The 452,850-nt window shown below is 65.9% G+C and carries 420 protein-coding genes, 1 tRNA gene and 1 riboswitch (1 of these 422 running past the window's edge); of the genes, 200 read left to right on the forward strand and 221 right to left on the reverse strand.

Features of this window, described 5'->3' with window-relative positions:
• Positions 1-231 precede the first annotated feature (231 nt).
• From ACTAQI_RS11265 to ACTAQI_RS11285, 5 genes are all read right to left on the reverse strand, one after another.
• Positions 232-720, reverse strand: a complete 489-nt coding sequence (locus ACTAQI_RS11265; protein ID WP_457945915.1) for a hypothetical protein — start codon at positions 718-720, stop codon at positions 232-234.
• Positions 721-1,365, reverse strand: a complete 645-nt coding sequence (locus tag ACTAQI_RS11270; RefSeq protein ID WP_457945916.1) for a signal peptidase I — start codon at positions 1,363-1,365, stop codon at positions 721-723.
• Positions 1,355-1,966 carry a hypothetical protein gene (locus tag ACTAQI_RS11275; protein WP_457945918.1) on the reverse strand — a complete coding sequence of 204 codons (612 nt, stop codon included), beginning with the start codon at positions 1,964-1,966 and terminating at the stop codon, positions 1,355-1,357. The genes ACTAQI_RS11270 and ACTAQI_RS11275 overlap by 11 nt, the downstream gene beginning before the upstream one ends.
• Positions 1,967-2,038: 72 nt before the next feature.
• Positions 2,039-2,605, reverse strand: coding sequence for an alternate-type signal peptide domain-containing protein (locus ACTAQI_RS11280; RefSeq protein WP_457945920.1), 567 nt, complete (start codon positions 2,603-2,605; stop codon positions 2,039-2,041).
• A 153-nt stretch (positions 2,606-2,758) separates the two neighbouring features.
• Entirely contained in the window at positions 2,759-3,415 is a 657-nt protein-coding gene (locus ACTAQI_RS11285) for a TetR/AcrR family transcriptional regulator (protein ID WP_457945922.1), read from the reverse strand.
• 102 nt (positions 3,416-3,517) lie between these two features.
• Between ACTAQI_RS11285 and ACTAQI_RS11290 the strand changes: the two genes are divergently transcribed.
• Positions 3,518-4,651, forward strand: a complete 1,134-nt coding sequence (locus ACTAQI_RS11290) for a flavin-containing monooxygenase (protein ID WP_457945923.1) — start codon at positions 3,518-3,520, stop codon at positions 4,649-4,651.
• Here the strand turns inward: ACTAQI_RS11290 and ACTAQI_RS11295 are convergent.
• Together ACTAQI_RS11295 and ACTAQI_RS11300 are read right to left on the reverse strand one after the other, a co-directional pair.
• Positions 4,620-5,321 (reverse strand): esterase/lipase family protein, encoded by a 702-nt coding sequence (locus ACTAQI_RS11295; RefSeq protein ID WP_457945924.1) that lies wholly within the window; start codon positions 5,319-5,321, stop codon positions 4,620-4,622. The two genes, ACTAQI_RS11290 and ACTAQI_RS11295, sit on opposite strands and share 32 nt — an antisense overlap.
• Before the next feature lie 91 nt (positions 5,322-5,412).
• Complete coding sequence (locus ACTAQI_RS11300; protein WP_457945925.1) at positions 5,413-5,991, reverse strand: TetR/AcrR family transcriptional regulator; 579 nt, start codon at positions 5,989-5,991, stop codon at positions 5,413-5,415.
• A 141-nt stretch (positions 5,992-6,132) separates the two neighbouring features.
• Here ACTAQI_RS11300 and ACTAQI_RS11305 point away from each other — a divergent pair, with 141 nt between their 5' ends.
• Together ACTAQI_RS11305 and ACTAQI_RS11310 are read left to right on the forward strand one after the other, a co-directional pair.
• Positions 6,133-6,810 carry an NADPH-dependent F420 reductase gene (locus ACTAQI_RS11305; protein ID WP_457945926.1) on the forward strand — a complete coding sequence of 226 codons (678 nt, stop codon included), beginning with the start codon at positions 6,133-6,135 and terminating at the stop codon, positions 6,808-6,810.
• Positions 6,811-6,841: 31 nt separating this feature from the next.
• Positions 6,842-7,687, forward strand: a complete 846-nt coding sequence (locus ACTAQI_RS11310; protein ID WP_457945927.1) for an SDR family NAD(P)-dependent oxidoreductase — start codon at positions 6,842-6,844, stop codon at positions 7,685-7,687.
• A gap of 10 nt (positions 7,688-7,697) precedes the next feature.
• On the opposite strand, the gene ACTAQI_RS11315 is transcribed toward ACTAQI_RS11310, so the two are convergent.
• From ACTAQI_RS11315 to ACTAQI_RS11330, 4 genes are all read right to left on the reverse strand, one after another.
• Positions 7,698-8,915, reverse strand: coding sequence for an MFS transporter (locus ACTAQI_RS11315; RefSeq protein ID WP_457945928.1), 1,218 nt, complete (start codon positions 8,913-8,915; stop codon positions 7,698-7,700).
• 114 nt (positions 8,916-9,029) lie between these two features.
• A complete protein-coding gene (locus ACTAQI_RS11320) occupies positions 9,030-9,461 on the reverse strand; it encodes a hypothetical protein (RefSeq protein ID WP_457945929.1) in 432 nt (143 codons plus the stop codon).
• Positions 9,462-9,905, reverse strand: a complete 444-nt coding sequence (locus ACTAQI_RS11325; RefSeq protein WP_457945930.1) for an SRPBCC family protein — start codon at positions 9,903-9,905, stop codon at positions 9,462-9,464.
• A gap of 127 nt (positions 9,906-10,032) precedes the next feature.
• Positions 10,033-10,647: a PAS and ANTAR domain-containing protein gene (locus ACTAQI_RS11330; protein WP_457945931.1), complete on the reverse strand. Its 615-nt coding sequence runs from the start codon at positions 10,645-10,647 to the stop codon at positions 10,033-10,035.
• A gap of 191 nt (positions 10,648-10,838) precedes the next feature.
• Here ACTAQI_RS11330 and ACTAQI_RS11335 point away from each other — a divergent pair, with 191 nt between their 5' ends.
• Entirely contained in the window at positions 10,839-11,180 is a 342-nt protein-coding gene (locus ACTAQI_RS11335) for a hypothetical protein (protein ID WP_457945932.1), read from the forward strand.
• 38 nt (positions 11,181-11,218) lie between these two features.
• On the opposite strand, the gene trxB is transcribed toward ACTAQI_RS11335, so the two are convergent.
• Positions 11,219-12,202 carry a thioredoxin-disulfide reductase gene (trxB, locus tag ACTAQI_RS11340; protein ID WP_457945933.1) on the reverse strand — a complete coding sequence of 328 codons (984 nt, stop codon included), beginning with the start codon at positions 12,200-12,202 and terminating at the stop codon, positions 11,219-11,221.
• A gap of 253 nt (positions 12,203-12,455) precedes the next feature.
• Between trxB and ACTAQI_RS11345 the strand changes: the two genes are divergently transcribed.
• Positions 12,456-12,779 (forward strand): hypothetical protein, encoded by a 324-nt coding sequence (locus ACTAQI_RS11345; RefSeq protein ID WP_457945934.1) that lies wholly within the window; start codon positions 12,456-12,458, stop codon positions 12,777-12,779.
• Positions 12,780-12,940: 161 nt separating this feature from the next.
• Here the strand turns inward: ACTAQI_RS11345 and ACTAQI_RS11350 are convergent, their stop codons facing one another.
• Both ACTAQI_RS11350 and ACTAQI_RS11355 read right to left on the reverse strand, forming a co-directional pair.
• Entirely contained in the window at positions 12,941-13,387 is a 447-nt protein-coding gene (locus ACTAQI_RS11350; RefSeq protein WP_457945935.1) for a hypothetical protein, read from the reverse strand.
• A gap of 62 nt (positions 13,388-13,449) precedes the next feature.
• Complete coding sequence (locus ACTAQI_RS11355; protein ID WP_457945936.1) at positions 13,450-13,968, reverse strand: MarR family winged helix-turn-helix transcriptional regulator; 519 nt, start codon at positions 13,966-13,968, stop codon at positions 13,450-13,452.
• 282 nt (positions 13,969-14,250) lie between these two features.
• Here ACTAQI_RS11355 and ACTAQI_RS11360 point away from each other — a divergent pair, with 282 nt between their 5' ends.
• Together ACTAQI_RS11360 and ACTAQI_RS11365 are read left to right on the forward strand one after the other, a co-directional pair.
• Positions 14,251-14,943, forward strand: coding sequence for an ANTAR domain-containing protein (locus tag ACTAQI_RS11360; protein ID WP_457945938.1), 693 nt, complete (start codon positions 14,251-14,253; stop codon positions 14,941-14,943).
• Between the two features lie 297 nt (positions 14,944-15,240).
• Positions 15,241-15,387 carry a hypothetical protein gene (locus tag ACTAQI_RS11365; RefSeq protein ID WP_457945939.1) on the forward strand — a complete coding sequence of 49 codons (147 nt, stop codon included), beginning with the start codon at positions 15,241-15,243 and terminating at the stop codon, positions 15,385-15,387.
• Here ACTAQI_RS11365 and ACTAQI_RS11370 read toward each other — a convergent pair.
• Entirely contained in the window at positions 15,384-16,634 is a 1,251-nt protein-coding gene (locus tag ACTAQI_RS11370) for an MFS transporter (RefSeq protein ID WP_457945941.1), read from the reverse strand. The two genes, ACTAQI_RS11365 and ACTAQI_RS11370, sit on opposite strands and share 4 nt — an antisense overlap.
• Positions 16,618-17,877, reverse strand: coding sequence for a putative lipid II flippase FtsW (ftsW, locus tag ACTAQI_RS11375; protein WP_457945943.1), 1,260 nt, complete (start codon positions 17,875-17,877; stop codon positions 16,618-16,620). Before ftsW ends, ACTAQI_RS11370 begins: the two co-directional genes overlap by 17 nt.
• Positions 17,878-18,079: 202 nt before the next feature.
• Between ftsW and ACTAQI_RS11380 the strand changes: the two genes are divergently transcribed.
• Positions 18,080-19,615 (forward strand): LCP family protein, encoded by a 1,536-nt coding sequence (locus tag ACTAQI_RS11380; protein WP_457945945.1) that lies wholly within the window; start codon positions 18,080-18,082, stop codon positions 19,613-19,615.
• On the opposite strand, the gene ACTAQI_RS11385 is transcribed toward ACTAQI_RS11380, so the two are convergent.
• Both ACTAQI_RS11385 and ACTAQI_RS11390 read right to left on the reverse strand, forming a co-directional pair.
• Positions 19,612-20,502, reverse strand: coding sequence for a hypothetical protein (locus tag ACTAQI_RS11385; RefSeq protein WP_457945947.1), 891 nt, complete (start codon positions 20,500-20,502; stop codon positions 19,612-19,614). The two genes, ACTAQI_RS11380 and ACTAQI_RS11385, sit on opposite strands and share 4 nt — an antisense overlap.
• A 231-nt stretch (positions 20,503-20,733) precedes the next feature.
• Positions 20,734-21,939: an acyltransferase family protein gene (locus ACTAQI_RS11390; protein WP_457945948.1), complete on the reverse strand. Its 1,206-nt coding sequence runs from the start codon at positions 21,937-21,939 to the stop codon at positions 20,734-20,736.
• 144 nt (positions 21,940-22,083) lie between these two features.
• Here ACTAQI_RS11390 and ACTAQI_RS11395 point away from each other — a divergent pair, with 144 nt between their 5' ends.
• A complete protein-coding gene (locus ACTAQI_RS11395; RefSeq protein WP_457945949.1) occupies positions 22,084-22,821 on the forward strand; it encodes a GAF and ANTAR domain-containing protein in 738 nt (245 codons plus the stop codon).
• Between the two features lie 279 nt (positions 22,822-23,100).
• Here ACTAQI_RS11395 and ACTAQI_RS11400 read toward each other — a convergent pair whose 3' ends face one another.
• On the reverse strand, positions 23,101-24,582 hold the full coding sequence (locus tag ACTAQI_RS11400; RefSeq protein WP_457945951.1) for an FAD-dependent monooxygenase: 1,482 nt from the start codon (positions 24,580-24,582) through the stop codon (positions 23,101-23,103).
• A 191-nt stretch (positions 24,583-24,773) separates the two neighbouring features.
• On the opposite strand from ACTAQI_RS11400, the gene ACTAQI_RS11405 reads away from it, so the two are divergent.
• The 6 genes from ACTAQI_RS11405 (at position 24,774) to ACTAQI_RS11430 (ending at position 29,333) form a co-directional block, all read left to right on the forward strand.
• The gene (locus ACTAQI_RS11405) at positions 24,774-25,109 is read left to right on the forward strand and encodes a YciI family protein (RefSeq protein WP_457945953.1); all 336 of its coding nucleotides are present in this window, start codon (positions 24,774-24,776) and stop codon (positions 25,107-25,109) included.
• Positions 25,109-26,362, forward strand: coding sequence for an RNA polymerase sigma factor (locus tag ACTAQI_RS11410; protein WP_457945955.1), 1,254 nt, complete (start codon positions 25,109-25,111; stop codon positions 26,360-26,362). The genes ACTAQI_RS11405 and ACTAQI_RS11410 overlap by 1 nt, the downstream gene beginning before the upstream one ends.
• Before the next feature lie 293 nt (positions 26,363-26,655).
• Entirely contained in the window at positions 26,656-26,982 is a 327-nt protein-coding gene (locus ACTAQI_RS11415; RefSeq protein ID WP_457945956.1) for an ArsR/SmtB family transcription factor, read from the forward strand.
• Positions 26,979-27,755: a cation transporter gene (locus tag ACTAQI_RS11420; protein ID WP_457945958.1), complete on the forward strand. Its 777-nt coding sequence runs from the start codon at positions 26,979-26,981 to the stop codon at positions 27,753-27,755. The genes ACTAQI_RS11415 and ACTAQI_RS11420 overlap by 4 nt, the downstream gene beginning before the upstream one ends.
• 106 nt (positions 27,756-27,861) lie before the next feature.
• The gene (locus ACTAQI_RS11425; RefSeq protein ID WP_457945960.1) at positions 27,862-28,254 is read left to right on the forward strand and encodes a GntR family transcriptional regulator; all 393 of its coding nucleotides are present in this window, start codon (positions 27,862-27,864) and stop codon (positions 28,252-28,254) included.
• Positions 28,251-29,333 carry a DUF1648 domain-containing protein gene (locus ACTAQI_RS11430; RefSeq protein WP_457945961.1) on the forward strand — a complete coding sequence of 361 codons (1,083 nt, stop codon included), beginning with the start codon at positions 28,251-28,253 and terminating at the stop codon, positions 29,331-29,333. The genes ACTAQI_RS11425 and ACTAQI_RS11430 overlap by 4 nt, the downstream gene beginning before the upstream one ends.
• 39 nt (positions 29,334-29,372) lie before the next feature.
• Here ACTAQI_RS11430 and ACTAQI_RS11435 read toward each other — a convergent pair whose 3' ends face one another.
• From ACTAQI_RS11435 to pdhA (ACTAQI_RS11455), 5 genes are all read right to left on the reverse strand, one after another.
• The gene (locus ACTAQI_RS11435) at positions 29,373-29,558 is read right to left on the reverse strand and encodes a hypothetical protein (RefSeq protein WP_457945963.1); all 186 of its coding nucleotides are present in this window, start codon (positions 29,556-29,558) and stop codon (positions 29,373-29,375) included.
• Positions 29,559-29,690: 132 nt separating this feature from the next.
• The gene (locus tag ACTAQI_RS11440; RefSeq protein ID WP_457945964.1) at positions 29,691-30,620 is read right to left on the reverse strand and encodes a lipid kinase; all 930 of its coding nucleotides are present in this window, start codon (positions 30,618-30,620) and stop codon (positions 29,691-29,693) included.
• A gap of 54 nt (positions 30,621-30,674) precedes the next feature.
• Positions 30,675-32,117, reverse strand: coding sequence for a dihydrolipoamide acetyltransferase family protein (locus tag ACTAQI_RS11445; protein WP_457945966.1), 1,443 nt, complete (start codon positions 32,115-32,117; stop codon positions 30,675-30,677).
• A gap of 2 nt (positions 32,118-32,119) precedes the next feature.
• On the reverse strand, positions 32,120-33,232 hold the full coding sequence (locus ACTAQI_RS11450) for an alpha-ketoacid dehydrogenase subunit beta (protein WP_457945968.1): 1,113 nt from the start codon (positions 33,230-33,232) through the stop codon (positions 32,120-32,122).
• Entirely contained in the window at positions 33,229-34,455 is a 1,227-nt protein-coding gene (gene pdhA / locus ACTAQI_RS11455) for a pyruvate dehydrogenase (acetyl-transferring) E1 component subunit alpha (RefSeq protein ID WP_457945969.1), read from the reverse strand. Before pdhA (ACTAQI_RS11455) ends, ACTAQI_RS11450 begins: the two co-directional genes overlap by 4 nt.
• Before the next feature lie 160 nt (positions 34,456-34,615).
• On the opposite strand from pdhA (ACTAQI_RS11455), the gene ACTAQI_RS11460 reads away from it, so the two are divergent.
• The 5 genes from ACTAQI_RS11460 (at position 34,616) to galE (ending at position 41,160) form a co-directional block, all read left to right on the forward strand.
• Positions 34,616-35,077 carry an Lrp/AsnC family transcriptional regulator gene (locus ACTAQI_RS11460; RefSeq protein WP_188570390.1) on the forward strand — a complete coding sequence of 154 codons (462 nt, stop codon included), beginning with the start codon at positions 34,616-34,618 and terminating at the stop codon, positions 35,075-35,077.
• 721 nt (positions 35,078-35,798) lie between these two features.
• Positions 35,799-37,259: a hypothetical protein gene (locus tag ACTAQI_RS11465; RefSeq protein ID WP_457945971.1), complete on the forward strand. Its 1,461-nt coding sequence runs from the start codon at positions 35,799-35,801 to the stop codon at positions 37,257-37,259.
• 76 nt (positions 37,260-37,335) lie between these two features.
• The gene (gene pelF, locus ACTAQI_RS11470; RefSeq protein ID WP_457945972.1) at positions 37,336-39,051 is read left to right on the forward strand and encodes a GT4 family glycosyltransferase PelF; all 1,716 of its coding nucleotides are present in this window, start codon (positions 37,336-37,338) and stop codon (positions 39,049-39,051) included.
• Entirely contained in the window at positions 39,048-40,130 is a 1,083-nt protein-coding gene (locus tag ACTAQI_RS11475) for a putative glycoside hydrolase (protein WP_457945973.1), read from the forward strand. Before pelF ends, ACTAQI_RS11475 begins: the two co-directional genes overlap by 4 nt.
• Entirely contained in the window at positions 40,126-41,160 is a 1,035-nt protein-coding gene (galE, locus tag ACTAQI_RS11480; RefSeq protein WP_457951041.1) for a UDP-glucose 4-epimerase GalE, read from the forward strand. Before ACTAQI_RS11475 ends, galE begins: the two co-directional genes overlap by 5 nt.
• A gap of 21 nt (positions 41,161-41,181) precedes the next feature.
• Here the strand turns inward: galE and ACTAQI_RS11485 are convergent, their stop codons facing one another.
• Both ACTAQI_RS11485 and ACTAQI_RS11490 read right to left on the reverse strand, forming a co-directional pair.
• Positions 41,182-42,573, reverse strand: coding sequence for a DUF4832 domain-containing protein (locus ACTAQI_RS11485; protein WP_457945975.1), 1,392 nt, complete (start codon positions 42,571-42,573; stop codon positions 41,182-41,184).
• Positions 42,574-42,801: 228 nt separating this feature from the next.
• Complete coding sequence (locus ACTAQI_RS11490) at positions 42,802-43,602, reverse strand: response regulator transcription factor (protein ID WP_457945977.1); 801 nt, start codon at positions 43,600-43,602, stop codon at positions 42,802-42,804.
• Positions 43,603-44,301: 699 nt separating this feature from the next.
• On the opposite strand from ACTAQI_RS11490, the gene ACTAQI_RS11495 reads away from it, so the two are divergent.
• From ACTAQI_RS11495 to ACTAQI_RS11515, 5 genes are all read left to right on the forward strand, one after another.
• Complete coding sequence (locus ACTAQI_RS11495) at positions 44,302-44,757, forward strand: hypothetical protein (RefSeq protein ID WP_457945979.1); 456 nt, start codon at positions 44,302-44,304, stop codon at positions 44,755-44,757.
• A 78-nt stretch (positions 44,758-44,835) separates the two neighbouring features.
• Positions 44,836-45,972, forward strand: coding sequence for a COG1470 family protein (locus tag ACTAQI_RS11500; protein WP_457945981.1), 1,137 nt, complete (start codon positions 44,836-44,838; stop codon positions 45,970-45,972).
• 1 nt (position 45,973) lies between these two features.
• Positions 45,974-46,477 carry a hypothetical protein gene (locus tag ACTAQI_RS11505; protein ID WP_457945982.1) on the forward strand — a complete coding sequence of 168 codons (504 nt, stop codon included), beginning with the start codon at positions 45,974-45,976 and terminating at the stop codon, positions 46,475-46,477.
• Complete coding sequence (locus tag ACTAQI_RS11510; protein ID WP_457945984.1) at positions 46,474-48,564, forward strand: beta strand repeat-containing protein; 2,091 nt, start codon at positions 46,474-46,476, stop codon at positions 48,562-48,564. Before ACTAQI_RS11505 ends, ACTAQI_RS11510 begins: the two co-directional genes overlap by 4 nt.
• 326 nt (positions 48,565-48,890) lie before the next feature.
• Positions 48,891-49,097 carry a hypothetical protein gene (locus ACTAQI_RS11515; protein ID WP_082581824.1) on the forward strand — a complete coding sequence of 69 codons (207 nt, stop codon included), beginning with the start codon at positions 48,891-48,893 and terminating at the stop codon, positions 49,095-49,097.
• A 239-nt stretch (positions 49,098-49,336) separates the two neighbouring features.
• On the opposite strand, the gene ACTAQI_RS11520 is transcribed toward ACTAQI_RS11515, so the two are convergent.
• From ACTAQI_RS11520 to ACTAQI_RS11535, 4 genes are all read right to left on the reverse strand, one after another.
• Positions 49,337-50,686: an MFS transporter gene (locus tag ACTAQI_RS11520; protein WP_457945985.1), complete on the reverse strand. Its 1,350-nt coding sequence runs from the start codon at positions 50,684-50,686 to the stop codon at positions 49,337-49,339.
• Between the two features lie 269 nt (positions 50,687-50,955).
• Positions 50,956-52,182: a CynX/NimT family MFS transporter gene (locus ACTAQI_RS11525; RefSeq protein ID WP_457945987.1), complete on the reverse strand. Its 1,227-nt coding sequence runs from the start codon at positions 52,180-52,182 to the stop codon at positions 50,956-50,958.
• A gap of 76 nt (positions 52,183-52,258) precedes the next feature.
• A complete protein-coding gene (locus ACTAQI_RS11530) occupies positions 52,259-53,323 on the reverse strand; it encodes a S1C family serine protease (protein ID WP_457945989.1) in 1,065 nt (354 codons plus the stop codon).
• Positions 53,324-53,344: 21 nt separating this feature from the next.
• Positions 53,345-53,809: a hypothetical protein gene (locus ACTAQI_RS11535; RefSeq protein ID WP_457945990.1), complete on the reverse strand. Its 465-nt coding sequence runs from the start codon at positions 53,807-53,809 to the stop codon at positions 53,345-53,347.
• Positions 53,810-54,019: 210 nt separating this feature from the next.
• On the opposite strand from ACTAQI_RS11535, the gene ACTAQI_RS11540 reads away from it, so the two are divergent.
• The 5 genes from ACTAQI_RS11540 to ACTAQI_RS11560 all read left to right on the forward strand — a co-directional run bounded on the left by ACTAQI_RS11540 (position 54,020) and on the right by ACTAQI_RS11560 (position 59,582).
• Positions 54,020-56,170 carry a transglycosylase domain-containing protein gene (locus ACTAQI_RS11540; RefSeq protein WP_457945991.1) on the forward strand — a complete coding sequence of 717 codons (2,151 nt, stop codon included), beginning with the start codon at positions 54,020-54,022 and terminating at the stop codon, positions 56,168-56,170.
• 125 nt (positions 56,171-56,295) lie between these two features.
• Complete coding sequence (locus tag ACTAQI_RS11545; protein WP_457945992.1) at positions 56,296-56,595, forward strand: DUF4193 domain-containing protein; 300 nt, start codon at positions 56,296-56,298, stop codon at positions 56,593-56,595.
• Between the two features lie 3 nt (positions 56,596-56,598).
• The gene (locus ACTAQI_RS11550) at positions 56,599-57,423 is read left to right on the forward strand and encodes a phosphatase PAP2 family protein (protein ID WP_457945993.1); all 825 of its coding nucleotides are present in this window, start codon (positions 56,599-56,601) and stop codon (positions 57,421-57,423) included.
• Positions 57,424-57,513: 90 nt separating this feature from the next.
• Positions 57,514-58,587 (forward strand): glucose 1-dehydrogenase, encoded by a 1,074-nt coding sequence (locus tag ACTAQI_RS11555; RefSeq protein WP_457945994.1) that lies wholly within the window; start codon positions 57,514-57,516, stop codon positions 58,585-58,587.
• Positions 58,584-59,582, forward strand: coding sequence for an aldose 1-epimerase family protein (locus ACTAQI_RS11560; protein WP_457945995.1), 999 nt, complete (start codon positions 58,584-58,586; stop codon positions 59,580-59,582). Before ACTAQI_RS11555 ends, ACTAQI_RS11560 begins: the two co-directional genes overlap by 4 nt.
• Positions 59,583-59,704: 122 nt before the next feature.
• Here the strand turns inward: ACTAQI_RS11560 and ACTAQI_RS11565 are convergent, their stop codons facing one another.
• Entirely contained in the window at positions 59,705-60,205 is a 501-nt protein-coding gene (locus ACTAQI_RS11565) for a MarR family transcriptional regulator (protein WP_457945996.1), read from the reverse strand.
• Between the two features lie 85 nt (positions 60,206-60,290).
• On the opposite strand from ACTAQI_RS11565, the gene ACTAQI_RS11570 reads away from it, so the two are divergent.
• The 8 genes from ACTAQI_RS11570 (at position 60,291) to ACTAQI_RS11605 (ending at position 69,245) form a co-directional block, all read left to right on the forward strand.
• Positions 60,291-60,758, forward strand: coding sequence for a hypothetical protein (locus ACTAQI_RS11570; RefSeq protein WP_457945998.1), 468 nt, complete (start codon positions 60,291-60,293; stop codon positions 60,756-60,758).
• Positions 60,755-61,408 (forward strand): gluconate 2-dehydrogenase subunit 3 family protein, encoded by a 654-nt coding sequence (locus ACTAQI_RS11575; protein ID WP_457945999.1) that lies wholly within the window; start codon positions 60,755-60,757, stop codon positions 61,406-61,408. The genes ACTAQI_RS11570 and ACTAQI_RS11575 overlap by 4 nt, the downstream gene beginning before the upstream one ends.
• A complete protein-coding gene (locus ACTAQI_RS11580; protein ID WP_457946000.1) occupies positions 61,405-63,060 on the forward strand; it encodes a GMC family oxidoreductase in 1,656 nt (551 codons plus the stop codon). Before ACTAQI_RS11575 ends, ACTAQI_RS11580 begins: the two co-directional genes overlap by 4 nt.
• Before the next feature lie 2 nt (positions 63,061-63,062).
• Positions 63,063-64,853, forward strand: a complete 1,791-nt coding sequence (locus ACTAQI_RS11585) for a thiamine pyrophosphate-requiring protein (RefSeq protein ID WP_457946002.1) — start codon at positions 63,063-63,065, stop codon at positions 64,851-64,853.
• Between the two features lie 3 nt (positions 64,854-64,856).
• The gene (locus ACTAQI_RS11590) at positions 64,857-65,960 is read left to right on the forward strand and encodes an enolase C-terminal domain-like protein (RefSeq protein WP_457946003.1); all 1,104 of its coding nucleotides are present in this window, start codon (positions 64,857-64,859) and stop codon (positions 65,958-65,960) included.
• Positions 65,961-65,991: 31 nt separating this feature from the next.
• Positions 65,992-66,609, forward strand: a complete 618-nt coding sequence (locus ACTAQI_RS11595; protein WP_457946005.1) for a hypothetical protein — start codon at positions 65,992-65,994, stop codon at positions 66,607-66,609.
• Positions 66,609-67,364, forward strand: a complete 756-nt coding sequence (locus ACTAQI_RS11600; RefSeq protein ID WP_457946007.1) for a ZIP family metal transporter — start codon at positions 66,609-66,611, stop codon at positions 67,362-67,364. Before ACTAQI_RS11595 ends, ACTAQI_RS11600 begins: the two co-directional genes overlap by 1 nt.
• 75 nt (positions 67,365-67,439) lie before the next feature.
• Complete coding sequence (locus ACTAQI_RS11605) at positions 67,440-69,245, forward strand: glycoside hydrolase family 15 protein (protein ID WP_457946008.1); 1,806 nt, start codon at positions 67,440-67,442, stop codon at positions 69,243-69,245.
• Between the two features lie 5 nt (positions 69,246-69,250).
• On the opposite strand, the gene ACTAQI_RS11610 is transcribed toward ACTAQI_RS11605, so the two are convergent.
• The 3 genes from ACTAQI_RS11610 to ACTAQI_RS11620 form a co-directional block, all read right to left on the reverse strand.
• Positions 69,251-71,707 (reverse strand): hypothetical protein, encoded by a 2,457-nt coding sequence (locus ACTAQI_RS11610; RefSeq protein ID WP_457946009.1) that lies wholly within the window; start codon positions 71,705-71,707, stop codon positions 69,251-69,253.
• A 6-nt stretch (positions 71,708-71,713) separates the two neighbouring features.
• On the reverse strand, positions 71,714-72,385 hold the full coding sequence (locus ACTAQI_RS11615; RefSeq protein ID WP_457946011.1) for a peptidoglycan-binding protein: 672 nt from the start codon (positions 72,383-72,385) through the stop codon (positions 71,714-71,716).
• A gap of 95 nt (positions 72,386-72,480) precedes the next feature.
• A complete protein-coding gene (locus tag ACTAQI_RS11620; RefSeq protein WP_457946013.1) occupies positions 72,481-72,876 on the reverse strand; it encodes an Hpt domain-containing protein in 396 nt (131 codons plus the stop codon).
• 282 nt (positions 72,877-73,158) lie between these two features.
• On the opposite strand from ACTAQI_RS11620, the gene ACTAQI_RS11625 reads away from it, so the two are divergent.
• Positions 73,159-74,073 (forward strand): multidrug DMT transporter permease, encoded by a 915-nt coding sequence (locus tag ACTAQI_RS11625; protein WP_457946014.1) that lies wholly within the window; start codon positions 73,159-73,161, stop codon positions 74,071-74,073.
• A gap of 15 nt (positions 74,074-74,088) precedes the next feature.
• Here the strand turns inward: ACTAQI_RS11625 and ACTAQI_RS11630 are convergent, their stop codons facing one another.
• Together ACTAQI_RS11630 and ACTAQI_RS11635 are read right to left on the reverse strand one after the other, a co-directional pair.
• Positions 74,089-74,601, reverse strand: a complete 513-nt coding sequence (locus ACTAQI_RS11630; RefSeq protein WP_457946016.1) for a hemerythrin domain-containing protein — start codon at positions 74,599-74,601, stop codon at positions 74,089-74,091.
• Between the two features lie 75 nt (positions 74,602-74,676).
• Positions 74,677-75,042 carry a hypothetical protein gene (locus ACTAQI_RS11635; RefSeq protein ID WP_457946017.1) on the reverse strand — a complete coding sequence of 122 codons (366 nt, stop codon included), beginning with the start codon at positions 75,040-75,042 and terminating at the stop codon, positions 74,677-74,679.
• Positions 75,043-75,184: 142 nt separating this feature from the next.
• Between ACTAQI_RS11635 and ACTAQI_RS11640 the strand changes: the two genes are divergently transcribed.
• The 5 genes from ACTAQI_RS11640 to ACTAQI_RS11660 all read left to right on the forward strand — a co-directional run bounded on the left by ACTAQI_RS11640 (position 75,185) and on the right by ACTAQI_RS11660 (position 79,014).
• Complete coding sequence (locus ACTAQI_RS11640; RefSeq protein WP_457946018.1) at positions 75,185-75,922, forward strand: hypothetical protein; 738 nt, start codon at positions 75,185-75,187, stop codon at positions 75,920-75,922.
• A gap of 135 nt (positions 75,923-76,057) precedes the next feature.
• The gene (locus tag ACTAQI_RS11645; RefSeq protein WP_457946019.1) at positions 76,058-76,597 is read left to right on the forward strand and encodes a hypothetical protein; all 540 of its coding nucleotides are present in this window, start codon (positions 76,058-76,060) and stop codon (positions 76,595-76,597) included.
• Between the two features lie 125 nt (positions 76,598-76,722).
• Entirely contained in the window at positions 76,723-77,436 is a 714-nt protein-coding gene (locus ACTAQI_RS11650; RefSeq protein ID WP_457946020.1) for a DUF4397 domain-containing protein, read from the forward strand.
• Between the two features lie 188 nt (positions 77,437-77,624).
• Positions 77,625-78,197 (forward strand): RNA polymerase sigma factor, encoded by a 573-nt coding sequence (locus tag ACTAQI_RS11655; protein WP_457951042.1) that lies wholly within the window; start codon positions 77,625-77,627, stop codon positions 78,195-78,197.
• Complete coding sequence (locus tag ACTAQI_RS11660) at positions 78,184-79,014, forward strand: anti-sigma factor (RefSeq protein WP_457946021.1); 831 nt, start codon at positions 78,184-78,186, stop codon at positions 79,012-79,014. Before ACTAQI_RS11655 ends, ACTAQI_RS11660 begins: the two co-directional genes overlap by 14 nt.
• A 40-nt stretch (positions 79,015-79,054) precedes the next feature.
• Here ACTAQI_RS11660 and ACTAQI_RS11665 read toward each other — a convergent pair whose 3' ends face one another.
• Together ACTAQI_RS11665 and ACTAQI_RS11670 are read right to left on the reverse strand one after the other, a co-directional pair.
• Positions 79,055-79,924, reverse strand: coding sequence for a class II glutamine amidotransferase (locus tag ACTAQI_RS11665; RefSeq protein WP_457946022.1), 870 nt, complete (start codon positions 79,922-79,924; stop codon positions 79,055-79,057).
• A 20-nt stretch (positions 79,925-79,944) separates the two neighbouring features.
• Entirely contained in the window at positions 79,945-81,345 is a 1,401-nt protein-coding gene (locus ACTAQI_RS11670) for a glutamate decarboxylase (protein WP_457946023.1), read from the reverse strand.
• A 782-nt stretch (positions 81,346-82,127) separates the two neighbouring features.
• Here ACTAQI_RS11670 and ACTAQI_RS11675 point away from each other — a divergent pair.
• Positions 82,128-82,991: a hypothetical protein gene (locus tag ACTAQI_RS11675; RefSeq protein WP_457946024.1), complete on the forward strand. Its 864-nt coding sequence runs from the start codon at positions 82,128-82,130 to the stop codon at positions 82,989-82,991.
• Between the two features lie 105 nt (positions 82,992-83,096).
• Here ACTAQI_RS11675 and ACTAQI_RS11680 read toward each other — a convergent pair whose 3' ends face one another.
• Positions 83,097-83,798, reverse strand: a complete 702-nt coding sequence (locus ACTAQI_RS11680; protein ID WP_457946025.1) for a GntR family transcriptional regulator — start codon at positions 83,796-83,798, stop codon at positions 83,097-83,099.
• Between the two features lie 221 nt (positions 83,799-84,019).
• On the opposite strand from ACTAQI_RS11680, the gene ACTAQI_RS11685 reads away from it, so the two are divergent.
• Genes ACTAQI_RS11685 through ACTAQI_RS11700 form a run of 4 tightly spaced genes read left to right on the forward strand, consistent with a single transcriptional unit; the run spans position 84,020 to position 87,861 of the window.
• Positions 84,020-84,934, forward strand: coding sequence for an ABC transporter substrate-binding protein (locus tag ACTAQI_RS11685; protein WP_457946027.1), 915 nt, complete (start codon positions 84,020-84,022; stop codon positions 84,932-84,934).
• 4 nt (positions 84,935-84,938) lie between these two features.
• Entirely contained in the window at positions 84,939-85,901 is a 963-nt protein-coding gene (locus ACTAQI_RS11690; protein WP_457946028.1) for an amino acid ABC transporter permease, read from the forward strand.
• Positions 85,898-86,662: an amino acid ABC transporter ATP-binding protein gene (locus ACTAQI_RS11695; protein WP_457946029.1), complete on the forward strand. Its 765-nt coding sequence runs from the start codon at positions 85,898-85,900 to the stop codon at positions 86,660-86,662. The genes ACTAQI_RS11690 and ACTAQI_RS11695 overlap by 4 nt, the downstream gene beginning before the upstream one ends.
• 23 nt (positions 86,663-86,685) lie before the next feature.
• Positions 86,686-87,861, forward strand: a complete 1,176-nt coding sequence (locus ACTAQI_RS11700) for an alpha-hydroxy acid oxidase (RefSeq protein ID WP_457946030.1) — start codon at positions 86,686-86,688, stop codon at positions 87,859-87,861.
• A gap of 67 nt (positions 87,862-87,928) precedes the next feature.
• Here the strand turns inward: ACTAQI_RS11700 and ACTAQI_RS11705 are convergent, their stop codons facing one another.
• From ACTAQI_RS11705 to ACTAQI_RS11715, 3 genes are all read right to left on the reverse strand, one after another.
• A complete protein-coding gene (locus ACTAQI_RS11705; protein ID WP_457946032.1) occupies positions 87,929-89,176 on the reverse strand; it encodes a MinD/ParA family ATP-binding protein in 1,248 nt (415 codons plus the stop codon).
• Between the two features lie 1,510 nt (positions 89,177-90,686).
• Positions 90,687-91,523: an MBL fold metallo-hydrolase gene (locus ACTAQI_RS11710; protein ID WP_457946033.1), complete on the reverse strand. Its 837-nt coding sequence runs from the start codon at positions 91,521-91,523 to the stop codon at positions 90,687-90,689.
• Between the two features lie 461 nt (positions 91,524-91,984).
• Complete coding sequence (locus ACTAQI_RS11715) at positions 91,985-93,610, reverse strand: hypothetical protein (protein WP_457946034.1); 1,626 nt, start codon at positions 93,608-93,610, stop codon at positions 91,985-91,987.
• Between the two features lie 2,005 nt (positions 93,611-95,615).
• On the opposite strand from ACTAQI_RS11715, the gene ACTAQI_RS11720 reads away from it, so the two are divergent.
• A complete protein-coding gene (locus ACTAQI_RS11720) occupies positions 95,616-96,827 on the forward strand; it encodes an IS110 family RNA-guided transposase (RefSeq protein ID WP_457951043.1) in 1,212 nt (403 codons plus the stop codon).
• Between the two features lie 898 nt (positions 96,828-97,725).
• Here ACTAQI_RS11720 and glmS read toward each other — a convergent pair.
• Entirely contained in the window at positions 97,726-99,618 is a 1,893-nt protein-coding gene (glmS, locus tag ACTAQI_RS11725) for a glutamine--fructose-6-phosphate transaminase (isomerizing) (protein ID WP_457946035.1), read from the reverse strand.
• A 340-nt stretch (positions 99,619-99,958) separates the two neighbouring features.
• On the opposite strand from glmS, the gene ACTAQI_RS11730 reads away from it, so the two are divergent.
• Positions 99,959-101,206 carry a hypothetical protein gene (locus tag ACTAQI_RS11730; protein ID WP_457946036.1) on the forward strand — a complete coding sequence of 416 codons (1,248 nt, stop codon included), beginning with the start codon at positions 99,959-99,961 and terminating at the stop codon, positions 101,204-101,206.
• Positions 101,207-101,221: 15 nt separating this feature from the next.
• Here the strand turns inward: ACTAQI_RS11730 and ACTAQI_RS11735 are convergent, their stop codons facing one another.
• The 6 genes from ACTAQI_RS11735 to ACTAQI_RS11760 form a co-directional block, all read right to left on the reverse strand.
• A complete protein-coding gene (locus ACTAQI_RS11735) occupies positions 101,222-102,448 on the reverse strand; it encodes a hypothetical protein (RefSeq protein WP_457946038.1) in 1,227 nt (408 codons plus the stop codon).
• Between the two features lie 222 nt (positions 102,449-102,670).
• Entirely contained in the window at positions 102,671-103,669 is a 999-nt protein-coding gene (locus ACTAQI_RS11740; RefSeq protein ID WP_457946039.1) for a Gfo/Idh/MocA family oxidoreductase, read from the reverse strand.
• The gene (locus tag ACTAQI_RS11745) at positions 103,669-104,760 is read right to left on the reverse strand and encodes a DegT/DnrJ/EryC1/StrS family aminotransferase (RefSeq protein ID WP_457946041.1); all 1,092 of its coding nucleotides are present in this window, start codon (positions 104,758-104,760) and stop codon (positions 103,669-103,671) included. The genes ACTAQI_RS11740 and ACTAQI_RS11745 overlap by 1 nt, the downstream gene beginning before the upstream one ends.
• A complete protein-coding gene (locus ACTAQI_RS11750; RefSeq protein ID WP_457946042.1) occupies positions 104,753-105,355 on the reverse strand; it encodes a DapH/DapD/GlmU-related protein in 603 nt (200 codons plus the stop codon). Before ACTAQI_RS11750 ends, ACTAQI_RS11745 begins: the two co-directional genes overlap by 8 nt.
• A gap of 60 nt (positions 105,356-105,415) precedes the next feature.
• Positions 105,416-106,705, reverse strand: a complete 1,290-nt coding sequence (locus ACTAQI_RS11755) for a nucleotide sugar dehydrogenase (protein ID WP_457946043.1) — start codon at positions 106,703-106,705, stop codon at positions 105,416-105,418.
• 54 nt (positions 106,706-106,759) lie between these two features.
• Entirely contained in the window at positions 106,760-107,335 is a 576-nt protein-coding gene (locus ACTAQI_RS11760) for a NeuD/PglB/VioB family sugar acetyltransferase (RefSeq protein WP_457951044.1), read from the reverse strand.
• Between ACTAQI_RS11760 and ACTAQI_RS11765 the strand changes: the two genes are divergently transcribed.
• Positions 107,270-107,446 (forward strand): hypothetical protein, encoded by a 177-nt coding sequence (locus tag ACTAQI_RS11765; RefSeq protein WP_457951130.1) that lies wholly within the window; start codon positions 107,270-107,272, stop codon positions 107,444-107,446. The two genes, ACTAQI_RS11760 and ACTAQI_RS11765, sit on opposite strands and share 66 nt — an antisense overlap.
• A gap of 31 nt (positions 107,447-107,477) precedes the next feature.
• Here the strand turns inward: ACTAQI_RS11765 and wecB are convergent, their stop codons facing one another.
• From wecB to ACTAQI_RS11800, 7 genes are read right to left on the reverse strand one after another with little or no spacing between them, the layout of a single operon-like run.
• On the reverse strand, positions 107,478-108,626 hold the full coding sequence (wecB, locus tag ACTAQI_RS11770; RefSeq protein WP_457946044.1) for a non-hydrolyzing UDP-N-acetylglucosamine 2-epimerase: 1,149 nt from the start codon (positions 108,624-108,626) through the stop codon (positions 107,478-107,480).
• Entirely contained in the window at positions 108,623-109,717 is a 1,095-nt protein-coding gene (locus ACTAQI_RS11775) for a polysaccharide biosynthesis C-terminal domain-containing protein (protein WP_457946045.1), read from the reverse strand. The genes wecB and ACTAQI_RS11775 overlap by 4 nt, the downstream gene beginning before the upstream one ends.
• Before the next feature lie 5 nt (positions 109,718-109,722).
• Positions 109,723-110,778 (reverse strand): polysaccharide biosynthesis protein, encoded by a 1,056-nt coding sequence (locus ACTAQI_RS11780; RefSeq protein ID WP_457946046.1) that lies wholly within the window; start codon positions 110,776-110,778, stop codon positions 109,723-109,725.
• On the reverse strand, positions 110,768-112,036 hold the full coding sequence (locus ACTAQI_RS11785) for a glycosyltransferase family 4 protein (RefSeq protein ID WP_457946047.1): 1,269 nt from the start codon (positions 112,034-112,036) through the stop codon (positions 110,768-110,770). Before ACTAQI_RS11785 ends, ACTAQI_RS11780 begins: the two co-directional genes overlap by 11 nt.
• Positions 112,037-112,049: 13 nt before the next feature.
• Complete coding sequence (locus ACTAQI_RS11790; protein ID WP_457951045.1) at positions 112,050-112,691, reverse strand: sugar transferase; 642 nt, start codon at positions 112,689-112,691, stop codon at positions 112,050-112,052.
• A gap of 2 nt (positions 112,692-112,693) precedes the next feature.
• On the reverse strand, positions 112,694-113,833 hold the full coding sequence (locus tag ACTAQI_RS11795) for a DegT/DnrJ/EryC1/StrS family aminotransferase (RefSeq protein ID WP_457946049.1): 1,140 nt from the start codon (positions 113,831-113,833) through the stop codon (positions 112,694-112,696).
• On the reverse strand, positions 113,826-115,757 hold the full coding sequence (locus tag ACTAQI_RS11800; protein ID WP_457946050.1) for a polysaccharide biosynthesis protein: 1,932 nt from the start codon (positions 115,755-115,757) through the stop codon (positions 113,826-113,828). Before ACTAQI_RS11800 ends, ACTAQI_RS11795 begins: the two co-directional genes overlap by 8 nt.
• A 580-nt stretch (positions 115,758-116,337) precedes the next feature.
• On the opposite strand from ACTAQI_RS11800, the gene ACTAQI_RS11805 reads away from it, so the two are divergent.
• From ACTAQI_RS11805 to ACTAQI_RS11820, 4 genes are all read left to right on the forward strand, one after another.
• On the forward strand, positions 116,338-117,843 hold the full coding sequence (locus tag ACTAQI_RS11805) for a polysaccharide biosynthesis tyrosine autokinase (RefSeq protein WP_457946052.1): 1,506 nt from the start codon (positions 116,338-116,340) through the stop codon (positions 117,841-117,843).
• 406 nt (positions 117,844-118,249) lie between these two features.
• Entirely contained in the window at positions 118,250-119,722 is a 1,473-nt protein-coding gene (locus ACTAQI_RS11810; protein ID WP_457946053.1) for a DUF4012 domain-containing protein, read from the forward strand.
• 166 nt (positions 119,723-119,888) lie between these two features.
• On the forward strand, positions 119,889-120,476 hold the full coding sequence (locus ACTAQI_RS11815) for an LPXTG cell wall anchor domain-containing protein (RefSeq protein ID WP_457946055.1): 588 nt from the start codon (positions 119,889-119,891) through the stop codon (positions 120,474-120,476).
• Between the two features lie 305 nt (positions 120,477-120,781).
• On the forward strand, positions 120,782-121,180 hold the full coding sequence (locus tag ACTAQI_RS11820) for a VanZ family protein (protein ID WP_457946057.1): 399 nt from the start codon (positions 120,782-120,784) through the stop codon (positions 121,178-121,180).
• A gap of 10 nt (positions 121,181-121,190) precedes the next feature.
• Here ACTAQI_RS11820 and galU read toward each other — a convergent pair whose 3' ends face one another.
• From galU to paaA, 7 genes are read right to left on the reverse strand one after another with little or no spacing between them, the layout of a single operon-like run.
• Positions 121,191-122,081, reverse strand: coding sequence for a UTP--glucose-1-phosphate uridylyltransferase GalU (galU, locus tag ACTAQI_RS11825; RefSeq protein WP_457946059.1), 891 nt, complete (start codon positions 122,079-122,081; stop codon positions 121,191-121,193).
• A 9-nt stretch (positions 122,082-122,090) separates the two neighbouring features.
• Positions 122,091-122,900: an enoyl-CoA hydratase/isomerase family protein gene (locus ACTAQI_RS11830; RefSeq protein ID WP_457946060.1), complete on the reverse strand. Its 810-nt coding sequence runs from the start codon at positions 122,898-122,900 to the stop codon at positions 122,091-122,093.
• A gap of 24 nt (positions 122,901-122,924) precedes the next feature.
• Positions 122,925-124,151: a 1,2-phenylacetyl-CoA epoxidase subunit PaaE gene (gene paaE / locus ACTAQI_RS11835; protein ID WP_457946061.1), complete on the reverse strand. Its 1,227-nt coding sequence runs from the start codon at positions 124,149-124,151 to the stop codon at positions 122,925-122,927.
• A 9-nt stretch (positions 124,152-124,160) separates the two neighbouring features.
• On the reverse strand, positions 124,161-124,691 hold the full coding sequence (gene paaD, locus ACTAQI_RS11840; protein WP_457946062.1) for a 1,2-phenylacetyl-CoA epoxidase subunit PaaD: 531 nt from the start codon (positions 124,689-124,691) through the stop codon (positions 124,161-124,163).
• Positions 124,688-125,608: a 1,2-phenylacetyl-CoA epoxidase subunit PaaC gene (paaC, locus tag ACTAQI_RS11845; protein ID WP_457946063.1), complete on the reverse strand. Its 921-nt coding sequence runs from the start codon at positions 125,606-125,608 to the stop codon at positions 124,688-124,690. Before paaC ends, paaD begins: the two co-directional genes overlap by 4 nt.
• Entirely contained in the window at positions 125,605-125,985 is a 381-nt protein-coding gene (paaB, locus tag ACTAQI_RS11850) for a 1,2-phenylacetyl-CoA epoxidase subunit PaaB (protein WP_457946065.1), read from the reverse strand. Before paaB ends, paaC begins: the two co-directional genes overlap by 4 nt.
• Entirely contained in the window at positions 125,982-126,986 is a 1,005-nt protein-coding gene (gene paaA / locus ACTAQI_RS11855) for a 1,2-phenylacetyl-CoA epoxidase subunit PaaA (protein ID WP_457946066.1), read from the reverse strand. Before paaA ends, paaB begins: the two co-directional genes overlap by 4 nt.
• A gap of 285 nt (positions 126,987-127,271) precedes the next feature.
• On the opposite strand from paaA, the gene ACTAQI_RS11860 reads away from it, so the two are divergent.
• On the forward strand, positions 127,272-128,876 hold the full coding sequence (locus tag ACTAQI_RS11860; protein WP_457946068.1) for a S53 family peptidase: 1,605 nt from the start codon (positions 127,272-127,274) through the stop codon (positions 128,874-128,876).
• A 44-nt stretch (positions 128,877-128,920) separates the two neighbouring features.
• Here the strand turns inward: ACTAQI_RS11860 and ACTAQI_RS11865 are convergent, their stop codons facing one another.
• Entirely contained in the window at positions 128,921-129,988 is a 1,068-nt protein-coding gene (locus tag ACTAQI_RS11865) for a tartrate dehydrogenase (protein ID WP_457946070.1), read from the reverse strand.
• Positions 129,989-130,191: 203 nt separating this feature from the next.
• Between ACTAQI_RS11865 and ACTAQI_RS11870 the strand changes: the two genes are divergently transcribed.
• The 13 genes from ACTAQI_RS11870 to ACTAQI_RS11930 all read left to right on the forward strand — a co-directional run bounded on the left by ACTAQI_RS11870 (position 130,192) and on the right by ACTAQI_RS11930 (position 142,815).
• Positions 130,192-130,950 carry a phosphatase PAP2 family protein gene (locus ACTAQI_RS11870; protein ID WP_457946071.1) on the forward strand — a complete coding sequence of 253 codons (759 nt, stop codon included), beginning with the start codon at positions 130,192-130,194 and terminating at the stop codon, positions 130,948-130,950.
• 11 nt (positions 130,951-130,961) lie between these two features.
• A complete protein-coding gene (locus ACTAQI_RS11875; RefSeq protein WP_457946073.1) occupies positions 130,962-131,732 on the forward strand; it encodes a DedA family protein in 771 nt (256 codons plus the stop codon).
• Positions 131,733-131,737: 5 nt separating this feature from the next.
• Entirely contained in the window at positions 131,738-132,409 is a 672-nt protein-coding gene (locus tag ACTAQI_RS11880) for a response regulator transcription factor (RefSeq protein WP_457946075.1), read from the forward strand.
• Positions 132,406-133,413, forward strand: a complete 1,008-nt coding sequence (locus ACTAQI_RS11885) for a sensor histidine kinase (protein WP_457946076.1) — start codon at positions 132,406-132,408, stop codon at positions 133,411-133,413. Before ACTAQI_RS11880 ends, ACTAQI_RS11885 begins: the two co-directional genes overlap by 4 nt.
• Positions 133,414-133,522: 109 nt before the next feature.
• Positions 133,523-134,344 carry an alpha/beta fold hydrolase gene (locus ACTAQI_RS11890; RefSeq protein WP_457946078.1) on the forward strand — a complete coding sequence of 274 codons (822 nt, stop codon included), beginning with the start codon at positions 133,523-133,525 and terminating at the stop codon, positions 134,342-134,344.
• Between the two features lie 39 nt (positions 134,345-134,383).
• Positions 134,384-135,667 carry an RNA polymerase factor sigma-54 gene (locus tag ACTAQI_RS11895; protein ID WP_457946080.1) on the forward strand — a complete coding sequence of 428 codons (1,284 nt, stop codon included), beginning with the start codon at positions 134,384-134,386 and terminating at the stop codon, positions 135,665-135,667.
• 222 nt (positions 135,668-135,889) lie between these two features.
• Complete coding sequence (locus tag ACTAQI_RS11900) at positions 135,890-136,618, forward strand: hypothetical protein (protein ID WP_457946081.1); 729 nt, start codon at positions 135,890-135,892, stop codon at positions 136,616-136,618.
• A 37-nt stretch (positions 136,619-136,655) separates the two neighbouring features.
• Positions 136,656-137,429: a hypothetical protein gene (locus ACTAQI_RS11905; RefSeq protein ID WP_457946082.1), complete on the forward strand. Its 774-nt coding sequence runs from the start codon at positions 136,656-136,658 to the stop codon at positions 137,427-137,429.
• Positions 137,430-137,459: 30 nt separating this feature from the next.
• Positions 137,460-138,788: a hypothetical protein gene (locus tag ACTAQI_RS11910; RefSeq protein ID WP_457946084.1), complete on the forward strand. Its 1,329-nt coding sequence runs from the start codon at positions 137,460-137,462 to the stop codon at positions 138,786-138,788.
• Between the two features lie 2 nt (positions 138,789-138,790).
• Positions 138,791-140,356, forward strand: coding sequence for a hypothetical protein (locus ACTAQI_RS11915; RefSeq protein WP_457946085.1), 1,566 nt, complete (start codon positions 138,791-138,793; stop codon positions 140,354-140,356).
• Between the two features lie 19 nt (positions 140,357-140,375).
• The gene (locus tag ACTAQI_RS11920) at positions 140,376-141,431 is read left to right on the forward strand and encodes a hypothetical protein (protein ID WP_457946086.1); all 1,056 of its coding nucleotides are present in this window, start codon (positions 140,376-140,378) and stop codon (positions 141,429-141,431) included.
• Positions 141,428-142,219 carry an amidohydrolase family protein gene (locus tag ACTAQI_RS11925; RefSeq protein ID WP_457946088.1) on the forward strand — a complete coding sequence of 264 codons (792 nt, stop codon included), beginning with the start codon at positions 141,428-141,430 and terminating at the stop codon, positions 142,217-142,219. Before ACTAQI_RS11920 ends, ACTAQI_RS11925 begins: the two co-directional genes overlap by 4 nt.
• Complete coding sequence (locus ACTAQI_RS11930; RefSeq protein ID WP_457946089.1) at positions 142,210-142,815, forward strand: hypothetical protein; 606 nt, start codon at positions 142,210-142,212, stop codon at positions 142,813-142,815. The genes ACTAQI_RS11925 and ACTAQI_RS11930 overlap by 10 nt, the downstream gene beginning before the upstream one ends.
• Here the strand turns inward: ACTAQI_RS11930 and ACTAQI_RS11935 are convergent.
• Complete coding sequence (locus tag ACTAQI_RS11935) at positions 142,812-144,182, reverse strand: sigma-54-dependent transcriptional regulator (RefSeq protein ID WP_457946090.1); 1,371 nt, start codon at positions 144,180-144,182, stop codon at positions 142,812-142,814. The two genes, ACTAQI_RS11930 and ACTAQI_RS11935, sit on opposite strands and share 4 nt — an antisense overlap.
• Positions 144,183-144,377: 195 nt before the next feature.
• Positions 144,378-145,361: an AfsR/SARP family transcriptional regulator gene (locus ACTAQI_RS11940; protein ID WP_457946091.1), complete on the reverse strand. Its 984-nt coding sequence runs from the start codon at positions 145,359-145,361 to the stop codon at positions 144,378-144,380.
• A gap of 225 nt (positions 145,362-145,586) precedes the next feature.
• Between ACTAQI_RS11940 and ACTAQI_RS11945 the strand changes: the two genes are divergently transcribed.
• Positions 145,587-146,042, forward strand: coding sequence for a hypothetical protein (locus ACTAQI_RS11945; RefSeq protein ID WP_457946092.1), 456 nt, complete (start codon positions 145,587-145,589; stop codon positions 146,040-146,042).
• Positions 146,000-147,052 (forward strand): IS3 family transposase, encoded by a 1,053-nt coding sequence (locus ACTAQI_RS11950; protein ID WP_457946093.1) that lies wholly within the window; start codon positions 146,000-146,002, stop codon positions 147,050-147,052. Before ACTAQI_RS11945 ends, ACTAQI_RS11950 begins: the two co-directional genes overlap by 43 nt.
• A gap of 129 nt (positions 147,053-147,181) precedes the next feature.
• Here the strand turns inward: ACTAQI_RS11950 and ACTAQI_RS11955 are convergent, their stop codons facing one another.
• The gene (locus ACTAQI_RS11955) at positions 147,182-148,186 is read right to left on the reverse strand and encodes an MIP/aquaporin family protein (protein ID WP_457946094.1); all 1,005 of its coding nucleotides are present in this window, start codon (positions 148,184-148,186) and stop codon (positions 147,182-147,184) included.
• A 175-nt stretch (positions 148,187-148,361) separates the two neighbouring features.
• Between ACTAQI_RS11955 and ACTAQI_RS11960 the strand changes: the two genes are divergently transcribed.
• Both ACTAQI_RS11960 and ACTAQI_RS11965 read left to right on the forward strand, forming a co-directional pair.
• The gene (locus ACTAQI_RS11960) at positions 148,362-148,742 is read left to right on the forward strand and encodes a hypothetical protein (protein WP_457946096.1); all 381 of its coding nucleotides are present in this window, start codon (positions 148,362-148,364) and stop codon (positions 148,740-148,742) included.
• Positions 148,743-149,096: 354 nt separating this feature from the next.
• Positions 149,097-149,468, forward strand: a complete 372-nt coding sequence (locus tag ACTAQI_RS11965; RefSeq protein WP_457946098.1) for a DUF7793 family protein — start codon at positions 149,097-149,099, stop codon at positions 149,466-149,468.
• A gap of 147 nt (positions 149,469-149,615) precedes the next feature.
• Here ACTAQI_RS11965 and ACTAQI_RS11970 read toward each other — a convergent pair whose 3' ends face one another.
• Entirely contained in the window at positions 149,616-150,497 is an 882-nt protein-coding gene (locus ACTAQI_RS11970; protein WP_457946100.1) for a helix-turn-helix transcriptional regulator, read from the reverse strand.
• A 92-nt stretch (positions 150,498-150,589) separates the two neighbouring features.
• Between ACTAQI_RS11970 and ACTAQI_RS11975 the strand changes: the two genes are divergently transcribed.
• From ACTAQI_RS11975 to ACTAQI_RS12000, 6 genes are all read left to right on the forward strand, one after another.
• Complete coding sequence (locus ACTAQI_RS11975; protein WP_457951046.1) at positions 150,590-151,471, forward strand: aldo/keto reductase; 882 nt, start codon at positions 150,590-150,592, stop codon at positions 151,469-151,471.
• A gap of 29 nt (positions 151,472-151,500) precedes the next feature.
• On the forward strand, positions 151,501-152,529 hold the full coding sequence (locus ACTAQI_RS11980) for an aldo/keto reductase (RefSeq protein ID WP_457946101.1): 1,029 nt from the start codon (positions 151,501-151,503) through the stop codon (positions 152,527-152,529).
• Between the two features lie 45 nt (positions 152,530-152,574).
• On the forward strand, positions 152,575-153,405 hold the full coding sequence (locus ACTAQI_RS11985; protein ID WP_457946103.1) for an oxidoreductase: 831 nt from the start codon (positions 152,575-152,577) through the stop codon (positions 153,403-153,405).
• 200 nt (positions 153,406-153,605) lie between these two features.
• Positions 153,606-153,878, forward strand: coding sequence for an SHOCT domain-containing protein (locus tag ACTAQI_RS11990; protein ID WP_457946105.1), 273 nt, complete (start codon positions 153,606-153,608; stop codon positions 153,876-153,878).
• Positions 153,878-155,323 (forward strand): multicopper oxidase family protein, encoded by a 1,446-nt coding sequence (locus ACTAQI_RS11995; protein ID WP_457946107.1) that lies wholly within the window; start codon positions 153,878-153,880, stop codon positions 155,321-155,323. The genes ACTAQI_RS11990 and ACTAQI_RS11995 overlap by 1 nt, the downstream gene beginning before the upstream one ends.
• Positions 155,324-155,454: 131 nt before the next feature.
• A complete protein-coding gene (locus ACTAQI_RS12000; RefSeq protein WP_457946109.1) occupies positions 155,455-155,889 on the forward strand; it encodes a hypothetical protein in 435 nt (144 codons plus the stop codon).
• Positions 155,890-156,047: 158 nt separating this feature from the next.
• Here the strand turns inward: ACTAQI_RS12000 and ACTAQI_RS12005 are convergent, their stop codons facing one another.
• Positions 156,048-156,581, reverse strand: coding sequence for a DinB family protein (locus ACTAQI_RS12005; RefSeq protein WP_457946111.1), 534 nt, complete (start codon positions 156,579-156,581; stop codon positions 156,048-156,050).
• Between the two features lie 138 nt (positions 156,582-156,719).
• On the opposite strand from ACTAQI_RS12005, the gene arsA reads away from it, so the two are divergent.
• Positions 156,720-158,483 (forward strand): arsenical pump-driving ATPase, encoded by a 1,764-nt coding sequence (gene arsA, locus ACTAQI_RS12010; RefSeq protein WP_457946113.1) that lies wholly within the window; start codon positions 156,720-156,722, stop codon positions 158,481-158,483.
• A 15-nt stretch (positions 158,484-158,498) separates the two neighbouring features.
• Here the strand turns inward: arsA and ACTAQI_RS12015 are convergent, their stop codons facing one another.
• A complete protein-coding gene (locus ACTAQI_RS12015) occupies positions 158,499-158,849 on the reverse strand; it encodes an ArsR/SmtB family transcription factor (RefSeq protein WP_457946114.1) in 351 nt (116 codons plus the stop codon).
• 121 nt (positions 158,850-158,970) lie between these two features.
• Here ACTAQI_RS12015 and arsB point away from each other — a divergent pair, with 121 nt between their 5' ends.
• The 4 genes from arsB (at position 158,971) to map (ending at position 162,877) form a co-directional block, all read left to right on the forward strand.
• Positions 158,971-160,068 (forward strand): ACR3 family arsenite efflux transporter, encoded by a 1,098-nt coding sequence (gene arsB / locus ACTAQI_RS12020; protein ID WP_457946116.1) that lies wholly within the window; start codon positions 158,971-158,973, stop codon positions 160,066-160,068.
• Between the two features lie 24 nt (positions 160,069-160,092).
• Complete coding sequence (locus ACTAQI_RS12025; RefSeq protein WP_457946118.1) at positions 160,093-160,515, forward strand: arsenate reductase ArsC; 423 nt, start codon at positions 160,093-160,095, stop codon at positions 160,513-160,515.
• A 71-nt stretch (positions 160,516-160,586) separates the two neighbouring features.
• A complete protein-coding gene (locus ACTAQI_RS12030) occupies positions 160,587-161,984 on the forward strand; it encodes an NAD(P)-binding domain-containing protein (RefSeq protein ID WP_457946119.1) in 1,398 nt (465 codons plus the stop codon).
• 119 nt (positions 161,985-162,103) lie between these two features.
• Entirely contained in the window at positions 162,104-162,877 is a 774-nt protein-coding gene (map, locus tag ACTAQI_RS12035; protein ID WP_457946121.1) for a type I methionyl aminopeptidase, read from the forward strand.
• A 3-nt stretch (positions 162,878-162,880) separates the two neighbouring features.
• On the opposite strand, the gene ACTAQI_RS12040 is transcribed toward map, so the two are convergent.
• Positions 162,881-163,399, reverse strand: coding sequence for an N-acetyltransferase family protein (locus ACTAQI_RS12040; RefSeq protein ID WP_457946122.1), 519 nt, complete (start codon positions 163,397-163,399; stop codon positions 162,881-162,883).
• 152 nt (positions 163,400-163,551) lie between these two features.
• Here ACTAQI_RS12040 and ACTAQI_RS12045 point away from each other — a divergent pair, with 152 nt between their 5' ends.
• A complete protein-coding gene (locus ACTAQI_RS12045; RefSeq protein WP_457946124.1) occupies positions 163,552-163,947 on the forward strand; it encodes a hypothetical protein in 396 nt (131 codons plus the stop codon).
• On the opposite strand, the gene ACTAQI_RS12050 is transcribed toward ACTAQI_RS12045, so the two are convergent.
• The 3 genes from ACTAQI_RS12050 to ACTAQI_RS12060 all read right to left on the reverse strand — a co-directional run bounded on the left by ACTAQI_RS12050 (position 163,916) and on the right by ACTAQI_RS12060 (position 169,287).
• Positions 163,916-165,892 (reverse strand): amino acid transporter, encoded by a 1,977-nt coding sequence (locus tag ACTAQI_RS12050; protein WP_457946126.1) that lies wholly within the window; start codon positions 165,890-165,892, stop codon positions 163,916-163,918. The genes ACTAQI_RS12045 and ACTAQI_RS12050 overlap by 32 nt on opposite strands.
• 141 nt (positions 165,893-166,033) lie before the next feature.
• Positions 166,034-166,717 (reverse strand): response regulator, encoded by a 684-nt coding sequence (locus ACTAQI_RS12055; protein WP_457946128.1) that lies wholly within the window; start codon positions 166,715-166,717, stop codon positions 166,034-166,036.
• The gene (locus ACTAQI_RS12060; RefSeq protein ID WP_457946130.1) at positions 166,714-169,287 is read right to left on the reverse strand and encodes a DUF4118 domain-containing protein; all 2,574 of its coding nucleotides are present in this window, start codon (positions 169,285-169,287) and stop codon (positions 166,714-166,716) included. Before ACTAQI_RS12060 ends, ACTAQI_RS12055 begins: the two co-directional genes overlap by 4 nt.
• 165 nt (positions 169,288-169,452) lie before the next feature.
• On the opposite strand from ACTAQI_RS12060, the gene ACTAQI_RS12065 reads away from it, so the two are divergent.
• Both ACTAQI_RS12065 and ACTAQI_RS12070 read left to right on the forward strand, forming a co-directional pair.
• Positions 169,453-170,199, forward strand: a complete 747-nt coding sequence (locus ACTAQI_RS12065) for an ABC transporter permease (RefSeq protein ID WP_457946132.1) — start codon at positions 169,453-169,455, stop codon at positions 170,197-170,199.
• A gap of 72 nt (positions 170,200-170,271) precedes the next feature.
• Positions 170,272-171,483: a sensor histidine kinase gene (locus ACTAQI_RS12070; RefSeq protein ID WP_457951047.1), complete on the forward strand. Its 1,212-nt coding sequence runs from the start codon at positions 170,272-170,274 to the stop codon at positions 171,481-171,483.
• Positions 171,484-171,584: 101 nt separating this feature from the next.
• Here the strand turns inward: ACTAQI_RS12070 and ACTAQI_RS12075 are convergent, their stop codons facing one another.
• Positions 171,585-172,130: a YceI family protein gene (locus ACTAQI_RS12075; protein WP_457946134.1), complete on the reverse strand. Its 546-nt coding sequence runs from the start codon at positions 172,128-172,130 to the stop codon at positions 171,585-171,587.
• Positions 172,131-172,274: 144 nt separating this feature from the next.
• On the opposite strand from ACTAQI_RS12075, the gene ACTAQI_RS12080 reads away from it, so the two are divergent.
• Both ACTAQI_RS12080 and ACTAQI_RS12085 read left to right on the forward strand, forming a co-directional pair.
• The gene (locus ACTAQI_RS12080) at positions 172,275-172,703 is read left to right on the forward strand and encodes a hypothetical protein (RefSeq protein WP_457946136.1); all 429 of its coding nucleotides are present in this window, start codon (positions 172,275-172,277) and stop codon (positions 172,701-172,703) included.
• 41 nt (positions 172,704-172,744) lie between these two features.
• A complete protein-coding gene (locus ACTAQI_RS12085) occupies positions 172,745-173,479 on the forward strand; it encodes a CDP-alcohol phosphatidyltransferase family protein (RefSeq protein WP_457946138.1) in 735 nt (244 codons plus the stop codon).
• A gap of 25 nt (positions 173,480-173,504) precedes the next feature.
• On the opposite strand, the gene crcB is transcribed toward ACTAQI_RS12085, so the two are convergent.
• The 7 genes from crcB to ACTAQI_RS12120 form a co-directional block, all read right to left on the reverse strand.
• A complete protein-coding gene (gene crcB / locus ACTAQI_RS12090; protein WP_457946140.1) occupies positions 173,505-173,882 on the reverse strand; it encodes a fluoride efflux transporter CrcB in 378 nt (125 codons plus the stop codon).
• On the reverse strand, positions 173,879-174,406 hold the full coding sequence (locus ACTAQI_RS12095) for a fluoride efflux transporter FluC (RefSeq protein ID WP_457946141.1): 528 nt from the start codon (positions 174,404-174,406) through the stop codon (positions 173,879-173,881). Before ACTAQI_RS12095 ends, crcB begins: the two co-directional genes overlap by 4 nt.
• Positions 174,406-174,954 (reverse strand): universal stress protein, encoded by a 549-nt coding sequence (locus tag ACTAQI_RS12100; RefSeq protein WP_457946143.1) that lies wholly within the window; start codon positions 174,952-174,954, stop codon positions 174,406-174,408. Before ACTAQI_RS12100 ends, ACTAQI_RS12095 begins: the two co-directional genes overlap by 1 nt.
• 71 nt (positions 174,955-175,025) lie before the next feature.
• Positions 175,026-175,112, reverse strand: a riboswitch (Fluoride riboswitch).
• Between the two features lie 48 nt (positions 175,113-175,160).
• Positions 175,161-175,988, reverse strand: coding sequence for an alpha/beta fold hydrolase (locus tag ACTAQI_RS12105; protein WP_457946145.1), 828 nt, complete (start codon positions 175,986-175,988; stop codon positions 175,161-175,163).
• 52 nt (positions 175,989-176,040) lie between these two features.
• Positions 176,041-176,712 (reverse strand): haloacid dehalogenase type II, encoded by a 672-nt coding sequence (locus tag ACTAQI_RS12110; protein ID WP_457946147.1) that lies wholly within the window; start codon positions 176,710-176,712, stop codon positions 176,041-176,043.
• A 183-nt stretch (positions 176,713-176,895) separates the two neighbouring features.
• On the reverse strand, positions 176,896-177,312 hold the full coding sequence (locus tag ACTAQI_RS12115; RefSeq protein WP_457946149.1) for a DUF302 domain-containing protein: 417 nt from the start codon (positions 177,310-177,312) through the stop codon (positions 176,896-176,898).
• Positions 177,313-177,357: 45 nt separating this feature from the next.
• Positions 177,358-177,615: a metal-sensitive transcriptional regulator gene (locus tag ACTAQI_RS12120; protein ID WP_043452296.1), complete on the reverse strand. Its 258-nt coding sequence runs from the start codon at positions 177,613-177,615 to the stop codon at positions 177,358-177,360.
• A 124-nt stretch (positions 177,616-177,739) separates the two neighbouring features.
• Between ACTAQI_RS12120 and ACTAQI_RS12125 the strand changes: the two genes are divergently transcribed.
• From ACTAQI_RS12125 to ACTAQI_RS12155, 7 genes are all read left to right on the forward strand, one after another.
• Complete coding sequence (locus tag ACTAQI_RS12125) at positions 177,740-178,357, forward strand: rhodanese-like domain-containing protein (RefSeq protein ID WP_457946150.1); 618 nt, start codon at positions 177,740-177,742, stop codon at positions 178,355-178,357.
• The gene (locus ACTAQI_RS12130) at positions 178,354-179,112 is read left to right on the forward strand and encodes a sulfite exporter TauE/SafE family protein (RefSeq protein WP_457946152.1); all 759 of its coding nucleotides are present in this window, start codon (positions 178,354-178,356) and stop codon (positions 179,110-179,112) included. The genes ACTAQI_RS12125 and ACTAQI_RS12130 overlap by 4 nt, the downstream gene beginning before the upstream one ends.
• 22 nt (positions 179,113-179,134) lie before the next feature.
• Positions 179,135-179,476, forward strand: coding sequence for a rhodanese-like domain-containing protein (locus ACTAQI_RS12135; protein WP_364396666.1), 342 nt, complete (start codon positions 179,135-179,137; stop codon positions 179,474-179,476).
• Between the two features lie 53 nt (positions 179,477-179,529).
• A complete protein-coding gene (locus tag ACTAQI_RS12140; protein WP_142117518.1) occupies positions 179,530-179,826 on the forward strand; it encodes a rhodanese-like domain-containing protein in 297 nt (98 codons plus the stop codon).
• Positions 179,827-179,879: 53 nt separating this feature from the next.
• A complete protein-coding gene (gene trxA / locus ACTAQI_RS12145; RefSeq protein ID WP_457946154.1) occupies positions 179,880-180,242 on the forward strand; it encodes a thioredoxin in 363 nt (120 codons plus the stop codon).
• A gap of 113 nt (positions 180,243-180,355) precedes the next feature.
• Positions 180,356-181,756 (forward strand): MBL fold metallo-hydrolase, encoded by a 1,401-nt coding sequence (locus ACTAQI_RS12150; RefSeq protein ID WP_457946155.1) that lies wholly within the window; start codon positions 180,356-180,358, stop codon positions 181,754-181,756.
• Positions 181,757-181,872: 116 nt separating this feature from the next.
• The gene (locus ACTAQI_RS12155) at positions 181,873-183,147 is read left to right on the forward strand and encodes an MFS transporter (protein ID WP_457946157.1); all 1,275 of its coding nucleotides are present in this window, start codon (positions 181,873-181,875) and stop codon (positions 183,145-183,147) included.
• A 16-nt stretch (positions 183,148-183,163) separates the two neighbouring features.
• Here ACTAQI_RS12155 and ACTAQI_RS12160 read toward each other — a convergent pair whose 3' ends face one another.
• Genes ACTAQI_RS12160 through ACTAQI_RS12205 form a run of 10 tightly spaced genes read right to left on the reverse strand, consistent with a single transcriptional unit; the run spans position 183,164 to position 193,204 of the window.
• Positions 183,164-184,162, reverse strand: coding sequence for an alpha/beta fold hydrolase (locus ACTAQI_RS12160; protein WP_457946158.1), 999 nt, complete (start codon positions 184,160-184,162; stop codon positions 183,164-183,166).
• Positions 184,163-184,168: 6 nt separating this feature from the next.
• A complete protein-coding gene (locus ACTAQI_RS12165; RefSeq protein ID WP_364396651.1) occupies positions 184,169-184,411 on the reverse strand; it encodes an acyl carrier protein in 243 nt (80 codons plus the stop codon).
• Positions 184,412-184,439: 28 nt separating this feature from the next.
• Positions 184,440-185,867, reverse strand: a complete 1,428-nt coding sequence (locus tag ACTAQI_RS12170) for a 2-oxo acid dehydrogenase subunit E2 (protein ID WP_457946159.1) — start codon at positions 185,865-185,867, stop codon at positions 184,440-184,442.
• Positions 185,860-186,861: an alpha-ketoacid dehydrogenase subunit beta gene (locus tag ACTAQI_RS12175; protein ID WP_457946161.1), complete on the reverse strand. Its 1,002-nt coding sequence runs from the start codon at positions 186,859-186,861 to the stop codon at positions 185,860-185,862. The genes ACTAQI_RS12170 and ACTAQI_RS12175 overlap by 8 nt, the downstream gene beginning before the upstream one ends.
• Complete coding sequence (gene pdhA, locus ACTAQI_RS12180) at positions 186,858-187,910, reverse strand: pyruvate dehydrogenase (acetyl-transferring) E1 component subunit alpha (RefSeq protein ID WP_457946162.1); 1,053 nt, start codon at positions 187,908-187,910, stop codon at positions 186,858-186,860. The genes ACTAQI_RS12175 and pdhA (ACTAQI_RS12180) overlap by 4 nt, the downstream gene beginning before the upstream one ends.
• Positions 187,907-189,760: an acetate--CoA ligase gene (acsA, locus tag ACTAQI_RS12185; protein ID WP_457946164.1), complete on the reverse strand. Its 1,854-nt coding sequence runs from the start codon at positions 189,758-189,760 to the stop codon at positions 187,907-187,909. Before acsA ends, pdhA (ACTAQI_RS12180) begins: the two co-directional genes overlap by 4 nt.
• Positions 189,761-189,796: 36 nt before the next feature.
• On the reverse strand, positions 189,797-191,140 hold the full coding sequence (locus ACTAQI_RS12190) for an erythromycin esterase family protein (RefSeq protein ID WP_457946165.1): 1,344 nt from the start codon (positions 191,138-191,140) through the stop codon (positions 189,797-189,799).
• Positions 191,137-192,480, reverse strand: coding sequence for a phosphoribosyltransferase family protein (locus ACTAQI_RS12195; protein WP_457951048.1), 1,344 nt, complete (start codon positions 192,478-192,480; stop codon positions 191,137-191,139). The genes ACTAQI_RS12190 and ACTAQI_RS12195 overlap by 4 nt, the downstream gene beginning before the upstream one ends.
• Positions 192,481-192,485: 5 nt before the next feature.
• Positions 192,486-192,833, reverse strand: a complete 348-nt coding sequence (locus ACTAQI_RS12200; RefSeq protein WP_457946166.1) for a CU044_2847 family protein — start codon at positions 192,831-192,833, stop codon at positions 192,486-192,488.
• 14 nt (positions 192,834-192,847) lie between these two features.
• Complete coding sequence (locus ACTAQI_RS12205) at positions 192,848-193,204, reverse strand: SPW repeat domain-containing protein (RefSeq protein ID WP_457946167.1); 357 nt, start codon at positions 193,202-193,204, stop codon at positions 192,848-192,850.
• Between the two features lie 316 nt (positions 193,205-193,520).
• On the opposite strand from ACTAQI_RS12205, the gene ACTAQI_RS12210 reads away from it, so the two are divergent.
• Positions 193,521-194,747, forward strand: coding sequence for an alkaline phosphatase family protein (locus tag ACTAQI_RS12210; protein ID WP_457946169.1), 1,227 nt, complete (start codon positions 193,521-193,523; stop codon positions 194,745-194,747).
• Position 194,748: 1 nt separating this feature from the next.
• Entirely contained in the window at positions 194,749-196,449 is a 1,701-nt protein-coding gene (locus ACTAQI_RS12215) for an alkaline phosphatase family protein (RefSeq protein ID WP_457946171.1), read from the forward strand.
• A gap of 18 nt (positions 196,450-196,467) precedes the next feature.
• On the opposite strand, the gene ACTAQI_RS12220 is transcribed toward ACTAQI_RS12215, so the two are convergent.
• Positions 196,468-197,613, reverse strand: a complete 1,146-nt coding sequence (locus ACTAQI_RS12220; protein WP_457946173.1) for a carboxylate-amine ligase — start codon at positions 197,611-197,613, stop codon at positions 196,468-196,470.
• A 189-nt stretch (positions 197,614-197,802) separates the two neighbouring features.
• On the opposite strand from ACTAQI_RS12220, the gene ACTAQI_RS12225 reads away from it, so the two are divergent.
• The 7 genes from ACTAQI_RS12225 to ACTAQI_RS12255 all read left to right on the forward strand — a co-directional run bounded on the left by ACTAQI_RS12225 (position 197,803) and on the right by ACTAQI_RS12255 (position 205,840).
• Entirely contained in the window at positions 197,803-198,525 is a 723-nt protein-coding gene (locus tag ACTAQI_RS12225; protein ID WP_457946174.1) for a VIT1/CCC1 transporter family protein, read from the forward strand.
• Between the two features lie 211 nt (positions 198,526-198,736).
• On the forward strand, positions 198,737-199,594 hold the full coding sequence (ctaC, locus tag ACTAQI_RS12230; RefSeq protein ID WP_457951049.1) for an aa3-type cytochrome oxidase subunit II: 858 nt from the start codon (positions 198,737-198,739) through the stop codon (positions 199,592-199,594).
• A gap of 13 nt (positions 199,595-199,607) precedes the next feature.
• Positions 199,608-201,362, forward strand: coding sequence for an aa3-type cytochrome oxidase subunit I (ctaD, locus tag ACTAQI_RS12235; protein WP_457946176.1), 1,755 nt, complete (start codon positions 199,608-199,610; stop codon positions 201,360-201,362).
• Positions 201,363-201,667: 305 nt separating this feature from the next.
• Positions 201,668-202,723 (forward strand): iron ABC transporter substrate-binding protein, encoded by a 1,056-nt coding sequence (locus ACTAQI_RS12240; RefSeq protein WP_457946177.1) that lies wholly within the window; start codon positions 201,668-201,670, stop codon positions 202,721-202,723.
• Between the two features lie 4 nt (positions 202,724-202,727).
• Positions 202,728-204,317 (forward strand): ABC transporter permease, encoded by a 1,590-nt coding sequence (locus ACTAQI_RS12245; protein WP_457946179.1) that lies wholly within the window; start codon positions 202,728-202,730, stop codon positions 204,315-204,317.
• The gene (locus ACTAQI_RS12250) at positions 204,314-205,471 is read left to right on the forward strand and encodes an ABC transporter ATP-binding protein (RefSeq protein ID WP_457946181.1); all 1,158 of its coding nucleotides are present in this window, start codon (positions 204,314-204,316) and stop codon (positions 205,469-205,471) included. The genes ACTAQI_RS12245 and ACTAQI_RS12250 overlap by 4 nt, the downstream gene beginning before the upstream one ends.
• 108 nt (positions 205,472-205,579) lie before the next feature.
• Positions 205,580-205,840 (forward strand): hypothetical protein, encoded by a 261-nt coding sequence (locus ACTAQI_RS12255; protein WP_457946183.1) that lies wholly within the window; start codon positions 205,580-205,582, stop codon positions 205,838-205,840.
• A 15-nt stretch (positions 205,841-205,855) separates the two neighbouring features.
• On the opposite strand, the gene nhaA is transcribed toward ACTAQI_RS12255, so the two are convergent.
• Positions 205,856-207,205 (reverse strand): Na+/H+ antiporter NhaA, encoded by a 1,350-nt coding sequence (gene nhaA / locus ACTAQI_RS12260; RefSeq protein ID WP_457946184.1) that lies wholly within the window; start codon positions 207,203-207,205, stop codon positions 205,856-205,858.
• A 234-nt stretch (positions 207,206-207,439) separates the two neighbouring features.
• Here nhaA and ACTAQI_RS12265 point away from each other — a divergent pair, with 234 nt between their 5' ends.
• From ACTAQI_RS12265 to ACTAQI_RS12275, 3 genes are read left to right on the forward strand one after another with little or no spacing between them, the layout of a single operon-like run.
• Positions 207,440-208,213, forward strand: a complete 774-nt coding sequence (locus ACTAQI_RS12265; protein WP_457946185.1) for a hypothetical protein — start codon at positions 207,440-207,442, stop codon at positions 208,211-208,213.
• 23 nt (positions 208,214-208,236) lie between these two features.
• Positions 208,237-208,953: a sortase domain-containing protein gene (locus tag ACTAQI_RS12270; RefSeq protein ID WP_457946186.1), complete on the forward strand. Its 717-nt coding sequence runs from the start codon at positions 208,237-208,239 to the stop codon at positions 208,951-208,953.
• 55 nt (positions 208,954-209,008) lie between these two features.
• A complete protein-coding gene (locus tag ACTAQI_RS12275; RefSeq protein ID WP_457946187.1) occupies positions 209,009-209,632 on the forward strand; it encodes a hypothetical protein in 624 nt (207 codons plus the stop codon).
• Here ACTAQI_RS12275 and ACTAQI_RS12280 read toward each other — a convergent pair.
• Entirely contained in the window at positions 209,629-210,309 is a 681-nt protein-coding gene (locus ACTAQI_RS12280; RefSeq protein WP_457946188.1) for a PAS and ANTAR domain-containing protein, read from the reverse strand. The genes ACTAQI_RS12275 and ACTAQI_RS12280 overlap by 4 nt on opposite strands.
• Before the next feature lie 272 nt (positions 210,310-210,581).
• Here ACTAQI_RS12280 and ACTAQI_RS12285 point away from each other — a divergent pair, with 272 nt between their 5' ends.
• The 9 genes from ACTAQI_RS12285 to ACTAQI_RS12325 all read left to right on the forward strand — a co-directional run bounded on the left by ACTAQI_RS12285 (position 210,582) and on the right by ACTAQI_RS12325 (position 220,156).
• The gene (locus tag ACTAQI_RS12285; RefSeq protein WP_457946190.1) at positions 210,582-210,938 is read left to right on the forward strand and encodes a heavy-metal-associated domain-containing protein; all 357 of its coding nucleotides are present in this window, start codon (positions 210,582-210,584) and stop codon (positions 210,936-210,938) included.
• Between the two features lie 82 nt (positions 210,939-211,020).
• Positions 211,021-213,192 (forward strand): heavy metal translocating P-type ATPase, encoded by a 2,172-nt coding sequence (locus ACTAQI_RS12290; RefSeq protein ID WP_457946191.1) that lies wholly within the window; start codon positions 211,021-211,023, stop codon positions 213,190-213,192.
• Positions 213,193-213,224: 32 nt separating this feature from the next.
• Positions 213,225-213,665: a hypothetical protein gene (locus ACTAQI_RS12295; RefSeq protein WP_457946192.1), complete on the forward strand. Its 441-nt coding sequence runs from the start codon at positions 213,225-213,227 to the stop codon at positions 213,663-213,665.
• Between the two features lie 55 nt (positions 213,666-213,720).
• Positions 213,721-214,347 carry a DUF305 domain-containing protein gene (locus tag ACTAQI_RS12300; protein WP_457946193.1) on the forward strand — a complete coding sequence of 209 codons (627 nt, stop codon included), beginning with the start codon at positions 213,721-213,723 and terminating at the stop codon, positions 214,345-214,347.
• A 141-nt stretch (positions 214,348-214,488) separates the two neighbouring features.
• Positions 214,489-215,184: an arsenate reductase/protein-tyrosine-phosphatase family protein gene (locus ACTAQI_RS12305; protein ID WP_457946194.1), complete on the forward strand. Its 696-nt coding sequence runs from the start codon at positions 214,489-214,491 to the stop codon at positions 215,182-215,184.
• 96 nt (positions 215,185-215,280) lie between these two features.
• Positions 215,281-216,429, forward strand: a complete 1,149-nt coding sequence (locus ACTAQI_RS12310; RefSeq protein ID WP_457946195.1) for an LCP family protein — start codon at positions 215,281-215,283, stop codon at positions 216,427-216,429.
• Positions 216,430-216,658: 229 nt separating this feature from the next.
• Positions 216,659-218,344: an alkaline phosphatase D family protein gene (locus ACTAQI_RS12315; protein ID WP_457946196.1), complete on the forward strand. Its 1,686-nt coding sequence runs from the start codon at positions 216,659-216,661 to the stop codon at positions 218,342-218,344.
• A gap of 95 nt (positions 218,345-218,439) precedes the next feature.
• Positions 218,440-219,231: a histidine phosphatase family protein gene (locus ACTAQI_RS12320; RefSeq protein WP_457946197.1), complete on the forward strand. Its 792-nt coding sequence runs from the start codon at positions 218,440-218,442 to the stop codon at positions 219,229-219,231.
• Positions 219,215-220,156: an ADP-dependent NAD(P)H-hydrate dehydratase gene (locus tag ACTAQI_RS12325; protein WP_457946198.1), complete on the forward strand. Its 942-nt coding sequence runs from the start codon at positions 219,215-219,217 to the stop codon at positions 220,154-220,156. The genes ACTAQI_RS12320 and ACTAQI_RS12325 overlap by 17 nt, the downstream gene beginning before the upstream one ends.
• A gap of 211 nt (positions 220,157-220,367) precedes the next feature.
• Here ACTAQI_RS12325 and ACTAQI_RS12330 read toward each other — a convergent pair whose 3' ends face one another.
• The 3 genes from ACTAQI_RS12330 to ACTAQI_RS12340 form a co-directional block, all read right to left on the reverse strand.
• Positions 220,368-220,790 carry an Hsp20/alpha crystallin family protein gene (locus ACTAQI_RS12330; RefSeq protein WP_457946199.1) on the reverse strand — a complete coding sequence of 141 codons (423 nt, stop codon included), beginning with the start codon at positions 220,788-220,790 and terminating at the stop codon, positions 220,368-220,370.
• A gap of 480 nt (positions 220,791-221,270) precedes the next feature.
• The gene (locus tag ACTAQI_RS12335) at positions 221,271-222,881 is read right to left on the reverse strand and encodes an FAD-dependent monooxygenase (protein WP_457946200.1); all 1,611 of its coding nucleotides are present in this window, start codon (positions 222,879-222,881) and stop codon (positions 221,271-221,273) included.
• 13 nt (positions 222,882-222,894) lie between these two features.
• Positions 222,895-223,458, reverse strand: coding sequence for a hypothetical protein (locus ACTAQI_RS12340; RefSeq protein ID WP_457946201.1), 564 nt, complete (start codon positions 223,456-223,458; stop codon positions 222,895-222,897).
• 147 nt (positions 223,459-223,605) lie between these two features.
• Between ACTAQI_RS12340 and ACTAQI_RS12345 the strand changes: the two genes are divergently transcribed.
• From ACTAQI_RS12345 to ACTAQI_RS12355, 3 genes are all read left to right on the forward strand, one after another.
• Entirely contained in the window at positions 223,606-225,822 is a 2,217-nt protein-coding gene (locus ACTAQI_RS12345) for a S9 family peptidase (RefSeq protein ID WP_457946202.1), read from the forward strand.
• A gap of 87 nt (positions 225,823-225,909) precedes the next feature.
• Positions 225,910-226,116 (forward strand): DUF2945 domain-containing protein, encoded by a 207-nt coding sequence (locus tag ACTAQI_RS12350; protein WP_457946203.1) that lies wholly within the window; start codon positions 225,910-225,912, stop codon positions 226,114-226,116.
• A gap of 4 nt (positions 226,117-226,120) precedes the next feature.
• Positions 226,121-227,317 (forward strand): NAD(P)/FAD-dependent oxidoreductase, encoded by a 1,197-nt coding sequence (locus ACTAQI_RS12355; protein WP_457946204.1) that lies wholly within the window; start codon positions 226,121-226,123, stop codon positions 227,315-227,317.
• Positions 227,318-227,320: 3 nt separating this feature from the next.
• On the opposite strand, the gene ACTAQI_RS12360 is transcribed toward ACTAQI_RS12355, so the two are convergent.
• Together ACTAQI_RS12360 and ACTAQI_RS12365 are read right to left on the reverse strand one after the other, a co-directional pair.
• Positions 227,321-227,881: a GNAT family N-acetyltransferase gene (locus ACTAQI_RS12360; protein ID WP_457946205.1), complete on the reverse strand. Its 561-nt coding sequence runs from the start codon at positions 227,879-227,881 to the stop codon at positions 227,321-227,323.
• Between the two features lie 6 nt (positions 227,882-227,887).
• Positions 227,888-229,048, reverse strand: a complete 1,161-nt coding sequence (locus ACTAQI_RS12365) for an acetate kinase (RefSeq protein ID WP_457946206.1) — start codon at positions 229,046-229,048, stop codon at positions 227,888-227,890.
• Between the two features lie 466 nt (positions 229,049-229,514).
• On the opposite strand from ACTAQI_RS12365, the gene ACTAQI_RS12370 reads away from it, so the two are divergent.
• On the forward strand, positions 229,515-229,805 hold the full coding sequence (locus ACTAQI_RS12370) for a hypothetical protein (protein ID WP_457946207.1): 291 nt from the start codon (positions 229,515-229,517) through the stop codon (positions 229,803-229,805).
• 84 nt (positions 229,806-229,889) lie between these two features.
• Here ACTAQI_RS12370 and ACTAQI_RS12375 read toward each other — a convergent pair whose 3' ends face one another.
• The 4 genes from ACTAQI_RS12375 to ACTAQI_RS12390 form a co-directional block, all read right to left on the reverse strand.
• Positions 229,890-231,089, reverse strand: coding sequence for a fumarylacetoacetate hydrolase family protein (locus ACTAQI_RS12375; RefSeq protein WP_457946208.1), 1,200 nt, complete (start codon positions 231,087-231,089; stop codon positions 229,890-229,892).
• Entirely contained in the window at positions 231,086-232,612 is a 1,527-nt protein-coding gene (locus ACTAQI_RS12380) for an aldehyde dehydrogenase (NADP(+)) (protein WP_457946209.1), read from the reverse strand. The genes ACTAQI_RS12375 and ACTAQI_RS12380 overlap by 4 nt, the downstream gene beginning before the upstream one ends.
• Positions 232,609-233,958 (reverse strand): enolase C-terminal domain-like protein, encoded by a 1,350-nt coding sequence (locus ACTAQI_RS12385; RefSeq protein ID WP_457946210.1) that lies wholly within the window; start codon positions 233,956-233,958, stop codon positions 232,609-232,611. The genes ACTAQI_RS12380 and ACTAQI_RS12385 overlap by 4 nt, the downstream gene beginning before the upstream one ends.
• 158 nt (positions 233,959-234,116) lie before the next feature.
• Positions 234,117-234,842: a GntR family transcriptional regulator gene (locus tag ACTAQI_RS12390; RefSeq protein ID WP_457946211.1), complete on the reverse strand. Its 726-nt coding sequence runs from the start codon at positions 234,840-234,842 to the stop codon at positions 234,117-234,119.
• Positions 234,843-235,069: 227 nt separating this feature from the next.
• On the opposite strand from ACTAQI_RS12390, the gene ACTAQI_RS12395 reads away from it, so the two are divergent.
• Positions 235,070-236,401: an MFS transporter gene (locus ACTAQI_RS12395; protein WP_457946212.1), complete on the forward strand. Its 1,332-nt coding sequence runs from the start codon at positions 235,070-235,072 to the stop codon at positions 236,399-236,401.
• Positions 236,402-236,465: 64 nt separating this feature from the next.
• Here ACTAQI_RS12395 and pta read toward each other — a convergent pair whose 3' ends face one another.
• Positions 236,466-238,553 (reverse strand): phosphate acetyltransferase, encoded by a 2,088-nt coding sequence (gene pta, locus ACTAQI_RS12400; protein WP_457946213.1) that lies wholly within the window; start codon positions 238,551-238,553, stop codon positions 236,466-236,468.
• 274 nt (positions 238,554-238,827) lie between these two features.
• Here pta and ACTAQI_RS12405 point away from each other — a divergent pair, with 274 nt between their 5' ends.
• From ACTAQI_RS12405 to ACTAQI_RS12420, 4 genes are all read left to right on the forward strand, one after another.
• Positions 238,828-239,304 (forward strand): hotdog fold thioesterase, encoded by a 477-nt coding sequence (locus ACTAQI_RS12405; protein ID WP_457946214.1) that lies wholly within the window; start codon positions 238,828-238,830, stop codon positions 239,302-239,304.
• Positions 239,305-239,311: 7 nt separating this feature from the next.
• Positions 239,312-240,688, forward strand: a complete 1,377-nt coding sequence (gene paaK, locus ACTAQI_RS12410; RefSeq protein WP_457946215.1) for a phenylacetate--CoA ligase PaaK — start codon at positions 239,312-239,314, stop codon at positions 240,686-240,688.
• Positions 240,689-240,785: 97 nt separating this feature from the next.
• Positions 240,786-241,424: a TetR/AcrR family transcriptional regulator gene (locus ACTAQI_RS12415; protein ID WP_457946216.1), complete on the forward strand. Its 639-nt coding sequence runs from the start codon at positions 240,786-240,788 to the stop codon at positions 241,422-241,424.
• A gap of 103 nt (positions 241,425-241,527) precedes the next feature.
• Positions 241,528-241,833, forward strand: a complete 306-nt coding sequence (locus tag ACTAQI_RS12420; protein WP_457946217.1) for a hypothetical protein — start codon at positions 241,528-241,530, stop codon at positions 241,831-241,833.
• Positions 241,834-241,929: 96 nt separating this feature from the next.
• On the opposite strand, the gene ACTAQI_RS12425 is transcribed toward ACTAQI_RS12420, so the two are convergent.
• Entirely contained in the window at positions 241,930-242,325 is a 396-nt protein-coding gene (locus ACTAQI_RS12425; RefSeq protein ID WP_457946218.1) for a VOC family protein, read from the reverse strand.
• Positions 242,326-242,511: 186 nt separating this feature from the next.
• Complete coding sequence (paaZ, locus tag ACTAQI_RS12430) at positions 242,512-244,623, reverse strand: phenylacetic acid degradation bifunctional protein PaaZ (RefSeq protein WP_457946219.1); 2,112 nt, start codon at positions 244,621-244,623, stop codon at positions 242,512-242,514.
• A gap of 141 nt (positions 244,624-244,764) precedes the next feature.
• Between paaZ and ACTAQI_RS12435 the strand changes: the two genes are divergently transcribed.
• Positions 244,765-245,208, forward strand: coding sequence for a PaaI family thioesterase (locus ACTAQI_RS12435; protein ID WP_457946221.1), 444 nt, complete (start codon positions 244,765-244,767; stop codon positions 245,206-245,208).
• A 3-nt stretch (positions 245,209-245,211) separates the two neighbouring features.
• Here ACTAQI_RS12435 and ACTAQI_RS12440 read toward each other — a convergent pair whose 3' ends face one another.
• Together ACTAQI_RS12440 and ACTAQI_RS12445 are read right to left on the reverse strand one after the other, a co-directional pair.
• A complete protein-coding gene (locus ACTAQI_RS12440) occupies positions 245,212-247,800 on the reverse strand; it encodes a S1 family peptidase (RefSeq protein WP_457946223.1) in 2,589 nt (862 codons plus the stop codon).
• On the reverse strand, positions 247,797-248,516 hold the full coding sequence (locus ACTAQI_RS12445; protein WP_457946225.1) for a tyrosine-protein phosphatase: 720 nt from the start codon (positions 248,514-248,516) through the stop codon (positions 247,797-247,799). The genes ACTAQI_RS12440 and ACTAQI_RS12445 overlap by 4 nt, the downstream gene beginning before the upstream one ends.
• 158 nt (positions 248,517-248,674) lie before the next feature.
• Between ACTAQI_RS12445 and ACTAQI_RS12450 the strand changes: the two genes are divergently transcribed.
• Positions 248,675-249,523: an SGNH/GDSL hydrolase family protein gene (locus tag ACTAQI_RS12450; RefSeq protein WP_457946226.1), complete on the forward strand. Its 849-nt coding sequence runs from the start codon at positions 248,675-248,677 to the stop codon at positions 249,521-249,523.
• Between the two features lie 9 nt (positions 249,524-249,532).
• On the opposite strand, the gene ACTAQI_RS12455 is transcribed toward ACTAQI_RS12450, so the two are convergent.
• Positions 249,533-250,141, reverse strand: coding sequence for a GNAT family N-acetyltransferase (locus ACTAQI_RS12455; protein WP_457946228.1), 609 nt, complete (start codon positions 250,139-250,141; stop codon positions 249,533-249,535).
• Between the two features lie 74 nt (positions 250,142-250,215).
• On the opposite strand from ACTAQI_RS12455, the gene ACTAQI_RS12460 reads away from it, so the two are divergent.
• Positions 250,216-250,449 carry a DUF6480 family protein gene (locus tag ACTAQI_RS12460; protein WP_457946230.1) on the forward strand — a complete coding sequence of 78 codons (234 nt, stop codon included), beginning with the start codon at positions 250,216-250,218 and terminating at the stop codon, positions 250,447-250,449.
• Positions 250,450-250,473: 24 nt separating this feature from the next.
• On the opposite strand, the gene ACTAQI_RS12465 is transcribed toward ACTAQI_RS12460, so the two are convergent.
• The 4 genes from ACTAQI_RS12465 to ACTAQI_RS12480 all read right to left on the reverse strand — a co-directional run bounded on the left by ACTAQI_RS12465 (position 250,474) and on the right by ACTAQI_RS12480 (position 254,179).
• Positions 250,474-251,346 (reverse strand): 3-hydroxyacyl-CoA dehydrogenase family protein, encoded by an 873-nt coding sequence (locus ACTAQI_RS12465; RefSeq protein WP_457946231.1) that lies wholly within the window; start codon positions 251,344-251,346, stop codon positions 250,474-250,476.
• A gap of 3 nt (positions 251,347-251,349) precedes the next feature.
• Positions 251,350-252,159 (reverse strand): enoyl-CoA hydratase/isomerase family protein, encoded by an 810-nt coding sequence (locus ACTAQI_RS12470; protein WP_457946233.1) that lies wholly within the window; start codon positions 252,157-252,159, stop codon positions 251,350-251,352.
• Entirely contained in the window at positions 252,159-253,385 is a 1,227-nt protein-coding gene (locus tag ACTAQI_RS12475) for a thiolase family protein (RefSeq protein WP_457946235.1), read from the reverse strand. The genes ACTAQI_RS12470 and ACTAQI_RS12475 overlap by 1 nt, the downstream gene beginning before the upstream one ends.
• Before the next feature lie 119 nt (positions 253,386-253,504).
• Positions 253,505-254,179 (reverse strand): pentapeptide repeat-containing protein, encoded by a 675-nt coding sequence (locus ACTAQI_RS12480; RefSeq protein ID WP_457946236.1) that lies wholly within the window; start codon positions 254,177-254,179, stop codon positions 253,505-253,507.
• Positions 254,180-254,307: 128 nt separating this feature from the next.
• Between ACTAQI_RS12480 and ACTAQI_RS12485 the strand changes: the two genes are divergently transcribed.
• The gene (locus tag ACTAQI_RS12485) at positions 254,308-254,484 is read left to right on the forward strand and encodes a CsbD family protein (RefSeq protein ID WP_457946238.1); all 177 of its coding nucleotides are present in this window, start codon (positions 254,308-254,310) and stop codon (positions 254,482-254,484) included.
• Between the two features lie 162 nt (positions 254,485-254,646).
• On the opposite strand, the gene ACTAQI_RS12490 is transcribed toward ACTAQI_RS12485, so the two are convergent.
• Positions 254,647-255,717: a DNA polymerase IV gene (locus ACTAQI_RS12490; protein ID WP_457946240.1), complete on the reverse strand. Its 1,071-nt coding sequence runs from the start codon at positions 255,715-255,717 to the stop codon at positions 254,647-254,649.
• Between the two features lie 109 nt (positions 255,718-255,826).
• Here ACTAQI_RS12490 and ACTAQI_RS12495 point away from each other — a divergent pair, with 109 nt between their 5' ends.
• Positions 255,827-256,585 (forward strand): dienelactone hydrolase family protein, encoded by a 759-nt coding sequence (locus ACTAQI_RS12495; protein WP_457946242.1) that lies wholly within the window; start codon positions 255,827-255,829, stop codon positions 256,583-256,585.
• A gap of 122 nt (positions 256,586-256,707) precedes the next feature.
• On the opposite strand, the gene ACTAQI_RS12500 is transcribed toward ACTAQI_RS12495, so the two are convergent.
• Complete coding sequence (locus ACTAQI_RS12500) at positions 256,708-258,168, reverse strand: amino acid permease (RefSeq protein ID WP_457946244.1); 1,461 nt, start codon at positions 258,166-258,168, stop codon at positions 256,708-256,710.
• 209 nt (positions 258,169-258,377) lie between these two features.
• Here ACTAQI_RS12500 and ACTAQI_RS12505 point away from each other — a divergent pair, with 209 nt between their 5' ends.
• Entirely contained in the window at positions 258,378-259,139 is a 762-nt protein-coding gene (locus tag ACTAQI_RS12505) for a CPBP family intramembrane glutamic endopeptidase (protein ID WP_457946245.1), read from the forward strand.
• Between the two features lie 7 nt (positions 259,140-259,146).
• Here ACTAQI_RS12505 and ACTAQI_RS12510 read toward each other — a convergent pair whose 3' ends face one another.
• The 4 genes from ACTAQI_RS12510 to ACTAQI_RS12525 are packed head-to-tail and all read right to left on the reverse strand — an operon-like array spanning position 259,147 to position 264,095.
• Positions 259,147-260,892 carry a hypothetical protein gene (locus ACTAQI_RS12510; protein WP_457946247.1) on the reverse strand — a complete coding sequence of 582 codons (1,746 nt, stop codon included), beginning with the start codon at positions 260,890-260,892 and terminating at the stop codon, positions 259,147-259,149.
• A gap of 40 nt (positions 260,893-260,932) precedes the next feature.
• Complete coding sequence (locus ACTAQI_RS12515) at positions 260,933-261,868, reverse strand: carbohydrate ABC transporter permease (RefSeq protein ID WP_457946248.1); 936 nt, start codon at positions 261,866-261,868, stop codon at positions 260,933-260,935.
• Positions 261,869-261,871: 3 nt separating this feature from the next.
• Positions 261,872-262,816, reverse strand: coding sequence for a carbohydrate ABC transporter permease (locus tag ACTAQI_RS12520; protein ID WP_457946249.1), 945 nt, complete (start codon positions 262,814-262,816; stop codon positions 261,872-261,874).
• Positions 262,817-262,820: 4 nt separating this feature from the next.
• Positions 262,821-264,095 (reverse strand): ABC transporter substrate-binding protein, encoded by a 1,275-nt coding sequence (locus ACTAQI_RS12525; protein WP_457946251.1) that lies wholly within the window; start codon positions 264,093-264,095, stop codon positions 262,821-262,823.
• 163 nt (positions 264,096-264,258) lie between these two features.
• Between ACTAQI_RS12525 and ACTAQI_RS12530 the strand changes: the two genes are divergently transcribed.
• The 4 genes from ACTAQI_RS12530 to ACTAQI_RS12545 all read left to right on the forward strand — a co-directional run bounded on the left by ACTAQI_RS12530 (position 264,259) and on the right by ACTAQI_RS12545 (position 267,868).
• Positions 264,259-264,699 carry a VOC family protein gene (locus ACTAQI_RS12530; RefSeq protein ID WP_457946252.1) on the forward strand — a complete coding sequence of 147 codons (441 nt, stop codon included), beginning with the start codon at positions 264,259-264,261 and terminating at the stop codon, positions 264,697-264,699.
• Between the two features lie 22 nt (positions 264,700-264,721).
• Positions 264,722-265,675: a 1,4-dihydroxy-2-naphthoyl-CoA synthase gene (locus tag ACTAQI_RS12535; protein ID WP_457946254.1), complete on the forward strand. Its 954-nt coding sequence runs from the start codon at positions 264,722-264,724 to the stop codon at positions 265,673-265,675.
• Between the two features lie 12 nt (positions 265,676-265,687).
• Positions 265,688-266,911, forward strand: a complete 1,224-nt coding sequence (locus tag ACTAQI_RS12540; RefSeq protein ID WP_457946256.1) for an AMP-binding protein — start codon at positions 265,688-265,690, stop codon at positions 266,909-266,911.
• 75 nt (positions 266,912-266,986) lie between these two features.
• Entirely contained in the window at positions 266,987-267,868 is an 882-nt protein-coding gene (locus ACTAQI_RS12545) for a 1,4-dihydroxy-2-naphthoate polyprenyltransferase (protein WP_457946257.1), read from the forward strand.
• Here the strand turns inward: ACTAQI_RS12545 and ACTAQI_RS12550 are convergent.
• Positions 267,865-268,176, reverse strand: a complete 312-nt coding sequence (locus ACTAQI_RS12550) for a DUF4229 domain-containing protein (RefSeq protein WP_457946258.1) — start codon at positions 268,174-268,176, stop codon at positions 267,865-267,867. The two genes, ACTAQI_RS12545 and ACTAQI_RS12550, sit on opposite strands and share 4 nt — an antisense overlap.
• A gap of 61 nt (positions 268,177-268,237) precedes the next feature.
• Here ACTAQI_RS12550 and ACTAQI_RS12555 point away from each other — a divergent pair, with 61 nt between their 5' ends.
• Together ACTAQI_RS12555 and ACTAQI_RS12560 are read left to right on the forward strand one after the other, a co-directional pair.
• Entirely contained in the window at positions 268,238-268,627 is a 390-nt protein-coding gene (locus ACTAQI_RS12555) for a PLD nuclease N-terminal domain-containing protein (RefSeq protein WP_457946260.1), read from the forward strand.
• Between the two features lie 5 nt (positions 268,628-268,632).
• Positions 268,633-269,202 carry a hypothetical protein gene (locus ACTAQI_RS12560; RefSeq protein WP_457946262.1) on the forward strand — a complete coding sequence of 190 codons (570 nt, stop codon included), beginning with the start codon at positions 268,633-268,635 and terminating at the stop codon, positions 269,200-269,202.
• 3 nt (positions 269,203-269,205) lie between these two features.
• On the opposite strand, the gene ACTAQI_RS12565 is transcribed toward ACTAQI_RS12560, so the two are convergent.
• The 10 genes from ACTAQI_RS12565 to ACTAQI_RS12610 all read right to left on the reverse strand — a co-directional run bounded on the left by ACTAQI_RS12565 (position 269,206) and on the right by ACTAQI_RS12610 (position 283,231).
• Positions 269,206-270,699 carry a dynamin family protein gene (locus ACTAQI_RS12565; protein WP_457946263.1) on the reverse strand — a complete coding sequence of 498 codons (1,494 nt, stop codon included), beginning with the start codon at positions 270,697-270,699 and terminating at the stop codon, positions 269,206-269,208.
• Positions 270,696-272,546, reverse strand: a complete 1,851-nt coding sequence (locus ACTAQI_RS12570; protein ID WP_457946265.1) for a dynamin family protein — start codon at positions 272,544-272,546, stop codon at positions 270,696-270,698. The genes ACTAQI_RS12565 and ACTAQI_RS12570 overlap by 4 nt, the downstream gene beginning before the upstream one ends.
• A gap of 116 nt (positions 272,547-272,662) precedes the next feature.
• Positions 272,663-273,724, reverse strand: coding sequence for an IniB N-terminal domain-containing protein (locus ACTAQI_RS12575; protein ID WP_457946267.1), 1,062 nt, complete (start codon positions 273,722-273,724; stop codon positions 272,663-272,665).
• 165 nt (positions 273,725-273,889) lie between these two features.
• A complete protein-coding gene (locus tag ACTAQI_RS12580; RefSeq protein ID WP_457946269.1) occupies positions 273,890-275,977 on the reverse strand; it encodes a LuxR C-terminal-related transcriptional regulator in 2,088 nt (695 codons plus the stop codon).
• A gap of 1 nt (position 275,978) precedes the next feature.
• A complete protein-coding gene (locus ACTAQI_RS12585; protein WP_457951050.1) occupies positions 275,979-278,141 on the reverse strand; it encodes an Hsp70 family protein in 2,163 nt (720 codons plus the stop codon).
• Positions 278,142-278,314: 173 nt separating this feature from the next.
• On the reverse strand, positions 278,315-279,403 hold the full coding sequence (ccsB, locus tag ACTAQI_RS12590) for a c-type cytochrome biogenesis protein CcsB (RefSeq protein WP_457946270.1): 1,089 nt from the start codon (positions 279,401-279,403) through the stop codon (positions 278,315-278,317).
• The gene (gene resB / locus ACTAQI_RS12595) at positions 279,403-281,166 is read right to left on the reverse strand and encodes a cytochrome c biogenesis protein ResB (RefSeq protein ID WP_457946272.1); all 1,764 of its coding nucleotides are present in this window, start codon (positions 281,164-281,166) and stop codon (positions 279,403-279,405) included. The genes ccsB and resB overlap by 1 nt, the downstream gene beginning before the upstream one ends.
• On the reverse strand, positions 281,166-281,921 hold the full coding sequence (locus tag ACTAQI_RS12600) for a cytochrome c biogenesis CcdA family protein (RefSeq protein ID WP_457946273.1): 756 nt from the start codon (positions 281,919-281,921) through the stop codon (positions 281,166-281,168). Before ACTAQI_RS12600 ends, resB begins: the two co-directional genes overlap by 1 nt.
• A 15-nt stretch (positions 281,922-281,936) precedes the next feature.
• Complete coding sequence (locus tag ACTAQI_RS12605) at positions 281,937-282,497, reverse strand: TlpA family protein disulfide reductase (protein ID WP_457951051.1); 561 nt, start codon at positions 282,495-282,497, stop codon at positions 281,937-281,939.
• 53 nt (positions 282,498-282,550) lie between these two features.
• Positions 282,551-283,231 (reverse strand): histidine phosphatase family protein, encoded by a 681-nt coding sequence (locus tag ACTAQI_RS12610; RefSeq protein WP_457946274.1) that lies wholly within the window; start codon positions 283,229-283,231, stop codon positions 282,551-282,553.
• A 215-nt stretch (positions 283,232-283,446) separates the two neighbouring features.
• On the opposite strand from ACTAQI_RS12610, the gene ACTAQI_RS12615 reads away from it, so the two are divergent.
• Together ACTAQI_RS12615 and ACTAQI_RS12620 are read left to right on the forward strand one after the other, a co-directional pair.
• A complete protein-coding gene (locus ACTAQI_RS12615) occupies positions 283,447-283,995 on the forward strand; it encodes a YceI family protein (RefSeq protein ID WP_457946276.1) in 549 nt (182 codons plus the stop codon).
• 205 nt (positions 283,996-284,200) lie between these two features.
• On the forward strand, positions 284,201-284,989 hold the full coding sequence (locus tag ACTAQI_RS12620; RefSeq protein ID WP_457946277.1) for a hypothetical protein: 789 nt from the start codon (positions 284,201-284,203) through the stop codon (positions 284,987-284,989).
• Between the two features lie 93 nt (positions 284,990-285,082).
• Here ACTAQI_RS12620 and ACTAQI_RS12625 read toward each other — a convergent pair whose 3' ends face one another.
• Complete coding sequence (locus ACTAQI_RS12625; protein WP_457946278.1) at positions 285,083-285,787, reverse strand: redox-sensing transcriptional repressor Rex; 705 nt, start codon at positions 285,785-285,787, stop codon at positions 285,083-285,085.
• A gap of 10 nt (positions 285,788-285,797) precedes the next feature.
• On the reverse strand, positions 285,798-286,052 hold the full coding sequence (locus ACTAQI_RS12630) for a glutaredoxin family protein (protein ID WP_457946280.1): 255 nt from the start codon (positions 286,050-286,052) through the stop codon (positions 285,798-285,800).
• Positions 286,053-286,130: 78 nt separating this feature from the next.
• Between ACTAQI_RS12630 and ACTAQI_RS12635 the strand changes: the two genes are divergently transcribed.
• Positions 286,131-286,949 carry an HAD family hydrolase gene (locus tag ACTAQI_RS12635; protein ID WP_457946281.1) on the forward strand — a complete coding sequence of 273 codons (819 nt, stop codon included), beginning with the start codon at positions 286,131-286,133 and terminating at the stop codon, positions 286,947-286,949.
• A gap of 71 nt (positions 286,950-287,020) precedes the next feature.
• Here ACTAQI_RS12635 and ACTAQI_RS12640 read toward each other — a convergent pair whose 3' ends face one another.
• The 9 genes from ACTAQI_RS12640 to ACTAQI_RS12680 form a co-directional block, all read right to left on the reverse strand.
• A complete protein-coding gene (locus ACTAQI_RS12640) occupies positions 287,021-287,119 on the reverse strand; it encodes a 30S ribosomal protein bS22 (RefSeq protein WP_003792170.1) in 99 nt (32 codons plus the stop codon).
• A gap of 151 nt (positions 287,120-287,270) precedes the next feature.
• Complete coding sequence (locus tag ACTAQI_RS12645; protein WP_043452394.1) at positions 287,271-287,483, reverse strand: helix-turn-helix domain-containing protein; 213 nt, start codon at positions 287,481-287,483, stop codon at positions 287,271-287,273.
• Between the two features lie 155 nt (positions 287,484-287,638).
• Positions 287,639-288,760 (reverse strand): 3-deoxy-7-phosphoheptulonate synthase, encoded by a 1,122-nt coding sequence (locus ACTAQI_RS12650; protein ID WP_457946302.1) that lies wholly within the window; start codon positions 288,758-288,760, stop codon positions 287,639-287,641.
• 236 nt (positions 288,761-288,996) lie between these two features.
• Complete coding sequence (locus tag ACTAQI_RS12655) at positions 288,997-290,322, reverse strand: glycoside-pentoside-hexuronide (GPH):cation symporter (protein WP_457946304.1); 1,326 nt, start codon at positions 290,320-290,322, stop codon at positions 288,997-288,999.
• Positions 290,323-290,371: 49 nt separating this feature from the next.
• The gene (locus ACTAQI_RS12660) at positions 290,372-291,391 is read right to left on the reverse strand and encodes an acetylxylan esterase (RefSeq protein ID WP_457951052.1); all 1,020 of its coding nucleotides are present in this window, start codon (positions 291,389-291,391) and stop codon (positions 290,372-290,374) included.
• Positions 291,392-291,448: 57 nt separating this feature from the next.
• A complete protein-coding gene (locus ACTAQI_RS12665) occupies positions 291,449-292,918 on the reverse strand; it encodes a rhamnulokinase (RefSeq protein ID WP_457946306.1) in 1,470 nt (489 codons plus the stop codon).
• Complete coding sequence (locus ACTAQI_RS12670) at positions 292,915-294,951, reverse strand: bifunctional aldolase/short-chain dehydrogenase (protein WP_457946308.1); 2,037 nt, start codon at positions 294,949-294,951, stop codon at positions 292,915-292,917. Before ACTAQI_RS12670 ends, ACTAQI_RS12665 begins: the two co-directional genes overlap by 4 nt.
• 6 nt (positions 294,952-294,957) lie before the next feature.
• The gene (gene rhaI, locus ACTAQI_RS12675) at positions 294,958-296,124 is read right to left on the reverse strand and encodes an L-rhamnose isomerase (RefSeq protein ID WP_457946310.1); all 1,167 of its coding nucleotides are present in this window, start codon (positions 296,122-296,124) and stop codon (positions 294,958-294,960) included.
• A gap of 120 nt (positions 296,125-296,244) precedes the next feature.
• Positions 296,245-296,589, reverse strand: coding sequence for an L-rhamnose mutarotase (locus ACTAQI_RS12680; protein WP_457946312.1), 345 nt, complete (start codon positions 296,587-296,589; stop codon positions 296,245-296,247).
• A gap of 165 nt (positions 296,590-296,754) precedes the next feature.
• Between ACTAQI_RS12680 and ACTAQI_RS12685 the strand changes: the two genes are divergently transcribed.
• A complete protein-coding gene (locus ACTAQI_RS12685) occupies positions 296,755-297,777 on the forward strand; it encodes a LacI family DNA-binding transcriptional regulator (RefSeq protein WP_457946313.1) in 1,023 nt (340 codons plus the stop codon).
• 11 nt (positions 297,778-297,788) lie between these two features.
• Here the strand turns inward: ACTAQI_RS12685 and ACTAQI_RS12690 are convergent, their stop codons facing one another.
• Entirely contained in the window at positions 297,789-298,166 is a 378-nt protein-coding gene (locus ACTAQI_RS12690; RefSeq protein WP_457946314.1) for a DUF7793 family protein, read from the reverse strand.
• Positions 298,167-298,478: 312 nt separating this feature from the next.
• Here ACTAQI_RS12690 and ACTAQI_RS12695 point away from each other — a divergent pair, with 312 nt between their 5' ends.
• Complete coding sequence (locus ACTAQI_RS12695) at positions 298,479-299,045, forward strand: ABC transporter substrate-binding protein (RefSeq protein WP_457946315.1); 567 nt, start codon at positions 298,479-298,481, stop codon at positions 299,043-299,045.
• Between the two features lie 89 nt (positions 299,046-299,134).
• Here ACTAQI_RS12695 and ACTAQI_RS12700 read toward each other — a convergent pair whose 3' ends face one another.
• The 6 genes from ACTAQI_RS12700 to ACTAQI_RS12725 form a co-directional block, all read right to left on the reverse strand.
• Positions 299,135-299,806: a DUF1961 family protein gene (locus ACTAQI_RS12700; RefSeq protein WP_457946316.1), complete on the reverse strand. Its 672-nt coding sequence runs from the start codon at positions 299,804-299,806 to the stop codon at positions 299,135-299,137.
• A complete protein-coding gene (locus ACTAQI_RS12705; protein ID WP_457946317.1) occupies positions 299,807-300,514 on the reverse strand; it encodes a rhamnogalacturonan acetylesterase in 708 nt (235 codons plus the stop codon). It lies immediately after the preceding gene.
• Between the two features lie 23 nt (positions 300,515-300,537).
• Positions 300,538-301,410 carry a carbohydrate ABC transporter permease gene (locus ACTAQI_RS12710; protein WP_457946319.1) on the reverse strand — a complete coding sequence of 291 codons (873 nt, stop codon included), beginning with the start codon at positions 301,408-301,410 and terminating at the stop codon, positions 300,538-300,540.
• Between the two features lie 2 nt (positions 301,411-301,412).
• Complete coding sequence (locus ACTAQI_RS12715) at positions 301,413-302,387, reverse strand: ABC transporter permease (RefSeq protein ID WP_457946320.1); 975 nt, start codon at positions 302,385-302,387, stop codon at positions 301,413-301,415.
• Entirely contained in the window at positions 302,388-303,917 is a 1,530-nt protein-coding gene (locus ACTAQI_RS12720) for an extracellular solute-binding protein (protein ID WP_457946321.1), read from the reverse strand. It abuts the gene before it with no gap.
• A gap of 124 nt (positions 303,918-304,041) precedes the next feature.
• Complete coding sequence (locus ACTAQI_RS12725) at positions 304,042-304,710, reverse strand: YesL family protein (protein ID WP_457946322.1); 669 nt, start codon at positions 304,708-304,710, stop codon at positions 304,042-304,044.
• Positions 304,711-304,965: 255 nt separating this feature from the next.
• Here ACTAQI_RS12725 and ACTAQI_RS12730 point away from each other — a divergent pair, with 255 nt between their 5' ends.
• Positions 304,966-306,174, forward strand: a complete 1,209-nt coding sequence (locus tag ACTAQI_RS12730; RefSeq protein WP_457946323.1) for a Gfo/Idh/MocA family protein — start codon at positions 304,966-304,968, stop codon at positions 306,172-306,174.
• The gene (locus tag ACTAQI_RS12735; protein WP_457946325.1) at positions 306,174-309,434 is read left to right on the forward strand and encodes a family 78 glycoside hydrolase catalytic domain; all 3,261 of its coding nucleotides are present in this window, start codon (positions 306,174-306,176) and stop codon (positions 309,432-309,434) included. The genes ACTAQI_RS12730 and ACTAQI_RS12735 overlap by 1 nt, the downstream gene beginning before the upstream one ends.
• Here the strand turns inward: ACTAQI_RS12735 and ACTAQI_RS12740 are convergent.
• Genes ACTAQI_RS12740 through ACTAQI_RS12760 form a run of 5 tightly spaced genes read right to left on the reverse strand, consistent with a single transcriptional unit; the run spans position 309,421 to position 314,572 of the window.
• Positions 309,421-310,692, reverse strand: a complete 1,272-nt coding sequence (locus ACTAQI_RS12740; RefSeq protein ID WP_457946327.1) for an MFS transporter — start codon at positions 310,690-310,692, stop codon at positions 309,421-309,423. The genes ACTAQI_RS12735 and ACTAQI_RS12740 overlap by 14 nt on opposite strands.
• Positions 310,693-310,694: 2 nt before the next feature.
• Complete coding sequence (locus tag ACTAQI_RS12745; RefSeq protein WP_457946328.1) at positions 310,695-311,345, reverse strand: Poxvirus protein I5; 651 nt, start codon at positions 311,343-311,345, stop codon at positions 310,695-310,697.
• 19 nt (positions 311,346-311,364) lie between these two features.
• Positions 311,365-312,282: a carbohydrate ABC transporter permease gene (locus tag ACTAQI_RS12750; RefSeq protein WP_457946329.1), complete on the reverse strand. Its 918-nt coding sequence runs from the start codon at positions 312,280-312,282 to the stop codon at positions 311,365-311,367.
• Positions 312,279-313,232, reverse strand: a complete 954-nt coding sequence (locus tag ACTAQI_RS12755; RefSeq protein ID WP_457946331.1) for a carbohydrate ABC transporter permease — start codon at positions 313,230-313,232, stop codon at positions 312,279-312,281. The genes ACTAQI_RS12750 and ACTAQI_RS12755 overlap by 4 nt, the downstream gene beginning before the upstream one ends.
• A gap of 50 nt (positions 313,233-313,282) precedes the next feature.
• Complete coding sequence (locus tag ACTAQI_RS12760) at positions 313,283-314,572, reverse strand: ABC transporter substrate-binding protein (protein WP_457946333.1); 1,290 nt, start codon at positions 314,570-314,572, stop codon at positions 313,283-313,285.
• A gap of 173 nt (positions 314,573-314,745) precedes the next feature.
• On the opposite strand from ACTAQI_RS12760, the gene ACTAQI_RS12765 reads away from it, so the two are divergent.
• Both ACTAQI_RS12765 and ACTAQI_RS12770 read left to right on the forward strand, forming a co-directional pair.
• Positions 314,746-316,761, forward strand: a complete 2,016-nt coding sequence (locus ACTAQI_RS12765) for a beta-galactosidase (RefSeq protein WP_457946335.1) — start codon at positions 314,746-314,748, stop codon at positions 316,759-316,761.
• A 445-nt stretch (positions 316,762-317,206) separates the two neighbouring features.
• Entirely contained in the window at positions 317,207-318,568 is a 1,362-nt protein-coding gene (locus tag ACTAQI_RS12770) for an HNH endonuclease (protein WP_457946337.1), read from the forward strand.
• A gap of 197 nt (positions 318,569-318,765) precedes the next feature.
• On the opposite strand, the gene ACTAQI_RS12775 is transcribed toward ACTAQI_RS12770, so the two are convergent.
• The 3 genes from ACTAQI_RS12775 to ACTAQI_RS12785 all read right to left on the reverse strand — a co-directional run bounded on the left by ACTAQI_RS12775 (position 318,766) and on the right by ACTAQI_RS12785 (position 322,278).
• Positions 318,766-320,139, reverse strand: a complete 1,374-nt coding sequence (locus tag ACTAQI_RS12775) for an ABC transporter substrate-binding protein (RefSeq protein ID WP_457946338.1) — start codon at positions 320,137-320,139, stop codon at positions 318,766-318,768.
• A 260-nt stretch (positions 320,140-320,399) separates the two neighbouring features.
• The gene (locus tag ACTAQI_RS12780) at positions 320,400-321,344 is read right to left on the reverse strand and encodes a carbohydrate ABC transporter permease (RefSeq protein ID WP_457946340.1); all 945 of its coding nucleotides are present in this window, start codon (positions 321,342-321,344) and stop codon (positions 320,400-320,402) included.
• The gene (locus ACTAQI_RS12785) at positions 321,334-322,278 is read right to left on the reverse strand and encodes a carbohydrate ABC transporter permease (protein ID WP_457946342.1); all 945 of its coding nucleotides are present in this window, start codon (positions 322,276-322,278) and stop codon (positions 321,334-321,336) included. The genes ACTAQI_RS12780 and ACTAQI_RS12785 overlap by 11 nt, the downstream gene beginning before the upstream one ends.
• Positions 322,279-322,618: 340 nt before the next feature.
• On the opposite strand from ACTAQI_RS12785, the gene ACTAQI_RS12790 reads away from it, so the two are divergent.
• From ACTAQI_RS12790 to ACTAQI_RS12805, 4 genes are read left to right on the forward strand one after another with little or no spacing between them, the layout of a single operon-like run.
• Positions 322,619-323,914 (forward strand): ABC transporter substrate-binding protein, encoded by a 1,296-nt coding sequence (locus ACTAQI_RS12790; RefSeq protein ID WP_457946343.1) that lies wholly within the window; start codon positions 322,619-322,621, stop codon positions 323,912-323,914.
• 51 nt (positions 323,915-323,965) lie between these two features.
• On the forward strand, positions 323,966-325,120 hold the full coding sequence (locus ACTAQI_RS12795) for an acetylxylan esterase (RefSeq protein WP_457946345.1): 1,155 nt from the start codon (positions 323,966-323,968) through the stop codon (positions 325,118-325,120).
• Positions 325,117-327,162 carry a DUF6807 family protein gene (locus ACTAQI_RS12800; protein ID WP_457946347.1) on the forward strand — a complete coding sequence of 682 codons (2,046 nt, stop codon included), beginning with the start codon at positions 325,117-325,119 and terminating at the stop codon, positions 327,160-327,162. The genes ACTAQI_RS12795 and ACTAQI_RS12800 overlap by 4 nt, the downstream gene beginning before the upstream one ends.
• Positions 327,159-328,274 carry a M24 family metallopeptidase gene (locus ACTAQI_RS12805; protein WP_457946348.1) on the forward strand — a complete coding sequence of 372 codons (1,116 nt, stop codon included), beginning with the start codon at positions 327,159-327,161 and terminating at the stop codon, positions 328,272-328,274. The genes ACTAQI_RS12800 and ACTAQI_RS12805 overlap by 4 nt, the downstream gene beginning before the upstream one ends.
• A 65-nt stretch (positions 328,275-328,339) precedes the next feature.
• On the opposite strand, the gene ACTAQI_RS12810 is transcribed toward ACTAQI_RS12805, so the two are convergent.
• Genes ACTAQI_RS12810 through ACTAQI_RS12830 form a run of 5 tightly spaced genes read right to left on the reverse strand, consistent with a single transcriptional unit; the run spans position 328,340 to position 334,264 of the window.
• The gene (locus ACTAQI_RS12810) at positions 328,340-329,791 is read right to left on the reverse strand and encodes an aldehyde dehydrogenase (NADP(+)) (protein ID WP_457946350.1); all 1,452 of its coding nucleotides are present in this window, start codon (positions 329,789-329,791) and stop codon (positions 328,340-328,342) included.
• Between the two features lie 37 nt (positions 329,792-329,828).
• A complete protein-coding gene (locus ACTAQI_RS12815) occupies positions 329,829-330,932 on the reverse strand; it encodes a mandelate racemase/muconate lactonizing enzyme family protein (protein ID WP_457946351.1) in 1,104 nt (367 codons plus the stop codon).
• Positions 330,932-331,837: a 5-dehydro-4-deoxyglucarate dehydratase gene (locus ACTAQI_RS12820; protein ID WP_457946353.1), complete on the reverse strand. Its 906-nt coding sequence runs from the start codon at positions 331,835-331,837 to the stop codon at positions 330,932-330,934. The genes ACTAQI_RS12815 and ACTAQI_RS12820 overlap by 1 nt, the downstream gene beginning before the upstream one ends.
• Complete coding sequence (locus ACTAQI_RS12825; RefSeq protein WP_457946354.1) at positions 331,834-332,796, reverse strand: NAD-dependent epimerase/dehydratase family protein; 963 nt, start codon at positions 332,794-332,796, stop codon at positions 331,834-331,836. The genes ACTAQI_RS12820 and ACTAQI_RS12825 overlap by 4 nt, the downstream gene beginning before the upstream one ends.
• A gap of 10 nt (positions 332,797-332,806) precedes the next feature.
• Complete coding sequence (locus tag ACTAQI_RS12830) at positions 332,807-334,264, reverse strand: Gfo/Idh/MocA family protein (RefSeq protein ID WP_457946356.1); 1,458 nt, start codon at positions 334,262-334,264, stop codon at positions 332,807-332,809.
• 346 nt (positions 334,265-334,610) lie between these two features.
• Between ACTAQI_RS12830 and ACTAQI_RS12835 the strand changes: the two genes are divergently transcribed.
• Together ACTAQI_RS12835 and ACTAQI_RS12840 are read left to right on the forward strand one after the other, a co-directional pair.
• The gene (locus ACTAQI_RS12835; protein WP_457946357.1) at positions 334,611-335,645 is read left to right on the forward strand and encodes a LacI family DNA-binding transcriptional regulator; all 1,035 of its coding nucleotides are present in this window, start codon (positions 334,611-334,613) and stop codon (positions 335,643-335,645) included.
• Positions 335,646-335,675: 30 nt separating this feature from the next.
• Complete coding sequence (locus ACTAQI_RS12840) at positions 335,676-337,013, forward strand: alpha-hydroxy acid oxidase (protein ID WP_457946358.1); 1,338 nt, start codon at positions 335,676-335,678, stop codon at positions 337,011-337,013.
• A 5-nt stretch (positions 337,014-337,018) separates the two neighbouring features.
• On the opposite strand, the gene ACTAQI_RS12845 is transcribed toward ACTAQI_RS12840, so the two are convergent.
• Both ACTAQI_RS12845 and ACTAQI_RS12850 read right to left on the reverse strand, forming a co-directional pair.
• On the reverse strand, positions 337,019-337,666 hold the full coding sequence (locus tag ACTAQI_RS12845; protein WP_457946359.1) for an ArsR/SmtB family transcription factor: 648 nt from the start codon (positions 337,664-337,666) through the stop codon (positions 337,019-337,021).
• A 68-nt stretch (positions 337,667-337,734) separates the two neighbouring features.
• Positions 337,735-338,946: an acetoin utilization protein AcuC gene (locus tag ACTAQI_RS12850; protein WP_457946360.1), complete on the reverse strand. Its 1,212-nt coding sequence runs from the start codon at positions 338,944-338,946 to the stop codon at positions 337,735-337,737.
• A 103-nt stretch (positions 338,947-339,049) separates the two neighbouring features.
• Between ACTAQI_RS12850 and ACTAQI_RS12855 the strand changes: the two genes are divergently transcribed.
• Together ACTAQI_RS12855 and ACTAQI_RS12860 are read left to right on the forward strand one after the other, a co-directional pair.
• Positions 339,050-340,483 (forward strand): TrkH family potassium uptake protein, encoded by a 1,434-nt coding sequence (locus ACTAQI_RS12855; protein WP_457946361.1) that lies wholly within the window; start codon positions 339,050-339,052, stop codon positions 340,481-340,483.
• Positions 340,476-341,162, forward strand: a complete 687-nt coding sequence (locus ACTAQI_RS12860) for a potassium channel family protein (RefSeq protein ID WP_026265713.1) — start codon at positions 340,476-340,478, stop codon at positions 341,160-341,162. The genes ACTAQI_RS12855 and ACTAQI_RS12860 overlap by 8 nt, the downstream gene beginning before the upstream one ends.
• Here ACTAQI_RS12860 and proC read toward each other — a convergent pair.
• The 5 genes from proC to ACTAQI_RS12885 all read right to left on the reverse strand — a co-directional run bounded on the left by proC (position 341,159) and on the right by ACTAQI_RS12885 (position 348,171).
• Positions 341,159-341,992 carry a pyrroline-5-carboxylate reductase gene (gene proC / locus ACTAQI_RS12865; protein WP_457946362.1) on the reverse strand — a complete coding sequence of 278 codons (834 nt, stop codon included), beginning with the start codon at positions 341,990-341,992 and terminating at the stop codon, positions 341,159-341,161. The two genes, ACTAQI_RS12860 and proC, sit on opposite strands and share 4 nt — an antisense overlap.
• Before the next feature lie 210 nt (positions 341,993-342,202).
• Positions 342,203-343,192 (reverse strand): Ppx/GppA phosphatase family protein, encoded by a 990-nt coding sequence (locus ACTAQI_RS12870; protein ID WP_457946364.1) that lies wholly within the window; start codon positions 343,190-343,192, stop codon positions 342,203-342,205.
• A gap of 7 nt (positions 343,193-343,199) precedes the next feature.
• Positions 343,200-343,619 carry an SseB family protein gene (locus ACTAQI_RS12875; protein WP_457946365.1) on the reverse strand — a complete coding sequence of 140 codons (420 nt, stop codon included), beginning with the start codon at positions 343,617-343,619 and terminating at the stop codon, positions 343,200-343,202.
• A gap of 52 nt (positions 343,620-343,671) precedes the next feature.
• Entirely contained in the window at positions 343,672-346,398 is a 2,727-nt protein-coding gene (topA, locus tag ACTAQI_RS12880; protein ID WP_457946367.1) for a type I DNA topoisomerase, read from the reverse strand.
• 123 nt (positions 346,399-346,521) lie between these two features.
• Entirely contained in the window at positions 346,522-348,171 is a 1,650-nt protein-coding gene (locus tag ACTAQI_RS12885) for a DUF7059 domain-containing protein (RefSeq protein WP_457946369.1), read from the reverse strand.
• Between the two features lie 44 nt (positions 348,172-348,215).
• On the opposite strand from ACTAQI_RS12885, the gene ACTAQI_RS12890 reads away from it, so the two are divergent.
• Entirely contained in the window at positions 348,216-348,692 is a 477-nt protein-coding gene (locus ACTAQI_RS12890) for a hypothetical protein (protein WP_457946371.1), read from the forward strand.
• A gap of 51 nt (positions 348,693-348,743) precedes the next feature.
• Positions 348,744-349,307, forward strand: coding sequence for a hypothetical protein (locus ACTAQI_RS12895; RefSeq protein WP_457946372.1), 564 nt, complete (start codon positions 348,744-348,746; stop codon positions 349,305-349,307).
• A 52-nt stretch (positions 349,308-349,359) separates the two neighbouring features.
• On the opposite strand, the gene trhO is transcribed toward ACTAQI_RS12895, so the two are convergent.
• Positions 349,360-350,256, reverse strand: a complete 897-nt coding sequence (gene trhO, locus ACTAQI_RS12900; protein ID WP_457946373.1) for an oxygen-dependent tRNA uridine(34) hydroxylase TrhO — start codon at positions 350,254-350,256, stop codon at positions 349,360-349,362.
• A 151-nt stretch (positions 350,257-350,407) separates the two neighbouring features.
• On the opposite strand from trhO, the gene ACTAQI_RS12905 reads away from it, so the two are divergent.
• Positions 350,408-351,100: a GNAT family N-acetyltransferase gene (locus tag ACTAQI_RS12905; protein ID WP_457946375.1), complete on the forward strand. Its 693-nt coding sequence runs from the start codon at positions 350,408-350,410 to the stop codon at positions 351,098-351,100.
• Positions 351,101-351,188: 88 nt separating this feature from the next.
• Positions 351,189-353,564, forward strand: coding sequence for a DEAD/DEAH box helicase (locus tag ACTAQI_RS12910; protein WP_457946376.1), 2,376 nt, complete (start codon positions 351,189-351,191; stop codon positions 353,562-353,564).
• 21 nt (positions 353,565-353,585) lie between these two features.
• Here the strand turns inward: ACTAQI_RS12910 and ACTAQI_RS12915 are convergent, their stop codons facing one another.
• The 7 genes from ACTAQI_RS12915 to ssd form a co-directional block, all read right to left on the reverse strand.
• The gene (locus ACTAQI_RS12915) at positions 353,586-353,972 is read right to left on the reverse strand and encodes an Rv3654c family TadE-like protein (protein WP_457946377.1); all 387 of its coding nucleotides are present in this window, start codon (positions 353,970-353,972) and stop codon (positions 353,586-353,588) included.
• Complete coding sequence (locus ACTAQI_RS12920; protein WP_457946378.1) at positions 353,969-354,466, reverse strand: TadE family type IV pilus minor pilin; 498 nt, start codon at positions 354,464-354,466, stop codon at positions 353,969-353,971. The genes ACTAQI_RS12915 and ACTAQI_RS12920 overlap by 4 nt, the downstream gene beginning before the upstream one ends.
• Positions 354,463-354,903 carry a DUF4244 domain-containing protein gene (locus ACTAQI_RS12925; protein ID WP_457946379.1) on the reverse strand — a complete coding sequence of 147 codons (441 nt, stop codon included), beginning with the start codon at positions 354,901-354,903 and terminating at the stop codon, positions 354,463-354,465. Before ACTAQI_RS12925 ends, ACTAQI_RS12920 begins: the two co-directional genes overlap by 4 nt.
• Before the next feature lie 159 nt (positions 354,904-355,062).
• On the reverse strand, positions 355,063-355,671 hold the full coding sequence (locus tag ACTAQI_RS12930; RefSeq protein WP_457946380.1) for a type II secretion system F family protein: 609 nt from the start codon (positions 355,669-355,671) through the stop codon (positions 355,063-355,065).
• A complete protein-coding gene (locus ACTAQI_RS12935; protein ID WP_457946381.1) occupies positions 355,668-356,468 on the reverse strand; it encodes a type II secretion system F family protein in 801 nt (266 codons plus the stop codon). Before ACTAQI_RS12935 ends, ACTAQI_RS12930 begins: the two co-directional genes overlap by 4 nt.
• A complete protein-coding gene (locus tag ACTAQI_RS12940) occupies positions 356,465-357,769 on the reverse strand; it encodes a TadA family conjugal transfer-associated ATPase (protein ID WP_457946382.1) in 1,305 nt (434 codons plus the stop codon). The genes ACTAQI_RS12935 and ACTAQI_RS12940 overlap by 4 nt, the downstream gene beginning before the upstream one ends.
• Entirely contained in the window at positions 357,766-358,806 is a 1,041-nt protein-coding gene (gene ssd / locus ACTAQI_RS12945) for a septum site-determining protein Ssd (RefSeq protein WP_457951053.1), read from the reverse strand. The genes ACTAQI_RS12940 and ssd overlap by 4 nt, the downstream gene beginning before the upstream one ends.
• 285 nt (positions 358,807-359,091) lie before the next feature.
• Between ssd and ACTAQI_RS12950 the strand changes: the two genes are divergently transcribed.
• Complete coding sequence (locus tag ACTAQI_RS12950; RefSeq protein WP_457946383.1) at positions 359,092-360,828, forward strand: bifunctional 3'-5' exonuclease/DNA polymerase; 1,737 nt, start codon at positions 359,092-359,094, stop codon at positions 360,826-360,828.
• 156 nt (positions 360,829-360,984) lie between these two features.
• The gene (locus tag ACTAQI_RS12955) at positions 360,985-361,173 is read left to right on the forward strand and encodes a YegP family protein (protein WP_457946384.1); all 189 of its coding nucleotides are present in this window, start codon (positions 360,985-360,987) and stop codon (positions 361,171-361,173) included.
• Between the two features lie 3 nt (positions 361,174-361,176).
• Here ACTAQI_RS12955 and ACTAQI_RS12960 read toward each other — a convergent pair whose 3' ends face one another.
• From ACTAQI_RS12960 to ACTAQI_RS12970, 3 genes are read right to left on the reverse strand one after another with little or no spacing between them, the layout of a single operon-like run.
• Entirely contained in the window at positions 361,177-361,854 is a 678-nt protein-coding gene (locus ACTAQI_RS12960) for an NUDIX hydrolase (protein WP_457946385.1), read from the reverse strand.
• The gene (gene nth, locus ACTAQI_RS12965; RefSeq protein WP_457946386.1) at positions 361,851-362,645 is read right to left on the reverse strand and encodes an endonuclease III; all 795 of its coding nucleotides are present in this window, start codon (positions 362,643-362,645) and stop codon (positions 361,851-361,853) included. Before nth ends, ACTAQI_RS12960 begins: the two co-directional genes overlap by 4 nt.
• A 44-nt stretch (positions 362,646-362,689) precedes the next feature.
• The gene (locus ACTAQI_RS12970; RefSeq protein WP_457946387.1) at positions 362,690-364,114 is read right to left on the reverse strand and encodes a hypothetical protein; all 1,425 of its coding nucleotides are present in this window, start codon (positions 364,112-364,114) and stop codon (positions 362,690-362,692) included.
• A gap of 407 nt (positions 364,115-364,521) precedes the next feature.
• Between ACTAQI_RS12970 and acs the strand changes: the two genes are divergently transcribed.
• The 5 genes from acs (at position 364,522) to ACTAQI_RS12995 (ending at position 370,906) form a co-directional block, all read left to right on the forward strand.
• The gene (gene acs / locus ACTAQI_RS12975; protein ID WP_457946389.1) at positions 364,522-366,573 is read left to right on the forward strand and encodes an acetate--CoA ligase; all 2,052 of its coding nucleotides are present in this window, start codon (positions 364,522-364,524) and stop codon (positions 366,571-366,573) included.
• 205 nt (positions 366,574-366,778) lie between these two features.
• Entirely contained in the window at positions 366,779-368,089 is a 1,311-nt protein-coding gene (locus ACTAQI_RS12980; protein WP_457946390.1) for an ABC transporter substrate-binding protein, read from the forward strand.
• Between the two features lie 87 nt (positions 368,090-368,176).
• The gene (locus tag ACTAQI_RS12985; protein WP_457946392.1) at positions 368,177-369,151 is read left to right on the forward strand and encodes a carbohydrate ABC transporter permease; all 975 of its coding nucleotides are present in this window, start codon (positions 368,177-368,179) and stop codon (positions 369,149-369,151) included.
• The gene (locus tag ACTAQI_RS12990) at positions 369,148-370,062 is read left to right on the forward strand and encodes a carbohydrate ABC transporter permease (RefSeq protein ID WP_457946393.1); all 915 of its coding nucleotides are present in this window, start codon (positions 369,148-369,150) and stop codon (positions 370,060-370,062) included. Before ACTAQI_RS12985 ends, ACTAQI_RS12990 begins: the two co-directional genes overlap by 4 nt.
• A 55-nt stretch (positions 370,063-370,117) precedes the next feature.
• Positions 370,118-370,906: a DeoR/GlpR family DNA-binding transcription regulator gene (locus ACTAQI_RS12995; protein WP_457946394.1), complete on the forward strand. Its 789-nt coding sequence runs from the start codon at positions 370,118-370,120 to the stop codon at positions 370,904-370,906.
• Here ACTAQI_RS12995 and ACTAQI_RS13000 read toward each other — a convergent pair.
• Complete coding sequence (locus ACTAQI_RS13000; protein WP_457946395.1) at positions 370,903-371,931, reverse strand: LacI family DNA-binding transcriptional regulator; 1,029 nt, start codon at positions 371,929-371,931, stop codon at positions 370,903-370,905. The two genes, ACTAQI_RS12995 and ACTAQI_RS13000, sit on opposite strands and share 4 nt — an antisense overlap.
• A 5-nt stretch (positions 371,932-371,936) precedes the next feature.
• Positions 371,937-373,139, reverse strand: a complete 1,203-nt coding sequence (locus ACTAQI_RS13005) for a Gfo/Idh/MocA family protein (RefSeq protein ID WP_457946396.1) — start codon at positions 373,137-373,139, stop codon at positions 371,937-371,939.
• A 185-nt stretch (positions 373,140-373,324) separates the two neighbouring features.
• Here ACTAQI_RS13005 and ACTAQI_RS13010 point away from each other — a divergent pair, with 185 nt between their 5' ends.
• The 5 genes from ACTAQI_RS13010 (at position 373,325) to aroQ (ending at position 379,544) form a co-directional block, all read left to right on the forward strand.
• Positions 373,325-374,257 (forward strand): carbohydrate ABC transporter permease, encoded by a 933-nt coding sequence (locus tag ACTAQI_RS13010; protein WP_457946398.1) that lies wholly within the window; start codon positions 373,325-373,327, stop codon positions 374,255-374,257.
• Positions 374,258-374,267: 10 nt separating this feature from the next.
• Positions 374,268-375,191, forward strand: a complete 924-nt coding sequence (locus ACTAQI_RS13015) for a carbohydrate ABC transporter permease (RefSeq protein WP_457946399.1) — start codon at positions 374,268-374,270, stop codon at positions 375,189-375,191.
• Between the two features lie 83 nt (positions 375,192-375,274).
• A complete protein-coding gene (locus tag ACTAQI_RS13020) occupies positions 375,275-376,615 on the forward strand; it encodes an ABC transporter substrate-binding protein (RefSeq protein WP_457946400.1) in 1,341 nt (446 codons plus the stop codon).
• Positions 376,616-376,766: 151 nt separating this feature from the next.
• The gene (locus ACTAQI_RS13025) at positions 376,767-378,956 is read left to right on the forward strand and encodes an alpha-galactosidase (protein ID WP_457946401.1); all 2,190 of its coding nucleotides are present in this window, start codon (positions 376,767-376,769) and stop codon (positions 378,954-378,956) included.
• 123 nt (positions 378,957-379,079) lie between these two features.
• Entirely contained in the window at positions 379,080-379,544 is a 465-nt protein-coding gene (aroQ, locus tag ACTAQI_RS13030) for a type II 3-dehydroquinate dehydratase (RefSeq protein ID WP_457946402.1), read from the forward strand.
• A 10-nt stretch (positions 379,545-379,554) separates the two neighbouring features.
• Here the strand turns inward: aroQ and ACTAQI_RS13035 are convergent, their stop codons facing one another.
• Positions 379,555-380,739: a MarP family serine protease gene (locus ACTAQI_RS13035; RefSeq protein ID WP_457946403.1), complete on the reverse strand. Its 1,185-nt coding sequence runs from the start codon at positions 380,737-380,739 to the stop codon at positions 379,555-379,557.
• 195 nt (positions 380,740-380,934) lie between these two features.
• Here ACTAQI_RS13035 and ACTAQI_RS13040 point away from each other — a divergent pair, with 195 nt between their 5' ends.
• The gene (locus tag ACTAQI_RS13040; protein ID WP_013602309.1) at positions 380,935-381,612 is read left to right on the forward strand and encodes a Crp/Fnr family transcriptional regulator; all 678 of its coding nucleotides are present in this window, start codon (positions 380,935-380,937) and stop codon (positions 381,610-381,612) included.
• A gap of 55 nt (positions 381,613-381,667) precedes the next feature.
• On the opposite strand, the gene arfA is transcribed toward ACTAQI_RS13040, so the two are convergent.
• From arfA to ACTAQI_RS13080, 8 genes are all read right to left on the reverse strand, one after another.
• Positions 381,668-383,206, reverse strand: coding sequence for an arabinosylfuranosidase ArfA (gene arfA / locus ACTAQI_RS13045; RefSeq protein WP_457946405.1), 1,539 nt, complete (start codon positions 383,204-383,206; stop codon positions 381,668-381,670).
• A gap of 55 nt (positions 383,207-383,261) precedes the next feature.
• Positions 383,262-384,158: a carbohydrate ABC transporter permease gene (locus ACTAQI_RS13050; RefSeq protein WP_457946407.1), complete on the reverse strand. Its 897-nt coding sequence runs from the start codon at positions 384,156-384,158 to the stop codon at positions 383,262-383,264.
• A gap of 2 nt (positions 384,159-384,160) precedes the next feature.
• Entirely contained in the window at positions 384,161-385,102 is a 942-nt protein-coding gene (locus ACTAQI_RS13055) for a carbohydrate ABC transporter permease (RefSeq protein ID WP_457946408.1), read from the reverse strand.
• Positions 385,103-385,130: 28 nt separating this feature from the next.
• The gene (locus ACTAQI_RS13060; protein WP_457946409.1) at positions 385,131-386,465 is read right to left on the reverse strand and encodes an extracellular solute-binding protein; all 1,335 of its coding nucleotides are present in this window, start codon (positions 386,463-386,465) and stop codon (positions 385,131-385,133) included.
• 217 nt (positions 386,466-386,682) lie between these two features.
• A complete protein-coding gene (locus ACTAQI_RS13065) occupies positions 386,683-387,684 on the reverse strand; it encodes a LacI family DNA-binding transcriptional regulator (protein ID WP_457946410.1) in 1,002 nt (333 codons plus the stop codon).
• 59 nt (positions 387,685-387,743) lie between these two features.
• Positions 387,744-388,655 carry an NUDIX hydrolase gene (locus tag ACTAQI_RS13070; protein ID WP_457946411.1) on the reverse strand — a complete coding sequence of 304 codons (912 nt, stop codon included), beginning with the start codon at positions 388,653-388,655 and terminating at the stop codon, positions 387,744-387,746.
• A gap of 15 nt (positions 388,656-388,670) precedes the next feature.
• Entirely contained in the window at positions 388,671-389,204 is a 534-nt protein-coding gene (locus tag ACTAQI_RS13075; RefSeq protein WP_457946413.1) for a RidA family protein, read from the reverse strand.
• Position 389,205: 1 nt separating this feature from the next.
• On the reverse strand, positions 389,206-389,361 hold the full coding sequence (locus tag ACTAQI_RS13080) for a DUF4177 domain-containing protein (protein ID WP_009359196.1): 156 nt from the start codon (positions 389,359-389,361) through the stop codon (positions 389,206-389,208).
• Between the two features lie 37 nt (positions 389,362-389,398).
• Here ACTAQI_RS13080 and ACTAQI_RS13085 point away from each other — a divergent pair, with 37 nt between their 5' ends.
• The 5 genes from ACTAQI_RS13085 (at position 389,399) to ACTAQI_RS13105 (ending at position 396,623) form a co-directional block, all read left to right on the forward strand.
• Positions 389,399-391,729, forward strand: coding sequence for a transglycosylase domain-containing protein (locus ACTAQI_RS13085; protein WP_457946415.1), 2,331 nt, complete (start codon positions 389,399-389,401; stop codon positions 391,727-391,729).
• A gap of 9 nt (positions 391,730-391,738) precedes the next feature.
• The gene (locus tag ACTAQI_RS13090) at positions 391,739-392,683 is read left to right on the forward strand and encodes a metallophosphoesterase (protein ID WP_457946416.1); all 945 of its coding nucleotides are present in this window, start codon (positions 391,739-391,741) and stop codon (positions 392,681-392,683) included.
• Between the two features lie 148 nt (positions 392,684-392,831).
• Complete coding sequence (locus tag ACTAQI_RS13095) at positions 392,832-394,640, forward strand: ABC transporter ATP-binding protein (RefSeq protein ID WP_457946418.1); 1,809 nt, start codon at positions 392,832-392,834, stop codon at positions 394,638-394,640.
• Positions 394,637-396,463, forward strand: a complete 1,827-nt coding sequence (locus tag ACTAQI_RS13100) for an ABC transporter ATP-binding protein (protein WP_457946419.1) — start codon at positions 394,637-394,639, stop codon at positions 396,461-396,463. Before ACTAQI_RS13095 ends, ACTAQI_RS13100 begins: the two co-directional genes overlap by 4 nt.
• A gap of 83 nt (positions 396,464-396,546) precedes the next feature.
• Positions 396,547-396,623, forward strand: a tRNA-Pro gene (locus ACTAQI_RS13105).
• 140 nt (positions 396,624-396,763) lie between these two features.
• Here ACTAQI_RS13105 and ACTAQI_RS13110 read toward each other — a convergent pair.
• Positions 396,764-396,991: a hypothetical protein gene (locus ACTAQI_RS13110; RefSeq protein WP_457946420.1), complete on the reverse strand. Its 228-nt coding sequence runs from the start codon at positions 396,989-396,991 to the stop codon at positions 396,764-396,766.
• 128 nt (positions 396,992-397,119) lie between these two features.
• On the opposite strand from ACTAQI_RS13110, the gene ACTAQI_RS13115 reads away from it, so the two are divergent.
• Positions 397,120-398,385 carry a helix-turn-helix domain-containing protein gene (locus ACTAQI_RS13115; RefSeq protein WP_457946422.1) on the forward strand — a complete coding sequence of 422 codons (1,266 nt, stop codon included), beginning with the start codon at positions 397,120-397,122 and terminating at the stop codon, positions 398,383-398,385.
• Positions 398,386-398,446: 61 nt separating this feature from the next.
• On the opposite strand, the gene ACTAQI_RS13120 is transcribed toward ACTAQI_RS13115, so the two are convergent.
• Positions 398,447-399,385 (reverse strand): phosphoribosylaminoimidazolesuccinocarboxamide synthase, encoded by a 939-nt coding sequence (locus ACTAQI_RS13120; RefSeq protein ID WP_457946424.1) that lies wholly within the window; start codon positions 399,383-399,385, stop codon positions 398,447-398,449.
• A 1-nt stretch (position 399,386) separates the two neighbouring features.
• The gene (gene purD / locus ACTAQI_RS13125) at positions 399,387-400,703 is read right to left on the reverse strand and encodes a phosphoribosylamine--glycine ligase (RefSeq protein WP_457951054.1); all 1,317 of its coding nucleotides are present in this window, start codon (positions 400,701-400,703) and stop codon (positions 399,387-399,389) included.
• A gap of 95 nt (positions 400,704-400,798) precedes the next feature.
• On the opposite strand from purD, the gene ACTAQI_RS13130 reads away from it, so the two are divergent.
• From ACTAQI_RS13130 to ACTAQI_RS13140, 3 genes are read left to right on the forward strand one after another with little or no spacing between them, the layout of a single operon-like run.
• The gene (locus ACTAQI_RS13130; protein ID WP_457946426.1) at positions 400,799-402,385 is read left to right on the forward strand and encodes a molybdopterin-dependent oxidoreductase; all 1,587 of its coding nucleotides are present in this window, start codon (positions 400,799-400,801) and stop codon (positions 402,383-402,385) included.
• 59 nt (positions 402,386-402,444) lie between these two features.
• Positions 402,445-403,461 (forward strand): asparaginase, encoded by a 1,017-nt coding sequence (locus ACTAQI_RS13135; RefSeq protein ID WP_457946428.1) that lies wholly within the window; start codon positions 402,445-402,447, stop codon positions 403,459-403,461.
• 38 nt (positions 403,462-403,499) lie between these two features.
• Positions 403,500-403,877, forward strand: a complete 378-nt coding sequence (locus ACTAQI_RS13140) for a sterol carrier family protein (RefSeq protein WP_457946430.1) — start codon at positions 403,500-403,502, stop codon at positions 403,875-403,877.
• A gap of 20 nt (positions 403,878-403,897) precedes the next feature.
• On the opposite strand, the gene ACTAQI_RS13145 is transcribed toward ACTAQI_RS13140, so the two are convergent.
• The gene (locus tag ACTAQI_RS13145; RefSeq protein WP_457951055.1) at positions 403,898-404,659 is read right to left on the reverse strand and encodes an SDR family oxidoreductase; all 762 of its coding nucleotides are present in this window, start codon (positions 404,657-404,659) and stop codon (positions 403,898-403,900) included.
• Positions 404,660-404,790: 131 nt separating this feature from the next.
• Between ACTAQI_RS13145 and aceE the strand changes: the two genes are divergently transcribed.
• Together aceE and nboR are read left to right on the forward strand one after the other, a co-directional pair.
• Entirely contained in the window at positions 404,791-407,532 is a 2,742-nt protein-coding gene (aceE, locus tag ACTAQI_RS13150; RefSeq protein WP_457946431.1) for a pyruvate dehydrogenase (acetyl-transferring), homodimeric type, read from the forward strand.
• Positions 407,533-407,562: 30 nt separating this feature from the next.
• A complete protein-coding gene (gene nboR / locus ACTAQI_RS13155; protein WP_457946433.1) occupies positions 407,563-408,189 on the forward strand; it encodes a nicotine blue oxidoreductase in 627 nt (208 codons plus the stop codon).
• Between the two features lie 13 nt (positions 408,190-408,202).
• Here nboR and ACTAQI_RS13160 read toward each other — a convergent pair whose 3' ends face one another.
• From ACTAQI_RS13160 to ACTAQI_RS13200, 9 genes are all read right to left on the reverse strand, one after another.
• Entirely contained in the window at positions 408,203-409,726 is a 1,524-nt protein-coding gene (locus ACTAQI_RS13160) for a DUF222 domain-containing protein (RefSeq protein WP_457946434.1), read from the reverse strand.
• A 50-nt stretch (positions 409,727-409,776) separates the two neighbouring features.
• Complete coding sequence (locus ACTAQI_RS13165) at positions 409,777-410,427, reverse strand: uracil-DNA glycosylase (RefSeq protein ID WP_457946435.1); 651 nt, start codon at positions 410,425-410,427, stop codon at positions 409,777-409,779.
• Entirely contained in the window at positions 410,424-411,164 is a 741-nt protein-coding gene (locus ACTAQI_RS13170; RefSeq protein ID WP_457946437.1) for a HEAT repeat domain-containing protein, read from the reverse strand. The genes ACTAQI_RS13165 and ACTAQI_RS13170 overlap by 4 nt, the downstream gene beginning before the upstream one ends.
• 44 nt (positions 411,165-411,208) lie before the next feature.
• A complete protein-coding gene (locus ACTAQI_RS13175) occupies positions 411,209-412,189 on the reverse strand; it encodes an aldo/keto reductase (protein WP_457946439.1) in 981 nt (326 codons plus the stop codon).
• 88 nt (positions 412,190-412,277) lie between these two features.
• Positions 412,278-415,109, reverse strand: coding sequence for a molybdopterin-dependent oxidoreductase (locus tag ACTAQI_RS13180; RefSeq protein ID WP_457946441.1), 2,832 nt, complete (start codon positions 415,107-415,109; stop codon positions 412,278-412,280).
• A gap of 2 nt (positions 415,110-415,111) precedes the next feature.
• Positions 415,112-416,047 (reverse strand): FAD binding domain-containing protein, encoded by a 936-nt coding sequence (locus ACTAQI_RS13185; protein WP_457946443.1) that lies wholly within the window; start codon positions 416,045-416,047, stop codon positions 415,112-415,114.
• Entirely contained in the window at positions 416,038-417,276 is a 1,239-nt protein-coding gene (locus tag ACTAQI_RS13190) for an XdhC family protein (RefSeq protein WP_457946445.1), read from the reverse strand. The genes ACTAQI_RS13185 and ACTAQI_RS13190 overlap by 10 nt, the downstream gene beginning before the upstream one ends.
• Before the next feature lie 100 nt (positions 417,277-417,376).
• On the reverse strand, positions 417,377-418,918 hold the full coding sequence (locus ACTAQI_RS13195; protein ID WP_457946446.1) for an NCS2 family permease: 1,542 nt from the start codon (positions 418,916-418,918) through the stop codon (positions 417,377-417,379).
• A gap of 14 nt (positions 418,919-418,932) precedes the next feature.
• Positions 418,933-419,427, reverse strand: coding sequence for a nucleoside deaminase (locus ACTAQI_RS13200; protein WP_457946447.1), 495 nt, complete (start codon positions 419,425-419,427; stop codon positions 418,933-418,935).
• A 402-nt stretch (positions 419,428-419,829) separates the two neighbouring features.
• On the opposite strand from ACTAQI_RS13200, the gene ACTAQI_RS13205 reads away from it, so the two are divergent.
• Together ACTAQI_RS13205 and ligD are read left to right on the forward strand one after the other, a co-directional pair.
• Positions 419,830-421,200 carry an 8-oxoguanine deaminase gene (locus ACTAQI_RS13205; protein WP_457946449.1) on the forward strand — a complete coding sequence of 457 codons (1,371 nt, stop codon included), beginning with the start codon at positions 419,830-419,832 and terminating at the stop codon, positions 421,198-421,200.
• Positions 421,201-421,231: 31 nt separating this feature from the next.
• Entirely contained in the window at positions 421,232-422,476 is a 1,245-nt protein-coding gene (ligD, locus tag ACTAQI_RS13210; protein WP_457946450.1) for a non-homologous end-joining DNA ligase, read from the forward strand.
• A 12-nt stretch (positions 422,477-422,488) separates the two neighbouring features.
• Here the strand turns inward: ligD and ACTAQI_RS13215 are convergent, their stop codons facing one another.
• A complete protein-coding gene (locus ACTAQI_RS13215) occupies positions 422,489-423,361 on the reverse strand; it encodes a glycoside hydrolase family 16 protein (RefSeq protein WP_457946451.1) in 873 nt (290 codons plus the stop codon).
• Positions 423,362-424,166: 805 nt separating this feature from the next.
• On the opposite strand from ACTAQI_RS13215, the gene pucL reads away from it, so the two are divergent.
• On the forward strand, positions 424,167-425,075 hold the full coding sequence (pucL, locus tag ACTAQI_RS13220; protein WP_457946453.1) for a factor-independent urate hydroxylase: 909 nt from the start codon (positions 424,167-424,169) through the stop codon (positions 425,073-425,075).
• A 135-nt stretch (positions 425,076-425,210) separates the two neighbouring features.
• Complete coding sequence (locus tag ACTAQI_RS13225; RefSeq protein WP_457946455.1) at positions 425,211-426,722, forward strand: nucleobase:cation symporter-2 family protein; 1,512 nt, start codon at positions 425,211-425,213, stop codon at positions 426,720-426,722.
• A 99-nt stretch (positions 426,723-426,821) separates the two neighbouring features.
• Here the strand turns inward: ACTAQI_RS13225 and ACTAQI_RS13230 are convergent, their stop codons facing one another.
• Positions 426,822-427,568, reverse strand: a complete 747-nt coding sequence (locus ACTAQI_RS13230) for an IclR family transcriptional regulator (RefSeq protein WP_457946456.1) — start codon at positions 427,566-427,568, stop codon at positions 426,822-426,824.
• A gap of 221 nt (positions 427,569-427,789) precedes the next feature.
• Here ACTAQI_RS13230 and ACTAQI_RS13235 point away from each other — a divergent pair, with 221 nt between their 5' ends.
• From ACTAQI_RS13235 to ACTAQI_RS13250, 4 genes are read left to right on the forward strand one after another with little or no spacing between them, the layout of a single operon-like run.
• On the forward strand, positions 427,790-429,235 hold the full coding sequence (locus ACTAQI_RS13235) for a malic enzyme-like NAD(P)-binding protein (RefSeq protein ID WP_457946458.1): 1,446 nt from the start codon (positions 427,790-427,792) through the stop codon (positions 429,233-429,235).
• A 36-nt stretch (positions 429,236-429,271) separates the two neighbouring features.
• Positions 429,272-430,870, forward strand: coding sequence for a malate synthase A (gene aceB, locus ACTAQI_RS13240; RefSeq protein ID WP_457946460.1), 1,599 nt, complete (start codon positions 429,272-429,274; stop codon positions 430,868-430,870).
• A 3-nt stretch (positions 430,871-430,873) separates the two neighbouring features.
• On the forward strand, positions 430,874-432,151 hold the full coding sequence (locus ACTAQI_RS13245; protein WP_457946462.1) for a DUF6986 family protein: 1,278 nt from the start codon (positions 430,874-430,876) through the stop codon (positions 432,149-432,151).
• 16 nt (positions 432,152-432,167) lie between these two features.
• The gene (locus tag ACTAQI_RS13250) at positions 432,168-432,980 is read left to right on the forward strand and encodes a bifunctional allantoicase/(S)-ureidoglycine aminohydrolase (RefSeq protein ID WP_457946464.1); all 813 of its coding nucleotides are present in this window, start codon (positions 432,168-432,170) and stop codon (positions 432,978-432,980) included.
• 83 nt (positions 432,981-433,063) lie between these two features.
• Here ACTAQI_RS13250 and ACTAQI_RS13255 read toward each other — a convergent pair whose 3' ends face one another.
• Entirely contained in the window at positions 433,064-434,245 is a 1,182-nt protein-coding gene (locus ACTAQI_RS13255; RefSeq protein ID WP_457946466.1) for a zinc-dependent alcohol dehydrogenase, read from the reverse strand.
• Between the two features lie 198 nt (positions 434,246-434,443).
• Between ACTAQI_RS13255 and ACTAQI_RS13260 the strand changes: the two genes are divergently transcribed.
• Entirely contained in the window at positions 434,444-434,692 is a 249-nt protein-coding gene (locus tag ACTAQI_RS13260; protein ID WP_457946467.1) for a hypothetical protein, read from the forward strand.
• Position 434,693: 1 nt separating this feature from the next.
• Here ACTAQI_RS13260 and ACTAQI_RS13265 read toward each other — a convergent pair whose 3' ends face one another.
• The 3 genes from ACTAQI_RS13265 to ACTAQI_RS13275 all read right to left on the reverse strand — a co-directional run bounded on the left by ACTAQI_RS13265 (position 434,694) and on the right by ACTAQI_RS13275 (position 437,620).
• Entirely contained in the window at positions 434,694-435,407 is a 714-nt protein-coding gene (locus ACTAQI_RS13265; RefSeq protein WP_457951056.1) for an HAD family hydrolase, read from the reverse strand.
• Entirely contained in the window at positions 435,407-435,697 is a 291-nt protein-coding gene (locus ACTAQI_RS13270; RefSeq protein WP_457946469.1) for a hypothetical protein, read from the reverse strand. Before ACTAQI_RS13270 ends, ACTAQI_RS13265 begins: the two co-directional genes overlap by 1 nt.
• A gap of 114 nt (positions 435,698-435,811) precedes the next feature.
• Positions 435,812-437,620, reverse strand: coding sequence for a glycoside hydrolase family 15 protein (locus ACTAQI_RS13275; RefSeq protein WP_457946470.1), 1,809 nt, complete (start codon positions 437,618-437,620; stop codon positions 435,812-435,814).
• Positions 437,621-437,680: 60 nt separating this feature from the next.
• Between ACTAQI_RS13275 and ACTAQI_RS13280 the strand changes: the two genes are divergently transcribed.
• Positions 437,681-438,412: a DUF72 domain-containing protein gene (locus tag ACTAQI_RS13280; protein WP_457946472.1), complete on the forward strand. Its 732-nt coding sequence runs from the start codon at positions 437,681-437,683 to the stop codon at positions 438,410-438,412.
• Between the two features lie 32 nt (positions 438,413-438,444).
• Entirely contained in the window at positions 438,445-439,557 is a 1,113-nt protein-coding gene (locus tag ACTAQI_RS13285; protein WP_457946474.1) for an App1 family protein, read from the forward strand.
• A gap of 26 nt (positions 439,558-439,583) precedes the next feature.
• Here ACTAQI_RS13285 and ACTAQI_RS13290 read toward each other — a convergent pair whose 3' ends face one another.
• From ACTAQI_RS13290 to ACTAQI_RS13305, 4 genes are all read right to left on the reverse strand, one after another.
• Positions 439,584-441,146, reverse strand: a complete 1,563-nt coding sequence (locus ACTAQI_RS13290; RefSeq protein WP_457946476.1) for a glycoside hydrolase family 1 protein — start codon at positions 441,144-441,146, stop codon at positions 439,584-439,586.
• Positions 441,147-441,244: 98 nt separating this feature from the next.
• On the reverse strand, positions 441,245-441,622 hold the full coding sequence (locus tag ACTAQI_RS13295; RefSeq protein WP_457946478.1) for a hypothetical protein: 378 nt from the start codon (positions 441,620-441,622) through the stop codon (positions 441,245-441,247).
• Between the two features lie 54 nt (positions 441,623-441,676).
• Entirely contained in the window at positions 441,677-442,054 is a 378-nt protein-coding gene (locus ACTAQI_RS13300; protein WP_457946480.1) for a J domain-containing protein, read from the reverse strand.
• Positions 442,055-442,120: 66 nt separating this feature from the next.
• Positions 442,121-442,546: an Hsp20/alpha crystallin family protein gene (locus ACTAQI_RS13305; RefSeq protein ID WP_457951057.1), complete on the reverse strand. Its 426-nt coding sequence runs from the start codon at positions 442,544-442,546 to the stop codon at positions 442,121-442,123.
• A 142-nt stretch (positions 442,547-442,688) separates the two neighbouring features.
• Here ACTAQI_RS13305 and ACTAQI_RS13310 point away from each other — a divergent pair, with 142 nt between their 5' ends.
• Positions 442,689-443,006: a MerR family transcriptional regulator gene (locus ACTAQI_RS13310; RefSeq protein ID WP_457946482.1), complete on the forward strand. Its 318-nt coding sequence runs from the start codon at positions 442,689-442,691 to the stop codon at positions 443,004-443,006.
• 34 nt (positions 443,007-443,040) lie between these two features.
• Here the strand turns inward: ACTAQI_RS13310 and ACTAQI_RS13315 are convergent, their stop codons facing one another.
• From ACTAQI_RS13315 to ACTAQI_RS13330, 4 genes are all read right to left on the reverse strand, one after another.
• A complete protein-coding gene (locus ACTAQI_RS13315; RefSeq protein ID WP_457946484.1) occupies positions 443,041-443,838 on the reverse strand; it encodes a phosphatase PAP2 family protein in 798 nt (265 codons plus the stop codon).
• A 157-nt stretch (positions 443,839-443,995) separates the two neighbouring features.
• Entirely contained in the window at positions 443,996-445,852 is a 1,857-nt protein-coding gene (locus ACTAQI_RS13320) for a S8 family serine peptidase (protein WP_457946486.1), read from the reverse strand.
• 124 nt (positions 445,853-445,976) lie between these two features.
• Entirely contained in the window at positions 445,977-446,855 is an 879-nt protein-coding gene (locus ACTAQI_RS13325; protein WP_457946488.1) for an NAD-dependent epimerase/dehydratase family protein, read from the reverse strand.
• Positions 446,856-446,900: 45 nt separating this feature from the next.
• Entirely contained in the window at positions 446,901-447,494 is a 594-nt protein-coding gene (locus tag ACTAQI_RS13330) for an adenylate kinase (RefSeq protein WP_457946490.1), read from the reverse strand.
• Between the two features lie 325 nt (positions 447,495-447,819).
• Between ACTAQI_RS13330 and ACTAQI_RS13335 the strand changes: the two genes are divergently transcribed.
• Together ACTAQI_RS13335 and ACTAQI_RS13340 are read left to right on the forward strand one after the other, a co-directional pair.
• Positions 447,820-448,563: an ANTAR domain-containing protein gene (locus tag ACTAQI_RS13335; protein WP_457946491.1), complete on the forward strand. Its 744-nt coding sequence runs from the start codon at positions 447,820-447,822 to the stop codon at positions 448,561-448,563.
• A gap of 88 nt (positions 448,564-448,651) precedes the next feature.
• Positions 448,652-449,032, forward strand: coding sequence for a response regulator transcription factor (locus tag ACTAQI_RS13340; protein WP_457946492.1), 381 nt, complete (start codon positions 448,652-448,654; stop codon positions 449,030-449,032).
• A 60-nt stretch (positions 449,033-449,092) separates the two neighbouring features.
• Here ACTAQI_RS13340 and ACTAQI_RS13345 read toward each other — a convergent pair whose 3' ends face one another.
• On the reverse strand, positions 449,093-449,929 hold the full coding sequence (locus ACTAQI_RS13345) for an alpha/beta fold hydrolase (protein ID WP_457946494.1): 837 nt from the start codon (positions 449,927-449,929) through the stop codon (positions 449,093-449,095).
• A gap of 165 nt (positions 449,930-450,094) precedes the next feature.
• Between ACTAQI_RS13345 and ACTAQI_RS13350 the strand changes: the two genes are divergently transcribed.
• Positions 450,095-450,472 carry an ArsR/SmtB family transcription factor gene (locus tag ACTAQI_RS13350; RefSeq protein WP_457946495.1) on the forward strand — a complete coding sequence of 126 codons (378 nt, stop codon included), beginning with the start codon at positions 450,095-450,097 and terminating at the stop codon, positions 450,470-450,472.
• The gene (locus ACTAQI_RS13355) at positions 450,469-451,563 is read left to right on the forward strand and encodes a cation diffusion facilitator family transporter (RefSeq protein WP_457946496.1); all 1,095 of its coding nucleotides are present in this window, start codon (positions 450,469-450,471) and stop codon (positions 451,561-451,563) included. The genes ACTAQI_RS13350 and ACTAQI_RS13355 overlap by 4 nt, the downstream gene beginning before the upstream one ends.
• Positions 451,564-451,634: 71 nt before the next feature.
• Here ACTAQI_RS13355 and ACTAQI_RS13360 read toward each other — a convergent pair whose 3' ends face one another.
• Positions 451,635-452,819 (reverse strand): fatty acid desaturase family protein, encoded by a 1,185-nt coding sequence (locus ACTAQI_RS13360; protein ID WP_457946497.1) that lies wholly within the window; start codon positions 452,817-452,819, stop codon positions 451,635-451,637.
• A 13-nt stretch (positions 452,820-452,832) separates the two neighbouring features.
• Positions 452,833-452,850, reverse strand: the 3' end of a protein-coding gene (locus ACTAQI_RS13365) for a ferredoxin reductase (RefSeq protein WP_307423376.1). The gene runs 1,080 nt beyond the window's last position; 18 of the gene's 1,098 nt are visible here — the last part of the coding sequence; its start codon lies off the right edge, out of view — the gene reads right to left on this strand; its stop codon occupies positions 452,833-452,835.

Consider the following 452,850-nt stretch of genomic DNA (forward strand, 5'->3'; position numbering starts at 1 on the left):
GCGGCGGCTCACCTTCGACACGCATCGTCATTTCCGAGGCGCATGATCCCCGCCGCGGCCCAAATATCGGGGGCGAAAAGGTACCTGCGGGTCGAAAGTGAATTCGCGTGTCGTGAATACTGCCGAGCAGTACCAATCGTCATCACCGAGAAGCCAGCTCGGCGGGAGACGGTGCCACTGCATGGGGGGATGCAGCGGCACCTTCTTCCGCCGAGCTGACGGGTGGAAACCTCAGGCGCAGTAAATCTTCTTGTTTCCCGTGCCGATCTCCAGGTTTACCTGTACGTAAGCGCTGGACTGCATGCCGCCTGAGAACGTGGCCACGATCCTGACCGTCGCCGGGGTGGTGGTGACTTGCGTGAAAATCGTGGAGTCTCCGAAGAGCGATAAACTCCCGGACGTACCGAACGGGCCAGCCAGGTCCGTGCTTATCCCGTAGACCCCGTTGGTTCCGGCTGCCGAGAATGTGAGTTTTGTTGGAGCCTCGGAGAATCCCGAGTATGCCAGGGATACGTACTTGTTTGCGTTGTCTACATTGCTGCAAACGGGAGTGTTGAACACCGGCGGGGGCCAGGGTCCGGACGCAGTGACCGTCATGGTCGCGGTCGCGCTCTGTTGCCAGAGAGCCGACGCCGAGGCGCCGCCAACACCCAGCAGTACCGTGAGCACGAAGGCCCCGACGGCGAGCGCCGCACCTGGAAGGTCCCGGAACCGTGCCATCTACTCCACCTCGGCAGCCGGGATATCGCGCTTGCGGGTTTTGCGGACAGACTTGTACACGGTGATGGCTCCGTAGCCGATGAGGGCCACGGCCGCGACAACAGTCCACGTCTCCCGGCCGGAATTCCCCAGGAAATTCGCGAGGAAACCCGCGTACGGGACGGCATAGAACAGTTTGCCCTTGACCTGGATGGCACGGACCGGCTCAGGATCGTTGGCGCCGTTGTTGTCGCCCTTGGTGATCAGGGTCTTCTCGCCCTGCTGGCTGGAACTGAAACCGACGATCCGGTGCGTTTCCACGTCCGGACGCCCAGAGTACAGCTGAAAGGTAATGACATCGCCATACTTGAGTTCGTCGAACGGCGCGGGTTTCATCACCATAAAGGTGCCCGGCGGGTATTTCTGCGCCATGGACTTGGTCAGGACCGTGTAGGTCTGCGAGCCGGTCGCCACCGGCACCACGATGAGGACCAGTGCGGCGAAGAGTGCCACCAACATGGCAGCCATGCTTAGGAAACGTCCGACGGCGGCCCAGGCGGCTTTGCGCTTGCTTCCACTTTTGGGGGTGGGCGCCGGAGTTTCCGTCCCGGACTTCCCAGGCTCGGTGTCACCGCCAAGCAGGCGTTCGGTCAGGTCAGCAGCCACTGGGCACCCCGCAGAGCTGACGTGCGGTGAGTTGGAGCGAGATGTTCACTGCTTGTCCTTTCACTGAAGAGGGGGCGCTGGAGCTCAGGCTCACCTGGAAACAGAAGACAGTGGAACTGCCTTTGGCGACCGTGGGTGAGACGAGCCCGGTGGTACTGATCGGCATGAAGCCTGTGGTGTTGCTGCATTCCGCGGAGGAACTTGCCGTTTTTGCGTTGACGCTGGTGTATGTGGCCAGGGTTCCGCCGCTGACATTCGCGATGGCGGGCTGGGTCCCAGTGATGGCCGTGTTGAACTGGCCGCCGGCGTTGGTGTTGTTGGTGACCACCACACCGCCGTATACCGAGGTGCCCGGCCCCAACGTTCCCGCGGGGCTCAACGCCAAGGTGGCCGACGTCTTGCCGTCAGACAATGTCATGTTGGTTGTCTGGCCAGTGTTGACCGCTGTCAGCGCCATATCGAACGACGCCGACGTGACGACGCCAGGCGAGGCAGCCGCTGCCGCGCTCCACAACGCGTAGGTTCCCTGCACCGTGAACAGGCCCAGGACCACTGCAACGGCGGTCAGCGCCGCCGCCTGCAGCCTGCGCTTGGTGCGCATTGGTCCCTCCTGGTCCTGCTTCGGATTCGGTCGTTTGGGCGGATTGCGGTTCAGCCACCCGCCTTCAGCTGACTACGGCTGAGGCGTCGGGTCAGCCAGTCCGGGAGCCGACACGACCTGAGTCAGGGTGTAGCTAACATCTCCCAGGTTGTAGCTTTTGTTGACGTCGTTTCGGTCCGAGGTAGCGGCTTTGAATTCGAAGGTCGTAGTAGCCGTGACAGTTCTGGTTGAGGTTCCGCCAATTGCAGTTAGCGGGTTCGCCACAACCGCCGTACCGACTTTAAGTTCGGGACCGGTAATGGTCACATTGGCAGCGGTGAAGTTGTTGGCGGCATTGGCACCGCTGACCACGATGTTCGCGGCCATTTTGTCACCAATGAGCGTAACCGTCAGATCCTGCGTGTAGGTCAACTTGTCGCCAGGAACTACACGGTAGGAGCCGATGTTGGTGATGGGGTTACCCGCGCGGTCAGTCCATTTTCCGGTGCTTGCCTTGACGTCCAAGTCACCCGAACTAATAGTGCCAGGAGCGGCGGCGTCTGCCGCGTTCCAGTTGGCCAGGGTGCCGCCGCCGCCCAGCAACAGTGCGGCGCCAACGGCGATGGCTGCGGTTCCCTTGATCAGGGTGCTGTTCTTCATGATGTGTCCCCTCAGACTTTGTGGCGTGGTGGTCTAACTGGGCACCACTTTGCACGGCCAACCTCAGGAAGTGTGGGGGTAAAACGTCAACAAAAGCTCAAGTTATTTGAAAGTACAACAGGGGTTTGACCTGCACTTCTACCGGAATAAGGCTCATTTCGTGTTGTTCAGCAGCAGCCTGCACCAGGCATCAGTCAGCCACTCGGCAAACTGGCCCGGAGTCCACCCGCGTTGGTCCACCAGAAGCACCCAGTATTCGGGTCCGTTCATGCTCCACACCGCGTCCGCGAGTTCGGAAGCGGGCCGGTCCATCCGTAGTTCCCCGGTGGCGGCAAGGTCCTCGATGAACTTCAGCATGTTTGCCGCGCGCCGCTGGGAAATCTCCGTCCAGAGCGCAGCGCAGTCGGGATCGGTGCCGGCGGCATCGCGGAGCGCAAGGTAGACCGGCGCGAGGCGTGGCTGGATGCCGGCCAAGGCGTGGGCGTAGATTGAGATCTTTTCGGCCGCCCCCTTCGCCTCCCGCAGGCGGACCACGTAGTCGCGCCGCTCCGCGGGCACCGCCTGGCCGGTCCCCGAGATGGCCGCCTCCACCACCTCACGCAGCAGGTCCGGCTTGCGCCCAATGGTGGCGTAGATGGTGTCGACGGCGACTCCCGCCGTCCGGGCAATAGCCGCCACGGTGGTGGAACGGTACCCCTCCCCCACGAAGAGTTCGCGGGCGGCGGCAAGCACGGCGTCGCGCGTGGCCGCCGCTTGTTCCTTCCGCCGGGGCGAATGGTAACGGCGTGCGGGGGCATTGACTTCACTCATGGCCAGGCCTAGCCTTATTTCATCCGAATGCTACTCGGATGAATTGTAGCAGGAAAGCCCCCATCCGCAGGGCAGCGGCGAGGGGCGGAAGGGCAGGGCGTCATGTCAGAGCACTTCGATACCGTCGTCATCGGCGGCGGCCAGGCGGGCCTGGCCATGGGTTATCACCTGTCGCGCCGCAAGACACCCTTCATGATCCTTGACGAAAATCCACAAACCGGAGACAGCTGGCGCACCCGCTGGGACTCACTCCGGCTCTTCACCCCTGCCAGGTATGACGCCCTTCCAGGCAGCCGCTACCCGGCCCCGCCATGGTCCTACCCCTCAAGGGAGGAATTCGCCGATTACCTCCGCGGCTACGCGGACAGCTTCGGACTGCCGGTAAGGAACAATATCCGGGTCACCAGCCTCAGCCACAACGGACAGGGCTTCGTTATCGAGGCTGGCGGCCACAGCGTTGAAGCCGACAACGTGGTGGTTGCCTCCGGTTGGGACCGCAAGCCCAAAGTCCCGGCATTCGCACAGCAGCTCACCTCGGATATCCGGCAACTGACTGCGGCAAGCTACAAGAACCCGAAGGACCTTGCTCCGGGGCCCGTCCTGGTGGTGGGCGCCGGCAACTCCGGCGCGGACATTGCCCTCGAACTCGCCCCCAGCCGCAAGACCTACCTCTCCGGCAGGCACCCCGGCGAGATCCCCTGGCCCATCGATGCCGTGGCGGCCCGCCCCCTGACCCTCGCCGTCTTCTTCGCCTTCTCCCACATCCTGACGCTCAACACGCCAATGGGCCGCAAGGCCCGCCCGCAAATCCTTGCACACAGCGGGCCACTGGTCAGGGTAAAGAACCGCGACCTGGTGCGTGCCGGCGTCGAACGCGTTCCCAGGACGGAAGGCGCCCGGGACGGCAGGCCCTTGCTCGCCGACGGAAGGCCACTGGACGTCTCCAACGTCATCTGGTGCACCGGCTTCCGGCCCGGCCTGGACTGGATCAAGCTGCCCGTGTTCGGCCCGGACGGCCAGCCTGAGCAGGACCGCGGTGTGGCCAAAGCACAGGCGGGATTGTATTTCCTGGGCGCCATCTTCCAGCAGTCGCTGGCGTCGTCCATGGTGCACGGCGTGGGCAGGGACGCCGCCGTTATTGCCCGGCACATCGCCGCAAAAGCGCCGGGAGCAGCAACTCCAGCCGCGCAACCACGCAGGGAAGTCAGGCCGGAAGGTTCAGCTGCTCCACAATGATCCGGGCGGTGGCGGGATCGCCAAGGATTCGAAAATGCCCCGCCGCCGGCAGTTCGATGTTGGTGGCCCCCGGCAGGACGCTCCCCTCCGGGATGTGCGGATCGAACGGCCCGTAGATGGACGTGATGCGGCTGTTGATGGCCAGCTCGCGGGACATCTGGAGGGTCAGGGCATTCCGCGGAGAGAAGATCCGCAGGCTGGGCAGCAGCATGTACCGGGCGTAGCGCGAGCCGGAAAACGGTGCGCACACGGCGATCATCCGGTCAATCCGGTGCTCTGGATCCAGGGACAGCATGGTGTACTTGCCGATCAGTCCGCCCTTGCTGTGCGCCACCAGGATGGCATCGCGCAGCCCCGCCTCCTCCAGGTGCTGGGCGACCAATTTGGCGGCATCCGGCACCTTCAATTTGTTGCGCTGGAGCACCGTGACCACGTGGACGGGATGCCCGGCGTCGTGAATGGCCTGGATGAGCGGCAACATGAACTGCCAGTTTTCGTACACGCCGGGGATGATCACCACGGGCGGGCGGGTCCCGTTGCGGAAGGACGCCGGTTGCACGCGCGACAGGAACCCGCGGACCTGCCAGCCCGCGGCGTACACATAGTCCTGCGCCCACCACACAGCCTTCTGCAGCGGGCTGATGCGGGCAACGGCGCCGGGATCACTCATGAATCGAGAATAACGCGCCCCCGCGACACTTCCTGCAAACACCACTCGCGGCACATCGAGCCGCAGCCAGGCCCTGCAAACTTCCCGTCGATTAGGGCCGGGGGCAGGCATCATCCACGAGGCGCCGGGCCAGATTCATGGCGCGTTTGCCGTAAAGTGCGCCGTCGAGAACCGCGCCTGTGGCATAGGCGCCGTTGAGGATGATGAGCAACTCTTCGGCCAGCTCATCGGGGTCCTGCACTCCGGCGTCGGCTGCCAGGGACTGGAACCAGTCCCGAACCTGCTGCTTGTGCGCTACCGCCACCAGATGCGCCGGGTGATCGCCCTCCGGGAACTCGGTGTTCGTATTCAGCATCGGGCACCCACGATAGGTGGCGCCGGCAGTGTCTCCGGCCAGCACCGCAAACACGGCAATGAGCTTCTCCCGGGCGTCGGCGCATTCCTCCGCCGCCTGACGCATTCGCTCGAACCATGCGTCCGCACGCCCCTGGACGTATGCCGTGGCCAGGGCATCCTTGGTGGGGAACTGCCGGTAAATGGTGGCGTTTCCCACCCCGCATTCCTTAACCACGGTATCCATTCCCACCGCGCGGATCCCCCGCTGGTAGAACAGTCGCGTCGCCACCTCAAGCACATTCCGCCGGTTCTCCTCGCCGCTCTTGCGTGCCACGGCAAACCCCACCCTTCAAAACCAAATCGACAGCCATCCTGCCCATAAGTTTGACAGACGGATCGATCCGTCACAAACTGAAGAGAACGATCCGTCACATTGGATCAGGCTCCGTCAAAGAAGAAGCTAAAGGAATCCACCATGAAAACTGCTGTCCTCGGAACCGGCACTGTCGGCCGCACCATCGCTGCCCGGCTGGCCGAGCTCGGACACACCGTGACCGTTGGCACCCGCAGCACCGAAGCCACGCTCGCCCGCACTGAGGCCGACGCGATGGGCAACCTACCCTTCGCCACCTGGGCTGCAGCAAACCCGGGTATTTCGCTGGCCAGCTACGCCGGGGCTGCCGCCGGGGCAGAACTTGTCGTCAACGCCACCAATGGCAGCGCATCCCTGGACGCCCTGGCACAGGCCGGTACGGAAGACCTTGACGGCAAGATCATCCTCGACATCGCCAACCCGCTCGACTTCAGCCAAGGCATGCCCCCAACCCTGTTCGTCAAGGACACCGACTCATTGGGTGAGCAGATTCAGCGTGCCTTCCCCGGAACCCGGGTGGTGAAATCGCTCAACACCATGAACGCCGACCTCATGGCGCACCCGGCACAGCTGTCCGATCCCGGCACGGTGTTCGTTTCCGGGAACGACGCCGAGGCCAAGCATGTCGTCACGGGACTGTTGAAGGATTTCGGCCACCGGGACATCATTGACCTCGGGGACATCTCCACCGCCCGCGGCACGGAAATGCTCCTCCCCGTCTGGCTTCGCCTCTGGGGCGCACTCGGCACGCCCGCGTTCAACTTCAAGATCGTTCGCTGACCGGTCCGCAAGGCCGAGAAGGCTGGCTTCCATGTATGGAACCGTTGCGCTGGTGACCGGCGCGGGCAGCGGCCTGGGACAGGCCGTGGCAACCGGCCTGGCCCGCGAAGGCGCCCTGGTTGTGGTGGCGGGGCGCTCCCCCGCCCGCGCGGAAGAGGCGGCGGGTGCCATCCGCCGCCTCGTCCCGTCCGCGCTGCTGGAGCCGCTGGTATGCGACCTCTCGGTCCAGTCCTCGATCCACGCGGCCGCGTCCGACTTCCTGACGCGCCACAGCAGGCTCGACGTCCTGGTGAACTCGGCGGGCGTGTTCCGCAAGGAGCGCGAGGTCACTCCCGACGGGCTGGAACTGACGTTCGCCACCAACGTGATGGCATACTTCCTGCTCACCAACCTGATGCTTGATGCGCTCAGGAACGCGGCAGCGGCGGCCGGGACGGCCCGGATCGTGAACATCGCGTCCAGGTACGGCAACACCAAACTCAATTTTGACGACCTTCAGACCGCCAAGGGCCGGTACAGCTTCCTGCGCTCCACGCCACCCACCATGCTGGCCCGCGTCCTCCTCACCCAGGAGTTCGCCGAACGCCTGCGCGGCTCGGGCGTGGTGGCCAACGCCGTGCACCCGGGGCTGGTCAGGAATACATCGCTGCTGAAGGACGTCGGAGGCCCGTTCCGCCTGCTCACCAACACGTTCGGCGCACCGGCGGAAAAAGCGGTGGACACTGCCCTTTGGCTGGCCACGTCAGAGGAAACTGCAGGCGTGTCAGGGAAGCTCTGGGCAAAGCGCAAGGAGCTTGCTACGCCCGGCATGGGATCGGACCCGGAGGCCCGCAAGCGCCTGTGGGATGCCTGCGCCGGCCTGGCCCATCTGCCGTGACAAAAGGGGCTCAGTAGTTGCGGCGGTGCTTCAGGCGGGGAATCACGACGGCGAACACGGCCGCCGCAGCGAACCCCAGGATGCCCGTGGCTGAGATCCCCGGCCCCAGGGAGGCGATAGCCGTCACCCCGGAGAGGAGCACAGGGCCGCCGGTGGATCCGGCGTCCGCCATGAACCGCCAGAGGCCCAGGAACTGGCCGCGGCCGCGGTCCGGCGAGAAGTCGGCGCCGAGGGTCATCACCAGCCCGGAGCTGATGCCATTGCCGAATCCGATAAGCAGAGCGGCCAGCAGCAGCCCCACGAAAGACCCGGTTAGCGGAATCAGGAGCAACGCGGTCCCCATGAGCAGCGTGGACGGAATCGCCACCCATTGCCGGCCCTTGCGGTCCATCAGTCTTCCGGCTGGATAGAACACCAGCATGTCGATGGCGCCGGACAGCCCGTAGATCAGGGACGCGGAGGTGGCGTCCATGCCCAGGTGGTCTGACCAGAGCGGGATGACCACCTGGCGGGATGACCGCAGCGCGCTGAGCAGCAGGATGCCCATGCCCAGCGAAAGGAACACGCCCGCATGTGACACCGCCACGCTGCGGAGCGTGGGCTGGGGGCCGGCGTTCCCGCCCAAGGGGACCTCCGGCGTCGCAAGGTCCGGGATGGTGAGGGAGAGCAGCGCGGCGGCCGCCATGGCCACCACACCCACCCAGTACGCGCCGGCGATGCCGAAGAATTGCATGACCGCAGCCCCCGCGAACGGGCCGATGAACACGCCGATCCGGTTCACGCCGCCCAGCGTGGACAGCGCGCGGGCCCGGAACCCCACCGGAACGGCCTCGGTCAGGTATTTTTGCCGGGCCAGGCCGAATACCGCCCCGGACATCCCGACGACGGTCATCGCCACGGCGAGGAGCCACAGTCCGTTCGGGGCCAGGCCGGAGGTGGCGGCAGCTGCCAGGGCAAGGCCCGCGGCGACGGCTGCGCCCACGATGGACCAGCGTTCGCCGAAGCGCAGGGTCACCAGGGACGCCGGCAGGTTGAAGAACCAGGACCCCAGCCCGATCAGGGTGACGACCAGGGCGGCCACCGCCACCGAGGCGCCCAGCTCCCGGGCGGACAACGCCACCACCGGAAGGATGGCGCCCTGCCCGATTCCAAAGAGCAGCGTGGGGCCGAAGGCGGCCACCGCAATGCTGCGCAGGCTGAAGGGCTGGGAGTCGTCCGGGGAAGTCATCAGATTTATCCTATGGCCGCCCCCTGACCCCGCAGGGTGCGGTGTGACGCACCGGACATGCCCACGCCGCCACGCACAAACCCGGCTCAGCGGGCAACGTTCAGCGGGCGGGGCTCAGCGGGCCCGGGGCTCGAACCCGGCCAGGGCGCGGAACAGGTTGACCACTTCCACCACTGCCCCGATGACCGACCCCACGATGCCCACCACCAGGAATACCCGCACCAGCACCGGCCAGCCGGACCAACTGTCTCCGAAATCGAAGGGGAAGACCTCCCAAAGACGCAGCATGGCGGCAACGCCGAAACCGATGACCACAAGGTTTCCCAGTGCCATGAAGGCCCTGGCACGGATCACCACGCAGACCAGGTTGACGATGATGCCTGCAAGCAGGGATGCATTGATGAGGTCCAGCACGCGGGCCATGTCTGCCGTCAGGAACGGCAGCACCTGCCAGCCGGGCCAGACGTTGATCCCGTACATCAGCAGGGCGTTGACAATGGCGGAGCCAAGATTGCCGCTGCGCCTGGTGGTGGTCCTGCCTGCCATTTAGCCGCCCACCCCCTGCTCCATGTGCCGCTTGAGGCCGGCCCAAATGCGCTGCTCCTGGCGGCGACCCACAACCGTGAAGACCGGCCCCGCCAGTTTCAAAAGTCCCTTGGGCCTGAAGTCCCAGGACCAGTCCATCCAGGTCCCTTCGTCCGTGGGCCGGAACGTCAGGCCTCCCAGGATCTCAGCCCCTCCCATCCGGGAGACGGACCCCAACCGCCAGGGCCGGACGTAGTCAGTGACCTCCAGCTCGAACGACGTCTTCCGACGTTTCGTCCCGGTGGTGACCCGCCAGACACTTCCCAGCCCTATGGGTCCAGGCGTGGCCTTCTCCACCTTCCGCATCTGCGGGTTGTAGGCAGGCTCGTTCCGTTGGTCCGCCACAAAGTCGAAGACTTCCCCCACCGGCCGCCGAATGCCGATGGAACCTTGAATATGTGCCACCGCCATCTCCTGACTCGTCTCCGCTAACCCGGGCTTGGTCCGCCGCCAGCCATAGCAACAGGCTGCAGCCGAACAGTCCGGGCCAAAAGAGCCGAAGGTCCCCTGCGACTCGCGGGTTGGCCGGGAGTCAGTAACCTTCCAGGAGTTCCCCCGCCTTGCCGTTTGCCGCGGCATTGACCATTTCTTCAGCCACAATGTGCAATTTCACGTTGGCATGCTGGCTTCTGGCGGCCAGGATCTGGAACGCTGCCGGGGCGTCAACACTCCGCAGGGCCATGACAATGCCCTTGGCCTGTTCGATGACGGTCTTGTGCACGAACGCACCCTCGATGGCCTCGGACGCGGCATGCTGGGACTCGATGCGCAGGCTCTGGGTCACGTCCACCATGAATCCGCGGGCCTGTTCCACCCGTCCGGACGGGCCGGCCGCCGCCTGGATCGCCGAAAAGACGCGCCGCTCCTTGCCCCGGACGTCAATGATCCTGTGCAGCAGGGCACCCTGGCCGCCGCCCACAAGGAGGTCCGCCCAGAGTTCCCGCACCGGTTCCCGGTCTTCCGGGTGCTTGTGGGCCATCAGCACGTCAAAGGTGGGAACTACCTCACCTGACCGCAGCCCGTGAATGCCAAACATGCCCTCGGACCACTGCATGTTTCCGGAGGAGACGTCCAGCTCAAAGGTCCCTGAAGGACAGACCGCAGTAACGGGCAGCGGGAAGAGGTACGTATCCAACTTCGACCACATACATTCCTCCCAAAAATCCCATACCCGGCGCCGGTTGTGGCATAAGAGTAGCTGAATGGAGCGGCCGCTATTTGCCGTGTTCGCTGGAGGCAGCAAGGCCGGATTAAGGGGGTCACAAAAGGCCCGGGGAGGAGTAGCGTTCGCCTTATGGGGTGCTGAACCGCGTCCCAGTTCCAAGGGAAGGCCATTTCATGGGTGAAGTGTGGATCCGCACACTGGGCAACGGGCTGGTCCGGGCAGACCGAGTAACGGAGATTTCATCCACCCGGGGGTCCCGGCATGAGGACAGCGGGTATTCACTGAAGGTCATTGTGGACGGCAAGGGCCACGTTCTGATTGACGACGGCGGGCTGCAGGGTTTGCTGCCCGAGCGGCTGGAATACGCCAGGCACTTGGAGGACGCCCTGCTGCTGGCCATCGACGAGGCTCGCGAGAGCGACGCGTCCATGGTGATCTCGTTCGAGCCGGAACGCGAGCGCTGGTCATCGGCCCCCGTCTCCGTATTAACGGGAAGGCTCCCCGAAGTCGTCTGACCCAGGGAGCCTTCCCGCTGCACTAAAACGCAACTGCATTAAAACCAGTTGTGGGTCGGTTCCTCCACCAGCGCCGTGGCGATGCTGGCGGCATCCTCCAGTGCGGCCAGGAAGCGTTCGGCGTCCAGGGCCGCGGCGCAGCCTGTGCCGGCGGCGGTGATGGCCTGCCGGTAGCGGTGATCCACGGCGTCGCCGCAGGCGAAGACGCCGGGCAGGTTGGTGCACGTGGTGGGGGCGTCCACCTTGATGTAGCCTTCGTCGTCCAGGTCAACCTGGCCTGCCACCAGCTCGGTGCGCGGCAGGTGGCCGATGGCCACGAAGATGCCGGTGGCGTCCTGGTGCCGGGTCTCGCCGGTGCGGGTGTCCGTGAGGGTGACGCCGGTGACCTTGCCGTCGCCGTGGATCGCGGTGACCGCGGAGTTCCAGGCGAAGCGGATCTTGGGGTTGTCCTTGGCGCGCTGGGCCATGATGCGGGAGGCGCGCAGTTCGTCCTTGCGGACCACGACGGTGACGGTCTTGCCGAAGCGGGTCAGGAAGGTCGCTTCCTCCATGGCGGAGTCGCCGCCGCCGACGACGATGATGTCCTGGTCGCGGAAGAAGAACCCGTCGCAGGTGGCGCACCAGGAGACACCGTGGCCGCTGAATTTCTTCTCCTCGGGCAGGCCGAGTTCCTTGTAGGCCGAGCCGGTGGCCAGGATGACGGCAGGGGCTTCGTAGGTCTCCCCGGCGCCGGTGACCACGCGCTTGACAGAACCTTTCAGGTCAACGGACGTGGCGTCGTCGTACTCAATGCGCGCGCCGAACTTTTCCGCCTGCTGCTGCAGCCCGTCCATCAGCTCGGGGCCCTGGACCCCTGCGGGGAAGCCGGGGAAGTTTTCCACCTCGGTGGTGTTCATCAGCGCGCCTCCCGCTGTCACGGACCCGGCCAGGACCAGGGGGTTCAGGCCGGCGCGCGCGGCGTAGATGGCGGCGGTGTAGCCGGAGGGGCCGGAGCCGATGATGATCAGCTGTTCTTTGGTCATTGGTTGTCCTTCGTGGCGGTACTACTGGGCGGGCGCGTGCTGCGCGGGCAGGAGTTCGGTGATCAGTTGTTCAGGTCAGATTCTTTCACTGCCTCGTGGGTGCTCCTCAAACTGATAGGAAACTACGTTCGGTGTAATAAACGTCACCGTGTTGCGCAGATCACATTGGTTGCCTAATCTGGTTGAGGCTTAAGCAAACAGGCCATGCAAGAAGCTGCAGCGTCGCAGCCAATGCCGGGGAAGGCTTTACATCTTGAACTCTAAGCTGAACATCGTGGTCCGGGTGGATCTGGACCACAGCAAGGCCCAGGTGATTGCAAAGGGGCATATCACCATCCACAGCGTCAACGCCCTCTATGTAGTGGCAAAGCGTGCCAACTCCCTCAAGGGAGGCCTGGACCTGGAGCTCGACATCTCCAATGCCTGGGTTGATAAGGAAGCCCTGGAGATGCTCCACGCCGCTTCCGCAACAAGGCACCTGCCCGCAAAGATCGATCCGGACCAGGCACCCTGCACCATCAGCGTGCTGGCCGACCGCCGACATCCACGCACTGCGCCGGCCCGCCTGGCCGCATAAACCTCCCGGCCGCTCGCCGCGCCCACGCTTCGGGCCAGAGCAGGCCGGCCACCGCTTGCTTCTTCCGCTTCAAACAACCCGAAGTGCAGCTGCATCTGAACATACGGATGGCTGCACTTCGGGGTTGTTCGGAGCCTGGGGCCCTCAAGCAGGCCCAGGATTTACATCAACGGCGAGCCGCCAGCCAGGAATTCCTGGAGCTCCACCGAACTCAGGCCTGCGGCCCTGCCCAGGGCCTCCTGCGCTGCGCCGAGCTTCCACGCACTCCTGACGGCGTTCTCGAACCGCTCCTGCGCGGCGTCCAACTCCCACTGGAGGCTCTCCACCCTGGCCGAAGCCAGCCGGACGGATTCCAGTGGATCACCGCCGGCGGGGGCGCCGTCCATCTTGTAGCCGCAGGTGCAGGACCATTCGGACGAGCCGAGCTCAAGCGGCGCCCAGCCAAGGGAAGCGATGGGAACGGGACCGGCCGTCATTTCCACGCCGCAGTGGAAGGGGGCGGCCGGGTCATCAAGCACCATGGGCGCTGCCGGCTGGAGCTGGATGTCGTCATGAGCCTGGACGGGGATCGTCTGTCCCGCTGCCTGAGGTTCAAGTACTGCAGTCATGCGATCCGCCGTCCGATAGTTAACAAACAATGTAGCTAGTCTAACTAGGATCACTACTTTGTCTACCGCACTGTAATGCCGGGGCTGGAATTCACCGCATCCACGGCTTCGCGCATGCGCAACAGGAAGTGCATGACAGCTTTGATCTCCTCGGGAGACAAGGACTCGGCAGCCTCGAGCATGCGCTTGTGCATCTGGTCGAGATTGTGCTGCACCGCCGCGTCCGCACCGGGGGTAGGTCGAAGAATGACGGCCCGGCGGTCTGAGGGGTGGGGCTCCCGGGTCACATGGCCCGCGGCAACCAGCCGGTCAACAAGGCTGGTCATCGAGGCGGAGGTGATCCCCAGGCGGGCAGCAAGTTCGGTGGGGCGGATTCCAACGCCGGTGGCTTCCGCATCAAGCAGGTACCGAAGAGCCAAGAGATCGGTCTCCCCCATCGCGACGGAGGAACGCGTGCGCCTTCTCATGGCGCTCTCCGAGCTCCGGAACTCGCGGAGGGCGTTTATGACGTCAAAGGCTCCGGGCTGGACATCCTCACTTGAGGGGTACCGGTAGCCTTCGCTTGCACCATGCGGGTTCATGCGAATTCCTTCGATATCCTACTTGCTTGGCCGTCTAACAAACCCCATGGTAGCCCACTTGTTGCCGACCCACCTCCCCTGGTCGATAAGGAGGCAGGTACCTGCGGAAGGCGCAGGGGAAAAGTAGAGTACCCGCTACTCGTGCCGCAGCCCGGCAGGCCCAATAGGTTTTAGGCAACCGCGGCAGCACGGCCGCGGGCATATCGTAAATGGGGGTGCAGGGTGGCTGTTGGCCCGCCTAATAACACGGGGCCCGAGCGGCAAGGGTTCCTGCTGGACTTAATGACAGGGGCCGACGGCGAGGCACAGTCCCTGCAGAAGCTCGCCGACGCTGCCGCGCGCTGGATCAGCCCCACCGCAGGCATGTCAATTGAGTGCGCCGCCGTAATGCACCGGCAGCGGTCCTGTCCTGCCACGGCGGGAAGCACGCCGGGCGCCGCCCTCCTCGCAGCCTCGGAAGACGAGCACGGGGACGGCCCCACCGCCCTGGGCTCCGCACTCGCCACCCCAACGGTGATCAACCAGGCCGGCTCACGCTGGCAGGCCTACCGGAAGCGGTTGCTGGACAACGGCTTCGGCGCAGCCCTTGCCGTCCCTTTGGAACTTCAGCCGGGTACCACCGGCGCCCTCATCTTCCTGGGCCCGGCCGGCTACGGATTCAATGCCAGGGTCGTTGATGGAGCGGCATGGTTTGGCCAGGTGGCGTCGCAGAGCCTGAAGCTGGCCCTGGACGTACACGGCGTGATCCGTGCCGGCGACAACCTGAAGCAGGTACTGGAGAGCAGGACCAGCATCGACGTTGCCTGCGGCGTGCTGATGGCGCAGAACCGATGCTCGTATGCCGAGGCCTTCAGCAAGCTCGCCGGCACCTCCCGGAACCGCAACCTCAAGGTCCGCAGCGTGGCGGACAGCATCCTGAAGGCGATGCCCAGTGGTGCGCCCGGAACACGTTTCGAACCCCCGGCGATCGCCTAGGAACTGCCGGGTACGGTCCTAGTGCCGCGCCCGTGCCCTGATAAGGCCGGCCGCCACGAGTCCTGCACACCCGAGTGAAGCCAGCATGCCGCCGAGAGCCACGATGTAATCGGTGATGGTCATTGTCCTGCGCTCCTTCCGTACTGCCTGATGGGCCCAAGCTACGCGGCGAAACTCAGCGTTCCCTGAAGAATCGCCAGCAGGTTTGGTCAAGATCCGGTCACGGAAAACTGCGGGGTTCCACATACTTTTGTCCCGTGATCTTTCCTTTATCACAGGGTTCCGTATTATTCATGCATGTGGACTAAACAAAGCCAGAGCTTCTGCCCCACCTGCGGCAGGACCACCAATCACGTCACCCATTTCCAAAAGGACGACGCCGGCTCCCTGGTTGCGGACGTCCGCTGTGCTGAGTGCGCCCAGGCTGGCGGGGCGGCCGCCTAGGAAGGTTCCTTCCCCGGCCGCTGCAGTTCAGGACCGGCGGCATGCGGACGGACCACGGCGAAGACCACCATGGCGGCCACCTGCACCGCTGTGACGGTGACCGCCAGGGCAGGGATTGAGTACTCGTAAAGCAGGCCGATCAGGAAGCTCCCGGCCAGCCAGGCGAGGCCGTAGCACGCAGTGAACATCCCGTAGGCACTCCCCCGCCGGGCTGCCGGAGCCAGCCCCGCCACGCCGGCCCGCATGGTGCTTTCCTGAACGCCCATGGCCGCCCCCCACACCAGTGCCCCTGTCACCGCAAGCGCCGTGTTGTTGCTGAAGCCCAGCCATGGGACCGCGGCGGCCAGGACGGGAAGGACCAGGAGGACTTTCAACCCCACCCGGTCAAAGAGCCAGCCGGAAACCAGGGCGGCTACGGCATCCACTCCCATGGCGGCGGCGTAGAGGACCGGGACCACCGCGGGCGGGAGGAGCCCGGTGGCCACCAGGTGGAATGAGAGCAGCCCGAACGTTGCGTAGCCGAACATGGTCAGGCTGCTGAACGCGGCGTAGAGCCAATACTGGCGCGGCATGGGAGCTGGTTTGCCGGGAACGGGGCCGGCCGCGGCCAACTCCACATCGGCAACCTCATAGGCAGCAGGATCAGGAACCCTCCGCCGCAGCCACACGAGAATCAGCATGGCCGCCACTCCCGGGACAGCCAGCAGCAGGAACCCTGGACCGTAGCTGCCTGAGAGCGCCAGGGCCACGCCCACCAGCAGCGGCCCCAGCAGCGCCCCCACCTGGTCCAGCGCCTCGTGCAGCGCGAACGCCTTGCCCTGGCCCAGGGCGGAACCGGCCTCGGCGAGCATGGTGTCCTTGGCCGGGCTCCGCACCGCCTTGCCAAGCCGCTCGGCCAGGACCAGGAGGCAGGCGATCCACAGCGCGTCGGTGACTCCCAGCAACGGCACGGAAACAGCCGTCAAGGCATACCCGCTGATTGCCAGTGCCCACCTCAGTCCCGGCCTGTCCGCAAGCCGCCCGAACACCAGGCGGAGGACCAGGGCAACGGCCTCCCCGGCGCCGGTGACCACGCTGACCAGGAGCGCAGACGCGCCCAGCGCACCGAGGTACGGGCCGGTGACGCTCCGGGCGCCCTCGTACACCATGTCCATCAGGGAGCTGATGATGCCGAAGACCAGGATGAAGCGGATGGCAGTCATGGGCGCCGCGGGAAGTTTTCCGGCAGCGCTACCGCTGGTAGGCATGCTCCCTGACCTGCTTCGCCGCGGCGCCCAACCGCGTCCGGCCACGGGACCGGGCGGCCCGCGGGACGAGGCCCTCGGGACGGGTCACCGCAAGGATCACCCCGATCCCGGCCAGGGATGAGACCATGGCCGAGCCACCGTAGGAAATGAACGGCAGGGGCACGCCGATCACCGGCAGCAGCCCACTGACCATGGAAATGTTGATCACCGCCTGCCCCAGGATCCAGGTGATCACGCTGCAGGCCACGATCCGCGAGAACGTGTCCGTGGTGCGGGCGATGGTCTTGAACACCGCGACTGCCAGGATGGCGAACAGGCCAAGCACCAGGAGTGAGCCGGCCAGGCCCAGCTCCTCGCCGAGAATGGAGAAGATGAAGTCGTTGTGCGCTTCCGGGATCCAGTTCCACTTCTGGCGGCTCTGGCCCAGGCCTACGCCGAACCAGCTGCCGGAGGCCAGGGCGTAGGCGCCATGCTGGGCCTGGTAGCCCATGCCCTGGGCGTCCTCGTCGGATCCCATGCCCAGCCAGGAGGAGATGCGCCCCATCCGGTTGCCGCTGGTGGCCGCGAGCACCAGTGCCGCCGCCACGCAGATCATTCCTGCCACGGAGAACACCTTCATCCGGACTCCGCCGTAGAACATGGTGGCGGCGAGGATCATCATGATGATCATGGTGGTGCCCAGGTCATGCCCCAGCGCCACCACCAGCATGATCAGTCCGCCGGCGGGCGCCAAAGGAATAACCGCGTGCTTCCACTGCCCCAGCAGGGCCTGTTTCCGGTCCAGGATCGCAGCGGCCCAGACGATCAGCGCGAGTTTGGCGAACTCGGACGGCTGCGCGGTGAAACCACCCACGCTCAGCCAGTTCCGGTTGCCGTTCACGGACATGCCCAGCGGCGTGAACACCAGCACCAGGGCAAAGAGGGAACCGATCAGCATCGGCCAGCCCAGCCGCCGGATCCGCTGCACGGGCATCCGCGCCAGCACCAGCATGATCACCACGCCGGCCACGGTCCACATGGCCTGCTTCAGGGGAAGATCGTACGGATTGTTCCCTGCCGCCACGGATTCCACGGACGACGCCGATGCCACCTCCACGAGTCCAATCGCCGAGAGCGTGAGGACCACCGCCAGGATCAGCGGCCGGAGGCGTCCCGGGGAGTCATCCTCCAGCCACACCGCCAGTTTTCCCAACCCGCGCCGGGCGGGACGGCCCGTCCCGCGCTGCTTTTGTCCTGTATCCATCTGTCCGTTCCTCAGCCTGCACACCAGGGCTTCCCCCATGGCCGGGCCCATCTCCGGGGCGGATTCCGCCGACAAGAAAGAGTACGCCCCCGTACCCGGCCGCCGGCGCCGGGACACCCGTTACGTCCATGGTTCATGGGGAATTGCCAGCTTCGGCCTGTAGGGTAGCGGAAACCTGTCCCCTCCCGAAGGTCATTTTGTCGTGTTCGGTTCCAAAAAATCCCCCGGCCCGGAACAGGAAGGATCCAGCCCGCAGGCCTACCCAGGCCAAGGCGAGCTGTACGCCACCAGTTCGCGCCGCCGTCGGCCCTTCCGCCGTGCCCCACGCTGGGTCAAAGCCATCACCGCTGTGGTGTCGGTGCTGCTCCTGGGCGTCCTGGCGTTCGGCGGATACTGGGCCTGGCGCCTCCAGTCAAACATCAGCACCTCCGAGCTGACCGCAGGTGGCCACCGGACCGAGGGCGCCGTGAATGACAGCACCGACCGGCTGCAGATCCTGGTGCTGGGCTCGGACACCAGGGAAGGAAACAACAGCCAGTACGGCACGGCGGACCAGTCCTCCGGCTACGGACAGTCCGATGTGATGATGCTGCTGGACATCTCGGCGGACAACAAGCACGTCAACGTCATCAGCTTCCCCCGCGACCTGCTGGTGGACGTCCCCGCATGCACGGATTCAAAGACCAACCAGAAGTATCCCGAGCAGCAGGACGCCATGATCAACAGCGCCATGGCCCAGGCCGGCATCGGCTGCGCAGTGGACACGGTGAACAAGCTCACGGGCCTGGAAGTGGACCACTTCATGATGGCGGACTTCAACGCCGTGAAGGAGCTCTCCAACGCTGTGGGCGGCGTGGAGGTCTGCGTTACCGATGCCGTCAACGATCCTGATTCCCACCTGAACCTGCCCGCCGGCAAGTCCCAGGTGCAGGGCGACCAGGCGCTGGCGTTCCTGCGCACCCGGCACGCCTTTGCCAACGGCGGGGACTTGGGCCGCATCCAGGCCCAGCAGGGCTTCCTGGCCTCGCTTAGCCGCAAGCTCAAGTCGGAGGGCACACTGGGCAACCCGCAGAAGACGCTGACCATCGCCGATACCATCACCAAGAACCTGACGGTTGACTCGGGCCTGTCCTCCATCCCTTCGCTGCTCACCATCGCCAACCGGCTGAAGAACATCGATCCCGCCAACATCAACTTCATCACCACGCCCACGGAGCCGTCCCCGCAGGATCCCAACAGGCTGGCCCTGGATGAACCGGCGGCGTCCAACTTCTTTGCTGCCCTGCGCAACAGCCCGGACCTGAGCCAGCCTGCCCCCGCGGCGCCCACGGAGACGCCGGCACCCGCGGCCCCCGCCTACGACAAGTCGCTGCAGCCCGTCTCGATAGCCAACGGCACCGGCGTGGCGGGCCGGAGCACTGCGATTGCCGGCCTGCTCTCCGATGCCGGGTTCACCAAGGTGACCAAGCTGCAGGCCCAGGCGCAGGGCCAGACCATGGTGTACTACTCCGCCGGGTTTGAGGACGTCGCAGCGGATGTGGCCGCGCTGTTCGGACTGCCCGCCGGCAGCGTCCAGCAGGTGGCGAACATCCAGGGCGTGCAACTGTACGCCGGCACGGACTTTGCCACGGGCACCAAACCCGCCGCGCCGCCGTCGTCCGCTGACTCCGCCGGCAGCGTGGTGGCGCAGACCGGCAGCGACCAGACCTGCCAGTCAGCCAACCCCACCGGCTACTAGGCTTTGGTCCGGGCCGGCTCCAGCAGCTCCATGATCCGCGAAATGTAGCTGTCCAGGCTGAGCTTCTCGTCCCACTGGGCGTGAATCTCCGCCTGCCTGTTCCGCGTGGCGTCAGCCAGCTCCCGGAGCTGGGGAAGGATGGGCTGGTCCGGGTTGCACAGCGCAACCCCGGGCTCCATCACGTATTCGTTCATGCCCTCGTTGGGCGTGACGGCCACGGCGATGCCACTCTCCACGGCGCCCACCAGGACCATGTGCCCAGCCGCCCTGGTCCCCCGCGCCAGCGGGAGGAACACAACGGATGCGGTACTGAGCAGCTCACCGAACTCTTTCTGGCTCACGTAACCCGGGCGCCTCACCACGTTTCCATCGCGGCGGGTTTCGCCGGCGGGGCCGCCGGTGGCAAGGGTCAGCCGGACGGGCGTGGGGCTCGCGAGCACTTCGTCCTCCAGTGCCCTGATGGCGTGGGGGTCGCGGTCGGATGAGCCGCCAACGAAAATGTGGAAATCTTCGGACGGCTGCTTGGGCGGATACCCCAGTGAGTTCCCGTACAGCACGCACATGGCGCGGCCGCCGTCGGCATTCCAGGGCACGGTCTCGGACTGGGACATGGTGATGACAGGGGCGTCGCCAATAAGCCGGCGCAGGACTTTCCAGCTCCGGCTGGAGGGCTCGGCGTAGATCCCGGTCACCACGAAGTCTTTCCTGCCCGTGAGGCGCAGCGCGGCCCCGATCCACGGATTGGTGGCGAAGTAGGGTCCCCTGACGGCGGGGTTGAGGGTCTTCAGGGCCAGCACCAGCGCGTCGATTCCAATTCCCAGGACCCTTGAACCCCAGCGTTTGCCCGTGATGGCCGCGCCCTCGTACTGGCAGACCGCCTTGATCATTGGATGGCTGATCCAGGCGGCGTCAGCTTTTGCCGAGGCTGGACCAAGGGCTAGGAACGTGTAAGGAGCCAACGGTCAGGGCCTTTCGTACGGTGCGGCGGACGCCCCCTCCGGGGACTCCAAACCTAGTGACCGCCCTCCGGCTGCACAAGGACATCTGTCGCCTCCTGTGGATGACCGCATACCGTCCCCATTCCCCCAGTACTCCCCCAGGGGCCGGTGCTTCCCCGCCTATGACATCCGGGCGGCCGGCTCGAGTTCCGCAGTGGGCTTGGGCTCCGCACCGGCTTTGCCTTGCGCGGCGGGACCAGCGACGGCGGGCTCCAGCTTCCTGTTTGCCCAAACGCGGAGCGGCCGCTCAACGAAGCGGAAGGACGCGTACGCCAGCAGCACGGTGGCGGCTGCGGTCAGCGCGATGCGAAGCGGGAGCGCCGGGATCAGGGGCATCAGCAGCAGGTAGACCGGCAGGTGCCAGAGATACATGCCGTAGGACAGGTCGCGTCCCGGGCGGGCCAGCCAGGGGTGGCTGAATATGCGTGACAGGAAGCCTGCGGGCTGGAGGACCAGCGATCCGATGAGTACGGCTGACAGCAGGGCCAGTGCCATGGGGCCAACGGTCCAGAACGTGGTGAACCAGGCGCCGGGGGTGTCGGGCTCCTTCAGCAGGAACAGCGCGGCCACCAGGGTGGTGCCGGCGACGGGTGCGCCCCACCGGGCAGCCGACACCAGGGCATTGTGCAGCCGGGAACCGTGGCGCACGGCGGTGAACAGCAGGGCCAGCGCGCAGCCGATCAGCAGTTCGTCGGCCCGGGTGTCCGGTCCGTTGTAGATCCGGTCCAGCGGTTCGCCGGCACTAACCAGCAGGAACCGGTTCAGCACGAAGGCTCCGGCCAGGACCACGGTGGCGAAGGCTGCGGAGCGGACCTTCCAGAACCGGAGCATCACCAGCAGGAGCAACGGCCACACCAGGTAGAACTGTTCCTCGACGGCAAGGGTCCAGGTGGGGCCCAGGGTTTCGCCGGCAATGGAGTCGCCGAACATGCCAAAGTGCGCCAGGTTCATCACGTAGGCGGCGGCGGGAAGGACGAACCCCTCCTGCCCGCCCCAGCCTGAGGCAGGGAACAGGAAGCCGACGGCGACGATCACCGCGCAGAGTGCCAGCAGGGCCGGCCACAACCGGGCCAGGCGCTTGGCGTAGAAGATACGAAGATGCAGCCGGCCGGTGGCGATCCGCTCCTTCATGATCAACAGCGTGATCACGAAGCCGCTGAGCGTGAAGAACACGTCCACGCCAATGGAGCCGCCCGGCATCGACTCGGTTGCCGTATGGAAAAAGAACACACCGGCCACGGCGATGGTCCGGAGCCCGTCCAGGGCATGCTTCCGCCCGTCGATGAGCCCACTTCCGGGCACTGCCGCGCCTGCTGATGCTGACAAATTTTCGCTGCTTGACCTCAAAACCACTAAGCAAGCATATATAACGTTTCCATAACTGCGCTGGGCAGAAGCTGGGAGGACGCTGGCCTGAGGCCTGAAAAAGCCGCCCTTGTGGCTGCCACCGGACGCTTCTAGATTGAAGACATGGTGGACCAGGACTTGGCAGATGACCTCGAAGGGCTCGTGGATCTTGTCGCAGGGATGGAGGACATCAAATCCGTGCTGGACGGGCTCACCGGGCTTGCAGCCGCAGCCATGACAGGCGCCACGGGCGTACCAATTGACTGCGCCGTGACGCTGCACCGGCGAAAACGAACCGTCACCATCGGCGGCAGCAGCGGCAGGGCGGCTGTGGTTGACCGCATCGAACAGAGCCTGGGCGACGGGCCCTGCATCGAGGCCCTCGAAAGCGGCGTTCCCGTTCTACTCGGTGACGTGTCATCCGACCCGCGTTGGCCTGAGTACCGCAGCGCCCTTACAGCCGCGGGGATCGCCAGTTCCCTGGGCATCCCAATGAATTTGGAAGACGACGCCGGTGCGGTCCTTGATTTCTTCGCTCCGGTCAGCGGAGTCTTCAGTGAGGAGGGAGTGGCCGAGGGAATGCGGTTCGCCGACATGGCAGGCAAGGCGCTGCGGCTCGCCGTCCGGATTGCGGCAGCAGACCACCGGGCCGAGAACATGAAGGCGGCGATGGACACCAGAACGGCGATCGACCTGGCCTGCGGGATCATCATGGCGGAGAACAAGTGCAGCAAGGACAGGGCCTTTGAGATTCTCCGCAGCGCCTCCAACACCCGTAACCAAAAGCTCAACGAGCTGGCCGAAGCGCTTGTGCACCGCTTTGCCGCACCCGAGGATGCCAACGCGCACTTCGAAGACTGAAAACCGGGCTCCGGGAGCCAGCGACGCTGATGGCTCCCGGAGTGTAACGACGCGAATGTGGCCCACCCCCGAAAATAGGATCTCCCTGGGCCACACCCGCGTCAGCTTTGCGGACGGTTGCGTGCCCAGGAGTGGTTGGCCATTGGCCCGGCCCCATTAGCGGGGTGGCGGTGGATGGGGTTTTCTTGGGCGGCAACAGAGGGGCCGCCTGCCTGACCCGGGGAACAGCGTAACAGAGCTCCGCCCTCTGGCAACAGGGGATGTTCCCGCATTATTTCGTCAATTTCCCCCAATTAATGCATCCGTGGCGCCCGGACGCGCCTTGCCGAACCACGTGGCGAGGGCGTCGGGGAGCCCGTCCGCTGAGCCCTCGCCCACCCACGCCACGTAGCCGTCGGGCCGGACCAGGACTGCCGTGGGCGGAACAACCGGGCCCAGGACGGGAAGCTGCCACGCGCCGTCGTACGTTGCACTGACGTGCTGCACCCGCCCGGCCCACGCGCCGAGCTCCGTCGCCGGCCCACCAAGTTCCAGCAGCACCGGCCGGGCCCCGTGGAGCAGCCCGTAGACCCGTGTCGGCCCGGCAGCAGTCGTGATGTCCAGGTCAGGCATGCGGCGGCCAAGGAGCGGGTGGCCGGGACCCAGGTCGTAGGCCATGTCCAGCCCGGTGATGAGTGCCGCGATCGGCGCCCCGGCACCGTCAACGCGGAGCACCTCGCCGAGCAGGTCGCGCAGGGCTTCCTGGCGGGGGTCGGCCTTCTGGAAGAGGGACTGCGCCATGGTGTACTTGAGCGCCCGCTCCCCCGCCGGATGGCGCTCAGCATGGTAGCTGTCCAGCAGGTCGCCACTCGAGCTGCCCTGCACCACCTGCCCAAGCTTCCAGCCGAGGTTAACGGCGTCCTGCAGCCCCAGGCCGATGCCCAGCCCGCCTGTGGGTGAGTGGACATGGGCGGCGTCACCGGCCAGCAACACCCTGTCCTTCCGGTAGGACTGCGCCTGCCGGGTGGCGTCCGTGAAGCGCGAGAGCCAGGTGGGGCTGTGCACGCCGAAGTCGGTGCCGAACACGTCGGTCAACGCCTGCCGCAGATCCGCCAGGGTGGGTTCGGTGGCCGGGCCAAGGGAGGCTTCGGTCACCACCACCCGGACCGTTCCGTCCCCCATCGGGTACAGCCCATGGATGCCGCGCGCGTCCACCTTCCCCTGCTGGACGGGCTCCCCCTCCACCTTCACCTCCGCGATCAGGCTGCTTCGGGTCGCGTCCGGGCCCACCATCGGGATGCCCGCCGACCGCCGCACCATGCTGCGCCCGCCGTCGGCGCCCACAACGTAGCGGGCCCGCACGGATCCGCCGCCGGCAAGCTGCACGTCCACGCCGCCGTCGTCCGCTGCAACACCGGCGACCTCCACGCCGCGCCGGATCTGCACCCCCAGCTCCTCCACCCACTCAAGCAGCAGCCGCTCGATGTGGTTCTGGAACAGCGCCAGCGTGTAGGGGTGGCGGGTGGGCAGCGCACTCAGGTCCAGCTGGCTGCTGCCGAACGTGGCCGCCTGCAGCGTCTTGCCCGCAGCCAGGAACCGGTCCGCGATGCCGCGCTGGTCCAGCAGCTCGATGGTGCGCGAATGGATTCCCCCGCCGCGCGAGCCCGCAAGCTCCTGGGACGGGCGCCGCTCCAGGACAACCGCGTCCACCCCCGCCAGCCGCAGCTCCCCCGCCAGCATCAGGCCCGTGGGCCCGCACCCCACAACCACTACGTCATGCATTCTTTCCCCATTCCCAAGCTTTTCGACCGCCAGTATGCGGCAGCCTGGGGGCCTTGCGGCAAGGCCCCCGCCGCGGGGTACCTTGGAAATGGAAGGGGATCCAGGACACTGTTGTCGATCTGCGCTTCCCGTGTGCGTCGTATGGGTAGGGGCTCGATGAAGGGCTCTTCACCACGACAAAGGAGCACGACATGTCCAAGTACCTGATCCTGATCTACCAGGATGAAGCGGTGGCCCGGCAGGCCGAAGGGGAATCCATCAGCGCCAGTTACCAGGAGTTCCAGCAGCGGCGTGGCCCGTCCCTGCTCGGCGGAGCCGCCCTGCACCCCTCCTCCACGGCGACGTCCCTCCGCCGCGACGGGGCCGGCGGGTTCCTGGTCACGGACGGCCCGTTCGCGGAGTCCAAGGAGACCCTGGGCGGCTACTACCTCATCGAGGCAGCCGACCTTGACGAGGCGCTTGAGATCGCCAAGGAGGTTCCGGCCGGCGTCGGCGTAGAGGTGTGGCCGGTGCGGGTAGCCAACTGATGCCGCAGGCCGCCAGTTCGGAGGTCGCCGCCGCCGTGGCTGACGCGCACCGCCGCGAGTGGGCCTTCGTGCTGGCGGCCACGGTCCGGGTGGCCGGCGACATCGACACCGCCGAGGAGGCCGTCCAGGACGCGTATGCCAGCGCACTGTCCACGTGGGGCGGGAGTGGGATCCCGAGGAGTCCGGGGGCGTGGCTGACAGTGGCGGCACGGCGGCGTGCCCTGGACATGCGCCGCCGTGCCGCCACGGCGCAACGGGCGCTGCCCAAGCTGCTTGGACCGGAGCATTACGACGGCGGTCTCCCAGACTTCGATTCGGACCATATTCCGGATGACCGGCTGCGGCTGATCTTCACCTGCTGCCATCCGGCCCTGGCGCCCGATGCCCAGGTGGCCCTGACGTTGCGGCTGCTGTGCGGACTGTCCACCGCGGAGGTGGCGCGGGCATTCCTCGTCCCGGAGGCCACCATGGCTGCGCGTATCACCAGGGCAAAGAAAAAGATCGCGGCGGCGCAGATCCCGTACCGGGTGCCGGCGGCGTCGGAGCTGCACGAGCGTGTGGACGGGGTACTGTCCGTTGTCTATCTCGTCTACACCACCGGGCACACCGCCCCGTCGGGAGCGGACCTGATGCGGCGTGACCTCGCCGGGCGCGGCCTGGAGCTGGCGCGGATGCTGCGCGTCCTGCTCCCCGGGGACCGCGACGTCGCCGGACTCCTGGCCCTGGTCCTGCTCACCGAAGCCCGCATGGATGCGCGGCTCGACGAACACCGTGACGTCATCCTGCTGGAGCACCAGGACCGGTCCAGGTGGGACCAGCAGGCCATCCAAGAGGGAGCGGCACTCCTGCGGGAGTCGCTGGCTGGACGCCCTCCGGGCCGCTTCGCCCTCATGGCGGCCATCGCGGCCGTGCACGACGAGAGTGGGTCCTGGTCCGATACCGACTGGCAGGAGATCCTGGGCCTGTATGACCTGCTCATGGAACGGTGGCCCTCCCCTGTGGTCCGGCTCAACCGGGCCATTGCCCTGGGCTTCGCCGCGGGTCCTGCTGAAGGCCTGGCGGAACTGGATGAGCTCGGAATCGAACCGCAGCTGGCACGCTATCCGTACCTTGCCGCTGCCCGCGGCGATTTCCTGGTCCGGCTTGGCCGCCTGGAGGAGGCCCGGGTGGCGTTCGGGGAGGCTTTGATCCTCACGGACAACGAAACGGAACGGCGTTTCCTCCGGAGCCGGATAAATGAACTGAGGGGTTAGGCCTTGAGCCGCGGAGGTCAAGGGCAAAGGGAAGGCCCCTCCTAGGAGGGGCCTTCAACGTAGTGGTCATTTGTCTTTCGGTATCGGTCAGCGGTGATGCGCAATCCCCCTTCCCGGACGCCCAGGGCGCCCATCCGGACTATGACGCGTTCCACTCTAATAAGCAGCTGCCAGTGCGTAAAGACCCTAATGCGAAAAAGATCTTAAGGCACGACGGCGGCGGGAGGCCGCCGCGATCCGCGCCACTCAGACGGGTTTTTGCGTCAGTACATCCGGAGATGTACTTTGAAGAAATGGAAATGCTGACGCAGGCTCCGGTGCTGGCGAGGTTTGGCTACGCGGTCTCTGACCCCACCCGCGCCAGGGTTCTTCTCGCACTCTCGGACAGCCCGGCCTATCCCTCGGACCTCGCAGACAGCCTGGGAGTCTCGCGGCAGAGCATGTCCAACCACCTGGCGTGTTTGCGGGGCTGCGGCATGGTTGCTGCAGTAGCGGACGGCAGGCGGACCCGGTACGAGCTGGCCGATGCCAGGCTGGGCCACGCGATCAGGGACCTGCTCGGCGTCGTCCTCGCGGTGGACCCAGCCTGCTGCGCCCCTGACGGGGAGTGCATCGCGTGACGGCGGCAGTTCACACGCCGAGCCAGGAACGGCGCGCGGTACTGGGTTTGCGGATCAGGCTGTTCGCTGCAGCCACCATCACCTATAACCTCATCGAGGCAGCAGTTTCCCTGTGGGCCGGCGGCGTCGCTGATTCGTCCGCATTGATCGGCTTCGGACTGGATTCGGTGATCGAGGTCGCCTCGGCGGTGGCACTGTCTTGGCAGTTCTCCGCCCAAGACCCCGAACACCGCGAGCACCTGACACTGCGGATCATCGCCGCTTCCTTCTTTGCCCTCGCAGCATTTGTCACTGTCGATGCCGTCCGGTCCCTCACCGGAGGAGGCGCGGCGCAGCACTCTACCCCGGGGATAGTGATTGCTGCCCTGAGCTTGGCGATCATGCCTGTCCTGTCCTGGGCCCAGCGCCGGGCAGGCCGGGAACTGGGTTCCAGGACTGCTGTGGCCGATTCGAAACAGACATTGCTGTGTACCTACCTCTCGGCGGTTCTGCTGGCCGGGCTGGTGTTGAACACTGCGCTGGGCTGGTGGTGGGCGGACGCCGGGGCCGCTCTGGTTATCGCGGCGATCGCTGTCCGGGAGGGCGTCAACGCCTGGCGCGGCGATGTCTGCTGCCCAGTCCCGGGCGGAGTTGCCTCGGCGCGGGGCGCCGACGTAGACGATTGCTGCGCCCCGGGACCGGCCTCCGGAAGTAAAGCGCAAGAATGCTGTGCCGGATGCGGACCTGAGACCCATCCCCAGCCTCTACCCCTGACCATCCGCAGTACGGACTGAGCCGGGATCACCAACCCCACTCACGAAAGATGCTGATCACTCCACCCCTAGCACTACTGACGCCTTTGTTCTATAACTAATAGAACAAAGGCAAGGGGTAAAGGCGTTGATCCTCAACGTTGACCTGGCTGCTGACGTGCCGATCTACCAGCAGATCCGGGACCAGATCGTGGAAGCGATCGCACACGGCGCACTCACAGAAGGCAGCTCACTGCCGTCCACCCGGACGCTCGCCGCCGATTTCGGCATCAACTTCCATACCGTCAACAAGGCCTATGATCTCCTTCGCCAGGAAGGGCTGATCCGCCTCAACCGCAAGACCGGCGCGGTGGTGACCGGAGCTGCAGCGGACCAACTCCTGCCCTCCGACTGGACCGCAAGGGCCCGGACTCTTCTGGCCGAGGCAGTGGCCCGCGGAATACCCGCCGACGAGGTACTCCAGGCCTGCCGGACGCTGCTCGAGTCATTTGGCGACACACGGCAGGAGGACACGCAATGATCGTTTCCATCATCTTGGGCTTCGTGCTGCTGGGGCTGGTTCTTCTGCTCGCGCTGGTGCTGCCGTCGGTCACCAGCGGCACGGTCCCCTTCGGAGTCCGGATCCCGGCCCGGTACGCCGCCGATCCGGTGGTGACCGGGCAGGCGCGCCTTTACCGGCGGAGGGTCCTGCTTTGCGGGGGCGTAATTGCCGTGGCCGGCGTGGGCAGCGTGGCGGCGACGGGGCAACCGTTGCTGCTGCCATTGTCAGTGTTGGTCCTTGTGGCCACCTGGTACGGCTGCTTTTTCCTGGCCCACCAGGAGATCAGGGCAGCGAAAGTTGCCGGCGGCTGGTTCGAAGGCCTGCACCAGGGCATTGCGGTGGACACCGAACTGCGGACCAATCCCCCGCGGTTCCCCTGGCGCTGGCTCGCGCCGGCTGCGATCATCGCTGCCGCGACGGTGGTTATCGGCGTATGGATGTACCCGTCGATGCCCCAAACCCTGGCCGTGCATTACGGCGCCAACGGTCTCCCGGACAGGGTGGAAGTAAAATCGGTTGGCGCAGCGTTTTCGCTGGTCTTCCTGCAACTGGGCCTCACCGCGCTGCTGGCGGGCATCGCCGCGGCAATTGTCCGCAGCAGGCCCGATCTTGACCCCGCCCGGCCCATGGGATCCTCGCGCTGGGCCCGGCACTACGTGACGCTCAGCGCCAAGGCACTGCTGGGCCTGGTGGCCATGATCGATCTGGGACTGATGGGATCGTCACTGTTGATGTGGACCGGGACTGTCACCCGGTGGGCGCCGCTGGTGGTGGTGATCCCGGTCCTGGCCTCCGTGGCGGCAGCAGTCCTGGTCCTGGCCCGGAACAACAGGGACCGCGCCGAGAACGGGGAGGACACCGGCCTGACACACCGCGACGACGACAAGTACTGGCGCGGCGGCCTGATCTACATCAACCGGGACGACCCCACACTGCTGGTTCCGCGCAGGTTCGGCCTGGGATGGACCTTGAACTTCGGGGACCCCAGGGCGGCGATGCTGCTGGCCGGAATCGTTGCGCTGATCGGCGTGGTGATCACCCTCCGCTTCTCCGGCTGAGCGTCCGACGGCGGCGTGCGGCTGCGTCCGCAGCGACCGTTACTGAATCAGGTAGTGCCGTTCCTCGATGACGGGCGCTTTGGACGCCCCGGGGAAAACGGCCTTCGAAAGTGTCTTCAGGCCGATAGCCGGAAGCAGCACTGCAGCAGCGCCAAAAGAGAGGGCAGTCCAGCCCAGGTTTTGGAGCATGCCGAGCGTGGGTGCCTGGGGAGCAGGAGTAGGCAAGGTTCTGACCCTTTGTGAGACCGGTGGAGGCTTCAAGATTACGGCACGCATGCACGGCGGAGGAAAAGTACGACGGCGGCACGCGGCCGCCGTCGTACCGTCACGGCTGTGAAGCGCTTTTCTGCTGCTGCGCTATCCGTCGAGCGCTGCAGCGTTGCTGCCTTGCGGCACCACCACGTGCACGGCGTTGCGCTCGATGGTGAAGTCAGCGGGGGTGGTGGTGGCGATCTCGCCGTCGAGGTTAACCGGCAGCGGCGGCTCCGTCACCAGCCGGACATGCCGGGTGGTCAGGTGGTACACGCCGTCGCGCTCCACAAAGCTGCCGTCCTTGAGCAGCCGTGCGATCCGCACATGTTCCCGGAACGGCGCCCCGGGAATCGCATAGACGTCAAGGATGTGGTCATCGATGCCTGCCGTCGGCGATACCGCGTTGCCGCCCCCGTAATGCCTTCCGTTGCCGACGGCCACCTGCAGCACGTCCGCCAGCTCCAGCGTTTCGTGGTCCCCCTCCGGAAATTCGAGGCGGGCACGGAACGGCTTGTGCCGGGAATAGGCGCGTACGGCGGCAACGCCGTACGCCAACGGCCCCAGGGACCGCTTCAGGCGGGGGCTGAGGCTTTCGGTAACACCGACCGACAGGCCCACGGATGCAACGTTGAGGAAAGGCTGGCCATTCGCCCGGCCAAGATCGATGTCCACCACCTTCCCGTCCGCGAGCGCAGCGCATGCCGCGTCCAGGTTGCCCGGAATTTCCAGCGTGCGGGCAAGGTCGTTGGCTGTTCCCAGCGGAAGGATCCCCAGCACGGTTCCGGTTCCGGCGAGCCGGCCGGCAACAAAGGACACCGTTCCGTCACCACCGCCCACAACCACCATGTCGTGGCCGCCGGCAACCACCCGTTCGAGTGTTCCGGGCAGTTCGCTGCCCTGCCTGACGTGATACACCGAGGAGATGGGCAACCCGGCCTTTTGCAGCTTTTCCACTGCCAGGTCCGGTACCGCCGCCAGGCGCGCGCCGGCATTGATCACCACGGCAACGGAGCCGGCGTCTCGGGCAGCCTTCATGGGGACCATCCTAGGTTGATGGAGCTGGGAGGTCCCTGCACTCAACGGCTGACGCTAGATGTCCGCCAGGAGGCTGTTCGGGTTTTCGATGGCGTCGGCCACGAAGCGGAGGAAGCCGCCGGCCGTGCCGCCGTCGCACACCCGGTGGTCGAACGTCAGGGTAAGCTCGGTGACCTTGCGGACTGCCAGCTCACCATTGACCACCCACGGCTTGTCGATGATCCGGCCCACGCCGAGGATGCCCACCTCGGGGTGGTTGATGATCGCCGCGGACCCGTCGACGCCGAACACGCCGTAGTTGTTCAGGGTGAACGTGCCGCTGCCGAGTTCCGCGGGAGTCGCCTTGCCTTCCCGGGCCACCTGGGTGAGCCGGCGGATCTCTCCGTCGAGCTCCCGTGCGCTGAGCTTCTCCGCGCCCCGGACAGACGGCACCACCAGGCCACGGTCGGTCTGCGCCGCGAAGCCCAGGTTGACGCCGTCGAACGCGAGAATCTCCTGCGACCCGTCCTCAGTGGTCTCGATGCGGGTGTTGAGTTCCGGGTACTTCTTCAGTCCCGCCGTGACGAACCGGGCGATGAATGCCAGCAGACCGGGAGCCTCGGCCCCGTTGGCTTTCAGTCCCTCGCGCAGCTCCATCAGTGCGGTGGCGTCCACGTCGACCCATACCGTTGCTTCCGGAATCTCGGACCGGCTGCGCGCCATGTTTGCCGCGACCGCCTTGCGGACTCCGCGGACCGGGGTGCGGGCGGCGATGGCAAGCCCGGTCCGTGCGTCCCGCCCCTGGGTTTCGACGGGCTCCGCCGACGGCCGGTCCGGAGTCCGTACCGGTTCAGCTTCCGGCGCTGCTGCAGGCGCAGCTGCCCGCAATGCGGCCTCCACGTCGCGGCGCATGATCAGTCCGCTGTCACCGGAGCCGGAGATGTCGCCGAGGTCCACGCCATGTTCGCGCGCCATGCGCCGGACCAGCGGCGAGATGACGGCGCCAAGTTTTCCGGGCACGCGGGTGCGCAGAAGGGCGAGGTCGTCCTCCTTGGACAGGCTGACCGGCGTGGTCTCGGCAGGTTCAGCGAGGGCGACGGCGGCCTTCCGGGCCCGGGTGCGCCGGGCAACGCCATGCCCACCAGGAGTGCCATAACCGATCAACACATTCCCGGATCCGGCCTTTTCTTCTTCCCGATAGGTCTCGGCTACCGCCTCAGCAGCAGGAGGCGCGGCATCAGCCGCGGCGGACACCGGAGCGGTGACACCAGACGAAAGGGGCGTCACCGAGATCAGCGGCTTCCCCACATCCAGGGTCTCCCCGGGCTGGCCGTGCAGTTCGGCTACGATCCCGGCATAGGGAGACGGCACCTCAACCGCAGACTTGGCAGTCTCCACCTCGGCGATCGGCTGGTCAACGGCAATCTCGTCGCCCACGGCGACATGCCAGGACACCAGTTCGGCTTCGGTGAGGCCCTCGCCCAGGTCCGGCAGCAAAAACACGCGTGGTTCGCTCATGGTCAGTTCTCCCACTGAAGGTCGTCAACGGCGTCGAGGATGCGGTCCACGCCGGGCAGGTAGTACTTCTCGAGTTTGGGTGCCGGGTACGGGACGTCGAACCCGGTCACGCGGCGGATGGGGGCGGCCAGGTAGTGGAAGCAGCGCTCCTGTACCCGGGCCACGATCTCGGAGGACACGGACGCGAAGCCGTGCGCCTCGGCGATCACCACGGCCCGGCCGGTCTTCCGCACCGACTCGCACACAGTGGCGTCGTCGAACGGAACAATCGTCCGCACATCAATCACCTCCAGCGACCGGCCCTCCAGCGCAGCCGCTTCGGCGGCGGCGAGCGCCGTGGGCACGGACGGACCGTAGGCAATCAGCGTGGCGTCAGTGCCGGGACGCGCGACGGCGGCCCTCCCCTCAGAGCCAAGTCCCGCCGTCGTACCTTCCGTGTGTTGGCGCCGCAGCTCGCCCAGGTCCACCGAGTCTTTGGTCCAGTACAACTTCTTGGGCTCCATGAAGACCACCGGATCGTCGGAGTCGATGGCTTCGCGGAGCATCCGGTAGCCGTCCGCCACGGTGGCCGGGGTGTAGACCTTCAGGCCGGCGGTGTGGGCGTAGTAGGCCTCGGAGGAGTCGCAGTGGTGCTCCACTCCCCCGATGCCGCCGCCGTACGGGATGCGGATCACCATGGGCAGCTTGACCATCCCGCGCGTGCGGTTGTGCATCTTGGCCACGTGGCTGACGATCTGCTCGAAGGCGGGGTAGGCGAACGCGTCGAACTGCATCTCGATCACCGGGCGCATCCCGTTGATGGCCATGCCCACGGCCATGCCCACGATCCCGGACTCGGCCAGCGGGGTGTCGAAACAGCGCTGCTCGCCGAACGTGGCGGTCAGGCCGTCGGTGATGCGGAAGACACCGCCCAGCATGCCCACGTCCTCGCCGAAGACCAGGACGGAGGAGTCGGCCTGCATGGCGTCGGCCAGGGCGGTGTTGAGTGCCTTGGCCATGGTGACGGGCTGCGGGCCGGCGGCCTCGGCGGATGCGGCGGCGGAGGCCGCGGCACGGGCCGTTGCGGCAGAAACGTTGCCGTTGGCCTCGGACGAGGTGGTGATGGTGGGGCTCACTTGGCGGCCTCCTTCGAATCAGTAGCGGCGGCGTCGCGGGCCAGCTCGTCGGCGAGCATGGCGGACTGTTCCTTCAGCTGCGGGGTGGGCTCGGTGAACACGTGGCGGAAGAGCTCCTGCGGGTCCACCGGCACGTCCTCGCTGAGGCCTTCGCGCAGCTGCGCGGCAACCGCCTCGGCGTGCTCACGGATCCGGGCCTCGCCGTCGTCATCCAACAGCCCGCGGTCCGTCAGGTACGTGCGCATCCGGTTGACCGGGTCCTTGGCCCGCCACTCAGCAACCTCGGCGCTTTCGCGGTAGCGGGTGTCGTCGTCGGCGTTGGTGTGGGCCTGCATGCGGTAAGTGTTGGCCTCCACCAGCAGCGGGCCGGAGCCTTCGCGGGCCAGCTTCACGGCGCGGTCCAGGACGGCGAGGAGCGCCACGACGTCGTTGCCGTCCACGCGTTCGCCGGCCATGCCGTAGCCCACGGCCTTGTGCGCGAGCGACGGCGCCACGGACTGGTGTGCCAGCGGCACCGAGATGGCGTACTTGTTGTTCTGGACGAAGAAGATGACGGGCAGGTGGAAGACGGCGGCGAAGTTGAGGGCTTCGTGGAAGTCGCCTTCGCTGGTGGCGCCGTCGCCGCACATGGCCAGGACCACGGTGTCCTCGCCGCGGAGCTTGGCGGCGTGCGCCACACCGACGGCGTGCAGCAGCTGCGTGGTCAGCGGGGTGCACTGGATGCCCACCTTGTACTTGAGGGGGTCGTACCCGCCGTGCCAGTCGCCGCGGAAGATGGTCATCACCTGCACGGGGTCAACGCCGCGGGTCATCACGGCGACGGCGTCGCGGTAGGTGGGGAACATCCAGTCACTCTCTGAGAGGCACAGGGCTGCGGCCACCTGGCAGGCTTCCTGGCCGTGGCTGGAGGGGTAGACGGCCATCCGGCCCTGCCGGACCAGGGCGGAGTTCTGGTCGTTGACCCGGCGGCCGACGACGAGCTGTTCGTATGCTGCCAGCAGTTCCTTGTCGCCGGGCACGGGGTATTCGTGGCCGGGCTGGGTGCCCTGCTCGCCCTTGGGCTTGAGCCGGCCGTCCGGGTCCACCATCTGGATCTGGTGCCGGGCGGGGAGCATGTAGTCCTCCACCGTGATGCCGAACTTCTTCACAGCCTCCGTCAGCGCATTCTCTGCTGCTGCGGGGCTGGCGGTGTCCGGCGCGGTGTGGTCTGCGGAGATCGTCATTGGTCCGTCCTTCGGTAGCCACTATTCCCTCCCAGTATTGTCCTGAGGGAGGTTTCGTATCCAGCACCTGCGCGAATCGTGGAGAAGCTGCTCAGAAGTGCCTACTATGGGAGACGATTTGTAACTGTGACGTGGATTACCGACGGGAGTCGTGGACAAAATGCCGGGCAAGGATGCTGCTGCTGAGGTTCCGCTGGACGAGATCGACCGGCGCATCATTGCCGAGCTGACCCGGGATGGCCGAATGTCCGTGACGCAGGTGGCGGAAAACGTCCACATCTCCCGGGCGCATGCCTACTCCCGGATCGCCCGGCTGACCGGTGACGGCGTGCTGACCCGGTTCACGGCACTGGTGGACCCCATCAAGGCGGGGCTCAAGTCCTCCGCCTACGTGACGCTGAAGCTGAAGCAGGATTCCTGGCGCGAACTCCGCGACCAGCTGGGCGCCATCCCCGAGGTGCACCACATCGCCCTGGTGGGCGGCGACTTCGACGTGATCCTGCTGGTCCGGGCCGTGGATAACATCGACCTGCGCCGGGTCATCTTCGACCAACTCCAGTCCATGCCGGGAGTGCTGGATACCCAGACGTTCCTGGTGTTCGAGGACGTCGATACGCGGTAGGAACGGCAGGTAGTCTGGCTGGGCTCGCCGCCGTCGACGCGCATCGTCGCCACCGACGCGCAGATTCCATGTCGCGGCCCAAGTAACGTGTGCGCAGGTGAACTTCGGCAGCGAAAATGCGGGCGCGGGGCGATACTGCAGTTGCGCGTCGAGGATGAGGGTGCGCGTCCTGGGCGGATTTGCGCGTCGACAGCGCCAGTCCTTAAGACGCGTCTCCGCCCCTTAAGGAAGCCTTAGGAACTATTACTCAAATCATTAGTTTTGTCTTGACTGAAAAAGTCCCCCCGTCTTGAGGCTGGCACTTTAGCCTTTCTTGCAGGCCCCATTCGATGGACAAACGTACTCCACAAGTTTCCGGAATCCGTGCGGATTTCGGGTTTCTGCCGGGGCCGGCGGCGTAATGCGCCCTCCTGAGACCGGGGCGCATCCCCCAGTCGTCGTCGGCCCCCTAGTTCCGGTCTCTCCTACCACCGCTAACAGTTCACGACGCTGACGTCACCCGCTGCCTTGTACGCGGCCGATCAGCCACAACTGATCGGTGGGGCATCGGGGCGTCAGCCCAGCCATGCCCACATCACTTCTGCTTCCAGCCGCGCATCCTCCGGCCGCTCCGTCCGGATGGATGGCCGGGAAGCAGGCCCTGAAACCTTGCCAGGCGCCACGAGCGCCGTCGTACTGCCGCGGGGTCCGTCCTGGACCCGCCAGCCGCCCGAAGGAAGACATGACGTCCCTGAAATCTTTGCTGCACGACACCTATGCCCGCCAGATGTTCGTCTTCGTCGTGGTGGGCCTGGTCCTGTCAGCCTCGGTGCCGTTCGGCAGCCGGCTCTTGAGCATCGACTCGCCCGTTCTGGTGCTGGCGGCCGCTGTCCTTCCCCTCCTGCTGGCTATTGCCCTGATCGTCACCCCGCGGATCTCCAAAGCTGACCAGCAGGCCGAAGGGCGGTCCCCGGAACGCCTGGGTGCGGCGCTGCTCCTGTACTTGTCGCCGGTCCTCCTGTTGAACGCCGTATATCCACTTGTCAGTCCTGCCATGGCCGACGTCGATGTTGCCGGTGTCCCCCTGACCTATGTGGTGCTTGCATCGTCGGTCACCGTGCCGTGGCTGGCCCAGGCTGCATGCCTGCCGGTCTACCGCGTGCTCGGTGACCTCATGGCCGGGCGCAACCTGGGCGAGATCACCCGCCGGTTCTGCCAGTTCTGGCCGCTGATGTTTGTCCAGTCCCTGCCGCTCGTCGCAGTCTTCGCGGTTCCGTTGTGGCTGGCCACCGGCTGGTCCTGGAACGCCATGCTGCACTACGTGGTGTTGTGTGTCCTGCACCTGCTCTTCGTGCAGTCCCTGGTACTGGCAAACGTCGCCAACCGCCGGGGCCTGTGGGCCGCGGCCTGGTCAGGCTATGCCGCGGCGCTGTTCCTGGCGCCCACGGTGTGGTGGCTGCCGCCGCTGGTGGGAACGGCCACCCAGCTCGTTGCCATGGGCACGGGCCTGCGCCATCTGAGCGTCACCCAGCACCTCGGCGCCCGCGTTTTCGGTGCGGACCTGGTCCGCGGCCTGCTGCTGGGTGCCGTGCTGTGGGCAGACAAGTACGCCCTGTTCCTGGTGACCGGCGGAGCGTTCCAGGTTGTGGCCGTCTTCGCCGCCATGCTTCCGGCAGTGATCGCCTACAACTTCTACTTCGTCCACCTGGCCCCCGGCGTGGACAGGGCCCTGGGCCGCCTGCACAAGGACATCGCCACCGCGCCCGTGACCACCCTGAAGGGCAGCTCCGTCCGGCTGGTCCGCGTCCTGGACCGGTCGGTGGTTCTCACGGGAGCCATCGCGGCCCTGCTCACACTCACGGTATCGCTGGCCGTATCCGGACTGGATCCCGCGAATACGGTGCTGACCGTTGCCTCCGCCCTGGCCTCGTGGGCCTTCATGATGCTCACGCTCCTGAACTACGAGCTGGACTTCATCGGCGAGAAGGTCACGCCGCAGATCATCGGCGCTGTGCACCTTGCGGTCTGCATCGCTGCCTTCGCCGGCGGCGCCCATCTGATCGGCTCGTCCCTCCACTCAGCCAGCTACCTGCTTCTTGGCGCCGCGGACATGGTGCTCATCGCCGTCGGCTGGACGCTGTACAAGCGGCACTGGAGCCAGCCCGAGTACACGCTCTTTTGGCGGCACGCCACCACGTGGTGACCGGCCACCACCGCTATTCCCTCAGTCAGTCCGAAAACGCTTTGAGCCTTCAGAACACCAGGTGAGGAAACCAACCATGTACTCGACACTTAAGAACCTTAAGACCCGATGGAACAGCAACCCGTCGCCGTCAGCGCTCCCGGCCGCATCCGTGCCGCGGGATGTCGAGTACGAAGAGGTTGACGTTGCAATCGTCATGGAGTCCACGTACCCGTACTTGAAGGGCGGAGTCTCGGCGGTGGTGCACGACATCGTGACCCACAACCCGGACCTCAGCTACGGCATCATCCACATCACCTGGGACTCCAGCGCGCCCCTGACGGATCTGTACGGGATGCCCGCGAACGTGCGCTGGGTGCGGACAGTCTTCCTGAGCATGGAGGAACACCGCCACGACTACATGGCGGTGACCGTCAAGGACCTGGGCATGGACCCCCGGCAGCGCGAGGAGCTTTCGCACCGACTGTTTGACGCCATCTATGCGTTGTCCGAGCGGGGCGAGGTGGATCCGCTGTGGGACCTGATCGATGAGGGCCTGAACAAGCGCACCCGGCAGTACCCGCTGTGGGCCCTGCTCGGGTCACGGGAATTCATGCAGGCCCTGCATGACCGCATGCCGCAGCTGAACCTGCCGCTCGCGGAATCGTTCTGGGTGCTGCGGAACTTCTTCTCCCTGGCGTATGCCATCACCGGCGAAACGATGCCGCGGGCAAAGGTCTACCACGCACACACCACCGGCTACGCCTCGCTTCTTGGGGCAGCGGCGGCCAGGGACCATGACACATCCTTCCTGCTGACCGAGCACAACCTGTACGTCAGGGACACCGTCAACACCCTGCTGGACCGCAACATGGCCCTGTCCATCACGGCGGACGATTACCGGACCTTCGACGTGACCGCAGAGCAGCGCGCATGGATGGCGTGGTGGACGGAAATGGGACGCTTCTGCTACCCCAGCGCACGCCTGATCACCTACCTCTACCCCAGCGCCATCACCGAGGCGGCCCGCCTGGGTACCGACATCGACAAGTCCGTGGTGGTTCCCAACGGCATGGTCATCGAGGAGTTCGACGAGAAGTTCCGGGCCCGCCGGCAGGTCCTGGAGAACCTCCGGCAGGACTCATCGGAACACGTCTGGCGGCTTGTCTACATCGCCCGCGTGGTCCCCATCAAGGGCCTGCTCGACCTGCTCTCCAGCATGGAGGTCCTCACCGAGCGCGGGTACCCCAACCTGCACCTGGACGTCCTGGGCCCCACCGAGCACGTGCCCGAGTACTACGAAGCCTGCCTGGCCAAGATCGATGCCCTGGGCCTGCAGGACAAGGTCACCATCCACGGCACGGTCAACGTCCGGGAAATGCTTGACCAGTTCGACCTTCTGGTCCTTCCCAGCTACAACGAGGGCCAGCCGATCGTCATCCTCGAGGCCATGGCCGCCGGCATTCCCACGGTGGGTTCCGACGTTGGTGGCGTGGCCCAGCTCATCGCCGATGACCTGCTGACCACGGACGGGAAGACCATCGGTGCCTGCGGTGAAACGGTGACCCCGGGCAACGTGGTGCAGATGGCGGATGCCGTGCAGGCAGTCATCGGCAACCTCGACGCCTACGGCTCCTATGCCGCCAACGCCCGCACCCGGGTGCAGGAGTTCTTCCAGATGCACGAGGTGATGTCCTCCTACAACCAGATCTACCGCGCCCTGGGAGACCTTCCCGTTGCAGTGGGAGCACATGCGGCCGTGGAAGTAAAGGCTGAGCTTCCCACGGAGGTCCTGGCAGCGGTGCAGCTGTGACCGGCGTGGGGGCGTGGATCCGCTACGGCGATCCGATTTCTTCCGAGCAGATCACCTTCGCCGCAGAACATTACCGCGCAGCCATCCTGCAGCCGTGGGAGTTGGAAGCGGCGGCCGAGCTCAAGCGTCTGCGCCCGGAGATGACCGTCCTGTGCTACAAATGCCTGTCCTCCACCCGGGACTACGAGCCGGGGCCCATCTTCAGTTCCGGGGTTTCCCACCGGGAGGCAGAGGACGACGGCGGCACATGGTTCGCCACCCGGCTCACCGGCGAGCGCATCGAGTGGAACGGATACACCGGGCACTGGCAGATGAAGGTCTGGGATCCGGGGTACCGTGCCCGCTGGGTGGAGAACGTCACCGCCGAGCTGGCCGGCTCCCCCTTTGACGGCGTCATGGCGGACAACGACGTCTTTGACGACTATTACGGAATCCAGCCTCCCGTGCAGGAAGCCGCCTCCATGGCTGACTTCCGGGAGAGCCTGGGACAGCTCGTCCACGCTGCGGGGGCCGCGCTGAACAGTGTAGGCAAAGTCCTGGTGCCCAACATCGCGGAGTCACGCCGCGAGCCGGGCCGGTGGGCTTCCCATGCGGCCTATGGCGGCGGGTTCGAAGAAGTGTGGCTGGGCTACGGCCCGGACAACCTGTTCGATCCGCGGACGGCCGAGGCCCAGCTTCCGCAGGCGGACGGGCCGGGCCTTTCAATCCTGCGCGTTCCAACGGATGGGGATGACGGCCACCCGAATTTCAGGTACGGCCTGGCGGCGTTCTGGATCTTTGGCGGCGGCCGCGGCTCCTACGTGGCCACCGCCCATGACGACTACAGCCGGACCCAGCACATCGCCGAGCTTGATTGGTCGCTGGGAAGTCCCGAGGGGCAGCCCAAAGGCCAGAGGCACGTGTGGTCCCGGACGTTCACCGGCGGCTGGGCCGCGGTGAATTTCAACAATGACGGCCGCAGCCGGCGCCGCATCAAAGTGCCTTCCGGGCTGGTTGATGCGGCCGGCAAGCCGGCTCCCAAACACCTGGTCCTGCCCCCACAGCGGGGCGTCGTTTATCAGCGAGGGCAGAAACATTAAGATCCTAGTCACCGGTGGCTGCGGCTACATCGGTTCCCACACCATCCTCCGACTGCTTGAGGGCGGGCATGACGTCACCGCCATCGACAACCTCAGCAATTCCCAGCCTGAGTCGCTGCTGCGGGTGCAGAAAATCGCCGGATGCGACCTGGCGTTCCTCGAGGCGGACATCACGGACCGGGCGGCACTTGACCGCGTGTTTGACCACAACCCCGTTGATGCCGTGATTCACTTCGCCGGCCTGAAAGCAGTGGGGGAATCAGTCCACGAACCGCTGCGCTACTACCGCAACAACGTCACGGGCACCTTGAACCTGCTGGAATCCATGGACGCCCATGACGTGCGGACCCTGGTCTTCAGCTCCTCCGCCACGGTGTACGGGGACAACCCGCAGATGCCCCTCAAGGAGGACAGCCGGCTGGGGGCCACCAACCCCTACGGCCGGACCAAACAGCAGATCGAGGAAATCCTCACTGACCTGCAGGCCTCGGACCTGCGGTGGAGGATGGCACTCCTGCGCTACTTCAACCCCGTTGGCGCCCATCCCTCCGGGTTGATTGGCGAGGATCCCCTGGGCCCGCCCAATAATCTCTTCCCGTTCGTGACCCAGGTGGCGGTTGGGCGCAGGCACACCGTGAACGTCTTCGGCAGCGACTACCCCACCCCCGACGGGACGGGCGTCCGGGACTACATCCACGTCATGGACCTCGCCGCCGGCCACACGGCTGCCCTGGACTACCTGGCCGAACACCAGGGCGTGCACACCTGGAACCTGGGCAGCGGCCAGGGCCACTCCGTCCTGGAGATCATCCACAGCTTCGAAAAGGCGGCCCGGACTGCCATTCCGTACCATCTCGCGGACCGTCGGCCCGGAGACGCTCCCGTCAGCCTTGCCGATCCCTCCTCCGCGTACCGGGACCTCGGCTGGAAGGCTGCTGAGACGCTGGAGAGCATGTGCGCGGATTCCTGGCGCTGGCAGCAGAACAACCCAACCGGTTACCGTACGGAGGCCGTCCCCACGTTGCCCTAGCCGGTGCGCAGCACACCGGCGTCAGGACGGGGGAAAGTAACTGCGGCCCAGAGTGAGCCATCCTGGGAGGGTCTGGTCCTGGGTGGCGTTGGCGAAACGCAGGGGAATCCCGTTGGCCAGGGGGTTCACCGGGCGCATGACCAGCGTGTAGTAGCCCCCAGTGAGTCCGGTGGTGCTGATGGGTGTCTTCCAGGTAGGGGACATACCGGGCTTGAGTGTGGTCAGCTTCCACGAGGTGGGCCAGGTTTTGGCGATCTTCCCGTCAGAGCCGACGGCAGCCACCTGCACCTGCCAGTCGTAGTAGAAGGGCGCCGTTCCGGAGTTCCGCAGCGCAACGCTGAGGTCGTTCTGGCCCTTCTGGGTTCCGGGCGCCAGGGAAAAGCCTGTTGCCTGGAAGCGGTATCCCAGGGACGCCGATGCCGCTGCTGCGTTGGCCGCCGCAGCTCCCGCGTATGCCGGGCTGAACGCGTATTGGTTGAGAAGCCAGGACGCATGTGTGGCCGCAACGCTTCCAGGGAAGTCCTTTTGGGCGGGGTCCGCCACCGAGGGGCAGGGAACCGGCGCGTCGAAAACACAGGCCTGGAGTTCAGGGCGCAGTTCGCCGCCCACGGGCTGGGTGAGCCACTTGTCCGTTGTTCCTGACTGCTGGAGCTTGTCCACGAAGCTCCAGCCGGTCCCGGGCAGGGTTTCGGCGGCGAAGGAGTCGTCGTGATAGCCAACGTTCAGGCTGCTGTTGGCCGCTGTGGGGTACCGCACCTGCAGCTTGGTCCTGGTGAAGGCGGTGGTGTACGCCTGCAGGATGCGCTGCTGATTGGTGGCTGACGCTGACCAGTTGTCCGGGGCCGCATACCCGTCATGCGGGTACGTGTGCCACTCACCCCAGAATCCCAGGAGTCCCATCTCGATGAATCCGATGCGGGGATCGCCGTCGTAGCGGGCACCAAAGCCGGCAATGAAGGCATCCAGTGCCTGAACCATCCGGGGGTCGTCATAGTCTGGGGAAACGCTGATGCCCTGGTTCCCGTAATCGACATAGGAATGGGTAGCCAGCCCGGCATCCAGCAGGTACTGCGGCACCCCTGTGGGCCGGCCTGGGTAATCGAGATAAAACCGGAACACGGCCTGGTGGCCGCGGGAGGCGATGGAATTCAGCTGTGAGTCCAAGGCAGACCAGTTGTAGGTTCCGGCGCCGGTAACCACCGCATTCACAGGGATGTAGAACCACTCCATCGAGTAAGGCAGGGCATCATATTTCCCGGCGTAGGGAACAAAGCCTTGAAGGGGGTTGCTGGCAGGTGCCGGGCCGGCGGCCAGGGAGGTCCACTGCCCCGGCTTGATGTCGGCGGCCGTCGCCGCAGGAACAGTGGTTGCTGCCGGAATGGCAAGGGAGACCGTGGCTGCCAGCAAGGTCAAGGCAGCTGCCGCATGACGCAGCCCCCCGGCTTTTCCGCGCGAACCAACATTCCCCAAAAAGTGGACAACACCCAGCCCGCGCATCGCTTTCACAGAAGCTTCTTCCTAGAGCGGTGACAAGCACCAGAGACCAAGAACTACATAAACGTCGCCCCACGCGACGGCGCTAATTCAAACTGATTACCCGGCAATGCACAAGGGTTACAGCGAAAACGCATGCAGTATTGGCTAGTCCTCCTGGCTTTCGGGCGCCGCCAGCCGGTAGCCGAACCCGTGAACCGTTTCCACCCAGCGGGGTTTTGCGGCACTGTCGCCCAGTTTCCTGCGCAAATTGGCAATGTGGACCTGGATCACCTGTTCGTCCGCAGCGCGTTCAATTCCCTCTGGTGCGCCTTGCGCTCCCCGCAAGGCCTGGGCCAGCTCCTCCCGGCTTTGAATCTTTCGTCCGCCCGCCAGCAAAGCGTGCAGCAGGTCAAACTCGGAGGCAGTGAGTCCTTGATGCTCAGCCCCGTCCTTGCGCAGTGTCCTGGTAGGAAGATGCAGCTCGAGCCCGTTGTGTTCGAGGACCAACGGCGGCGACTCCACCACGTCGATCTCCGTAGCACCGTTGGCGTCGTCCGCTGTGAGGGATGAAACAGTGAGGTGGGGCGTGTCAGAGCGAAGCCTGGGCCTCCGAAGCAAAGCCTCCACCCGGTACCTCAACTCCCGCGACCGGAAGGGCTTGGTGAGGTAATCGTCCGCTCCGGCCTCCAGCGCCAGGATGGTATCCATTTCGCTGCTGCTTGCCGTCAAAATCAGGATGTAGGCATTACTGAAAACCCGAATGCGGCGGGTCACTTCAAACCCGTCGATGTCAGGCAATCCCAGATCGACAACAACAACTTCCGGTTTATGCTGGTCCACCGCGGCCACGCCTGCCTGCCCGTGGCCGAACGCATAAATTCCGAATCCGGCTTCCTTAAGAATCCCTCCTACCACCACTTGGATGTCGGGGTCGTCCTCGACGACTACGACTTTTCCTCGTTCCAAACAATTCCCCCGATCAATTCCCTGGCCCAGCCGTGTCTTTTCCTTGGCAACCCCTAATGTCGAAAGTCATGGGCGCTGGCAGTCAATCCAAATTCGGGCCTTTTACACGGTAGTAGGCATTCGCAGCCGGATGTGCCTCGGATTGGTGCAAAGTTATGCTACTCACCTGATTGGCCAACCCGGTCACTCAGCTTCCCCGTGGACGCCGCGCGCTCCGTCACAAATCTCCATCAAATTGCAGAGTAGACACTTTTCCTGGAGCCAACCCCGGTACTGACTACCTGTTTTATGAGGGGGCACTACTTGCCCGGGCCAGCGATTCCAGGACATCGGCGCAGGTCAAGAGGCTGGCAAGCGGTCTGCCCGTCCTAATAGTAAGCAAGGTTATGATCTGCGGGAAGAAGATGACGCGAAGGAACTAAGCCGCGTCCGGCATGCCGCCCGGTCGGCGCCCCCTCGACCCCGAACCGCTCCCGCCCTTCCCCGGACTGACCGCTGTGAGCTGCATGGTCATGCGAGTAATTGAGGATTCTTCCAAGTAGGGGAAAATCTCAAGTCGCTGGAAATTCGGGTACCGCTACGTGTTGATGCGTCCAATTCCGTCCAGCGAATATTGGGTCATCGATCCACCGGAAGGCACCTCGATGGAGCCACCTATGGGGGAACGGGTTCTCAATCACATTTACAAGGAGTCTTTCCATGCGCCCAATGACCAAGAAAAACAAGATCGCCGCTGTTGCCCTTTCCGCCACGTTGCTGGCAGCCGGCGGCGGGGCCGCATACGCCTACTGGAGCACCACCGGTTCCGGTACCGGCTCCGCCGCTGCGTCGTCCGGGACGAAGGACGTGGTCCTACACACATCCTTCTCAAAGGACATCGCCCCAGGCGAATCACGAACTGTGACCTACACGGCGGACAACCCCAACACCTCCAGCACCGTGGTCGGGTCCTTGGCGGCGAGCGTGGTCACGAGTGACCCGACGAACTGTCTTGCGGACTGGTTCACCATCGACGCACCCGTGGCTTCGACACCTGTCCCAGCCACGTCGACCGGAACGCCCCTGGGTACAGGAACACTAAAGTTCCTCGACACTGCGGATAAGCAGGACGCCTGCAAGGGCGCGACCATCACGGTGAACGTCACCAGCAAGTAAGAACACGAGCGGGCCGGGGGCGGTGGGAGTCCGCCCCCGGCTTGCCGTCATTTGCACCGAAGAACAAGGGGGCACAGGGTGCACAACCAGGACGGGCAGCCGCAACGTCGCAAGCGGAGGGCCATCAAGGCAGCGTTAGTCGCGCTGTTGCTGTTGTTGGCCACCGCGGGATCGCTGATCGCGGCGGCGAACATCCCGAAGCCGGGCATCACTGTGCAGGTCTCCCCTGCCAGCCAGTCCGTCCAGCAGGGCCAGTCAGCCGCCTACACGGTGACTGTGACCTCCACCGGAGGCTTTGGCGGGACCGTCAACCTGGTCACCGCGGGGCTGCCGGCAGGAGCAAGCGGTGCGTTCACGCCGTCGTCCGTCACCCTCGGCTCCGGGGCCAGCGCAACCGCCACCCTGAACGCCACTACCAACGCAAGTACACCGGCCGGCACCAGCTCCCTCACCATCACGGGCACCAGCGGCAAGGTATCCGGCAGCACCACCGCCGGCCTCACCGTGAACTACAAGATCTCCACATCGTTCTCGGTCAGCGCCACCCCGGACTCCGTGACCATCCCGCCGGGGGCCACCGCCGTCTACACGCTGCAGCTGACCCGCAACAACCTCAGCGGGCCGGTCAGCTTCAGCGTCATGGGCGGACTGCCGGCCGGTGCAACAGCGTCGTTCTCCCCCAGCCCCGCCACCGGCAACTCCACCACCCTCCAGGTGGCCACCACGGACGGGTCCCCTAAAGGAACCTCGAGCCTGTACTTGGTGGCAACCGGGAAGGACTCGTCCGGGAAGGCGCAGTACGCCTACGCGAATGTCCAACTGGTCCTGGATCCCAGCATCAAGCAGTTCGCCCTCTCCGGCAACGTCCCCGGCAGCCTGTCCCCCGGCACCTCTGCCGGCCTGGACCTGCAGATCAGCAACCCCACCGGTAAACCGCTCTCCCTGACCAACCTGTCCGCAGCCATCGCGGGGATTGCCAGGAGCGCGGACGCCGTGGCGAAAAACCTGCCCTGCTCCGCCGCGGACTTCGCGGTCACCCAGTACAGCGGCCCGTACCCGCTCACCGTTCCAACGGGCAGCAGCTCACTCTCCGGGCTCGGCGTGGCACAGCAGGCTTGGCCGCGGGTGGGCATGCTGGACAGCTCCGCCAACCAGGACGGCTGCAAAGGCGCAAACCTCCAGCTCACGTACTCGGGATCAGGACAGGGGAACTGAGATGACCACCACCGCAAGGACGCCCCGGGCCGGCCGCGGCATCAAGGCTGCGGCCCTGGCAGGACTTCTGGCCACGGCCGGCGCCGGTACCGCCTACGCCTACTGGACCACTGCCGGCAGCGGCAGCGGATCCGCAGCCGCCGGCACCATGCAAACCGTCGCCGTCGACGCCCTGGTAGCCGGAGACAACCCGAAGACGGCCCTCATCCCCGGCGGCAGCGCCGACGTCGTACTCCGCCTCACCAACCCCAACCCCTACCCGGTGCAGGTCTACAGCGTCACCCCCAACGGCCCCGCCACGGCAGACGCGGCACACCCGGCCTGCACCACCACCGGCGTCAGCTTCCGGGGAACTGCAGCGCCGCTCTCCCCCGCAACTTACGTTGCCGCCAACTCATCAGCACTCATTACCCTCCCCGGAGCGGCCGCCATGGATACCACCTCGCTCGCAGCCTGCCAGGGCGCAACCTTCAGCGTTCCCGTAACGGCGGAGGTCCGGAAATGAGCCCCATGTTCCTCCGCCCAGCCCGCCGGCTGCCCTGGATCGTCACCGCTCTCCTGCTCCTGCTCGGGACCGGCACCGCCGCGTACGCGTTCTGGGCCGCCACCACCAGCAGCAGCAACGCGGCCGCCGCCGCTGACACGCTCTCGCCCGGTTCCAGGCCTGCGGTCGCGGCCGCGGGCTCGGCGATGACCGTCAGTTGGGCCGGTGGGACCACCGTCAACGGCAGTTCCGCCACCGGCTACACCGTCACCCGCTATTCTGCGGCGACGGGCGGCACGGGCACTCCGGCCACCGGCGGCTGCGCCGGAACCGTAACCACGCTCAACTGCACCGAACAGAACGTCCAGGGCGGAACCTGGTACTACACCGTCACCCCGGCGATCGCGCTGTGGACCGGAGCGGAAAGCCCGCGCAGCAGCGGCACCAGCAACGATTCCACCGCCCCGGTGGCCACTGTTTCGGGCCTCTCGCCTACGGCCAACGCCGCGGGCTGGAACAACACCAGCCCCGTCACGGTGACCATCACGGCCGACGACGGCACGTCCGGATCCGGCGTCGCTTCCATTTCCTACGCGGTGGACGGCGGCGCGAAGCAGATGGTGAACGCGGCAGTGGCCACCGTCCCGGTCAGCGGCGACGGAACGCACACAGTGTCCTACTTCGCGACGGACAAGGTGGGCAACGCCGGTTCAGCACAGAGTCAGACTGTAAAGATTGACACCCAGGCACCGGCTGCACCAGGTCTGACCGTGCCCGCCTACGTTTACTCGGGCAACGTGGCCGCAGTTCCGGTCACCGGCACCGCGGAAGCGGGAGCCACAATCACACTGACCGCCGCCGATGCTGGCGCTGCGCACTCCGTGCCCATCACTGTCACGGCTTCCGGCACGGGAACCTGGTCGGTCAGCCTGGACCTGGGCAGCCTGAACCAGGGAACTGTTACCTATGCGGCCACAGCCACGGACGCCGCGGGCAACACGGGTGCCAGCGGGACCGCCACGAGCATAAAAGACACCGATGCTCCAGCCCCGGCGCAGTCCCTGAAAGTGCCGACCTACGTGAACCTTGCCAACTCGTCTGCGGTTCCTGTCTCCGGAACCGCCGAAATAGGCGCAACCGTGACCGTTACGGCCACGAGCCCCGGCTCTGCCGCCGCGGTCACCGGCACGGCTACATCGGTTGGAGGCACCTGGTCGCTGAACATGGACCTCGGCTCACTCAAAGACGGGACGGTCACCTACACCGCGACCGTCCAGGATGCCGCGGGGAACACCAGCAGGGCCGTCGCAATATCGGACACGAAAGACACCGCGGCCCCGGTTCTGACCATCACGGCACCGATGTACGCCAGCACAAGCAGCAAAGTTACCGGCACCACAGATACGGGAACCATCGTGAGCGTCACGGTTAGGGATTCCGCGCTCAAGCCGGTGACCACCCAAGTGAGCCCCAGCGGGACGTCGTGGTCGACAACGATCGACATCTCCACCCTGAGCGACGGCACCCTTACGTACACGGCAACAACGACTGACGCGGCGGGCAACACGGGCACGGCCACTGCTGCGGGTACCACCACCAAGGACACGGTGGCACCGACCGTCACCGGAGTGAAGCTGACCAACGGCGGCCCCAAGCAAAACTCTGCGGACAAGGGCGATACCGTCACCATTCAGTTCGCAAAAGCCATGGATCCCGCCAAGTTCTGCTCCAGCGCGAGCACCGCCACAACTTTCAATGGCACCGCGACACTCTCTGACAATGGAACCAACGACATACTCAGCTTCTCCACGGGCGACTGCACGGGGTTCAACATCGGCACCGTTTCCCTCGGAAGCAACTATGTAACGGCAACGGCCACTTTCGGTCCCAGCGGCAACGGGTCCGGTGGAGCTTCAACCTTGACGTTGGACTCCACGGGCAAGACCCTGACCATCAAGCTCGGAAACTCGGCAACAGGTAACACATTGCAGGGGGTCTCCACCGCCAAGCCTTCGTACACCCCGTCGTCGAATCTCACGGACGTGGCGGGTAACCCGTTCACAGCCCCGATCGCCCCCTTTACTGATCTCTCGGTAACGGGCTTCTGAGAACCCGCGCCACCGCATTAGCCACGTCACCCTGCAGTCCACCCGGGCTGCAGGGTGACTACCAGTGACACCGGCTTCTGTTTTCGCCGCGCGCATCCATTCTCGATACCCGTATATTCCGCGCGAAAAGGAATTTGGGCGTCGAAAACAAGGCGCTCCACGAAAGCCACGACACATTCGACGGCGGCCTGCGGGTATCAGGAAGACACGCTCGATTCCCCAAAACCGACCCGGCTCATAACTCGTGCGTATTGATAATTGCCGTGGTTCAATGGCGAGTGTGCCCCACGGCACAGTGACGCCCAACCGAGCACCAGGAGGACAGTATGGCTGGAATCAACGCAAAGTTCGACAAGGAATACCTCGACAAGGGCATCGACGAGCTGGCCAAAGCGCCGGTGGAGGCATTGAAGGGCCTTTCCGAAAGCGACGCCCAGAAACTCAAAGAGGCCCTGAACATCAAGACTGTCAAGGATCTGGGCACCAACAAGTTCTTCATTTGGGCGCAATCCGTCGCCAAGCTCGCGGAGTAGCGGGCACCCGTTACCCATACAGGGAAGTCCCTGGCCCAGTTCAAACCGGGCCAGGGGCTTTCCTGTGGTGAAGCTGGCCACCCGGCACCTCGGTTTGATCACGGCATGTGCCGAAGCGACCACCGTGTCACTGGCAGGCGGACTCATCGCCGCCGGCGCCACCGAGAGACGGCGGTGGGCCATGCCGCACATTTGCGGCACAGCCCCCCATCGTCGTTGAGTTAATGCCGGGTCACCGATCAGGACGCTTTCTTCCTGCCTGCGTCTGCCGCCGCCCCTCCGGAATGGGCTTCCTGCAACCGGTCACGTGACAGCGGCCTGTCACCGCTGCGCCGCAATGTCAGCATCACCAGGCCCGCGGCCAGCAGGCAACATGCCAGGAAAACGGATGTGGCCAGGAAACTGCCTTGCGTGACATCCTGCAGAAAACCGCCAACGTAGGGCCCTACGAATCCGCCGAGGTTGCCCACCGCATTGATCAGCCCCATGGCTGTGCCGGCGACGGCCACTGGCATGGCCCGGGATGCTGAAGCCCAGAAGGGACCGTCATAGGCAAGGGCCCCGGCCACGGCGATGCTGATGAGGGTGACCGCAAGGATCGGCAGATTGTCTCCGGTTGCTACCGAAACCACCAATGCAACAGCGCCGACTGCCATCGACAGCAGCACGTGGGTTGAGTAGCGGCCCGAACGGTCAGCTGCCTTGGCGTTGTACCAGAGACCGACCATGGCCAACACGTACGGAATCGCGGTGATCAGCCCCACCTGCGTGGAGGATCCGGAGGTGATCGTCTTGATCACGTGCGGGAGCCAGATATTGATGCCATAGAAGCCGATCTGGATGAGGAAGTACACCAGGGTCAGCCGCCACACCACCGAGTTGGACATCACGTGGCGCAGGCCCAGCTTCTCCTGCTGGGGATGTGCCTTTGCATCATCTGCAAGTCCCTTCTCGATGTACTCACGCTCCTGGACCGAGCACCATGACGCCTCGCGGGGATAGTCCGCGATCAGGGCCCACCACAGGGGTGCGGCAATGACGAACGGGAAAATGCCCTCGATGATGAACAGCCACCGCCAGTCCGAGAAGGAAAGAATCCAGCCGGAAAGGGGCGCCGTAATGATCGACGCGATGGCAATGTTCATCATCCAGAACGCGTAGGCCCGCGCACGCTCCGCAGCAGGGAACCAGTGGCTGATCAGGACAAGGATCGCCGGCCAGATACCAGCCTCGGCGACGCCCAGGAAAAAGCGCACCACCAGCAGTTGGGTGAAATCCTGGATGAATCCGGACAGAACGGCCAGGATGCCCCAAATGAGCACCATGATTCCGACGAACTTCTTCGCGCTCCAGTGCTCGGCGAGGTGGCCGCCTGGAATTTGCAGGACAAGATAGCCGATGAAGAAGATGCCTGCAGCCAGGCCCTGCTGGGCGGCGTCGATGCCCAGGTCCTTATGGAGTCCGTTTAGGGCGAACCCGATATTCGTCCTGTCCATGAAGGAGATGATGTAGACGACGATGGCGACGGGAATCAACCGCTTCCACCGGGCATTGCCCATTGCCGTTGCTGATTTAACGCTCTGTGCCATTGGAAATGCTCCTTCGCGATATGGCGTTTATCAGACCGCGTCCCCCAGTAAAGCTATTGCTCTCCCGCGGGCCCCATCGGGTCCGCTTTCCACCGCCGGGCGGAACGAGCAGGACTTATTCGGGTAGAGCCGACATGGCGGGTGCACGTCCCTGCACCTCAAGCCGGGATCCTTACCCGAGAACCATGCTTTTATTTTTACGCAACTATTGCGTATGAGCAAGGGCATGTTTCAAAGACAAGCCGCAGTCCGAACTCCCGCTACCGCGCTTAGCGCTCTCCTGACACCAGCTGGCCGCCGATCACGCGGTCACGTCCTGCAAGCGAGCCAATAAGGGTCAGTACGGCCATGGCCGCGGCGATGGTGATGAGCGGGACGGTCCAGGACCCGGTGAGGTCATGCAGGCCGCCGAACAGGACGGGGCCTACGGCGCTGAGGCCGTAGCCAACGGATTGGGCCATCCCTGACATGGCCGCCGCCTGGGGGTGGTCCCGCGTGCGGAGGCTGAACAGTGACAGGGCGATGACGATGAGGCTCCCGCAGCCTATGGCTCCCAGCAGGACCCAAAGGAGTATGAGGTCAGGAGCAAGGGCCAGCCCCAGGAACGTCATGAAGGTGAGGGCGGCGCTTGCAGAGGCGGTGAGCCGCTGGTCCCGCCCTCGGTGAAGGACTGCCCCCGTTCCGAGGCTTGCAAATACGCTGACCAGCAGGAAGACGGATAAATGGATGCCTGCAGTTGTGGCTGGGACGCCTTGGCTCTGCTCAATGGTGGGCAGCCACGCCATCAACACGTAGAAGGCGACCGACTGCAATCCCATGAAGAGTGTCACCTGCCATCCCAGGGACGAAGTCCAGGGAGATTGGTAGGAGGACGCGGACTTCCGTGTGGTGGCATGCGTGCCGGCTGTGGCCGGCCTGCGGAGGAACGGCAGCAGGACGGCTATGGCGATAATGGCCAGTCCCGCCCAGATGCCAAGGGCAAGCCGCCATCCAGCAGGTGAAGTTTGGGCCACGGGGACGACCACCGCGGCCCCGACGGCGGCGAAAGCCGCCTGGGCCGCAGTGTAGCTGCCGGTGACCTGGCTGACTTTCAGCGGGAAGTCCCGCTTCACCAGGGAAGGTACCAGGACGTTCAGGAAGGCGATGGCCAGGCCGAGCGTGGCCGTGCCTGCCCAGATGAAACCGGGCACGGGCAGGGAGCGAAGCACGATGCCCGAGGCGAGGATCAGCAGGGACAGCCACAGCGCCCGGTCCAGCCCCAAGCGGTCAGCAAAAGCGGGCGCGATGGGTGAGAAGATCGCGAATGAGATGAGCGGAAGGCCGGTGAGAAACCCTGCTGCCGGATTGGACAGTCCCAGATCGCTGCTGATGTTGGCCAGCACGGGACCCACACTGACAAAGGAAACCCGAAGGTTTACGGCAATGACCAGCACCCCAATGAAGGCAAACCCGAATCTGATGGTGCGTTGGGGCCCAGTCCGGGTGGCGGCAGTCATCGTAGCTTCTTTCCCTCGTCAACCTCGGTCCGTCTTGCCAGGGAAAGGTACCCAGAAATGCCGCGATATTCCCAGTTCAGTGTTCTCCGGCCAGGTCTCCGAGGGTGATGTGCAGGTTCTGTGATGTTGAGCCGCGCTGCACCACGACGTCCACCTGCTGCCCGGGGTCCTGCTTCCTGAGGGCCACGAGCAGGTCGGTCACATTGCCAATGTCCGTTTGGGCGAACTTGGTGACGATGTCCCCTGGCTTCATGCCGCCTTGTTCCGCAGGGCTTCCCTGGGAAACATTCACGATCAATGCCCCGGCCGTCGTGGGCAGGGAGAAGCGTTGGGCGAGCTGTGGCGTGATGTCGGTGGGGACCACGCCGAGGGCGGCGTGTTTGACCGAGCCGCTTGCCAACAGCTGGTCGGCAACGTCGGTAACCGTGGAAGACGGCGTAACGAACCCGATGGCCACGGCTCCCGTGCTGGGTGGAAGATACGCCTCGGAAAGACCGATCACCTGGCCACTTGAATCCGCAACTGCACCGCCGGAATTACCGGGGGAAATCGGCGCATCGGTCTGCAGCAGATCGATGGCACCGTGAGGTGATTCCTTCGACGGCGGCATGTTCCGGTGAAGGCTGGAGACGATGCCGGCAGTGACGGTTTCCTCCAACCCCAGCGGGCTTCCGATGACCACGGTCATCGAACCCACCTCGGGATCGGATGCAGCGAATCTTGCGGCCGGAAGGCCGGTACGGTCGACCTTCAGGACAGCAAGGTCCGTGACGTCGTCAACGCCGATGATGGTGCCTTGGGACTGGGAGCCGTCAGCGAACTGGACCTCGACGTTCTTGAAGGGCTGTTTTTGCTGGTCCTCCACGACGTGCGCGTCCGTGACGATCGATCCGTCGCTGTGATAGATAACCCCGCTGCCCAGCCCGATGGCTGTCCGGATGGTGACGACGGAAGGCTCGACTTCCCGGACAACGCCGGGAACCGCAGGCAACCCCGCACCGTCCGCCAACTGTGCTTGCGAAGCTCCCGGGGAAGCCGCGGACGACGAGGAACCGGGCACCGGCGCCGGGGTGCCCGTGCAGCCCGTCAATGTCAGTGCCGCCGCCGTCACTCCGGCCGCGGCGCAGAGTCCAAACCTCATGGGATACCTCCTCTTTAGGCATCACGCGCTGGCAGAAGGGATATAGGGCTGGTACTGGTCAAAAGTCCCATTCTGGATGGGGACATTAATGATGGCTTCCTGCCCCTTCACACTCACTGTCAGGTCAGCCCGTGCCCCCGGAGCTTCCGGGGCGCTGTTGAGTATGACGGGCGTCTGGTCAAACTCCATGTTCCCGTTGGCCGGGATCTTGACCGGCACCTGCTCGTCGGAGTCGGCCAGGACCAGCTCGATATCCGTGGCCGTGGTGTTGATGATCGTCCCCAGGACGCGGGCCGGTTCATTCTGCCCTGATGTCACAAGCAGAACGCTCCGCAGCTCCAGCCCCGCAAAGTTCAGGTCGGAGCCCAGCGCAACAGGGTCGCGGTCCCCTTCAGCAGGGTCGGAGCAGCCGGCCATCAGGAGGGCTGCAATCACCAGGACCGGCAGGAAGCGGAAGAATTCGCTGGTGCCGTGGGTGGGTTTCATGATGTTCCTTTCCTTGGCCTTGTGATCCCTTCCAATGCGCCCCGCCCGCTTTAGCGTCTCCCTCAGTGTGGCCCAGCACTTGCGTATACGCAACAACTTTTGACTCACCCACCCGCTTTTTCTGAATTGTTGCCCTCCTGTGACCCGGAAATAGGCCTGCGGGGCCCGCCAGGAAGATAGCCTTGCTTGCACATTGCCAAATATTCCAAGATGCGACACCCCCTGCCTGGCGACAACGACGAGGAAATCTTTTGCATGCTTCTTATGGACACCACGTGGAAAAGGGCTGCAGGCTTCGTTGCGGCCTGCGTCATCGGCGGCTTTCTGGTCGCGGGGCTCCTGGCCCCGGCCGCGGCACTGGGTTCCACCGTGACCGTGGCATCCGGCAGGTTCTTCGATCAACTGCCCTCTGATCTCGATCTGGACCCGCCGGCCAGGAACTCCCAGGTGCTGGCCAAAGATGGATCGGTCATCGCACGGTTCTATTCCCAGAATCGCGAGCCCGTGCGACTGGAACAGATATCACGCTTCATGCGCCAAGGGATCGTGGCCATCGAAGACTCCCGCTTCTATGAGCACGGCGGCGTCGACCCGACCGGCATCCTCCGGGCCCTCTATGTGAACGCCCAGGGCGGCAGGCAGGGCGCGTCCACCATTACCCAGCAGTACGTCAAGAATGTGCTCATCCAGTCGCTGATATCCAGCGGCAGGGCGGACGAGGTCAAGCCCAGCGCCGCCAGGACCATCGGCGACAAACTTCGGGAGATGAAGCTCGCCGTCGCACTCGAGGACAAATACTCCAAGGACCAGATCCTTCAGGGCTACCTGAACCTGGTCTATTTCGGCAACGGAGCCTACGGAGTCCAGACGGCAGCCAAAGAGTATTTCGGCGTCCCCGCAAGCGCCCTCAGCCTTACCCAGGCCGCCGCCCTGGCGGGAGTGGTCAACAGGCCCGGATACTACGATCCGCTCACTGAACCGGGCCATGTGGTGGCCCGGCGCAATGAAGTCCTGGACCAAATGTTCAAACAGGGTTACATCTCCACCGTCCAGCACCGCAAGGCTATTGCCGCTCCCCTTGCCTTGAACGTGCAGCCGTCGGCCCAGGGATGCGCCGCGGCCACTTCACCGTACTTCTGCGACTTCGTCCAACGCCTGATCCTGAACGATCCCGCCTTTGGTCCCGACGAGGCTGCCCGGCGCAAACTGCTGTACCAGGGCGGTCTGACCGTCCGCACCACCCTGGACCCGAAGCTGCAAAAGGTCGCGCAGGAACAGGTCAACGCCTCACTTCCCCCCACGGACCCACTGCAGCGCGGGGCCGCCCTTGTCAGCGTGCAGCCGGGGACCGGCAAGGTCCTGACCATGGCACAAAACACCATCTACAGCCCGGCGCCGGGGCCAGGACACTACACGGGCAACCTCACCCTTCCGGAAACGGACAGCCGGGGCAGACCTCTCCATGGCGCCGGCGGCTTCCAGATCGGTTCCACCATGAAGCCGTTTGTCTTCGCCGAGTGGCTTAATTCCGGGCGTTCCATGGCCACCCGGCTGGACGGCTCCGTCCGCATCTACAAAGCCGGATTCCCGTGGAAAAACAGCTGCGGCACCACCACCGGGTCCTACGATCCCGCCCTCGGCCAAACGCCACTGCCCAACGACGACCCCTACCACTACTACCCGATGAGCGTGCTGGAAGGCCTCTACCGCTCCATCAACACCATCACGTTCCAGTCAGCAACGCGGCTGGACTTCTGCAACATCCAAAAAATGGCCACGGCGGCCGGAATCAAGAACGGGCACACCAACAAGCCCTACGACCTGTCCAGCATCGCCAGCCTGATCGGCACGCAGGATGTGGCGCCGCTGGACATGGCCACCGCATACGCCACCTTCGCAGCCGGCGGAGTCCATTGCTCCCCGGTTGCCCTGGAAAGCGTCACCGGGCCCAAGGGACACAACTATCCGGTGCCTTCCGCGGACTGCACCCAGACCATCGATCCTGACATCGCCGCCGGCGTCACCTACGCCCTCCAACCCGTCCTGACCAAAGGATCGGGCTATAACATCCCCGTGAACAAGGATCAGGATGTCTTCGCCAAAACCGGTACCACCGATGGACACACCCAGACCTGGACCGTCGGGGCCACCACGGGCATCGCCACCGCCTCATGGTTCGGAAGCTACAAGGGATTTGGGCCGGAATGGGCAAACGAGCACATCACCATCAACGGGAAGTACTACGCCGGCCTGGACGGGGCCAACATTGCCGGTACCCAGTGGGCCCATCTCATGAACGCCGCGGCCGCAGCATACCCCGGCCGCCCGTTTCCCGCACCGCCCCAGTCAATGCTCCGGTAGCCGAGGAGGCGCGCCTCCGCAATCAGGAATACCATTGCGCATATACAACTGTTGCGCTAGCATTGCATATCACTTTTCACTCCCAGCCGAAGAGCAGCCGCTCCAACAGGAGAAATGAGTAAGCCGTGGCAAGCGATTACGACGAAGTCCGGCCAGAGGTGAAAGAGTCGCAGGAACGGTCCCTGGAGGCCCTGCGCACTGAGAACATCCCGGACGCCCGCAGCGTGGCCAGGGAACTCGATGAAGCCGACACGGTGGACGGGATGGAACTGCCAGGGAACTTCATCGCTGAAGAGCTTGTCGTCGAAGTCGTCCCGCAGAAGGAGGACGAATTCACCTGCTCGTCCTGCTTCCTTGTCCGCCACAGTTCACAGCTGGCCAGGGAAAGGGACGGCCGCCCCTACTGCACGGAATGTGAGGGATGAGCAGTGGCCGGCCTGCCGCCTGCTCCGGAAGCCGGACATGCGCAGCCAAGCCGCCCCGCGTCGGCGCCCCGGCTGGACAGGCCGTCCCCGGGAGTGGGCACCGGCCGCAGCCGGACTTCAGGGAAGCGCCGCCCAAGGCATTTCCGTTTAGGTGACGGGAACATCTTTTCCCCCGGCCGGTACCTCATCCTGTGGACGGTGTCCCTGATGCTGGCCCTGGCCGGCGCAACCTCCTTCTTACTGACGCTCGGGGACGTGCTCCACGGGCAAGGCGTGGCGGCGGCTGACCGGCCAATAACCGACTGGTTCGTGGATCACCGGACCGCAGCAGCCACAGCCGTCCTGGCAGGACTCGCCTTCGTATTCGGCCCGATGGCCCTTCCGTTGATAACACTGCTCGCCACCACGGGGTGGGCACTGCTGACCCGCCGTCTTTGGCGTCCCCTGCTGCTCGCCGGGTCGATGCTTACGGGGGTCATCGTCACGGAAGTTATTGCGCACGCCGTGGGACGCTCCCGGCCGCCAACAGCCCTGATGATGCTGGGCGCCGATGCGACGTCGTCGTTTCCGTCCGGACACGTCGTCGGCGCCTCCAACTTCCTGCTGATCGGCGCATACCTGCTCTTTTCCCGGTCCTCCCGCACGCTGTCCGTCATACTGGCCTTCGCCGCTGCTGCCGGAGGCCTGGCGCTGGAAGCAGCAAGCCGCGTCTACCTTGGCTACCACTGGTTTACTGACACGCTGGCATCCGCCTCAATCTCCGTGGTCCTCCTCGCGATGGTGATCATGCTGGACATCAGCCGTGGCCGCCGGGCGGCAGAACCGTGAGGGCAGGAAGTCCTCGGACATCCACATCGTTGCGTAACCGCAAATAAAGCGGCACACTGGCAAAGACAATCACGGCTAAAGGGAGGCATCATGCGTGCGCTGACAGTTACCCCTGGAGTCAAGGACTCCCTTCACCTGCGCGATATTCCGGAGCCGCCGGCGGACGGGGGCCAGGTGCTGGTGGAGGCACTGGCCGTGGGCCTGTGCGGCACGGACAGCGAGATCATCGACGCCGAATACGGCGAAGCTCCGTCCGGCCAGGACTACCTGGTGCTGGGGCACGAAAACCTGGGCCGCGTGGTGGAGGCCCCGGAGGGTTCCGGGCTGGCGGCGGGAGACCTGGTGGTGGGCATTGTCCGCAGGCCCGATCCCGAGCCGTGCAAGGCCTGCGCCGCCGGCGAGTGGGATATGTGCCTGAACGGCAAGTACACCGAGCACGGCATCAAAGGCCTGGACGGATTTGCCCGCGAACAATGGCGCGCGGATCCGGAAGCCATGGTGAAACTGGACGCCAGGCTGGAAGACGTGGGAGTGCTGCTGGAGCCCACCACCATCGTGGCCAAGGCCTGGGAGCAGATCAACAGGATCGGGCAGCGGGCCTTCTTCGACCCCCACGTCGCGGCGGTGACCGGGGCCGGACCCGTCGGCCTGCTCGCCGCCCTTCTGGGCGTCCAGCAGGGCCTGGAAGTCCACGTCTTCGACATCCTCAAGGACGGGCCCAAGCCGGAGCTGGTCCGGGACCTCGGAGCGATCTACCACAGTGAATCGCTAGCGGACTCCGGCCTCAAACCGAACGTCCTGGTCGAGTGCACGGGCGTTACCCCCGCGGTCCTGGACGCCCTCCGCTGCCGCGCCCAGGATGCCATCACCTGCCTGACCGGCGTCTCGGGCACCGGGAAACAAACGGAAGTGGATGTCGGCGCCCTCAACCGCGAGGAAGTGCTGATGAACGGCGTGGTCTTCGGCAGCGTCAATGCCAACCGGCGCCACTACGACGCCGGCGCCAAGGCCCTGGCCGCTGCCGACCCGGACTGGCTGCGGCGGCTGATCAGCCGCCGGGTTCCCCTGGGGAAATTCGCCGAAGCCTTTGACCGCCGCCCCGATGACGTCAAAGTCGTGCTGGACCTGCAGGCAAAGGACGACGGCGGGAACCGGCACCCATGAGCGCCGCAGCAATGGGCCCCGCGGCAACGAGTGACGGCCAGGCAGGACAGGAGGCCACCAACCGTCACCGGCACCCGTCCGGTCTCCAGTACGAAATCCGGTACGGCGGGCAAACCGCGCACCTCACGGAGGTTGGCGGGGCATTGCGGGATTACCTACTGGACGGGCGCCCCTTGCTGGACGGGTACGGACCGGATGAGATGTGCACGGGCGCGCGCGGGCAGTCGCTCATCCCTTGGCCGAACCGGGTCAAGGGCGGCAGCTACGAGTGGGGCGGCAGCACCCTGCAGCTCGATCTCAGCGAGCCAGACAAAGGCGGGGCCATCCACGGACTGACCCGCTGGCGGAACTGGAATGCCCCGGTTGTGGAGCAGACCGACGAGTCCATCTCCTTCGCCTACACCCTGCACGCCTGCCAAGGCTGGCCCTGGGTCCTCGACTGCCGGCTGGACTATCAACTTGGTCCGGACGGATTGACGGTGCGGACCACGGTGGTGAACCGAAGCGACACGCCATGCCCCTACGGGACCGGGGCGCATCCTTACCTCAGCACAGGAACGGTGCGCGCGGGCGCTATTGACACTGCTTTGGTCCAGGTGCCGGGGCGGACGTACCTGCCCGTGGATGAACGCGGCATCCCCACCGGGCGCGAGCGTGTGGACGGCACGGAGTACGACCTGCGCGAACTCCAGCAACTTGGCGCCCGGCACATCGATGTGGCCTACACCGACCTCATCCGTGACCGGGACGGGCGTGCCAGAGTGACACTGCTGCGTCCGGACCGCTCTGGAGGAGTTGAGCTGTGGGTGGATGAGACATATCCCTACCTGGAGATCTTCACCGGCGACACCCTCCCCCAACGGGACCGCCGCCGGACCGGACTGGGCGTGGAGCCCATGACCTGCGCCCCCGACGCCTTCAACTCCGGCGAAGGGCTGATCACGCTGGAGCCAGGGCAATTCCACACCGGAGAGTGGGGCGTCAAGCCGCTCTGAACGGCTCCCTGAGCCCATCCAGATCCACAGGACAGGCCACACCCATCGCCGCCAACTATTGCGCATACGCAAGCATTGGGGTTCAATGAAGGCATGGCTTGCCGCACCCGGATCCGGTCCCGTCAGGTACTGGATCCCAACGTAAAGCGACCGTCGGAGGTACCTTGGCCGCCGGCGGCGGCTGCGAAGGCCTCCAGGGCGGCGGCCAGTGCCGGGCGGCGGCCGGCAGGCATCCTGGCAATCACCTCGGCGATTGCCTGCCGCCGGTGCTGCAGCACGGTATTGACCAGTTCCTTGCCTTCGCGGGTCAACTCCAGCCGGATGTACCGGCGGTCAGCGGGATCTTCACGGCGCTGCAGCAGGTCAGCGGCCACCAGCCGGTCGCAGATGCGGGTGGCATTCGAGGCATGGACGCCCAGCTCTGCGGCAACACCGCCGAGGTTTTGGGGTCCATGGGTGTGGATGAGCACCAGGACCCGCAGTTGCGGGGTGTTAACGATGTCCTCAACTTCAGCAACAGAGCGGGCCACTACACGCATGAGGGTATCGGCGGCCGCCATCACGGCTTCGACTTCCCGGCTTATAGCTTCAGGGACCGGCCCAGATCCGGCAGATGTATCCATGGGCACCAGTTTCCTCCAATAGTTGCTACCCCGCAAAGTTTGCCGGATCCCCCGCCTGGTTGGGCAGCCGGCACGAAGGAGCATCATGAAGACGCAACACCCGGCCGATCCGGTCAGCAGCACAGTCAACGGCATCGACCGGCTCATCAGGAACGTGCAGACGGGGCGGTTTGAACGGTCCCTTTCAGGCCTGACAGCAGCCGGGGCACTGGTCACGGCGGCGGAGATCTACCTTGAACATGACAAGGCCAGCTTCGGCAACGCGTGGATGTGGGTTCCCGTGGCCCTTGGCCCGGTGGGGGCCGCCGCGGGAGTGGCCGGCGTGTTCAGCCGACGCATGGCCAAGACCGCACTCCCCCTGGCCAGCGCCGCCATCATCGCCAACGGGCTGCAGGGAACCTGGCTGCACCTGCGGGGAATCCGGCAGAAGCCCGGAGGCCTGTCCAACCTGCGCTACAACCTGGAGATGGGTCCGCCGCTGTTCGCGCCGCTGCTGGTCACCCTGGTGGGCGGGATGGGTGTGCTGGCCTCCGTCCTGAGGCGGGAACCATGAGCGGCCTTCCGCTGGAAACGTCCGACGGCGGCGGCCGCTACCCCGGCTTCAGCACCCTTGCCCAGGCGGAGCACTGGGACCGGGCCACTGCCGCCGTCGTCGAATCCCGCCTGGGCATTCCGCCGGACGTCCGTTTCTTCACGCCCCAGGAGGAGGCTGCGGCGCGTGCCCTCTTCGACCTGCTGCTGGGCCAGCAGGGCGAGCCCCGGGTACCGGTACTGAACATGGTGGACGCCCGGCTGGCCGAGGAGCAAACCGACGGCTGGCACTACGACAACATGCCGCGGGACGGTGAAGCCTGGCGCGCAACGCTGGCGGCACTGGACAGTGAAGCGCACTCCCGTGCCGGCTGCATCTTCGCCCGCCTGGATCCGGACCAGCAGGCCGGACTCCTGGAGGACATCTGCAACCTTGACCGGGAGCTCTGGCACGGCCTGCCGGCGGACCGGGTGTGGAGCCTGTGGATCCGGTATTCCTGCACTGCCTTCTACTCGCATCCCCTGGCCTGGGATGAAATCGGTTTTGGCGGACCGGCCTATCCACGGGGTTACAAGAACCTGGGGGTGGACCGGCTGGAGCCGTTCGAGGTGCGGGACGTCCGCCCCGGCCAGGATCCGACGCACAACCAACCGGAGGGGGCAGACCGGTGAACAGGGTCCGCGAGCGCAATGAGTCCGCGTGGCTGCTCCCCGCCGGGCCGGGAAGCAACCTGCGGCTGCGCGAGGACATGCGGCGGTACAGCGACACCGACGAGGTGGACATCGTGATCGTGGGCTGCGGCGCGGGTGGCGCCACCCTGCTGCAACGCCTGGCCCGCGCGGGCTGGCGTGCCGTGGCCTTGGACGCCGGACCGTTCTGGGAGCCGGAGCGTGACTGGGTCAGCGATGAGGCCGGGTCCCACCACCTGTACTGGACCGAACCCCGCGTGATCGCCGGGACAGATCCTGTGCCCCTGGGGTCGAACAACTCGGGCCGCGGAGTGGGCGGTTCCATGGTGCACTTCGCCGGCTACACGCCGCGCTTCCACCCCAGCGACTTCAGGACCTTCAGCACCGATGGTGTGGGCGCGGACTGGCCCCTGGACTACGCGGACCTCCGGCCGTACTACGAGGACATCGAAGCGGAGCTGCCCGTCGCCGGCGAACACTGGCCGTGGGGTGACCCGCACGGCTACCCCCACCGGCCGCATCCGGTGTCCGGCAACGGGGAACTGTTCCTCCGCGGCGCCAATGCCTGCGGCGTCACGGCGAAGGTGGGCCCCGTGGCCATCGCCAACGGCAGGTTCGGCAACCGGCCTCACTGCATTTACCGAGGCTTCTGCCTGCAGGGCTGCAAGGTCAACGCCAAGGCATCGCCGCTGATCACGCACGTTCCGGACGCGCTGGCCCACGGCGCCGAAATCCGCCCGGACTCCATGGCCACCCGGATCTGTTTCGATGAACACAGCGGGCTGGCCACCGGCGTCGAGTACGTCCAAGGCGGCGTCACCAGGTTCCAGCGCGCCCGGATGGTGGCCGTGGCCGGCTACTCGATCGAAACCCCGCGGCTGCTGCTGAACTCCACCTCGCCGCGCTTCCCGGACGGGATGTGCAACGACTTCGACCAGGTGGGCCGGTACCTGATGGTCCAGGGTGCGCCGCAGACCGCCGGGCGGTTCCAGGCCGAGGTGCGGATGTGGAAGGCCCCACCCCCGGAAGTCAGCACGGAGGAGTTCTACGAAACGGATCCCACCAAACCGTACAAGCGGGGGTTCTCCATCCAGTGCGTGTCCCCGCTGCCCATCACCTGGGCTGAGCATGTTGCAGCGCAGGGGCACTGGGGCCCCACCCTCCGCCGCTACATGAGTGACTACCCGCACTGGGCCTGCCTGGGTGCCCTGTGCGAATTCCTCTCCCTGGAGGAGAACCGGGTGACCTTGGCGGACGAAACGGACCGGCACGGGATCCCCGTGGCCCGTTTCAGCTACAACCAGTGCGGGAACGACCGGCAGCTGATGTCCGCCGCGCAGCACGTGATGGAAAAGATCCTGACCGCCGCGGGGGCGGAGGAGGTCATCACCATCAACCGCTACGCCCACCTGGTGGGCGGGGCACGGATGGCAGCCACCGAAGACGCCGGCGTGGTGGACCGGAACTGCCGCAGCTTCGCGGTCCCCAACCTCCTGGTCACCGACGGCAGCGTGCTGCCCACCCAGGGCAGCGCCAACCCGGCCCTGACCATCATGGCGCTGGCGGCCCGTGCCGCCCGCGTCCTGGTCCAAGGCGCCCGCCGCGGCGCCCCGATGAGCGCAAAGGAAGACTGATCATGGCAACAACAGTGGCCGACTACCTGCTCTCCCGGCTGGGTGAGTGGGGCGTGGACAAGGTCTTCGGTTTCCCCGGAGACGGCATCAACGGCATCCTGGCTGCCTTTGGCAAGGCGGGCAACCAGCCGAAATTCATTCAGGCCCGGCATGAGGAGATGGCGGCGTTCGAGGCGGTGGGCTACGCCAAGTACGGCGGCCGCGTGGCTGTATGCATGGCCACTTCCGGGCCCGGCGCCATTCATCTGCTCAACGGCCTCTATGACGCCAAGCTGGACCACGTTCCGGTGGTGGCCATCGTGGGGCAGACCGCCCGCAGTGCCATGGGCGGGTCCTACCAGCAGGAGGTTGACCTGCTGACCCTGTTCAAGGACGTCGCCTCGGATTACGTCCAGATGGTCACCGTCCCGCAGCAGCTGCCCAACGTTATTGACAGGGCCATCCGGATCGCCGAGGCCCAGCAGACGCCCACCGCGGTGATCATCCCGGCCGACGTGCAGGAACTGGAGTATGCCGCCCCGACGCACGACTTCAAGATGGTGCCCTCCAGCGTCGGCGTCCAGTGGCCGGACATCCAGCCGGACAGTTCGGCAATCCGGGGCGCGGCCCAACTCCTGAACGAGGGATCGAAGGTTGCCATCCTGATCGGCCAGGGTGCCCGCGGAGCGGCCGCCGAAGTTCGGGAGGTGGCCGAACTGCTGGGCGCAGGGGTGGCCAAGGCGCTGCTGGGCAAGGACGCGCTGCCCGATGACCTGCCCTACGTCACCGGTTCCATCGGGCTGCTGGGCACCCGGCCCAGCTACGAAATGATGCGGGACTGCGACACCCTGCTGACGGTGGGCTCCAGCTTCCCGTACACCCAGTTCCTGCCCGAACCAGGCCAGGCCCGCGGCGTGCAGATCGACGTGGACCCGAAAATGATCGGGATGCGCTACACCAACGAATTCAACATCGTGGCCGACGCCGCCACCGCCCTGCGCGCTCTGATCCCGCACCTGGCACGCAAGCAGGACCGGTCCTGGCGGGAAAACCTGGAGTCGAACATCAGCCGCTGGTGGGAGACCATGCACGACGAAGCCATGGTCAGCGCCGATCCCGTCAACCCGATGCGGCTCTTCGCCGAGCTCTCCACGCGGCTGCCCGCGGACGCGATGCTCAGCGCGGATTCCGGTTCCTCAGCCAACTGGTACGCGCGGCAGCTGAAGTTCCGGGACGGCGTCCGTGGTTCGCTGTCCGGCAACCTGGCCACCATGGGCCCGGGCGTCCCCTACGCCATCGGTGCCAAGTTCGCCTTCCCGGGCAGGCCCGCCATCGCCTTCGCCGGTGACGGCGCCATGCAGATGAACGGGCTGGCGGAACTCATCACCGTGAAGCACTACTGGCGGGAATGGGACGATCCCCGGCTGGTGGTGGCAGTCCTGCACAACAACGACCTGAACCAGGTCACGTGGGAAATGCGGGCCATGGGCGGCGTGCCGGCCTTCCGCGAATCCCAGGCCCTGCCCGACGTCGACTACGCGGGTTTCGCCGAAAGCCTGGGGCTGCAGGGCCTCCACGTGGAAAATCCCGACGACGTCGGGCCGGCCTGGGAGAAAGCCCTCGCCGCGGACCGGCCCACCGTCCTGGACGTCCGTGCCGATCCCGATATTCCGCCGATCCCGCCGCACGCCACTTTTGAACAGGCGCGCAAGACGGCCGAGGCCATGGTCAAGGGCGATGACAGCGCCTGGGGCGTGGTGAAGGAAGGGGTCAAGACCAAGATCCAGGAATTCCTGCCGCACAAGGAGGGCTGAACGGTGTCCGCCGCCACCCCCGTCACCGCAATCCGGGCCAGCGCCTACACAGTTCCCACCGACGCGCCCGAAGCAGACGGCACCTACAGCTGGGACTCCACCACCCTGGTCCTGGTGGAAGCGGACGGCGGCGGGACGACGGGACTCGGCTGGACCTACGCCCCGGCAGCAGCGGCGGCCCTGGTGGAAGGGCTCCTGGCCCCGGCCGTCCAGGGCATTGACGTCCTGGACGTGCCGGCGGCGGCCGCGGCGATGGCCCGGGCGGTGCGCAACCCGGGGCGGACGGGCCTGGGCTCCTATGCCGTGTCCGCCGTCGACTGTGCCCTCTGGGACCTGAAAGCGCGGCTGCTGGAGGTGCCGCTGCACAAACTCATCGGCGCTGTCCGGGAGACCGTGGCGGTGTACGGCAGCGGCGGCTTCACCACCTACACCGAGGAGCAGCTGCGGGACCAGCTGCAGGGCTGGGCCCTGGACCAGCGCATCCCCCGCGTGAAAATCAAGATCGGCCAGGACAGCGGAACCAACGTCCCGCGGGACCTGGAACGCATCCGCCAGGCGCGTGCCGCCGTCGGACCCGGCACAGAACTGTTTGTGGACGCCAATGGCGGCTACACCGCCAAACAGGCGGTCCGGGTGATGCGGGAGGTGGAAGTTGAGCACGTCACCTGGTTCGAAGAGCCCGTCTCCAGCGACGACCTGGCGGGGCTGCGGGCGGTGCGTGCCGCCGTCGACGCCGATGTGGCAGCCGGGGAATACGGCACCGGCCTGCCCTACTTTCAGCGCATGTGCAGCGCGGACGCCGTGGACTGCCTGCAGGCGGATGTCAGCCGGTGCGGTGGGATCAGCGAATGGCTGCGGATCGCCGCCGTCGCTGCCGCCCACGGCCTGGAAGTTTCGGGGCACTGCGCACCCCACCTGAGTGCCGCCGTCGCCGCCGCGACGCCCAATTTCCGGCACCTGGAATGGTTCCACGACCACGTCCGGATCGAGGACCTGTTCTTCGACGGAACCCTTGACCCCGGCGGCGGCCGGGTGCGGCCGTCAGATGCCCCCGGCAACGGGCTGGCCTTCCGCGCCGCCGATGCAGAGCCCTACCGGATTCAGTGAGAAACAGGATGACAGGACGGAGAGGAAGCCCATGAGCACCAGCCCAGGCAGCGGAAACCCGCCGGATGCCACGCCGCTGAACCCGGACCCGACAGGCCAGGACCCCAGCGCCAAGGACCCTGCCGCCGGGGAGAAGGCGCAGCTCCAGGCGGCGATCTTCGAGGTGACGCGGGCGGCCGCCGGCAGGAGCCTGCACGACATCAGGGAGATGCTCCAGGCGGAATTCTCGCGCCGGGGCGTGACGGCGCCCACCACGATGTGGCTGGATTCGGTGGCTTCCGCGGCGTTCCATGGCGAGCCCTACATCGTCGACTTTCCCGCGGCCCTGGCGGCAGACGCCGCGGTGCCCGCCCCGAATGACGGGGTACGGAAGCGCCTGGCCTCGCGCCGGGAACTGCGGGAGGAAAAGCTGCCCGCCGGGACGTTCCCTCCGGCGTCGGCCTGGGAGCTGGACAGCAGCGACGTCAGGGGCGGGGCGCCGGAGCCGCGCCCGGACCCCCGTGGCGTACTCGGAAACACCCGCGCCGTGCGGCAGCTGCTGGCAATGGCAGCATCGGGTGCGGCCGCCCTCCTTGCCGTTGCGGCCGTCTGGGCAGCCAGGAACAAGCGGCACCGGAGGACAGGGCGTTCGACGGCGGGAGGTGCCTGATGCCGGAATGGCTGCAGGCATGGATGTGGGGCACCATCGCCGGCGGGGCGCTGGTGGTGGGGTGCGCCCTGGCGTGGAAGTGGAAGATCCCGCCGAAGGTGGTGTCCTCCGTGATGTCCTTCGGTGCAGGGGTCCTGATCTCTGCGTTGTCCTTTCAACTCGTGGAGGAGGCCGTCAACGGCGGCGGGCTCTGGCCTACCGTCGGCGGCTTCGCCACCGGCGCCCTGGTGTACGTTGCCGCCAACTTCCTGCTGGCCAGGAAAGGCGCCAAGCACCGGAAACGCTCGGGCGGCAAGCAGCCCTCCGAGCAGGAGAAGCCGGGCAGCGGGACGGCCATTGCCATCGGCGCGCTGCTGGACGGTATCCCGGAATCGGTGGTCCTGGGGGTGGGACTGGTGACTGCCGGGGCCGTCAGCCCGGCGATGCTGGCCGCCGTCTTCATCTCCAATGTCCCGGAGGGGCTCTCCAGCACTGCGGGCATGAAGAAGGCCGGTCGCGGCGCCAAATACGTGTTCGGTGTGTGGGGTGGGATCGCGGTGCTCTCCGGGCTGGCCGCCCTGATCGGGTTCGTGGTCCTGCAGGGAGCCCCGGGGGAAGTGGTGGCCTTCATTACCGCTGTGGCGGCCGGAGCCATCCTGGCCATGCTGGCGGACACGATGATTCCCGAGGCTTTCGAGGAGCACCATCTGCTCACCGGGCTGATTGCCGCCGCGGGTTTCCTGGCTGCCTTCACGGTGGACCAGGTGGGCGGGTAGGTCCCGGCGGGAAGGCTGCACCGCGGCGCCACGCGGCACGGAAATTGCGAAAGACACGAGACCCGGGAGGGACGGATGGCAAGGATCGAAGACTATGCGATCATCGGCGACCTGCATACGGCGGCGCTGGTGGGCCGCAGCGGGTCCGTTGACTGGATGTGCCTGCCGAACTTCGATTCGCCGGCCTGCTTCGCGGCCCTGCTGGACACCCCGGATGCGGGACGCTGGCGGCTGGCCCCCGCCGGTGCCGGCGACTGCACCCGGCGGCGCTACCGGCCCGGGACCCTGATCCTGGAGACGGAATGGGACACGGCGGACGGAAGCGTCAGGGTCACGGACTTCATGCCGGCCCGGGATGATTCCGCTGACATGGTGCGGATCGTGGAGGGCCTGAAGGGCAGCGTCGCCATGCAGGGGGAACTGTGCCTGCGCTTCGATTACGGCCGGATCGTTCCATGGGTCCGCCACATGGACCATGGCATCAGCGCAATCGCGGGTCCGGATGCCGCCTACCTCAGCACTCCCGCGCCCCTGGAGGGCCGGGACATGCGGACCGTCAGCGAATTCACGGTCAAAGCCGGGGACCGCGTCCCGTTCGTCCTGCGGTGGGCGCACAGCTACAAGCCGGTTCCGGACCGGACCGATCCTGAGACCGCGCTGGCCTCCACCCAGGAGTATTGGGAGCAATGGAGTGGCCGCAGCACCATGGGCGGGAAGTACAAGGACGCCGTGGAGCGGTCCCTGATCACGCTGAAGGCGCTCACCTACGCCCCCACCGGCGGCATCGTGGCCGCCGCCACCACCTCGCTGCCGGAGGATCCGGGCGGCAGCCGCAACTGGGACTACCGCTTCTGCTGGCTGCGGGACGCCACCCTGACGCTGCAGTCCCTGCTGGCCTGCGGGTATGTGGATGAGGCGGCGGCGTGGCGGGAGTGGCTGCTGCGTGCCGTGGCCGGCAACCCCGCTGACCTGCAGATCATGTACGGGCTGGATGGCACCCGGAGGCTGCCGGAAGCCGAACTGCCGTGGCTGGCGGGGTTTGAGAAGTCCAAACCGGTCCGCACCGGCAACGCCGCCGCCCCGCAGCTGCAGCTGGACGTGTGGGGAGAGGTCCTGGACGGCCTGGCCCTCACCCGCGCCGCGGACCCCGGCACCACGGACGATTCCTGGGACATCCAGGTGGCGTTGATGGAGTTCCTGGAGGGCGCGTGGGACCGGCCGGACAACGGGCTCTGGGAGATGCGCGGCCCGCGACGCCATTTCACCCATTCCAAGGTGATGGCCTGGGTGGCGGCGGACCGGATGGTCAAGGCGGTCCAGGAGTCCGGCCTGCCAGGCCCCGGCGAACGCTGGGCCAGGCTGCGGAAGGAGATCCACGATGATGTCATGGCCCACGGTTTCGACGAAAAACGGAACACGTTCGTCCAGTCCTACGGCAGCAAGGAACTCGACGCCAGCCTCCTGCTGATCCCCCGGGTGGGGTTCCTTCCCCACGACCATCCCCGCGTGGTGGGCACGGTTGACGCGATCCAGCGGAACCTGACGGAGGACGGGTTCGTCCTTCGGTACCATCCGGAGGCCAGCAATGACGGGCTGCCCGGCACGGAGGGCGTCTTCCTGGCCTGCTCCTTCTGGCTGGCGGACGCGCTGCTGGGCATCGGCCGCCGGGATGAGGCCGTGGACCTGTTCGAGCGGCTGCTGTCACTGCGCAACGACGTGGGCCTGCTCAGCGAGGAATGGGACCCGCACCGCGGTCGGCAGCTGGGCAACACCCCGCAGGCCTTCAGCCACTTCCCGCTGATCCACTGTGCCCTCCAGCTGCACCACGGCCTGCACCACAGCAACGCCCCGATGAAGGGTAAGTATTCGGACCTGACGTGAGTGGCTCAGCCCGCGCTGGAGGTGGGCACAGGCGCCAGGGTCTCCCCTGTCCCGTAGTCCGCGGTGGGTGCCGGCGTCCCGTAGTCAACGGACGACGTCGGCTGTCCGCCTTCCCCATACTGGCTGGCCGGCGTCGTGGCCGCGTCGGTCGCAGCGGGGGCGGGGGCGAGGGTTTCGGCCGGTGCCCCGGCCGGGGCTGGTTGGCCACCCGATGCACCCGACGAGCTGGGGCTTGGGGTCGGTCCTCCGCTGGGACCAGCCGTCGCGGGGGATGTCGCCACGGAGGTGCCTCCGGCAACTGAAGCCCCCTTGACGATGGCCGTGATCTGCTCCTTGTACCCGTTGAGCGTGGCCTGGATTTCGGAGAGCGGAACGTCGCGGATGTTCCGGCCGTACTCGGCAATCCTCGCCCACAGCGCCTCAAGCTGCTGCTTGCTGTCCCCGTCCAGCGGCCCATCGAGCGTCAGGACCAGCTGGCTGGCCAGGGCATACGTGAGGCAGTCCAGGCAGTTGTAGTTGGCCGCCGCGGAGAGGTTCTGCGGCACGATCACGTCGGTTTGCCCCACCACCAGGACCACCTGGAACCCCACTGCCACCGCCGCGCAGCCCGAACAGTTGGCGAACGCGTAGGCCTCGTTGGTGGTGGTGACCGGCTCGCCGTCCTCTGCCCACACCAGTGCGAACGCCACGCTGTAGGTCACCGAGCCGTCGGTGGTGTTCACGGCGAGCGCCTGGTTTCCGTCGGCTGCGGGGGCAGCGGGCCGGTCGAAGGGGAACACCCAGGACGGCGCGGCAGGTCCGGGAGTAGCAGCACCGCCGGCTGACGGCGCACCGGATGAAGCCACCGGGACCAGCACCATGCTCAGCTGCGGGTTGTCCCGCGTGGGCTTCGCGGCGCCGGCCGGCCACAACGCAACAGTCTGGCCGGTGCCGCCCTGCCGCAACACGGTACTCCCTGGGCGCTGGGGAAGAATGGCCCGGGTGGCGTCACCCAGCGTCCCGCGTTCGTAGGCCTGCACCGGCCGGTACGTCCCGCCGTCGGGCCACCATGCCCAGGCGAGCCCGGCGAGCAGGACCCCTACAGCACCCATGGCAACTATCCGCTGGACAACCTTGCCGCGGGTCTTCTGCCAGAGCCCGGTGACCAGCTGCCGCAGCAGCCGCACCACGATGTACAGCACGCCCAGCACCGGGACAACCACCACAACCATGGCCAGTGCCCGCACGGCAACGCCCACGAAGTCCCCGGCGGACAGGCTCTCCGCCAGGGCTTCCTGCTGCTTGACCACGCTGGCCCAGCCCGTGGCCAGCAGCCGTGGCAGGGACAGCACCATCATCACCATGCTGAACAGCAGCACCGGCACGGTGACCAGGACCCAGACGGTGACCACGGCGCGCGCCCAGGGCTTGAGCACCTTGCTTTCGGGGTTTCCCCACCGCCAGGGAAGGATTCCCAGGAGGGTGGGTTTGATGCGCTGGAAGAGGTCGGGCACGCCGGTGGCGTCGGCCAGGATGTGGTAGCCGTCGTACTTGACCAGCGGGATGAGCTGGCGGACCATCTGCAGGATCTGCGTGACCACCACCAGCAGGAGCGCGTCGAAGCCGGTGGCCCACCACAGCCCCATGATGGCCACCGCCACGATCGCGTTGAAGTAGAGCCCGCCCAGGTCGGTGCGGATCCTGCCACCGCGGCCCAGCCGGTAGGAATCGGTGACATCCGTGAAGAACGCAGGCCACAGCAGGTAGAGCCCGGCGCCCATGGCCCCGGGCGTGGCCCCGCCCTTGCGGGTGGCGGCGGCGTGGCCGAATTCGTGGAAGCCGGCGGACAGGATGGTGACGGCGAGGATCAGCAGCAGGAGGGCCGGCTGCTCGAAGGCCTCGTGGGTGGCTGAGCCGAGGCCCTTGACCATGAGCACCCACCAGCAGGCGGCAAGGAACGCCGCGGTCACGGCCACCACGATCAGCGGGTTGAACAGCACGGCGAACGGTGCCGTGATCCGGCGGGTGCGCTCGGGATCGGACACGATGTAGCGGAACCGCAGGCCCAGCAGCGGGTTGGCCTTCTTGACTTCCGGCTGGGTGCCGTCGGCGAGCCGGAGCAGGCCCATCGGCAGCAGCTGCGAGTCCATCAGGGTGCGGACGTTGTCCGCGCTGACCAGCCGCCCGGACCCTTCACTGGCGTGCCGGGCTATGCCCTCCAGGTCCTGCGTCCCGTCGGCGGCCTCAAGCACCAGGTACAGGAGCCGGGTCAGCTGCAGGGTCTGGCCGTCGGCGCGGCGCACCAGGGCGGGCGGTTCACGGTAGCCGGACCCCTCTGCGGTGCCCAGCAGCTGGACGCCGTCGGCCCGGGCCGGAAGGTGGGCACCCGCCGTCGTACTGTGGCCCGACGGATCCTGGGCAAGGGAAACGCGTGACGACGGCGGGCCCGCCTGGTGAGGCGGCCCGCCGTGGGTTTGGGTCATCTGTGCTTACTGCTGCAGGTCGGACTGCTGGCCGGCGGTCGCGTTGGCGGCGCCGTCGATGTGCTGCGAGATGGTGGCGCTCTGGTCCGAGATGGCGTACGCCTGGCTGTCGATGGAGCCGATGTTCGCGGCGACGGCGGCATCGATGGGTGCGGCGACGTTGGCGTTCGCAGCCACGGCGCCGTTGATCGGGGCCGCGATGGCGGCGTCGGCGTCCAGGTTCACGTCCACGTTCAGCAGGTTGCCGTTCAGGGCGCCGGCAGCGTCCGTGAGTCCGCCGGTACTGGTGGGATCGGTCACCGCACCGGCCGTTCCGTCCGTGGTGCCGGCGTCGGTGGTTCCCGCGTCAGTTGTGCCGTCGCCCTGGCCGATCACGCTGTCCTGCGTGGAGTCGGCGTTGGCATCGGCGGTAATGCCCTGGTCAATGGCGGCGTCCTGGCTGGACAGCGCCTGCGCGTCGGAGCCGAAGGAGAGGATGTTGGCCGATGCGGCGGCGTCGATGGGTGCGGCCACGTTGGCGTTGGCGGCCACGGCCAGGTCGATGGGTGCCGCTGCGTTGATGCCCAGGTCCAGGTCCGCGTTCAGGTCCAGGACGGATGCCACTTCCTTGTCCGGCAGGGCGGTGGCCTGCTCCGACATCAGTTCTTCATCAGTGAGGGGACGCAGTTCGTTCTCCATGCTTGAGACCTCCGGTATGCGCGGGTTGCTCTGCCCCCAGCGGACAGCCCGCGCCACACAATAGTAAGCATGATTAGCAGTTTTGCGAAGGGACGTTATCCGAGGTGGGACTGAAGGTGCTCGCTGGTCCGTTCCGCGCACAACGTGATGCCGCGCAGGTGCGCTGCTGCCAGTCCAGGAAGAACCACGGCGGGATCGGGCTGCTGGGCGGCCTTGCGCAGGGCCCGTTCCAGTTCGTGGGCAACGCCTGCCAGCCGCAGGACCCCCACCATCCGGCTTGAGGTGTGGAGGCTGGCCACGGCGTCCAGGGCTCCACCCATGTCACCGCTGGTGAGGGTTGCCCTCACCTTTTCGGTCCGTCGAGGCAACAGCGCGATGAAGTTCAGGACGAAGACTTTCCAGATCCCCTCGTCGTGTTCAACGTCTTCACGCAGCCGCTCCAGGACCGCACTATCCAGCAGGGGCTGCTTATGTCCGTCCTCCTGGGTCATGAGTGCCGCCCGTGCCGCACAGCACAATTCCTGCCGGCACCCTGCGGCACTCTTTGGTCCACGCTTCGCCCCCGCAAATCACCGCCCACAACCTTGCCCCCCGTTCAGTCAATTCGGTGTATAAACCTTTTTGACCTTATGGGAGGTGGACAGATGGGAACACGAGTGGCGTGTACTCGAATCTTCAGGGCGCCGGCACGCGGGCGGCGGCTCCAGCGGCTCAGGCCAGGTCCTCAAGTCGCCGGACTGTTCGCCGTTGCCGCCACGCCCTAAGGTCGGAACATGATCCAGGCCGCGGCCGTGTCCGCTTTGACGTCCTATCACTGGCTCGGGATTCCCATCGCCGCGGCCGGTGCGGTCCTGCTTGCCCTGGGAACGCTGTTCCAGCACCGGGCGGTGGAGGACCAGCCGGCTGCGTCCGGGCGTGCCTCGGGCAGCATGGGCGGCGGACGCCTTCAGGCCCTCATGCGCAGACCGGTGTGGCTGGCCGGGACGGCGATGCTCGGCGCTGCGATCCTCCTCCAGCTCACCAGCCTGCGGTTTTCGCCGCTGATCGTGGTGCAGCCCATCGGGGCAATCGCCCTGGTGGTCACCACGCTGGCCACCGCGCGGATGACCCGCAGGTCCCCCGGGCGCCGGGCCCTCACCGCAGTCGCGCTCTGCGTGGGCGGCGTGGGTGTCTTCGTTGCCGTAGCGGCGCTGTCCGCGGAGGACGTGGAGATCAGCGACCGCCACCTGGTCACCATCCTGATCGTCCTCGGCGTAGTGCTGGCCTGCGTTGGCGTGGCCTTCGCCTTCTGGCGGCACCGCGCGGGGGCAGTGGTCTACACCGCCGGGGCCGGGATCCTGTTCGGGTTCGTTGCGGCCCTGGCCAAGACCGTCATCGCGCGGCTGTTCCAGGGCGACTTCGAATGGCTGTCCCTGACCTGCCTGGCGGGGCTGCTCATTGCCGCCCTGGCCGGCAGCTTCCTGGTCCAGAACGCCCACACCCGGGGAACACCCGAGCTGGTGGTGGCAGGCCTGACCGTCATCGATCCGCTGGTGGCCGTCGCCATCGGCATCACCATCCTCGGCGAGGCGGACGCGGCACCCCTGCTGGCAATCGTCCTGTTCCTCCTGTCCGGAGCCACCGCCGTCGCCGGTGTCTTCCTGCTGGCCACGGTCAAGAAGCGAGTCCGGCCAGGGGTCAAACGATGACCGTCATTCCAGGCCCTATTCGTTCTCGCGGATGTACTCTTCGGGGCTGATGTCCTGGGCTTTAATGCCTGCGGCGTGTTTCGATTCGAAAATGGCGAATGACAAACCGAGGCGGTGGCGCAGCTCAAGGGAGGCGTGCTGCCGGAAGTCGGTCAGGCCTTCGCGTTCTTCCTCTGCCATGTGATCGCCGTTGGCTTCATTGACCTGTGCCATCGCCGCCCACCACTCAGGTGTCCCGGCCCGGTGCTGGGAAACTTCACCGATGGCGTCCCGGATTTCGTTGTGATCGTGGATCGCGTCGGTGGTTTCGTCCCCGGCGGAGTCCTTTCCGCCTGCGCCGGTCCCCAATTTCAGCAGCTCGGGGTAGAAGAGATCCTCCTCCGCTTTGGCATGAACTTCGAGCAGGATGCGGAGTTGATTCCACACCGCTTCCACGTCGGACGGTTCGCAGCCATGCATCTCGTCGAGTAAGGCAAACCGGCGCCGTTGTTCGTGGTGGTCATTCAAAATCACTTCAACGATGTCCATGATGGTCCTTTCGGCAGTGTGCTCCCGGATGCGGGCCACGGCCCCATCCTTGCAGATGCCAATCAACACCCACCCTCAGCTGGACTTCCCGGCACCGCCCAAGCTAACGGAACGCCGGATACTGACTATCCGCGCAGCCACCCCCGCAATGACCAGGGCGACTCCCACGGCCATGAGGGTCCAGACAGGGACGGAATCGGCATCGATGTTCCGGTAGCACACGGCCGTCGCTCCGATGCCGGCCTTCTGCAGGCCTATCAGTTCAGCCGCATGGCTCTCCCGCAGCAACGGGCTGCCGCAGAGCGGACCCGATGGCTGGAGTCCGATGACGAATCCAAGGATGTACACGTCCAGTCCTGCAGCAACAATCCACATCCACATCCGCCGCTGCCACGGCCCTTTGTCGCGGACAGTGACGGTCTTCACCGGGGAATCATCCATGATCCGAGCATAATCGGCACGCCATACACGGGTAAGCACCGGGACCGGCACTCAGCGTTTCCCCAGCCTGCGGTCCTACAGTGAACCCGCACCGGTCACTGGGCCCGGCGCGAACGCACACGCAACATTTGGAGGACACACCGTGGTGAACCCATCAATCCCGTCAATGAAAGCCCGCATCGGAGTCGGAGCGGCAGCACTCCTGGCCGCCGGCGCAATGGCCGCAGCGGGTGTCGGCGCCGCATCCGCGTCCCCCAGTGCAACACCCACATCTTCAGCCTCGCCCGCTGCGACCTCCGGAGCCACGGCAGCAAAGGCGAAGGGCGCAGGCGGCCTGGAGGCCTTCCTGAACCTGAAGGCGGACAGCCCGCAGGCCGCTGGTGACCGTGCGGCGAAGGCAGCCACCGCCCTGGTGAACCACCCGCAGCTTTTCGCGAAGCTCCCCGCAGCACTGCAGGCAGACGTGACCACCCTCAAGGACGCCGCCGCGGCCGACAGGGTCAAGGACGCCTACAAGATCAAGACGACGGCACTCTCCGGCGGTTACGGGGCCGATATCCAGAAGCGTGCCGAAACGGCGGAGAAGACCGCCACCGGCCTGGCCGGGCTGCGGCAGGAGCTGCGCACCGCGTTCAGCTCGGGCAACCCGGGCGCCGGGCTCCAGCAGGTGGCAGACCAGCTCATCAGCCACCCGAAGCTGTTCGCCAAGCTCCCCGCGAATCTCCAGGCGGACCTGACGGCACTCAAGAACGCCGCCCCGGCTGACCTGGATGCCCAGGCGAACAAGATCAAGGACACCGCGGTCAACGGCGGCTACGGTGTCAAGGTCCAGAAGATGGCAGAGGCGCTTCAGAAGAAGGCTGCAGCGCCCAGCACGTAAAGGAACCACCCGGCCGTCCATCCGGCAGGACGCGGACGACGGCGGCGCGCACGGTTCCAGTGCTGGCGAGCGTGAGCAGTGGGCCGGTTTCCTTGTGGCACGCCACGGGCACGGACATGAGCGCATGATGTTCCCATGAGAAGGATCATCTGGTGCGTGGCTGCGGCCATCATCACCACACTCGCCTTTGGGAGCGTCTACGTCACGCTCCAGCAGATTGGCCGCCACTCGGCCAACACGGCGCCGGCAGCGGCCGCCGCCGCACGGCTTCAACAACCGGGATCCGACACGACGGCAGGACCCCGGCTGGAACTGGCACCTGACAGCGGCGTCTTCCTCATCGTTTACGGGGACAACAACAGCCCGCTCTCCTCTACCGTGACCCTTCACGGTTCCATTCCCGTGGTACCGGACGGGGTGCTCGAAACGGCGCGGGCGTTGGGCAGCGACACGGTGACGTGGCAGCCGGAGCCTGCCCTGCGGATGGCGATCGTCGCAAGGCAGGCGGCAGGCAAAGTGGTGGTGGCCGGCCAGTTGCTGGCACCCTTCGAGGAAAGCGACCGTATGACGATGATGTTCCTTGCGGCCGGGTGGCTGGGCAGCATACTGGTCCTCGCAGGGGCCTATGGTGCGGCAACGTTGATTGGACGGGGCACGCCGCCGCCAGGGCAATAGGGGCTGAATCCAACGCCCGGTCCAAAAGAAATTTCCGTCCGGCTGCATCCGGGAAAGGCATTCGGCCGGTATTAGGGGTGTAAGCACACCGCAGCCCCATCGGGGCCCCCTAAAAGGAGTTCGAAATGCGCAAGACACTCTCTGCAGCCGCCGGAGCAACCACGCTGCTGGCAGCACTGGCCCTGGCCGCCCCCGCCCAGGCGTCCAACTGGCACCACCACGACGAAACAGCAAAACTCTCCGTCCTCCACGGCGTCCCTGGCCTGACGGTGGACGTCTGGGTGGACGGCAAGCTCACCCTGGACGACTTCAAGCCGGGCACCCTGGCAGGCCCGCTGACCGTTCCGGACGGTGACCACAAAATTGCCATCACCGGAGCCGACGCGACCAGCGCCGACAACCCCGTGATTGGCCCCGTCAACGTGGACCTCGAAGCCGGAGAGGACTACACCGCCGTCGCGCACCTGGCCGCTGACGGGACGCCCACCGCCACACTGTTCACCAACAACACCAAGGCCAGTCCTGACGGAAAGGGCAAGCTGACCGTCCGGCACGTTGCCGCCGCCCCGGCCGTCGATGTCCTGGCCGGCGGGACCGCCGTCGTCAAGGGTCTCACCAACCCGGACGAGAAGACCCGCACCCTGAAGGCGGGGACCATCTCGGCCTCGGTGGCGGCAGCGGGAACCACCGCCCCGCTCATTGGCCCCGCCGACGTCACCATCGCCGAGGGCAAGAACACCATCGTCTACGCCTGGGGCAGCCTGGCCGATGACAACCTGGGGCTTGCCGTGCAGGTGGTGGACTCCGCAGCACGCGGCCACGGCTGCGACGACGACTGACCTCCCAAGCCCGGCAACAGGTTAATACCCTCCACTTGTCCCCGGCGGAGCCGCCCACACCGCGGCGCCGCCGGGGACAAGCACTGGGAACGTCCGCGTGCGGTAGTGCCATGCGCCCATGGCGGACCACACTGGGCACCGGCATAATGGGGTTCCAATCAGGCCTGTTGCCGCTCAAGGAGCACCCGATGGAGGCTGCCGCCACGCACGATTGGGACCCCGGCTTCGATCAGGCGTTTGCCCGCGGGGACGAACGCGTCCTCGCCGAGGCGTACCGGAGGCTGAGCCCGCTGGTTTACACCCTGGCGCTCAGGTCCCTGGGCGAGCGGAGCGCGGCGGACGACGTCACCCAGGAAGTGTTCATCCGCGCCTGGAAGTCACGGACCACCTACCGGCCGGACGTTGCCCGGCTGCCCGCCTGGCTGGTGGGGATCACCCGAAACGCCATCAATGATGCGTTGTCAGACCGCACCCGGCAATGCCACCTGGAACAGGCCGCCGTCCAACTGCTCCCGGACCCGGCTGCCGGACCGGAAGAAGGAAGTGTGGAGGCAGTGGCCGACCGCCTGATCCTTGACGATGAACTGGAACACCTAGGAGACCCCCAACAGGCGATACTCAGGCTGGCGTTCTACGATGACCTGACCCACGACCAGATCTCGTCCCGCCTGAACCTGCCGCTCGGAACCGTCAAAAGCCATATCCGGCGCAGCCTCAACCGTTTGCGCACCCGCCTGGAGGTGGAACATGGAACACCTTGACGCGGAGCTCCTGAGCCTGATGGCCCTGGGCGAAACACCGGGCACGGAGGCCGACGCCGAGCACCTTGCCGGCTGCCGGGAATGCGCCGAAACCCTGCGGAGCCTCCAACTTGTCAGGGACATTGCCACCCTGGAGCCCGCGGGCATCAAACTTGAGCAGCCCGGCCCGCGGACCTGGGCCGGGATCCACCAGGCGCTTGGCCTGTCACCCGCCCTCGCAGCGGATCCCCTGACGCAGACCGGGACTACAGCCGTCAGGCCGGCTCCGGGGAAAACCCCCTCGAAGCCGGACCAGGAACCGGACGCCGCACCGACGCCGCTGCGCCCCCGCGCCCAGGAGCGGGGCACCCGTCCCCGGCTCTGGATGGCAGCCGCTGCAGCCGGCGTCCTCATCGGCACGGCCGCCGGCTGGACCGCGGCCGGCGTCCTGGAACGCCCGGGCACCCCTGCCCCCGGCTCCACCCAGTCCGCTCCCGCGTCCAGGGTCCTCGCCCAAACATCCCTGACGCCGCTGCCCGCACATTCAGGCAGCGGCGAGGCACAGGTGGAACAGCTTCCCGACGGAACCCGCCAGCTCACCATCCGCCTCTCCGCCGACCGCACCGCGGGGTACCGGCAGGTATGGGTCGCCACCAGCGATCTCTCCGGAATGGTCAGCCTGGGCGTCCTGGCGGACGATACCGGCACCTTCACCGTTCCCGCCGGGATTGATCTGGCCCAATATCCCATCGTCGATGTCTCCAACCAGGCCTACAACGGGAATCCGGCACACTCGGACGACAGCGTGGCCAGGGGAAAACTCAACCCCAAATCCTGACACCCCCGCCGGATCGCAGGCAGCAGCTTTAGCAGCGCCGTCAGGACGTTTGCGACGCCGCCGCGGACGGTTCCAGGTCGGCCAGCGTGAGCGGGTGGGCGGGTTGGTCCGGGAAAGGGAGGGTGGACGTCACCGCCAGGTCCGGGCCAACGTGCACCAGCTCCCCCGGCCCCAGGGGGCGCCAGCCGGGGTTGTGGTTCATCGGTTCGGTGGCAAAGAGGACCGAAGGGGAAACCGAGAGTTCGGTGCTTCGCGAGTGGATCCGGTGGCTCCTGGCGTCCAGCGGCGCGGCCGGGGAAGGCTCGGCTGAGGGGTCCCTTTCCAGGATGTAGAGCGGGTGCGTTGCCGGGTAGCGGAGCGCCCAGAGGTCCGTCGCCGTGGTCACGATGAGGTTCAGGGCCAGCACGGGCAGCTCGGCGGCCACCCAGCCCACTGCGCGGGCGATGCCTTCCGCCACGTCCCCGCCGGCACTCCGGCTCTCGGCCGTGATGAGGGCGAAGAGGCGTTCACTGTCGGTCTGGCCCTGCACCTGCCCCGCCGCCCCAAGCTCCAGAAGACGTTCGTCCAGCCAGTCCAGGCCGTGGAAGGCGCCGTTGTGGGCGAACAGCCGCCCGTCCTGCTCGAACGGGTGCGTATTTGCCATGGTGTGAGCGCCCGTGCTGGCGTACCGGACGTGGGCCAGGAAGGTGGTGCTCATCAGCTCCCGGGCCTCCCGGGCAAAGGCGTGGTCCTCCCATGCGGCGAGCGGCCGTTTGCTGACCTTTGCGCCGCCGTCGGGATCAAACGTCCCGATCCCCGCGCCGTCGGGCTCCCGCCTGCTCTGCTCGGACAGGCTGTCCGGGGCGTCCAGCAGCCAGAAGGTGGCGCGCACCGGCCGGGACCCGGCGTGAAGCCCGAACAATCGGCACATGGACGCTCCTATACAAACGGCTAGTGGTGGAACGCTTCCTTCTGCTTCCCGGCGGGCATGGGCCCGGTCAGTGCGTCCAGGTAGGCCACTTCCTTCTTGAGGTCTGACAGGAAGCTGGCTGCCAGGTCGCGGGTGAAGCCGTTGCGGACCACGATCCGTTGCACCGTGATGTTGCTGAGCCCGTCGGGCAGGGGGTAGGCCGGGACCAGCCAACCGTTCATGCGCAGGCGCTCGGAGAGGTGGTGCAGGTTCCAGTTTTCGGTGTGGCCGTCGGTGAGCTGCCAGGCGAAGACCGGGATGTCTGACCCGTCGCTCCACAGGGTGAAGGCGTCCATGGCCCCAATCTCGTGCGAGAGGTAGAGGGCCACGTCGCGGGAGCTTGCCTGCACGGACCGGTAGCCGGCGAAGCCCAGCCGGAGGAACAGGTAGTACTGCAGCAGCACCTGGGCGCCGGGCCGGGAGAAGTTCAGCGCGAAGGTGGGCATGTCGCCGCCCAGGTAGCTGACGTGGAACACCAGGTCGTCGGGGAGGGCGTCAGCGTCCCGCCACACGATCCAGCCCAGGCCGGGGTACACCAGCCCGTACTTGTGGCCGGAGGTGTTGATGGAGGCCACCCTGGGGAGCCGGAAGTCCCAGACCAGTTCCGGCTGCAGGAACGGCGCCACCATGGCCCCGGACGCGCCGTCCACGTGGATGGGGATGTCCAGGCCCGTGCCGGCCTGGATCCGGTCCAGGGCCGCGGAGATCTGCTCCACGGGTTCGTAGGCGCCGGTGTAGGTGACGCCCATGATGGCCACCACGCCGATGGTGTTCTCATCCACGTAGCGGTCCAGGTTATGGCCGTCCAGGGTTGGGTGGTCGGCGGAGACGGGCACGTAGCGGGCCTCCACCTCCCAGTAGTTGCAGAATTTCTCCCAGCACACCTGCACGGCGGAGCTGAGGACGATGTTCGGCGAGTCCGTGGGCTGTTTGGCGGCACGACGGCGGTGTTGCCACCGGCGTTTGAGGGCCAGGCCGGCGAGCATGCACGCCTCGGAGGATCCAACGGTTGAGGTGCCGATGGTCGCCGCAGGATCCGGGGCGTTCCACAGGTCAGCGAGCATCCGCCAGCACCGGGTTTCGATCAGCGCGGTCTGCGGGTATTCGTCCTTGTCGATCATGTTCTTGTCGAACGTTTCCGCGTACAGCTGGGAGGCTTCCCGTTCCATCCAGGTCCCCACGAACGTGGCCAGGTTCAGGCGGGAGTTGCCGTCCAGCATCACCTCGTCGTGGACCACCTGGTACGCGGTGGCCGGCAGGGACTCCCCGTCCGGGATGGTGAACCGCGGAAAAATGGTGGACTCCCCCGGCCGGCTGAACAAGGGGTTCAGCTCAACGCTCGTTTCGGGCTCGTGCCGTACGCTCCGGTGTGACCTCGCCATGTCCAGTTCCTTCGCCCGCCGTTGCCGCAGGCAGACGCCCGCCGCTGCACTTCCGCTGTTCCCAGCACTCCGTATTATTCATGGACGGGCTGTGAAGGGCACCCAGGAACGTCGGCAGGCGCGTCGGGACGTACGACGGCGGAGCGGGCCATTGCAGGGGACCGGCGCCTTGGGTGCAGCGCGCGTCAGCCCGAGGCACCAGAAAGGAGAAAGGCCGCCGCCTCAAATTGGGGGGTTATGAGGCGGCGGCACTGCATCCAAGGTACCCCGGGGGCCCACCGTCTATGCCGGGATTCGGGCGTCAGGCCTGAAACTTTGACGATTTTTTTACGCCGCCGTTTTCAGGGAACGCCGGATGCTGACGATCCGGACGGCAACTCCGGCCATGACCAGAAGGACACCGACGGCCATGAGGGTCCAGACAGGGACGGAATCGGCGTCGATGTTCTTCTAGCTCGCCCGGAAGATTTGACCAGTAACCGATACTTGAATTACCCGGCCCGGATACCTGCCGAACGGCTTCTCCAAAAGGTCCTCGAAACTGTCCTCGCTTGGGGGGAGCGGGCGCACCCATCTCAAGGTTTGCAGAATGCACCTACCTAATATGGCGAACGACAGAAGAGGTACCTATTCATCTCCCCTGCATGTATTCGCCTCTACTGGCTTTCCTGATTCCGCCGTAGGCTTATGCTCTCGGATTTAGGAGAGGGTCCGAATACCGCCAGGCCGGCCAAGAAAGCCGCGTAGATGCCATGTACCAGCACCGCAGGAAATTTGTATTAATGATTGGGCTGCTCACTTTGGTGCTCTCCCTGACCGGCTGTTCCAATGATGGCGGCGGTGGCGGCACCAACTATTCGGATCCTCCAACCCCACCATCAAGGGAACCGACCGACCCCCCACAGGACACTGGCACCGGGTGGTACAACCGCCAGGGGTGCCCAGAGGACCGGCCCGTCCCCCTCCAATACCCGGAGAACGACGACCTTTACGAAGGATTGACTATTTGCTATTCGGGTTATGGACCGGTCGAGATCAATTCGGTGTTGAGCAATCACGGGGACAAGGTATGGGCATTTGTTCCGGGTTCGCTGGAGCCCTACGTATCGCACACGGACGAAGCAGGCTTTTTCCGCACCACTTTTCTTTCCAATACAAGCCAAAAGTGGTTCTTGGCGCCCGGAGAGGTGGCGCAACCAAAAAGCTGGCTCTACGATTGGTCACCGGATTCCAAGCAGACCACAGCCTGGACAGGGTACAAACTTGCAGCTGACAGGTACAAGGAGATGGATCAATCTCTCTACCTGGCAATACTCAAACACCGTGACCCGAAGGCGGGCGCATTGGCATCGTGCGCCAAGTCAGCGGGCGAGTCCGTGACGTCCTTCCAAGACCTGACGGACTCCTCTAGTGCCCTTCGAAGGTTCAGTGCAGCGCTCAAGGCCACAACCACTGGATCTTCTTGCCTTAAGGCTGTGAAGGACCTCGACGCCGACTACCCTGAGGTAGCAGGCAAGGTTTCCCGCTGGGAGGCTTATACCGAAAAGGCGGTCCAGAGTTCACCGACAGCCACGAAGATTGCCGCTGTTTTCGACGAAATTTTCAGCTTTTGCTCCCACGTGAATGTGCCCAAAATTGGCTGCTAACCCGCTACCAGCCAGTCATCGGTGCTTCCCCACGCCCGCTTGTGATTCTTGTCAGGAGCTGCCCGGGCGGCCGGGAGGTCGGTGCTCGCGGCCAGAGCCCGGTCGTCAGCTCTGCTGACCGAACTTCGTAAGGCTCAGCGAACGGGACCTGATCCCCTCCATGTGGTTGTTCATTGCGGCCGTAGCCGCCGCGGCGTCACCGGCCTTGAAGGCATCGATGATGGCCTGGTGCTCCTGCACCGTGTGGTCGCCGCTCATGTCGTTGTGCACCATGAGCCTGAACCGCTGGATGTGCCCCTCGATGGATCCGTAGGCCCGGAGCAGGAACTCGTTGTCGGTGGCCTCCACGATGCGCCGGTGGAAATTCTCGTCCGCCTGCCAGTAGGCCCGGTATCCGGCGAAGGTGTCTCCGCCATGGCGCGAGGCCTCAAGGTCGCGGTGGAATCTTTCCAGGTCCGCCACCAGCTCCTCAGTTGAGTTGGTGCAGGCGATGCTGGTGCAAGCGGGCTCGAGGATCTGCCGGGACGTCAGGAGCGCGGCGATGTCGCTGGCGGTCGGTTCCGGAGCCACCTTGTAGCCCCGCAGGGCTTCCCGCCTGACCATGCCGGTGGTCTCCAGGCGCGCCAGGGCTTCCCTGACAGGGGTGGAGGAAACCTTGAAGCGTTTGGCCAGCCCGTCGATGCTCAGCGGCGATCCGGTGGAGATTTTGTCATCCAGCAGCAGGGACAGGATGGCCTCGAACACCTGGTCCACCAACATCGGCCGGCCGGGGATGAGTACTTCTTCTTCAGGCGAAGCGGCGTTCATTTCGGAATCCTATGTGAATTATGGGTCGATCGGACGCAGCGTCAGCCGTGCTCCCGTCACAAAAACCTGACCGAGAAAAAGGTGTTGGCGGAAAATCGTGCATGATGTACGGTACATGATACCGGACAGCAAAGTGATCTAAAACACACAACAGCTGTTGCCCTTCAAGCGTTGGAGAACTCCGTCTCCAGTCCCCCTCCCCCAAATCCGAAGGCGTGTAGATGATTCAGTTCCGATCGATGATGGTGACCGTCGCCGCAGTATCCATGGCGAGCGTGCTTCTCTCCGGGTGCTCCAATCCCGACATGACCTCTTCTGCCCAGTCCAATGCCCCCAAACCTTCCAGCTCCGCGGAGGCCGTCAAGGTCGACGAAGCCGCCGCGGCAGCGCTGCCCAAGGACGCAAAGGACAAGGGAACCCTGACCGTCACCATGAGCCAGAGCTCCCCTCCCCTGCACTTCATGGCCGCGGACGGGACAACCGTCCAGGGCATTGACCCCGAAATTGCCATGGCCCTGGGGCAGACGCTGGGCCTGAAGACGGAGGTCAAGAGCGGCCCCTTCGACGGCATCATCCCCGGTATTGCTGCCGGGAAGTTCGACATGGCCATTTCCCAGATGTCCCCGTCGACGGAACGCATGAAGGTGCTTGATTTCGTGGACTACTACCAGTCCGGCAGCGGCATCGGCGTGGCCCCGGGCAACCCGCAGCACCTCACGGTGGACACCCTCTGCGGCAAGAAGGTGGGCGTGCTGAAGGGTTCCTTCCAGGACCTCAAGCGCCTGCCCGCCCTGTCCAAGGCGTGCACGGACGCCGGCAACCCGGCTATTGAAGCCATGACCTACCCGGACATGCAGGCCCCCAACCTCGCATTGACCGCCGGCCGCATTGACGCCGTCTACATCGACGGTCCCACCCTGGGCTATGCCATCAAGCAGGGCGGCCAGATCGAACTGCTCGGCGAGAAGGACGTCTCCCCCGTCAGCATCGGCTTCAAGAAGGGCGCGGGCCTGGAAAAGGCCATCCAGCTCGGCATGGAGTCGCTGGCCAAGAGCGGCAAGTACAAGGAGATCCTCGACAAGTGGGGTGTAGGCAGCGGTGCAATCTCTGACTTCGCCTTCAACAAAGCGCAGTAGCCACATGGCCAACACAGCCACGGAACGCGACGCCAAGGCACCAGCCGGCGACGGACTGGACCGGCAGCTTCTGATGGGCCGTCCGCACCAGCGCCACGGAGGCTTGTGGCTCACGGCCGCCATCGTCCTGTTCGCGATCTTCCTGGTGGGCTACTCCCTGGTCACCAACCCGCGCTTCGAGTGGAACGTGGTCTTCGGCTGGTTCACCTCGGAGCGGTTGTTCACAGGTCTCCTGCGCACGCTGGGACTGACGGCCATCTCCATGGCCGTGGGAATCGTCGTCGGCGTTCTGCTGGCGCTGGCCAGGCTCGCGCCGAACGCCATCGTGGCAGGGACCGCCGCGTTCCTGGTGTGGCTGTTCCGCGGGGTGCCGGTCTTCGTCCAGCTCCTCTTCTGGGGCTTTATAGCCGCCATCTACCCACGAATTGCGGTGGGCGTGCCGTTCGGGCCCGAGTTCTTCTCCGTGGATGCCAACGTGCTGATCACCCCGTTCATGGCGGCAATCCTCGGGCTCGGCCTGAATGAAGGCGCCTACATGTCCGAGATCGTCCGCGCCGGGCTGCTCAGCGTCCACCGCGGGCAAACCGAAGCGGCCACGGCCCTGGGCATGCGGCGCTTCGCCATCCTGTCCCGGGTTGTGCTGCCCCAGGCCATGAAGATCATCATCCCGCCCACCGGCAACCAGACCATCTCCATGCTGAAGACCACCTCCCTGGTGAGCGTCCTGGCCTTCCCCGAGCTGCTGTACTCCGCGCAGCTGGTCTACAGCGCCAACTTCAAAACCATTCCGTTGCTCATCGCCGCCAGTATGTGGTACCTGCTGGTCACCAGCATTTTGAGCCTTGGGCAGTACTTCATTGAGCGGCACTTCAACCGGGGCGGCATCACCTCGGGACGCAGCTCCCGGCGCACTCGCAAAGCCAAAGCAGTGAACTCCCGCACCGCACCCCAGGAGGTCCAGCCATGACCGAGGTAATGATCGAGGCCCAGGGCGTCACCAAGAGCTTCGGGGACCTCGAAGTCCTCAAGGGCATCGACCTCACCATCCCCAAGGGCAGCGTCACCTGCATCATCGGGCCGTCCGGGTCCGGCAAGTCCACGTTCCTGCGCTGCATCAACCAGCTGGAAACGCTCGACGGCGGGTACATCCTTGTGGAGGGACAGCCGGTTGGCGTGAAGATCAGGAAAGGCCGGCTGCACGCGCAGAACAACGCCGAAGCGGCGAGGATGCGCGAGAACATCGGCATGGTCTTCCAGAGCTTCAACCTTTTCCCGCACATGACGGTGCTGGAGAACATCTGCGAGGCACCGGTCAGGGTGAAGAAGGAAAGCCGGAAGGCCGTCCAGGACCGGGCAAAGATCCTCCTGGAACGGGTGGGGCTCTCCGAGAAAGCGCACTCCTACCCGGCGTCCCTGTCCGGAGGCCAGCAGCAGCGCGTGGCCATCGCCCGGGCACTGGCCATGGAACCGCGGCTGATGCTGTTCGACGAACCCACATCCGCCCTGGACCCGGAACTCGTGGGCGAGGTGCTGGACGTGATGCGCAAGCTCGCGGACGGCGGGATGACCATGATCGTGGTCACCCACGAGATCGGCTTCGCCCGGGAAGTGGGCGACCACCTCATCTTCATGGACGGCGGCGGCATCGTGGAGCAGGGCGACCCCCGGACGGTCCTGCGCGACCCCCGGCACGAACGCACCAAACAATTCCTGGCAAAAGTCATCTAGCCCAACGCATTGGAGCAGGACACTTGAGAAACAAATGGATTGTCAGCATCGATGACTACCGCAAGGCTTCCCGGAAGCAGCTTCCGAAAATGATCTCGGATTACTTGGAGGGCGGCGCGCTGGACGAGACCACCATGCGCGCCAACGAGGACCGGTTCGATGCCCTGATGCTTCGCCAGCGGTCAATGGTGGACCTTCGGGGCCTGAACACGTCCACCACCGTGCTGGGCCATTCCCTGGCGATGCCGCTGATGGTGGCACCGATGGGAATGCTCACCATCTTCCACCCGGGGTCTGATCCCGCCGTTGCCCGTGCCGCGGTCCGGGCGGGGTCCATCTTCATCCACAGTGCTTGGGCCGGCTGCTCGCTGGAAGAGGTGGCCAAGGTGGCGCCCAACAATCTGTGGGCGCAGATCGCCTTCTGGAAGGATCCGGAGGAGACCGCCAGCTACATCAGCCGGGCACATGCAGTGGGCGTTGAGACACTGGTGGTGGCGGGCGACGTCGGGTCCTCCAGCAAGCGCGAACGGGACCTGCACCACGGGCTGTCCATGCCGCCGCGCCCGCCGGTGGCGGACTACTTCAATGCCGCCACGCGCCCTGCGTGGCTGTGGCGGTGGCTCACCGGCCGGAAGATGACGTACGGGAACTACCAGATCAACGGCCGCCCCCTGCGCATGGACGAGATGAACAACTGGATGGCATCCAACAAGAACCCGGGCGCCAACTGGGAGGACTTCGCCAGGCTCCGTTCCGAGTGGAAGGGGAACCTGGTGATCAAGGGCATCATGGATGCCGAGGACGCAGCCCGGGCAGTGGATGAGGGAGCGGACGGCATTTTCGTCTCCAACCACGGCGGCCGGCAGTTCGACTCCCAGCCCGCCACCATCGACGTCCTGCCGTCCATCGTTGACGCGGTCGGCGGCCGGGCGGAGATCTATCTCGACGGCGGCATCCGGCGTGGCCACGACATCGTCAAGGCAGTCGCGCTGGGCGCCAAGGCCGCCCTCGCCGGACGTCCTTTCGCCTACGCCCTCGCCACCGGCGGTGAACCGGCCGTTGACCGGGTCTTCGGAATCCTCCAGGACGAGTTCAAGGGGGCCATGGGGTTCGTGGGCAAGGCCTCCGTCGCGGACTTGGACACCAGCATCTTCGCAGGGCGCAGCCAGTCAGCCGTACCCGAGAGCCTGCTCGTTTAGAGCGCAGACAAATACATGGTCAGGAAACTGCCCGCTTCCCTCACAGGAGGCGGGCGGTTCTTTCTTGTTACCGGTAACCGTCCACGATCGCGGCGGCAATCTCCTTGTACGCCCGCCGAGTCTCCGGCTTCAGCACATCCAGGGTCACCAAGTCACCGTCGGCAACGCCGCGGTCATGCGGCACGGCAATCAGCTCTCGGCAGATCCCGGCCAGGTGCTCCTCGATGGCGTCCTTATCCACGCGGGAGGACACCTCATCCTTGTCCGTGATGACCACGATGGCGTTGCGGGCCAGGTCCTCGTACCCGTGGCTGGCCAGCCACTGCAGAGTGCTGCGGGCCCGCTTGGCGCCGGACACCGCGTAACCGGCGGCGATCAGCAGGTTGTCCGCCGACTGCAGGATCCCGCTCATCGCATTGTGGGTCACGCCGGTCCCGCAGTCCGTCAGCGCCACCGAGTAGTAGCTGGAGATAAGTTTGCGGATCCGCAGGTATTCCTCCGCCGTCAGCGAGTCCGAGACTTCCGGGTCCTGCTCCCCGGCGATCAGGTGCAGCCGGCCGGCATGGTGCATGTACCGGGCCAGTGCCGTCAGGGAGTCGACGGACTCGATGTTCTCCAGCAGGTCGGTGATGGTCCGCGGGCTGGCCTGCTGGTAGATGCCCTCACCCAAGGCGCGTTCCACCAGATCCCCAGAGTCCGGGTTGGCGTCGATGGCGCACGGCGCATCCCCGCGATACTCGGCCAGGGTCAAGCCCACACCAACAGTGGTGGAGGTCTTGCCGATCCCGCCCTTGAGACTCAGGATTGCGGTGTTGTAGCTGCCTTGGAGCTGGCGTGAGATCCGGCGGGCCAACTCGTCTTCCTGGCGCTGCTTGGGCCCGGGACCCAGGTTCCAGGCACCACCGGTCAAGTGATACAGCGCGCCACGGATGCCACCCCTGGGACGAGGCTTCTGTTCCTTGACGAACAGGCCCGGCGAGCCGATGAAGTCCGGCATGGGGTTTTCGGCGATCTCGTCCGCTACGGTGGGCCGGCTCCGCCGGAAAACAGGAGTATCCGACGGCGGCGCGGCGGCTTCGGGAACAGTCCCGTGGGCACGGTCCCCGGGCACACGGGCCGGCACGGAAGCGATGGGCGTCGGTGAAGGCGCGGCAGCAGGAGGAGTAACGGGCTGGTGCGAGGGCTGCACAGGCGACGGTGCACGAGACGGCTTCGTGGCGTCGGCGGCAGCAGCCGCTTCCGCCCAGGACGAGCGGCGCGTAACCGGCCGTCCGGCGTCGTTGGAACTGGACATATCGGGAGTTACGGCTGGCATGGTTCCTGTCCAGGCATCGTCCACTGAGCCATCGGCACGACGAAGGTCGCGGCGTCGGCGCAGTTGCGGCTGCCCTGCATCCTCTGCTTGGGCGCCTGCATTCTGATCCGCCGGATGTGGCATGTCTGTCCCCCCGGACGTTTTCGGCAAACGGTTATGCGGCACTGGTTCAAACATCAAGTCTAGGGGTCCTCAGACGAACTCCTACACAGTACCGTCAGACGGAGAGAGCAGCTCAGCGGTGTATCAGCGCGACGGAGACCATGCCGACGGTGAGCACCAAGAGGGCATAAGGGCTAAAGTTCTCTCGGTACAGAAGCGGGTGCTGGTCGGATAGGAATGCGGATGGCGCGCCACTTCAGCCGTAGCACCTGTAAAAGGACAGCGTGGGGAACTACTAGCGGGACACCACCAAGGCAGTCGGTGAATTGGCAAGTAATCTTACCCTCGACATTCCATACAGCTAAGCACGGTCAAACGGATGTAACAACGTTAGTCAACTATTCACATTCCTGCGCAGCGTTGATCATTGCGGATGCCCATCTCTGTGGCCTTATTTGCGGCTTTGGCTACGCGTTCCACGGGCTCCTCAACAGGAAACACCACAGTCCGAATGAGTTCGAAGCAACGGAAAGGTCGGCAGTTGCTCCGTTGTTGCCTCATAGCGGCTTTCCTGCCGAAGGCTGAGTCCGCCAGCTCTTACCCCTGCGGGATTCAGGCGAAGCCAAGCTAGGAGAAATAGTCTCGGGCTGATGTCGGTGGTGACCCACTCCCCGGGGGAGCAGGCAAGTGGGCCGGAACAGTTGCCATCGGTCGAGAGGGCGGCGAGATATAGGCGTAAGCGGTAGTAGAACGGGAGTTGGGCGTTGGGAACGCCGCCGGGCATGTAGCACATATTCCCGTCCAAGGTCTCTGAGCTACTACGAAGGTGGTCATTTCAACAGACCAAAAGTTTAGCCTGCCCTGGGGCGGGGACGGTGGAGGTTAAGTTGGCGACAGCGCGCCTCCTGCCAAGGCAGACTTCCGGGTCCGCCGGCGCGAGCAGCGTTGTCGGCTACGTCGTCCATTCAAGTGATCGATTGCCGGGCTGGAGTTGGTAGCAGCGACGCCGGCCGCGGGCTTGCTTCTAGCGCCGATGATGGGGCCTGGCGGTGATGGGTGTGCTGAAGGACTCGCCGGCAACCTGGGCAATGCAGGTGGGAACGAGGCTCCCCCGCAGGAAGTCGTGAGAGCACGCTTCCGCACCCCGCGCCAAGGAAGGATGCTGACCGACGCCAAAGGTAGTTCAAGGGTTGTCTCACGCCTTCTAAGCACATGTTTAGCGCTGTATGGCCAGAATCATGACGACAACGGTGGCCACGGCCAGCAATAGCAGTGCCGCGTAGGACAGCATCCGGACTTTACGCTGGCGAATTTCTCGCCGTGAATGTGAGACGTAAATCCCCCGATATTTGCCCATGCCCCGAGGGTAGGGAAGCACCCTCAACGTTTCCTCAAGACGAGCGAAATGTTAGGAGGCGCTCTGGCTGCTGCGCCAGTTCTCTCGGAGGCGCTGAATGAACCAGCGAGACTGCTCCGGACCATAAGGCAGCACAGGGATGGCCTTGGTGGCATCGTTAGGGGTGTCACGGATGGACTGGCGGGCCTGGCGGACGGCGGTACTCATGGTATTGGCCATGGTCTTTACGAACTGGTCGCTGCAGGGCTTTCCATGTCCAGGGATAAGGAACTCGTAGCGGTGGCGTAGGGCTGAAATGTGCCGGAGCACATCAGCCCACTCTTCCGGATATGAGTCCTCGAAGGACGGCTGGGCTCCCTGCTCAACGACATCACCCACGTACAGCGTTGTAGCACTGCCTACCAGAAGGTCCCCATCTGTGTGGCCCCGGCCGAGGTAAAACAGAGTTGCAGTCAAGCCGCCCAAGTCAACCAGGACAGGTTGGTCCCTCACGATGGCGTTAGGGACCACGAGTTTAATAGCGTCGCTTTCCCCAGCCGTGTCGAGGGACATCTCCGGTTCTAGCATTGCAGCTTGCCGGCGTTGCAGGTCGCCCCTCTGGTCGATGGTGGCGGCGGCGTTCTGGTGTGCCCAAAACTCGGTTACTCCGGCCTCGGCGAACACGACATTCCCGAAGAAATGATCGTAGTGGGCGTGCGTGTTGACCACTACGAGCGGCAGGTTAGTCTTCTCGCGGACGGCATCTAGGATCTGGCGTCCCTGTCGGGGACCACAGCCGGTGTCGATGACCATGGCCCGCTCGGAACCCACGATCAGGCCGGTATTCAGCCTGGATCCTTCGGTGGACAGCACAAAATTGTCCGCACCGACTTCAAGCCATTCCGACATTGTTTCTCCCTACCTCCGCCAAAGCAACGTGCATTCGTTTGAGATGACCGATTGTACCCACTCACTAAGGACATCATGGCGCAATGCATAGTGGGCGTCGCCATCATGGAGGGGCAGTACCGCGACCTCCGGGCTACGTGATTTGATTCGGATACCAACGGCTGCAGCTTCTCGTTGCGAGAACGTCTGCCGTCCCAACCCTAAGACGTATCAGGAAGCCTGAGAGCCCAGCCTATTCAACGTATCAATCAGGGAATGAATGGGGTCGCACGGCTGTCCACCACCCGCACCTGCCGAAACCGCTCACACGGCGCTAATTAGGCTGAGCGTACCCACCTACCAACAAGCTACACATCTTCGACCGAGCTGGGGCGAGCCAGACAGTACCGGCCTCTTCAACCCTGGACTTAGGGTTGTGAATAAGTCGCCCAGCGCGTGCTATACGAGTGCGGTTATTCCTTTCAGCGAGACTTCCTGCATCTTGAGCCCGGAGATCCGTCGGGAGCACCGCAACTCTCGTGCTGATCCAAACTGCCAACGTTGTCGACCAGAACATCGGAACGACGCTTAGGATCGCTATCGGCGAGGTCACCTTCGGATGGGGACCCACCCAAGCTAACTGGGCTATCGAACCGGCCGAGTCTTCGTTCTTGGCGCCGAACGAGGCGGCGGGAATGGACATCCTTCCTGGTAATCGACAAGGCCTCTTCGGCGGGCAGCAGTGCAAACAGGAGCATCATCAGCGCAAATCCGTAGCTGAGGAATGCGGTGAAGGGGCTGCCATTTGCCAACGAGAAGACCGGCAAAAGCGCGGTAGGCAGTACGACCGCGAGCGGCAGGTGACGGCTGGCACCATCCGCCAAGAGCAGTATCGCGACTAGAGCCACTGCCTCGATGGCGATGCCTGCGAGACCGAGGTTCGCGTATCCATCCGCAAACAGGCCGGCGTTCGCCTGAATGTCCGGTCGCCCCAGCGCCATCGCTCCGACGTAGAAGCCCGGAGTCATGGCGTACGGCGCGTCGACCAGGGGCCCGAGGAAAGAGTAGTCCCACAACGCCCAGGGTGCGCCGTCATAGACGTCTCGGTAGTGCGGCATCAGATAGCCCGCCGTCAAGTAAATCCGACTCACCACGATGTCCACCATGCCGAGGGACGCAACCCTGTCGATGGTGATCGCTGCCCACACCAGGATTGTGGACGCGACCACGATCGTTATGCCGGTGAGTGAGCGGCGGTGACGGAGGTAGAGAGCGATAGTCACGGCGAGAGGGATCGAGATCATCACCGTCTTGTAGCCAGTGGTGGAGTAGAGGATGAGCTGCCCGACGAGCCCCACGACGAACAGAGGCGGACGACGACGGACTACACCCATCGCCATAAGCAACGGGTTAATTACGTTGCCCTGGTTGGCAATGAGGTAGCCGAGCACGGGCACCGTCGGCACCACCTCGTCACGATAGAGCAGTCTGGTGTCGTACACCTCGAAGAACGACACGATGTTGAACGTGATCCCGAAGACGATCTGAATGTAGGTGTACGTGACCAGTGAGACGGACACGATAATTACCCAGAAAAGTCCTGGACGGCTCTGCCGGACAGGAATTACGGGGGTAGGCGAACGCCGCAGAATCAGCGCGACACAGGCCCAGATCGCGGCGCAATAAAACGCGAAGAGGAATGTATCTGCGGGATCTCGCGTGCTCCCGTAAAGCGGCACTGTAGCGATAGGCACGAGCAGCGCGACGTACAGGAACCAGACCGCGAACCCAGAAGCTTGCTGCGTCCTGTAAGGCAGAAACCCAGCTGCCACGAGCAGAAGCAGGTAAACAGCGAACATCCACCCGTGGGACGGCTCGTGATATACGTACCCGAGGTACCCAAACCGTGGAGCCATAAACGCGGCGTACGTAACCTCCAGTGCGGCTATGAACCCGGCGAGGGAGATCGCCAAGAGAAGGTATCCGGCGACACGTCGCGCAGCTGTCTGCTCTCGTGGCTTTCGACCCGCCGGAGGCAGGTCCCGCGAGTCGACCAAAGCTCCTGCAGTGAACTGCGAGACCCTCACGAACGCCTCCTCGGCGCCCAACTCACGACTGCATATGTGCAGCAAGACACCGAACCAGTGATGAAGCCGAACGTCTCGTACAATCCCAGCCCGTCAGTATCCGGAGCCGACGCGGACTGAAGTGACACTCCTACGAACAAGTGCGCGAGGAGCAGCAGCACCATCATCACGGCGCCGCCAGTCTGGTTATACTCTTCCACGCTCGCGACTGTCGCAGACTGCCTATGCCGCTGAGTGGCTCTGGTGCACACTCGGTGGTGGACTGGAAACAATTCCACTAGCTTCCATCTCGCTGCTGGTAACGGTACGGCCAAAGTGATCTCGCCTGTGAACCCTACGAATTGCACCAACGTGCTCCACCGCCTGAAAATTGAACCAAATAATAGACTACCGGGTCTCTAGATACGATCCGAAAGGTGAAGGGAGTGCCACCCCCGGGACTCGTCGACTCGGGCGAGTCTCCTGATCCTGGGCTGGTTGTTCGGGATGATTGAGGGCGCATCGTGCTTTCGTTTTGAACGGATCGTCAGTGATCTCGCATTCAGGCGTTGCTGCCGACTTCTGATGGCCGCAGGGGTCGTCCTTTTCGGGATGACCGGCTCGTGGCGGGCGGCAACTACTGGTACCGGTGCCTGATCGCCTAGCGGGATGTCGGTTGAGTTCGGTCCGTGGCAGACGATCTGGAAGCGGCAACGGCAGGCCATTGGTGCTGATAGTAGCCCGGCCAAGGCGGAGACGCGCCGATATTCACCCATCGGAAGGGCCAGTTGAAGATCAACAGTTCTAGTCCGGGCAGGCCGCCTACTCGGCCCAGACCGTGTCGGGGGCGACAAAGTTTACTCATCCACGGCGATTCGGGCGCACCCGTGTGACCGCGACATCGTCGCGGTCGTCCCGCAACCCTCAAATCAGACTGCCATCGGAAACGGCTCGGACCAAGTGACTGGGCCCCGGTCTTCGACAAAAGGACTACCAAGGCCGCAGTGGTGAGGCCTGGCAACCCGCTATGACAAACTCGCCCTTACCTGCCACTGCGGAGCCCTCCGGGCAATCAGCTCCTGGCTGACAGTTGCAGGCCACACGCCCGAGCGCCGAACGGCGCGCCAATGGGGCGCAGACTTTCCAGTCCGCGCCAAGTAAACCGGAAACCCGCTTCTTTTGACGCTCATCCGGCCCACTGCGGCCTGCTCAGCACTCCCCCTTTGAACCCCGCCGAATTCAAAGTATGGATTGCAATATAAGGCGCTGACGAATGGCTGAGGAGCGTACCCTTGCAGGACTTCTCATTGCCTTCCACCGAGCGAGTCAATCGCCAACTCGTTAAGCTTCACCCATATAGCGTGCATGAACGTGTCACAGGTCTTCAACACGGTAGCGGAGCGAATCCCCCGAGCGTCCCAACGTTCGACAAATAAATCGCCAGAAGGGGATCGGGTAACAAAGACGTCATTGGCCACCCATGCTCCCCCGTTCGAGTACCCGAATAAAGCGTCTTGTTGAGTTTGTGGGGACAAAGCTTTCGCCGATGTGTACCGCTCCTGAGCGTTCATGCCGAAAACCTATTACGAAGCCTGGCACCCCGCACGAGTAGGCGGTACTCGTATTTGGACGACACAACCCTTACCAGGGATACGAACGTGGCGTAAATTGTTGGTCTCAACTGACGTGGTGCTCCCCGTGCGAGGATAGCGAACCCTGCTCTTGCCGCCCTCGACCAATAAGTGCCTGCTCACACATGCTTCGCGAGCGGCGACGGCAGTCGCAGTACCTCCCCCCGTTACCTTTTTCGTAGCCCCGCTCCTGTTGCAGGATGAGGGTGTGTTGGCCGGTCGGTCCCGGCATGGTTTCTGCCCCCAGTCGTTCATGATCCGGGGGGTGTTGTCACCGGGACCGGCCTGGCGGCAGTTGATCGCTGATAGAGGCACGACGACGGGTCCTTCGTAACGTGTATGCCGACACCTGCCGCCGTTGACCAGCCAGCACAGGACTGTGACGCGCGAACAAGGGAGCGAGTGTGGCGGTGATTCTGGATCAGCAGGACATAGACGTATTTATCGGTTTGGACGTCGGGAAATCCGGCCACCATGCCGTGGCCCTGGGTCGCACTGGGAAGAAACTCTTCGACAAGGCACTGCCCAACGACGAAGCCCGGCTGCGGGAGATCCTGGATTCCTTGTCCGCCCACGGGAAGATCCTGCTGGTCGTGGATCAGCCGGCGACGATCGGAGCGCTGCCTTTCGCGGTCGCCCAGGCATCCGGAGCAGCTGTTGGCTACCTTCCGGGCCTGGCGATGCGCAGGATCGCGGACCTGCACCCGGGCCAGGCCAAGACCGATGCCAGGGACGCGGCGATCATCGCCGAGGCCGCCCGCACCATGCCTCACACACTGCGATCCATCGCCGTGGATGATGAGACGCTGGCCGAACTCGCCGTGCTCTGCGGCTTCGACGACGACCTCGCCGCCCAGATCACGGCCACATCAAACCGGATCCGCGGGCTGCTGACCCAGATCCACCCGGCCCTGGAGCGGGCCCTGGGCCCGCACCTCGATCACCCGGCCGTAGCGGACCTGCTGACCCGGTATTCCACACGGGCGGCACTGAAGACCGCCGGCCGCGGACATGTCAGAGCCCGTTTGAAGAAACGTGCACCCCGCGCCGCAGAACGCCTCACGGACGCAATCTTCGCTGCCCTCGGAGAACAGACCGTAGTGGTCGTGGGCACCAGCGCCGCAGGGGTCGTACTGCCGAAACTGGCCGAACAGCTGCTGGCCCTCCGCCACCAGCGCGATGACATCGCCGCCCAGGTCGAAGCCCTCGTGGAGGCCCACCCTCTTCACAAGGTCCTGACCTCGATGCCAGGCATCGGAGTCAGGACCTGCGCCCGCATCCTCACCGAAGTGACAGGCAAACACTTCGCCAGCGCCGCCCACCTGGCCTCCTACGCCGGCATCGCACCCGTCACCCGGCGCTCCGGGACATCCATACGGGGCGAACACACTACCAGGCGCGGGAACAAGAAACTCAAACGCGCCCTGTTCCTCTCCGCCTTCGCAGCCCTGAACCACCCGCCGTCGCGGGCCTACTACGACCGGAAACGGGCCGAGGGCAAACGACACAACCAAGCCCTCATCGCCCTCGCGCGCCGACGCTCAGACGTCCTCTTCGCCATGCTCCGAGACGGAACCCTCTACCAAGACCCAGAACCAGAACCAAGGAACCTAGACTCAGCAGCTTGACGAAAACCATAGAGGCCCCCCCAAAAAAAGCAGGCCCCGAGAACTGATCGGGTGCACTAGACAGCCCTGTCAGCGATCGAAATAGCCATCTTCTTTTCTGGCACGTATCTGGGCAAGGTATGCTGCAGAAGATAGAGCCGGACGAATCCCGCTGTAGCGCGGAAGGAATTGACTCATTGCGCCGAGGGTCGAGACCGGAGGCGCTCGCAGGCGCGTCATGCCACCCTTATCGGACATAGGACAGTTGAAGCAAACACGTTGGAGAGCGGCCGCCGGGGCGGTCACTTTGATCCTAGGGCTATGCGTACTCGCAATCCATCTGTACGTTAGCCCGACTGTCGAAAAGCCAACATCCTCCGACGTTCTGTTCGTGCTTGCGCCTTCCTATGATCGCATTTCTCTAGCAGAGAACATGATGGAGGCAGGTTTTGCCGAAACTCTTGCCGTGTCCAGTCCTACCTCGTCAGAGACAGGACGACCAGCGGTATGCGACGAAAAGCGTAAGTACAAAGTCATATGCTTCTCTCCCGACCCCGTCACCACACGGGGCGAAGCTCGGGAACTGCGAGCTCTGTCCCAAGAAAACGGCTGGGACACGGCCAGTGTCATAACGGCGACATTCCATGTTTCGAGGGCCCGCCTAATTTTTCAACGCTGCTTCACTGGCGACTTAAGCATCATCGCAATAGACACGACGATGCCAGTTGTATCGCTGCGGGACGCGAGAGGGTCGTGGCTATACCACATTGTCTATGAGACTGGTGCGTTCGCGAAAGCGGCCATCGACCCAACCTGCTGAGGACAATAGCTGTGGGCGTACCGCTGGGGGCATAGTTGAGCCGAGTCAGCAGACTCGCTAATAGACTTTGCAGCCGAAATAGTCCTCCGTTGGCGGATCCTATTCGACGGTGACGCTCTTGGCGAGGTTGCGGGGCTGGTCCACGTCGTAGCCCTTCGCTGCGGCGAGTTCCGCGGCGAAGATCTGCAGCGGGACGGTGGTCAGCAGCGGCATGAGCAGCGTGGGGGTCTCGGGGACGTAGAAGACGTACTCGGCGTAGGCCTTGACGGCTTCGTCGCCTTCCTCGGCGATGACCAGGGTCCGGGCACCGCGGGCGCGGACTTCCTGGATGTTGGAGACCACCTTGGCGTGCAGCGAGTCACGCCCGCGCGGGGACGGGACCACCACGAACACCGGCTGGCCTTCATCGATCAGGGCGATGGGGCCGTGCTTGAGCTCACCGGCGGCGAACCCTTCGGCGTGGATGTACGCGATTTCCTTGAGCTTCAGCGCGCCTTCCAGAGCCACGGGGTAGCCCACGTGCCGGCCCAGGAACAGCACGGACTTCTCGTTCGCCATGGACCGGGCCAGTTCGCGCAGCGGGCCGGCGTTGTCCAGGATCTTCTGGATCTTCGCGGGGATCTTGTTCAGGTCCGCGAGGACGTCCTTGATCTGGCCGGAGAAGATGTTCCCGCGCAGCTGCGCCAGGTACAGGCCCAGCAGGTACGCGGCGGTGATCTGGGCCAGGAACGCCTTGGTGGAGGCCACCGCGATCTCCGGGCCCGCGTGCGTGTAGAGCACGGCGTCGGATTCGCGCGGGATGGTGGAGCCGTTGGTGTTGCAGATCGAGATGGTCTTCGCGCCCTGTTCCCGGGCGTACCGGACGGCCATCAGGGTGTCCATGGTCTCCCCGGACTGGCTGATGCAGACCACCAGGGTCTTCTCGTCCAGGATCGGGTCCCGGTAACGGAACTCGTGCGCGAGCTCCACCTCGGTGGGGATCCGGCACCAGTTCTCGATGGCGTACTTGGCCACCATGCCCGCATAGGCGGCGGTGCCGCAGGCCAGCACGATGATCTTGTTGACCTGCTTCAAAAGCTCCGGATCGATCCGCAGCTCATCCAGGGTCAGCTTGCCGTCCAGGTCCGACCGGCCCAGCAGGGTCTGCGCCACGGCGTCGGGCTGGTCATTGATTTCCTTCTCCATGAACGAGGAGAAGCCGCCCTTTTCCGCCGACGCCGGGTCCCAGTCCACGTGGTATTCCTTGCCCTGGGCCGGGTTGCCGTAGAAATCGGTGATCTCAACACTGTCAGCAGTGATGGTCACGATCTGGTCCTGGCCCAGCTCCACCGCTCGGCGGGTGTAGTCAATGAACCCGGACACGTCCGAGCCCAGGAAGTTCTCCCCCTCGCCCAGGCCCACCACCAGCGGTGAGTTACGGCGCGCGGCCACGACGACGTCGGGCTGGTCCGCGTGGACCGCCAGCAGCGTGAACGCTCCTTCAAGGCGCTGGCACGCCAGTTCCATGGCCCGGGTCAGGCCACCGTTCGCGGTGTCCCCGCCCAGCTGGTTCCGCAGGATGTCAGCCAGCAGCGCGGCAGCGACCTCGGTGTCCGTCTCGGACAGGAACGTCACACCCTTGCCCAGCAGCTCGAGCTTGAGCTCGGCGAAGTTTTCGATGATGCCGTTGTGGATCACGGCGAGCTTGCCGCCATCAGCCAGGTGCGGGTGCGCGTTGCGGTCCGTCGGGCCGCCATGGGTCGCCCAACGCGTGTGACCGATCCCGGTCACCGCCTCCGGCAACGGGTGGGCCTCCAGCTCACCAATCAGGTTGCTCAGCTTCCCGGACTTCTTCCGCGACTCAATGCTCCCCTGGGACACCACCGCCACACCGGCAGAGTCATAACCGCGGTACTCCAGGCGCCGCAGTCCCTCAAGGACAACATCCAACGCACTGTGACCATTAATTGCACCGTCAACCGAACGGCCTACGTAACCCACGATTCCACACACAAGACAATACAGTACAGCCTGTATATCCACGGCAGAATTATGGGGACGTTTACTCGGCGACGGCCTCCGGTAATCCGAACAACGCGTCTTTTCGACAACTCCCCGGAAAAGTTATCCACGACACCGTTTGGGCTCAGGCGGAGTTCGAGCCTTCCTACACGAGCCTCACGATCAGTTGCTGTCCCCATCTCGTATATATGCTGAGCTGGACTCATCATCGTCCACCAGTGCGGTAGGCCTAAAGATCAATGCCAGCACCGTCCGAAGATCAAGTCACTGATAGCCAAGGTCTAGACTGAAGTGACATGTAATGAAAGCGCCCAGGAAGCAGGAACAATAATTGCGGGACAAAATCGATGCCACCTTCCGCTCTGTCAATACAGATCAGTGGACGCTCGAAGTTTCGGAAAATGCCTCTGAGAACGCGCCCCTAATCTGCATTCCTACAATCCACCCCAGGGGCGATCAAAGAGTCCTAAGGTGCGCACAAGCTGCGCTCAGATGTGGCTATAGAGTTAAATTTTTCTGGCTCGGCGAGGGGAAAGCAAGCACCGATTCCATTGCTGCTGAAGAGATATTTAGCCGCGCCTCATCATTCAAGCAGCGCCTTATCCAGCTTCCCAAGGTCGCACTAAGGGCCCACAAGGAAAATGCCCAGGCATGGCATATTCACGACCTCTACATGCTTCCTATCGCCTTAGTCTGGGCTACTCTGACAAGGGGGCGAGTTGTATATGACGTGCACGAATATTACTCCTCATACTATGTCTCGAAGATATCGGCGCCACAACCCGTGAAGACCTTCGCCAGCAAACTAATCGACAATTTCCAAGTGTGGGCCGCAAAGCGTATCGGCGGAGCAAACGTTGTCGCAATGGCCATGTCCGTCAGGTACAGCGAGGCTGGGGTTCCGGTTTCCGTATCCCCGAATTTTCCTTTGAGGAAATCTTACGACAAAGCCGCAGTTTCAAATGACGTGGCACGCTTCCGCCGAGTCATTCACACAGGCACACTGAGCGAACCCTACGGCATGAAAAGCATTGTAGACCTTGCCGTGCTATGCGAGCAGCGTGGCTACGATGTCACCATTGACCTTGTACGAAGATTTCCCAATGCCCACCAAGAAAAACTCTTCGTGGAATATGTCAACGAGCGCGGATTCCCCGGCAATCTACGGCTAATCCCAGCGGTTACTGCCGATAAGATCCCCACCCTTCTGAGTTCATACGGCATCGGACTGTCCATGATCACAAAAACGGGGCAAAATGACCTTGCCGTTCCAACCAAGCTATACGAATACGCCCTGATGGGGCTTGCTATTGTGGGTACCGACAGGACAGCCCAGAAGCAATTCGTTGAGGAGTACGCTGTCGGGAAACTTTGCGGAGAGCAAGATATCGAAGGTCTTGCGAATGCAATCTATTCATTTGGCCGCGCCGAACAGGAAGAAATCGTAAAAATTGAAGGGGCGGCAGCGTTGGCGAAGACTAAGCTCTTCTGGGATAACGGACCTGAGACCGACGTCAAAAGACTCCTGACCGAGGTCTTTCCCCTCGCTCAATTTGATGAGGCGAAACGTCGAGGCTAGAAGCGCAAAGGAAGTTCACCGCGCTCCGCCTCCCCTCAAAACAATTATTGCGTATGCGCAGTAAAACAAGGTCAGGACGATCGAAGCCGCCCAGATCATTGCCACGGGGCTCTGCGAGAGAGCAGCTGTCGCCGAAGTAACTCCTAGGAGCGCAACAAGCCTGCTGGCGTCCCAAAGAAGTTGGTGCCGCGAACGACCTTGCAGTACCAGTAACATGCCAAAGGGGCCAATCACAACTTGCGCGGCCACCATGAGTCCCATAGCCGAAAGATAGTCCCGCGACAATGACCAGTCCCCTCCTAAAACAATTTCGAGCCAATTCTCGGGAACCATTAACATCGCGATAAGTGCCAAGCATCCAAGTGGCGAGAGACGAATAAGCCACCGTTTGAATTCAAGTCCTACTGAATGTCCCTCGCGTATGAGCTCAGACATGCGACTGATAACGACCGGGCTAAGCGATGCGACAATCAGCGCGGCCGGCGCAAGGCCAATCCGTTGGGCAACCGTGAGTTGCCCCGTGACTTCGACACCGAAGAATGCTTGAGTAAGGAGCGGGTACATCCATACGGTGCAGATGTTTATGAGGGCTGCTACCACCAGTACCGATGCCTGTCGGAACAGTTGACGTTTTCGAGGGCGCCGATTCCAGCCAAGTTCCCCAGGTGCGAGGGGATCTGCCCTGCGCAGAAAGAGCATTTGTGTTGCTGCGCTTAGAATGTAACCAGCAGCGATCCCCAATTGCATTCCGAAACTCGCGATGGCCGAGATTCCGGAGGCAAGTTGAATCCCGGTTTGCCCTGCACCTTGAAGAGCTTTAGCTGTGGGAATACCCTTGAGGTTCTTCCTTCGTGCAGCAATCTGCATCAGTAACCCAACACCTGCAAGCCCCAGCACAGTTACGCCGAATAATAGCGCATTCAGAATGTCGAATCCAGAAAAAAACCAGAATGCTAATACTGCAAAGCTAGTAGTTACACCTGTCGAAATTGATGCACACTTGATCAGCCATGTTATTGTTCTTCCTTCGGCGGCTGGAATTAGCGCTTCAAACCGAAAAGTCGCCACAGTACCTAAAATACTTGCAGCCGCCAGGAAAGTGCCTGATACCCCTATTTCATATGGCGAGTACAGCCGCGTCAACAATGGAGTGCTTACCAGCACAATACCTTGACCGAAAGCAAGCCCCAAAAATATATGAAGGCTCGCCAGTCGGCCCCACAAAGCCCCGAACTTCCTCATTTTCTGAACTTTCCTAGGGGCGGCGCAGCATTCCTCTGACTCCAGGGAAGTACAGCATGGGTTGAAAGGATAGGTCCGCTGACGCTCCTGAGATCAATATGAGACGAGCATCGCATGCTAGAAATACCGGTGCAGTGTCTTGATCAACAAGTTGGTAACGATCAAGCGAGGTGCCTCATTGTGCGTAGGCTGGACAACATATTTCAAGGCAGAAGCCATCCTTTAGCCGAGTGGCCCTATGTCTACCACGCGTCGAGTTACTGCCGACTCGAGAACCGCTTCAGCGACGCGCAGTGTATTCAAGCCGTCTTCCATTGTCACGATGTCGCTCCGTATACCGAGCACTGCGTCCCGGAATGCCTCATGTTCGGTTCTGAGCGGCTCCGGTTTCGCGATTGCCAACCGAGTCACGTTTCCCTCCGAAACACCCCTAAATGCCGCCATCGAATCCCACTGAGTGGCAACGGTGCCATTTTCAAAAAACGTCAAATCAGCTGTTAGCGTGTCAGCAACAAAGGCTCCATTTTCGCCAGTTACTATTGTGAGTCGTTCCTTCATAGGCGAAAGCCAGTTGACCAGGTGATTGGTTATGATGCCCCGTTTAAGATGGCCCGTGGCCGCAACCATATCCTCATGCGCTCGACCGCTGCGAGTTGTCGTCCGCGCAAAAATAGATTCAAATCTGCTCCTGGCTAGCCAAGCCGTCAAGTCGATGTCGTGAGTTCCAAGATCCTTAACGACACCAACATCAGCGATACGGGCAGGAAAGGGCCCTTGCCGGCGGGTGGCAATTTGGTAGACCTCGCCCAATTCACCCGCTTCGATTCTCGCCCGCATTGACTGTAGCGCCGGATTGAACCGCTCGATGTGCCCGACGGCTCCTACAAGATCTCTCGCTTGAAATGCTTCCACCAATCGCTGCCCTGCCTGGACGGTTGAGGCGATGGGCTTTTCAATAAGGGTGTGGATGCCGGCCTCTGCCAAAGCCAGTCCAACCTCTTCATGAAGACCCGTCGGGACTGCGACCACCGCCATATCAATACCTACGGCGACCAGCTCGCTGACAGAAGAGAGGACCTTAAGGTTTCCCGCAGCACCATGAACGTCCCCCTGTCCGTCCGCTACCCCTACGAGCTCTATTCCTTCTACTTCCCTAATCACACGAGCATGATGACGTCCCATCATGCCTAGGCCAACAAGACCAACTCGTAGATTTGCCATTACGAACCAGCCTCGACTAAAGCATTCACCGCGGTGACGATTCTCTCCAAATGTTCCGAGGTGAGAGATGGGTGAACCGGCAGTGAAAGGACCTCTTTAGCTGCAAGTTCTGTGTTGGGTAGGTTTTCCTGTCGAGTGAAAGACGGCAAGCGGTGATTGGGGACCGGATAATATACGCCCGAACCAATTTTGTACTCGGCTCGTAGGGCCTCAGCTAGGCCATCCCGGTCTTCCGGCACACGGATGGTGTACTGATGGTAAACATGCTCCGCCCCCGGCGCCACTTTAGGGAGACCGACCCCGCTCAGGTTCTGAGACAAGAACTCTGCGTTCGCCTGCCGCTTTCTGGTCCACATCATTACCTTTGTAAGTTGAACTCTTCCAATGGCGGCATGGAGATCAGTCATACGAGCATTAAATCCCACAATTTCATTTTCGTACTGCTTTTGCATGCCTTGGTTTCGGAGAAGTCTTAGGCGGCGTACAACATCTTCATCCGACGACGATACCATTCCGCCTTCGCCCGAAGTCATATTTTTGGTCGGGTAAAGACTAAACATTGCGAATTTCCCAAAGGTGCCCACCATGTTCCCCTCCAAACTAGCCCCATGGGCTTGTGCGGCATCCTCGTAAATATCGATCCCATGCTCATCTGCCAGGGATAAGAAGCCGGGCGCATCAAACGGATGTCCATAAAGGTGGACCGGCATTATGCCTTTTGTCCGCTCGGTGACGAGTGATCCCACATGGTGAACATCCATCGTGTAGTGGTCCAGTTCGATGTCTGCGAAAACGGGCGTCGCGCCTGTGAGGGCCACGGAATTAGCCGTTGCGGCGAATGTGAAGGAGGGAACAATAACTTCATCCCCCGGTCCCACGCCGGCGGCAAGGAGGCCGAGGTGGAGACCGGAAGTACCTGAATTAACGGCGACGGTTGGACGTCCGTCGAGCAGTACTTGGGAAAACTCCTTCTCGAAGGCAGCAACTTCTTCCCCTTGCGCGAGCATCCCTGATGCCAGGACAGAGTCAACTGCCGCTCGTTCCTCTTCGCCGATCAACGGCCTAGCCGCCGGAATGAAATCATCAGTCATGCTGTTCCTGTACCTCTCTCAACGTTTCTCCGTCTTCGACATATCTGTCACCCGTGGAAGGACAGACCCAAAATTGCTCATGAGGTAAAAGAACCTGTCCGGCCTTACCAACCCAGCCACGTCTTCGCGCGGGTACTCCGACCATCAGGGCAAAAGCTGGCACGTCTTTCGTAACAACGGCGCCGGCCGCGATGGTCGCCCAGCGCCCTATGGTTAGCGGAGCCACGCACACCGCCCGCGCACCGATAGAAGCGCCTTCCCTGACAACGACACCTACCGGCGACCAATCTTCCGAACTCTTCTGAGATCCATTTGGGTTTACAGAACGCGGGTACGTGTCATTAGTGAGAACCACACCTGGTCCAACGAAGACCCCGGACTCTAGCAGGGCGGGTTCGTAGACCAGCGCGTAATTTTGGATCTTGGTGTTCTGGCCGATGGTAACTCCGGGGCCAACGTAGGCCCCTCGTCCAACTATGCAGTTTTCACCGATTAATGCTCCCTCGCGCACTTGTGCAAGGTGCCAGACTTTTGTTCCAGCCCCGAGAGTCACTCCCTCAGAAACATCAGCGCTCGGTGCAATGCTTATCGTCATAGTGATCCTCTTGTGAAAAGATGTGTCAAATCTGCGGCCGGTGTAAATGATGGGGTCGCTTTAAAGCTGCCCAATTACACGATAGGTCGCACTCTTCCAATTCTCTTTCGCACTCACGCGCCGACCGTCTACGACCACCTTTACCCCAGGCAAATCGGCTTCCGTCAAGTCACGATATTCGGCGTGATCTGCCTGTATTACCGCAGCGTCCACCGGTTGTCCGAGGGTGTGTGCTCGAAAACCCATTTTTTCTAATTCCTCATCGTTATAGAGAGGATCATGGACTGAAACCGAGGCGCCTCTTGATTCAAGGGAACTAACAGTGTCAAAAACTCCCGAGAAAGCAGATTCCTTTACACCGCCGCGGTAGGCGGCGCCAAGAACAACGACCTTTTGGTCCTTCAACTCCCCGTACGCACCCTCCAGCAAACCGACCGTATATTCCGGCATTCCGGCGTTTGCTTCACGAGCGGCGCTGACCACGGTCGCGTGAGGATCGTTCCAGAGATAGAGCCGTGGGTAGACAGGAATGCAGTGCCCTCCCACGGCGATACCCGGAGTATGAATGTGGCTATAGGGCTGAGAGTTCGCGGCCTCGATCACACTATATATATCGATGCTTTGGGTAGCAGCGAAACGTGCAAATTGGTTGGCTAAACCAATATTCACGTCGCGATAGGTTGTCTCGGCCAGCTTCGTCAGCTCGGAAGCCTCCGCGGAGCCCAAGTCCCATACGCCGTTGGGCCTACCCAAGTCATGACGTTCATCAAAGTCCAAAACGGCCTCGTAAAATGAGACGGCCTTTTCAGCCCCGACTTTGGAAAGGCCCCCAACGAGCTTGGGATACTTTCGCAGATCCGCGAAAACCCGCCCAGTCAGCACACGCTCGGGCGAAAAGACCAGATGAAAATCTCGGCCCTCTACCAAGCCTGACCCAGCTTCTAAAGCTGGTTTCCATCGAGTACGGGTAGTTCCAACAGGCAGCGTAGTTTCATAAGAGACCAAGGTGTCTGGGCTCAAGTACTTCGCCAGCTCCGCCGTTGCGTCATCCATCCACGTGAAGTCCGGCTTTGCGTCTTTGTCGACGAAAAGTGGTACCACAACGACAACGGCGTCCGCGTCTGGGACGGCCTCTGCGTAGTCCGTAGTAGCTCGAAGGTTTCCATTCCCCACCACTTCGGCTAAGTTTTCCTGAAGGTATGCCTCTCCTGGGAACGGTTCAAGCCCACGATTTATGTGATCGACCGTCGCTCGATTCACATCGACACCCACAACTTCATGGCCCTTGGACGCAAACTGCACTGCCAGTGGCAGCCCGATCTTTCCTAATGCAATCACTGCAATTTTCATAGCTTGACCCGCTTTCATTGATGCAAATTCTCGATATCCGCGACTAGTTAGCATCTAGCGTGCGGGAACGCCTTTCACTATGGATCCAGGAGCAACATCCCTAACGACGACGGCACCTGCTCCCACGACGGCCCCAACACCGATGTGGAGTCCCTGGAGGACTACAGCGCCCGCACCTATCAAGGCGCCCTTATCGATCTCGACATCCCCTGAGATCACAGCGCCGGGATTCACGGACACAAAATTGGCTATCTTGACGTCGTGCCCGATAACAGCGGCTGGATTTAGATGTACGTGCGCTCCCAATGTGACATTGGTTGAAATCTGCACGCCACCGCACACCACAGAACCCGCACCTATCACAGAAGCAGAGCCCACCACAGATTTCGGGTGGACTAGAGCGATGCTCGACATACCGAAGTCCATAAGCCGGCCCGCAATAATCTCCCGCACGCTTGGTTTTCCTATTCCTACAACAAACATGGCATCACCGTGGGCAGAAGGCAGATTCTGAACAGGACCTAAATAGCTATATCCCTGGCGTGCGAGAGCCGTGAGGTGTACGTGACTAGGTTGATCGTCGACAACTCCGAGCAAGTCAAGCTGAAGCTCCTCGCAGCCACCATTGATAGCAGTTACTACATCAACTGTTTCTCGACCAAAGCCCCCGACGCCCGCAATAACAATTTGGTGGACGCCTCCAGATGCTCCACGTCGGGCATTCTCTTCGACATCGCCTGAAGAGTTCTTTCCATACAACGAGTTGCGTTCGCTAAGCACCTGCACGCCGTATGCCCGTGCGTTGAAGATGACTATGTGACGTTGACCTTATGAAGTTGAAGGTACGTCGAGAGGCATCATTGATGGTGTACTCAGCGGGGACTGAAGGTGGCCCATCTGCATCGAACTGGGCCAGCGTGACCCGAACTGAGTCGATTATCGCAGCCGTACTCAACCCGGTAGTTATAATTCCACCCACGTCCAAAGACTCAGGCCGCTCGATAAAATCACGCAAAGTAACTGCCGGGAATTTTAGAAGGAGCGACTCTTCGCTGATCGTTCCACTGTCCGATAACACTAGCCGTGCAGACTTTTGAAGGCGCACGTAGTCATTGAACCCAAAAGGCGGATGAAAACGAAGCCCGGTCTTAAGATCATCTGGTTGAGTTTCAAGACGTAGTCGTGTGCGAGGATGTGTCGAGATCAATACCGGCAGATCGTAAGCTTGAGAGAGCACGTTCAGCGCTCGAAGTACTTCTTCCAATCTCGCGGGGTTGTCCACGTTTTCCTCGCGATGGAGGCTTACAAGGAAATATTGTCCCTCCTGCAAACCCTGGTCAGCCAGAACGGTACTCGTTTCGAAGGCTGCAGCATTCGCCTCAAGAACCTCACGCATCGGTGACCCGGTAAGCAGTATTCGAGAAGGATGGATTCCTTCGGCTATTAGGTTTCGACGCGCGTGCTCTGTGTACACCAGGTTGTAGTCCGAGACATGGTCTACCAAACGTCGGTTGACTTCTTCCGGAACGTTCTCATCGAAGCACCTGTTCCCGGCTTCCATATGGAAGACGGGGATCTTGAGTCTTCTTGCCATCACGGCTGAGATACAGCTGTTGGTATCTCCGAGAACCAGCATGGCATCCGGCTTTTCTTGAAGCAAAATCTTCTCCACCGAAGACAAGATGGACCCCAAGACCGCGCCCAGCGAGGAAGTGTCCGCCTCCAAGAAATGATCAGGACGGGGCAGTCCTAGGTCCTCAAAAAATACTTCGTTAAGTTCATAGTCATAGTTCTGGCCCGTGTGCACCAAAACATGCTCTGTAAAACGATCCAGTCGACGAATCGTGGCAGCGAGTCTGATAATCTCCGGCCGGGTCCCAACTACAGTAAGAACCTTGAGCCTGTCGCTCCGATCAGTCATACGTCCTCCGCAAAAGTATCCGGTGATTCAGGATCAAATAACTCATTTATCCAAAACGCCGTGTACAAGATATCAGTGCCAATATTGGAAATACTATGGGGCCACATTGTGGGCATATCGATAGCAACGGGCTGTCGCCCATCAACCTTGACTCGAATGACCTCGTCGTCAAATAGACGACGCATGGAAATTTCGCCCGAGCCAGACAAGACAGTGAATCGCTCGATCTTGCGGAGATGAAAGTGCTGACCCCGTGTAATCCCCGGAACTGTGGTGGAGAAGGATGTTTGACCCGAACTCAACTCAGACTTTACTATCTCAAAAAAAGAACCCCTTGTGTCCGCATGCCGACTAAGGTTGAATACCCTGTCCTCGGGGCGCAAGTACGACCTATACGTATTAAAGATGTCACGGTCGAATGCTGTGTTCAACCTAGGGATAGTGCCGTCGCTATAGGTATCAGCAACAGTTTTGAGATGCGATAGCAGCTCACTTACATGTAACTCGACTACGCATGCATCCATGGAATCAAGTCTGCGTACACCAACAGCTAGTTCAGCGGCGTACTGTGCATGCATGAGGGAAAGTATTTTGTCGCTCTGGATCTGGGGCTGCTCTCCACGGGCCAGCAAGTGACAAAAGGTAGCAGTGACAGAGTTGTAGAAGGGCTTTCCGTGTTCACCGAACAGGTTGGGTAGCTTTAAATCAATAAACTCTATTCCCAGCCGCTCGGCAGCCTCCCCTAAAAGCCTTCCGGCCTCTTCCTTTGCAACGCCATAAACGCTTTTATTACCAGCCTGGATGGAATTAGCGTAAACAACAATGGAAGGAGGTGTCTTGCAACGTGTCAAAACTCGTACCAACTGCTCCGCGAATCTGACGTTACCGCTGGTCACTTCGGCCTCGGTACCTCTGTTGACGCCAGCCAAGTGAATGAGCCGGTCAACACCATCCACCTGACCGATTGCCTCGTCTTCGTTGAATGCGTCTCCAACTAATACTGCATCTACTTCTTGACCCAAACTGTGAAGCAAAGCGCGGGTGTGGAAGCCCAAAAAACCGCCAGCACCAGTTAGAGCGGTGCGAGACAAAGCCGTCATGCTATTGGCTCAAGTCTCTTGACGAGATTTGCCGCCTTGAGTTCATCCCGAACTTCCGGGAGCGTCAACAGTAGCTTTTCAATCTCAGGAACAGTCAACTGATTTGTCGTATGAGAATCATAATCAGCATAAGCAGCCTGCTCTCGAACACCCTCGGTGAAGTAGAGCTTATAATTCAGGTCCCGCTTATCCGCCTTGATCCGAAAGTATTCACCAAGGTCCTCTGCGCGCGTTAACTCCTCGCGTGTTGCAAGAGCTTCCGACGCCTTCTCAGCATGCCTGGTGCCAATAACTTCGATATCGGGAGTTACTTCAAAGAGATTGCAGATGGCCGTAGCAAGGTCACCAATTGTCGAGGCGGGCGCCTTTTTCACGAACAGGTCGCCCTGCGAGGCATGGTGAAATGCGAAGTCTACGAGATCGACAGAATCTGCGAGGGACATCAGAAACCGGGACATGGAAGGGTCAGTGATGGTGATCTTCTTTCCGTTCTTTATCTGACGAATGAATAGCGGAATCACCGATCCGCGTGAGTACATTACGTTCCCATAGCGAACACACGACACCACGGTTTCAGTGTCAGGATTGTTGAGGCCGTACGACTGAGCAACCTTCTCCATCAGAGCCTTGGTCATACCCATTGCGTTCACCGGGTAAACAGCTTTATCTGTTCCCAAGCAGACAACAGACCGCACATGGTTAGCATCGGCGGCGCGAACTACATTCTCGCTGCCGGCAATGTTCGTCCTGACCGCCTCCATCGGAAAAAACTCGCATGAAGGCACCTGCTTCAACGCAGCTGCATGGAAGATGAAGTCAACATCGCGACTTGCTCGATGGACGCTGTCATAGTCACGCACATCGCCGACGTAGAATTTCAACCTTGCATCACTCATTTCGTGACGCATAGCATCCTGCTTGGCCTCGTCACGACTAAAAATTCGAATTTGTTCAACATCGCTTGCCAGAAGTTTCGCAGCAACCGTATGACCAAAAGAACCGGTACCCCCGGTAATTAGCAGCTTCTTGCCCGAATAATCACTACGACGCATTTGTTCGTTCCTCAAACTTCCGACTCCGGGTCCTGGTCTTTTTGTTTTCATCCGCAACCGCCGACAGACGGGCGATAATCTGGTCAGTGCCACTACGGGCACTAAGTTCATCCCGATAAAACTGTTGAGCCTTACGGGACATAGAATTAAGATCCGCAGAGCTCTGCGCTGCTGCAGCTCGAAACGCCTGAGCTAACGAGGAAGGATCCTCAGGTTCCGCCACAAAACCCACCTCGTATTGTCGACAAATTTTCGCGAGGTCCCCGCCCACGGTTGTGATCACAGGAACTCCATGAGCCATCGAAGCCTGGAACTTGGAAGGTATCGTCATTCGGAAAACGTCCCGGTTCTTTAAGGTGACGAGTTGGAAGTCAGAGCTCTGATAGACCTCTGGCATAGCCTTCGCATCAATCCGGCCCATGAACCTCACGTTGTTCGCACCCAATTTTCGGGCCAGCGATTCAACCTCTTCTTCAGCAACTCCTGAACCATAAATGCTCACGCGGATTTTGAGTTCATTCTGAACCAGAGCGGCAGCGCGAACGATTGTTTCGATATCCTGCATTGCTCCAATGTTTCCTGCGTATACGCAGTGAAGAGGCTCGTCTCTAGCCCCGGCACCGGCGGGGGGAACTGGATCTACATCAGAGACGTGCCAATTGTAGGTAACGCTAACCTTGTGAGACGGTACTCCTCTATCGATTAGGGCCTGTTTCATGCCGGGAGAAATAACGACTATGTGGCTTGCCTGGCCGTATAGCGGCTTCAGTCCGGCGCCGATGGCACTCTGCAGCAGCCGGCGGAGGATTGCCGGTCTCACCATCCCCGAATCGACTACCGACTCCGGCCACAAGTCTTGTAGGTGAATGACGTAGGGCACTCGCCGTGTGACCTTTAGGAGCAGGGCGGCTACGGCCGCGGTCATCGGCGTTCCGTAGACGTACACAACATCACATGAACCCAAAAACCCGCTGCGTCGGGAGGAGCTAAGCGCGAAACTGAGAAATGAGCAAATTCTTCTAACAGCGCTTCGGTCATGACTCAGGAAGCTTTTTACTCTAAGCAGATCCGCGTCGTCGCGAGACTCAAAGGAGGATCCTGCTGTTTTGAATCCAGGGTAGATCTTACCCGTCGGGTAACTTGGATAGCCCGTCAGCACATTTACTTTTGAACCAGTACGGACTAGGGCCTCTGCGAGTGTTTTTGGTATGAGCACAGGTTCAGGGTCATACCATTGCGAAACAATTCCTACTAACACGCGTTCTTCCCCACTACACGTCCTGTGCTTTGTTATGAGCGGATCTTCTCTGGAACTCTGGCATGGTGACGCTCCCCTCAGCTGATATGCCGTGGCGACCAACTACAGACTTGATAGTCAAAAATAGAACATGCAGATCCATCCAAAGCGTTCTATTGTCGACATAGAAAACATCTAAGCGAAACTTCTCATCCCACGACAACAGATTACGACCTCGTACCTGAGCTAGCCCGGTTATACCTGGGCGCACTAGATGGCGACGATTTTGCTCTGGGGTATATCTGTCCAAGTAACTGACGAGCAGCGGCCGCGGTCCCACCATGCTCATGTCCCCTTTGAGAACGTTCAGGAGCGTGGGAAGTTCATCGAGGCTTGTCGATCTGAGAAAGGTACCGAACCGAGTTAGGCGTTCCGCGTCAGTTACACGTCCACTTGATGTATCAACTGGCATCATGGTTCGAAACTTCATGAGCATAAAGGTTTGACCGAAGCGCCCGGGGCGTTCCTGTTTGAACAAAACAGGTCGGCCTAGTTTACGCCAGACAAGAGCGGCCACCACAATTTGAACGGGGGCAGTGATGACTAGTCCGGTGGCCGACATGACGACGTCAATTATTCGTTTAGCACTCTCAGACGACAAATTATGGAGAGACATATTCACTTACGATGTCTCTCAAAGAAATCGGTCAGAGCTTGGGTTACAACGTTTATGCTTTCTGGCCTAAGGGCAGAACCGCTTGGCAACGTGAGACCGTTCCTAAAAAGTCGCTCGGAAGTTCCATTCGACAGGGAACGGAATGATTCAAAGACGGGCTGTAGGTGCATGGGCTTCCACAGCGGCCGGCATTCTACATTGGACACTGCTAAGGCCTCTCGGAGCTCAAAGGGGGAGAATCCCGCCACTTGAGGATCAATCAACAACGAGGTCAACCAGAAGTTGTCCTCGTCATCCCTGTCTCCCCCAAAAATGGAGACACCGGGAACCTCAGCCACGAGCTGGCGGTATGTATCGCGATGCTGCTTGCGCTTCTCAATCATGCTGTCCAGCCGGACCAGCTGAGCTCTGCCCAAGGCAGCCAACAGGTTGCTGAGTCTGTAGTTATACCCAACCTCTGTATGTTCGTAATGAACTACTGGCTGCCGTGCTTGAGTAGCAAGGTAGCGGACTCTCTCTGCAACTCTTCCGTCGTCAGTTAGGAGCATACCGCCCCCTGACGTGGTAATTATTTTGTTCCCGTTGAACGAAAAAATCGCTATGTCGCCCCACGCACCTGCAGGTCGCCCTGCATGTACTGCACCCAGGGATTCCGCAGCATCCGCGATGAGCGGAACCCCATATCTGACGGCTAAAAGTTCAAGGGATGTGTAGTCAGCGGACTTGCCGAGTAGGTCGACCGAGACAATTGCTCCAACTCTCTCTCCTGAATCCGTGAGAGCCTTAAGCGCTTGCTCGAGTAGTACTGGATCGATATTGCCGCCGTCTTCCAAAGAATCGATAAAGTATGGTTCGGCGCCTGTGTACATGATTGCGTTGGCTGTCGCGGCGAACGTCATCGTGGAGGTGAGAACCACATCTCCCGGTCCTACTCCCTTGGCCAACAAGGCCAGGTGGAGTGCAGCTGTCCCCGAGCTCAGGGCGACGGCAAAGCAACGTCCTACCCTGGAAGCCACTTCTCCTTCAAATGCATCAACGTCCGGGCCCAATGGCGCTACCCATCCAGAGCGCAAAGCCCGCAGCAAGTACTTTTCTTCAAGCTCCCCGATGTCAGGAGAAGACATGAGAATGCGTTCACTCATTGGATGTTCCTATCGACGAAGCGGAGTAAGGCTTAGATGCGGTAGTCCTCCGAAGGCTCGTTTTTTCCCATTTCTCGTGGTCGAGACCACATGGATCGAGAGGGGGAACCTCAGTATGGGTGATTTGAGGATGAAAGGGACGATCGTCATGCTCGGTCTCCCCGATGAGCTCCTCGTGCAACTTTTCGCCTTCCCGTAGACCTGTGAAGACAATGTCTATAGCGCGCCCGGACATAGAAATCATGCGCCGAGCTACATCCAAAATCTTGACCGGCTTTCCCATGTCCAAGATCAGGACCTCACCGGGGCGGCCTATTGCGCCGGCCTGGATTACCAGCTGGCAAGCCTCGGGGATCGTCATGAAGAATCTAGTAACTTCCGGATCAGTAACCGTCAGGGGGCCCCCCGATTCAATTTGCGCGATAAATGTAGGGAGCATCGATCCTCGGCTACCGATCACGTTGCCGAACCGTACGGATAGGTAGTTCTCGCCTGACTCGGCTGCCGCCCATGCTGTGAGTCTTTCGGCGACTCTCTTCGAGTGGCCCAACACACTCGTAGGGTTAGCTGCCTTATCCGTAGAGATGTTGATGAAAGTCTTGACGCCTACACTTCGGGCTGCCGACAGTACGTTCAACGTGCCGATCACATTCGTCTTCCAAGCCTCTTCCGGATACTGCTCAAGCATCGGAAGGTGCTTCAGTGCTGCGGCATGAAATACGACCTCGGGTCGGCGCCGACGAAAGATTTCTTCGAGAGAGGGTGCATCGCGAATGTCCGATAGGACGACATCGTCGCTATCCAGTAGTCCATGGCCGGAGATGCTCATCTGAGCACCGTGGAGACCCGACTCGTCCCGGTCCAACATGATCAATTCCGAGGGCGAGAATCGCGATAACTGGCGGCAGAGTTCGGAGCCGATAGACCCTCCTGCCCCGGTCACAAGCACTCTTTTACCAGCAATGTATCCAGCAATGGACTCGACTTCCGTGTCAACAGGGTGACGACCAATAATGTCTTCAATCGCCACATCCCGCAGATCGGCGAGCTTCATACCGCTCTCGAGTATTTCCGACAGAAGCGGTAGAACCATCATTCGTAGACCGGCTTTATCGGCTCGATCTGATACCCCACGGATGAATTCTGCGTCTGCCCTCGCGATGCAGAGCACCAAAGCGACCGCTTCCGTTTTTTGGGCTATGTGGGCTAGATCAGCCGCACCCCCTAGAACGGGTACATTGGCAAGCCGTAGACGACGCTTGTGAGGGTCATCGTCGATGAGACCTACGGGAAGGTACGGGGAGGACGGATCACTCAACATCCTCTTGACCAAGTACGCGCCAGTTTGTCCCGCGCCGTATATCAATGTTGGCTGAGCTGATTCCAAAGGCCTCGTGCGCCGTTCAGAAAGCAACCTTTGCAGGTATCGGCTTCCACCCATAAGGACAAATACGAGTGGCATTGCGACGAGGGCCGTACTTCGAGGCAATCCAGCTGGCGTCAGAAGGAAAAAATTCACCGCAAACAGAAGCGCGGAAACAGCTACAACCGTGGCCAGGAGGGTCTGTGCTTCGTGGAAAGCGCCGTGCTCGTGCCGGCCTCTGTAAAGGGCCAGTGTCCACCCGAAGAGAGCCTGAAAGACGGCCGCCAACACTGCCAGGATGCCTACCGAGCCCCAACTAATTCGGTCTGCCTCGAAATCGAAGCGAAACAGAACGGCGAAAGCGATGGCAATAATCCAAGCCTCGGCGTCAACTGAATATTGAAGTACGCGGAAGGCCCAGCGCTGCGCCCGGTCAAGATCGGCCTTCGGGCGTCCAGCCACCACTGTTGATCCCATTAAAGATTGTCCCCCATATGTATTTCCATCCATCGCATGCCATTTAGCGGCATATAGGAAGAGCGTGGGGTTGGTTGAAATCAATCATCCCTCGGCGACTGCCACCGGGGGCGCCAAGGGCCGTCGCCCCCGCTGCTCTGTCCCAGAACATTAAAGCACCTCAGAGGACAAGCTCTGTCAGCCAGCGATGGTGGGCGATCAATATTTCACCACGCTGGAACCAAGCCGTCGAAACTGCAAAACTTGTGAGATGACAGTCACCATAGCGACTTGTTACGTCACGCAACAGGATCGGTTAGTGCCGTGACGGAGTCTGTTTCGATGCTTTGGGACTCGTGGGTCAGGCCTGATGGGGGTGGTCCCCGAGGGGACGTTCCCTCTCAGTAGCTTGGGTTAGCTCCGATTGTTGCCGAACCCGAGGTCAAGCCGGCTTCTGTCCGGCTTCGGCCCTCGTCCACTTGGGCGTCGTAGTCGGTGGTTACAAGCTGGGCCGGTCGGATCCTGGAGTGCGCAGTACTGTAACAGGTCCAGATTGTGTTTTGGCCACCGCTTGCGTGCTGGTTTGGCTCACTTTGCGAGGGGTGACCGATACGTTCCCATCGGGCGTAAACGGGTACGATACCGAGTAAATATGCCTTAAACCACATTGAGAGGTGGCCCCCTTTTGGAGCTGAAAGACTATTGGCGCGTTTTCCGGCGCAATTGGATGGTTGTGGTCTCAGGCGCGTTGCTAGGCGTACTCGCCGCAGGCGCCGCGACCATTCTCATGCGACCTTCGTACCAGTCTGATACGAAGCTATTCGTGGCCCTCCAGAATTCGGAAACCGTAACTGAGCTACAGCAAGGCAACGCTTTCACGCAAGCCCGGGTGCAGTCCTATGTCAAGACTGTCAAGACGCCCGTCGTTCTTCAACCAGTCATCGAAACCCTAGGTTTGCACACCACTCCTGTCGCTCTTGCTGGAAAGATTACCGCCGCCTCAGAGGTGAGCACGGTCTTGATAAGCATCTCAGTCACCGATGAATCACCAGTACAAGCTGCAGCTATTGCTCAGGCCGTTAGCAACAGTCTTATTAACGCGGTGGGTGAACTGGAAAGGCCCTCGACAGGGGGAACGTCGCCTGTCAAGCTGTCGATCATTACGCCTGCCACTGCACCCGTCAGCCCTACTTCACCTAACGCCAAACTCAATCTGGCCTTAGGGGCGCTCATCGGCCTCGCCCTTGGTTTCGGTGTGGCTACGCTGCGGGCGCTACTCGACACCCGAATCCGGGGCGAAGACGATGTCCGCCGCGTATCGGCTGCGCCAGTGCTCGGAGGTCTAAATTTTGACCCGGATGCGACAAAAAAACCCCTGTTGACGCAGACCGCTCCTCAGAGTCCCAGAGCTGAGTCCTACCGCCAACTCCGGACTAACCTACAGTTTGCCCACGTGAGCCACGAGTCCAAAACTGTTTTAGTAACATCGTCTGTGCCTGGCGAGGGGAAAAGCACAACGGCCACGAACCTGGCCATTGCTTTGGCGCAATCTGGCCAGAGTGTGGCTTTGGTGGATGCCGATCTTCGGCGTCCGATGGTAGCGGAGTATCTCGGCCTTGAGCGAGGAGCGGGCCTAACAACTGCACTCATTGGCGCAGCAGATCTGGGTGACCTTCTTCAGCCCTGGGGCTCGGATAACTTGTACGTGCTTGCCGCCGGTCAGGTACCACCAAACCCAAGTGAGTTGCTGGGTTCATTGAGGATGAAGCAACTCATTACCGAGTTGGAAAGCGACTTTGACGCCGTTGTCATAGATGCTCCGCCCTTGCTCCCCGTTACGGATGCCGCTGTCTTGGCCCAGCAGGCTGGGGGAGTCGTTGTTGTAGTCGGCGCAATGAAAGTCAGGACCACAGAACTCCAGAAAGCTCTGGATGCCCTCGACATGGTCAAAGCCGATTTGCTCGGAATAGTGCTCAACCGGCTTCCGGCGAAAGGTCCCGATGCTTACTCATACAGCTACCAGTCCTACGAGAGCGCGAAATCATCACCCAGATCTGGACCGCGAGCCCTTTCATATGCTGAAGAACGCCTGCAGCAGGAATCCATCGACCGAGAAATAACGCGAGGAGAAGCTCGCCAAGCCTCACATTTCCCAGTCGGTGGCAGCCGGGACCGCAGTGCCCAACAGTGACATGACTGCGGGCCGCCGGGATAGCGGTGAGGCAAAAGTCTTACCTGACAAGACCGCACCCCCTGGAAGAAGGTCAAAAAGTCCTCTTCACCAAACTCTGACACGGCTTCTTGTGGCACTTTGCGCCTTGGCGGTTGTGCTTGCGCTAGCTTCCGCTTGGCTAGCGCACCGCGCAAACGAGGTGCGAACCGAGCTATCTGCCGTCAGTAGTCTGTTTCCCGAGCTAAAGTCCAACCTGCTGGCAAAAGACTCCGCGGCGGCAAATGACACGCTGGAACGAATCCGCCGTCATTCAGAAGCCGCCCGACTAGCGACCGCAGATCCAGTGTGGACGTCCGCCGGCGCCCTCCCGTTAATCGGTGCAAATTTTTCTTCGCTCACTGAGGTGGCGCTCTCAACTAACGACTTGATCGCCGGCGCAGGTAAGCCACTACTTGGTGCCTTCAATGCGTTGGATTGGAAGACACTCTCGCCAGTGCACGGCAGAGTGGATCTCACGTCTCTTGCATCAGCTTCGCCTTCCATTTCCACTGCCGCTAACACTGTTGAACTCACTTACGAACGTCTCTCGGCAATCGACCGCTCGCAGCTTGTTCCTCAGATCTCGGAGCCTCTTGGTCGCGCGCTTGGCACACTGGACGACTTCCGCACTCCCCTGCGCGCTGCAGCTGACACCTCGCGCGTCCTTCCGAGCATGATGGGTTCAGACGGTCCAAGGGATTACCTTCTATTGATCCAAAACAATGCTGAACTACGAGCCACGGGTGGATTGCCGGGCGCCCTTGCGCAGCTTCATGTCGACAAAGGCGTCATGCAACTTCGCAGCGAAACCAGCGGTGCTTCGCTCGGGAAATTTCAGCCCCCGGTGTATGTGGATCCAGTTGAACGCGCCATATATTCCGACAGAGTAGGCACGTTCATCAGCGACGTGAACCTTACTCCGAACTTTCCGACTGCGGCATCAGCTGCCAAGGCAATGTGGGAGCAACGGTACGGCGCCCATATCGACGGCGTAGTAGCCATCGATCCGGTGGTGCTATCTCATCTCCTTGAATCATCTGGCCCTATCCCTATCGCGGGACCAGCAGGTCAACGGGAAGATGCTGCCAAGCTACCCGTAGCGCTTTCGGCCGACAACGTCGTCCAGGTACTCCTGTCCGACGCATATTTGGGCATCGCCGATAACTCCAGCCAAGATGCATATTTTGCTGCTGCGTCGAAGGCAGTATTTGATTCCTTATCTTCGGGAAAGATTTCTGGTGAAGGACTAGTGCAAGCACTAGTGAAGAGCGCACAGGAAAACAGACTCTATGTATGGAGTGACCATAAAGAGGAACAAGAGGTCTTGGAGTCTAGTGCTGTAGGCGGTGCAGTCTTAGGGGCAACTGCAGGCGGAGCTTCCTTCGGCGTCTACTTCAACGATGGCACCGGATCCAAGATGGATTATTACGTCCGCCGAGAAGTGCAACTCATCAAATCCTGCTCTGAAGATGGATACAGCCGCTATGTTGTCAGGGCCAAGCTCACGAATACGGCTCCTCCCAACGCTGCCGCGGTCCTACCAGAAGCAGTGACGGGAGGAGGTCGATACGGCGTTTCGCCAGGCACCGTCCAAACAAATATCGTCGTTTACGGTCCGTCACAATCTCTGCTGGACGGCGCCAGCCGTGACGCTGAGAAAATCAGCCTCGGTTCCTATACGCACAGCGATCGCCCAGTCGGCATCGTGACAACCAAGTTGAGCCCCGGACAATCGAATGAAATCGAGATGAGCTTTGTTAAGGTAGTTCAATCCGCTCTTCCTTCGCTTGTCATCACACCAACAGCGCAGCCCGTCGATCAGGTGAAACTGCCGTTACAGGCTGCGGCCTGTGAGTGAACGCGAGAATGTTACAGCCAGCGGAATACTCTTTATCACATTGCTGTCATAGCTCATTCGATGGTAGATTCTGCTGTGGTACAGCACCGTGTTTCCGCGAATGGTCTCGTGCGGAGAGGTTTCCTCAAGATGCGGTCAAACAAACTTAACGTCTCCGGGGGGACACATGAAGAAAACACTTGCCACACTCGCGCTTGCTGGATCCATTGCTCTTATCGGTTCAGCGCCGGCAATGGCTGCAACATACCCGCCGCTTCCGCCTCAGGCCGCCGTATCCGATGGAGTAGTTGGACCGGGCGAGACTTTCGTTTTCCGCGGTCAGGGCTTCCTTGCCGGCGAAACTTTGACTATTCGCGTCACGCCGGGCCAGGCTCCCGCGTCCAATGGCGCAAACATAGCGGGTAGCCGGGCCGTTGCTGCACGCATTAGTGTCGTCACGGAAGCACAGACTCTGACCACCACCGCCGACGCACAAGGGGCTTTCGCTCTTCCGATCGCCATCAACGAGGCGGGTACGTACACGCTTACGGCCACGGGCAACACCTCGGGTATCACCTTAGGCCCGGTCACGGTTACCGTTGCGGCCTCCCTGGCTAACACCGGTGGCGCTCCGCTGGCCAACACTGGCGGTCTCGCGAGCACCGGTGCGGATACAAGTCTTCTCCTGTGGGGAGCCGCTGGCGTAGGCGCGTTGGGTCTGGGCGCGGCCGGCGTCATCTTGGTTCGTCGAAACAAGTCTGAAGCTGCCGCATAACTTCAGCGCTTCTAGCACCAACTAAGGTGGGTGCATCTCCGAAACGGAGATGCACCCACCTTTTGCTTTGCGTGTGGTATTTATTTGATGTATGGGGAGACATTGGCGCAAAGCACCACGAGAGTACGACTTCTCCATCCCGCTCCGCCGCCCGCCTGTGCTGCACTGCATGCTTCTCATACTCCTGGCTGCCTCCGCCCTCGGCACAGCTGTTTTCGCCCTTCTCCGGGCTTCCTGAGGTCCGTTTGATGTCCCTCCAGAACCGTCGCCTGTGGCGCGCAGTCCTGGTTGCCATGCTCATTCCCATGGCACTCGTCGCCTTTTGGCCGTCGCCGGTAGATAAACCTGTTTCAGGACAGCTCAGCGGGATGCTGCGTTTTCTTCACGGACACGGCGTTCCTGGCTGGTTCAATTACCAATTCATAGAGGCCGCCGCCAACGTTGTCCTATTTGTACCGGTCGGTTTCGTGAGCCGCCCGGCATTTCCAGAAAAGCACTGGTGGCAAATTGGCGCCTTTGGCCTGCTGGTTTCCGGCTGTATTGAGCTGGGGCAGCTCCTGTTTCTCCACGAGCGCTTTGCAAGCCCGTCAGACATCGTGACAAACACGTCAGGAGCTGTCATAGGCGCCCTCCTGGAAGCCTTGGCGGTCCAGACGCAGAAGAGGCCCGCTGCCTTCCGGCAACGGGCCTCCAAGAAGCAGTAGAACGCCGGGACTAGCCGACGAAGTTTTTCATCCAGGTCTTCAGGTCCTCACCGAATTCCACGCGCTCGGACGCGAGGGTGATGACGGCCTTCAGGTAGCTGAGTTTGTCGCCAGTGTCGTAACGGCGGCCTTTGAAGACCACCCCGTACACGCCGGAGCCTTCGCCCTCGCCGCCGGCCAGGGTCTGCAGGGCGTCGGTCAGCTGGATCTCGTTGCCGCGGCCCGGCTCCGTGTTCTCCAGGACGCCGAACACTGAGTGGTGCAACACGTAGCGGCCAATCACGGCCAGGTTGGACGGTGCCTCGCCGACGGCCGGCTTCTCCACCAGGCTATTGACGCGGACGTAGTCCTCGCCGTCCACGGGAGAGACGTCTGCACAGCCGTAGGCACTGATCTGCGACGGATCAACCTCGATCAGGGCGATTACGGAACCCCCGGTCTTCTGCTGCACCTCCATCATGGTGCTCAGCAGGTCCTCAGCCTCGTCGATGAGGTCGTCACCCAGGAGCACGGCGAACGGCTCGTCGCCCACGTGCTGCTGAGCGCAGAGCACGGCGTGGCCCAGGCCCTTGGCCTCGCCCTGGCGGACGTAGTGGATGGGGCCCAGGTTGGAGGCGTACTCCACCATGCCCAGCTTGTCCTTGTCCCCCTTAGCCTCGAGGGCGGCTTCCAGGCCCGGCTCTCGGTCGAAGTGGTCCTCCAGGGCGCGCTTGTTGCGGCCCGTGATCATCAGCAGGTCCGTAAGGCCTGCATCAACCGCTTCCTCCACCACGTACTGGATGGCCGGACGGTCAACCACCGGCAACATTTCCTTCGGCATTGCCTTGGTGGCGGGCAGGAAGCGAGTTCCCAATCCGGCAGCAGGAATGACGGCCTTGGTAATTGCTTTCCGCTTAGTCATAGCTGAACCCTACAAATCAGTAGCGGACAAAGGCAATTTTCCAGCCGTGAACTTCGGCTCCCGCTTCTCCTGGAAGGCCCGGAAACCCTCCGCATAGTCGTCGGTCTTGCAGAGCCGTGCCTGCTCCTCGTTTTCCTCCTGCATGGCCTGCCAGAGGCCAAGGCGCTGGTCGCGGATGTGCGCTACCAACTCCTTGGAAGCAACGAAGGCGCCGGTGGCACCGGCAGCAACGCGCGAGACGATCTCCCGCGTCGATTCCAGCAGCGAGTTGGCGGGCATGGCGCGGCTGAACATCCCCTGTGCCACCGCCTCCGCACCCGAGATCAGGTCCGCCGTGTAGATCAGGTCCAGCGTCCGGTGCATGCCCAGCCGCTCCATGAAGTACCAGTGCCCGCCCGAATCCAGGGTGGCCCCCAGCTTGGCGAACGGCGACCCGAACTTCGCGTTCTCCGCCACGTACACCACGTCAGTGGCCAGCAGCAGCCCCAAACCCACCCCCAGGCAGGCCCCCTGCGCCGCCGCGAACGTCGGCGCCGGGAACGCGGCCATCTTCTGCAGCAAAGGCTCCACCAGCCCGCCCAGGTACGCGGCGGCGTCGTCGTTCTCCGGGGTGACCCCCGCGATGTCCCGGCCCGCGCAGAAGGCGCGCCCCTCTCCCCTCAGCAGCAGCGCCCGCACCTCACCGCGTGAGGCGGCGGCAGCAGCGTCGTCGTACGCCTGGGTTAAATCCCGCAGCGCCTGCTCATCCAGTGAGTTCAGCTTGTGCGGCGCGTCCAGGACTACCTCGGCGATGCCGTTGCTGATGGAAAGGGAAATCATGGAGCTCCTTTGATGAAAGATGACTTAGACGTCGAAGTCGACCGTGACTTCCTTGCTGGTGGGGTGGCTCTGGCAGGTCAGGACGTAGCCCTTGTCCAGCTCATCCTGCTCCAGGGCGTAGTTCTCGTCCATGATCACGCTGCCGGTGACCACCTTGGCCCGGCAGGTGCCGCACACTCCCCCGGCGCACGCGAACGGCACGTCCGGGCGGACCCGCAGTGCGGCGTTGAGGATGGACTCGCGGGCGTGGGTGGGGCTGGCCACCTCGCCCTGCAGGCCGTCCAGCTTGAACGTGATCTTGTATGTCTCCTTGGACTCGTCCACCACCACGGGACGGCCTGCCTGGCCCTCCGGGCGGTCCGGCTTGCCGGACGTGAACAGCTCGAACCGGACATTCTCCGGCTTCACCCCGCGCTCGGCCAGGGTGTCCCGGCACAGCTGCACCAGCTCGAACGGCCCGCACAGGAACCACTCGTCCACATCGTCCGCGTGCAGGGCGGTGCCCAGCAGCTGCTGCAGCTTCTCCGAATCGATCCGTCCGCTCAGCAGCGGCGCGATCCGCTGCTCGCGGGAGAGCACGTGGTGGATGGCCAGCCGCTGCGGGTACTTGTCCTTCAGGTCCGCCAGCTCCTCCAGGAACATCACATCCATGGCGGCCTTGTTGGCGTAGATCAGGTCGAACCGGGTGTCCGGGTTGGCGGCAAGCAGCGTCCGGGCGATGGCGATCACCGGGGTGATGCCGGACCCCGCGGCGATGGCCACGAAGTTCCCCGCCTCCCCCGCCAGGTCCTCCGGGTGGTTCATGGAGTTCATGACGTTCTGGTCCACGGCCACACCGTCGCGGCCGTGCTTGGACACGAACGCACCCATGGGGCTCATCACGTCCAGGGTGTCGCCGGCCTTCAGCTCGGCGTTGGCCCACGTGGAGAACAGCCCGCCCAGGTCCTTCTTGATGGCCACCCGGATCTCGCTGGTGCCGTCCGCGAAACTGCGCGGCTCGGCGCAGATGGAGTAGCTGCGGCGGATTTCCTTCGGCTCGCCGGACTCATCCGGCAGCGTGGTGCGCAGGGCCACGTACTGGCCGGGCAGGTAGTCGAACTTGCCGGCGAGCTCCGCCGGCACATGGAAACCGACCTCGATGGCATCGTCGGTCAGCCGGCGCACCTCCTTCACGGCCAGGGAATGGAAGGACGGACGACGGCGGCCGGTCACCTCAGCCTCTTCGGCGGCGGTCTGGCGGACAACAGGCATGGGAGTTCCTTACAGGACTTTGAAGTAGTCGAACGGTTCCTTGCAGTCCTGGCACACATACAGTGCCTTGCAGGACGTGGAACCGAAGCGGGTGAGTTCCTTGGTGTTGAGGCTGTTGCACTGCGGGCACTTCACGGCCAGGCTCAGCCGGATGGGGCCCGAGTGGCCGCCCGCTTTGCTGTTCCCGGTGGGCGGGGCGATGCCGTACTGCTGCAGTTTCTGCTTTCCGGCCTCCGTCATCCAGTCAGTGGTCCACGCCGGGGCCAGGACCAGGTCCACGTGCACGTCCTGGTAGCCCTCCTTCTTGAAGGCCGTGTAGAGGTCGTCACGGATGGCGTCCATGGCCGGGCAGCCCGAGTACGTGGGCGTGATGGTGACGGTGACTTTTCCGTCCTGTACCTCCACGTTGCGCAGGATGCCCAGGTCAGCGATGGTGAGCACCGGGATCTCCGGATCGCAGACGGTGGCCGCGATGTCCCACGCGTCCTGCTGCGGGGTGCGGGTGCGGGATTCGAAGTCCGAGATGTACACGGCGGTCACCAGCTGGCTCCGGGATGTTCGCGGGCCAGCACCTGCATTTCGGCGAGGATGTAGCCCAGGTATTCCGAGTGCTTGCCGTACCGGCCGCCGCCCGGGGCTGCGGGCACGTCCGGAACCTCCAGCTCCGCCTCCGTGAGGATTTCGCCGGTCAGGCGGTCAAAGTCTTCCTTCAACGAGGAAGGCGCGACGCCGGCACCCGCCTCAGCGAGGCGCTGCGTCAGGTCATCGTCCCGGAACAGTTCGCCGACATACGGCCACATGGTCCGCAGGCCGTGGACCATCCGCCGGCGCGATTCCTCCGTGCCGCCGGCCAGGCGCAGGACCCACTGGGCACTGTGGTCCCGGTGGTAGTCCACTTCCTTGACGGCCTTGGCGGCGATGGCTGCCAGGGTCGCATCGGTGGATTCGGTGAGGCGGCGGTAGAGCTCGTACTGGTAGTAGCTCACCACGAACTGGCGGGCGATGGTGGCCGCGAAGTCCCCGTTGGGCTGCTCGAACAACTGCACGGAGCGGAACTCGTGCTCGCGGCGGAAGTAGGCCAGGTCATCCTCTGATTTGTCCCAGGCGGCACCGGCGTAGGTGAGGAAGCTGCGCGCGTGGCCCAGCTGGTCCAGGGCGATGTTGCCCAGGGCGATGTCCTCCTCCAGTTCGGGGGCGCGGGAGATCCAGTGGCCCAGGCGCTGGGCGAGGATCAGGGCGTCATCGCCCAGGCGCAGGGCGTACTCGGCGACGTCCTCGGAGGGCTTCACCAGGCCGGTGCGGACCTCCAGCGCGATGTCCTCCGGGCGCAGGGCGTTGCCGGGGGTGATGCGGGTGGCGGAGGCGTTGGAATCGCCGCCTGCCACGCCGGTGGAGATGTCGCCGTGGCCTGTTGTTGTTTCTGCCTTGGTTTCGGGGTTTGTGTGGGCGGTGCTCACAGGTGCTTTACCCCTTCGCTCTTGGTGTAGTACGTGGCGTGCCGGTAGTCCTTGCCCTGCGGGGACTCGAAGAAGGAGCCCTTGGAGTCGGGATCGCTGGCGGCGATGGCGTCCGCCGGGACAACCCAGATGGACACGCCCTCGTTGCGGCGGGTGTACAGGTCCCGTGCGTTCCGGAGGGCCATGGCGGCGTCCGGGGCGTGCAGGGATCCGGCGTGGACGTGGCTCAGGCCGCGGCTGGAGCGGACGAAGACCTCCCACAGGCCCCAGGCGTTGCGGTCGTGGTGCTCTGCCGGAGCGGGCGAAGCCTTGGGGGCTTCGCGGTTGATCTCGGTGGCTGCGCTTGCGGGGGCGTCCGGGTTGCCGTGGGGGCTCATGCTGCGTATTCCTTCGTCTTCATTGACTCTTTTGCCTGCTGTTTTGCTGCGTAGGCGGCTGCTGCCTCGCGGACCCAGGCGCCGTCGTCGTGCGCTGCCCTCCGGCGCTCAAGGCGCTGGGCGTTGCAGGGACCGCGGCCGGCCAGGACTTCCTGGAACTCGTGCCAGTCCAGGGGGCCGTGCTCCCACTTCCTGGTGTCCTCGTTGAAGCGGACCTGGTCATCCGGGAGGGTGAGGCCCAGGACCCTGACCTGCTCCACCATCATGCCCACGAACCGGCTGCGGAGCTCGTCATTGCTGAACCGCTTGATGTTCCAGGCCATGGACTGCTTGGAGTTGGGGGAATCGTCGTCCGGCGGGCCGAACATCATCAGGGCCGGGGCGTACCAGCGGTTCACGGCGTCCTGGGCCATCTGCTTCTGCTCGGGGGTGCCGTTGGACAGTTCAAGGAGGATCTCGAAGCCTTGGCGCTGGTGGAAGGACTCTTCCTTGCAGATGCGGACCATGGCGCGGCCGTAGGGGCCGTAGGAGGCGCGGCACAGCGGGACCTGGTTGCAGATGGCTGCGCCGTCCACCAGCCAGCCGATGGCGCCCATGTCTGCCCAGGTCAGGGCCGGGTAGTTGAAGATGCTGGAGTAGCGGGCCTTGCCGGCGATGAGGTCGTCCATCATCTTGTCCCGGGACTGGCCCAGCGTTTCGGCGGCGGAGTAGAGGTAGAGCCCGTGGCCGGCCTCGTCCTGGACCTTGGCCATGAGGATGGCCTTGCGCTTCAGGCTGGGGGCGCGGGAAATCCAGTTGGCCTCCGGCTGCATGCCGATGATCTCGGAGTGCGCGTGCTGGGAGACCTGGCGCAGGAGGGTCTTGCGGTAGGCCGCCGGCATCCAGTCGCGGGGCTCGATGCGCGAGTCCTCGGCGATGATCCGGTCGAAGTGGGCCTGGCCTGCGGCGTCCTCTTCCGGGGTTAGCTCAGCCGGCACTGACTGCAAGTTCTGCGCTGCCATGGGTTGCTCCTATGCAAAGACCTGTGGGGCGGCTCGGAATTATTTACCGACCGTTCGTTCAGGATATGCGGGAGGCTGCGCGAACGTCAAGCGTCCCTGTCCTCTTTGCGACGCGCCATCACCTCCCGCCCCCTTTCCCGGAACGCCCCATCACATCCCGCCCCCTTTCCCGGAACGCCCCATCACCTCCTGCGAAAGGTGCGGGCCGGCGTCGGGCGTTTGCCTGTTCATTGTCAGTGCTGCGGAGCACAATTGGCTTTTCAGCACCCGGAACGGAGCCATCCCATGTCTGAGCACCCCCACAGCACACCTGACAACGCCGGGCACAGCGTCCCCCTCCCCGGCTCCGACCGCCCCACCGTGGCAAGGATCCAGGCCACCCTGGGCCCCGCCGATCCCTCCCGCAGGATCGAGGTCACCGTGATCCTGCGCCGTCAGGAGCCACTGCCTGAAACCCCTACCAGCTTCCTGACCCGGGAAGAACTGGCGGCGCGCCACGGCGCCTCCGCCCCGGACCTGCGCCTTGCCACCGAGACCTTCACCCGGCTCGGAGCGGAAATCCTCGAGGCCGACCCCGCCTCCCGCCGCATCCGGCTCGCCGGGACGGTGGAACAACTGAGCCGGATCTTCGGCACCAGCCTGGAGGAAGTCACCAGCAGCGGCCCCCACGGCCACGACGTCACGCACCGGCACAGAACCGGTGGACTGCAGATTCCGGCAGAACTGGATGGAGTGGTCACGGCAGTCCTCGGCCTTGACGACCGCCCGCAGGCCCGCACCCAGTTCCAGGCGTTCCCGCTGGCCGCTGTCGGCACCAGCTACACCCCGCCCGAACTCGCCCGGCTCTACAACTTCCCCACCGGCACAGATGGCACCGGCCAAACCGTGGCGATCATCGAACTGGGCGGCGGCTTCGCCCAATCCGACCTGGACGCCTACTTCTCCGGTTTGGGGATCACCGGACCCACAGTGAGGGCAGTGGGAGTCGACGGCGCCGCGAACCACCCCGGACAGGACCCCACGGGCGCGGACGGCGAAGTGCTCCTTGACATCGAAGTAGTCGGCGCACTGGTGCCCCGTGCGGACATCGCCGTCTACTTCGCACCCAACACCGACGCCGGATTCCTCGACGCCATCATCAACGCCTCCCATGCAACCCCGGCACCCACGTCAATCAGCATCAGCTGGGGCCAGAACGAGGACGAGTGGACCGCCCAGGCCCGGACAGCGTTCGACCAGGCCCTGGCCGACGCGTCTGCACTCGGTGTGACCGTTACCGCAGCAGCCGGGGACAACGGCAGCGCAGACGGCGCCACGGACGGCAAAGACCACGCCGACTTCCCTGCCTCCAGCCCGCACGCCCTGGCCTGCGGCGGTACCCGCCTTGATGCGGACCCCGCCACCGGAACCATCACATCCGAAACCGTGTGGAATGACGGACCGCACTCGTCCACCGGAGGCGGCTACAGCGACACCTTCCCGGCTCCCACCTGGCAGTCCGGCCAGCCCACCCACCCCGGCGGCCACAACCCAGCAGGCGGTCACAAACCGGGCGGCGGAAAAGCGGGCGGGAAAGGCCGCGGAGTGCCGGACGTCAGCGGCGTCGCGGACCCCCAGACAGGCTACAAAGTACGGGTTGACGGCAAAGACATGGTCATCGGGGGCACCAGCGCCGTCGCACCCCTCTGGGCAGCACTCATCGCACTCCTGGCCCAGTCAACCAGCCGCACTTTCGGGCAGATCCAGCCATTGCTCTATAGCAACAGGGCGGCATTCCGCGACATCACCCAGGGAAACAACGGCACATACAAAGCCGGTGCCGGCTGGGACCCCTGCACCGGCCTGGGCAGCCCCGACGGAACGGCACTCCTCACAGCGATCGGGCACTGAGACTGGCCCTGAACTGAATGCGGACGCTGCTGTCCGGAGGGGTATTACTGGCGCGGCAGGCTGTCGATCCGCTGCAGGACTGCAGCAGTGAACTCAGCAGTGGAGGACGTCCCGCCCACGTCCCGGGTCCCCGCCCCGTCCCGCAGCGCCGCTTCGAACGCCAGCTGCAGGTGCGAGGCCGCGGCCCCGTGGCCCAGGTGGTCCAGCATCATGGCGCCGGACCAGATCTGGCCCACCGGATTGGCCAGGCCCTGTCCGGCGATGTCTGGAGCGGAACCGTGGACCGGCTCGAAGAGCGACGGGAACTGCCGCTCCGGATTCAGGTTGGCGCTGGGGGCCACTCCGATGGAGCCCGTGACGGCGCTGCCCAGGTCCGAGAGGATGTCCCCGAGCAGGTTGGACGCCACGATCACATCCAGGGTCCACGGCTTGAGCACCAGGTGCGCGGCGAGCGCGTCCACCAGCTCGGAAGTGAGCTGCACGCCGGGGTATTCGGCCACGGTCTGGGCCACCACCTCGTCCCAGAACGGCATGGTGTGGATGATGCCGTTGCTTTTGGTGGCGGACGTCAGGAGCCCGCGGCGTGACGCTGCCAGCTTCGCGGCGAAATGCGCGGCCCTGGCGATTCCCATCCTGGTGAACACGGTCTCCTGCACGGCTGCTTCCTGCGGCAGGCCGCGGAACATCCTGCCGCCGATCTCGGAGTATTCGCCTTCGTTGTTCTCGCGCACGATCAGGAGGTCGATGGGTTCCCGGGACGCCAGTGGCGAGGCCACGCCGTCGAGCGTTTTGACGGGCCGCAGGTTGATGTACTGCTGGAACTCGCGGCGGATGGGAATGAGCAGGCCCCACAGGGTCTCGGCGTCGGGGATCTCCGGGCTGCCCACGGCGCCCAGGAAGATCGCGTCGTGCCGGCCCAGCCGCTCCAGCCCGTCGGCGGGCATCATGCGGCCGTGCCGGATGTAGTAGTCCGAGCCCCAGTCCAGGTGCTCGTAGTCGAGGCCCAGTCCGTAAATCCCGGCCACCCGGTCCAGGCACTCGATGGCGGCGGGGACCACTTCCTGGCCGATGCCGTCACCGGCGATGACGGCGATGCTGTGGGTTTGGCTCATGCTGGGCGCTCCGGAAGGTTGATGATGCGAACGGCATGGAGTCTATCCACACATCGAACGGGCCTACATCAACGTAGCCGTCTCCTGCTGCTGCCGAAGGGATTTCTTAAGCGTTTCTTAGGCGCTGCGGGAGAGGATCGGAACAGAGACCAGGACAGAACCCTGTCCACCGCAGGACCAGTGCCCCGCCCCGGAGGATTTTCGTGAACCAGCCCCCATCCCGCCAAGAGACCGCAGCCGCGGCGCCGCGCACCCGCGCCGCTGCCGGCGCAACGTTCCCCGCACTCCCCCAGCCCCGCCACTGGCTGCTGGTGGGCGCCCTGCTGTGCGCCGCCGTCGTCGGCCTGGGCCTTACGGTGCAGTTGGTGCCCGGCGAAACCCCGGCCGAGCTGCACGTGGACCAGGACCTAAGCCAGCACCACGTGGCCGCGCTGACCGCCGTGGCCATGGTGATCAACGTCCTCTTCGCTCCCGTGGCGGGCCTGTGCATCATCGTGGCCGTGGCCCTTGCCCTGTGGCTGGTGCGCCGCGACCTGCCCCGGGCCATTGCCTTCGGGCTCACCGCGTGCTCGGGCTGGGTGGCCAGCGAGGTCTTCAAGCTCATCATCGCCAGGCAGCGGCCCAACCCGGGCTTGCTCTTCGATCCGCTGGCCCCGGAAACCGGATGCAACAGCTTCCCCAGCGGCCACGTGTCCTTTGCGGTGGCCCTGGCCTTCGCCGTGTACTTCCTGTTCCGCGGCACCCGCTGGTCCCGGCCGGTGGCCGCAGCAGGTGCAGCCCTGCCCGTGATTGTTGCCTGGTCACGGGTATATGTAGGGGTGCACTACCCCACCGATGTGATTGCCTCCTTCCTGGCGGCGAGCGCCGCGGTGGTCCTGCTCGCCGGACTCTGGAACCGCTTTGGCCCCCGGCTTCTGGACCGCCTGCCCGCAGCGCTTTCCGCCCCTGCAAGCCGACGCTAAGGAACCCCGCCGTGCACAGCATCATCGTCCCCGCCGTGATCTCCGGCCTGGCCGGCACCAGCGGAACGCCCTCCCTGCTCGACCCCGCCAGCCTGCTGGGCGGACTGGGGCCGGCAGCGCTGGGCGTCATCGCCGCGATGGTCTTCATCGAATCAGGGGTCCTGTTCCCGTTCCTGCCCGGGGACTCGCTGCTGTTCACCGCCGGACTCCTGCACCAGCAGCTGAACCTGGCGCTGCCCGTGCTGATAGGTGTGGTCACGGCAGCAGCGGTGGCCGGCGACCAGGTGGGCTTCCTCCTGGGCCGCAAGTTCGGCCGGCGGTGGTTCAAGGACGACGCCAAGATCCTCAAGACAGCCCACCTCACCGCCACCGAGAACTTCTTCCACCGGCACGGCGGCGCAGCCGTGGTCCTGGCCCGCTTTGTGCCCATCATCAGGACCTTCGCGCCACTGACCGCCGGAACCGCGCGCTACGGACATAAAGCCTTCACGCTGTGGAACATCGTGGGCGCTTTGGCGTGGGCCACATCGGTGATCCTGCTGGGCACCTGGCTGGGACACTACGAGATCATCGCCAAGAACATCGACGTCATCGCCGTGCTCATGGTCCTGGTATCCGTGGTGCCGTGGGCCATCGAGTACCTCAAGCACCGCCGCCGGAACAGGCGGGCGGCCGGGGAACAGACCGTTGACGACGACGGCACGGACTTTACTGCCGGCACCCACCCCGAGCTCGACACGGCAACCGGCACCTCCCGCCGGGACGGCAGCACGACAGAATAGGCGGCATGACAACCGCCCACCGGCTCTCCCTGCTGCTCGCCGAGGACGATCCCGCCCTGGGTCCGCTGATCGCCGAACTGCTGGAGCCGGATTACCGGGTCCGGCTGGCGGTCAACGGGCAGGAGGCCCTGCACCTGGGGCTGACGCAGCCCTGGGACGTGATGGTCATTGACCGCGGACTCCCCATCATGGACGGGATCAGCGTCATCGCAGCCCTGCGGTCCAAGGGCATCGCCACTCCCATCCTGATCCTCACAGCGCTGGGTGAAACGGCCGAGAAGGTCCGCGGACTGGACGCCGGCGCCAATGACTACATGGCAAAACCGTTCGACGCCGGCGAGCTGGCTGCGCGCCTGCGCGCGCTGACCCGGACCTTCAGTACGCCCGCAGGCCCGGTGAGCGTTGGCACCTGGGAGCTCGACCCGGCGTCGCGCTCTATCCGCTCTCTGTATGGCGACCGGGTGACGCTGACCGCGAAGGAAGCTGAACTCCTGGCCGCACTCGCGGCCGAACCGGGCAGGGTGTTCACCCGCGACGAACTGCTCGCCGCCCACTTCCAGTCCACGGACCAGCCAGGCGTCATCGACACCTACGTCCACCACCTCCGCCGGAAGATTTCCCGGACCGTGATCCGCACGGTCCACGGCGTGGGCTACCAGATCGGCGATGCATCATGACCGCTTCTTCTACTTCTGGGGACCCGGACCGGGACACCCTCCGCCGCGCGTCGCTCAAGGTGGCCCTGCGGATCAGCGCCGGGGTGGCCGTGCTGGTGCTGCTCCTGCTCGCCGCCGCCACGGTGTTCCTGATGAACAAGCTGGCGCATCCCTCGCTGCCGGATTCTCCGGCGGCGGGGACGGCCTACACCTACCTCGATTCGAGGGACCTGATTGAGGGGATGATCCTCGCCGGCCTGGCAGGCGTTGTGCTGGCTGGCGTGGTGGGGTGGGTCAGCGCGCGCAGCGCCATCCGGCCGCTGGGAGACGCCCTGGCCCGGCAGCGCCGCTTTGTCCAGGATGCCGGCCACGAGCTTCGCACTCCCCTGGCCATCCTGGATACCCGCATCCAACTGGCCCAGCGCAAAGCGGAGCCGGGGTCCGAACCGGCACAGGCCCTGGCCAGGATCCGGGAGGACACCGCCACCCTGACGGGAATTGTCAACGAACTGCTCCTTGCAGCCACCGCCTCCGCGCCCGTGCCGGACGTGGAGCCCGTGGATGTGGTTCCGGTGGCGGACTCCGTCAGCGGGAGCCTGCAGGACCTTGCCCGGAAACGGGGCGTCCGGTTGGTGTTCTCCGGCGGTGGCCGGGCCTTTGTCCGTGTTGACCCCAGTGCGCTGCGGCGCGCGGTGCTGGCGCTGGCGGACAACGCCCTGGCCCATACGCCTTCCGACGGGCGCATTGACATCAGCGCCGGTGTTGAGGGTTCCCAGGCAGTGATCCTGGTGGCGGATACCGGGTCCGGCATCACCGGCGTGGACCCGGACCGGATCTTTGACCGCTTTGTCCGTGCCCCGGGGCTGGACAGGGACGACGGCCACCGGAGCTTCGGCATTGGCCTGGCGCTGGTCCGGGACATCGCGACGGCGGCTGGCGGCACCGTGTCAGTGGCCCGCACGGGTCCCGAGGGGACCACCATGCGGCTGGCGCTTCCCCTGGCCTCTCCCCTCGCCCGCGGCTGAACCCTGTTGGTGGGAGCCCTGACGGCCTACTGTTTAGCGGGAAAGCAGACTCCTTCCACCGACCCGACCCGCCACTGAGACTCGACCCACCACTGAATGGAGCACCGCGATGACCAAAACGCAGGAAACAGGCACCGTCTCCACTGTGCTTTCGCCCGACGGCACCGCACTCAGTGTGGAGCGGATGGGTACCGGACCCAGCCTGGTCCTGGTGGACGGCGCCTTCTGCGGCCGGAACTTCGGACCCTCACGTGCCCTGGCGAATGAACTGAAAGATGCGTTCACGGTCTATTTCTACGACCGCCGTGGACGCGGTGACAGCGGCGAGACCATGCCCTACGCCACCGAACGGGAAATCGAGGATCTCCAGGCAGTGCTGAATGAGGCGGGCAGCAGCCCCTACGTTTACGGGATCTCCTCCGGCGCCGCGCTGGCCCTGGAGGCTGCCGCAGCGGGAGTCCCGATGCGGCGGCTTGCCACCTACGAGGCGCCCTACACCGGCGTCCAGGGCGCGGACGGGACTCCGGGGAGCCACCGCGAGCACCTGGAAACCCTGCTGAAGGAAGGCAAGCGCGGCAGCGCAGTGTCCTACTTCCTGGTCAAAATGGTGGGGGCACCGGCCTTCCTGCCCTACCTGCTGCGCCTCATGCCCGGCGTGTGGAAGAAGCAAATCGCGGCTGCCAACACCCTTCCCTACGAGACCCGGGTGACCAACAACTTCGTGGCCCCGCTGGAACGGCTCCGCACGATTACGGTGCCCACCCTGGTCATGGTGGGCGGAAAAGCCGGCGCCCCCATGGCCCAGGGACAAAAGGCCATTGCCGGAGCCATAGCCGGCAGCGAACACCGCGTCCTCGACGGCCAAACCCACCAGGTTTCCGCCGCCGCCATAGCCACCCAGCTCAGGGACTTTTTCACCACCGGGACGTAACGCCGTCGTCGCGGGATGCCACGGGCGCTAGCCTGAGTCATGGCCACTGAAGGGTCGGGCCAGGCGCTGCAGCTGCAGGCCGGCCTGCAACCCGAGCTGCGCGCGCTGCCGGGGCTGCTGAAGGCACTGGGCATGCTGGCCATGACCCATGCGGAAGTGGCCGCCGCCACCGAACGCGCCCTCGCCGAGAACCCCGTCCTGGAGCGCGCCGAAGGCCACCCCTGCCCCGGCTGCGGCCGTCATGTGGCGTCCGGAACCTGCTACCGCTGCAGAGGCCGGCAGGGCGCCCCGCAGTTTCACGACGGCCTCGAGCCCGCCGTCAACCCGTTCGCCTTGCTGGAAGCCGACGCGGGCGTGGAGGTCCGGCCGGACTGCCGGCACGCGCTGGAACTCGTGCTGGCGCACCTGACCTCCCGCGGCCTCCTGGACTGCGGCCCGGCGGAGATCGCCCAAATGCATGGCCTGCGCCCCGAACAGGTGCACGAGGCCCTCCGGGCCATCCGGGCCGTCGGCCCACCGGGCATTGCCTCCACCAGCGTCGTGGAACTGCTCGCCGTCCAGGCCGAGGCGCTGGTGGAGGCCGGCCAGGCACCCGACTGGCTCCCCCGCCTGGTCCGCCGGCACCTGGAGGACCTCGCCGCGGGAAGCACCGCCGTCGTCGTCCTTGACATGGGGCTTTCCGAAGACCAGGTCCGGGCTGGACTTGCCCTGGTGAAGGACCGGCTGCGGCCGTTCGTGGCAGTGGAAACCCGTGCCGCAGATGCCGGCGTTCCAACGGCGGACGTGTTCCTTTACCACCGGCCGGACGGGTCCCTGGAAGTGGAAGTGCCTGCGAGCGGCTGGTTTGGCCTCCAGGTGGCGGACCTCTCCGCCGGCCTCCCCGCGGCATCCGGGGCGAAGCAATGGCTGACGGAGCACGAGCTCGCTGCCCGGCGGCTGCTGTACCAGATCGACCGGCGCGCCGGCGCCCTCCTCCGCATCACCGAGTGCGCCGTGACGCATCAAAGGGACTTCCTGGACCACGGCGCCGGACACCACCGCCCCTTGACGCGCACCGCTGTCGCCAATGAAGTCGGCTTGCACCCGTCCACCGTGAGCAGGGCGGTGAGCAGCAAACGGCTCCGTTTGCCCTCCGGATCCATCACCGACCTTGCCTGCCTTTTCGGCAAGGGCCTGGCCGCACGGGCCGCACTGCAGGAGTCCATGGCGGCGGCCGGTACTGCCTCGGATGAAAAGCTCCGCGAAGAGCTGGCCCGCAACGGCTTTGTTATCGCCCGCCGGACGGTGAACAAATACCGGCACGCGCTCCAACCGGACGCGTAGGCGGGGTCACCGGCAGGACGCCCTGCGAATCCTTCTTCGCACCGGCGAAATCCCGTTCGGCCCTTCGCTGCTCTTCGGTCCTGAGAGGCCCCTGCTGAAAACCCGCCATGCCGCCGCGCGTCCGGCCCGGCCGGGTTGGCACGAATTGTGCAGTAAGAGGGTATGCGGTGTTCCGCGGTGGTGCCTCCCAGGGCACCTGCAAACTCCGGAAAGGAAATACTCATGCACGACATCGATAGGGCACTGTTCGAGGGCCAGGACGAGGGCACCTGGGGCGAGGTGATGGATGAAGGGTCCGGCTACTCCTACGAGGACGAACAGTCACCCTTCCAGGGCGAGGACGCCAGCGAGGCCGGGGAGCTCTGGGGCGAGGCTGACGGCCAGGAAACCGACGAGCTTGCCCTCGCCGCCGAATTGCTGGAAGTCACGGACGAGGACGAGCTGGACCAGTTCCTGGGCGACCTGGCGCGGAAGGCAGTCTCGGCAGCACGGGATTTCGCCGGGAGCGCGGCAGGACAGGCAGTGGGTAAAGTCCTCAAATCCGCCGCCAGGAAAGCCCTCCCGCAACTCGGCCAGGCGGTGGGAAACTACTTCGTTCCCGGGGCAGGCGGACAGGCCAGACGCCAGGTGGGCAAATGGCTCGGCACCAAATTCGAGTCCGGCCTCCAGCTTGAAGGCCTCTCCCCGGAAGACCGGGACCTTGAAACCGCCCGCGCCTTTGTCCGCTTCGCCACGTCCACGGCCCAGCGCGCCGCAGCCACGCCCAGGAGCGTGCCCGCGGCCCAGGCAGCACAGCAGGCAGCCACCGCCGCCGCCCGGCAACACCTGCCAGGCCTGCTCAGCCGCCCCGGCCAATCCGGCCAATCCGGCCAACCAGGCCACCCCGGCCGGCCCGCCAGCGGCCGCTGGATCCGCCGCGGCCGCAACATCGTGATCCTCAACGCACGCTAACCCCACCCGGCACCACCCAAACCCGAAGGACATTGCCATGAGCACCAACTACTACGAGACCGAGTCCGCCATGCCATGGGCGCAGGAAGACGAAGACGAAGGGAACTTCAGCGGCTACGAGGGCGGCTCCGACCAGGAGGACAACCTCGAATCCGAGCTGGCGATGGAACTCCTCAGCATCAATTCCGAGGAGGAACTGGACCAGTTCCTGGGCAGCCTGGCCCGCAGCGTGGTCAGGAACGCCTCCAAGTTCATCAAGTCGCCCATCGGCAAGGCCCTGGGCGGTGCGCTCAAATCGGTGGCCAAGAGGGCGCTGCCCATTGTGGGTGGTGCCATCGGCTCGTTCGTTGCCCCCGGCGTCGGAACGGCCATCGGAAGCAAGCTTGGCTCCATGGCCGGCGGCCTGCTCGAGGCTGAGGAAGCCGAGGCCATGGACGAATCGGAGGCCGAGGAAGAGGCCGCCCGCCGCTACGTCCGCTTCGCCCGGGCCGCCTACCGCAACGCCGCACGGACCCCCGTGTCCGTCCCGCCCAACGCGGCCGCACGCGCCGCGGCCACCGCCGCCGCCCGCCGGTACGCCCCGTCCCTGCTCCGCGCACGCCAGGCTGCCCGCCGGAGGACCCACGGCAACCGCGGCACCGGCACCCGGATCTACAACACCCAGTACTCCGGCGCCGTGTGGGGTGCGCCGGACGAAGGCTGGGACGGCCAGCAAGACGGCAGCTCCAACTCCAACGGCGATTCGAACGGCGGCGCCGATGAAGGCCGCTGGATCCGCCGCGACGGGCGCGTCATCCTCCTGGGGATATAACCTGCCCGCGGCGGACGGCAGGCGATCCGGATGGAAACGAACAGCATCAACACCGCGCTCATCGAGAGCGAGGCGAGCGGCCTGGTGTCCCGGCTGGACCAGATCAAGCCGTTCGTCATGCAGGAAACCATGGTCCTCGCCGCCGCACTGCCCCGGGACGCCCAGCTGCTGATCGAACGGTTCCTCCACGCCGGGCGCCACGAACTCCGGATCCAGGCGGCCGGGTTCCTCGACTGGCTGCATGGGGAGGGGAAGGCTGCCACCCCTGCCGAACAGCAGCGCCGTTTTGTCCTCATCCGCCTCCAGTTCAACGTGGTCCTGGCCCAGTTCGACCTGTTCACCGAGGTGGTCACCCAACGCAGCGAACACTCCACCGGAGTATGGCTGTCCGGGCTGGACATCCTCGCCCAGGACGCCCTGAGGCTGGAAGGGCATGACGACGACGGCGACGCCAGGTTGGTGGTGTACCTCGCCCGGGGTGCGGGTGCTGCCATCCGGCGGGCCAAGACCCGCCTGCCCGGCGGCAAACCGAACCCGGTGGGCATCATCCGGCTGCCACGCGAGCGGATGGTGGGCAGCGGGATCGCTTCCTCCCTGGCCCACGAGGTGGGCCACCAGGGAGCGGCCCAGCTGGACCTGGTGGCGTCCCTCCGCGCCGAGCTTGACCGCCGTGCGCGGCAGGACCCGGACGGCGGCTGGGACGTGTGGTCCCTGTGGATCAGCGAGATCGTGGCGGACATGTGGTCCGTCGCCACGGTGGGCATCACCTCTACGGTGGGCCTGCTGGCGGTGGTCAGTCTTCCCCGCTACTTCGTCTTCCGGCCCGGCGGCACCGATCCGCATCCGATGCCCTACCTCCGGGTGCTGATCTCCGCGGCGCTGGGTGACGCCCTGTACCCGCATCCCCAATGGCGCGGGCTGGCCTCCGTATGGCGGGCCATGTACCCGCCCGCCGGGCTGCCCGACGAGCACCTCGCGTGGATCAGGAAGTGCGAGTCCCACATTGGGGATCTGGTCTCCCTGCTCATGAACCACCCGGTAGCGCTGGCGGGGGGCAGGAAACTGGGCACCCTCTGGCCTACCCGCGAGAGGCGGCCCGAACGTTTGCTTCGCCTCCACCAGCTCTGGGGCGACGACTTTGGGGTCATGGCCCGGCAACGGCCGGCGCTGGTGTTCGCCGTCCTAGGCCAGGCCAAGGCCGCCGGCCGCATCACCGCCGAGGAAGAAAGCGAACTCCTGTCCTCGCTGCTCACCGCCTGGGCAGTGCGCAGCAGCCTGGACGACATGGGCACCCCCGCGGCCCTGGGCGGCATCGCAGCACAACACCTCACCACACCAGCACTAACAACAAGGAGATAGCCATGGATTTCAATCGACGGCCGGTTGCACCGGTGTATGCCGGACAGGATGTGGGAATCCGTTTCCAGCTGGAGAGCTCGGACCCCCTGGGCGACTACAACTTCCAGGTCCTGGACGAACGGGGCAGGAGCGTGCCCATCGGCGGGAACAAGGGCGGCATTTTCACCAAGACCATGAGCCGGGGCAAAGCCCTGGAACTGAAGGTTCGGCTTCCGGATGCCCTGGAATACCGGGTGCGGTTCCGACCGAACATGCGCGGCATTGTAGGGAACTGGACCATCATCGACCGGATTGACGTCCAGGCACCGGACTCCGAGCCCGTGGTCAAGGTGGCCCTGGAGCCCAACGCGGCACCCCACAGCGGACACGCCCAGCTGTGGGATTTCATTTCCGGAGTCACCGGGAACCTGACCTACTCGAACTTCGCTGCCTTTGCGAAGACCAGGGCAAAGTCGTTCGGCTCCCTCCCGCCCTTCGGCGGCCTCACGTACCAGAACCTGCACGCGCTGTCCGTTGAATTCATCTCGAAGGGGGCACTGGGCAACACGTTCGATCCCCTCCGCAAGAAGGGTGCCGGCTGGGGACCGGCGAACCACAGCGGCCAGGCCATTCCCCTGTCCTACGTTAGTGACCAGGACAATGACCTGGCGCGGCCCTTCCCGGACGGCATCCCGAACGGCCAGTACCCCCTGGACCTGGTGCCGTTCGTGGAACTGATCTACGTGTACTGGTTGGAGGAGGGCATGCTGTTCCAGTCCTTGAACCGGATCCTGGCCCGCTTCCAGAACCGGCGTGCTGAGACCGGCGGGGACCCGCTCTCGCGGCTCGCTGTCAGTCCGCTGCTGCCGCTGCGCGGTCTGCTGTGGGGGCTTGCCGAAGCCGAAAAGGACCGGCTCTCGCTGCGGCGCCGTGCCGCCGAGTACGAGTACCAGTACGGCCTGCAGCTGATCGGCCGCGCCATTCCCCCGGCGGAGCTGCTGGTGGAGCGGAGGACCCAGTTCCTCGACGCGTTCCACAGCCTGCTCAATGCCTGCCACCGCTACTACAAGGAGTTCAGCGACAAGACCGTTGATGCGGACGCGTTCCCGCTCCTGAGCAACCTGCAGGAACTGCACCTGGTCCTGGCCGCCGGGGCGAACAACCAGTTCGCCGACGTATCGCTGACGGCCCGGATCGAAACCCTGGACGTGCAGTGGATGCTGGCACAGCCGGAAATGCGGGAATTCCTTGGCGGCCGCACCATGGTCCCCTACCAGGAGGAATGGATGGGCCGGGTGGACACCATGAAACTGATGCAGGAATGGGCCGATGCCAGCGTGACCCACTTCTATGATCTGGCCGTCCATGGCGAGCAGTTGCTGCTGTCCGTCCGGCATGGCCGGTGGAACGAGTCCGGCATGACCAGTGATGACGCCAAGAACTGGGCGCTCAAATGGAAGCCGTCCGTGCAGCGCTACATCCACGCCTACCGGGCCGTCACCGGGGTGGACCTCAGCGAGCGCGTGGACACCACCATGCCGTCCGCGCTGCTGCAGCGCCGGCTGGCCCGGAAGCTCGTGCGGTACTAGGAGATGGCCGGGTCAGGAGATGGCTAGGTCACCGGGCGGGACGGACTTCACCTCCGCACTGTTCCTGGGCCAGCACCACCCCAGCGCCGCGCTGGCTCCGTGGGCGGAGTTCACCACCGGAGTGCCCGCCGTGCTGCGGGAGCTGCCGGCCGCCGCGGAGCTGGCTCCCGCGGTTGCCGCTCAACAGCAGGCCGACGGCGGGCTGGTGGCGAGGTCGGCGCTGCACGGGATGATGGATGTGCTGCAGTCACTCCCCCGTCCCGGGGACGTGCTCCTGGTGGACGAGGGCGCCTACCCGCTTTCCCACTGGGCCTGCAGGGCCTCGGTTTCCCGGGGTGTGCGGGTGGCGACGTACCCGCACTTCCGGCCTCCCGCCGTCGTACCTTCCGGCAGGACGTGGCTGGTGACGGACGGCTGGTGCCAGGGATGCGGGCTGCCCGCACCCCTGGCCAGGCTGCAGGCTCTGGCCACAAAGACGGGCGGCCAGGTGATCGTTGACGACTCCCTGGCGTTCGGCGTCCTGGGCCGGACATCCGGGGAGCGCGGTTTCGGGGACGGGACCGGCACCGCACGGTGGCTGGGATTGGCCCATGACCGGCTGCTGTGGCTTGGTTCGCTGGCCAAGGCCTACGGCACGCCGGTCACGGTGATCACCGGGGACAGCGCCACGATCGGCGTGGTGGCCCGGCGCGGCGGGAACCGGATGCACAGCAGCCCGCCGTCCGCGGCGGACCTTGCCGCCGGGATCGGCGCCCTCCGCTGCAGCCGCCTCCCCCGGCTGCGCCAGCGCCTGTGGCGGCTGACCCTATGGCTGCGGAAGGCGTTCCGCGATCTGGGCTTGCCGCCGATGGGGCTTCCCTTCCCCATTGTGGGAACCAGGGTGGGTTCCCTGCCGCTGGCCCGGCGATGGCATGCCGCGCTCGCGGCGCAGGGTCTGCAGGTGCTGGTCCAGCTGCCCCGCTGCCGGCCAGGCGCCTTGTTGTCCGCCGTGGTGCGGGCCGACCACACCCAGGCCGACCTGGACCGGCTGGTCCGGGGGCTTGCCACGGTGACACAGGACAGGCGGGCGGCATGATGATCGTGGACTCACACGTGCATCTCGGGACCGCCGGCGTCCCGTTGGGCCCTGCCGACCCCGCGGCTTCCTTTGCGTTGTGGCGGAAGCGCGCCGCCGCCGTCGGGATTTCGGGGGCTGTGCTGATGGCGGCGCCGGTGGGCACCTATGCGGCAGCCAACCGGGCCGTGTCCATGCTGGCCGGAAAGGAGCCCGGCAGGTGGCTTTGGTATGTGTTCGTCAATCCCGTGGCGGACCGTGGCCGGGTGGACGCTGTGGTGGCTGCCGCGCACTCGCGCGGGGCCTGCGGGATCAAGGTGCACTGGTCCGACGGGCCCGCAACGGACGAGGTGGCGCTGGCCGCGGAACGCCACCGGATGCCGGTGCTTTTTGACCCCGGCGGGGACGTGCAGCGGGTTGTTTCCTTGGCGGGGCGCCACCCGGACGTGGCATGGATCGTGCCGCACCTGTCGTCATTCGCAGACGACTGGCGGGCCCAGAGCCGTCTTATCGGCGCGCTGGTCCGGGTGCCCAACATCTTCGCGGACACGGCCGGGGTGCGCTACTTCGACCTGCTGGAGGAGGCGGTTGCCCGGGCGGGATCGCGGAAGGTGCTCTTCGGCAGCGACGGGCCATACCTGCACCCGGCACCCGAACTCGCCAAGATATTCGCGCTGACCCTCCCCCCGGTTGACCGCGCCCTCATCCTGGGCGGCAACGTCCTCCGGCTGACGGGACCGGCGCGGAGAGCCGCCGGGCGCTGTTCCACCAATGCGGGAAATGACAGGAGGACGGAAGCATGGCCATGACAGGATCAGGGCTCCTGAGCGGACCGGGACTCGCGGAGATCAAACCGCATACCGATGCCGCCATCAGGAAGGGTTTGTACCAGCTGCGGCGCTACGTGCAGCAAAGCGGCGCGGCCCAGGGAACATCGGGGGCTACCGGCGGCCCAAAACGGCCTGCGTGGATGGCCGGCCGCGAACCCGACCGCAGATCGGTGTGGCTGATCACCTATTCCCCCTGGGCGGCCAAAGGCCCGCCATCCCACGTGCGGGTGTTCGCCCACGAACTCAAACGCGATCAGCTGCTGAAGAAGGGCCCGCTGCCAAGCCTGGCAAGCCTGCTGATTTCGCGCAGGGAGCTCCCGATGGTTGAACTGCCCAAAACCATGCCGTTCCCCCACCCCAGCAAACCGGACCTGTTCGGGCTGGCCGTGGAACCGTTGGTGAGACAGCGATTCGCCGGCACCTTCAGCCGGGCGGAGCAGAATTCCCAGCGCACGCGAAGGAAGGGTCCGGACGTCCTCTGGCGGGAGCTTGGCGACCTGTTCCGGGAACTCGCCGAGGAGACCGAGGACGGTTACTGGCGCGAGGTGGCGGACGAATTGGGTCACGGGGTTTAGCTGCCGCCGGTGTCCGTCCTGCGGGCCTGCCGCTGCTGGACCGCACGGTCCGTGAGCCCCAGCATGGTGGCGGCTGAATGGACGTTGCCGCCGCTCCGCTCCACCGCCACCGCCACTGCCGCCTCCGCGGCGCGTTCCTTGATATCCCGCAGGCCCAGGCCCGCGTCCACTGCCCAGGCCACCGCCATGGCGAGCGGATCGACGGCGCCGGCCGGGCCGTCGTCGTACGTGTCCTGCCCCTGTTGCCCCGACGGAAGCCCTGACGGCCTGTCCTCGCGGGGAAGGTCGCCCGGGGTGATGGCCCCGGGCCCCACATGCCGCGCCGCGATGCGGAAGGCCAACTGCCGCAGATCGCGCAGGTTTCCCGGGTAACTGCGGCGGAGCAGGACGTCCTGGACGGCCGGATCTACCTCAGGATCGGTGCGCGCACCTGTCGCTTCGCGGCAAAACCTGGCGAAGAGGCCCAGGATGTCCTCCAGCCGGTCCCGCAGGGGCGGCATGGTCACCACTGAGGCCGCGATGCGGTGGTACAGGTCCGTGCGGAAGCCGCCGCCGGCAACTTCGCGGGCCAGGTCGCGGTTGGTGGCACAGATCAGCCGGAACTTGCTGTGCAGCCATCTGTCGCCGCCCACCCGCTTGTAGGTGCCCTCCTGCACCACGCGGAGCAGTTCCGGCTGGAGTTCCAGGGGGAGCTCGCCCACCTCGTCGAGGAAAAGGGAGCCCTGGTCGGCGCCGGAGCACGCGCCGGTCCGCACGCTCACCGCGCCGGTGAACGCACCCCGCTCATGGCCGAACAGTTCGCTGCCCATCAGTGTGGGGACAATGGTGGTGCAGTCCACCACCACCAGGTTGCCGCGCTGGCTGCTGACCGCGTGGGCCACCCGTGCCGCCAGCTCCTTGCCCGTCCCCGTTTCCCCCTGGATCAGGATGGGCGCGTGGCCGAACTTTGCGGCCACCACCAAGTCCCGGAGCGCGGACCGGAGCGCCGGGCTTTGCCCCGCCAACCTGTCCCGGACCGGAACCGAATCGATGACCGCCTCCACGTCCTCGATCCGCTGCAGCCAGGCCGCCACAGGCTCCACCTGCCCATGCCACGCCATGCATTCCGCGGCACCGGCCTCAAGCACGGGCCACGGTTTCAGCTTTCCGTCTGGCGGCCCGATCACCATGACCCTGCACCGGCCGTACTCCGCCAGGCCCAACGCCGACATCAGGTCCTGGGAATGCGTCTGGGCGAAGATGACTCCTGCGGTGGCACCGCTTTCGGGAGCGTCCACCGGCTGCAGGCGGATGCCCCCGGCGCCAAGGGCGGCGATGGCCTCACTGGCCCAGGCCTGCCGGCCACTGAGGTCCATCACCCACGGCATAGAGCCCCTCGCAGTTCCGCTGCCGGCGTTGCGCCGCGCTAGGAAGCTGACCATGGCCGGCGTTACTGCCCCGTTACTGGGTCCTTCACTGCCCCTTTACCGCCGTTGTGCCTGCTGATCTTGCGCCAATCTTTCAGGAAAAACCGCGGGTTGCTGATGGTTTTTCCCGCATGATCAGGGTCAACAGATGAGGAGTCAGGCAACCACATGAGTGACGACAGCGTCCCTGGCGGGCCCGGGGCCCCCGGCAGCGGCGGTACCTTGGTGATCCGCACGTGGAGCGAGCCCGACGGCGGGCACGGGTTCCGCGCGCGTGTCACCTACAGCGAGCCGGCCGGGCATCACGGCAGCCTCTCCACCGTGGACCGGGAGGAAGTCCTCCACGCTGTGCGTCAGTGGCTGGCTGCCCAGGACGGGTGAATAGCCTCTGGACGGGCTCGGAACGGCGGCGATGAGCTTCTTTAGCGCTTCGGAGGGCAGGACACCCATGTCCTTGCGCAGGGCTGCTGCGTAGTTTTCATAGGCGTGCAGTGCGGAGACGGAATTCCCCATGCCCAACTCCGCGGTGACCAGGGCCCGCACGGCGCTCTCGTAAAGGGGTTCGATCTCCAGCGCGGCAGCTGCCGCTTCCGCAGCGCCCTCGCAGTCACCGGCCTGCAGCAGTGACCGGGACAGGGTTGTCAGGGCACGCAGCCGGTCCTGCTGCAGCCGGCTTTGTTCGAACAGCACCCAGTCCTCGTACCAGCCGGGCAGCAGCTCCGCGTCCCGCAGGTCCAGCAGGGCCCGTGCGGTTGGCCCATAGCGTGGTCCAGGGCCGGGTCCGAGGCCTGCGCCGGGGCCTGGTCCGGGGCCTGCGGAACTTTCCTGGAGCAGCGCCCGCACCCGGTAAAGATCAACCTGCACCGCCGGGTCCAGGGCAAGCATCGATCCCTCTTTCGCCAAGACCCCGGGTATCTGGCGCGTGACCAGGTGGACGCTGACCCTGAGGCTCTCCATGGCCCGGGGCTCAGGGCAGTCAGGCCAGAGCAGGCCGGCAACGTAGTTCCGCAATCTGGGGCCGCGGACAGCAAGCGCGGTAATCAGTCGCTGCTGACGGACGGCAACGTGGACAATTTCCCCGTCACGGCGCAGTTGCCAAAACCGGAGCAGGTCCAATTCCACATGTCCACAGCTGCCCACGGGACACCTCAGCCGGGTTGAAGTACCTGAAATACGTAGGAATGAGGATCCTCAGCTTGCAAAAGAATGTCAACGCAATAAGGCCCCTAATCGGTTGGGAGGGCGCGCTCTCGAAAGCTGTCGCGACGCGCACCTTCAATATCGACGCGCATGCTCCTTTTCGCGGCCCACATGCCCTGTGTGTCAGCCTGTTGTGTGACACTTCGGGGCGGGGAAGGAACGCCCATGGAAATTCCGACTCGTCCCACAAAGTTTCATCGGTTCTCGGCCCAGCAGAAGTGGGATTTGTTGCTGGAATACGACAAGTGCGTGGACTGGGGTTCCAAGTCCGAGTTTTGCCGCCGGGTTCAGGTGCACTCCGCGACCTTCCGTGATTGGCTTGCTGCCCGGGATGAAGGGCGGCTCCTGCCGCCGGGGGTTCAACCCGGGACAGGTGAGGGGAAGGCATGGATGACAGCGCGTGACAGGGATGAACTCAAACACCTTCGGACAGAGAACGAGCGGCTGAAGCAAAAGCTGGAGAAGTCGGAGGCCGCGGTGGAGATCCTGGGAAAAGCTGCCGCGCTCCTGGACGCTATGGCCCGGAGCGCGGCAGCAACAGATCCCCACTTGGACGAACCGGAACCAGGCCGGCCAGAGTGGCTGAAGAAGCCCGTCGACGGGACGTCCTCCTCGGAGTGATCACCGCGTTGAGTGGTGTCGGCTACGGAGTCCGCAGGGCCTGCAGCCTGCTGGGGCTCTCCCACGAGACCTGGTACCGGTATCGCAGAGGCACCAAACGCCCCGGTGTTGTCGTTGCCCACCGTGACCGGTCCTATCCGAACAGGATCAGCCCCGAGGACGAAGAGAAACTGCTCCAAACCATTAACAACGAGGAGTATTCCGGGCTCTCCGTCACACAAGCCGTGAGGAGGATGGCTGATGCCGGGGACATCTATTGCTCGATGGCATCTGCCCACCGGATCGTCCGTCGGCATGGCCAGAACGGGGACCGACGCCGCCGAAGATCCGCTGGCGCCGCAACAACCTCCCGCGCGAAACCAGTCCTCCAAGCCACAGCGCCGAATCAGCTATGGTCCTGGGACATCACGATGCTTCGTGGGCCCGGCAGACAACACCTCAAGCTCTACACCATCATTGACGTCTTCTCGCGGAAAGTCATGGGCCACCGAGTCGAGCAGGTCGAGGACACAGCACTCGCCCAGGACCTCATCCGCAGCGCAGTCCTGGCTGCCAGGACAGCCCCGAAAGTGCTCCACGCGGACAACGGAGGACCCATGAGGTCCGCCCGGACATGGGAACTGCTGCGCACCTTGGGGATCCGTCCCTCGCATTCCCGCCCGAGAGTCTCCAACGACAACCCCTACATCGAATCCCTCTTCAAGACCGTGAAGTACTCACTCGAATTCCCCGAGCGCTTCGAATCGCTCAAACAAGCTAGAGACTTTGCGCGCTGGTTCTTCGATGACTACAACAACAACCACCTGCACAGTGGCCTGAACTGGTTCACACCCACTTCAGTGCACGATGGCAGCGCAGCAGACATCCGGAACCACCGCCAACACGCCCACGAGGCCTACTACCGCCGACACCCCGAACGCTTCCGCAGCCCCCCGGTCACTCCGGCACCGCCCGGGGAAGCCTGGATCAACCAACCCAACCAAACACCCAAACTGTCACAGACAGCTTGATTTATTCCGCATGTGAGGTGCGAAAAGGAACGTGCAGGTCGGTGCGGAAGATGCGCGTCGCCGGCACCTGGCACTGAGGAGGTGCCGCCGTCGCGCTTTCCCTGCTTCAGGCGTTGCAGCCGCCTGTGCCTACGCAGCCCTCCTCTTCGGGACGGTCTGGGTCTTCGGCGCGGTTTCGGTCTCAGTGGCCGGAGGTGTCTCGCCGCCGGCGCGGCCCGGAGGCGTGGATTCCTGCAGCCGGGCCCGGGCATCGAGGACGTCACCGATGAACCAGTCGTAGATCAGCACGCCGATCACGCCGCCGACCACCGGGCCGACGATGGGAACCCAGAAGTACCAGCTGAAGGCTCCGTCCACTGTGCCAGGCAGCGCCGTTTGGCCCCATCCGGCCAGCCATGCGAAAAGCCGCGGTCCGAAGTCGCGGGCAGGGTTGATGGCGTAGCCGGCGTTGGCGCCGAGGGAGATGCCGATGGCTGCGACTGCGAGCCCGATCATGAACGGGCCCAGGTTTGCCTGGACGGCGGTGTTCCGCATATCGATGATGGCCACGACGAAGATGACCAGGAATGCGGTGCCCACAATCTGGTCAATCAGCGGCCCCGTGGGGTTGCCGCTGAAGTAGGGCGCCGGGAACGTGGCGAAAATGGAGTAGCTGGCCAATCCTTTCGCGTCGGCACGGCCGGTGCCCACGGCTTTGTTGTAGGCGTCGACGGCGTCGTGGTACAGCAGGTACACCATCGCAGCCCCGGCGAAAGCGCCCACCACCTGGGCCACGATGTACGGCCCCACTTTCCGCCAGGGGAACTTCCGGCGGACGGCGAACGCAACCGTCACGGCCGGGTTGATGTGGGCGCCGCTGACGCCACCGGCCACGTAAACGGCCAGCGCCACAGCCAGGGCCCATCCCCAGGCGATGAGCAGCCAGTCGCCCGCGGCCATGAAGATGGTGGTTGACGTTGCGGCGCGGCCGGACCCCGGGAGCGCGGCCACTGCCATGGCAACAACGCCGTCCCCGAAGGAGATCAGTACAAAGGTGCCCAGGAACTCGGCAAGAAGCTCACCCCAGGTTCCACCCAGTCGTTTGAGCCCGCTGCCATTGCGGACGGCATTCCGCAGCGGACTGATATCACTCATCGCGCACACCTTCTTTGCGATTTGGCTTGATCCTTGGCTTCATCCGGACGGATTGACAATCCGGGTACTTTTATGCTACGCCGAAAGTGTCCCTAGGCAACAGTCCCGAAGTCCGCCCGAGCGGGCTCCTGATTTGCGCTGCAGGGACGTGGAGTTGGTTCGGAAAGGCAAGATCATGAACCACAACGGCAGCATCGAAAACACCCCGGTTCCGGACGAGACGCCCGAGGAGCGCGACCTGCGCGGACGGTACGTCGAAGGCAACTTCGGCAAAGCCGGTGCACAGCGCGGCCGCCACGCCGAAGACGACGAGGGCCAGTACATTGAAGGGGACTACGGCCCTGCGGGCAGTGAAGGCGGACTGCCCGAACCCCTGGGCGACAAGACCGTGGGATCCGGACGGTACGTCAAAGCTGACTACGGTGAAGCCGGTCCGGTATCCGGCCGGACCGCCGCATCCGAGACCGGGCGGTACCCCAAAGGTAATTACGGCAAGAGCGGCACCGTGGCTCCCACCCGCAAACCGGGCCGCCCGGACGCGCAGGCGGAGCACTAGTCCCGCACGCCGGCCACGCGGCCTGCCCGCCTGCATAAGGCGGGCAGGCCGCATTGGTGCGGGCCGCCGTCGTGCGTTGCCGCCCACCGCCGCGACGCGCAAATGCATCCTCGACGCGGGCGCTCCTTTTCGCGGCCCGAATCCGAGGTGCGCAAAGTAATCTGCGCAGCGGGAGGGAAGGTGCGCGTCGCCAGCGGCCCCGAGCAGCCAGGCCAGGGGTCGCTAAAGACGGTGCTGACCACGGCTTAGCCCCCCTGTGTACCCGGCGGCCCGCTCCTTTGGTGCGGGCCGCCGTCGTACGTTCCTGCTTCCCTTCTTTGGCGTGTCCCCCGGATCAGCAGCACAGTAGAAGGCATGACAGACCAAGGCGATGACGGGATCACCGGAACCATCGAGCTGTCCGGGGGACTGCTACACCTGAAGTGGGTGCCCGGTGATGTGGTCGCCGAACGCGACGCCAAAGCGCTGATGAGGCGTGCCAGGGTCCTGAGCGCCGGCCGCACCCTTCCGCTGCTGGTGGAGATGACGGGCGTGGCCTGGATTGACCAGGGGGCGCTTAAAGCCTTTGCCGGACCCTGGCCCCTGACACGCGCGGCGGTGGTGGGCACCTCCCCCGTTGACCAGACCCTGGCCGGCTTCTATACCGGCCGGCACAAACCGGTGCACCCCACCCGGTTCTTCACGTCAATGGACGAGGCGATGGCGTGGCTGAGGGAGGACAACTGATTCGGCCGCGCCTTCCCGCCCAGTTACAACCGGGTGCACAGGGGCGGCGCGCCGTGAACGACGGCGTGTCCCGGTTTCGGCAGATAGGCAACCGCGAGTAACTGGGCAGGAGTGCACGCACTACCGTCCAGGCATTCAGGACCCCGCTCAGCGGCCCTCCTGGACCGGCACCCCTGACGTACTGTGCTGCGTGGCGGCCCAGCTGGCCAGGACCTTCAGCGCGTCCTCCGACGGCGAGCCCGGCTCGGCGGTGTAGATGTTGATCCGCAACCCGGGATCGGCGGCGAGCTCGAGGGCCTCGTAAGTCAGGTCCAGGTCGCCCACGATCGAGTGGTGGAGCCGTTTGCGGCCGGTGCGGTGGTACTTCACGTCGTGCCGGGCCCAGCGGACGCGGAACTCCTCACTGCGCGTGGAGAGCTCGCCGATCAGGTCCGACAGGTCCTTGTCGTACGGGTTCTTCCCTGCCGTGGAACGCAGGACGGCGACGATGTCGTCCGCCGCCCGCTCCCAGTCGGCGAAGAACTCCCGCGACTTCGGGCTCAGGAACGTGAACCGTGCGCTGTTGGGCGGGGTGCCGCCGTCGGCCATCATGTCCGCGTACAATGCCCTGCCCAGCTCGTTGGCGGCCAGGACGTCCCCGCGGTCGTTGCGGACCCAGGCCGGCGCCGCGGTAATCGCATCAATCACCCGCTGCACGCTGGGCCGCACCGTCTGCGGACTGCGCTTCCGCCGCACCCGCGGGGCGGCGGTGGCGGCGCGGGCCAGGTCGAAAAGGTGGGCCGTCTCGGCGTCGTCCAACTGCAACGCGCGCGCCAACGCCTCCAGGACGCTGTCCGAGGCGCCCGACAGGTTCCCCCGCTCCAGCCGGATGTAGTAATCGATGCTCATCCCGGCGAGCATGGCCACTTCCTCCCGGCGGAGGCCCTTCACGCGCCTGTTGCCGCCATAGGTGGGCAGGCCGGCTTCATCAGGTGTGAGCCGGGCGCGGCGGGAAGTCAGGAACTTCCGGACGTCATCGCTGTTGGTCATGGCGTCCACGCTACGCGCCGGACCTGCAGCGAAGGAGGGACTGGCAAGCCCTCCCACAAACCCGCATACCGAAATAGCGTGGAGGCATGGTTATGGAACTCACGCTCAACAACGGAATCACAATGCCCGCGCTCGGCTTGGGCGTCTTCCAAAGTCCCCCGGAAGAGACGACGGCGGCCGTCCAGACCGCGCTCCAGGTGGGCTACCGGCACATCGACACCGCAGCCGCCTACGGCAACGAGCGGGAAGTGGGCGAAGGCATCCGCCGCTCCGGCCTGGACCGAGCCGACGTGTTCATCGAAACCAAGGTCTGGGTCAGCGATTACGGCTACGACGAGGCGCTGCACGCGTGGGACAAGGCCGTGGGGAAGCTGGGTGTGGAGCAGCTGGACCTGCTCATCCTGCACCAGCCCGCCCCGGACCGGTTCGAGAAAACCATCGCCGCATACAAGGCCCTCGAGACCCTGCTCAAGGACGGGCGCGTACGGGCCATCGGCGTCAGCAACTTCATGCCGCACCACCTCACGCAGCTGCTGGCAGAAACGTCCGTGGTTCCGGCCGTCAACCAGATCGAGCTGCACCCGTACTTCGCCCAGCGGAACGTCCAGGCGGCGGACGCGGAGCACGGCATCCTCACCCAGGCCTGGTCCCCGATCGGCGGGATCACGTTCTACCCGGGCTGGGGCGAGAACCGGAAGAACGTCATGCGGGACCCGGCAATCGCCGCCGTCGCGCAGGCCCACGGCAAAACTCCCGCCCAGGTGATGCTCCGCTGGCACCTGCAGCAGGGCCGCTCCGCCATCCCCAAGTCCACCAACCCGGCACGCATCGCGGAGAACTTCGACGTCTTCGACTTCGAGCTGTCCGCGGCTGAACTCGCCGCCATCGATGCCCTGGACACCGGCGTCCGCAGCGGCCCGGACCCGGACGTGGCCCGCCCCGAGCGGTTCGCCATGGTCATCCCCGAAGCCTAGAACCGCCTCAGAAAGAGAAGGAAACAAGCATGGAATACCGCCCGCTTGGCCGCACCGGTGTGCAGGTCAGCCCCCTCTGCCTCGGCGCGATGATGTTCGGCCCTTGGGGCAACAATGACCGCGATGACGCCACCCGCATCATCCACCGCGCCCTGGACGCCGGCATCAACTTCATCGACACCGCGGACGTCTACTCCGGCGGGACCTCCGAGGAGATCGTTGGTGCGGCGCTGCAGGGCCGACGCGACGACGTCTTCCTGGCCACCAAATTCTTCATGCCCATGGACGAAAATGACCCCAACCAGCGCGGCGGGTCCCGCCGGTGGATCATGCGCGCGGTGGAGGACTCGCTCCGCCGGCTGAACACCGACCACATCGACCTCTACCAGGTGCACCGGCCCAGCCCGGACACCGATGTGGAGGAGACCCTGGGTGCCCTCACCGACCTGGTCCGCCAGGGCAAGGTCCGCTACATCGGCTCCTCGTCCTACTCCGGCTCCCAGATCGTCGAGGCGCAGTGGGCGTCCCGGGAGCGCAACCTGGAGCGGTTCGTCACCGAGCAGCCGCCCTACTCCATCCTGACCCGCGGCATCGAGGAGGACGTCCTGCCCACCGTGCAGCGCCACGGCATGGGCACCCTCACCTACAGCCCGCTGGCTGGCGGTTGGCTGTCCGGCCGGTGGCGGAAGGACTCGCCCTCCACACCCACCTCCAGCCGCCGCCCCAGCGCCCGGTTCGACATGACCAAGCCGGCCAACCAGCAAAAGCTCGACATCGTGGAGGAACTCGCCCAGGTGGCCGAATGGGCCGGCGTGACCATGATCGAGCTGGCCATCGCGTTCGTGATCAACCATCCCGGCGTCACCTCCGCCATCGTCGGCCCGCGCACCATGGAGCAGCTGGAGTCCTACCTGCCGGCCGCCGACACCAAGCTGGGCCATGAGGTGCTGGATCGCATTGACGAATTGGTGGCTCCCGGTGTCACCGTCAACCCCGACGACAACAGCTACGGCGCCCACGAGTTGACAGCACAGGCACGACGACGGCACCGGGCTTAGTCGCTGCCCCACCTTCTGCACCACCCCCCTATGAAAGGAACACCCATGGCAACGTGGCTCATCACAGGCTGCTCCACCGGACTTGGCCGGGCACTGGCGGAAGCCGTGCTCGCGTCCGGGCACAACGCCGTCGTCACCGCCCGGAAGGTGGAAGCGCTGGAGGACATCACTGCCGGCTTCCCGGACACCGCGCTGGCGCTCCCCCTGGACGTCACTGACAAGGCGCAGATCGGCGCGGCGGTCAAGCAGGCGGAGGAGAAGTTCGGCAGCATCGACGTGCTGGTCAACAACGCCGGCTATGGCTACCGGGCCGCCGTGGAGGAGGCGGACGACGGCGACATCCGGCGGTTGTTCGACACGAACTTTTTCGGCGCGGTGGACATGGTCAAGGCGGTTTTGCCGGGGATGCGCGCCAACAAGGCGGGCTCAATCCTGAACATCTCCTCCATCGGCGCCCGGATCACCCCGGCCGGCTCCGGCTATTACGCGGCAACCAAGGCGGCCCTTGAGGGAATGTCCGGGTCACTGCGCAACGAGCTGAAGCCGCTGGGCATCAACGTCACCGCGATCGAACCCGGCGGTTTCCGGACCGACTTCGCCGGCCGCTCGCTCACTCAGTCCGCGACGCCGATCGGAGACTACGCGGACACCGCCGGCAAGCGCCGCAAGGAACACGACACCGCCCACGGCAACCAGCCCGGGGACCCGGACAAGGCAGCGCGGGCGATCATCGCCGTCGTCGAATCCCCCAACCCGCCGGGCCTCCTGGTCCTGGGCACGGATGCTTTCGGTGCGTTCGGCATGGTGGCCGAGGCCCAGCGTGCGGAACTGGAGCAGTGGCAGGAGCTGAGCACCAGCACCGACATCACCGACTGACACCTGACGCCCCGCGACGCGCAACTGCATTATCGCGGCGCGAATTCCAGCACGCAGCCCACATTTGCGTAGCGGTGCTGAGGACCCGCGTCGGGAATGAACACGCGCGTCGCCAGCGTGCCCGGGCGGGACCTCGGACTCTACCCCTGCCCGCGCCCGGCACCCACAATCGGAGCACCGCTGAAAGGAAGGCTCCGGTCATGATGTGGGGTTACGGGCAGGGATCTGCGTGGTGGCTTTGGGGCATCCTGCTGCTCATCGGCATGGCACTGCTGGTGGTGTTGGCGGTGCGGGCATTTGGTGGCGGCATCCGCGGTGGCCAAGGCCGGAGCAGCCAGGGTCAGGGCGGCCACGGTCAGGGCGCCCCGCCGGCTTCTGCTGCACGCCAGATCCTTGACGAGCGCTTCGCCCGGGGTGAGCTCACGGCCGAGCAGTACCGCGCACAACTCAAGGTGCTCGGCGAGGGCAGGTAGTGCGCCCCATCAGCCGCCGCCAGGCGCTGCTCCTGGGTGGCTTGGGAACTGCGGCGGCGGCGGCCGGCGGGACCGGCCTGATCTGGTCCCTGTCATCCCGGCCCGGGCCCGCTACCGGAAGTGCCCTGGTCCAGCCGGATGAGCTGCGGAGCGGGGACGGGCGGCTGGAACTCCGGCTCGAGGCTGCCCCCGGTCAGCTGCAGCTGGATGGCCGGGAGGTCTCGGCCCTCGGCTATAACGGAGGCATTCCGGGGCCCACACTGCGCCTGAAGGCCGGCGATGCCCTGGGAATCAAGCTCGTCAACAGCCTCTCCCAGCCCACCAACCTGCACGTGCACGGCCTTCACGTCTCCCCGGAGAACAACGGGGACAGCATTTTCGTCGCCGTCGCTCCGGGCAGTTCCTTTGACTACGAATACCAACTTCCCGCGAACCATCCACCGGGGCTGTACTGGTACCACCCCCATCATCACGGCATGGTGGCTGACCAGGTCTTCGCCGGCCTGTACGGAGCAATCATTGTGGAGGACCGTGAGCCGATCGAAGCCAGCGCCGAGCGCGTGTTGGTGGTTTCGGACACCTCATTGGATCCGCTGGGAGGCATCAGCGCGGCCTCGGCGATGGACCGAGTGGCAGGGAGGGAAGGCGAACTGCTCCTGGTTAACGGTCAAAACAACCCGCAGTTCAGCGCTGGTCCGGGGCAGCGGGAGCGATGGCGCATCGTCAACGCCTGCGTGTCCCGTTACCTGAGGTTGCGGCTGGACGGGCAGCAGCTCCAACTGTTGGGCATGGACTCGGGCCGGTTCGAGAAACCGCAGGATGTGGAAGAGCTGTTGCTTACTCCCGGAAACCGTGCGGACCTCCTGGTCACCGCAGCGGCCGGCGATTCAGCCCTGCAGGCGTTCCGCTACAACCGTGGAAGCATGGGCGGAATGATGGGAGCGGGCCCGGCCCAGGGCAGCAGTGCTGGTGGAGGGAGTGCGCTGGCCACGTTCCGGGTTGCAGGGGAACGGACTGCTCCGCCGTCGGGAATCCCCGCGCAGCAGGCACCTTCAGACCTTCGGCAGTCCGTGGTGGCGGCACACCGGCAGATCGTCCTTTCCACGGGCATGGGCGGTGCCGGGACGACGGGCTTTACCATCAACGGCAGGGAATTCAACCCAACCAGGACAGATACGACGGCGGCAGCCGGCACGGTCGAGGAATGGACGCTCATCAACACAAGCCCCATGGACCACCCCTTCCACCTGCATGTCTGGCCCATGCAGGTGGTGGGCGACGGCGCCGGTTCCGCCCCCGAGTGGAGGGACGTGGTGAACGTGCCGGCCAACGGACGGGTCACGGTCCGGGTGGCCTTTACGGACTTCCGCGGGCGGTCCGCGTACCACTGCCACATCCTGGACCACGAGGATCTCGGCATGATGGGTGTCATCGAGGTGCGCTAACGCCCGTCAGCCAGCCCGGGACCCGGACAAGGCAGCAAATTCGAGTACCAAATACTCATGACATGGCGCAAACCCGGTGCGAGGGTGGACTTGTTCCGTCAACACGTCGAGACAAAGTTGGATACCGCACCATGGCAGCAAAACGGCGTCGTTCAAGCAGCAAGGGCGGCGGCACCCTCGGGTGTGCCCCGTTCTTCGCCCTCATCGTCATTGCCCTCATCATTCAGTACTGGTGGGTCCTCCTGATTGCCGCGGGCGTAGTTGCGTTGACCGTGGCACTCGTGCACACAGCAAAGGCCCCTCCCCGCCCGGCCAGGGTGCCCCCGCCCAAGCCGCAACCCGTCATGCCCCCGCCCCGCCAGGTCCTCGGCGGGGATGACCTTGCTGCCCGCATGCGCGCCGAAAAACAGGGCCGCCGTGTACGGGACATGCAGGAGTGGGACTACGAATGGATCCGCTTGGCGTACCCGGGGAAGAGTCTTCGCGAAGTCAATGACATCGCGAACGCCCATTTTGCCCGTGGCCGTTCAATCGGTATCAACTGGGGGGACCCGTCCGCCCCCTGAGTCAGGCCTACGGGGTCAGTGAAGGGGGCCGCCGTCGTGCGTTCCCTCCCACTTACTCTTCCGGCACCCACCGCGGCACGCCGTAACCGCCGGCGCGTCGCGGCTAACCCGTGGACCGGCGCAGGAGTAACCGGGCTGGAATGCACACCCCGAAGCGTTCAGGACGGCAGCGTCGTCAGGCTCAGCTGGGCCCGGTGATGCCGGTAGTGCTTGGGCGCCCACTCCAGGATGTCCCGGCGGCTCATCCAGGGCAGGAAGTACGGGTCCCAGCGGATGGGCATCGTCATGCCGCGGTTCAGTGCCCTGTTGTCAGCATGGTCGTACCAGTTCACAATGATCCGCGTGGTCCGGTCCATCATCCGGAGCATGCCGGCTGGTTTAAGGACCTGGCCCCCGGCGGCGCTTCCGGCCCAATTCACCCAGTTATAGGGGCGAACGCAGGAGTCGAGTAGGCGGCTCCACTTCCGGGATGCCGACGGCGGCAGGCGGGAGAACAATCCCAGCAGAGGTATTCCCGCCAGCGTGATGTTCTGTCCCAGGACCATGTGGAAGAGCAACTGCCGGTTGGTCCACCGCGTACCGATGGTCGGGAGGTCCAGCTCGCCGCCGGGGGCACCCAGGACGATGTTCCGGAAGTCGGCCGCGATCCACAGCAGGTCCGCCTTCACCGGGTCGCTGTCAGGTACCGCCATCAGGGCCTCCCGTCCTTGGGTAGCAGCCGGTGTTCACATCATAGGCTCGCGGGTCCGCCCGCGCGGAGGTGCTGGAGGCCTGCAGCGCTGCCCCGGCGACTCTGTCATACATAGACGTCTATCGATAGCATGAGGCCCATGAAGTTCCTCCAGGACCTGCCCCGGTTCCTCTTCTTCACGGGCAAAGGCGGTGTGGGCAAAACGTCGGTGGCGTGTGCAACCGCGCTCACCCTTGCCAGGAGTGGCAAGCGGATCCTGCTGGTCAGCACCGACCCCGCATCGAATGTGGGCCAGGTGTTCGGCCAGGAAATCGGCAACACTGTCACCCGGATCAGCGGCGTGCCGGGGCTCCGGGCCTTGGAAATCGACCCCGAGCAGGCTGCCGAGGCCTACCGGGAACGGATCATCGGCCCCGCCCGGGGAGTCCTTCCGGACGCGGAGCTGGCAGGGATCGCGGAGAGCCTCTCCGGTTCGTGCACCACCGAGATCGCCTCCTTCGATGAGTTCACCAGCCTGCTTGCCGGCGACGGCAGCTACGGCGAGTACGATCACATCGTTTTCGACACCGCCCCGACAGGCCACACCGTCCGGCTCCTGCAGCTGCCGGGTTCGTGGACCAATTTCCTGGCCGCCGGCACAGGCGATCCCTCCTGTCTGGGGCCCCTTTCCGGCCTCGAGAAGCACAAGCAGGTCTACGCCGCAGCAGTCCAAGCCCTCACGGACCCGGCCCGTACCCGGCTGGTGCTGGTCAGCCGGGCGCAGACGTCGTCACTAAGCGAGATTGAACGGACCTATCTGGAGCTCAACCAGATAGGTATCAGCAACGGGTACGTGGTCATCAACGGGGTGCTGCCGGACGCTGCCGGCGATGAAGACCTGGCCAAAGCATTCCGCGCCCGGGAAGCGGCTGCCCTCAGTGCGATCCCCCACACAGTCGCCGGTCTTCCACGCGACGTCCTGGAGCTGAAGCCAGGGAACATGGTGGGAATTCCGGCCCTCGAATCCCTGTTTACCACGGCATCTGCCACCGAACTGCCGCGTGCCGAAGTGCAGGCCTCAGATGCGGAAGACGCCCCGCTTGCCGTGCTGGTCGACGCAGTGGAGCGCGACGGCCACGGCCTGGTCATGTGCATGGGCAAGGGCGGAGTGGGCAAGACCACCGTTGCTGCCGCCATTGCCGTTGCCCTTGCACGGCGCGGCCATGCCGTCCACCTCACAACAACCGATCCCGCTGCGCACCTGACCGAGACGCTCCACGGTTCCATCCCCGGCCTGACCGTCTCACGCATCGATCCGGAAACAGCCATCCGCGAGTACCGTGCTCACGTTATGGACACCAAAGGCCGGAACCTTGACGATGAAGGACGCGCCGCCCTGGCCGAGGACCTGATGTCCCCGTGCACGGACGAGGTTGCCGTGTTCCGGCAGTTCTCCAAAGTGGTCCAGGAATCACGCCGGCACTTCGTGGTAATCGATACCGCACCCACCGGGCACACCCTGCTGCTCCTGGACGCCACGGGCTCGTATCACCGTGAAATCGCCCGGCAAGTGGGCGCAACCATGGGATTCGTGACGCCCCTCATGCGGCTGCAGGACCCGGCGCAGACCAAGGTGGTCCTGGTCACGCTGGCCGAGACCACCCCGGTCCTCGAGGCCAGGGAGCTGCAGGACGACCTGGAACGCGCCGGGATTCATCCATGGGCCTGGGTCATCAACAACTCAATCGCCGCTGCGCACCCGCAGACACCTTTCCTGCAGGCGCGCGCGGCCGGCGAAATTGAACAGATTTCAAAGGTGTACGGGCTGGCGGACCGGGTGGCCCTCATTCCGCTGCTGCCCGAAGAACCCATTGGTGAAGAAAAACTGACAGCCCTGACCGCCTACAGTTCCCAGCCCGCATAACAGGCGGCCCGGCATTTACAGGGAGGCCAGGAGGCCTGCCGTCTGCTCGATCGCGCCGGGGACCAGCGAGTAGTACGCCCAGGTGCCGCGCTTTTCGCGGTGAAGCAGCCCGGCGTCCACCAAAATCTTCAGATGGTGGGAGACCGTGGGCTGGCTCAGGTCCAGCGGTTCGGTCAGATCGCAGACACACGCTTCGCCGTCTCCGGCGCCTTTGACAATCGAGAGCAGCCGCAGCCGGTTGGGATCTGCAAGCGCCTTGAACACCAGGGCCGTGCGCTGGGCGTCCTCCGCAGCGAGGGCAGCCTTGCCGGATGGGGCACAGCAGGCCTCATCGATGGTGGGCTCAACCGTTTGCAGGGAAGTCATGGATCCATTATGCACATGGATTGACAATCATCGATATAGTCGCCAATACTTCATATCGACAAACATCAATATTTACCGAAGCAGTCCAACCAGGTCAGCACAACAGCAGCGCAGGAGTCCCGTGAGCACCCAGACCCACCCATCCCCCCGCCTGGACGGTGAGGCCGCCGTTGCCGGCAAGCTCTCCACCCTGGACCGGTTCCTCCCGGTCTGGATCATCGCGGCCATGGCGCTGGGGCTGCTGCTGGGCAGCCTGGTCCCGGGCCTGAACACCACGCTGGAGGCCGTCAAGATCGGCGAAGTGTCCCTGCCGATCGCCATCGGCCTTCTGGTCATGATGTACCCGGTGCTGGCGAAGGTCCGCTACGACCAGACGCACCGGGTGATCGGTGACCGCAAACTCATGATCACGTCGCTGGCGCTGAACTGGGTGCTGGCCCCGGCGTTCATGTTCGCCCTGGCCTGGGTCTTCATCCCCGACCTGCCGGAATACCGCACCGGACTGATCATCGTGGGCCTGGCCCGGTGCATCGCCATGGTGATGATCTGGAACGACCTCGCCTGCGGAGACCGGGAAGCGGCGGCAGTGCTGGTGGCCATCAACTCCGTCTTCCAGGTCCTCGCCTTCGGCGCCCTGGGCTGGTTCTACCTCCAACTCCTGCCGTCCTGGCTCGGCCTGCCCACCACCAGCGCGGACTTCTCCTTCTGGTCCATCACCGCCTCCGTGCTGGTCTTCCTTGGGATCCCCCTGCTGGCCGGCTTCCTGACCCGAACCATCGGGGAAAAGGCCAAAGGCCGCGACTGGTACGAAAGCTCCTTCCTGCCGAAGCTCGGCCCGTGGGCCCTCTACGGACTGCTCTTCACCATCATCCTGCTCTTCGCCCTGCAGGGCGGCACCATCACCTCCCGGCCGCTGGACGTGGCCCGGATCGCGCTGCCGCTGCTGGTCTACTTCGTGGTCGTCTTCGGTGCCGGCATGGGCATCGGCAAATGGCTGGGCCTCGGCTATGCCAGGACAACCACCCTCGCGTTCACTGCCGCGGGGAACAACTTCGAACTCGCCATCGCTGTGGCGATCGGCACCTTCGGCGTCACCTCCGGGCAGGCCCTGGCCGGCGTCGTCGGGCCCCTGATCGAAGTCCCCGCCCTTGTTGCCCTGGTATACGCGGCCCTCTGGGCCCGCACACGCTATTTCACCCCCAGCCAGCTTTCCGCCTGACCCACGAACCTCCTGGAGATCACCATGACTACCGCACCCGCCAAGAAGCCTTCCGTCCTGTTCGTCTGCGTCCACAACGCCGGCCGGTCGCAGATGGCCGCCGCGTTCCTCACCACCCTGTCGAAGGGAGCCATCGAGGTGCGCTCCGCCGGGTCCCAGCCGGCCGACAATGTCAACCCCGCCGCCGTCGAGGCAATGGCCGAGCTCGGCATCGACATGTCCGCCGAAATCCCCAAGGTGCTCACCACCGAGGCCGTCAAGGAGTCCGACGTGGTGATCACCATGGGCTGCGGCGACACCTGCCCGATTTTCCCCGGGAAGCGCTACGAGGACTGGGAACTGGAAGACCCTGCCGGCCAGGGCGTGGACGCCGTCCGTCCCATCCGCGATGAGATCAAAGCACGCATCGAGGAGCTCATCGCCTCCCTCACTCCCGCCGCCAAGTAACCAGAGCAGGCGGCCGCCGCCCCTCCGGCCACCACCAGCCCGCCACGCCAACGGATGAAACAGAGGACATCATGGCTGTCACCAATACCCTTCCCGTAGCTGTCATCGGCGCAGGCCCCATCGGCCTCGCCGCGGCAGCGCACCTGCTGGAACGCGGCCTGGAGCCGCTCATCCTCGAAGCCGGCCCGGCCCCCGCCGCGGCGATCGAGCAGTGGCGTCACATCCGGCTGTTCTCCCCCTGGCAGTACAACACCGACGCCGCCGCCGTCCGCCTCCTGGCCGAAACGGGCTGGACGGCGCCCGAGCCGACGGAGCTGCCCACCGGCGGGGACCTCATCGACCAGTACCTCACCCCGCTCGCCGCCCTGCCCGCCATCGCGTCCCGCCTGCACACCGGCGCCCGCGTCATCGCGGTCACCCGGCAGGGCATGGACAAGACCCACAGCCGCAATCGGAACAGCACCCCCTTCCTGGTCCGGGTTGAACACGCCGACGGCGACGTCCGCGACTACCAGGCGGCCGCGGTCATCGACGCCTCCGGCACCTGGTCCACCCCCAACCCGCTCGGGACCTCGGGGCTGCCGGCCGCCGGCGAAGCTGCCGCAGCTGCCCACATCTCTTCCCCTCTCCCGGACGTGCTGGGCCGCGAGCGCTCAGCGTTCGCCGGGCGCACCGCCGTCGTGGTTGGCGCGGGCCACTCCGCCGCCAACACCCTGCTCAACCTCGCCGACCTGGCAACCGAGGAGCCCGGCACAAGGATCGTGTGGGCCATCCGCGGCCCGTCGGCGTCCAAGGTCTACGGCGGCGGCGACGCCGACGGGCTCGCCGCCCGGGGCCGGCTGGGCAGCCGGCTCCGCGCCCTGGTCGAGTCCGGCGCCGTCGAAGTCCACACCGGCTTCGGAATCGCCTCCCTCGCGGCAAACGACGGTGCCGTCACGCTGACTGCCACCGACGGCAGGACCCTGCGGGCCGACGTGGTGGTTCCGGCCACCGGGTTCCGGCCCGACCTGAAGATCCTCCAGGAGCTCCGGCTGGAGCTGGACCCGGGTGTGGAGGCACCCCGCGAGCTCGGCCCCCTGATCGACCCGGAATTCCACTCCTGCGGCACCGTGGAACCCCACGGCGCGAAGATGCTGTCCCACCCTGAACAGGACTTCTACATGGTGGGCATGAAGTCCTATGGCCGGGCGCCCACCTTCCTGCTGGCCACCGGTTACGAGCAGGTCCGCTCCGTGGCGGCCGCCCTGGCCGGGGACCGGGAAGCCGCCGACACGGTGCAGCTCGAACTGCCGGAGACCGGCGTCTGCTCCTCTGACATCGGCACCAGCTGCGACGTTCCCGCCGCAGCATCCGCACCAGCATCGGGAACGTTCGTGGCAGAAACCGCCGGTGGTTGCTGCGGCACCCCTGAGCCGGTGCTCATCGGGTTCCCCACGGGCCTGGCCCACGGCCGCTCCGGTGACGCATGAACCTGCTCATGGACTTGCGCCGTACCGGCTGAAATTCGGGGCGCCTGCCCTTGCTGCCGTCTCAGGCAGGGCCAATAGGATGGGGCCCATAGTTATTGGCCGCACAAGAAGGGCGCCCCATGATCGAGATCCTCAACCCCGCCGAAGTGGCCCGCGCCCGGGAGACCGGCTCCCTGGTGGCTGACATCCTGCAGGCCATGAAGAGCCGTGCAACCGTGGGCACCAACCTCCTGGACATCGACCAGTGGACCAAGGAGATGATCACCGAGGCCGGGGCGGAATCCTGCTACGTTGACTACGCGCCGTCGTTCGGCCGCGGACCGTTTGGCCACTACATCTGCACGGGCGTCAACGACGCCGTGCTGCACGGGCTGCCCCACAACTACGCGCTGGCAGACGGCGACCTGCTCACCCTGGACCTCGCCGTCGTCAAGAACGGGATGGCTGCCGACGCCGCCATCAGCTTCATCGTGGGCGACTCGCAGCCCACGGAGAGCGTGGCGATGATCGAGGCGACCGAGCGCGCCCTGGCGGCCGGGATCGCCGCCGCCGGGCCGAACGCCAAGATCGGTGACATTTCCTACGCCATCGGCCGCGTCCTCATTGATGCCGGCTACCCGGTGAACACGCAGTTCGGCGGCCACGGAATCGGCTCCACCATGCACCAGGACCCGCACGTGCCCAACACCGGACGGCCCGGCCGCGGCTTCAAGCTGCGGCCCGGCCTTCTGCTGGCGCTGGAGCCGTGGATCATGGCGGACACGGCGGAGCTGGTGACGGACGACGACGGGTGGACGCTAAGGAGCGCCACCGGCTGCAGGACGGCCCACACGGAGCACACCATCGCCATCACTGACGACGGCGCCGAGATCCTGACCCTGCCGACGCGGTAGGGGCTACTCCGTCCCTGCCACGTCGCTGCGGCGTTCCAGCAGCAGCGTGTCCTGCCAGTGCCCCGCCTTGGGGCCGTTGCTGATCCGGGCAATCCGCTCGCGGGTTCCCACCACCCGGAAGCCCAGCTTCTGGTGCAGCACCAGGCTGGCGGTGTTCTCCGGGAAGATGCTGGACTGGATGGTCCAGATGCCCGCGGCTTCGGTGGAGTCGATCAGGGCGGCCAGGAGGAGCCGGCCCACGCCCCGGCCCTGTGTCTGCGGCGCAACGTAGATGGAGTGTTCCACGAGGCCCCGGTACACCTCCCGCGACGAAACCCGGGAGACCGCCGCCCATCCCAAAACGCGCCCCGCATCCTCGGCGACGATCCTGTGCTCAGGCAACCGCACGGCGTCGAACGCTTCCCACGTGGGCGGCTCGCTCTCGAAGGTCGCCTCCCCCGTGGCGATGCCGGCGGCGTAAATCGCGTGGACGGCGTCCCAGTCATCGGGGCACATGGGGCGGATGGTTACGGGGCTGTCCATGGGTCCCATTATTGCTGTGGCAGGACGCCGGCCTTCGCCGTGGCGGGCGGAGGGCGTAAAGAATCCGTCAATAAAATGCCCTGGCCGCCCCGGTTGTGCCTGCGCGGCCCTTTGATGGAGGCATAGGCAGCGGGCGGAGGCAGGGAGCGCAGATGCGGTGGGATGAGGGGCCGGAGGACCGCGGCAGGGTCAAGTTCGCGGCGGCTGCCGACGCCGTTGAAGGCTACGGCGGCCGCGCGGTGAACGGCCGCGCCCTCCACCCCACCGCGGGCTACATTTTTCCGGACCAGGACGGCGAGCCGTGGTGGGTTATTTTCCAGCCCTGGCCGTCACCCGGCCTGCACGCGCACAAAGTTCCCGGCGACATCCTGGCCTGCAACGATTCCTACGGCGACATGGTGCACGTTGTGGTGCTGGCCGCCGGCGTGTGGGAGGACGACGCCGAGGCCGCGTTCCGCGCGGACGTCCCTTCCAGCCTGGCGGACGCCGCCCGCGTTGCGGCCACGGTTGCGCATATCAGCCGACGTGAACCCATGGGCGCTGGGTAACGTCCGGGACAGCCTCGCGCAGCACCTCCCGGGTCACCGGGGCGATCTCGCCCTCGCCGAGGAACATGAACCGGACCAGGTTGGTGATGGGGTTTCCCTCCGTCCAGCGGAAGTAGATGTGCGGCATGAGCCCCGTGACGTCCCTGATGTGCAGCAGCACGGAGGCAATGGTGTTGGGCACCACCGGGCCGTGGACCTCGAGGATGTGGTACCCGTGGCGGTTCACGCCGCGGACGTGCAGTTCGGTTTCGAAGTCCGAGGAGTCATCCACGATGACCTCGAGGAACAGGGCCTCCCCTGCCAGCGGGAGATGGCTGACTTCGATGGCTGACTCCAGTTTGTCCCGGTACGCCTCAGGGGACATCCGCAGCGGCTCGTGCGCAATGATCGCGATGGGCCCGTCCAGGGTGCTGGACATGAACTCCAGGGCCTGCTGGTCCAAATGCACCCGGGTTGCGTGCAGCTCGAAGGAACGGCGGACCCTGGACAGCAGCGAGATGACGATGATGCCGAGGATGAAGATGGCGGCGATCCGGATGCCCTCGGGCCGTTCAAAGATGTTGGCCACCGTGGTGTAGGCGAACACTACGGAAATGACGCCGAAGCCCACGGTGAGGTTCCGCTGCCTGCGCCGGCGCACCGACAGCGTAACGGCCACCGCCGCGGAGGTCATCAGCACCAGGACGCCGGTGGCGTACGCGCCGCCCTGGGCATCGACGTCGGCCTTGAAGATGAACGTGATCAGGAAGCCGATCAGGGTGAAGACCAGCACCAGGGGCCGGACGGCCTTGGCCCAGGCCGGAGCCATGCCGTAGCGGGGAAGGTACCGGGGCACCAGGTTCAGCAGGCCGGCCATCGCCGAGGCCCCGGCGAACCAGAGGATGCCGATGGTGCTGATGTCATAGACGCTGCCGAACCCCACGCCAAGGTATTCGTGCGCCAGGTACGCCAGGGCACGGCCGTTCGCCTGGCCGCCGGGCTGGAACTCCTGTTCCGGAATCAGGACCACGGTGATGAAGCTGGTGGTCAGCAGGAAGACGCTCATGATTACGGCGGCGGTGGTGAGCATGCGCCGGGCACCCCGGATCCGGCCCTTGGGGTTCTCCTCCGTATCGTCCGCAGCCCCCTGCACCTGCGGCATCACGGCAACGCCGGTTTCGAACCCGGACAGGCCCAGCGCCAGCTTGGGGAATACCAGCAGCGCGATGGCCACGGCCATCACGGGGTTTCCGTGCGACACCCACAGGTTGGTCCACCAGTCCCCCATGGCCGCGGGATGCGTGAGCACCTGGGCCAGGGTGGCAACCACCACTACCGCGTTCAGGCCCAGGTACAGGACCACCAGGACGACGGCGACGCCGATGGCTTCCTTGAATCCCCGCAGGAACACGGCTGCCAGCAGGGCAAGCAGGAAGAGCGTGACGGGAACGTTCTGGTTCTGGAGCCAGCCGGGAGCCGCAGGATTGCCCAGCAGGTGCGCGGAGGCGTCTGCTGCCGAAAGGGTCATGGTGATCATGAAGTCAGTGGCCGCGAACCCGAGGAGGACCAGCACCAGGAGCTTGCCGCCCCAGCGGGGCAGCAGGCGCTCCAGCATGGCGATGGAGCCTTCGCCGCGGGGGCTTTCACCGGCAACCCTGCGGTACACCGGCAGCGCACCCAGCAGGGTCACCGCCACCAGCACCAGGGTGGCCAGCGGGGAGATGACTCCGGCGGCGAGCGCGGCGATGGCGGGCTGGTAGCCCAGGGTGGAGAAGTAGTCCACGCCCGTCAGGCACATGACCTGCCACCACGAATGCTTCTTCTCGTGCTGCGTCGGTACGCCGCCGGGGCCCTGGTGGGCGCCCTTGCTGTCCTGCAGCCCAAACAGCAGCCAGTCCTGGAGCGCCTTCCTGCCGTGGGCGTGGGGCGCGGACGGATCCGCCGGGGGCCTGCTCAACGTGGTCATGTCTGCCTTTCCGCGCTGCCCTGTGCACCGCGACCACTGCGAAGCTAGCACCGGCCAAAACGGCCGAAGCGCGAAAAGGGCTTTTCTTAATGATTCCTTTACGTGTGATGTACGACGGCGGCACGGGCCGTCCGCGGCACGTCACGGCTCGAAGCGGTACCCCATTCCTGCTTCCGTGAGCAGGTGCCGGGGCCGGGCCGGGTCTGCCTCCAGCTTGCGGCGCAACTGGCCCATGTAGACCCGCAGGTAATGGGTCTCGTTCTCGTACCCCGGCCCCCAGACCTTCCCCAGCATCTGCTGCTGCGTTATCAGCCGTCCCGGGTTCCGTGCGAGCAACTCCAGGATGGCCCACTCCCGCGGGGTGAGCCGGACCGGATCCCCGGCACGGGTCACCTTCCGGTTGGCCAGGTCCACCTCGAAATCCCCCACGTCAATGGCGGGCGCGCTGTCCGCCACCTCCGGTGTGCCGCTCCGGCGCCCGGCAACGCGCAGCCGGGCCAGGAGCTCGTCCAGGCCGAACGGCTTGGTCACGTAGTCATCCGCGCCGGCGTCCAGGGCCCGGACCTTGTCCACGGACCCGTGCCGGGCTGACAGCACGATGATGGGCATGCTGCTGGTGCGGCGGACCCTGGTGATCACGTCCACACCGTTGATGTCCGGCAGGCCCAGGTCCAGCACCATGACATCGGGATGGCCGCCCTCCGCATGCTTCAGCGCGGCCGTCCCGTCCAGCGCGGTGAGCACCCGGTACCCCTCCGCCTCCAGATTGACCTGGAGGGCGCGCAGGAGCTGCGGCTCGTCGTCGACTACCAGTACTGTCCTCATGGCGTGCTGGTGCCTGCTTTCCTGCGAAGGGTGGAAACCGCCGGCCCGGTGGAGAGCGGCAGGCGGATCACCATTGTCAGCCCCGCGCCGGGCGTCGGCTCGGCCACCAGCTGGCCGCCCATGGCCTCCGTGAAGCCCTTCGCGACGGCCAGGCCAAGCCCCATGCCCAGGCCTTCGGGGGCGTCATCAAGGCGCTGGAACGGCTGGAAGATGCCCTCGACGGCGGCAGCGGGCACACCCCGCCCGTGATCCACGATGCGCAACTCGCCAAAGGGAATGCCGCCGTCGTCCGCTGCGTGGGACCCGCCCGAGACGCCCACGATCACCACGTCAGACTCCGGCGCATATTTCAGCGCGTTTTCCACGATGTTGGCGATGACCCGCTCCAGCATCCCCAGGTCCGCGTCGACGGCGGGCATGTTGGGGGCGAGCTCAATCCGGATGCGGTCCGCCGGTAGACCTCGCAACGCGTCCTCGATCGCATCGCGCCACGTGACCGGGGCCGTGAGCGGGGCGGCGGACCCGCTGGAGATCCGGGACATGTCCAGGAGGTTGGAGATCAGGGCGTCCAGGCGTTCTGTGTAGGACTCGATCGTCTCAAGCATCTCGGCCTGCACCTCCTCCGGCAGCCGGCGGCTTTGGCGCCGCAGCGCCGTGACAGCCAGCTTGATCCCGGCCAGCGGCGTGCGCAGGTCATGGCCAACAGCCCGCAGGATGGCGGTGCGGACGTTGTTGCCCTCGGCCAGTTTCGCGGTGCTTTGCAGCGTCCGTTGAAGGGAATTGCGTTGGCGCAGCAGCAGCAGATGCGCCCCGTGGGCGGCCAGGAGCAGCCGGTCACCGGCTGTCAGGCTCCGTCCAGTGAGGACCAGCGCTGTCCTGGCGTCGGCAAGTTCCACACTGTCCGTCAACGCCGCAGCATCCGGGGGCGGCGGTGGCGCGTCCCCGGAAAAGGCCTGCAGTTCCCACGCCGACCCGCGGTCTCCGGTGGTGGTGAACAGCCCTGCGGCCCGGACCTGGAAGGTCTCGCGGACCTTTGCCATGAACGCCGCCACGGTGTCGTCAGTGAGGAGGGCGTCGCGGGCGAGGTCGGCCAGGGTGGTGGCTTCCGCGCGCGCCCGGATGGCCTCCCGGGCGCGCCTGGCGGACAGGCCCACCACAAGTGACACCGCCACCGCCGCGCTCAGGAAGACGAACAGCGCAAAAACGTTTTGCGGGTCCTTGATGGTGAACGTTCCCACCGGGTCCGTTTCGAAGTAATTCAGCAGTAGCGCATCCAGGACGGCCGCGAGCACCGCGGGCCACAGGCCGCCGATGAATGCCACCGCCATCACCCCCGTCAGGTGCACCAGCGCATGGGTGGCGAGGTTCAGGTCCGGGTAGAGGGACAGGCCCGCTGTGACCAGGACCGGAAGCAGGACGGCAAGGACGAAGCCGGTGGTGGTGCGCGCACGGCTGAGCGCGGCGCGTGCGGGCGTGGGCAGGCTACGGCGTCCCTGGGGGTGGGACACGATATGCACGTCGATGTCCCCGGAGCCGCGGGCCACTTTGGCGCCCGCCCCGATGCCGAGGATCCGTTTCCACAGGGGCCCGGGCGAGGCGCCGATGACGATCTGGGTGGCGTTGACGCTGCGGGCGAATTCCAGGAGCGAGCCCGCTGCGTCCTCCCCGGACACCGTGTGGAACGTGCCGCCAAGGTCGGTGACGAGCTGCCGCTGGGCTTCCAGTAACTGGCCGGGCGCCGCGGTGCGTCCTTCCCCCCGCCGCACATGCACGGCCAGCAGGTCGCCGCCGTTGACCCTGGACAGGATCCGGGAGCCCCGCCTGAGGAGCAGCTCCCCTTCCGGGCCGCCGTTGAGCCCCACCACCACCCGCTCGCGCGCCGGCCAGGTAGCGGTGATGCCCTGGCTCTTCCGGTAACTGGCCAGGCCTTCATCCACCCGGTCCGCCAGCCAGATCAAGGCGATTTCCCGGAGGGCTATGAGGTTGCCCAGGCGGAACCCGTTGGCCAGGGCGGCGTCAATCCTGTCCTGGGGGAAGACTTTCCCGTCAGCCACCCTTTGGCGCAGGAGTTCCGGTGTGATGTCCACCAGCTCCAGGTAGTCCGCGCGGCGCACCACAGCGTCCGGGACCGTTTCCTGGCCCGGCTGGTCGGTGACGGCGGCGACCACGTCCTTCAGCGAGGCCACGTGCTGAACGGTGAGGGTGGTCAGCACGTCCATCCCGGCGGCCAGGAGCTCCTCGACGTCCTGCCAGCGGCGTTCGTTCCCGCTGCCCGGGGCGTTGACGTGCGCATACTCATCCACCACGGCCACGTCCGGCTTCCGGGCCAAGATGGCCGCCACGTCCAGCTCGGGTACCCCCGCCCCGTGCGCGTCCCCCAGGAGCCGCGGCGCCACGGCGTCGAGCGCCTCCAGGAGCTGCCTGGTTTCCTGCCTCCCATGGTCCGCGGCGATACCGACCACGACGTGCCTGCCACAGGCCGCAAGGCGGTGAGCTTCCCGCAGCATGGAGTACGTTGTGCCGGCCCCTGCAGCCGCCCCCAGGAAGATCCGAAGCGTTCCCCGTGCCATACCCACAGTCTTATCCCCTCCGGCCAGCCGAACCAACTCACGGCGCCGGCAGTGATGGGGCGTCTTGGGAAAACCCGCCAAAGGTGATGGGGCGTGCCGGGAAAGGCGGCAGAAAGTGATGGGGCGTTTGGAGGGGCGACGGCGGCCGCTCAGTAAGCTGGCAGGATGTCCGTGATTGCCGCCCTGCTGCCCACCCTCGTGGCCGTTGCCATCCTGGCGGCACTCACGGTGGGCATCCTGTGGGGCGCCCGGACGCCGTCGTACCTCTCCCCCGCCCTGGCCATCCTGCGCGGCGCGGCGCAGCTGGCGGTCATCAGCCTGGTGCTGGGCGGCGTCATCACCAGCCCGGTGTGGGTGGGGGTGGCCCTGCTGGTCATGTTCAGCGTGGCGTCCGTGACGGCAACGCGACGGCTCACCTGGTCCTGGCCGCGCTTGGCCCTGGTGGCCGCCACCATGGCTGCCGGCATCCTGGTGACGGTGGCCGTTGTGTTTGGAACGGGTGCCATCGAGTTCTCGCCGCGGTACGTGCTGGCGGTGGGCGGGATCGTGATCGGCAACTCGATGACCATCGCCACGCTGGCGGGGCGCCGCTTCTTCGAGGCAGTGGTGGAGCAGTGGGACCAGGTGGAGGGCTGGCTGGCGCTGGGCGCGACGCCCCGGCAGGCCACCCTGCTCCAGGCCCGGCAGGCGGTCCATTCGGCGTTGATCCCGTCCACGGACCAGACCAAGACGACGGGCCTGGTCACCCTGCCGGGGGCGTTCGTGGGCGCCATCTTCGGCGGCGCCTCGCCCTTCGAAGCGGGCCGGTTCCAGGTGGTGGTGCTGGCATCGATCATGGCGGCGGGGTCCATCACCGCCGTGGCGCTGATCCGCTCGCTGGGGAACGTGTTGGTACGGCCCGAACCGCTGTAGGCCCGAAGTCAACGGACAGGCGTCCCGGATCTGTAATGATAGTGCGATGTGCGAACTAGGTGCCCGCCGGTGATGGTAAGTGAGCTGGCCAGGGACGCGGTCCTGGCCAGGACCGGGCTCCCTACGCCAGGACCTGACGCGGACATTGCCGTCCCGTTCCCCTCCGAGCGCCTGCAGAACCTGGTGGAACTGGCCAGGACGGTATGCGGCCAGCCGGTGACAGCCATCAACATCATCACCGAGAACCTGCAGTACCAGGTGGCCACGGCCGGCATGGAGCCGTATCTGTGCTCCCGGGAGGATTCGATGTGCGCTGTCGGCTTCCTCAGCGGCACCCCCACTGTCCTGGAGGATGCCTCACTTGATCCCCGCTACAACACAAACCCTTATGTGGACGGCCGCCGGGGCGAGATCAGGTTTTACGCGTCCATTCCCCTGGTGGCCGAGGACGGCTTCATCCTGGGAACGCTCTGCGCGGGGGCAAGGGAAACCGGGCAACTGAGCGACCGGCAGCTCAAGGGCCTGGAAATCCTCGCCGCCGAAGTGGTCGATGCCCTGCAGCTTGAGCAGCGCGCCCGGCAACTTGCTGACGCGCTCGCCGAGGCTCAACGCAGCAACACGCTCCTTGCAGAGTTCGCAGGCCGGATCAGCCATGACCTCCGCAATCCATTGACTTCCGTCCTGGGCTTCGTGGAACTGGCCCGGGACGAGGCCGGGGAGCTTGAGGACGCCCAGATCGCAGGGTACCTGGATGTGGTGGCCAATTCCGGGCAACGCATGCTGTCCATGGTCACGGATGTCCTGTCCTATGCCACCATCGGCGGGGACGTCCGGCCAACGGCGGTTTCGTTGCAGGACCTGGTCAGGGACGTCGTCCAGGACCTGGCGGCCAGCATCGAAGCGTATGACGCCTCCGTCACCTGCGACGATCTGGCCTTTACGGCAGATGCCGTCCAGATGCGCGTGCTGCTGCAGAACCTGGTCCACAATGCCATCGCCTACAGCCGGCCGGGCATCCCTCCCGTCATCCACGTCACTGGCCACCGGGCCGAGGACGGAACAACCCTGATGGTCATCGACAACGGCAAGGGCATCAGCGAGGCCGACCGGAAACGCGTCCTGGATCCCCTGGTCCGCCTGCACCGGGAGGATGACCCGCCCGGCACCGGGCTGGGCCTGGCCACAGCTGGCCGCATCGCTTCCGCGAACGGAGGGCGGCTTGAAATTGGGCCGGTCCCCGGGGCAGGCACCATGGTCACCATCCACCTGGGCGGCAACAGCTGACCGGACACCTGCGCGGAAAATAAGGGAGCGGTTCCGGACTCCGGAACCGCTCCCTTTGTTCTCACCGTCCCTGTCCCCGATAGGGCGGGGACTGAAAATCCTCAGCCCTGCTTGACCAGCGCCGCTTCCAGGTTGATCTTCACCTTGTCGCTCACCAGCACGCCGCCGGCCTCCAAAGCCGCGTTCCAGGTGAGCCCGAATTCCTTGCGGCTGATCTCGGTCTCGGCGGAGAAGCCGGCCCGGGTGGCGCCGAACGGGTCCACGGCAACGCCAGTGAACTCGACTTCCAGCTCGATGGGCCGGGTGACGCCCTTGATCGTGAGGTCCCCGGTCAGGGTGTAGTCCTCCCCCTCCCCTTCAATGGAGGTGCCGCGGAAGGTCATTTCCGGATACTTTTCGACGTCGAAGAAGTCCGCACCCTTCACGTGCGCGTCACGGTTGGCATCACCGGAGTTGAAGCTGGCAGTGGAGACCGTTGCGTGCACGGACGAGTCCGCCAGGGACTGCCCCACCCGTGCCTCCGCCTGGGCTTCCGTGAAGCGGCCGCGGACCTTGCTGATCCCGGCATGGCGGACGCTGAAGCCGATCTCACTGTGGGACATGTCCAGGGTCCAGGTTCCCGGCGTGACTTCCTTGGGAAGGGTCATTGTCATTCTCCTTACTCGTAGGGCCGCAGGCTCAGCGCCCACTACAGGCGCAAGACTACGGATGCCCCTAAATATTCCCCATAAAACCCGCATACATAAGGGGGCCGGGTGAACCGGGAGGGAACTTCCGGCGTATACATAAGCGTGGCTCTACGATTACTGACCGCCCTGGCGCTGTTCATCGATGCCGGCGTCCACCTTTTCCTGGCCCCGGGCTACCAAAACACGCAGCCGGGCACCGTCAGCCAGGGCACCCTGTTCCTGCTGGAGGCCGCCGCGGCGCTGGCAGCCGGCATTTATGTCCTGGTCCGCGGCAGCAGGGCGGCCTATGCACTGGCCCTGGCGGTGGCACTCAGCGCGTTCGCCGCCGTCGTGCTCTACAGGTACGTGGACATCCCGGCCATCGGGCCGATCCCGGCGATGTATGACCCCGTCTGGTTCTTCTCCAAAACCCTCAGCGCTGTTGCCGAGGGAGCCGGGGCCCTGCTGGCTCTCGCTGGCCTGGTCCGTGCGGGGCGCGGGGGAAGGGCCGACGGCGGAGCCAGGCTTCCGGCCCGGCGCCGCCGGCAGTGAACATCACCGCAGCCGTTGCTACCATGCGGGGGAGGTGGCGCATGCGTGCAGCTGAACGGGCGGTGCCGGACGCGTTCGGCGCCGTTTCGGTCTACGTGTTGTCGGCACTCTGGCTGACGACCCTGTCCCCCTCCGCGATGGTCCTTCAACTGGCCGGCCTGGGCGCCGGCGCCGTGGTGACCGTGGCCGCCGCCGGCTCCGTCCTCCGGCGGATTCCGCGCTTCTCAACACCGGCGGACCGCGTCACCCTGGTGCGCGCCGTCCTGGTGGCCCTGTGCGCGGTACTGTCGGTTCCGCAGCTGTTCACGGGAAGGCGCACGGACCTGCTCCTGCCACTCCTGGGCGGCGCCGCGTTCCTCCTGGACGGGCTCGACGGCGTGGTGGCACGGCGCACCGGTACCTCATCGGCGGCCGGGGCACGGTTCGATTCCGCCACCGACGCCGCCCTGGTGCTTGTGCTGTCCGTCGCGGCCGCTCCCGTTGCGGGCCCGTGGACCCTTGGCACCGGGGCCATGTACTACGCTTTCGTGGCCGCGGGGCTGCTCCGGCCGCACCTTCGCGTGGCGCTGCCGCCCAGCGCATCCCGCAAGGCGATCGGGGCGTTCCAGCCGTTCGCGCTGTTGGTCGGCCTCCTCCCCGGCATGCCTCCGGTGGCCACCGCTTTAGTTCCGGCACTGGCCCTTGGGCTGCTGGTGTTTTCCTTTACGCGCGATGTGGTGCAGCTGGAGCTCCTGCACCGCGCAGGGCTCCGGGACGTGCCCGCCGGGGTGGTTTAGGACCGCGCCGGAGGCCCGGCTGGGTTCACAGGAGGCCTGCCAGGGCGAGACCGCCGGCAGCGGCGCCCACCGCGGCCGCTGCGGTGCCCACCGCGTTGAGGAGGGCCAGGCCAGTGCGGCCGGACTGCACCAGCCGGACGGTTTCGAAGCTTGCGGTGCTGAAAGTGGTGTAGCCGCCCAGGAACCCGGTGCCGGCGATGGCCTGCAGCTCGGGCGGTGCGGCGTGCGTTATGACGGCCCCGGCGAGAAGTCCCAGCAGGAACGAGCCCGTGACGTTGATGGCGATGGTGCCTACCGGCAGGGCGGTCCGGATTCTGGAACGCACCAGGCCGTCGACCACGAAGCGGGTCGCAGCCCCGAGGCCGCCCGCGAGTCCGAGCAGGATGACGGTTACGGCGCTCACTGGCTTCGCTCCTTCTGGCCGGGGGCCGTCCCCCGCCGGGAGGTGGTCCGGGCGTGGTGGGCTGCTGCCAGCCGGATGCCTGCCACTGTTGCCACGGCGCCGACCACCACGGTGGCGCCCAGATACATCAATGCGTCTACGCTGCGGCCGGCGCTGAACAAGGTGGTGGTTTCCACGGCCAGGGTGCTGTAGGTGGTGAAGGCGCCCATGAACCCGGTGCCCAACAGCAGCCGGACCAGCCGCAGCCGTCCCGCATCCGGGCCGCGCCGGGCCAGGGCTTCAAGCAAGGCGCCCAGCAGGAACGCGCCGGCCAGGTTGATGGCCAGGGTGGGTACCGGCCAGCCGCCGGGTGTGGGCAGGATGCTGCTCAATCCGTAGCGGGCCAGGGCGCCGAAGGTGCCGCCGACGATGACCACCAGGACAAAACCGGGATGCAGGTGGACCGGCCGGTGGGCCCGCACCTCGCCCAGGGTTCCCTGGTCTGTTGCCTCGGACGCTTCGGATCTTGGGGTCCGTTGCTCCATCAGTGTCCCGCTTTCGGCTGGTGCCTGGGGTGTGGGGCGAGCGGGACAACCAGCACGGGCCGGTGCTGGCGGTGGGTGAGGTGGACCGCAACGGATCCTACGAGCAGTTCCTCGAGCCTGGCCCCGAGTCCGCGCTCACGGGTGCCCACCACGATGACGGCCGCATCAGTGGTTTCTGCCAGCCGTCCCAGCGCCCTGGCCGGGTCCCCGGCCAGGGTCACGAAGGACCAGTCGATCCCGGTCCCGCCAAGGGCTTCGCGGAGGTGCCCGGCGATCGAGGCGCTGATCCCTTCGATGTCGTCATCAATCCCGTCGGGATCGATGGGGCGGGCCTCCACCCTGCCGTCGGGCTCTTCAGCGAGGTATGTGGTGACGTCCACGTAGGCGCAGACCAGCTTCACCCCCAGGCTGTAGGCCAGTTCGGCGGCACGGTGGGCGACGGCCAACGGCTGGCCCGGCACCACCCCCATGAGTACCGGGCCGCTGATCTTCTGCGGAACGTATGGCATGCCGCCGGTACGGGGGTGTGGTTTCTCGGGCTCAGTCATGCGTTCTCCTGTTCGGGGTGGGGCAGGAAGACTGGGCCGGGTGCGGGCATGGGTCACCTGCCTTCGTTTCAGCAAAGGCAGGAACCATCAGCCAGGCGGCGGTTCGAAGACCGTGAAGTTGCGCGGGTCTTCCGGCGGGATCCATCACCGTGCACAGAGACTACAGGCATTCCCGAGGCGTCCGCCACCGTGACGGCAACCCAGGTTTACGGAGCGCCGGCGAGGTGATCCAGGATTGCTGTTGCGATGGCATCCGGTGAGTCTTCGGTGGGGATGTGCTTGCCTTCCACCTGAACGAGGTCCGCGTTGGGAATCTCGTCCACGTACCGGCGGGCAAACGCTATTTTCTGGAAGTCGTCGTCCCGTCCCCACACCAGGCGCGTGGGTATGGCCGCTTCCTTGAGGGCAGGCACCAGTTCCAGGGTGTACCGGGAATCCGCGGCCGCTGCCATGGCCATCCAGGAACGCGCGCGGGCCGGGGATTGCCAGGGTGACAGGTAGTCCGCCAGCTCCTCGTCGCTGAAGGTGCGGATGGCACACGCCTGGGTGGACTTGCGGCGCGCGGCGAGGAGATCCTCCCCGCTGGTGTTCCTGCGCACGGCGGGGTCCCGGAAACGTTCGACGGCGGGCACCGGCCAGGAATCGAACATGACAGCGTTCATGAGGACCATTTTGCGGACCCTCCCGTTGGTGGCCGCGAGCTGCTGCGCCACGCCACCGCCGATGTCATGGGCGGCGACGTCGAACTGCCCCACGCCCAGGGCATCCGCGGCGTGGAGCACTGTCTGCGCGAGGGCAGGGACCGTGGCCTGCTCGACGGTTAGTTCTCCCCCGCTGCGGCCGAACCCCGGAAAGTCCAGTGCGTAGCAGCGGCTGCGTTCGCCAAGTGCCGGCAGGACGGGCTGCCACACGCGGCTCCAGAAGGTGCCGTGCAGCAGGATCAACGGCGGGGCGGCGTCATCCCCCGCGGCAAGGTAGGACAGCGGAACGCCGTCCACCTCAACAGTGCGGCGCTCGACGGCGTGTGCTGCCATGGGTGGTCTCCGTTTCCGTGCGTGCGGGTTGCCAAGAGTGCAGGTGAGGTGCCTACGCGGCGAGCACCGGGGGCAGTTCAGTAAGTGCGCTGATGACGATATCCGGGGCCTGGAAGTAGGAGGGGTAGCGGGCGCCAGTCCGGTTGATCCAGGCAGTCCGCAGTCCGGCCCCGGCCGCCCCGTGGATGTCCCAGGGGTGCACGGCGACCAGCACCATGTTTGAAGGCTCTGCCTGGGCCGATGCTGCCGCATAGTCATACGCGGCCTTGGCCGGCTTCCAGGCAGGCGCGTTCTCCACGGACAAGAGCAGCTCGAATTTGTCCCGGATGCCGCCGGCGAGAAGCAGCTTGTCCGTGTTGGCGGCCGCGCCGTTGGTCAGGGTGACCAGCCGGTGCCCGGCGGCGGCCAGGGCCCGGATGCCGTCCGGGACGTCCGGATGGAGGGAGAGGTTCTGCAGGGCGGCCATGACGCGTTCGACGGCGGTGTCCAGGTTCCCGGAGACCCCTTCGGCTGCCAGCAGGGTACGGAGTGCGTCGGCGCCGATGGCGGCGAAGGCCGTGTTGTCCCCGCTGGCGGTGAGGGCGAATCCGTCCCGCAGGAGCGTGGCGAACCAGAGGTTGGCCAGTTCGCGGCGTGCCCCGACCTGAGCGAATGCTTCCCCGAGCGGGGCCATGTCTGAGAGGGTCTCGTTGACATCAAAAACGATGACCAGTGGTGCCGGCATAATTTCCCCCTCCTCTTCCGCGTGCGGTTCCCGCGTGCTCCTTCACAAGCGCGCGCGGGTTCCCCTGATATCTACCCAACATTCCGGGACGCTACCCAAATAATCCGTGCGCCCTGGAATATGAGCGTCACGGATATCTATGGGTGTCGCCAGAGGGGTCCACTGCGGGGCGGCCGGTGACCCTTAAGCTCCCGCTTGGTCCAGGCTGGCGAGGGCCTTGCGCAGGCGGGTGCCGGCGTCGTCCGCCACTTCCTTGACCGAAGGCGCTTCGCTGAGCTGCACCATGGTCTGCGGGTCGATGGCCTCAACGGTCGTCTCGGCGGCATCAGCCGCCCGTCGCACCACCACGTTGCAGGGCAGGAGGGCCCCCATTTGCGGTTCGGCGGCGAGGGCGCGGCTGGCAAGGGCGGGGTTGCAGGCCCCGAGGATGACGTAATCCCCGACGGCGTCCGCGGCTTCGGCGCCAAGCTTGGCTTCAAAGGTGGACCGGACGTTGATTTCAGTCAGGATCCCAAACCCCTGCGCGGCAAGGGCCTCGCGCGTGCGTTCCAGCGCTTCGGCCCAGGGAAGGGAGACGGTGGTGGCCAGGGTGTACGTCATGGTGCTCCTCAAATGTGCAGGCGGTCCGGTGTTTCGGCGGGCTGGTTAGGCGAGGGAGAGGAAAAGCTTCTCCAGGTCCTTCCGGTCCATGGTCTCGTCCTTCTGGACGATGCACTGCTCCAGCCCGGTGGCGATGATGGCAAAGCCGGCCCGGTCAAGGGCCTTGGACACGGCCGCCAGCTGGGTGACGACGTCCTTGCAGTCCCGGCCTTCCTCGAGCATGCGGGTGACGGCGGCGAGTTGGCCCTGGGCGCGCTTGAGGCGGTTGATCACGGGTGTGAGTTCGGTTGGGTTCAGTTCCATAAGGGGGTCTCCATCGATGAGGTGCTGCGCCCAACTATATACCCCCATGGGTGTTTTGACTACCCCCGGGGGTATCTGTAATACTCGGTGGGGTATCCACCCGACCCCTTCCGAGAGGCCACTTATGACTTCCCCCGCCAAGGCAACCGCCGTCACCGCACTCGCCCCCGACACCCTGCAGTCCTGGATCAAAGAGCACCAGGACCTCGTGGTCATCGACGTGCGGTCCGCCGCTGAATTCGAATCCATGCACATCCGCGGCTCCTACAACGTGCCGCTGCCGCTGCTCTCCGAGCACACCGACGAACTCGCCGCCAGGCTGGGGTCCCGCGTGGTCCTGGTCTGCCAGTCCGGCGTCCGCGCCGAACAGGCCCGCCAGCGCATGGCCACCGTTGGCCTGGACACCGCCTACGTGCTCACCGGCGGGGTTCCCGGCTTTGCTGCCGCCGGCGGCGAAGTGGTCAAGGGCAAGGACCGCTGGGACCTGGAACGCCAGGTCCGCATGGCCGCAGGCTCACTGGTGATGCTGGGCCTAATGGGAGGCAAGTTCGTCTCCCCCAAGGTCCGCATGCTGGCCGGCGCCATCGGCACCGGGCTGACGTTCTCGGCCGCGACCAACACCTGCGCCATGGGCAAGGCCCTCTCGGCCATGCCGTGGAACAAGGCCGCCCAGGAACCCACCCGCGAAAGCGCCATCCTGCAGCTTCCCGTGCAGACGGCTGAAGAGGGCGCGGCGGCATGATCCCGGCCCTGGGACTGGGGCTCGTCGTCGGCGTCGTACTGGGCGTTGTGGGCGGCGGCGGGTCCATCATCGCCGTTCCGGCCCTGGTGTACGGCGTGGGCATGAGCCCCGCCCAGGCCATTCCCACCTCACTGCTGGTGGTGGGCATCTCCTCGCTGGCGGCCCTGCTTCCCCGGATCCGGGAGGGCTTGAACTGGCCCGTGATCGCCATGGTGGGCGCCGCCGGCATCCCGGCGGCCTGGGCCGGAGCGGCCGTAGGCAAGCTGCTGGACCCGAACATCCTGATGCTGGCATTCGCCGTGATCATGGTGGCCGCGGGCATCCGGATGCTCAGCAAACCCCGCGAAAGCGAAGGCTCCTGCAGCACCGGACCGCACCGGGCCTTCCGGTCCTGCGCCCCGAAGGCCGTGGGGGTGGGCCTGCTCGTCGGGTTCCTCACCGGCCTGCTTGGCGTGGGGGGCGGCTTCCTCATCACCCCCGCGCTGACCATCTTCCTGGGCCTGCGCATGAAGCAGGCCGTTGGAACATCTTTGGCGATCATCGTGGTCAATTCCGCCGCAGGGTTCAGCGCCCACGCGGCCGGCTACACCATCGACTGGGCCACCACCCTGGCGTTCGCCATCCCGGCCATCGTGGGATCGGTGGTTGCCGCCCGGTTTGCCCGCCACCTGCACGACAAGCACATTCGCATCTCGTTTGCGGTACTCATCTTCGCCGTCGCGGCGTGGGTCACCGCCGGCACGGTCACCGCCTGACCCATCCATAGAGGAGAACACCATGGGACTGATCGATTCCCTCAAGAAGGCCTTCAGCAAGCCCTACAAGACAATCTCCGTAGCGCAGGCCAAGGACCTCCTGGGTTCCGGGGCCACGCTCATCGACGTCAGGTCAGCGCAGGAATGGCGGACCGGCCGCGCGCCGCAGGCCAAGCATGTCCCCCTGGACAGGCTGCAGGCCAGCACCGCCGGCATCCAAAAAGCCCGTCCGGTGATCGCCGTCTGCGCCTCCGGCGTCCGCTCGGCCTCAGCAGCCCGGCTCCTGGCCGCCAAGGGCTACGACGCCTACTCGGTGCGCGGCGGCATGGCCGCCTGGCGCCAGGCCGGCGAACCCGTCCGCTAGGCAACCACCACCGCTTTAACACCAGCCAAAAACCACTTCGAAGGAGAAACACCATGGCTGAAATCACCATCACCGAAGCCGAACAGCGCCGCTCCACCGCCCGGATCCTCGACGTCCGCGAGGACTTCGAGGTCGCCGAGGGCATGATCCCCGGCGCCCTGCACATTCCCATGGGCCAACTGCAGGCCCGCCTGGGCGAGCTGGATCCGGCCGTCCCCGTGATCGCCGTATGCCGCAGCGGCAACCGCAGCGCCGCCGTCGCCGATGCCCTCAACGGAGTCGGCTACAAGGCAGACACCATGGCGGGCGGCATGACCGCCTGGACCCGCGCCGGACTCCCCACCACCTAGCCCCCGGCCGCAGGGCACCCACCCCCCAACCGCCCGAAAGGACACGACAGATCATGGCAACCATCGACATCACCGACCAATCCTTCGCCCAGACCCTGGAGGACAACGACATCGTCTTCGTCGACTTCTGGGCAGCCTGGTGCGGCCCCTGCCGCATGTTCGCCCCCACCTATGGCGCCGCCGCCGAACGGCACCCGGACATCACCTTCGCCAAGGTGGACACCGAGGCCGAACAGGCCCTCGCCGCCGCAGCGAACATCACCTCCATCCCCACCCTGATGGCGTTCAAGGACAAGACCCTGGTCTTCTCCCAGCCCGGAGCACTCAACGCCACCGGACTCGAGGAAGTCATCCAGGCCGTGAAAAGCCTGGACATGGACAAACTCCGCACCGAAGCCGGGCACCAGCACGCCTGACCCACCATGGCGGCCCAGACAGTCGCATACGCCCCGTTGCGGGATACCCCCCGGGGTATCTATACTGATTGCAGAACAACTTCCCAATCCCCTTTCCCGAAGGAGAGCACCAGATGCTTATCGAGCGCATTTACGACGAAGACCTCGCCCAGGCCAGCTACCTGATCGGCTGCCAGGCCAAGGGTGAAGCGATCGTGGTGGACGGCCGCCGCGACATCGCCGTCTACCAGGACCTGGCTGCGAAGAACGGCATGAAGATCGTGGCCGTCACCGAGACCCACATCCACGCCGACTACCTCTCCGGCACCCGCGAGCTGGCCGCTGCCACCGGCGCCAGGATCTACGTTTCCGGCGAGGGCGGGCCCGACTGGCAGTACGAGTTCGACGGCGAGCGGCTGTACGACGGCGACACCATCGCCCTGGGCAACATCAGCATCAAGGCAGTCCACACCCCCGGACACACCCCGGAGCACCTGTCCTTCCTGGTCACCGACGGCGCGTTCAGCGACAAGCCCGGCTACCTGCTCTCCGGAGACTTCGTCTTCTCCGGCGACCTGGGCCGGCCCGACCTGCTGGACGAAGCAGCAGGCGGCATCGACACCCGCTTCGAAGGTGCCAAGCAGCTCTTCGCCAGCCTGCGCGACAAGTTCCTCACCCTGCCGGACTACGTCCAGGTCCACCCGGCCCACGGCGCCGGCAGCGCCTGCGGCAAGGCACTCGGTGCCATCCCGTCCTCCACGGTGGGCTACGAACGCCTCTACGCCTGGTGGGGCCCCTACCTGGCCGCCAACGACGAGCAGGGCTTCATCGACGAGCTCCTGGACGGCCAGCCCGACGCGCACGCCTACTTCGGCCGCATGAAGCGCGAAAACCGCGTAGGCCCGGCCGTCATGGGCGAACGCACTCCGCTGCCCGAGCTCTCCACCGAAATCGTCGCAGCAGGCTTGGCAGAAGACACCCTGACGTTCATCGACACCCGCTCCAACGCCGAGGTCCACCAAGGCACCGTGGCCCGGTCCCTGAACGTCCCGGCCGGCAAGTCAGTAGCCAGCTACGGCGCCTGGGTGGTCAATCCGGAGACGGACAAGAACCCGCTGGTGCTGCTGGCCAAGGACCAGGAGCAGGCCCATGAGATGTGGGACCACCTGGTCCGCGTGGGCATCGACAACGTGGCCGGCTACGTCACCGGGATCGAGGGACTGCCCACTTTCACCCCGAAGCTGATCCAGCCCGAGGACCTCGACGGTTTTGATGCCGCCATGGTCCTGGACGTCCGCAACAAGACCGAGCACAAGGCCGGGCATGTCCCGGGTTCGTACCAGCTCAGCGGGGGCCGCGTCATGTGGCACCTGGATGAACTCCCCGCCGGCGGCACCATCGTGTCCTACTGCCAGTCAGGCGTGCGGAACTCCGTAGCTGCCAGCGCCCTGCGCCGTGCCGGATACGACGTCGTCGAACTCGACGGCAGCTACGCCGCATGGAACGCCTGGCAGAACAGCGTCCCCGCCGTCTAACCAGGCCACCCGCGAGACCACCGGGCAGGACCCCCCTCCTGCCCGGGCTTCCGGCCCGGGCGCGTCCCCCGCGCGCCCGGGCCACCCTTTTGCCCAAAACAGAACGGAAACCACCGATGCCCGGCACGGCACTCCCCCGCCACAGCATGGATGCAACGCCAGCAGTGCTGGGCCTGCGGCAGAACCTGGCGCAGTTCATGCTGCTGGTTGCCGTCAATGCCCTGGTAGGCGGCACGCTGGGCCAGGAACGCACCGTCCTGCCCCTGCTGGCCTCCCAGGAATTCCACCTGGACCTCTACACGGGCGCGCTGACGTACATCCTGGCCTTTGGCCTGTCCAAGGCCGCGATGAACTACTTCGCCGGCACGCTCTCCGACCGGTACGGCCGCAAGCCGGTCCTCATCGCCGGCTGGCTGGCGGCTGTTCCCGTGCCGCTCATGCTCATCTTCGGCCCGTCCTGGACCTGGATCGTAGCGGCCAACGTGCTGCTGGGCATCAGCCAGGGCCTCACCTGGTCCACCGCCGTCATCATGAAAATGGACCTCGTTGGCCCCAGGCAGCGCGGCCTGGCCATGGGCTTCAACGAGGCCGCGGGCTACCTCGGGGTGGCCGCCACCGCCCTGGCCACCGGCTACCTGGCCACCGTATACGGCCTTCGCCCCGCACCCTTCCTGCTCGGAGCCGCCTACATCGCGCTCGGCCTGGGCCTGACGGTCCTGGCCGTCCGGGAAACCCACCACCACGCCAGGACCGAAGCGGCCCGGCACGTCACGGGCCAGGACAGCGCCCACGCCGGCCTCACCACCGGCCAGGTGTTCACCCTCACCAGCTTCAAGGACCGTTCCCTGTCCGCAGCCAGCCAGGCCGGCCTGGTGAACAACCTCAACGACGGCCTGGCCTGGGGCCTCTTCCCCGTCCTGTTCGCCGGTGCCGGCCTGAGCCTTGGCCAGATCGGCGTCCTGGCCGCCGCCTACCCGGCGGCCTGGGGTGCCGCGCAGCTGGTCACCGGCGCCGCCTCCGACCGCTGGGGCCGAAAATGGTTCATCACAGCCGGCATGCTGGTCCAGGCCGTGGCCCTGGGAATCGTCGCATCAGCCCACAGCTTCGGACCGTGGCTCGCCGCCGCCGTCGTCCTGGGCCTCGGGACCGCCCTGGTGTACCCCACCCTGCTGGCCGCGATTGGCGACGTCGCCCATCCTGCCTGGCGGGCGCGCTCCGTGGGCGTGTACCGGCTCTGGCGCGACGGCGGATTCGCCGTGGGCGCACTCCTCTCCGGCATCCTCGCCGACCTCTACGGCATCCCCGCCGCCATCGCCGTCGTCGCGGTGCTCACCGCAGCCTCCGGCGCAGTGGTTGCCGTCCGGATGCGCGGGAACGACCACGCCGGCTGAGGGCTGTCCGCCGAAGTCAGCCCGCGGGGGCAACGAACCGCCGGATCTCCGCCGCCATCCGTTTGGCCTGCGTCCAGTGCAGGTAGTGCCCGCCGTCAAGGGGCAGGACCTGGTGCCGGCTGACGTTCTTCAGCAGCTCCTCAGCAGCGGCCGTTTTGGCAGCAGCCCTGCCATCCTTTTCATCGGCGATGAAGGCCAGGACAGGCAGGTCATCGGGATAGCCGACGCCCCGGAGGGCAGCCGCGTTGTTGGCGATGCGGGCGGTTTCATCGGCCACGGCGGCATTGCCGAAGTTCCAGATCGCCATGGTGCGCATGCGCTGGAGCTCCTGGTCCGAATAGGCGCTGCCGTCCGGCTCCACCAGGCCCGGCGCAAGGGTGGCTACCGCGCGGACCAGTCCGGCCGCGCCCAGCAGCTTCACCCAGTTGATGCCGGGCTCCGGCTCCGCCACCGGCTCATTGCCGGGCTTGGGTATGGTCGCGTCGATCCCCACCACCGCAGAAACTTCCGGACGGTACCGGTTGGCGTAGTCCAGCATGTAGAACCCGGCAATCGAGTGGCCGGCCAGGACATAGGGCTGCCGGACCTGGAGCTTTGACAGCACCTCATGAAGCTCGTTGCTGATGTGCTCGTTGGTCCGGGCGCTGGCTTCCAGATCGCTGTAGCCATAGCCAAACCCTTCCACCACAACGACGTCGAAGTCGCCGAGTTCCCCGATCAATGGGGCGAAGTCCAGGCCGGGCGCCGCTGTTCCGAGACCACTGAGCAGGATGATCGCCTGGCGGCCGCCTGCGGTGGCGGCCCCGCCGTCGCTCCCGTTCCGGACCACGTTCAAGGAGCCCCCGGCCACCGCGACCCGCTCGCCGTAAGGCGCGGTGGTAGCCTTCTCCCGCTGCTCCAGGAGCAGGTTGGCGACGGTTGAAACGAGGACCAGGCCAAGGATAACCAGCGCCGCGATGCCCAGGCGGCGGGGCCAGCGCCGGCGCCTCCGCCTCGGCTTTACCGGGTTCTCCACCTGGCGTCACCCGTGCCCGGCGACGTACATGACCAGCCCATCCACGGTGGCCACCGCCGGATAGTCCGCCTCGGGGATATCCACCCCGGTGGCCTGCGCGATGACCTCCACCAGGTGGAGGAAATCCAGCGAGTCCAGTTCCAGGTCCTGGCGCAGCCTTGCCCCGCCTTCCAGGTCTTCGGACTCGACGTCGGGGGCTACTTTGCCGATCGCCGCCGCCACTGCCTGGCGCGCGTCCTGTTCGTTCACGGTTCCTCCTCGCTACGGGGTTGACGGCTCACAGCTTCCCCGGTTCCTGCAGCAGCTCGTCGATGCGGGCCAGGAAGCGCCCGCCGCGGAGCCCGTCGCTCACCCGGTGGTCGGCGGACAGCGTGGCGATGGCGGCGGGCCGGATGCCGAGCATCCCGTGGTGTGCCCACGGCTGCTCCAGGACCTTGCCAAAGCCCACCATGGCCACCTGCGGCGGGTAGATCACGCCGTACACGCTTTCGACGCCGAGATCGCCCAGGTTGGTCACCGTGATGGTGGGGTCGGCCATCTCCGCCCGCTGCAGCCGGCCCGCCCTGGCGCGGCCTACCAGGTCGCGCAGCTGGACCATGAGCTCATCGAGCGTCAGGGTGTCGGCGTCGTGCAGGGCGGGGGCCACCAGGCCGCCGTGCCGGAGGGCCACCGCCACGCCGAGGTGCACGCTGCTGGCGGGATGGAAGGCGCCCTTGGTGAAGAAGCCGTTCATGTCCGGCACCTCCTTGGCCGCGAGCGCCGTGGCCTTCAGCAGCAGGGCCGACGGCACCAGCCGGGCTGAGACCGGCCGCTGCTGGTTGGCTGCCTGCATCCACGCCATCGCCGCCGCCAGGTCCAGGGTGGTGGACAGGTAGTAGTGCGGGATCTCCTTCTTGGACCGGGACATCAGTGCGCCCACCGCCTGCCGCAGGCTTTCCGCCTTGCCACCGGCCGCCGTCGGGCGTTTCAGCGTGGGCGCCTCTCCGGCGTCGTGCAATGGTTCCGGTGGCTGGGCTTCCGGCTGTTGAGCCTCCGACGGCGGTGCTTCCGCCGGCTTTTCCGTGCCGGGTTCGCTGGGTGGCATTTCCGTGGACGGCCGTCCCCTGGGCGGGACAGCGGCCAGCACGTCCTCCTCCGTCACCGCGCCACCGGGACCCGTCCCCGTGATTCCCGGCAGGTGGACGCCGAGCTCCGCGGCCAGCCGCCGGGCCAGCGGTGATGACCGCACGCGGCGGGTTTCGTCCCGCCCCGGCGCTTCCGGCTGTTCTGCTTTCTCCGGACTCGTTGGAGTGGCTGGGGCAGCCGCGGCGCGTTCGACGTCGGCCCTGGTCACCTCGCCATCCTCACCGCTGCCGCTGATGCGTCCGACGTCGACGCCCAGGGTGTGCGCAAGGTGCCGGACCGGCGGCGGGACTTTTGCGTCGGGGGAACTGGTGCCGGATGTGGGCGGCGGTGGCGGCACTTCTGCGGGGGTGGCGGTGATCCTGGCGATGGGGGTGCCCACGTCCACGGTGTCGCCGATGTCCACCAGGAACTCGGCCACCACGCCTTCCTGGAACGACTCGATGTCCATCACCGTCTTGTCCGTGTCCACGGCCGCCACGAGATCGCCCTTGTGGACGTAGTCCCCGGGCTTGACCAGCCACTCCACCACCTTGCCGTGCTCCATGTCAGCGCCCAGGGACGGCATCCGGAAATCAGCCATTGGCCCCCACGGCCCTTCGCGCGGCGGCCATGACCCGCTCCACCGACGGCAGTGCAGCCTCCTCCAGGTGCTTTGCGTACGGGACCGGCACCTCCAGGCTGCACACCCGTTCCACGGGGGCGTCCAGGTCGAAGAAGGCCTGTTCGCAGATCCGGGCCGCGATCTCGGCGGAGATGCTGCCGCTGCGCCACCCCTCGTCCACCACCACCGCCCGGTGCGTCCTGGCCACGCTGTCCAGGATGGTGTGCGAATCCAGCGGGCGCAGGGTGCGGAGGTCGATGACGTCGGTGTCGATGCCCTCCCCGGCCAACTGGTCCGCGGCCTCCAGCACCATGGGCAGGGTGCCGCCGTAGGTGATGAGCGTCAGCGTGTCCCCTTGCGGGTCCCCGCCGTCCGCCTGGCGCCGGAGCACTGCCTTGTCGATGTCCACGGCGCCGGCGTCGTCGTCGAGCTCCCCTGCCACGTTGTACAGCGAGCCGTGCTCGAAGATCAGCACCGGGTCCGGGTCCTGCAGCGCGGTCCAGAGCATGCCGCGGGCGTCCGCCAAGGTGGCGGGTGCCAGGATGCGCAGCCCCGGAATGTGCGCGTACCAGCCCTCCAGGCTGTGCGAGTGCTGCGCACCCAGCTGCCGGCCGGCGCCGGTGGTCATCCGGATGACGATGGGCACGTTGAACTGGCCGCCGGACATGTGCAGCAAGGTGGCGGCATTGTTGATGATTTGGTCCAGCGCCAGCAGGCTGAAGTTGACGGTCATGATTTCGACGACGGGCCGCATCCCGCCCAGCGCCGCGCCGATCCCCGCTCCGACGAATCCGGATTCGGAGAGCGGCGTATCGCGGATCCGTTCCGGCCCGAATTCCTCCAGCAGGCCCAGGCTCACGGCGAAGCTGCCGCCGTACCGGCCCACGTCCTCGCCCATGAGGAACACCCGTTCGTCGCGCTGCATGGCGTCGCGGAGGGCCGCGCGCATGGCTTCCCGGTACGTGGTTTTCATCCTGCAGCCCCGCCTTTCCGTGCTGTGGTGTCCCACTCCGCGTCCCCGCCGGTTTCTTCGTCCGGCCGGTCGCTGTAGACGAACCGGGTGAGTTCGGACACCGGCTCCGGCGTCCCGTTCTCCGCGAATCCGACGGCGGTGCTGATCTCCGCGTCCACGTCCGCCTGCAGCGCGGCCCACTTTTCCCCCGGCAACTGTCCCGCCGCCTGCATGGCGCCCTGCAGCAGGCTGATGGGGTCCCGTTCCATCCACTGGGCCACCTCGGATTTCTCCCGGTACAGCTCCGGATCGAACATGGAGTGGGCGCGGAACCGGTACGTGCGCAGCTCCAGGAAGTGCGGGCCGCCGCCGGACCTCACGGCGTCCACGGCGCGGCGGGCGGCTTCCTCGACGGCGAGCACGTCCATGCCGTCCACGGCCCACGCCGAGATCTCGTAGCCGCCGGCCTTGAGGGCGATGTCGGTCTGGGATTCGGAACGGCCCAGTGCAGTGCCCATGGCGTAGAGGTTGTTCTCGCAGCAGAACAGCACGGGCAGCTGCCACAGCGCGGCCAGGTTCATGCTTTCGTGGAACTCGCCTTCGGCCACCGCGCCTTCGCCGAAGAAGCAGACGGTCACGCGCTGGCGGCCGGCCATCCGGTCCGCGAGCGCCAGGCCTACGGCGAGCGGCAGCCCGCCTGCCACGATGGCGTTTCCGCCGTAGAAGCGGGTGGCGGCGTCGAAGAGGTGCATGGAACCGCCCCGGCCGCGGCAGCAGCCCTCCGCGTGGCCGTACATTTCGGCGAGGATGGCACCGGCGGAGACGCCGCGCAGGAGGGCATGCCCGTGTTCGCGGTAGGTGGCCACCACGGCGTCCTCCGGCACCAGGGCTTCCATCACCCCGGCGGCCACGGCTTCCTCGCCGATGTAGACGTGCAGGAAGCCGCGGATTTTGGCGGCGCTGTAGAGCTCGATGCATTTTTCCTCGAGCCGGCGCACGCGCAGCATCTGCCGCAGCAGGTGCAGGGCGTGCTCCTCATCCGGGATGCCCTGGTTCTTGAGCGTGGTCATGGCTGGTCCTTCAGCGGCACGGCCGGTCCTGCCGGGGATTCAAGCGTTGAGGTGTCGCCTTCCGGCAGCCCCAGCTCGCGGGACTTCAGGAGCCGGCGGAGGATCTTGCCGCTGCGGGTCTTGGGCAGGGTGGTGGTGAACTCGAGCAGCCGGGGCGCCACGGCTGCACCAAGCCGTTTCCGGGCGAAACCGATGATGTCCAGCTGGAGCTCCTCCGTTGGCGCGTTGCCGGATTTGAGTTCCACGAAGGCCTTGACCACCTCGCCTGCCACCGGGTCCGGCACCCCGATCACGCCGGCTTCGGCCACGGCCGGATGCTCCATGAGGCAGCTTTCCACCTCGAAGGGGCCGATCAGGTGGCCGGAGGACTTGATCACGTCATCGCCGCGGCCAACGAACCAGAAGTAGCCGTCGCCGTCGCGCTTTGCCAGGTCGCCGGTCAGGTACCAGCCGCCGGCGAAGCAGCGGCGGTAGCGCTCTTCCTCGTTGAGGTAGCCGCGGAACATGGACGGCCAGCCGGGGCGCAGCGCCAGCTCGCCCATGGTGTCAGGCTCGGTGACCAGGACCGCCTGGCCGTCCTTGATGATGGGCTTGCCGTCGGCGTCGCGGGCCACCAGGGCCGCCTCGATGCCTGGCAGCGGTCGGCCCATGGAGCCGGGGCGGATGTCCATGGCGGGGTAGTTGGCGATCATGATCCCGCCGGTCTCGGTCTGCCACCAGTTGTCATGTACCGGCAGGCCCAGCACGTCCTGGCCCCACACCACAGCCTCCGGGTTGAGCGGCTCCCCCACGCTGGCGATGAAGCGCAGGGCGGACAGGTCGTGGCCCGCGGCGCGTTCGGCGCCTGCCTTCATGAGCATCCGCAGCGCCGTGGGGGCGGTGTACCAGACCGTCACATGCTGCTCGGCGAGGATCCGGTACCAGCGATCCGCGTCCAGCTCCTCCTCGTCCACGATGGCGGTGACCCCGTGCACCAGCGGCGCGATGATGCCGTAGGACGTGCCGGTCACCCACCCCGGATCGGCGGTACACCAGTAGATGTCCTCAGGGTGCAGGTCCAGTGCGAACCGGCCCGTGGCGTAGTGGGCCGCGACGGCGTCGTGGACGTGGATGGCGCCCTTCGGCGTGCCGGTGGTGCCGCTGGTGAAGTGCAGCAGGGCCATGTCCTCTGGCTGGGTGTCCGCGATGTCGTGTCCCGGCGGAACGTGGCTTGGCTGGGGCACCTGCGCCAGGAGTCCGGCCAGGTCCAGGGTTCCCGGTTCGGGTTCGCCGTCCGCGTCCACCAGCAGGACGTGGCGCAGCCCGGGAAGGGAGTCCCGCACCGGCGCCACCTTCTTGCGGTACAGCGCCTTGGTGGTCAGCAGCACCCGGCCGGTCCCCAGGTGCAGCCGCTGCCGCACCGGTTCGGGGCCGAAGGCGGAAAAGAGCGGGCAGAAGACGCTGCCGTTCTTGAAGGTGCCCAGCACAGCGGTATACAGCTCCGGGCTGCGGCCCAGGAGGGAAAAGACCCGCTCGCCGCGTCCCACCCCCAAACGCTTCAGCACAGCCGCGAACCTGCTGGACCCGTCAGCGAGGCCGCTGTAGCTCAGGGACCGGGTGCCGCCGTCGGCCCGGACAAAGCGCAGGGCTTCCTTGCCGCCGCGGCCCTCCGCCACATGCCGGTCCACGGCCTCGTAGGCGATGTTCAGGCCCCGGCCGCCGGGCAGCCCGGCCAGCGCCTGCCGCGCCTGGTCCCAGCTGAAATCCCGCCGCGCGGCATCGTAATCCAGCAGGTTGGGCCGGACCGGGAGGGCGGCCACGTCCTTGGTGATGGCAGGCCAGCGCGTGGACCCCTCAACTCCGGCAGTCATGGTGCTCCTCTGCTCCATCATGTTCCTTTGGTAGGGCTAGAACCCGGTGGGCTCGGTCTCCAGCTCCGGTTCGCCGGGCTGGTATTCGCGGTGCAGCGGCCGCAGCGCCTCGGTCCGCGGATGCCAGAACAGGGCGTCGTAGCGTTCCCCCATCCGGGTGGGCACATAGTTGCCCCTCTCCCGGTGCGGGTTGTAGACCACCCCAATGGCCCGGTGTCCGCGCCAGGACGTGAGCCACGGCCCGGTCCGGGCAGCCCCGAACACCAGCACCGACGGCTCCCCCAGCGCCTCGTTCAGGAGGTCCTCGTGGCCCCCGTGCGCCGCGGCCGGAACCTCCATGACCCATTCCGGGGAGCCCCATGATTCGGCGGCGGTGACGGACCCGGCGTAGGACGCGAAGCCGGCCAGCACCACTTCGCCGGGGTGACGCTGCCGGACCAACTGCCCGATGTTGACCATGCCGTCATGTGCCATGTCCGTGGCGCGCGCGTCCCCCACGTGCGTGTTGTGCGCCCACACCAGCCCTTTGGCCCCCGGCCCGTGGTGGCGCGAGATCCGGTCGATCGTGTCGCTCATGTGGTGGTCGCGGATGTTCCAGGACTGCTGGTCGCCGCGGACCATGGTCCGGTAGTAGCGTTCGGCGTTGGCGGCCACGATGGCGTTTTGGATGGCGTCAAAGGCTGCCGGGTCGTCCTGCATGCGGCCCAGCGCCCGCCGCCTGACTTCAGCCAGCAGGGCCACCACGTCGGCTTCGCAGGACTGCGGCACCAGGCGGTTGCCCAAGGCATACCGCTGCGGGTCCTCGCGGAACGGAATGAAGCAGTGCCAGGCCTGCAGTGCCGCCGGGAGGGCCTCACTGGCGTTGGCGTCAAGCCAGGTGAAGATTTCCCGCAGGGAGTCCCACAGCGAGTAGACGTCCAGGCCGTAGAAGCCCGTCCGTTGGTGCTCCGGGAGGCGCAGGTTCCATTCGCGCAGCCAGGTGAGGAAGTCAGCCACCTCGTGGTTGGCCCACATCCAGGTGGGCCAACGCTCAAAGCCGGCCAACAGCCGGCGGGCGTCCATGTCCTGTCCCGCCTCGCCCCTGACCCAGCGGTTGATGCGCCAGCAGTCAGGCCAGTCGCCCTCCACGCCGATCCAGGTGAAGCCGTACTCTTCGATCAGCCGGTGGCTGAGCAGCGCCCGCCAGTGGTAGTACTCCTGGGTGCCGTGGGATGCCTCGCCCAGGCACACGAAGCGGGCCGGGGCAGCGAGGCGGACCAGCGGCTCAAGGTCATCCGCCGTGGCCAGGGGGTGGGCCAGGCTGCGGATCTGGGCGCCTTCCGCCGCACGTTCAGCACCCTGTTCCTCCCAGCGGCCGGCGCCGGTACTTGCCGGGGTCATTCCCTGGCCTCCGGCGCGGACCGGCGCCCCACCGGGGAGGGGAGGAGGTAATGCCGGAACCAGTCCGCTGCCAGGGTGGCTGCCATGGCAAGGGTGCCGGGTTCCTCGAAGAGATGGGTTGCTCCCGGGACGATCTCCAGCCGGGTGGGGGCCTGCATGCCTGCCATGGCCTGCCGGTTGAGGGCCAGCACCTGCGTATCGGCGCCACCGACAATCAGGAGCGTGGGGGCTTTCACGGCGGCGAGCCGCGGGCCGGCCAGGTCCGGCCTCCCGCCCCGCGACACCACCGCGGCAACCTGGGCGCCGGGCTCGGCCGCGGCCCATAACGCAGCGCCGGCCCCGGTACTGGCCCCGAAGTAGCCGATCCGGCCGGCGGAACCGTCGTGCCGTGCCTCCAGCCAATGGGTGGCCGCAGAGAGGCGGTGGGCCAGCAGGCCGATATCGAACACGTTGGCCCGGTTGACCTCCTCCTCCGGTGTCAGCAGGTCAAGGAGCAGGGTGCCCAGGCCGGCCGCGTGCAGCACCGAGGCCACGAAGCGGTTGCGGGGGCTGTGCCGGCTGCTGCCGCTGCCGTGCGCGAAAAGGACCGTGCCGTCACACCTGGCCGGCAGGTAGAGGCTGCCGCGCAGGACAACCTTTCCGTCGGGAATTTCGACGTCGTCCTCCAGGGTGCCGTCTCCGCCGTGCCCGTCGGGGTGGTGCGGTGGAGTGGCAGCGGCGTCCAGCAGCTGCACCACCTCGCCATCCTCCGTGGGTGAGAAGTCGTGGTAGTAGTAGCCCACGGCCTGGAAGTCCTGGGGCGAGAGCAGGCAGACGACGTCGTCCGGCTCCTTAAGCTCCACGATGGCGCGGGCGGGGGCAACAGGGACGGCAAGGATGACTTTTGCTGCGCCGAGCTGCCGGGCCACCCGGCAGGCCACCCTGGCGGTGGAACCGGTGGCGATGCCGTCATCAACAATGATCACGGTGCGCCCGTTGAGGTCGATGCGCCGGCGCCCCTGGCGGAACCGCGCCACCCTGCTTTCCAGCAGTGCGCGTTCCCGCTGTTCCACCTGCTGCAGGTCCTCCTGGGAGACCCGGGCCATGGAAATGGTGCGCGGATCCAGGACGCGGACGTCGCCTTCCCCGATGGCCCCCATGGCCACCTCGGGCTGGAACGGAACCCCGAGTTTCCGCACCACGATCACGTCCAGCGGCGCTTCCAGGGCCTTGGCTACCTCGAACGCCACAGGGACGCCGCCCCGGGGCAGTCCCAGCACCACCACGTCCCTGCCGCGCAGGTTGGCCAGCCGTTTGCCCAGCCGCCGCCCGGCGTCGGACCTGTCATGAAACGCAACCATGGCCGTCACCCGCTGTGTGTGATTTCTTCCCCCGGCAGCGCTGACACTGTGGGGGTCCAGGACATCCGGAGGACGAAGTGGGCGTCGGAACTGCTCTTGGCAATCATTGCCCCTGCGTCCCCCGCGAGCTTTACCCCGAACTCGACCTGGATCTGTTCGGGGGTGAGTTCCGCCATGGCCTCCAGTGCTGCGCGGGCGGCCGGGCGGACGCTTGCGAGTGCATCTTCCAGGCGCCTGCCCGTATCCAGGATCCCCTGCTCGTTGCGGGCGGGATGATCCACCCCGTAGCTGCCGTCGGCAACTTCAACAAGCACGGTCCCGGAGCCCACTTCATACCGCAGTACTTCAGTCATGGCGGATGCCTCCGCTAGTGCGAAATCCGGAGACTGCGATGGGCGTCAGTGCTTGGCTTTATGGCCACCGCGGTGACCACCAACGCCACTGCCCCTGCAATCCACGATGTCCACGCAGCGCCGGTTGCGCCCGTGTAGGAGCCCAGCCACGGCGAGAGGACCAACAGGGCGGCAAGGACGGCCTGGGCATATTCCATGACCGGCGTTCCGGGCATGGCCAGGTTGATGATGCCGCTGATGATCAAAAGTCCGCCGAAGAGGAGCATGAACGTGGTGGACATGTTCTGCTGCCGCGTCCACAGGACCGCAATTGCGGTGAAGAGACCGGCGGCGACCGTTACGTAGTCCTGCCACCGATACCACTTTTTCACTGTATTTTCCTTTCAGTTCCGGGCGGTAAGCCTTGCGCTTTCCGTCCCCGGAGGGCGTTTCCCGCCCGCAATCCAAGTCAACGCCTGCCGGCCACCCCCTCCTAGGGCAGAAAGACCTAGGGCCGGGGCGGGGCGCTGGATGGCGCCGGATGGATTGGGGCACCGGGATTCACTGCCAACTCACAGGCACTGTCCGTACGAAACGCGGTTTCGGTGTGCAAGAGTGTCCCCAACGCTGGGGCGCCACTATCCTGCCGGCCGGACTGCCCAACAGCCGGGCCGGCAGGACAACAGCTACGGACAAAAGAGGTTGGGCGTGAAACAAGGTTCCGCTCCCGGAAAGGGGGCCCGCTGGCGGCGGGCCCCCGGACTGCTGGTGATGCCGGCCCTGCTGCTGTCTGCGCTGGTGGCGTGCCAGTCCAACGGGCCGGCCCCGGCACCCAGTCCGGCGGAAACCAGCAGCGCTCCGGCGCCAAGCCCAACAGCCACCGCGGGAGCGACCCCCAGCGCATCGGCCACCAGCACTTCAGGCGCCGGCACCAAGCCGGGTGATGCGGCAAAGCCCGCCGGCACGCCGCAGCACATATTCATCATCAACCTCGAGAACAAGGGTTACAGCAGTTCCTGGGGTGACAACTCCCCCGCGCCATACCTGTCCGGAACGCTCCGGAAGAAGGGCGTGCTGCTGAACAACTACTACGGGATAGCCCACAACTCACTGCCCAACTACCTGGCCCAGATTTCCGGCCAGCGGCCCAATGACAGCACAGAGGCGGACTGCCACACCTACACGGAGTTCAACGCCACCGGCACGGACGCGGACGGCGCACTGCAAGGCGACGGCTGTGTCTACCCGGAGGACACACAGACCCTGGCCGGGCAGCTGACCGCGCAGGGCAAGACGTGGAAGGGCTACATGGAGGACATGCAGCAGCCGTGCGGGCACCCGGTCCTGGGCGAGGCTGACAACCACATCAAGGCCACCCCTGACGGGCAGTACTCAACGCACCACAATCCCTTTGTCTACTTCCGCTCCATCACCTCGTCCCCGGACTGCGCCAGGAACGTGGTCAACTTCTCCGAGCTCAAGGACGACCTGAAATCCGTGGACACCACCCCCAACCTGGCCTACATCACGCCCAACCTGTGCCATGACGGGCACGACGGCACCTGCGCCGACGGCACCGACGGCGGCCTGGGGGCAGCTGACAGCTGGCTCAAGGAGCAGGTCCCGGCCATCCTGTCATCGCCCGCGTACAAGAAGGACGGCATGCTGGTGATCACCTTCGACGAGGCCGAGGGCGACGCGTCCGGCCCCTCCGAGGGTGACCCGGGAACCCCCGCCGGGGGTACCGCAGGCGGCAGGGTGGGCGCGCTGGTCCTCTCCCCCTTCGCCAGGGCGGGCGCCTCCTCGGACCGGCCCTACAACCACTACAGCCTGCTGGCCACCGTCGAGGATTTCTTCCACCTCCCGCGCCTGGGGCTGGCCGGCGATCCCGGAGTCAGGACCTTCGGAGACGACGTCTACCGGAAGGAATCCTGAGGTGGCACTCGTGGGGAGCGGACGACGCCGGGCCGTCCTGGCAGGTGCCGCGGTGCTGGCCTTGGTGATCCTCGCCGTCGTCCTTCCCATGGCTTTGCGCGCCGGCCCACCTGCCCCGGACGCAACGGCCTTAAACCCGCCCGCGGCGGACGCGCCGGCCGCCGGTCCGGCAACTGCTGCCGCGGCCGCCGCCGGGATCGGCAAGATCAAGCACGTCGTGATCATCACCCAGGAGAACAGGTCCTTCGACAGCTACTTCGGGACCTACCCCGGGGCTGAAGGGATTCCCATGAAGGACGGCAAGCCCACGGTGTGCGTTCCGGACCCTGCTGACGGCGGCTGCACCAGGCCCTTCTACAACTCGGCGGACAGCAACGCCGGCGGCCCGCACAGCCATGCCGACGCCACCGCGGACATCAACGGCGGGGCCATGGACGGGTTCGTGGCCCAGGCGGAGAAAGGCCTGTCCGGCTGCGGCGCCGGCAGCACCAAGTGCCAGTACAGCAACACCATGCCCACCGATGTGATGGGTTACCACGACGGGCGGGACCTGCCCAACTACTGGGCCTACGCGCAGAATTTCACGCTCCAGGACCACCTGTTCGCCTCCGCCGCCTCCTGGAGCCTTCCCGCGCACCTGTACCTGGTCTCGGAATGGTCGGCCAAATGCACCAAAGCCGGGGACCCGTCGTCGTGCGTCAATGCCCTGCAGGACCCGGACCCGGAACCGGAGCCGCAGATCATCAAGGACACGCTGATCGGCAAGTGCCAGGCCGGAATGGACCTGGACCCCTGCCGGGAGGCGCTGGAGGCCGCGGGCATTGACCCGGCCCTCGCCGCGCAGATCGACCAGCTCATTGGCACCAGCTGCAAGCCCACCGATTCCTACGCCATCTGCCAGGCCGCGGTGGATGCCGCGCCGGTGTCCGATGACCTGAAAAAGAAGCTCACGGACGCCGCCAAGAAACTGGAACTGCCGGACTACGCCTGGACGGACCTGACGTTCCTGCTCCACAAGCACCACGTTCCCTGGGCCTACTACGTGTTCAACGGCACCGAACCGGACTGCCGCAATGACGCCGCCACCTGCGATCCGGTGAAGCAGGACGCCAAGACCCCCGGCCTGTGGAATCCGCTGCTGTACTTCGACACGGTCAAGGAGGACGGCGAGCAGGGCAACATCAAGCCGCTCAGCGGTTTCTACGACGCCGCCAGGAAGGGAACGCTGCCGGCCGTCACGTGGGTGGCGCCCACGGACAAAGTCAGCGAACACGCGCCGGCAAAAATCAGCACCGGGCAGGCCTACGTGGCAGGGCTGATCAACGCCGTGATGAGCGGGCCGGACTGGGACAGCACCGCCATCTTCCTCAGCTGGGACGACTGGGGCGGGTTCTACGACCACGAAACCCCGCCGGTGGTGGACAACAACGGGTACGGGCTGCGCGTCCCCGGCCTGGTGATCAGCCCCTACGCGAAGAAGGGGTACATCGACCACCAGGTCCTCAGCCACGACGCCTACTTCAAGTTCATCGAGGACGACTTCCTGGGCGGCGAACGCATCGACCCCGCCACCGACGGCAGGCCGGACGCCCGCCCCGATGTCCGCGAGAACAACCCCCAGCTGGGCGACCTGGCCAAGTCCTTCGACTTCAACCAGGCACCGCTGCCGCCGCTCATCCTGCCTAACGCCACCACGTACTGACGTCTCTTCCGGGCCCGGCTAGGACATGGGGACCGTGCAGTCCGCCGCGTCCTCCACCACCCGTTCCAGGTCCCCGGTCCGGTGCAGCACCTCCATCTGCCGCACCGCGCCGGTGCCGTCGGCCAGCAGCCTGTCCATCAGTTCCTCCACCCGGTGCAGATCACCCATATCCTCCAGCGCCCCGCTGACGTGGTGCAGCAGCGAATTCACGACGGCGAGCGCGGGCGCCGGGCGGTGCGTTTGCGGATCCAGCAGCTCACCCCGGAGACCCCAGCGGCTTGCTTTCCAGCCGGCCAGCCTGAGCAGCGCCGACGGGACGGACACCGGTTCGATCCCTTCCCGCCATTCCCTGGCTGCGGTTTCCACCAGGCCCCTGGCCACCCCCGCCAGCAGGACGGTGTTCTCCGGGCGCAGGCAGACGTCGGCCACGCGGATTTCCACCGTGGGGTAGTGCCGTGAGAGGCGGGCGTCGAAGTAGATCATGCCCTCGTCCATGGCCACGCCGGTGCTCACCATGTCATGCACCAGCTGGTGGTAGGAGTCCGGGGTGCCCAGGATGTCCAGCGGCCCGGCGGACGGCCAGCGGTTCCACACCTGGGAGCGGTAGCTGGCGTAGCCGCTGTCCTCGCCGTGCCAGAACGGGGAGTTGGCGCTGAGCGCCACCAGCACCGGAAGCCAGTTGCGCATCCGGTCCAGCACGGCCACGGCTTCCTCCGGCGACTCCACCGAGACGTGGATGTGGCAGCCGCAGGTGAGCTGTTCCCTGGCCGTGAGTCCGTATTCGTCCATCATTGCCCGGAACCTCCGGAGCTGTACGGGATGGGGATCGGCAGGCAGCGGGGAGGTGCCCAGCGCGGCCACCCTGACGCCTACGTCCTCGGCTGCCTGGCGGGCGATGGCCCGTCCGGCCACGATGTCCTGCTCGAGTGTCGACAGCGTGGCATGCGGCGGGGTGACCACCTCGATCATTTCCTGCTGGAACTCCGCTGTCAGGACTGGCCCGGACGCGGCCTCCAGCGGACGGACGTAGAGGTCCAGGAGGGCACCCGCCAGCGGTACGGCTTCGCCTGTTCCGGGATCCACCAGGAGCAGCTCCTCTTCGATGCCGAGTGTCCGCCTGCCTGCGCCCGCGCCGCCGGTGCCGTCATTGCCGTAGGTGTCCATCGTCGTCGTCCCCTATCCCCTGCACCGTTGCACCGTTGCACGGAAACAGAATGATAAGCGCCCTTAGTACTCTGCGGGAAGGGAAGGTCGGGGGCAGCTTGCGGCCGCAGCGAGGGCCCTGCATCACTGCCGGGTTAGGGGATGCAAACCTTCGTGGCACGCGGGTCCGCACGGTGCTTTACTGCCAACATGTCCGAAACTCTCAAGCTCAGCCGCAACGAACCCCACGACAGCAGCGTGGCCGCACGCCTGAACTGGCTTCGGGCCGGTGTCCTCGGCGCCAACGACGGCATCGTCTCCGTCGCGGCAACCGTGGTGGGCGTCGCCGGCGTGACCAACGACCTGGCCCCCATCCTGGTGGCGGGCACCGCCGCCGTGGTGGGCGGAGCCGTATCCATGGCCCTGGGCGAATACGTTTCCGTGAGCAGCCAGAGTGACAGCCAGCGCGCGCTGATCGAAAAGGAACGCCAGGAGCTCCGGGACGATCCCGAGGGTGAACTGGACGAACTTGCCCACATCTACCAGTCCAAGGGACTCAGCGAAGCCACAGCCAGGACCGTTGCCGAGGAGCTGACGGCAAAGGACGCGCTGAAGGCACACCTGTCGGCCGAACTGAACATTGACGAAGAAGAAGTGGTCAGCCCCTGGCACGCTGCCTTCGCCTCCGCCATCGCCTTCACCATCGGCGCCATACTGCCCATGCTGGCCATCATTTTCCCGCCGGAAGAAGCCCGCATTCCGGTCACGTTCGTGGCCGTCATCCTGGCACTCGCCCTGACCGGCACCGTCAGCGCCAAGATCGGCGGAAGCTCCAAGCGCAAGGCAACCATCCGGCTGGTGGTGGGCGGGGCGCTGGCCATGGCCTTCACGTTCGCGGTGGGAAGCCTGCTGGGCACCACCGGCATCGCCTAGCAGCGCCACCGGCCACTCCAAAGCAGTATCAGTCTGCGCCGCTGGCCGGTAGCTCCAGCCGCCGCAAAACCCCTTCCCATCAGCATCCTCCGCGCGTAGGGTGGGGCACACAACTGCTGGTCCCCGGGCCAGTGGTGGGCTCATACAGTCGGGCTTCTGGAGCATGCCGGAGGGACCACACGTGGGTAAAGAACCATTGCGAAACCACAGCATGCGGCGGTACGCAGCACTGGCCGCAGGGATTCTTGCCCTGCCCGCACTGACCTCCTGCTCCGACCTGGTGGCCCGCGGGTTCCTCCCCGGAGCCCGCGACACCACCAACAACACCGAACTGATCACGGACCTGTGGGTCAACTCATGGATCGCTGCATTGGTGGTTGGCATCATCACCTGGGGCCTGATGATCTGGGTCATCGTGGCGTACCGGCGCAGGAAGAACACCGTGGGGTTCCCGCCGCAGCTGAGCTACAACCTCCCCCTTGAAGTCTTCTACCTGGCCATCCCGCTGATCGTCATCGGCGTCCTGTTCGTTTTCACGGACCGGGAACAGCGGGCCATCGATGAGCGCTACCCCAACCCGGACGTGGTGATCGACGTCTTCGGCAAACAGTGGTCCTGGGACTTCAACTACGTCAAGGAGCAGGTCCACGAGGACGCCGGACAGCAGGCCCACCTGACCGGTGGCTATGGCGCCCCGGACCGCTTGCCCACGCTCTACCTTCCGGTGGGGAAGAAGGTGGAACTGCACCTGCAGTCCCGTGACGTGCAGCATTCCTTCTGGGTGGTGGATTTCCTGCAGAAGCGCGATCTGTATCCGGGCCACGAACAGTACAACCCGTACATCAGCATCACCCCCAACCGCATCGGCGAATACATGGGCAAGTGCGCTGAACTGTGCGGCGAATACCACTCCGAGATGCTCTTCAAGGTCCGGGTGGTGAGCCAGCAGGGCTACGACAGCCACATGGCCGACCTGAAGGCCAAGGGCAACACCGGCAACCTGGGCGAAGACTACGTCAGGCAGCCGCTATCAGCCCCGTCACCGCAGGCCCCGGAAGCAGCAGAGTAAGGAGGGCACTGACATGACCACCACAGGCCAGAGAATGGGCGGAACCGCGGCCACCGCGGCACCGGCAGTGGTCCGGCGCTCCAAAGGCACCATCGTCGTCAACTGGATCACTTCCACCGACCACAAGACCATCGGGTACATGTACCTGATCTCGTCCTTCGTGTTCTTCTGCGCAGGCGGCGTGATGGCCCTGCTGATCCGCGCCGAGCTGTTCGAGCCCGGCATGCAGATCCTGCAGACCAAGGAACAGTACAACCAGCTGTTCACCATGCACGGCACCATCATGCTGCTGATGTTCGCCACCCCGCTGTTCGCAGGGTTCGCCAACGTGATCATGCCGCTGCAGATCGGCGCCCCTGACGTGGCGTTCCCCCGCCTGAACGCGCTGGCGTTCTGGTTCTTCCTGTTCGGCTCCACCATCGCGGTGTCCGGGTTCATCACCCCGCAGGGGGCCGCCTCGTTCGGCTGGTTCGCCTACGCGCCACTGAACAATACGACCTTCACCCCCGGAATCGGCGGTGACCTGTGGGTCTTTGGCCTGGCGCTGTCCGGCTTTGGCACGATCCTGGGCTCCGTCAACTTCATCACCACCATCATCTGCATGCGCGCCCCGGGGCTCACCATGTGGCGCATGCCCATCTTCACCTGGAACACCCTGGTCACCGCCATCCTGGTGCTCATGGCGTTTCCGCCGCTGGCCGCCGCCCTGTTTGCCCTGGGCGCGGACCGGAAGTTCGGTGCGCACATCTTCGATCCCGCCAACGGCGGGGCCATCCTTTGGCAGCACCTGTTCTGGTTCTTCGGCCACCCGGAGGTCTACATCATTGCGCTGCCGTTCTTCGGCATCGTCTCGGAAATCTTCCCGGTGTTCAGCCGCAAGCCCCTGTTCGGCTACAAGGGCATCGTGTACGCCACCATCGCCATCGCAGCCCTCTCGGTGACGGTGTGGGCCCACCACATGTACGTCACGGGTGCGGTGTTCCTGCCGTTCTTCGCCTTCATGACCATGCTCATCGCGGTGCCCACAGGAGTGAAGTTCTTCAACTGGATCGGCACCATGTGGGGCGGCTCCCTGACCTTCGAGACCCCCATGCTGTGGAGCCTGGGCTTCCTGGCCACGTTCCTCTTCGGCGGCCTCACCGGCATCATCCTGGCCTCGCCGCCCATGGACTTCCACGTTTCGGACACGTACTTCGTGGTGGCGCACTTCCACTACGTGGTGTTCGGCACCGTGGTGTTCGCCATGTTCGCCGGCTTCTATTTCTGGTGGCCCAAATTCACCGGGACCATGCTCAACGAGCGCCTGGGCAAGATCCACTTCTGGATGCTGTTCCTTGGCTTCCATGCCACGTTCCTGATCCAGCACTGGCTGGGTGTCCTGGGCATGCCGCGCCGGTACGCGGACTACATGCCGGAGGACAATTTCACCTTCATGAACCAGTTCTCCACTATCGGGTCCTACCTGCTGGGCGCCTCCCTCATCCCGTTCTTCTGGAACGTCTTCATCACCTGGCGGGCAGGGAAGAAGGTCACCGTGGACGATCCCTGGGGCTTCGGCGCCTCGCTGGAGTGGGCCACGTCCTGCCCGCCCCCGCGGCACAACTTCACCTCACTCCCCCGGATCCGTTCGGAGCGGCCCGCCCTGGACCTGCACCATCCCGAGTTGAGTATCCGGCTCCACCCCTCGGAGGACGCACCCGCGGAAAGCCTCCTGGGGGCGGCGGATATCGGGGAGCGGGACCTCAACGACCCCAACCCGAACAGGTAGCGACGCGGAGTTTACCTGCCGCGGCGCAGAAACGCTGGCGCTACCGGAATGGGGGTAGCGCCAGCTTTCTTGCGCAGCGCCGATGAGTTTTGCGGCGCCGGGCGGCGTTCACCGGGCTCCGCCATCGCCACCGTAATTACGTCACGCCATGTTTGCGTAATTGATGTGAACCTCGTCACTTAAAGCGCTTTTTGGCTTGGAGCTTAGGTTTGCCTACCCTACAGTTTTCTGGCATAGGCAACATTTATGTTGCCCAATAGGACTTAGTTCCAAGCAGACTCTTTTCCCCACCGAAAGCAGCCTCAATGAAGATCCGCAACAGCGCGCTGGCCGGCATCGCACTCGCCGCCGCCGCAGCTCTCGGCCTGACCGCCTGCGGCGGCGGCACCCCCGCAGGCAACGGCTCGTCCGCCGCTTCAGGCGGAGCCGCATCGGGCGAGATCACTGTGTACAACGCCCAGCACGAGAGCCTCACCAAGGAGTGGGTGGATGCCTTCACGGCGGAAACGGGCATCAAGGTGACCATGCGCCAGGGCTCGGACACCGAGCTGTCCAACCAGATCATCCAGGAAGGCCAGGCCTCCCCCGCGGACGTGTTCCTCACCGAGAACTCCCCCGCCATGACGCAGGTTGAGAACGCCGGCCTGTTCGCAGACGTCAACAAGGACACCCTGGCCCAGGTTCCCGCCGAGTTCGCCCCGTCCACCGGCAAGTGGACGGGCATCGCCGCCCGCTCCACCGTCCTGGTGTACAACAAGACCAAGCTCACCGAGGACCAGCTGCCCAAGTCCATGCTTGACCTGGCCAAGCCGGAGTGGAAGGGCAAGTGGGCCGCATCCCCCTCCGGCGCCGACTTCCAGGCCATCGTTTCGGCACTGCTTGAACTCAAGGGCGAGTCCGCCACCGAGGAGTGGCTGAAGGGCATGAAGGAGAACTCCAAGGCCTACAAAGGCAACAGCACGGCCATGAAGGCCGTCAACGCCGGTGAAGTGGACGCTGCCCTGATCTACCACTACTACTACTACGGCGACCAGGCCAAGACCGGAGAAAACTCCAACAACGTCACGCCGTACTACTTCAAGAACCAGGACCCGGGCGCGTTCCTGTCCGTCTCCGGCGGCGGCGTGCTCAAGTCCTCCAAAAATGCTGCCGCCGCGCAGGAGTTCCTGAAGTTCATCACGGGCAAGAAGGGCCAGGAAGTACTCAAGAACGGTACGTCCTTCGAGTACGCAATCGGCTCCGACGTCCCCGCCAATGACAAGCTGGTTCCCATCAAGGACCTGCAGGCTCCCAAGGTTGACGCCGCCAAGCTCAACTCCGAAAAGGTCACCGATCTGATGACCCAGGCCGGACTACTCTAATTCCGTGACCTCCGATCTATCGGCTCCCCCAAGGGCGGGCACGACGACGGCGGGCCGGGGCAGCAGCCCCCGCCCGCCTTTCGGCGTTTCCGCGGTATCCGTCCTGGCGGTGTTGATCGCCCTCTTCTCCCTCGTCCCGCTGGGGTACGTGGCCTACATGACGGCGGCAACCGGGTGGGACACCGCCGTCGGCCTCATCCTGCGGCCCCGTGTGGGCGAACTGCTGCTGAACACCCTGCTCCTGATGGCCGCCACCATCCCGCTGTGCCTGCTGCTTGGCGTGGCGGGGGCGTGGCTGGTGGAACGGACCAGGCTGCGCGGTCACCGGGTCTGGGCCGTGCTGCTGGCCGCCCCGCTGGCCGTTCCGGCGTTCGTGAACAGCTATGCCTGGGTCTCCGCCATTCCATCGCTGGGCGGGCTGGGGTCGGGCATCCTGATCTCCACGCTGTCCTATTTCCCGCTGGTCTACATCCCGGCGGCCGCCACCCTAAGCCGGCTGGACCCGGCCATCGAGCAGTCCGCCGCGGCGCTGGGGCTGGGCGCCTGGCGGACCTTCTTCCGGGTGGTCCTCCCCCAGCTCAGGATTGCCCTGACCGGCGGGGCGCTGCTGGTGGGGCTGCACCTGCTGGCGGAATACGGCGCCTTCGCCATGATCCGCTTCGACACCTTCACCACCGCGATCATGACCCAGTACCAGTCCACCTTCAACGGCGCGGCAGGGAACATGCTGGCCAGCGTCCTGGTCTTCTTCTGCCTGCTCCTGCTGGTTGCCGAGGTCCGCAGCCGCGGCACCGCCCGCTACGCCCGGATCGGGTCCGGCGTGCAGGCCAGGGCGCTTCGCCTGCCGCTGCACGCCTACCAGGTCCCGGCCCAGCTGTTCCTGCTGGCGCTGACTGCCCTGGCGTTCGGCCTCCCCCTGTATTACGTGATGCGCTGGATCCTGGCCGGCGGCGCGGACATCTGGACGGCCTCCGAATTCCTGCCGGCGCTCTTCACCACCTTCACCTATGGGCTCGCCGGCGCGGCAGCCACCACCGTGGTTGCCTTCCCCATGGCCTACCTCGCCGTCCGCCACCCCGGCTGGTTCAGCAAATCCCTGGAACTGTCCAACTACGTCACCAGCTCCATGCCCGGCATCGTCGTGGCGCTGGCATTTGTCACCGTGAGCATCCGCATGCTGCCCGGGATGTACCAGACCGCGGGGCTGCTGGTGGCGGCGTACGTGCTCCTGTTCCTCCCCCGCGCCCTGGTGAACCTGCGGGCCGGACTGGCACAGGCCCCCAAGGAACTGGACGAGGCCGCCCAGGCGCTGGGAAAGCCGCCGCTGCTGGCCTTCATCCGCGTCACCCTGCGGCTCACCGCCCCGGCCGCTGCCGGCGGGGCAGCCCTGGTGTTCCTGGCCATTGCCAACGAGCTCACCGCCACCTTGCTGCTGTCCCCCAACGGCACCAAGACCCTGGCCACCGAGTTCTGGAGCAAGAGCAGCGAGATCGACTACGCCGGCGCCGCACCCTACGCGCTGCTGATGATCCTGCTTTCCGCCCCCATGACCTACCTCCTCTTCCAACAGTCCAAGAAAGTAGCCGGACAGTGACAGCACCATCAACCCGCAGGCTGCCCGAGCCTCGGGTGGCACCCTCCGTGGCAGCAACCACCAACAGCCACCTGCAGATCACGGACGTCACCAAGAACTTCGGATCACAGGCGGTCCTGAAGGGCGTCAACCTGTCGGTGGCCAAGGGCGGAACCACCGCCATCGTGGGGCCGTCCGGCTCAGGAAAGACAACGCTCCTGCGGCTGATCGCCGGGTTTGAGCACCCGGACACCGGCAGCATCTCCCTGAACGGGACTGTGGTGGCCGGTGAGGGCGCCTGGCTTCCGGCGCACAAGCGGCAGATCGGGTACGTGGCCCAGGACGGCGCCCTGTTCCCGCACCTCACCGTGGGGCAGAACGTTGCGTTCGGCCTGAACGCGGCCAAGCTGGAGGGCGGCCGCCGCGCCGTCGCCGCCCGTGTCGCCGGACTCCTGGAGATGGTGTCCCTCGATGCATCCATGGCCAAGCGCCGGCCGCACCAGCTGTCCGGAGGCCAGCAGCAGCGTGTGGCCCTGGCCCGTGCGCTGGCCCGCGAACCTGAACTTATGCTCCTCGACGAGCCCTTCTCCGCCCTGGATGCGGGCCTTCGCGTGGCCACCCGCCGCGCCGTGGCCAAGGTCCTGGCCGAGGCCGGCGTAACCACCATCCTGGTCACCCACGACCAGGCCGAGGCACTGTCCTTCGCGGACCAGGTGGCCGTGATGCGCGGCGGCAAGCTGGCCCAGATCGGCAACCCATTCGTTGTCTACACCCGCCCCGCGGACCGGGCCACCGCCGAGTTCCTGGGCGACGCCGTCATCCTGGACGCCTGGCTGGAAGGGTCCCTGGCCACCTGCTCGCTGGGCGGCATCCCCGTACGCAGGCCCCCGGCACAGGGCCGGGTGCAGCTGATGCTGCGGCCGGAGCAGATCCGCATCGCCGAGGACGGACCCATCCGCGGCGTGGTGGTGGATACGGATTACTTCGGCCCCGAAACCACGGTGCGGCTGAAGCTGAACGTACCCCAGGAAGTGGCGGAGCACGCCGACCACCGCTACCCCGGGGGCGGTGAAGTGATCACCATCCGGCACTGGAACGCCTCGATCGCACGGCCCGGCATGGAGCTGTGCCTGCGGGTCGTGGGCGAAGCCGTCGCGTTCCCCATGGACGACTGAGCCCAGCAGCCACACACGACACAGAAAAAACACCGCGTGGAAACACTCCGGCAACCTGTCCACGGCAAGCTGTGCATACGGGGATTCAACAGCAGGAGGCAGCCCATTATGGAGGCACAAGGAATACGCACCGCCCAGCTCCGCATCGGCGACCAGATCGAGGCATGGCACCGGGGCAGGCTCTTCCATCGGGGCCGGGTGACGGACGTCGTCCCGCACCTTGAACTCTTTTGGATCCTGGATGCCCGGACCGGGGCGCGGAAGCTGCTGGACCCCGAGGCCCTGGAGATCCGCCATGTGGAGGCCCCGGCCGTACCGGGAGTCCAGATCAAGCCGGAGGCCCAGGCCAAACCACTCGCCACCGCGTAAAACCGAGGTGAAGGGTCAGGCGCGGTCCTGGTAGACGTCGGGGACGCCGTCCTGGTCCGAATCCACCCGCTCGAGCTCTTCAGCGATGCGGTACTGGCGGTTGCGGGTGCGCAGCACGGCGGTTGCCAGCAGCGCGGCGAGCAGTGAGGCGGCCAGGATGCCCACCTTTGCGTGGTCGTCATGCAGGCTGCCGTGGCCGAAGCTGAGCTCTGCCACCAGCAGGGAGACGGTGAACCCGATCCCTGCCAGCAGGGATACACCAAACACGTCGATCCATTTGAAGGAGCTGTCCAGGCTTGCCCTGGTGGCTTTGGTCAGGATCCAGGTGGTGGCGAGGATGCCGATGGGCTTGCCCAGGACCAGGCCAAGGATGATGCCCAGCGCCACGGGATCCGTCAGGGCGGAGCCCAGGCCCTCCCAGCCGCCCACTGCCACGCCCGCGGAGAAGAATGCGAAGACGGGGACGGCCACGCCGGCGGAGATGGGCCGGAACCGGTGCTCGAAGATTTCAGCCAGTCCGGGACCTGCCCCGGGTCCGCCGGAAGCCTGCGACCGGATCACGGGGATGGCGAAGCCCAGGAGCACTCCGGCCACAGTGGCATGGATGCCGGAGGCGTGCACCAGCGCCCACGTCACGGCGCCCAGCGGCAGCAACACGAGCCACGCGGCCGGAGCATGCTGGCCGAAGAACCGGCGGAATTTCTGTGCCAGGAAGGCGTAGATGGCCAGCGGGATGAGCGCCAGCAGCAGGGGCGTGACCTGGATGTCGCTGGAGTAGAAGAACGCGATGATGGTGATGGCGATCAGGTCATCCACCACCGCGAGCGTCAGCAGGAAGATCCGCAGGGCGCTGGGCAGGTGGGATCCGATGATCGCCAGGACGGCAACGGCAAACGCGATATCGGTGGCGGTGGGAATGGCCCAGCCGCGCAGTGTTTCCGGGCTGGCGAGATTGACGACGGCGTAGATCACCGCCGGGACGGCCGCGCCTCCCACGGCGGCGGCCACAGGAACGATCGACTTGCTGATCTGGCGCAGGTCGCCGGCCACGAATTCGCGTTTGAGCTCCAGCCCCACCAGGAAGAAGAAGATGGCCAGCAGGCCATCGGCCGCCCACGCCCCGAGGCTGAGGTCAAGGTGCCACGGCTCGTAGCCCACCTTCAAGTCGCGGAGGGCAAAGTAGCTGTCCGACGCCGGGGAGTTGGCCCAGATGAGCGCGATGACCGCAGCGGCGACCAGGAGGGCGCCGCCCACAGTTTCCTTGCGGAGGATTTCCCCGATGCGAAGGGCCTCGGCGTAACTGCCGCGCGAGAAGACAGTGGAACCGAAAAACTTGTTCCGGCTGGGCGTGGGCGAAGAGTTCATTCGGGCGTCCTTAAATCCGGGTTCGACAAATCCATGCCGACCAGACTTCCCGGCGCACCTTTCGTCCATTCTATGAGGCGCCCCTGCTGCATCCCAAACACGTGTCCCCAGCATTTTTCCAGGTTTTTGTGGGGCATTTCACAAGAACACCAATCCACATACCCCTGTGGGACCGAACCTCTAACGTCCCTCATCTGGGACAACACGTCACTTGTATGAGGAGAATGCTTTCCGATGAACAAGACCCTTCGTTTCCTCGCAGTTCCCACTCTCGCCCTGGGCGCACTGGCCCTTTCCGGCGGTCCCGCCTCCGCAGCCGACCACAGCTACCAGTCCACCCTGGCCCAGATCAACGGCAGCTCGGCCTCAGGCACCATCACCGTGGATGTCACCGGCAACCAGGCCCACGCCGTCCTCAAGGTCTCCGGGCTGGCCCCGACCTTCAACAACGCCCCCTACCCGCACGTCCAGCACATCCACGGCGGCGCCCAGGGAGCCTGCCCCGCACCGTCGGCTGACAAGGACGGTGACGGCGTCATCTCCACCACCGAGGGCGCCCCCAGCTACGGCGGCATCGTGACCACGCTGTCCACCAGCGGCGACACCAGCCCTGCCGCCGGGCTGGACCTCAAGCTCGCAGGCCAGGGCGCAAGCTACACCGTGGACCGGACATTTGAGCTCAACGCCGAGACCAAGGCCGCACTGGAATCCGGCACGGCCGTCGTTGTCGTCCACGGCTTGGACCCTGCCACCCTCAGTGCAGCGGGGCAGGCTGCCAAATCCGACCTGGTCCCCAGCCTTCCCCTCGCCGCCACGTCCCCGGCACTATGCGGGACCCTTAAGGCAGGGCAGATGAAGATGCCTGCCGGCGGCGCTGACACAGGCATTGCCCAGCAGGCCGGCGGGACCGATTCCGGCGCCCTTGCCCTTGGCGGGGGCCTGGTGCTGGCGGCAGCAGCAGGCGGGGCTTACCTGGTCCGTCGCCGCAGCTCCGGTTCCGCTGCCTAGGCACCGCTGGCTGTATCGGCACCATGATCTCCCTGAATAACGGCCGCCGCGGGGACCTTCGCGCCCCCGCGGCAGTCGGGCTTCTTCTCCTGATCGCGCTGACGGGCTGCGGTACCGGACCAGGAACGTCCGACGCCGGCCCCGCACCTTCGGCTTCCGCTGCAGCTTCCACCGCGCCTTCCACGCCCGCCGCACCTTCCCCGTCCGCCGCACAAACCTCGGCTCCGACGCCGCCAAGCCCGCCGGCAACCGCTGCACCTGCCGACGTCGGCCCACCGGTCCTGCCCAGGTCTGAACCGGCCACGCTGGACATTCCATCGATTGGCCTGCGAACGGAACTGCTGAGCCTGGGCCTGCGCGGCAACGGCTCCCTGGAGGTCCCTGATGACACCGGCAGCGGCGCCCCGGCCGGGTGGTACAACGGCTCGCCAACCCCAGGCGAGCGTGGCCCTGCCGTCATGCTGGGACACGTCAATGCACTTGGCGGCCACAAGGGTGTCTTCGCCGACCTCCGCAAGCTCGCACCCGGAGCGGACGTCAACGTCGTCCGAGCCGATGGCAGCACAGCTGTCTTTGTCGTGGAACGCGGTGCGCTGTATGGCAAGGACAGCTTCCCCACGCTGGAGGTCTACGGCAACACTGCAGGTTCCGAGTTGCGGCTGATCACCTGCGATGGCTACGACGCCGCCACCGGCCTCTTCGACGACAACTACGTGGTTTTCGCCAAACTCAAGGCCTGACCCGGCCCCTGACACACCGGCTGCCCGCCCTGCGGATGGCCAGGACGGATGGATCATGAAGCAACGCGCTCCCCTGCTGGCAGCCCTGGCACTGACCCTGCTCATTTCCGGCTGTGCAGCAGCGGCGGGATCCACCGGGCCCGCCGCCCCGGCGTCGAACGCTGCGTCCGCCGCCCCAATTGTCGAGGGCAGCCATGGAGGGCACCACGGTTCCGAAACCGCGCCGCCCAAGGCAAGCGCCGGCGGCCCCAGCGAGGCCGCCAAGATGGTGTGCGGAGAACAGCCGATGGACCGGCTCATGGCCATCCTGGACCTTAAACAAGAGCCTCACACGGTCAGCAACTGGGCGGACAGCACCTTCACCTGCACCTACCACCTGCCGGAGGGAGCTTTGAAAATATCGGTACAGGAAGCCCCTGACCAGGCCATGGCACGCCAGTATTTTGACGCCATGCAGGCCTTGGCCACCAACTCCACCCCCATTGAGGGACTGGCCAACCTGGGTTTCCCTGCCTTCGAAACCGCCGCCGGATCTGCGGTCTTCCAGAAGGACGCCTCAATCCTTCAGGTGGACGCGTCGGACCTGCCGTCCAGCCTTGGCCCGAATGCCATCACCCGCAACGCCCTGGCCTACCAACTGTCCACGACCATCCTTGCGTGCTGGGTGGAACATCATTAGCCTGCGCGTCGGCCTCCGGCGTGGGCTGGCTGCCCTTGGAGCTGGGTTGCCCGCACCGCCCGGTCCAAATAGGTCCTGGCCTCCGGGGAATTGGCCAGCTGCACCAGTTCCGCCGCCACCGCCACCAGTTTGACGTTCCGGTGGCTGCTGGCGCTCACCAGCATCTGGAAAGCGTCGTCAGAGCCGATTTTCAGCTGGCCCATAAGGATGCCCCGGGCCTGGTCGATCACGGTGCGGGTTGCGGTGGCCCCGGCCACGGCTTCGCGTGCCGATTGCTCGGTTTCGCGCTGAAGCGTCCGGCTCAGGTCCACCATGACGCCTTCAAGCGCCGCCACTGATCCGTCCGCGCCCAGGATCGCCTCGCCGGACGTCAGCACGCGCCGGGTCCTGCCGCGGGCATCGACGATCCGGTGGTACAGGCAGAAGAAGCCGCCGGTGGTGGCAACCTGCGCCACGATTTCTTCGCAGCGCCCCCTGTCATCGGGATGTTTGTGGGCGAAGATCAGGTCCATGGTGGGGACCACCTCGCCGCGCTGGTAGCCATGCAGCCGGTACACCCCGTCAGACCACTGGAAGGTTGTCCCGGCGGGCTCGATGTCCACCCTGAAGGTGCCGGCATCGCTTTCGCTGTCCCCGAGTGCACTCGAATACGTATACAGGTCGCTGAGCTCCGTCACAGGTTCACCTCCCGCGCGAAGGCCAGCCCCCAGCGGGCGGGCTCTGTCCTCGCACCTTCAAGTATGGTCGCCCCGGACAACAGAAGGTAGTACGTGAGGCCTATGGCAGTCAGCGGGGAAATGCGGTAGGAGCCCTTGACCTCAATACCCCTAGGGGGTATATTGAGGAGCGTTGTCAGTGAACGTGGTATGTCCCGGCTGGTGCCCGCACCGGCCTTTACAGCCGTTCAACCCCAGCGCCCCTTTGATCGCCTCAACGGATTGGAACTGGCATGTTTACCGGGAACCGCACCCAACTCCCCCTCGCATCCTCCGGCTGCAGCTGCTGCGCCCCCGCGGGCGCCGCAGACCCGGCCACCACGCTGCCTGCGCCTGCCGCGCAGCAGCAGCCTGCCGTCGTCGGAAATTCCGACGACGGCACCTCCTTCCAGCGCGACTTTGCGGTGGAGGGCATGACCTGCGGGCACTGCGTCCGGTCCGTCGAAACGGCCGTGTCCGCGGTTGCCGGCGTGACGTCGGCGTCGGTTGACCTGGTGCCAGGCGGCAGGTCCCGGCTGACCGTGAAGGGTTCGGCATCCGATGCCGACGTCCGCCAAGCCGTTGCCGGCGCAGGCTACACGCTGGCATAACGCCGCTGCGCCCCTGCGCGCAGCCCCACACATCTTTCCGCCGGCCCGGCCTCCGGGCAGCGAGTGCCTCCAAGGAGGAACAATGCAGGACCATCACGACATGCACCCCCAGGGCGCCCCACACGACCATGACCAGCCACCCAGCGGGACGCTGACCCAGCCCCCGGCACACGGCGAAGGGCACCCACAGCATGGCGGCGACGCACATGGAGCCGGCCAGGGACAACACGGCGGCCACGGCGACGATGACCATACCGTCCACACACACGGCCAGCATGCCGGGCACAGCACCGCCATGTTCAAGAACCGGTTCTGGCTGACCCTGGCCCTTGCCGTTCCGGTGGTCTACTTCAGCCCCATGATGGGCCACCTTTTGGGCTACATGCCGCCCGAATTCCCCGGTGCGGCCTGGATTCCGCCGGTCCTGGGCACGGTGATCTTCCTCTACGGCGGCCAGCCGTTCCTCAAGGGCGGCCTGCAGGAGCTGAAGGACCGCACCCCGGGGATGATGCTGCTGATCGGCATGGCCATCACCGTGGCATTCGCCGCGTCCTGGGTCACCAGCCTGGGGATCGGCGGCTTTGACCTGGACTTCTGGTGGGAGCTGGCGCTGCTGGTGGCCATCATGCTGCTGGGCCACTGGATTGAGATGCGCGCCCTCGGGTCTGCCCAGGGCGCGCTTGATGCCCTCGCCGCGCTGCTGCCGGACGAGGCTGAACGCATCACGGACAGCGGAACCGAAACCGTGCCCGTCTCCGAACTAAGCCCCGGCGACCTGGTCCTGGTCCGTCCCGGCGCCCGCATGCCGGCGGACGGAACCGTGATGGACGGGCAAGCCGAGTTCGACGAGTCCATGATCACCGGGGAATCCAAAACCGTGGCACGCGGGGCCGGTGACCCGGTAGTGGCCGGAACCGTGGCCACGGACAGCAGTGTCCGGGTGCGCGTCACGGCCGTAGGCGACCAGACCGCCCTGGCCGGGATCCAGCGGCTGGTGGAAGAGGCCCAGGCCTCGTCATCACGCGCCCAGGCCCTGGCAGACCGTGCAGCGGCGTTCCTCTTCTACTTCGCCGCCGGCGCCGGTGTCCTGACCTTCATCGCCTGGACGCTGCTGGGAAGCGTTCCCGACGCCGTCACCCGCACCGTCACCGTGCTGGTCATCGCCTGCCCGCACGCCCTGGGGCTGGCCATACCGCTGGTGATCGCCATATCCACGGAGCAGGCGGCCCGGGCCGGGGTGCTGATCAAGAACCGGATGGCGCTGGAGCGGATGCGCACCATTGACGTGGTCCTGTTCGACAAGACCGGCACCCTGACCACCGGCGAGCCGGAACTGAAGGACATTGCCGTGGCCGACGACGCAAATGCCGATGCCGTGCTGGCCCTTGCCGCGGCCGTCGAGTCGGACAGCGAGCATCCCGTGGCGCGGGCCATCGTCCGCGCTGCCAAGGCACGGAACCTGGCACTGCCCGGGGCCACCGGATTCACCTCCCTTACGGGCCGCGGCGTGCAGGCCACCGTGGACGGCCGGACGGTGCACGTGGGCGGGCCAGCGCTGCTGCGCGAGCTCGGCGTCGTCGAACCGGACACGCTGGCCGCGAGCACCCGTGCGTGGATGGACCGCGGAGCAGCCGTGCTCCACGTTGTCGACGACGGCAAGGTCCTGGGTGCCGTGAGCATGGAGGATGCCGTGCGGCCTGAGTCGCGGCAGGCCGTCTCAGCCCTCCAACGGCGCGGCGTCAAGGTGGCCATGGTTACCGGTGACGCGCGCCAGGTGGCCCAGGCCGTGGCCGCGGACCTGGGCATCGACGAGGTGTTCGCCGAGGTCCTGCCCGCGGACAAGGACAAGAAAGTGGCCGAGCTGCAGGGCCGCGGGCTGAAGGTGGCCATGGTGGGCGACGGCGTCAACGATTCTCCCGCGTTGGCCCGAGCCGAGGTGGGCATCGCCATTGGCGCCGGAACCGACGTCGCCATGGAATCCGCGGGCGTGGTGCTGGCCGGGAACGATCCGCGGGCCGTGCTGTCCATGGTGGACCTGTCCCGGGCCAGCTACCGCAAGATGTGGCAGAACCTGGTGTGGGCCACCGGCTACAACATCCTGTCCGTCCCGCTGGCCGCCGGCGTCCTGGCTTTCGCCGGAGTGGTGCTGTCGCCCGCGGCCGGGGCGGTGCTGATGTCCGCCTCCACCATCGTGGTGGCGCTCAACGCCCAGCTCCTCCGGCGCCTGAAACTGAACCCGTCCGAGGTACGTTGAAGACTGAAGACCGTCCGGAAGGAGGCAACGCCGTGACCACCCGCGCTATGGCGTACCTCCTTCACAGGGCCTGGCTGCTCGCGGCCACACTGGCCGTCATCGCCGGGCTGCTGGGCATGCATGTGCTGACCGCCGGACACGCCTCGCATGGGGCAGTTTCCGAACGGGCAGACGCCGGGCACACCGCCGTCGCGCATTCTGCCGGGGGCGGCCACGCCGGCCACCATGCCGGCACATCCGCCATGGACGCGCCGGTCTCTGGGACCGCGGGCTGCGGTGACTCGTGCCCGGGAGCTCAGGAGTCCGGGGCACCGTGCGTCCCGTCGGCTCCCAGCGGTCCCGTGACGGTGTCCCCGCCGCAGGCAACCCTTGCCGTCCTGCCGCTGCTCCCAGGGGCTGGCCATTCCGGCCCTGGCTACGATTACCTGCCGCCCGGCCCAACACCCTGCGAACTGTCCATCAGCCGGACGTAAACCGGACTGCGCCCCACACCACGGCCCAGTTCAACTACATCCCTGAAAGACAACCATGAACACCACTATCAAGACCCTGTCCGTTGCCGCTGCCCTGGCCGCCTCGCTCGGCCTGGCCGGATGCGCCGCCAATGCCGGCTCCGGCAACAGCATGCCCATGGACCACGGCAACTCCAGCACGATGTCCAGCACGATGCCAAGCGCGATGCCCAGCGCCAACGCCGACCATAACCAGGCGGACGTCATGTTTGCCCAAATGATGATCCCGCACCACGCCCAGGCGGTGGAGATGAGCGGCATCATCCTGGCCAAGCCGGACATGCCGGCAGAAGTGACAGCATTGGCCACCAAGATCAAGGCAGCGCAGGCACCCGAGATCGAGCAGATGACCGGCTGGCTCAAGGGCTGGAATGTGCCCACCATGATGAGCGACCACTCCGGACATGGCATGACCGGCATGGTGGACGACGACGGCATCGACAAGCTGAAGTCCGCCACCGGGCCGGAGGCCGCGCGGCTGTTCCTGGAGCAGATGATCGGCCACCATGAGGGCGCCATCGACATGGCACAGCAGGAGATCAGCGCCGGCAAGTTCCCGGACGCCGTGAAACTGGGCCACGACATCGTGGCTGCACAGCAGGCGGAAATCACGCAGATGAAACAGCTGCTCACCACGCTTTAACTGGCACGGCAGCCCGCCCGGGCATCGGGGCGGCGCGGCGGCGGCACCCAGCCCGGGAGGCCGCCGGCGCGCCGTTGCGTGTTAAGTTGAAGGGCACGGGTCCGAACGGGCCCGGCACCAGCTGGGAAAAGAGAAATCTCCTTGGACACTTCCGCACCAGTACGAATCCTCACCGTCTGCACCGGCAATATCTGCCGCTCACCCGTGGCCGAACGGCTGCTGCAGGCAGGACTCGACCAGGTGGTGCCAGGCGGTTTCCACGTGTCCAGTGCGGGCACCCGGGCCCTGGTGGGCGAACCCATGCAGCCCATCTCCGCTGACATCGTGCGGACCTTCGGCGGTGATCCCGAAGGGTTCGCGGCACGGCAGCTCACGCCCAAAATCCTGCGCGGCGTTGACCTGGTGCTGACCATGACGTCCGGGCACCGCGGCGAGGTCCTGCAGCTGGATGCCTCCCTGCTCAAGCGGACGTTCACCATCCGGGAGTTTGCCCGGATGCTGGATGTCCTGGCCCGGCGGGACGCCGCCGGTGCAGACGGTGGCCAGCCCGCCGCCGTCGTACCTTTCCCGGGCGCGCTGCCCGGCAGCAATGCGTCCGACGACGACGCCCTGGCTGCCAACACCGCCATGTGGCGGAGCCTGCCTGCCCGGGCCGCCGGAGTGCGGCACCTCTCGCTTCCCGCCGACTCCGCAGACAACGACATTGTGGACCCGTACCGCCGCGCACCGCAGGTCTACCGGGAAATGGAGGACCAACTGGCCCCCGCGATCGTCTCGATCCTGCGGCACGCGCGGCTCAACTCCCCGGTTCCCGGGAACGCGTCCCAGTCGCTGTAGCGGGACGGCGCAGGTGACAGTTTGGACACTCCTGTAGCCAATTGGGGCCTGCGGGACGGACACTGATCCCACCAGTCACAATGAGGTGGAGGCGTCATGAGCATCCCAGGCGGTTCTGATCCATCCGGGCCCGGCGGCGCCGGGAACTCCGGTTCCGGCGAACCGGGCACGTCCAGGTCCCACCGGCCTGCCTGGCTGCTTGCCCTGGGCCGCCGCCGCTGGATCGCCGCGGTGCTGGCGCTGGTGCTGGTGGTGGCCGCCGGAATCGCGGTCTTCAGCCTGAACCGGGCCGGCAAGGAAGCACAGCCTGCAGCCACCCAGACCCAGTCACCCAGCGCGACACCTACGCCGACGCCGACCCCGTCCGAAACTCCCCCGCCGGCCCCTGCTCCGCCACCGCCGCCTGCCCCGATTCCGGACCTGCCCGCGGCACCGATGAACATCCTTGTTATCGGCAGCGACACCCGCGACGTTCCCGCACGCGAGGCTGCCGCCCATACCGCAGCCACCGGTGAACCCCAGGACCAGCGGGCGGACACCCTGATGGTGGTCCACGTCCCTGCCGACCGGCGGAACCTTTACCTCATCTCCATCAACCGCGACAACTGGGTGGACATCCCCGGCTTCGGCAGCGCCAAGATCAATGCCGGGCTGCAGTATGGCGGGATCGACATGCAAACGGCCACGGTGCAGCAACTGCTGGGAATCACCATCGACCACACCCTGATGCTTGACTTCGGGGGGTTCAAAATCCTGGTGGACGGCCTGGGCGGCATCGATGTCAACGTGCCGATTTCCTTCCAGTCCACGATCGAAACCCAGCACGTCTTCAGCGCCGGCGTGAACCACCTCGACGGCCAGGCCGCCCTGGAATTTTCCCGCGAGCGTCATGCCTTCGCCGACGGCGACTTCCAGCGCGTCCGCGACCAGCAGATCATGCTCCGCGCCATCCTGGCCCGCCTTACCGGGGGCGGTGCGCTGAACGACGTGAACGCGGTGCGCTCCCTGGTCGATTTCGCCTCCTGCTGCCTCACGGTGGACAGGGGCTTTGACCCGGTCCAGGCGGCGATGCTGGCCTACAGCCTGCGCAACGTTGATGTGAACGCCATCGGCAGCATGACTCTTCCGACGCTTGGCTCCGGCTTCATTGCCGGGCAGTCCGTTCTGTTTCCCGATTACGGAGGCATCGCGGCGGTGGGTGCGGCACTCCGGGAGGGCCGGATCGGCGACTTCGCGAAGCCGTAGGGCAGGCCGACCCAAGGCAGCGACACGCCCAGTCGCTGGCGACGCGCATATTCCCTGACGCGGCGATATTTGGGGTGCGCTGCTGGCCGAGCGCGTCGCGGAGGAATTTGTGCGTCGCCACTGCGGCCCCACGCTCGGACGCCGACGGGCACGCCCTGTTCAGCAGCGGCTTACCCGGGGTTCACCGGCGGGACAGAGTCTGTGTGCCCGCCGGCGGAAACCTGAGGGCATGACTGAGAACTCCCGCGCCACCGTTTCACGCCGCACCGTCGTCAAGGGCTCGGTGCTGGCCGCCGCCCTCGCGTCCGTCCCCGCCGCAGCGCAGGCTGCCACCACACAGTCCGGCGTCGCGCTGGTCCGGAACCGCCTCACGCTGCCCAGCGGCATCGCCACCGGTGATGTCACCTCCGATTCGGCCGTGCTGTGGTCCCGCGCCTCGGGGGCCGGCCGGATGACGGCGGTCCTGCGCGCCGTGGACGACGGCGGCCAGGTCCTGCGCGGCCGCGGCGCCTTTGAGCGGGTCCTCCGCGGGCCCCGCGCCACCCAGGCGTCCGACTTCACCGCCAAGATCCACGCGGGAAACCTGCCGGCCAACACCCGTTTCGCGCTGGAGATCAGCTTCGAGGACGACGGCGGCGCGGCAGGTGAGACGGTGAGCGGCAGCTTCCGCACGGCGCCGGACACCGGGACGGTCAACGGCAAGGGCCGCACCGGGGGGACAAGCAACGGCGGCGACGTCCCGGCGTCGTACGGGCAAAGCTTCGTGTGGACCGGCGACACCGCGGGACAGGGCTGGGGCATCAACGAGGAGATCGGCGGGATGCGCGGCTACCGGGCCATGCACCAGACCCGCCCTGACTTCTTCATCCACTCCGGCGACACCATCTACGCGGACGGGCCCATCGCGGAAACCGTGGTGGAAAAGGACGGGCAGGTGTGGCGGAACCTGGTGACCGAGGAGGTTTCCAAGGTGGCCGAAACGCTCACCGAGTTCCGCGGCCGGCACCGCTACAACTCCATGGACGCCAACATGCGCGCCATGTTCGCCGACGTGCCGGTGATCGCCCAGTGGGACGACCACGAAACCCACAACAACTGGTACCCCGGCCAGGTCCTGGACGACTCCCGCTACACCGTGCGGGACGTCAACACCCTGGCTGCCCGCGGCCGGCAGGCGTGGCAGGAGAACATGCCCATCGCAGACAGTTCAGCCATCTGGCGCCCCGGCACCTTCGACGACGCCGGCACGTACCAGCCCGCCCGCATCTACCGGAAGATCAGCCGCGGTCCGCAGCTGGACATCTTCTGCCTGGACATGCGCACGTTCAAGTCGCCCAACACGGACGGGAAGGAGCCTTACGCCACCGCCATCCTGGGCCAGGAGCAGGTGGACTGGCTCATCAGCGAGGTGTCCAAGTCCAAGGCGACGTGGAAGGTGATCGCCGCGGACCTGCCACTGGGCATTGTGGTCCCGGACGGTCCGGTCAACGAGGAGAGCGTGTCCAACCGCGACGCCGGTGCCCCCTTGGGCCGGGAGCTGGAGATCGCCGGGGTGCTCAGCGCCTTCAAGCGCAACGGCGTGAAGAACACGGTGTGGCTCACCGCCGACGTGCACTACTGCGCCGCCCACCACTACTCCCCCGAACGCGCCGCCTTCACCGACTTCGACCCCTTCTGGGAGTTCGTGGCCGGTCCCATCGCGGCGGGGTCCTTCGGGCCCAACGCGATGGACGGTACCTTTGGGCCGGAGGTGGTGTTTTCCAAGGCCGGGCGCTTCGCCGGGGAATCCCCGCGCGACGGCGAAAACCAGTTTTTCGGGCACGTCCAGCTGGGCGAGGACAACAGCTTCACCGTGAGCCTTCGGAACGCCAACGGCGCCACGGTGTTCTCCAAGGTACTGACCCCGGAGCGGTAGGGCCACCGTTATTATCCACCGCCCCCTGGGTACGCCGTTGGTAGTGTTCCTGCATTCGGCACGGCATTACGGCACGGTGAGGACGGGGTGATTTCTTGAAGGACAGTACTTCAAACGACGACGGGCTGACGGAGGCCGTCCAGAAGGCCGGGGCGGTGGAGCTGCTCCTGATCCGCCATGGTGAGAGCGAAGGCAACGTCGCGGCCACCGAGGCCCGTGAGGCCGGCGTGGAGGTCATCGAGGTTCCCGCCCGCGATGCGGACGTGGACCTGTCCGGGACCGGCCGGGACCAGGCAAAGGCGCTGGGAATTGCCCTGGGCCGGACCGCCGGGGAGTTCCGCCCGGACGCCGTGGTCTCCTCCCCCTACGCGCGCGCCCGCCAGACGGCAGAGATCGCGGTGGAAACTGCCGGCTGGCCGCTGCAGGTGCGCACGGACGAGCGGCTCCGGGACCGTGAGCTCGGCATCCTTGACCGGCTCACCCGGCTGGGCGTGGAGAACCGCTATCCCGAGGAATCCGAGCGCCGGGACTGGCTGGGCAAGCTGTACTACCGGCCGCCGGGCGGGGAATCCTGGGCGGACGTGGCGCTGCGGCTGCGCTCGGTCCTGGCGGAGCTGAACAGCATTGGCATGGGCCAGCGGGTGATGCTGGTGTGCCACGACGCCGTGATCATGCTGTTCCGGTACGTGCTGGAAGGACTCAGTGAGCAGGAGCTGCTGGACCTTGCCGCCAGGGACGCAATCCTCAACGCCTCGGTGACCCGCTTCGTCCGCCCCTCCGGCGTGGGGCCGTGGACCCTGGAAAGCTTCAACGTTGCCGACCACCTGGCGGAGCAGGGCGTCACCGTCACCGAGCACGCGGGAGACACCAGTGTCCGGCCGCGGTGATTCCTCCGGCGCCACCCTGGTGACGCCGTCGCTCCTGCGGGAGTGGCCGCTGCCGGCGCCGGGGTCGGACAAGTATTCGCGCGGGTCGGTGCTGGTGGTGGGCGGAGCACGGGCCACCCCCGGCGCCGCACTGCTGGCCGGCGTATCAGCGCTGCGGGCGGGGGCCGGGAAACTCACGCTTGCGGTTGCGGGGTCAGTGGCAGTGCAGCTAGGGGTGGCAGTGCCGGAATGCGGCGCAATCGGACTGCCGGAAACACCCCAGGGCTCCGTCAAACCGGAGCTCGATGCGATTTCCTCCTACCTCGACGGTGCGGACACCCTGCTGGTGGGGCCAGGGCTCGATGACCCCGACCTCGCCGGTGAACTGCTGCAGGCGATGCTCAAACGCGAGGCGGGCCATGACGGTGGCGGCACCTCCGGAGGCGCCGCTGGCGGCCAGGGAGGCCCCGCCGTCGTCCTCGATGCCTACGCGCTGGGCGCCCTGGTGCCGTTGGAGGACCAACTGGGCCCGTGGCGCGGCCGGCTCATTCTCACCCCGAACCCTACGGAAGCCGGGATTTTGCTGGGGCGGGACGTCGACAACCTTGAGAAGGACCTGGCTGAAATCTCGGCCAGGTTCGGCGCCGTGGTCAGCTGCCAGGGCCTCATAAGCCAGCCGCCCGGGTTGAACCCTGACGAACCGGAACTGTGGAAGATCACCACCGGGTACGGCGGGCTGGGCACGTCCGGCAGCGGGGACGTACTGGCCGGGGCCATTGCCGGGCTCCGGGCGCGGGGAACCACCGGCGCCCAGGCGGCCTGCTGGGGTACTCACCTGCACGCAGCCGCGGCGGACCGGCTGGCCAGTCGGCTGGGGCCGCTCGGGTTCCTGGCACGCGAACTTGCCGACGAACTGCCCGCGCTGATGCTGGAACTGGGTACCTGACGCCCCACTCCTGGTCCCGCACCCTACGCCCCATACGTGGATGGCCCCCGGCCGAAACCGGGGGCCACCGTGTCGGGAGGTAAGGCCTACGCTGCCGATGCGCGGTCTGGCGCTGTGGCGTGCACAGAATGGCGATTCGCCCCAAAAAGGCAGTCAACAGATGTGCCCGCCTCCCGAGCCTGCGGAGCCGTGCCCGGGGTCCTGCGTTGACCTAGGCGGAGATCTCCTGCTTGGCCCCCTTCGTTTCAACCTCAATCTTGCGTGGCTTGGCCTTTTCGGCCACCGGGATCCGCAGTGTCAGGACGCCGGCGTCGTAGCTGGCCTTCACGTGCTCCGTGTCGAGCGTGTCGCCAAGGATCAGCTGGCGGCTGAAGACGCCGCGCGGCCGCTCAGCGGCAATCAGTTCGGTGTCCTTACCCGCCGGATCCGGACGTTCGGCCCGCACCGTCAGGACATTCCGTTCCACATCCAGGTCCACCGAGTCCACCGTGACGCCGGGCAAATCGAAGGCCACGACGAACTCCTGGCCTTCCCGCCAGGCATCCATCGGCATCGCCGCCGGGCGTGCAGCCGTACCGAGGACCTGCTGGGCCAGCCTGTCCAGCTCGCGGAACGGATCGGTTCGCATCAACATGGCTTCCCTCCCCGTAAGAGATGATCCAATACCTGCACCAGCCTTATCTGTAGTGGCTGATATAGATTTTGTAGCACCGCAGAAGCAGGTCTGCAAGGGTTTGAAGACGGAATTCCGGAAGATTTAGAGCTCCTCCCCGAACACAGGAAAGGGGCCTTCCACCCGCGCATGCGCAGTCGGAGGAAGGCCCCTTCCGAGGTGTGCAGTCAGTCCCTGGTGGGTCCGGACGCAGCGGCGCGGGGCCGGGATCCGGGACCGGCAGCGGTCCTGGCGCCGGCGGCGCGGGGAACGGATTGGGCGACGGCGGCCCGGGCGGGCGCGGCTGGGTGGGATCCGGCGATGTGGGTTCCGGGCCGGGTTCGGGCGGGAACGGCTCGGGTTCGTGCACTGGCGGGATGGTCATGGATCTTCCCCTCTCACGCTGGGCGGATGTGCCTTGAACTGAACAGAATACGCCTGCACTCCTCCGGCAACTACCCTCTAGTCCCGGTCCGCACCGACCAGCCGCAGCCAGTTATGCAGCTGGGCCGGGTCCGCCTCCCCGCAGCGGAAACCGACGTACCCGTCCGGACGGACTGCCACGAGACCACGACCGGGGTGGCTGGTGAGGCGGTGGACGTGGACCAGGGGATGGCGTCCGGCCGCCCCTCCGATGAGTGGGTCCTCACCAAGGGCGCCCGGCCCGGCGTCGCGCTCCAGCAAAACGTGGATGCCGGGCACGGCGGTCAGGTCGTGAAGGCGCACCATCCGTCCGTCGAGCGCAACCGGCCCATCCGGCAGCCGTTCACCGGGCCGCGGCCACCCATTGGCCGGGGGCGTGCCGTCGCGGGAAATGGCACTTTTCCGGTAGTGCACGAACGGCTGGGCCAACAGCCTGATGCCCTTGGAGGTGAGCCATGGCCGGCGGAGCAGCAGCGGCAGGACCGGCGCGATCGCGGGCAGGAGGCTTCGGACGAGGCGGGCTGCCGGATGCGGCGATGCTTCTCCGAAGAAGATGACGTGCGTCAACGCGAGCACGCGCCGGGCCGCGGGGCGCCGTTCCTGCCCATAGGTTTCCAGCAGCTCGGGGAGGGGCCTGCCCGCCGTTGAGGCGAAGCCCAGCTTCCACCCAAGGTTGAGGGCGTCCAGGATGCCGTTGTTCATGCCCTGCCCGCCGGCCGGAGAGTGGGCATGGGCGGCGTCACCGGCAAGGAAGATGGGATTGTCCTGGAACCTACTGGCCAGCCGGTGTTGAAGCGGAACCTGGGCCGACCAGCGCACCTCCCTGACAGCGGCGCCCAGCCCCGACTCCCTCAGCAGGCGCGCCACTTCCTCCGCTGGAACGGGCGGACCCAGCTGGCCGAAACGGGCAGTGGGTTGCGGCGTCGCCGGCCGGGTGGCCAGCATCCGCCAGGTGGCCCCCTCGCCCAGCGCGAAGAGGAATGCCAGTCCCGCGCGTCCCACCGCCACGTGCAGCAGCCCGGGATCCAGCCGGCCGTCAAGCTCCACATCCGCCAGGACCGCTTCCACAGGGTACGGGCCGCCGTGCCACTGGGCGCCGGTGAAACTGCGGACGGTGCTGGACTGCCCGTCGCACCCGGCCAGGAACCGGGAGATGTGCCCACTTCCATTGCTGCTTGCGTGGAGCTCCGCGTGCACCAGGCCATGCCCCGGTTCCTGGGTGCGGTCCTGTCCCAGCCAGCGGAACTCCACACCCCAGTCCACCGGCACACCCCGGGCCTGCAGCGCCTGCCAGAGGACGTCCTCGACGTCGGCCTGCCGGACCAGGGTCAGGTGCGGAAAGGCGGTATCGGGGAGGTCTGCGTGGCCCAACCGTGCCTCAACGATGCGGCGGCCCAAGTGGATGCGTGCTTGGGGAGTGGTGTCGGCACGGTTCAGCAATTCGTCGGTCACGCCCAGCGGGCGAAGGCCCTCCAGGGCGCGGGCATGCAGCATCATCGCCCGGGAAGGCCGGATCCGCTGTTCGCGCCGGTCCACCACGCGCACCGTGGCACCGTGCGCGTGCGCCTGGAGTGCAGTGGTGAGCCCGGCGGGACCGGCGCCCACCACTAAAAGGTCGGTGTCCGCCGTCGTGCGTTGCCTGCCTGCCATTCCCGCCTGGCCGTCATCCCTGGCCGGTAAGGCGCCACCAGGCGTGGTCGGGGTGGTCGGGCGATTCCATCAGGGCAGGGTTGGCGACCAGTTCGTCGCGGCGCAGCCCGGGCAGCACCTTGTAGCTGATGGACCCGGGGACGCTCACCAGCTCCAGGACCCGCCAGAGGGCGGCGGCATACTTGCGGGCCCGTTCGGCGCCGTCCCACTCGTACAGGCCCCGGTAGGCGCCGAAGGTGTCGTGGGCGCACCAGAGCTTGGAAACAAAACCCGGGAACCCTACGAAAAGCGGGGTGTTCAGCAGGCTCTCCGCCTCGAAAAGGCGGTGCGCGCGGCCGCGCACCAGGCGGAGCGTGAAGGCCACCACCAGGACGCAGGGCTCGCCGGGTTGGCGGTCGACGGCGGTCTCCCGGTAGACCCGTGAGGTGCTTCCGTCGGCGAAACGCAGCACCTTGCCCACGTTACCTTTCGGAACGTGCACTTGCCTGCGGGCCAGCGTGACACAGGATGTTCCCACGGAGCGGGCCACCGCCAGCCATGCTGTGGCCCGGGGAGCCGGTCCGGATTCGACGGGCATGGCTTCTCCTTTTCGTTGCAGCGCCCTTCCAGCGTGCCGGGAACCGCGGGCAGGGTCCCAGAGTCTTTCGCCCCTTTCCGGGTGTCCCTTCTCCCCCGGTAGCGAACGGCCTGCTGACTTGTCCGGGGTGGTCTATATATTGAATCCATGACCTCCACCTCCCTGCAGGATTCCACCGGCACCGCGATCCCGGCGCCCCCGGTTGCCAAGAAGATTCCCACCGAGCGCACCCACCACGGGGAAACGTTCGTGGACAACTACGAGTGGCTGCGGGACAAGGAATCGCCGGAGGTCGTGGAGCACCTGCGGGCTGAGAACGCCTACCAGGAAGCCGTCACGGCGCACCAGGAGCCGCTCCGCGAGGCCATCTTCCAGGAGATCAAGGGCCGCACCCAGGAAACCGACCTTTCCGTCCCGCACCGCAAGGACGGCTGGTGGTACTTCAGCCGGTCCGCCGAGGGCAAGGAGTACGGCATCCACTGCCGGGTCAAGGCGCAGGACACCGGGGACAAAGTGGCCGACTGGACGCCGCCGGCCGTGGCGGCCGGGGTGGGAATTCCCGGTGAGGAAATCCTGCTGGACGGCAATGTGGAGGCTGAAGGAAAGCCGTTCTTTTCCGTGGGCGGCACCGCCGTCACCATCGACGGCAACCTGTATGCCTACGCCGTGGACAACTCCGGCGACGAGCGCTTCACCCTCCGGATCAAGGACCTCCGCACCGGCGGGCTGCTGCCGGACGTCCTCGAGAACATCTTTTACGGCATCTCCTTCTCCCCCGATGGAACCCGCCTCTTCTACACGGTGGTGGACGAGTCCTGGCGCCCCTACCAGGTGAAGTCCCACGTCCTGGGCACGCCCGTTGCCGACGACACGGTGGTGTACCAGGAGGACGACCCCGCCATGTGGCTGGGCTTCGAGCTTTCCGCGGACCGGCGTTACCTGGTGCTGGGCATCGGCTGCTCCGAATACAGCGAAACCAGGCTGCTCCGTTTCGACGATCCCACCGGAACCGTCACCAGCGTGATTTCGCGGGATGAGCGCGTCCTCTACGAGGCTGAGCCCTTCCTGCTCGACGGTGAAGAGAAGATCCTGCTCACGCACAACCGGGGCGCCATCAACTCCATGGTCTCCCTGGCGGACCCTGCCGAGCTGGAAAAGCCGCTGGCCGAACAGACCTGGCAGACCGTCGTCGGGCATTCCGACGACGTCCGCGTCAACGGGGCGGGCGTCACCGCCACCCACCTGATCGTGTCCATCCGGAAGGACACCATCGAGCGCGTGCAGGTGCTGGGGCTGGCCGGGCTGGGCACCCCCGCCCAGCAGGCACCGGCGGAGCCGGCGTTCGACGAGGAGCTCTACACGGCCGGGGTGGGTGGCTCGGACTACGAGGCACCCGTCATCCGGCTGGGCTACACGTCCTACTTCACGCCGTCGCGGATCTACGACTTCGTCCTGCCCACCGCGGACCAGCCCGCGGGCGAGCTGCTGTTGCGCAAGGAAAGCCCCGTCCTGGGCGGCTACGACGGCAGCGACTATGTGGCCACCAGGGAATGGGCCACCGCCGGCGACGGCACGCGCATCCCGCTGTCGGTCCTCCGGCATAGAAGCGTGAAACAGGATTCGACGGCGGCCGGCCTTGTCTACGGGTACGGCTCCTACGAGATGAGCATGGACCCCGGGTTCGGGATTGCGCGGCTGTCGCTGCTGGACCGCGGCGTGGTGTTCGTGATCGCCCACATCCGCGGCGGGGGCGAGCTGGGCCGGCACTGGTACGAGGACGGCAAGAAGCTCACCAAGAAGAACACCTTCACCGACTTCGTGGACGCCACCGACTGGCTGGCCGGATCCGGGTGGGTGGATCCCTCCCGCATCGCTGCGCTGGGTGGTTCGGCCGGCGGGCTCCTGATGGGCGCCGTGGCCAACATGGCGCCGGAGAAGTACGCGGCCATCGTGGCGCAGGTGCCGTTCGTGGATCCGCTCACCAGCATCCTGGACCCGGACCTGCCGTTGTCCGCCCTGGAGTGGGAGGAATGGGGCAACCCCATCACGGACCCCCAGGCCTACGCCTACATGAAGTCCTACTCCCCTTACGAGAATGTGCGGGAAGTGGCCTACCCCAAGATCGCCGCCGTCACATCCTTCAACGACACCCGGGTCCTGTACGTCGAACCGGCCAAGTGGGTGCAGGAACTGCGGAACAAGACCACCGGATCCGAGCCGATCGTCATGAAGATCGAGATGGACGGCGGGCACGGGGGCGCCTCCGGGCGTTACGTGCAGTGGCGCGAACGGGCCTGGGACTACGCGTTCATCGCCGATGCCCTGGGCGCCACCGTCCTGCTCCCCGGCGCCGGCCTGAAGTAGCTCGTTCACCCGCGTACCAGAAAATGCTAACCATGCTTACCATTGGGGGGCACTTGTTTTCCGGCACGGGATACCAGAGGAGCAGGCATGTCACTGAGCAAGGGAACCCCCGTGGAGTGGAACACTTCACAGGGGAAGACGCACGGCAAGATCGTGGAGAAGAAAACCAGCGACTTTGAACTCGACGGCCACACGCACCGCGCCAGCGGGAATGAGCCGCAGTATGTGGTGGAATCGGACAAGACCGGCGCCCGTGCAGCGCATAAGGCATCCGCGCTGACCGAGAAGAAGTAGTGCCGTGGCTGGCCAGCATGAGGTAGTGATCATCGGCGGCGGCAATGCCGGCATTTCCCTTGCCGCCCGGCTGCAGCGCTACGGCGTCAAGGACGTAGCCGTGATCGAGCCCAGGGACCATCACCTCTACCAGCCGCTGTTCTCGCACATCGCAGGCGGCCGGGCGCAGGCCCAGGAGGCCATCCGGCCGCAGCAGTCGGTTGTCCCCCAGGGCGTCACCTGGATCCGGGATGCCGCCGTGGGCGTGGACGCGGTTGCCAATACCGTCGCCCTGGAATCTGGGGCTACGGTGGCCTACGGCCAGCTGGTGGTGTGCCCCGGGCTGCAGTACGACTGGGATGCGGTGCCGGGCCTCGCCGAGGCCGTGCATTCGCCGCACGGCGCATCCCATTACGAGTTTGACCTGGCCCCCAAAGCCTGGACGCTGCTCAGCGCCATGACATCAGGAACCGCCGTCTTCACCATGCCGGCCGGACCCATCAAATGCGGCGGCGCCGCCCAGAAGCCAATGTACCTGGCCTGCGACTACTGGCGGGAAAAGGGGGTCCTGGACAAGATCCGGGTGGTGATGGTGCAGCCCTACCCCACTGTGTTCGGGGTGCCTGAAGTGGACCGCGAGCTGGAACGGAAGATCGCCGAGTACGGGATCGAACTGCGGACCAACAGCGAACTGGTGGCGGTGAGCCCTGCCGGCCGCAGGGCCACCATCCGGGACCACGCCGCGCACACCACGGAGGACCTGGCGTATGACGTCCTCAATGCCGTCCCGCCGCAGTCGGCCCCGGACTGGCTCAAGGCCACGGACCTCCCGTCCGCCGGTGACGCGGGCGGCTTCGTGGAGGTGGACCGGCAGACCCTGCGGCATCTCCGCTACCCCAATGTCTGGTCACTTGGCGACGCCGCGGGCACCACCAATTCCAAGTCCGGCGGGGCGCTGCGCAAGCAGACCAAGGTGGTGGCGAAGAACCTGGTGGCAGCCCGGAAAGGAAAGCCGCTGCGCGCCAAGTACAACGGCTACTCGGTCTGCCCGTTCACGGTGTCGCGGGACACCGTGGTGTTCGCCGAGTTCGACGACAGGTACCGGCCCATGCCCACCATTCCGCGCGTGCCCACCTGGAACGAAAGCAAGCTGTCGTGGGTGGTGGACCGGGATCTGTTCCCGAAGATCTACTGGAACCTGATCCTGAAGGGCCGGGCTTAAGGGCTAACCGCCGGAACCGATCCGCCATTCATTGGCAAGGACGGCGTAGACAAGCTCGGTGGCCCACTGGCCCTTGTACCGCCATTTGTCGATGTGCCGCGCCTCCAGACGCATGCCCAGGCGGCTGCACAGTGACGCCGACGCATTGTTGAGCTCGTCCAGCCTGGCTTCGATCCGGCGCATGCCCAGCTCCTCGAAGCCCAGTTGCAGGACGGCCCGGGCAGCCTCCGCGCCGTAGCCCATGCCGCGGGCCTCCGGCGCCAGCGTCCACCCCACTTCGCCCTGGCCGTGTCCCGGCAACCATTTGAGCACCACTTCGCCCAGCAGCCCGGGCTCATCCGCTGCCTCGATGGCGAGGGCTACCCAGTCCCCCTCCTTCTCGAAGACAAAGTTGGCGTACCGGCCCACGCGCTCCATCGACTGGGTGTAGGTTTTGGCCGGGCCGGGGAGGAACCGCGCGGTCTCCGGCAGCGAGTGGTAGGCGTGGAAGGCGTCCAGGTCGCCGCCGTCGAACCGGCGCAGGACCAGCCGTTCCGTCCGGATGGGCAGGGCGATCGCCGGCATGCGGACTTAGCGGCTGGCCGAGACGACGGCGGCCGTCGCCTCGGCGATGGCGCGTTCCTCGTCGGTGGGAACCACCAGGACGGGAATGGCGGACTGCGGCGTGGAAATGACGCGCGGTTCCTTTGACCGCTCAGCGTTCAGGCCGGCGTCGAGCCCTATGCCCAGGGCGCCCAGCCGGTCCGCCACCTGCGCCCGGAACTGCTGCGAGTTTTCGCCGATTCCTGCAGTGAACACCAGCGCCTTGGCCCCACCGACGGCAACATGGTAGCCGCCGATGTATTTGGCCAGCCGGTAGGACGCCACCGCAAGCGCCATCGTGGCCTTCTCGTCCCCGGACTCGGACGCTTCAACGACCGATCGCATGTCGTTGTTGCCGGCCAGGCCCTTGAGTCCGGATTCGCGGTTGAGCATGGTGTCAATGTCCTCCGGCGTCCAGCCGGCGCGGCCAAGGAACACCAGGATGGAGGGGTCCAGGTCGCCGGAGCGGGTGCCCATGACCAGGCCCTCCAGCGGGGTGAAGCCCATGGAGGTGTCCACGGATTGGCCTCCGCGGATGGCGGTGACGGACGCGCCGTTGCCCAGGTGGGCGATGACGCCGTCGAACTCCTCGACGGGGAGGTCCAGCAGCGCGGCCGACCGGCGCGCCACGTACTCGTGGGAGGTGCCATGGAAGCCGTAGCGGCGGATGCCGTGGTTCGTGTACAGCTCGTCCGGGACGGCGTAGCGCCACGCGTGCTCGGGCAGGGTGCGGTGGAAGGCGGTGTCGAAGACGGCCACCTGCGGCATCTTGGGCCACTTCCTGGTGATGGCCCGGATGCCCAGGACGTTGGCGGGGTTGTGCAGCGGCGCCAGCGGGTTGAGGCGCTCAATGGCACGGGTGATTTCGTTGTCCACCAGCACGGGTTCGGCGAACCGCTCGCCGCCGTGGACCACCCGGTGCCCCACTGCGCCGAGCTCAAGGTCGCCCAGCTCCTGGTGTATGGCCGCGTCCACCTGCTCCAGCGCCTCGGCATGGTCCCGCGGGCCCTCGATCTCGCCGTCCCCGCCGCCGCCGTTGCCCATGCCGATCTTCTCGATCAGCCCCTCGGTGAGGACCGTCCCGGCGGCCACGTCACGGACCTGGTACTTCAGGGACGACGAACCGGAGTTGATGACGAGCACGAGCATGCGGGGCCTCCTCAGCCTGGCGTCTGCAGTTCAACCCCCACTATAGGTTGCGCGGCTAACGGTCGGTCAGCAGCAGCGTGTTGGCGTCCGGGTCCTCTGCGGTGAAGAAGCGGCAGACGTCCGGGGAGCCCGCAACGGAATGAACGCTGTGGAGATGGAGATGGCTGTATCGGGCACGACTGCGATGCTAGTCCCCCCTTCGGCGTTAGACACCCGTCACGTTTGGGTCCTGAGTGCGGCGCTGATAACGCTTTCGTCACAGGCATGCGGGAGGGTTGCCAAAAATATCATCAGCATGCTTACTATAGATGCAGTCGATCGGAAACGGCTGCGAACGGAAAATCGAGAAGGGTGCGCTCAGCGAACGGGGCGCACCTTTTTCGTGCCCGCGGGGTTCCTTGCGGACAGGCGCAGCCGTTGCATAGAGTCGGCGGACAAGGCTGGACCACGCCGAGAGGACACTTCCATGACGAACGAGCCCAATTCGATCGACGAGAACGACCCCACCAACACGGGATCCAGCAGCACTGCCCCGCTCAACGCGCAACCGGACTCCGGCAGCAAGGATGATCCCACCGGAGTGGAGGGCGCCAACCCCGCCCTGGACGATACCGGCAACCTCAAGGCCGGCGAGACTGGTGAAGCGCCTGAGGCTCCCGAAGACCGGGAAGGCCTGGACCTCACGCCGCAGGGCCTCTCCGACGAGCCTGCCAAGCAGGAGGACCCGGAGAGCCTGGCCAAGCCGGACAACAGCTGACTGACCCAGACAAAACTACGACAGGCACAAAGGACGACGCCGGCACTCACCAAAGTGCCGGCGTCGTCCTTTTCTGCCCGTCGGCTACGCCCTTGCTTCCTGCCGCTGCCGGGACAGATAGTCGAAGAGTTGGCGGAGCCCGAATGTCCATTCGGGCAGGTCCTCGCTGGGACCGACGCGGTTCACCAGGGCACCCAGGTGACGGCTGCGGATGGTCACCACATCGCCGTGCTTGTGCGTGAACCCCTGGCCCGGTTGGTCCCGGTCCTGGGTCGGGGCGAAGAGGGTTCCCGTGAACAGCGCGAACCCGTCCGGGTACTGGTGGTGCTTCCCGTGCGTCGCGGCTACGAGCTCCTCGAAGGGCCGGCTGATCCGGGACACACTGTTCCGACCCTCCAGCAGGTAACCGTCCGCGCCGTCCACGCGCAGCAGGATTTCCTCGGTCCGCAGGGTCTCGAGGGTGAACGAGCCGTCGAACAGCCGGATCAGGGGTCCCAGCGCGCTGGAGGCATTGTTGTCCTTGGCCTTGCCCAGCAACAGCGCACTTCGTCCTTCGACGTCACGGAGATTGACGTCGTTGCCCAGGGTGGCCCCCACCACCCGGCCGCCCGAGGTGGCGATCAGCACAAGCTCCGGTTCAGGGTTGTTCCACGAGGAAAAGGACGGAATGCCGATCCCCTCGCCCAAGCCCACCGACGACAGGACGGGCGCCTTGGTGAAGACCTCGGGGTCCGGGCCTATGCCCACCTCCAGGTATTGCGACCACAGCCCCTCGGCCATCAGGACCCGCTTGGCTTCGGCCGCCTCCGGGGAGCCCGGCCGCAGGTCGGCCAGGCTTCCGCCGAGGGCACGGCCCACCAGCTCCCGCACCTCGGCGGCGCGTGCGGCGTCCCCCGCGCAGCGCTCCTCGATGACACGCTCGATCATGCTGTCCACGAACGTAACACCGCAGGCCTTGACCACCTGGAGGTCGACGGGCGCCAGCAACCTGGGCCTGCTGCTGTCCCCGACCAGCGAAGCATTGACGACGTCGGCCGTTGCCCAGCGCGGTTCGGCCAGGTTTGAGTCTCGAAGGGCTGCACGGACCGCAGCCGCCGGGTCCGGCAGTTCCATGAGGTCCGCGACGGTTCCGGCGAGGCGGTGCAGGTCGAAGACAGTGTCTCCGCTGACGGCGACAACGCGCGGGCCGCCGCTCTCCACATCCCAGACCCGCCCGATCAGCAGGGCCTGATCGGCGTCTTCGGGAAGGACTGATCCGATGGTTTCCGGGTTCAGGGCAGTCACAGCGCGTCCTCCTGCCCAGCGACTGCGGTCTGCGCGGCGTCCGGGTGCCGCCACACGCCGTCGACCCTTTGCGGAACCCGCCACGGATTGCCGTCCTGCAGCGGTTCGGGCAGCCGCGACGCCGGGAACGATTGGTACGCCACGGGGCGGAGGAAGCGGCGGATGGCGGCCGTTCCCACCGATGTGGTGTTTGAAGTGGTGGCAGGGTAAGGCCCGCCGTGGTGCTGGGCATAACTGACGGTCACGCCGGTGGGCCAGCCGTTCCAGAGGACCCGCCCGCTGATGTCCGCCAGGCGGGCAGCGAGCGCGGAAACATCGTCGTCGTCCTCAGCCTGCAAGGTGGTGGTCAGCTGCCCTTCGAGCAGCTCCGCCAGGCCGGGGAGCTCCGCCTGGTCCTGGTACTCCACCACCAGGCTGGCGGGGCCGAACATTTCCTGCCGGAGCAGCTCCGGGTCCTGCCGGACGGCCTCGGCGGTGGTGCGCAGGACCGTGGGGGCAGGTTCCTCGGCGAAGTCCCCTTCCAGCAAGACGTCTACTCCGCTGCTGTCCCGCAGGGTGCTGACGGCGTCCGTGTAACCCGCGTGCAGGCGGGGGCTGAGCAGCCGGGCCGGCGTGAAACCTGCCAGGGCCTGCGCCAGCTCGCGGCGGATGTCATCAGCTTGCCCCGCAGGGACGAACAGCAGCCCGGGCTTGGTGCAGAACTGGCCCATTCCCAGGGTGAACGAGGCTGCATAGCCGGCGATGATTTCCCCGCGCCGGGCAGCCCACGCACTGCCCGTGACGAAGACGGCGTTGATGCCGCCCAGCTCGCCGAAGAACGGGATGGGTTCGGGGCGTGCGGCAATCCGGTTGAGCAGGGCGCGGCCGCCGGCGGTGGACCCGGTGAAACCGACGGCCTTGACCAGCTGGTGGTCCACCAGGGCCTCGCCGGCCTTCCGCCCGGTCACCATGGAGAACAGGCCCGACGGCGCCCCGGCAGCATCCAGGGCATCGGTCACCACCTGCGCGGTGCGGGCGGCGAGTTCCCCGTGCGCGTCGTGTGCCTTGTGCACCACAGCGCAGCCGGCCGCCAGCGCCGAGGCACTGTCCCCGCCCATCACGCTGAACGCGAAGGGGAAGTTGGAGGCACCGAACACTCCGACCACGCCGAGGGGCACATTGTAACGCCGCAGGTCCGGGCGCGGACCCATGCCCCAGGCCGGGTCGGCATGGTCGATGGTGGCATCGAAATGCTCACCCGCGCGGATTTCTGCCGCGAACAGCCGCAGCTGGAACACGGTGCGCTTCAGCTCCCCCTCCAGCCGGGCGGCACCGAGGTGGGTTTCCCTGACGGCAGTTTCCACCAGCCCGGCAGCGTCCCGTTCCAGGCCCGCCGCGATGGCTTCAAGCCAGGCGGCGCGCCGGTGCGGGTCCACCAACCGGGCCTGTTCGACGGCCTGGTGGGCTGCCGTGACCGCGGCGTCGAGCTGCCCTACGGTGGTGGGGCTGGCGAGGACGGCCGTTGCTTCCGGGGCCGCGTTCATCGCGTGGCTCCTGCTGCCGCGGGCAGGGAACCGCCGGTGACGGCGGCACGGTTGCCCACTTCCTGCCACCCTGCGCCGCCGGGGAACTCCCAGCGGGCACGGGAGGCGGTGAGCATCTCGGCGCCCGTGCCGGGGAGTTCCGGGGCTGCATAGCGGCCGTTGATAATGCGGACGGGTTCGGCGAAGTGCTCGTGCAGGTGGTCCACGAATTCGATCATGCGGTTTTCATGGCTGCGTCCCACTACCGCGTAGTCGAAGAAGGAGAAATGCTGGACCAGCTCGCACAGGCCCACTCCCCCTGCGTGCGGGCAGACGGGCACCCCGAATTTGGCGGCCAGCAGCAGGATGGCGATGTTCTCGTTGACGCCGGCCACGCGGGTGGAGTCAAGCTGCAGCACGTCGATGGCACCGGCCTGGAGGAGCTGCTTGAAGATGATCCGGCTGGCCACTGCCTCACCCGTGGCCACGCGGACCGGTGCCACACCCCTGCGGATATCGGCGTGGCCCAGGACGTCATCGGTGCTGGTGGGCTCCTCGATCCAGTAGGGGTTGAACTCTGCCAGCTGGTTCACCCACTCGACGGCCTCGGAGACTTCCCAGCGCTGGTTGGCGTCGATGGCGATGGGCAGGGCGCCCACGGCTTCGCGGGCCAGGGCCATGCGCCGGCGGTCGTCGTTGATATCGCCGCCCACCTTGAGCTTGATCATGGAGAAGCCTTCCGCCGCGGCCTCCTTGCTCAGCCGGACCAGCTTCTCGTCGCTGTAGCCCAGCCAGCCCGGGGAGGTGGTGTACGCGGGGAACCCGTTGGCCTTCAGTTCGGCGATGCGCTGGTCCCTGCCGTCCTGGCCGGCGCGGAGAATTTCGAGGGCTTCTTCCGGACTGAGGGCGTCGCGGATGTGGGTGAAGTCCACCACGCTGACCAGTTCCTCCGGCGTCATCTCGGCAAGCAGGAGCCAGAGCGGCTTGTTTTCCCTGCGGGCGCGGATGTCCCACAGGGCACTGACCAGGGCGCCGCAGGCCATCTGGGTCACCCCCTTCTCCGGTCCCAGCCAACGGAACTGGGAATCATGGACGAGGAGCCTGGAGGCCGCTCCCAGGTCGTAAATCAGCTCGTCGATGTCGCGGCCCACCAGCAGGCGGGCGTAGGCGTCGATGGCGGCCGTCAGGATGTCGTTGCCGCGGCCGCAGCTGAAGACAAAGCCGTGGCCTTCGTCGCCCGCGTCGGTGCGGATGACCACATAGGCGGCGGAGTAATCGGGGTCCACGTTGACCGCGTCTGAACCGTCGAGCTCGAGGGACGTGGGAAAGCGGACGTCCTGGGTATTGATGGACGTGATGGAAGGCATGGATCTCAACTTTCGGAGCAGAACTGGAGAAGGGAAAGATTCGATTCCTATACGAATTTCTAGAATCATATATGACATGTGATCCACGTCAAGGCTTCTGCCGCCGCTATGCATCAACACGACAGCCCCGGCCTTTACTGGCCGGGGCTGTTCGGTTTCTAGCTTGTGATGATGCGCCTGCGCGGCGGCCCGCCGTCCTCCAGCGGGGCAAGTTCCCCTTCGAAGGCCTGGGCAAACCTGTCAAAGGAGTTGCGGATGTGGGTGGTCATCGCCGCCTCCGCGCGCTCCGGATCGCACGCCTCAATCGCTTCGCGGACCGCCGTGTGCTCTGCCACCGTGATTGCGCCGTCCACATCCGCCCGGTACAGCCGGAAGGTGTGCAGGTGGCAATGGGTTTGGGCGAAGGCGTGCCGGACCACAGGGTTTCCGGAGGCGGCAAGGATGGTGTCATGGAACCGGGTGTCATGGGCAACCAGGTCCTGCCGGAGGTCTTTTGTGCGCTTCATGGTGTTCCGGAAGCCGGCCAGTTCCTTTTCCAGCGACGCCGCCGGATTGGCAAGGCGGTCCACCGCCGCCGCGCGCGCCGCCCAGGGCTCTACGAGGAGCCGGAACTCAAACAGCGAGCGCAGCTCCGGCAGGTCAAGCAGCGGCGTGGTGCTGTAGCCGCGGCCGGGGTTGTAGACCACCAGGTTGTCGCCCTCAAGCCGTTGGAGCACCTCACGGACTGGAGTCTGGGAAACGCCCAGGGTGCGGGCCACGGCGTCAATGTTGATTCTGGTACCCGGCGCAATCTCCCCTTCCAGGATGGAGGCGCGCACGGCCGAGTAGACGTCGGGGACGGCTGCCTTGCCGCGGGAAATATCGGACGGCTGACGTGGGGGCACGCGGTTACCTCTTGCACTGTGGTCGGTTGGGAGTCGCTGGGGGAATCATAAGCCACGCACCGTCAAGCGCTTTCACCACGAGCCTTCTGGAGCAGGGCTTGATCTGGATCACATTATCTATATGATTAACCAGATTCCTATATGATTTTGGCGCTGACACCTTCCGCGTCTCCCCCTCCCACCGTGCGCCCCGCACCCGAAGCCATGTATCCGTCGAAGGAGACCGCATGACTACGCTCGGAAATAAGACAGCCACTACTAACTCTTCCCGGCAGCCCCGCCTGATGACCCGCAAACGCTGGGTGATCATCTGGCTGGCCTTCCTCGGCCTCAGCATCAACTATCTTGACCGGTCCAGCCTCAGCGTCGCGCTGCCGTTCATGGGCAAGGACTTCGAACTCAGCGCCACCCAACAGGGGCTGATCTTCGCCGCGTTCTTCTGGGCCTATGACTTCTTCCAGCTCGCTGCCGGCTGGTACGTGGACAAGGTAGGTCCCCGCCGCTCGTTCTCGCTGGCCGCCGTGTGGTGGTCCGTCTTCACCATGGTCACTGCAGCGGCCGCCAGTTTCTGGTCCCTTTTCGCGGCACGCTTCCTCCTCGGAGTAGGCGAAAGCCCGGCCCCCAGCACCGCCGCCAAGGTGGTGGCCACCTGGTTCCCCGTCAGGGAACGTGCCTTTGCCACCAGCATCTGGGACTCAGGCTCGCGCGTCGGAGCAGTCATCGCGCTGCCGATAGTCACCCTCATCGTCGCCTTCACCTCCTGGCACGCGGTGTTCATCATCATCGGCGTCCTGGGCATCATCTGGGCCGCCGTCTGGTGGAAGTACTACCGCAGCCCGGAGGAGCACACCGGCGCAAATGCCGCGGAGATCGCCTACATCCAGGAGGGCGGCGCCCGCGGCGCGGCAAGTGATGACGAAGGCGCAGCCAAGCTCCCCTGGCGTTCACTCTTCAAGTACCGGACCATCCTCAGCATGATGTTCGGCTTCTTCTGCCTGAACAGCGCCATCTACTTCTTCATCACGTTCTTCCCCAGCTACCTGGTGAAGGAACGCGGCTTCGACCTGCTCAAGCTGGGCTTCTTCGGCGCCATCCCCGGCATTTGCGCCGTCCTGTTCGGCTGGCTCGGCGGCTACCTGGCGGACCGCGCCGTGCGGGCAGGATCCCCGGTCAGCAAGGTCCGCAAGACGGCCATCGCCGGCGGCCTGGCCGGCGGCTCGGTCATCATGTTCGCCGCGATGGTGCCGGAAGCCTGGATGGCCCTGGCCCTGCTGTCCGTCGCCTACTCCAGCCTCACCGTGGCCGCCACCGGCATCTGGTCACTGCCGGCCGACGTCGCCCCGAGTTCACGCCACGTGGGCTCCATCGGCGGCCTGCAGAACTTCGCCTCCAACCTGGCCGGCATCTTCACGCCGATCCTTATCGGTGTGCTGGTTGACCAGACCGGTTCCTTCGTGGCACCGCTGGCCGTGATCGGCGCAATTTCGCTGATTGGCGCAGCCAACTACCTGTTCGTCATCGGCAGGATCGAGCCACTGAAGGTCAAGGCAGCCGCCTAGGCCCCTGGAGCACCCCAGGCGAAACTACGGCGCCGGCACTCACCAAAGTGCCGGCGTCGTACTTTTAAAGCGTTGCCGGCACCGGCACCTGCGCCTGGATGGCCGTGATGGCCACCGTGTTCACGATGTCCTCCACGGTGCAGCCGCGGGAGAGGTCATTAACCGGCTTCCGCAGCCCCTGCAGGACGGGCCCCACTGCCACGGCCCCGGAGCTCTGCTGCACCGCCTTGTAGGTGTTGTTGCCGGTGTTCAGGTCCGGGAAGATGAACACGGTGGCCTGCCCGGCCACGGTGGAACCGGGCATCTTGGACGCGGCGATGGAGGCGTCCACGGCGGCGTCGTACTGGATGGGGCCCTCCACGGCGAGGTCCGGGCGGCGCTGGCGCACCAGTTCGGTGGCCTGCCGCACCTCGTCAACAGCCTCGCCCGCGCCGGAGCCGCCGGTCGAGTAGGAGAGCATGGCCACCCGCGGCTCCACCCCGAACTGCGCTGCGGTCTCGGCAGACGCCAGGGCAATGTCCGCCAGCTGCTCCACGTTCGGGTCCGGATTGACGGCACAGTCCCCGTAGACCAGCACCCGGTCCGGCATGAGCATTAGGAACACCGAGGACACGATCTTCACGCCCTCACGGGTCTTCACGAACTCCAGGGCCGGCCGGATGGTGTGGGCAGTGGTGTGCGCGGCGCCGGAAACCATTCCGTCCACCACGCCCAGCTGGACCATCATGGTGCCGAAGTAGCTCACATCCTGCATGATTTCCAGGGCTTTGGGCAGGTCCACTCCCTTGTGCGCGCGCAGTTCCGCGTACTTCTCGGCGAACTTCTGCCGCAGCTCCGAGGTGGCGGGGTCGATCACGTTGATCCCGGACAGGTCGATGCCGTTGGCGGCGGCGAGTTCCCGGACGTCCGATTCCGGGCCCAGGACGGTGAGGTCGCAGACGTCCCGGCGGTGCAGGATCTCGGCAGCTCGCAGGATCCGGACGTCGGTCCCCTCCGGCAGCACCACGTGGCGGCGCTGTGCCCGGGCACGCTCGATGAGGTCGTGCAGGAACCGCAGCGGAGTCATCCGTTCCGCGCGCGGCAGGTGCAGCCGCTCCACCAGTTCGGCTTCATCCACCCGGCGGGACCAAAGGCCCAGGGCGGAGGCCACCTTGCGCCGGTGCCCCGACCAGATCTCGCTGCGGACCTCGGAAACCCGGCGGGCAGTCTGGTAGGTGTCATCCTGAGTTGCGAACACCGGGAACGGCGCCTGGGCCAGGAGCGGGTAGATGTTGGCGTCCGGGGCCAGGCCGCCGGTGAGGATGAGCGCAGAGGCCACCGGAAACTCGGGTGAGAAGGAGGATGCCAGGCAGGCCACCATCACGTCTGCACGGTCCCCCGGCACGATCACCAGGGCGCCTTCGTCGAGTACATTCAGGAAGTTGCCCACGTTCATCGCGGCCACCTTGATGTCCCTGACGTCGCGTTCCATGTCCGGGGTGCCGGCGATCTGGCGTACGCCCAGGGCCGCGGCCACCTCACCGGTGGTGGGCCGGGCGATCTCCTCCAGCTCAGGCAGGATGTAGACCGGGCGGCCGGAGGCCCCCGGCTTCAGCGCCGCCGCGATGGCATCCAGGTCCCCGGCGTCCGCCCTGTTGACCATGATGGCCAGCAGCGCGCACCGTTCGGCGGCGAGCTCCTTCCGGGCAACTTCGACGGCGGCGGCGGTCTCAGGAACGGTCCGGCCCTTGGCGCCCACCACGGCCACCACGGGTGTGGCAAGGTTGTTGGCCAGCCGGGCGTTGAGGTCGAACTCGACGGCGGAGTCCTGGCCCACCAGGTCCGTCCCCTCCACGATCACCACGTCGCAGTGCCGGGCGATGTCCGCGAAGATCTCGACGCACCGGGCATCAATCTCCGCACGGTTTCCTTCCGCCAGCAGGGTGCGGACCTCGTCGTAGGTCAGACCGCCGCGGCACCGTTCGTCCTCCAGCGCGAACCGGGCCTTCATTAGTGCCACCATGGGGTCATTGGCTGCCGAGGGCCCGTGGACCACCGGCTTGAAGAAGCCGATCCTGTCCGCGTGCCGGTGCAGGGTGTCCGCCAGGCCCAGGGCCACGAGGGACTTGCCCGAGCCGGGGGTGGTTGCGCTGACGTAGATGCCTTTGGCCATGGTCCGCCCTTTGCTGTTCTTGCTGGTGCCGGTACCCCCATCCTTGCACTTCAGGCCCGGCGGTGCGTGCCGCCGTCGTGCGTTCCAGCCCGGTTGCTATTCCCCGCCACCGGGCGGCGCGCCGCGGACGACGGCGTGTCCCCGGTTGCGTGCCTGGACTCGGCGAAGTAAGCGGGCAGGAGTGCACGCATCAAGGCGCCCTCCCCTTGACACCGGGCCCCCTCATGGGATTACCTAATGAACATTCGGTAAATAAAGCTGGAGGCAATGACGCATGGCTGAAACTACACTTTCCGGGGCCACCCACCCCATCCTGGAAAACGACTACGCCTCCGAATGGATGGGAATCGAGGTCCTCGCCCTCAGCGACGGCCATGCCACCATCCGGATGACGCTCCGGCAGGAAATGCTCAACGGCTTCGGCATGGCCCACGGCGGAATGATCTTCGCCTTCGGCGACACCGCCTTTGCCCTGGCGTGCAACCCCATCCACCCTGCACCCGGCGAGGAAGGCACCATCACCGTAGCCTCCGGCGTCGACATCAATTTCCTCAAGCCCGCGTTCCGGGGCCAGGTGCTCACCGCTGTGGCAGACCGCCGCTCCAGCGCCGGCCGCAGCGGGCTCTACGACATCCAGATCTTTGCCGCCGACGCCGGTGCGCCGGCCCCCGAAGGCCAGCCCAGTTCCAGCACCCCGGGCGAGCTCATCGCCGAGTTCCGCGGACGCAGCCGCACCATCCCCAAGAAGTAGGAAAACCATGACCCTGCATGCCCCCGAAACCCCCACCGCTGCCACCGGTGACGCCCCGGCCGCTGCCGGCATCGACCCTGGCCTGGACCGCGAGGAGACCATCTCCCGCGACGAGCTCGAAGCCCTCCAGCTCAGCCGGCTGCAGCACACCGTGGCCTACGCCTACGAGCGGGTCCCGCTGTACAAGCGCAAGTTCGACGAGGCCGGCATCCACCCCACCGACCTCCGCGAACTGGAGGACCTCGGCAACTTCCCCTTCACCACCAAGGAGGACCTGCGCCAGGAGTACCCGTTCGGCATGTTCGCGGTTCCCCAGGCTGAAGTAGCCCGCATCCACGCCAGCTCCGGCACCACGGGCCGGCCCACCGTCGTCGGCTACACCAAGCAGGACCTGGCGGACTGGGCCAAGCTCGTGGCCCGCAGCTTCCGCGCCTCCGGCATCCGCCCGGGCATGAAGGTCCACAACGCCTACGGCTACGGCCTGTTCACCGGCGGCCTGGGCGCGCACGCCGGAGCCGAGGCCCTGGGCTGCACCGTCATCCCCATGTCCGGCGGCCAGACCGAACGCCAGATCCAGCTGATCCAGGACTTCAAGCCGGACGCCATCCTGGCCACCCCCACGTACCTGCTCACCATCGCCGACGCGATGGCGCACATGGGCATCGACCCCGCGTCCACTTCGCTGAAGTTCGCCGTCCTGGGCGCTGAACCCTGGACGCAGGAGATGCGCCACGAGCTCGAAGTGATGATGAACATCAAGGCCTGCGATATCTACGGCCTCTCCGAGGTCATGGGTCCGGGCGTCGCCGGCGAGGCCGTGGAGACCCAGGATGGCAGCCACATCTGGGAGGACCATTTCCGCCCCGAGATTATCGACGCCTTCAACCCGGTGGCGGGCAAGGAGAACGTCCTGCGCGACGGCGAGCACGGCGAACTGGTGTTCACCTCGCTTACCAAGGAGGCGCTGCCCATCATCAGGTACCGCACCAAGGACCTCACCCGCCTGCTGCCCGGCACCGCCCGCCCGGCCCACCGGCGGATGGGCCGCATCACCGGCCGCAGCGACGACATGATCATCCTGCGCGGCGTGAACCTCTTCCCGTCCCAGATCGAGGAAATCGCCCTCCGCATCCCCGAGCTCAGCCCGCACTTCCAGCTCGAACTCACCCGCCCCGAGGGCCAGCGCATGGACCAGCTGACGGTCCGGATCGAGCGCCGGGACGCCGTCACCACCGAGCAGGGCACGACGGCGGCACGCACCTTGAAGGAGCAGATCAAGATCCACGTGGGTTCTTCATGCACCGTGAACGTGGTGGAGCCGGGCTCGCTTGAGCGGTCCAACGGCAAGCTGCGCCGCATCTACGACATGCGGCCGAAGGCGTAGCGGACCATGCTTCAGGGCGTAGCCGAAGCCGGCCGGGTTGCTGCCCGGCCGGCCGGGACTCCCGGACCGACCGACCGTTCGTGAGAAACTAGCCACTATGCCCAGCACCACCGAAACATCCAGCCCCGCCGGCGCAGCAGGCAACGGAACAGCAAAACGCGGCCGCCCCGGCTACGACCAGCAGTCCGTGCTGCGGATCGCCGTCGACGTCTTCAACCGCCACGGCTACGACGCCACCTCGATGGGGATCCTCGCGGACAACCTGGGCATCTCCAAGTCCGCCATCTACCACCACGTGCCATCCAAGGGCGACCTGCTCAAACTCGCCCTGGACCACGCGCTGGGCGGCCTCGAGGCAATCCTGGAGCAGCCGGAGGCAACCTCCGGGGCCGCCGATGCCCGGCTGGAGTTCGTGCTCCGGCAAACGGTGGCGGTGCTGGTGGACCGCCTGCCTTTCGTTACCCTGTTGCTGCGGCTGCGGGGCAACACGGAAATCGAGCGGGATGCGCTGGAACGCCGCCGCACCTTCGACCACAAGGTGGCCGTGCTGATTTCGGCCGCCCGCGATGAGGGTTCGCTCCGCCAGGACATCGATCCCCGCACTGTCTCCCGGCTCCTGTTCGGCATGATCAACTCGATCGTGGAGTGGTACAAGCCGGGCGGTTCCCTGTCGCAGCAACGGCTGGCCGATGACGTCATCACCATGGCGTTCGACGGCCTGCACGCGGACGTGTAGCAGTTTGCGGCAGCGGCCCGCAGACAAATAATAAGCGTGCTTGGTATTTTCGTCGCCCGCAGCTACGGTGGTAGAAAGCCAGCATCCGCAGGAAGGAAGTACCATGAGCCACCCCAAGGAAGAACCTGACGCAGGATTCATCATCCCCGACCCGTCAAAGCTCCGCGAGGACATTCCCGGCGACGCCGGCGACGAGGCCAACGTGATCCGCTTCAGCGAGGAGCAGGCCCTGATCGAGGAACAGTCACACGGCATCCGCCCCGACACCTACAGCGTCCCGCCGGGCGGCCCCACCATGGATGAGGCCCGGGGCAACATGGACCTCTCGGACCGCAGCGAAGACGGCCGCGGCACTGGCCGCGAAGATGACAGCAGCGACGACGGCCTGCACGGCGGCGCCGAAAGCTGACACCGGAGCGCACACCAAAGCAGCAGGGGAACCCCGATCCGACCGGGGCGCCCCTGCTGCTTCCGTTTGTGCCGACCGGCGTTGCAGCGCGCCTGCCTAGACCTGGTACTCGAGCCTGCCGCCCAGGTTTTGGTGGATGCACAGGATGTTGTGCTCCGTGTCCACGAACCAGGCGCACTTTTCTGAGCCGGTGGTGCAGATGTGGTTTTCCGTCTTCAGCGTGGGGAGGTCGTAGTCCTGGAACATGACTCCCCTTGCCTCCATGTCGCGGACGGTCGCCTCGATGTCCGCCACCTCAAAGCTCAGCGCGGTGTGATCCGAGTGCCTGCCGTCCGAGACCGGCATCAGCTGCAGCATGGGACCGCCGTCGGAGCCGAGTAATTCGCTTCCATCGTCCGTCTGTCCGCGGTGCGGGAGTCCGAGCTTTTCGGTGTAGAAGCTGCGGGCGCGGGCTGCATTATCGACGGGCAGGATGGTTGTGGCTGTGTTCATTCTCAGGGTCATTGGGCCACCTCCTACGGGGTGAATCTTACGCCCGGCACGCCCAAAAAGATCGCCCTGTTTCCACCCTCAAACGCCCCACCACTTCCTGCAGCTAAACCCAAAACGCCCCATCACTTTCTTAAGGAAAGTGATGGGGCGTTTGGGGAAACCCTGCGAAAGGTGATGGGGCGTGGGCTACTTTTCGACGAGGGTGAGGACGTCGTAGGTGGCCACGGTCTCGTCGTTCTGGTTCGTGAGCACCGCATCCCAGGCCACCTCGCCGTATTCGTCGGTTTCGCGCGGGGTGATCTTCTTTGCGGTGAGGGTCACGCGGATCGAATCACCGGCGGCCACGGGCGTGATGAAGCGCAGGTTTTCCAGGCCGTAGTTGGCCAGGACGGGACCCGGCGCGGGCTCCACGAACAGTCCGGCGCCCCAGGCGAGCAGGAGGTATCCGTGCGCCACGATGCCCGGGAAGAACGGGTTTGCTTCGGCGGCCTCTTCGTTGGTGTGCGCGTAGAAGGTGTCCCCCGTGGAGTTAGCGAAAGCCGTGATGTCCTCGAGGGTGACCTGGCGCAGGTCCGAGCGGACGGCGTCGCCGATGCGCAGGGTCGAGAGGGACTTCCGGAATGGGTGTGTCCCCTCGGTGTCCACGGTGAAGTTGCGGTCGGCCCCGGTGTGCCAGACGCCGGTGACGGCGGTGAGCATGTTCGGTGAACCCTGGATGGCGGTGCGTTGCATGTGGTGCAGCACGGACCGGATGCCACCGAGTTCCTCGCCGCCCCCGGCGCGACCGGGGCCACCGTGGACCAGGTGCGGCACGGGCGATCCGTGGCCGGTGGACGAACGCGCGTCCTCCCGGTTGAGCATCAGGACGCGGCCGTGGTGCGCGGCAATGCCGGTCACCAGTTCGCGGGCCACCTCAGGATCGTTGGTGCAGACCGATGCCACCAGGGAGCCGCCACCGCGGGCGGCGAGGCGGACGGCGTCGGCCAGGTCCTTGTAGCCGATCACGGACGAGACCGGCCCGAACGCCTCCAGCGAGTGGACGGCCTCCGCTTCCGGGTTATCCCAGTTCAGGACGACGGGTGCCATGAAGGCGCCGCCGTCAACTACGCCGGTGGTTCCGTCGGCTGAGGTGACCGACGGCGAATCAAGCGTTCCATACGCAAGCTCACCGCCGGCGTCGAGCATGGACTGCACGGCCGCGCGGACGTCCTCGAGCTGCTCCACCGAGGCCAGCGCACCCATGGTGACGCCCTCGCCGCGGGGGTCGCCCAGGACGATGCGCTCCGAGATGCGCTTGCCGATGGCGGCGGAGACGGCGGGCACCAGGTCCTGCGGCACGAGAGCGCGGCGGATGGCGGTGCATTTCTGGCCGGCCTTGACGGTCATCTCGGTGACCACGGACTTGACGAAGGCGTCGAATTCCGGAGTGCCCTCCACTGCGTCCGGGCCCAGGATGGCGGCGTTCAGGGAGTCCGTTTCCGAGGTGAACCGGACGCCGCCCTCCACCACGTTCGGGTGGGCCTTCAGGGACTTGGCCGTAGAGGCGGAACCGGTGAAAGCCACCAGGTCGCGGTAATCCAGCACGTCCAGCAGCCCACGGACGGACCCTGAGATGAGCTGCAGCGAGCCCTTGGGCAGGATGTTTGATTCGACGATGGCCTTGACCACGGCAGCCGCGACATACCCGGTGGGGGTTGCGGGCTTGACGATGGTGGGAACGCCGGCCAGGAAGGCGGGGGCGAACTTCTCCAGCATGCCCCAGACCGGGAAGTTGAAGGCGTTGATTTGCACGGCAACGCCCGGGATGCGGGTGTAGATGTGTTCGCCGGCGAAAGACCCGTCCTTGGACAGCACCTCCATGGGGCCGTCCACCACCACCTGCGCGTTGGGCAGCTCGCGCCGTCCCTTGGAGCCGAAGGTGAACAGGACGCCGATGCCGCCATCGATGTCCACCATCGAATCGATCTTGGTGGCGCCGGTCTGGTAGGAGAAGCCATAGAAGTGGTCGCGGCGGGCGTTCAGGTACTGGGCCAGTTCCTTGAGCTTGAGGGCGCGCTGGTGGAAAGTCAGCCGGCCCAGTCCGGCCTGGCCGGTGGTGCGTCCGTATTCCACGACGGCGGCGAGGTCCAGCCCCTCCGTGCTCACCTTGGCCAGGATCTCCCCCGTGCTCGCGTCCCGGACGGGGACCGCGGAATCCGGCGAGCCGGCGTCGGGCGTCCACCATGCGTCCATGACGAAGCTGGGCACTGTCTCCACGGTGTCGACCGTGGCCTGGGGGGCTGTGGCTGTGGTGGTCATCGTTGACGGGTCCTTCCAACACGGGGGCAGGCAAACAGCGGTCATTACTGACCGTCCGTTCGGTAATATATTCACCATACATGACCTGCCGTGCTGCACACTAGAAGGCCAGGACCGGATTGGCCACCAAAAGGAGAACGTATGACCACCCCATCACCCCAGGATGCAGCCGACACGCAGCTGTCCGGGCACGAACTGTGGAAAATCACCCTCGGTGAGCTGGACGAGAAGATGGGCGTGAAGATCCTGGAGGAATCTGTGGAACGCGTGGTGGCCACCATGCCGGTGGCGGGCAACAGGCAGTCCTTCGGGCTGCTGCACGGGGGCGCCTCCCTGGCCGTAGGTGAGGCGGTTGGCTCCTGGGCGGCGGTAATCCACGCCAGCACCATGGGCAAGACGGCGGTGGGCGTTGATGTTTCCGCCACCCACCACCGTTCCGCCCGCGAGGGCCAGGTGACCATCACTGCCACACCCATCCACCTGGGCGGCACGCTGACCACGCACGAGGTGCTGATCACCAACGAGGCAGGGCAGCGGCTGTGCACCCTGCGCATCACCAACCTGCTGATGAAGCGCCACAAGTAGCCGCTACCGGGCCGAACGCCGCTTCCTGAGCCGGACCAGCACCATCAGGAGAGTCCCGACGGCGAGTGCGGCCGCTGCGGCGATCGCCGCCGAGACGAGTCCCCCGGCTCCGGTGGCGGCCAGCCCACCGTCCGTGATGTTCCCGGCGGGAAGGACGGGCGGCGGGGCGTCGATGGTGAACGTGAGTTGGGCGGGGGCGGACGTGACACCCTCCACCGCCTGCGTCACGGAAACACTATGGGCGCCCACTGCCAGCCCTGCCGGGAACGGAGCCGTCCAGGTTCCACCGGACACCAGGACCAGGGGCGCCGCGCCCCTGCTGACGGAGCGGGATCCCGTGGCGCCACCGGCCGGCGTGCCGGAGACCGGCTTCCCGTCGATGGACATGCTCACGTCTGCGCTGTTCAGCCCCGTTCCTGCAATGGTTGCCGGCAGGGCGTCCTGTTTGAGGTGCTGCCCGTCGGAAAGGCTGGTCACGGCCGGGGGCGGCGGCACCACGGCAAAGGTGGCCGTGGCGGCCGGGCTGTCCGGCAAGCCTGGGTAGGACTGGACTGCGGTGACGTCCACCTTGCCGTACGGAGCTGCGGCGGGCAGCGCCACCGACCAGCGTCCGTCGGTCCCTACCGGCGCCGAGCCGGCAACGTCGCCGGACAGGGTCACCGTGGCGCCCGGTGTTCCCGTGCCTTCCACGGTCTTCAGCCCGGGCAGCGGCTCGCTGGCCCGCGTGGTGATGACCGGGGCGGGCAGGAACGATGGCGAAATGACGATGGCCAGCGAGATTGTGCCGGAGCGGCTGAAACCGTTCACTGTTTGGGCAGTGAATGTAAACGGCCCTGGCGCTTCCGGCGCGGTGAAGGTCCAGTTGCCGGCGGCGTCCACGGGCACGTCGAACGGCTGGCGGCCGGGATAGGTGATGCGGACCTGTGAACCGGCGGCCACGGCGGACGCGGGGGCCGCCGGAACCCGGCCCGCGATTTTCGTACCGGCTTTGACCGTACTGCCGGCAGGAGCCGCGGGCTCGGGCTTGTTGAGGAAGACTTCCAGCTGGTAGCCGGGGAGCACCTTGAGGGAGTCCTCCAGAGTGGCCGCCACGGCAAAGTTGGGGGGCGGCGGCTGGTTGGGCTGGGGATCATCACCGGCACTGTGGGTGCCCACGGCATAGTTCCCGCTGATCCAGGGGCCGCCGGAGTCACCGCCGCTGGACTGCACGTCGTAGGACAGGAAACCGTTGAACGCGCGGATGTCGTTGAGGTTGGCGGGATAGGTGGGACCGCCCACCAGGAAGATCCCCACGGCGCTGATGTGTCCGCAGGACCACCCCGTCCTCCACCCCGAGCGGCAAACCGGCATGCCGGCCACGGGGGCGGCCGTGCCAATGATCTTGACGTCGGGCCCGGGCTCCGACTGGTCCCCGTAAGTGCTGGCGGCGGGCAAGGGGTCCAGGTCCTGCCGGATGTTCCCGAGGACGGCAATATCAGTTCCAACGTTTCCCGGGGTGGGGCTGTTGGGATTCAGGACCGTGGAATTTCCAGGGCCGCCGAACTGGCTGAACTGGATGGTGCCGAGCCGGCCGTTGGGCACGCCCTGGAACAACAGATCGGCAGTCTTCGCCGTACCATCGTCGGCGCAGTGCCCGGCTGTGAGGACGGCGGGCAGGCCAGAGGGGTCAAAGGCGGAAAATCCCGTGGAGCAGATGGCCTGGCGGTCCGTCTGGTACCCCACGCCGCCTGGAACGTCCGCTTCCGGCTTGAGGGGAGCGCCGCCGTCGAGCTCCACGTTGGCGTACCGCGAGACGAACTGCGATGGGGAGATCTTGCCGGGGGCTGCGGTATCTGCTGCGGGCGCCGGATTGGACGCTGTTCCGGCGGCGCCGCCCTGCGTCGACTGCGCGGACGCAAGGCCACCGGTCCTGATCACGAATTTGCCGCCGGCAGTGACCACTGCCTGCAGCCCCGCCGTTCCCACCTCGCGGACATACTCCTGGAAGAGCTGTTCGGTGTTGACAGCGAGCCGGGACCGCTGGCCCTCCGCGGGTGCGGGGGGCGCGTCCGCCTGCCCCGTGACGGCAGGAGCAGAGGGCGACGGCGCCACCCCAGCCTGCGCCGCTGCGGAAGGTCCGGCAGGGGGTGCTTCGAGTGCCAGCCCGTGGATGCTCCCGGCGAGCGCGGCTACCGCAGCCTGAAGCCCGCTTCCGGAGCCGGCCACCACGATCGAACTGCCCTCGATCCGGATCCCCACGTAACCCGGAACCTGGCGCAGCTGTACCGCTGCGGCCGCTGCCTGCGTGCCAAGCTCGCCCGCGGCTTTGAACTGGTCAGGTGTGAGCCTGAGGTCCCGCTGCACGGCGTCGGCCAGCGCTGCCTCCGAGAGGCCGGAGGACGCGTCGGGACTGGAGGACGGGGCGGGTGAGGGCGAGGTGCTGGCAGCCGGTACCGGTGCGGCCGCTGCTGCGGTCGCTGCCCCAGCTGCCGGAGCGGGACTTGGGTAGGTTTCGCCGGCGCCGAAGGCGGGAACGGCCGCGTAGGCGGAAGATGCCAGCATGCCTGCGGCGGCGCCCAGGGAGAGAATCCGCCGCAGTTTGTCCGCGTTCACCTAGCCACCCCTGCGCCTGAAAGGGCCAGGACAGCGTCCAGTTCCGCCTCCTGCAGCCCGTTTGCCAGCAGGTAGCTGCGGGTGTCCAGGTCCCGGACAAAGGCCACCACCGCGAGTCCGCGCTGCTCCAGCAGGGGCGCCAGTTCCGCCTCGTCCAGGTACCGTTCGCGGTTGTGCGGCGGCCCGTGTGTGCGGTACCGCTCGTTGATGCCGCGGGCGGCCCGCCGGTAACCCTCAGCGATTGCTTCGTCGGAGTCGCCCGCCAGGTCCTGGACCATGGCGGCAATCAGCCCGCTGCGGTCACGGCCCGCGGCGCAGTGCAGCAGGACGTCCCCTTTGGGTGCGGCCAGGGCGATGGCGCGGAAGACGCCTACCAGCTTTCCCGGGAACAGGCGGGCGTTCTCCCCGTAATGGGCAGGGTCGTTCAGGTAGGGGCCCGTGATGGCGGTGAACCGCGGATGGTCCGGCTCCTCGGTGGGCGCCTGCACCACATCGATGCCGGCGCAGGCGGCGGCGGGCACCACAGGATCGCTGTCCCGGCGCCGCCCCTCCGCAGTGTTACGGAGATCCAACACGGTGCGGACGCCGTCGTCGAACGCCTGCCTCCAGCCTGCCTCCGTAAGCCACTCACGCCGCCCCATCCGGTAAATTCCGCCCGAAACGTGCCACGCATTGACAGCGCCATCCCAGTCCATGGACCTGCCCCGATTGCTCATCCGGACAGCTAACCACACGCTGCTGTACGCCGCATGTCACATAAAGGGAAGTTTCGGTGAACCGCGAGTGCCTGACGGCCCGTGACAGGTGTGACGCACGGGAGTACTGTGACGAAACTTGCCCGCACCGCAGGGCACTAAGCAACCAAGGGGAATAAATGGGAAATCTATCAGTACGACGGCGACCCCGGGCATTCGCTGCAGCCTTCGCCGCACTGGCAATCAGCGCAGGTTTTGCGGCCGCTCCCGCGCAGGCCGTGGACAAAATCAAATACATCGCCCTGGGAGACTCCTTCGCCGCCGGGCAAGGCGCCGGCCCCTACCTGGACGCCTGCTACCGCAGCGATAACGCCTATTCCGAAATAGCGGATGCGGACAAAGCCATCCAGCTGGTGGTGAACGCTGCCTGCAGCGGCAAGACCACCCAGGATGTGGTGAATACGCAACTTCGCCAGCTGAACAAGAGCACCGAACTGGTGACCATCACGGCAGGCGGCAACAACCTGGGGTTCGGGGACATCATCACCTATTGCGGCGTCGTCCTGGCGAACCTCCCCCCGGCTCCGGCATGTGGCGGTGCTCTCGTCCAGGCGGAGGAACAGTTGCAGAGCGGCCAGCTGAAAAATGACCTGGTTGCGATGCTCCAGAGCGTGCGGACAGCGGCGCCAAACGCCAAGATTGTGGTGACCGGCTATCCCTACCTCCTGGACCCAATCCCGGCGGGCCTGACCGATCCGGCAGCGCAGTTCATCTACACGGCCACCGACTTGGCGGACCGGCTGGACCAGACGATCGCCGCCGCGGCCCAGGATGCCGATGCCGCCGCAACCGGCGACCCCAAAGTGCAGTTTGTCGATGTGCGGGCCGCCTTCCTCGGCCACGGCGCCTTGTCCCCAGCCCCGTGGATCAACCTTGGCGGCGCGCCCGATGGCTTCCACCCGAACGCCGCGGGCTACCAGGCCTACTTCACGGCACTCAGCCAGGCCGGCGCCTACGCGGTTCCCTAGCGCAACAACCTAGCCGCGCCGGTCCAGCCGGTATTCCAGTCCGGCGCGGACCGCGGGCCATTCGTGGTCCAGGATGGAGAACACCACGGTGTCCCTGAGGTTTCCGTCGCTGGTCCGTGAATGGCTGCGGAGCACGCCGTCCTGTTTTGCGCCCAGCCGTGCAATTGACTCCCGCGACTGGTGGTTCAGCCAGTGCGTGCGGAACTCCACGGCCGGGCAGCCCAGCACTTCGAAGGCATGCCGGAGCAACAGGAGCTTGGAGTCCGGGTTGGTCCCGGTCCCCTGCACGGACGCCGCGTTCCAGGTGGAGCCGATTTCCACGCGGGGTGTGGCGGCGTCGATGTTCATGTACGTGGTCATGCCGATGATGCGGCCCGGGCCGCCCGTGGCGGAGTCGATCAGCCGGGTGGTGAACGGGAGCATGGATCCCTGTTCCTGCAGGGACAGCCGCCGCCGGATCTCCGCCGCCATGGCGTCTGGAGCCGGGACCGACGTGTACCAAAGCTTCCACAGCTCGCCGTCACTGGCCGCATCCACCAGGCCGTGGTGGTGGTCCTCCGCGAGCGGCTCCAGGATTACATGGCGGCCGGTCAGGGTAAGGGGTTCAAGGAAAGTCACTGCACCAGCCTAGGCCCGCCGAAAGGTCGGGTTACGCTGGGGCAGGCACCACGACGTCGAGCGAGGGAGTTATTGTGTCAGGAACCAACCCGGATCCCGAGGACGACAGGATCACCGGCCTGGAGCCTGGCGGCGGGGTTCCGCCGGGCGAAACCCCGCCGGGCGAAGCATCAACCGCCGGCCCGCAGGGTCATGACGAACACGGGACCAGGAAAGGCACGCAGTTCCTGTGGATCGCCATCATCGGCGTGGTGGTCCTGCTGTGCCTCCTGTATTTCATCGGCTACATTGTGGGCTTCTTCGACTAGGCCCGCTTCCTGACGGCAGACAGCCTAGCTGGGCCAGTCGAAAAACCCCTTGCCGGTTTTGCGTCCCAGTTCGCCGCGGGCCACTTTGTCCTTGAGGATCTGCGGCGGCGCAAACCGCTCGCCAAGGGTGGAATGCAGGTATTCGGCGATGCCCAGCCGGACATCGAGGCCCACGATGTCCGTGGTTTTGAGCGGCCCCGTGGGGTGTTTGTAGCCCAGCACCATGGCGGCATCGATGTCCTCGGCCGAGGCGACGCCCTCCTCCACCATCCGCATGGCCTCAAGCGCGATGGCCACGCCAAGGCGTGAGGACGCGAACCCCGGGGCATCATTGACGACGACGGCGGTCTTGCCGAGTGCCTGCACCCACGTCTTTGCCGCGGCAGCAAGCCCGGGAGACGTGTGCTCCCCCAGCACCACCTCAATAAGGGTGGACGCCGGCACGGGGTTGAAGAAGTGAAGGCCCAGGAAGTTCTCCGGCCGCTTCAGTTCACGGGCCAGGCCGTTGACGGACAGCGAGGACGTGTTGGACGCAATGTAGCCGTCCTGCCCCAGCCGTTCCTCAATGCCCCTCAACGCTGTCACTTTGAGGTCCCAGTCTTCAGGGACCGCTTCCACCACCAGTTGGCGGTCTGCGAAGGCGTCGTAATCGGTGCTGACGGTCAGGCGGGTCACCAGTTCCTCGAAGTTGGCATCCACTGCCCCGCGCTCAATGCTCTTGGCGGCCGCGGACTCCACCCGCTCCCGGGCGGCCTCGGCCGACTGTTCGTCGCGCTCCACTACCAGCACGTCGGCGCCCTTGATCAGGAAGGCGTGCGCGATGCCGGCGCCCATGCGGCCGCCGCCCAGCACTCCCACAAAGGTGGGAAGGCCGGGGTTTACTGATGAATCACTCATGGTCTACTTTCCGTCGGCGGGGTTGGCGGAGGCGGCGTTTGCCTTCTTTGCCGCGTTCCGGTCAAGGAACGCCTGCATCCGGTCGAATTTGGCCTGCGACTCGAAGAGGATGCCCTGGGCCAGCTGGTCGATGAGCGGATGCGCTTCTGCGGGGGCATGGAATACGGACTTGGTGATGCGGACGGCCAGCGGGTCCTGCCGGCCGATCCGGTTTGCCAGGCTGTGGGCGGCGTCCAGCAGCTCGGCCGGATCGTGGATCTCGGTGATGAGGTTGGCGGCCTTGGCTTCGTCAGCGCCGAGGACCAGTCCAGCCAGCAGGATCTGCTTGGCCAGCGGCTCGCCCACAAGCTCCCTGAGCCGCCAGCTGGCACCGGCCGCGGCAAGGATTCCCAGCCCTGTTTCCGGGTTGCCGATCCGCACGTTGGGGGTGCCGATCCGGAAATCGGCTGCGTAGGCCAGTTCCGCGCCGCCGCCCAGGCAGTAACCGTCCAGCGCTGCGATGACCGGCATGGGCAGCTTGGCGATCCGGACGAAGATGGTGGAGTTGATCCCCTGCAGGGCATCGTCCCGGCGCCGTTCGCGCAACTGGGCGATGTCGGCGCCGGAGGCGAAGACTCCGTCCACACCGGCGATGATCAGCACCTTGGGGTTCTGTTCCAAGGCAGCGCAGACAGTGTGGAGTTCGTCCACCATCTGCTGGTCGATCGCGTTCTTCACCTGCGGCCGGTTGAGCAGCACCACAACCCGGTCCTCGCGCTCCTCCACGAGGAGCGCGGAGAAGCTTTCGGCCGCCAGGTCCACCGCGGCCGTCATCAGATCTTCTCCAGCAGCATGGCGGTGCCCTGGCCGACGCCGACGCACATGGTGGCAAGGCCGATTTTGGCGTCCTCGCGTTCCATCCGCCCCAGCAGGGTGATGGCGATCCGCGACCCGCTGGAACCGAGCGGGTGCCCCAGGGCGATGGCGCCGCCGTCGCGGTTCACGATTTCCGGCTCCAGTCCCAGCCGCCGGATGCAGGCAAGGGACTGCGTGGCAAAGGCTTCATTAAGTTCGACGGCGGACAGGTCACCGACGCTCAGGCCGCTTCGCTTGAGCACTTTCTGGGTTGCGGGGACCGGGCCGATGCCCATGATCTCGGGTTCACAACCGGCAGAGGCGCCATCGATGATGCGGGCGCGGGGAATAAGGCCCAGCCGTTCAATGGCTGCTTCCGAAGCGATGATGATGGCCGAGGCGCCGTCGTTGAGGGACGAGGAGTTGCCGGCCGTGACCACGGAGCCGCCGTGCGCCACCGGCTTCAGCTTGGCGAGAACGTCCAGGCTGGTACCCGGGCGGGGGCCTTCGTCCGTGTCCACCACGGTCTCTGACTTGCGGGCCTTGACCGTTACGGGCACGATCTCGTCCTTGAAGCGGCCGGCCTCGATGGCGTCCAGGGCGAGTTGGTGGGAACGGACGGCGAAGGCGTCCGCGTCCTCGCGGGAGATGCCGTCCACCCGGGCCACCTCCTCCGCCGTTTCCGGCATGGAGTAGGTCATTTTCCCGTCCCGGGACAGCCCGCCATGTTGGAAGTGGGGATTGGTGAACCGCCAGCCGATGGAGGTGTCGAAGATCTGGCCGGGCTTGGCGAACGCGCTGGTGGGCTTTTCCTGGACCCAGGGCGCGCGGCTCATGGACTCCACGCCGCCGGCGATGACGATGTCAGCAGCACCGGCCTTGATCATGTGGCTGGCCTGGATGATGGCGCTGAGGCCGGAGGCGCAAAGCCGGTTGACCGTGATTCCGGGAATGTGCAGCGGCAGCCCGGCCAGCAGGGTGGCCATGCGCGCTACATTCCGGTTCTCCTCCCCCGCGCCGTTCGCGTTGCCGAGGATTACTTCGTCAATGCTCTCCGGGTCCAGGCCGGCGCGTTCCACGGCTTCGCGGACCACCAGGGCCGCAAGATCGTCCGGGCGCACGGAGGACAACGCGCCCCCATACCTGCCCACGGGCGTTCGGACCCCGCCAACAAGGAAAGCCTGCGGACCTGCGGTTGCAGCCATGGAAACACCCTTCACGCGATAAACAGCACTGTCATCGGCGGCCCGCACAGCGGAATACTCCACTTACCGACCGTTCGTTCTGTAAATGGTACACGGCAACACTCCCGATGCGCACCCGGCTACAGGACCCTTACCCCCATGTGCGCGGCGATCAGTGGCGCCAGGAGGCCCAGTTGGTATTCATCAATGACAAGGCCGGACAGGCTGCCGAGGCCGCTGACTTTGCGAAATTCCGTGCCCCTGAGATCGAAGTCCTTTAACTTGGCCCCTGTCAGGTCCAGCGATCCAATGGTGCAGTCTTCCAGCCTCACGCGGGTTGCGCCGGCCGATCCGAGATCCAGTTCATTGATGATGCAGCCGGTGATCAGTACGTCGGAGAGCTTGGCGCCGCGAAGGTTGAGGAAGTCCACCTTGCCGCCGTCGATCCGGACGGACTGCCAGCCGCTCTCGTACAGTTCGGCGGAACCCAGGCGGGGATTTCGGAACTCAACCTCGCGCCAGGTACTGCGGGCACCCCGGAACACGGGTGCGTACAGCTCGGCCAGGATGCAGTCGCGGAACGAGGCGCCGCGGAGCTGGGCCTCGTTGAAGGAAGCGCCGTCGAACTGGCATTCGGCAAAGACTGCACCCCCAAGCTCGAGCCCGTCCGCGGCGATCCGGCTGAACCGCGCGTTCTCATGCCTGTCGCCGCGCTGTATAGCCAGCTCCGGCAGATCTTCGAGGTCCGGCAGCTCCACCGGGGAGAGCCGGGGCGGTGCAACTTCAGCCGCCCGTTTGCCACGCAGTTTGTCCATGAACCCGAGCCTAACGGCGGATCCCGACAGGGAACAGGATGTTCAAGCGCGGGCTTGAAATAGTAAGCAAGCTTTGCTTATGGTGAAAGGGCACGGTTGATCGACGGAAACGAAAGGAGGCCGGAACCATGGGCCTCGGAGACAAGATCAGTAACGCGGCAGAGGACCTTGGCGGCAAGGCCAAGGAAGCTGCAGGCAACGCAACCGACAACGACCGCCTGAAGGCAGAAGGCCAGGCCGACCAGGTCAAGGCGGATGCCAAGAAGGTTGGCGAAAGCGTGAAGGACGAGTTCAAGCGCGAGTAGTTCCTCGCTGGTGCAGCCGCAGCGAACGGCGTGCTGCAACAGCCCCAACGGCGGCGGATCCATTGGATCCGCCGCCGTTTTGCGGTCCAAACAGGAATCGACTGCTGACTGGTTGTCGTTGTGGGGCGCCATAACGACAAGTGCTCAGCAATCGACGGGAGATCACCAGCCGCTGCGCGTTGGCGTATGGCCCTGCCGGGAATCGTCTGGCATGGTCATTTCGGCGCGCAGCCCGAGGAGCCGGATGGGGCGGTCCGGCTCGATCTTCGCCGTGAGGTCAAGGGCGCGGGCCAGCACTTCTGCCGGATCCGACGTCGCAGGGATCTTTCGCGCGTACGTTTTCGTGGTGAACGGGGCGTAGCGCACCTTCAACGTCAGCCCGATTACGGGCCTCCCATCCGCTGCGACATCCTCCAGGACGTTCGCCGCCAACTCGCGGACGGCGTCGTCAACGTGTGCCGCGTCGGTCAGATCGCGCTGGAAGGTGGTCTCCCGGCTGTGCCCGCGGGCCACCCAGGGCGTGTCATCGACCACCCGGGAGCCGTCACCCCGTCCCAGCTGCGCGTACCAGGGCCCCATTTTTGGTCCGAATTCGGGAACCAGGTCATCCGGGTTGGCTGCTGCCAGTTCAGCAACGGTCTGGATGCCGTGGGTGGCGAGACGCCGGGACACCGCCTTTCCCACACCCCACAGGTCGATGGTGGGGCGCTCCCCCATGACCTCAAGCCAATTCCCTTGCGTGAGCCGGAAGACGCCCGCTGGCTTGCCGAACGTCGTCGCCACCTTGGCACGGACCAGGGTGTCGCCGATGCCGATGCTGCAGTGCAGCTGTGTTTCCGCCAGGACGGCCTGCTGGAGTTGCCGGGCGCAGGCCTCCGGATCCGCCGACTCGATGCCGATGAACGCCTCATCCCAGCCGAGCACCTGGACCGTGGTTCCCGGCTGCGAGCGCAGCACTGCCATGACCTTCGCCGACGCCTCAAGGTAGGCCTCGTGATCCACCGGCAGGATGACCGCATCGGGCACTTTCCGCGCCGCGATCCGCAGCGGCATGCCGGAACCGACGCCGTAGGCCCGGGCTTCATAGGAGGCCGTGGACACCACCGCCCGTTCCGTGGGGTCGCCCCGGCCGCCCACGATCACCGGCCTGCCTGCAAGTTCGGGACGGCGCAGTACCTCGACAGCAGCGATGAACTGGTCCAGGTCCACATGCAGCACCCACGGTTCGGTCACAGGCCCAGTCTGCCCCGGCCGCGCCGCGCACACCAGCCCGCCTCCCGGCGTCGAATACCCCGGGCGCAAACCGCGCGACATCCTGGAGGCCGCCGGTTAGCCTTGGCCCATGACGAACGTAGACCTCAGCGCTGCGAGCACCGCTGCCGGTGGATCCCCTTCCCTGCACGGCTACCTTGCCGTGCCCGAAGGACAGGGGCCTTTTCCCGGCGTCGTGATGATCCATGAAGCATTCGGCCTGGACGACCAGACCCGGCGGCACGCGGACCGGCTGGCCCGGGCCGGGTACCTCACCCTGGCGCTGGACCTGTACAGCGACGGCGGCCCACGGCGTTGCCTGGTGGGAACCATGCGTGCCATGGCGGCCCGCACGGGGCGGCCCTTCACCGACATCGCCACGGCCCGTGCCTGGCTTGCGGACTCTGAACTGGGCAACGGCAGGACCGGGGTGATCGGCTTCTGCATGGGCGGCGGGTTCGCGCTGCTGGTGGCGCGGGACGGGTTCGACGCCGCCTCCGTCAACTACGGCCGGCTTCCGGGCAAGCAGCAGCAGGACCTGGAAGACGCACTGCGCGGCGCCTGCCCCATCGTGGCCAACTATGGGGGCGCGGACAAGTCCCTGAAGGGAGCCGCGGCCCGGCTCGAATCAGCCCTGGACCACTTGGGCATTGAGCACAGCGTGAAGGAATTTCCCGGCGCCGGCCACGCCTTCCTCAACGACGAAGAGCTGGGGCCGGTACTCCTCAGGCCGCTGATGCGGGTCATGGGCGTGGGGCCGGACCCGGAGTCTTCACCCGAAGCCTGGGAGCGCATTGAAGAACACTTCGCCAAGTACCTGAAGGGCCAATCTCCATCGAGTGCTCCGTAAGTGCCCTTTTGAGCGCTCAAAACGGCAGCTAGGGAACAATCGATGGAAAACGCCGACGGCGGGCAGCCCACTCAAGGGGGCTGCCCGCCGTCGTGCGTAGTTTGGTACGCCGTTGGAAATCCCTAGCTAAAGAGCTCGCTCTTGGGCTGGTTGTTCTTGACCTTCTGCCAGCCCAGCCACAGGACCAGGGCGAAGAACGGAATGGTGGCCAGCGTCCACAGGCCCAGGTAGAACACTTCTCCGTCCTTGCTGGTCATGGTGTCGAAGCCGATGAGCACGGTGATGGCGAGCAGGCCGATAAGGCCGGCCCAGCTGGTCCAGGGCGAGCCCGGCATCGGCAGGCTGGACGTGACGCCCTTGCGGCGGCGCAGCACGATCTGGCTGGCAAAGATGGAGCCCCAGCAGAAGATGACGCCGATGGAGGCGGTGTTCAGGGCGAGGTCGAACGCGTGCGAGCCGCCCAACCAGATATTCAGCATGATGCCCACCAGGTAGAACGCCGCGATGGCCAGGATGGCCGCGTAGGGCACGTGGCGCTTGGACATTTTGGTGAGCCACTGCGGGGCATGGCCGTTGTTGGCCATGGTGCGGAACACGCGCCCGATCGAGTACAGGCCGGAGTTGCAGGAGGACAGGGCGGCGGTGATGACGATCATGTTCATCACATCACCAACCCAACCCAACCCCATCTGGCCGAACACGGTGACGAACGGGGAGGTGCCGGCCTTGTACTGGTCCGACGGCAGCAGCATGGCCAGCAGCAGGACGGAACCTACGTAGAACACCACGATGCGGAGCACGACGGCGCGGATCGCCTTGGGCACTTCGCGTTCCGGCGTTTCCATCTCGCCGGCCGTGACGCCGACCAGCTCGATGCCGTTGTAGGCGAAGATCACGGCGTTCAGGACCAGGACCATCACCAGGGCGCCCTTGGGGAACATGCCGCCCTCAGCGGCGAAGAGGTTGGCGACCGATGCGTGGCCATCGCCCACCTGGGCGTTGGTGACCACCATAAACGTGCCCACCACCAGGAAGATCAGGATGGCGGCGACCTTCAGGCAGGAGGCCCAGAATTCGAACTCGCCGAACGCCTTGACGCTGAGCAGGTTGACGGCCACCAGCAGTGCCAGGGCGGCGATGGCGGAGGCTTCCACCGGGACGTTGGGGAAGAAGAACTGGAAGTACAGGCCGATCGCGATGAGCTCGGCGATGCCGGTCATGCCCCAGTTAATGAAGTACATCCAGCCGGACATGAAGGCGCCCTTTTTGCCGAACATCTCGCCCGCGTAGCTCACCAGGGAGCCGGACGTCTGGCGGTACATGATGAGTTCGCCCAGGGCCCGCATGAGGAGGTAGGCGATGACGCCGGCGATGGCGTAGGAGAAGATCAGGGCCGGCCCGGTGGAGGCGAGGCGGCCGCCGGCTCCCATGAAGAGGCCTACACCGATGGCGCCGCCCATGGCGATCATGGTGACGTGGCGCCGGCCCAGGGTCTTGCTGTAGCCCTCGGCGCTGAGGGATGGGTCGACGGCGGCGGATGGCGCCGTGCTGTTCTTAAGGTCTGTGGGGGTACTTTGAGGCACAACTGTTCCTTGTGGGTTGGGGGTTGGCCGCATCCGGACTTCGTATGATCGAGCTCACAAAATTCGGCCTTCAGGCCTGGGGACCAGCACATGTGAGGGTGGATCGGCCGAACTGCCGAAGCTTCACGCGACCAGACCATCTTACAAGACGGTCCGGAGTGGTACGTGACGCGCACTACACACGGGCGCCCGGCGCTAGGCTGGGGGGCATGGCAACAGCCCACCGCTTACCGCCCGCTCCGCAGCCCCAGCTGTACCGTTTCTCCCCGATGGACCTGGCCACGCTGTGCCTCTACGTCGCCATTGCCGGATTCTTCGCGCTGGCCGGAGATGTGCTGACCCCACTGCTGCGGCAGGTGGCCCCGTCCCCTGCAGCTGCCTCCTACGCCGTGAACCTGCTGTTCTATGTCTCAGTGGGAATACTGGCGCTGATGGCCGCGCGGAAAGTGGTGCTCCGGGACCTCAAAGTCCTGGCAACCCGGCCCTGGTTCACCCTGCTGATGGTGCCGGCAGCCGTGATCGCGATGATGATCCTTACCGCGGTTGTGGTGGCGGCGAACGGGCAGGTGGAAACCTCCGCGAACCAGGCCGGGCTGCAGGCGCTGATGCAGCAGGTCCCCGCCTGGCTCATGGTCCCGCTGCTGGTGGTGGTGGGCCCGTTCGTGGAGGAATACATCTTCCGCCACCTGCTGATCGGCAAGCTCAGCCGGCGGGTGAACATCTGGATCTGCTGCATCCTGTCCGTGGTGTTTTTCGCGGCACTGCACATCGTGGGGCAGGAGGCGGTCACCCTTACTGCGCTGCTCCCCTACCTGGCCATGGGCGCCACGCTGGTATTCGTCTATATATGGACAGGTAAGAACGTCATGTTCTCCTACTTCGTCCACGCCGCCAAGAACCTGCTGGCCGTGATCCTGGTCTACGCCATCCCGCCGGAACTGTTCGAGCAGATGCAGAACGTCCAGGCCTAGGCCGGCGTCAGTCCGGGACCGTGTACCCCCGGAACGTGAACCGGTGGCTGCCGGTGGTCCTGCCGGCGATGTAGACCTTAACGCCATCGGAAGCATTGGTACCGCCAAGGTAGCGGTAGCTTTCGCCGGGGTTGTAGGCGGCGGGGGTATCCGGATCCACCGGCAGGCCTGGGCCAAACTCGATGACATGCTTCCCCACGCGGTAGGAGCCCGTTCCTGCCACAAGCTGGAAGGTCCCGGCGGCACCTGCTGGTTCGACGCCGTCGAGCAACCCGCCAGGCGGGAACGTAAGTTCCAGGGCAAAAGCGGTCTGGGTGCCCGCAAAGCCGATGTCCAGCCCAACCTGTCCATCCCCGGCTTGGACCACGATCTCCGTGGCCAGCCGGTGGACGTCGGTTGCCCGGGCACTAAACTCCATGCCGGCGCTGAACCGGCCTTCGTGCTCCAGCGCGTATATCCCGTCCGCCCGCAGCTTGTCCGCCGGCAGGGGCTGGTAAAAGTTGGCCACCAGCTCATCGGACAGGACCAGGGCACCACCACGCCGGACAGTGTGCTGGCTGCGGAACGGCCCCAGGTCGAAGAAGCTCCTGGACAGCCGAACGTGGGACAGCACCGCGGCGCCGTGTCCGACGCGGAGGAAGGTGGGGTTGGTGGCAAGTCCTGACCCCACTCCGGGAACCAGGGGGTCGCAGCCGCCGAACACTGTGGCCACGGTGCCGGACGATCGGAGCCGGTAGGCGCTGCAGCTGTCCAGGGACGCTTCCGCGGGCGTCAGGGCAGGCGGCAGGGACAACGAGGCGTCCGGGGCAAAAGTGGCGTCCGACGTCGGTGCGGACGGAAGTGCCGCGGACAGCCACTGATCCAGCCGGGTGAGGGCAAGCAGCTTCGCGGGTTCGTGGAGGGGAAAGCCGGCCAGCCAGCGGGCGGCAGCTGCGAAGTCGGCGCGTCCGTCCTGCGCGGCGAGGCGGCGGTACAGGTGGAGGAACGGGGCGGCGCCGAACTGCATCCACTGGTCCTGCCGCCTGGAGAACACCGATTCCACGGTGCCGTCCGCGTTGAACCATGGCAGGAAGGCGGTGAGGTTCCGCCGGACGTGGTCCAGGAGTCCAGGCCGGTCCGTGCTGTCGGCGATGGTCAGCAGGGAGGGGTTGGTGACCGCCGTGGCGTACAGCGGACTCCGTTCCGAGTACATGCCGTCCGGCAGTTGGTCGATGCCTTCGGCCAGCCACTGTCCGATCCGTTCCCCGATGTCCTGGCGCGGCTGGATCCTGTTGATCTGGGCCAGTGCTGCGCAAAGCTCCCAGCGGTGGTTGGGGGTATGGACGCCGCCTGCCACCATGGCATCAATGGATGTGGCGACGATGGCGGCCAGCCGTGCTTCCACCTCGTCCAGCAGGGGCCCCGGTACGGCTGCCCCGCGGATGAGCCGCACTGCTAAGCAGACGTCGTTTAAGGTGAAGGCCGAGTCCGGCGGCGAGCAGAGGTTGGTGCCATCAAACAGGCCGGTTGGCCCCTGCAGCGCTTCCAGCCGGTCCAGGCACCGGCCCATCGCCGCGCCCAGCCGTTCCTGCCGGTGGAATCCGGAACCAGGCTCGGTAAAAACCGCCACCAGGGCCAGCAGCCTGGCCATGGCGGGCCGGTGCGCCAAAGCCGGGATCTCGTCGTCGTGCGTTGCCAGGAACACCGCCACGTCGCGGTCGGCCGCCTCCACAACCTGCTCCAGGAATGCTGTGTCCGCTGTTGCTGTCTGCAATGTTGTTGCCTTTCACCGGTCCCGCCGCGGCGGGACCGTCCTAATCCTTCAGGCCGGCGCTGACGTCCGCGTTCAGTACGTATTTTTGGAAGACGAAGAACACCAGGACCAGCGGCAGGAGGGAGATCACGGATGCGCCAAGGAGCACCGGCCAGTCGATGTTTTCCGCCCCCACAATGCTCCGCAGTGCCACCTGCAGGGTGTACCACTTGGGATCGTTGAGCACGATCAGCGGCCAGATGTAGTCGTTCCAGCGCCACTGGAAGGAGAAGATGGCCAGCGTGAACAAAATGGGTTTGGAAAGCGGCAGCATGATCCGGAAAAAGATTGCCAGCTCGCCCGCACCATCGATCCTGGCGGAGTGCAGCAGGTCGTCGGGGACGGTGAGGAAGAACTGCCGGAACATGAACACGCCGGTGGCCGTCAACACGGACGGCACAATGATGCCGGCCAGTGAGTTGTACAGCCCCAGGTCCCGGATCACGGAGAACGTGGGGTTCAGGATCACTTCCGTGGGGAGCATGGTGGTGGCCAGGATGCAGACGAAGAACAGCCGGGTGCCCCTGTTGTTGTACTTGGCCAGCGCGTATCCGGTGCAGGCGCTGAAGAAGACCGTCAACGCGGTGGTGACGATGGACACGGTGGCGGTGTTCAGGAAGTACTGCGCAAAGTCCACCCGCTCCCATGCGTCCACGAACCCCTGGAAGGTCCATTCCCTGGGAATCATGGACAAGGGGTAGCTGAACAATTCACTGCCGGGCTTGAAAGAGCTGAGCAGGAACCACAGCAGCGGCAGCGCGTAGATGGCGGCGATGAGCCACATCAGGATGGTCAGCGGAACGGAGGCCTTGGCCCGGAGTTCCGTGTTGCCGGGCTGGCGGCGCGGCTTCCTCCTGCCGGAGGTTGCGTTTGCCCTTTCGGTGCCCAGGGCGGGTTCCTCCGCCACGGCAGGGGGCAGGTTGGCAGCTGTTGCCATGGGTCAGCCCTTCTTCCTGTTGAACCGCAGCTGGATGAGGGCGATGGCCAGCAGGACCACCATCAGCACCATGGAGGCGGCGCTGGCGTAGCCCACCTTTGACTGCTCAAAACCGGTTTTGTAGATGTACTGCACAATCAGCGTGTTCTGGGTGCCGGGCCCGCCGCCGGTGAGCGCCTGGATCATGGCGAATTCCTTCATGGCGTGGATGGTGGAGAGCAGGATGACCATGAACGACGTCGGCGCGATGCCCGGCAGGGTCACGTGCCGGAAGCGCTGCCAGGCGTTGGCGCCGTCCAGCTCCGCTGCTTCCAGCAGGGACTCTGGAATGTTTTTCAGCGCCGCTATGAACAGCAGCATGTTGAAGGCGGTGCCGCCCCAGGCCGAGGCGAAGATGACCACGGCGAGGGCCAAATTGCCGTCGCTGGACCACGGCAGCGGGTTCCCGCCGAGGGTGGAGATCACAAAGTTCACGAACCCGAAGTCCTGGCCGAACAGCCACTTCCAGATGACGCCCACCACGATGGGCGAAATCAGCCAGGGCAGGAAGATCACCATTTTCGCGGCGGTGCGGCCGCGGACCGCCTTGCTGACCAGCAGCGCGGCGACGCCCAGGGAACAGACATAGACCAGCGGAACGGACAGGACGGTGTACACGAAGGTCCGGCCCAGCGCGGCGTAGAACGAGCCGTCCGCGAAGAGCTTCTGGAAGTTGGCCAGGCCGATGAAGTGCAGCTTGCCGATCCCGCGGTAGTCCGTGAAGGAGTACAGCAGGCCCAGCGCCCCCGGCCAGACGAAAAACACCAGGAAGAGGACAACGTTGACGCCGATCAGGACCAGCGGGGCGATGACGTACCGGTTCCGGCGCTTCTGCGCGGATTTGCTGCGGACCGGCGCCGGCGCCGGTGCGCCCGGCGCCGCCGCGGTGCTGATGGTTGGTTGGGCCACGGGATCAGGCGCCGTTGTAGAGCTTCACGATGTTGTCCACCGTGGTTTTTGCGTCCTGGCCGCCGGAGAGCATCTTGACGGTCTCTTCGCGGAGCGGGTCGCCGGAGAACGGGGTCTCGGCGTAGGCCTCGGCCACCACGCGTTTGATGGCGTTGTCGCCCTTGGCCTGGTTGCCGGCGATCTGCTGCTGGTAAAGCTCGAAGGAAGGCTGCTGGAACTGGTACTCCACCTTGAGGTCCTTGGCAGGCAGGTAGCCGCCCAACTGAGCGAACGCGGTGTAGTTGGCGTCCTCATAGAACCAGTCGATGAACTTCTTGGCTTCCTGGTCTGCGCCGGTGTCCTTGAAGGCAACCATGAACCCGCCGCCCAGGTTGGTGGCGTTGACTTCCCTCTTCGGCAGCGGGACGGACATCCATTCGAAGTCCTTGATGTTCTTGTTGAAATCCGCAACCTGCCAGCTGCCCGAGTAGTACGCGGCAACCTGGCCGCTCTTGAACATGGCGTTGCCATCCTCGCCGCTGAGCCAGACGGACTTGGGCATGGTCTTGTCATCGTTGATTTTCTTGAAGTACTCCAGGGTCTCCACGGCTTTGGCGTCGCCGGCGTACTTGCCGTTTTCCTTGGCGAAGGCCGTGCTGCCAAACTCGTACATCATGGCGCGCAGACGGTGCCCGGAGCGATCCATGACCACGCCGTACTTGGCTCCGGCCTTCTCGCGGACCTGGTTGACGGCGGCGATGAATTCGTCCCACGTCCAGGTGTTTCCGATCGCCGTCGGGTACTTGACTCCGGCCTTGTCGAACAGGCTCTTGTTGACGAACAGGCCCACGGCGGTGAGGTCGGACGGGATGGCGGGGATGATCCCGTCCGGGGACTCCTGAAGGTACTTGTCGTCTATTCCGTGGGACTTGGCAATGTCCGTGAGGTCCTGGAGCTGGTTGACCCAGAGCGGGTCGATGCTGGTGACGCGGGCCAGCGCCGGCAGGTCGTTCGCCGTGGCTGCGTTCTTCAGCTTGGTGGCGATGTCAGCCGTGGGAACGTCAACCACTTCGATGGTGATGCCGGTGGCTTCCTTGTACTTCTTCGCAGCCGCCGCAAAGGCGCCGCCCTGGTTGGTGTCGCCGGACAGGATAAGCTGCAGGGTCTTGGCGCCGCCGTCAGAGGAGCCCCCTCCTCCCCCGCCACAGGCGGTGAGGCCCGCGGCCAGGGCCGAAAGACCGAAGGCCGTCAGCCCGAACTGGCGGCGGGTAATGCTGGAGATTCTTGTCGTCTCTGACAATGCTCTGTCCTGTCTCTCGCTGTAGCGGGGAAAACCCTTTCCGCTAGAAACTGTGACCTATGTCATGACATATTGTCAAGAATACTTTTCTATGTTGGAGGGATGGGCGGCGCATCGGCGGAACCCCCTTCCGCAACGCCGCGGCCGCCTTTACCGTGGACGAATGGGACTGAACATCCAGATAGTTGTCGATTCCGCCAGCCCGCATGAGCTCGCCGATTGGTGGGCCGAAACCCTGCAGTGGGCGGTGGAACCGCAGGACGAACGCTTCATCCGCTCCATGATCGAACAGGGCTTCGCCACGGAGCACCAGACAACAACGCACCGCGGCAAGCTGGTGTGGAAGGACGGCGCCGCCATCCGGCCGCCGGAGGAGATTGAGTCACAGGATCCCGAGCGGCGCATCCTGTTCCAGACGGCGCCCGAAGGGAAAACGGTGAAGAACCGGGTGCACTGGGACGTCAGGCTGGACGGCCGGGACAAGGACGAAGTGCGGCGCGAGCTCGAGTCCCGCGGGGCTTCCTTCCTCTGGTCCGCGCGGCAGGGACCGCACTCCTGGCACACCATGGCGGACCCCGAGGGCAACGAGTTCTGCATCAGCTGACGCCGATTACTAGACTTGGACGGTGAGCAACCAGATCCCCGCCCCGGTGTCCGATGTCTTCGATGCCACGCGCTGGCGGGTGGTCTCCGGCTTCGAGGACTTCCAGGACATGACCTACCACCGCCAGGTGGAGCGGGATTCCGGCGGCGGCTGGGTGCGCGACCTGCCCACGGTCCGCATCGCGTTCAACCGCCCCGAGGTCCGCAACGCCTTCCGGCCGGGCACCGTGGATGAGCTCTACCGCGCCATGGACCACGCCCGGATGACGCCCGACGTTGCCACCGTGCTGCTCACCGGCAACGGCCCCTCCCCCAAGGACGGCGGCCACTCCTTCTGCTCCGGCGGCGACCAGCGGATCCGGGGCCGGGACGGCTACCGGTATGCCGACGGCGAAACGCAGGAAACCATCGATCCCGCCCGGGCCGGCAGGCTGCACATCCTGGAAGTCCAGCGGCTCATGCGCACCATGCCCAAGGTGGTCATCGCCGTCGTCAACGGCTGGGCGGCCGGGGGCGGGCACTCGCTGCACGTGGTTGCAGACCTCACCATCGCGTCCCGGCAGCACGGAAAGTTCAAACAGACGGACGCCACAGTGGGAAGCTTCGACGCCGGCTACGGCTCCGCGCTGCTGGCCCGCCAGGTGGGGCAAAAGACCGCCCGCGAGATCTTCTTCCTTGCGCGCGAATATTCCGCAGAGGACATGGTTCGCATGGGCGCGGTGAATGAGGCCGTGGACCACCAACGCCTGGAGGAAGTGGCGCTGGAGTACGCCGCGGACATCGCCAAGCAGTCCCCGCAGGCCATCCGCATGCTGAAGTTCGCCTTCAACCTGGCCGACGACGGCCTGGCAGGCCAGCAGGTGTTCGCCGGCGAAGCCACCCGGCTGGCATACATGACGGATGAGGCTGTGGAGGGCAAGGAGGCCTTCCTGCAAAAACGCGACCCCGACTGGTCACGCTTCCCGCACTACTTCTAAGGCAGGACGGCAATGAACAGCGAAGCAACACCGGCGCCCGGCCCAACCGGCCCCCTGAACATCGAACCGGCCCTGAAAGCCCTCGCGGCCGCCCTCCATGGCGAGGGCCCCGCCGTCGAACTGTCCGTTGGACCGGACGGCGAACTGATCGTGGGCCACGTGGAAACCCCCGGCTGCGACGACGCCGTGGCCGTGGTCCGCACCTCCGGTTCCACAGGCACGCCCAAGGCAACCCTGCTGACCGTGGAGTGCCTGGCGGCGTCCTCGATGGCCACCGCCCTGCGGCTCAAGGGCGAGGGCCAGTGGCTGCTGGCCCTGCCCGTACAGTTCGTTGCCGGCATCCAGGTGCTGGTGCGCTCCCTGTTCGCCGGCACCCGGCCGTGGGTCATGGACATGTTCGGCGGCTTCACCCCGGAGGCCTTCACCGCCGCAGCGCTGGAACTGACGGACAAAATCCGGTTCACGTCCCTGGTGCCCACCCAGCTGCAGCGGCTCCTGGACGATCCCTCACCGGACACGCTCGCCGTGCTCCGCCGCTTCAACGCCATTCTGCTGGGCGGCGCCCCGGCGTCCCCGGCGCTGCTCGACGCCGCCCGCGATGCCGGGGTACGGGTGGTCACCACGTACGGTTCCGCGGAGACCTCCGGCGGCTGCGTGTACGACGGCTACCCCCTGGAAGGCGTCTCGGTCCGGGTGGCCGAGGACGGCCGGATCCTGCTGGGCGGGGACACGGTGGCCGCCGGCTACATCGAGGCACCGGACGAGGAAACCGGAACATTCTTCGAGGAGGACGGGGTGCGCTGGTACCGCACCAGCGACCTCGGCTCCATTGACGACGACGGCCGGCTCACCGTGCTGGGCCGGGCCGACGACGTCATCATCACCGGCGGCGTAAAGGTCTCCGCCGGGCACGTCCAGGAGCAGTTGGAAAAGTCCGACGCCGTCGCAGCGGCTTTCGTGGCCGGTGTTCCCTCCGCCGAGTGGGGCCAGGCCGTGGTGGCCTACGTGGCGCTTGCCCCCGAAGGCGCCGCCGGGAAAGGCGCCGCCGGTGAGGGCGGGCCGGGGCAGGAAGCCGGGGACCCCGCCGTCGTACTTCAACAGCACTGGCAGCGGCAGCTGGGGGTACTGGCGCCCAAAACGGTCCTCACCGCACCGGCGCTGCGGATGCTGCCGAACGGAAAGCCGGACCGGCTCGCCATGACCGCCGAACTCAGCACCCTGCACGGGGGAAAGTAGAGTGGACCTGCACCACCGCGGCAGGTGCGCCCGTTCCAGCCAGCCGTCTTATCGAAACAACACGAGGTACTAACCGTGGCAACAGCCGCCCAATGGATCCAAGGCGCCCGACTCCGGACGCTGCCGGCAGCGATCGCGCCGGTGCTGATCGGCACTGCCGCCGCCTACGAAATGGACTCGTTCCTCCTGCCCAACGCCATCCTCGCGGCGCTGGTGGCGCTCCTGCTCCAGGTGGGCGTGAACTTCGCCAACGACTACTCGGACGGCATCCGCGGAACCGACGATGACCGGGTGGGTCCGCTGCGGCTGGTGGGCTCCGGCGCCGCCAAGCCGGAACACGTCAAGTGGGCGGCGTTCGGCACGTTCGCCCTGGCCATGGTGTTCGGCCTGGTCCTGGTGGTCCTCACCCAGGCATGGTGGCTGATCCTGGTGGGCCTGGGCTGCGTCATGGCTGCGTGGGGCTACACCGGCGGCAAGAACCCCTACGGCTACATGGGACTGGGCGACCTGTTCGTGTTCGTCTTCTTCGGCCTGGTGGCTACCCTGGGCACCACCTACACCCAGGCCGGGCACATCAGCCTGTCAGCGGTCATCGGCGCCATCGGCACCGGTCTCATTGCCACCGCCCTGCTCATGGCCAACAATGTCCGGGATATTCCCACGGACATGCAGGCCGGGAAGAAGACGCTTGCCGTGCGGCTTGGGGACAAGCACGCACGCGAAAGCTACGTCCTGATGCTGGCGGTCGCCATCCTGCTGGTGGTGATCCTGGCGCCGGGCCGGCCGTGGATCCTGATCGTGCTGCTGCTCATTCCGGCCTGCCTGATGCCGGCCTGGCTGATGATCAACGGCCGCAAGCGCAAGAGCCTGATCCCGGTGCTGAAGCAGACCGGCCTGATCAACCTCGGCTACAGCTTGCTGTTCTCACTGGGACTGATCCTCAGCCACGGGTTCTAGCTCTTTTTGCTGCTGCCCTTGGCGTTGTTGATGGTGATGTCAGGATTGGCGTCCAGCAGGGCGTCCTCGGCGTTGGCGTCCTGGACCTCACCGGCGGAGCGCAGGGGCTTGGCCTTCCCGGAGAAGCGGTGCTGCAAAGCTGCGGAGGCAGCGTCGCGCTGCTTCTGGAAGAACAGGTAGCTGATGGCAAAGGCAATGAGCGCGGCGCAAATCACCGACATCAGCGCCCCAACCTGCAGAAGCGCGAACAGGACAAACAGGGGCACAAAGATTGCCAGCCGGATCAGGGAATATTTCAAAAAGGCCACTATTCAAGTTTAGCCGCCCCGGCCCGCGGCCCCTGCCCGTCCTGACGATAGACTTGATGGCATGCTCTTCCGTGTGGCTTTGGCCGTCGCAGTCCTCGTCATCTTTGTGTATGGCCTGGTGGACGTGATTCGCACTGAAGGCCGCCTGACCCGGGGCATTTCGAAACCCGCCTGGATCATCGTGCAGATCGTCCTCCCCGTCCTCGGTGCCGTCCTGTGGCTGCTGATTGGCCGGCCGCGGGGCACCGCGCAGCCGCGGCCCAGCTACCCGCATCCCACAGCTCCGGATGACGACCCGGACTTCCTCCGCAACCTTGAGGCGCGCCGCCGCAACCAGGCTGAGGCCGAACGCCTCAAGAAACTGCGTGACGATCTGGAAGCAAAGGCCAAGGACGACGGCGGGAAGCACCAGCGCGGCACCGACGAACACGATACCGACGGACTGAAGTAAGCCCCATGGCGTCCCAGCCCGGCGGAGAAGAGCGGCGCCTGTCCGCTCCCCCACCGAGGCCCGGCCTGTCCTACTCCACGCCACCGCCCATCCCGGTCACCGCCCCGGCGCCCCGGACGGTCCGCACTGCCCGCACGCTCTGGCTCTTCAGCTTCGTCGCCGGGCTGGCCGTCCTGCTGGGATCCTTCGTGGCCCGCGACTCCAACCTGCAGCGGCTTCGCGGAGTGGTGGCGGACATGGCGGCTGGCAGCGACGCGGACTCGGTGGGGACGGCCGCGAACATGGTCTTTTGGGGGAGCATCGGCGCCCTCCTGCTGGTGACCGCGCTTGAGGCGGCAGTCCTGGCCGCCGCGCTGGGCCGCCGGACCTGGGCCCGTTGGGCACTGATCCTGCTGCTGGCCGCCCATCTGCCCGTCCTGCTCCTGGCATCCGCCTTCCTGGTCCCCAGCGGTGCCGCCGGCAGCTACGTGGTGATGTTGTGGGGGGCCGGGCTTCTCTTGGCCTTCGCAGGGCTGGTGCTTCTGTTCCTGCCGTCCGCCGGAGCGTGGCTGAAGCGGGAGCGTAACCGGGGCTGAGTGCTAGGCCGATTGCGGCTGCCGGTCCCTGCCGGTGCAATCGGCCAGGACGCCCTCGCAGCTGCGGATCACCACCCGGCAGGCTTCCGCAGCTGACCGTGCGGTCATCGGGCTTTCAGCAACTGCGCGCCAGCGGGCCAGCACCCGGCGCGCCTCGGCGGCCAGCACCTCCGGACCCGAACCGGACGCCACGCCCAGCCGCTCGGAGGCCGCGGCGCCTTGGCCGCCCACGATGCGTTCCGCTTCCGCCGCCAGCCCGGGGGCCAGCTCCACCCCTGCGCTCCGGAGCGCCGCCAGCAGCCGGAGCTCCCGGAACTCATGCGCGTTGGCCTGCAGCCGTTCCAGGGACGCCGCCAAACGTTCCGTCCCCTGCCGCGGCCGGCTGGCCAGGAGGTTTTCCACAGCTGCGAGCGCCGTCCTGGCCTTCAGGGCCTCTGCCCTGGCCTGGAACTGCCGGTCCAGCAGCTCCAGCAGTGGGTCCAGGCCGCTCCGCCTGGCAAGTTCATGGGCCAGCGGTGTGGGCTCGCCGTACCCGTTGCGCACCAGGACCATGGCCAGCCGGATGCCAAAGAGCCCGTAGCGCTCCAGCAGTGATGCCCGTGCCTCTTCTGTCACTCCCTCCGGTTCCGTGGAGCGGCGGAACCTGTCGGCCGAGAGCATCATCCGTTCACGCGCGGCCCGGTCCAGGGCGGACAGCAGCTGGAGGGCTTCGAAGTCCGCCTGGCGCAGGGTGCGGGCGCTCTGGGCCAGGAGCCCGGCGACCGGGACAACGCCCAGTGCCAGCTTCCGGAGGTTGGGATCCCGGCTGTACCTTTCAGCGATGGTGCCGGCGGACAGGAGGGAGTCGATACGCCCGGCCCCCACCTCATCCGCCCGGGACAACACCGCGATGGCGTTGACTGTCCCCGACCGGCCTGCCTGCGTGTCACGGAAGGACTCCAGGAACCGGACATCGGATGCGTGCATGTGCCGCATCAGGTAGATCACGGCGTCAGCTTCCGACGGCGAATCCTCCGGGGTCAGGAACCGAACCGACCGTGCGGACACATCCTGGGAAAGGGAGGCGATACCGGGGGTGTCGATCAGGGTCATGGCCTGCAGTGCCGGCGACGGCCATTCAACGTCGAGCCGCTCCACTTCCTCGGCCCCCACGCCGTCCAGGACGAAGACCAGCCGGCCGTCCACGCGCTTCAGCGGCAGGTTACGGGGCTCCCCGGCTATGGGCTGCAGGGTGATCCGTGGTGTGACTCCGTGCCGGTACCAGGTGACAATCCGGGTGCATTCGCCGGTATCCGTGGGGGCGATTTCTTCGCCGATGATGGCATTCAGGAGGGTGGATTTCCCTGCTTTCACCATGCCGGCAACGGCAATCCGCAGCGGCTCCGCCAACCGCCGCGCATAGCCCTGCAGTGCCTGGACGGCGTCCGGATCATCCGCATATACCTCCAGCGCTTCCCGGATCAGCGCCGTGGCCCCGGCCGTGGTGGACGCTGTCATCCCACCCCCGCCGAAGAACGGGTCCCGGCCGCGGCGACTTCCGCGGACACGGCTGCCGCGGCCCGGTGCAGCGCATCCACCTTCTTGAGCTCGGCCCTGATGTCCCGGATGCGCCCTTCCTTCTCCTGGGCGTACGAATTGGCTGCCTTCTGGGCTGCCGCCACCGAGTCGGACAGGGACCGGTGGTATTCGTCCGCGATCTCGGTGAAGTGGTCCCGGATGGTCCGCTGAACCAGCCGGAGCCTGTCCTTCAACTGCTTGCCCACCTGGAACGTGACATCGTCCAGTTGTCGCCTGACCAGCGCCTTCGCCTCACCCTGGCGGCGCTTGAGCCGCGTTTCCTTGTCCTCCCGGTAGGCCTTGCGCCCCAGGAGCAGCCCGGCGCCCACTGAGAGTGGATTGATCAGGGCCATCCCGAAAATACCCGTCAGGAGGCCAAACATCAGGACACCGCCATAGGAGCCCCGCATGCCGATCAGGACTTTTTGGATCGGGTTCACACGGCCCGGATCCAGCTCCGGCATCTGGTCCACCGGGTCCAGGGCGTCACCGGAATCGGAGACGTGCAGCACGGGCAGCGACACCTCGTCGGCGGCGAAGTGTTCGGCCACCTGTGCCGCCAACCATTGCGACCGCTCGCTGGTCCAGACGAAGGTGTCAGAAACCGCCGCGGCGACGCACTCTTCGAGCCACTGGGAGAATTGCGTCCAGACAGGTCCGGGATCGCCCTGGTCCAGGGCGGTTTCGGCTTCCCTTTGGATCCGGCGGAGGCGGTCGCGGAGGTCGTATTCCATGTCGGCAATGAGATCGTTGATGCCATCGCTGAGGGTCAGCTGCCACCGCGCGGACCGCTTCCGCAGCTCGTCCGCCTCCGTCTTGGCCTGTTCCAGGGCGGCGAGCATCTGCGGCGTGCCGCCGGGGTTCTCCAAGGCCTCAAGCTCGGACTGCAGGGACAGCCGCAGGTTCTCGGTCACGGAGAGCAGGTCCTGGCTGACTGAGCGCCGCTGGATTCGTTGTGCCTTGCCCACGATGTCGTTGCGCAGGTGGGCCACCAGGGCCGGGAAGCCCGATTCGGCGTTGAGCTCGCTGTCCTGGAGCCGTGAGGCCTCGAGGCGGAGGTCTGCGGACAAAGGGTACAACGGAATGTCCGGTGCCACCTGGTCGAGGTGTGTCCTGTCCAGCTCTTCAACGCGCCGCCAGTCCGGGTAAAGGTCCGTCTTGGAGAGGACCGCGGCCACGCTGGGGGTAATCCGCATGGCCTGGCGCAGGAACCGCAGTTCCGGTTCCGTATATTCCTGGGAGGCGTCCGAGACCAGCAGCATGGCGTCAGCGGTGGGAAGGGCTGTCAGGGTGGTCAAGGTGTGGGTGGAGCCCATGCCGCCCACCCCCGGGGAGTCGATGATGGTCAGTCCTCCCGTGAGGATGCGGCGGGGCAGGCAAACCTCCGCGGCCGTGAGTTTCCGGGTGTTTCCCGGGTTGCCCTGCTCGGAGACAAGCGCGGGCAGGTCTGACAGCTCGACGGGCCGGCGCTCAACGCCGCCGTCCCCGCCGTCGCCGGCAGCATTCCCCGCCGGGTTTTCCGCTGCCGGAACCAGGACGGCGGCCGAGGCTGGTTCGCCGTAGCGGACGATGGTGGGCAGCGAGGTGGCAATGTCGTCATCCACCGGGCACACCGGAGCATTCACCAGGGCATTGATGAGCTTGCTCTTTCCCTGCTTGAACTCCCCCACCACAATCACCCTGATGCTGGGGTCCTGCAGCCGGACCATGGCCTGGTCCAGCCTCCTGCGAAGGTCCGCCCGGTCCCCGCTGCCCACCAGCTGCAGGCCCTGTTCCAGGAGCTTCATCAGCTGTCCGCCCGTAATGGGCCCCGGCGGCCTAGCCGGTTCTGCATCTGCCACCGCGTGTCCCCTGCCCCCGTGCCAAAAAGATCTGTTCCGGTTTGCCTCCCGGGAATAGCGTGTTACAGCACGGTGGAGTCGTCAACCACCGAATCGTCGATGGTGTGGTGGTCCAGGTCCACATCCGTGTGGGTGGAGTTGTCCTCGGTGAAATCGAGCTGGTTGTCCGCGACCACCAGGTTGTCCTCAACGATGCTTGTGGCCGGGTTGTCCTGGAACGAGTCGTCCACGTGGACATCCACTGCGGTGTTGGTGGAGCTGTCCTGGTTGAAGGAGTGGTCCGCCTCCACCGAGTTGTGAGTGGAGTTGTCGGAGTTGTCGTTGAACGAGTCCCGGACATCGAGGTCCACATCGGTGCTGACGGAGTGGTCCGAATAGTCCGAGTGAACGGAATTGTCCGAGTTGTCGTTGAAGGAATCGTCCACGTCCAGGCCGAGGTCGGTGTTGAAGGAGTCGGAGATGTCCGTCTGCTCATTGCCGATGCTGACCTCGCCGCCGGCATGGATGGAGTTGTCCGTGGAGTTATCGGTCGAGTGGTCGGTGTTGTAGGAGTCCCTGACGTTGTTGGAGTCCCGGACGCCGGCATCGTCACCGGCGGCCACGGCCCGGTCACCGGATGCCACCACGGCATCATGGTCGAACCACTGCTCCACGTCCCCGTGCGCCCAGATGTTTTGGTTGACGGACTGATCGGTGATGGTGTGCCGTTCGTCCAGCATGGTGGTGTTGGTGGTGTAGGAGAAGTGGTTCACCACGTGGTGGAGCTGTTGTACCGCGTAGGCGTGGTCGTCATGGTCGTAGTTCGAACCGCCCTGCCCTCCAGCCTGCCCTCCAGCATGGATGGCTGCCGCGCTTCCGGCGTGGGCGGCCGAAGCACCTGCCTGCCCCGCCCACACGCTGTTGCCGCCGGTGTTGTGCTCCCGGGCGAAGGACGAGGCATTGACGGTGATGGGAGCGTAGTCGAGGACAACGGGCATAGCGGCGTCAACGTCAGCCGAGCACACGTTGGCCAGGCCGTGTTCCTGAAGCGCCCTCTCCGGGTCATCCAGGAACCCCTGGACCGCCTCCCGGTTGCCGAAGAGTTGCATCAGGAACTGAACAAGGTCGTTTGCGAGTGTTGGCATATGCGTGGTCCTCACATCTTCTTTGAGTTGTGCATCATCCGGCGAACGTATCCGGTTGCTTCAAACCTAAATTCGCTGCCGGGGACAGGACATCGGGCGCTTTCCCCCTACCCGCGGGTGCCTCCCCGGGGCACCGGCACCTCCGCGCCTAGGGGTATTAGGGGGTCATTCCTGCTGCGGATTCAGCTGCTGGGAATGTTCCACGCCGAGGGCCAGGCGCAAACGGGCCAGCAGGTCGGACCGGTTCTCCGCTCCCAGCCGGCGCCGGATCCTTGCGATGTGGTGCTCTGCGGTCCGCGGCGAAATGTAAATGGCCTCGCCGATTTCCCGGTAGGTCTTGCCCTCAAGCACCAGCCTGGCCACTTCCTTTTCGCGCTCGCTCAATCCGGAAGCGTCGGGCTGTGCCGCCTTCCCGCCCAGATCGGCACCGCTGCGTGCCTGCACCTCCGCTGCCCCGGATGCTCCGCCGGCAGGACTGCCTTGCGGATGCAAGTCCCGCGCGCAGGAGAGCAGGCGCATCATGTCCCGCCGCTCGTCAGCGCGCGCGGCAGCGTGCCCGGCGAGCCGCGCACCCTCCCAGGGCATTCCCACGGCACCCAGCAGCCGGGCCGCACCCTCCACATCGGCGGTTCGGAACCTCCCGGCCAGCACCGAGACCCAGGCTTTGCCCGCCGTGGCCAGGACGGCGGCAAGCTGGCTGTGGGCAGAGGCCCGCGCCAGGGCCGTTGCGTGCGGGGCAAGATCTGCGGGGCTTTCATTCAGCAGCGCGGCCTGGACGGCGGACCAATGCAGGGGAACGGCCCATAGCGCAGGACTACCCAGGCGGCCCAACAGCTTCCAGGCGTCTTCCAGGTACTGCGCCACACGGCGCGTCTCCCGCAGCCGGGCAGCGGCGATCAGCAGTTCCCCCCATGGCAGCAGGTTGTAGAGGTCCACCGATGTGTGGAGCATGGCTTCGCGTGCCCGTTCCCATGCCCTGAGGAGCTCCGGCACGTCGCCGTTCCGGCGGGCAAGCCCCACCTCGAGGGCCGCGCACATGAACTCGTCGCGCGGGACCAGCGGCCAATGGTTCGCTTTGGCGGCTTCCGTGGCCGCGAGCCGGGCGTCCTCGAGTTTGTCCTGCATCATGGCCGCCCAGGCCTGGAGCAGCAGGAGTCTGGGCTGGGCGGCGTTGCCTCCTTGCCCTGCCGCGGCAGCTGCCTTGCAGACGGTTTCCGCCAGGTGCGGCTCACCGCTGTGCAGGGCCAGCAGGGCGGCCAGCGCGGCCGGCGTTTCCGGCAGCGGAAGGGCCGTGCCGGCCGAGTTCAGCATGTCCGATGCATGGATCAGGATGGAGATGCCCTGCTGCGGTTTCTCCCCCAGGGACGCGAGGATTCCCTGGCCGGTCTGGACCAGGGCAGCCGCGAGCAGCGTTGGTGAGGCCGCCGGAGCATCGGGCCGGAAGAAGGCCTCCGCAGCTGCCCGGTCACCGGCACCGATCATGGCGACGGCGGCAAGCGGCGCAGAGGGGCCCACCCGCCCGGGACCAAGCCAGCTGTAGACATCGGCTCCCCGGGCCAGCATTCCGCGCTGCGCCCAGACGGAGGCAGCCACATCGGCTCCGCGGCGCACGTCCGGCGGGTCCGGGCTGACCAGGAGGGCGTCGATGATGCGGGCGGCGGCGTCGAGTTCCCCGTCACCGGCTGCGGCCTGGGCGCGCCTTGCTGCCGTGGCCAGCGGGTCGGCACCGGCCAGGAGCGCTTCCTCGTAGAGTTGCGACGCGAGCCTTGGATCATTGTCCAGCACCGCGTTGGCCGTTTGCTCCAGTTCCGCGGCCACCCGGGGATCAGCAAGGCCGCCCCTTGCCAGTTCGCGGGCCAGGCTGCCCAGCGGTTGTCCTGCGGACGCGAAGACGGTCACGAGCTCCCGCTGGAGCGCGTGCACCTTCGCCGTCGGCGTGGCGGTCAGCAGCGCATGCTGGGCCGTCCCCACCACCGTGCCGTCGGGCCTCAGCAGGCCCGCCGCCTCTGCGCGGTCCACCAGGGAATCAAGGTCTTCCACGGTTCCACTGATGAACTTGTGCTGAAGGTCGGCCGGGAGCGGTCCCGGCAGGGCAAAGCCCACCGAGAGTGCCAGCAGCAGTTCCCGGACGGCAGCGTTTGCGCCCGTCAACTGCTTGGCCATCAACTCCGCGGCATGGGGCGGATGCCCCTGGTGGTCCGGTGCGGCGTGCAGGGGCACGGGTCGCTCCGCCCGCTGAAGGTGCCCGTCCATGTCAGGCTCCCGGAGATGTGGTCGGGGCCGTGGCGACGGCAGCTTCAGGGGAAGTGGAGGTGGACTCCTCAGGGGTAGGTGAGGGCGCCACGGCCGGTGTGGGCGTGAGGTCGGCCGTCGGGGAAATGAGCGGATCACCCGTTGGGGCCGGAGCCGCCATGGTGGTGGGCAGGATGGTTGGGGTCGCTCCCGCGGTGGTGGGCGGCGACGTGCCGGGATCCGTGGTAACCACGCCGGACCCAAGCGTTGGCTGGACAGTGGTGCCTGGCGAAGTGGTGCCCGGGGAGGCAGTGTCCGGTGATGTGGGTGTTGGCGAGGTGGTTGCCGGCGTCGTGGCCGTGGGCGGGGCGGTTGTTGGGGGTTCGGTGCTGGTGGGGGCAGGGTCCGTGGGGACGGGCTGCGGGGTGCTCGATGGCGCCGCGGGGCCCACGGTGGCTGAATCGGGAATGATGCCCGACCCTGATGTGCCCCCGCCGGATCCGGCGGGCGGATTCGCGGCAGGAGCCCCTCCCGCTGCAGGGGCATTGGCGCCGCCGGCCGCGGCTTCATTGCCCGGGGATTGCCTGCTGGTGGGAGAGGCGGACACATCGAGTCCGGGCGCTTGGGCAATCGGCTGCCGGGCGCTGGCTTCGATGCCGGCGAGCGGCTGGGGCGCATCAACGGCTGCTGCTCCCCCGCCGGGCGCTTCCGTTCCGCCGGTGCCGGCGGAACCGCCGGTGGTGCTGGCGCCGGCCTGCGGCACGAACATCGCGGTCAGGCTGCCGAAACCGTCCGGACTTTGCGCGGCTGTGGCGGTGAGGACCGTCAGGAGGGCTGCAGCCGCGGCGACAGCCGTGACCCGGACGGTGGGCTTCGGGGCGTGGGCGCCCCTCTCCCCATGCCGAGCACCGCGGGCGGCGGCGGGCCCCGTTCCGGGCCCCGCCGCCGTCGTATATTTACGCGACCAGCTGGGCATGCCAAGGGCCGTGGGAGCGGGTGGCACTGCGGACGGCACGACGGCGGGCGGCGCCGCTGCAGCGGCCGCTTCAGTTTCCGCCGCTGCAGCCTCCGCCGCTTCCGTCAGGGCCGCCAGGGCCGCGGCGGTGTGTGCAAGAAGCGCGGCCACGGCCGCCCCCAGGCAGATGGAGGACTTGGGGTCCGCGTCCACCGCGATGGGCCGGTCCAGCTCCTCCGACACCACCTGCGCCACCAGGGGGATCCGGGACGAGCCTCCGATCAGCAGCACCGTGGACAGGTCTGCCGGCTCCAGGTGGAGCTGGGCCAGGGAGTGCTCCAGCGCCGCAACCGTCTCCCGAACCGGCTCTTCGATCAGGGCCTCAAACTCGGAACGGACCAGGCGGACCTGCTGCTGGACGCCGGGCAGGAGCACCGGAATGCTTGCCTCACTGTCCGCGGACAGCGCTTCCTTGGCCTCCACGCATTCGCGCCGGAGCCGGGCCAGGGACCCAAGGACTGCGGGATCGGTGGTGTCGAGGCCTGCCAGGGCATTGTTGGTATGCGCCGCAACGTAGCTGAACACCGCGGCGTCAAAGTCGGCGCCGCCCAGGTCTTCGATGCCCTCCGGACGCCCCAGCAGTTCGAAGCGGCTGCTGCCGGACTTCCTTAGGACGGCGGTGTCGAAGGTGCCGCCGCCGAGGTCGTACACGGCGATGGTGCTGCCTTCCTCCACCCGCACCTGGGATGCATAGTGCAGTGCTGCGGCCTCTGGTTCGGGAAGGAGCGTGATGTTTTCCAGGCCGTGGGCGGTGAGGGCGTCGCGGATCACGGACAGGCGGTGGTTGCCCCAGGCGGCGGGGTGGGTCAGGAAGACGGCCGACGCCGGGCCTCCCTCGCGTTCGGCAGCCCGGTCAGCCACCCAGCGGGCCATGGTGGCGAAGACGTCCTCCGGCTGCAGCGCCAGGGTGCCCAGGATGATGGGTACGTCGTCGCCGATCCGGCGTTTGAATTCCCGCACCACGCGTTCCGGCGAGTCCAGTCCGCGGCGTTCCGCAGCCTCGCCAACAAGGACCGAGCCTTCCTCCGGGAAATACACCACGGAAGGAACGGATGCTCCACGCGCGCCCAGGGGCAGGCACTCGGGCACAGCGGAGGGACCTTGGTGAAAACGCACAACGGCAGCTGCCGTGAAACTGGTCCCGACGTCAACGGCGAGGGCGTAGCTCATGGGTACCTCGAAAGGCTGGCGGTCCACATGCAAGCTTCATCACAGTGAACGTCACCAACGTAGCATTTCCGAAGGACCGGGGAACACCCCTGTTGCTACACCGAATGGTTATTTAGCGGGCGGTTGCCGCAGTGCTGTTGGACTCCTGGTCCAACAGCCGGGGAACGCCCGGCTTAGAGGCCCGAGTAGGAGTGGAGTCCGTTGAAGAACTGGTTCACGATGGTGAAGTTGAAGATCACGCAGAGATAGCCCACGATCGACAGCCACGCGGCCCGTGTTCCGGTCCAGCCGCGGGTGGCACGGGCGTGCAGGTAGCCTGCGTAGACAACCCAGATAACGAACGTCCACACCTCTTTGGTGTCCCAGCCCCAGAACCGGCCCCAGGCCTTTTCGGCCCAGATCGCACCGAACATGAGGGTGAAGGTCCAGCCGATGAAGGCGATGGCGTTGATGCGGTAGGACAGGTTTTCCAGGCTGAGCGCCGAGGGCACCAGGCGCATGAAGCCGAGCTTGTCGGCGCCGCCGGCAGCAACGGTTTTCTGCCGGTGGGACTGCACCAGCTGCAGGGCGGACATGGCGAACGTCAGGGTGAACAGGGCCGAGGAAAGCACGGCAATGGACACGTGGATGACCAGCCAGTAGCTCTGCAGTGCAGGAACCAGGTGGCCCACGGGGGTCCAGAATGCCACCGAGGCAGCCACCAGCATGATGATCACCAGGCCCACCACGAAGGTGCCCAGGAAGCGGAGGTCGCGCCGGATCAGCGAGAGCAGGAAGACGGCGGCCACCAGGAAAGCGCCCGTGGTGAGGAACTCGTACATGTTGCCCCACGGCACCCGGCCGGCGCCCAGGGCCCTGGTGACCACGCCGGCGCCGTGGATGAGGACGGCAAGGGTGGTCAGGGCCACGGCGACCCGCGCCGGAACCCGGCGCTCCGTGGCGTACTTCATGTCGCCGTCGGCCGTCATGACACCGCCGGTTCCTGCCCCGCCGGCCTTGGCAGCGGACGACGACGGGCGCTCGGCCCGGTCGGCGGGCCCGTCCAGGCGGGCCCCGGCGGAGCCTGCCGCAACTCCGGCTGCTACGGGAACCTTGGCGGTGCCCCCGGCCCGGGCGGCCTTGAGGTCCACTGCGCGCAGGGCCTTGCTGCTCTTGGCCAGGTCCCAGGCGAAGGCGATGAAGGCCACCGTGTAGGTGCCCGCCGCCAGCAGCATGAAGAGTTCGCTGTACTGGCCCATGGTTTCGTTGATTCCAAATGGCATTACTGGTCCTTTTCGGGCCCGGTGGGGCCTGCTGGGGTGGTGGCGGGGCCGGCCGCTATATCGACGGAGCCCGGGCCATTATCGCTTGTCCGGCTGGGAGTTTGCTGGGACTGGGCAGCGTCTTCAGGGGCAGCATCCCCGGGGAGCTGCCACTCTGCGGCGAACAGTTTCCGCAGTGCCGCTGCCTCGCCGGCCAGCCGGTGGTCCTCGCCGCGGGCCAGCAGCCCGTATTCCACCATGGTGCGGCCGTCGCCTGCGGTGCCGGTCCGTACCCAGACGCGCCGGCGGTTGACGTACAGCGAGAGGATCAGGCCTGCCACGGCCAGCAGGGCAAACACCAGCGCGTACACCTGGCCGGGGTTGTGGTGGATGTCCACGCCGATGTACCGCTTCACGCCGTCGAAGCTGATGCTGCCCTTGCCGTCCGGCAGGGTGTAGCTGGAGCCGGGGGCAAGCGTGATGCCGCCTGCCGCGAGGTTCCTGGCATTGAGCGGCGTCAGGTTCTTCACGTCCAGTTCGAAGACGTTCTGCGGAGCACCCTTGTTCAGGCCCAGGTCCCCGTAGTAGGAGTTCAGGGTCAGCTGCGGGTTGAACAGCTCAGGGTCGGCGCTGAACGAGACGTTCTTGTCCGTGACGAACGCGGTGGGGAGGAAGAAGCCCACGAATCCCAGCTGGTCCGGCTGGGCGTCGGGGACCTTGATCACCACCGAGGAGTAGTAGTTCTCGCCCTGCAGCTTGGCCACCACCGGGCCCTGCATGGCCACGTTGCCCGCCCCGTCCCGGATGGTGACGACGGGTGCGTAGCCATTGCCGGTGAGGTAGATGCTGGTGCCGCCCAGGCTCACGGGGTCGTTGACCTTCAGGATCTCCTGTTTGGGCGGAGCGTCCGGGTTTTCCTTGGTGGTCACGGTGGCGGCAAAGTCGATGGGCTGGCCGAACTTGCCCCTGGATTCGCGGTCGAACGTGATGTTGAACTTGTCCAGCTGGAGCGAGTACGGCTGGAGCTGGCTGGACTGGAAGTTGGTGCCCGGGTTGAACTGGTCGTAGCCCACCAGGGTGTTCACGAACGTGTCGCCTTCCACCAGGATGCGCTGGCCGCTGTACCCGAACAGGCCGCCGGCGGCCACGGACACCAGCACGCCGATGAGCGAGGTGTGGAAAACCAGGTTGCCCACTTCCTTCATGAAGCCGCGTTCGGCACCCAGGGACGGAAGGGCGCCGTCGGCATCCCTGACCTCCACCCGGTAACCGCGCTTGCGGAGCAGCCCTGCCGCACCGTTGATGGCATCCGACGCCGGGATGGCGGCACTCGCAGGGATCACCAGGGTGCCGTATTCCGGCAGCCGGGAAAGGCGCTGCGGGGTACGCGGCGGCTGGGAGCGCATGGCCTTGTAATGGGCGATGGCGCGCGGCACCACGCAGCCGATCAGCGAGATGAACAGCAGGAGGTAGATCGCTGAGAACCACGCCGAGGAGTAGACGTCGTAGAGCTGCAGGGAGTCCAGCAGCTTGCCGTAGTCCGGGTGGTCCTTGATGTACTGGGTCACCACGGCCGGGTTGGCGGGCCGCTGCGGGAACAGCGATCCGGGGACGGCGGCGACGGCGAGCAGCAGCAGCAGGAACAACGCCGTGCGCATGCTGGTCAGCTGGGTCCAGGCCCACCGCAGCATGCCCTTGGGTCCCAGGGCCGGAAGGGCAGCCTGGGCTTTTGCCTCCGCAACAGGGGCGGATTGCTTGTTCTTTACGTTCACACGCTCGCTCATCAGATCGGCAACTTCACGTCGGTTTGGAACCAGTACTGCAGCCCGGTCACCCAGGCGCCCCATACACCGGTGGCCATCAGCAGCCCGAGCACCACCAGGATCCCGCCGCCGGTCCGCTGGATGGCCAGGCGGTGCCTGCGGAAGAACGCCATGACGCCCATCCCGCGCCGCAGGGCCAGGGCGATCAGCAGGAACGGGATGCCCAGTCCCAGGCTGTACACGAACGCCAGGAAGGCGCCCTTGGCGGCAGAGGAGCCGCCGGAGAGGCTCAGCAGCTGCACGGCAGAGTAGGTGGGGCCAATGCACGGCGCCCAGCCCAGGCCGAAAGTCAGTCCCAGCAGCGGCGCTCCCCAGAGCCCGGCGGGCGGCTTGGCGTGGATCTTGGCGTCACGCTGCAGCCAGCTGAAGCCGCCCATGAAGACGATGCCCATGATGATGACCAGTACTCCCAGGAGCTGGGTGATCCAGGCGTTCTGGCTGCCGGTGATCAGGGTGCCCAGCTGGCCGAACGCGCCGCCCAGCAGGACGAAGATCACGGAGAAGCCCAGGACGAACAACCCGATGCCTGCCAGCATCCGGCCGCGCTTCTGCTTCTGCAGGTCCACGCCGCTCAGGCCGGTCACGTAGCCCAGGTAGCCGGGAACCAGGGGCAGGACACAGGGGGAAAGGAAGGATACCAGTCCGGCGAGCAGGGCTACCGGAATGGCCAGCAGGAGGGAGCCGCTGAGGATGGCTTCGGCGAAGGGGCTGTTCACGGTCGCGGCCTTTCCCTATTCCGCCACGGCGGCAGTGATGAGGGCTTTCAGGGTGCCCTTCTCGATTTCGCCGAGGACTCGGGAGGCCACCCGCCCCTGCTTGTCCAGCACCAGGGTGGTGGGCACGGCGCCGGGCGGCACCAGGCCGGACACGGACAGCAGGACGCCGCCGTCCTTGTCGTCAAAGCTGGGGTAGGTCAGGTTGAAGGTCTTCTCGAACGCCTCCGCCGTTGGCTTCTCGTCCCGGAGGTTGACGCCGAAGAACTGCACGCCCTGGTCCTTGAACTCCTGGTGCAGTTCTTCGAGGAGCGGTGCTTCCACGCGGCACGGCGCGCAGGCGGCGAACCAGAAGTTCAGGACGCTCACCTTGCCCTGGAAATCGGCAGGGGTAACGGCGGCGCCGCTGAAGAGCGCGCCCTGGATCTGCACGGCTTCCTTGCGGTCCCCGGCGGCGAACTCGGTCACGGAGCCGTCGCCGGCCACGTAGTTCTTGTTGTCGCCGGCCTTGGCCTGCTTGGCCAGCGCATCCTCCTGGGCACAGCCGGACAGGCCCAGGGTCAGCGCGGTCAGGGCCATGCCGCCTGCTGCAAGCAGGCTGCGGCGCGAGGGAAGGTTGTTGTTGCTCACTGCTAGGCTCCAGGGGTGCTGGCGGCACCGGGAAGAAGGGATGCCGCGGGCTCGCTGTACTCGACCCGCAAAAGCGAGCCGTCGTCGTCGAACACCAGGGACGTGACGGATGTCAGGGTGCACTCGCGCTTGCGCGGGTCATGCCACAGGGGCCGGCCCTCAGCGCTCAGCCGCGCGGCCCAAATGGGGAGCTGGTGGCTCACCAGGATGGCCTCCGGGCCTTCGGCGCCAAAGTCGCCGGCAGCCAGCTCGATGGCCCGCAGTCGCGCATGCTGCGCGGCGGCCGCCACCCGGGCGGCCTGCTGCTTGTACGGTTCGCCCCACGACGGGCGCAGCGGGTTGACCAGGTGCGGCCAGTGCCGTGGCCGGCGGAGTTCGGCCTTGGTGACCTTCATGCCCTCGAAGTAGTTTTCCGCCTCGATGATGCGCTCATCGGTGTGGATCTGCAGGTGCAGCGCTTCCGACGTCGGCCGCGCGGTTTCCTGCGCACGGTCCAGCGGCGAGGCGGCCAGGTAGGTGATCCGGGCACCGTGCTCGGCGCGCTGCCGGAAGTGTTCGGCAAGCGTCCGGGCCATCTCCTGCCCCAGTTCGGAGAGGTGGAATTCGGGGAGCCGTCCATAGAGAACGCCGTCGGGATTGTGGACCTCGCCGTGGCGGAGCAGATGGACAGTGGCTTGGGGCATGTTTACCAGTTTCTCAAAGATGGCGTGCGATCCGAAATCTCCTGCACGTGCTTTCTACAAAGAGTAGAACTGAAGTTTTTGAAGAAATGTTCCGGAAGCGGGAACAAAACATGCAAATGCATGTTTATACTGGATGCAGCAAGTTAGTTGAGACTTCAACCGATGAAGGTTCAACCGCAGGACCACGGCAGGCATTCACAACAAGGAGCAACATCATGGCACTTCCCGCAGACGTCACCACCGGCACCTGGACCCTGGACAACTCCCACAGCGAGATCGGCTTCACCGTCCGGCACGCCGGCATCAGCAAGGTCCGCGGCCAGTTCACCGAAGCCGCCGCCACGCTTGACCTCACCGAGGATGTGGCCGATTCCAGGATCAAGGCCACCATCAAGACCGCCAGCTTCGATTCCGGCGACGCCAACCGCGACGGCCACGTCAAGGGCGGGGACTTCTTCGACGTGGAGAAGTTCCCGGAAATCTCGTTCGTCTCGAACGGCCTGGTGGCCAAGGGCAACAGCTACGAGCTCAACGGCGACCTGACCATCAAGGGCGTCACCCGCCCGGTGACCCTGGAAACCGAGTTCAATGGCGTGGCCGTTGACCCGTTCGGCAACACCCGCGCCGGCGTTTCCGCCGAAACCACCATCAGCCGCAAGGACTTCGGCCTGACCTGGAACGCCGTCCTGGAAACCGGCGGCGTGCTGGTCAGCGACAAGGTTGCCATCAACCTGGAACTCGCCTTCATCGCTCCCGCAGCATAAGTTCCCCCTTCAGGGCACCCCGGAACCTGGCCTTCCCGGCCTGGGCCGGGGTTCCCTGTTTAACGGCAACCACCTGCGCGAATACCTGCTGAATCACCCACACCGGCGCCCGCCGGGGGTACGGTGGACTTAAGCCATGCCGGGGGGAAGGCAGAGGACCGATTCCCGGCAGCCTACCCGGATCCCCACCTGCAGAAGGAACGCCATGAGTACTCCTCCCGTCCCGCCGCCCGCGCCCCAAGACCCCCATTCCGGCAATGACCAGTCCGGCAACCAGCAGCCCGGACCGCAGCAGCCCCGCTACGGTCAGAACGCGCCCCAGTATGGCCAGAACGCACCGCAGTATGGTCAGAACCAGCCCCAGTATGGTTCCCAGCCGCCGGCAGCGCCCCAGTACGGCCAGAACGCACCGCAGTACGGGCAAAATGCGCCCCAGGGTCCGGGCTACGGCCAGAACGCACCGCAGTATGGCCAGTCGCCGTACGGCCAGTACCCATCGGAGCAGCCGCAGGCCGCCGGTAGCAACGGCGTCCCGCAGTTGGTGAACATCTCGTTCTGGCTGTTGATCGCGTCCGCCGTGATTTTTGTCATCTCGATGCTCACCGGGCTGACCCAGCTGGATGATCCGATGTTCAGGAAGACTTTTGAGGACCAGATGGCGGCCGGTGGCGCCAGCGGGGTCACGTATGACGACATCAAGAGCGTCATCGCCGGCACACTGGTGGTCTTCGCCATCATCGGCGCCGCCCTCTACCTGCTGGTGGCCTTCTTCATCCGCAAGGGCAAGAACTGGGCACGCATCCTGGGAACGGTGTTTGCAGCGCTGTCCATATTCGGCCTGTTCGGAGTGCCCAGCATCGGGACGCTCGGGACCGTCCTGGGGATCGCCGCCATCGTGCTGCTCTACCTCCCTGCCGCTGCCCCGTACTTCCGGAAGCAGCAGCCCTTCGCCAACCCGTACTCCGGCGGCTTCGGCAACCCTTACGGGCGGTAATCAGCACCTCTACTGACAGACGAGCGGCCCGGGATGCAGCAGTGCATCCCGGGCCGTTTGTCTGTCAGCCGGGTGTTCGGAGCCCGAAACCCTTTACGCTGTCTGCCCCGGCGCCTGCGCCCGTTGGGCGTGGTAGGCCAGGATCTGGAGTTCGGTGGCCATGTCCACCTTGCGGAGGTTGACGCCTTCGGGAACCTGCAGCATCACGGGCGCGAAGCTGAGCACGCTGTGCACGCCGGCCGCCACAACCCGGTCGCAGATGCCTTGGGCCACCGCCGCCGGAAGTGCCAGGACCACCATGTTGGCCCCGGTACGGTGCAGGACGGTCTCAAGGTCTGCCACATCGCTGACCCGCAGCCATCCCACCTCGTTGCCCACCACCATCTGGTCCGCGTCGAAAATCGCCACGACGTCGAACCCGCGGGATTCGAAGCCGCCGTAGCGGGCCAGCGCCTTGCCCAGGTTTCCGGCTCCAACGATGGCCACCTTCCAGTCATGCGTCAGCCCAAGGGCCGCGGCGATATGGCGGCTGAGGTACTGGACCTCATAGCCAACGCCCCTGGTTCCGTAGGACCCCACGTGGGACAGGTCCTTGCGCAGCGTAGAGGAACTGACACCGGAAGCTTCCGCGAGGGATTCGGAGGAGACACGCTCAACCCCCTCGGCCAGCAGGGTGTTCAGGGCACGCAGGTAGAGCGTCAACCGGGCCACGGCAGCAGGTGGAATCTGCTTTGCCGGCGCGCCCGTGGCATCCGGAAGGTCCGGGACAGGCTGGGGCGTTGAATCCAAGGACGTCACTCATATCCCCCTAATGGGCCATGGCGCGCTGCAGGACGCGTTCCAACCGGGCTTCGTCGATCTTCCAGAAGTCGCGCTGCACCCCGTCCACCAGGACCACCGGGATTTCCTCGGCGTAACGCTCCCGCAGATCGGGCTGGTTGTCCACCAGCTCTTCGCTCCACGTAAGGCCCAATGAGGCGGTGACCCGGCTGACGGCGTCGCGCGCCTCTTCGCAAAGGTGGCAGTCAGCTTTGGTGACCAGGACGACGCGGGGGGTAGCCATGGCTTAACGGTATCGCCGTTCGCGCCGTGCGGGCGACGCCGACGGCAGCCAACGAGTGGATTGACTAGACTCAAGTCCATGCCCGAGGAGAAATACGTCGCCGTAGTCACGCGGCCGGTTGCTGCGCCGCAGCCCGGTGAGGCGGCGTTTTTCGACGTGGACAATACCTTGATGCGCGGGGCCAGCCTTTTCCATGTGGCGCGGAAGATGCACCAGCGCGGAGCCTTCACCCTGGCCCAGGCCGCCGGTATGGCCTGGAAGCAGTTCAAGTTTGTGGCCCGCGGCGAGAACATGGACGATGTCCATGCCGTCCGGGACTCGGCCCTGACCCTGGCAGTGGGCATCAGCGTGGACGACATCAAGGCGCTGGGCGAAGAGGTCTACGACGAAATGATCGCCTCGCGGATCTGGCCGGGCGCCAAAGCCCTGGCCGAACAGCACCTCCGGGTGGGCCGCCGCGTCTGGCTGGTGACGGCCACACCCATCGAAGTGGCAACGGTCATCTCCACCCGCCTGGGACTGACCGGAGCCCTGGGGACGGTGGGTGAAGTGTCGGACGGCATGTACACCGGACGCCTCGTTGGAGACATCCTGCACGGCTCAGCCAAGGCCGTGGCCGTCCAGGCCATGGCGGACCAGGAAGACCTGGACCTCAAGCGCTGCTGGGCTTACAGCGACTCCTACAACGACGTCCCGCTGCTGTCACTGGTTGGACACCCTGTGGCCATCAACCCCGACGCCAAGCTTCGCCGCCACGCCCGCGACCGGAACTGGCCGGTCTACGATTTCCGCGCGGGCCGGCGCGCTGCCACGCTGGGCCTGAAGGCAGCAACCTTCGGCGGTGTGGTCTACGGCCTCTGGAAGGGCTTCGCCCGGATCCGCGGCCCCCGGGCATAGCCGCCCCGGCATAAACGAAATGCCCGCCGCCTCGGAAGGCGACGGGCATTTCCACGCTGTTCGAAGTATCTCTACTTCTTGTTACGGCGCTGGTGACGGGTCTTGCGAAGCAGCTTGCGGTGCTTCTTCTTGGCCATACGCTTGCGACGCTTCTTGATAACTGAACCCACGAAAGTTCCTTACAAACTAGATGCAGTACCTGTCTGATGGAGAATGTCCGTGGACAGAGCTACGAACTGAACAACTGACAGATTCTTACAATGACGTAAAACGTTCCTTAACAGGGTACCGCCTATCGGGAGCGGCTCGGGACAGGCCGCCTCAGGCGGTCTCGGTGTGGCCGTCCACAACAGCACCCTTGAGGTACTGTTCAACGGCATTTTCGGGGACCCGGTAGGAGCGGCCAAAGCGCACAGCCGGCATTTCGCCGGAGTGGACCAGGCGGTAAACAGTCATTTTGGAGACGCGCATGACCTCGGCTACTTCAGCCACGGTGAGGAACTTCGCGTTGGAGAAGTTCTGTTCTGCCGACATTTCCCTATTTTCCTTTGCTGACGGATGGACAACAGTCACCCCAGGTACGTGCCAATGCGGTGTTCTGATGCTGAGCCATCCACCAACCACCTCATTAGATACTCTAGATGTTCCTGTGGCAGATGTGAAAGTAGTGCCTACCCTATTTCAGCCCCCTAATTCGACTGCCGCCGCTTCCGGGCCGATGCCGCAAGCTGCTCCAGGACGGACGCGGAAACATCCCAGTCCATGCAGGCGTCCGTAACGCTCTGGCCGTAGACCAGTTCGGAGCGTCCCGCCGCGTGCTCCGCAACATCCAGGTTCTGGGCGCCGCCCACCAGGAAGCTTTCCAGCATTACACCGGCCACCGCCCGCGCCGCCGCTCCCCCTTCCTCAAGCTGGGCGCCGATTTCCAGCGCCACCTCAGCCTGCCGGTGGTGGCTCTTGCCGCTGTTGGCGTGGCTCGCGTCCACGATCAGACGCGGGTTGAGCCCCTTGCCCGCCAGTTCGGTGGAGGCACGTTCCACGTCGGCCGCTGAGTAGTTGGGCCCCTTGCGGCCGCCGCGGAGGATCACGTGGGTGTCCGGGTTTCCTGCTGTTGCCACCAGCGCGGCCCGCCCTTCGCCGTCAATCCCCAGGAAGGCCTGCGCCGCCGCCGCCGCTCCGCAGGCGTCGATGGCCACCTGCAGGCCGCCGTCGGTCCCGTTCTTGAAGCCGACGGGCATGGAGAGGCCGGAGGCAAGCTGCCGGTGGATCTGGCTCTCCGTGGTGCGTGCACCGATGGCGCCCCAGGAGATCAGGTCCGCCATGTACTGGGGGCTGATCGGCTCCAGGAATTCGGTGGCGGTGGGCAGCCCCAGCGCGGTGACCTGCTGCAGGAACTGCCTGGCGGTGCGGAGCCCGGTGGCCATGTCGTGGCTCCCGTCCAGCCGGGGATCGTTGATCAGGCCCTTCCACCCCACGGTGGTGCGCGGCTTCTCGAAGTAGGTCCGCATGATGATCAGCAGGTCTTCCTTGTGCTTCTCGGCCTGGCTGACCAGCCGGCGGGCGTATTCCAGGCCGGCCTTGGGATCGTGGATGGAGCAGGGGCCCACGATGACCAGGAGGCGGTCATCCACGCCGTCCATGATGGCGCGCACTTCGTCGCGTCCGCGTTCGACGACGGCGGCCGCGCGGGCGTCGAGGGGCAGGTCCGCGATCAGTTCGGAAGGGGTGGGCAGCGGGGTGAATTCGCTGACGCGCAGGTTCGAGGTGGACTTGGTTTCGCTCGAGGGGGCGGCTGCTGTTGCGGTGCTCATGATTCGGGTCCTGTTCCAGATGGGAAGCGGGCCCGGATTTCAGAACCCGCCGGAGAAACGGCGAAGGGCAGAGAATGATCTCTGCCCTGTTGGCTCTGAAGGAAAGTTGGATGCGTGTCAGTTAGACGCGGGCCCCTCCAGAGCCAACGAAAAATACGCATACCAACGGTTAGTCATGGAAAAGACCATAGACCCGGGTCAGCGCGGCCGCAAAATCAGCGTCCGTCACATTGCGGTCAGCGCGATTTTTGGAGGCCCGCCACCAGTTCCGCATGCCTTTGGTCAGTGAGGCGGTACCAGTACATGGTGCCGACGGCGGCCAGCACCAGGACGGCCGGCAGCAGCCCGGCAGCGGCCCGGATGGCCAGCACCGCCGGCCCGGCCTGTTCCTGCCCGGCCGAGGAGTACCCTCCCCATGCCAGGGCGAAGGCCACGAGGCCGCCGCCGAAGCCCATTCCCAGTTTCCGCGTGGCGGCCAAAAGTGCGTAGTTGATGCCCTGGACCCGGACCCCGGCCTTCCATTCGCCGTATTCGACCGTGTCTGCGATTAGCGCCCAGGTGAGGATGCTTACCGTCGCGGCTGACAGTTGCGCCAGGACCATCCCTGCAACGGCCAGCCAGGGCACGTCCGCCGGGGCCAGGAAGACCACCAGTCCGCCTGCCGCGCCAAGCAGGCAGCCCACGGTGAACACAGCCTTCTTGCCCCACTTCGCCACCGGGCGCGGCATCACGACGGCGAGTGCCAGGGTGATGACCACCTGCGTTGCCGCCATCAGCGGGAAAAGATCAACGCGGGACAGCACATCGCGCAGGTAATAGAACTGGGCGGCCACCGTGGCGGAGTTCCCGGTGACCAACAGCACGGAACTGAGGCAGAGGACCACCAACGGCGAGTTGACCCTCAGCGCGTCCACGGTTTGGCGCCAGGTGATCCTGGGAACGCTGCCGGCCACCTGTTCCCGGCAGGCAATCCCGGTGAACACGTAGAGCCCCGAACCAACCACCGCGAAGACCAGCGTCATCACGGTGAAGATCTGCTGGACATCCCCGCCCCTGCCCAGGAGCGGTGCCACGAAGAAGCCGAGCGTCGCCCCCACGGACAGCCCGCCGATGGTCCGCGCACCGGCCAGCCTGGCACGCTCCCGGGGGTCCTGGGTCATGGCGCCGACCAGACACCCGTAGGGGACATTCACCAGGCTGTAGGCAAGGCACACCAGGAAGTAGGTGCAGTAGGCGTAGGCGAGCTTCAGGGAGGGCTCGACGTCCGGCACATGGAAAACGGCAGCGCCCAGCACCAGCGGAACGAAGCCAAAGACCAGGAAAGGCCGGAATTTGCCCCATCGGCGGCTGTGGAAGCGGTCCACGATGCGGCCGGCAGCAATGTCCGTGAAGGCATTGAACACCCGCGCAACCACCAAAAGGGTTCCGGCGGCAGCCGCACCGATTCCGGCAATGTCCGTGTAGTAGACCAGCAGGAACATGTTGGCGGTGCCGATGATCATGCTGTTCGCCGCGTCCCCGGCGCCGTAGCCCACCACCGCGGCCCTGTTTAGTCGCTTCATTGCTTCCTGTCCCCGAAGCGAGAAACCGCTTTCTCGCCTCGAGAGCAACCTACCCCAAAATCTTGCGCAGAAACACCAGCTGCCGGATCCAGTGGTGTTCCTGGCCGCCCTCGTGGTTATTGAACCGGTACACCTCAATGTCCTTCACGGCGCCGGTGGCCGATGAGGCGTTCGTGCCGGTCCCGTAGGCGTTGTAGCTGGCGAAAACCGTGGACGGCGGGCAGATGTCATCCATTTGCGCAGCGGAGTACAGCGCCGGAACCGTGGCCCAGCGGGCCAGGTTGACGCCGTCGAAATAGTTGAGGACGCCCAGCGCGGAGTCGTAGCGGTCCCGGTGCCGCGCAAGGAACTGCGCAATCTCGGGGTAGGGCCCGCGCGGAGTGATGTCGATGGCGCGGGGGAAGTCCTGGAGGAAGGGGACGTCGGGCAGCGCGGCGATGACGCCGTCGAGCCGCCCCGCGGTGAGGCCTGCCGTGGCCACCACCAGGCCGCCGCCCTGGCTGACCCCGGCCAGCACCACTTTGGCGGGGTCGATGGCGGGATGGGCCTGGGCTGCCTCCACGGCGCGGAAAGCGTCCACGTAGACGCGGCGGTAGTAGTAATCCTCCCGGCTGGAGATGCCCCTGGTCATCAGGCCGGCGTGCGCCACATCCCCGGCTGACGGGTGTGGATCCGCCGTGTGCCCCAGCGTGCCGCCGTAACCTTGGCCGCGGGTGTCCATGATGAAATGCGCGTACCCGGCCTGCGCCCAGCGCGTGTCCTGGTTAACCAGTCCGCGGCCACCGGAGTAGCCGACGTAGTTCACCACCACCGGAAGCCGGGCACCCGCCTCCCGGTGTGCCGGCAGGTGCAGCCAGCCCTTGACCGGCGCGCCGCCGAAGCCGGCAAAGGTGACGTCAAAGGTGTCGATCACCGCCAGGTAGTTCTCCACCGGTTCAAAGGTTGCGTCCAGCGGGAAGGCGCGGGCTTCGTCCAGGGTGGCATCCCAGAACGCACCCAGGTCCACCGGCGGAGTGACATCCGAGGTGTAGCTGCGCAGCTGGGCCAGGGGAAGGTCGAAAAGGGGCATCATTGTCCTGTTCTGTTTTCGGATGTTCGGCGGGGTCGCGGTGGAGTTCTTCTATTTCTACTGCACGTACCCCTGGCGCACGGTGATGAGTGGTTCAAAGCGCCGAAGGCTCGTGCCGGCCGCGATGATTCCGCGCAGGTGCGGCAGCCCGCCGGTGGCGGCCCCGGCGGCGCGCGCCTGGACCAGGACGTTGCCCAGCGCCGTGGCTTCCACGGGACCGGCCACCACCGGGCGCCCGGTGGCATTGGCGGTGAGCTGGCAGAGCAGGGCGTTCTGGGAGCCCCCGCCCACCACGTGCACCACATCCACGGCACGGTCGGCGAGCCGTTCCGCAGCGGTGATGGTCCTGGCGTAGCCGGCTGCGAGGCTGTCCATGATGCAGCGGGTGATGGCCGCGGGATCATTGGGCAGGACCTCGCCCGTGCGCCGGACCGCGGCACGGATGCGCTCGGGCATATTGTCCGGGGCGATGAAGTACGGGTCATCGGCGTTGATCTGCGGTCCGCCGGCGGGAAGGGCCGCGGCGGCTGAGAGCAGGGCGTCCAGGTGCGGCCGGAAGCCCTCGCCGGCCCACGTCCGCTGGCATTCGCTCAACAGCCAGAGCCCGCCCATGTTGCGCAGGTAGCGGATGGTGCCGTCCACCCCGCGTTCATTGGTGAAGTTGGCTTCCCGGCTGGCCTCGGTCAGGACCGGATGCTTGAGTTCCAGCCCCACCAGGGACCAGGTGCCCGAGGAAATGTACGCGAAGTTTTCCTCCTGGGCGGGAACGGCAGCGACGGCGGAGGCGGTGTCGTGTGAGCCGACCGCCACCACCTTGGTGTCCAGCGGGAGCCCTGCCTGCGCGGCGATGCGGGGCAGGAGCGTTCCCACCGTGTCGCCGGGCTGGATGAGCGGCGGGAACAGGTCCTTGCGCAGGTTCAGCGCCGTGAAGAATTCGGTGGCCCACTCCCCCGCCACGGCGTCGAACAGGCCTGTGGTGGAGGCGTTGGTTGCCTCGGTCCGCCGCACCCCTGTAAGCAGGAACGCGATCAGGTCCGGGATGAGCAGCGCCTTCAACCCCTGCAGGTGGTGTTCCGTGGCCAGCTGGTAGATGGTGTTGAACTGCAGGAACTGCAGCCCGGTGGTCTCATACAGGCGTGCGGGGTCCAGCTTGGCGTGGACGGGCGCGACGGCGGCCCTGCTGCGGTCGTCGCGGTAGCTGTACGGCTGCGCCACCAGCTTCCCCGCGCCGTCCACCAGCCCGTAGTCCACCGCCCAGGTGTCGATGCCGATGCTGGCGATTTTCCCGCCCCCCACGGCAGCCACCGTGGCCGCGGCCGCCAGGCCCTTGAGCACCTCCGCGAAGAGTGCGTCGAAGTCCCAGCGGAGGCCGCCGTCGCGCTCCACCACGCCGTTGGGGAAGCGGTGGACGGTCTCCAGGGAGACGCCCCCGGGGTTGACCCGGCCCAGGATGACCCGGCCGGATGAGGCGCCGATGTCGACGGCGGCGAAGACACCGCCGTCGGCACCGCTTGGCAAGGTGCTCACCGCAGGAAGGCTGCGGCCACTCCGGCGTCCACGGGGATGTGGAGGCCGGTGGTGTGGGACAGTTCGTTGCCGGTGAGGACTGCGGCGGCGTTGGCCACGTGTTCGGGCAGGACTTCGCGCTTGAGCAGGGTGCGCTGGGCGTAGTATTCGCCCAGTTTCTCCTCGTCCACGCCGTAGACGGCGGCGCGCTTGGCGCCCCAGCCGCCGGCGAAGATGCCGGAGCCGCGGACCACGCCGTCGGGGTTGATGCCGTTGACGCGGATGCCGTGCTCGCCCAGTTCGGCGGCTAGGAGCCGGACCTGGTGGGCCTGGTCCGCCTTGGTGGCGGAGTAGGCGATGTTGTTGGGTCCGGCGAACACGGAGTTCTTGGAGGAGATGTAGATGATGTCCCCGCCCATGCCTTGGGCGATCATGACTTTCGCGGCGGCCTTGGCCACCAGGAAGGAGCCCTTGGCCATGACGTTGTGCTGCAGGTCCCAGTCCTTTTCGGTGGTTTCCAGCAGCGGCTTGGAGATGGACAGGCCGGCGTTGTTGACCACCAGGTCCACACCGCCGAAGGCCAGGACGGCGGCGTCGATGGCGGCAGCCACCTGGGCTTCGTCCGTGACGTCGGCCTGGATGCCGATGGCAACGTCCGGGCCGCCGAGTTCTTCGGCAACCTTTTCGGCGTTCTCCAGGTTCAGGTCGGCGATGACCACGCAGGCGCCGTCCGCGGCGAGGCGGGTGGCGATGGCCTTGCCGATGCCCGAGGCCGCGCCGGTCACCAGGGCGATGCGGGTGGCGTGGGACTTGGGCTTGGGCATCCGGGCCAGCTTGGCTTCCTCCAGCGCCCAGTACTCAATCCGGAACTTCTCGGATTCCTCGATCGGGGCGTAGGTGGAGATGGCCTCGGCGCCGCGCATGACGTTGATGGCGTTGATGTAGAACTCGCCGGCAACGCGGGCGGTCTGCTTGTTGGCGCCGAAGGAGAACATGCCCACGCCCGGGACCAGCACGATGGCCGGGTCCGCACCGCGCAGTGCCGGGGACTCGGCATCCGCATGGCGGCTGTAGTAGGCCTGGTAATCCTCGCGGTAGTCGGCGTGCAGCTCGTGCAGCCGGGCGATGGTGTCTTCGATCGAGGAGTCGGTGGGCAGGTCCAGGATGAGTGGCTTGACCTTGGTGCGCAGGAAGTGGTCCGGGCAGGAGGTGCCCAGGGCGCCCAGGCGCGGGTGTTCGGCGGCTTCCAGGAACTCCAGGACGACGGCGTCATCGCTGAAGTGCCCCAGCTGCGGTTTGTCCGTGGAGGCCAGGCCGCGGATCACGGGCGCCAGGGCGGCGGCCTTGGCACGGCGCTCCGCCTCCGGCAGGGCAGCATAGCCCGGGAGCTTGGGTCCGAAGGGCTCGGCCTTGCCGTTGTCCTTGATGTACTTTTCGGCCTGCTCGATGATCCACAGCGAGTTGGTTTCGGCTTCTTCGCTGGTGGCGCCCCAGGCAGTGATGCCGTGGCCGCCCAGGATGGTGCCGATGGCCTGCGGATTGGCGTCCTTGATGGCGGCGATGTCCAGGCCCAGCTGGAACCCGGGGCGGCGCCAGGGTACCCAGACCACCTTGTTGCCGAAGATCTTGGTGGTCAGCGCCTCCCCGTCCACCGCCGTCGCGATCGCGATGCCGGAGTCGGGGTGCAGGTGGTCCACGTGCGCTGCATCCACCAGGCCGTGCATGGCCGTATCGATCGAGGGGGCTGCGCCGCCCTTGCCATGCAGGCAGTAGTCGAACGCCGCCACCATCTCGTCTTCACGCTCAACGCCGGGGTAGACGTTCTTCAGCGCGTTCAGGCGGTCCAGCCGCAGCACCGCCAGGTTTTGTTCCTTCAGGGTGCCCAGGTCCCCGCCGGAGCCCTTGACCCACAGCAGCTGGACGTCCTCGCCGGTGACCGGGTCCTTTTCGGTGCCCTTGGCGGAGGTGTTGCCGCCGGCAAAATTGGTGTTCCGCTTGTCCGCACCCAGGCGGTTGGAGCGGGAAATCAGGTCTTCAACAGTCTTGTTACTCATGGCTATTTAGGCGCCCCATCCGGCTTGCTGGCCGCCCACGCGGTCCTCGTTGATCTTCTTCTGGTAGCCGCTGGCCTTGAAGGCGGCCAACGGGTCCGCGGGCAGGCCGCGGGATTCACGCCACTCGGCCAGGACAGGCCGGACGTCGGTGTAGAAAGCATCGTTGAAGATGCCGTTGGCAGCCAGGACATCCCCGGCGCGCTGGGCCTCGCCCAGGGCAGCCGTGTCCACCAGCAGGGCGCGGGCGGTCATTTCCTGGACGTTCAGTACGGACCGGATCTGGCCGGGGATCTTCTCTTCCAGGTTGTGGCACTGGTCCAGCATCAGTGCCACGCCGGAATCCTTGCCGAAGCCGCCGCCGCGGATCACCTCATGCATGATGCGGAACAGCTGGAACGGATCGGCGGCACCCACGATCAGGTCGTCGTCGGCGTAGAAGCGCGAATTGAAGTCGAAGGAACCCAGTTTGCCCAGGCGCAGCAGCTGCATCACGATGAACTCGATGTTGGTGCCCGGCGCGTGGTGGCCGGTGTCCAGGCAGACAAACGCCTTCTCACCGAGCGCCAGGGTCTGGGCGTAGGAGGTGCCCCAATCCGGAACGTCGGTGTGGTAAAAAGCCGGCTCAAAGAACTTGTACTCCAGCACCAGCCGCTGCTCATCACCCAAGGCGGCGTAGATCTCCTGCAGCGACTCGGCCAGCCGGTCCTGGCGGCCGCGCATGTCATCCTGGCCCGGGTAGTTGGTTCCATCCGCCAGCCAGATCTTCAGGTCCTTCGACCCCGTGGCGTGCATGATCTGGATGCAGTCCAGGTGGTGGTCGACCGCCCGGCGGCGGACCGATTCGTTGGAGGAGGTCAGCGACCCGAACTTGTACTCGTCGTCCTGGAACGTATTGGAGTTGATGGTGCCCAGGCCGACGCCCAGGCCGGCGGCGTAGTCCTTGAGGGCAGCGTAGTCGTCCACCTTGTCCCACGGGATGTGCAGGGCCACGGTGGGGGCCAGGCCCGTCAGTTCATGGACCTTGGCGGCGTCCGCCAGCTTCTCCTGGACCGTGCGCGGCGTACCCGGGGTGCCGAACACCTTGAACCGCGTCCCTGAATTTCCATAGGCCCACGAAGGGACCTCGATGGCAAGCTCCTCGAGCCTGCCCAGCGCCGTTGCTACGTCATTCATGATGGTTCTTTCCGGTGTTGAGCGTCTGTCTGATGCGTTGCTGATTGATGCCCCGCTGCTGGAGCGTGCTGCTGGTAATGCCTGCTGTTCCGGTTATCCCGGATCTTCGCGTCCTGCCGGTCAGCCCGCGGAGGGCTGTGCCGCCAATTGGCTGTCGAGGTTGAAGACCTCCTCCAGCACCTGGAACCCTTCGTCGGGCGCCTGGCCGGAGTCTTCAAAAAGGGTTGCCATCTCGGCCTGCCAACGGGCATTAACCTCTGTCAGGGCCATGCGGGCACGGACGGCGTCAAAGTCGTCGCACTCCACGTACCCCACCAGGAGCCCGTCCTCCCCCAGGAACAGGGAGTAGTTGCGCCAGCCGGCTTCTTTGAGGGCGAGCAGCATCTCCGGCCATACCGCCGCGTGCCGGCGCCGGTATTCATCGATGAGCGCCGGCTGGACCGAGGAACGGAAACACACCCTCATCTGGAATTCCCTTCAAACTTCACAGATCAAACTTCACAAAGTTTGAATCGTTTCATTGTTACGATTCAAAGTACTCTTGGATTTGAGCAGGTGTCAAGCAATGCCAGAAACTTTTGATCTCCCGCACGGAACCTTCCGCTGCGGGCATGTCAGCACGGAGAATCGATGAACCGCACAGCCAGCATCAAGGACGTGGCCACCCACGCGGGAGTGGCCGTGGGAACGGTCTCGAATGTCCTGAACTATCCGGACCGGGTGTCTGAGCGGACCAAGGAGCGGGTCCTGCGCGCCATCGACGAACTGGGGTTTGTCCGCAACGATGCCGCCCGCCAACTCCGCGTTGGGCACAGCCGCACCATCGGGCTGATTGTCCTGGATGTGGGCAACCCGTTCTTCACCTCGGTGGTCCGCGCGGCGGAGGACGCCGCAGCACTGCAGGGAAGCGCCGTCCTGCTCGGCGACAGCGGCCACAACGCCGGCCGGGAGGCGAACTACATCGACCTCTTCCAGGAACAGCGCGTTCAGGGCCTGCTGATCTCACCCGTGGGCGATGTCGCGGACAGGCTGGACCTCCTCCGCGAGCGCGGCGTCCCCACGGTGCTGGTGGACCGGCTGGCTGACGAGTCCAAGTTCAGCTCGGTTGCGGTGGATGACGACGCCGGCGGATACCTCGCTGCCCGGCACCTGCTGGACACGGGCCGCCGTCGGCTGGCCTTCGTTGGCGGCCCCACGTCCATCCGGCAGGTGGCGGACCGCCTCCAGGGGGCCCAGCGGGCCGTAAAGGAAGAGCCGGACGCCACGCTTGAGGTGCTGGAAGCGGAGGGGCAGACGGTCCTGGCCGGCCGCAGCGTGGGCGACATGCTGGTGGAACGCGGCCGGGCGGAGCTGCCGGAGGGTATTTTCTGCGCCAACGACCTCCTGGCCCTCGGCGTCATGCAGTCGCTCACCATGACGCACACGGTCCGCATTCCTGAGGACGTGGCGCTGATTGGCTATGACGACATCGATTTTGCGGTCTCCGCGGTAGTCCCCCTGTCCTCCATCCGGCAGCCCACCCAACTGCTGGGCCGGACAGCCATCGAGCTGCTGTCCGAAGAGGTGGAGTCCCAGAACCCCGTCCACCGGTCCGTCGTATTCACGCCTGAACTGGTGGTGCGGCAGAGCACGGCCCCGGCTGACGCCGGCTGATCAGCGCGGGTTTACCTTCCGGCCTGCTGCAGCCACTTCATGGACTCGTTCCGCGAGGTGAAGAACCGCGTGGGGCAGGGTGGGACGTGGACGCCCAGGAAGAAATTCGCGAGGATCCGGTCCACGGGACTTGTGCCAAGCAGGGCAATCCGGTTGGCCGCACAAGGGATGGAGAACACGGCGCGGGCCTGGATGCTGACATTCTCGGTGGTGGCCATGTCCACCAGCATGGGGTAGTTGCCATCCCCTGCTATCCGGTTCACCGTCGCCATCGCCGCCTGGGCATCTTCGACTTCAATCCGGACTTTGGGTTCCCAAATGAGGTGGATAACGCCATCATTGCGTAATTCCACCGTGCCCTTGCCGCCGTCCACCAATACCGGCTCCATATCCCGCCTCCCTCCAGTGTGCAGTTCCTGACCCCCTCCATCTTGCCCCAGGGCGGAAGGTCCCGACGACGGCACCCCTGGCAGGCCCCCAGCGTGTCCCGCAACGGACTTGACTCATCAGCATACTTACTAATACGTTGGTCGACGTGCCCGTGGCCTGGATCACCGTCCGGTGCCACGCGTCGCGGCCCGCAAGGGCTGCATCTGAAATGAACTGCATTTGAAACAAACAGTTCCGCCGGGGTTCTCCATGGGGGCGGAGCCTCGGGGGTTCGTTGCGCCGCAACCCGGCGCTGAAAGGATTTACCGAAAATGCGAACAAAGGTCTCAGCTTCAGTCACCGCCATTGCCCTCTCCGGCGCCATGCTCTTCGGCATGGCAGGACCGGCGACGGCAGCAGCACCCGCGGCTCCTTCCGCCGCCTCCCAGTCATCACAGACAGCCAACGTCACGGGAACAATCAACCAGACCATTGACGGCGTAGGCACCTTCGTGGGCTCGTTCACGCCGTCCGGTTTCAGCGCCCAGAACGGCCAGCTGAACGTCACCGGCGTTGTGCAGGGCACCTTCACCGACCTCGCCGGGGTAGCCACGCCGGTGAGCCAGACAGTGACCACCACCGCCGCCGCCGCACCTTCCACCGCGGCGGCCCTGGCTTCGGGCGGCAGCTGTGACGTCCTTAACCTGGTTCTCGGGCCCCTGCACCTGGACCTTCTGGGCCTCAACGTCGACCTGAACCAGGTGGTTCTGGACATCACCTCCCAGACCGGAGCGGGCAACCTGGTGGGCAACCTCCTCTGCGCCGTCACCGGGCTCCTGGACGGCGGCACGGGCCTGAACGGCCTGGCCAACCTGCTCAACCGCCTCCTGGGACTCTAGGTTCCTGTAGTTCAACGGTATTGCAGCAACAGGCGGGCGGACCCTCCGGGTCCGCCCGCTTTGCTGTGCCGCCCGCTTTGCTGTGCGGCCTAGAGTTTCTCCACCACCAGGTTCCGGTAGGCAGCCCGCAGCGGCGCCATCTGGCGGAAGCCGATCCGGCCACCGTCCAGCACCTTCTCCGAGGCATCACGCCACGCAAAGAGCTGCAGTCCATTGATGGAAAACACCACCAGCGGCCCGTCCTTCACCACCTCCAGCCGGTAGAAATCAGTTGCGTCCTCCGTGGGCGGCAACGGGTCCGCGCCCTGGGCCACCAACTCGAATCCAGCGCTCTTGCGCAGGTTGCAGGTACGGAAAGCCCGTTCGGATGAGTGCTTGTGGCGGAAATAGGAGACGTGCAGGGCGTCGATGTCGCCCGAGTGGTACTGCGGATAGTAGCCCGTGCGCGGTGCGAGGCCCGGGCTGAAGAGGTCCAGCCCGCGGTATCCCGTGGCTGCGAAGAACAGCATGGCCAGTCCGGGCTCCGGGAGCGGCAGGAACTCCCAGCTGATGCGGATGCCGTCCGGGAATTCCTCCGGACACCAGAACGTCCAGTGCGCGTGGTCCCCGAACTCCCGGTCATCCAGTACGCCGGAAAGTTCCAGGGATCCTTCGTGGCTTCCCATCCTCAGCGGCCCTTCGGCCACCCATCCGGCCACGTCATCGGGTCCCGCCAACGGGTTGCTGTAGAGGATGCCCGGTCCCAAGCCTGCGGCGCCCACCTAGCCGCGTCCCGCCGTCGTGCTTAACTCCTTGGTGCTGGACGGCTCCTTGCTGGACGCGCCGTACCCCAGGGTGCCAAGTTGGCGTGCCACTTCTCCTGCCACCAATGCGGCCCCCTGCTGGGAGAAATGCGTGTTGTCGACCAGGCCGTCGGGCCAATGTGCGTGTTCCCCGGGCGCGAAGTGGCAGAAGAGCTCCCTGGATCCATCCCGTCCCAGCCGGAGATACAGGTGCCTGGTCCAGGCGTTCAGGTCCACCACGGGAACCGCCAGTTCCTGGCCGAGTTCGCGGACCACCTCCGGGTAATCCTCCAGGCTCTCTTCGAGAACGTCCGACGACGGCGGGGCCGGGAAGTGCCGCCGCTCCACCGAGGTGCACAGCAGCGGAGCGGCACCCACGGCCCGCACCTCCCCCACCATGGCGCGCAGGTTTGCCGCGTAACCGGTCCTGGCGGCCAGGTGCTGCTTCTTCTGGTCGTTGTGGCCAAACTGGATGAGCACAGCATCGCCCGGGCCTGCATCGGCGAGCAGCGCCGGCCACAGCCCCTCGTCGCGGAAGGATTCGGTGTCCGCGCCGCCCTTGGCGAAGTTGTGCACCGCGCCCCACGCGTAGGTCAGCGGGGCCAGCTGCGCTCCCCAACCGCTCATGGGGAACTCGTGCGTGGGACAGTTGGCAACGGTGGAGTCTCCGGCCAGCAGGATCTTCATGGTGGTTCTTTCCTAACGGCGGGTCAGCCCTTGACGGAGCCGATGAGCATGCCCTTGGCGAAGTGTTTTTGCAGGAACGGGTAGAAGATGAGGATGGGCAGGGTGGCCACCACGATCACGGCGAACTTGATGCCCTGTTCCGGCGGGATGTAGTTGGGGTCAACGTTGCCCGTGCCCAGCAAGTCCGACGCCGCCGTGACCTGGCGGAGGTACATCTGCAGGGTCCACTTGGAGTTGTCACTGAGGTACAGCAGGGGCGACATGAAGTCGTTCCAGATCCCCACGGCATAGAACAGCGCGAAAGTGGCCAGGACCGGCTTGGACAGCGGCAGCAGGATCCGCCAGAGGATCCCGATCTCGGTGGCGCCGTCCATCTTGGCCGACTCCTCCAGCTCCTGCGGGAGTTCCTGGAAGAAGTTCTTGATGATGATCAGGCTGAACGGGTTGATGGCCGCAGGCAGGATCAGCGCCCAGTAGGAGTTCAGCAGGCCCAGGTCCTTGACCAGCAGGAAGGTGGGGATCATGCCGCCGGAGAAGACCATGGCAAAAACCACCAGGGACAGGATGACGTTCCTGCCCCGCAGGGTCTTCTTGGCCAGCGGGTAGGCCATGGTCACGGTGAAGGCCAGTTGGACCAGGGTACCCACCGCCGTGACCAGGATGGTGGTCACCAGGGCGCGGACGAACGCCGGGGTGGCGAAGATGTACTCGTAGGAACCCAGGGTGAACTGTTCGGGCCAGACGAAGAACGCCCGGCGGGTAATCTCCGCTTCCGTGGCAAAGGAGCCCGCAAAGACGTAGACGAACGGCAGCAAAGTGATAATGCCGATCAGGGACAGGAAGACGTAGTTGGCGGCGTCAAAGATCCGGCCGCCGCGGGTGTTGTGGATTTTCATGGCTAGAACAGTCCGCTCTGGTTGAATCGCTTGGCCAGCCAGTTGGTGCCGAAGATCAGCACGATGCCCACCAGTGATTTGAACAGGCCCACCGCGGTGGAGTAGCTGTAGGCGCCCTGGGTGATGCCCACGAAGTAGACGTACGTGTCAAAGACGTCCGCCACTTCACGGTTCAAGGCATTGGTCATCAGGTAGATCTGCTCAAAGCCGGTGTTGAGCATCTGCCCGATGGCCAGGATCAGCATCACGATGATGGTGGACCGGATCGCGGGAAGGGTGATGTGCCAAACGCGCCGGAACCGGCCGGCACCGTCAATGATGGCGGCCTCGTACTGGTCCTGGTCCACGGTGGACAGTGCGGCCAGGAAGATGATGGTGCCCCAGCCGGTGTTCTTCCAGATTTCCTGCAGCACGATCAGGGGGCGGAACCAGGCCGGATCGGACAGGAAATCGATGTGCGTGCCCATGGTGTTGTTCAGGAACTGGAACAGCGGCCCGATGTCCAGGGCGAACAGCAGAAAGCTCAGCGACGCCACGATGGTCCAGGACAGGAAGTGCGGGATGTACACCAGGGTCTGGACGGTGCGCTTGAGGATGGACAGCCGGACCTCGTTCAGCAGCAGTGCCAGGACGATGGTCAGCGGGAAGGCCACCCCGAGGTTCAGGAAGGCCAGGATCAGGGTGTTGCCCAGCAGCCGGGGAAAGTCCGGGTTGGCGAAGAAATCCTCGAAATTCCGGAACCCCACCCAGGGACTTCCATTCACCCCGAGGAACGGGACGTAATCCTTGAACGCGATGGACACCCCGTACATGGGGGCGTAGCGGAACACCGCGAAGTACACCACGCCGGGCAGGAGCAGCAGGTACAGCCATTTGTAGTGCGCGAAATGGACGGAGAACCTGCCCCCGTTCCGGGGAGCGGGCGCGGTCCTGCGCGCCCGCTCCCCGGCGAGGGTGTCAATGACAGGGGCTGCCATTTACTTGTTGTCCTGCCAGAGCTTGTTGATCTCTTCCTTGACCTTGTTGCCGCCGCTGGTGTCCCACAGCTTGATGGCATCCTTGAGGCCCTGCTCATCGATCTGTCCGGCCAGGTACTTGATGCGAGCATCGGCCACGATGTTGTCCAGCTGTGCACCCTTGGCCACGTAGGTGGCGGAAACGTAAGGCGCGGCCGGGTTGTAGACGGCGCTCTTGAGGTCCTCAGCCATGACTTCGGTGCGCTTGTCGAAGACCTGCTGCTCGTAGTCGGAGGGCTGCTTCACCGGGTAGAAGGTGTTGCCGGCAACGTTCATGCCCAGCTGGGCGTAGCTCTTGATGTCGGTGGTGACAGCCTTCCCTTCCGGGGTCTCCGGCTTGATGGTGGCCGCCTTGCCGTCTTCCACCTTGAAGTTCACGCCCTCGATGCCGTTGTTCAGCAGGGTGGCAACATCCTTGTCGTTCATGGTGTTCAGGAAGTCCAGGACCTTGCCCAGTTCAGCCTCGCTCTTGACGCTGGCCTTGGGGATGGCCAGGAAGCCCGAGTAGCCGTCGGTGGGGTGGGCGTGCAGCTTGCCGTCCGGGCCTTCGAGGTTGCCCACGAAGCCCACCTTGTTCTGGAAATTGCTGGGGTCTGCCTGCTTGAACAGGTTGATGAGGACGCTGACCCGGGAATCGACGTCCACAATGATGCCGCCCTTGCCGTTGAAGAACGGCTCGTTCCACTTGGTGCTGTCAAAGGTGGCGAAGTCCGGGTTGATGAGCTTTTCGTCCACCATCTTCTTGATGAAGCGGTCAGCTTCCAGGAATTCGTCGGTTTCGAAGCTGGGGATGAGTTTCCCATCCCGCTCCGTCCACCGGTTTCCGGCGCCGTACCACTCCTCGATCAGGTCGTAAGGGCTGTTGGTGCCCAGCGCACCCCACTTGGGGATGGTGATGCCCCAGGTGTCGTTCTGGCCGTTGCCGTCCGGGTCCTGCTCGGTGAACGCCTTGGCCACCTTGTACAGGTCCTCGGTGGTCTTGGGTGGCTGCAGGCCCAGCTTGTCCAGCCAGTCCTGGCGGAACATGACGGCCGCCCGCATGGGGGCACGGCCCCGGAACACGCCGTAGACCTTGCCGTTGACGCTGGCGTTCTTTTGGATGTCCGGGAAGGTTGTCTTGAGGTTGGGGTACTTGTCCAGCTTGTCAGTGAGGTCCCAGAACGCGCCTGCCTGTGCATTCTTGACGAAGCCGGGGGTCTTTCCCTGGATCACCATGACCTGCGGGATGTCCGAACCCGCCAGCGTGATGTTGGTTTTGTCCTCGTAGGAGGCATTGGGAGTCCAGTTGATCTTGACCTGCTTGCCGGTGAGCTCCTCCAGCTTCTTCTGGACCGCGCCGTCCGCAGCTGGCGGCTGGGCTTCAAGGAACGGGGCCATGATGGACACGGAGGTCAGGTCCGCGGCGGGGGTGTCCCCGCCGCTGCAGGCTGTGAGGGACAGTGCCGTGGCGGTGACGGCGGCGGCGGCCAGGGATAGTTTCCGACGGATCATATTTCTTCCTTTTCCACTTCGTTGGGGTTCTTCGGGCTGGTTGCCCACAGTTTTGATACGTTTCATTCCTGCATCCGCGCAGGGCGGACCACACCGGCAGCAGCCGGGCGCTTGGGGACGGACTTCAGGCGGTGGAGGCCCCTTGCAGGGCGGAGTGCACGGCAGGCTGGGCCGCCGCGGCTATCGATTCATCATTGGCAGTGAAGAAGCGGTGGCACAGCCAGCCGGTGAGGTAGAGCCAGGCCCCGATGCTGAAGAACGGAACCAGGCCCGGGAGGGAGCTGCTGGCATAAAGCACCGCGGCGGAGACGAAGAGCAGGATGACGGTCCCTGCCAGGTGCCGCACGGCGAACCGGGAAGACATCAGCAGGTACTGCGGCAGCGGCAGCTCGTACCTGGCATACATGGGGAACACGTAGCAGACGGCACCCGCCAGGAAAATCGCCGCAACGAAGACGCCGGCCGCCATGAGCTGCGCCGGGATTCCGCCATCCCCGGAAAAGTAGTTCCAGTTCAGGACCAGCGCCGCGGCGACGGCCATGACCGGAAGCGCAAGCGCGTTGGCCCTGAAGAAGTTCCGGAAGTACGCCGGGGCAAACCCGCGCAGCAGCGGAGCAGCATCCCCCGCGGCCCGCTTGCGCACGGCGATCTGCGCGGCGGCGGTGGCAGGGCCCGCGCCAAAAACACCACAACCCAGCAGGGTGAAGGCGATCCACAGCAGGTTGAGGCCGGCAATCCACACGAGTGCGTCGAAAAATGAGTAGGCACGCGCACTGAAGGTCCCGGACAGCATGGCACGGCTCCCTTCTGTTCTCCATCGTTGCAGAGGCGAAGCGGAAAGTGCCCCGCATCACGCTGGTAATCGGTTTCTCGAAAATGTAAACCCCTTGCCGGTCCCCGGTCAAGCAAAATTTTGAATCGTTACATAGCTGGACTGGAACCGCCAGCATGCCGCACACTGATTGGTGGAAAGCGCTTGCTGGATTGATGCACGCGCCCAGGATCCCGGTGCCCGCAATGCTGGTGCCGATGGCCAGAATGGAGAACCATGCGAACGGCAACGGAAGCCGCGGGCAGCGACGCCGCAGCAGCTTCAGCACCAGCAGCACCGAGGGTTGCGCTGGTGGGAGTCCACGGCTTTGGCACCCACCACCTGCGGAACCTCGAGCGCCTGGCGGCAGCGGGCAGTGTTGACCTGGTTGCCGTGGCGGACCCGCAGCCGCCGGCACCCGGCTCCGTCCCGCCGTCGGCCACTGTTTACCCTGGACTCGATGACCTCCTCACAACCACCCGGGACCTGGACCTGATCATCGTGGCCACACCCATCCAGACGCATGCCCCACTGGCCCTGGCCGCCCTGGCCACGGACGCGGAGCTGTACCTTGAGAAGCCTCCCGTCGCTTCACTGCCGGACTTCAACCGCCTGTGCGCTGCGGCAGCGGAGTCAGGCCGCGGGGTACAGATCGGCTTCCAGAGCCTCGGCTCGCACGCCCTGAAAGCGATTGAAGAATTGCTCGCCGCCGGGACCATCGGAACGCTGGAAGGCATCTCCGCCACCGGCCGCTGGGTCCGGGACAAGGCGTACTACAAGCGTTCCCGCTGGGCAGGAAAACGGAGTATCAACGGTGTGGACGTGGTGGACGGCGTCGCCACCAACCCGCTGGCCCACGCCGTGGCAACTGCTTTGCGGATTGCCGGGGCCCGCACCACCGCGGATGTGGCCTCCGTGGACACAGAGCTGTACAGGGCCAATGACATCGAATCGGATGACACCTCAGTGATCCGGATCCGCACCGCAGCGGGCCTGCCCATCACCTGCGCCCTGACCATCTGCGCCTCGGAATCCGTTGAGCCGTATGTCACCCTCCAGGGCTCGGCCGGCACCGCCGTGTTCCACTACACCGAGGACCGGCTCACCGTCGAGACGGCGGACGGACGCACGGAGGAAACCTACGGCCGTGACGACCTGACCGAGAACCTCCTGGCCCACCGCGCCCGCGGCGTTCCGCTCATCAGCAGCCTGGTGGACAGCGGAGCCTTCATGCTGGTGCTGGAAGCCGTCCGCACAGCACCGCTGCCTGCTCTTATCGACGCCGCGCATGTCCGGTGGGAGGGCGACGGCGACGCAGCCCACGCGGTGGTGCCCGGCATCGAGGAAGCCTTGGAGCGGGCGGGCACGCAGCATGCCACGTTCAGCGAACTGGGACTTCCCTGGGCTGCCGCCACACCCGTGGCCTTCGACATGCCGGCCTCCTGATGACGCCGCAGGAGACCGAAGCAGGGCAGCTCCACGCGACAAACCTCCTGACGGACGGGCTTGTCCCCTGCCTGACGGCTGCACCATCCCCCGTCTTCGGCTGGCAATTGGGCCAGGACGACGCCGGCGATCCCGCCCTTGCGCGGCAGACCGGTTACGAGCTGGAAGTCCAGGACGCCCGGGGCACCGTGCTGTGGAGCTCGGGACAGGTGGCATCCTCCTGCCAGCGTGGTATCCCCTACGAAGGTCCCCTGCTCGATGACGACGCGGAATACGCCTGGCGCGTGCGCGTCCGTGATGCGGCAGGCGTTCCGGGTCCGTGGTCATCCGCGCAGCCGTTCAGCACCGGCCTCACGGACAGCTCCTGGCAGGCGGACTGGATGGGCCGCTCACCGGGCGGCCGTGCCCCGCTGGAGGTCCTCGACCACGCACTCCGGGTGGCCGGGTCCCCCTTCCTGCCCGTTCCCTGCCCTGCGATGCGCAGCTTCCGGCTTGAGGCCCGGCTGCGCCCTGTGATGGGCCGGGCCGGCCTGCTCCTGCGCAGCATCGGCGCGGGAACCGGACTGCTGCTGGAACTGAGTGCCGCTGGAGAAGTGGTGCTCCGCCGCGCACCCGAGTGGGAGATCCCGGCTCCCACCACTCCGGAAACTCCAGTACTGGCCAGTGCCCGGGTCAAGGACTCGGCGGACAGTCCCTGGCGGGAACTTACCGTCAGTGACGACGGCCGGACCATCCGTGTCGCCGTGGACGGGACGGAACTACTGGCGGTTGACGAGCCGGCTGACCAATCCGTTGAACAACCGGTCGCGGGCAGGCTCGCCCTGCACCAGGGCCCGCGGAGCCAGGCGGAGTACGCGGCGCTGCGCATCATCAGCACCACTTCCGGCGGCCCCGAAGCACTCCTGCTGGACCACCGCTTCGATGCCGGCGAGGACCAGGCCCTGGCCTGCCTGGCGCACTGGCCCCGAACCACCGGACACCGGCAGCCCGATGAATGGACGCTGTTCCGGACCACGTACCAGCTCACCGGGACGGTCCGGCGGGCCCGGCTTTACGCCGCAGCCCACCACCACGCCCAGCTCTCCGTGGCGGGGACGCACTGCCTGAGCACTACGTCGTTCGGCTACCCGGGAGAGGGCTACTACGATGCCGCCGACGTGACGGAACTGCTCGCCGGCCACCCTGCGGATACCCCCGTTCCGGTCACGGCCCTGCTCCACTGGTACGGCCCCGGCCAGGGGCGCGCCGCAGGCATCCCGGGCCTCCTGCTCCGGCTCACGGTGGATTACCACGACGGCCGCCGCGACGTCCTCGCATCAAGCCCGGACTGGTCCGCAGGCGAGGCTCCCTACCGCCAGTCGGGGTACCGCAACGATGAAGGCGATCCCGTGGAACACCTGGACGGCCACGCCGCGGCGTCCCTTGATGCAGCCGGCAGCCTGCCGGCCGCCATCAGCTCCGGTGCCCACCCGTCGTCGGACTTCCCCCGCCTGCACCCCCGCAGGACGTTCCTTGCCGGCGGGTTCGTGGCCCCGCGGCAGTTCCTGACCGCCGACGACGGCACCATGGTTGCGGACTTCGGCCAGGTCATTCCCGCGCGGCCGGAGGTGGACTTTCTGTCCGGCGTCCCCGGCCGCACCGTCATGCTCCGGGCCGGCTACGCCCTCCGCCCTGGCGGAAGGGTGGACGCCGGGAAGACCGCCAGCCAGAACACGGACATGTCCTTCCCCTACACCCAGGCGGCCGGGCCCCAGCAGTTCCGCGCCTCGGTGCACCTGGGTTTCCGCTACCTTGAACTGCCCGGGATTGACGCCGCCGAGGTATCCCGCGTTGGCGCCGCCACGGTCCACGGGAGCCATCCCGGCGAGGGCAGCTTCAGCAGTTCCTGCCCGGTTCTGGACGGGGTGTTCCAGTTGCTCCGCGACTCTGCGCTCTACGGCGTGCAGGAACAGTTCGTGGACACCCCCACCCGCGAAAAGGGCCAGTTCCTGGCCGATGCCGCGAACATCTCCTACGCCACCATGGCGCTCTTCGGCGAACATGCCTACACGGCGCAGGCGCTGCGGGAGTTCGCCTGGTCCGCCCGCCGCTACTGGACAGCCGGCGGGGAGAAGGGGCGCTACAACGCCGTCTATCCCAACGGTGACGGCAAGCGCGACATCCCCGATTTCTCCCTGATGCTGCCGGAGTGGGCGGAGGAGTACCACCTGCGCACCGGCGATCTTGCCCTGGTCCGGGAGCTGCTGCCCCACCTGCGCGACACGGCAGACTACGCGCTCCATTACATCCCGGCAGAGGGCCCGACGGCGGGGCTGGTCACCAACCTGGGCGGCGGTTCCGGTCCCTACCTGCACGGCATCGTGGACTGGCCGGCGCCCGGCCGGTTCGGCTACGACATGGAGTGCGCGGCCAAAACCACCGTCAATGCCCAGGCCTACTCGGCGCTGGTGTCCACGGCGCGGCTCTGCAGCGCCACCGGCGACCAGGACGCGGCGGTCCGCTATGCGGCTGCTGCCCGCACCCTCGCCGAGGCCATCCGGACGCGTTTGCGGGTGGGCGGGGTCATGGTTGACGGCCTCCATGCCGGCGGTATTCCCAGCACCCACGCTTCCCAGCACGCGGCATCGTTCCCGCTGTCGCTGGGCATTACCGAACCTGCATATGAGGCTGCCGACGCCGCCCGGATCGCGGGGATGGGCATGCGCCAGGGACCCATGACGGTGCACCGGCTGGTCCGGGCGTTGTTGAGCCAGGGCAAGGTGGACGCGGTGCTGGACCTCCTCACGGACAAGGATCAGCCGGGCTGGGCGCGGCTCCTGGACCGCGGAGCCAGCTTCACCTGGGAGGCCTGGGACCTCGAAGACGGCAGTGACCACAGCCAGTCGCACGCCTGGTCCGCGTCGGTGGCCAAGGAGATCCTTGAGCACGTGCTGGGCGTTCGGTACAGCGTGCCTGGCGGCAACGAGGTGGTGATCGAGCCGCCGCTGTGCCGGCTGGAGCATGCCCGTGGCAGCGTTCCCGTGGACAACGGGTATGTGCATGCCGGCTGGCACCGGCGCGGCGGCCAAGTGGAGCTGGAGTGCACGGTTCCGCCCGGCACCACGGCCACTGTCCGGTTGCCCGGCGGCACTTACGGGGTGAAGGGGCCCACTGCGGATGCCGCCGTCGTGCTTTCCGCTGTGGACGGCGACGGCCGAAAGTGCCCGGCCACCCGCGACTTCCGGGTGCACGCCGGAACCTGGACGTTCAGGCCTGCCTAGCAGCCGCCGGGCGCCGCCCGTGCCACCACAGCAGCAGGCCCACCGCGGCCGCGGAGAGCATGCCCAGGCCGCCGGTGACCACCAGCCCGGTCCGCACGCCGAACTGCTCGGTCAGCCAGCCCGCCAGCAGGCCACCGCAGGCATGACCACCCAGCAGGAGCGGAAGGTACAACGCCATCACGCGGCCACGGATGGCAGGCCCGGCTTCGAGCTGGACCGCGGTGGCGGCGCTGGTCAGGAACAGCAGCGTCATCATGCCCACCACTGCCAACATTGCCACGAACAGCACCAGGGTGGGCATAAGCGCGGCCACCAGCTGGGACAAGCCAAAGAAGGCGGCCGCGGCCACAATGCCCCTGCGGCCCATGTTCCCAAGCCGGGCCGCCAGGAGCGCCCCCGCCAGGGCACCAACGGCGCTGACGGTATTGAACAGGCCAAAGCCCTGCACGCCGTTGTGCCACACCCGCTCGGCAAAGGCGGCGAGGACCACCGGCCCGTTCATGCCGAAGGCGCCCAGCAGCCCTGCCAGCAGGATGAGGAGCAGCAGGCGCGGGCGTTCGCTGACATACCGGAAGCCGGCCAGCACCTGCCCGCGCCCCCGCTGGGCGGGCGCACTGGGGTGCAGTTCGTGGAGGCGGATGGCTGCGATCAGGCCCAGCACCACCACACCGATCAGCGCGTTTGAGGCGAAGGCGGCGGCCGGTCCTGCCTGCGCAATCAGCACGCCGCCCAGCGCCGGGCCGGCCATGGCGCCCAGCTGGGACAGCGCGTTGTTGAGGCCGATGGCGGGACGCAGCGCGGCGTCGCCCACCACTTCGTTGACGAAGACCTGCCGGGTGGGCTGGTCCACCGCTGCGGTGATGCCCAGTGCGACGCAGCCGGCGTAGACAACCCAGACAGTGATGGAGCCGCTGGCAGCCCAGGCGGCCAGCCCCAGGCCGAGCAGCACAATGATGGACTGGCACACCATCATGATCCGGCGCTTGGGGAAGATGTCCACCACCAGCCCGGCAAGCGGCCCCACCACCAGCATGGGCAGGAATTGGAGGGCGACGGCGGCCCCCACAGCGGCGGGGCTTCCGGTCAGCTGCAGCACCAGCCAGTCCTGGGCCAGGCGCTGCATCCACACGCCGAGGCTGCCGGCCAGCTGCATGGCCAGGAAGAGCCGGTAGTTGTGTTGCCTGAGGGGGTGGTACCAGCGGGGCTGGCTTGTTCGGAGTTGCGCAGCGGGTTCGGAACGGGTGCGGCGGGGAGGCACAGTCAGTTGCGGTGGCGGTTGGAGCGCAGCTTCACTGCCGCCGCGGCCAGGATCAGGGTGCCGGGAACCACCACGAAGAGCGCGGCGAGCATCCATACGAACACCACGGCGCAGAACAGGGCGGCCGCCAGAAGCACCGACCCCGTCCAGTCACGCAGGGAGATTGCCTTGCCGGTTTGGAGGGCCGCGCGCCATGCGTCCTTGCCGCTGGTTCCGGAGCCTGTACCTGTTCCGGAGCCTGCGTAGTCGGCCCAGGCGGACGCTGTGCGCAACAGCAGGATGGCCGCCCCGGCGGCAAGGATGAGGGTTGCGGGAAGGACCAGGCCACGGCCGGGCAGCTGCCCCACCCATGCGAGCAAAAGGTTGAGGACAATCACGACGGCGGCTGCCGCCGTCGTGATCCCAAGTTTCCAGCTGCCCGGCAGGGCAGCCTTGAACAGGTTCCACAGTCCGCGGACGGAATCGTCCCGGCCATTCAGGTGCCGCTCAAGGTGGGCGGTGCCTGCTGCGTAGGCGGCGGGGATGGTGACCAGCGGGATGGACAGCACCAGCACCAGCACCCCTGCCAGGAGGGTCTCGGAGAACAGGGCAAACCGGTTCACCGGAATGGGCTCGTGGCCGGATGCGGGTGTGGTGCTGTCCATGGTGCTCATTATCTGACTCGCTTTTCCGTTAGCCCTTGAGGCCCTGGGTGGAGACGCCTTCGACGATGTACCGCTGGAAGATCAGGAAGAAGATCAGCACGGGCAGCAGGGCCAGGACGGACATGGCGATCATGGCGCCGTAGTCCGAGGACTGGGTCTGGTCCACAAAGAGCCGCAGGGCCAGCGGCAGCGGGTACTTCTCGGGGGTGTTCAGGTACAGCAGTGGGCCCAGGAAGTCGTTCCAGCTCCAGATGAAGGAGAAGATCGAGGTGGAGATCAGGGCCGGCTTCATCAGCGGCAGCATGATGGACCCGAAGATCCGCGCATGCCCGGCGCCGTCGATCCTGGCGGCCTCATCCAGTTCCGCGGGCAGGCCGCGCATGAACTGGACCATCAGGAAGACGAAGAACGCATCCCCGGCCAGGAACTTGCCGATGAGCAGCGGCACGTAGGTATCCACCAGGCCCAACTGCTGGAAGATGATGTACTGCGGAATGATCACCACGTGGAAGGGCAGCAGCAGCGTGGCGATCATCATGCCGAAGAACAGGCTGCGGCCGGGGAAGTTGATCCGCGCGAAGGCGTAGGCCGACACGCTCGCGGACAGGATGGTCCCCACCACCGCGCCGAGGGCCAGGATCAGCGAGTTGGTGAAGAACTGCAGGGTGGACACCCCGCCGATCCCGTCCATGGCCGTGACGAAGTTGTCGAAGCTGAAGTTGTTGGACCACAGCGACGTGTTCTGGCCGCCGATTTCCGAGTTGGGCTTGAAGGACGAGGCGATCATCCACAGGCCGGGATAGAGCACGATGGCGGTGAGGATGAGGGCCGCAAGGTGGAAGATGGCGCTCTTGGCCCGCTTGGCGCCTACCGACTCGGATTTCGGGTTGTAGGCCTGGGCGGTGGCGTCCGGGGTGGACTGGGTGGGCGTTGCCGTGGTTGTCATTTTGAATCACCGCTGTAGTGGACCCAGGACTTGGACGTGCGGAAGAAGATCAGGGTGATGATGCCCACCACGATCACCAGCAGCCATGCCATGGCCGAGGCGTAGCCCATCCGGAAGTCGCTGAAGCCCCGCAGGTACAGGTAGAGGGTGTAGAAGAGGGTGGATCCGGCGGGGCCGCCTTCACCGTTGGAAATGATGTAGGCCGACGCGAAGATCTGGAACGCGTGGATGGTTTCCATCAGCAGGTTGAAGAAGATCACCGGCGAAAGCATGGGCCAGGTGATGTTGAAGAACTTCCGCACCGGGCCGGCGCCGTCCATCGACGCTGCCTCGTACAGCTCACCGGGGATCTGCTTGAGGCCGGCCAGGAAAATCACCATCGGGGCGCCGAACTGCCACACGGTCAGGAGGATGAACATCGGCATGGTCATGGACGGGTTGCCCACCCAGCCGCCGATGTTGATCCCGAAGAAGGACAGGCCCTGGTCCACGGGGCCGGAGTCGCCGAACATGGCCTTCCAGACGATGGCGATGGAGACTGACGCGCCGATCAGGGACGGGGCGTAGAAGGCAGAGCGGTAGAACCCTTGGCCGCGGCGCTTGCTGTTCAGCAGCATGGCCACCGCCAGTGCCGCCGCGAGCTTCAGCGGAGTTCCGAACACCACGTAGCCCACGGTCACGCCCACGGACTGCAGGAATCGCTCGTCCTGGAACAGGGTGGTGTAGTTGTCCAGGCCAATCCACTTGGGCGGCTCGAACAGGTTGTAGTTGGTAAAGGACAGGTACAGCGAGGAGATCATCGGCCCAACCGTGAGGGCAATGAATCCCAGCAGCCAGGGCAGCAGGAAGGTGTAGCCGGCACGGGCGTCCGTGCCCCGCTGCCGCGATTTGCGCGGCAGCGGGGACCCGGACGACGCCGGGCGCCTGCTCAGGGTTGGGGTTTGAGTCACGAGTTCATTCCGTCAGTCGTTGAACCTGGGCGGGAGGGCATGGCGCCGGATCAGGCGTTCTGCTTGATGAGGTCTTCGGCTTCCTTGAACCAGGCGTCGGTTGCACCGTCGATGGTGAGTTTGCCGTAGTTCAGGTCCGAGGCGATGCGTTTGAAGGAGGCTTCGAGCGTGCCGAAACCGACGATGGGCGGCTCCGGTGCGTCCTTGAGGTACTTCTCGATGGACTTCTCGTAATCGACCACCAGCTTGTCAGTGCCTTCGAAGGTGGTGCCGTCGCGCTGGGTCTTGGAGGCGGGCACGCCGCGGGAGGTCTTGAAGATCTGGCCCACCTCGGGGTCGTTCACCATGAAGTCGATGAACCGGGCGGCCGCGTCCTTGAACTTGGTCTTGGCGCTGGCCACCATCAGCATGGAGGGCTTGAGGAACAGGCCCAGGTTGTCCGGGTCATCCGAGGGAACCGGGGCGAGCTTGAGTTCCTTGGCGCCGCTGTCCCCAAGGTAGCCGGCCATGAAGTTGTCCCAGGTGACTTCCGTGGCAGTGGCGTTGGAGCCGAACGGTGACTTCGGGGCCAGCTGGGTTACGCGGTCCTCGGGAATGATGGCACCCGTGCCCCGCAGGTTTGCGGTCTGGTTCCACCACTTCTTCAGGTCGTCCTTGGTGAAGCCCAGCTTGCCGTCGGAGGTGAAGGCCTGGATCTTGTTCTGGCGCAGCCAGATGTTGAACATCCACCAGACGCCCGTGTAGTCGGTGCCGCCGTAGAGGGCGCCGTTGCTCTTGGTGCCCACCTGGGCAAGGAAGTCGTTGAAGTCCTTGTAGGTCCACTTGCCCGTCGGCTCCGCAATGCCCAACGAGGCCAGCTTGGCTGGATCGTAGTAGACGGCGAAGGCGTTGGTGCTCGTCGGGATGCCATACTGCTTGCCCTTGATCTGGCCCGAGGGCAGCAGGGACTTTTCGAAGGCGTCGGTGTTGATCTTGACCGTGCCCAGGTCCAGGAGCTGGTTGCGCTGGCCGTAGTCGCGCAGGTAGGACAGGTCCCACTGCATGACGTCCGGAAGACCTCCGCCGGCGGCCTCAGTGGCGCGCTTCTGCCAGTAGCCGGCGAAGTCGGTGAAGTTGCCGTTGACCTTGATGTCCGGGTTCTTGGACTCGAAGAGGGCAATGGCCTTGCGGGTGCGCTCGGCGCGGTCGTCGTTGCCCCACCAGGTGTAGTTGATGGTCACGGGTTTTTCGGCGGATCCGGTCTGGCCGGAAGTGCTGGATCCATTCCCACATGCCGAGAGGGCTGCGGCAGATGCGGTGCCGATGGCCACGGTTGTGAGGAAATGCCTTCTGTTGATCACGGGAGCCTCCTTGCTCATATGTGTTGCCCTTTTCTCTGTCTACAACGAGAGTAGTGAGCTGGCTTACACGGCTTCTGAAACGATACAATATCGGCATTCCCGAAATTGGGCAAGCGTTTTCCAAAGGTCTGATGTCAGATCAAGTTTCCGCACCACACAGGCAAAGGAGTCCCATGACAGAGCAGGAAACCACCCCGCCGTCCAGCATTTGGAACAAAGTTGAGGGCATCGCCTTCGGTGGCGACTACAACCCTGAGCAGTGGCCGGTGAGCGTCCGGCTGGAGGATCTGGACCTCATGCAGGAAGCGGGCGTGAACTTCCTCAGCGTGGGGATCTTCTCCTGGGCCCTGCTGGAGCCGGCCGAGGGGCAGTACGACTTCGGGTGGCTGGATGAGGTCCTGGACAACCTTGCCGGGATCGGCGTGAAGGTGGCCCTGGCCACCGCCACCGCCGCTCCCCCGGCCTGGCTGGTCCGCAAGCATCCGGAAATACTGCCGGTCACGGCTGACGGAACCGTGCTGGGGCCGGGCTCACGGCGGCACTACACGCCGTCGTCGGCCGTCTACCGCCGCTACGCCGCAGGGATTACGCGCGCCCTCGCCGAACGCTACAAGGACCACCCCGCACTGGCGCTGTGGCATGTGGACAACGAACTGGGCTGCCATGTCTCCGAGTTCTACGGCGAGGAGGACGCCGCGGCTTTCCGCGCCTGGCTGGAGCGCCGGTACGGGAGCATTGATGCGCTCAATGCCTCCTGGGGCACGGCCTTTTGGTCCCAGAACTATGGCTCCTTCGATGAAATCCTGCCGCCGTCCGTGGCGCCGTCCACCCTGAACCCGGGACAGCAGCTGGACTTCCAGCGGTTCAACTCCTGGGCGCTGATGGACTACTACCGGGAGCTGGTGGCCATCCTGCGGGAGGTGACCCCGGACATCCCCTGCACCACCAACCTGATGGCGTCGAGTGCCACCAAGTCGATGGACTACTTCGACTGGGCCAGGGACCTGGACGTCATCGCCAATGACCACTACCTGGTGGCCGCCGACGCCGAGCGGCACGTGGAACTCGCATTCAGCGCGGACCTCACGCGGGGCATTGCGGGCGGCGAACCGTGGATCCTGATGGAACATTCGACGTCGGCCGTGAACTGGCAGCCGCGCAACCAGCCCAAGATGCCCGGCGAGATGCTGCGCAATTCCCTGGCGCACGTGGCGCGCGGGGCAGATGCCGTCATGTTCTTCCAGTGGCGCCAGAGCTTCGCCGGGTCCGAGAAGTTCCATTCCGCCATGGTGCCGCACGGCGGACGCGACACGCGTGTGTGGCATGAGGTGGTGGAGCTCGGTGCCGCCCTGAAAAAGCTTGAACCCGTGCGCGGTTCCCGGGTCCAGTCGCGCGCCGCCATTGTTTTCGACTACGAGGCGTGGTGGGCCAGCGAGATCGATTCGAAGCCCAGCATCGATGTGAAGTACCTTGACCTGCTGCGGGCCTTCCACCGCGCCCTGTTCCTCCGCAGGGTTTCCGTGGACCTGGTCCATCCTTCCGCTTCGCTGGAGGGGTACGACCTGGTGCTGGTCTGCACGCTGTATGCCGTGTCCGATGACAACGCCGCCAACATCGCTGCCGCAGCCGCTGCCGGCGCCACGGTGCTGGTGAGCTACTTCAGCGGGATTGTGGATATGCAGGACCACGTGCGGCTGGGCGGCTACCCGGGAGCTTTTCGGGATCTCCTGGGGGTGCGCGTGGAGGAGTTCCATCCGCTGCTGGCCGGGTCCCAGCTGAAGCTGAGCGACGGTTCTGCTTCCTTGGTCTGGAGCGAGCACGTGCATCTAGCCGGCGCGGAGGCGGTGCAGACCTTCACCGAATACCCGCTGGAAGGCGTTCCTTCCCTCACGCGCCGGTCCGTGGGTACCGGGGCAGCCTGGTATCTGGCCACGTTCCCCGACCCGGACGGGATTGGTGCCCTCTTGGACAAGCTTCTTGCCGAGTCCGGCGTCTCTCCCGTTGCCGCCGCCGACCCCGGCGTGGAGCTGGTGCGCCGACACTCGGCCGACGGGCAGGGCTACCTGTTCGCCATCAACCACACGCGGTCGGATGCCTCGGTTTCCGCCACCGGCACCGACCTGCTGACCGGTGGGACGTTTACCGGCACCGTGCCGGCGGGCGGGGTGGCGGTCGTCGCGGAAGGCTAGTCAGGCCTCGGGGTTGGGCGTCGGCTGGTTCAGCGCCCCTGCTCCCCCGCTTCCTCCTGCGCAACGTGTTCGACGGCGGTGCCCTTCTTGGGTGCCGCCGTTCCGCTTTGTACGGGCGCGCATTGTCCGGGCCCCTTCCCGTGGCCGGCCCTAGGTTCATTTCGTCATGCCGTTTGCCTCTCGGCGGACGACTTCGAGGCAGGACAGGATCCTTGTCACCGCTCTGTGGCGGGTACCTTGCCCGTTTTCCACATAGGGGTTTTGGGTGGCTGGGATTGTCGGTGCCTGGTGGAAGACTTTGGCTATGGAAGCGGTTTTGGGGGCGGCTCAGACAGGTCGTGCGGTTGGGGCGGAGCCTCAGACGCTCTTCGGCGGTGATGCGCTTTCCATGCCGCCCGCTGCACCTTCCGTTGCCGATGTCCTGAGGCTGTTGGCGTCTGTTCCCATGGCCGGCAATGATACCGGGAAGATCGATCAGATTCGCGGCCTCGAAGAACTAAAATCGTTGGCCGCCGCCCGGCAGGCCGAAACCAGCGTCGCTTTCGATCTGTCCCAGCGGCGTGAGCAGGTCGCGGCCGGTGAGCAGGGCGCCGGGGTCGCGGCGCAGATCGCGTTGGCGCGGCGGGAGTCCCCGGCAAGGGGCGCAAGGTTGCTGGGCATGGCCAAGACTCTCACAGGCATGCCGCACACGTTCGCGGCCTTCAGGCGTGGTCAGCTTAATGAGTGGCGGGCCACTCTGATCGTGAAGGAAACCATCTGCCTCACCCCCGAGGACCGGGCCGGGGTGGATGAGGAACTCGCCGCCGACACCGGCACCCTCAACGGCGCTGGGGACCGAGCCATCATCGCCGCCGTCCGGGCTGCCGCGTACCGCCGCGACCCAGCAGCCGTGGCGAAGCGGGCGGCCCGGGCGGTTGAGGAACGGACGGTGAGCCTCCGCCCGGCACCGGACACCATGACCTACCTGACAGCACTTCTCCCCGTCGCCCAGGGCGTGGCCGCCTACGCCGCCTTGTCACGCGATGCCGACACCGCCCGCTCGGCCGGGGATGAGCGGTCACGGGGCCAGGTCATGGCCGACACCCTCGTCGAGCGCGTCACCGGGACCCCGGGTGGCGTGACCGGGGTGGAAATCCAGCTCGTCATGACCGACCGCACCCTCCTGCAGGCCGACTCCGAACCCGCCAGGCTCCCCGGCTACGGCACCATCCCCGCCGCCTGGGCGCGGAACATTGCCCTCAGCCATGCAGGGAGCAACGACCTGAGCCTGTGGGTCCGCCGCCTCTACACCGCCCCCGGCACCGGGGAACTCGCGGCGATGGACTCCAAAGCCCGGATCTTCCCACCGAACCTGAAACGCTTCCTCCAGATCCGGGACGATACCTGCCGCACCCCCTACTGCGACGCCCCAATCCGGCACCACGACCACATCTTGGGATGGGCGGACGGCGGACCCACAAACGCCGCCAACGGCCAAGGCCTCTGCGAAGCCTGCAACCACACCAAAGAAACACCCGGCTGGACAGCCGCACCAGTGCGTGGCCCGCGCCAGACCGTGGCAACCACCACCCCAACGGGCCACACCTACCACTCCACCGCACCACCACTACCCGGCACGCGAATGGACAGGCAGCCTAAGGAATGGCTTCTCCACGGCCAGCCGTCCCCACCATGCCCTCCGGCGCGCGCCCTTTCCGTCCAGGTCCTGGGGCGGATCCTGCCCGCTGAGCCGGACAAACGGCCTGCTGAACCGGAACGACGACCGAACGCACTTCGGACCCGGCCAAGGGAGCGAGCTGTCCCATAGGACGGGTGGCTCCTTTGAACGCTGCTGCTCCAGAGAAGCACCCGCGCACCAGGCAGCCCAGCATCTGCGCTTTAAACAACTCCGCCCCGGAAGGAACCATTGGTTCCCGCCGGGGCGGAGCTGCCACACGCCGTCGGACAGTCTGGATGGGGAGGCATCCATCCGGACTGTCCGGAGCCGTGTTGGCGGGGTGAAGACTAGCTGCTGATAGAGGACTTCATCTCATCGGTCGCCTTCTTGCCGGCATCTTCCGGGGACAGCCGCTCGAAGAGGACTTCCGAGGTGTACCGCTTGATGATTTCCTGGATGGCACCGGCACCCTTCGGCGGCGGTGCCGGAGCCTCACCGAGCTCGTCCTTGATCTGGTCGATGAAGTTAACCACCTTGACGTCAGCCGGGGTCAGTTTCGGCTGGATGGCGGCCCGGACGTCGGAGTTCGGGTAGACGCCGCGGTCTGCGAGCAGGGCCTCGCCGGCCTTGACGTTGTTGGTCAGGAAGTTGATGAACTTGGCAGTTTCCTGCGGGTGCTTGGTGCGCGATGATGCTGACCAGAACTGTGAGGCCTTGTACCAAAGCTCAGTGTCAGCGGCCGATCCGGTCTTGGTGGGGAACCGCAGGATCTTCAGGTCCCCGCCGCTCGCCTTTTCCAGGGCCGGCGCCTGGTTGGACCACCAGAAGGCCATGCCGTTCTTGCCCGTCGCCAGTCCGCTCTGGTCAAGCGGTGCAGCCTCGGCCTCCACCACCTCGGAGGCGGTTGGCACTGCCTTCTTTTGGCTCAGCTGCTTCAGAAAAGCCCACCACTCGGCAATGTCGCCCGGCTCGAAGCCCAGCTTGCCGTCGGACGTGTACAGCGACTTGCCGTTCTGCCTGAGCCAGACCCCCAGCGAGGCCTCGTCAGTTCCATAGGCTGCAGCACCATAGGTTCCCTTGGGAGACTTGGCGGTGATCTCGGCGGCAATGCGGCCAAAGTCGTCCCAGGTCCATTTGGTGTCGTCCGGGAGCGGGACTCCTGCAGCCTGGAAGACGGCGGGGTTGGCCAGAATGGTGGCGGCGTTGATGCCCGCGGCGATACCTGTCAGCCCCTTTTCGCCCTTGCCGGCGTTCAGTGCTGCCTCGTCCAGCTTGGAAGTGTCGATGTCGTACTTGGACAGATCGAGAAGGGCACCGCGGCTGGAGTACTCGGTAATGTACTTTTCGTCCATCTGGATGATGTCAGGGGCATCATTGGCTGCCACCTGCGTGGCCAACTTGTCCCAGTAGCCGCTCCAGTCCCCGAACTCCGGCTTGATCTTGATCTTGGGATTTTCGGCCTCGAACTGTTTGATTGCTTCCTGCGTCAACTGGGCGCGCTTGTCGCCGCCCCACCACGAGAAGCGGAGCTCGACCGTGCCGTCCGCATTCTGCGGGGCTGCTCCCCCACCGCAGGCGCTGAGGGCCATAACGGCGGCTATCGCGGCGGCAACGGCGCCGGCTTTACGGGTTCGGCCAATACGGGGCGCGCGGCTGGCGCCTGAAGTGGGTGCCCCTGCAGGCTGCTTGGCAGCAGACGCAGGACGGGGAAAAAGCGGCACTGTGTACTCCGATCTTCTTTGATCCAGGTGCGGGTGTTGGAGGTATTCGATTGAGGGGAACTTGTCGGCGGGACAGCGGCCAAAGGGCTGGCTGTGAATCCTTGAAGGGGAATCCTTGAAAGCGCTTCCTGCTACAGATACTACAAGTACGCAACTTGTAATACAAGATGTCTGGCGTGGCAGTTGGAGGATGGTTGGCCGGCAACGGCGAACGGCCCGCCACCAGGGCGGGCCGTTCGGAAGAGGATGCTGCTTGAGGGTTATTTGATACCGGTGGTGGCGATGCCCTTGATGAGGAACCGCTGGCCGAAGAGGAAGACCAGGAAAACCGGCAGCAGCGAAACGATGGACATGGCGAACAGGGAGCCCCAGCTCGTGGCCGACTGCGAATCCACGAAGGCCCGCAGCGCCACCGGAACCGTGAACATGTCCGGATCCGTGAGGTAGATCAGAGCCCCGAAGAAGTCGTTCCAGGTCCAGATGAAGGTGAAGATGGTGGTGGTGGCCAGGGCCGGCACCATCAGCGGCAGGATGACCCGCAGGAAGATGCGCGGGTGTCCGGCACCATCGATTCTTGCGGCTTCATCGAGTTCGCGCGGGATGCCGCGGATGAACTGCACCATGAGGAAGACGAAGAACGCGTCGGTGGCCAGCAGTTTGGGCACCAGCAGCGGCCAGAAGGTGTTCACCCAGCCGATCTGCGAGAACAGGATGTACTGCGGAACGATCACCACGTGGAACGGCAGCATGATGGTCAGCAGCATGATGCCGAAGAACAATTTCTTGCCCGTGAACTGCAGCCGGGCAAAGGCGTAGGCGGCCATGGAGCAGGAAACCAGGTTCCCGAGGATGGAGCCGATCACCACGATGGCCGAGTTCAGCATGTAGTGGCCGAAGGGGTGGGTCAGCGCTGACCAGCCGGAGGTGTAGTTGCTCATTTCCAGGCTGTTGAGCCAAAGGCCCGGCTCCCGGAAGATCATCTCGTTCGGACGCAGCGAGGACACCACCATCCACAGCAGCGGATAGATCATCAGCGCGCCGGCAAGGATCAGGATGCCGTGCTTCACCAGCGATTTGCCGCGCTGGGCCCGGCTGAAGGCCAGGGTTCCCCGGGACTCGCGGACCCTGGGCTTGCGGTTCGTAGGCTTGCCGGCACCTGCGGACTTCTTCTCCGGGCTCGGCAGCGTCTCAAGCTTAGTCGTCATAGAAAACCCAATACTTAGAAGCGATGAAGTTGATGGCGGTGAATACGCCGATGATGAGCAGCAGCACCCAGGCCATGGCGGACGCATAGCCCATATCGAACTGGCCGAAGCCCTTTTGGTAGAGGTACAGGGTGAAGAACATGGTTGAGTCCGAAGGCCCGCCATTGCCGCCCGAGACGATGAACGCCTGGGTGAACGACTGGAAGGAACCGATGATCTGCAGCACCAGGTTGAAGAAGATGATCGGGCTCAGCATCGGCAGGGTGATCCGCCAGAACTGCTGGAGCGTGCTGGCGCCATCCACCTTGGCGGCCTCGTAGTACATGGTGGGGATCTGCCGCAGGCCCGCCAGGAAGATGATCATGGGTGCGCCGAACGTCCACACGTGCAGCAGGATGATCGAACCCAAGGCGGTGCTGGGGTCCGAGATCCAGCCCGGGCCCTGGATCCCGAACATGGCCAGGACCTGGTTGACCAGGCCCGTGGTTCCGAAGATCTGCTTCCAAAGGATGGCAACGGCAACGGATCCGCCCAGGAGGGACGGCAAGTAGAACACCGAACGGTAGAACGGAAGGCCGCGAAGCCCCTTGTCCAGCACGAGCGCAATGAGCAGTGCAACGCCGAGCTGCAGTGGCACGCCGATGAAGACATAGGTGAAGGTCACCCGCAGCGAGTTGTGCAGCCGGGCGTCACTGAGCATCCGGGTGAAGTTGTCCAGCCCCGTCCATTCCGGCGGCTGGAGCAGGTTGTAGTCCGTAAAGGACAGGTAAAGGGACATCAGCATGGGACCGATGGTGATGGCCACCAGGCCAACCAGCCACGGCAGCAGGAAGATATAGGCGGCCTTGTTGTCCCGCCTGTTCGCCTTTTTCTCCGCGGCGGTGACTTTGCCCTTCCGCCGGGTGATGGAGCTGAGCTCGCTGATGGCGCTCACAGGAGCTGCTCCGTCCGGGACGCCAGGCACACTGGGCCCGGCACCTGGGCCGGACGCTGCGTCCTGGGGATGTGTTTTGCGGCCATGTGGTCTCCTTTGGTCATCGTGGCCTCCACGTTGCGGTCATCGCCAGGCGATGGGGATCCGGCACCTCCGGCACGGTGGGCTGCTGCCTGTAGGGGCTGCAGGGGTTCCGGCGCCGCGGGTGCCATCGAAAATGCGGCTCCGTACCAAAGTAAACGTTTTCTTGACTCCTGTATAGCCCTTTGTTAGTTTTTGAGAAAACGTTTTCTGCCATCCACGTCACGCCAACCAAAACCAGAAGCCGAGGGGCACAACAATGAAGTTTGGTCTCAGAAAATCAGTCATGGGCGTCACCGGCGCCGTGGCCGCACTTGCTATTGCACTTACCGGCTGCGGTAACAGCCCGCAGGCCGGAAAAGTGGGGACGGCCGAAGATCCGGTAACCATCCGGTTCGCATGGTGGGGCAATGACTCCAGGGCCAAAACCACCATGGAGGTCATCAAAGCCTTCGAAGCCGCCAACCCCACCATCAAGGTCCAGGGCGAAAACACCGAGTACAGCTCCTACTGGGACAAGATGGCCACCCAAATTGCGGGTGGAACAACGCCGGATGTCATCGCCATGAGCGGCGCCTACCCCAGCGAGTACGCCAGCCGCGGCGTCCTGTTGGACCTGGACAAGGTCAAGGATCAGATCGACACCTCGAAGTTCGCAGAAGGCACGGTGGACCTGGGCAAGATCGGCGGCAAGCAGTACACCATCACCGCAGGCGTGAATTCCATGTCGATGGTCCTCGACCCCAAGGTTTTCGAAGCCGCAGGCGTCGCCATGCCGGATGACGAGAAGTGGACCTGGGACGATTACGCGAGGATCGCGGCCCAGATCACCCAGAAGTCCCCGGCCGGAACGTTCGGCACCACCCCCATGGCCAATGATTCCTTCCTTGCCGTCTGGGCCCGGCAGAACGGCGAGGTCCTCTACACTGACGACGGAAAGAAGATGGGCATCAGCGAGGACACCCTGGCCCGCTGGTTCGAGCTCAACAAGAAGCTGATGGATACAGGTGGCGCCCCCTCCGCATCCCAGACCGTGGAAGACGGCTCCGCACAGCCGGAAATGACCCTGATGGGACAGGGAAAGCAGGGCATGAAGATCTCCTGGAGCAACCAGATGACGTCCTACTCCGGCGCGCCGCTGGTCATGGCAAAGCTGCCGGGCGAAAGCAGCAAGCCGGGCGCCTGGCTGCGGTCCTCCATGGAATACGCCATCTCGTCCAAGTCCAAGCAGCCCAAGGAAGCGGCCCTCTTCATCAACTACCTGGTCAATAACATGGACGCAGCGTCCAAGATCAAGAGCGACCGGGGCATGCCCGCCAACACCGAACTCAAGGCCGGCATCACTCCCCTGCTGAAGGAAACCCAGCAAAAGGAAGCAGCGTACCTGGACCGCATCGCCGCCCTGAAGGTACAGGCGCCCAAGCCGTTCCCGGCAGGATCCTCGGCAACCATGGAAGTCCTGAACCGATACAACACGGATGTACTCTTCGGAAAGATCTCCCCGCGCGATGCAGCCAAGGGCATGATTTCCGAAGTCAACCAGAACCTCGGCTAACCGGACACCCCGCGGCAGCAGGCAGACCCCCACCGAAAGGAGGCAGGCCAGATGGCTCCAGCACCAAGGCCCAGCGCCATCCCAGGTTATGACGACTGGCCTGCCTACGTCCGGGAGAACCCCCGGCACCAGGCCCCAACAGGCCCGGCGCAGGAACTTTCGGACGCCCTGGGTATACCGGGCGCGGGTACTCCACCGGAGGTGGCGGTGCACTGGGAAGAAACGTACGACGGCGCCACCACCTCCCAGCTGAGCTGGCAGTTGGGCTTCGGGCCGCGGACTACGGGTTGGCTGGTCAGGCCGGCTGGAAGTTCCGGCCGGCTGCCGGGCGTCCTGGCACTTCACTGCCATGGCGGCAACAAGTTCGGCGGCGCGGACCGGTTGGTGGAACTTCCGGACCCCCACCCGTCGGCGGCCGCCGCCCGCGCAGGCCACTATGACGGGCGGGCCCTGGCCACGGACATCGCCCGCCGCGGGTTCGCGGTCCTGGCCCACGACGCGTTCGCCTGGGGCAGCCGCAAATTCGACCTTTCAACTCCGCCGTGGCGGACCGCCGCGGCCACAGGGGCGAGGCAGGCGCAGTGGCGGCAGGACGGCGTCGTACCCACCGAGGCGGACGAATACAACGCCGCCGCCGGCTTCCACGAGGACACCATTGCCAAGGCCGCGGGCCTGCTGGGCACCAGCCTGGCCGGCATGGTGGCCTACGACGACCTCGCCGCCCTGGAGGTGCTGGCAGCCCTGCCGGACGTCGACCAGGACAGCCTGGGGTGCATCGGATTCTCCGGCGGCGGTGGCAGGTCGCTTGCCCTCGCAGCCCTCAGCCCCCGCATCCGGGCGGCGGTGGTGACCTGCATGATGACCACCTTCGAGTCCCTCCTCCCCGCTTACCTGGACGCACACTCCTGGCTCCTGCAAACGCCGGGGCTGTGGAGGCTGGGAGACTGGCCGGAGCTGACCGGCAGGTCTGCGGCCGCCCGGTTCCTGGTGCAGTACGCGCTGGCGGATGAACTTTTTCCGGAAGATGGTATGCGCCAGGCGCACCGCCTGCTGGAATCCCTGCATGCGGGTACGGACAGATACACGGGCAGTCTCTGGCCCGGGGGGCATGTCTTCACCGCGCCCATGCAGGACGAAGCCCTCGACTTCCTGTCGCAAGCCTTGGCCTTCCGGCCCCTTCACAACACACTCCAAGGACCCACGTGAGCACACAGCACTCCGCCGCCGCGGAACCGACGCACCAGCAGGCCGCATCCACTGCCATCCCGCGGGTGGCCCTGGTGGGCGTGCACGGTTTCGGCGAGCGCCACCTTGCCAACCTGGCCCGGCTCGAGGCGGCCGGTGCCCTGGAACTGGTGGCCGTCGCCGATCCCAACCCGCCGCAGGCCGGCACCCTTGCCGGCTCGGTGGCGGTGTTCCCGGACCTGAACGCGCTGCTGGCCGCACAGCCGGGTGTCGACGTCGTCATTCTTGCCACGCCCATCCAAACCCACGCCCCGCTGGCCGTCGCCGCCCTGTCCGCCGGAATGGACGTCTACGTTGAGAAGCCGCCGGTGGCTTCCCTGGCCCAGTTCGAAGAGGTCCTTGCGGCCGCCCGTGAGAACGGGCGCCTGGTCCAGGTGGGCTTCCAGAGCCTGGGATCCCATGCGTTGCCGGCCATCGCAAACACGGTGGCCGCCGGGGAGATAGGCACCGTCCTGGGCATCAGCGCCACCGGCCAGTGGCTGCGGACCAAGGCCTATTTCAAGCGCTCGCGCTGGGCCGGGAAGCGCAGCCTGGACGGCACCGATGTGGTGGACGGTGTGGCAACCAACGCGCTGGCCCATGCCGTTGCCACCGGCCTGCACCTGGCCGGCGCCCACACCCTCGCGAACGTGGCCTCCGTGGAAACGGACCTGTACCGCGCCAACAGCACCGAAAGCGACGACACCTCGGTGCTCCGGGTCCGCACTGCCCAGGGAACCACGCTGCTGTGCGCCCTCACGCTCTGCGCCCCTGAACAACTGGACCCTACCGTCACCGTCCATGGAACCCTGGGCGACATCACGCTCTCCTACACGCGGGATGAAGTGGCCATCACCACCGCCGACGGCGAGCGCCGGGAAACCTACGGCCGGACCGACCTGCTGGAGAACCTGCTGGACGCGCGCGCCACCGGAGCTCCGCTGCTCTCCGCGCTCCAGGACACCGGTGCCTTCACCGCCGTCCTGGAGGCTGTCCGCACCTCTCCCGCGCCCGCCGCGATCGATGATGAATTCATCTCCTGGGAAGGCGAGGGCGACGACTCGCACCCGGTGGTCCATGGCATCAGTGATCTCACGGCACGCGCTGTCAAGGCCCAGGCCACGTTCGCCGAGCTCGGCGTCCCCTGGGCCCGGGCCCTCCCGCCGGCCCGCACGCTGACCCTGGACGGCCGGCCGGTGGCGGACTACCTGGACGGCAGCCGCATCCGCGCAGTCTCCTCCCCGCGCCCCTACCTGCACCCCGTCAGGACCCTGGGCGGAACCGTGGTGACGGACCACCAGCCACTGGACCACGTGTGGCATCTCGGTGCCGGCGTGGCCCTGCAGGACGTGGACGGCGTCAACTTCTGGGGCGGCCGCACGTATACCAGGGAGGCCGGGAAGTACGTCTGGCGCCCGGACCACGGCAGCATCAGGGCCACCACATCACACCAGACCGACGCCGTGGACGGGCAGGAGGGCCGGCTCCAGGAGACCCTGAGCTGGAACGGCCCGGACGGCGCCCCCATCCTTGTGGAGGAACGCACCTGGGCATGGTCCGGCGTCGCGCCCTCCATTTGGCGGCTGTCCCTGGACTTCGCACTTTCCCCTGCCGGCAACAAGCCGGTCAGCCTGGGCAGTCCCGGATCCAACGGCCGGTTCGAAGGCGGCTATGGGGGCTTCTTCTGGCGCCTGCCCGCATGCGGGGACGCTGCCGTATGGACGCCGGCCGGCCGCGGCGAGCCGGAGACCCACGGCAGCGTGACGCGCTGGCTCGCCTGGTCGGGGAAGTTCGACGGCGGCCCGGCCACCTTGGTGTTCGTTGCCCCGGAAGGCTCCACGGACCCGTGGTTTGTCCGCGTGGACGGCTACCCGGGAGTGGGCCAGTCGCTGGCGTGGGATGCCCCGGTCATTGCCCGGCCCGAAAGCCCGGTGCGCCGGAGCATTACCGTTTTTGTGGCCGACGGCACCCTGTCCACACCCGACATCGAAGCACTGATCAACCAGCAGGGGGACCCCTCATGACCCAGACAACCACCGCAGCCGCTCCACCGCAGGAGGCCCGCGTGGCTCCCGGGTCACCTGCGGACCGGGCCGTCAAGCGCCAGCGGGTGCTGGACATCCTGGATGCCGCGGGGCGCGACTCGCTGCTCCTCACCACCAATACTGCCCTGACCTGGTACCTGGACGGCAGCCGCGTCCACATCAGCCTGGCCGGCGATCCCATCGCCGCCCTGCTGGTGGACCGCGACGGCGACCACCTGGTGACCTTCAACAACGAGGCCGGCAGGATCGCGGCCGAGGAACTGCCTCTCGGCGTCAACCTGCACACTGTCCCCTGGTACGGGAACCTGCACCAGGCCGCTGCCTCCGTCGGCAACGGCGGGCAGCCTCCCCTGGCCGAAACAGAGGCTGCCGCTGAACTGCGCGCCGCCCGCCAGCAGCTCCTCCCGGCGGAAAGCGCCCGCTATTCCCTGCTCGGCGCGGAACTGGCCGGCATCATGACGGATGTCCTGACCGCCGCCCGTCCGGACACCACGGAATTCGCCCTGGTTTCGGCGCTGGCCGCGCGCGTTGTGGCCGCCGGCGCGGAACCGCTGGTGCTCCTGTGCAACGGCAGTTCCCGCAGCACGTTCCGCCACCCCCTGGCGACCCACTCCCCCCTCGGCCGGCGTGCCATGGCCGTGGTCTGCGCCCGGCGCGACGGCATGGTTGCCAACATCACCCGCTGGGTCAGGTTCGACGCCGGCACTCCTGAAGAGCGCGACGCCGAGGCCCGCATCGCCGCAGTGGAAGCGGACATCTTTGACGCCACGGTTCCCGGCGCCCGGTTGGACATGGTCTTCGCCGAGATCCAGGCGGCCTACGTGCGGCACGGTTTCGGGGCGGACCAGTGGGAGCAGCACCACCAGGGCGGTCCGGCCGGCTACGCGGGGAGGGATCCCCGGGTCACCGCAGCTGTCACCGACACCGTGGTCCTGGACCAGGCCTTCACCTGGAACCCTTCCGGGCCCGGCGTCAAGATCGAAGACACTGTGCAGCTCACCGGGTCCGGGCTTCGCGTCCTCACCGTGGACCCGCGCTGGCCGGCGGCCACCGTGAACGGGCTGGAACGGCCGCTGACGCTGCAGCTGTAGGGATGCATCCGAGAACAGAAGAGGCCCCGGGACGGACGTCCCGGGGCCTTCTGCGTGTTTGCCTGCTACGGAAGCTGCAGTTCCCCGTCCACGCGGCGCGGGATGCGCAGCGGGTTGTCCTCGCGCAGGGCCGGGTGCAGCACCGTCTCAGGGGCGTCCTGGTAGGCCACTGGGCGCTGGAACCTGCGGACCGCCGTGGCGCCCACGGACGTGAACAGTGAGGTGGTGGCCGGGTAGGGGCCGCCGTGCTGCTGGGCCCAGTTGACGGCGACGCCCGTGGGCCAGCCTTCGAACAGGACACGTCCGGCGAGTCCGGAAAGCTGTTCCACCAGGGCGTCGATGTCCTCGCCCTGTTCGCTGTGGAGGGTTGCTGTCAGGCTGCCCGGGACCTTTGCCAGGACGGCGGACAGTTCGGCCTGGTCCGCGTACTCGATGAGGATGGTGGTGGGTCCGAAGCATTCTTCCAGCAGCTGCTCCGGGCGCTCCAGGACCTTGGCGGCACTGGTGGAGAAGACCACCGGCGCGGCGCCGTTCGCGGCCGCGTCCTGATCGATGGTGCCGCTGACCACGTCCACGCCCTCAACTGACGCGAAGCTGCGCAGCCCGTCGGGGTAGGCTTCCGCGATGCGGCTGGTCAGCATGCCCAGGGCCGGCTTGTCCTTGCTGGCTCCGGCCACCTCCTTGGCGAACCCGGTCCCTGCCGGGATGAACACCAGGCCCGGCTTGGTGCAGAACTGCCCGGCGCCAAGGGTGAAGGAGCCGGCCAGCCCGGCAGCGAGTTCCGCCGAGCGGGCCTGCAGTGCCGCCGCGGTGATGACCACTGGGTTAAGGCTGCCCAGTTCCCCGTAGAAGGGGATGGGATCGGGCCGTGACGTGGCAAGGTCAAACAGGGCACGGCCACCCGGGATGGAGCCGGTGAAGCCTACGGCCTTGATGGCGGGGTCCTGGACCAGTGCCGTGCCCACTTCGCGTCCGCTTACCAGCGCGAACAGGCCGTCGGGTGCGCCCGCGCCACGGAGGGCCCCGGCTACGATTTCGGCGGTGCGCTCCGAGAGGCGGGGGTGGCCGGAGTGTGCCTTGACAATCACGGAGCAGCCGACGGCGAGGGCTGAGGCGGTGTCGCCGCCGGCCACGGAGAAGGCGAACGGGAAGTTGGAGGCGGAGAAGACCGCAACAGGGCCGATGGGCTTGAGGATCCGCCGGAGGTCAGGCCTTGGCGGGGTGGCGCCCGGATCCGCGTGGTCGATGATGGCCTCAAGGTAGGAGCCCTCGGTGATCACGCGGGCGAACAGGCGCAGCTGCCCGGTGGTGCGGGCCACCTCCCCGGTCAGGCGCGGGGCCCCCAGGCTGGTCTCGGCGTCCGCGATGTCCACGAGTTCACCAACGTTGGCGTCCAGGGCGTCCGCTACCGCGGTTAGCCACCCGGCACGTTCGGCGTCCGGGGCAGCCGCGGAGATCCTGGCTGCCCGTGTTGCGGCAGCGGTGAGCTCGGTCAGGGAAAGCGTTGCAGTTGTCACGTCAGGTACCTGTTCGTCGTCGTACGGAAATTCATGGTTACAGCGTCTCCCGGAAGCGGAATCCCAGCCCGGGCTGGTCCGCCAGCGTCACCCTGCTGTTGCTGAACCGGACCGGCGACGGGCCGGCCAGGATGCCCAGCTGCTCGAAGGACGCCTCCTCGACGTCCTCCACCATGGTGGGCTCCGCCAGGGTCAGGGCCAGCTGCCCGGACAGTTCGGGCAGCAGGTGCGGCATGACCTTGATGCTGTTGGTCCGTGCCAGCTCGACGATCCGCCGGAAGGGGGTTATGCCGCCTACCCGGATGATGTTGGGCTGGATGATGTCCACCGCCTCCGCTTCAATGAAATCGCGGAACCGGTAGATGGTGTGCAGGTTTTCGCCAAGGGCGATGGGCACCGGCGAGTGCTTCCGGAGCCTCCGGTAGGCCCAGAGGTCGTCCGCACGGATGGGTTCCTCCAGCCATTCCAGCCCGAATTCGGCCAGCACGTCCAGGGCCCGGAAGGTGGTGGGCAGGTCCCACCGCTGGTTCGCATCAATCATGAGCCGGCGGTCCGGGCCCAGGACGGCGCGCACCGCGGCGACGCGCTCGGCATCCTCGCGGAGGTCCGCTTTGCCCACCTTGATCTTCACTGCTTGGTGGCCGGCGGCGCTCCAGCGTTCAACCTGCGCCACCAGCTCGTCAAGCGTGTAGTGCAGGTTCACCCCGGAGCCATAGACCTCGGCGGATTCCTGCCGCTGGCCCAGCAGGCCGGTGACCGAGGTGCCGGCGCGGCGGGCCTGCAGGTCCCACAGGGCAAGGTCCAGGCCTGCCATGGCGATGGTGGTGAGTCCCCCGCCGCCGGCCTCGTGCAGCCGCTTCCACAGGGCATCCCACACAGTTTCCGGATGGGCCGGAAGCCCGGTCACGAACGGGGCGACGTCGTAGTCCAGCAGCGCCTTGACCGCCTGGGGGCCGATGGTGGGCGTCCAGGAGAAACCAAAGCCCGTGCCGCCGTCGTCCGTGTGGAGTTCGGTGGCAATCACGTGGTTCTCCGGTGCCTCCACGCCCCAGCTGCGGCGCAGCGGAACCGTGAGGAGCCGGGCGCTCAGGCCGGTGATGCGCGGACTGGTGCGGACGGTTTCCGCCGCGGGTGCGCTCATCAGCGGCCGGCCAGCTCGTAGCCCTTGGCGAGGATGGCCTTGAGCTCCACCAGCTGTTCCTCCGTGGGATCAACCAGCGGCGGACGGACGGAACCGACCGGCAGTCCAGCCAGCCTCAGACCGGCCTTGATCAGGGACACGCCGAACCCGGGAGTTTGATCGCGAAGGCGGACCAGGGGTGCGTAGAAGCCCTCGAGCAGGGCGTTCCGTCGGTCCTCATCCCCCGCGGCATAGGCATCGTAATAGGCCTTGGCGATTTCCGGCGCCATGGCGAACGCCGCCGAGGAGTAGAGCGGGATGCCCAGGCCGCGGTAGGCACCCTGGGTCAGTTCCGCGGTGAGCAGGCCGTTGAAGAAGGCAAAGTCCTCCCGGCCGGTTGCCTTGACGGCGGACACGATTTCCTGGGCCAGGCCCACATCGCCCAGGCCATCCTTGAAACCGATGACCTTGGGATTGGCGGCGAGCTTGACCATTGATGCGGCAGTGAACTTTGCATTGCCCCGGTGGTACACGATGACCGGCAGGCTGCTGGCATTGGCCACGGCTTCGATGTAGGCCACCAGGCCGTCGGCAGGACCAGTCACCAGGTAGGGCGGCAGCACCAGGAGGGCGTCGGCGCCGGCCTCCTCAGCGGCGCGGGCGGCGGCGAGGGCGTGGCCCAGGGGGCCGCCGGCACCTGCCACCACGGGAACCTTCCCGGCCACGACTTCGACGGCGGCCGCCACCACGGTGCGGACCTCCTCAATGCTGAGGGCATGGAATTCACCGGTGCCGCAGGCGGGGAAAACGCCGCCGGGACCGAAGGGCAGCCGGGAGCCGATGTGTTCCTTGAGCAGTTCCACGTCAACGGCGCCTTCGGCCGTGAACGGTGTGACGGGGAAGAACAGTACGCCGTCGAATTTCATGGTGTCTCCTTGCCTCCGCCGGCGGTAACCAGGGCGGTGGCCTCGTCGTTGAGGGTGTGGTGGGACTTCAGTTCGGTGCGCCAGCTGCGCTTGGGCTGCCAGCCCAGGAGTTCCTGGGCCTTGGCAATGGAAAAGGCGGGGCTGGTGCCTGTGAGGCCGGAGCTCAGCGCCTCGCTTCCCGGCAGGAACCTGGGCATGAGCTCCGCGAGCGGCGCCGTTGCGAGTGCGTCGGCTGCCCCCACGAAGAAGGTTTCCCCGTTGGGAATGTCTTCCATCTTGCGCAGCAGCAGGTCCAGGAAGTCCGCCACGTCCCGGGCGTCCACGTAGTTGAACAAAGCCGGCGCGGAGAGTGCCGGATCGGCCAGGCGCTCGGCGAGGGTGTGCCCCTGCTGGGTGGGGGCGCCTTCCCACTCCTCAGGGGAGATCACGAAGCAGGGTCGGAACGCCGCGTAACGGATCTTCTCCCCCTGGGCGGCCGCAAACATCTGCACGGTCTGTTCGGCGATGTGCTTGGACAGTGCGTAGGCGTTCCAGGGCTTCGGCGGAGTGCGCTCATCAAGGGGGAACGACGGCGGCAGCCAGCCTGCGGGGCATCCGTAGCCAAGGACGGTGGGGCTGCTGGCGGTGACGATTTTGGGGACCCCCAGCTCCGTCGCGGCGCTGACCACGGCGAAGGCGAGCCGGGTGTTGGTGCCGAAAATGACGTCCTCCGGCGCGCTGAACGGTACCGCGATCGCCGCAAGGTGGATCACGGCGTCGGGCCGTGCCTCCCGAAGGAGCCGCAGTGCCTCACCCGGCGCCAGGAGGTCAGCGGTTTCCTGGACGACGCCGGCCGGCAGCAGTTCAGCGGGCAAGGCGTCGCGGTCAACGGAGACCACCTGGTGGCCGGCCTGGGCGAGCCCGGCCACCACACTGCGGCCCAGGCGGCCGGAGCCGCCGGTAACAAATATCCGGCTCATGGTTTTCCCTCTACTTGCCGCGGCGAAGGTCGGCGCCGAGGTCCAGGTCCTCGACCCGGACGGGCAGGGACGTTTCCAGCGACCGGTTTCCGGCAATGCCTACGGACACCGACCGCAGCCCGTCCAGGTAGCCGGAAGGACGGCCCAGCGGATCCTCTCCCGGGCCGTTGAAGAGGTCCGAGAGGAGCAGTTCGTCTCCGCCGCCGTGGCCGCCCTCACCGTTGACGATCGGCACCTCGTAGGCCGCCTCCCAGTGCCGCTGGACCACCAGGCGCTCACCGTTGCGGCGCACCGCGTCCTCTTCCTCAACCGGCGTTGCGCTCGGATCCACCACGGTCTTCTGGTCCGTGCTGTGCAGGACGGCGGCGCGTTCCACCACTTCGAGCTCGGCGCGGCCCTCGGTACCGTTGACCGCCACCCGGTAGCCCTCCCACGGGCTGTGGGCGTTCAGCGAGTAGCTCAGGCGGGGCCCGCCCTGGTATTCCACTACCAGCGCCAGGTTGTCCTCGATAGTGATGCCGCCGGTGAACACATCCTGGTCGCGCCGGTAGCCGTCGTAATGCTCGTTGTCCAGGAACAGGGCCTTGAGCCGCTCGTCCTCCCTGAGGTCAAGCGCAAAGGGGTCCTTTGCGCCCGCGGGGGCATCGGCGTCGGGCGTTCCCCGCTCCGGGCGTGGCCCCAGGCCCCGCTCGGCAGCGTTCTTGTCGCCGTAGAACTTCAGGCCGCCGGAGGCGAAGACGCGCTCCGGGACATCGTCGATCCACCAATTGACCAGGTCGAAGTGGTGGGAAGCCTTGTGGATCAGCAGGCCGCCGGAGTTCTTCTTCTCGCGGTGCCAGCGGCGGAAGTAGTCCGCCCCGTGCACCGTGTCCAGGACCCAGCTGAAGTCGATGGACGTGACCTTGCCGATCACGCCACTCTGGATGATTTCCTTGAGCGCGCTGTTACGGGGCGAGTAGCGGTAGTTGAACGTGACCACCACGTTCCGGCCGGTCTCATGCACGGCCTGGGTGATGCGGCGGCAGCCCTCGGCGTCGATGGTGAGGGGTTTCTCGACGACGACGTCCGCTCCGGCGCGAAGTCCCTCCACGATGTAATCGGCGTGGGTGTAGTCCGGCGTGGTGACGATGACCCGGTCGATGTTGTTGGCATGGATAAATGCGGTGAGGTCCGCCGGATCAAAGGATGCCACGGGCCCTGGGGCACCAAGTTCCTGGATGAGCTTCTGGTAGAACTCCACGCGGCCGGGGTTCACGTCGGAGAAGGCCACCAGCTCGGCGGTGTCCGCGTGCTTGCCGAAGATGGCGCGGATGTACATCTCCGAACGGCCGCCGGTGCCGATCAGGGCAATCCGGGCCTTCCGGCCACCCTGCAGTTTGGTGGATGGGGCGGCAGCGGTGGCGGTACCGGCGGCAGTGCCGGGCCCGGAAGCAACTGCGACCGGAGTTGTCTCGGCTGTGTTGACCATGGGGGTCCCTTTCGAAAGCTCATAACCCGGCCGTGGGAACGGCCACTGTCGTGCGGCGATGGCGCTCAGGTGCACCACGCGAGAAAGCGTTTTCTCAGTTCTCTATAGAAGTTGTATCAACCCGCCTACGGATCCGTCAACCACTCCAGCACTGAAAGAAAACGTTTTCTGCACTCGTCGGGGACTCCCATGCGGTCCATGCGGGAAAATCGCCGGGAAAGGGATAGAAATCGCTTTCCCACTCCCGTATATGCTGTCTTTCAAAGCACCCGCCGCAAGGCTGGCCCACCCCGGACACCACACGATCCCGGCGGCGCCCGCCCACGGCGCAAAAGAAGGGTTCCCCATGGCCAGGAAATCGGCAAGCGGCCGGATCGGCATCGCGGATGTCGCCGTGAAGGCAGGAGTTTCCCATGCCACGGTTTCGCGTGTCATGAACGGCAATTTCACGGTGGACCCGGACATTGCCGCCAGGGTCCGCGCAGCCGCCGCAGAACTGAAGTACCAGCCCAACCCCGTTGGCCGCAGCCTGGCCCTGGGCAAGACGGACACCATCGGCATCGTTGTGCCGGACCTGGCCAACCCCACCTTCCAGGCGATCCTCCGCGGCCTGAGCCGGGCCGCCGCACAGGACGGCTACCGGGTGCTCATCGCGGACTCATTCGAAGTGTCCAGCGAGGAATCCATCCTGGCAGGCGAGGCCCGCCGGCGGTGTGACGGCCTGGTCCTGTGCGCCCCGCGCATGACCGACGCCGAACTCGAGGAGATCGTCCCCTCGCTCCACCCGCTGGTGCTGATCAACCGCACCACCACCGCCCCAGGCGTCCCCAGCCTGGTGGTGGACTATGGCCAGGGCGTCCAGGACATCGCAGGGCATCTGGTGGAACTGGGCCACACCCGCCTGGCCTTCCTCGCAGGTCCGCCCCACAGCGCCTCCAACGACATGCGGCTCAAGGGCCTTGAGACCTTCAAGACCGCCCACCCGGATGTGGAAGTCACCATGCTGGAAGGCGGCTCGGACTTCGATACCGGGCACGAAGCGGTGGACGCCGTGCTCGCGTGCGGAGCCACCGGAATCCTGGCCTTCAACGACCTTGTGGCCATGGGCCTCATGAGCGGCCTCCACGAGCGCGGGCTGGATGTCCCCGGCGACATCTCAGTGACCGGGTTCGACGACATCCCCTTTGCCAGGTACACGACGCCGGCACTCACCACCGCCGCCGTCCCGATCACCGAACTGGGCGAACAGGCCTGGCACCAGCTCCGGGCACTGATCCGCAAGGAAGAGAACGAAACCCCTGGCAGCCGCTACCAGCCGCGGCTGGAAGTCCGGGCCAGCACAGGGCCCGCCAAGGCGCCGCGCAGCACCGTCCACGGCTGACCCGCGAAGCTACCTGACCATAGGAGAGCCATGACCCACACCGTCCAGCCCAACAATCCGGAAGCCACCCCGGCGCCGGACACCACGGACGTCCCCGCAGTGCCGGCACCCGCCAAAGCACCGTCGTCGTCCGCCCTTCCCGCAGCCCTGAAGCGCCGCGTCCCCAGATACTCGGACCTCGCGCCCCTGATGCAGTTCAAGAAGCCGGAGTTCAGCAGGGCTGCCCGGCTTCAGCGGGCCAGCACCATCTGGGAGCTCCGCGACATCGCCAAACGCCGCACCCCCAAGGCACCCTTCGATTACACGGATGGTGCGGCCGAAGGGGAAATCACGCTCCGCCGGGCCCGCCAGGCATTTTTGGACATCGAATTCCGGCCCGGCATCCTGCGGAACGTCTCCAGCATCGACCTCAGCACCGAGATCCTGGGCAAACCATCGCGGCTTCCCGTTGGCATTGCCCCGACAGGCTTCACCCGGATGATGCAGTCCGAGGGTGAGTACGCCGGTTCGCAGGCAGCCGAAGCCGCGGGCATCCCCTACACCCTGTCCACCATGGGCACCGCCTCCATCGAGGACGTGGCCGCCGCCGCCCCCAACGGGCGCAACTGGTTCCAGCTGTACCTGTGGACGGACCGGGACCGGTCCCTGGAACTGATCGAGCGCGCCGCGAAGGCAGGCAACGACACCCTCATGGTCACCGTTGATACCGCCGTGGCCGGCGCCCGCCTCCGGGACGTCCGCAACGGCATGACAATCCCGCCGGCGCTGACCCTCAAGACAGTCCTGGACGCCTCCTACCGGCCCGCCTGGTGGTTCAACTTCCTCACCCACGAGCCGCTGACCTTCGCCTCACTGTCCCGTTACACCGGAACCGTGGCGGACCTGATCAACTCCATGTTCGATCCCACGCTCACGTTCGGGGACCTGGACTGGCTGCGTGAAACCTGGAAGGGCAAGCTGGTGGTCAAGGGCATCCAGACCGTCGAGGATGCCCGCCGCGTGGTGGACCATGGCGCCGACGGCGTGGTCCTGTCCAACCACGGCGGCCGCCAGCTGGACCGGGCCCCCATCCCGTTCCACCTGCTCCCCGAGGTCAAGCAGGCCTTCAGCGCTGACAACACCGATGCCGCCATCATGCTGGATACGGGCATCATGAGTGGCGCGGACATTGTGGCAGCGCTGGCCCTGGGTGCCGACTTCACGCTGATCGGCCGCGCCTACCTCTACGGCCTGATGGCCGGCGGCCGCGCGGGCGTGGACCGTACCCTGCAGATCCTTGAGAAGGACATGGCCCGGACCATGGCACTGCTGGGCGTCAGCAAGGTGTCAGACCTGACCCCGGACCACGTGCGGCTGCAGGGCAATTAAGACTGTTACTTCTTCCGGCCGAACTTTGGCAGGTTGGGCAGGTTGGCCAGCAGGTCCGCCGCCTTGGTGGCGGCACGGCCGACGGTGCGCCCGATTTGCTGCGGAACGCTGTCGTCGCTCAGCGGCGCGGCGGTGCCCCCGGGGATGACGACGGCGGGGCTCAGCTCGGCGCCCTCCCGCACCAGGAGGTGCGCCGGGACTTCCTCCCGGGGCGCCTGCGACGCCGCCGGCACCTCGGTCCTGGGGGCCGGCGGCAGCGAAGCGGCCGCAGCGGCGACGCCTTCCTGCAGGTGGGCCGGGACCACCACGCCGGCTTCTGCCGGGCCAGCGACTGCCTGGCCGGTGGCTGCCTGGCCATGGCCGGCCGGTGACGCGGCCGCGCTGGCACCAGTGCCGACGTCGAACGTTTCCAGCCAGCTGGCAATGCCCTCAAGCGGGCCCCGGTTCAAGGCGTAGTAGCGCTTCTGGCCCTGCGCGCGCATGCTGACCAGCTGGGCTTCGCGGAGGACTTTCAGGTGCTTGGAAATGGTGGGCTGGCTCGCCGCCAGTTCCTCCACCAGTTCCCCCACGGCTTTGTCTCCTGCCCGAAGGGCCACCAGGATATCCCGCCGGGTGGATTCCGCTATGACGGCAAATACGTCGTCTGTCACCATGCCTCCACCCTAGCGACATATACGTCTAAAGGCATCAACTATTTCGGCGGCGCGAAGTTCCCGGCGGACTAGTCGAACCATGGATCCAGCCCGTGCAGCGGAAACACTGCCTTCCGGGTGGCCATGACGGTGCGGTCAACGGCGTCATTGGGGTCGAACCCCACTTCCCAGGACCGCCACCACAGCTCCACGTCGTCCCCCATGAGCGCGGGCGCCTCCCTGCCGAACTTCTCCATCACGTATTGCCGCCAGTCCCCCGGCACGGGTGTCCGAAGCGGCACGGGCCGTCCCGCTGCGATAGCCACCAGGTGGCTCCAGGCCCGCGGCACCACGTCCAGCACGTTGTAGCCTCCGCCGCCGGTGGCGATCCACCGTCCGTCACAGTAGCGCTCGCTCAAATGCCCGACGGCGTTGGCTGCCTCGCGCTGTCCGTCCACGCTGAGGTTGAGGTGCGTCAGGGGATCGCTGCGGTGTGAATCGCACCCATGCTGGCTCACGATCACCTCGGGCTGGAATGCGCCAACCAATTGCGGCACCACGGCGTAGAAGGCGCGAAGCCAGCCGGCATCCCCGGTGCCCGCGGGCAAGGCGACATTCACGGCAGTCCCCTCCGCCGCGGGGCCGCCGATCTCGTTGGCAAAGCCGGTCCCGGGAAAGAGCGTCAGGCCCGTCTCATGCAGCGAGATGGTGAGGACCCTCGGATCGTCCCAGAAGATGTTCTGGGTGCCATCGCCGTGGTGCGCGTCGACGTCGATATAGGCCACTTTGCCCACTCCGCCGTCGAGCAGCTTCTGCACGGCAAGGGCGGCGTCGTTGTAGATGCAGAATCCGCTGGCGCGCTCCCGGGCGGCGTGGTGCATGCCGCCGCCGAAGTTCACGGCGTGCACGACCGAGCCCTCCAGCACGCGGCTGGCCGCAAGCAGTGAGCCGCCGGCCAGGCGTGCCGCGGCTTCATGCATGCCGGCAAACGCCGGATCATCCTCGGTGCCAAGACCGCGTGACTCGTCCGGCTGCGAGGGGTCCGCACTGACCCGGCGGACTGCAGCCACGTAATCAGGTGAGTGGACGGACTGCAGTTCCGCGTCGGACGCCACCTCCGGCGCGGCGACGTCAACATGGTCCAGGTCGAAGAGCCCCAGGCTGCGGGCGAGGCGGGCCGTCAGGTCCATCCGCTCCGGCGCCATGGGGTGGCCCGGACCGAAGTTGTAGGCTGTCATGTCAGGACTCCACGCCACCATCGTTGGCGGCGCGGACTGACTGAGGCCGGGCAGGTATGTCATCAATCACAGGCTACCCGAGGCCGCGCTGCCGCCCACCGGCCGTGACGCGGGCTTTAGTGGTTTACTACTGGGGGAAGTCGTTTCAACCGAGGAAAAGCCACACATGACGCAGAGCCAGTCGAGGCCCCGGACACCGGCAACCTGGCACCCCCCGGCGCAGGAGCGGGAGGGCCTCTGGGTCCTCACGCGGCTGCGCGACTTCATTGACGACATCGCCAACACCACCCCGGCACGGTTGGCGCTGACGGCGTTCGGCGCCGTCTGCACGGTTTTCACTTTCCTGCTGTCACTGCCGGTCTCTTCAGCTGACGGAACTCCCACCCCCATCCACCAGGCGCTGTTCACGGCCGTCTCGGCGGTGTGCGTTACGGGACTTACGGTGGTGTCGACGGCGGTCCACTGGTCCTTCTTCGGCCAGCTGGTGATCCTGGTGGGCATCTTCATCGGCGGCTTGGGCACCTTGACGCTGGCGTCATTGCTGGCGCTCATGGTGAGCAAGCGGCTGGGTGTACGCGGCAAGATCATCGCCGCGGAGTCCATGAACAACGCCGGCCGCCTGGGCGAGGTTGGCACCCTGCTGCGGATCGTCATCACCACGTCCGTGGTCATCGAGGGGGTTCTGGCGCTCGCGCTCATCCCCCGGTTCCTCACCTTGGGTGAGCCGTTCTGGCAGTCTGTCTGGCACGGTGTCTTCTACTCGATTTCGTCGTTCAACAACGCCGGTTTCACGCCGCACTCGGACGGCATCGTGCCCTACGAGACGGACCTGTGGATCCTGATCCCCCTCATGGTGGGGGTTTTCATGGGCAGCCTGGGGTTCCCGGTGGTGATGGTCCTGCAGCAGAACGGCCTGAACTGGAAGAAATGGAACCTCCATACCAAGCTCACCATCCAGGTGTCCTTCATCCTCCTGGTGGCGGGAACCTTGCTCTGGGCGCTGATGGAATGGGACAACGTCCGGACCATCGGAGAAATGGGCCTCGGGGACAAGATCACCCATTCCCTCTTCGCGTCCGTGATGACCCGCTCGGGTGGATTCAACCTGGTGGACCAGAACCAGATGGAGTCGACCACCAAGCTGCTGACCGACGCCCTGATGTTCGCCGGCGGCGGCTCGGCTTCCACGGCCGGCGGCATCAAGGTGACCACCATCGCCGTGATGTTCCTGGCCATCGTCGCCGAAGCCCGCGGCGACGCCGATGTCAAGGTCTACGGCAGGACCATCCCGCAGGGCACCATGCGGGTGGCAATCTCCGTGATCGTTGCCGGGGCCACCCTGGTCTCGGTCTCCGCGTTCCTGCTGCTGCAATTCAGCGGCGCTTCGCTGGACCGGGTACTGTTTGAGACGATCTCGGCCTTTGCCACCGTCGGCCTCAGTACGGGCCTCAGCGCGGAGATGCCACCAGAAGGTGTCTACGTCCTCACGGCACTCATGTTCGCCGGCCGCGTGGGCACTGTGACCCTCGCCGCTGCGCTGGCCCTGCGGCAGCGCAGCCAGTTGTACCACTATCCCGAAGAGAGGCCGATCATTGGCTAGTTCTACAGACGCCCCCCGGCGCCCCGCCCACAACGCCCCGGTACTGGTGATCGGCCTGGGCCGTTTCGGTTCATCCACCGCGGAGCAGTTGGTCAAGCAGGGCCGGGAAGTACTTGCCATCGAACGGGACCGGAACCTGGTGCAGAAATGGGCACCCCTCCTGACCCATGTGGTGGAGGCCGACGCCACCAATATCGATGCACTCCGCCAGCTGGGCGCCCAGGAGTTCAGCTCCGCCGTCGTGGGCGTGGGCACCTCCATCGAGTCTTCCGTGCTGATCACCGTGAACCTGGTGGACCTTGGCATCGAGCACCTGTGGGTCAAGGCCATCACCCCGTCGCACGGCAAGATCCTGACCCGGATCGGCGCCAACCACGTCATCTACCCCGAGGCCGACGCCGGTGTCCGCGCCGCGCACCTGGTGTCCGGGCGCATGCTGGACTTCATCGAGTTCGACGACGACTTTGCCATCGTGAAGATGTACCCGCCGCGCGAGACCGTGGGCTTCACTCTTGATGAGTCAAAGGTCCGTTCCAAGTACGGCGTCACCATTGTGGGCGTGAAGTCCCCGGGCGAGGACTTCACGTACGCCCGGCCCGAGACCAAGGTGTCCTCGCGGGACATGCTGATCGTCTCCGGCCACGTGGACCTGCTGGAGCGGTTCGCCGCGCGCCCCTAACCCAGCTGCCTGGTGATCTCCGCTGCCCGGTCAGCTGCCGCGCGGGCGCCGGCCGCGATGATGGCCGGGATGCCCTGTTCATCGAAGGTGGCGATGGCGCGTTCGGTGGTGCCGTTGGGGCTGGTGACGGCTTTGCGCAGCGCTGAGGGGTCTGCCCCGGGCTCGGCAAGCATGAGCCCGGCACCGGCTACGGTTTCGCGCGCCAGCAGCAGGGACAGCTCACGGTCCAGGCCCAGTTCCTCCCCCGCCGACGCCATGGCCTCCGCAAGGTAGAAGGCGTAGGCAGGGCCGGAACCGCTGATGGCCGAGAGCGCATCCACCTGCTCTTCGGGGACCTCGACAACAGTTCCGGCTCCCTGCAGGATGTCCTTGACCATCTGGAGCTGTTCAGGGGTGCAGTGCGTGCCGGGCGAGACGGACACAACGCCGCGGCCCAGCTTTGCGGGCGTGTTGGGCATGGTCCGGATCACCGGCTGGCCTGCGGGCAGCGCTGCCTCCAGCTGGGCGATGGACACGGCCGCAGCCACGCTGACCACCACGGTGTCCGGCGAAAGGGCGGGGCTGATTTCCCGGGCCAGGTCCGCGATGCCCACCGGCTTGACGCCAAGGATGACGACGGCGGACCCCTTGGCAGCCTGCCTGTTGTTGTCGGGTTCTTCCTCGCCGGCGATGGCGGTGATCCCGTGGTACCGCCCGGCCAGTTCCGAGGCGCGCTCTGCGCGGCGGACCGTGGCCACCACATCCCCCGGATCCGTCCCTGCCTCCAGCAGTCCGCCAAGAATGGCTTCGTTCATGGATCCACAGCCAAGGAATGCGATTCGGTTGCTCATGCCTCCATCATTGCAGTTCGCAGGCATTCACAGGCAACTCCCACCTTCAGCGCAGGCAGCACACAACTTGGGATCCTAACGTAGTTATTACCTCATTGAGGGTGCGAGTGATGCGGCAGGCATGGGGATGCCTGCCAGGGCACCGGTGGCACGGCAGCAGGTTTTCCCCCATTTTCCTGTTGCCGGCCCCGGTGCTTCCGCTTTTAACCGTTAGACCGTTGCTGCCACGGGTGGCGAGCCGGCGACATGGGGTGCGGGCTGCAGGGGGCCGGAAAATACCAGCTGGTCCAGTCGCCGCAGGATGAGCCCTTCACGCAGCGCCCACGGGCAAATGCGGAGCTTCTTGAACTTGAACATCTCGAGGGCAGCCTCGGCCACCAGGGCGCCGGCGAGGAGCTGATGGGCCCGGGCCTCGGAGACGCCGGGAAGGTGCAGCCTGTCCTCCGAACTCATGGCTGAGATCCGCTGGGTCCAGATGCCCAGGTCCGAGGCGTGCAGTTCGCGTTTGACGTAGGGGCCTTCAGCGCTGGGAGCGGCGCCCGCGATTCGGGCCAGTGAGCGGAAGGTCTTGGAGGTACCGGCCACCACATTTGCCCGTCCAAGGCCGTCGAATTCGCGAACGGCCGGCTTGAGCGTGGCCCGGATGTAGCGCCGGAGTTCCTTGACGCTCTTGGCCGACGGCGGATCCTCGGGGAGCCAATCCCTGGTGAGCCGGCTGGCACCCAGCGGCACCGAGGTGGCCACCTCGGGCAGCTCGTCCTGGCCAAAGGCCATTTCAAAGGAGCCGCCGCCGATGTCCAGGTTCAGGATGGGACCGGCTCCCCAACCGTGCCAGCGGCGGACAGCGAAGAACGTCATGGACGCCTCTTCGCTGCCGGTCAGTTCCTGGAGGGTTACCGTAGTCTCGTGCTTGACCCGGGCCAGCACCGCGGGGCCGTTGGTGGCCTCGCGGATGGCCGAGGTACAGAAGGCCAGCAGGTCCTCGGCCTTATGCCGCGCAGCGAACTCCCAGGCCTCCAGCACGAACTCGGTCAGCTCATGCTGGCCCTCGTCGCTGATGCTGCCGTCCGGTTCAAGGTATTGCACCAGGGACAGCGGCCGCTTGTGGGACGCGAAAGGCACCGGCTGCGCACCCGGGTGGGCATCCACCAGGAGCAGATGGACAGTATTGGAACCGATATCGAGGACGCCTAGACGCATGGGGACATTATTGCTCGTCAGCGCGCTTGAAGTCGCGCCTGATGTTGGCAACGCCTTCGGGATTGATCTCGAAACCGTAGGCTGCTCCGGGGTTGATCACCATGCCCAGTTCATCGCCAAGGTTGGCGATGATGGCGGCACCCTGCGTGCCCAGCACGTTGGGAGCAGCCTCAAGGTACTGCTGGTCCACCCTGCTCGGGTGCGAGAAAACGGCGAGAACTGGGTCGCCGTCGGCATTGGCAAGGACCAGGGGCTCCACCTGGGAGTCCACGCCCTCCACCGTGTCCGAGCTGATGATGTAGACCTCGCTGTTGAGGAACGACAGGATGACGTCCACGGGGCTCGCCTCAGGCTCTCCGCCGGAGGCCAGCTTCTCTTCAAGGTCGTTGAGCGGAGTGGTGTCGTCAATTCCGGGCTGTTGAGTCATGCAACTAGCCGATCACGATCCGGTGGCCGGCGCAAACGCGCCGGCCACGGCACTACTTCTTGGCCGTTGCCTTCTTCCTGGCCGGCGCCTTGCGGGTGGCGGTCCGCTTGACCGGTCCCTTGGCGCGTTTTTCGGCCAGCAACTCGACGGCCTGTTCCCGCGTAAGTTCCTCCAGGGAAGTGGCGCGGGGAACGGTGATGTTGGTGATGCCGTCAGTGATGTAGGGCCCGAACCGGCCTTCCTTCACCACAATGTTCTTCTCGGAGACAGGGTCCGGGCCGAACTCGGCCAGCGGCGGCACGGCGGCACGGGCGCCGCGCTGCTTGGGCTGCGAATAGATCTCCAGGGCCTGTTCCAGGGTGATGGTGAAGATTTCCTCTTCGGAGCCGATGGAGCGGGAGTCGGTCCCCTTCTTCAGGTAAGGCCCGAACCGGCCGTTCTGGACCGTGATGAGGTTGCCTTCGGCGTCCTCCCCCAGCGCCCGGGGCAGGCTCATGAGCTGAAGGGCCTCGTCCAGGGTGACGGACTCGACGGTCATGGACTTGAAGAGCGAACCTGTGCGCGGCTTCGCCTTGACAGGCTTCTTGGGCGGTTTGGGCTTGCCGTTCTTGTAGTACTCCACCGGCTGGGCGGCGATCTGTTCCTCGGTCATTTCGGGAATGACCTCGGTGACGTAGGCACCATAGCGGCCGTTCTTGGCCACCACGGTGTGCCCCGTGTGCGGATCGCTGCCGAGCACGCGTTCCTCCGGCGCCGCCGTCTCCATGAGTTCGATGGCCTTGGCCGCGGTGAGCTCATCCGGTGCCAGGTCCTCGGGCACGTTGGCCCGCGCCGATTCCACGATCTCGCCCGTCTTGGGGTCCACCACGGCGGCTGAGCTTTCCAGGTACGGGCCGAACTTGCCCACCCGGAGGGTGATCTCGTCCGTGATGGGAATCGAGTTGATTTCCCGGGCGTCGATCTCGCCCAGGTTGTTGACGATGCTCAGCAGGCCCGGATCGGAGTCCTCGCCGAAGTAGAAGTGCCGGAGCCAGGACGCGCCGGCTTCCTGGCCGTTGGCGATCTTGTCCAGGTCGCCTTCCATGTCGGCGGTGAACTCGTAGTCCACGTAGTCGGAAAAGTGCTGCTCCAGGAGCCGGATGACCGAGAAGGCGATCCAGCTGGGTACCAGGGCCGAGCCCTGCTTCCGGACATAGCCGCGGTCCTGGATGGTGGAGATGGTGGAGGCGTAGGTGGACGGACGGCCGATGCCCTTCTTCTCCAGTTCCGCGGTCAGGGACGCTTCCGTGTAACGCGGCGGCGGCGAGGTCTCGTGGCCCACGGCCTGGATGTCCGAGGCAGTGAGGGAGTCGTCCTTGGCAACGTTGGGCAGCCGGCGTGCTTCGTCGGAGTCGTCGTCGCCGCGCGTCTCGTCCTTGCCTTCCTCGTAGGCGGCGAGGAAGCCGGGGAACGTGATCACGGTGCCGGAGGCGGAGAACTCGGCATCCCGGCCGTCGGTGGACACGGCGCCCAGGCGGATGGTGGCCGTGGAGCCCTTGGCGTCGCCCATCTGGGAGGCGACCGTGCGCTTCCAAATGAGCTCGTAGAGGCGGAACTCGTCCCCGGAAAGCTGCTTGGCAACCTGGGCGGGCGTGCGGAAGGAGTCGCCGGCGGGGCGGATGGCCTCGTGCGCTTCCTGCGCGTTGGCTGCCTTGTTGGAGTAGACGCGCGGTGACTGCGGAATGTATTCGGGGCCGTACAGCTCGGAGGCCTGGCGGCGGGCTGCCGTGATGGCCTCGTCGCTCAGTGCCGACGAGTCCGTACGCATGTAGGTGATGTAGCCGTTTTCGTACAGCCGCTGGGCCACCTGCATGGTGCTCTTGGAGGAGAAGCGAAGCTTGCGGCCCGCCTCCTGCTGCAGCGTGGAGGTGGTGAACGGCGCAGCCGGGCGGCGCGTGTACGGCTTGGTGTCCACCGAGCGGACGCGGAAGTCAGCATCCTGCAGCCCGGCCGCCAGGGACGTTGCCAGTTCCTCGTTGAGGTGGGCCACGTTCCGGGAGGTGAGCTCGCCGTTGTCGTTGAAGTCGCGGCCTGAGGCCACCTTGGCACCGTCGACGGCGGCGAGCTTGGCCTTGAACGAGCCGGACTCGGCGCCGAACTGGCCCGTCAGGTCCCAGTAGGAGGCCGCCTTGAAGGCCATGCGCTCCCGTTCGCGGTCCACCACCATCCGGGTGACCACTGACTGCACGCGGCCGGCGGACAGGCCGCGTGCCACCTTGCGCCACAGCACGGGCGAGATTTCGTAGCCGTAGAGCCGGTCCAGGACGCGGCGGGTTTCCTGGGCGTCCACCAGGTCCTGGTCCACGTCGCGCAGGTTGCCCATGGCGCGCTGGATGGCTTCCTTGGTGATTTCGCCGAATGTCATCCGGTACACCGGAACCTTGGGCTTGAGCACTTCCAGCAGGTGCCACGCGATGGCTTCGCCCTCGCGGTCCCCATCGGTTGCGAGATAAAGTTCGTCGGCGTCCTTGAGCGCGGCCTTGAGCTCAGTCACCTTTTTCTTCTTGTCCGGGGACACCACGTAGTACGGCTTGAAGTCGTGCTCAATGTCGACGGCGAACTTGCCCACCGACGTCTTCTTCAGCTCGGCAGGGAGTTCGGAGGGCTGCGGCAGGTCGCGGATGTGACCGATGGAGGCCTCTACGATGAAGCCCTCGCCGAGGTACTTGGCGATGGTCTTGCTCTTGGCCGGAGACTCCACAATCACGAGTTTCTTGCCGGTTTTGGCCTTGCTTGGCACGGTGCTCCTACAGAAAAAGGTTGCTGGGGCAGATGAGCCCATGTTCGCCTAGTTCACCATATTTTGGGGAATCGTGCGCATTCATGTGGAAAAGACGGGGCTGTGTTCAGGGCATGAGGGGGCTTAGGGCTGGGCGGAAATTCCGGCCGGAATGAGGAAGCCGTCCCGGACCAGGTTGGCCACGTCGGCGAGCAGCGCACCCTGGAAGGTCCCGGCGTCGAACCCGTCCTGGCCGCCCAGGAGGGCCTCCAAGGCCCCGGCGATCTGCCCGGCGGTGAGGTCGCCGTCGCACGCTGACACAAACCCGGCCAGCCCGGTGCTCATCAGGTTGGTGCGCCGCAGCCCCGCACCCTGCCGGAGCAGGATCACGCCGGGGTGCTCAGCCCCGGGGCGCTGGTGGCGCTCCTCGGTGACGTCGTCCGCCACAAGCAGGTGCGTGCCGGCAAGGTCATGGGCAGCGAGCCAGTCGCTGCGTTCGACGGCGGCGCCCAGGTGGGGGCCGACGGGCTGCTCAATGGGGTAGGTGATTTCCTCGAAGCGGCTGATGGCGGAAGGGCGTCCGTCAGCGGGGCGGCGCAGCCAGACCATGCCGAAGCCGATTCCTTCCACATTCCGTGACCCGAAATCCGCAAGGTAGGCGGCATACGCCTCCCGGTAGTGCTGCCGGTCCCGGGACTCCGAGGCGTCCTGCAGCCAGGTTTCGGCGTATTGTTCCGGGCTGACCTGCTCGCGCTGGATGAACCAGGCGTCAGTGCCCGGCCGCACCCACGACTTGGGCCGCTCATCCCAGCTGCTGCCGGCGGCGACTTCCCAGTTTCCCAGCATCTGGGCCCAGCCGCCGGGCGCCAGGACGCCGGGCAGCTCCGCCACCAGGGCGGCCACGATCTCGTCGCCCGGCAGGCCGCCGTCGCGGTAGGTGAACTGGTCCGCCGCGTCCTCGCCGGTGCTGCGCGGGGTGATGACGAACGGCGGGTTGGAGACCACCAGCCCGAATTCCTCACCGGCAACGGGCTCCAAGAGCGAACCCAGGCGCAGGCTCACCCGGTCTTCGAGGCGGGCCGGGTCGACGGACAGTGCCTCCGCATTGAGCAGGATGTTGAACCGGGCGTAGGCAAGCGCACGCTCGGAGATGTCGGTGGCCGTCACGTGCTGGCAGTGGTGGAGCAGGTGGAAGGCCTGGATGCCGCAGCCTGTTCCCAGGTCCAGGGCGCGCTCGGTATGGCGTCGGATGGTGGTCTGCACCAGGGTGGTGGATGCCTGCCCGATGCCCAGGACGTGGTCGTGCCGGAGCACCCCCGCCTGCTGGTGGGCGGCGAGGTCGCTGGCCACCCACAGCTCAGCGCCACCGCTGCCGTCGTCGTTCTTGTCCCAGCCGTACGGCCGGAGGTCGGCTTTGGCGGTGAGCAGGCCCGAGCCGGGAACGGGCTGCACCAGCCCAAGCTCCAGGAGGCCTTCGGCGCCGGTGTTCGGCAGGGCGGCGTCGAACGCTTCCCGTTCCTGCGGCTCGGCGAGAAGCCACAGGCGGACGACGGCGGCAAGCGGCGCCGCCCGGTTGTCCGCCCCCACTGCATGCTCCACAGCGAGCAACGCGGGAATGATCTGGTCCCGGTTCAGTGCCGCGGAGGCCGTGGGGCCCAGCAGCCGGGCGACGCCGTCGAGGGTATAGTCCAGCCCGCGCAGGTCCGCGGCAAGGGCGGCGAGCAGGTCCGGGAGGTCGCTGCGGGGAGCGTCGGGGGTGTTGCCGGCAGTGAACTCATAAGGGGATTTAGGCACCGCCCAAGTTTAGTCCGGCGTTGGCGCGGGGGTACGGTGGAGCCATGCCTGCCAGCCTTTCCTTCCTTCCGCGTGCCCGCACCGCAGCCGCTGCAGTCCGCCGTCCGCTGCCGGGGACACTGGTTGCCGCGGCCCTCTGCATTGCCGCGGCGGGATGTTCACCAGTGACCTCAGTGGAGAACGCGGACGTTCCCAAGTGGCGTGCCACGGCGCTGCCATCTTCTCCGGCCGGCATTGTGCTCCAGGATTCGGGAAAGATCCTCAACCGGGACCGCATCGTGCAGGAGGCCGCACGGGTCCCCGCCGGCAGCTACACGCTCACGACGGTGTGCGACGGCACCGGCAAGGCTTTCTTCGCGGTTTCGCTGGACGGGAAGCCCGTGGCGGAGGCGGGGGCAGCCTGCAACGGCCGCCAGGAACCCACCAAAATCATCCTGCCCGCCGCCGGACGAGTCGAAATCAGCACCTCCAGCGTCGACGCTCCGCTGCTTTACGCCTACCAGCTGGCACCAGCCCAATAACGCCTCGTTCCGGCTCTGGCCCGCCGCCCGCTGCGGGCATAAGGTCGGACTATGCCCAGCGTGCGGGGAATCTCCGCGCCCTTTCCCGAAGGGCCAGCACGGGCGCCCCTGGCACCGAAGCCGGCGGCCGCCGTCGCCCTTGGACTCGTGCTTGCGGCAGGTGCGCTGGCTGGCTGCGAATATACGTACGACGACGGCCGGGCCGGGAGTGCGCAGGGCACCGCGACCGTTGCCCCGACGCCGGCCTTCACCCGCGACCCGCTGCAGCAGGACCCGGTGAGCGACGCGGAGCTGGGCGATTGGGTATCCCGGGCACTTCCCGGCACTGCCGGGCCCGTGGTCCAGGCCGACGCCGGGCTCTTGGCGGCCGGGGAGGTCCGGGTCGTCTCGTCGCCGGTGCTGGAAACCGGGACCTACATTCTTGCGATTGCCTGCCGGAGCCAGCGCCGGGTGACCTTTACCGTCCGCACCGAGACCCTCACCCTGGTGGACCTGGGCCTGCGGTGCGGCATCAACCGCGAAAACGTCATTTACCTGTCAACGGACAGCGTCCTCACGGTCAGGGTGGAGGCCAGGACCGCGGCGAACTTCGCGTTCCGCGTGCACCGGCTCTGATGCTATCCGCTTAGTGCGGTCTGGCCGGCCCTCACTGCTGGCCGCCCGGGGCTCAGGCCGCCGCGCAGCCTTCCGGGCAGCGGAGTGTCTCCGGGCTGGCGGCGCAATCGGCGCAGTACAGGGTCAGGGTGCGGCAGCTCGGATTGGAGCAGTTCTCGAACTTGCTGGTGGGCGCGGAGCATCTGGCGCACTCGCCGATGGTCTTGGCGTCCTCGCTGAACTCCAGGTGCATGCGCTTGTCAAAGACGTACAGCGAGCCCTCCCAGAGCCCCTGGTCCTTGAACGCCTCGCCGTAACGGACAATCCCGCCGTCGAGCTGGTAGACCTCCTTGAAGCCGCGGTTCACCATAAGGCTGGAGAGCACCTCGCAGCGGATGCCTCCGGTGCAGTAGGTCACCACGGGTTTGTCCTTCAGGGAGTCATATTTGCCGGACTCCAGCTCCTTGATGAAGTCGTGGGTAGTGGCGACCTCCGGCACCACCGCGTCCTTGAACCGGCCAATCTGTGCTTCGAAGGCGTTCCGGCCATCGAAGAAGACCACGTCCTCGCCGTCCCGCTTCCTGGCGTCCACGAGCTCGTGGAGCTGCTCTGGCTTGAGGTGCTTCCCGCCGCCCACCACGCCGGCGGCGTCAACCTTGAGTTCTCCGGGCGCTCCGAAGGAGACAATCTCGTCCCGCACCTTGACGCTGAGCCGGGGGAAGTCCTCCGCACCGCCGTCGGACCATTTGACGTCAATGCCGCGGAACCCGGAGTACTCGCGGGTGGTCTTGACGTACTGCTTAACGGCGCCGATTTCCCCGCCAACGGTGGCATTGATCCCGTCCCTGGAAATGATGATGCGGCCGGTCAGGCCAAGCTTCTCGCACAGGGCACGCTGCCACAGACGCACGGCGTCCGGGTCAGCAATGGGGGTAAAGCCGTAAAAAAGCACAATCTTGTTCAAAGCCACGTATTTAAGGGTACCGGCTGCGCTGCCCGCCCGGTCCTGGCTGAGCCTCGGGCCCGGCCCCAGGCGCGCGCTGCACACGGGACGTATCACAATTGCATAAGCACTTCCGCATCCCCTGTTGCATGCGATCGGGCTGGAATAGTCTTCTGCCATGAGCCCGGAAGCCCTGGTTGAAGACATCACTGGCCTGCTCGAAGTGTGGGTTGCCGGCTGGGCCGGATGTCGCGGCTACCGGACCTCCACGGAGGGCCGCTTTCCCGCTGCGCTCCGCGCTGACACCAGCGGGGAGTGGGAAGTCTTTGCGTCCGAACCCACCGATGGCGAGTTCGCCGCCCTCGCCGCCCGGACGGCGGAATCCCCGGCCCGGGTGCTGACCATCCTCACCAACGATCCCTCCCGGTATGCGGCGATGGCAGGCCGGCAAGGCCTGAATGTCACCTCTGATTCCCAAGCGATGATGATCGTTGACATGGAGACCCAGGACGCGGAGGATCCCTGGCTTTCCGACGACGATTTGAGCCTTTCCACGTTCGAACAGGACGGCGTGTATTACGCCGAAGTCCGTTCCGGGGACACGGTTGCGGCGGGCGGCCGGGCCTTCGTGGTGGGCGACACCGCCGTCTTCGACCAGATCGTCACCCAGCCGGAGTTCCAGCGCAGGGGCTTGGGGAGCCTGGTCATGCGTGCCTTGGCGGCCCAGGCTTCCGGGCGCGGCATCCGGACCGGCCTCCTTCTGGCGTCCCGGGACGGGCGAAAGCTCTATTCGCATCTTGGCTGGACAACAATCGCCCGGGTCCTGATGCTCTCGGCGTCGCATGAGGGGTCGGATCTTTCGCTGAGCTGAGCCGTCCCACCTGGAAGTATGCCCCGTACTGTTTTCCCGTGGGTGAACCGCGGACGCGCGGTACGGCACCGGATGGAAGAATAGTGGGGTGAACCCCCATGACTCCCTGATTCCTTTGCTGGGCCGCGGCCCGGAACCGGAACAGCTCCGTCATGTCCGCACCATACCGGCGCGGGAGGCGGTCCACGCACCCTGGCCGGAGTGGGTGCATCCGGACATTGCTGCGGCGTACGGGGCACTGGGCATCGGCGAGCCTTACCGGCACCAGGTGGATGCGGCCAATGCGGCGCATTCAGGGGAGCATGTTGTGGTGGCTACCGGAACAGCATCCGGGAAGTCGCTGGCCTACCAATTGCCGGCGCTGGACGCGATCCACCGGTCCGAGCTGCGGGTGCTTGCGGAGCCCGGGAAAATTCACGACGACGGCGCCGTCACCCTCTACCTCTCCCCCACCAAGGCGCTGGCGGCGGACCAGCTGAACGCCATCCGCGCCCTGAAATTGCCCACGGTCAGGGCGGAGACCTACGACGGCGATACGGATCCCTCCGCCCGCCGGTGGATCCGGGACCACGCCAACTTCATCCTGGCCAACCCGGACATGCTGCACTTTGGCATCCTTCCCAACCACGCGTGGTGGGCCGGCTTCTTCCGCCGGCTTCGCTACGTCATCGTGGACGAAGCACACAGCTACCGGGGCGTGTTCGGATCACACGTGGCCAACCTGATGCGGCGGCTCCGCCGGATTTGCGCCTATTACGGGGCGGGAACCTCATTCCCGGAACCGGTGTTCATTGCTGCCTCCGCCACCGCTTCCGATCCCGACGTCTCGTTTTCACGCCTCATCGGAGCCCCCGTCAAGGCAGTGTCCCGCGACTGCTCGCCGCACGGGGCCACTACCGTGGCACTGTGGGAACCGGCACTGACCGACATCAGGGGCGAGAACGGAGCCAAGGAGCGGCGGACCGCCGTGGCCGAAACCTCGGACCTGCTGGCCAACCTGGTATCCGCCCGGGTCCGCACCATCGCCTTCATCAAGTCCCGACGCGGCGCCGAAACCATCTCCGCTATCACCAAGCGGCTCCTTGACGAGGTGGATCCGAGCCTCCCGCAGCGCGTGGCCGCCTACCGCTCGGGTTACCTGCCGGAGGAACGCCGGGCGGTGGAGAAATCCCTGCGCTCCGGCCAACTCCTGGGCGTTTCCAGCACCTCCGCCTTGGAGCTGGGGATCGACATCTCCGGCCTGGACGCAGTCCTCGTGGCCGGCTGGCCCGGCACGCGCGCATCCCTGTTCCAGCAGATCGGCAGGGCCGGGCGGGCGGGCCAGGACGCCATTGCGGCATTTGTGGCCAGTGATGATCCGCTGGATACCTTCCTGGTGAACCATCCCGAGGCAATCTTCGACGTGTCGGTGGAGGCAACGGTCTTTGACCCGTCCAACCCCTACGTGCTGGGGCCACACCTGTGCGCGGCGGCAGCCGAACTCCCCCTGGGACCGGCCGAGCTGGACCTCTTTGGCCCCACGGCCGAAATGCTCCTGGATCGGTTGGTGGCACAGCGCTACCTCCGGCGCCGGCCCGCGGGCTGGTTCTGGACCCACTCGCAAAGCGCGGCAGCCATGGTCAACCTCCGGGCCGACGGCGGCGGCCCGGTCAGCATCGTCGACGCCGAGACCGGCTCACTGCTGGGAACCATGGACTCACCCCAGACCCATTACCAGGCACACACGGGCGCGGTGTACGTCCACCAGGGCGACTCCTACGTTGTGGAGGACCTGAACGAAGACGACCACTGCGTCATGGTCCGCCGGGCCAACCCCGACTACTACACAACAGCACGGGACGTAACCCAGATCGAGGTCCTGGACACCCTGCGGACCATGCAGTGGGGTGATGTAACCGTCCACTTCGGCGACGTGAAGGTGACCACGCAGGTGGTCTCCTTCCAGCGCAAGGCCCTGATATCGAACGAGGTCCTGGGTGAGGAGCCCCTTGAGCTGGGCGCCCGCGAACTCTTCACCAAGGCGGTGTGGTTCGTGGTGGACAACCGCTCGTTGACCGGGGCCGGCCTCATCGAAGCGCAGTTCCCGGGTGCCCTGCACGCAGCGGAGCACGCCGCGATAGGACTGTTGCCCCTGGTGGCGTCCAGCGACCGGTGGGACATCGGCGGGGTTTCCACGGCCCTGCATGCCGACACCGGGGTGCCCACCATCTTCGTGTATGACGGGCACCCTGGCGGGGCCGGGTTTGCCGAACGGGGATTCGACAAAGCCATGGTGTGGCTGGCAGCAACCCGGGACGCCATCAAGGCCTGCGAGTGCGAGTCCGGCTGCCCGTCCTGCGTCCAGTCCCCCAAATGCGGGAACAAGAACAATCCGCTGGACAAGGCCGCCGCGGTAACCCTGCTGGACGTGCTGCTCAAGGACGCCACGGAAGCCACTCCGGTGGCTCTGGGAGCCAGGAACTGACTCCCAGCAGGGGCTGTGTCCCTAGGGCGGAGGACCTGCCCGGGCATGTCCGGTTGCGGCACCAAGCAGCGGGCGCCCGCCGAGCTCAGTACGCACCTCAATCGTTTGTCCCGAACCCTCGGAACAGCTAAGGACCGTGGCGGCGTGCCGTGCTGCCACTTCTGCCGCAACCGTGCAGGGCTCCCCCGTGGTGATTCCACGAAGGGCATCCGCCGCGGCAAGGGCCGCCAGGTCCGCGGCTGCTGCCGCCCTGCTTGCGAGCACGGCTGACTGGGCCAGCAGCAGCATGACGGCCATGGCCAGCATGACCACCAGTGCCAGTCCTGCCGCCAGGACCGTCCCCGAACCGCGCTCACGGCCATCCGCGTTCCCGATGGCGGAGTGGCACGCTTCGTCACCTCCCATCATCGGACTCCCTTGCCATCGGTAAACCCAGCACCGCCACCGCTGGCGGCGCCGGTCCCCGCCGTCTCGCTGCGGGTGGAAGCACGTGCAGTGAGGGTCCACGGGATGGACGATCCCAGGGGTCCGGGCACCCGGTCAGCGACCGTGACGCTGAGCCACTCTCCGTCGGAGGCAATTGACGCGGTCGCCGAGCCGCCCGTTAGCGTCCTGACGGTCCGTTCCACCGCGGCGGGGTCGTCGCCCCGGGCCAGGGCCCTGGCACCGGCCCGGGCTCCCTCCTCAATGCGCAATTGCGTCAAACCGGCGGCCGCCCCGGCAAGCAGCATGGCCAGCAGTGCCAGCACAGCCGGCAGTGTCACGGCGAACTCGGCCGTTACCGTACCCCGGGCGTTCGCAGCTCTATCCGCGGGTTCCGGCTCCCCGCTGCTGCAGGCCATGCTGCCGGTCACTGCTTCAAGGGACTTGCGTGACGGCAGCACTCCTGCCGAACGCGTCACGGCAGAGCAAGGGCGGTGCGGATGAGGTTCAGGAGGAAGCCACGTACCTCGTCGCTGCGGAGGATGAACACGAGCAGCCCGGCAAATCCCACCGCGGCCAGCGTGGCGATGGCGTATTCGGCCGTAGCCATGCCGGCCTCCGACCCCAGCAGCCTTACGCTGCGCCGTGCCTTGGGCGCGCGGACCGAACCCGGGAAAGGCTGCACCACGCTGCCGGGCAGCGGGAAGGATGCAGCTGGAAAGGATGCACCCACCACGGGTGCCTTCGGGACGAATACGCTGGGGACGGTTGCGTTGGTGTCGACGGCGGGAGCGGACATATACGGCGCCCCGACGGTTTTGCGAATGCCGCCATTTCGACCGGCAGGCCCCTGCCCGGAAGCGGTTGGCGCGTACATTCCGGCGGAGTGATTGCGGCGGTAGTAGTTGGTGGACATCTGGTTTCCTTTCCGTTGTTGCCGGTGGTTTCCCGGCTGCCTTTGACTCTTCCCGGCGCAGCTATTGCCGGTAAGGGCGGGGGTGCGCTAAGTGGAAAAGCTGCACCGCTTCAGTGCTGTGGAGGAGGGGACGAACGGCCTGGGGAGGGGCCTGGACTGCTAGGAGCCGGAAGGCACCAGGGCCAACAGCACCGGGACAACCCCAAGGCAGATAAAGGCCGGGAGTGAGCACAAGCCCAGGGGAACCACCAGCTTCACGCCAAGCGATGCGGCCCGCTTTTCCGCGGCCCGGAACCGTTTTCGGCGAAGTCTTGCAGCCTGGGCGTAGAGGATCGCGGAAGAGGGTGCGCCCGTGAGCGCCGCGAACCCGAGGGCGTCCCGGAGTTCCAGGATCTCGGGGAGCCGGACGGCGGAGCTGCGCCAGGCTGTTTCCCAGTCGGCGCCGATGGCCAGCGCCGAGACCACCGGCCGCAGGGAGTCCCGGTACTGTGGCGCAGCCGAGGCAGCCACCAGTTCGAGGGACCGGCCAATTCCGGCTCCCGCATCCAGCATCGCCGCCACAAGTTCGAGCATCATGGCGGTGTCCTTCAGGCCGCTGCCGGAGCTCCCTGCTGTCCCCTGAGCGGCCGCAGGCTGTTGTGTCCTTGGAGTGGCAGGAGAAAGGTGGCGCAGGCGCTGACGCGACCGGTCATGGCTGGAACAGGCAAGCCATGACCCTGCCGCGAGAAGCAGGAACAGTGCCAGGCCCTGGATCCATACCGGCGTCATGGCTTGCCTGCTCCAGCAGCAGCCGACACCAGCCGGGCGGACCAGGCTCTTCCCGCAGCTGTGAGCACCACCCCGCCCATCAACGCGGCCAGTCCGAGGGGTGTTCCCAGCAGTGTGGCCAGCGGATCCACGCCCAGGGCAGCACCGAGTCCAAGGCCGATCAATGGAAGCCAGGTCAGGAGCCGGACGGTGGCTTTGGGCCCGGCGAGGGCCGTCTGCCGGGCCGCGTCAGCGTCATCCTCCGCTTCCAGCTGGGCCGCGAAGCGGGTCAGCACGTCGGCGAGCGGGCACCCGCTGGCCTCGGCGATGTCGAAGCAGGCGGCGAGCTCGGACCAGGTCCGGGCTTCCCTGTCCCGGTGTGGGAACGCTGTGGGGACCGCACGGCGGATGGCCTCCGCAACGGGAGCTCCGGTGGCCGCAGCCGCACGCGCGGATGCCAGGACTGCCGCTGACCCCTCTGACAGGACTGCCCCGGACAGCGGTGCGGCCCCTTGAAGCCGCTGCCCGCTTTCACCTTTGCCGTATACCGTCCACAGTTCGTCCCACAGCCGCCCGGGCGTCCGTCCGCCCCTGAGCAGTGCCGCCAGCTGCTGCACCACCAGGGTCAGGCCCGGTTCCCGCGTCCTTGCCGCGCTTCCGCCGCCTGCCCTGCCCCACGGCAGTAAACGGCCCTTCCTGGAACCCGGTGCTGTGGTCATGTTGCCGGTTGCCGCGCGCAGCCTGGAAGCGGCATCCAGGGGCGGCCTGAGGAGCAACAGCACAGCGCTGCACAGGAGCACGGTGAGGAGGAGTGTCACAGGAGTGCCTCGGGGTCCATCCCCAACCGGGCTGCCAGCGCTTCCCATGCGGGACCCGGGGCACCTGATTCCCCAAGGGCGGGCACCACGGCCAGTCCTTCCGGGCCATCGGCGATGATTCCAATGCACAGGATTTCCCTGCCCTTCGGCGTCCTGCCGACATGGACAACGACGTCAAGGGCGCTGGCGGCCTGAAGCCGCACGGCCTCCGGGCCGAGCCCGGCGAGCGCCCCGAGGGCGTTAAGCCTGGCCGGGACTGCTGCTGCCGTGTTCGCGTGGATGGTTCCACCGCCGCCGCTGTGCCCGGTATTCATCGCGGTGAGGAGCTCGCGCACTTCAGCGCCCCGACACTCCCCCACCACCAGCCTGTCCGGACGCATGCGCAACGCCTGCCGGACGAGCTCCCCCAAGTCCACGGCACCGCCGCCTTCAAGGTTTCCGTGGCGTGATTCAAGGGCCACCACGTGCGGGTGGACGGGGTTCAGCTCGGACGCATCCTCGATCAGGACGAGGCGTTCATCCGGCGAACATAGCCCCAAGAGAGTGGACAGCAGCGTGGTCTTCCCGGACCCCGTGGCACCGCTGACCAGGAAGCTCAACCTCCCGTCCACTATCCTTTCCAGCACCGTCTGCACCCGCTCGCCGAACATGCCGCCCGTGCGCAGCTCAGCCATGCTGAAGACCCGTTCCCTGCGGATCCGGACGCTCAGCAGCGTCCCGGACGTGGACACCGGCGGCAACACGGCATGGACACGGTAGCCGCCGGCAAGCCGGACATCGACACAGGGTGAACCGTCATCCAGGCGGCGGCCGCCCGCCGCCACAAGCCGGCAGGCCAGCGCGCGCAGTTGCGCCTCGCCATCGAACAGGACAGGTACGCGCTCGATACCCCGGCCGCGGTCCACCCACACGGAGTCGGGGGCGTTGACGAAGATGTCTGTTACGGCAGGATCCCGGGTGAGCTCCTGCAGCGGACCAAGTCCATTGAGCTCGGCGCTGATCCGCTCCACCGCGGCAAGCGCCCCCGCGGTACCCAACAGCTTGCCGGTGGCCTGTACCGCTGCGGCAACCCGCGAAGGTGTTACGGCTCCGGCCTCGGCCATCATCGACTCGCGGACCGATTCCAGCAGCCCTGAATCGACAGTCCGGCCCGTGCCGGCGGGCTCCCTGCCCCGCCCCTGGCGGACGGCCTGGTTCGCTTCCAGGATGCGGGCACTGCGCCGTGCCCCCAGTCCTCCGGGACCAGCTGCGCCGCCCGCTTCCCGGGCAGGAACTGAAGGCGTACCGGGCGGCCGCCTCATGCCACATCCCCCGCTTTCAGGTCCTCGCCGAGCCAATCGAGCACCGTGGCACCGAAGTGCCGAATAGTCCGCCGCTTCCCCAGATCCAGAAGGCGGCCCGATTCCATGGCTCCCGGGACGGCCCGCAGTTCGGGGATGCGGCCCTGCACCGGCAACCCTACGGCGTCCGCAATCAGGGAACTATCCAGCGCCGCACCCGGGCGCCCCCGCACCAGCAGGGCAGCCTCCACCGGCGGAAGCTCCTGCAGCAGGCGCACCGCCGCCACTGCTGCCTTCAACTGTGCGGGTACCACCACCATGATCCGGTCGCAGTCCCAGGCCACCGTATGGAGCGGCTCCGCGCCCCGTCCCACGTCCACGACCACCAGCTCGTAGCCACGGCGGGCAGCGTCAAGCACACCCGCCGCGGCGGCAGCAGCGACAGGAACCGGCTGTTCCCGGGTGGCAGGCCAGGACAGGAACGAAAAACCGCCGGCCACAGGCAGGGAATCGGAGAGCTGCAGGGGGTCGATGCTGCCCCTGGCCTCGGCGAGGTCCGGCCAGCGGAGCCCGGGGTTGTCCTCGGCCGCGAGTGCCAGTTCCAGGCCTCCGCCCCAGGGGTCGCCGTCAACCAGCAGGACGCGCGCCCCCAGCCCTGCCGCGGCCTGGGCTATCCAGATGGCGGCGGTGGTGGCACCGGCCCCGCCGCAGCCACCCGTGATCCCAAGGACCAGGCCGCCGGGGCCCGGCGAGCGCGACCGGCTGAGATGGTCCGCCAGCCAGGCGGCAGCATCGGGCAGCACGGCCACACGTTCGGCACCCAGTGCGGCGGCGAGGTGCCATAGGCTGTCGCCCTCGCCGTCGAGGCCCACCATGACCGCTGGCGTGCGCCGCCGCGGTGGCATCTCCCGGACGTCGCTGCCCACCAGGACCGCCGATGCGGCGTCCCAGTAGCGGCCGCCCTCCACTCCATCCGCGACAACGCGCAGCTGGGCGCCGGCGGCTGCCACTATGCGCTCGACTTCGGCGCGGAGGACGCCGGAGGCGGTAACCAGCAGCACCTCGCCTGAACCGTCCGGCAACGAACCACCCGGCACAGGACTGTCCGGCAGCCACGCGGGGCCCGACGCCACCGGGCTGTCCGGCAAAGGAAGCCGGGATGGGGGTGCCAGGTCCGGGGGCCGCCGGGAGGAAACTGTGGCCTGTCCCGGCCCGGGATGCGGTGCATTCAGCTGGTGCCTGCTCATGGAGCCACTCTGCCGCGGCCGCAACTCGCAGTTAAGGGAGCACTCCGCCTATGTGGACAACCGAAGGCACCGCTTCCAGCAAGGCACAATGGGAGCATGTACCTGATGCTCGCCGCCCACCCCCGCGGTGCTGCACTTCAGGAGCTGACGCAGGCGGGCCAGCCCCAGCCGGCCAACCGCGAACCCCGTGTGGTGGCACCCGCTGACCTTCCCGCCGTCGTCCGTCAGCTGGAAGCCCGGCGCCCCGGCGGCCAGGCGCCCCGCTGGATCTGGCACCGGACGCAGGACTGGTACCCCGCGCTGCTCGCGTCAGGCGTGGAGCTGGAACGCTGCTATGACGTCACTCTCTGCGGGAACATCCTGGCCTTTTCCCAGTTCAGCGCCCACACCGATTACGCCAGGAATACCGACAGGGTCCCGGTCGAGGATCCCATGCTTCCCCCGAAAGCACTGCAGCCACCGCGTCCTCCTGCAGACCAGGGCGCACTGTTCGACGATCCCGGTACCGGGCCTGCGCCGGGATGGTCCCTCGAGGAACTCCGCGCAGAGTACGCCGCCCAGCAGGGCGCCCTGGCCGGTGTTGGGACGGAGGAAAACCGCCGGAACCGCCTGCAGCTGCTGCTCGCGGCGGAGTCGGCGGCTGCCATGGTGGCTGCCGAGATGCAGCACGCGGGCGTCCCGTGGCGGGAGGACCTGCACGAACAGATTCTGGTCAACCACCTGGGTCCCAGGCCGCCCGCTGGCCAGCGTCCGCAAAAACTTGAGGCGTTGGCAGCGGAACTGCGCGCCCTGCTCAACGCCCCCGGACTCAACCCGGATTCGCCGCAGGACCTCATGCGGTCCCTGCACCGCAACGGGATCGAGGTGAAGAGCACGCGGAAATGGGAGCTCAGGGAGTCCAGCCACCCGGTCATCGAGCCGCTGCTGGAATACAAGAAGCTCTCCCGCCTTCACACGGCCAACGGCTGGTCCTGGCTGGATGCCTGGGTGGACAGCGGCCGGTTCCGCCCCGAGTACGTGGTGGGCGGCGTTGTTTCCGGGCGCTGGGCATCCCGCGGCGGCGGCGCACTGCAGATCCCGCGCCAGGTCCGCGGTGCGGTGCACGCGGACCCGGGCCATAAGCTGATTGTCGCCGACGCCTCGCAGCTGGAACCGCGTGTCCTGGTGGCCCTGGCGCAGGACTCCTCCATGGCTGAGGCCGCCCGGGACCAGGATCTTTATGCCGGCATCGCCGCAAAGGGCTTCGGCGGGGACCGTGCCAAGGCGAAAATGGCTTTGCTGGGCGCCATGTACGGTGCCACCTCCGGCGAGGCGGGCCGCCTGATGCCGCAGCTGGCGCGCACCTATCCCCGTGCCGTCGACTTTGTGGAGCGGGCGGCGCGGGCGGGCGAGGCCGGCGGGACCGTGACCACCAGGCTGGGCCGCAGCAGCCCTCCGCCCTCGGAGCGGTGGTTCCTGAGCCAACGCTCCACCACGGCCGAAGAGCAGCGGCGCGCAGAGTCGATTGCCCGGTCCCGGGGCCGTTTCACCCGGAACTTCGTGGTCCAGGGCTCGGCGGCAGACTGGGCAGCATGCTGGCTTGCGGAATTACGACGGCGGCTGCGCACCTTGGGGACGGCAGGCACCGGTGAGAGCGGCGGGGCTGTCCGCGCGGAGCTGGTCTTCTTCCTGCACGATGAGGTGATGGTGCATGCACCGGCCGACGGGGTTGACGCCTGCATCGCAGCCATCGAGGAATCGGCCGCCGCGGCGAAGGAGCTGTTGTTCGGGCGGATCCCCGTGGAGTTCCCGGTGAGCCTTGCCGTGGTCGACTCCTACGACCTCGCCAAATAGCGTTTCAGGGGGCCGAATACCCGCCTGCGAGATGCAAGGTAACCTACCCGGCAGTAGCTCGACGGTTACCGTGGCGAACGTTACAGTCGGAGCGGTGACTGAAACAGACCGGTCCACAAGCTGATGCAACGACGCATACCAGGGAGGTCCCCGTCCATGGCGGGAAGATTTGAAATACACCGCACAGGCGACGAGTCGTACCGGCTGCGGCTCACCGACTCCGAGGGCAACACCGTTGCAGTTTCACCCACGTTCAGGTCCCTGAACCTGCTCCGCGACGGCATCAATGCCATGCGCGAGAATGCCGCCACGGCCATCGTGGTGGATTTGCGCCAGCAGGCCTGAAAACTACACCCCCATGGGATGCAGCCGGTTCCGGTCCCAGGGAACCGACCAGCCGAGCTGGTCGAAGAGGCCGCTCAGCACGATGCCGGTGAATCCCCACACCACCACGCCGTTGACGGTGAAGGCAGGGCTGTCGAAGGTGCGGCCTGCCCGGTGGACGGTGGCCATCACCCGGTTGTCCGGATCCAGCAGGTCCCGCACCGGCACGCGGAACACCTGCGCGGACTCGCCGTAGTCCACCACCCGGACCGGCGACGGCGAATGCCACCACCCGAGCACAGGCGTCACCAGGAAATTGCTGTGCGCCAGGCCCAGCTCCTGGAGCGTCCCCAGCACTTCCACCCCGCCCGAGTCCAGCCCGGTCTCCTCTTCGGCTTCACGGAGCGCAGCCGCCACAGCGGATTCGCCGTGATCGATGCCGCCACCCGGAAACGCCACCTGCCCCGGGTGGGACCCCAGGGTGTGGGCGCGCTCCAGGAGCAGGACGTCGAGGTCAGCCGGCGCAAGCGGCTTGCCGGACGCGGCGGGGACGTCATCGAGCACGCCGAAGAGCATCAGGACGGCGGCCCTGCGGGCGCGTGCAATGTCCACGGTGAGTGCGGCCCAGCGCGGATCAGGAGGCCCTGCGGTTCCGGTCTCCGCCCGCCGGACCAGCTCCGCCAGGTCATCGCGGGCGCTCACGGGGTCCTCATCTGGGAAGCCATCCGGATCTCCGAAGCCCGGTGCTGCTCTGCCAGGTACTGCTCCAGCAATGCCTCGCTGCCGGGGGCAAGCTCATATTTGAGGAGCTTGGCTGCCTTGTCCGGGTCGGTCTCGCCCAGCCCGTAACTGGGGCACCAGTTGGCAACGGGACAGGCCCCGCAAGCGGGCTTCCGGGCGTGGCAGACGCGGCGCCCATGGAAGATCACCCGGTGGGACAGCATGGTCCAGTCCCTGCGCTCGAACAGCTCCGCCACGTCCTGTTCGATCTGCACGGGGTCCTCTGACTGGGTCCACCCGAACCGCTTCGCCAGGCGGGCGAAATGCGTATCCACGGAAATGCCCGGGACGCCGAATGCGTTGGCCAGTACCACATTGGCCGTCTTGCGGCCCACGCCGGGCAACGTGACCAGTTCCTCCATCCGTCCGGGAACTTCGCCGTCAAAGTCGTCCACCAGGCGGGTGCACAGCGCGAGGACGTTCCTCGATTTGGCGCGGAAGAATCCGGTGGGCTTGAGGATGGTTTCGAGCTCCGTGGGGTCTGCCTCGGCCAGGGACCGGGCATTGGGCCAGCGGGCAAAAAGCACTTTGCTGACCTGGTTGACCGTGACGTCGGTGGTCTGGGCGGACAGGACGGTGGCCACGAGCAGTTCGAACGGGTTGCGGAAGTCCAGTTCCGCATGGGCGTAGGGGTATTTCTCGGCCAGGGCCCTGTGGATCCGCCGTGCCCGCCGCTTCAGCGCCAGGACGGATTCGGACGAGACCACGGGCATCCCTGCGGCCTGTCCTGTTTTGCTGCGGGGCCCTGCCACCGGCGTCAGCCGCGCTCGATGTTGCTGAGGTCGCGCAGGACTCCCAGCCGTCCGTCAGTGTGCTGGACCAGGAATTCGTGGCCGCGGTCCTCGAGTGCCAGCACCCATCCGCCGGGTTCAATGACGAAGGCCGGCGCACCGGTGCGGGGGTCGAAGGCGGTGCGGTGCTGGGCAACGGCAAACCAAAAGGCCTCGTGGATGGGCTGCCCATCCAGTTCTTCGTGGCGGGCTGCCGGGTCCACCGTTGCGCCGATGGGCTGCTCGGCCCGGACCTGCTGGTGCACGGCCGTGGCAGCCGGCGGCTCCCACGCCGCCTGCGGCGCATTGGCTGCGGGGGCATCCCCATGCTCGGTCTGTTCCGCAGCGGGCACAGGGGCAGGGCGGACGACGTCGGCTGCCTGGGTGGGCGGGCCGGCGTCCACTTCGGGGGTCCGGCCCGATACTTCGGGGGTCCGGTCCGATACTTCGGGGGCGGTTGATACGGGCGCGGACGCGGCGGCACCCGTGCCGGCGCCGGCGGCTGCGGCACTCCCGGCTCCCGCACTCGCTGCTGCGGTGCTGCCAGCTACTGCACTGGGAACTGCGCCACTGGCGGCTCCCGTGCTCGAAGCCCCCGCAGGGACCGCTGGAACAGCAGCCGTGGCGGGCGCCTGGGAACGGACAGGCTCAGGGCTGGGGCTGGCCGACCCCGGCTGGACTGCGGAGGAGCCGGCACCGGCACCCCCGAAGATGCCGGCGCCCTTGAAGCCACCCTTTGACTGGCTGGGGCCGGACTCGGGTTTGGGCGCCTTGGGGGCGCGCGGCCTCCGCGTTGGGACTGCGGCTTCGCGTGCCACGACGTGGGCCGGGACCTCGGCCCGGTCCTTGAAGTCGCCTGACAGGTACGGCAGGAAGCGGCCCAGGACCGTCGCGGCAAACAGGACCAGCGAGCCGATCAGGCCCACCAGCAGGCTGGTCACGAAAGCGCCTGCCACCGACACGAAGAAAAAGGCGACGGCGAAGGAAGCCACCACCGACGCGAACTGGTCGATCGAGAGCGAACCCACCCGGATCCTGGTGGCAGGGGCCAGGCGGCGTGCGGCGAACAGGGCACTGGCGATCAGCGGCAGGATGATACCCAGTCCCAGGAAGAACAGGTTGTTCAGGTTCCACAGGTTGTACCGGGCGCCGAAGAGGGGCAGCAGGGACGCGACAAACAGGATCAGGGTGCCGGCGAAAACAGCCAGGTCCCGCACGGTGAACGGACCGAGAACCGCCTGGTTGGCGTTGGGGTCGATCTTCACGGAGGCAGCCTTTTGTCCTGCAGCCTGTCCCTTGGCGGCGTTGCCGGCGGGCGTTGGGTGCCCTGGTCCCCCGGCTGCGGATCCGGAAACTCCGGGCCCTGCCTCGGTGTCCGGGCCCGTTCGCTGGCCGAAGCTCTGCTGGTTCATTCTGCTCTCCTTAGCGTGGCGGCACCGGGCCCGGTCCGGACCCGAAAAATGTGCCGTCTTGACATGCGGTCCGGGCCCGGCAGGGCACTGTTTGCGCCTGGCCGAAGCGGTCCGAAGTGAAGTCACAATTCCATCTCAGCCTAGTCAACAGCCTGGCTGATCACTAGCTGGAGCAGGCCTCCAAGGCTCCGGGACCAGTAATGAAGGCGCCATTCACCGCTTAAAAAATGCCGCTCGTAGTCGCATCTGTGACGGAGAGCACAGCGCATGCGCGGCAAGCATTAGGCTAGGTTGCGGAACAGCTCTTTGCGGTACGTCCGCCCGGCTGGAGCCCAGTGCCGTGCCAACGGCGGGCCCTGCGGTGGTGGCGTCCCGCGCGGCAAAGATCGATGAATGATGAGGTTCACATGTCCCAGGACACTCCCAGCTCCACGGCCACGGTTCCGTCCGCTTCCGCCCAGCCGGCAGGCCAGCAAGGCCACCAGGGCGATGCCTTTGCGAACCTGCTGCATGAGACCCGGGCTTTCCCGCCCTCCCCGGAATTCGCGGCTGACGCCGTTGTCACCGCCGCCGAGTACGGGGAAGCAGATGCTGACCGGCCGGCGTTCTGGGCCAAGAAGGCGAGGGAACTGCTGACCTGGAGCAAGGACTTTACCCAGGCCCTGGACTGGTCTGATCCACCCTTCGCAAAGTGGTTTGTGGGCGGTGAACTCAACGCGGCCTACAACGCCCTGGACCGGCACGTCGAGGCCGGCAACGGGGACCGTGTTGCCATCTACTTTGAGGGCGAACCCGGCGACACCCGGACCTACACATACGCACAGCTGACCGAAGAAGTGAAGAAGGCAGCCAACGCGTTCGAGTCCCTGGGCGTGGCCAAGGGTGACCGCGTGGCCGTGTACCTGCCCATGATTCCGGAAGCAGTCATCACGCTGCTGGCCTGCGCCCGGATCGGCGCGGTCCACTCGGTGGTGTTCGGCGGCTTCTCCGCGGAAGCACTCCGCTCCCGGATTGACGACGCCGAGGCCAAGCTCGTGGTCACCGCCGACGGCACCTACCGCCGCGGCAAGCCGAGCCCGCTCAAGGCAGCCGTGGACGACGCCCTGGCCCACGACGGCCACACGGTGCAAAACGTGGTGGTGGTCAAGCGCAACGGCCAGGACGTGGACTGGAAGGAAGGCCGGGACCACTGGTGGGCTGACACGGTGGACATCGCCTCCGCCGAGCACACCGCGGTGGGCCACGATTCCGAGCACCCGCTGTACATCCTCTACACCTCCGGCACCACCGGGAAGCCCAAGGGCATCCTGCACACCACCGGCGGCTACCTCACCCAGACCGCGTACACCCACAAGGCAGTCTTTGACCTCCATCCGGAAACGGACGTGTACTGGTGCACGGCCGACGTCGGCTGGGTCACCGGGCACTCCTACGTCGCCTACGCGCCGCTCATCAACGGCGCCACCCAGGTCATGTACGAAGGCACCCCGGACTCCCCGCACCAGGGCCGCTGGTGGGAGATCGTGGAAAAATACAAGGTCTCCATCCTCTACACCGCCCCCACCGCCATCCGTACCTTCATGAAGTGGGGCCGGGACATCCCGGACAAGTACGACCTCTCCTCAATCCGCGTGCTTGGCTCGGTGGGTGAATCCATCAACCCGGAGGCGTGGATGTGGTACCGCGACGTCATCGGCGCCAACGCCGGCAAGAACGGCGAAAAGAAAGACCAACCGGCGCCGATCGTGGACACGTGGTGGCAGACCGAAACCGGCGCCCAGATGATCGCCCCGCTCCCGGGCGTGACCGCCACCAAGCCCGGCTCAGCGCAGGTTCCGCTTCCAGGCATCGCCGTGGACGTGGTGGACGAAATGGGCGAGTCTGTCCCGAACGGGCACGGCGGCTTCCTGGTAATCCGGGAGCCGTGGCCGTCCATGTTGCGTGGCATCTGGGGGGACCCGGAGCGTTTCAAGGACACATACTGGTCCCGGTTCGAGAACATGTACTTTGCAGGGGACGGCGCCAAGCGCGACGAAGACGGCGACATCTGGCTGCTCGGCCGCGTGGATGACGTCATGAACGTCTCCGGGCACCGGCTCTCCACCACCGAGATCGAATCCGCCCTGGTGAGCCACCCCGCCGTGGCGGAGGCCGCCGTCGTGGGTGCCACGGACGAAACCACCGGCCAGGCCGTCGTCGCGTTCGTCATCCTCCGCGGTGACGCCGTGAACAACGGCGACGCCACGGTCCAGGAACTGCGCAACCACGTGGGCAAGGAGATCGGGCCCATTGCCAAGCCCAAGAACATCCTGGTAGTGCCGGAACTGCCCAAGACCCGGTCCGGCAAGATCATGCGCCGCCTCCTCAAGGACGTCGCCGAGGGCCGTGACCCGGGCGACGCCACCACCCTTTCCGATCCCACGATCATGCAGCAGATCGCGCAGTCGCTCAGAAAGTAACAGTGGCTTAGCATTCGGTGAGGAACCACTAAATGGCCCCGATTTCCCCGTCATTACGGGGAAATCGGGGCCATTCCCATTTGTGACGATTCAAAAATATCGACATCTAAAATGTTATTTATCGTTCTTCCCTGTTCGCTTTTGCGAGGTTATAGTCAAGGCATGTGAGGTGCCTCACACGCGGCTATTTTTCAAGGGAGAGAACATGGCTTCACAGTTTGATGCGTCGGCCACTGCATTTCCGAGCAGGCGGACCATCCTCAAGACGGTCGGCGCAGGAGCGGTCGGCCTCGCCGGCATCCCGTTCCTTGCCGCCTGCACCGGCGGCAGCGCGCCGTCGGCAACGGGGTCGGAATCTTCCGGACTCACGTTTGGTTCCGGGTCCTCGGACGATGTGCCCAAGCGCGCGTACCAGACTGTCACGGACGCCTTCACCGCCAAGACCGGCAAAAAGGTGACCACGAATGTGGTGCCCCACAACGATTTCCAGAACAAGATCAATTCCTACTTGCAGGGCTCTCCGGATGACACATTTACCTGGTTTGCCGGCTACCGGATGCAGTACTACGCGGGCAAAGGACTGCTCGCACCCGTCGACGACGTCTGGAAGACCGTGGGCGCCAACTATTCGGACGCACTGAAGAAGGCATCCACCGGCCCCGACGGCAAAATGTACTTTGTCCCCAATTACAACTACCCGTGGGGGTTCTTCTACCGGAAGAGCCTCTGGACCGAGAAGGGCTACCAGGTTCCGGCCACCTTCGACGACCTCAAGGCGCTGGCCACCAAGATGAAGGCCGATGGACTCATCCCCATCGGCTTTGCCGACAAGGACGGCTGGCCGGCCATGGGTACGTTCGACTACATCAACATGCGCCTGAACGGTTACCAGTTCCACGTTGACCTCTGCGCCCACAAGGAATCCTGGGACCAGCAGAAAGTCAGCGCCGTCTTTGATACCTGGAAGGCGCTCCTGCCGTTCCAGGATCCCGGAGCCCTGGGGCAGACCTGGCAGGACGCGGCGAAGGCCCTGGAGGCGAAGAAGACCGGAATGTACCTGCTCGGCTCCTTCGTCACGCAGCAGTTCACCGATCCCGCGGTCCTGGCCGATATCGATTTCTTTGCCTTCCCGGAGATCGCCATGGAAGGCAGGGACTCTGTCGAAGCCCCCATCGACGGGCTGCTGCTGTCCAAGAAGGGCGGGGACAACAAGGCAGCCCGGGACTTCATGGCATTCCTCGGCACCCCGGAAGCCCAGGATGCCTACGCCAAGGTGGACTCGTCCAACATCGCAACGGCCAAGGGCGCGGACACCTCAAAGTTCACGCCCCTGAACAAGACCTGCGCTGACACCATCGCGAACGCGAAGAACATCAGCCAGTTCTTCGACCGGGATGCCTTGCCTGCCATGGCCAACAACGTGATGATTCCGGCCCTGCAGACCTTCATCAAGGACGGCACCATGGACGTCAAGAACCTTGAGGCCCAGGCCAAGACCCTGTACGCCGCGCAGTAGTCCCATCCAAGGAACGGCGACGGCGGCAGGGGGCTTGCGCCGTCGCCGTTTCCCTCCTGCATCCGGACCAAGCAAGGAAAGAATTCCATGAGCAGTACCGCACAAGAACTGATCCCGCCGGACTCCAGGGAACCGGCCGGCGCCCCCTCGAAGAGGAGAGCCCGGGGCGGGCGCGTCCGCCGCCTGTCCGGACGGGACAAGCTCGTCCTGACCCTGATGGTGGGCATTCCCACCCTTGTAGAACTGATGCTGGTCTGGCTGCCCATGCTGATGTCCGTCGGACTGAGCTTCAGCCGCTGGAACGGCCTGGACCTGGCGGATATCCGCCCCGCCGGCACCGACAACTACCAGTTCATCACGCAGGACTATCCGCCGTTCTGGCCCGCCGTGCAGCACAACATGATGTGGCTGCTGTTCCTGGCCCTGATCGCCACCCCGCTGGGCCTGCTGCTCGCCGTCCTCCTGGACCAGAACATCCGCGGCAGCAGGATCTACCAAAGCATCTTCTTCGCCCCCGTCATGCTCTCGCTCGCCCTCATCGGCATCATCTGGCAACTGTTCTACCAGCGCGACAACGGCCTGCTGAACTTCCTTTTGGGTACGGCCGGGACGCCGCAGGCGGTGGACTGGTTCGGGGACTCGTCGGTCAACATCTGGGCCGCCATGATCGCAGCCACCTGGCGCCATGCCGGTTATGTGATGCTGCTCTACCTGGCCGGCCTGAAGGGCGTGGACCCCAGCCTGAAGGAGGCAGCAGCCATCGACGGCGCCTCCGCCACGCAGACCTTCTTCCGGGTGGTCTTTCCGGCCATGCGGCCGATCAACATCGTCATCGTGGTCATCACCATCATCGAATCCCTGCGTGCCTTCGACGTTGTCTACGTGATCAACCGCGGCACCAACGGCCTGGAGATGCTCAGCGCCCTGGTCATCCAGAACCTCGTAGGCGAAGGCCAGGTGATCGGCGTCGGCTCCGCGCTGGCAGTGGTGCTCCTGGTGATTTCCCTCGTCCCCATCGTTTTCTACCTCAGCCGCACCTTTGGCAAGGAGAACAGAGCATGAGCAACGTTGCAGCCCGGCCCCGCCCGGTTCCCGCGGAAGCCGGAGCCCGGTCCGGAAGCCGCCCCAAGCGGCACTACGGAACACACATCTTCCTGACCATCATGGCCATCATGTGGCTCGTCCCGCTCGGTTGGTCCGTCTTCACCGCCCTCAGGCCGGTGGCATCAACCAACCAGTATGGCTACTTCAGCGTGGCCGGGGCTTTCAATTTTGACAATTTCATCCAGGCATGGACCCAGGGCGGTTTTTCCACCTACTTCTGGAACTCCGTCATCATCACCGTGCCGGCCGTGGTGCTGACTCTCTTCCTGGCCTCCCTCATGGCCTTCGCCGTGAGCCGGGTCGGCTGGAAGTTCAACATCACGCTGCTCATCATGTTTACGGCGGGCAACCTGCTTCCCCCGCAGGTCCTCGCGGCGCCGCTGTTCGAGATGGCCAAGCACCTGGAGGTGCCCTACTCCTTCAGCGACTCCGGGAACATGCTGAACACCTACATCGTGGTGATAGCGGTGGACACGGCGTTCCAGATGGGGTTCTGCACCTTCGTGCTGTCCAACTACATGAAGGCGCTCTCCGCCGACCTGACCGAAGCGGCATTGGTGGACGGTGCCGGGATCTGGCGCCAATACCGCGAAATCATCCTTCCGCTGTGCCGGCCGGCGTTCGCCGCGCTGGGAACGCTGGAGGTCATCTTCATCTACAACGACTACTTCTGGCCACTGCTTTTCATCCAGAGCGGCAACCGGCTCCCCATCACCACCGCCATCAACAACCTCCAGGGACAGTTCCTGAACAACTACAACCTTCTGGCCGCCGGTGCGGTCATCACGGTCATCCCCACCCTGATCATCTACCTGCTCCTGCAGCGGCAGTTTGTTGCAGGGCTGACTCTCGGTTCCAGCAAGGGGTAGGCAAAGATGGAACCTGAAGGGGAAACCGCTCCCTCAGCCGCCCGAAAGGATCTCCATGCTCCCCGCAGCACGTCACCAGGCCATTGTGGACGCCGTCCAGCGGGAACGGGTGGTCCGCGTGTCAGACCTCGCCCAGCAGCTGGGCGTCTCGCTCATGACGGTCCGGCGGGACATCGAACTGCTGGAGGAAAGCGGCAAGCTCGAGCGGATCCATGGCGGCGCCAAGCTTCCCGGCGATGCCAGCACCCACGAGCCCGGGTTCGAGCTGAAGTCCACCCAGTTGACGGCGGAGAAGCGTGCCATTGCCGTTGAAGCGGCGGCGCTTGTCCATGAAGGGATGGCTGTTGGCCTGAGCGCGGGGACCACCACGTGGGCACTCGCCAAGGAACTGGTGGACGGTCCGCCCATCACCGTGGTGACCAATTCGGTGCGCATCGCCGACCTTTTCCACCATGCCGCCACCACAGGTCCGGCCCGCTACAGCTCAACCGTCATCCTGATCGGGGGCCAGCGCACGCCGTCGGACGCCCTGGTTGGACCTATCGCGACAAGCGCGCTGAAGCAGCTACACCTGGACCTGCTGTTCCTCGGCGTTCACGGCATGGACGCGGTGGCCGGTTTCACCACGCCCAACCTCCTGGAGGCCGAAACGGACAGGGCATTTGTCGCCGCAGCCCGGAAGACAGTCGTCCTGGCGGACCACACCAAGTGGGGAGTTTTGGGCATCAGCTCGATTGCCTCGCTGGAGGACGTGGATGAGGTCATCAGCGACCCCGGGCTGGGTTCCGAAGCACAGCGTGTCCTGCAGGACCGGGTGGGCAGGCTTCGGCTCGCCGCAGCCTAGGGGCAGCCGCAGGACTGCCTGATGTGCAGTTTGGTGGGGAAGATCCGGTGCCGCGGCTTTTCGCCACGGCTTGCCCCCACCAGGGCACCCACCGCGGCTTCCGCCATGGACACCACGGGCTGCTCGACCGTTGTCAGCGGCGGCCACGAGTATTCGGAGTCGGCCGAGCCGTCAAAGGAAGCCACCGCGATATCGCCGGGAACGGACAGTCCCGCTTCGTGGATGGCGCGCAGGAGTCCGATCCCCTGCATATCCGAGGTGGCAAAGATCGCGGTGGGCCGGTTCACGGAGGCCAACAGCCGCTGCCCCGCGGCATAGCCTCCGGGCCTCGTGAAGGCGCTGTAGGCGATGGGCCCCTCCGGCAGGCCGGCCGCCTGGAGGGCCTCGCGCCAGCCCAGTTCGCGGCCGTCGGTGGAGCCGGAGACGTTGGTACCCATCGCCAGGCCGATGTTGGTGTGCCCGTGGCCAATGAGGTGTTCCACCGCGATCCGGGCACCGGCCGCGAGGTCAACGCCAATGCTGTTGAACCCGGGCGCATCGCGTTCCTGGTTCAACAGCACCGCCGGAATGTCCGCCGTTTCCAGGGCTTCCAGGTCCGGTTCGAACAGGACGCTGGCCAGCAACACCCCGTCCACCTGCCGGGCAGCGAGGTTCCGGACGTTCCGCCGCTCCTTGGCGAGGTTCCCGTCCGAGTTGCTCAACACCAGGGCGTACCCCAGGGCAGCCGCTGCGTCCTCCACGGCATGGGAGAAGAGCGAGAAGAACGGGTTGGAAATGTCCGGGACAATGAGCCCCAGCGTCTCACTTGAACCCAGCTTGAGCGCCCGGGCCGCCGCATTGGGTCGGTAGCCGAGGACGCGGATGGCGTCCTGGACCTTGGCTTCGGTGGCCGGGGCCACCTTCTTCGGACCTCCATTGACCACATAGCTCACGACGGCGGTGCTGACGCCCGCGAACCGGGCTACATCCTTGCGCGTCACCGGCCCGCGCGGCGCCGGCACAGCCGAAGTGGTCATGGAGTACATGCTAGCTACCAGCTGGCCGGGGCGTCGCCAAAGTCACGGATGGGGAGCCGCGCGCCGTTCTGCCGGGCCGACTCGTGCGCCACGATCCCGGGCAGGGTGAAGCGCGCGGCCACCCAGGCGTTGACGGGCGGCAGCGTGCGGTTGTTCACCGCGGTGACGAAGTCGTCCACCAGGAAATGATGGCTGCCTTCATGTCCATTGGGGGCGCCGAGGAACTCCTCGGGCAGCCGTTCGGCATCGTGGACCGGGGAGAGTCCTGACACGAAGGCGTCCCGCAGTTCCGGCGCGACATTGGCCAGCGACGGGTCGTCCAGGGACATGCTGGGCCGGGTTTCCATCTGCTCGGAGATGTCGTGGACGTTCTGCTTGTCCTGCCACACGGTGACCTTGGCCAGCTGTTCGAAGCTCGCCTCGGTACCGAAGAAGCGGAACCGCGATTCGCGGATATGGGAGGGGTAGCCCACTCGACGCATTTCGTTGGTACGCATGGCGCCGCCGTCGTTCAGCTCAAAGAGCGCCGTGGCGTTGGAAAAGTCATTGCCGAACATACTGACGTCCTTGTGGAACACGCCGTCGTCCCGCTGGTCCCTGACGCCGACGCAGCTGACGCTGACGGCGTGCGCAGGGATGGCCCCCAGTACTCCCCCGATCGCATGCGTGGGGTAGAGCATGGGCGGGTAGCTGGCAGTCTCCTTCCACCGTTCGCCGCCGCTGTACTGGTAAGCATCGTAGAAGCCAAGGTCCATGTCGTGGACATAGTCGCCCTCGGAGTAGAAGATCCTTCCGAACTTGCCGGCTGCGTGCTGTTCCCGGGCATAGACCGTGGCCGGGTTGTAGTAGCTGGTCTCCCCCATCATGTAGACCAGGCCGGTGTCCCGGACGGCGTCGATGATGCGGGCGATTTCCTCTTCCGAGACGGCCATGGGAACGGCCGAGTAGACATGCTTGCCCGCCCGCAGCGCCTGTTCCACCAGCGGCCCGTGCGTCCAGCGCTGGGTAAAGATCGCAACAGCGTCCACGTCGGAAGCAAGCAGGGCGTCGAAGTCCGCTTCCTGCCCCGCCAGGTTGTACCGGGCCGCGGCTTCGGCGGCCCGCTCGGGGCGCTCGTCCACCACATGGACGGCGTCTATGCCGGGGTGCAGGTTGAAAAGGTGTGCGAACTGGGAGCCGAACTGGCCCGCGCCCACGATGCCGATGGAGAACGTCATTGTCATGCCTTCCGTCAGGGGGGATATCTGAGTCTTGCATCACCATCTACACGAGTCAACATCTAAAGAATGGATAAAAAGTCAACGTTTGAAAGGAAAAATTAACGTCTTGCCACTCGCTCATCTACTCGTGTAGATTGTCTCGCAGCTTGTTACTTCCATCACACTCGAGGAAAGGGTCGACGATGACCACCCTTACCAGGAACGCCAGCCCGGCGGAGCACCAAGTGATCCGGCCGCTGAAGCGCCGGGGACGCAGCGACCTAAAGATCGCCCTGTTCTTCATCGCTCCGGCAATGATCGGATTTATCGTCTTTTACCTGGTGCCGACTCTTCGCGGCATCTACCTCAGCTTCACCGAATACAACATCCTCGGGGATCCAACCTGGATTGGAACCGCCAACTATGAGGCCATCGCAAAGGACCCGCTGTTCTGGAACGCCCTGGCGGTCACCTCGCAGTATGTCCTGATCAACATCGTCCTGCAGACCGCACTGGCGCTGGGGCTGGCCCTGCTCATGCACCGGGTCGCCAAATCAACCCTGATCCGCGGTGCGCTCCTGCTGCCGTACCTGATGGCCAACGTGATCGCCGCCCTCCTCTGGTTCTGGCTGCTTGACTACCAGATCGGCATCGTCAACTACTTCATCGAGGCCATCGGCCTGCCCAAGGTGGCGTTCTTCGGCAGCGAGGAATGGGCCATTCCCACCCAGGCGCTCATCAACACCTGGCGGCACATGGGGTACACGGCACTGTTGCTCTTCGCGGGCCTGCAGGCCATCCCCCACCACGTCTACGAGGTGGCCAACCTCGATGGCGCCTCCCCGTGGCAAACCTTCCGCAAAATCACCATGCCGCTGCTGCGGCCGGTGCTGGTGCTGGTCCTGATCGTCACCGTCATCGGCTCGTTCCAGGTGTTCGACACCGTGGCCGTAACCACCCTGGGGGGCCCCGTCAACGCCAGCCGGGTGCTGCAGTTCTACATCTACCAAAAGGCCTTCACGGAATCCGACTTCGGATACGGCTCCGCCCTGGCGGTCATCCTCTTCGTCATCCTCGCCCTGGTGGCCTTCATCCAGATGAAGTTCCTCAAGGGCAACGAATCAGACCTGGACTAAGGACACTTTCATGACCACCGCTAAAGTCTCCGCACCTGCCCGGCCCGGCGTCCGCCGTCGTCCGTTCAACTGGCGCCGCGCCGGCGCCTGGGTACTCGTGGCCCTCGCCGTCGCCGTATCAGTCCTCCCGTTCTACTGGATCCTGCGGACGGCGCTCTCCACCAACGGATCGTTGGCCAGCAACGCCACCAACCTGCTTCCCGCAGATTTCAACCTCGGCGCGTTCAAACGGGTCTTCGGGTTGCAGTCGCCGGAAGAAGCAGTCGCCGAAGGCGGCTCCGGAGCCCAGATCGATTTCTGGAGCTACCTCCGCAACTCCGTGCTCTTCGCCTCCATCACCACCACCGGAGCCGTGTTCTTCAGTGCCATGGCCGCCTACGCCTTCGCCCGGCTGAGGTGGCGCGGACGGAACCTGGTGTTCAGCCTTTTCCTGGCCACCATGATGGTGCCGCCGATCTTCACGGCGCTGCCAAACTTCCTCCTCATCAAGAACCTGGGCCTGCTCAACACGATGGCAGGCCTGGTGCTCCCCTACATTTTCATGACCCCGTTCGCCATCTTCTTCCTCCGGCAGTTCTTCCTGAACATGTCCCGCGAGGTGGAGGAAGCGGCAATGCTCGACGGCGCCAAGCACCTTCGGATCTTCTTCCAGATCATCCTGCCCAACGCCGCAGCCCCCATCGCCACACTTGCCCTGCTCACCTTCATCGGCCAGTGGAACGAGTACTTCTGGCCGCTGCTGGTGGGCCAGGACGAATCGGTCCGTGTCCTCACGGTGGGCCTGGGAGTCTTCAAGTCCCAGTCGCCACAAGGCGCACCGGACTGGTCCGGGCTGATGGCGGCCACCCTGGTCTCCGCTTTGCCCGTCCTGATCCTGTTCGCCGTCTTCGGCAAGAAGATCGTCAACTCCATCGGCTTCTCCGGCATCAAATAACACCCGTCCCACCCAACTCCCCCGCACCATCTCCGGCACCGGGCCATGGCGGCCTGCCCGGAAACACTGTGAAAGGAATTCCCATGAAAAAGAAGGCACTCACCTCCCTCGCTGCAGCGGCAGCAGCAGTCCTGGCGCTCTCCGCCTGTGGCGGCGGCGGGTCCGCCGACGCCGGCAAGGGCGAAATAAACTACTGGCTCTGGGACGCCAACCAGCTTCCCGCGTACAAGCAGTGCGCCGACGACTTCCACAAGGCCAACCCGGACATCACCGTCAAGGTCACCCAGCGCGGCTGGGATGACTACTGGGGCACCCTTACCAACGGCTTCGTCGCCGGCACCGCCCCGGACGTGTTCACCGACCACCTGGGCAAGTACCCGGAATTCATCAAGAACAAGCAACTGCTTGCGCTCGATGATGCCGTCAAGAAGGACAACATCGACACCAGCGCCTACAACTCCGGCCTCGCCGACCTTTGGGTGGGACAGGACGGCAAGCGCTACGGCCTCCCCAAGGACTGGGACACTATCGCCCTGTTCTACAACACCAAGCTTGCAGCCGACGCGGGCGTCACCCCTGAACAGATGGCCAACCTGACCTGGAACCCCCAGGACGGCGGCACGTACGAAAAGACCATCGCCCACCTGACCGTGGACAAGAACGGCAAGCGCGGCGACGAGCCCGGCTTCGACAAGACCAACGTGGCGGTCTACGGCCTCGGCCTCAACGGGTCCGGCTCCGGCCAGGGCCAGACCGAATGGAGCTACCTCACCGGCACCACCGGCTGGACCCACACGGACAAGAACCCGTGGGGCAAGCAGTACAACTACGACGACCCCAAGTTCCAGGAAAGCATCAATTGGTTTGCCGGTCTGGTGGACAAGGGCTACATGCCCAAGCTCGAAACCACGGTGGGCGCCAGCATGGCTGACACCTTTGCCGCCGGCAAGTCCGTCATCAACGCCAACGGCTCCTGGATGATCGGCCAGTACACCGGCTACAAGGACATCAAGGTCGGCATCGCCCCCACCCCCACGGGTGCCAACGGCAAGCGCGCCAGCATGTACAACGGCCTGGCGGACTCCATCTACGCCGGCACCAAGAAGAAGGACGCCGCCATCAAGTGGGTGGAGTACCTGGGCTCCGCCGCCTGCCAGGACGTGGTTGCGTCCAAGGCCGTGGTGTTCCCGGCCATCAAGGCCTCTGCCGACAAAGCCGTGGAGGCCTTCAAGGCCAAGGGCGTGGATGTGACCCCGTTCAGCCAGCAGGTCAAGGACGGCACTACGTTCCTCTACCCCATTGCGGACAACGCCGCCAAGGTTGACGGCATCATGAAGCCGGCCATGGACGCTGTGGTATCCGGCAAGGCCAAGGCCAGCTCCCTGACCCAGGCCAACGATCAGGTCAACGCCCTGTTCAAGTAACCCCCTCCAACGTGGCTGCGTATGTGGTCGCAGCCACCCGGCCCGGTGCCGCCGTCCCCCTCCTCGCGACGGCGGCACCGGCCACCCCTTCCCCGATTTTGCTCCTGTGCGTAACTTGGGACGCATCGCTAAACACTGAAAGAGACCTCCTATGGACCCCCTGTACCTCCGCTCCGCCGGCACCAGCCTGCTGATCAGCTTCGACAGCGGGGAGGCCGAGGTCATCCACTGGGGTGCTGACCTGGGGGCCGGGCTGCCCGACCTGGCATTCCTTGCCGGCCCGGTGGGGCCTTCCTCCGTCGATGCACGCGTCCCCGCCGGCCTGCTCCCCCAAGCCTCCTCCTCGTGGCGGGGCCGGCCAGCCCTGCGCGGGCACCGTATCACCGGTGAAGGCAGCGGCTTCGACTTCTCCACCCGGCTTCGCGTCACGACCGTCAACGCTGAGGGCCGCACCGCCACGATCGGCCAGGCCGACGCCGACGCCGGCATCAGCGTCTCGACGTCCCTCACGCTCCACGACGGCGGCCTGCTGGAACTGCGCCACACCGTCACCAATGACGGCCCCACCCCGTTCCAGGTGGACGAACTGGCCACTGTCCTCCCGGTGGCCCCTGACGCCGTCGAACTCCTTGACCTGACCGGCCGATGGTGCCGGGAGCGCCACCCGCAGCGGCACCCCATCCAGCAGGGCACCTGGGTCCGGACCGGACGCCATGGCCGTACCGGGCACGACTCCTCGCTGATCTTCGCGGCCGGAACCGCCGGTTTCGGCAACCGCCATGGCAAGGTCTGGGCCACCCATCTGGCGTGGAGCGGCAACCACGAACAGTTCGCTGACACCATCGGTGACGGCCGGACCATGATTGGCGGTTCAGAGCTGCTGGGACCCGCGGAAGTCATCCTGGAACAGGGGGCCAGCTACACCACGCCGGCTTTGTTCGCGGCCTACTCCAGCCACGGCCTGGACGGCATCACTGAGGCCTTCTACAGCTGGTTCCGTTCGCGCCCGCACCACGTCCTGCCTGCCGCCTCCACGGGCAGGCCGGCCGGAAAGCCGCGCCCGGTGGTGCTGAACACCTGGGAGGCCGTGTACTTCGACCACAACCTGGACACCCTGACCGAGCTGGCAGATTCTGCCGGGGACCTCGGCGTGGAGCGCTTCGTGCTCGACGACGGCTGGTTCCGGGGCCGCCGCGACGACCACGCCGGCCTGGGCGACTGGTACGTCGACGAGACGGTATGGCCGGAGGGCCTGACCCCACTGATCGACGCCGTGACCTCCCGCGGCATGGAGTTCGGGCTTTGGGTGGAACCGGAAATGGTCAACATTGACTCGGACGTGGCCCGCGCGCACCCCGAGTGGATTGTGAGCCCCTCCGCTGTTGCGCACAAGGACGGCGGCCGGCTGCCCCTTGAGTGGCGCAACCAGCATGTCCTCGACCTGGTGAACCCGGAGGCGTGGCAGTACATCTTCGACCGGATCTCCGCGCTCCTGTCCGGGAACAACATCAGCTACCTCAAATGGGACCAGAACCGTGACCTCGTGGAACACGGCCACGCCGGCCGCCCCTCCGTGCACGCGCAGACCCTGGCCGCCTACCGGCTGTTCGACGAGCTCAGGAAGGCCCACCCCGGCGTCGAGATTGAGAGCTGCTCCTCCGGCGGCGGCCGGGTGGACCTGGGCATCCTGGAGCGGACTGACCGCGTGTGGGCTTCTGACTGCAACGACGCCCTGGAACGGCAGACCATCCAGCGCTGGACCGGCGTGGTGGTCCCGCCGGAGTTGGTGGGCAGCCATATCGGCCCCACCACCTCCCACACCACGGCACGCACCCACGATCTGTCCTTCCGCGCCATCACCGCCCTGTTCGGCCACTTCGGAATGGAGTGGGATGTCCGGAGCGTCCAGGGCAAGGAACGCGACGAGCTGCGGCGCTTCGTGTCCCTGTACAAGGAACACCGGGACCTGATCCACAGTGGCCGCCGCGTCATCGCCGACCTCGCCGACGACGCCTTCCAGCTGCACGGCGTGGTGGCTCCCACGTCCGTTGAAGGCACGACGGCGGGCCTGTTCGCCGTCGTGAGCATGCGCACCGCTGCAGCCGAGGCCCCGGGCCGGATGGGTATTCCCGGGTTGGACGCGGACCGCAGCTACCGGGTAGAGGCCCTCTTCCCGGCACCCGGCGACGCCGACTACGGCCACACCTTCACGCAGGTCCAGCCCCCGGCGTGGCTTGCCGACGGCGCGGTGGCGAACGGCAGGTTCCTCGCGGAGGTGGGGCTGCCCATGCCGATGCTTAACCCGGAGCACGCACTGCTGCTGAAGGTCACGGCCCTCTAGACAACCATCGACTGCTGAGTACTTGTCGCTTTCGGGCCTCAAAACGACACCTACGGAGCAGTCGATGGGGTGGGCAGACGTAAGAATGCGCGGCGGGCAGGCCCAACCGATAGATTTGCAGGCATGACTGAAGTCTCCTCCACCGCCGAAACCGGCCGCGGCACCATCCTTGTGATCAATGGCCCCAACCTGAACCTGCTGGGCACGCGGGAGCCGGAGAAGTACGGCACTTCAACCCTTGCCGATGTGGAGCAGCTGGCTGCCGCCGCCGGGAAGAACCACGGATTCGCCGTGGAGTGCGTCCAGTCCAACCACGAAGGCGTCCTGCTGGACACCATCCACGCCGCCCGGCAGAACGCGGTGGGAATTGTCCTTAACGCCGGCGCTTTCACGCACACGTCCGTGGCACTTCGTGACGCCCTGGCCGCTGTGCAACTGCCCGCCGTCGAGGTTCACATCACCAACGTGCACCAGCGGGAGGAGTTCCGGCACCACTCCTACCTGTCGCCGGTCTGCTCGGCGGTGATCGTGGGCGCCGGGGTGTTCGGCTACAAGCTCGCCATCGACTACCTGGCAGAGGTCCTTTAACCGGAAGGTGCTACTTCTTGATGCATTGCCCGGACGATATGGGCGATGACAGGGTGGGCGCCTGCTCTGCGACGGGGTCCAGGTCATTCATGGTGATGGCGAACCCGACCTCGGCGTCCGAGGTTGCCTTGGCGAAGATTACTCCGGCCACCTGGCCGTCGGTAGTAAGCAGCGGGCCGCCGGAATTGCCCGGCTGGACGTCCCCGGCCAGGCGGTAGATGTCCTCCGGCGCGGGGTTGTTGCCGTAGATGTCCGGGACCAGGACGGTGGCAATGTCCTGGACGGTTGCAGGCTTGGACTGGAAGGGCCCGCCGTGCGGGTACCCGGCGAACGCAGCCTGGCTGCCGCCGGGCAGGTCCCGGCTCAGTTGCAGCGGCTGGGACGGCAGGTTGTCCACGGCCAGGACAGCCAGGTCGCGCCGAGTGTCGAAGTAGACCACACGTCCCGGCATCGCGCCGCCGTCGGGCATCTCGACCACCGGCTGTGACACGCCAGCAACCACGTGCGCGTTGGTCACCACGCGGTCTTCCGACACTACAAAGCCGCTGCCGGTCTGGTTCTGGCCGCATTCATAGGCCGTGCCCGCGATCCTCAGCACGGACTGGGCAGCCCTGTTGAGCGCCGGCGTATTGGTGCTTGTGTTGGGGACCTGGACGGCCTGGCCCTGGTCCAACCCTTCCAGCAGCGTGGGGATGCCATTGCCGATCACTGTGGACCGCAGCTCCGCCATGGTGGCCTTGACGGGGGTAGGAGTCAGCCCGTCGATGAAACGGATTACCTTGGATTCGGCCAGCTGCTGGGACACGACGGGCACGCCGAGGGAGCTGACGCTGAATGCCAGCATGGACATCACCAGCGCGGAGACCACAAGGTTCAGTGCCCCGCCCACCAGCCGGTCCACCGCCCGCAGCGGCCGGATCCGCACCACGCCGCGGAGCTGGCGCCCCACCATGGTGCCCAGGCCGTGCCCCAGTGCCATCAGGACGACGGCGGCAGCGATGATCGCAGTGAGCCTCCATCCGGAATCCTCGACGAAGGTGCTGACCAGCGGGACGGCGAAGAAGGCTGCGATGGCGCCGGCAGCGAAACCGGCGAGGCCGCCGACAGTGACCAGGAACCCATTGCGGAGGCCGTAGACGAGATATGACAGCAGCGCCAGGATCAGGACAATGTCCAGGACAGTCAGGCCGACCACAAAGGCTCCTTATTTACAGTTGAACCCCCATTCTAGTGGCGGACGCTGACAATCTTCTGTCGGGTCCGGCGCCCCTCGGCGGACCCGTACCCGGCTGCCCGCAGGCGTTTCGGCTGCCAAGTTCGTCACAGAACCTTGAAAATTCTGAAACAATGGCACAAGCGCCACAGCCGATACTTTTACGTAGGAGATTTCATGGACATCGAGGTACTGCGCCGAGCACCCCTTTTCGCCACGCTCGACGACGACGCATTCCGTCTGCTGACGGACGAGCTCACCGAGGTGGACCTTTCCCGCGGCGCATCGGTGTTCCGCGAGGGCGACCAGGGTGACCAGCTTTACTTCATCGTCTCCGGCAAGGTGAAGCTTGGCCGCACCTCCCCTGACGGCCGCGAATCCCTCCTTGCCATCCTCGGCCCGGGCGAGCTCTTCGGCGAGATGGCCCTGTTTGATCCCAGCCCCCGCACCGCCACCGCCACCGCGGTGTCCGAAACCCGGCTGGCCGGGCTCAAGAACGAGAGCCTGAACACCCTGCTCCGCACCCGCCCGGAGGTCTCGGCCCAGCTGCTGCAGGCCCTGGCCCGCCGCCTGCGCCGCACCAACGACTCCCTGTCCGACCTCGTCTTCTCCGACGTCCCCGGCCGTGTTGCCAAGGCGCTGCTGGACCTTGCGGACCGCTTCGGCCGGCCCGCAACCGACGGCGTCCTGGTGGCGCACGAGCTCACGCAGGAAGAACTGGCCCAGCTGGTTGGCGCCTCCCGCGAAACCGTCAACAAGGCCCTGGCCGAATTTGTCCAGCGCGGCTGGCTCCGCCTCGAGGCCCGCGCCGTGGTCATCCTGGACATGCAGCGGCTCCGCCAGCGCTCCCGCTAGGACCCAATAAAAAGGCCGCCCCGAGGGGCGGCCTTTTTATTTGCCTGAAGGCAGATCAGTTCTTCACCACATCCAGTTCGACGACGGCCCAAGACAGGGCAGGAAGGCTAAGGCGCAATTCGGAGCCGTCCGCCTTGGCCCCCTCCAGCGGTTTCAGGCCCACGCGGTCCGGCTTCTCCTGGTTGTTGATGGTGAACCGGTCACCACCATCCGGGATTTCCAGTACTTCCGCCCTAAGCACCCGCTGTGCATCGAAGCCACGCAGGCTGACCTCCACGTCGGCCGCCTCTTCCAGGCCGCGGTTGGCAAGGAACAGGGCCACGCGGCCCGTTTCCTCGTTCCAGGTGGCGCTGACATCCACCAGGTCCGTGTCGCCAAACCGGGTGTTGGCGTACTTGTCCGAGTCGACGGACAACCGCAGGATCTGGCCCTTCGCCAGTTCCGCCATCCTTGAGAACGGGTGGAAGATGGTCTGCCGCCAGGCCGGCCCGTTCTCCTCGCTGAAGATGGGGGCAATGACGTTGACCAGCTGCGCCTGGTTGGCGATCTTGACCCGGTCACCATGGCGGAGCAGCGAGTTGAGCAGGGTTCCTACGACGATGGCGTCCGTCACGTTGTATTTGTCCTCGATGACCCTGGGGTGCTCACGCCAGCCGGCCTTGGCGACGTTGTGCGGCTGGTCTTCGGTGTCACGGCCACGCTGGTACCAGACGTTCCATTCGTCGAAGGACAGGTTGATGTGCTTCTTGTGCTTGCCCTTGGCCCGGACTGCGTCGGCAGTGGCGATGACCGACTCGATGAAGTAGTCCGTGTCCACGGCACTGGCCAGGAAGCTGCCAACGTCGCCGTCGCGTTCCTGGTAGTAGGCGTGCAGCGAGACGTAGTCCACCTGGTCGTATGCCTGGGTCAGGACGGTCTGCTCCCAGGCTCCGAACGTGGGCATTCCGGAGTTGGAGCTACCGCAGGCCACCAGTTCGATGTCCGGATCCACGAACCGCATTGCCTTGGCCGCTTCCTGGGCCAGCCGGCCATACTCCTCCGCGGTCTTGTGGCCGATCTGCCAGGGACCGTCCATCTCGTTGCCAAGGCACCACAGCTTGATGTTGAAGGGGTCTTTGTGGCCGTTCTTGGCACGCAGGTCCGAAAGGCGGGTGCCGCCGGGATGGTTGGCATATTCCACGATGGCCCGGGCTGCGTCCACTCCCCTGGTACCCAGGTTGATGGCTTCCATGATTTCGGTGCCCGCCTGCCGGGACCAGTCCACGAACTCGTGGAGGCCAAAAGCGTTGGTTTCCACGGTGTGCCAGGCTCCGTCAAGCCGGCGTGGCCTGTCTTCTCGCGGCCCGATCCCGTCTTCCCAGTCGTAGCCGGAGACGAAGTTGCCGCCGGGATAACGGACCACGGTGGCGCCGAGCTCCTTGACGAGCTTGAGGACGTCCTGGCGGAAGCCGTTGTCATCGGCCTCCGGGTGGCCTGGTTCATAGATGCCGGTGTAGACGCAGCGGCCCATGTGCTCCACGAAGGAGCCAAAAAGTCGCCGGGGCACTTCGCCGATGGTGAAGTCGCGGTCGAGGGTGATTCTGGCGCGGGACATAGGGACTATCTCCTTGGTTGTGCAACAGGTACGTGATGGAAAGCGGAGGCGGGCGTCAGGTGCCGGCGAGTCCCGTCGTCGCAACGCCCTTGATGATCTGGCGCTGGAAGAACAGGAAGACCAGGATCAGGGGCAGGGCCGCGAGCAACGCTGACGCCATGTTCTGGGCGTATTGGATGCCATAGGCGCTCTTGATGGTCTGCAGTCCCACGGGAAGGGTCAGGAGCGAGGCGTCGTTGGTGGCGATGAATGGCCACAGGAAGTTGTTCCAGGCGCCGATGAACACGAAGATGGCGACGGCGGCAAGGATGGGGCGGGACAACGGCAGGATGATTTGGGTGAAGATCCTCATCCGGCTGGCACCGTCCACCACTGCGGCTTCTTCAAGTTCGCGGGGAATCTGGTCGAAGAACTTCTTGAGCACGAACACCATGGCCGGGTGGATGACCTGGGGCAGGATGATCGCCCATGAGGTATCGATCATGTGCAGGGCGAGCATCTGGTAGAAGAGCGGAATGATCAGGACCGGCGGCGGGACGATGATGGAGGCGATGATCACCGTCATCAGCACCTTCTTGCCTTTGAAGTCGATCCGGGACAGGGCATAGGCCACGAGCGCCGAGATCACCAGCGTGATGGCCGTGATCGCAGCGGAGGTGTAGAGCGAGTTCCAGGTCCAGAGCGGAATGTTGCCGTCCTGGAAAACCTTGACGAACGCGTCGGCGGTAAAGCCCGACGGCGGCACCCAGCTGACTTTGGGAGCGGCGGCATCGGTCTCGGTCTTGAAAGCGGTGGCGGTTGCCCAGGCGAAGGGGATCAGCCAAAGGACTGCGATGACCGCGGCGACCACGAGGGCGGCGATCTTGCCGGCGGTCATCTTCTTGCGGGGTTGGCGGATTGCCTGGCCGGTGCCTGTGTTTGGCCTGGGACGGTTGAGGGTCTGGGTTGCCATGGTTATGCACTCCTGCGGCGGGTGATGACGAACTGCATGACCGAGACGAGCACGATCAGTCCGAAGAAGATGTAGGAGATGGCTGCGGAATAGCCCAGCCGGTAGCCGGTGAACCCGGTTTCAAAGATGTACTGGACCACTGGACGGGTTGATCCTCCGGGGCCGCCGGCAGTCATCTGGTACACCTGGTCGAAGATCTTGAGCGAGGCCAGGACTTGGAGGAGCACGATCATGACGGTGGTGGGGGCCAACTGCGGCAGGGTGATGGAGAAGAACTGCCGCCAGGCTCCGGCGCCGTCCAGGGATGCGGCCTCATAGTGCTGGGCGGGGATGTTCTGCATGGCCGCCAGGTACAGGAGGAAGTTGAAGCCCACCGTCCACCACAGTGTGGCGATGACAATTGCCCACATCGCCACGCCGGGGTCGTTCAGCCACGCGACTTTCGGCAGCCCGATCTTGGCCAGGGAATCGTTGATGAGGCCCAGCTGCGGGTTGTACATCCAGGTGAAGAACAGTGAAACCACCGTGGACGCCAGCAGGTAGGGGGCAAAGTAGGAGAGCCGCCACAACCACTGCGCCGGCAACCCGATGTTGAGCAGTGCCGCCATCGCCAGGGCGACCAGCACCAGCGGCACCGTGCTGATGACCGTGAAGTAGAGGGTGTTGCCGAGTGAGCGCCACATGTCGGCGTCGACGAAGGCTTCGGCGTAGTTCGCGAAGCCGATCACGCTGTCATTGGCTCCGGTGAGGGACTTGCCGGTGAGGCTCATGTAGATGCCATAGAGAACGGGCCACACAAGGAACACGAGGAAGAAGACCAGGAACGGCGTGGCAAACCCCCAACCGCTGAGGTTGCTCCTGGTGAGGCTCCCGGGTCTGCGCCCGGCGGTTGGTGAAGAACTCTGGCTCCCGGGACTCCGCCGGGCTGTTAGTGAAGAACTCATGAAGGACTCCTTTGTCGCTCGGGGGGGGTTAGACCGGGTTGGGCCGGGAAAGCAGGGTGTTGGTGCGTTTTTCGAAGGCAGCCCAACCATCGGCTGCCTTGTCGCGTCCGAGGAGGACGTTCTGTACGTTGTCCGCAAAGTAGGTCTGCCAGTCAGAGCCCGAGCCGCTGAACCATGCGTCGGGGTCGTAGGCAATGACGTCCGCGGCGTTGGCGTAGTGCGCCTGCGGGATGAGGGCCTTGTAGGCCTGTGACTGGACTACGGGCTGATAGGCGGGAATGTGTCCGGCTTCTGCCCATGAGAGTGATCCCTTGAGGATGTCGCTGACGAATTTGTAGACGTCCCGGCGCTTCGCTTCGTCCACGTTCAGTTGCCGGGGCAGCACGAACGAGTGTGAGTCTGCGTAGGCCGCCGGTGTGCCATAGAGCGTGGGGATGGTTGCGGCGTCTACCGGGAGGCCTGCCTTCTTCATCGTCGGCAGCTCCCAGACGCCGCTGAAGAGCATTCCGGACCCGCCGCGGGCGAATTCCGCGATGCCGGTGCTGATGTCGCCGCTCTTGGCGGCGATGGTGTCATCGAACAGCGATGCCATGAACTCCAGCGACTCGATGGCGGCGTCCCGGTCAACCTTCATCGGCTGGCCGGGTGTCAGTTCCATGTCTGCGCCGTGCTGTTTGTAGAGCGTGTAGAAGAGCCGCCACATCTGTGATCCGCTGCCAAGGTAGCCGAAGGACAACCCATGGGCCTGGGTAACCTTTTGCATTTCCTTGGCCATGGCCATGAACTCCTGCGGGGACTTCACTTCCTGCAGTTGTCCGTTGCCGGCCAGAACGCCGGCTTTGCGGGCCACGTCCGTGTTGTAGAACATGATGAACGGATGTGAATCCAGGGCGATGGAGAACACTTTGCCGTTCTGCTGGCTCTTCTGCCAGATTCGCGGGGCGAAGTCAGCGCCGGTGACGCCGTGCTCTGCCAGCAGCGAGAGGTCCCAGGGGTCGATCAAGCCACCGGGAGCGTAGCCCGGAACCCGGCTGGCATGCATGATCGCCATCTCCGGCGGGCGTCCACCTGCCGAGGCCATGGCCAGTTTCGTGTAGTACGGCGGCCCCCAGGCAAGCACCGTGGGATGCACCTTAAAGTCAGGGTTGGCCTTATTGGCGGCGTCGATCATGGCCTGCATCTTGATGCCGTCACCGCCGGACAGGAGATGCCAGAACTGGATATCCCGGGGAGCCGCGGCGGAAGCATTCCCGCCGCACCCGGACAAAGTTGCTGCGGCGAACACGCTTCCCAATGCTGCGGTTCCCGACAGTAGCTGCCGCCTGGACAGCTGCCTGCCTGCGAAAAAATCAAACTGCTTCACCCGTCACTCCTTTGGATGGGTCCGCTGAAAGTCATTCCGTTGCCAGCACCGCTGCTGCCGGATGTCCTTCATTGGAGTCCGGCAGGCTTCAGTGTGACGTAGGCCTCACGTTACATCGATGTAATGGGTCCCGCAATGAAAAATTGTTAGCGTTCGCAAAGTGAGCCGACGGTATCGCTTCGGCCCCTGGCCGGAAGCCCGCACCACGTGCAGGGGCCTAGGAGGAGGTACTCTCCCGCTCCACGATCCCGTAATTGACGGCCACCACCCGTTGCGGGCCTTCACGGTTGCCCATGCGTTCGGTAAGGAGGCGCAGTGCCTCACTGGCCACTTGGCGCTTGTCGAAGGACACGGTGGTCAGCGACGGCACGGCGTACTTTGCGTCGGCGATGTCGTCGAAACCGGCAACGGCAACGTCGTCGGGAATCCTGATGCCGCGCTTCCACAGCACACTCAGGGCACCAATGGCCATGGAGTCGGTGAAACAGAACAGCGCATCCGGCACCGGGTGCGCGTCAAGATAAGCAGAAAGTGCACGGGCTGCCGCATCCGGGCTCCACTTTTCGCACGGAATGATCAGCGAGTCATCCCAGGGAATGTTGAGTTCCTGGAGTGCGGCCTGGTACCCGCGGGTCCGGAGGATGGCTGCCGCTGACCCCCGGACTTCCGCGGCTCCCAGGACGGCGATGCGCCGCCTGCCCGTACTGCCCAGTGCCAGGGTCATGTCACGGGCAGCCGCCACACTGTCCACCCACACACGGTCGGCCAGCTTCTGGGACACTTCCCCGAGCAGGACCACTGGGGGGAGGGCGACGCCCACTTTCACGGCGCTCTCGTCCAGGACCACCGGGTTGAGGATGAGCCCGTCAACCAGGTTGGACCGCGCGCGCGACATCAGTTCGTATTCGCGGGTGGGATCGGACCCCGTCTCCTCGATTTGCACGCTCCACCCTTGTTCATGGGCCACTTCCACCACGCTGTGCGCTATCTCGGCGGAATACGGCGTGCCCAAGTCCGGCAACGCCAGCGCAATCACGCCCGACCTGCCGTTGCGCAAACCCCGGGCAGAGAGGTTGGGAACATAATCCAGTTCCGCCATGGCCTGCTCCACCTTGAACCGGGTGGGCCCGCTGACCGGGACGATTCCGTTCATGACGTTCGAAACCGTCTTTGGCGAAACCCCTGCGAGACGCGCGACGTCCTTGACCGTTGCGCGCAAAGGCGCCCCCTTGCTCCCGGTGTTGTTTTGGTGACGAGTTTACTCCGGCGCCCGGAGCCTCAGCGTTCGCGCTGGTGGTCCCCGGCCACAGTCTTGGCGGCCTCGACTTCAAGCATGAGCCTGCCGTCCTCTTCGACCAGGGCCGGCTGGTACACATGGGGCTTGCGCTTGTAGCTCAGGTAGGCGATGCAGCCGTTGGCCGTGGCCATCTTCTCGAGCATGATTTCGGAACCGGGCACCAGCAGCTCACCCAGGGGGCGGCCCACGGTGTTTTCCTGGCCTGCCTCGTCGCCCAGCGCGCTGGTAAGCCGTTCCTGGACCACCTGCGCGGCATTGACCCACCTGCCCCACACGCCCTTGCCCTGAAGCAGCGACGGTTCCTGGCCAAGCGGCTGGGTGGCGGCAAAGTAGCGGGTGTCGAACCGGCGGTGCGCAAAGTCAGGGCTGCGCCAGTTGACGAGGGACTTGAGCAGGTCGGTGCGCAGGGAGAGCCCGCGCTTGCCCAGGACCTGGGCCAGCGTCTTCTCCTGGTCCGCGACGGCCACGCGTGCACGCATCCATTCGGAGGTGGACGTGGCCTCCACGGTGCTGGACATGTCCGCACCGGCGAGCAGGATGCCCGTTTCTTCGAAGAGTTCCCGGATGGCGCCCACCACGTGGCGCCGCGCCAGCCCGACGTCGTTCGTTCCCATCTGCTCAGCCCAATGCTGCGGCGACGGGCCCAGCCAACCCATGGGCTCGTCGTCGGCCGGGTCAAGGGACCCGCCGGGGAAGGCGAGGACCCCCAGCGGCGAGGAGCCGGGCCGGTAACCCAGCCACGTCTCCAGGCCGGTGGGGGAATCACGCAGGAGGACTACGGATGAGGCGTAGCGGGCGGCCCTGGGGGTCCGCTCGCCGTGTTCGAGCCAGCTTTGCGCTGCCCCTTCAAGATCCTGGGGAAGTGCAAAAAGGCGTCGTGCGAGGTGTGGCAAGGGAAGTGTCCGGTCTTAGCTGAATTCGGCGATCAGCTCGACCTCTACAGGAGAGTCGAGCGGAAGAACGGCAACGCCGACGGCGGAGCGTGCGTGCTGGCCGGCGTCGCCAAGGACGCGGCCCAGCAGTTCCGAGGCGCCGTTGACGACGGCGGGCTGTCCCGTGAAGGACGGGTCCGAGGAGACGAATCCCACAACCTTGACAATGCGGGTGATCCGGTCGAGGTCCCCGATGACGCTCTTGACGGCGGCCAGGGCGTTGACGGCGCAGACGGCTGCGTAGCGCTGCGCGTCCTCAGGAGAAACGGTGGGCTCGTCAGCGAACCCTTCCGTGCCGGCGGACACCTTGCCCGTAGCTTCGAGTTTGCCGTTAATAAACGGCAACTGGCCAGAGGTGTAGACGTGGCTGCCGGAGACGACGGCGGGAACGTAGGAAGCCACCGGAGCGGCGACCTCCGGAAGGGTGAGGCCGAGTTCCGCGAGGCGCTGCTCGACGGCGGAGACAGGCGCCGTTGCGGCGCTGGACTGGGCTTCTGCGGGGGTGCTCATGCTACTGCTTCTCCCTCTTGAGGTAGGCGACAAGGCCGTTGCCGTCAGGTCCGGGGACTACCTGGACGAGTTCCCAGCCGTCCTCTCCCCACTGGTCCAGGATCTGCTTGGTGGCGTGGATAATGAGCGGAATCGTCGCGTACTCCCATTTGGTCATGAGAGAAAGCGTAGCCCTTGCCGGTAAAGTGGAAAACATGGCGACTCGCAACAACCCCTTATTCGACACTGCCACCACACTGGGTAAGATCCTTCTCTTCCTTGGTGTGAGCGCGATTTGCGGTGTCCTCGTGGCGGGCCTGTTGGTCCCTGCCGCAGCCGTCTCCGGCAGCGCGGCAAGTGGTTCCATCGATTTCTTTGATTCCCTTCCGGCGGAACTGAAGGTTGATCCGCCCAGCCAGACCACCAGGATTCTGGCTGCGGACGGCAGTGAGATCGCCAGCGTCTATACGGAGAACCGCACCAAGGTTCCGCTGGACCAGATTTCACCGAACATGAAGAACGCCATCATCGCGGTGGAGGACAGCAGGTTCTACGAGCACGGCGGTGTGGACACCACCGGCATCCTGCGCGCGCTGGTCGCCACTGCCCGCGGCAACAAGCAGGGTGCGTCCACCATTACGCAGCAGTACGTCAACAACGTCCTCAACGCCAACCTCGCAGCCGCCGGCGAAGAGGACCAGATCAAACTCAACGGCGTCAACAAGGGTGTTGGCGACAAGCTCCGCGAGATGAAGCTCTCAATCGCCCTGGAGAAGGAGTTCACCAAGGACCAAATCCTTGAGGGCTACCTGAACATTGTTTTCTTCAACCGCGACGCATACGGCATCGAAGCCGCATCCCGCTACTTCTTCAGCACCACCGCCAAGGACCTGACCCTCCCGCAGGCCGCCCTGCTTGCCGGCCTGGTGAACAGCCCCTCCGCCTTTGATCCCATCACCAATCCGGAAAAGTCCAAGCAGCGCCGGGACCTGGTGCTGGGGCTGATGAAGGACCAGAAAAAGATCACCCCCGAGGAGTACCAGGCCGCTGTGGCCACGCCGGTGGAGCCCAAGGTGACCCAGCCCAAGCAGGGCTGCGCCTATGCGGCCTCCGCCCCGTACTTCTGTGACTACATCCTGCACCTGCTGGAGAACAACCCCGCCTACGGCGCGGATAAAGAGGAACGGCAGCACGTCATTTACGGCGGCGGCCTGACCATCACCACCACCCTGGATCCCAAGGCCCAAGCCACGGCCCAGGAGCAGGCCGATGCCGCGGCCGGCGCCAACCCGGACAAGTGGGGCGCGTCGATGGTTTCGGTGCAACCGGGTACGGGCAAGATCATCTCCATGGCACAGAACACCTCGTTCCTGGCCGGCGCGGGTGGCTTCAATTCCCAGTTGAACTTCAACGTTGACCAGCTGGACAAGGACGGAAACGACCTCAACGGCATCGGTGGGTTCCAGCCGGGTTCCACCATGAAGCCGTTCACCTTCGCGGAGTGGCTCAATGAGGGAAAGACCATGAATACGGTGGTCAACGCAGCCCAGCGCGTCTATCCGATCGGCTTCCCGTGGAAGAACACCTGCGGCAAGGTACAGGGTGCCTACAGCACGGCGCAGAAGAACGCACGCCTGGACGCAGCAGACGACCTGCAGAACGCCGAACCGCAGTGGTACCGCCCGCTCACCGTCCTTGAGGGTCTGTACAACTCCATCAACACGGTGACGTTCGCTTCGGCAGCGCAGCTGGACTTCTGCGGCATCCAAAAAATTGCCGATGCCGTAGGGCTACACAGCGGTTTGCCCTCAGCTGACGAGCCGAACCCCAAGGTGAACATGATGACCCTTGGCAACCTGCTGGGGTCCACCCAGACGTCGCCGCTCACCATGGCCAGCGCGTTCGCCACGTTCGCCAACGATGGTAAGTACTGCGAACCCATTGCCATCACCTCAGTGACCGATGCCACCGGCAAGCAGCTGCCTGCCCAGTCCAGCAGCTGCCGTGACGCCATCAAGCCAGAGGTTGCCCGCGGCGTGAACTACGCACTTCAGGAAGTCCTGAACAGGGGCTCCGGCTCGCTGATCCAACCGAGGATTTCCACCAAAACGAGCTTCCCCATCGGCGCCAAGACCGGTACGTCCAACAACAACGGGTCCACCTGGGTTGTTGGCCACACCACGGGCCTGGCAACCGCTGCCTGGTTTGGTGACCCCTTGGGCAACCAGGGCCGTGCCGGCCAGAACATCACCGTCAACGGCAAGTTCTACCCGGGTATTGACGGCTACATGATCGCCGGGCCCATGTTCTCCAGCTACATGGCCAAGATCGCTCCTGCGTACGGAACCAACCCGTTCCCCGCGCCGCCGAGCAACATGGTCAACGGCACCACCGCCAACACCACGCCAGGACGCACCACTCCCCAGGCAACCCAGGCTCCTGTCCCCGCCCCGCAGGCGACGCAGGCGCCCGCCACCCAGGCGCCGGCACCGGCGCCCGCCCCCACCAGCAATGGGAACGGCAACGGCAACAATGGCAAGGGCTGAGTGCTGCGCATGAGCATCGATAGCCTGGCAAGCCGCGCCCGTTCGGTCGGGCGCGGCTTTGCCGTCACTGCAGGCGCCGGGGCCGCGGCGGGGGTGGCCGCTTTCGGATATGGGCTGTGGGAGAAGAACCAGTTCGTCCTCCGTGAGGAGACCCTGGCAATCCTTCCTCCCGGCCGTGCTCCCTTCCGCATCCTGCACCTGAGCGACATCCATTTCGTACCGGGGCAGCGGAAGAAGGCTGACTGGCTGGGGTCGCTGGCGGATCTCCGGCCGGACCTGGTGGTCAACACGGGCGACAACCTCAGCCATGTCAAGGCCGTGGACCCGCTGCTCGATGCCTTGAAGCCGCTGCTGCAGTTCCCCGGCGTCTTTGTCCCCGGCTCCAACGACTACTTCGCGCCCAGCCCGAAGAATCCCGCGACCTACTTGTTGGGACCGTCCAAGGTGAAGCCCAAGCCGGTTGCCCTGGACTGGCCGCGCCTGCGTTCCGGCTTTGGCATGAGCGGCTGGGTGGACCTGACCAACCGTAGCCAGTCGCTGGTGCTCAACGGCATGCGCTTCGACTTCTCCGGCGTCGATGATCCCCACCTGAACCGGGAACGGTACGCGGGCTGGCCCCGCGGCACGGTCAACCAGGATTCGAACGACCACCTCCGGATCGCCGTCATCCATGCGCCGTATCAGCGCGTGCTGGACCACTTTACGGAAAGCGGAGCGGACCTCCTGCTGGCAGGCCACACCCACGGCGGCCAGGTTTGCATCCCCGGCTACGGCGCCATCATCGCCAACTGCGACATCCCCACGTGGCGCGCCAAAGGCCTCAATGACTGGTCAAACAACGGAAGCACGACGCCTGTCAACGTCTCCGGCGGCATCGGCACCTCCCGCTTCGCCCCAGTAAGGATCGCTTGCAAGCCGGAGGCCGTCCTGCTGACCCTTACCTCGGCCAACTGACCCGTTGCGATAGAGCACTCGGCATTACAGACTGCAATAAGTGGGCAAGCAGTCGGTGCGTGGCAACTTCTCTGTGAATCGTCTCACTCCATGGCATAGGGTTGTTGCTAGAGGAAACTACATTCGTTTTAGAGCTTGAGAAGCGGGCATGGCCAAGCAGACTCCCTTTTTCCGATCCATCAGCCGTCTTTATCCGCACGTCCGGCCCATTATCCCCAGGCTCCTGCTGGGCCTTCTTTGCGCCCTCCTGGCCAGCATCGTGGCATTGACCATCCCCCAGGTGTTGCGGGTCCTGGTAAACACTGCCCTACAGCCAGGGGGTACGGCGGAGGCAGTCTGGACTTCGGCGGGCGTGATCCTGGTGCTGGGCGTCGCGGAAGCGGGACTGGTGGCGCTGCGCCGGCAATTCGTCATCAACCCGGCCACTACCGTGGAAACCCGGATGCGGGTGTCGCTCTACGACCACCTCCAGGAACTGACCGTTTCCTTCCACGACCGCTGGGGCTCCGGCCAGCTGTTGTCCCGGGCCATGACGGACCTGAACTTCCTGCGGCGGTGGATGGCCTTCGGTGCCATCATGCTGGTGGTCACCACCCTCACCGTGATCATCGGCATCGTGACCATGTTTGCCATGAGCTGGCAGCTTGCCCTGATCTTCCTTGCCGCCGCCGTTCCCATCACCATCAACAGCTTCCGGTTCCGCACCCGGTTCAGCAAGGTTGCGCGGCGCAGCCAGGACCAGGCCGGCGACCTTGCCACCACCGTGGAGGAGTCCGTCCACGGCATCCGTGTGCTCAAGGCGTTCGGACGCAGCCGCGAAGCCCTGGAAAGCTTCAACGAGCAGGCGGAGGAACTGCGCCAGACGGAGATCGAGAAGGCGCGCCACCAGGCAACGTTCACCATGGTGGTTACCCTGCTTCCCGAGCTGGCGCTGGGTGCCGGGCTGGTTGTGGGTGTCATGCTGTGCGCCACCGGCGAACTGAGCATCGGCGCCCTGGTGGCGTTCTTTGCCACCGCCGCAGTCATCGCCTCCCCGGTGGAGTTCTCCGGCATGCTGCTGGCCATGGCACTCACTGCCAAGACCGCCGTCGACCGCCACTACGAAGTGATGGACACCCAGAACGCCATCACCAGCCCGGCGGAGCCCCGGCGTCCAAGCGAACTGGCCGGCGCGCTTCACTTTGACAACGCAACCTTCGCCTTTGAGGACGCCCCGGACAAGCCGATCCTCAAGGACATCAACCTGGAGGTCCGGCCCGGCGAAACGATGGCCCTGGTCGGCATCACGGGCAGCGGCAAAAGCGCGCTGATCCAGCTGGTCCCGCGGCTGTACGACGTCACCAGCGGTGCGATCAGCATCGACGGCGTCGATATCCGGGACTTCGACGTCGAGGAACTCCGCAGGGTCGTGGGAGTTGCTTTCGAGGACACCACGCTCTTTTCCAATTCAGTGCGGGACAACGTCCTGCTCGGTGCCCCGGTCCGCTCCGGGGAGGTCCTGGACGAGGCCCTCGATGTGGCGCAGGCCCACTTCGCATACTCGCTCCCCCAGGGCGTGGACACGTTGATCGGCGAGGAAGGCCTGAGCCTGTCCGGCGGCCAGCGTCAACGGATTGCATTGGCACGCGCCATCGCCGCCCGCCCGCGGGTCCTGGTGCTGGATGATCCACTGTCCGCCCTGGACGTCCACACGGAGGAACTGGTGGAGGCCCGCCTCCGCGAGGTCCTGAAGCACACCACCACCCTGATCGTGGCCCACCGGCCGTCCACCGTGGCACTCGCCGACAGGGTGGCGCTGCTGGAGGACGGGCGCATTGCTGCCGTGGGAACGCACACGGAACTGCTGGCCTCCAACCAGCACTACCGCTATGTCATCGCCAGCCTGGACCGGGAGCCGCGTGACCTGGACTCCGAACTGTCCGCGCTCGAGGACCAGGCCGAGGAAGTGACCCGATGAGCACCGCAACGTTCGGCACCGCCAACGAAGACAACGCCCACCTCAGCAAGAGTGACAGCAGGGCTGTACGACGGCGGTCGCTCGCCTTGCTGGGGTCGCTGATCCGTCCGGTGCGGGTACGGTTCTGGCTGACCATCGCCATGGTGGTCCTCTCCCAGGCTGCGCGCGTGGCCGGCCCCGCGCTGATCGCCTTCGGCATCGACCATGCGCTCCCGGCCCTCCGCTCAGGTGACAACCTCCCGCTGGTGTTCACCGGCGTCGCCTACCTCCTGGCAGCCATTGCGACGGCGGGACTCACCGCCCTCTACGTCACCTCCACGGCACGGCTCAGCCAGGCCATGCTGCTGGACCTGCGCGTCCGCGTCTTCCGGCATACCCAACGGCTCAGCCTGGAGTTCCACGAGAAGTACACGTCCGGCCGGATCATCGCCCGGCAGACCTCGGACCTGGAGGCGCTGCGCGAACTGCTCGATTCGGGCGTCAGCTCGCTGGCCTCCGGCATGCTGTTCATGGCCTTCACCGCCGCCACCATCTTTGCCCTGGACTGGCGGAGCGGCCTGCTGGTGCTCGCTGCCGGCGTGCCCATGTTCTTCCTGTCCCGCTGGTACCAGAAGCACTCCCAGATCGCCTTCCGCGAGTCCCGGGTGGTATCCGCCCGGCTGATCGTGCATTTCGTGGAAACCATGACCGGCATCCGCGCCGTGAAGGCCTTCCGCAAGGAGAAGGAAAACTCTGAGACATACGGGAAACTGGCCGAGGACTACCGACTGGTCACCGTCCGCTCCATCAACCTCAATGGCATCTTCCAGCCGGGCCTGGTGCTGATCGGCAACGTCTGCGTGGCAGTGGTCCTGCTCTTCGGCGGCTTCCGGGTGCTGGGAGGAGACGTTGCCGTGGGAGTGCTCCTGGCCCTCATTCTGTCCACCAAGCGGTTCTTCCAGCCGGTGGACCAGATGGCCATGTTCTATAACTCGTTCCAGAGCGCCCAGGCCGCCCTGGAGAAGGTCTCCGGACTGCTCGAAGAGGTGCCCACGGTCCGGCCGCCGAAGAACCCGGTGGCGCTTCCCAGTGCCACGGGGCGCATCGACTTCAACGACGTCGAGTTCCGCTACGGAGAGGGCCCCGTGGTGGTCCCCCGCCTGGATCTGCACATCCCTGCCGGACAGACCGTGGCTCTGGTGGGTCAGACAGGTGCCGGGAAATCAACCTTGGCCAAACTCATTGCCCGGTTCTACGACGTCACCTCCGGCACGCTCACCCTGGATGGCGTGGATCTCCGCGACCTTGCCACCTCCGACCTTCGCCGGAACATCGTAATGGTCACCCAGGAAGCCTTCCTGTTCAGCGGCTCGGTGGCGGACAACATCGCCCTGGGCCGGCCGGAAGCCTCACGTGACGAAATCGAGGAAGCAGCCAAGGCGGTGGGGGCACACGAGTTCATCCTGGAGCTTCCCGAAGGCTACGACACCGACGTCAACAAGCGCGGCGGCAGGGTCTCCTCCGGCCAACGCCAGCTGATCAGCTTCGCCAGGGCCTTCCTGGCGCGTCCGGCCGTGCTGATCCTCGATGAGGCCACCTCCTCCCTGGACATCCCGTCCGAGCGCCTGGTGCAGGCCGGCCTGGCCCGCCTGCTCGCTGGAACGGAAGCGGCACGAAGGACTGCGCTGATCATCGCCCACCGCCTGTCCACGGTGGAGACGGCGGACCGGGTCCTGGTGGTCCACGACGGACGGATCGTGGAAGACGGCACCCCGGAAGAACTAATTGGGGGCGGCGGCCGGTTCGCCGACCTGCATGGGGCGTGGAAGGATTCGCTGGTCTGAGGTTCCCCACGTGGGCTTGCCGCCAGGATTTCGCATCGGGACCTTGCATCGGCTATCCTTGTAAAGTTGCTTTTGCAGCGGATCGGGATGTAGCGCAGCTTGGTAGCGCGCTTCGTTCGGGACGAAGAGGTCGCAGGTTCAAATCCTGTCATCCCGACCATAACGAAAAGAGGGTCTCCCTGCGGAGGCCCTCTTTTTGCATCTCGATGTGGTTACGGCACTCGTCCGCACGTTCAAAAAGGAATAGCCCCGGAGCTGTTGCTCCGGGGCTACCTTCGCCTCCTGGTGTGAGGAAGCTATTTATGCGGGATCAGGCCAGTTACCGATGTACGTGACGACTGTGGTGTCGGTGGTAGTGGTCTTCTTGTCCTTCTTCACCTTGGTGGAGGCAGGGTCAGGCCAGTTACCAATAGCTACCGACGTACCCGAATTATCCGCGATGGAACCTGCAGACAGGACGGCCGGGGCCGCCGCAGAAAAAGCCAGGGCCCCAGCCAAGGCAGCCGCGGTTGCAATCTTCTTCAACATATAAGTTCCTCAATACGAGTCGGATTCGTTACAAAGCCAGCACTGTCCTTGTTGACACACATTGTAAAATATTTTCCACAGGGGCTGTCAAGCATTCACAGCCCCAGCTGTCCAGAAGGAGGAAACGCGTGGGCAACGGATTCGGAGAAAAGCTCCGGGCGGAGCGCCTTGAGCGTGGACTGACACAGGCCGAACTGGGCAAGGACCTGTACTCACCCAGCTACATCTCTCTACTCGAGACAGGCCGCAGGGAGCCGACCGCGGAAGTTATCGAGGAATTGGCCCGGCGGCTGGAATTGGCACCCAAGGCACTGGAGGCTTGGAGCCAACCCATTTCTGTGAGTGATGCTGAGTACGTCCTCGCGGGGCTTTATGCCCGCCAAGCGTGGGATCTGCGGGACTACCCCTTGGCGGCAAGCCATGCAGCCACCGCCGCACAGATCGCACTTGAGGGCAAGAACACCAGCGCCTGGTGGAACATGACGTACATGCAGGCCGAGTGCCTCATGAAACAGGGCGACCTGCAGGAGTGCCGGAAAATAGTTGAGCGCCTCCTCGAGCACCCTATGGCCAGGGAATCAGTCGGACTCGGCGTTCGCGCCCGCCAGATGCTGGCTGCTGTGTGCCACGGCCAGGGCCAGCTGGCCCTCGCTGTCGAGCACGCGCTCGAAGCTGTAAAGCTTTCCGTCAACCTGCCCAGAGGCTCCACGGTTCTCATCGGTGCCCATCGAATCCTGATTGGCGCCCTGGCCGAGAGCGGACGGCTGGATGAAGCCTGGAAGTACTGCCAGGCCCTGCTGGATCAGGTGGACGAGCATTCCATGTCCCAGCTCGCCGGCGAGGTCGCCTGGGTCGTCGGCAACGTGGCGTTCATGCGTCACGACTATACCGAGGGCGTGAAGCACCACGAGCGGGCAGCTCGCTTGCTCTCCCCCGCCAATGACATCGAACTGTGGGCACGTTTCAACAAAGCGTCCGCTGCTGTTCGGCTTTCGTCAGGCATCGTGGAGCCCGAGACGCTGGCCGCCATCGAACGCGCAGAGCTGGCCTTCTCGATAGTCGGCGGAACCAAGAGCGACGAACTGGAAGTGGCGTTCATCCGTGCCCGCTGGCTTTACTTGACCGGGGACATCGTCGCTGCCGTTGAGAAACTTCGCGAAATCCATGCCGAGCGCGACGCACTGGGCAAGCACACGGCAGGTGAAGTTTCCCTGTTGCTTGGTAAGTCCCTAAAGGCTTCCGGAGATACCGAGGAGGCCCTGGTGCACCTCGAGGAGGCCCGCAAGGCCTTCGCCGCAGCCGGCGCCCAGGACCGGGTCCAGCAGGCACTGGACGCGATTCTTGAAATCAAGCTGGCCCAAAAGCGCGCCGCAGCGGCAGCCAAGGCCAGCTGACGAAGCCAGGGGAACCCGCGGACGGCGGGTCTACCTGGCTTTAGCCGATTCAGGAAGCCGCTTAGGAAAAGCTCTTCCCTGTGATCTTCTCGTACGCTTCGACGTACCGGCTGCGGGTGCGTTCCACCACGTCTGCCGGAAGCGCCGGCGGCGGGGTGTCGGAGGACTTGTCCCAGCCGGACTCGGCCGAGGTCAGCCAGTCCCGCACATACTGCTTGTCATAGGACGGCTGGGCCTGGCCCGGCTGGTAGGTGCCCGCATCCCAGAAGCGCGAGGAATCGGGGGTCAGCACCTCGTCGCCCAGGGTGATTGAGCCGGAGACGGCGTCGTAGCCGAACTCCACCTTGGTGTCCGCCAGGATGATGCCGCGTTCCCGGGCGATCTTTTCCGCCGTCGTGTAGATCTTCAGCGTCAGCTCGCTCAGGCGGCCCGCGATGTCGTCGCCCACCAAGGCCACCACGGCGTCATAGGTGATGTTCTCGTCGTGCTCGCCGATCAGGGCCTTGGCCGATGGCGTGAAGATGGCGTGGTCCAGCCGCGATCCGTCTACCAGCCCCTCGGGCAGCGGGATGTTGCACACGGTGCCCGAGGCCTTGTACTCCTGCAGCCCGGAACCCGTGAGGTAGCCGCGGGCAATGCACTCCACCGGGAACATGTCCAGCTTCTTGCAGATCATCGCCCGGCCCTCGACTTCGGCAGGCACGCCGTCGTCCACGGTGGAACCGAGCACGTGGTGTTCCACGCCCAGCTGGTCGAACCACCAGAGGCTCAGCTGGGTGAGGATGCGTCCCTTGTCCGGTATTTCGCTGGACAGCACGTGGTCGTAGGCGCTGATCCGGTCGCTGGCCACCACCAGCACGCAGTCCTGGCCAAGGCGTTGCAGGATGGACTCGTCGGCGGGTTCGTAGAGGTCGCGCACCTTGCCGGAGTAGATGTGCGTCCAGCCGGGCAGGTCCAGGGTTTCGGTGGCGTAGCCGCGGTTCTCCGGAGTTTCAGTCATGTCAGGCCTTTGCTTTCACGATGGGCAGTGAGCCCGTGGCGCCGTAAGGAACTTTGATTTCGCCGCGGGCGGCCTTGCCGGCGATGTCGCTGCGGAACTGCGAGCCTTCCAGCTGAACCAGTTCCACGCCGTCGTACGCTTTCTCACGCGCCTCCACGAGGTCACTGCCCAGGGCGACGACGGCCAGGACACGCCCGCCGGCGGACACCACCTTGCCTTCCTCGTCAAGGGCGGTTCCTGCGTGGATGACATGCACGCCGTCGAGTGCTTCGACTTTCTTCAATCCGCGGATGCGGTCACCGGTGCGGGGTTTGCCAGGGTAGTTCTCGGCGGCAACCACGACGGCGACAGCGGCTTCCTTGGCCCATCGCAGCTCCTCTGCCTTGTCCAGTTCGCCCTTGGCGGCTGCCATCAGCAGCGCACCGAGGGGGGTCTTGAGCCGGGCGAGGACCGCCTGCGTTTCGGGGTCGCCGAAGCGGACGTTGAATTCGATGACCCGCGTGCCGCGCGACGTGAGGGCAAGGCCGACGAACAGGACACCGACGAATGGGGTGCCACGGCGCGCCATCTCGTTGACCGTGGGCTGGGCCACCCGTTCAAGGACTTCCTGGACCAGGCCCTCCGGCGCCCATTCGAGCGGAGTGTAAGCACCCATGCCGCCGGTGTTGGGCCCTTCGTCGTTGTCGAAGATGCGCTTGAAATCCTGGGCGGGCGAGAGCGCCACGGTGTTCTGGCCGTCGCAGAGGACAAAGAGGGAAACCTCGGGTCCGTCCAGGAACTCCTCGATGACCACGGATCCGCCGGCATCGAAACAGGACTGGGCGTGGGCCAGGGCTTCGTCGCGGTTCCTGGTGACCACCACGCCCTTACCGGCGGCGAGCCCATCGTCCTTCACCACATACGGGGCGCCGAAGGTGTCCAGGGCGGATGCTGCTTCCTCGGCATTGGCGGCCACCATGGCCATCGCCGTGGGGACGCCGGCTTCCGCCATGACCTCCTTGGCGAAGGCCTTTGACGCCTCAAGCTGGGCAGCTGCCTTGCTGGGCCCGAACACCGGAATCCCGGTTTCGCGGACGGCGTCCGAAACGCCTGCGGCCAACGGAGCCTCGGGGCCCACCACCACCAGGTCCACGCCGAGCCGGATGGCCAGCTCCGCAACTGCCTCGGGATCGTTGCCGTTGATGTTGTAGGTGGGAACAAGCTTGCTGATGCCGGCATTGCCAGGCGCCGCATGGACCTCGGACACGTTGGGGTCGGCAAGCAGGGAGCGGACAATGGCGTGTTCGCGGCCTCCGGGGCCAATGACGAGTACCTTCACAGTGTCCAAGGGTACTTTGTGCACCCTCCCCGCTCCTAAGCTGTGTCGTCCCCCGCCCGGTCAATCCGGACTCCCGCCCGCTCCGAACAATAGACATGACAAAGCTGCGAAACAGGATTACAGGCCCGGCAACCATGGCCGCATTGGCAGGCGTGGTGGCAGCCGCCGTCGTACTTGCCGTTGCGGAGCTGATCGGGGCTTTCTTCACCGCCAGGGCAACCCCGCTGTTTGCCTTGGGGTCCACCTTCATCGACTTCACGCCGCCTGCGCTGAAGGACTTTGCGATCGCCACGTTCGGCACCAATGACAAGGCGGCTTTGTTCGTGGGCATGGGCCTGACCATCGCGGTTCTTGCCTGCATCCTGGGCGTGGTGGCCTACCGGAAATGGATACTGGGCGTCCTGGGCGTCCTGTTCATGGGGGCCGTAATCGTGGCAAGCGTGGTGACCCGCGCGGGTGTCGGCGTTGCGGACGCCATCCCTTCCGTACTGGGAACCATTGCCGGACTGGTGGTCCTGCGCCGCCTGATGGTGCCGCTGTGGGGGTTGAAGGAGTGGCCGGAAGCACCGGCAGATACAGCGGCCGACGGCGGTGAACGGGTTGGGAGCAAAGGCACCAGCCGGCGTCGTTTCTTCGCTGTTGCCGGAATCACCGCCGTAGCCGCCGGCATCGCCGCGACGGGTGGACGGCTGCTCGCTGCCGCGCGCAGCAACGTGGCCCAGGCCCGGGAAGCGTTGAACCTGCCGACGCCGGCGAAGGCCGCAGCCGCGGTGCCGGCCGGGGTCCAGTCCCCGGTAGCCGGGGTTCCGCCATGGCTGACGCCGAACGGAGAGTTCTACCGCATCGATACAGCCCTGAGCGTGCCGGAAATCAACGTTAACGACTGGGAACTGCGCGTGCATGGGCTCGTGGAACAGGAAGTGACGCTCACCTTCCAGGACCTGCTCGACGCCCAACTGATCGAATCCCACGTCACCCTCACCTGCGTATCCAATCCCGTGGGCGGCAACCTGGCCGGCAACGCCAAATGGTTGGGCCTTCCCATCCGCGAGGTCCTTGCCCGGGCCAAGCCGAAGGATGGTGCGGACATGGTGCTGTCGAAGTCCATTGACGGCTTCAGTGCCTCCACTCCCTTGGAGGTCCTGCAGGATGACAGGGACGCCATGCTGGCCATCGGCATGAACGGGGAGCCGCTGCCGCTGGAGCACGGCTACCCGGTGCGGATGGTGGTCCCCGGGCTTTACGGGTTTGTCTCCGCCACCAAGTGGGTGGTGGACCTGGAGGTCACCCGGTTCGCCGACAGCAAGGCGTACTGGACCGAGCGCGGCTGGTCCGAGCGCGGGCCCATCAAGACCATGGCACGCGTGGACGTACCCAAGTCCTTTGCAAAAGTGCCCTCCGGGAAGGTTGCAGTAGGCGGTACAGCCTGGGCCCAAACGCGCGGCATCACCAAGGTGGAAATCCAGATCGACAACGGCCCCTGGGCGGAAGCGACACTCTCCACCGAAGCGTCCACCGTCACCTGGCGCCAGTGGTCCTATGAGTGGGACGCCACGCCCGGGCCCCACTACCTCAAGGTCCGGGCTACCGACGGCACCGGGGAAGTCCAGACGGACCAGCGCGCCGACCCGGTTCCTGACGGCGCGTCGGGCTGGCAGTCGGTGATGGTCACCGTGCAGTAGGGCAAGCGTCAGGCCGCGCCACGCGCTGGCCGGCCAATGCTGGCCCATAGACTGGCGGTATGCCGCACAACCCGCATGCAACCTTTACCGTGGACTCCGCCGTCGAACTGGCCGTGATCGAACGCAGCGGCTTTGTGGAGTCGCGGCACATCGGTTCCGCCGTCCTTTTGTCCGCCGACGGTTCGGTGGTCACCGAGCTGGGTGACATCAATACGCCCATCTACGCACGGTCCACCTTGAAGCCGTTCCAGGCCCTGGCTTCGATGCAGTCCGGGGTTCCCTTGCGGGGTGCCCAGGTGGCCATCGCCTGCGGAAGCCACACCGGCTCCCTGGACCACATGGACGTGGTGGCGGGCATGCTCAAGGCGGCCGGGGTCCGTGAAGACCAGCTGCAGTGCCCGGAGGCGTGGCCGCAGGACGAAACGGCCCGGAACTGGCTGGTGCGCTCGGAAAAGGGGAAGTCGCGGCTGGCGTTCAACTGTTCCGGAAAGCACGCCGCCTTCCTCTGGGCCTGCACCGAAAACGGCTGGGACACCAACAGCTACCTGGAGCCGAACCATCCGCTGCAGCAGCGGGTCCGGAGCGTCATCGAGGAATACACGGACGAAAAGATCGCGCACCTGGGAATCGACGGCTGCGGTGCCCCCGTTGCGGCTGTTTCCCTCAAAGGCCTGGCCCGGGCATACTCACAGCTGGCCAAGGCTCCCGGGGATCAGAGCTTCAGCGCCAGGGCCGCCACCATCGCCACCTCGATGCTCGACTACCCGTGGGCCGTTCAGGGCCGCGGTGAAGCCAACACCCTGGTGATGGACGAGCTGGAGATCATCGCCAAAATCGGGGCTGAGGGAGTCCTTGCCATGGCCACGCCCCAAGGGGTTTCGGTCGCGGTTAAGATTCTGGACGGAAACATTCGGGCAACGTCACTGGTTGCCCTGACCCTGCTTGCCGCTGCAGGGGCCGTCGAGATCCCGGGCGTTGCCAGCGCCCTGGAGAAGGTGGTGGAACCCGTGCTTGGCGGCGGCCACCCGGTAGGCAAGATCCGGTTGGGGCCGGCGGTTTCCGCGCTCCTGGACTGACCCCCTTCTCCACCCGACGCGAAAGGAAGACTGAACGCATGGCCGTAGCCCGCCGTCGTATTGACCTCCAGGAAGGCAAGGCAGCACTGAAGGCATGGCTGGAAGGTGCGCAGCCGCCGTCGGACGCACCCCTGCCGCGGACCGTCCTGGCCACGGCCGTGCGCTACTCACTGGAGGAGTTGACGGCGCGTGCGCCGGGAAACTCCGTGGAGGTGCGGGTGCCGCCGTTTGGCGTCACCCAGTGCGTGGAAGGCCCGCGGCATACGCGCGGTACCCCGCCCAACGTCATTGAGTGCGACGCCGCCACCTGGCTTGCGATGGTCACCGGACAGGTGGCGTGGGCGGACGCCGTCGCTGCCGGCAAAGTGGCCGCGTCCGGCCTCCGCGCGGACCTCTCGGCCCTGCTCCCCCTCTAACCTGGCGCTGCCCAGGGTTGCTACCCGCGTCCGATGAAGGGCATGCCCGCGGCGGTGACCACTACCGAGCCCACGCTGGCCGAGGCCGGCATGTTGGCCATCATCAGCACCGCGCGGGCCGCGTCCGCCACCGGGAACATCGGTTCCACCTTGCGGCTGCCGTCCGCCTGCAACGCCCCGGAGCCGACGCCGATGGTGTCCATGATCTCCGTGGCCGTGTTGCCGATGTCGATCTGTCCGCACGTGATGCCGTAGCCGCGGCCGTCCAGTTCAATGCTCTTGGTCAGGCCGGTCATGGCGTGTTTGGTGACGGTGTAGGCCACGGTCCGCGGCCGGGGTGAATGCGCCGAGATGGAGCCGTTGTTGATGATCCTGCCGCCCTGCGGTTCCTGTGCCTTCATTGTCCGGACCGCGGCGGCGGCGCACAGCATGGACCCCGTGAGGTTCACGGCCACGGTGGCGTTCCAGTCCGCCAGGCTGATTTCGTCCACACCGGCCGCCGGGCCGAAGATGCCGGCGTTGTTGAAGAGCACATCCACGCGCCCCCACCGTTGGCGGGCTGCCTCGAAAAGCCGCTCGACGTCGTCGGGCCGGGTGACGTCGCACGGTACCACCAGCGCGTCCTGGCTGCCGTCCGCCGTTTCCTTCAGCTGCGCCTCCCGGCGGCCGGCAAGTGCCACCCGGTATCCGTCGGCCAGCATCTGCCGGGCGACCTCCCGGCCGATGCCGGAGCCTGCCCCGGTGACGACGGCTACTCTTCGGACCTGCTGGGGGGTGCCCATAACGTTCTCCTCACCTGCTCCGGTCATATTTGCATCCTACGTCCTCACTTCCATAATCTCGAATAGCAAAAATGTTTTCTCACAATACGAAAACACAAGCCCGTTGCATTCAAAGATGAAAAGAGGCTGCCGTGGCTGCAGGAGAAGATACCTCCCATATCCTCAGCGGGTTGACTAACCAGCTGCCTGATCGTGATCCGGAAGAGACTGCCGAGTGGGTTGAGTCCCTGGACGCGTTGATCAGGGAACAGGGCACCGAGCGTGCCCAATACATCATGCGGAGCCTGCTGCAGCGCGCGGGCGCGCAGAGCGTCGGGGTGCCGATGGTGACCACCACCGATTACGTGAACACGATCCCGGTGGACCAGGAAGCTGCGTTCCCGGGCAACGAGGAATTCGAACGCCGGTACCGGGCGTACATGCGGTGGAACGCCGCGGTCATGGTGCACCGGGCGCAGCGGCCCGATATCGGGGTCGGCGGACACATCTCCACCTACGCCGGGGCCGCGACCCTGTACGAGGTCGGCTTCAACCACTTCTTCCGCGGCAAGGACCACCCCGGCGGCGGGGACCAGGTCTTCTTCCAGGGCCACGCCTCCCCCGGCATGTACGCGAGGGCGTTCATGGAAGGACGCCTGTCCGAGGAGGACCTGGACGGGTTCCGGCAGGAAAAGTCCCGCGAAGGCCACGCCCTGTCCTCCTACCCGCACCCGCGCCTGATGCCCACGTTCTGGGAATTCCCCACCGTGTCCATGGGCATCGGCCCGATGAACGCGATCTACCAGGCCCAGAACAACCGCTACCTGCACAACCGCGGCCTGAAAGACACCAGTGACCAGCAGGTCTGGGCGTTCCTGGGCGACGGCGAAATGGACGAGCCCGAGTCCCGCGGCCTGCTCCAGCTCGCGGCGAACGAGAACCTGGACAACCTGAACTTCGTGATCAACTGCAACCTCCAGCGCCTGGACGGCCCGGTGCGCGGCAACGGCAAGATCATGCAGGAACTCGAAGCGTTCTTCCGCGGCGCGGGCTGGAACGTGATCAAGGTCGTCTGGGGCCGGGAATGGGATGACCTGCTCACCCGCGACACCGACGGGTCACTGGTGAAGATCATGAACGAGACCGTGGACGGGGACTACCAGACCTACAAAGCCGAATCCGGCGGGTTCGTCCGCGAACACTTCTTCGGCAAAACCCCGCAGACCAAGGACCTCGTCGCGGACCTCACCGATGACCAGATCTGGAACCTCAAGCGCGGCGGCCACGACTACCGCAAGGTCTACGCCGCCTACAAGGCCGCCACCGAGTTCAAGGGCAAACCCACCGTCATCCTCGCCCACACCGTCAAGGGCTACGGCCTGGGACCCAGGTTTGAAGGCAGGAATGCCACGCACCAAATGAAGAAACTGACGGTTGAGGATCTCAAGGACTTCAGGGACTACCTGCGCATTCCCATTTCGGATGAACAACTCGATGCCGATCCGTACCGGCCGCCCTATTACCACCCGGGCCTGGATGCGCCCGAGATCGCCTATCTCCTTGAACGGCGGAGGGCACTTGGCGGCTCTGTTCCCGAGCGCCGCGGCGGCCACCAGGCTGTTGAACTGCCGGATGCGAAGTCCTATGAGGTGGCCAAACGCGGCTCAGGCAAGCAGCAGGCCGCCACCACCATGTCATTCGTGCGCCTCCTGAAGGACCTGCTCCGCGACAAGAAGTTCGGGAACCGGATTGTGCCCATCGTGCCGGATGAGTCCCGCACCTTTGGCATGGATGCGTTCTTCCCCACCGCGAAGATCTACAGCCCGGCCGGCCAGAACTATCTGTCGGTGGACCGGGACCTGGTCCTGGCCTACAAGGAATCCCCCGCAGGCCAGCTGATCCACCCCGGCATCAACGAAGCCGGCGCCGTGGCAGCGTTCACCGCCGCCGGCACCTCCTACGCCACCCACGGCGTACCCCTGGTCCCGGTCTACGTGTTCTACTCCATGTTCGGCTTCCAGCGCACCGGCGACGCCTTCTGGGCCGCCGGAGACCAAATGACCCGCGGCTTCATCATCGGCGCCACCGCAGGACGGACCACCCTCACCGGCGAAGGCCTCCAGCACGCCGACGGCCACTCCCCCCTCCTGGCCTCCACCAACCCCGCCGTACTCACCTACGACCCCGCCTACGGCTACGAAATCGGCCACATCATGCGCTCCGGCCTGGAACGCATGTACGGGCCGGACTCGGACGATAAGAACGTCATGTACTACCTCACCGTGTACAACGAACCCATCGTCCAGCCCGCCGAACCGGAGAACCTCGACATTGAAGGCGTCATCAAGGGCATCTACCTGCTCGCCCCGGCAAAGATCGACGGTCCCCGCACCCAGATCCTCGCCTCCGGCGTGTCCGTGCCCTGGGCCCTCGAAGCCCAGCGCGTCCTGGCCGATGACTGGAACGTCTCCGCCGACGTCTGGTCAGTGACCTCCTGGAACGAACTCCGAAGGGACGGACTCGCCGCCGAAGAGGAAGCCTTCCTCAACCCAGGCCAACCCGCCCGTGTCCCGTTCGTCACCCAGCAGCTCGAAGGCGCCACCGGCCCCATCGTCGCCGTCTCCGACTACATGAAAGCCATCCCGGACCAGATCCGTCAGTTCGTCCCCAACGAATTCGCCACCCTCGGCGCCGACGGCTTCGGCTTCTCCGACACCCGCGCAGCAGCCCGCCGCTACTTCAAGAACGACACCCACTCCATCGTGGTGAAAGTGCTGCAGCTGCTGGCGGCGAGGGGTGAAGTGGAGGCGGGTGCGCCGTCGTACGCCCTGGACCGCTACAAGCTGCTGGACGTCAACGCCGGAACGACGGGCGGGGCAGGCGGGGACGCCTGACGGTTCCCGCCGTCCGGATAAGGTGCAGCTATGGGGATCGAGCATGAGGTCAGGACCACCGGCGTCGTTTTAGCGGCCGGTGCAGGCACCCGGCTGGGCATGGGTCCGAAAGCATTACTGCCTTACCGCGGACGGCCGCTTGTGGAAATCATCGCGGCCACGATGCTCGACGGCGGCTGCCGGGAAGTGGTGGTGGTCCTCGGTGCAGGAGCGGCCGATGTGGCAGCCACGGCCGAACTGGGCCGCTACAGGGTCATCGTCAACCAGGACTGGAACACGGGAATGGGCAGTTCGTTCCTGCTCGGCAACCAGGCCGCGGATCCGGGAGACCACCTGCTGGTCGCCCTCGTGGACCAGCCGGGCCTCACCCCGGCAACGGTTCAACGGCTGCTGGCCCGCCACCGCCCCGGACGTATCACCGCCGCCGCGTACCGCGGCGGTAATTGGAGCGACGGCGGTCAGGCGGCACTCCGGCGCGGCCACCCGCTGCTCATCGACGCCTCGCTGAGGGATGCGGTGTGCGCGACTGTAACGGGCGACGCCGGGGCACGCGGTTTCCTGCAGGCGCATCCGGAGCTGGTGGATGCGGTGGATTGCAGCGACCAGTCAAACGGTGAGGATGTGGATACTCCGGACCAGTTGGGGCTTCTCCGCTAGCAGCCGGGGGTGCTCAGGCATGGGCGCGCAGGAACCGCTCAAGGGCGTCTTCCCAGGGTGACTCTCCATGGCGAAAGAAGTCAATGCTGCCCGGCCTTAGTCCCTCCGGCCATGGTGGTGGTTCCCAGTCCTGGTGTTCGCTTGTGTAGTGGCGGCCGGTGGGTGAGGTCCAACCGGGTGGTTCGTTCTTGCTGGCTGGGGTGGGTTTCCAGCCGGTGGTGTGGCGGAGTCTGTGGTGTTTCGGGCAGGGCTGTCCCAGGTTGCTGATGCCGGTGGTGCCGCCCTTGGCCCAGGCGAGGATGTGGTCGGCCTCATTGTCCAGGGAATTGTTGCTGCAGCCCGGGAACGGGCACTTGCCGTCCCGCATCCGCAGCCAGGCCCGCATCGCGCCGGTGACCCGGTAGCTGGTCCTTCCGATCTCCAGCGGCGCCCCGTCCCGCGGATCCACCAGCACCCGGTAAAACGAGCCGGCCCCGTCGGCGACCAATTGCCGTGCCATCGACGGCGGGACGGGCCCGATCCCGTCCAGCATCGCCGGCTCCTCCGTCACACCCATCAGCGAGAACACCGGGACCGTGACCAGCACCTGCGCCCGAATCGATGACAAGTGTCCCCGCCCGGCGCCGTCGCCACCACTGGGCCCGACAACGCCGTCCGTCACGCTGGCACCGCTCCCGCTCATATTGCCACTGCTGTCACCGCCGGCGCCCAGCCCGCCAGTGAGGATCGCTTCGGTAAAGACATCCGTCCGCAACTGGGAGAGGGTGCGGGACTCGTCCGGGCCCTGCAAACCCCGGGCAACAGCCGTAAGCCGGTTCCACCCAGCCACGGCCTGGTCCGCCGGGAGATACGCGCTGAGCCAGGCCATCCCGTCCTGGTCCGGACGAAACTCCACCCGCCGGTCCAACACGCACTTGGCGTGCCGCTTCTCGATCGACTCGGCGTGGTGGCGTTCCCGCCAGGTCCGGGCTTTCGCTTTGAATCGGTGCGCCGGCATCTGCCCCACCGGGCACCCCGGCGCCGTGCCAGGTGCATCGGGGTTGGTAGCGTCAGGGCCAAGGAAATGCGCCTCCAACGCCGCCGCCCCCGCAGGATCAAGACTCGCCGTCTCATCAGCCATCGCCACGGCATGCTGCCAGGAGATCACCCCGGCCTGCAACCCCTCCAAGGTCCGCGGCAACGTCGCTGTCACGGCATGGGACGTGGCCAGGAACGACGCCGCAGCCCGCGGCCCCAACGCCAAAACGCACCCGATCTCCGCCGCGACCGCCATCTCATGAGCCACCACCGGCGCATCCGGCGGCCCAACAGCACAGGCAGTCTCCGCGTACCTCACCGCAGCCCGCGCCTTCAAACCGGCGATCCCCGCCTCCGCCTCCCGGGCCACAGCCAGAACGTCCAGGCAACCATCCGCCAAGCCCGCCAACGGATCAGCATCCAAGAACGGCTCTGAACCCGCCCCGTCCACCTCGGCATTGAGCACATCAACAGCGGCACGGATGTCCTCCAACGCCTTTGCCACCGCCGCTTTCCCCATAAACCCATCATGACAAGGGGGTCTGACATTCTGGCCGTGAAGAGTTCAGGTCAGTCCTGCACCCTTCCCTCCAGCAACTGCTCCAGTCCCCGCTTGAATCCGGACCGGCCGCCGTGGGCGGGATGCCGGATTTTGGGGACGTTCAGGCCGCTGCGCTCCAGGCTGTGCTGGGCCACGTTGCCCACCGCCACGATGGACCTGATCTCGAAAAGCTCCGCGAGCTCCTGCCAGAAAGGCGTCCCCAGCTTCGTTTCAGAGGGCCTGGGCGTGCGGTTGGACAACGGCTGCCCTGGTTGATGGGGATGCCAGGGGAACGCGCTCCACAACAGTGGCAAAAGCCCCACTTCTTCCAGCACCTGCCACAGCACCGTGGCGGTGGGCTCCGCGGCAACCCCCGCAGCTTCGGGCGGCAGCACATAGCCCTTGCCAGGGCCGAAAAGCCCGAAGCTGTTGGCGGGGCCTCCGAGGATGGTCCGGTTGGTGAAAGGGACGCCGGTGATGCGCATGCCCCTGAAGCCGGGGGCCTCCCCCACCAGCAGTACATCCGGGCGCCTTTCCAGCATTTCGTGCAGGTAGATCTCAAGGTTACGGCGGCGGAGCGCATTCTCCGGAACTGCGTGGTTGAAGAAATTGTTGGCTGCAGCTCCCGTGTCCACAGCCGCAAGCCGTTCAACGAAGCCGGTGATGGCGTGGGCGCTCATTGACCGTGCTCATCCAGCATGGCGGCCAGGCGCGCCGCGCCACCGGGGTCAGCCCTGGCAAGGCGGGCTTTCTTGAGGTTTTCGCGCAGGATCCAGCGCACGTCCTTGTCCCCGCACGCAGCCCACTTCTCCAGCTGTGCCATGCCCAGCGCCGGAGAAGCTGCAACGGCGACGCTCCAGCAGTATCCGAGTGCCTGGCGCAGCACCCGGAACTGGTCCGCCCGCCGCGTCCCGGGATCAGTTTCCTCCAAAGACGCCGTGATCGTATCCAGTACCTCGACCGCCCTGGCTGCGTCTTCCGGCCCACGGAGCAAGCGCGGTTCGCAGATCCCGGCAGCCACGGCCCGCTGGACCAAGGGACCATCGCCAAGCCAGGCCGCCGACAAGGCCCACAACGCAGGCATGTCCACATCACCGAGCCGCTGCAGTGCCATCGCAACCCCCTCGCGGACCCGCCAGCGGTGGTCCCCTGCAAGGCCCCGTAATGTCTCCGCCGCACCCTGCCGGCCCTCAACAAGCAATCGGCCAAGACCCACGGCACCGCACATGGCGCGGTATTCGTCCGGACTCTCCACACAGATCTTTATCAGGCCCGGATCAGCCGCATCGGAAAAAGCCTCCGCCAGCTCAATGTTGCCGCGGGGACCGGGCAGTCCTGACTCAGCATCGAGATAGGCCAGCCATTGCCCGGCGGGGAGGGATGCCAGCACCGCCCTGTAATCAGACCGTTTGGTCACCGCACACCTCCATGCCGCAGACTCGTGCTGCCCTTAGGGCTCCCCTACCAGCGGGGGTGGATGGCCTCGCGGAAGTAGTGGTCGTAGATCCAGCGGACGCCGTCGTCGAACTCCTTGCCGACCCTGACCGTAGCCGCGGCAGCGTTGGCCTGGGCCTGCTGCACGTTGCGCGCGCCGGGGATGACGGTGGTGACTCCGTCCTGCGCGGCAATCCACGCGATGGCCGCCTGCGCCGTGGTGGCGCCCTTCGGAACCAGCTGCTCAAACTCTGCAACGGCCTTCAAGCCCAGATCGAAGTCCACGCCGGAGAAGGTCTCGCCGACGTCGAAGGCCTCGCCTTTGCGGTTGTAGTTCCGGTGGTCGTTCTCCGCGAAGGTGGTCTCTTTCGAGTACTTCCCGGACAAAAGCCCGGACGCCAGCGGCACGCGGGCAATGATGCCCACCCCCGCGGCCTTGGCGGCCGGCAGGACTTCATCCAGGGGCTTGAGCCGGAAGGCGTTCAGGATGATCTGGACGGAGGCGGTTCCCTCACGGCGGATGGCTTCGAGGGCCTCGTCCGTCCGCTCGACGGAGACGCCGTAGTTGCGGATAGCGCCTTCGGCGACCAGGGTGTCCAGGGCGTCGTAGACCTCGTTGCTGCTGTACACCGGGGTGGGCGGGCAGTGCAGCTGGACCAGGTCCAGGGTGTCCATGCCCAGATTCTTCCGGGACCGGTCAACCCACTGGCGGAAGTTGGCCAGAGTGTAGTTCTCCGGCCGCTGTTCCATCCGGCGGCCCATCTTGGTGGCAACCGTGACGCCGAGGCCCGGGTTGTCCGCCAGGAACTTCCCGATGGCCTGCTCACTCTTCCCGTCGCCGTACACATCGGCGGTATCGAAGAGGGTGACTCCTGCCTCCACGGAAGCTGCGAGGATGGCCTGCGCCTGCGCCGGGTCCACGTTGCCCCAGTCCGCGCCGAGCTGCCAGGTACCGAGCCCCACAATGGAGACGTTCCGTCCGGTCTTGCCTAAAATCCGCTGTTCCATCCCCCGACTATATGCAACGATGCAAGCCGGAGCCGGATCCGCCCCGCTGCGAACGCCTCGTGGGGCCCGATGTGACCCCGGCGTTGACCTAGGCGGGAATGTGCTCCAGCCCCGGCACCAGCCCCGCCTTCTTCAGCCCCAGGTAGATCCGGTCCCGCGCAATAGGCAGTGACGCGAAGCGCACCCCCGTGGCGTTCCGGATGGCGTTCGCGAGCGCCGGGGCCACCGGGTTGAACGGGCTCTCGCTCATCGACTTAGCGCCCAACGGCCCCATCTTGTCATTGGTGTCCGCGAAATAGACCTCGCTGCGCGGCACGTCCGCGAAAGTAGGGATGTGGTACTGCCGCAGGATGTCCGTGGTGACCTTCCCGGCGTCGTCCACCACCACTTCTTCGTACAGCGTGGCGCCAAGGGCCTGCGCAATCCCGCCTTCGATCTGGCCGCGGCACTGCCGCGGGTTGACCACCACGCCGGCGTCGGCCGCCTGCACGCTTTGCAGGATCCTCAGCTCACCGGTGCCGCGATTCACCGCCACCCGGAAGCCGTGCACGTTGAACGCGACGGAGCGCGGGGTGCCGCCCCAGCGCCCTTCGGCAGCAAGTTCGACGCCGGCTTCCGCGGCCGCCTGCGCCAGTTCGGAAAGTGCCACGGGAGTCCCGTCAACCACCACGGAGTCCCCGTCGAGAACACAGGCGGAAGCCTGCGTCTGCCGGACACCGGCGGCGAAGGCCCGGATCCTGACCGCCAGCTCCTCGGCGGCGGAGAGGGTGGCCTTGCCGGCCACCACCGTGCCCGCGGATCCGAACGCACCGGTATCGTGCTCCACCAGGTCCGTGTCCGACTGCCGCACCGCCACCCGCGACGCTTCCGTGGACAGGGCCGTGGCGGCGAGCTGGGCGTGCACCGTGGTGGTCCCGTTGCCAAACTCGGCGGTCCCGACGTCGGCCTGGTACGTCCCGTCCGGCAGGAGCCGGAGCCGGGAATGGGCAAAGTGGCCACGCGGCGGCACGGTGTCGATCATGGACAGCGCGGTTCCTTCACCCACCATCCATTCCGGTCCAAGATCGTCCAGGCCCGCCTCCCGGTAGCGGACCGTGCCGCGGGCCAGGGCGTCGCGGACCAGGTCCAGGCACTGGTCCAGGCCGTAGCTGCCGTAGTGGACGTCCTCCTCCGGATCCGGCTGGGTGGAGAGCATGTGGTCCCCTTCGCGGACCATGTTCCGGCGGCGGAACTCGAGTGGATCCATGCAGATCCCCACCGCCAGCTCATCCATGGCGGACTCGATGGCGAAGATCATCTGGCTCAGCCCGTACCCGCGGAAAGCACCCGCCGGCACGGTGTTGGTGTACACCGAATGCGCGTCCACCTTTTTGTTGGCGCAGTTGTATACCGCCAGCGATTCGCCGCAGCCGTGGAACATGACGCCGGGGCCGTGGTTGCCGTAGGCGCCGGTGTTGGTCACGACGTCCAGCTCCAGGGCCGTCAGTTGCCCGTCCTTGCGGGCCCCGGCCTTCAGCTTAATGGTGAACGGATGCCGGGTGGTGGTGGCGGTGAACTGCTCGGTGCGGGTCAGTTCCAACTGGACCGGGCGCTTCAGTTTCAGGGCCGCGAGCGCCACGAGGTCCTCGGTGAGGACTTCCTGCTTGCCGCCGAACCCGCCGCCCACGCGCCCTGCCACCACATGCACGTTGTCCTCCTCCAGGCCAAAGACCCGGCACAGGGTACGGCGGACCAGGAACGGGACCTGGCTGGACGTGCGGACCTGCAGCCGGCCCTCCGGGTCCACGGAAGCAATCGCCGCGTGGGTTTCCAGCGCCACGTGCTGCACCCGCTGGGTTTGGTAGGTCTGTTCATGGATGAAGTCGGCGGCAGCGAACCCCTCGGCCACGCTTCCCAGCTCCGAGTGCAGCTCCGCCACCACGTTCCGCTCCGGGCGGGCGATGCGGGCCGCGGCCGCGTCCTTGTCCCCGTGGACCAGCGGCGCACCCGGAAGCAAAGCGTCCTGGGGCGAGAACACGGCGGGAAGCTCCTGATACTCCACCCGCAGGGCACGGACGCCTGCTTCCGCGGCGGCCACGGATTCCGCCACGACGGCGGCTACACGCTGCCCGGTGAACCTGACCACGTCATCAAGCACGCGGGTATCGTCGGGGTCGTCCGTGAAAAGCTCGTGCTGGGCCGTGGAGAACAGCTGCTCCGGCGCGTCTTCGGAGGTGAAGACGGCCACCACGCCGGGGACTTGGAGCGCTGCGACCTTGTCGACGGACACCACCCGGGCGTGGGCGTGCGGCGAGCGCAGGATCTTGAGGTGCAGCAGGTCCTGCAGCTGATCCTTCGGAACGTCCAGCGTGTACCGGGCCGTTCCGGTGACCACTGCCCGGCTGGCCGGCGCCGGGACGTCGTCGCCCAGCCGGCCCACTTCCGGGTCCGGCTGCCCCTCCCCGGCAATGCCGGAGCCCGGCCCCTGGGGATCCGGATGGCCGGCATCCCCGCAGACCGCATCCGCGATGGCGCGGTAACCGGTGCACCGGCACAGGTTGCCCTTGAGGTTCCGGGGCAGGTTCCCTTTTTGGTCGTCGTCGAACGTGGCGGCGGTCATCACCATGCCGGCAGTACAGAAGCCGCACTGGAAGCCCTGGCGCTCCAGGAACTGCTGCTGCACCGGGTGCAGCTGCCCATCAGCGCCGCCGGCCGCAGCAAGCCCCTCAATGGTCGTGACAGAGTGTCCTTCTGCCCTGACCGCCGGGTATATGCAGCTGTGGACCGGTGTTCCGTCCACGTGCACGGTGCAAGCGCCGCAGTCGCCCCCGTCGCAGCCCTTCTTCACCCCCAGGTTTCCCTGCTCCCGGAGGAAGGTCCGCAGGCACTGTCCTGGACGGGGTGCGGCATCCGCAGAAGTTCCGTTGATCTCGATGGCCATGCTCAGGCCCCTTTCGAAAGAGTTGTCGGCCCGGCTCCCGGCATCCCGCCGGTCCGGGGCGGCCAGAAGTCGCCGGACACCGCCAGTCCCGGCGTTCCTTCGGGCGCTGCCAGTTCGGCGCGGATTTCCCCGGCCAGCCGGTAGGTCATGTCGCGGCGCCAGGCCGGCAGCCCGTGGATGTCGTCGTGGTAGAGCTCTACCGGGATGGCATCGTCCAGGGCTGCGGCCAGCCGGTCCGCGTCAGGCAGCGCGTCGAAGCGCAGCTGCACCGGGCGCTTGGTGGCGGCGGTGACGGTGAGGACCAGGGAGGTGCCGGCGTCGAGCCTTCCAATCAGCAGCACCCCGGAACGGCCCAGGTTGCTCAGCGACAGGCGGCGGAAGGCAACGCGGGCGGAAAGGGCCGACGCCGGAAGGTGCACGCTGCGGAGCAGCTCGCCCGGTGCCAGGCCGTTCCTTGCATCACCGGTGATGAAGTCCGCCACCGGGAGGGTGCGGCTGCCGCCGCCCGGCGTCAGGATGGTGGCCACGCCGTCGACCCCGGCGCAGAGCGAAATGACGGGTCCGGCGGGAAGCGAGGTGCAGAGGTTGCCGCCCACCGTGGACATGTTCCACACCTTGAAGGAGGCCACGAAGGAGTCGCAGCATGACCGGACCAGGTCCAGCGCGGGCCAGCCGCAGCCCGAAACATCCGGCAGGCCGGGAAGTTTGTACAGCTCGGCGATGGTGCAGGTGGCGGCAAGGTCAATGCCGTCGTCGGTGACGGTGATGGGCGTCCAGCCTGCAGCCCCCAGGTCCAGGAGCCGTTTGAGCGGCTGCGGCCCGAAGGCGTAGCTGCCGTAGGAGAAAAGGACCGTTCCGCCGGCCAGCCAGGCGTCGCCGTCGCGCCATTCCGCGGGGTCGGTGGTGCGGACCACCGCCTCAATGGTGTTCATGTCCATGCGATCTCCTGCTTGTCAACGTCTGTGGGGGCCGGGGCGGGCGCGGGGTGCGGGTGGATGGGGCGGGGGTGGATGGTGCCGGACGTTTCGCGCAGCGGCAGGCAGCTGGCCGCCCGGCTGCGGGCGGCGATGATTTCCGCGGTGATGGACACCGCCACTTCGGCGGGGGTGACGGCACCGAGGTCCAGTCCGATGGGTGAGTGCAGCTGCGCGATCCGCTCCGGCGGGACGCCTGCGCTGAGGAGTTCGCCAACCCGTTGGAGGTGGCTGCGGCGGGAGCCCATGGCACCCACGTAGGCCAGGTTCAGGGCCAGCGCGATTTCCAGCAGCGGGATATCGAACTTGGGATCGTGGGTCAGGACGGCGGCCACGGACCGGCCATCCGTCCGGCCGGCGGCCGCCTCCGCCGCCAGGTACCGGTGCGGCCAGTCGACCACGACCTGGTCTGCGGCAGCGAAACGGGGCTGGTTCGCAAAGGCCGGGCGGGCGTCCACCAGGGTGACGTGGTAGCCCAGCAGCTTGGCGGCCGGAACCAGCGCCGCGCCGAAGTCGTTGGCGCCGAACACCAGCATCCGCGGCGGGGCCAGCCGGGACTCCGCCAGCACGCCTTCCCCGGAAGGCTGCCCGTGGCCGGTTCGGTCCGGAGCGCATTCCCCCGACTGGCCCAGCCGGACCAGGCCGGCGCCACCGCGGCGCACCATGGATTCCACCTGCAGTGCCGGTTCACCCTGCAGCAGGGCTGCCAGCTCCGGGGACGCGGCCAGGCGGAAGGCGGCCGGATCAGAAAGTACGACGGCGCCGCCTTCTTGTCTGCCCAGCACCCGCACCAGGGCCACGGGTTGGTCCGGGCCGAGTCCGGCGAGTCGCAACAGGGCGCTCCGCAGCGGATGCCCAGCTTCGCCGGGAACGGCGGCGGGCACCGGCTGGACGTGGACCTCCAGCTCTCCCCCGCAGGTGAGCCCGGCGGCGAAGGCGTCCGCGGCACTGAAGCCGAACGTCTTCAGGCGCGGGGCGCCGTCGTCCATTGCCTCCTGGGCGAGCGCCACCACGGCGCCTTCCACGCAGCCGCCGGAGAGGCTGCCCAGCACCTCGCCGGAGCCGCTGACCAGTATGGACGTGCCCACCGGCCGCGGCACCGAACCTGAGGCAGCCACAATGGTGGCCATGGCGAACTGTTGGCTTGCCAGCCGTGGCAGCCACGAGCCGAGCGAAGGGATCAGGTCAAGCATGGCGGCACTCCTTCTTCCGCGCGGCGGTGGTGTCCATTGTCGGTCCTGTGAGGGGCCGGGCCAAGGGTTGGCCCGGCCCCCTGGGTGGTTGGGGCAAAGCTCAGCCGCCCAGCAGGTGGTTGATCGGCCCGCGGGCGAAGTACACCAGGAACCCGAGGCTCACCACCCACATGAGCGGATGGATCTTCTTCGCCTTGCCGGACGCAGCCCCGATCACGGCCCAGCTCACAAAGCCCACACCGATGCCGTTGGCGATCGAGTAACTCAGCGGCATGGTCACGATGGTGAGGAATGCCGGCAGGGCCACGGTGAACTTGGTGAACTTGATCTCGCGGATCTGGGCCATCATCATGGCCCCCACCACCACCAGGGCGGCGGCGGCCACCTCGAGCGGCACCACGCTGGTGAGCGGGGTGAGGAACATCGAGCCGAGGAACAGCACGCCGGTGACCACGGAAGCCAGGCCGGTGCGCGCGCCCTCGCCGATGCCTGCAGCGGAGTCGATGTACACGGTGTTGGAGGAGCCGGAGGTGGCACCGCCGGCAACGGCGCCGAAGCCCTCCACGATGAAGGCCGCCTTCAGCCGCGGGAACGTTCCGTCCTTATGCGCGACGCCGGCACTCTTGGCCAGGCCGGTCATGGTGCCCATGGCGTCGAAGAAGTTGGTGAACACCAGCGTGAACACCAACATGGTGGCCGCGAGGCCGCCGATCCGGCTGAACGAACCAAAGAGATCGAAGTGGCCCACCAGGCCCAGGTCCGGCGCAGACACCAGCTGGCCGGACAGGACAGGGGTGTTCAGGTGCCAGCCGCCGGGGTTGGTGGCGCTGGCCGGGCCGAGCTTCAAAATGGCCTCGACGACGGCGGCCAGCACGGTGGTGCCGACGATGCCGATGAGCAGGCCACCCTGGACCTTGCGCGCCACCAAGATGCCCATGGCCAGGAGGCCGACGACAAACACCAGCGTGGGCACGGAGGTGATGGAGCCGCCGTCGCCCAGCTGGACCGGCGGGCCGCCGGCGGTGGGCCGGACGAAACCGGAGTCCACGAAGCCGATGAAGGCGATGAACAGGCCAATGCCCACGGTAATGGCGGCCTTCAGTTCCTTGGGCACCGCCCGGAAGATGGCGGTCCGGGCGCCGGTGACGCCAAACAGGACGATCAGGATGCCGTTGATCACCACCAGGCCCATGGCCTCGGGCCAGGTGACTTCCTGGATCACCGAGACGGCCAGGAAGGAGTTGATGCCCAGTCCCGCGGCCAGGCCGAAGGGCAGGTTGGCGATCAAGCCGAAGAGGATGGTCATGACGCCGGCAGTGAGGCCGGTGACAGCACCCACCTGGGCGGCGGAGAGCCAGCCCCCGGCGAGGTCGGTGGGGGCGTTGTCCGCGCTGAAGCCGCCCAGGATGAGGGGGTTCAGGATGACGATATACGCCATGGTGAAGAAGGTGACCAGGCCGCCGCGGAATTCGCGGGCAAGGGTGGAGCCGCGGCGGGTGACCTGGAAGAAGCGGTCCAGAAAGGATTCCGGCGCCGGAGCCTGCGGTTCGCGTGGTCCCTGCGCTGGCGTGCGGGGCGCCCGCCTGGAAGTGCTGGTGTTTGGAGCCGGATGCTCCTCGTGGGAATGGTCCAGGATGGTCATGACAGCCGCCGGGCCTAGTAGTCGATCCTGGATTCGAGCGTGTTCCAGGTATTGAACGGCTCCAACGGGGCCGGCGCCTGGGGATCGCCCAGCTCCAGCTTGGAAACCGGCATCAGGGAATCCCTGTCCTGGTTTTCGAAGTATTCGTAGAACACGGCGTCATCGAAGCCGACGGAGGCGGCGTCGTGGCGGTCAGCTGCGTAGACCACCCGGCCTACGCGGGCCCAGAGCGCCGAGGCCAGGCACATGGGGCACGGCTCGCAGCTGGTGTAGAGGACAGCGCCGCTGAGGTCGAAGGTGCCCAGTTCGCGGCAGGCGGCGCGGATGGCGGTGACTTCGGCGTGGGCCGTGGGATCGTTGTCAGCGGTGACGCGGTTGACGCCGTCGAACGTCTTGCCGTCCGCCGTGACGATCATGGCGCCGAAGGGGCCTCCGCTGTTGAGGACGTTTGCTGTTGCCAGCCGGATGGAGCGGGCCAAAAACTGTTCGGCCGTGACGGTGGTACTCATGATGCGACTTCCTTTTGCCGGGAAGCCTGATGCCGCGCAGGACCAGTAAAACCAGGTGCGAACGGTTACCAGGCTTCAGCATGTGCTGTGAAGGTTAAGTTGCGCCTGGTAGATAGCTTCCCGGGTTCGGGTGCCCGCCTTTGGCAGAATCGAGATTAGCACCGGTTTGTGGGCCACGCCATAGTTTTCTGGAAAATTTATTTCGCTATGTGAAATCCATATTTCGTGCCTCTCACCGCTCCGGTCACATTCCGCGGGCGTTGACGGAACCCGCCCCTGCTCCCTACGCTGGTCCGAACCCGCGCTGCCTGCAGCACAGCAGTTGGAGCCGGGCACCTGGATCAGCAGACAGGGCCGCACTGAGCTGGAATCAACCGCAACTGCGCTCAGACAGGACAGCCCGTGACTACCCACTCCCCTGCACCCGCTGGCCGTTTATGGATCCGGAATCCGCTGGCCTCGTTCACCGCCAATTCCCTGGACGCCTCCGGTGGCCTGGTGGTCAGCGGCGGGGTCATCACCGAGGTCCTGGCTGCGGGCCAACAGCCATCCGCACCCTGCACCCGGATTTTCGACGCTGGCCGGCACGTCCTGCTGCCCGGGCTGATCAACACGCACCACCACTTCTACCAAACGCTGACACGCGCCTGGGGGCCGGTGGCCAACGCCCCGCTGTTCCCGTGGCTGCAGAACCTGTACCCGGTGTGGGCCCGGCTCACCCCGAAGGACCTGGAACTGGCCGCCACCGTTGCACTGGCCGAGCTGCTGCTCTCCGGCTGCACCACCGCCGCAGACCACCACTACCTCTTCCCCGAAGGCCTTGAGGACGCCATTGACATCGAAGTGGAAGCAGTGCGCCGGCTGGGCATGCGGGCAACCCTCACGCGCGGCTCCATGACGCTGGGAACGGACGACGGCGGCCTGCCGCCACAGTCGACGGTCCAGGCTCCGGAGGTGGTGCTGGCAGACAGCGAGCGCCTGGTGCGCCGGTACCACGAAGGCGGCGACGACGCCGTGATCCAGATTGCCCTGGCGCCGTGCTCGCCGTTCTCGGTGACGAAAGAGATTATGGCCGAAAGTGCAGCCCTCGCCGAACGGCTGGACGTCCGGCTCCACACGCACCTGGCAGAGACCCTTGACGAGGAGGACTTCTGCCGGGAGATGTTCGGGCTGCGGACGGTGGACTACCTGGACAGCGTTGGCTGGCTGACGGACCGCACCTGGCTGGGCCACGGCATCCACTTCAGCGACGCGGAGATCACCCGCCTCGGTTCTGCCGGGACCGCCGTCGCGCACTGCCCCACCTCCAATATGCGCCTCGCCTCGGGCACCGCACGGGTCCTGGAACTGGAGGCCGCGGGAGTCCCCGTGGGGCTGGGAGTGGACGGCTCGGCGTCGAACGATGCCTCCAACATGATCCTGGAAGCGCGGCAGGCGCTCTACCTCCAGCGGCTGCGCTACGGCGCGGATGTACCGGTGGAGCGGGCGCTCGGCTGGGCCACCCGCGGCTCGGCCGCGGTGCTGGGGCGCCCGGGGCTGGGCCAGTTAGCTCCCGGAATGCAGGCGGACCTGGCGCTGTTCACGCTGGACGACCTTCGCTTCTCCGGCAGCCATGACCCCATCGCTGCCCTGCTGCTGTGCGCGGCGGACCGGGCAGACCGGGTAATGGTGGCCGGACAGTGGCGCGTGGTGGACGGGCAGATTCCTGGATTGGACATTGCCGGGCTGATCGCCGAACACTCAGCGGCGGCCCGCAGGCTCGTGAACGGCTGACAGGGGTGCGGGCCGCTGCTACCGTGGCGGCATGACTCCGTCAAAGACGCCACCCGAGGTCCTGGATATCGATGGAATCGAAGTCCGGATCTCAAGCCCGGACAAGGTGGTGTTTCCCGAGCCGGGGCTGACCAAGCTGGACCTGGTGCGCTACTACCTTGCTGTCGCGGAAGGTGCGCTGCGGGGTGCAGGCGGCAGGCCCATGGTGCTCAAGCGGTTCCCGAAGGGCATTGACGCCGAGCCGTTTTTCCAGAAACGCGTGCCGGAGAACCATCCGCCATTCATTGACACCACCACCCTGCACTACGCCTCCGGAACATCGGCTGAAGAAGCAGTCATCCGGGACGCCGCCGGCCTCGCCTGGGTGGTGAACCTCGGCTGCCTGGACCTGAATCCGCACCCGGTCCGCGCCGAGGACCTGGAACATCCCGACGAACTGCGGGTGGACCTTGACCCCATGCCTGGCGTGGACTGGTCGCAAATAGTTGATGTCGCCTACGTTGCCCAGGAGGTCCTTGACGACGTGGGGCTGGTGGGCTGGCCAAAGACCAGCGGATCCCGCGGGTTGCACATCCTGGTCCGCATTGCCCCGGAGTGGTCCTACAAGGATGTCCGGCTCGCCGCCGAAACCCTGGCCCGCGAAGTGGAGAACCGGGCACCGGGCCTGGCCACCGCGCGCTGGTGGAAGGAGGAACGCGGCGAGAGCGTGTTCGTGGACTTCAACCAGAATGCCAAGGACCGCACGGTGGCCTCCGCCTACTCGGTCCGGCCACTGCCGGATGCCCGCGTTTCCGCGCCGCTCACGTGGGAGGAGATGCGCACTGCCCGGCCGGATCAGTTCACGGTTCCCACGATGCTGAAGCGGTACGCGGACATCGGCGACCCGCATGCGGGCATTGACGGGGCGGTGGGCCGGCTGGACGGGCTGCTTGCCTTGGCGAAGGAACTGGGGCCGGCGGAGAAAGCTCCGCGCAGCGGCAACGGCTCCGGCCGCCGGCAGTCGCTGATGCCGCTGATCGAGGTGGCCCGGACCAGGACCAAGCCCGAGGCACTCGCGGCGCTTGATGAGTGGAAGTCCGGGCACGCCGCCGTCGTCAAATCCCTGCAGCCTGCGGACATCCTGGTGGATGGGATGCGCGGGTCCAGCTCCCTCTGGTACCGGGTGCGGGTGAACCTGCAGCACGTTCCCGATGCCGAACGCCCGCCGCAGGAGGAGCTCATCGCGGACTACGACCCCTGGGCCGGCAAGCAGTGGCCGGGAAAGCCCGGATCCTGAGGCTTGCCGCGGCTATTGCCAGGCCCGCACCCAGTCCACCTTGATGGCTCCGGCCCCGCCGAACGTTCTCTGATCGGGATTCAGTCCGACATTGAGGATCAAGTAGTGCGGAGCATTACCATCCTGAGTGGAGTATGAAGAGACGCGGCGCCCGTCGTAGTAAATGTCGTTGACGCCGGCCTTACGGTGCACTCCGTAGGTGTGGTACCCGCCCGCCCAGCATCCCAGAATGCCTTTCCCGGAGTCGCCGCCTGAAGAGTGGTAGACGGTGGTCATATTCCCGGCCAGGGGCTCGGCGATGTCAACCTCGCCGGAGCTCGGGAACTTCTGGCCGGTGGTCCACCAAGCAGGCCAGTTGTAGATGCCGCCCGAGCATGTTCCCGGGAAGTAGATGCGGGCCTCCACATAGCCGGTGGTGTACTGGAAGCCCACATGGCCCTTGACGCCGTCTTTGGGATTGGTGGAGAGCAGTGCGCCGGATTCCGAGTCGGACAGTTGGAGCACGGCGTTTCCGTTCTCCACCTTGACGTTGCTTGAACAGGTTTTGACCCCGTTCTTCGTCGATCCGGGATGGCAGTCACGGAACCAATAGGGAGTCCAGAGAGCGGTGTTGAGCGAGTTGAACTCCTCATCCAAGACCAGCTGCCACTGGCCTGGAGGGCCCAGCGGACCTGTCTCCTTGCTGGCCACCACGGGCGTACCCTTGACGGAGGCTTCGTTTGCCGAACCATCGGCCGGGGAATCGTCGGGCTTGCTTGATTCCTCCGTTCCCGAAGGCTGGGCAGCTGGCGAATCGGCCGCACCCGTAACAGCAGGCTGTTCCGCCCCAGCGCCACCGGTGGAATCTGAAAGCGCCGGCCCCACCCCCGGGTCAGTCCCGGACACCGATGCCTCCTGTCCGGGGGAAGAGGCAACAGGTGGGCCTTGCAGCCGGATGGCGCTGCCCGACAGCCCCGCGACGACCAACACACAGCACAGGATCTGCAGCAAACGGGCTGTGGCTCGTTGCATGGCAGTCCTTCCCGGCACGAAGTGGCGATGGCCGGACCGTGGACGAAGCCTCCAAGCCCAGGGTCGGCTGTCTATCGTGCAAGGCTAGGAGACTTGCCGCCGCAAGTCCCGAGTAGCGGCTACTCAGCTTTAGGGAAAGCTTTTACGCGCTTTCTCCGCGGGGGTACGCAGGGATTGGATCCACCGCGAGAAGCGGCCGGTGGAATGAAGACGGTCCTCCGGTACGTGTAGGTCCGGGTCGATTCCACCGCCAAGCGGGAGGTAGAACTCCTGCGGGCCAGTTTCTTGGGCGGGCGCTGCCGGCACGGAAGGCGTGTCCTGCTGGTACATCGAAACCTCCTTGTTTTTCGTATTATGGAATATAATTTCTGCTGTACGAAAATGGTAGGACGCCCGGGTGAAGGGGTCAATAGCGGCCCTCCCCACGCCACCGCCCACCCGGTCATAAATTGAATTTTGAACCTGTGATGTACACCACCGCATGCGAGGGGTACGCTGTTATCCAACTCGTGGCGCACGTCACGTAACCTGGGAGCAGCAGGCAGGGTCGTAATGAGCTGGCATCAATGGATGCCGGCTCTTTTTTGTTGGGTCGGCTCCACCGGAAACGCGCATTAAACGCGCGCTTAATTTCAGTGATGGAACCTTGGTTCCACTTACCGGAGATTGGGAACAGACCATGAGCAGCAAGATCATTCTCGGCAGCAACCAGTTCGGCAAGGCCGAGGTCCGGGTCGTCAAGATCACCCGCGACAGCGACCGCCACCAAATCGAAGACCTTAACGTCACATCGCAGCTGCGCGGTGACTTTGAGGCCGCGCACCTCGAAGGCGACAACGGGCACGTCGTGCCCACTGACACCCAGAAAAATACCGTCTACGCCTTCGCCCGCGAAGGCATCGGTTCTCCTGAAGCCTTCCTGCTTCGCCTCGGCGAGCACTTCACGTCAAGCTTCAGCTGGGTCGACGGCGGACGCTGGGCGGCCGAGTCCTACGCCTGGGACCGGATCCAGGCCCACGGCAGCGAGCACGACCACTCCTTCGTACGGAACGGCCAGGAAGTACGGACCGCCGTCCTGGTCCGCGACGGTGACGCGGAACACCTGATCTCCGGCCTGAAGGACCTCACGGTCCTGAAGTCCACCCAGTCCGGCTTTGTCGGTTACCCCAAGGACAAGTACACCACCCTGGCGGAAACCACCGACCGCATCCTGGCAACTGATGTTTCCGCACGCTGGCGCTTCAAGGCCGGGACCGACTTCTCCGGCTTCGATTTCAACAAGAACTACGACGACGTCAAGAGCCTCCTGCTCGAAGGCTTCACCGAGAACTACTCCCACGCCCTGCAGCAGACCCTGTTCGACATGGGCACCAAGGTCCTGGAAGCACACCCGGAGATCGACGAGATCAAGTTCTCCATGCCCAACAAGCACCACTTCCTGGTGGACCTCTCGCCGTTCGGCCTCGACAACCCCAACGAGGTCTTCTTCGCAGCCGACCGCCCCTACGGCCTCATCGAGGCTACGGTCCTGCGCGAGGATGCCGTTCCGGCCGAAAACGCCTGGACCGGTATCGCCGGCTTCTGCTAAACGCCACTCGGCCAGACGGGCTCAACCACCGGTGGTTGAGCCCGTCGAACCACTCCAGCACCACCCACAGCCCTACCTGTTAGCCAGACAACGTTAGCCAGACGAGGACGTCTGCCATGAACCAGAAAGTCTGCCATGAACATCAAGAACCCCCTCAAAGCCGGCGCTAAGCAACGCAGCAAGCGCACGACTTTCAGCCGCCCCGAAGATGAGCGGCTCTCAATCGGAAGCAGCTTTGCCTATGGCTTCCAGCACGTCCTGACCATGTACGGCGGAATCATTGCCGTTCCACTCATCGTGGGCCAGGCCGCGGGCCTGTCATCCGCCGATATCGGTGTCCTCATTGCCGCGGCCCTTTTCATGGGTGGACTTGCAACCCTCCTGCAGACCATCGGTATCCCGTTCTTCGGCTCGCAGCTGCCCTTGGTGCAGGGGGTGTCCTTTGCCAGCGTGGCCACCATGGTGGCAATCGTCAGCGGCGGCGGAGGCTTGCCATCAGTCTTCGGTGCGGTGATGGTCTCGGCCGCCATCGGCCTGATCATTGCTCCTGTCTTCTCCAAGATCGTCAGGTTCTTCCCACCGGTGGTCACCGGTACCGTCATCACCACCATCGGCCTGACCCTGATGCCCGTCGCGGCAAACTGGGCCATGGGCGGTAACAAGAAGGCTGAGGACTACGGAAGCGTAGCCAACATCGGCCTCGCCGCAGTTACCCTCGCGCTGGTCCTGCTGCTAAGCAAGGTTGGCAGCGCCACAATCTCCAGGCTTTCCATTCTCCTGGCCATGATTGTCGGCACGGTAATCGCCGTGGTCACCGGGATGGCTGACTTCTCCAAGGTCGGCAACGGCCCGATCGTTGCGTTCCCCACCCCCTTCCATCTCGGAGCCCCCACATTCGAGATCGCTGCCATCATTTCCATGCTCATTGTGGTTCTGGTGATTCTGACCGAAACCATGGCGGACATCCTGGCCGTAGGCGAAATCGTCGGGACCCGCACTGATTCCAAGCGCATCGCAGCCGGCCTGCGCGCAGATATGGGTTCGAGCCTCATCGCACCGATCTTCGGTTCCTTCACCCAGAGTGCATTTGCCCAGAACGTGGGACTGGTGGCAGTCACCAAGATCAAGAGCCGCTACGTCGTGGCAGCCGGTGGCGTGATCCTGGTCCTGCTCGGACTGCTGCCGGTCATGGGCCGCGTCGTCGCAGCAGTCCCCACGGCGGTTCTTGGCGGCGCCGGCATCGTGCTGTTCGGTACGGTTGCCGCCAGCGGCATCCGGACCCTGGCCAAGGTCGAGTACAAGAACAACATGAACCTGATCATCGTGGCCGCGTCCATCGGTTTCGGCATGATTCCGATCGCAGCGCCCACCTTCTACGACAAGTTCCCGTCCTGGTTCGGCACCATCTTCCACTCCGGGATCAGCTCCGCCGCTGTCATGGCCATCCTGCTGAACCTGCTGTTCAACCATCTCAAAGCCGGCAACTCGGAGTACCAGTCCGTCTTCGCTGCGGGCACCGGAAGGGTCATCCGGGAAGAGGACCTGACATGCCTTGAACACGGGGACCGCTTCGAAAACGGCAAGCTCATCGACTGCGACGGAAAGGAAGTCCCGGTCCAGTCAGCCGAAAAGGCGCCAGAGCACTGACGTTCCAAAAAACCGACGACGGCGGCCCCCTCCGGAAGGAGCGGGCCGCCGTAGTGCGTGGTTGGCACAGCCTTTGCAGGCCGGGTGCCTCAGGTGCGGTTAAGCTTCCCGCGAGATCGCCTCGGCTGCCTCGCGGAGGATGGGCACGGCCTTGTCGGCGAAGTTCTCGTCCACGCGGGATACGGGGCCGGAGACCGAGATGGCGGTGGGCGTGGGGGCGTTGGGCACTGCCATGGCGAAGCAACGTACGCCGAGCTCCTGCTCCTCCTCGTCGATGGAGTAGCCCCGCTCGCGGATGAGTTTGAGGTCGGCCAGGAGCTCCTCCACGTCGCCGATGCTCTTGGCGGTGGGGGTGGGCATGCCGGCGCGGGCCACGATGCCGCGGACGGTGTCATCGTCGAGTTGGGCCAGGATGGCCTTGCCCACGCCCGTGGCATGGGTGTGGGCGCGGCGGCCCACCTCGGTGAACATGCGCATGGAGTGCAGCGACGGCACCTGGGCCACGTAAATCACCATGTCCGAGTCGAGCACGGCCATGTTGGAGGTCTCCCCCAGCCGGTCCACCAGGATCTTCAGCTGCGGCTGGGCCAGGGCGCCGAGCTGCTTGTTGGCCCCCTCCCCCAGCCGGATGAGCCGCGGGCCCAGGGCGTAGCGGCGGTTGGGCAGCTGCCGGATGTAGCCAAGCGACACCAGGGTGCGGAGCAGGCGGTGGATGGTGGGCAGCGGCAGGTCGGTGGAGGACGAGAGCTCGCTGAGGGTGACGTCGCCGCCGGCATCGGTGATGAGCTCCAGCAGTTCAAAGACGCGCTCTACCGACTGCACCCCACCAGGGGCTTTTTCTGCCATTCCGTTGTCTCCTACGGCTCGGAATCCGACAACTCTTATCCGCATCGTGAAAAGAGTTGCTTAGAACTCCCAAGATACAGCACGGCCGTTCGGACTGCGATGCAGCCCGGCGGTCGTATTCGAAGGGGTTGTAATTCCATAAAGTAGATAATAATATCCATAATACGAAAACATCCGGATCGCAGCACAAGCCGGACAAGGCCTATACAGGAGGACATTCAATGGCGAACCCCAGCCCCGGAAATTCGATCACCCTGCGCGTGGAAGCACCGTCAAGCTTCAGCGCCACGAGCGAGCTCGCCGCAGCCGTGGGAGCGGCAGGCGCCGCCATCACCGCGCTGGACGTCACCGAGTCCCACCACGAGACCCTGGTTGTCGACGTAACCTGCAACACCACCGACGACGCGCACGCCGCCCGCGTCAAAGACGCCCTGAATGCCCTCGACGGCGTCACGGTCCAGCACGTCTCGGACCGCACCTTCCTGATGCACCTGGGCGGCAAGCTCGAAGTGGTCCCCAAGGTCCCGCTGCGCAACCGCGACGATCTCTCCCGCGCCTACACGCCCGGCGTCGCGCGCGTCTGCCTTGCCATTGCCGAAGACCCCGCAGCCGCCCGCAACCTGACCGTCAAGCGCAACACCGTCGCGGTGGTCACCGACGGCTCCGCCGTGCTGGGCCTGGGCAACATCGGCCCCGCCGCAGCCCTGCCGGTCATGGAAGGCAAGGCAGCCCTCTTCAAGCAGTTCGCCAACGTTGATGCGTGGCCCGTCTGCCTGGACACCCAGGACACCGAGGAAATCATCCGCACCGTCAAACTCCTGGCCCCCGTCTTCGGCGGCGTGAACCTGGAGGACATCGCCGCTCCCCGCTGCTTCGAGATCGAGGCCCGCCTCCGCGAGGAACTGGACATCCCGGTGTTCCACGACGACCAGCACGGCACCGCCATCGTCACGCTCGCCGCCCTGGTCAACGCCCTGCGCGTGGTGGACAAGAAGATCGCGGACGTCAAAATCGTGGTGTCCGGCGTTGGCGCCGCCGGCTCCGCCATCATCCAACTGCTCAAGGCCCAGGGCGCCCGGCACATCGTGGCCGCAGGCCGCTCCGGCGCCATCCACCAGGGCGAGGCCTACGACGACGCCCACCGCACCTGGATCGCCGAAAACACCAACCAGGAAGGCTTCTCCGGCACCCTGCACGAGGCCCTGGTGGGCGCCGACGTCTTCATCGGCGTCTCCGCACCGAACATCCTCGGCGAAGAGCACATCGCTTCCATGGCAAAGGACTCCATCGTGTTCGCCATGGCCAACCCCACCCCCGAGGTGGACCCGGCCGTTGCATCCAAGCACGCCGCCGTCGTGGCCACGGGCCGCAGCGACTTCCCCAACCAGATCAACAACGTCCTTGCCTTCCCCGGCCTTTTCCGCGGGCTCCTGGATGCCGGGGCAAGCAACATCACCCCGGACATGCTGGTGGCCGCTGCAGAGGCAATCGCCAACCGGGTGAACGATAATGAGCTCAATGCGAGCTACATCATCCCGAGCATTTTCGACCCGCACGTGACCGCCGACGTCGCTGCAGCCGTCTCGGCTGCAGCCCACGCCGCAAACGTTGCAACGGCTGCCGAACCGGCCGATCCCGCAGCGGAGCCAGCACTCGCCTCCGCCTGACCCGCCCGACTTCCCAGCCCAAGGAAAGGACCAGAAATGGCCATCACCGTCACAGATCCCCGGCCGATCAACCGCGCTGAGGAGATCCTCACGCCCAAGGCACTGGCCTTCGTGGAGGAACTCCACAACCGGTTCGCCGGTACCCGCAACGAACTCCTGGCGGCACGTGCCGTCAAACGGCAGCGGGTAGCCGAGACCGGCAAGCTGGACTTCCTGCCGGAGACCAGGGACGTGCGCGACGGCGACTGGAAGGTTGCGCCGGCACCGGCGGCTTTGCAGGACCGCCGGGTTGAAATGACAGGACCCGCGTCACCGGCGAAGATGGCTATCAACGCCCTGAACTCGGGCGCCAAGGTATGGCTGGCGGATCTTGAGGACGCCAGCACGCCCACCTGGGCCAACGTCATCGATGCCATCCTCAACCTCCGCGACGCCGCCCAGGGCACGCTCAGCTTCACGTCGGAGGAGGGCAAGGAGTACAAGCTCCGCGCCGACGCACCGCTCGCCGTCGTGGTGGCCCGCCCCCGCGGCTGGCACATGCAGGAGAAGCACCTCCTGGTCAACGGCGAACCCGCCGTCGGCGCGCTGGTGGACTTCGGCCTGCACTTCTTCCACGTCGCCAAGCAGCTGGTCCTGAACGGGCAGGGCCCGTACTACTACCTGCCCAAGATGGAGAGCCACCTTGAGGCCCGGCTGTGGAACGACGTGTTCGTTTTCGCCCAGGACTTCCTGGGCCTGAACCAGGGCACCATCCGCGCCACGGTGCTGATCGAGACCATCCCGGCCGCATTCGAGATGGACGAAATCCTCTACGAACTGCGAAACCACGCTTCCGGGCTGAACGCCGGCCGCTGGGACTACCTGTTCAGCATCATCAAGTACTTCCGTGACGCCGGCGAGGAGTTCGTCCTGCCGGACCGTGCCTCCGTGGCCATGACCGCACCCTTCATGCGGGCCTACACGGAGCTGCTGGTCAAGACCTGCCACCGCCGCGGCGCCTTCGCCATGGGCGGCATGGCTGCAGTCATCCCCAACCGCCGCCACCCCGAGGTCACCGAGGCCGCCTTCGAGAAGGTACGGGCTGACAAGACCCGCGAGGCCAACGACGGGTTCGACGGCTCCTGGGTTGCGCACCCGGACCTGGTCCCCACCTGCCGCGAAGTGTTCGACTCGGTGCTGGGAGACAAGCCCAACCAGGTGGACAAGCAGCGCCCGGAGGTTTCGGTCACCGCGGAGCAACTGCTGGACGTCCAGTCCGCCGACGGCCAGGTCACCGAGGCAGGCCTGCGCCTGAACCTGTACGTCGCAGTTGCCTACACGGCCGTGTGGCTGTCAGGAAACGGCGCCGTGGCCATTCACAACCTGATGGAGGACGCTGCCACCGCTGAGATTTCCCGCTCGCAGGTCTGGCAGCAGATCCGCAACAAGTCCATCCTGGCGGACACCGGCAATACGGTGACGAAGGAACTGGTGGAGCGGGTCCTGGGCGAGGAGACCGAGCGGCTCCGCACCGAGTTCGGCGACGAGGCATTCCGCCGTTACTACCAGCCGGCCAGCGAACTCATCGCGGACATCTGTCTCTCGGACGACTACACGGACTTCCTCACCACGCCGGCCTACGAACTGGTGGGCTGAGGCATGGCCGCAGCACCGAAACCCTCACTCTCGGCGGGGGACCTCGCACACATCGACGGGCAGCTTGCCGTCACGGACCGGCTGCTGGAGCAGAACTACCCGGGCGACGACGGCTCCCGCCAGCCCGTGCACACGGTGTACGTGCCCGCGGACCGCTTCACGCCGTCGTTCGCCGCCGATTGGGGCGCCCAGGCAACCGCGGCGGCGGACGCGCACGGCGGCTTCGACAAGCTGGGGCGGCTCCTGGGACAGGAGGCGGGGCTCGCTGAGGCCGTCGCCTCCCGCGTCGAGGCCAAGCTCGCCGGCGAGCCCATCGAGGACCTGCGCCTTGACTTCGAGGACGGCTTTGGGGACAGGGGCGACGACGCCGAGGATGCCGCCGCGGTTGATGCGGCTTCCGCGGTGGCCAAGGCAGTCGCTGCCGGGTCCGCTCCCCCGTTCATCGGGATCCGCTTCAAGTGCTTTGAGGCGGCCACCCGCGCCCGGGGCCTGCGGACCCTGGACCTGTTCGTCTCGGGCCTGGCCGCTGCCGGTGAGCTGCCGGAAGGGCTGGTCCTGACGCTGCCCAAGGTCACCACGGTGGCCCAGGTGCAGGCCATGGATTACGCGGTGTCCCGGCTCGAGGAAGTCCACTCGCTGCCCGCAGGGCGGCTGCGGTTCGAGGTGCAGGTGGAAACCCCGCAGCTGATCCTTGGCCCGGAAGGAACGTCGCCGGTGGCGCAGCTCCCGCACGCCGTGCCCGGCCGGATCAGCGGGTTGCACTACGGCACCTACGACTACTCCGCCTCGCTGCAGATCTCGGCCGAGTACCAGTCCATGGAGCACCCCGTGGCCGACTTCGCCAAGGAAGTCATGCAGCTGGCCGTGGCCGGCACCGGCATCCGGCTCTCCGACGGGTCCACCAACATCATCCCTGTAGGGGACAACGTGGAGAACGCCTGGCAGCTGCACGGCCGGCTGGTCCGCCGCTCCCTGGAACGGGGCTACTACCAGGGCTGGGACCTGCACCCCGCCCAGCTGCCCAGCCGGTTCGCCGCCACCTATGCGTTCTACCGCGAAGGCCTGCCGGCCGCTGCGGCCCGCCTGCGCAACTACGTGGAGCGGACCGAGGGCGGCGTCATGGACGAGCCTGCCACCGCCCGGGCCCTGGCCGCCTTCGTCCTGCGCGGCGTCCAGTGCGGCGCAGTGGGTGCGGAGGAAGTCCAGGCGCTTGCCGGCGTCGGAATTCCGCAGCTCACCGGACTGGCGCATCCGCGGCTCGCCACCACTTCCAGCTCCTAGGTAAGGATCTCTCTTCATGGGCAAGTACTACTCCCCCACCGGCGGGCTGCCGCCGCAGACGCACCTGACCACCGAGCGGGCCATTGTCACCGAGGCCTACACAGTGATCCCGAAGGGCGTGATGACGGACATCGTCACGTCCAACCTGCCGGGCTTTTCGAACACGCGCTCCTGGATCATCGCCCGCCCCATCTCGGGCTTCGCCACTACCTTCTCGCAGCTGATCGTGGAGATCGGCCCGGGCGGCGGCGCCCCGAAGGCTGAGTTTGAGGCCGGGGTGGAAGGCGTCATTTTCGTGACCCGCGGCAAGGTCAACCTCACCCTCGACGGCGAGCTGCACCAGCTGGAGGAAGGCGGCTACGCCTACTTGGCCGCCGGCTCGGAGTGGGGGCTGGAAAACGTCTCTGATGACATCGTCTCCTTCCACTGGATCCGCAAGGCCTACGAACGGCTGGAGGGCTACGAGGCCAAATCCTTCGTGACCAACGAGAAGGACGTTGAGCCGACGTCCATGCCGGACACCAACGACGCATGGAAAACCACGCGGTTCACCGACTCCAGCGACCTGGCCCACGACATGCAGGTCAACATCGTGACGTTCCAGCCGGGCGGTGTGATCCCCTTCCCGGAAACCCACGTCATGGAGCACGGCCTGTACGTCCTGGAGGGCAAAGCCATGTACCTGCTGAACAACGACTGGGTTGAGGTGGAGGCCGGCGACTTCATGTGGCTGCGTGCCTTCTGCCCCCAGGCCTGCTACGCCGGCGGGCCCGGCGAGTTCCGTTATCTGCTCTACAAGGACATGAACCGCCAGGTGAAGCTCACCTAAGTATCCTCCCCGCCCACCGGGGCAAAAGCAGAGGCCGTTATGGCGTTCCATAACGGCCTCTGCTTTAGCGTTTCAGGATTGCGTCAGGCACCCGGGTTGAGGACCACCTTGATGCAGCCGTCTTCCTTCTTCTGGAACTTCTCGTACAGCGCAGGGGCACCCTCCAGGCCGGAGCGGTGGGTTACCAGGTCCATGACGCCCAACGGATCGGCGTCATCCTCCACGAGGGGAAGGAGGGAATCCGTCCAGTTGCGCACATTGCACTGGCCCATGCGCAGCTGGAGCTGCTTGTCGAACATGGTCATCAGGGGCATCGGGCTGGCCTCGCCGCCGTAAACGCCGCTCAGCGACAGGGTGCCGCCTCGGCGGACCGCGTCAATTGCGGTATGCAGCACCGCCAGCCGGTCAACGCCGGCCGTCTCCATCGCTTTCTGGGCCAGCTTGTCGGGCAGGAGGCCAAGGGCCTGGTGGGCGAAGCCGGCGACGGGGGAACCATGCGCTTCCATCCCGACGGCGTCCACTATGCCGTTCGGCCCCCTGCCATCCGTCATCTCCCGCAGCTCGTCGGTGACGCCTTTGCTGTAATCAAGCGTTTCCACGCCGTGGCGGGCGGCCATTTCACGCCGCTCCGGGACCGGGTCGACACCAATGACGCGGTAACCGCGGTGGATCCCGATTCGCGTAGCGAACTGGCCCACGGGCCCCAGGCCGAAAACCGTCAAGGTGCCACCCGGCTGGACATTGGCGTACTCCACGCCCTGCCACGCCGTGGGCAGGATGTCGGAAAGGAACAGGTAGCGTTCATCCGGAAGCTCACTCCCCACCTTGATGGGGCCATAATCGGCGTGCGGGACGCGAAGGAACTCCGCCTGTCCGCCGGGGACCGATCCATACAGCTCGGAGAAGCCAAACAGGGCCGCTCCGGAACCCTTCTCCTTCACCTGGGTGGTTTCGCACTGCGACTGCAGGCCCTGGCTGCACATGAAGCAGTGCCCGCAGGAGATGTTGAAGGGAATCACCACACGATCGCCCTTGCGGAGGTTGGTGACGCCGCTTCCCACTTCCTCCACGATGCCCATCGGTTCGTGGCCAATGACATCACCCTTGTGCATGTAGGGGCCCAGGACCTCATAGAGGTGGAGGTCGGAGCCGCAGATCGCCGTGGAGGTGATCCGTACGATCGCATCCGTAGGTTCCTGGATGACGGGATCGGGCACTTCTTCAACGCTTACCGACCGTTTTCCTTGCCACGTCAGTGCTTTCACAGTCTCCCTTTCGCTCTGCTTTGCCCCGGGGGTCTCCCTGGGGCGGGGCAGGGCACCCGCGGGCACCCTTTCTTCGACGCTATCTGTTTTAGGCGAAAAAAGTAAGCATGCTGATCAAAAGCTTGTGGCCGCCGTCGACTGCTCCTAGCGTAGGAAGTGTCCCGGAACACCGGGAAGACCACGTGAAAGAGGAACGCCATGTCGCTGTACCAGCCGGAACCGGTCGAGATCTCCACCCGCATGCGTCCGGGCGAATGGACGGAAGAAAGCCTGGCGGAACTGGTCAGCGGCTACCGGACACGGGTGGAGGAGATGGGAGCCGCTCCCACCGAGGTGGCCACGGACATTGAGCGGAACGACGACGGTTCGGTCAAGGTGGTGGTGTCCTGGACCAAGGCCGCCATTGCCGGCGACGAGGACTCAGTACCGGGCGGTCAGCCGCTGTGACCTAGGAGTCCGGCTGCAGCGCGAGCAGCCGGCCGATGGCGCTTGAGCCCAGGTTCTGCAGCAGGTGGCGCGGCCCGTCATAGACCTCGACGGCGCCCGCATCGCGGAGTTGGGCTGCGTGGATTCCGCCGCAGGTAACCCCGATGGCGGGGATGCCCAGCGCCCCGGCAGCCTTCATGTCCCACACCGCGTCACCGACATAGACGGCGTTAGCGGCCTTGACACCCACGGCTTCCAGGGCTGCCTCCAGGATGTCCGGCGCAGGCTTGCTTTCCTTCGCGTCATTGGCACTGGTGGCGGCGTCAATGAAGGCGTCGGCATCCAGGACGGAGCGCATGACCTGCAGGTCCCGCTCCCGCGCCGAGGACGCCAGCGCCACTGCCAGGCCGCCGGCATGGCACCGGCCCAACAGTTCCATGGCCCCGTCGAGGGCGCGGAGCGAGGGCCAGTGCGAGGCATACAGGGCGCCATGGCTGGCCATGATGTCCTCATCCTCGTCATGGTCCCGGTCCGGCGGCAGGAGGTTGTCCACCAGCCGGGCGCCACCCATGCCGACGAGCTGGTGGATGGCCGCCATGGGCACATCATGGCCGTACTGGCGGAACGCACCCCACCACGCGATGGTGTGGATGTACGACGAGTCGATCAGCGTTCCGTCTACGTCAAACAGGACCCCCCGGCGGGGGCCGCCAGGGGGTGCAGTGGACTCAGCCATCATCCCACCGCAGCCCGTCGCACATCAGGCGTCTTCTTCCGCCTGGCCGCCTCCTCCTTGGGAGAACTGACGGGGCGTACGCGTTCACGAATCACTGATCCGGCGCCATCCAGGCTCTTGTCCCGGATCAGGCCCGTGCCGGCGATTTCCCGAGCCATGGCAACGCCTGCCACAGCGGCCCTCTTGGTGGGGAAGGTAACCGAGATGGCCATCAGGTTCCCGCTTCCGTCCATCATCCTGATCCGGTATCCACCATCAGGGGCGTCAACGAGTTCAAAATATCCGGCCATAACTATCACTCCTCCATCAATCACGGCGCTGTGCTTGGGAGCACTCCATGAGGTGTTAGTAAGTATACTTATCTATCCTGCGAAGGAGAAGTTTCAGCCCCGGTCCGCGCCGCCTCAGCGCGAATCCGCCCCTTCCGGCGGAATGGGGGTGTCACTGCGCCGAACCGTATCCTGATGGAGCTCCAGGGCGCTAGTCACAAGCGCAAAGTGGCTGAATGCCTGTGGCGTGTTGCCCAGTTGACGCCCGGCTTTCACCGCCCATTCCTCACTCAGGAGCCCCACATCGTTGCGCAGTTCCAGCAGCCGCTCGAAAAGTTCGCGCGATTCCTCGTGGCGGCCCGCTCCCAGCAGCGCCTCCACCAGCCAGAACGAGCAGGCCAGGAAGACACCCTCATCGCCAGGCAGGCCGTCGTCGCTCTGATCCGGACGGTAACGCAGCACGAACCCGTCCTGGGTCAGCTCCCGCTGGATCGCTTCGATGGTCCCCACCACTTTGGGGTCATCGGGAGGCAGGAACCCCACGCGGGGAATCAGCAGCAGGCTGGCATCCAGCTCCGGCCGGCCGTAGGACTGGACAAACGTGTTGCGCTGCCCGTCAAAGCCGTTGGCCATGACGTCCGCGCGGATCTGGTCCCGCAGCGCCTCCCACCGCTCCACCGGACCAGGCAGGCCGGACTCCCGCACGCCCTTCACCATCCGGTCGGCGGCCACCCACGCCATGACCTTTGAGTGGGTGAAGTGCCGGCGCGGCCCCCGCATTTCCCAGAGCCCGTTATCCGGCTGATCCCAGATGGTCTCAAGGTGCTCCATCAGTGCTATCTGCACGTCCCACGCCTCGTCGGTATGTTTCAGCAGCGAGTTCCGGGTCAGCGCAAGGCAGTCCAACACCTCCCCCCACACATCCAGCTGGAACTGCTCCGCAGCCGCATTGCCGATCCGCACCGGCGTCGAGTTCTCGTAGCCTTTCAGCCACGGCAACTCCAGCTCCGGCAGCCGTCGCTCGCCATGGATCCCATACATGATCTGCAGGTCTGCGGGATCCCCGGCCACGGCCCGGAGCAGCCAGTCCCGCCAGGCGGCGGCCTCGGCCGTGTACCCGGCTGCCAGCAGCGCCTGCAGGGTCATGGCGGCGTCGCGCAGCCAGCAGTAGCGGTAGTCCCAGTTGCGCTGGCCGCCCGGCTGCTCTGGAAGAGACGTTGTGACGGCAGCGACGATGCCTCCGGTGGGGGCGTAGGTCAGTCCCTTGAGTGTGATCAGCGAGCGGACCACGGCTTCCTGGTACTTCCCCTTGACGGTGCATTGCGAGGACCAACCCCGCCAGAACGCACATGTGCTCTCAAGGACATCCTCGGCATCGACGCTTACCGGCCGTCCCACGTGGCTTGGCGCCCACGTCAGCACGAACGGCACTTTCTCACCGGCGTTGACGGTGAAGTCGCTGAGGGTATGCATGTTCTCGCCATGCAGGGGCGCCGGAGTGACCAGGTAGACGGCATCCGGGCCGGCAATGGCGTGCAGCCCGCGCTTGTCCTTGCGCACCCACGGCACGATGTGGCCGTAGTCGAACCGCATGATCAGCTCCCCGCGCATCCGGACGCTGCCGCTGACACCTTCGACAATCCTGACGATGTCCGCGACGGAATCGCGGGGCGGCATGAAGTCCGTGACCCGCACCGTTCCGTCAGGCGTCTCCCACTCCGTATCCAGGACCAGGGTGCCGTCGCGGTAACTCCGGCGGGTGCATGCGCCTCCGCCTTCGGGCGCCAGCAGCCAGCGCCCCGAGTCCGGGGTGTCCAGCAGTGCATTGAAGCAGGCAGGGGAATCGAACCGGGGAAGGCACAGCCAGTCGATTGATCCTTCCTTGCTGACCAGGGCCCCGGTCTGAAGGTCGCCCACTACCGCATAATCTTCGATTCGCGCCATGACATTACCCTGCCACAGAGAGCTCGGAAGAGGGTGGAAACCCGGTGTAGCCTGAGGGAAATGGCAATCCACATTGGCACCTCCGGCTGGAGCTACGACCACTGGGAGAACGTCCTGTACCCGCCCGGGCTTCCCGTCCGGGACCGGCTCCAGTGCTACGTCTCCAGGTTCAGCACGGTTGAACTGAACGCCAGCTTTTACCGGTGGCCAAGGGAAACCACCTTCGCGGGCTGGAACAGGCGCCTGCCGCCCGGTTTCAGCATGTCAGTCAAGGCACCCCGCGGGCTGACCCACGCGCGCAAGCTCTACTCGCCGGAAGTCTGGATTGAGCGGATCGCCAGGTGCTGGCATGAGTTGGGGGATAAGCGGGCCGTGCTCCTGGTCCAACTGCCCCCACAGCTGGAGCGCGACGACGCGAGGCTGGACTACTTCCTGGCGGCACTCCCGTCCTGGATCAGGGTGGCCGTGGAGTTCAGGCACCCCAGCTGGGATTGCCCCGAGGTGTTCTCCCTGCTGGAGCGGCACCAGGCGGCCTACTGCATCATGAGCGGCGCCAACCTTCCCTGCATTCTGCGGACCACCGCACCTTTCGCCTACGTCCGGCTTCACGGGCCGGACCATGAGCACTTGTACGGCGGCTCCTACTCAGACGCGGACATGCACTGGTGGGCAAACCGGATCCGTGAGTGGGACGGCGCGGGCATCGACGTGTACGCCTACTTCAATAACGACGGCGGCGGGAACGCCGTGCGGAACGCCGAGACCCTGCGCGGGATCCTGGTCGCCGGCTGATGCCCGTTGCGGCCCTGTGGCAGAGTTAGGGCATGGACACGGCTCCGCAGAACCCAGCCCAGGACTCGGCACACGCACCCCAGCAGAACAAAAAAGGCCAGTACGCATTGTCGGGAAGCCAGTTCTTCCGCCTGGCGCACCGGTTTTCTGATGCGGTCAACGACGTCCGTATCACGCTCGCCAAGCGGTGGAAGTTCGTGCCGCAGACCATCGCCTACCAGGGCTACGGTTCCACCACGCGGGTGCGGGTGCTGGGCCGTGTGCTGCTTACCCAGAACCCGCTGCCGGGGAGCAAAGCGGAGCATGAAGCGAAAAACGGCAACCAGAACATCCGGGGCTGGCGCGCTTTCACAGGGGTGCCGTTGCAGTTTACCGACGTCGAAATCGCCATTGGCGACGTCGTCACCCACGTAACGGCGGACCGGGGCGGGCTGATCGACACCGAGGTGGACGTGCAGCTGTCCCCTGGCTGGCACACCGCGGTCCTGCGCGCGGAGGGAACCGAGCCGGCGGAAGCCCTGATCCAGGTGATTGCCCCCGGAGTGGAATTCGGTATCGTCTCCGACATCGACGACACCGTCATGGTGACGGCCCTGCCCCGGCCCTTCCTGGCGCTGTGGAACACCTTCGTGCTCAGTGAACGGGCGCGCATGGCAACGCCGGGAATGGCAGTGCTGCTGGACCGGCTGACCATTGAGCACCCCGAGGCCCCCATCATCTACCTGTCCACCGGCCCGTGGAACGCCGCCCCCACCCTGGGGCGCTTCCTGACCCGCAACATGTATCCCAAGGGCGCGCTGCTGCTGACGGACTGGGGCCTCACCCAGGACCGCTGGTTCCGCAGCGGCCAGGACCACAAGCACCGCAACCTGGAGCGGCTGGCCCAGGAATTCCCGGACATGCGGTGGCTCCTGATCGGCGACAACGGCCAGCATGACGAGGCCATCTACTCCGCCTTCGCCGCCGAAAACCCGGAAAAGGTTGCGGCGATCGCCATCCGGCAGCTGTCCGTCAGCGAGTCGGTGTTTGCCGGCGGCCACTCCGAGGACGGCGACCACACCACCTCCCGGGTGCCGTGGATCTACTCCCCCGACGGCGCCGGCATCGCCAAGCAGCTCGCCATGCTGGACCTGCTCCGGGGCTGACCGCTCCGGAGCCGGCCCCTCACGTCCTACGCGTCGGCACCCAGGGGTGCGCCGTCGTCGGGCGCTCCGTTGCTGAAGAGCTCTTCACCGCCCAGGAGATCCGGAACCACGGCTTGGGCGATGCTGGCGTCGGCAGCGGCGGCAAGGTCGCGTTCCTCGATGAGTTCCTGGAACCAGAAGTAGGAAGCCTTGGGCGTGCGCTCCAGCGTTTCGAAGTCCACGTGCATGAGGCCGAACGGCTGCTTGTAGCCGGCGGACCACTCGAAGTTGTCCAGGAAGGACCACACGTAGTAGCCGCGCAGGTCCACGGACTCCGCCACGCCACCGGGGGCCGTGGCCCGCAGCGCGGTTTCAAGGTGGTCGGAGATGTACTTCAGCCTGCGCTCATCAGGGATGAACCGCGTGTTGGTGGACTTGTCCCGGACAATAATGTCTTCGAAGCTGGCTCCGCCTTCGGTGATGATCACGGGAGGCAGGTTGGGGTACCGGTCCGCCATCTCCTTGAGTGCCACGGCCATGTACTCCGGCTTGACCGGCCAGCCGTAGGCGGTGATGTCCGCCTCCGGCCAGGCTTCCACGTGGAACGGTGTAGCCCCGCCGCCTGCTGCGCCCAGGTCGCTGCCCATGGCCTCGGCCATGCTCGCCGGGACCGCCCCGCTGCCCGGCCCCACGGCAACCTTGGTGGGCATGTAGTAGTTGAGCCCATAGAAATCCAGGGGCTGGGAAATGATCTCCATGTCCTCTTCGGGGTGCTCGAAGGAGCTGAAGAACTTGGCAGCGCGGACCAGGTCCGGATACTTGCCCGTGAGGACGGGGTCCGCGTACAGCCGGTTCTGGCCCAGGTCCATGAGCCCGGCGCTGATCTTGTCCAGCGGGTTGATGGAGTTCGGGACCATGGGTGAGTAGACGTTGGTCATGCCGATTTCGCCCGGCACCCGTGCGGCGCGCAGGGCCTGGACGGCCAGCCCATGGCCCAGCAGTTGATGGTGGACGGTGGGGAAGGCGCCAAGGGCCAGCTCCTTGCCAGGGGAATGCACTCCCAGGGAGTAGCCGTTGGCGCTTACGGTTGCCGGCTCATTGATGGTGACCCAGCGGGCCACCCTGTCCCCGAAGGCTTCCGCCACGATGGCGGCGTACTCCCCCAGCCGGTAGGCAGTGTCCCGGTTCATCCAGCCGCCTGCTTCATCCAGCTCCAGGGGTGTGTCCCAGTGGTAAATGGTGGCCATCGGCGAGATCCCGTTGGCCAGGATCTCGTCCAGGAGCCGGTCGTAGAACGCCAGTCCTGCGCGGTTGGCCGGGCCGGTCCCGCCGGGCTGGATGCGCGGCCAGGAAAATGAAAACCGGTAGGAATCGACGCCAAGCTGCTTCAGGAGGGCCACGTCCTGCGGCATCCGGTGGTAGTGGTCCGTGGCCACCACCGGGCTGTGGTCATCCACGATGGCGCTGGGCTTGGCGGCAAACCTGTCCCAGCCCGAGGGTCCGCGGCCATCCTCGTCCAGGGCCCCTTCGATCTGGAATGCTGCGGTTGCGACGCCAAGCGTGAACCCCGGAGGGATGATTGCTGCGAGGTCCTTGGCGGTGATGTGCATTGGGGTCCAGCCTTATGGTCACGGTGGTTTGGGTACGTCCCAGAATGTCACAGCGCTGGGCGGCAGACGAGCAGCAACTCCGCGCCGGGCACCGGCGGTTACTGTGAACCGAAAAGGAACTCCTTGGCGTGCGCCACTGCCTTGCGGAAGGCGTCATTGCGCAACGTCACCATGTGCTCCGAGTCGCCGTCGGACGGTTCCAGGTAACCGGTGTACCCGGGCCGCAGGACCCAGATGTCCCCCGCCGGCGGCAGGTAGAACACCCCGAAGGAACGCTGCTGCCTCTCGTCCGCCGTCCAGACCGGGACCACCGCCAGGGCAGCGCCGGTGGACGGGTTGATCCACTGCGCCCGCGGCAGCGGCTGCTCGTGTGCCTCGGGGTCCAGGAAGGGTGCCGTTCCCGGACCCCAGCGCTGCTCAAAGCGCTCGTGGAATGCAGGAATGAGATGTGAATCGTAGCGCCGCCAGTCGCTCATGCAGCTTTCAGCCTCCTTGGATGAATGGCACTGCCTTGATGGATGGGCCCAGGTTCAGGTCCAGGGCCCGCTTTCCCACCGCACCGGAGTGATGCGAATGGCAGGTCCGGACGGTCCACCGTGGCTGCGGACTTTCCGGACCGGAATGATGGTGGGGGCTGCTGCCGCCAGCTGCCTGTCGTAGTGGGCGCGGCGCCCGGGGTCGCGCAGGACGTCGAACGCCTGCATGATTCGGAGGAGTTCGTCGCCCTGGGCGGGGCTCCCCGTCCTTGCGGATTGGTTCCCTGTGGCCTGGTAGTCCCCGTGCGCGTGCCCGCCGTCCATGTCCGGATGATGGCTGCGCATGAGGGCCCGGTACGCATGGGAGATCTGTTGCCGGGTGGCATCCCGGCCTACCCCCAGGATGGTGTAGTAATTGGGGACATCGGTCATTCCAGCCTCCTGTTCCGCCTCCGCCCCAGTCCGAACGGGCAGGGGCATTCGCGCAAAAGCCTGGCCCTAAGTGCCGACCTGCTGCATCCCGCCCTGCTGGGTCTGGATCTCGATCTTGCGCGGCTTGGCTTGTTCAGCCACCGGAATCCGCAGGGTCAGGACTCCCTGGTCGTAGCTGGCCTCGATCTTCCCGGTATCCAGGGTGTCGCCAAGGATCAACTGGCGGCTGAACACGCCGCGGGGACGCTCGGAGGCAACGAGCTCCACATTGGGCTGCGCGGGGTCCTGGCGCTCGGCCCTCACGGTCAGGACGTTCCGTTCGATATTCAGGTCCAGTGAATCCACCTTCACGCCGGGAAGGTCGAACGCCACCACGAACTCACCGTCCTCCTGCCAGGCATCCATAGGCATTGCAGCCGGACGGGCGGCGGTGCCAAAGACCTGCTGCGTGAGCCGGTCCAGCTCACGGAACGGGTCAGTACGCATTAACATCATTTCCCACTCCTTCAGCATCCAAGTGTTGGATCTACGCCTATCCATCGCCAACTAATCTATGGTGGTGAATATAGATTTTTTATAGCACTCGTGGGAAACTGAAGCAAGACACGGGCCGGGGCGATTTTCGGGAGTAAGAATGGCAGATCCTGCTGCGGGACGGGGCGCACGCTCCCCCGGTTCACGGGCCCTGTACGCCATTTCGGTGGCCGCGGAGCTGACGGGAACCGGGCAGCAGAACATCAGGCTCTACGAGACCAAGGGGCTGCTGACGCCGGTGCGGACAGCGGGCGGAACGCGCCAGTACAGTGACGACGACATTGCCGTGCTGCTGCGGATCGGCCAGCTCCTTGACGAGGGGCTGAACCTGGCAGGCGTTGCCAAGGTCCTGGAGCTTGAGGCGGCAAATGTGGAACTCCACCGGGCATTGAAGCGCGCCAGGTCCCGGCAGCAGTGAGATAGTCTCTTCCCGGCCCGTGTCCGGGGAGGTTTCACTCCCGGGCGGATTCTTCCCTGGACAGCTCTCCTGTGACCGGTTCGCCCGGGATCCTCGCCGTCCGCCAGGTATCCAGTGCAATGACTCCGCCAAGGATGAGCAGCGACAGGGAGAACGATGCAAGGGTATCCGTGGGCCAGTGGTAGCCCAGGTAGAGGCGGCTGGCGATGGCAAGGACGATCCCGATCCCGGCCCCAATGAAGCCGAAGACCGCTGCCCGCGGGTTCCGCCGCCGGGAGAAGATCAGGTAGGCGCCCACCAGCAGGAAGTCGCAGGCTCCCAGGACGTGCCCGGACGGGTACGAAAAGGTCTGGTCCGCACCGAACAGCATCTGGTCAACGGGGGGGCGCGAGCGCTGGACGATGTGCAGGATGATCTGCGAGATGATCACCCCGGTCAGCATCGCGGACGCCAGCAGGATGGGGCGCCAGGCATGTTTGGCTGCAAATCCCCAGATCAGGATCACCACCAGCACGATGATGGGCAGGGCAATGGGGCCGAAGAACACGGCCAGGAAAATCATGATGGCAGTCGCTGCCCCTGAACGCGTTGTCAGCAGCCAGTCATGCACAGGGTGGTCGGCAACGGAAAGTCCGTCGGCCTGCAGCACGCTGATCAGCGTGGCAACAAAGAGTGCCAGCCCCACCACGGCCAGGATGACCGATGCCCGGTAAAGGCGGCGCCGGTCGGCAGGGTCGATGTAGCGCTCCTCCACCACGAACTTTTCATGGAAGGTGTGCCACCTTCCGGAGTTTTTTTCCGTGACTGCGGAACCTGCTGATTCATGTGCCAATGTGCTGCCCGTCCCTGCGCCCTGTTGAATGCACGCCGTACGTGCGTGCTGTGTGGAATGCCTAGGCTGAAGATTATCCCGCTGAAAGGCCATTCACTCCATCACGCAGCCCGGGGCGCCCACCCCGGGCGCCCCTCCCCGTCCGGATTCCAGGCGGCTAGAACGAGCCGGTGGTGAACTGCCAGCTCCGGCCGGTGAGCGGATTGCCGGCCAGGTCGCGGATCCCGGCGGCCCCTCCCGTCAGGGTGACTGTGTACCGGGTCTTGGCGGCCAGGGGCTCCTGGGGATCGAGGATCCACTGGTTGGTGGTGCCGTTGCGGTAGACGGATGCGGCCACCACAGCGCCGGTGGCAGCGTTCTTCAGCGTGAAGGTGGCGGTGCCGGCGCCCTGGACTGCTTCGCTGAAGGTGGCGCTGACGTTGCTGCTCCTGCGGACCAGGAGCGCGCTGCTGCCCGGGCTGTAGTTGGTGACGGTGGGCGCGGGGCCGGTGGTGAACGTCCAGCTGGTGGTGGCCAGCGGTGTGCCTGCAGCGTCCCGGATGGCTGAGGTTCCACCTGTCAGGGTGGCCGTGTAGGTCGCGTCGGCAGCGAGGTTTGCTGCCGGGTCAAGGGTGGCCGTCCTGGTGGTGGTGTTGTACGTAACGCTGGCGGCGATGGTGGCCCCCGCGGCGTTCCTGAGCGCGAAGGTGCCGGCGGACACGCCCTGGACGGCGGTGCTGAAGGTGGCCGTCACGTTGGTGCCCACTGCAACTGCCGCGGCCTTGGCGGCCGGTGAAATCGAGGCGACAGGCGGGGCAGGAGCGGGCGCAGGAGCAGCCACCGCCCCCGTGTACAGGAGGCGGTTCGGTGTTCCGGTGGTGGCGCCGGTGATCACTCCGGGTGTGGCGTTGGCAACCAGCTCCGCGGACACGTCGGCCGGTGCCAGGGCGGGGTTCTGCGACAGCAGCAAGGCGGCGGCACCGGCGGTGTGCGGAGCCGCCATGGAAGTTCCGGACATGGATGCGGTGGCCGTGGTGGAGGTGTAGTAGTCGGAGGTGATGCCGACGCCGGGGGCGTACAAGTCCACGCAGGATCCAAAGTTGGAGAACGATGCCTGCTTGTCGGCGGAGTCGCTGGCTGCCACCGTGACGGCTCCGGGGACGCGGGCAGGTGAACCCGTGCAGGCGTCCGCAGCGGAATTGCCTGCGGCCACCACGGTGGTGACGCCGTCTGCCAGGACCGCCTGGATGGCGTTGTCCACCGTGGTGCTGGCCGCGCCGCCCAGGCTGAGGTTGGCTACTGCGGGTGTCCCGGCTGCATGGTTCGCGGCGATCCAGTCCAGGCCGGCCACCACGTCCGAGTTGTAGCCCGACCCGCTGCAGTCCAGCACCCTGACCGGCACCAGGGTGGCGCTCTTGGCGACGCCGTACGTGGACCCGGCCACCGTTCCGGCCACGTGGGTGCCGTGGCCGTTGCAGTCAGTGGTGCCCTTGCCGTCTGCCACGGCGGTCCAGCCCGCCGCCACCCGGCCGCCGAAGTCGGTGTGCGAGGCCAGGATGCCGGTGTCCACCACGTATGCGGTCACGCCGGCGCCGGCGCCGGTCCACGAGTAGGTACCGGAGAGCGGCAGGGATCTTTGGTCGGCCCGGTCCAGGCCCCAAGGTGCGGGCTGTTCGGTCCCGGAAAGCTTGACGGGGGCGTCCGGCTCCACGGACAGGACCTTCGCGGACCTGGCAAGGGCTGCGGCCTGGGCGGGGTTGGCGGTGACGACCGCGCCGCGGACCGCGTGCTCAAAAGTGCGGCCGACGGCGAGGCCCTGGCCGCGCAGGCCGGACACCTCGGCGGCGAGGTCGGCAGAGGGGGCGTACTGGACGATGTAGCGGCCTGAGCCGGCAACAGGTGCAGGCGCAGCGGCAGCGGGCAGGGACGCCGCGGAAAGGGCGACGGCGGCGAGCAGCGCCGTGAGGGCAGGCAGCAGGAAGGGGCGGGTACGAATTTTGGGGTCCTTGTGGTGGCAGGGCCCACTCCCCGGCACGCGGAATCCGCCGCAGGAACAGGCAAAAGATGGCTGTACCAAAAGGATAGGAGCCGGAAGCGCACGGCTTCCGGCTCCTTGGATGATCCTGTGCCAACCCTTGGCGGTTGCTGCGGACCGGGGATTATCCCTGGCTTTCTCCAGTGCTGGAGCCGACTGATGCGTGGTTCCGCCAACTGTGCTCGGGCTCGTATCCCAGCAGGCGCCGCGCCTTGTCGATGGACAGCATCGTTTCGTGCTCGCCCAGTTCCTTGGTGACCTTGACGCCGGGAAACACCTCAGCTGCAAGGCTGGCGCTTGACCGGTTCATGACTGTGTCCGCGTTGGCGATGATGAAGGCCTCGAACCCTGGCTTGGCGTTCTCCAATGCCTTGACCACGGCCTGCGCACCGTCCCTGCCGTCGATGTAGCCCCACAGGTTCCACTTCCGCAGCGTCGCGTCGGCATCGAAGGAAGGGAATTTGGCGTAATCGGCCTCGTCCATGACGTTGGAGAACCGCAGGCCCGTGATGCTCAATTCCGGGTCCCACCGCGTCATTTCCACCGCCATCTGCTCCTCCAGGGTCTTCACCAGTGAGTAGGTGCTTTCCGGCCGCGGCGGGTATTCCTCGTCCACCGGGATGTAGGGCGGGTCGACGTCGAACGGCAGCCCCAGCACCGTCTCGCTGGAGGCGTACACCACCTTCTTGATGCCGGCCCGGCGTGCGCCCTGGAAGACGTTGTAGGTGGACAGCATGTTGTTCTCGAACGTGGCCGCGTCCGGAAGGATGCCCGGGGCGGGGATGGCACCCAGGTGCACCACGGCGTCGAACCCGTCATGCCGGTCATCCACGCCCAGCAGCGCGTCCACCACCTGGCCGTAGTTGCGCAGGTCCACCACCAGCAGTTCCGGGCTGCGGGCACCCGCGCGGTCCAGGGTGAGGACCTGGTGGCCGTCGTCGGTGAGCCGGCGCACCACGTGCCGCCCCAGTTTTCCACTTCCGCCTGTAACGGCAATTCTCATCAGTGTTTCCTTCTGTTGGAGTGCGTTCACCGTGCGGTGTTTCGGTCAGGACGGGGGCCGCGGGGCTGCGAGGAACCGTTCGACGGCGGCGATCGCCGATGCGGTTATCCCGCCCGGATCGCCGCTGCCGTTGACGGACACCAGAATGCCCCGGCCCGCGTACACCGAGACTACTTCATGCGTCTGCTGATGGTAGAGGTCCAGCCGGCGCCGGAAGACGTCGATGGTGTCGTCGGTGCGCCCCTGTTCCAAAGCACGCCGCTGCATCCGCTCCTCAAGTTCTGCATCCGGCGCCTGCAGTTCGATGACGGCGTCCAGCTCATGGCCCTGGGCAGCGAGCATGCTGTCCAGTTCCGTTGCCTGCGGCGCAGTGCGCGGATAGCCGTCCAGCAGGAACCCATGCCTCGCATCACCTTCCAGGAGCCGGTCTTTCACTAGTTCATTGGTGAGGTGGTCCGGCACGAAATGGCCGTCGTCCAGGTACCGGGCGGCCTGGTTCCCCAGGTCCGTCTTCCGGCTGACGTTGTTCCGGAAGATGTCGCCGGTGGAAACGGCAGGGACGCCGAAGTGGCGGGCCAGGTGTTCGGCCTGCGTTCCCTTGCCGGAGCCCGGTGGGCCGATGATGAGAAGCCTGGTCATATCCCTGTCCTTCCGCGGCGGCGAGCCGTTGGGTTGCCACCCTGCCCGGCGGCGGGGACCCAGAGTCGACGGGCCGGCGGAGGCAGTACCGGCTCCCGCTTCATTGTGCCGGTTGGCCCCTGTCTGGCGCCAGCAAACGGCGGTACGGGCCGGCGGATTTGGGCTCCGCCCTGCGCGGAATGTATATACTCTGGATATCGGTTTAGCAGCAGGCCGTTGGAAAGTTCGTCGATCCAGCGACCATCACCGGCTCCCCGCCCAGTTGCGGGGCGTTTGTGTGTTGTTGCCGGCTCGTTTTGACCTGAGCGAATGGCACCAAGAACCCGTGGCCAGCGAGTCAACAGCAAAAACCGATACATCTATTACCGAGCACCTGCATGAACTGGTCCTTGACAGCTCCGACGTTGAGGAGTTCCTCAACGAACTTGCACAGGTGTCCGCCCGCAACCTTTCCGAGCCCGGCGACGAGATGCTGTGCGCCATCACCTTGCTCCGGCAGCGGAAGACCGCCACTGTAGCCAGCAGCAGCCCGGAGGCAAAGACCATCGGACGGCTTGAGCACAGGTTCGCCGAGACGCCCGGGCAAACAGCCTCCACAGCACAGGAGATTGTCCACGTTACGGACATCACCATGGACGGCCGCTGGCCGGAATACTCAACCGCCGTGATTGCCCAGGGCGTGCGCTCGGTTGCGGCGCTTCCGTTCCGGCTTGAAGGGGAAACCAAGGCAGCCCTGCTGCTGTATTCCCGCCGTGCCCGCCGCTTCGAAGGCCGCGTGCTGGAGTTCGCCGAGGATTTCGTCAGCCAGACTTCGCTGGCACTGCGGCTTGCGGTGCGCTTTGCGCACTACAGCGAAACGGCCGCGAACCTCCGTGCCACGCTGGAGTCCCGTACGGTGATCGATATGGCGGTGGGCATCATCATGGCCCAGAACCGCTGCAGCCAGCAGGACGCCTTCGACATCCTGAGGACAGCTTCGAGCACGCGCAACTCCAAGCTGCATGATGTGGCTGCCGCTGTGGTCAATTCGCTGGGCCAGGGCCCTGCGCGTACACACTACGACGGCTAGGGCGGCGGTCCCCAACAGTGTCTTCTGCCCCCGGTAGACTGGTGCCAACTTTTCGCCGGGGGGCTTGATGAAACGTGTTTGCCTTGTCGTGGAAGATGACGACGATATCCGCGGCCTGATCGGGGTGATCCTGTCGCGTGCAGGCTTTGAGGTCAGGACCGCGGGAACAGGCGCGGACGCCATCGCCGCCGCGGCTGATCCCGCCATCGCCCTGGTCACCCTGGACCTTGGCCTTCCCGACATGGACGGGCACGTGGTGGCCCGCGCCATCCGCGCCCTCAGCGCCGCACCCTTGCTGTTCCTGACGGCCCGCTCCGAGGAGGACGACGTACTGGCCGGCATGGCGTCAGGGGCTGCCGGCTACCTCACCAAGCCTTTCCATCCGAAGGAACTGAAAGACCTCGCCGTTCAGCTCTGCCCCGCGGCTGTTTCAGCAGAGCCGCACATAGCGGGCGAATCCTGCGGGTGACCCCCCGGTTTCCTGCCGCGTCCGACGGCGGCACGCGCCGCCGTCGGAAGCGTGTTTTTCCTACCTCGAAAGGAAGCCGAGCAGTGCCTCGTTGACCTCTGCGGCGTGCGTCCACAGCAGGCCGTGCGGGGCACCCTCGATTTCCACGTACTGAGCGCTTGGCAGCGCCTTGGCGAACAAGCGGCCGGTGGAGTCGATGGGCAGGATGTTGTCGGCGGTGCCGTGGACGATCAGGGCCGGAACATCGATCTTGGTGATGTCCTGGCGGAAGTCCGTGAGCCAGGTGGGCTGGGCGGCGACCAAGGCCGTGGCCCCCGCTCCGGCGGCCACGTTCCAGCTGGCGTTGACGGCTTCCTGGCTGAGGCGGGGGGTGCCCAGGAAGGTGTCGGAGTTATAGAAGTTCTTGAAAAAGTTGCCCAGGAACGCGTAGGGGTCGGCCGTTACCGCTTCCTTGAGGCCGTCGAACACGTCCTGCGGGACGCCATCGGGGTTGTCATCGGTCTTGAGCAGGAACGGTTCCAGGGACCCGAGGAACGCGGCGCGGGCCACCCGGGCGGAGCCGTAGGTGCCAAGGTAGCGGCCCACCTCGCCGGTGCCCATGGAGAAGCCCACCAACACCACGTCGTTCAGGTCCAGGGTGGTGAGCAGGGTGTTGAGGTCAGCGGCGAAGGTGTCGTAGTCGTAGCCCTCGGCGGGCTTGCTGGACTTGCCGAAGCCGCGGCGGTCATAGGTGATGACGCGGTACCCGGCGGCCAAAAGGGCCACGGTCTGCTTTTCCCAGGATGATCCGTCCAGGGGGTAACCATGGATCAGCACAACAGGCTGGCCGGAGCCGTGGTCCTCATAGTAGAGCTCGATGTCAGTGCTGTTCTCAGTACCTACGGTGATGAAAGCCATGGAGGCAAATTCCTTTCGAGACTGATCTGATCGGAGCGGTCCGGCGGAGCGCCAGGCCCTGCACCTCTTACTTTAGGACGCGCGCCTCCACCCCAGCACACGTTATTTGACGACGGCGGCACCCACCAGGGTGCACTGCGGCGGAAGCTATGACACTATATGCGCATGAATGCAGATAAGAATGCTTGCTCCCTGGGAGCGGACAGCCAGTACGTGGAGTTGGCCGTGGAAGTCTTCGCCATGCTGGCGGATGCCACCAGGGTGCGGATCATCCTGGCGCTCCGCGACGGGGAAATGGCCGTGGGGGCCCTGGCCGACGTGGTGGGCAAGTCCCCCGCGGCAGTGTCCCAGCACCTGGCCAAGATGCGCCTGGCACGGATGGTGTCCACGCGGCAGGACGGAACGCGGGTGCTGTACCGGCTGGAGAACGAGCACGCACGGCAGCTTGTGGCCGATGCCATCTTCCAGGCCGAGCATGCCCTTGGCGGAGAGCCGGCCCACCACCGAGTCACCAACCACCCTGCGCAAAGGAGTGCCTCATGAGCGGGCCGCACCAGGAGTCAACGCACACGCACGGACACCCCCACGCGGAGGGGCATGGCGGGCACCACCATGACCATGATCATGACCACCCGCACGGCCACGAGCACGGACGTCCGCATGACCACGACCACGGTCATGACCATGGCCACCATCACCATTCCGGTTTCAAGGGCTGGCTGATCGAGCTGTTCGTTCCGCACACGCATGACGCCGCCGATTCCATTGACGACGCCATGGAGGCCAGCACCGAGGGCATCCGGGCGCTGAAGATCAGCATGTTCGTCCTGCTGGCCACCACGGTGCTGCAGTTCCTGGTGGTCCTGTTCAGCAGTTCGGTGGCACTTCTGGCGGACACCATCCACAACTTTTCCGACGCGCTCACAGCGGTGCCCCTGTGGGTTGCCTTCATCCTGGGGCGGAGGGCGGCCACCCGCCGGTACACCTACGGCTACGGCAGGGCAGAGGACCTGGCCGGCCTGTTTATCGTGGCCGTGGTGGCCCTCTCCGCCGTCGTGGCCGGCTGGCAGTCAGTGGACCGGCTGATCCATCCCCAGCCGCTGCAGAACCTGGGCTGGGTCATGGCCGCGGGTCTGATCGGCTTCGCCGGAAACGAAGCCGTGGCAATGTACCGCATCCGGGTTGGACGCAGGATCGGGTCTGCGGCGCTGGTGGCGGACGGTGTGCATGCCCGGACGGACGGCTTCACCTCGCTGGCCGTGGTAATCGGCGCCATCGGCGTCATGCTCGGCTTTCCGCTGGCGGACCCGATCGTTGGGCTCATCATCTCCGCAGCCATCATGGTGCTGCTGTGGGGCACCATCCGGAGCATCGGGCGGCGGCTCATGGACGGCATTGAACCGGAACTGGTCTCCCGTGCCCAGGCGGCGCTGGAGGAGACGCCGGGCGTCCTGGCAGTCCAACACCTGCAGCTGCGGTGGTCGGGCCACCGGTTGCAGGGTTCGGCACGCATCGAACTGGCCAACATGGAGTTGTCGCAGGCGGAGGAGATCCTTGACCGCGCCGACCACCGGCTGCGGCATGCCCTGCCCAAGCTGGACCATATGCTCCTGGCTCCCGGCACCCGGCGGTAACCGGCGCCCAACGCAGAAGTGACCCGGCGGGCATAGGCCGCCGGGTCACTTCTCGCTTAAAGCCCTCCGGCTTAGGCCCGGGCAGCTTTTCCGGGCAGTGCCAGCTTGAAGACCTTGGCCCAGGACGAACCCACCTGCTTCAGCAGCGGCCCGGTGGTGTACTTCAGGCCGTAGCGCTGGCAGATCTCGCGGACCTTGGGTGCCACCTCGGCGTACCGGTTCGAAGGCAGGTCCGGGAAGAGGTGGTGCTCAATTTGGTGGGAGAGGTTGCCAGTCATGAGGTGCATGAATTTGGAGCCCGAGATGTTGGCCGAACCGATCATCTGGCGCACGTACCAGTCGCCGCGGGTCTCGCCGTCCACCATCTCCTCCGTGAAGGTGTCGGTGCCTTCCGGGAAATGGCCGCAGAAGATCACCGCATGGGCCCAGACGTTGCGGATGGCGTTGGCTGCGATGGTGCCGAAAAGGGCCTGCTTCGCCGAGCCGGTCAGCATGGCCAGGGCGGGGGTCGCGGCGTAGTCCTTGGTGAACTGGGTGACGACCTTCTTGCCCAGGGCCTTGAGGTCCTTGAGCAGGGCTTCCTTGGACTTGGTACCTTCCTTGTACTCGGTCAGTTCGAGGTCGTAGATGGCAATGCCCCACTCGAAGACCGGTGCCAGGATGGCGTTGAAGAGTGGATTGGCCAGGTTGATGGGCTTCCACGGCTGCTGCTCATCCATGCGCAGGAGGTTGTATCCGACGTCGTTGTCCTTGCCCACCACGTTGGTCCACCGGTGGTGCAGGTCGTTGTGGGTGTGCTGCCAGGACCTCGACGGGGTGACGAAGTCCCACTCCCAGGTGGTGGAGTGAATGTCCGGGTCCCGCATCCAGTCCCACTGGCCGTGCAGGATGTTGTGGCCCAGTTCCATGTTTTCCAGGATCTTGGCCAGGCTGAGCAGCGTGGTGCCCGTGACCCAGGCAGCCTTGTTCTTGCTGACCAGGAGGGCGGCGCGTCCGGACAGTTCCAGGCCGCGCTGGATCTTGATCATCCGGCGGATGTAGGCGGCGTCTTCAGCGCCACGCTTGCCCAGGATCTCGTCCCGGATGGCGTCGAGCTCACGGCCCAGCTCCGCCACTTGTTCGTCGGTGAGGTGGGCGGCAGCCGGCGGGCGGACGCTGGGGCTTCCCGACTCTGCCAGCTTTCCGGGGCGCGTCCTGGAGGTGCCGGCGTTGGCGCCTGCGGCGGCTGTGGTTTTTGCGGGTGAGATGACAGTCATATGGTGCTGCTCCTCAGAGTTCGAGGTTGAC

The sequence above is a fragment of the Pseudarthrobacter sp. alpha12b genome (assembly GCF_054130495.1).

What these genes read in the sequence shown, in the direction of transcription:
- ACTAQI_RS11960 (WP_457946096.1), top strand. Translation starts at nt 148,362, where the DNA reads ATGAACCACAACGGCAGCATCGAAAACACCCCGGTTCCGGACGAGACG.
- ACTAQI_RS11290 (WP_457945923.1), top strand. Translation starts at nt 3,518, where the DNA reads ATGTCAGAGCACTTCGATACCGTCGTCATCGGCGGCGGCCAGGCGGGC.
- ACTAQI_RS13185 (WP_457946443.1), bottom strand. Translation starts at nt 416,047, where the DNA reads ATGGACATGAACACCATTGAGGCGGTGGTCCGCACCACCGACCCCGCG.
- ACTAQI_RS12370 (WP_457946207.1), top strand. Translation starts at nt 229,515, where the DNA reads ATGACGAACGAGCCCAATTCGATCGACGAGAACGACCCCACCAACACG.
- ACTAQI_RS12050 (WP_457946126.1), bottom strand. Translation starts at nt 165,892, where the DNA reads ATGACCACGTTGAGCAGGCCCCCGGCGGATCCGTCCGCGCCCCACGCC.
- ACTAQI_RS11790 (WP_457951045.1), bottom strand. Translation starts at nt 112,691, where the DNA reads ATGTCTCTCCATAATTTGTCGTCTGAGAGTGCTAAACGAATAATTGAC.
- ftsW (WP_457945943.1), bottom strand. Translation starts at nt 17,877, where the DNA reads ATGGATACAGGACAAAAGCAGCGCGGGACGGGCCGTCCCGCCCGGCGC.
- ACTAQI_RS11745 (WP_457946041.1), bottom strand. Translation starts at nt 104,760, where the DNA reads ATGACTGATGATTTCATTCCGGCGGCTAGGCCGTTGATCGGCGAAGAG.
- ACTAQI_RS11705 (WP_457946032.1), bottom strand. Translation starts at nt 89,176, where the DNA reads ATGCCAGCCGTAACTCCCGATATGTCCAGTTCCAACGACGCCGGACGG.
- ctaC (WP_457951049.1), top strand. Translation starts at nt 198,737, where the DNA reads ATGCGGCGGTACGCAGCACTGGCCGCAGGGATTCTTGCCCTGCCCGCA.
- ACTAQI_RS13295 (WP_457946478.1), bottom strand. Translation starts at nt 441,622, where the DNA reads ATGAGCGACTGGCGGCGCTACGATTCACATCTCATTCCTGCATTCCAC.
- ACTAQI_RS11660 (WP_457946021.1), top strand. Translation starts at nt 78,184, where the DNA reads ATGGAACACCTTGACGCGGAGCTCCTGAGCCTGATGGCCCTGGGCGAA.
- paaA (WP_457946066.1), bottom strand. Translation starts at nt 126,986, where the DNA reads ATGGCAGCGCAGAACTTGCAGTCAGTGCCGGCTGAGCTAACCCCGGAA.
- ACTAQI_RS13025 (WP_457946401.1), top strand. Translation starts at nt 376,767, where the DNA reads ATGGACCCCCTGTACCTCCGCTCCGCCGGCACCAGCCTGCTGATCAGC.
- ACTAQI_RS11335 (WP_457945932.1), top strand. Translation starts at nt 10,839, where the DNA reads ATGGGTGAAGTGTGGATCCGCACACTGGGCAACGGGCTGGTCCGGGCA.
- ACTAQI_RS11400 (WP_457945951.1), bottom strand. Translation starts at nt 24,582, where the DNA reads ATGCATGACGTAGTGGTTGTGGGGTGCGGGCCCACGGGCCTGATGCTG.
- aceB (WP_457946460.1), top strand. Translation starts at nt 429,272, where the DNA reads ATGGCCATCACCGTCACAGATCCCCGGCCGATCAACCGCGCTGAGGAG.
- ACTAQI_RS12045 (WP_457946124.1), top strand. Translation starts at nt 163,552, where the DNA reads ATGCGGTGGGATGAGGGGCCGGAGGACCGCGGCAGGGTCAAGTTCGCG.
- ACTAQI_RS12285 (WP_457946190.1), top strand. Translation starts at nt 210,582, where the DNA reads ATGTTTACCGGGAACCGCACCCAACTCCCCCTCGCATCCTCCGGCTGC.
- ACTAQI_RS12575 (WP_457946267.1), bottom strand. Translation starts at nt 273,724, where the DNA reads ATGCCAACACTCGCAAACGACCTTGTTCAGTTCCTGATGCAACTCTTC.
- ACTAQI_RS12475 (WP_457946235.1), bottom strand. Translation starts at nt 253,385, where the DNA reads ATGGCTGCAACCGCAGGTCCGCAGGCTTTCCTTGTTGGCGGGGTCCGA.
- ACTAQI_RS12570 (WP_457946265.1), bottom strand. Translation starts at nt 272,546, where the DNA reads ATGAAGCTCCTGGAACAGGGCCTGCAGCTGGTGGGCAGCGGGGACCGG.
- ACTAQI_RS11930 (WP_457946089.1), top strand. Translation starts at nt 142,210, where the DNA reads ATGGCCATGACAGGATCAGGGCTCCTGAGCGGACCGGGACTCGCGGAG.
- ACTAQI_RS11780 (WP_457946046.1), bottom strand. Translation starts at nt 110,778, where the DNA reads ATGCGTCGTAGTGATTATTCGGGCAAGAAGCTGCTAATTACCGGGGGT.
- ACTAQI_RS12695 (WP_457946315.1), top strand. Translation starts at nt 298,479, where the DNA reads ATGCGAACAAAGGTCTCAGCTTCAGTCACCGCCATTGCCCTCTCCGGC.
- ACTAQI_RS12075 (WP_457946134.1), bottom strand. Translation starts at nt 172,130, where the DNA reads ATGACCCTTCCCAAGGAAGTCACGCCGGGAACCTGGACCCTGGACATG.
- proC (WP_457946362.1), bottom strand. Translation starts at nt 341,992, where the DNA reads ATGAGCAACCGAATCGCATTCCTTGGCTGTGGATCCATGAACGAAGCC.
- ACTAQI_RS12580 (WP_457946269.1), bottom strand. Translation starts at nt 275,977, where the DNA reads ATGGACGGGCACCTTCAGCGGGCGGAGCGACCCGTGCCCCTGCACGCC.
- ACTAQI_RS11735 (WP_457946038.1), bottom strand. Translation starts at nt 102,448, where the DNA reads ATGAGGAAGTTCGGGGCTTTGTGGGGCCGACTGGCGAGCCTTCATATA.
- ACTAQI_RS12850 (WP_457946360.1), bottom strand. Translation starts at nt 338,946, where the DNA reads ATGACATACCTGCCCGGCCTCAGTCAGTCCGCGCCGCCAACGATGGTG.
- ACTAQI_RS13165 (WP_457946435.1), bottom strand. Translation starts at nt 410,427, where the DNA reads ATGAGCGCCCACGCCATCACCGGCTTCGTTGAACGGCTTGCGGCTGTG.
- ACTAQI_RS11670 (WP_457946023.1), bottom strand. Translation starts at nt 81,345, where the DNA reads ATGGCGAGGTCACACCGGAGCGTACGGCACGAGCCCGAAACGAGCGTT.
- ACTAQI_RS11555 (WP_457945994.1), top strand. Translation starts at nt 57,514, where the DNA reads ATGCGTGCGCTGACAGTTACCCCTGGAGTCAAGGACTCCCTTCACCTG.
- ACTAQI_RS11890 (WP_457946078.1), top strand. Translation starts at nt 133,523, where the DNA reads ATGACCAAAACGCAGGAAACAGGCACCGTCTCCACTGTGCTTTCGCCC.
- ACTAQI_RS12930 (WP_457946380.1), bottom strand. Translation starts at nt 355,671, where the DNA reads ATGACGCCGGTATGGATCCAGGGCCTGGCACTGTTCCTGCTTCTCGCG.
- ACTAQI_RS12255 (WP_457946183.1), top strand. Translation starts at nt 205,580, where the DNA reads ATGGAGGCACAAGGAATACGCACCGCCCAGCTCCGCATCGGCGACCAG.
- ACTAQI_RS11315 (WP_457945928.1), bottom strand. Translation starts at nt 8,915, where the DNA reads ATGACTTCCCCGGACGACTCCCAGCCCTTCAGCCTGCGCAGCATTGCG.
- ACTAQI_RS12895 (WP_457946372.1), top strand. Translation starts at nt 348,744, where the DNA reads ATGCCCAGCGTGCGGGGAATCTCCGCGCCCTTTCCCGAAGGGCCAGCA.
- ACTAQI_RS12380 (WP_457946209.1), bottom strand. Translation starts at nt 232,612, where the DNA reads ATGAACGCGGCCCCGGAAGCAACGGCCGTCCTCGCCAGCCCCACCACC.
- ACTAQI_RS12190 (WP_457946165.1), bottom strand. Translation starts at nt 191,140, where the DNA reads ATGACCCCGGCAAGTACCGGCGCCGGCCGCTGGGAGGAACAGGGTGCT.
- ACTAQI_RS12405 (WP_457946214.1), top strand. Translation starts at nt 238,828, where the DNA reads ATGGCTGAAACTACACTTTCCGGGGCCACCCACCCCATCCTGGAAAAC.
- ACTAQI_RS12925 (WP_457946379.1), bottom strand. Translation starts at nt 354,903, where the DNA reads ATGTCCACCAACTACTACCGCCGCAATCACTCCGCCGGAATGTACGCG.
- ACTAQI_RS12750 (WP_457946329.1), bottom strand. Translation starts at nt 312,282, where the DNA reads ATGACAACCACGGCAACGCCCACCCAGTCCACCCCGGACGCCACCGCC.
- ACTAQI_RS13325 (WP_457946488.1), bottom strand. Translation starts at nt 446,855, where the DNA reads ATGAGAATTGCCGTTACAGGCGGAAGTGGAAAACTGGGGCGGCACGTG.
- nhaA (WP_457946184.1), bottom strand. Translation starts at nt 207,205, where the DNA reads ATGAACTCTTCGCCCACGCCCAGCCGGAACAAGTTTTTCGGTTCCACT.
- ACTAQI_RS11310 (WP_457945927.1), top strand. Translation starts at nt 6,842, where the DNA reads ATGTATGGAACCGTTGCGCTGGTGACCGGCGCGGGCAGCGGCCTGGGA.
- map (WP_457946121.1), top strand. Translation starts at nt 162,104, where the DNA reads ATGATCGAGATCCTCAACCCCGCCGAAGTGGCCCGCGCCCGGGAGACC.
- ACTAQI_RS11675 (WP_457946024.1), top strand. Translation starts at nt 82,128, where the DNA reads ATGATTGGGCTGCTCACTTTGGTGCTCTCCCTGACCGGCTGTTCCAAT.
- ACTAQI_RS13360 (WP_457946497.1), bottom strand. Translation starts at nt 452,819, where the DNA reads ATGACTGTCATCTCACCCGCAAAAACCACAGCCGCCGCAGGCGCCAAC.
- ACTAQI_RS12620 (WP_457946277.1), top strand. Translation starts at nt 284,201, where the DNA reads ATGAGTACTCCTCCCGTCCCGCCGCCCGCGCCCCAAGACCCCCATTCC.
- ACTAQI_RS13160 (WP_457946434.1), bottom strand. Translation starts at nt 409,726, where the DNA reads ATGGGGAAAGCGGCGGTGGCAAAGGCGTTGGAGGACATCCGTGCCGCT.
- ACTAQI_RS11505 (WP_457945982.1), top strand. Translation starts at nt 45,974, where the DNA reads ATGACCACCACCGCAAGGACGCCCCGGGCCGGCCGCGGCATCAAGGCT.
- ACTAQI_RS11370 (WP_457945941.1), bottom strand. Translation starts at nt 16,634, where the DNA reads ATGCCTACCAGCGGTAGCGCTGCCGGAAAACTTCCCGCGGCGCCCATG.
- ACTAQI_RS12070 (WP_457951047.1), top strand. Translation starts at nt 170,272, where the DNA reads ATGGTAAGTGAGCTGGCCAGGGACGCGGTCCTGGCCAGGACCGGGCTC.
- ACTAQI_RS12340 (WP_457946201.1), bottom strand. Translation starts at nt 223,458, where the DNA reads ATGCCCGTCGAATCCGGACCGGCTCCCCGGGCCACAGCATGGCTGGCG.
- ACTAQI_RS12990 (WP_457946393.1), top strand. Translation starts at nt 369,148, where the DNA reads ATGAGCAACGTTGCAGCCCGGCCCCGCCCGGTTCCCGCGGAAGCCGGA.
- ACTAQI_RS11740 (WP_457946039.1), bottom strand. Translation starts at nt 103,669, where the DNA reads ATGGCAAATCTACGAGTTGGTCTTGTTGGCCTAGGCATGATGGGACGT.
- ACTAQI_RS11625 (WP_457946014.1), top strand. Translation starts at nt 73,159, where the DNA reads ATGATCCAGGCCGCGGCCGTGTCCGCTTTGACGTCCTATCACTGGCTC.
- ACTAQI_RS13290 (WP_457946476.1), bottom strand. Translation starts at nt 441,146, where the DNA reads ATGCACATCACCGCCAAGGACCTCGCAGCAATCATCCCTCCGGGGTTC.
- ACTAQI_RS11685 (WP_457946027.1), top strand. Translation starts at nt 84,020, where the DNA reads ATGATTCAGTTCCGATCGATGATGGTGACCGTCGCCGCAGTATCCATG.
- ACTAQI_RS11285 (WP_457945922.1), bottom strand. Translation starts at nt 3,415, where the DNA reads ATGAGTGAAGTCAATGCCCCCGCACGCCGTTACCATTCGCCCCGGCGG.
- ACTAQI_RS11605 (WP_457946008.1), top strand. Translation starts at nt 67,440, where the DNA reads ATGGCAAGGATCGAAGACTATGCGATCATCGGCGACCTGCATACGGCG.
- ACTAQI_RS11665 (WP_457946022.1), bottom strand. Translation starts at nt 79,924, where the DNA reads ATGTGCCGATTGTTCGGGCTTCACGCCGGGTCCCGGCCGGTGCGCGCC.
- ACTAQI_RS11365 (WP_457945939.1), top strand. Translation starts at nt 15,241, where the DNA reads ATGTGGACTAAACAAAGCCAGAGCTTCTGCCCCACCTGCGGCAGGACC.
- arfA (WP_457946405.1), bottom strand. Translation starts at nt 383,206, where the DNA reads ATGTCCCGCGCCAGAATCACCCTCGACCGCGACTTCACCATCGGCGAA.
- ACTAQI_RS12040 (WP_457946122.1), bottom strand. Translation starts at nt 163,399, where the DNA reads ATGGACAGCCCCGTAACCATCCGCCCCATGTGCCCCGATGACTGGGAC.
- ACTAQI_RS11680 (WP_457946025.1), bottom strand. Translation starts at nt 83,798, where the DNA reads ATGAACGCCGCTTCGCCTGAAGAAGAAGTACTCATCCCCGGCCGGCCG.
- ACTAQI_RS12450 (WP_457946226.1), top strand. Translation starts at nt 248,675, where the DNA reads ATGGGAAATCTATCAGTACGACGGCGACCCCGGGCATTCGCTGCAGCC.
- ACTAQI_RS11900 (WP_457946081.1), top strand. Translation starts at nt 135,890, where the DNA reads ATGCACGACATCGATAGGGCACTGTTCGAGGGCCAGGACGAGGGCACC.
- ACTAQI_RS12815 (WP_457946351.1), bottom strand. Translation starts at nt 330,932, where the DNA reads ATGAGCGCACCCGCGGCGGAAACCGTCCGCACCAGTCCGCGCATCACC.
- pucL (WP_457946453.1), top strand. Translation starts at nt 424,167, where the DNA reads ATGAGCAGCAAGATCATTCTCGGCAGCAACCAGTTCGGCAAGGCCGAG.
- ACTAQI_RS12085 (WP_457946138.1), top strand. Translation starts at nt 172,745, where the DNA reads ATGCGTGCAGCTGAACGGGCGGTGCCGGACGCGTTCGGCGCCGTTTCG.
- ACTAQI_RS11465 (WP_457945971.1), top strand. Translation starts at nt 35,799, where the DNA reads ATGACGTCCCTGAAATCTTTGCTGCACGACACCTATGCCCGCCAGATG.
- nth (WP_457946386.1), bottom strand. Translation starts at nt 362,645, where the DNA reads ATGCCCGTGGTCTCGTCCGAATCCGTCCTGGCGCTGAAGCGGCGGGCA.
- ACTAQI_RS12725 (WP_457946322.1), bottom strand. Translation starts at nt 304,710, where the DNA reads ATGCTGTCCGGGACCTTCAGTGCGCGTGCCTACTCATTTTTCGACGCA.
- pdhA (WP_457946162.1), bottom strand. Translation starts at nt 187,910, where the DNA reads ATGACCACGCTCAAGAACCAGGGCATCCCGGATGAGGAGCACGCCCTG.
- ACTAQI_RS11610 (WP_457946009.1), bottom strand. Translation starts at nt 71,707, where the DNA reads ATGACCCAAACCCACGGCGGGCCGCCTCACCAGGCGGGCCCGCCGTCG.
- ACTAQI_RS12200 (WP_457946166.1), bottom strand. Translation starts at nt 192,833, where the DNA reads ATGACTGAAGTACTGCGGTATGAAGTGGGCTCCGGGACCGTGCTTGTT.
- ACTAQI_RS12940 (WP_457946382.1), bottom strand. Translation starts at nt 357,769, where the DNA reads ATGAGGCGGCCGCCCGGTACGCCTTCAGTTCCTGCCCGGGAAGCGGGC.
- ACTAQI_RS13345 (WP_457946494.1), bottom strand. Translation starts at nt 449,929, where the DNA reads ATGGCTTTCATCACCGTAGGTACTGAGAACAGCACTGACATCGAGCTC.
- ACTAQI_RS12335 (WP_457946200.1), bottom strand. Translation starts at nt 222,881, where the DNA reads ATGGCAGGCAGGCAACGCACGACGGCGGACACCGACCTTTTAGTGGTG.
- ACTAQI_RS11600 (WP_457946007.1), top strand. Translation starts at nt 66,609, where the DNA reads ATGCCGGAATGGCTGCAGGCATGGATGTGGGGCACCATCGCCGGCGGG.
- ACTAQI_RS12140 (WP_142117518.1), top strand. Translation starts at nt 179,530, where the DNA reads ATGGCTGAAATCACCATCACCGAAGCCGAACAGCGCCGCTCCACCGCC.
- ACTAQI_RS12240 (WP_457946177.1), top strand. Translation starts at nt 201,668, where the DNA reads ATGAAGATCCGCAACAGCGCGCTGGCCGGCATCGCACTCGCCGCCGCC.
- ACTAQI_RS13200 (WP_457946447.1), bottom strand. Translation starts at nt 419,427, where the DNA reads ATGAGTACCACCGTCACGGCCGAACAGTTTTTGGCCCGCTCCATCCGG.
- ACTAQI_RS12425 (WP_457946218.1), bottom strand. Translation starts at nt 242,325, where the DNA reads ATGAACACAGCCACAACCATCCTGCCCGTCGATAATGCAGCCCGCGCC.
- arsA (WP_457946113.1), top strand. Translation starts at nt 156,720, where the DNA reads ATGAAGTTCCTCCAGGACCTGCCCCGGTTCCTCTTCTTCACGGGCAAA.
- ACTAQI_RS11920 (WP_457946086.1), top strand. Translation starts at nt 140,376, where the DNA reads ATGGCTAGGTCACCGGGCGGGACGGACTTCACCTCCGCACTGTTCCTG.
- ACTAQI_RS12480 (WP_457946236.1), bottom strand. Translation starts at nt 254,179, where the DNA reads ATGGACAAACTGCGTGGCAAACGGGCGGCTGAAGTTGCACCGCCCCGG.
- ACTAQI_RS12820 (WP_457946353.1), bottom strand. Translation starts at nt 331,837, where the DNA reads ATGAAATTCGACGGCGTACTGTTCTTCCCCGTCACACCGTTCACGGCC.
- ACTAQI_RS12060 (WP_457946130.1), bottom strand. Translation starts at nt 169,287, where the DNA reads ATGGCACGGGGAACGCTTCGGATCTTCCTGGGGGCGGCTGCAGGGGCC.
- ACTAQI_RS12735 (WP_457946325.1), top strand. Translation starts at nt 306,174, where the DNA reads ATGACGCCGCAGGAGACCGAAGCAGGGCAGCTCCACGCGACAAACCTC.
- ACTAQI_RS11690 (WP_457946028.1), top strand. Translation starts at nt 84,939, where the DNA reads ATGGCCAACACAGCCACGGAACGCGACGCCAAGGCACCAGCCGGCGAC.
- ACTAQI_RS13235 (WP_457946458.1), top strand. Translation starts at nt 427,790, where the DNA reads ATGGCGAACCCCAGCCCCGGAAATTCGATCACCCTGCGCGTGGAAGCA.
- ACTAQI_RS11330 (WP_457945931.1), bottom strand. Translation starts at nt 10,647, where the DNA reads ATGTGGTCGAAGTTGGATACGTACCTCTTCCCGCTGCCCGTTACTGCG.
- ACTAQI_RS11445 (WP_457945966.1), bottom strand. Translation starts at nt 32,117, where the DNA reads ATGAGCGAACCACGCGTGTTTTTGCTGCCGGACCTGGGCGAGGGCCTC.
- ACTAQI_RS12485 (WP_457946238.1), top strand. Translation starts at nt 254,308, where the DNA reads ATGGGCCTCGGAGACAAGATCAGTAACGCGGCAGAGGACCTTGGCGGC.
- ACTAQI_RS12470 (WP_457946233.1), bottom strand. Translation starts at nt 252,159, where the DNA reads ATGACGGCCGCGGTGGACCTGGCGGCCGAAAGCTTCTCCGCGCTCCTC.
- ACTAQI_RS12170 (WP_457946159.1), bottom strand. Translation starts at nt 185,867, where the DNA reads ATGGCTGATTTCCGGATGCCGTCCCTGGGCGCTGACATGGAGCACGGC.
- ACTAQI_RS12790 (WP_457946343.1), top strand. Translation starts at nt 322,619, where the DNA reads ATGAAGTTTGGTCTCAGAAAATCAGTCATGGGCGTCACCGGCGCCGTG.
- ACTAQI_RS12105 (WP_457946145.1), bottom strand. Translation starts at nt 175,988, where the DNA reads ATGGCAGCACACGCCGTCGAGCGCCGCACTGTTGAGGTGGACGGCGTT.
- ACTAQI_RS12915 (WP_457946377.1), bottom strand. Translation starts at nt 353,972, where the DNA reads ATGATGGGAGGTGACGAAGCGTGCCACTCCGCCATCGGGAACGCGGAT.
- ACTAQI_RS12495 (WP_457946242.1), top strand. Translation starts at nt 255,827, where the DNA reads ATGACGAACGTAGACCTCAGCGCTGCGAGCACCGCTGCCGGTGGATCC.
- ACTAQI_RS13020 (WP_457946400.1), top strand. Translation starts at nt 375,275, where the DNA reads ATGAAAAAGAAGGCACTCACCTCCCTCGCTGCAGCGGCAGCAGCAGTC.
- ACTAQI_RS12505 (WP_457946245.1), top strand. Translation starts at nt 258,378, where the DNA reads ATGGCAACAGCCCACCGCTTACCGCCCGCTCCGCAGCCCCAGCTGTAC.
- ACTAQI_RS11525 (WP_457945987.1), bottom strand. Translation starts at nt 52,182, where the DNA reads ATGACTGCCGCCACCCGGACTGGGCCCCAACGCACCATCAGATTCGGG.
- ACTAQI_RS11820 (WP_457946057.1), top strand. Translation starts at nt 120,782, where the DNA reads ATGGCACTCGTCGCCTTTTGGCCGTCGCCGGTAGATAAACCTGTTTCA.
- ACTAQI_RS11990 (WP_457946105.1), top strand. Translation starts at nt 153,606, where the DNA reads ATGATGTGGGGTTACGGGCAGGGATCTGCGTGGTGGCTTTGGGGCATC.
- ACTAQI_RS13120 (WP_457946424.1), bottom strand. Translation starts at nt 399,385, where the DNA reads ATGACTGAAACTCCGGAGAACCGCGGCTACGCCACCGAAACCCTGGAC.
- paaZ (WP_457946219.1), bottom strand. Translation starts at nt 244,623, where the DNA reads ATGACCACCACAGCCACAGCCCCCCAGGCCACGGTCGACACCGTGGAG.
- ACTAQI_RS11915 (WP_457946085.1), top strand. Translation starts at nt 138,791, where the DNA reads ATGGATTTCAATCGACGGCCGGTTGCACCGGTGTATGCCGGACAGGAT.
- ACTAQI_RS12530 (WP_457946252.1), top strand. Translation starts at nt 264,259, where the DNA reads ATGGGACTGAACATCCAGATAGTTGTCGATTCCGCCAGCCCGCATGAG.
- ACTAQI_RS11815 (WP_457946055.1), top strand. Translation starts at nt 119,889, where the DNA reads ATGAAGAAAACACTTGCCACACTCGCGCTTGCTGGATCCATTGCTCTT.
- ACTAQI_RS12360 (WP_457946205.1), bottom strand. Translation starts at nt 227,881, where the DNA reads ATGCCGGCGATCGCCCTGCCCATCCGGACGGAACGGCTGGTCCTGCGC.
- ACTAQI_RS12745 (WP_457946328.1), bottom strand. Translation starts at nt 311,345, where the DNA reads ATGAGCACCATGGACAGCACCACACCCGCATCCGGCCACGAGCCCATT.
- galU (WP_457946059.1), bottom strand. Translation starts at nt 122,081, where the DNA reads ATGACTAAGCGGAAAGCAATTACCAAGGCCGTCATTCCTGCTGCCGGA.
- ACTAQI_RS12685 (WP_457946313.1), top strand. Translation starts at nt 296,755, where the DNA reads ATGAACCGCACAGCCAGCATCAAGGACGTGGCCACCCACGCGGGAGTG.
- paaB (WP_457946065.1), bottom strand. Translation starts at nt 125,985, where the DNA reads ATGAGCCCCCACGGCAACCCGGACGCCCCCGCAAGCGCAGCCACCGAG.
- ACTAQI_RS12110 (WP_457946147.1), bottom strand. Translation starts at nt 176,712, where the DNA reads ATGCCGGCACCACTGGTCATCGTTTTTGATGTCAACGAGACCCTCTCA.
- ACTAQI_RS12155 (WP_457946157.1), top strand. Translation starts at nt 181,873, where the DNA reads ATGCCCGGCACGGCACTCCCCCGCCACAGCATGGATGCAACGCCAGCA.
- ACTAQI_RS12055 (WP_457946128.1), bottom strand. Translation starts at nt 166,717, where the DNA reads ATGAGGACAGTACTGGTAGTCGACGACGAGCCGCAGCTCCTGCGCGCC.
- ACTAQI_RS13145 (WP_457951055.1), bottom strand. Translation starts at nt 404,659, where the DNA reads ATGGGCACCCCCCAGCAGGTCCGAAGAGTAGCCGTCGTCACCGGGGCA.
- ACTAQI_RS12130 (WP_457946152.1), top strand. Translation starts at nt 178,354, where the DNA reads ATGATCCCGGCCCTGGGACTGGGGCTCGTCGTCGGCGTCGTACTGGGC.
- trxB (WP_457945933.1), bottom strand. Translation starts at nt 12,202, where the DNA reads ATGACCAAAGAACAGCTGATCATCATCGGCTCCGGCCCCTCCGGCTAC.
- nboR (WP_457946433.1), top strand. Translation starts at nt 407,563, where the DNA reads ATGGGGATCGAGCATGAGGTCAGGACCACCGGCGTCGTTTTAGCGGCC.
- ACTAQI_RS12555 (WP_457946260.1), top strand. Translation starts at nt 268,238, where the DNA reads ATGCTCTTCCGTGTGGCTTTGGCCGTCGCAGTCCTCGTCATCTTTGTG.
- ACTAQI_RS12560 (WP_457946262.1), top strand. Translation starts at nt 268,633, where the DNA reads ATGGCGTCCCAGCCCGGCGGAGAAGAGCGGCGCCTGTCCGCTCCCCCA.
- ACTAQI_RS12065 (WP_457946132.1), top strand. Translation starts at nt 169,453, where the DNA reads ATGTCCGTGATTGCCGCCCTGCTGCCCACCCTCGTGGCCGTTGCCATC.
- ACTAQI_RS11970 (WP_457946100.1), bottom strand. Translation starts at nt 150,497, where the DNA reads ATGACCAACAGCGATGACGTCCGGAAGTTCCTGACTTCCCGCCGCGCC.
- ACTAQI_RS12840 (WP_457946358.1), top strand. Translation starts at nt 335,676, where the DNA reads ATGACCCACACCGTCCAGCCCAACAATCCGGAAGCCACCCCGGCGCCG.
- ACTAQI_RS13330 (WP_457946490.1), bottom strand. Translation starts at nt 447,494, where the DNA reads ATGACCAGGCTTCTCATCATCGGCCCACCGGGCTCCGGCAAGGGAACG.
- ACTAQI_RS12125 (WP_457946150.1), top strand. Translation starts at nt 177,740, where the DNA reads ATGACTTCCCCCGCCAAGGCAACCGCCGTCACCGCACTCGCCCCCGAC.
- ACTAQI_RS11965 (WP_457946098.1), top strand. Translation starts at nt 149,097, where the DNA reads ATGACAGACCAAGGCGATGACGGGATCACCGGAACCATCGAGCTGTCC.
- ACTAQI_RS11975 (WP_457951046.1), top strand. Translation starts at nt 150,590, where the DNA reads ATGGAACTCACGCTCAACAACGGAATCACAATGCCCGCGCTCGGCTTG.
- ACTAQI_RS12220 (WP_457946173.1), bottom strand. Translation starts at nt 197,613, where the DNA reads ATGGACACCTACGGCAATGACGGCACCGGCGGCGCGGGCGCAGGCAGG.
- ACTAQI_RS12780 (WP_457946340.1), bottom strand. Translation starts at nt 321,344, where the DNA reads ATGACGACTAAGCTTGAGACGCTGCCGAGCCCGGAGAAGAAGTCCGCA.
- ACTAQI_RS12970 (WP_457946387.1), bottom strand. Translation starts at nt 364,114, where the DNA reads ATGAACCAGCAGAGCTTCGGCCAGCGAACGGGCCCGGACACCGAGGCA.
- ACTAQI_RS12825 (WP_457946354.1), bottom strand. Translation starts at nt 332,796, where the DNA reads ATGAGCCGGATATTTGTTACCGGCGGCTCCGGCCGCCTGGGCCGCAGT.
- ACTAQI_RS12005 (WP_457946111.1), bottom strand. Translation starts at nt 156,581, where the DNA reads ATGGCGGTACCTGACAGCGACCCGGTGAAGGCGGACCTGCTGTGGATC.
- ACTAQI_RS12730 (WP_457946323.1), top strand. Translation starts at nt 304,966, where the DNA reads ATGCGAACGGCAACGGAAGCCGCGGGCAGCGACGCCGCAGCAGCTTCA.
- ACTAQI_RS12175 (WP_457946161.1), bottom strand. Translation starts at nt 186,861, where the DNA reads ATGAAAACCACGTACCGGGAAGCCATGCGCGCGGCCCTCCGCGACGCC.
- ACTAQI_RS11495 (WP_457945979.1), top strand. Translation starts at nt 44,302, where the DNA reads ATGCGCCCAATGACCAAGAAAAACAAGATCGCCGCTGTTGCCCTTTCC.
- ACTAQI_RS12605 (WP_457951051.1), bottom strand. Translation starts at nt 282,497, where the DNA reads ATGGCCCTGACCGCGCTGACCCTGGGCCTGTCCGGCTGTGCCCAGGAG.
- ACTAQI_RS11630 (WP_457946016.1), bottom strand. Translation starts at nt 74,601, where the DNA reads ATGGACATCGTTGAAGTGATTTTGAATGACCACCACGAACAACGGCGC.
- ACTAQI_RS11860 (WP_457946068.1), top strand. Translation starts at nt 127,272, where the DNA reads ATGTCTGAGCACCCCCACAGCACACCTGACAACGCCGGGCACAGCGTC.
- ligD (WP_457946450.1), top strand. Translation starts at nt 421,232, where the DNA reads ATGACTCCGTCAAAGACGCCACCCGAGGTCCTGGATATCGATGGAATC.
- ACTAQI_RS11440 (WP_457945964.1), bottom strand. Translation starts at nt 30,620, where the DNA reads ATGAAGGCTGCCCGAGACGCCGGCTCCGTTGCCGTGGTGATCAATGCC.
- ACTAQI_RS12330 (WP_457946199.1), bottom strand. Translation starts at nt 220,790, where the DNA reads ATGTTGATGCGAACCGATCCGTTCCGCGAGCTGGACAGGCTGGCCCAG.
- ACTAQI_RS13260 (WP_457946467.1), top strand. Translation starts at nt 434,444, where the DNA reads ATGTCGCTGTACCAGCCGGAACCGGTCGAGATCTCCACCCGCATGCGT.
- ACTAQI_RS11540 (WP_457945991.1), top strand. Translation starts at nt 54,020, where the DNA reads ATGCGACACCCCCTGCCTGGCGACAACGACGAGGAAATCTTTTGCATG.
- ACTAQI_RS11360 (WP_457945938.1), top strand. Translation starts at nt 14,251, where the DNA reads ATGACAGGGGCCGACGGCGAGGCACAGTCCCTGCAGAAGCTCGCCGAC.
- ACTAQI_RS12995 (WP_457946394.1), top strand. Translation starts at nt 370,118, where the DNA reads ATGCTCCCCGCAGCACGTCACCAGGCCATTGTGGACGCCGTCCAGCGG.
- ACTAQI_RS11395 (WP_457945949.1), top strand. Translation starts at nt 22,084, where the DNA reads ATGGTGGACCAGGACTTGGCAGATGACCTCGAAGGGCTCGTGGATCTT.
- ACTAQI_RS11645 (WP_457946019.1), top strand. Translation starts at nt 76,058, where the DNA reads ATGAGAAGGATCATCTGGTGCGTGGCTGCGGCCATCATCACCACACTC.
- ACTAQI_RS13245 (WP_457946462.1), top strand. Translation starts at nt 430,874, where the DNA reads ATGGCCGCAGCACCGAAACCCTCACTCTCGGCGGGGGACCTCGCACAC.
- ACTAQI_RS11895 (WP_457946080.1), top strand. Translation starts at nt 134,384, where the DNA reads ATGGCCACTGAAGGGTCGGGCCAGGCGCTGCAGCTGCAGGCCGGCCTG.
- ACTAQI_RS13285 (WP_457946474.1), top strand. Translation starts at nt 438,445, where the DNA reads ATGGACACGGCTCCGCAGAACCCAGCCCAGGACTCGGCACACGCACCC.
- ACTAQI_RS13135 (WP_457946428.1), top strand. Translation starts at nt 402,445, where the DNA reads ATGCCGCACAACCCGCATGCAACCTTTACCGTGGACTCCGCCGTCGAA.
- ACTAQI_RS12720 (WP_457946321.1), bottom strand. Translation starts at nt 303,917, where the DNA reads ATGATCCGTCGGAAACTATCCCTGGCCGCCGCCGCCGTCACCGCCACG.
- ACTAQI_RS11750 (WP_457946042.1), bottom strand. Translation starts at nt 105,355, where the DNA reads ATGACGATAAGCATTGCACCGAGCGCTGATGTTTCTGAGGGAGTGACT.
- ACTAQI_RS11265 (WP_457945915.1), bottom strand. Translation starts at nt 720, where the DNA reads ATGGCACGGTTCCGGGACCTTCCAGGTGCGGCGCTCGCCGTCGGGGCC.
- ACTAQI_RS13005 (WP_457946396.1), bottom strand. Translation starts at nt 373,139, where the DNA reads ATGACGTTCTCCATCGGCATCGTGGGCGCGGGCCAGTTCGGCTCCCAG.
- ACTAQI_RS12300 (WP_457946193.1), top strand. Translation starts at nt 213,721, where the DNA reads ATGAACACCACTATCAAGACCCTGTCCGTTGCCGCTGCCCTGGCCGCC.
- ACTAQI_RS12650 (WP_457946302.1), bottom strand. Translation starts at nt 288,760, where the DNA reads ATGAGCACCGCAACAGCAGCCGCCCCCTCGAGCGAAACCAAGTCCACC.
- ACTAQI_RS13075 (WP_457946413.1), bottom strand. Translation starts at nt 389,204, where the DNA reads ATGAGCACCCCCGCAGAAGCCCAGTCCAGCGCCGCAACGGCGCCTGTC.
- ACTAQI_RS12890 (WP_457946371.1), top strand. Translation starts at nt 348,216, where the DNA reads ATGCCTGCCAGCCTTTCCTTCCTTCCGCGTGCCCGCACCGCAGCCGCT.
- ACTAQI_RS12835 (WP_457946357.1), top strand. Translation starts at nt 334,611, where the DNA reads ATGGCCAGGAAATCGGCAAGCGGCCGGATCGGCATCGCGGATGTCGCC.
- ACTAQI_RS12655 (WP_457946304.1), bottom strand. Translation starts at nt 290,322, where the DNA reads ATGAAGCGACTAAACAGGGCCGCGGTGGTGGGCTACGGCGCCGGGGAC.
- ctaD (WP_457946176.1), top strand. Translation starts at nt 199,608, where the DNA reads ATGACCACCACAGGCCAGAGAATGGGCGGAACCGCGGCCACCGCGGCA.
- ACTAQI_RS11515 (WP_082581824.1), top strand. Translation starts at nt 48,891, where the DNA reads ATGGCTGGAATCAACGCAAAGTTCGACAAGGAATACCTCGACAAGGGC.
- ACTAQI_RS11945 (WP_457946092.1), top strand. Translation starts at nt 145,587, where the DNA reads ATGGAAATTCCGACTCGTCCCACAAAGTTTCATCGGTTCTCGGCCCAG.
- ACTAQI_RS11980 (WP_457946101.1), top strand. Translation starts at nt 151,501, where the DNA reads ATGGAATACCGCCCGCTTGGCCGCACCGGTGTGCAGGTCAGCCCCCTC.
- ACTAQI_RS13040 (WP_013602309.1), top strand. Translation starts at nt 380,935, where the DNA reads ATGGACATCGAGGTACTGCGCCGAGCACCCCTTTTCGCCACGCTCGAC.
- ACTAQI_RS13050 (WP_457946407.1), bottom strand. Translation starts at nt 384,158, where the DNA reads ATGGCAACCCAGACCCTCAACCGTCCCAGGCCAAACACAGGCACCGGC.
- ACTAQI_RS12420 (WP_457946217.1), top strand. Translation starts at nt 241,528, where the DNA reads ATGAGCCACCCCAAGGAAGAACCTGACGCAGGATTCATCATCCCCGAC.
- ACTAQI_RS12435 (WP_457946221.1), top strand. Translation starts at nt 244,765, where the DNA reads ATGACCACCCCATCACCCCAGGATGCAGCCGACACGCAGCTGTCCGGG.
- ACTAQI_RS12630 (WP_457946280.1), bottom strand. Translation starts at nt 286,052, where the DNA reads ATGGCTACCCCCCGCGTCGTCCTGGTCACCAAAGCTGACTGCCACCTT.
- ACTAQI_RS13195 (WP_457946446.1), bottom strand. Translation starts at nt 418,918, where the DNA reads ATGACCATCCTGGACCATTCCCACGAGGAGCATCCGGCTCCAAACACC.
- ACTAQI_RS12610 (WP_457946274.1), bottom strand. Translation starts at nt 283,231, where the DNA reads ATGCCCCAAGCCACTGTCCATCTGCTCCGCCACGGCGAGGTCCACAAT.
- ACTAQI_RS12270 (WP_457946186.1), top strand. Translation starts at nt 208,237, where the DNA reads ATGATCTCCCTGAATAACGGCCGCCGCGGGGACCTTCGCGCCCCCGCG.
- ACTAQI_RS11695 (WP_457946029.1), top strand. Translation starts at nt 85,898, where the DNA reads ATGACCGAGGTAATGATCGAGGCCCAGGGCGTCACCAAGAGCTTCGGG.
- ACTAQI_RS11355 (WP_457945936.1), bottom strand. Translation starts at nt 13,968, where the DNA reads ATGAACCCGCATGGTGCAAGCGAAGGCTACCGGTACCCCTCAAGTGAG.
- ACTAQI_RS12275 (WP_457946187.1), top strand. Translation starts at nt 209,009, where the DNA reads ATGAAGCAACGCGCTCCCCTGCTGGCAGCCCTGGCACTGACCCTGCTC.
- ACTAQI_RS11350 (WP_457945935.1), bottom strand. Translation starts at nt 13,387, where the DNA reads ATGACTGCAGTACTTGAACCTCAGGCAGCGGGACAGACGATCCCCGTC.
- ACTAQI_RS12855 (WP_457946361.1), top strand. Translation starts at nt 339,050, where the DNA reads ATGACGCAGAGCCAGTCGAGGCCCCGGACACCGGCAACCTGGCACCCC.
- ACTAQI_RS12705 (WP_457946317.1), bottom strand. Translation starts at nt 300,514, where the DNA reads ATGAAGATCCTGCTGGCCGGAGACTCCACCGTTGCCAACTGTCCCACG.
- ACTAQI_RS12150 (WP_457946155.1), top strand. Translation starts at nt 180,356, where the DNA reads ATGCTTATCGAGCGCATTTACGACGAAGACCTCGCCCAGGCCAGCTAC.
- ACTAQI_RS11615 (WP_457946011.1), bottom strand. Translation starts at nt 72,385, where the DNA reads ATGGAGAACGAACTGCGTCCCCTCACTGATGAAGAACTGATGTCGGAG.
- ACTAQI_RS12870 (WP_457946364.1), bottom strand. Translation starts at nt 343,192, where the DNA reads ATGCGTCTAGGCGTCCTCGATATCGGTTCCAATACTGTCCATCTGCTC.
- ACTAQI_RS12905 (WP_457946375.1), top strand. Translation starts at nt 350,408, where the DNA reads ATGAGCCCGGAAGCCCTGGTTGAAGACATCACTGGCCTGCTCGAAGTG.
- acs (WP_457946389.1), top strand. Translation starts at nt 364,522, where the DNA reads ATGTCCCAGGACACTCCCAGCTCCACGGCCACGGTTCCGTCCGCTTCC.
- ACTAQI_RS12350 (WP_457946203.1), top strand. Translation starts at nt 225,910, where the DNA reads ATGTCACTGAGCAAGGGAACCCCCGTGGAGTGGAACACTTCACAGGGG.
- ACTAQI_RS12100 (WP_457946143.1), bottom strand. Translation starts at nt 174,954, where the DNA reads ATGACTGAGCCCGAGAAACCACACCCCCGTACCGGCGGCATGCCATAC.
- ACTAQI_RS12805 (WP_457946348.1), top strand. Translation starts at nt 327,159, where the DNA reads ATGACCCAGACAACCACCGCAGCCGCTCCACCGCAGGAGGCCCGCGTG.
- pelF (WP_457945972.1), top strand. Translation starts at nt 37,336, where the DNA reads ATGTACTCGACACTTAAGAACCTTAAGACCCGATGGAACAGCAACCCG.
- ACTAQI_RS12950 (WP_457946383.1), top strand. Translation starts at nt 359,092, where the DNA reads ATGTACCTGATGCTCGCCGCCCACCCCCGCGGTGCTGCACTTCAGGAG.
- ACTAQI_RS13130 (WP_457946426.1), top strand. Translation starts at nt 400,799, where the DNA reads ATGACAAAGCTGCGAAACAGGATTACAGGCCCGGCAACCATGGCCGCA.
- ACTAQI_RS11275 (WP_457945918.1), bottom strand. Translation starts at nt 1,966, where the DNA reads ATGCGCACCAAGCGCAGGCTGCAGGCGGCGGCGCTGACCGCCGTTGCA.
- ACTAQI_RS13265 (WP_457951056.1), bottom strand. Translation starts at nt 435,407, where the DNA reads ATGGCTGAGTCCACTGCACCCCCTGGCGGCCCCCGCCGGGGGGTCCTG.
- ACTAQI_RS11535 (WP_457945990.1), bottom strand. Translation starts at nt 53,809, where the DNA reads ATGAAACCCACCCACGGCACCAGCGAATTCTTCCGCTTCCTGCCGGTC.
- ACTAQI_RS11570 (WP_457945998.1), top strand. Translation starts at nt 60,291, where the DNA reads ATGAAGACGCAACACCCGGCCGATCCGGTCAGCAGCACAGTCAACGGC.
- ACTAQI_RS13310 (WP_457946482.1), top strand. Translation starts at nt 442,689, where the DNA reads ATGGCAGATCCTGCTGCGGGACGGGGCGCACGCTCCCCCGGTTCACGG.
- aroQ (WP_457946402.1), top strand. Translation starts at nt 379,080, where the DNA reads ATGACTGAAGTCTCCTCCACCGCCGAAACCGGCCGCGGCACCATCCTT.
- ACTAQI_RS11510 (WP_457945984.1), top strand. Translation starts at nt 46,474, where the DNA reads ATGAGCCCCATGTTCCTCCGCCCAGCCCGCCGGCTGCCCTGGATCGTC.
- ACTAQI_RS12515 (WP_457946248.1), bottom strand. Translation starts at nt 261,868, where the DNA reads ATGGCAACAGCTGCCAACCTGCCCCCTGCCGTGGCGGAGGAACCCGCC.
- ACTAQI_RS11430 (WP_457945961.1), top strand. Translation starts at nt 28,251, where the DNA reads ATGATCGTTTCCATCATCTTGGGCTTCGTGCTGCTGGGGCTGGTTCTT.
- paaK (WP_457946215.1), top strand. Translation starts at nt 239,312, where the DNA reads ATGACCCTGCATGCCCCCGAAACCCCCACCGCTGCCACCGGTGACGCC.
- paaE (WP_457946061.1), bottom strand. Translation starts at nt 124,151, where the DNA reads ATGCCTGTTGTCCGCCAGACCGCCGCCGAAGAGGCTGAGGTGACCGGC.
- ACTAQI_RS13140 (WP_457946430.1), top strand. Translation starts at nt 403,500, where the DNA reads ATGGCCGTAGCCCGCCGTCGTATTGACCTCCAGGAAGGCAAGGCAGCA.
- ACTAQI_RS12095 (WP_457946141.1), bottom strand. Translation starts at nt 174,406, where the DNA reads ATGGAGCAACGGACCCCAAGATCCGAAGCGTCCGAGGCAACAGACCAG.
- ACTAQI_RS13010 (WP_457946398.1), top strand. Translation starts at nt 373,325, where the DNA reads ATGACCACCCTTACCAGGAACGCCAGCCCGGCGGAGCACCAAGTGATC.
- ACTAQI_RS13350 (WP_457946495.1), top strand. Translation starts at nt 450,095, where the DNA reads ATGAATGCAGATAAGAATGCTTGCTCCCTGGGAGCGGACAGCCAGTAC.
- ACTAQI_RS13175 (WP_457946439.1), bottom strand. Translation starts at nt 412,189, where the DNA reads ATGGAACAGCGGATTTTAGGCAAGACCGGACGGAACGTCTCCATTGTG.
- ACTAQI_RS13270 (WP_457946469.1), bottom strand. Translation starts at nt 435,697, where the DNA reads ATGGCCGGATATTTTGAACTCGTTGACGCCCCTGATGGTGGATACCGG.
- ACTAQI_RS13190 (WP_457946445.1), bottom strand. Translation starts at nt 417,276, where the DNA reads ATGCTTGACCTGATCCCTTCGCTCGGCTCGTGGCTGCCACGGCTGGCA.
- ACTAQI_RS12985 (WP_457946392.1), top strand. Translation starts at nt 368,177, where the DNA reads ATGAGCAGTACCGCACAAGAACTGATCCCGCCGGACTCCAGGGAACCG.
- ACTAQI_RS12365 (WP_457946206.1), bottom strand. Translation starts at nt 229,048, where the DNA reads ATGCTCGTGCTCGTCATCAACTCCGGTTCGTCGTCCCTGAAGTACCAG.
- ACTAQI_RS13280 (WP_457946472.1), top strand. Translation starts at nt 437,681, where the DNA reads ATGGCAATCCACATTGGCACCTCCGGCTGGAGCTACGACCACTGGGAG.
- ACTAQI_RS11565 (WP_457945996.1), bottom strand. Translation starts at nt 60,205, where the DNA reads ATGGATACATCTGCCGGATCTGGGCCGGTCCCTGAAGCTATAAGCCGG.
- ACTAQI_RS12030 (WP_457946119.1), top strand. Translation starts at nt 160,587, where the DNA reads ATGGCTGTCACCAATACCCTTCCCGTAGCTGTCATCGGCGCAGGCCCC.
- ACTAQI_RS13275 (WP_457946470.1), bottom strand. Translation starts at nt 437,620, where the DNA reads ATGGCGCGAATCGAAGATTATGCGGTAGTGGGCGACCTTCAGACCGGG.
- ACTAQI_RS11955 (WP_457946094.1), bottom strand. Translation starts at nt 148,186, where the DNA reads ATGAGTGATATCAGTCCGCTGCGGAATGCCGTCCGCAATGGCAGCGGG.
- ACTAQI_RS11865 (WP_457946070.1), bottom strand. Translation starts at nt 129,988, where the DNA reads ATGAGCCAAACCCACAGCATCGCCGTCATCGCCGGTGACGGCATCGGC.
- ACTAQI_RS12635 (WP_457946281.1), top strand. Translation starts at nt 286,131, where the DNA reads ATGCCCGAGGAGAAATACGTCGCCGTAGTCACGCGGCCGGTTGCTGCG.
- ACTAQI_RS11405 (WP_457945953.1), top strand. Translation starts at nt 24,774, where the DNA reads ATGTCCAAGTACCTGATCCTGATCTACCAGGATGAAGCGGTGGCCCGG.
- ACTAQI_RS12395 (WP_457946212.1), top strand. Translation starts at nt 235,070, where the DNA reads ATGACTACGCTCGGAAATAAGACAGCCACTACTAACTCTTCCCGGCAG.
- ACTAQI_RS11910 (WP_457946084.1), top strand. Translation starts at nt 137,460, where the DNA reads ATGGAAACGAACAGCATCAACACCGCGCTCATCGAGAGCGAGGCGAGC.
- resB (WP_457946272.1), bottom strand. Translation starts at nt 281,166, where the DNA reads ATGAGCGAGCGTGTGAACGTAAAGAACAAGCAATCCGCCCCTGTTGCG.
- ACTAQI_RS13110 (WP_457946420.1), bottom strand. Translation starts at nt 396,991, where the DNA reads ATGTTGAAGAAGATTGCAACCGCGGCTGCCTTGGCTGGGGCCCTGGCT.
- ACTAQI_RS12120 (WP_043452296.1), bottom strand. Translation starts at nt 177,615, where the DNA reads ATGGAACTGAACCCAACCGAACTCACACCCGTGATCAACCGCCTCAAG.
- ACTAQI_RS13180 (WP_457946441.1), bottom strand. Translation starts at nt 415,109, where the DNA reads ATGGCCATCGAGATCAACGGAACTTCTGCGGATGCCGCACCCCGTCCA.
- ACTAQI_RS12195 (WP_457951048.1), bottom strand. Translation starts at nt 192,480, where the DNA reads ATGGTTGCGTTTCATGACAGGTCCGACGCCGGGCGGCGGCTGGGCAAA.
- ACTAQI_RS12225 (WP_457946174.1), top strand. Translation starts at nt 197,803, where the DNA reads ATGTCCGAAACTCTCAAGCTCAGCCGCAACGAACCCCACGACAGCAGC.
- ACTAQI_RS11415 (WP_457945956.1), top strand. Translation starts at nt 26,656, where the DNA reads ATGGAAATGCTGACGCAGGCTCCGGTGCTGGCGAGGTTTGGCTACGCG.
- ACTAQI_RS12690 (WP_457946314.1), bottom strand. Translation starts at nt 298,166, where the DNA reads ATGGAGCCGGTATTGGTGGACGGCGGCAAGGGCACGGTGGAATTACGC.
- ACTAQI_RS11755 (WP_457946043.1), bottom strand. Translation starts at nt 106,705, where the DNA reads ATGAAAATTGCAGTGATTGCATTAGGAAAGATCGGGCTGCCACTGGCA.
- ACTAQI_RS11795 (WP_457946049.1), bottom strand. Translation starts at nt 113,833, where the DNA reads ATGAGTGAACGCATTCTCATGTCTTCTCCTGACATCGGGGAGCTTGAA.
- ACTAQI_RS12415 (WP_457946216.1), top strand. Translation starts at nt 240,786, where the DNA reads ATGCCCAGCACCACCGAAACATCCAGCCCCGCCGGCGCAGCAGGCAAC.
- trxA (WP_457946154.1), top strand. Translation starts at nt 179,880, where the DNA reads ATGGCAACCATCGACATCACCGACCAATCCTTCGCCCAGACCCTGGAG.
- ACTAQI_RS13090 (WP_457946416.1), top strand. Translation starts at nt 391,739, where the DNA reads ATGAGCATCGATAGCCTGGCAAGCCGCGCCCGTTCGGTCGGGCGCGGC.
- ACTAQI_RS12710 (WP_457946319.1), bottom strand. Translation starts at nt 301,410, where the DNA reads ATGAAAATCCACAACACCCGCGGCGGCCGGATCTTTGACGCCGCCAAC.
- ACTAQI_RS12680 (WP_457946312.1), bottom strand. Translation starts at nt 296,589, where the DNA reads ATGAGGGTGTGTTTCCGTTCCTCGGTCCAGCCGGCGCTCATCGATGAA.
- ACTAQI_RS13225 (WP_457946455.1), top strand. Translation starts at nt 425,211, where the DNA reads ATGAACATCAAGAACCCCCTCAAAGCCGGCGCTAAGCAACGCAGCAAG.
- ACTAQI_RS13080 (WP_009359196.1), bottom strand. Translation starts at nt 389,361, where the DNA reads ATGACCAAATGGGAGTACGCGACGATTCCGCTCATTATCCACGCCACC.
- ACTAQI_RS11575 (WP_457945999.1), top strand. Translation starts at nt 60,755, where the DNA reads ATGAGCGGCCTTCCGCTGGAAACGTCCGACGGCGGCGGCCGCTACCCC.
- ACTAQI_RS12135 (WP_364396666.1), top strand. Translation starts at nt 179,135, where the DNA reads ATGGGACTGATCGATTCCCTCAAGAAGGCCTTCAGCAAGCCCTACAAG.
- ACTAQI_RS13000 (WP_457946395.1), bottom strand. Translation starts at nt 371,931, where the DNA reads ATGTACTCCATGACCACTTCGGCTGTGCCGGCGCCGCGCGGGCCGGTG.
- ACTAQI_RS12025 (WP_457946118.1), top strand. Translation starts at nt 160,093, where the DNA reads ATGACTACCGCACCCGCCAAGAAGCCTTCCGTCCTGTTCGTCTGCGTC.
- ACTAQI_RS12830 (WP_457946356.1), bottom strand. Translation starts at nt 334,264, where the DNA reads ATGGTCAACACAGCCGAGACAACTCCGGTCGCAGTTGCTTCCGGGCCC.
- ACTAQI_RS12585 (WP_457951050.1), bottom strand. Translation starts at nt 278,141, where the DNA reads ATGAGCTACGCCCTCGCCGTTGACGTCGGGACCAGTTTCACGGCAGCT.
- ACTAQI_RS11305 (WP_457945926.1), top strand. Translation starts at nt 6,133, where the DNA reads ATGAAAACTGCTGTCCTCGGAACCGGCACTGTCGGCCGCACCATCGCT.
- wecB (WP_457946044.1), bottom strand. Translation starts at nt 108,626, where the DNA reads ATGACTGATCGGAGCGACAGGCTCAAGGTTCTTACTGTAGTTGGGACC.
- ACTAQI_RS12445 (WP_457946225.1), bottom strand. Translation starts at nt 248,516, where the DNA reads ATGAGCAATCGGGGCAGGTCCATGGACTGGGATGGCGCTGTCAATGCG.
- ACTAQI_RS11650 (WP_457946020.1), top strand. Translation starts at nt 76,723, where the DNA reads ATGCGCAAGACACTCTCTGCAGCCGCCGGAGCAACCACGCTGCTGGCA.
- ACTAQI_RS12670 (WP_457946308.1), bottom strand. Translation starts at nt 294,951, where the DNA reads ATGAGTAACAAGACTGTTGAAGACCTGATTTCCCGCTCCAACCGCCTG.
- ACTAQI_RS12770 (WP_457946337.1), top strand. Translation starts at nt 317,207, where the DNA reads ATGGCCGGCAATGATACCGGGAAGATCGATCAGATTCGCGGCCTCGAA.
- ACTAQI_RS12310 (WP_457946195.1), top strand. Translation starts at nt 215,281, where the DNA reads ATGAGCATCCCAGGCGGTTCTGATCCATCCGGGCCCGGCGGCGCCGGG.
- ACTAQI_RS13250 (WP_457946464.1), top strand. Translation starts at nt 432,168, where the DNA reads ATGGGCAAGTACTACTCCCCCACCGGCGGGCTGCCGCCGCAGACGCAC.
- ACTAQI_RS12290 (WP_457946191.1), top strand. Translation starts at nt 211,021, where the DNA reads ATGCAGGACCATCACGACATGCACCCCCAGGGCGCCCCACACGACCAT.
- ACTAQI_RS12345 (WP_457946202.1), top strand. Translation starts at nt 223,606, where the DNA reads ATGACCTCCACCTCCCTGCAGGATTCCACCGGCACCGCGATCCCGGCG.
- pdhA (WP_457945969.1), bottom strand. Translation starts at nt 34,455, where the DNA reads ATGACGATCTCCGCAGACCACACCGCGCCGGACACCGCCAGCCCCGCA.
- ACTAQI_RS12465 (WP_457946231.1), bottom strand. Translation starts at nt 251,346, where the DNA reads ATGAGTGATTCATCAGTAAACCCCGGCCTTCCCACCTTTGTGGGAGTG.
- ACTAQI_RS12000 (WP_457946109.1), top strand. Translation starts at nt 155,455, where the DNA reads ATGGCAGCAAAACGGCGTCGTTCAAGCAGCAAGGGCGGCGGCACCCTC.
- ACTAQI_RS11410 (WP_457945955.1), top strand. Translation starts at nt 25,109, where the DNA reads ATGCCGCAGGCCGCCAGTTCGGAGGTCGCCGCCGCCGTGGCTGACGCG.
- ACTAQI_RS11925 (WP_457946088.1), top strand. Translation starts at nt 141,428, where the DNA reads ATGATGATCGTGGACTCACACGTGCATCTCGGGACCGCCGGCGTCCCG.
- ACTAQI_RS11885 (WP_457946076.1), top strand. Translation starts at nt 132,406, where the DNA reads ATGACCGCTTCTTCTACTTCTGGGGACCCGGACCGGGACACCCTCCGC.
- ACTAQI_RS12265 (WP_457946185.1), top strand. Translation starts at nt 207,440, where the DNA reads ATGAACAAGACCCTTCGTTTCCTCGCAGTTCCCACTCTCGCCCTGGGC.
- ACTAQI_RS12540 (WP_457946256.1), top strand. Translation starts at nt 265,688, where the DNA reads ATGAACAGCGAAGCAACACCGGCGCCCGGCCCAACCGGCCCCCTGAAC.
- ACTAQI_RS11655 (WP_457951042.1), top strand. Translation starts at nt 77,625, where the DNA reads ATGGAGGCTGCCGCCACGCACGATTGGGACCCCGGCTTCGATCAGGCG.
- ACTAQI_RS11905 (WP_457946082.1), top strand. Translation starts at nt 136,656, where the DNA reads ATGAGCACCAACTACTACGAGACCGAGTCCGCCATGCCATGGGCGCAG.
- ACTAQI_RS12645 (WP_043452394.1), bottom strand. Translation starts at nt 287,483, where the DNA reads ATGTCGGCAGAACAGAACTTCTCCAACGCGAAGTTCCTCACCGTGGCT.
- ACTAQI_RS13085 (WP_457946415.1), top strand. Translation starts at nt 389,399, where the DNA reads ATGGCGACTCGCAACAACCCCTTATTCGACACTGCCACCACACTGGGT.
- ACTAQI_RS11385 (WP_457945947.1), bottom strand. Translation starts at nt 20,502, where the DNA reads ATGATCAAGGCGGTCTGCCAGTACGAGGGCGCGGCCATCACGGGCAAA.
- ccsB (WP_457946270.1), bottom strand. Translation starts at nt 279,403, where the DNA reads ATGCCATTTGGAATCAACGAAACCATGGGCCAGTACAGCGAACTCTTC.
- ACTAQI_RS12385 (WP_457946210.1), bottom strand. Translation starts at nt 233,958, where the DNA reads ATGCCTTCCATCACGTCCATCAATACCCAGGACGTCCGCTTTCCCACG.
- rhaI (WP_457946310.1), bottom strand. Translation starts at nt 296,124, where the DNA reads ATGAATGACGTAGCAACGGCGCTGGGCAGGCTCGAGGAGCTTGCCATC.
- ACTAQI_RS12955 (WP_457946384.1), top strand. Translation starts at nt 360,985, where the DNA reads ATGGCGGGAAGATTTGAAATACACCGCACAGGCGACGAGTCGTACCGG.
- ACTAQI_RS11985 (WP_457946103.1), top strand. Translation starts at nt 152,575, where the DNA reads ATGGCAACGTGGCTCATCACAGGCTGCTCCACCGGACTTGGCCGGGCA.
- ACTAQI_RS12715 (WP_457946320.1), bottom strand. Translation starts at nt 302,387, where the DNA reads ATGGCAGCCCCTGTCATTGACACCCTCGCCGGGGAGCGGGCGCGCAGG.
- ACTAQI_RS12115 (WP_457946149.1), bottom strand. Translation starts at nt 177,312, where the DNA reads ATGACGTACACCCTGGCCACCACCGTCTCCCTTCCCTGGGCCGAAGCG.
- ACTAQI_RS13355 (WP_457946496.1), top strand. Translation starts at nt 450,469, where the DNA reads ATGAGCGGGCCGCACCAGGAGTCAACGCACACGCACGGACACCCCCAC.
- acsA (WP_457946164.1), bottom strand. Translation starts at nt 189,760, where the DNA reads ATGACTGCCGGAGTTGAGGGGTCCACGCGCTGGCCTGCCATCACCAAG.
- ACTAQI_RS12015 (WP_457946114.1), bottom strand. Translation starts at nt 158,849, where the DNA reads ATGACTTCCCTGCAAACGGTTGAGCCCACCATCGATGAGGCCTGCTGT.
- ACTAQI_RS11560 (WP_457945995.1), top strand. Translation starts at nt 58,584, where the DNA reads ATGAGCGCCGCAGCAATGGGCCCCGCGGCAACGAGTGACGGCCAGGCA.
- ACTAQI_RS11280 (WP_457945920.1), bottom strand. Translation starts at nt 2,605, where the DNA reads ATGAAGAACAGCACCCTGATCAAGGGAACCGCAGCCATCGCCGTTGGC.
- ACTAQI_RS12980 (WP_457946390.1), top strand. Translation starts at nt 366,779, where the DNA reads ATGGCTTCACAGTTTGATGCGTCGGCCACTGCATTTCCGAGCAGGCGG.
- ACTAQI_RS12765 (WP_457946335.1), top strand. Translation starts at nt 314,746, where the DNA reads ATGACAGAGCAGGAAACCACCCCGCCGTCCAGCATTTGGAACAAAGTT.
- ACTAQI_RS12845 (WP_457946359.1), bottom strand. Translation starts at nt 337,666, where the DNA reads ATGGTGACAGACGACGTATTTGCCGTCATAGCGGAATCCACCCGGCGG.
- ACTAQI_RS11585 (WP_457946002.1), top strand. Translation starts at nt 63,063, where the DNA reads ATGGCAACAACAGTGGCCGACTACCTGCTCTCCCGGCTGGGTGAGTGG.
- ACTAQI_RS13305 (WP_457951057.1), bottom strand. Translation starts at nt 442,546, where the DNA reads ATGTTAATGCGTACTGACCCGTTCCGTGAGCTGGACCGGCTCACGCAG.
- ACTAQI_RS13095 (WP_457946418.1), top strand. Translation starts at nt 392,832, where the DNA reads ATGGCCAAGCAGACTCCCTTTTTCCGATCCATCAGCCGTCTTTATCCG.
- ACTAQI_RS11460 (WP_188570390.1), top strand. Translation starts at nt 34,616, where the DNA reads ATGCCGGGCAAGGATGCTGCTGCTGAGGTTCCGCTGGACGAGATCGAC.
- ACTAQI_RS11595 (WP_457946005.1), top strand. Translation starts at nt 65,992, where the DNA reads ATGAGCACCAGCCCAGGCAGCGGAAACCCGCCGGATGCCACGCCGCTG.
- ACTAQI_RS12615 (WP_457946276.1), top strand. Translation starts at nt 283,447, where the DNA reads ATGGCACTTCCCGCAGACGTCACCACCGGCACCTGGACCCTGGACAAC.
- ACTAQI_RS13230 (WP_457946456.1), bottom strand. Translation starts at nt 427,568, where the DNA reads ATGGCAGAAAAAGCCCCTGGTGGGGTGCAGTCGGTAGAGCGCGTCTTT.
- ACTAQI_RS11620 (WP_457946013.1), bottom strand. Translation starts at nt 72,876, where the DNA reads ATGACCCAGGAGGACGGACATAAGCAGCCCCTGCTGGATAGTGCGGTC.
- ACTAQI_RS11880 (WP_457946075.1), top strand. Translation starts at nt 131,738, where the DNA reads ATGACAACCGCCCACCGGCTCTCCCTGCTGCTCGCCGAGGACGATCCC.
- ACTAQI_RS11520 (WP_457945985.1), bottom strand. Translation starts at nt 50,686, where the DNA reads ATGGCACAGAGCGTTAAATCAGCAACGGCAATGGGCAATGCCCGGTGG.
- ACTAQI_RS12795 (WP_457946345.1), top strand. Translation starts at nt 323,966, where the DNA reads ATGGCTCCAGCACCAAGGCCCAGCGCCATCCCAGGTTATGACGACTGG.
- ACTAQI_RS12315 (WP_457946196.1), top strand. Translation starts at nt 216,659, where the DNA reads ATGACTGAGAACTCCCGCGCCACCGTTTCACGCCGCACCGTCGTCAAG.
- ACTAQI_RS13015 (WP_457946399.1), top strand. Translation starts at nt 374,268, where the DNA reads ATGACCACCGCTAAAGTCTCCGCACCTGCCCGGCCCGGCGTCCGCCGT.
- ACTAQI_RS11295 (WP_457945924.1), bottom strand. Translation starts at nt 5,321, where the DNA reads ATGAGTGATCCCGGCGCCGTTGCCCGCATCAGCCCGCTGCAGAAGGCT.
- ACTAQI_RS11710 (WP_457946033.1), bottom strand. Translation starts at nt 91,523, where the DNA reads ATGTCGGAATGGCTTGAAGTCGGTGCGGACAATTTTGTGCTGTCCACC.
- ACTAQI_RS11530 (WP_457945989.1), bottom strand. Translation starts at nt 53,323, where the DNA reads ATGAGGTTTGGACTCTGCGCCGCGGCCGGAGTGACGGCGGCGGCACTG.
- ACTAQI_RS12660 (WP_457951052.1), bottom strand. Translation starts at nt 291,391, where the DNA reads ATGCCCCTTTTCGACCTTCCCCTGGCCCAGCTGCGCAGCTACACCTCG.
- ACTAQI_RS13300 (WP_457946480.1), bottom strand. Translation starts at nt 442,054, where the DNA reads ATGACCGATGTCCCCAATTACTACACCATCCTGGGGGTAGGCCGGGAT.
- ACTAQI_RS11635 (WP_457946017.1), bottom strand. Translation starts at nt 75,042, where the DNA reads ATGGATGATTCCCCGGTGAAGACCGTCACTGTCCGCGACAAAGGGCCG.
- ACTAQI_RS11935 (WP_457946090.1), bottom strand. Translation starts at nt 144,182, where the DNA reads ATGCCGTGGGTGATGGACCTCAGTGGCCGGCAGGCCTGGGCCAGTGAG.
- ACTAQI_RS12565 (WP_457946263.1), bottom strand. Translation starts at nt 270,699, where the DNA reads ATGACAGCGTCCACCACGGCCGGGGCCACGGCGCTGATCCGGGAAGCG.
- ACTAQI_RS11320 (WP_457945929.1), bottom strand. Translation starts at nt 9,461, where the DNA reads ATGGCAGGCAGGACCACCACCAGGCGCAGCGGCAATCTTGGCTCCGCC.
- ACTAQI_RS13055 (WP_457946408.1), bottom strand. Translation starts at nt 385,102, where the DNA reads ATGAGTTCTTCACTAACAGCCCGGCGGAGTCCCGGGAGCCAGAGTTCT.
- ACTAQI_RS12875 (WP_457946365.1), bottom strand. Translation starts at nt 343,619, where the DNA reads ATGACTCAACAGCCCGGAATTGACGACACCACTCCGCTCAACGACCTT.
- ACTAQI_RS13100 (WP_457946419.1), top strand. Translation starts at nt 394,637, where the DNA reads ATGAGCACCGCAACGTTCGGCACCGCCAACGAAGACAACGCCCACCTC.
- ACTAQI_RS11830 (WP_457946060.1), bottom strand. Translation starts at nt 122,900, where the DNA reads ATGATTTCCCTTTCCATCAGCAACGGCATCGCCGAGGTAGTCCTGGAC.
- pta (WP_457946213.1), bottom strand. Translation starts at nt 238,553, where the DNA reads ATGGCCAAAGGCATCTACGTCAGCGCAACCACCCCCGGCTCGGGCAAG.